Below are 446873 nucleotides of genomic sequence, written 5' to 3'. Positions count from 1 at the left end.
GCCATGGGGCGCCTCCAGTAGGGGGATCGTCGTGATATCCACCGTGCCGAAGGCGACTAAGTCGGGTGTGAAGCCCACATGAGAGCGGGCTTAGCCTCACCGCGGAGAGCGCCGATCCCAGGCGTCCAGCGCCCCGCCGATCGTGTCGAGCGTGCGCGCTGCGGCGTCTGCATCAGTCCGCGCGGCGACGAGCGCCGAGATCACGAGCGAGGCGCACACCTCGGCGAGCGCGGCCGAGGAGGCACCGTCGAGATCGGGTCGCCGGGCCGCCACGCCCGCCGCGACGGCGCGGCGGAGCTCGTCGGTGTACGCCGTGACGAGCGCGCGGACGTCGGGCTCGTCGTCGACGATCGGGCTGCAGGCGGCGTTGAGGAGCAGGCATCCCGACCGCGACCGTGCCGACGACGACGTCAGTGCGCTCCGCATCTCGGCGATGTACCGGTCGATCGCCTCAGGGCTGACGTCGGGCTCCTGCAGCGGGGCGAGCCGGGTGCGGACCACCTCGCTCAGGTAGGCGGCGACCACGGCTTCGAACAGCCCCTTCTTACTCCCGAAGGCGTGGTAGAGGCTCGACCGCCCGAGTCCGGTCGCCTGCTCCAGGTCGCCGATGCCCGCGTCGGTGTATCCGCGGTTCCAGAAGACGTCGCGGGCAGCACGGACGACGCGGTCGCGGTCATAGGTCAGGATGCGGCCCACGGAGGCTCCTTCCAGGGTTCGGGTCTATATTAGACCAGTCGTTACAAAAACCGTCTCTTCAGGAGGAACCATGCGCGCACTCACCCACCCCGTCTTCGGCGAGCCGGCCGAAGTCCTCGAGGTCACCGACGCCCCGACCCCCGAGCCCGGCGCCGGCGAGGTGCGCGTGCGCCTGCTCTTCTCCCCCATCCACAACCACGACCTCTGGACCGTCCGAGGCACCTACGGCTTCAAGCCCGAGCTCCCCGCCCGCGCCGGCACCGAGGCCGTCGGGGTCGTCGAGGCCCTGGGCGAGGGCGTCGACACCCTCACCGTCGGACAGCGCGTCGCGACCGGCGGCACCTTCGGCGTGTGGGCCGAGCAGTTCGTCGCCCGCGCGGCCGGACTGATCCCCGTCCCCGAGGGCCTCCCCGACGAGCAGGCCGCCCAGCTGGTCTCGATGCCGTTCAGCGCCATCAGCCTCATCGACTTCCTCGACCTGAAGCCGGGCGACTGGATCGTCCAGAACGCCGCGAACGGCGCGGTCGGCCGCATGGTGGCCCAGATCGGCCGCGCGCGCGGCATCAACGTCATCGGGCTCGTCCGTCGCAGCGCCGCCGTCACGGAACTCGCCGAGCAGGGCATCGACCGCATCGTCGCCGTCGACGCCGACGACTGGCAGGACCAGGTCGCCGAGATCACCGGCGGTGCCTCGGTCATCGCCGGCGTCGACTCGGTCGGCGGCGAGTCGAGCGGTCACGTCCTTTCGCTCCTCGGCGAGAACGCCACCCTCGTCGTCTTCGGCGCGATGGATGCCCCGGTCATGCAGCTCGCCTCGGGCCCGGTCATCTTCCGCCACATCACCATCAAGGGATTCTGGGGCAGCAAGGTCAGCACGGAGATGGATGCCGCCACGCGCGGCCGGCTGTTCGGCGAGCTCGCCGAACACCTGTCGTCGGGCGTGCTGACTCTGCCCGTGTCGGCGACCTTCCCGCTCGACCAGGCACGCGACGCCGCCCGCGCCAGCCTCACCGCCGGCCGCGTCGGGAAGGTGCTGCTGCGCCCGTGAGCCACCGCCCGTGACGCGGCGATCAGCTCGGCGTCATCGGCCATGGCGGGCTCCCTTCTGCGGCGAAGCCAGCTAAGCGGAACCGATCCGGCGGCGGGTCCGCCGGATCGCACACGATACCCCCGGCGGTGAAACCCCGGCCGCACGGGTAGCGTTAACGGGTGAGTGAGATCTCCCGATATGTCGTGGCCACCGACGGCGCTTGCAAGGGCAACCCTGGACCGACCGGCTGGGCGTGGGTGGGCGAAGACGGGCAGTGGGCCGCGGGCTCCCTCCCCGAGGGCACGAACAACATCGGCGAGCTCCTCGGCCTGCTGAAGGCGATCGTCGACCATCCGGACGTGCGCGAGCTCGTGGTGCAAGCCGACTCGAAATACGCGATCGACACCTACGAGAAGTGGATGGACGGCCACCGCCGCCGAGGCTGGAAGACCTCCACCGGCGCCCCTGCCAAGAACCGCGACCTCCTCGAGCAGCTCATCGACGCCCGCGAAGCGCGCCGCGCGTCGGGCATGCCGGACGTGACGCTCGAGCACGTGCGCGGACACCGCGGGCATGTCCTCAACGAATGGGCCGACGAGCGCGCCGTGCGGGCCGCGGAGCACGCGGCGTCCGGCCGCGCCTCGGCGTGGTCGTCGCTGGGCGGCACGCACGAGCCGCTCGACGTCGCCGAAGCGCCGAAGAAGAAACGCTGATCTACCGCGTGCGGCTCTTCGCCATCGCGGCGGGCAGCCACCGATCGGGTTCGGCCTTCGAGGCGATGATCATCGCTCCAGCCGGCGCATCGAGGTCGAGGCCCGAGAGCTCCGGCCGTCGGGCGCCGAACTCCTCGAGCAGGCGGGCGCGCACCGCCACCAGCACCGCGGCCTCGCGCTGATCAAGGGCGGCAGCGACGTCACGCTGCGCCCTGCGCGCGACCTCGTCGACCTGCTCGATCGCCCGGAGGTATGCGCGCTCGACACTGAGGTCGATGTCCTGCGTCGCCGCGCCACCGCGCGCCCGGATGATCGTGATGACCGTTGCGAGCGCCGCAGCGACCGCAGCGCAGACGGCAACGATGCCCCCCGAGTCCGAACGCCCCTGCGAGAGCGAGAGCAGCGCAGCGAGGACAAGCGCGGCGACGACGAAGAGCTGCATCCTGACGATGAAGCGGTTCACCGGGCGCAGTCGCGACCCCGCCAACACGACGACCTGTGCGAGCACCGCGACCCCGGCGAGCGTCGTCGCCCACGGCGCGAGCGCCACGGCGTCACTCCGGACACCGGATGCCGCAGCCGCGGCGAATGCGCTCGAGAGCACGGACACGAACATGACGAACCCGAGCCAGCCGCGCTCCGGATTGCGCGCACCGAAGGTCTGGGCGAGGTGCCGCTTCGCATCAGCGACCGCGGCCGGACCGGCGGCGCCGACCGTGTCGGCGACGCGGTCCGCCAGTTCGGTGTGGCCGGCGACACGGAACACGTTCACCTCGACCATCCCCGCCGAGAACTGCGGCGCACGAAGCGCGTTCTCGATGCGAGGCCGGGCGGCATCCGTCAGCGATGCGATGCGGGCGTCGTCCACTGCGGTCACGTCGTTCCTGTTTCGAGTGTCGCGAGCGCGCGCTCGCTGTGGTGTTGGGCGAGCACGGCGGCCTCAGGCGGGAGCGGAGCGAGCACGGCGACGACGCAGCGACCGCCGATGTCGAGGATGTAGACCGTCCACGCCGTCGTCGCGGTCACGGCCGGGCCGGCGCCGTTCGCGTCGTCGAGGATCGTGACGCGCCACCCCTGCCACGGTCCGAGCTGCACGTCGTGGGTGTCGACGTCCCACGGGGTCGGCACGGCTCCGACGGCGATCGCAGCCGCGCTGTCGGCGTCTTCAGCCGCGGGCACGTCGTCCCAGGCATAGACGGCGAGCGCGGACAGCACGACGCCGTGCGAGATGTTGAGGAAGAGCACGATGCTCGCGTCGGACTCGAGTCGGGTCCGCGCGGCGAGCAGTCCCGCGTCGACGATGCGACTGCGGCGATCGGCGGGAGCGGCGTCGACCTGCGCCCGCAGCCACGGATCGAGCTGCTCCGACTCGGGGACCTCCGACCACACCGTGTCGTCGGGGCGGAGCGCGATGGCGGTCATCGCTGCTTCCACCGGACGCTCGCGACGATCGCATCGCACACCCGCGCCATCGCGGCGACGCCCTCGTCGGGGACGCGCGCACCCTGCGCCTCGCGCAGGATCGTCGACCGGAACACGAGAGCGGTGCGCGGATCTCCGGGGACGCGGAGCAGGTATCCGTGACCGGCGACCTCGATCTCGCCCTCCTCGATCGTCGTCGTGGCATCCAACGACCACCGCAGAATCGTGCCGCCGGGATCGAGCGGAGCCGCACCCCAGCGTGCGATCGCCTCGCCGCCGAGGTCGGCCGCGGCTCTCCCGCCGGGGGCGGACATCCAGGATGCCGCGAGCGCGACGGGCGCGGCGACGCCGTCCATCGTTCCCACGGGGGCGAGGACCGCGATCACGTCACCCTTCGCCGCCTGCACCCGCGATGTCTCCCGGAGCGCGTCGAGGTGCGCACGGATCACACCTCGAGCTTCCACGGGCAGGGTCGCCAGCACCGATGCGGTGCGCTGGTCCACGGCGGTGAGTTCAGGGTCGACCGCCTCCCACTCCGTGGGCATGAGCACCGCGAACGACGGGCGATCGGGCCCGGAACCGAGCAACTCGGCGCGAAGCGACATCGAAGACCTTTCCGGAGACTACGACGACCCTAACCGTTCGCGGGTCGACGGCCGTGCGCGGCGGCAGCCGCTCGCTCTCACTCAGCCGAGCGCAGCCTGCAGCCGCCCATTCGCCTCGTAGAGCAGCCCCATGCCGTCGACGTAGACGTCGGTCGCACCACCGAACGCCTCGAGGACGTTGGTCGGATTGCCTGCGAGTGCCTGCCATCCGCCACGGATGCTGCCGACCCACTGATTCCCCTGCGCGAGGTAGGAGGGCGTGAGCACCGTGCGGAAGAGGTTCCGCGAGTTCAGGCCGTGCGGGGTCCGGGAGATGAGCTCTCCCGCCTCGTCGAACTGATCGAACAAGGTCGGCGCACGACCACGCATGAATGCCCCGAAGTCGCTGCCGTAGCGGACGAACTCGTCACCTCCGAGGCGGAAGGCGCCCGCGACGCGGGGCCCGAAGCCCCCCAGATCGGCGAGGGAGCCGAGCTTGGCGAGCTTCCCGAACGGGATGACGCCCACCGCGGCGAGCGCGACGCTCGTCCAATCGCCACGCCCCGCCGCCATCTTCGCGATCTCCCCCATGAGGCTCATCACGCCTGCGACGGCCGCGAGGACGCCGGCGAGGAGTGCGAGTGGACCGGTCACGAAGAACGCCACCACCATGAGCGCGATGCCGACGTAGAAGAGCACCGTCAGCATGCCCTCGACGAAAGGCATCGCGTTGTCCCAGAAGCCGTCCGACACGCCGTTCTCGTTCGTGCGCTGGAGGCTCCCTACGGCGAGCTCGTACGCCGACTCCCACGTCTCGACGGGGGCGTCGTACGCGCTCCAGTACGTCTCCCACGAGTCGACAGCGGAATCGAACGCGCTCTGCTCGGCGTCGGTCGTGGGGCGTGGCGTGGTCGACTCCTCCTCGTCGTCGGCGGTGCGGTCGAAATCACGCTGATCGCCCTCAGCCGCGCTGAGCGCCCGCGACGCGTCGCGCACGTCCGGCCACGTGCGATCCGCGCCGTCCACCCGCCAATCAGTGGACGACTGCACGGTGGTGAGCGACGTCGCATAGTCGGCCAGCGCGCTTCCGCTGGGCCGGTAGCGCTCCGACGCGACCCGAAGGTCCTCATAGACCTCCTGGGCCTGCTCGCGGATCTTGTCGAACGACTCTCCGCGCCCGATCGTGCCGTCAGCGAAAAGCTGCAGCGTGGCGGCGGCACGCGACATCTTGTCGCCGAGATCCTCGATCTCGGTCGCGCGAAGTGAGATCGTCGCCGGCTCGCCGTCGATGTGTCGCACCCGTCGACCGCCCGACGTCGCGGGCATGTCCTCGCGTGAGTAGATGTACGAGTACTCCGTCACTCCGATGCCTCCAGGCTGGCGGCGAGTTCGACGTCGGCGTCCCTCCACCCGTCGCGGGCATCATCGAGGCGCTTCTTCATCTCTTCGAGGTTCCGACGCTGCGTCTCGCGCTTGTCGTCCCACTCCGACTCGAAGTCCTCGGCGGCGCGTGCGAGCCGGCTGTCCCCCTGCGGCTCGCCGATCGCCTCGATCAGGCGGGTCGTACGTCCCCCGGCCGCTTCGAACTCCGCGATGATCTCGTGCAGCGCATCGCTCAACGCCTGCATCGAGTCCAGCGGGATCTCGACTCCGTCACCCATATCGCCCCTCCACCGTCCGGTCGGGATTCATCCTAAGGACGGTTCCCTGCGAACGGCGATGGGGAGAGCTCCCCGCTTCACCGTGCGGCCGAGACGATCCGGCCGCGAATGCTCAGCGCCCCTGCTCGCCCAGCAACCCGGCGAGCCGCTCGAACGCGGGCCGCTGCCCCTTCACGACCAGCTCGGCCGCCCGTGCCAGCGGCATCCATTCGGCGCGGTCGACCTCGGGGAACGAGGCCGTCCGCCCCGACCGCGGTGGCCACTCCATCTCGAACTCCCCGAAGGCGAAGTCGGATGCCGCGAAGGCTGCACCGTCTGCGACGAAGACCGTCACCTGCTTGCCTGACGAGTACGGGAACGTGCCGAGTTCGGCGTAGTCGACCTCCGGCGCATCGACGCCGAGCTCCTCGCGGAACTCGCGTCGAGCCGCGTCCAGCGCGGGTTCGCCGTCGTCGAGCTCCCCCTTGGGGATCGACCAGGCGCCCTCGTCTTTCTTCGCCCAGTACGGTCCGCCCATGTGGACGACGAACGCCGACACCCCGCCCGTCCCGTCGAGACGGTAGAGCAGGATGCCGGCGCTGTGCGTGGCCATGGGAGGCCGGGGCGTCAGATCAGGCGCTTCTTGGGCGACACCGAGTACGTCTCTTCGGGGTCGGTCGCCGACACCGGCGCGAGCGCATCGTTGATCGCCTGGTACGCGGCGTCGTCGAGCTCGACACCCGACGCCTTCACGGTGTCCTCGAGCTGCTCGGGACGCGAAGCCCCGACGATCGCGGCCGCGACGTTGGGGTTGTGCAGCACCCACGCGAGCGAGAGCTGCGGGAGGGTGAGTCCGGCATCGTCGGCGATCGGCTTCAGCTTCTGGACGGCGCTCAGCGTCTCGTCGTTCATGAACCGGGAGATCATGTCCGAGCCGCCCTTGCCGTCGGTCGCGCGCGAGCCCTCCGGGAGCGGCTGACCGGGCACGTACTTGCCCGTGAGCACGCCCTGCGCCAGCGGCGACCAGACGATCTGGGAGATGCCGAGCTCTTCGGACGTCGGAACGACCTTGCCCTCGATGACGCGCCACAGCGCGGAGTACTGGGGCTGGTTCGAGACGAGCTGGAAGCCGAGCTCCTTCGCAAGGGCGTGGCCCGCGCGCAGCTGCTCGGCGGTCCATTCGCTGACGCCGATGTAGAGCGCCTTGCCCTGGCGGACGATGTCGGCGAACGCCTGCATCGTCTCTTCGAGCGGGGTCTCGTAGTCGTAGCGGTGCGCCTGGTAGAGGTCGACGTAGTCGGTGTTCAGGCGCGACAGCGAGCCGTTGATGCCCTCCATCAGGTGCTTGCGGGAGAGACCGTGATCGTTCGGGCCTTTGCGCCCGATGGGCCAGTAGACCTTCGTGAAGATCTCTACCGACTCGCGCGGCTGGCCTTTGAGGGCCTCGGCGAGGACGACCTCGGCGGCGGTGTTCGCGTAGGCGTCAGCCGTGTCGAAGGAGGTGATGCCGAGGTCGAGAGCCTTGTGGACGGTGGCGATCGCGGCGTCGTTCTCCACCTGCGACGCATGGGTGAGCCAGTTGCCGTAGGTGAGCTCGGTGACTTTCAAGCCGCTGTTTCCGAGGAAGCGATAGTTGACCATGGGAAAACGCTACCGCTGCCTCCCCCGGGACGGCCGCGGGGTTGACAGGATCACGCGGACAGCGGAACAGCCGCGTCGCGGGACGCTCCCGCAGCCCGAGGTCAGACGCTGCTCGCGGCTGCGACCTCGTCCTCTTCGGTCGCGACGAGCTGCCCGCAGGCGCCGTCGATCTCTTTGCCGCGGGTGTCGCGGAGCGTCGTGGGGACGCCGGCGTCGTTCAGCCGGCGCACGAACTCGTTCTGCACGTCGACGTCGGACGAGGTCCAGATCGACCCGGGAGTCGGGTTCAGCGGGATGGGGTTCACGTGCACCCAGCCGCGACCGCGCTCGTTGAGCTTGGCGGCGAGGAGGTCGGCGCGCCACGCGTGGTCGTTCATGTCCTTGATCAGCGCGTACTCGATCGAGACGCGACGACCCGTCTTCTCGAAGTACTCGCGGGCGGCGTCGAGGGCCTCATCGACCTTCCAGCGCGAGTTCACCGGGATGAGCTCGTCGCGCAGCAGGTCGTCGGGGGCGTGGAGCGACAGGGCGAAGGTGACGGGGATGTCCTCGTCGGCGAGCTTGCGGATCGCGGGCACGAGGCCGACGGTCGAGATCGTGATGCCACGGGCGCTCATGCCGAGGCCGTGCTTCTTGTCGACCATGGTGCGGACCGACTGCATCACGCGGGCGTAGTTGGCGAGCGGCTCGCCCATGCCCATGAAGACGATGTTGGTGATGCGCTCGCCGCTGTGCCCGACCTTGCGCGGGTCACCGAGACCACCGTCGGCGATCAGGCGGTTGGCGCGGACGATCTGCTCGACGATCTCGCCCGCCGACATGTTGCGGGTGAGGCCGGCCTGGCCGGTCGCGCAGAACGGGCAGTTCATGCCGCAGCCGGCCTGGCTCGACACGCAGAGCGTGATGCGGCCCGTGTAGCGCATGAGCACCGACTCGACGAGCGCGCCGTCGTGCAGCTTCCAGAGGAACTTGATGGTGTCGCCGCCGTCGGTCTCGAGGCGGCGCACCTCCGTCAGCAGCGGGGGGAGCATTCCGGCGACGAGCTCATCGCGGGTGGCGGCCGGCAGGTCGGTCATCCGCGCGGCATCCGAGGTGTAGTGCTCGAAGTAGTGCTTCTCGAGCTGTCCGGCGCGGAACCCGGGAAGACCGAGCTCCTTCACGCGTTCGACGCGCTGTTCGGGGGTCAGATCGGCGAGGTGCACCGGCGGCTTTCCGCGCTTCGGGCTCGCGAACTGGAGCAGGGGGCGACCCTCGGCATCCTTCTGCTGGGTCCACCCCTCGGTGGCGGGCTTGACCTGCCGGGGCGTCGTGGTGCGCACGGGTGAGAGCCCCGTAGGGCGCACGGGAGTGGACTCGGTCATGGTTCCAGGGTACGGGAGTGGACTGGATGGATGCCGGGCGGCGGTCGATCCCGCCGCGCGGCCTCAGAGCCGGGCGATGGTGGAGCCGCGGATCACGAGGCGCACCGGCAGCTCGCGCACCCCGCGCGGGGTCTCGGCGCCGTCGATCGCCTCGAACACGCGCTGCGCGGCCTCGCGCCCCAGCTGCTGGAGGTTGGCGTCGATGCTCGTGAGCTCGGGGCGTGAGCTCGCCGACATGATCTCCCAGTTGTCGTACCCGATGACGGCGAGGTCGTGCGGCACCGAGCGACCGAACTCGCGCGCCGAATCGAGGACGCCGCGCGCCAGTTGATCGGATGCCGCGAAGATCCCGTCGATCTCGGGATGCCGCTGCAACAGCATCGCGGCGGCGTCGCGGCCCCAGTGCTCCGACCATTCCGAGAACATCGGCGGCGCGACGAACGACAGTCCGGCGTCTGCGAGCGCCGCCTCGGCTCCCTCGAGCCGGTCGCGCGCAGCCGCGTAGGCAGGATCGCCCGACACGTGCGCGATGCGCCGGGCCCCGCACGCGAGCAGGTGCTCGATCGCCAGCCGGCCGCCGGCGCGGTTGTCGGGGGTGAGGGAGAGGTCGCGCGGATCGTCGGAGGGTGCGTACGCGTAGACCACGGGCACCGGGAGGTCCTGCCCGAGCGAGGGCCGCGGGTCGGTCTGCCGGCCCACGACGATGATGCCGTCGACGCGGCGGCTCAGGAGCGCGCGGAGGTGGTGCTGCTCACGGATCGCATCGCCGCGGGCGTCGCAGAGGAACACGCTCACCTGTCCGGCGCCGAAGGCGTCTTCGGCGCCCATCAGGATCGGCAGCATGAACCGGCCCTCGAGGTCGCTCGTGAGGAGGCCGACCGTCCCGGTGCGACCGGCGAGGAGACCCTGCGCCATCGCGTTGGGCGTGAAGGCCAGCTCGTCGGCGGCGAGGAGCACGCGGCGCCGCGTTTCGGACGCGACATCGGTACGGCCGTTCATGGCCTTCGACGCCGTCGACACCGACACTCCCGCCCGCCGGGCGACATCGCCCAGCGTCGACGCTCGCGCACCGGCACCGCTCGTGGACATTCCCCGCTCCGTTTCGAAAAGGTTATCGGGTTGCGTATTGACTATATGCCCCGCGGCGCGCTACCGTCCCGAAATGGGTTTCGAAAGTTTCGAACCCTCGCCGAAGGAACTGCGATGCGACCCGTACGCATCGCGGAGACCCCACTCGATGAAGAGTTGAAGGAGTTAGCAATGACCACCACCCGACGCCGGTCCGTTGCACGGACCCTCGCGGCGGCCCTCGCCACCGGGGCCCTCGTGGTGTCACTCGCGGCGTGCGCCGCGGACACCCCCACCGCCGCGCCCGCCGACATCCCCGCCGAGGGCGTGGACGACGGCTCGACCCTCACCCTGTGGACGCGCGCACCGCTCGAGAAGCAGGCGAAACTCCTCGTCGAGGCCTACAACGCCAGCCACGACAACCAGGTCGAGCTGACCGTCGTGCCGAACGACGACTACGTCGCCAAGGTCGGCGCCGCGGCCGGCTCTGACGGCCTTCCCGATCTCTTCGCCGCCGACATCGTCTACGTGCCGAACTGGGTCGAGCAGGGACTCTTCCAGGACATCAGCGCACAGATCGACCAGCTGCCCTTCAAGGATGAGATCAACAAGGGCCACCTGAGCGCGGGCACCGTCGACGACAAGGAGCACGTGCTGCCCTTCGTCCTCGACCTGTCGATGCTCTTCTGGAACAAGGAACTGTTCGCCGAGGCGGGACTCGACCCCGAGAAGGCCCCCGCCACCCTCGAGGAATTCGCCGCCGCGGCCAAGGCCGTGCAGGCGCTCGACAAGCCGGGCACGTACGGCACCGCGACCGGACTCAACTGCGGCGGTTGCCTCGTGTTCACCTGGTTCCCGACGATCTGGGCGGACGGTGAAGAGGTGCTCGGCGATGACGGCATGGAGTCGCTCCTCGCCAGCGACACCGCCAAGGAGACGTACGCCATGTGGAAGGACCTCTGGGACTCGGGCGCAGTGCTACCGAGCTCGCAGGACGAGGCGGGCCCCACGTGGACGGCCGGATTCACCGAGGGCAAGGTCGGCCTGATGTACTACCCGGCCACCCTGCTGTCCTCCACGCCGTTCGACGCCGGTGTCGCCGGCATCGCCGGCCCCGAGGGCGGCGCCTCGACCTTCGTCGGCGGAGACGGCCTGGGCATCTCGAAGGACTCCAAGAAGTCGCCGCAGGCGTGGAACTTCCTGCAGTGGCTCATGCCGGAGGACGCACAGGTGCAGGTGCTCGCGAAGAACAACGACGTCGTCGCCCGCGCCGACCTCGCCACCAACGAGTACTCCGAGAAGGACCCGCGCCTCGTGACGATCAACGACGTGGCCGGTCAGGGAGACACCCCCGTCGCCCTGAACTTCCAGCAGGCGTTCAACGCACCCGACAGCCCCTGGCTCAGCCTCGTGCGCGGCGCCGTCCTCGGTGACGACGACACGATCGACGCCGACAACGACGAGATCACCGCCGTCCTCCAGCAGTGATCCTCGCGGGTGGGGTCGTCCTCACGGCCCCACCCGCACCGACCCGACCGAAAGGCTGACATGGCCGTCACAGACTCGGCGCTCCGGCCCGCACCCACGCGGCGGCGCCGTCGCACCATCGGCGGGGCCGCGCAGGGATGGGCCTTCGCCTCCCCCACCGCCCTCTTCGTGATCTTCCTCTTCCTCATCCCCCTGGGCCTCGTGCTGCAGATGTCGGGATCCGACTGGCCGCTCCTGAGCGGCAACCAGGGGCTCAATCTCCCCGAGAACTTCATCGACGCCGTCGATCACCGCCTCTTCTGGGACTCGGTCCGCTTCACGCTCCTCTACACGGTCGTCACGACGGTCCTCCTGCTCGGCCTGGGTCTCGGCCTCGCGCTGATCGTGCAGGAGTCGACCCGGTGGAAGGGGCTCCTGCGCACCGCCTTCCTCGTTCCGAGCGCACTCGGCCTCGCCTCGGCGTCGCTGCTCTTCTACGTGCTCTACTCGCCCGTGGCCGGCCCGTTCGCCGAGCTCATGTCGGCCTGGGGGATCACCTTCCTCGGCACGCCCGAGGGGGCGCTCTGGTCGACGGTCTTCCTGATCGTCTGGCGGTTCGCCGGCTTCTACATGCTGCTGATGCTCGTCGGCTTGCAGGGGATCCCCGACGAGGTCTACGAAGCCGCCCGCATCGACGGCGCCTCGCGCTGGCAGACGTTCCGCGACGTGACGATCCCGCTGCTGCGGCCCACGCTCGCCCTCACGACCGTCCTGTGTGTGACCGGATCGCTGCTCGCGTTCGAGCAGTTCTACATCCTGACCAAGGGCGGCCCCGACAACAGCACGGTGACGATCGTGCAGTTGATCTACAGCGTCGCCTTCCAGGGCCAGAACAACCTCGGCATCGCCGGCGCACTCTCGGTGATCGTCCTCGGCGCCCTGATCGTCATCAACCTCTTCCAACTGCGGGCGTTCCGTCGCCCCGACGAGAGCTGAACCCCATGACCCTGACAGCCACCCGCACGCTCGTCGCCCCCGGAGCCCCCTCGGCCTCGGCCCGCCGTCGCCGCAGCCGGACCACGAGGGTGATCCTCGGCATCCCGTACGCGGTCTTCACGACGGCGCTCGCCATCATCTTCCTGTACCCGCTCATCTGGACGGCTATCTCGTCCGTCGGCCCCCGCGCCGGCACGAGCCAGACCGACGGCTGGGGATTCGGCAACTACGCCGCCCTCGCCGACTACCAGGCGGGGATCTGGGTGTACCTCGGCAACTCCCTGTTCGTCTCGCTGCTCACCGTCTTCCTCACCCTCCTGCTGTCGGTGACCGGCGGCTACGCGTTCGCCCGGTTCTCCTTCCCCGGTAAGAACGCCCTCTTCCTCGTCGTGCTGGCGATCCTGATGGTGCCCTACGCGACGCTGCTGATCCCGCTCTACGTGCTCCTCAACGCGGTGGGCCTGCAGAACTCGCTCGTGGGCGTCGCCCTCGTGCTGACGATGTTCCAGCTCCCGTTCTCGATGTTCATGATGCGGGTGTCGTTCGAGTCGATCCCTCGCGAGATGGACGAAGCGGCGATGGTCGACGGATGCTCGTCGTTCGGCGCGCTGTGGCGGATCCTGCTCCCGGCGGTCAAGCCCGGGCTCGTGACCGTGGGATTGTTCGCCTTCCTGACGGCGTGGAACGACTTCTTCGCGCCGCTGATCCTCATCAACGACTCGAACCGGATGACCCTCCCCCTCGCGGTGGCCAATCTCCGGGGACAGGTGCAGGGCGTCGTCGACTACGGCGCCACCGAGGCGGGAGTCGTCGTGCTCGCCGTGCCCTGCATCCTCCTCTTCCTGATCCTCCAACGTCACTACGTGCGCGGCTTCATGTCCGGCGCCTTCAAAGGATGACCATGACCACTCTCCCCTCGACGGGCATCGCCCCCATGGCCCCCGTCTCCCCCACTCATGGCCGACTCCGCCCGCTCGGGCTCGATGAGGTCCGCATCACCGGCGGCTTCTGGGCCGAGCGTCAGCAGACGAACGCGCGCCACACCCTCGCCCACATCGCCGACCGGCTCGAATCGGAGGGCTGGCTGCCGAACTTCGACCTCGCCGCCACGGGCCGCCTCCCCACCGGTCGGCGCGGCCGCGAGTTCGCCGACTCGGAGGTCTACAAGTACCTCGAAGCCGTGGCCTGGGAGATCGGCCGCTCCGGCGACCCGGCTCTCGACGCGCACCTGCGAACGACCGTCGCGCGCATCGCCGCCGCGCAGGAGGACGACGGCTACCTGAACACCCGGTTCGGTCGCCCCGGCCAGGGGCCCCGCTGGTCGGACCTCGAGTGGGGGCACGAGCTCTACTGCTTCGGCCACCTCTTCCAGGCCGCCGTCGCGCGGCACCGCACCCGGCCCGGCTCCGACGACGGGCTGGTCGAGATCGCCCGACGCTCGGCCGATCTCGTCTGCACGGTGTTCGGCCCGGGCGGTCTCGAGAGCGTCTGCGGTCACGCTGAAGTCGAGGCCGGGCTCGCCGAGCTCGGTCGGGCGCTCGGCGAACAGGCCTACATCGAGATGGCCGGGCTGTTCGTGAGCCGTCGCGGTCACGCGACCCTGCGCGACATCGAGTGGGGCCGGTCGTACTTCCAGGACGACGTGCCCGTGCGCGAGGCGACGACCCTCCGCGGTCACGCCGTGCGCGCGAACTACCTCGCGGCAGGAGCCGTCGACGTCGCCGTCGAGACGGCGGACGACGACCTGCTCGGCGCCCTCCGCACCCAGTGGTCGCACACCCGCGCCCGCCGCACGTATCTGACCGGTGGCCAGGGCTCGCACCACCAGGACGAGGCGTTCGGCGAAGACTGGGAGCTGCCGCCCGACCGGGCCTACTCCGAGACGTGCGCCGGGATCGCCTCGGTGATGTTCTCGTGGCGCCTGCTTCTCGCAGAGGGCGACCCGGCCTACGCCGACCTCATCGAGCGGACCCTGTTCAACGTCGTGGCCACGTCGCCGAGCGCCGACGGAACCGCATTCTTCTATGCGAACACGCTCCATCAGCGCGTCGAGGGCGAAGCGGCCGATCCGACCGGGACCTCTCCGCGGGCCTCGTCGTCCGTCCGCGCCCCCTGGTTCGACGTGTCGTGCTGCCCGCCGAACCTCGCCCGCACGATGGCGAGCCTCGACGGCTACGTCGCGACCGTCGACGACGACGGCCTCCAGGTGCACCAGTACGCGCCGGCCGAGATCCGCACGTCGCTGGCGAACGGCATCCGTATCGCCGTCGACGTTGCGACCGCCTACCCCGCGCAGGGCTCCGTCGCCTTCACGGTGCGCGAGTCCGCCGACACCGCCTGGACGCTGTCGGTGCGCGTCCCGGCCTGGGCCCGGGGCGGGATGCTGCGCCTCCGCGCCGCGGACGGTGCCACGCACGAGCAGCCCGCCGAGCCCGGCATCGTCTCGCTCCGCCGCGCGTTCGCCGAGGGCGACACGGTGACGCTCGACCTGCCCCTCGACGTGCGGGTCACCCGCCCCGACGCGCGGATCGACGCGGTCCGCGGGTGCATCGCGGTGGAACGGGGCCCGGAGGTCTACGCGCTCGAATCCGTCGACCTGCCCGCCGGCGCCGACGTCAACGCGGTGCTGACCGACGCGCACCCCGTCGACCGTGACGGCGAGCTGTGGATCGGCGTCGCGCTCCGCTCCGAGGAGGGCGCCTCGTGGCCGTACGGATCGGGAGAGCAGGTGGCCTCGCAGTCCGAACAGGTGCGCCTGGTCCGCTACCACCAGTGGGGCAACCGGGGCCCGGCGACGATGCGGGTCTGGCTTCCGGCGCCCTGACGCAGCGGCCCGCCACCTAGACTCGTCGCCATGACGGATGGGGCACCGCAGCGCCGCGGAACGCTTGTGCACAAGGTGCTCAACAACAACGTCGTCATCTCGATCGACGACCAGGGTCAGGAGCGCGTCCTCATGGGGCGCGGGCTCGGCTTCCAGCTGAAGCCGACCGACACGATCGACCCCGACAAGGTCGAGAAGACCTTCATCCTCCATGGCGGCGAGGACGGCGACAGGGAGCGGCAACTGCTCACCGACGTGCCGTATCCGATCATCGAGGCCGTCACCCGCGCCGTCGATCAGGCCGAGCGATCCCTCGGGCACCATCTCGACCGACGCTTCACGATGGCCGTCATCGATCACGTGCAGTTCGTCCTCGAGCGTCTCGACCGCGGGGTCCGCATCCCCACCGCCAACATGCCCGAGCTCCGCGTCCTGCACGCCCGCGAGTTCGCCGCGGCGGTGGCGATGGCGACGTCCATCTCCACCGCCCTCGAGCGAGAGCTCCCGCCCGAGGAGGCCGTCTTCCTCACGATGCACCTGCTCAATGCGACTCGTGACGAGCCGAACGGCACCGCCGCGCTCCTGTTCCGCCGGGTTCAGCACGTCGTGATGACCGTCGAGAACGGTCTGGGAGTGACGCTCGACGTCGAAAGTCCCGACTACGCGCGGTTCATCCTCCACATCCAGTTCCTCCTCCAGCGCCTGGTCTCACGGACGATGCTCCGCAGCGCCGACAGCTCGTTCTTCGAGTTCGCCAAGCACAGCTACCCCAGGTCGTTCGCGATCGCGCAGGAGGTCAAGGCCTACGTGCGCGCCGCCACGGAGTCGGAGCTGACGGACGAGGAGCTGCTCTACGTGATCGTCCACGTCGAACGCCTGGCCTCGCAGGTCGCACCGCCGACCACTGGCGAGGCGGGCGACGAGGTGCTAGCGTGACCCTCTGCAGGGCGAAGTAGCCCCGCGGACGCGACGGATTGTTACTGCGGCAGCAGGCAAAACCTGAACTCACATCGTTTTCGGACGATGAACGAGTTCAGGTTTTTTTGTTGCCCGGAAACGGCCCCTCGCGGTCCTGAGACCCGGAATGCCGCACTGAGGCGGCGAGAAAGCGAGAGTCCGATGGACTACTCCCAGACAGCGGCGGGCGTCCTCAAGGGCGTCGGCGGCGAAGAGAACGTGAGTTCGCTCGTGCACTGCGCGACCCGCCTGCGCTTCGTGCTCAAGGACGAGTCGAAGGCCGACGGCGCAGCGGTCAAGGCCGTTCCCGGTGTCGTCACCGTGGCGCAGGCCGGCGGCCAGTACCAGGTCGTCATCGGCAACGACGTTCCCGACGTCTACGCCGAGATCGGCAAGATCTCGAAGCTCGGCTCCGCGCAGGGCGACGGCGCGGCATCCGATGCCCCGAAGGGCAACCTGTTCAACCGCTTCATCAGCATGATCTCGTCGATCTTCACCCCCGTACTGTGGGCGCTCGCCGGCACGGGCCTGCTGAAGGCGTTCCTCGCCGCGGCCGTCACGTTCGGCTGGATCTCCACCGAGACCTCGACGTATGCCGTTCTCAACGCGCTCTCCGACGCGTTCATCAACTTCCTCCCGATCGCCCTGTCGATCACCGCCGCCCGTTACTTCAAGGCGAACGAGTGGACGTCGCTCGCGATCGCCGGCGCCCTGGTCTACCCGACCATGACGGGTCTCGTCGGCCAGCCCGACCTGACGTTCTTCGGCATCCCGTTCACGATGGTCAGCTACGTCTCGAGCGTCATCCCGATCATCGTGATCGTCTGGCTGCAGAGCCACGCCGAGCGCTTCCTCTACGCGAAGCTCCCGAGCGCCGTGCGCCGCTTCATCACGCCGATGCTCGTCGTACTCGTCGCCGTCCCGATCGTCTTCGTGGTCGTCGGCCCGATCTCCGACCTGCTGGGCGGCGGCCTCGGCCGCGCCATCGGCTGGGTCTTCGACAACGCCCCGTGGGCCGGTGGAGCCATCATGGGTGGCCTGTGGCAGGTCTTCGTCATCTTCGGCCTGCACTGGGGCCTCGTGCCGTTGTTCACGCTCGAGTTCCAGACCAGCGGCCAGATCATGCTCATCGGCCCGGTCTTCGCGGCCGTCCTCGCTCAGGCGGCAGCCGTCGCCGGCGTCTGGGTGCGCGCACGCAACAAGAACCTGAAGTCGCTCGCCGCGCCCGCCACCCTGTCGGGCTTCCTGGCCGGCATCACCGAGCCCGCGATCTACGGCATCAACCTGCCGCTCAAGCGGCCGTTCGCCTTCGGCATCGTCGGCGGCGCCGTCGGTGGCGCGATCATCGCCCTGGGCGGCGTCTTCTCGACCGCCTTCGTCGTCCCCTCGGGTCTCGCCCTCCCCGCGCTGTTCGGCAACGGGAACATGCTGATGCTGGCCCTCGGCCTCGCCGTCGCGATCATCGTGCCGTTCCTGCTCACGGTCATCATCGGGTTCGTCGAGCCCACCGAAGACGCCGCCCCCGCAGCCGCCGTGGCAGAGAACGACGTGATCGTCCTCAGCCCGCTCGACGGCACCGTGGTGCCGCTGTCCGAGACCCCGGATGCCGCGTTCGCCGAAGGCGCTCTCGGAGACGGCGTTGCGATCATGCCCCGAAGCGGAGCGCTCTACGCCCCGTTCGACGCGACGGTCGCAGCCGCCTTCCCGACCGGCCACGCCATCGGGCTGCGCCACGCCGACGGCGCCGAGGTGCTCATCCACATCGGCATCGACACCGTCAAGCTCGGCGGCACGCACTTCGACGTCAAGGTCACCACCGGCCAGGAGGTCAAGGCCGGCGATCTGCTCGTCGAGTTCGACGGCGACGCGATCGAGCGGGCCGGCTACGACCTGACCACCCCGGTCATCGTCACGAACGCCGAGCTCTATCCGACGCTGACGGGCCTGGCCACGGGCCCGGTCGCCCACGGCGAGCCGCTCTTCACGGCGATCGCGATCGAATCGGCCGCCGTCCGCGCCTGACCCTCGGATGCCGGGCCGCCCCGAACCGGCGCGGCCCGGCATCCCTCCCCGACACCCACAGACGACACGAAAGCGACTCATGAGCACCATCTCGTTCCCCGACGGCTTCCTCTGGGGCGGCGCGACCGCCGCGAACCAGTTCGAGGGCGCTTACCTCGAAGACGGCAAGGGCCTCTCGATCCAGGACGTGATGCCGAAGGGCATCATGACCCCCCGCGCCGAGGGACCCACCGACGACAACCTGAAGCAGGTCGGCATCGACTTCTACCACCGGTACGCGGAGGACATCGCGCTCTTCGCCGAGATGGGCTTCACGACCTTCCGGTTCTCGATCGCCTGGAGCCGCATCTTCCCGAAGGGCGACGAGACCGAGCCCAACGAGGCGGGCCTCGCCTTCTACGACCGCGTCCTCGACGAGCTCGAGAAGCACGGCATCGAGCCCCTCGTCACGATCTCGCACTACGAGACGCCCCTGCATCTGGCAGAGACCTACGACGGCTGGGTGAACCGCGACCTCATCGGCTTCTACGAGCGCTACGTCCGCACCCTGTTCAGCCGCTACGGCGCCCGGGTGACGTACTGGCTGACCTTCAACGAGATCAACTCGGTCGTGCACGCGCCGTTCATGTCTGGGGGTATCAACACCCCGAAGGAGCAGCTCTCCAAGACCGACCTGTACCAGGCCGTCCACCACGAGCTGGTGGCATCCGCCCTCGCCACGAAGGTCGCCCGCGAGCTGGCGCCGAACGCGCAGATCGGCTGCATGGTGCTGTCGATGCCGGTCTACCCGCTCACGCCGAACCCCGACGACGTGTTCGCCGCTCTGACGACCGAGCGCGTCAACCTCGCCTTCGGTGACATCCACGTGCGCGGCGAGTACCCCGGCTACTACCTGCGGAGCCTCCGCGAACAGGGCGTCGAGCTGAACATCACCGACGAGGACCGGACGCTCCTCAAGGAGAACACCGTCGACTTCGTGTCGTTCAGCTACTACTCCTCGATCTGCGAGACGACCGATGAGTCGAAGCGCGTCATGGGCGAGGGCAACCTCTTCGGCGGCGTGAAGAACCCCACGCTGAAGGAATCGGAGTGGGGCTGGCAGATCGACCCCGTGGGTCTGCGCCTCGTGCTGAACCAGTTCTGGGACCGGTGGCAGAAGCCGCTGTTCATCGTCGAGAACGGCTTGGGCGCGAAGGACCAGCTCGTCGAGGTCGACGGTGTGAAGACCGTCGTCGACGATTACCGCATCGCCTACCTGCAGGCCCACCTCGAGGCGGTCGGCGAGGCCATCGCCGACGGCGTCGACCTCATGGGGTACACGACCTGGGGCTGCATCGACCTGGTCTCGGCGTCGACCGCCCAGCTCAGCAAGCGGTACGGCTTCATCTACGTCGACCGCAACGACGACGGCTCCGGCTCGCTCGAGCGTTACAAGAAGAAGTCGTTCGACTGGTACGCCGAGGTCATCGGCACGAACGGCGCCAGCCTGCAGCACTGACCGCATCGGTGGGGGCGGGCGCTCCGGCGTCAACCCCCACCGCCCGCGGCGGCGCTCTCGTTAGCCTTCCGAAGTGAGTGACATCGAGATCCGCCCCATCACCCCCGCCGACGCCGGAGAAGTGCTGACGCTGCAACGCGCCGCCTTCGTGCAGGAGGCCCTGATCTACGGCGATCCCGACATGCCCCCGCTCACGCAGTCGCTCGACGAGATCACCGCAGAGCTGCAGGACAACCACGGCCGGGTCGCCGTCGACGGCGACCGCATCGTCGGGGCCGCTCGCGCGAAGGTCGACGGCGAGCTGCTGCTCATCGGCCGCATCGCCATCGCCCCCGACCAACAGGGCCGGGGCGTCGGGTCTCAGCTGCTCGCCGCCGTCGAGGCAGCGGGGCGGGATGCCGGAGCCACGACCGCCGAGCTGTTCACCGGATCGCTCAGCGAGGCGAACATCCGACTGTACGAGCGGGAGGGGTACGTCGAGACCGAGCGCGTCCCCGGTGACGGGGGCGTCGACCAGATCTTCCTCCGCAAGCCCCTCACGGGCTCCACCCCTTCGCCGAACACCTCGCGCTGACGGCATCCGTTCTCCGGATCGGGTCCGCTCCGAGCGTTCACCCGCATCACCGAGAATGGAATCATGACCCGCATCGCCTTCCTCGACGTCGACGGCACGATCCTGGAGCACGGCGACACGATCGCCCCCTCCACCGTCGCCGCCATCCGCACCGCCCGCGCGAACGGTCACCTCGTGTACCTGTGCACCGGCCGCGCCGCCGGCGACATCCACCCGAAGGTCCGAGAGATCGGCTACGACGGCGCGATCACCAACGGCGGCGCCTACGCCGTCCGCGGCGACGAGCTGCTCTTCGACGAGCCGATGCCCCGGGCCGACACCGACCACCTCATCGAGTACTTCGACCGCGAGGGCATCCACTACTTCCTGCAGTCGAACGAGGCCGTGTACGCGAGCCGTGGGGTCGGCGCGATGGTCGACGACTTCTTCCGTCAGCGCCGCGACCGGCAGATCGAAGACGCCCGCCGCCTCGGCCAGACCGAGATCGTCGACCCGAAGCCGATCGTCAGCTACCGCCCGCTCGAAGAGGCCGACCTCGACCGCATCGCCAAGACGACCTTCATCAGCGAGCGGTCCGACAGCGTCGCGCGCGCCCAGGACGACCTCGGCGAGCGCTTCCACGTCATCCCGGGCAGCATCCCCCTCCCCGGCGGCTCCAACGGCGAGATCGGGCTCCGCGGGGTGACCAAGGGCTCGGCGATCCTCCGCGTGCTCGACGTGCTCGACCTCGACGCCGCCGACGCGGTGGGCATCGGCGACAGCTGGAACGATGCCGAGATGTTCGACGTCGTGGGCTCCCCGGTCGCCATGGGCAACGCCGACCCCGCCCTCAAGGAGCGGGCCGGCGCCGTGACGACCGACGTGCTCGACGACGGCGTGTGGAACGCCTTCGTGACGCTCGGCCTCGTCTGAGGGCGACCCGGCTCAGTCGAGGAAGATGTCGGGGAACAGGTCGGCGTCGGGCGTGCCCGGCGTGGCCGCATAACCCGAGAAGTCGGTGACGCCGGCCTCTCGCAGCACGTCCTCGACGATCAGCGTCTGGCCCGAGCGCTCGCGCGAGGGCCGGCGGAGCACCTCGTATGCGGCGTCGGCGTAGATCTCGGGCGTGCGGCTGACCCTCATCATCCGGTCGCCGCCGAGGGCGAACTGCACCGCGGCGGTCGCGATCGTGGTCTGCGGCCAGAGCGTGTTCGCCGCGATCCCGTCACCCGCGAACTCGGCGGCGAGGCCGAGCGTCGCCATCGTCATGCCGTACTTCGCGAGGGTGTACCCGGTGTGGGCGCCGAGCCACCGCGGCGACAGGTTGAGGGGCGGCGACAGCGACAGGATGTGCGGGTTCGCGGCATCCTTCAGCATCGGAAGCGCCGTGCGGGAGAGCAGAAACGTGCCGCGGACGTTCACGTCCTGCATCAGGTCGTACTTCTTCATCGCCAGTTCGCCCGACCCCGACAGATCGACGACCGACGCGTTGTTGACCACGATGTCGATGCCACCGAACTCGCCCTGCGTTTTCAGCACGGCCTCGGTCACGTCGTCGTCGTTTCGGACGTCGCCCACGATCGGGAGCGCACGACCACCGGCCGCGCGGATCTGCTCGGCCGCCGAGTGCACGGTTCCCTCGAGCTTGGGGTGCGGGGTGTCGGTCTTCGCGAGCAGGGCGATGTTCGCGCCGTCGCGGGCGGCGCGCAACGCGATCGCAAGGCCGATGCCGCGGCTGCCGCCCGACATCAGGATGGTCTTGCCGGCGAGGGTCGTCTCGGTCATGGTGCTTCCTTGCAGGTCGGATGCCGGTGGGTCAGAGCGCGGGGTGTTCAGGCGCTGGGGGTCAGGCGGTGGGGGGTCAGGCGGTGCGCCCGCGGCGCGACGCTACCGCGAACGCGGCGACGCGCTGCCGGGAGTCGTCGGTGTCGAATGCCGCGCCGATCGTCGCCGCCTCGTCGTGGAGGTTGTCGGCGAACGGCCGATGCGCACCCGAGCGAATGAGCCGCTTCGCCTGACCGAAGGCACCTGTCGCGCCGTCCAGCCACCCGCGCGCGACCTCGAGGGCGCGGGCGTGCGGCTCGCCGGCGATCTCGGCCACCATGCCCCACTCCCGCGCGGTATCGGCATCGATCGTCGTGTCGGTGAGGAGCAGCTGAAGCGCCCGGCGCTGTCCGATGGCGGCGGGAAGCAGCGTCGAGACGCCGAGGTCGGGGGTGAGGCCGATGTCGGCGTACTTGCTGACGAACTTCGCCTGCGGACCGGCGACGATGTAGTCGGCCGTGAGCATCAGTCCGAGCCCGCCGCCGGCGACCGCGCCGTGCACGGCTGCGACGATCGGGATGTCCGAGTCGACGAACGTGCGGATGCCGTCGTGGATCACGTGCGCCATCTCGGTGATCTCGGCACCCGTGCCGTCCGACGCCGCCATCGCGACCACGTCGCCGCCCGCGCAGAACGCGGGGCCCGCGGCATCCAGCATGATCGCGCCCACGTGGGGGTCGGACGTCAGTTGGTGGGCGAGGTCGCGCCAGCGCTCGCCCATCTCGAAGTCCATCGCGTTGAGCGATGCGGGCCGGTTGAAGGTGATGCGCGCGAGGGCGCCGTCACGCTCGAGCAGGATGGTGTCGCTCATCGTTCTCCCTTGGTCGGGCGGGCTGGTCACTTCGGTGCCATACGGATCGCTCCGTCGAGGCGGATGGTCTCGCCGTTCAGGTAGTCGTTCTCGATGATCTGCTGCACGAGGGCGGCGAACTCGTCGGGTCGACCGAGTCGTGCGGGAAACGGCACCTGCTCGCCGAGCGAGTCCTGCGCGGGCTGCGGGAGTCCGGCGAGCATCGGCGTCTCCATGATCCCCGGTGCGATCGTGCAGACTCGGATGCCGGACCGGGCGAGCTCGCGGGCGATCGGCAGCGTCATGGCGTGCACACCGCCCTTGCTGGCTGCGTAGGCCGGCTGCCCGATCTGGCCGTCGAACGCGGCGACCGAGGCGGTGTTGACGATGACGCCCCGGCCTCCTGCCGCGTCGGGCTCGGTCACGGCCATCGCCGCTGCGGCGTGGGCGACCACCGTATAGGTGCCGATCAGATTGATGCGGACGATGCGAGCGAAGTCGTCGACCGGGTTCGGCGATCCATCGCGCGCCAACACCTTGGCCGGTGGCGCGATGCCCGCGCAGTTCACGGCGACGCGGAGGGGGGCGGCGGCGACCGCGGCCACGACCGCCTCGGCGACCTGGCCGGCATCCGTCACGTCGGCGGGCACGAACGTGCCCTCGAGCTCGGCAGCGGCGGCCTCACCGGCCGACCCGGGGAGATCGACGATCACGACGTGCGCGCCCCGGGCGGCGAGGCGACGGGCGGTCGCGAGCCCGAGGCCGCTGGCACCGCCGGTGATGAGGGCGGAAGCTCCGACGATGTCCATGCGCTCTCCTTCGAACGGGATCCGGTCTCACACGGGTTGCGACTGCGTGCCACCCGGCGCGTGTGCCTCCAGGCTAGCCGCACGCCGGTGATGTGGCGATCCGCCGGCGTGGACCCGGAGAGGAGCGGCTCGCGCGCTACCGCGAGCTCTGGAACGCGACTTGACGCGTCAGCGCATCGCGGCGTCGAAGATCGCGACCGCTGCGAGGTAGCCGGCGACCACGAACGCCGTCGCGGACGCTGCCAGTCGCGGTGAGAAAGAGGCAGCGCCAAGATGGAACCGTGGCCGAGCGTCCCCTCATGTTCCGCGACGACGATCCGCAGCTGGCCGTCGTCCGCAGGTACGCGCTCGCCCTGCCGGATGTTCAGGAGAAGGTGAGCCATGGCCGCCCGGCCTTCTTCACGACGAAAGTGTTCGCCTACTTCGGCGGATCTGTGCGGCTCGGAATCGACCTCACCGACCTCGACGAAGCCGAACTGGGCGAGCTCCTCGACGCGTCCTACCGCCGCACCGCCCCTACTCGCCTCCTGCGCCGCCTCGATGTCCCGACGGACGAATAGGCTCGTCCGGTGACCGAACGACCCTCCACGCGCACTCCCACCTGGCAGATCCTCGACGTCGCACACGACGACCCGCGCGCGAAAGCACTGCGGCGACAGCTCGACGCCGATCTCGGTGCGCGGTACGACGGATTCCACGGCGACGAGCCGCCGGAGCGCAAAGCCGCGCGGTCGCGAGCACTCGCCCTCCACCCCGACGAGATTGTCGCGACGCTCATCGCGGTGGATGCCGAGGGAACGCCCGCCGGACACGTGATCCTCCGCCGACTCGGAGCGGAATGGGAACTCAAGCGTCTCGTCGTGGCATCCACGCATCGCGGTCGTGGGATCGCCCGCGGGCTCGTCGCCGCCGTCGTCGAGCGCGCTCGGGCGGGCGGGGCGGCCCGCGTGATCCTGCAGACGGGACTGCAGCAGCCCGAGTCGATCCGGCTCTACGAGACCGCCGGATTCACGCGCATTCCGGTCTACGAGCCCTACGGCGAGACGATGCCCCGCTCGGTCTGCTTCGAGCTCGTGCTCTGACACCTGCGCGTAGAACCGCGGGTCACGACCAGACGAAGCGGAACGTGCCCGCCGCCACGGCGGCGCCGATGGCGAGGGCGACGATGATCGTCGCGCCCGCCGCCGCGACAGCGTCGCGCCTCGACAGGACGGAGGGTCGCGCCCAGGTGCGCTCAACCGGAGCGCCGAAGCCGCGGGCCTCCATCGCCGTGGCGAGGCGCGTGCCGCGACGGACCGCGAAGACGAGCAAGACGAACGCCATCGAGACGAAGCGTCTGAACGCTCCCTGATCTCCCACGCCGCGCGCGCGACGGGCGAGGCGCATCGCGCGCCAGTCGCTCAAGAACAGGCCGAGCGTGCGCGTGCCGGCCAGGACACCGAGGACGAAACGCCCGGGAAGGTGGACGACCTGCGCGAGCGCCCCGGCCAGATCGATCGGGTCGACCCTCGCGAACAGCAGGATCGCCGGCAGTGCGAGCGCGACGATTCGGACCGCGACCGCGATGGCCAAGGCGATCGAATCGTCACTGACGGTCGCGTACCAGAACGACCAGTAGACGGTGCCGCCGGGCTCGGCGTAGAGGAGCATGCTGAGCCCCGCCACCGGCACGAGCAGGAGGATCGGCGCCACGCGCAGGAGGACGGTTCGCACCCGGAGCCCGGTGAGCGGGATGCAGGCGGCCTGCAGCACGATGGCTGCCACGCCGCTGATGGGGTCGATGGTGGCCAGCAGCGGGATCGAGAGCAAAAACGCGATCCCGATGCGTACGGCCGGGTTGACGCCGTCGAGCCACGCCCCCCGGTGCATGCTGAGATGCAGGCTGCCTCGCTCGACCGAGGTCACGTCGCCGCCGCCGACAGGTCGAGTCGGCGCCCGCCGAGGTGCCGCGGGATGTCCTCGTCATGCGTCACGGCGACGATCGACCGCCCCTCTCCGAGCTGTTCCTGCAGAAGGGCGACGATGCCGGCCCACCCGCGACGGTCCTGTCCGAACGTCGGCTCGTCGAGCACGATGACCTGCGGTGAGGTCGCCAGCACGGTCGCGACGGAGAGCCGCCGCTTCTGCCCCCCGGACAGCGTGAAAGGGTTGGCGCGGGCGAGCGTCGTCAGCCCCAGGCGATCGAGCAGGTCGTCGACGGTGCTCTCGATCTTCGGAAGCGGATGTCGGAGCGCTTTCGGCCCCACCGCCAGCTCCTCTCTCACCGTGGACGTCAGGAACTGGTGCTCCGGATCCTGGAAGACCGTTCCGATCCGGGTGAGCAGTTCCCGTGAGGTCCATCTCGATGGACGGGCGCCGCGCCGACCCGGCGGGAGCGTCACCGACTCGACGACACCGGCGAACTCGGGCAGGAGTCCTGCAAGGGTGAGGGCGAGCGTCGACTTCCCGACGCCGTTGGGCCCGGTGATGACCGTCGCGGATCCGGCTCCGATGTCGAGGTCGATCCCGCTCCGGACCGCGACCCTGCCGTCGCGGGAGATGCCGAGCGAGCGGGCACGGAGGGCAGCGGGCGCAGGCGCGTCGACCTCCGGGAGAGACGGGAGGTCCACCGGATGACCGGGGATCCAGACCCCCGCATCGAGGAGCGCGGCGGCGTGCCGGGTGAAGACCTCGCCCGGGGTGCCGTCGGCGAGGAGCCCGCCGTCGGCGTCGAGCACGATGACCCGCGTCATGAGGTCGACCCACACCTCGGTGCGGTGCTCGATCACGATCAGGGTCGCGCCGGTCATGTCGATCGCCCGCCCCACGGCGTCGCGCACCTCGCGCACTCCCTGGGGATCGAGGTTCGCCGTCGGCTCGTCGAGGAGCAGCAGACCCGGCTCCATCGCGAGGACGCCCGCGATCGCCAGGCGCTGCTTCTGACCGCCCGACAGGTGCGCGGTCTCCCGCACCAGCGGCACATCGAGGCCTACGGCATCCAAGGCCGCGTCGACCCGTGACGGGATCTCGGCCGGCGGCATCCCGAGGTTCTCACACCCGAACGCGACGTCGTCGCCGACCCGTGACAGGACGACACCGGCGTCGGGGTCCTGCAGGACGAGTCCGATCCGGCCCCGCTGACCGGCAGGGTCGGCGCCGTCCACGCGCATCGAGCCGGTGGCCTCGCCGTCATCCTGCCCGCCGAGGAGCCCCGCCATCCCGGAGAGCAGCGTGGATTTGCCCGACCCCGACGATCCGAGCACGAGCACGCGCTCGCCGGGTTCGATCGTGAACGACACGTCCCGGACGGCGGGAGCGCGCCGGCCGGCGTGGCGCCAGCCCCACCCGAGGGCGCGAACGCCCGCGGGGCGCCCTCCGGCGACGCCGGTCAGACCTCTTCCGCTCTTTCGCGACCGGCGGCGAAGCGGCTGAGCGCCCCCGTCTTCGCGAGCGCACGCACGAGGAGCCACCCGAGCACTCCCGCGAGCACAGCGCCGGAGACGGCGACCGAGACGAGGTAGATGACGTTGAACTCGAGGGTCTTGAGGATATTGGGCGAGGTGCCGTAGAAGAGTTCGAAGCCCCAGGCGGCCACCGCAGCGCCGACGCCGGCGAGCGCGGCGATGGCGATACCGAACCGGCGGTAGAGGAAGACGGCGAAGATCAGCTCGGCGCCCAGCCCCTGGACGAGACCCGACAGCAGCGTCGAGACGCCCCACACGTTCCCCAGCAGCATCGAGACGACCGCGGCGACGACCTCGACCAGGAGTGCGGCACCGGGCTTGCGGATGACGAGTCCGCCGATCACGCCGCCGATGAGCCAGATGCCGACGGCGAGACCGCCGAGACCCGGTGTCGCGGCATCCATCACCGTGAACCAGCCGTATCCGACGCCGTTCCAGAACCAGAACAGGAGCCCGATGGCGACGCCCAGAACGCTGGCGACGACGATGTCGACGACCCGCCAGCTGTACCGGCTGGGAGCGACGGGGGGACGCCCCGAAGAGGTGGACGTGGAAGTGGACGCAACAGCGTGCATGTGTTCTCCTCCCTGCGCCGGCATGATCCGGATCAGGTTCGACGGTCGAAGCGTGGATCGCTTCCTCTCAGCCCGGCTCACCGGACTCCCGTGGTTCTGGGACGAGTATAACCACCCAGCGGAGCCAGGTAGCGTGTCAGCGTGACCACGGACGACCCGACCCCTCTCTCGCGTCGGGAACGCCGCACCCAGACGGCCGACACGCCTGTCCAGGCCGATTCCGCCGAGGCCGCGACTTCACGCGGCACTGCTCTCGGCTGGGTCGACCCCGACGCGCTGCCCGCCGCGCCGACGCGGACGGCCGGCTTCGAGCTCCTCCCCCCGCTGCGCGCACCGCGGCGGCGGGTCGACGCGCGTGTCGTCGTGTTCCCCTCGATCGCCGTGGGCGGCCTGGCGATCGCCTACACGGCGAGCATGCTGCTGTGGCCTCTGTCCGCCGTCGAACCCGCCGTCACGGCCACCGAGGTCACGGCGCTCCGCGCGCCCGCCTCATCGATCGACTGGCCCGAAGAGGGCACCGCAGCCGTCGCGGTCTCGGGGTTCTCCCCCGCGGCATCCACCGACGAGGCCGACCGTTTGGCGAGCATCACGAAGCTCGTCACGGCGCTCGTCGTGCTCGACGCGGCTCCCCTCGCCGTCGGCGAGCAGGGACCCGCGTACACCTTCGACTTCGCGGACCGTCAGGAGTACTGGCAGTACATCTCCGGCAACCAGTCGGCCCTGAACGTGCCCGATGACGGCTCGCTCAGCGAGTACCAGATGCTCCAGGGAATGCTGATCGCCTCGGCGAGCAACTACGCCGACAGGCTCGCCACCGAGGCGTTCGGATCGATCGACGACTACGCGGCGGCCGCGAACACCTGGCTCGCGGACAACGGCCTCGAGGGCATCACAGTGACGGATGCCTCCGGGTTCGACCGAGGCAACGAGGCCACCCCCGAGGCGATGATCGCGCTGGCCGAGAAAGCACTGGCCAACCCGGTGATCGCCGAGATCGTCGCTACGCGATCGGCGGAGCTGCCCGGGGCGGGCGAGTTCGAGAACACGAACGCCCTTCTCGGCGAGCAGGGCGTCGTCGGCCTGAAGACCGGCAGTTACCTGGGCAACTACAACCTGCTCGCGGCCCGCACCCTGACGGTCGGCGATGAGGATGTCACACTCATCGCCGCAGTGACCGATCAGCCCACCAACCGCCTGCGGACGAGCGAGGCCGAGCGTCTCCTCGACGACGTCGCGGCGGAGGTCGCCGCTCCCACGACGCTCGCACCGGGAACCGTCGTGGGCAATGTGACGACCGCGTGGGGCGCGTCGACGCAGCTGGTCACCGACCGCGAGGCATCCGTCCTGCTCTGGAACGGAGCGACGGCCACGCCCGCGGCGGAGTTCGACCTCGGCGAGGAGCGCACCGCCGGGGATGCGGCCGGCACCCTCACCCTGACGGGTCCGGTGGACGCCGATGAGGTCGGGCTCCAGCAGGTCGGAGATCTTCCGGGGCCCGACGCCTGGTGGCGGCTGAGTCACCCGCTCCAGCTTCTCGGCATCATCGACTGAGCCGACGATGCAGCCCCGGTCAGGCGAAGCGGACGGTCTGCTGCAGCCGGGTGCGGACATCGAACAGCTCGTTGCCGCCGATCTCGCGCGCACCCGTCACTCCGCGCCGGAGCACCGTCGCGAGCGCGCTCCGCGCCACGATCGCGACCGGCAGTCCCTTCACGCGCCCGACCTCCTCGATCGCGGCGGCCACGTCGTCGTCGGGGAGCACGACGATCGCGGCGCTGAACTTCACCTTCGCGGCGCGCCCGCGCCCCCGTGCGGCCAGCACGAGCTGGGCGACCGGTGAGCCGACCACGGTGTCGCCGATGAGCTCGCCTCGCTTGATGCGGACGGGCGCCCCGAAGTCCTCCGAGAGAACGGCGTACAGGCCGCTCGGGCCGAGGACGATGTGGTCGAGCTTGACGTTGGGGTCATGGGGATCGGCGGCGACGTCGTGCCAGACCGTGTAGCCCATGCCGAGCTCCCCGACGATCCGCGCGGTCGCCTCTTCGGCCAGGGCGTCGGCGAGCAGGCGGCGGATGTCGTGCGGCGCCCGGCGGACGAGCGCCGGGTCGTACGGATCGGCGAGGTCGACACCGCGGCCGACCCACTCGCGCATGAGAGTGAGGTACCTCTCACGACGCCAGCCGCCGGGCTGACCGAAGGAACGCGCCCGGGGCCGGGTGTCGGCCGGGCGCTGCGGAGGCCGCCACTGCGGCGCATCGGGTGCGAACGAGGGCGCGTCGGCGAAACCGTGGCCGCGGTCGTAGGCGGCGCGGGCCTCGGGGGTGCCCACGAGCTCCCACGCCCGCTGCACCTGCACGAAGACCGCGGCGTCGCCCCCGGTGTCGGGATGGGTCTGACGTAGGCGCAGCCGGTAGGCCTTGCGGAGGTCGTCCTCGGAGGCGTCGTGGGAAACGGCGAGGATCTCGTAGGCCGACGCGGAGAGCGGACTGTCGAACACGTCAGCTCCAGAGGGCCGTCTGCGGCCGGTGATCGAGCGCGCGGGAGGCGAGGTCTGCGGGCAGCTCGGCGAGTGACGACGGCTGCCAGATCGGGGTGCGGTCCTTGTCGACCAGCTGCGCCCGGATGCCCTCGACGAGGTCGGGCTGGGTGGTCGCGATCCACTCGACGAGCCCGTACTCCTGCGAAAGCGCCGCGCGCAGGTCGGGCAGCTCGCGGGCGGCCCGGACGGCGGCGAGGGTCACCGCGACGCTGGTCGGCGACAGCTGCTCGATCGTGTCTGCGGCGACGGATGCTGCATCCTCGGGGCGTGCGCGGAGACGTGCCACGATCTCGACGGCGGTGTCTGCCGAGAAGGCATCGTCGATCCAGCCGCGAGCCTGCTCGAGCGCGGCGGGGCCGGCGGTCTCGTCGAAGAGCAGAGCGATCTCGGTGGGCGTCTGCGGGTCGGCGCGGGTGATGAAGGCGTGGAAGACGTCGCCGAGACGGTCGGCGGGGATCAGATGATCGGCGAAGCCCGCGTAGATCGCGTCTGCGGCATCCATCGTCGCGCCCGTCAGTCCGAGGTACTCGCCCAGGCGTCCCGGGGCGCGCGCGAGCAGCCAGGATCCGCCGACGTCGGGCGTGAGCCCGATGCGCGTCTCCGGCATCGCGAGCAGTGAGCGCTCGGTCACGATGCGGACCGCAGCGTGACCGGCGAGGCCGACGCCGCCGCCCATCGTGATGCCGTCGGCGAAGACGACCACGGGCTTCGGGTACTCGGCGATCCGCGCGTTGAGGGCGTACTCGTCGCGGAAGAACTCCATGGCCGCGATCGGGTCGCCGTCGATGATCTGAGCGCGGAGGCTCCGCACATCGCCGCCGGCGCAGAAGCCTCGGTCGCCGGCTCCGTCGAGCACGACCATCACCACATCGGGGTCGTGCTCCCAGTCGTCGAGCGCCGCAGCGATGCCGAGGATCATGCCGTGGTCGACGGCGTTGATCGCACGCGGACGGTCGAGGGTCACGTGCCCGACCGAGCCGTCGCGACGCACGCGCAGAGCGGATGCCGGTGGGTTCGTCACCCTGGCAACGTTACCGGTCGACCTCCCGGCGCCGGCGCGAGGCCGGGAATGCTCGGCAATCGCATACCGACCCGGCCCGGCGGGACCCGATCAGTCCCGGCAAACGGAGGTCAGGATGCCGCAGGCCCCCGGCGACGGGTGGACCGGGGCACGCGCGCGATGATCGGGATCTCGCTCGTCGCGAGCTCGACCACGTCGGTCGGCTCGTCCTCGATGTCGAGGCGGAGCGCCTGTACGAGTTCGAGCCCGTGGCGGGTGGTGATCACGAGCCGGGTGAACTCCTCATCGCCCGACAGGTCGATGACGACCGAGGGTCGGCGCCGACGGACGAGGACGAAGTCGTCGGCTCCCGCCGACCGCCACGTGCCCATGGCGACCGTTCGCGGGACGACGGTCCCGGGGTTCGGGATGCCGCGGAGCCAGCTCCACGGGTCGTCGACGAGCTGGACCTTCGTGATGTGCTCGCGCTCGACTCGGACCGGTGTCTTCCGAAACGCCAAGAGTCGTTCCGTGCCCGAAAGGGCGACCTCCAGCCGCGTTGCATCGAGAAGGAGCGTCACCATGTGACCAGTCTGCCAAATCGAACCGGCCGAACCTGCGCCTGGTCACAACGATCCGGTCTCAGCGCAGACGGAGTGCGCCGGGGGCCGGCCGGGTGTCAGCCCTGGAGACGCGGTATCGAGCCGGTCGGCGGTGCGAACTCGTCGGTCGCGTGCGGAAGCGGGAACTGCGAGACGGCGGCGATCAGGCCGGTGACGGTCTGGTCCTTCGCGACGACGCTCACGCCGAGGCCCGCACGGCGCGCGTCTTTCGCGGTGCGCGGCCCGATCGCGGCGATGACGGTCTCGGTGGGGATCTCGGGGAACTGCGCGAAGACCTGCTCGGCCACCGATCCGCTCGTGACGAGGACGGCGTTGATACGGCCGGAGCGGACCTCTTCGGCGACCTTCGCGGTCACCGGGACGCCGATCGTGCGGTACGCGACGACGCTGCGGACATCGTGGCCGGCCTCTGCGAGGAGCCTGGTGAGGACGGGTTTGGCCAACTCGCTCCGGAGGGTCAGCACCCGGGTCGGCTCCGGCTCGAGCGCGATGAGCTTCGCGGCCATGCCGGCGGCCGAGTTGTCCTCGTCGGGGACGAGGTCGACGCGATAGCCGACGGCCGACAGTGCGGCGGCGGTGGTCTCACCGACGGCGGCGACGCGGGTCGTGGGAGGGATGACGGCGCGGTAGGCGTGGAGCACGTCCACAGTGGTCGAGCTCGTCAACGTCACCCAGTCGAACGCGCCCTCCGCGAGGTCGCGGAGCGCCGACTCGAGTGAGGTCGGATCTTCGGACGGAGCGAAGTTGATCAGCGGGGCGATGACGGGAGTCGCGCCCTGCGCGCGGAGCGCAGCGGCCACGCTGTCTCCCCACGGACCCCCGCGCGGCACGAGCACACGCCAGCCCTTGAGGGGCTTGGGTGCGGAGGCCGCAGCAGATGTGTTCATGGATCGACTCTCGTGTAGGCGGTCGGCCATCCCGTGCGGAAGGGCAGACGTTCTGCAGGCGAACGGAGCGGTTGCGTGCGGTTCGGGATCGCATCGCCGGCAGCGCTACGCCTCAGCGCCGCTGCCTGGGATCGAGCATACCCCCGAGCACGCCGCGCCTGGCGACGTGCGTCGGGGGTCGGTCGATCAGCGCGTGTAGAGGCGCACCGCTCCCCAGACCAGGGCGCCCACGGCGAGCGCGGCACCGACGGCTGCCGCCGCGGCACCGGTGGGATTGCGATCGGCGTACCGGCGAGCGGCGACGCTGGCGCGCTGGGTGGCGTGCGCGGCACGCTTCGGGACGTTGGCCTTCTCTTCGATGGCCATCAGTGCCGCCTTCAGCTCGGCACGGGCACGCTCGACGGGATCGGTGATGCCGATCGGGACGGCGGTGCGGGGCAGCTCAGAACTCATCGGCCACTTCCTTCACGATGCGGGCGTCGGCGGACATCGCCTTCGCGGGGTTCTCGCGGCTGCGCATGCGCTTCACGCGCGCAAGCCCGAGGAGAGCCAGGACGACGACGAGGATGAGGCCGATCGCGACCAGGATGAGGGCGGCGAGCCACGGCGCGATCCAGGACGACAGTCCGATGATCGTGAACGCACCGATCGCCGGGATCGTCCAGAACAGCACGAACAGCGCGAGGACGAACCAGAGGCCGACGACGCCGGCATCCTTCCCCGTCCGCGTCGCCCATGCCTTCGCCGCCGAGATCTCCGCTGAGATCAGGTTGCGGACCAGTTCGGGAAGATCGCCGATCAGTGAGAACAGGCTGTCGTCGCGACGATCGCGAAAACCGCGGGGAGAGCTCATGATGCCGAGTCCGAGGCCTTCTTGGCTCGAGGCGTCGCCGAACCGCTCCGAGCGGAGGAGTTCGTCTTGCTCGCGACCGCGTCTGCCGTGGTCTCCGCAGCATCCTTCACGTCGTCTGCAGCGTCCTTCGACGCGTCGAGGGCGGCGTCGAGCTTCTGGCCCGCCGACCCCTTCGTCGTCGCGGCACGGGTGACCTTCACCGCGCCGTCCCAGAGGACCGTGGGGATGGAGAACGCGGCCGACTTGCCGAGCTCGGCGACCTTGTCGACCTGCTTCTGCACGGACGGCGTGCGGTAGACCCGCAGGTAAGCATCCTTGATCTGGTCGTAGCGCTGCCTGCCGGCGCGCGCTCCGAGCACGTAGCCCGCAGTCAGGCCGACGACGATTCCGATCTTGCCCTTCATGGCGATTCCTCACGTTCGAAGCGGTGTGATGCCGAAAACTCAGCGTAACGGTGCATTCCGCCCGCGGTATCTACCCTTGACATCCGTCTCAGCGGGATGCATCCTCGGAGCCCGTCCCCCAGAGGAGCGTCGAGCGGATCCGCTCCGCCTCGGTGTGGGCATCGCCGACGACGCGCACGAGACCGTTCCCGCCGATCCACGCTCCGACCACGCCGAGGCGGTCGTCGCTGCGTGCGGTGGCGCGCACCGCCTCGCGGGCGGGTGAGAGAGCGGATGCCGGGAGCCCCCGCTCGTGACGGGTGCGGATCGCGCCGCGCACCCGGCCGAGGTCGACGCCGAGCAGGTCGCGCGCTGCCTCGGTCGCAGCGGTGACCGCGGCGGCATCCGTGTCGTCGGTGGCGGGGAGCGTCACCCGGACGACGTGCGGCTGGCCCGGCTCGTGGGGCCAGGTCGCCGTCGCGTGCACGACCGCCGAGGCGGCGCCGGGGCGGGGCACGGCGTACACGGCGTGGCCGCGGGGCCGGGCATCGAGCGCAGGGGCATCGAGAAGAAGGGTGACGACGTCGATGTCGTCAGGGGAGATCGGCGGCTCGTCCAGCTCGGGCAGGTGAGGGGCGAGCAGTGCCCGCGCGTGGCGCTCGGGCGTTGCGACGATGACGGCGTGCGCGAGGATCGGGCCGGTCTCGTCGCTCTCCTCGCCCGCAGGAGCGGCGGTCACCGACCATCCGCCGTCGATCCGGTCGATCCGAGTCACCGGAGCGGCCATGCGGATGTCGACGTCGAGGTCGACCAGCCGCGCACGGAGGGCCTCGACGAACGTCGACATGCCGCCGCGCAGCGTCGCCCGGGACTCGGGGGCACCGGCATCCGGCAGCTGCTGCGACACGGCGCCGGTCAACGATCCCGTGCGCGTGAGGGCGGTGTTCAGGCCGCGGAGGGCGCTGTCGACGTCGACCAGTTCGGGCGAGAGGCCGTGCACGCCGTACGTGAGGGGGGCGACCATCCGGTCGACGACGCGGGCGCCGAGGCGCGTGCGCACGAGAGCGCCGAGGCTGCGTTCGGTGCCGATCGTCAGGGGCGGGCGGAGCCGATCGATGTAGGCCCGCCACACTCCCGACCATCCGATGATCGCGCGGGTGCGGTCATCGAAGGGGTTCGCGGGGATGCCGAGCATCGAAGCGGTCGGGAGGGGTGCGACGCCGTGCGGACCCGCGACCCACGTGTCGCCGGGCCGGGCCCGGACGACCTCGCCCTGCAGGCCGAGCTCATCGATGAGGTCGGCGAGCGCCCCGCGGGCGAGACGGAATCCGTCACCGGCCACGTCGACCGTCTCGCCGTCGATCTCGGCGCTCGCGATGGAGCCGCCCAGGCGATCGCCCGCTTCGAGCAGCGTCACGCGCATGCCGATCTTTGCGCACTCGAGGGCGGCGACGAGCCCGGCGGCCCCTCCGCCGATCACGACGACGCGGGCGTTGCGAGCGTGCGATACGAGGTCTGCGGCGGGGTCGAAGGACATGGGTCCATCCTCCCCCACGCGGACTGCCCGTCCGGTGGGAACATGGGGGCATGGCCCTGCACATCACCGGCGACGACGACGCCGACGCGCTCCTCACCGACGAACCGCTCGCCCTGCTGATCGGCATGCTGCTCGATCAGCAGATCGCGATGGAGACGGCCTTCGCGGGACCGCTCAAGATCCGCAAGCGCACCGGCGGGCTCGACGCCGCCTCGATCGCGGGCGCCGATCCGGACGACTTCGCGGCGGTGTTCGGGCAGACCCCCGCGGTGCACCGGTTCCCCGGTTCCATGGCGGGCCGCGTGCAGTCGCTCTGCCAGACGCTCGTCGACGAGTGGGGCGGCGACGCCTCGCGCCTGTGGACAGAAGGCGACCCCGACGGCGCCACGGTCCTGAAGCGGCTCAAGGCGCTGCCGGGCTTCGGCGAGCAGAAGGCGCGCATCTTCGTCGCCCTGCTCGGCAAGCAGTACGGCTTCACCGGCGCGGGCTGGCGCAAGGCTGCGGGCGCCTACGGCGAGGAAGGATCGTTCCGATCCGTCGCCGACATCGTCTCCCCCGAGTCGCTCACGAAGGTCCGCGAGCACAAGCGCGCGGCGAAGGCGGCCGCGAAAGAAGCCAAGGGCTGAGCCTGCGGGCGCGGCGGCTGAGCCTCCGCGCCCGCCGCAGCGTCAGGCTCCGCGCAGGCGCGGCGCGAGGTAGGTGTGCAGCTCGCCGAGCGCCACCCGCTCCTGCGCCATCGTGTCGCGGTCGCGGATGGTGACCGCGTTGTCGTCGAGCGAGTCGAAGTCAATCGTCACGCAGAACGGCGTGCCGATCTCGTCCTGACGGCGGTACCGGCGGCCGATGGCTCCGGCGTCGTCGAAGTCGATGTTCCAGCCGTTGGCACGAAGGTCGTCGGCGACCTGGCGGGCCAGCGGCGACAGCCGCTCGTTGCGGCTGAGGGGAAGCACGGCGACCTTGACCGGCGCGAGACGCGGGTCGAGCCCGAGCACCGTGCGGGTGTCGGTGCCGCCCTTCGCGTTCGGCACCTCTTCTTCGCGGTAGGCGTCGACGAGGAAGGCCATCATGGCGCGGGTCAGGCCGAACGAGGGCTCGATGACGAACGGGACGTACGTCTCACCCGATGCCTGGTCGAAGTAGGTGAGCTTCTGGCCCGACGCCTCGATGTGGCTCGTCAGGTCGTAGTCGGTGCGGTTGGCGACGCCCATGAGCTCGCCCCACTCCTTGCCGGTGAAGCCGAAGCGGTACTCGACGTCGATCGTCCCGGCCGAGTAGTGGGCGCGGTCTTCCTTCGGGACGTCGAACTGGCGCATGTTCTCGGGGTCGATGCCGAGGTCGATGAACCAGTTCCAGCAGGCCTCGACCCAGTGGTCGAACCATTCGCCGGCTTCTGCGGGCGGGGTGAAGAACTCGATCTCCATCTGCTCGAACTCGCGCGTGCGGAAGATGAAGTTGCCGGGGGTGATCTCGTTGCGGAACGCCTTGCCGACCTGGCCGATGCCGAACGGCGGCTTCTTGCGCGATGCGGTCAGCACGTTCGAGAAGTTCACGAAGATGCCCTGGGCGGTCTCGGGGCGGAGGAAGTGCAGCCCGCTCTCGTCGTCGACGACGCCGAGGTAGGTCTTGACGAGGCCCGAGAACGACTTCGGCTCGGTGTAGTTGCCCTTGGTGCCGCAGTTGGGGCAGGGGACGTCGGCGAGACCGTTCTCGGCCGCGCGGCCCTTGCGCGCCTCGAAGTCCTCGATGAGGGTGTCCTCGCGGAAGCGCTTGTGGCACTGGAGGCACTCGACGAGCGGGTCGGAGAACGTCGCGACGTGGCCGGATGCCTCCCAGACGCGCTTGGGGAGGATCACCGAGGAGTCGAGGCCGACCATGTCGCCGCGTCCGCGGACGAAGGTCTGCCACCACTGCCGTCGGATGTTCTCCTTCAGCTCGGTGCCGAGGGGACCGTAGTCCCACGCCGACCGCGACCCTCCGTAGATCTCACCGGCCTGGAAGACGAACCCGCGGTGGCGGGCGAGGGCGATGACTTTGTCGAGACGGGACTGCTCGGCCACAGGTGGCTCCAAATGGTCGGATTCGGGTGCGGAAAATCGCGGATGCCGCACGCGGACGGCATCCATCGAGTCTAGCCGTCGCCGCGCGCGGCCTCCCCGGGCCCGTCCCCCACCGCAGGAACGCTCGTCGCCGTCCTCAGGAGACGAAACGGATCGTCGCCGGAGGCGTGAACCACTGCCCCTGGTTGGCCTTCACGGCGCCCAGGATCGCGACAACAAGGCCCCAGATGTAGACGGCGGGGAAGAGGAGGAACCCGATCAGGACGATCATGAGGACGCTCGAGACCAGGTACCCGATGACGAGGGTGAGCTGGACGTTCAGCGCCGCAGCGGTGTGCGCGCGGATGAAGGGCCCTCGGTCGCGCAGGACGATGTAGGCGATGAGCGGACCGATGAAGAAGAAGATTCCACTGAGGTGGGTCAGCGTCGCCCACATCTTCTCGTCGGCAGGGCTCATCGGCGGCACGGGCGGCTGGGCGCCGTACGGCGGGGGCGTCGTCATGCGCTCAGCGTAGAGGATGCGCCGATCGCGGCGGATGATCTTCGCCGAAAGGGCCACCGACCCGATACGTTCGAAGCACGCCATCGTCACTCAGGGGGAAACTGGATATGGACGCACTCATCGCAGGCGGCGCACTCGTGATCGGCGGGATCGTCGTCGTCGCCGTCATCATCTTCATCATCATCCTGATGGTGGTGCTGCGCGCCTGGTACAAGGTCGCCAAGGCCGATCAGGCCCTCGTGGTCGTCGGTCGCAGTCAGAAGAACGCCGCGGGCGACTCGTCGCGCATCTCGGTCATCACCGGTGGCGGCGCGCTCGTCAACCCGCTCACCCAGCGCGCGGAGATGATCTCGCTCCGCGCCCGCCAGATCAAGATGGAGCCGACCGCACAGGCATCCAACGGCGTCACGGTCAACGTGAGCGGTGTCGCCCTCGTCAAGATCGGCTCCGACCCCGAGTTCGTCCGCCGCGCCGCGGAGCGATTCCTGTCGCAGGACAGCGCGATCGAGCAGTTCACCACCGAGCAGCTCGAAGGCGCCCTGCGCGGCGTCGTGGCGACGCTGACCGTCGAGCAGCTGATGCAGGACCGCCAGAAGCTCTCCGACCAGATCGCCGACGGCATCAAGAGCGACCTGCTCGCCCAGGGCCTCATCCTCGACTCCTTCCAGATCCAGGGCGTCACCGACAAGAACGGCTACATCGACGCCCTCGGCGCCACCGAGGTCGAGCGCGTCCGCCGCGAAGCCGACGTCGCGCGCATCAACGCCGCCCGCGAGGTCAAGGCGCGGCAGATCGCCACCGACGAGGCCAACCTCATCGAGCAGACCGCCTACGACCGCAACACGGCGACCGCCTCGGCCGAGGTCGGCCGCGCCCGCGCCGAGGCCGAGCAGGCCGAGGCCCTCGCCCGCGCCGAGCGCGAGCAGGCCGTCCTCCTGCAGCAGGCCGAGAACCGTCAGGCCAAGCTCGACGCCGACGTCAAGAAGGTCGCCGACGCCGCCCTCTACGAGCGCGAGCGTGCGGCCGACGCCGAGGCCTACACGCAGGTCAAGGCCGCCGAGGCGCGCGCGCAGATCGCCGCGCAGGAGGCCGAGGCCACGCGCCTTCGCGCCATCGCCGACGCCGACGCCGTGCGGCTCGCCGGTGATGCCCGTGCTGCCGCCATCCGCGCCGAGGCCTCGGCCATCGCGCAGAACCAGGACGCGCTGCTCGCCCAGCGCGCCATCGAGGCCCTCGTGCCGCTCATGACCGAGTTCGCCCGCGGGTTCGACAAGGTCGGCTCGATCACGGTGCTCGGCGGCGACGGCGCATCGAGCCACATCGCCTCCGAGAGCGCCTCGAGCATGCGGGCCACCTTCGACGCCGTGCAGGCGACCACGGGCATCGACCTGCGCCAGATCATCCAGGGCCAGGCCACCGGGCGCGGCGTCGCGCAGGGCCTCCAGCAGGAGGACGCACCGCTGCGCCGCCGGTCGTCGACGGCCACGATGGAGGCGGAGCCGGGCGACGCACCGGCATCCGCTGACGCGCCGTCACCGGACGCCGTCTGAGCATGTCGGACCAGAGCGGCCGGTCCCTCGCCGTCGACGAGGGGCTGGCCTCTCGTCTTGCCCGTGCGTACCTGCGCTGGCAGATCGTCCGGCCCGCCGCGATCATCCTGTTCGCGCTGATCGGGCTCTTCATCGTCACGGGAGTCGTCCTGACCGTGTCGGGTGACCGTGCGGCCGCGCTGCCGGCCGTCCTGCTGTCCGCCGCGGTGGTGGTCATCGTGGCGCTGTGGTACTTCGGCACCCGCGCCTCCGTGCGCCAGGCCTACCCGGTCGGCTCCGTCCCGACTGCGTCGGTGACGGCGGACTCCCTCATCTCGACGACGGCGCTCGGCTCGACCGAGCTGCGATTCTCTGCGCTGCGCGCCGTCGACGTCGCCGGTGACGCGGTCATCCTGCGGGTGGGGCCCCGGGTGGCCGGGGTCGCGATCCTCCCGCGCGCCCTCTTCACCGACGACGACATCGCCCGGCTCCGGTCGGCCACCCGCCGCGGCTGACGCGGCCGGGGTACGTCGCCTCGGCCGCACTGTCAACCCGGTGCACCGGCGGCATGTCGGTTCGTACCGTCGGGAGCATGACCTTCACACCGCGCTACGCCATCGTCACCGCCTCCGACTCGGGCATCGGTCGCGCCACCGCCCTCGCCCTCGCGGGCGCCGGCATGGACGTCGGCGTCACCTGGCACTCCGACGAGGACGGCGCGAACGAGACGGCCGAGCAGGTCCGTGCGCGCGGTCGCAACGCGGTCGTCGCGCACTTCGACGCCACGGAGCTCGAGAAGGTGCCCGGTGTCATCCGCGGCCTCGCGACGGAGCTCGGCGGCCTCGACGTCTTCGTCAACAACGCCGGCGGCGGCACGGGCGGCCCGTTCCTGGACCTCGACATCGACTCGTGGCGCACCGTCGTCGCCCTGAACCTCGACGGCGCGTTCGTCGGGATGCACACCGCGGCCACCCTCATGGCGGAAGCCGGCACGGGTGGGCGGATCATCGCGGTCACGAGCGTGCACGGCTCGCAGCCGCGCGTCGGCTCGGCGCCGTACGTCGCGTCGAAGCACGGCCTCGAGGGTCTCGTGAAGACGATGGCCCAGGAGCTGGGCGACCGCGGGATCACCGTCAACTCGGTGGCCCCGGGCGAGATCGCGACCCCCATCAACGACATGGACGCCGAGGAAGCCGACCAGACCCACCGTCCCGGCATCCCCATCCCACGCCCCGGCAAGCCCGAGGAGATCGCCGACGTCGTGGCCTTCCTCGCCTCACCCGCCTCGTCGTACGTGACCGCGGCGACCTGGGTGGTCGACGGCGGCATGCTGCAGATGGGCCCGCAGGCGGGATCGCACCTCGAGTCCGACGACTGGCGCACCGCCGGCTGAGCACCCGCGCGCCGCGGCGTCGGAGCCCGGGCTTAGCCTGGGGGGATGGCCGAAAACGGGGATGCTGAGAGACGACGACTGACCCGGATGCCGCGACAGGGCGCCATCGTCGCAGTGCTGGCCGTCGCGGGGCTCGCCTCGTCGTTCATGTTCACGCTCGTCGTGCCGATCCAGTCGAAGCTCCCCGAACTCCTCTCGGCCAGCCGTGAGGACACCGCGTGGGTCGTCACGGCGACGCTCCTCGCCGCCGCCGTGATCACGCCGATCGCCGGGCGTCTGGGCGACATGTACGGCAAGCGGCGTATCGTCCTCGTCCTGCTGGCGCTCCTCGTGATCGGGTCCGTCGTCGCGGCCGTCTCTCCCGGGATCATCGGCGTGATCGTCGGCCGCGCACTGCAGGGCGCCGTGACCGGCGTGGTCCCGCTCGGGATCTCGATCATGCGAGACGTGCTCCACGAGGACAAGGTCGACGCCGCGATCGCCTTCATGTCGGCGACCCTCGGGGTGGGCGGTGCGATCGGGATGCCGATCAGCGCCATCATCACCGAGACGAGCGACTGGCACGTGCTGTTCTGGATGTCCGCCGGTCTCGGGGTCGTCGTGTTCGTCCTCGTCATGCGCGTGATCCCGCCGAGCGTGCTGCGCACCGCCGGACGCTTCGACTATGCGGGCGCGGGGGGCTTGGCGGTCGGACTCACGGGCGTGCTGCTCGCGATCTCGCGCGGCAACGAGTGGGGCTGGCTCTCGCCCGCGACCCTCGCGTGCGGTCTCGGCGGCATCGTCGTGCTGCTCGTCTGGGGCTGGTACGAGCTGCGCCTCGACGAGCCGCTCCTCGACCTGAGGGTCGCGGCGCGGCCCGCGGTCCTCCTGACCAATCTCGCCTCGGTCGCGATCGGCTTCGCGCTCTTCGCGTCGAACGTGTCGTATCCGCAGATGCTGGAGCTGCCCACCGCGGCGGGCGGGTTCGGGCTCTCGCTGCTGCAGGCGAGTCTCGTCATCATGCCGGCCGGGCTCGTGATGATGGTGCTCTCGCCGTTCTCCGGCCGGCTCGCACGAACGGTCGGGCCCCAGCTGCTGCTGGTCCTGGGCGCCGCCGCCCTCATCGCGGCATACGGGTTCTCGCTCCTCTGGGCAAGCGAGGTGTGGCACCTGCTGATCGCGAACCTGCTCATCGGGGTCGGCATCGGCTTCGGCTACGCGGGCATGCCGATGCTCATCATGCGGTCGGTTCCTCCGACCGAGACCGGCGCCTCGAACGGGTTGAACGCCCTCTTCCGTTCCCTCGGCACGTCGACCGCCGCCGCGGTCATCGGCGCCGTGCTCGCCGGGCTCTCGACCTCGCAGGGCGGCGTCCGGGTTCCCACCCCCGCCGCCTTCGAGATGTCGTTCATCCTGGGGATCGTCGCGGCCACGATCGCCCTCGCCGTGGCACTGTTCATCCCCCGTCGGCGCGACCCGCACGAGGCTCGTCCGTCGCTGCCGCGCTGACCGGGTGCCCGCCGGCGCACCACCTCTCCCCCTACCACGGACGAGGTTTCGGGACAGCCCCATCGCGGCACTCGGCGACCCCCAGGGATGATGGGAGCATGTCCTACCCTGTCGAACGCCGATCCAACCCCCTCGCCTGGGCCGCCTTCGGAGTCGGTCTCCTCGGTCTCCTGCTGATGCCGATCCCGCTGTTCATCGGGTTCTTCCTCGGTGGCGGCCTCTCGCTCATCGCCGCCGTCCTCGTGGTGATCGCGCTGCTCAAGGGCCTCGCCCGCCGCGGCGCGGGCATCGCGCCGGTCGTCTTCGCCGCCATCTTCGTCCTGCTCACCTGGGGCGGCATCTCCATCGGCGGCGGCATCGTCTGGTGAGAACATGGGGGCCTCCGCCGCTGCCCGCTCAGCGGCGGATGGTCTCCCGCGCGACGGTGAACGCCTCCAGCGCGTCATCGTCGATCTCGATGCCGAGGCCCGGACCGGTCGGAACGCGCACATGCCCGCTTTCGAGGACCGCCGGCCCTGTCACGATGTCGCGGTCGTAGAAGCGGTTCGACGCCGAGACGTCGCCCGGCAGCGTGAACGCCGGCAGGGCGGCGAGCGCGGCGTTCGCGGCGCGACCGATCCCGGTCTCGAGCATTCCGCCGCACCACACCGGGATGCCGGCGCTCTCGCACAGGTCCGCGATGCGGACGGCCTCGAGGTAGCCGCCCACCCGCCCCGCCTTGATGTTGATCACCGTGGTGGCCCCGAGGGCGAGCGCGTCGCGGGCGGCCTTGGCCGACGTGATCGACTCGTCGAGGCAGATCGGCGTTTTCAGCTGTTGCGCGAGCGCGGCGTGGTCAACGATGTCGTCCTCCTGGAGGGGCTGCTCGATCAGCAGCAGCCCGAAGCGGTCGAGCTGGGCGAGGGTGTCGGCATCGGCCAGCGTGTACGCGGAGTTCGCGTCGACCTGCAGCGGGATGTCGGGAAAGGCCGCGCGCACCGCGGCGGTGTCCTCGATGTCGCGGCCGGGACGGATCTTGATCTTGATGCGCACGTACCCCTCGTCGAGGTAGCCGCGGACGGTCTCCACGAGGGCCGCGGGATCCGCCTGGATGCCGACGCTCACCCCCGACGGCACGAGCTCGCGCTGCGCCCCGAGGTAATCCGCGAACGACCGGCTCTCGGCGCGGAGAGCCGCATCGAGGACGGCGAGCTCGAGCCCGGCCTTCGCCATCCGATGCCCCACGAACGGGCTCAGGGCTGTCGCGACCTCTGCAGGTGACAGGGTCCTGCGATCGAGCAGGGCGGGCGCCAGCCACCTCGTCGCGACGTCCCACGCACCCTGGGTGTACTCGCTGGAGTACAGCGGCGCGTTCTGCGTGACGATCTCACCCCACCCGTCGGCGCCCACCCCCGTCTGCGCCCGCACGACGATGACCTCCCGCACCGTCTCGGTGCCGAACGAGGTCGTGAACGGCGCGACGAGCGGCAGGTGCAGCACCCGCAGCTCGATCGCCTCGAGAGGGACGGATGCAGCGGGGTGGGCGATCGGCATCCGGTCAGGTTACGCGGGGTTGCGGGGCGGATGCGAGGGCCGCCCGCCCGCCGTACCGTCGGGTCATGTCGATCGCGACCACCACCTCGGGGAGCCTCCCCCGCACCCACGCCCTCATCGAGGCGAACGGCGCCCGCGCCTTCGCCGACGACGGCTTCACCCTGACGTCGACGCCGGAGGTCGACGCGCTCACCGGACAGGCGGTCGCCGATGTCGTCGCCCGCCAGCGGGAGTCGGGCATCACGCTCGTCGGTGACGGCGAGTTCGGCAAGGCGATGTCGAGCGCGGTCGACTACGGCGCCTGGTGGGGCTACTCGTTCCAGCGGGTCGCCGGGCTCTCCCTGACGGAGGTCAACGCCTTCAACGAGCCGGCCGTGCAGTCCTCCCCCGGTGACGTGCGGCTCACGAGCTTCCTCGGTCGCCGCGACCGGCAGCGGTTCCCCGCCGTCTACGCCGAGGCCGTCGAGACCGGCTCGGGCGCGACCGCCTTTCCCTCGACCACCGGTCCGCTGACCTACCGCGGGCAGGATGCCGTGGCATCCGACATCCGCAACCTCACCGCGGCGCTCCGAGACGGCGAGCAGGGGTTCCTGACCGCGATCGCGCCGGGCTCGGCCTCCCGCGTGCGCAACTAGTACTACGGGAGCGCCGAGGAGCACCTGTTCGCGTGGGCGGACGCTCTCCGCGAGGAGTACCGCGCCATCACCGACGCCGGCCTCATCCTCCAGCTCGACGACCCGTCCCTCGCCGAGAACTTCGACCAGATCGATCCGGAACCGTCGATCGCGGATTATCAGGCGTTCACGCGTCTGCGCATCGAGGCGCTGAACCACGCGATCGCCGGGCTGCCGAAGGAGCAGCTGCGTCTGCACCTGTGTTGGGGCTCCTGGCACGGGCCGCACACCACCGACGTGGAGCTGAAGGACATCCTCCCCGTGATCCTCGAGGCCGGCGTCGGGTCGATCTCCTTCGAGGCGGGCAACGTCCGGCACGAGCACGAGTTCGCGGTGTGGGACGACGCGCGCGTGCCCGACGATCTGGTGCTCGTGCCGGGAGTCGTCAGCCACGCCACCAACGTGGTCGAGCATCCGGACCTCGTCGCACAGCGCATCCGTCGCTACACCGACATCGTCGGGCCCGAGCGTGTGATCGCCTCGACCGACTGCGGCCTCGGCGGCCGCATCCATCCCGACATCGCCTGGGCCAAGCTCGGCGCTCTCGGCGACGGGGCGCGGCGCGCCGGCTGACGAGCCCGCGCGATCGGGGACGTCAGGGGCGGACGAACAGGTAGCCCTCGCCTGATCGGAACCCGCCGACGACGAGGCCGCGATCGTGCTCGGTGCGGAACGCGTCGCGCACGCGGCGGCGCCACCCGGCGGCCTCCGCGGGGTCGCTGACCCGCAGCGCTTCGATGTCGCGAGGGATCTCTGCGACCGACACCACGTCGCCCGGCTCGGGAGTCGGCACGGCGGCGGCGAGGCGCCAGGCCACGTGCAGGCGATCGCTCTCGTCGCCGGCGTTGATGTCGTCGGCCATGTCGCCGTAGTGATCGACCAGGTAGTCGGTGACCCGCGCGCCGAGGACGGTCAGGTTGAAGTGGGCATTGCGGGCGATCAGGGGGTCGAACGTCCAGGTGATCGTGCCGACGTCGCGCGCGAAGGCCCACTCGCGCTGGTGCGCCTTGAGCGCACGGCCGATGCCCCGGCCCTGGTGCCCCGGGAGCACGCCGGTCACATGGGAGTGCATCGATCGCGCGGCGGGCGCCCCGAAGAAGGCGACGGAGGTCGCGATCATGCTCCCGCCCTCGAAGACGCCCACGACGTAGTTGCCCGCGTGCTCGAGGGCGCGGAGCAGGTTCGGGGCCATGCCGCCGTCGGGCGACCCCCACACCGCCCCCAGCACGCGACTGGCCTCCTCGACCTCGGCCACGGAGTGCAGTTCGCGAATCTCGTATCCGACCCGCTGCTCGTCGATCATGCCGCCACGCTACCCCCGCCAGTCGCGGGCATCATCCGCGACTGCCCGAGCGACGGATGCCGCTTCGTTGCGCCCGGTTACGAGGGGCGTTTCGGCATGTTTCCGTCACCGGGGCGGGCAGCGCCGGAGAAGGGGAGGCTCGGGGTATGCCCCCCGCACCGCTGATCGCCGCCGACGACATCGACGTCGTGCGCGCCTCGGGGCGGAACGTCCGGCTCCTCGACGTCCGCTGGCGCCTCGATCAGCCCGAGGGGCGGCCCGCCTACGTCGCGGGTCACCTGCCGGGCGCCGTGTACGTCGATCTGGAGCGCGAGCTCGCCCACCCCGGTCACCCGGAGGAGGGGCGGCATCCGCTCCCCCCTGTCGACGGCCTTCGCCAGGCGGTGCGGCGGTGGGGGATCAGCCGCGACGACCTCGTCGTCGCGTACGACGACAACGACGGCGTGGCGGCCGCACGCGCGTGGTGGCTGCTCCGCCGCCGCGGGCTCGACATCCGCGTCCTCGACGGCGGCTTCCGCGCCTGGATCGCGGCGGGCCTGCCGCTGCAGACCGGCGACGTCGCTGTCGAGCCGGGCGACGCCGACATCGACGACACCGATCCGGGGGTCATCTCCCTGACGGAGGTCGGGCGACTGCCGCGCCACGGGGTGCTCGTCGACGTCCGGAGCCCCGAACAGTACCGGGGCCGCGCCGCCGCGCTCGACCCGGTGTCGGGACACATCCCCGGCGCGATCAACATCCCCACCGTCTCGCACATGCGCCCCGACGGGCGGCTGCGTGCAGCCGCCGAGATCGGCGCGACGCTCGGCGCGCACGGCATCCGTCCGGGCACTCCGGTGGCGCTGTACTGCGGCTCGGCGATCGCATCGGCGCACTCGGCGCTCGCCTACGAGGTCGCCGGCGTCGAGGCGCTCGTCTACCCCGGCTCGTGGAGTCAGTGGGCGCGCACGAGCGGCAGCCCGGTCGCCACGGGGTCGCACCCGTGGGATGTGACGCACTCGGCGTGATCCTGCCCGGGGCGCCGCGCGACGGCCGCGCCCTCGCGTCAGTGGGCGTGCGGCGGGTTCTCGGCGAACTTGAACGCGAGCCGGCCGTGCGTGAAGCCCCCACCCGCGCGGATCGCGCTCGCGACCCACGCCGTCTCGGCCAGCTCCGCCTCGGTCGCGCCCGCGCGGAGCGCGGCCTGCGTGTGCCCGTCGATGCAGTAGACGCACTGGGTAGTGATGCCGACGGCCACCGCGATGAGCTCGCGGAACTTCAGGGGGATCTCCCTCCCCTCCTCGGCGAAGACGGCGCCGTTGAATTCGGCCCAGGTCTTGAGGATGTCGGGGGTGTGCTCTTTGTAGACGCGGGTGTAGGCCGCGTCGCCGGTGCGGTCGAAGAAGTCGCTCACGGTGCTCCTCGGTGGTGATCGGATGCCAGGCGGTCGCCGCCGGCGGTCCGTTCGACGATAGGTCGCCCCGGCTGCCTGCTGAGCGGTCGGCGTCACGCGACGACACAGCGCCTGCGCGGTCTTTTGCGGCGCGGCCGACCCGGGGCGAGGCGGTGAGCGAGGCATCCGCTCGTTCAGGGCAGAATCGAGGGATGACGTCCGCGCCGCTCCACCCCGCCCACGCCTGCCTCATCGTGCACGGCAAGGACAGCCCCGGCATCATCGCCGCGGTCTCGGCGATGATCACGCGCATCGGCGGCAACATCGTCGCGTTCGATCAGTACTCCGACGACCCGCGGGGCGGGGCGTACTTCCAGCGCGTCGTGTTCCACCGACCCGACTTCGCGGCATCCCGCCCGCAGATCGAGGCCGAGATCGAGCAGACGCTCGCCCCCTTCGAGCTGGAGTGGTCGCTGACCGACCAGTCGGTGCCGAAGCGGATGGCGATCCTCTCGTCGAAGCAGGACCACTGCCTGCTCGACCTGCTGTGGCGCAGCCGCCGCGGCGAGCTGCCCGTGCAGATCTCGATGGTGATCTCGAACCACACGACCTCGGCCGAAGACGTCCGCTCGTTCGGGGTGCCGTTCTTCCATGTGCCGTCGGTGCCCGGCCCCGACAAGTCGGCATCCGAAGCCAAGATCCTCGAGCTCCTGCAGGGCAACGTCGACCTCGTGGTGCTGGCCCGGTACATGCAGATCCTCTCGCCCGAGTTCCTCGACGCGCTCGCCGTGCCCGTCATCAACATCCACCACTCGTTCCTGCCCGCGTTCATCGGCGCCGAGCCGTACCGCAAGGCGAAGGAGCGCGGCGTGAAGCTCATCGGCGCGACCAGCCACTACGTCACGGGCGACCTCGACGAGGGTCCGATCATCGAGCAGGACACGATCCGGGTAACCCACGCCGACACCTCCGAGGAGCTGGCGCGGCGGGGCGCCGACGTCGAGCGCCAGGTGCTCTCCCGCGCGGTCCGCTGGCACGCCGAGGATCGCATCATCCGGCACGGCAACCACACGATCGTCTTCTGACGGGCGGCCGGCGTCGCGGCCTCATCAGAGCGGATGCCGGCGGGCGCCCGGCCGCTATGCGAAAAGGCCGAAGTCGCCGAGGTCGGTGACGGTGGCCGAGGCGGCATCCCACCGGCGCAGGCCCCGCGCCGTGCCGGTGACGCCCTCGCCCAGCAGCGGCAGCGCGCGCTCCAGGTCGGTGACCTTCAGCCGGCGGGCGAGCGTGACGTGCGGGGTCCAGGCCCCGGGCATCGTGTGCGGCGCATCGTCGCCCGCGCCCGCGGCGGCGTGGACGTCGGCGTGGAGCGCCAGGAGCGCCGCCGACGGCACCACCGATCTCGCGAGCACCCGCCGGTCGCCGGCGCCGAACAGGAGCGGCGCTCCCAGCGAGACGGCGAAGGCCTCCCGGCGGTCCAGCTCGAGGGCTACGGCCTCCCGCACCAGCAGGGTCACGTGCGGCCGGTTGCTCGGCGAGGTGTGGCTGCCGAGGCTCGAAAGTCCGGCGCCGGCCAGCGCCTGCCACTCCGTGCGCACGGCGCGCTCGGTGTCGGCATCGAACACGAGCTCGATGCTGACGACCGGCGCCCCGCGCACGGCGCTCACCAGATCGTGACGCGCTTGTCCTCGTCGAGCCACAGGGCGTCCGACTCGGTGACGTCGAAGGCCGCGTAGAACTCGTCGAGGTTTCGGACGATCTGGTTGCAGCGGAACTCGTTCGGCGAGTGCGGGTCGATCGTCAGCAGACGGATCGTCTCGGCATCCCGCCCCTTCTGCTGCCAGATCTGACCCCAGCTCAGCAGCAGGCGCTGGATGCCGGTGAGCCCGTCGATCTCGGGGCCGTCGGCATCGGTCGCACCGGTCGCCGCGAGGTGCAGGCGGTACGCCTTGATCGCGATGCCGAGACCGCCCAGGTCGCCGATGTTCTCACCGATCGTGAGCGCCCCGTTGACCGTGTGATCGGCCGACAGGCCCTGCGGAACGAGCGCGTTGTACTGCTCGATGAGGGCGCCGGTGCGCTCGGTGAACGCGGCCCGGTCGTCGTCGGTCCACCAGTCGTTGAGCGCGCCGGTGCCGTCGAACGCGCTCCCCTGGTCGTCGAAGCCGTGGCCGATCTCGTGACCGATCACCGCGCCGATGCCGCCGTAGTTGGCGGCGGGGTCGCGCTCCAGGTCGAAGAACGGGAACTGCAGGATCGCGGCGGGGAAGACGATCTCGTTCATGAGCGGGTTGTAGTACGCGTTGACCGTCTGCGGGGTCATGAACCACTCGTCGCGGTCGATGGGGGCGCCGAGCTTGGCGACCTGGCGGTCGTGCTGCCACGCGTTGGAGCGGCGCACGTTGCCGATGAGGTCGGCGGCGTCGATCTCGAGGTCGGCGTAGTCCTTCCACACGGTCGGGTAGCCGACCTTGGGCGTGAAGCTGTCGAGCTTCTCGAGAGCACGCTCGCGGGTCGCCGGCGTCATCCACTCGAGCTCGGAGATCGACTGACGGTACGCCTCGATCAGGTTCGCGACGAGGGCGTCCATGTCGGTCTTCGCCTGCGGCGGGAAGTGCCGCTCGACGTACACCTTGCCCACCGCTTCGCCGAGGGCGGCCTCGACGAGGCCGACGCCGCGCTTCCAGCGCTCGCGATTCACCGGCACGCCGGTGAGCTCGGTGCCGTAGAAGGCGAAGTTCGCGTCGACGAACGCCTCCGACAGGAACGGGGCGGCGGCGCGCACGATGTGCATCCGGAGCCACGCCTTCCAGTCGTCGAGGCGAGCCTCGACGAGCAGCGAGCCGAGGCCTTCAAGGAAGCTGGGCTGGTTGACGTCGATCTCGGCGAGCGCCTCGGGACGACCGGGGATGATCGCCTCCCGCCACGGCTCGAGGTCGACCCCGACCAGGGCGACCGTGTCGTCCCACGACATCAGGTTGTAGGTGGCGACGGCGTCGCGGCTGCGGACGTTGTCCCAGTGGTGTCCGGCGAGCTCGGTCTCGAGCGCGAGCACGCGCTCGGCCTGGTCATCGGCGCCCTCGATGCCGGCGAGGGACAGCAGCGTCGACGCGTAGCCGCGGAAGGCGGTGCGGGTCTTCGCGAAGTTCTCGAGCCGGTAGTAGCTCTCGTCGGGAAGGGAGAGGCCGCCCTGCACCAGGAACATGACATAGCGCGTCGGGGTGCCGGGGTCGGGCTCGACGAAGGTGCCGAACACGCCCCCGACGCCTTCGCGCTCGAGCGCGCCGACGGTGCGGAGGAAGCCGGGGATGTCGGTGATGGCGTCGACCAGCGCGAGCTGCGGCGCGATCGCGTCGGCGCCCTTCGCCTCGATCGCGTCGGTGTCCATGAAGCTCGTGTAGAGGTCGCCGATCTTGCGGGTTTCGGTGCCGGGCTCCGCCGACTGGGATTCCTCGACGATGACGTGGACGTCTTTCTCCGCCTGCTCGGCGATGAGGTGGAACGAGCCCCACCGCGCCTTGTCGTCGGGGATCTCGGTGCGATCGAGCCATGCGCCGTTGACGTAGCGGAACAGGTCGTCCTGAGGACGGACCTCGTCGCTGAGGCCGGAGAGATCGATGCCGGAGGGGAGGGTGTGCTCGGTCATGCGTCTCAGGATATGCGTCGCCTCCACCGGGGCGGCCGAGTCACTGCCGCGCGGTGCTGCATCCCTCGGCCACGGGCACTCCGGCGAACCGGTCGCGCGTCCAGTCGATGAGCTCCTCGAGGAGCGGCGACGGCCGCTCGACGACGCCGGCGTGCTCGTAGCCGTCGTAGATGCGGAAGTCGACGTCCTGGCCGGCCGCGCACATCCGGTCGACGAAAGCGGTCTGCGTGGCGACCGAGATGACGCTGTCGGCGCCTCCCTGCGCGAGCAGCAGGGGCGCGGTCTGCGTGAGGGGCGCCGCGTTCTCGCGGAGCAGCCGGCCCAGCTCTCCCGATGCCGGCGACGTCGAGAACAGCCGCGGATCACCGCTCATGCCGAGCGCCGCCGCGACCGACACCACGATCGACGGGTCGCTGAGGCACCGCTCCGACATCTGACGGAGCGTCGTCTGCGCCCCCGGACGCACGTAGTCGGTGTAGGCGATGTCGTAGATCTCGGAGTAGGCGGCGAACGCGTACGACGCGAAGATGCTGCCCCCCGTCACAGACGAGATGTTCTGCACGAGGGCGGCCGGATCGCTGGCCGGCGCGAGGGCGGCGACCCCCTGCACCCACACCTCGGGCGCGTAGTCCCGGGCCCGAGCACCGGCCCACAGCGCGGCGGCGCCCCCCTGCGAGTGGCCCCAGATCACGGTGCGGGTGCCGATGTCGGCGTCGGTCAGCTCCCGGGCCGCGCGCACGGCGTCGAGAGAGGCGGTCGCGCTCGGCTCTCCGACGAGGTACGGATGCGGTCCCTCGGTGCCGAGGCCGATGTAGTCGGTCGCGACGACGGCCCATCCCTCGGCGATGAGGGCGGGCAGGACGTAGAGCGCGCCCGACCACATGCCGCGGGGCTGGAGCGACGGCGCGCAGTGCTCCGAGAAGCCGGTCGTGCCGTGGTTCCAGTCGATCACCGGCCACTGGCCGTCGCCGTTGACGGGAACCGCGACGATGCCGCTCGCGACCCGCACCTCGCCGTCGACGCCCGTCGTCGTGTAGAGGATGCGCCAGCCGTTCGCCGTGCCGGGGATGCCGTTCGTGTACCGCTCGGCCCGGATGAGGCGTCCCGGCTCGTCGGGCATGTCGCGGGGCGCCGCGTAGAAGGCGTCGACGACCGTCGATCCGTCGCGGAGCGGCGTGGTCACGAGCGCCGTCGTGACGGCGAGGCCCAGCGAGACCAGGGCGATCACGGTTCGTCCCCAGCGTCGGCGGGGAGTGGCGGTCTGCTCGGCGGTGCGGGTCTCCTCCCGCCGGCGGATCCTCGTCCACAGGTCGACGACGCCGCTCATGATGAGGCGGGCGCCGAAGACCACGGCGACGACGAGCAGCGTGATGTCGGGCCAGAACAGCGCGAGAGCGCCGAAGATGATCCCCGACGACCCGAATGCGGCGTCCGCGATCCGGGCGTCGATCGTGCGGCCGCGCGCGAAGACGGCGATGAGACCCAGGATGCCGCCGACGAGGAGCAGGATGCCGACGAGGCCGGCGAGAAGGCGCACGGTGAGGCCGGGTGCGAGCAGCACGAACACGCCCGCGACCACCCACGCGGCGCCCGTGAGCGTGCGCCACCGGGGCCGCGGCCCCTCCCCCTCTCGGCCGGTCAGCTCGAGGACGCCGGTGAGCACCATGCCGCCGCCGATGAGCCAGGCGAGCACGTCGAGGGCGGTCGTGGGCCGGATGACGATGACGACGCCCAGGACGACCGCCGCCAGGGCGATGACGACCCGCATCCACTCGGGGAGCCGCGCGTGCAGCCGCGCCACAGCGAGGCGCTTGAGCAGTCGCATCGTTCTCCTCGGACGCGGTGGACGGTGGGGCGACGTCTGCGGGGTCGGCCGTCGGAAGCGGACGAGCGGGCACCACCCCGAGCCCTCAACGGTACCGACTCGGCGGGATTTCGTCGGATCGGTGGACATCGGGCGGCGAGTATGGGCGGCGGTCGCTGCTCTCCGCGAGGCCGATAGGGTGAGCGCCATGGGACGGGCCGGAACGACGCGCGCGAGCGTGCGCGATGTCGCGGCGCGCGCCGGGGTCTCGACGCAGACCGTCTCGCGCGTCATCAACGACAGCCCGCAGCTGCGCCCCGCGACCCGCGCCCGCGTCGAGGCGGCCATGGCCGAGCTGGGCTACCGCGTGAACAACGCGGCGCGCTCGCTCGGCACTGCCACGACGCGGACGGTCGGCGTCGTGGCATCCGATGCGACGCTCCATGGACCGTCGGCGGGCATCGCGGCGCTCGACGCCGCCGCGCGGGAAGCCGACCGCTGGATCGCGACGGCGTACTCGGATGCCGCAGACCCGGCGGCCGTCGCAGACGCCGCCTCGCGCCTGCTGGCCCAGGGGGTCGACGCCCTGATCGTCGTCGCCCCGCACACCGCGACGCTCGCCGCGCTGCGGGAGGCCGCCGGCGACACCCCGGCGGGCGCGCTCCACACCGGGCCGGGCGCGGAGCGCCAGCGACAGGCGGCGGGTCTCGCGGTCGCGCACCTCGTCTCGCTCGGCCACCGGCGCATCGCGCGGGTCGCGGGGCCGGCCGACTGGCTCGAGGCGAACGCGCGCGACGACGGCGCGGCGTCGGCGCTCGAAGACGCGGGCCTGGCGGCGGGTCGGGTGTGGCGCGGCGACTGGACCTCGGCCACCGCCGCCGCCCTCGGCGCCGAGATCGCTGCGGCGGTGCGCGCGCCCGACGGGCCGACTGCGATCGCGGTCGCGAACGACCAGATGGCGCTCGGGCTGATCGCGGGGCTCCGCCGCGAAGGGCTCCACGTGCCGGCCGACGTCAGCGTCACGGGGTTCGACGACAACCCCGAGGCGGCGTTCTACGCCCCCGCCCTCACAACCGTCCGCATCGACACCGCCGGCGAGGCGAGACGGGTCATCGTCGAGGTGCTCGGGCTCTCGGGCTCGGTTGCCCCTCCCGCGGCGCCGACCCTGATCGTCCGCGATTCGACGGCGCCGCCCCGCTCCTGAGCCCGGGGACGAACTCCCCGCTCGCTGCTCTGGCGCGAGCCGGATGTTATCGGTAACATCTACCTCATGACCGATCCCAAAGAGGCGATCAGCCCCGAGGTGCAGCGAGCGATCGACCTCGTGCGCGCCGACGTCGCCGCCCTTCACAACGAACTCGTCCGCTACGGCCTCGTCATCTGGACGGGCGGCAACGTCTCGGGCCGCGTGCCCGGCGCCGACCTCTTCGTGATCAAGCCGTCGGGCGTCTCGTACGACGACCTGGCCCCCGAGAACATGATCCTCTGCACGCTCGACGGCGCCGTCGTCGAGGGCTCCCCCGGCAGCGAGCGCTCGCCCTCGAGCGACACGGCCGCGCACGCCTACGTCTACCGCAACATGCCGCACGTCGGCGGGGTCGTGCACACGCACTCCCCCTACGCCGTCGCGTGGGCTGCCCGCGGCGAGGAGATCCCCTGCGTGATCACGGGCATGGCCGACGAGTTCGGCGGACCGATCCCGATCGGACCGTTCGCCATCATCGGCGACGACTCGATCGGCCGGGGCATCGTCGAGACGCTCAGCGGACACCGGTCACGCGCCGTGCTCATGCAGAACCACGGCCCGTTCACGATCGGCGTCAGCGCGAAGGATGCCGTCAAGGCGGCCGTCATGTGCGAGGACGCCGCCCGGACGGTGCACTTCGCCCGCCAGGGCGGCGACCTGATCCCGATCCCCCAGGACAAGATCGACGCGCTCTACAACCGGTATCAGAACGTGTACGGCCAGAGCACGGACGCCCGCCGGTGAGCGCCGCGGCATCCGTCCACGCCGCCGCCATCGCCGGCGGCCGCGGGGCTCTCGGCATCGAGCTCGGCTCGACCCGCATCAAGGCCTGCCTCGTCGACAGCGCCGACCCCTCGACGGTGCTGGCGGTCGGCAGCCACGAGTGGCAGAACGAGCTGGTCGACGGTGTGTGGACCTACCCGGCGGATGCCGTCTGGTCGGGCCTGCAGGCGGCGTACGCCGATCTCGTGGCCGACGTCCGGCGTCGTCACGAGGCCGACCTCACCGGCCTCTCCGCCATCGGCGTCTCGGCGATGATGCACGGCTACCTCGCCTTCGACGACAGCGGCGAGCTGCTGGTGCCGTTCCGGACCTGGCGCAACACCTCCACCGGAGCGGCGGCGGCCGAGCTCACCGAGCTCCTCGGCGTCAACATCCCCCTCCGCTGGTCGATCGCCCACCTGCACCAGGCGATCCTCGACGACGAAGCGCACCTCGCCGCGCTCGCCTCGGTGAACACCCTCGCGGGGTGGGTGCATCAGAGCCTCACCGGCGAGTTCGTGCTCGGCGTCGGCGACGCCTCCGGCATGTTCCCCATCGGAGTCGACGGCGGGTACGACGCGGCCCGGGTGGCCGCCTACGACGCTCACGCGGGCGCCGCACTCGGCGGTCGCAGCCTCACCGAACTGCTGCCCGCCGTGCTCCCCGCGGGAGCGGATGCCGGACGCCTGACCGCAGCCGGCGCCGCCCTCCTCGACCCCACCGGCACCCTGCGCCCGGGCGCGGTCGCCGCACCGCCCGAGGGCGACGCGGGTACCGGCATGGTGGCGACGAACGCCGTCGCCCCGCGCACCGGCAACGTGAGCGCCGGCACGAGCATCTTCGCGATGGTCGTGCTCGAGCGCCCCCTGGAGCGCGTGCACACCGAGATCGACCTCGTCACGACCCCGGCCGGCGACGCCGTCGCCATGGTGCACTGCAACAACGGCGCCAGCGAGCTCGCCGCGTGGGCGTCGCTGTTCAGCGCGTTCAGCGCGGCATCCGGATCTCCCCTGAGCACGGATGCCGTCTTCGAGGTCCTCCTCCGCGAGGCGCTCGTCGGAGCGCCCGATGCCGGCGGCCTCCTCGCCTACAACCATCTGGCGGGCGAGCCGATCGCAGGGCTCGATGAGGGCCGGCCGCTGTTCGTGCGCACCCCCGACGCGTCGTTCACCCTCGCCAACACGATGCGCGCGCACGTCTACGGCGTCTTCGCGACCCTCGCCCTCGGCATGCAGACCCTCGCCGAGGAGGGCGTCGCGCTCGACGAGCTCTTCGCTCACGGCGGCATCTTCCGCACGGCCGGGGTCGCGCAGCGCTTCCTCGCCGGCGCGCTCGACGTGCCCGTCACCGTCGGCGACACCGCCGCCGAGGGCGGCGCCTGGGGCATGGCCGTGCTCGCCGCCTTCGCGGCGCACGCTCGGCAGACAGAACCGGCGGGTGACGACGACGCGCACCCGCACAACGCGCCGGGCGAAGGCCTCGCCGGCTACCTCACGACCCGGGTGTTCGCGGGGGCGGCGTCCGTCACCGTCGACCCCGACCCGACCGACGTCGCCGGCTTCGCCGACTACCTCATCCGCTACCGCGACGGCCTCGCCGTCGAGGTCGCCGCCGTGACCGCGCTCGGCACCCGCGGCATCCGCTCAACGAACGAAGGAACAGCATGACCCTCTCCACCAGCCTCGAGCAGTACACCGTCTGGTTCGTCACCGGCAGCCAGAACCTGTACGGCGAGGAGACGCTCCGCCAGGTCGCCGAGCAGTCCCAGGCGGTCGTCGCCGGCCTCGCGGGCCTGCCCGTGAAGGTCGAGTGGAAGCCCGTCCTGAAGGATGCCGACTCGATCCGCCGCCTGGCGCTCGAGGCGAACGCCGACGACTCGGTGATCGGCATCATCGCGTGGATGCACACGTTCAGCCCCGCCAAGATGTGGATCTCGGGCCTCGACGCGCTCCGCAAGCCGCTCCTGCACCTGCACACGCAGGCGAACGTCGAGCTGCCCTGGAACGACATCGACTTCGACTTCATGAACCTGAACCAGGCCGCCCACGGCGACCGCGAGTTCGGGTACATCCAGACGCGTCTGGGCGTGCCGCGCAAGACGGTCGTCGGCCACGTGTCGCACCCGGTCGTCGTGCAGCAGATCGACGACTGGCAGCGCGCCGCCGCCGGCTGGCAGGCCGCCCGCACCCTCAAGCTCGCCCGCTTCGGCGACAACATGCGCTACGTCGCCGTCACGGAGGGCGACAAGACCGAGGCGGAGCTGCAGTTCGGCGTGCAGGTCAACACCTGGGGTGTGAACGAGCTCGCGGATGCCGTAGCCCAGGCGACCGACGCGCAGATCGACGCCCTCGTCGAGGAGTACATCGCTTCGTACGACGTGGCGCCCGAGCTGCTGCCCGGTGCCGAGCGGCACCAGTCGCTCCGCGACGGCGCGGCGATCGAGATCGGGCTGCGCTCGTTCCTCGAGGCCGGCGGCTTCGGCGCCTTCACCACCTCGTTCGAGGACCTCGGCGCGCTCACGCAGCTGCCGGGTCTCGCCGTCCAGCGCCTCATGGCCGAGGGCTACGGCTTCGGCGCCGAGGGCGACTGGAAGACCGCCATCCTTGTGCGCGTCGCGAACGTGATGGGCTCCGGGCTCCCCGGCGGGGCGAGCCTCATGGAGGACTACACCTACGACCTGGTGCCGGGTGACGAGCGGATCCTCGGCGCGCACATGCTCGAGGTCTCGCCGTCGCTGACGACCGAGAAGCCGCGCCTCGAAGTCCACGAGCTCGGAATCGGCGGCAAGGCCGACCCGGTGCGGCTCGTCTTCACCGCCGACGCCGGCCCGGCCGTCGTCGTCGCGATGAGCGACATGCGCGACCGCTTCCGTCTCGTGGCGAACGTCGTCGAGAACGTCGACGCCCCCGATCTGCCGAAGCTGCCGGTCGGTCGCGCCGTGTGGAAGCCCGCGCCCGACTTCGCGACCTCGGCCGCGTGCTGGCTCGCCGCGGGCGCCGCGCACCACACCGTCATGACGACGGCCGTGGGCATCGAGGTGTTCCGCGACTTCGCCGACATCGCCGGCACCGAGCTGCTCGTCATCGACGAAGACACCACGGTGCGCGGCTTCCAGAAGGAGCTCCGCTGGAACCAGGCGTACTACCGCCTGGCGCAGGGCCTCTGACCCGCACGCACAGGAACGCCCCGTCACCTGGAGGTGGCGGGGCGTTCGTGCATCCGTGGGTCAATGCCCGTTGTGACCCGGCAGGATGAGTTCGTGGTCGGAGTGGCTCGGCGCCGACTGTCCGACGGTGGTCGCCCCGAGGGCGGGGGTCACGAGGCCCGCGACGATGACGCAGCCGACGATGAGACCGCCGATGCCGGCCGGTCGCGCCTGACGGAGCGCCCGGGCGCCCTCGGGCGTCGCACGGGAGATGCGCCGCACCGTCGCCGCCGACGCGACGCCGAAGACGATCGACAGGAGGACGGCGACCCCGACGGCGAATGCGCTGATGCGGATCGGGTCGAGGATGAGCGCCGCGGCCGCGGTGACGATGCTGCCGAGGGCGATCGCCATCCCGAGCCGCGGGGCGGCGACGCGGGACCGGAGGAGCGCGACGACTCCCCAGGCGAGGCTCGCCGCCCCGAGGGCGACGAGCAGGACGCCGACGCCGCGCATTGCGGCATCGGCGCCCTGGGTGATGGCGCCGGCACCGATTCCGATCTGGAGGAGCCCGCCGCCCCATGCGGCGAGGGTCGGCCAGGAGCGGATCAGTGCCGGCGACGCCATCAGACGGCTTCCCGCGGCGAGACGTGCTTGTCAGCGGCGATTCCGACGCCCAGCAGCACGAGCGCGCTGGCGAGGTGGAGGAAGTGGTCGTTCGTGTTCAGGGCGAGCACGTTGGCGGCCGTGTCGGCGATGAAGAAGCCGACGATGCCGAGGAGCAGGTACGCCGCGCCGACGACGATGTTGACGCCCTTGGCCGCGCGGACGTTCGAGAGCCCGCCGATCAGCAGGGCGGCACCGATGAGGAGGTGCGCGACGTTGTGGAGCGGGTTGACCTCGAAGATGCCGAGGAGCAGTTCGCCATCGGTGGCGATGAAGTCGACGCCTGCGGTGACCGTGAAGCCCAGGAGTCCGACGAGGATGTAGACGACGCCGAAGACGGTGGCGACGAGACGGTTGGGTGACTTGCTCATGCGGGTTGTCCCTCCGGATATGCGACGGATGCCGCGATGTGTGCTGCAGTGGTGCTTGCTATGTGTTCGTTATGACGCGCGAAACGGATTGGCTCGACGTTAGGCGCAACGAGCAGTGGGCGCTCCGGGGTTGATCCCCTCTCGGAGCGGATGCTATGCGCGCGAAGCGGCGCCCAGCCGGCGCCCGGCCTCGCGCAGCCACTGCGCCGGAGCGGCCATCGACGCCGCCGCGCTCCCCGCGAGATCGGTGAGCGACACGGCGTCGGCGAACCCGGAGGCGTCCGCGTCAGGGGCGATGCGCCCCGCCACCAGCACGCTGGGCACGCCCGCCTCGCGGGCCACGCCCTGCACGAAGGCCGGCACCTTTCCGGCAGCGGACTGGCCGTCGAACGACCCCTCGCCCGTCACGACGACGGATGCCGCGGCGACCGCCTCGCGCAGACCGATGAGCTCTGCCACCTCGCCCGCTCCCGGGCGCAGCGACGCTCCCCACAGGGCGAGCGCGAATCCGGTGCCACCCGCCGCTCCGGCCCCGGGCAGGGCGGAGTCGACGGGGCCGCCGGGCGACGAGCTCGGCGCGAGGGCGGCCCACCGGTGCAGCGCCGCGTCGACGGCGGCGATGTCGGCCCCCGTGAGCCCCTTCTGCGGGCCGAACACGGCGGCGGCGCCCTGAGGGCCCGTCAGCGGATTGGTCACGTCGCTCAAGACCAGCACGCCGCCGGGCGGCAGGGGCCGAAGCCCCGACAGGTCGGCGGCGGCGACGGCGGCCAGGCCGCGCGCTCCCCGGCAGGTGTCGGTGCCGTCGGCGTCGCGGAAGTGCCCGCCGAGGGCTCGCAGCATGCCGAGCCCGCCGTCGGTGGACGCGGATGACCCGATGCCCAGGACGAGGCGGTGCACGCCGGCATCGAGGGCGGCGGCGATCGCCTCGCCGAAGCCGGTGGTGTCGGCATCCCACGGCAGCCTGTCGTCGCCGAGCAGCTCGATACCGCTCGTCGAGGCGAGCTCCACGACGCCCGTTCCGCCGGGCAGCAGCAGCCACTGGGCATCGACCTCGGCGCCGCGCGGTCCGCGCACCCGGATGCCGTGCGGAGCGGCTCCCGGCACGGCGGCGGCGAACGCGGCCAGCGTGCCCTCGCCGCCATCGGCCATGGGACGGAGCACGATCGCCGCATCCGGATCGCTCTCGCGCCACCCGTCCGCCACCGCCTGCGCGGCGGCGGCAGCGGCGATCGAGCCTTTGAAGCTGTCGAGGGCGACGACGACCGTCATGCGCGCGGGGGCGTGCTCTCGCGCAGCAGCACCTCGAGGCGCAGGGCGGCCTTGTCGGGTTCCCACTCGGGCTGGGTCGCAGCGCGGAACGCCTCGAGGCCCACGTCTTCGAGCGGGATGCGCACCGTCGTGAGGGCGGGCGTCACGTCGCGGCCGGTGGGGATGTCGTCGAATCCCGCCACGGCGACGTCGTCACCCGGGGTGCGCCCGGCATCCCGGAGCGCGGAGAGCGCCCCGATCGCCACGACGTCGCTGACGCCGAAGACGACGGTGCCGGGCTCGACGCCGTCGGCCAGCGCCGCCGCCATCGCCGCCTGCCCGGCCTCGCGCGTGAAGCCGCCCCGGTAGACGCGGGGTTCGGCTCCGCCGGCGGCCACGAAGCCCTCGGTGAACCCGGCGACGCGGGAGTCGCTCGTGACGGTGCCCTCGGCGGCCGCGAGGACGACGGCCGTGCGATAGCCGCGGCCCACGAGCGCGCGGGCGAGCTGATCGGCGCCCGAGCGGTTGTCGATCGTGACGGAGCGCGCTCCAGCGACGCCCGCGCCGAGCGAGACGACCCGCCCGCCGGTCGCGGCGAGCTGCTCGAGCTCGCGGGCGAGCTCGACGTCGGAGTCGGCGGCGTTGCGGGAGGCCGCGAGGATGAGGCCCCGCGGGCGCTGGCCGCGAAGGGCGCGGACGAGCCGGACCTCGCGGGCGGGGTCGCGCTCGGTGATGGCGACCGTGACGACGAGGCCCGCTTCGTCGGCGCCGCGGGCGACCCCCGAGGCGATGAGGCCGAAGTAGGGGTCGGCGATGTCGGCCACGAGCAGGGCCAAGATCGCGGACGTCCCGCGCGCCGTCGCCTGAGCCGACAGGTTCGCCGTGTACCCGAGGCGGTTCGCGGCGGCTTCGACCCGCTGCCGGTACGAGTCGGCGACCTTGCGAGTCGACCCGTTGAGCGCGCGCGACGCGGTCGCGAGCGAGACCCCGGCCTCGCGCGCGACGTCGTCGAGGGTGACGGCGCCCGGCGTGACGGCACGGCGGAGCGGGATCTGGTCTGTCATGTTCGTGATTCTAGGGCGCCCCGTGGCGGCTCAGAGGGAGGGCGAGACGGATGCCGCGAAGGCCGCGGCCGTCTGACGCACGGCGTCGGCCGGGTCGAGTGCCCAGACGTCCGCGTTGAAGATCTCGACCTCGACGTCGCCGGTGTACCCGGTGTCGACGACGGCCCGCGTGAGACCCGCGAGGTCGATGACGCCGGCGCCCGGGAAATGGCGTCCGAGCAGCACATCGGCCGGAAGAGGGGTCTTCCAGTCGCACACCTGGTACGACGCGATGCGTCCCTCGCGGCCCGCGCGCTCGATCGACTCGTACACGTCGGGATCCCAGAAGATGTGGAACGTGTCGACGGTCGCGCCGACGACCGAGGGATCGAAGTCGGCCGCGATGTCGAGGGCCTGTCCGAGGGTCGAGACGACGCACCGGTCGCTCGCGTACATCGGATGCAGCGGCTCGATCGCCAGGGTGACCCCGGCGGCCGCGGCGTGCGGTGCCAGCTCGCCGATCGCGTCGCGCACGCGCTCGCGCGCGCCGACGAGGTCACGCGAGACCTGGCCGTCGGCGCCCAGCGGCAGACCGCCCGCGACGAGGACGAGCACGGCGGCCGAGCCCTCGGCGCCTGCCGCGGCGAGGGTCGCAGCCTCCTCGATCGCGACGAGGTTGTCGTCGATCGAGGCGCGGCGGGCGGAGCCCTCGGGCATCGTGAAGAAGCCGGAGCGGCAGTGGGTCGAGAAGCGCAGGCCCGAGTCGGCGAGCATCGATGCCGCGGTGGCCAGGCCCACCTCCTGCACGGGCTCGCGCCACAGGCCGATCGAGCCGATCCCGGCCTCGGCCGTCACCCGGAGGGCGGTGGCGAGGTCGGCGTGCTTGATCGTGCCCTGGTTGATCGAGAGCCTCGGGTCGACGGCGCTCATGCGTCCAGTCCGTTCAGTCGCAGCATCCCGTGCCAGCGCTCCGCCGCGAGTTCGGGACGCTCGAACGCCTTCGCCTCGTTGGCGAGCTCGACGATGCGGGACAAGTGCGGCAGGCTGCGCGCGGAGTGGAGACCGCCGACCATCTGGAACGCGCTCTGATGCCCGTTGAGCCAGGCGAGGAAGGCGACACCCGTCTTGTAATAGAAGGTCGGCGCCGCGAACACCTGCCGCGAGAGCTCCTCGGTCGGCGCGAGCACCTCGAGGTAGCGGGCCGGGTCGCCGGCGTCGAGCGCCTGGATCGCGGCCGATGCCACCGGCGTCAGCGCGGCGAACGCGCCGAGCAGTGCGTCGGAGTGCTGACGGGGCGACGACGGGTCGCGCGCGGGCTGCGGCGCATCCGGCACGTCGGCCCCGCCGATGAGACCGACGTAGTTGAAGTCGTCACCCGTGAACATGCGCACCGACTCGGGCAGACGCTCGCGGACGAACACCTCCGAGGCGGCGTCGAGCAGGCTCATCTTCACGCCGGCGACGTGGTCGACGTTCTCGGCGATGATCTCGAGCAGCACAGCGGATGCCGTCTGCCAGTCGTCTGCGCCGAAGTACCCCGCCAGCTGCGGGTCGAACGCGGTGCCGAGCCAGTGGAGGACGACGGGGGTCGTCGCCTGCGACAGCACCGCGCGGTAGACCCGGCGGTAGTCGTCGGCGTTCTCGGCCGCGCGTGCGAGGTGACGGGAGGCCATGAGCACGGGCCCAGCCCCCTGCTCCTCGGTGAAGTGGAGCTGCTCGGTGTACGCGTCGATCACCTGGTCGAGCGTGATCCGCTCGTCGGCGATGTGGTCGGTGTTGACGCCGACCACGACGCTGCCGCCCTCTTCGCGGGCGACCTGCGCCGAGCGCGAGATGAGTTCGCGCACCGCGGCGGCGTCGAGGCCCATGTTGCGCTGCGCCGTGTCCATCGCGTCGGCGACACCGAGGCCCCATGAGTACACGTTGCGACGGAAGGCGAGGGTGGCGTCCCAGTCGATGTCGGCGGGCCGGCCCGGCGTGTTGTCGGCGTGCGTGTGCGGCACGACGTGCGCTGCGGCATAGGCCACGCGGCTGCGGAGCGGACCGTCCGGCCGCGCGAAGCCCGAGGTGTCGACGAGCGGGGCGCGCCGGAGCGCACCGTCGCCCGCGAGGAGCGTGAGGGTCGTCATGGCTCAGTCCAGCGAGAGGGCGGGCAGCGCGACCTTGCGGCCCTCGCGGCTCGACTGCAGGCCGGCCTCGGCGAGCTGGACACCGCGCGCACCGGCGAGGAGGTCGAACTCGTAGGGGGTTCCCTCGACGACCGAGACGAGGAACTCCTCCCACTGCTGGCGGAAGCCGTTGAGGAAGACGTCGTTGGTCGGCACCGACTGCCAGTCGGCGTCGTAGTCGTGGTCGTCTTCGAGGTCGGGGTTCCAGACCGGCTTGGGGGTCGCGTTGCGCGGCTGGATCTTCGCGCCGAACAGCCCGACGACGGCGGAGCCGTGCGTGCCGTCGACGTGGAACTCGACGAGCTCGTCGCGGTTGACGCGCACGGTCCACGACGAGTTGATCTGCGCGACGATGTCGCCCTCGAGCTCGAACACACCGTAGGCGGCGTCTTCGGCGGTGGCGGTGTAGTGCTCGCCGTTCTCGTCCCAGCGGTCGGCGATGTGCACGGCGGCCTGCGCGTAGACCGACTTGACCTCGCCGAACAAGTTCTCGAGCACGTAGTTCCAGTGCGGGAACATGTCGACGATGATGCCGCCGCCGTCTTCGGCGCGGTAGTTCCAGCTGGGGCGCTGCGCGGGCTGCCAGTCACCCTCGAACACCCAGTACCCGAACTCGCCGCGGACGGAGAGGATCCGGCCGAAGAAGCCGGAGTCGATCAGACGCTTGAGCTTCTGGAGGCCCGGGAGGTAGAGCTTGTCGTGCACGACGCCCGTCTTCACACCGGCCTCGGCAGCGAGCTTCGCGAGCTCGAGCGCCTCGTCGACCGACTCTGCGGTGGGCTTCTCGGTGTAGATGGTCTTGCCGGCGGCGATGGCCTTGCGGAGCGCAGTGGCGCGCGCCTTCGTGACCAGGAAGTCTGCGTAGATCTCCCAGCGGGGATCGGCGAGGGCCGAGTCGAGATCGGTCGTGTAGTCCTCGATGCCGTGGCGGGCGGCGAGCTCGGCGAGCTTCGCCTCGCTGCGGCCGACGAGGAGCGGCTTGACGGTGACCTTCGACCCGTCGGGCAGCTCGATGCCGCCCTGCTCGCGAATCGCGAGGATCGAGCGGACGAGGTGCTGGCGGTACCCCATGCGGCCCGAGACGCCGTTCATGATGACACCGATCTCGCGGACGCGAGGGGTGTGCGGGGCGGGCGCGGCCGACTCGGTCGGAGCGGGTGCGGACATGGTCGTCTCTGACACGGTGATTCCTTCGTTCTCAGCACGCCCGGCCTGCGGTCCACCGCGGGTAAGCGCTTTCCAGTTCATTCAGTGTGGCATCGGAATACGCTTTCCGCAAGCGGATCGCGCGACCGATCAGCCGGTCACGCGAGGCGGATGGCCGCCCAGCTCACGGCGGGGAGAGTGACCTCGAGAACGCCGTCCGCGATGCGGGCGCCCTCCAGGGGCCGGACGCCGACACGCTCGGGGTCGGTGAGCGTGTCGGCCGCGTACAGGTCGTCCTCGTGCAGGAGGTGCGTCTCGACGAGCTGCGGCTCATGACCGAGCTGCGCGGCGATCGCCGCCACGTCGAGACGGACGGTCGCGTCCTCGGCCACCGACCGGTTGACGACGAACAGGCTCACGCCGTCGGCATCCGTCGTCGCGACAGCGTTGACCGCGGCGACGTCGCCGAACCTGCTGCTCGTGAAGGTGCCGGCCTCGACGGGTACCCGCAACACCCGATCGCCGGCCAGACGCGACGTGATCGAGAACGGGAAGAAGGTGGTCTGACGCCATGCCGGGCCGCCGGGCTCGGTCATGATCGGCGCGATCACGTTCACGAGCTGGGCGAGCGACGCCGACTTCACGCGGTCGGCGTGCTGCAGCAGGGTGATCAGCAGGTCGCCGAAGACGACGGCATCCAGCGCGTGATACTGATCCTCGAGCAAGCGCGGGGCCACCGGCCAGCCCGGATCCTCCGGCTTGTCGTTCTGGCCGCCCTCGTCGTTGTGGAGGTACCAGACGTTCCACTCGTCGAACGAGATCATGATGCGCTTGTCGCTCTTCTTCGCGGCGGCGACCGAGTCGGCGATCGCGACCACCGACTCGATGAAGCGGGCCATGTCGACGCCCGACGCGAGGAACTCCTGCGCATCGCCGCCCTGCTCCTGGTAGTAGGAGTGGCACGAGATGAAGTCGACGTCGTCGAACGTGTGCTCGAGGACGATCCGCTCCCACGATCCGAACGTCGGCATGCCGCTGCCCGACGAGCCGCAGACGACGAGCTCGAGCTCGGGGTCGAGCATCCGCATCGCCTTCGCGGTGCGCGAGGCGAGCTTGCCGTAGTCGTCGGCGTTCCGGTGCCCGAGCTGCCAGGGACCGTCCATCTCGTTGCCGAGGCACCACATCTTCACCCCGAAGGGGCGGTCCCGGCCGTTGTCGGCGCGCTGGTGCGTCCACTCCGTCTCGGCGGAGCTGTTGGCGTACTCGAGCAGATCGAGCGCCTCCTGCGTCCCCCGCGTGCCGAGGTTCACCGCGAGCATGAGGTCACTGCCCACCCGCTCGAGCCAGTCGGCGAACTCGTGCAGGCCGATCTGGTTCGTCTCGGTCGAGTGCCAGGCCAGGTCGAGGCGGCGGGGGCGCTTCTCGCGGGGGCCGACGCCGTCCTCCCACCGGTAGCCCGAGACGAAGTTGCCGCCCGGGTACCGGATCGTGCTCACCCCGAGCTCGTCGACGAGGTCGACCACGTCGCGCCGGAACCCGTCGGCATCCGCCGTCGGATGCGAGGGCTCATGGATGCCGTCGTAGATGTGACGCCCGAGGTGTTCGACGAACCCGCCGAACAGTCGCCGATCGAGATCGGTGAAGGCGGAACGCGGGTCGAGGGAGCCGTGAGTGGGCACGGAGGTCCTTCCGGATGAGGCGCGAGCCGGATCAGGCGCGGCGGGAGATGCGGCGTTCGGGGACGGCGACGACGGCGAGGGCCGCACAGCCGATCGCAGCGGGGAACAGGGGCGGGAGCTGCCAGGTCAGGACGACCACGAGGGCTGCCGCCGCGACGAGGAAGAGCGCGCCGCGGCGGTCGGCGGCGACCGCGCGAGGGGTGCCGCGGACGGCCGCGCGCCAGCCGGCATCCGGAGTCCACCGTCCGGCGGCGCTCAGGAGGGCGACGGCCAACACGGCGAGGCCCGCCCAGCCGACCACCTCGACCACGCCGCCCCCGGGGAGGAACCCGGAGCGCGCGAGGTCGATGTCGAGCAGGAGCAGGGCCGTGATCACGAGGGTCGCCAGCCCGACGACGGCACCGGGGAGGATGCCCGCCCGGACGTCGGCCCAGAACAGCGCCAGCCGGGAGTCCTCCGCGGCGATGAAGCGGCGGAGATGACGGATGCCGGCGGCCAGCGCGATCGGCAGGGTCACGATGACGATGCCGACCAGGCTGATGAGGAGCCCCGTGAGCAGGACCTCGCCCAGGAGGGCGAACTTCGCCGCCGCCCCGGGGAACCGGGAGGTGGGCCCGTCGCCCAGGGTAGGTCCACTGCCGTTCCGCGCCTCGCGGACCGCCGCACGGCGGTCGCGCCGCTCCTGTCGCGGCGACGGCCCAGGCGTGGAAGTCGGCATGGAACTCATGATCAGCCCTTGAGGCCCTGCGTGGCCACCCCATCGACCAGGAAACGCTGGAAGACGAGGAAGAAGAGGAGCACCGGCAGCAGGGCGAGGAACGATGCGGTGACCGTCGCGCCGTAGTCACTCGTCGACGACTGGTCGTTGTACAGACGCAGTGCGATCGGAAGCGGGTAGTTGTCGGGGCTCGTCAGGTACAGCAGGGGTCCGAGGAAGTCGTTCCACGACCAGATGAAGGCGAAGATCGCGCAGGTGATGAGCGCGGGCTTCACGAGCGGCAGAATGATCGCCCAGAAGATGCGGACATGCCCGGCGCCGTCGATGCGTGCCGCTTCGTCCATGTCTCGCGGCATCTGGCGCATGAACTGCACCAGCAGGAAGACGAAGAACGCCTCGGTCGCGAGGAACTTGGGGAGGATGAGCGGCCAGAACGTGTCGACGAGCCCGAGGTTGTTGAAGAGGATGTACTGCGGAATGATCACGACGTGGAACGGCAGCAGGAGCGTGCCGATCATCGCGGCGAACAGGATGCCGAGCCCCTTGAACTGGATGCGCGCGAACGCGTAGGCGGCGAGGGCGCTCGAGAGCACCGTTCCGACGACGGCCGCGACGGCAAGCACGAGCGAGTTCCAGAAGAACTGCAGCAGCGGGACACCCGCGATGCCGTCGAAGACCTTCGTGTAGTTCTCGATCGTCGGGGAGTTCGGAATGAGACCGGAGTTCGACCCGAACTCGCCGTTGGGCTTGAAGGTCGAGAAGAGCAGCCAGACGAGCGGATACAGCACGATCGCTGTCAGCGCGAGGAGAGCCACGAGCCAGATGGCGGTCTGCCAGGTCTTGCGCGCGACCTTCCGCCGGCCGTCCGGCGGCGTCGGGGTCGTCTGCTGCAGTGCGAAGGTCAGGTCGCTCGCGTGCTGCGAGGTGATTCCGGAGGTAGAGCTCATCGGTTGTCTCCCGCGTAGTGCACCCACGACCGCTGCGTGCGGAAGAGGATGAAGGCGATGACGGCGACGACGAGGACCAGGACCCAGGCGATGGCCGAGGCGTAGCCCATCTGTCCGTCGGTGAAGCCGCGCTTGTAGAGGTAGATGGTGATGAAGTTCGTCATGCCTGCCGGGCCGCCCGAGCCGTTCGAGATGATGTACGCCGATGCGAACACCTGGAAGGCGCCGATCAGGCCGAGCAGCAGGTTGAAGAAGATGACTGGCGAGAGCATCGGCAGCGTCACCGCACGGAAGCGGTGCCACGAGCCGGCGCCGTCCATCTCGGCCGCCTCGTAGAGCTCCTTCGGAATCTGCTTGAGGCCGGCGAGGAAGATGACCATCGTCGCGCCGAACTGCCAGATCGAGAGGACGATCATGGCGGGCAGCACGAGATCGGGGTTGCCGATCCACCCGCCGAGTTCGAGCCCGAAGAAGCTGAGCGAGGAATCGACCGGGCCCTCACCGGCGAACATCGCACGCCACACGATGGCGACCGAGACCGATCCGCCGATGAGCGACGGGGCGTAGAACGCCGACCGGAAGAAGCCGGTGCCCTTGTCGCGGAAGTTGAGGAGCATGGCCACCACGAGCGCGGCGGCCAGGGTGATCGGGGTTCCGATCAGCACGTAGACCAGGGTGATCTGCGCGGACTGGATGAACTGCGGGTCGTTCGTGAACAGCCGGATGTAGTTGTCCAGCCCGACCCAGGAGGGTGGGCGGAAGATGTCGTACCGTGTGAACGACAGGTAGAGCGAGTACACCATCGGGATGATGGTGAGCCCGAAGAACCCGACCAGCCACGGGACGAGGAAGCCGTATCCGGCCAGGGTCTCGCGCCGTGAACGGGCGCGCTGACCGGGGCGGTCGACCTTCTCGGGCCGCCGGTTGCGCACCAGCGAGCGGCGGCTCTTGTCGCCGGTGACGATGACTCTCGTCGCGGTCGTGCTCACGAGGTACTCCTGACGTAGCGGGGGAGGATGCCGCGGGGCTCGGGCGTTGTACCCGAGCCCCGCGTGGTCATCATTAGCTGAGGGCGTTGTCCATCTCGGTGAAGAAGCGCGACACGGCCTCGTCAACGGTCAGCGTGCCGAAGTTCAGCTCCACACCCAGCTGGCGGAACTCCTCCTCGAGGGCGCCGTAGCCGACGATCGGGACGGGCGGTGCGTCGCCGATGCGGTCGGCGATCGCCTCTTCGTGATCCTTGACCTGCTGGCTCAGCGGGTCGAGCTCGGCGGCCGCGAGGGCGGTCTCCGACGCGGGCAGACCACGGTTGGTGCCGAAGATCTCACCCGACTCGGGCGAGTTGACGAGGAAGTCGACCAGCGTCGCCGCCGCCTCGGGGGCGTCGGTGTTCGCCGAGATCGTGTGCAGCATGGAGGGCTTCAGGTAGAGGTCCTTCGCGCCTTCCTCGGTGATGGGCGGGGCCATCAGGTTCAGCTCGGTGTAGCCCTCGCCGAGGTTGCCGAGGTAGCCGGCGCCGAAGTTGTCCCACGTGAGCTCGCTCGCGGTGGTCGCGGTGTCGAAGGGCCCGAGCGGCAGGGCCTCCTCGACCGTCTGCTGCGGAACGCCACTGCCGTCGCGGATGTCCTGACCCTCTTCCCAGAAGGCCTTCAGACGAGCCTCGTCGAATCCGGGTTCGCCCTCTTCGCTGAAGAGGTTGCCCCCTTCGGCGCGCAGCTGGAGCTCGAAGTTCTGGATGCGGCCGGTGTAGTCGCTGCCACCCCAGAATTCGCCGCCGGAGGCTTCGGTGACCTCGGCGATCCAGTCGCTGTAGTCGGCCCACGTGCCGCCGGCAAAGTCTTCGACGCCGGCCTGCTCGAGCAGGACCGGGTTGGTGAACAGGCCCCACGCGTTGGTCGAGGTCGCGATGCCGTAGGTGGTGCCGCCGACGACGCCGACATCGAGGATGTTCTGCGGGAGCGGGTCGGTCTTGATGATGCCGCCGAGGTAGGGCTCGAGATCGAGCAGCAGTCCGTTCTCGGAGTACTGGCGCAGGTACGAGTAGTCGAACTGCATGACGTCGGGGAGGTTCTTACCCGCGGCCTCGGTTTGACGCTTCTCCCAGAACTCGGGGAAGGTCAGGAAGGTCGGGTTGACCGTGATGTTCGGGTACTCCTCGTTGAAGGCGTCGATCGCCTTGTTGTAGAGGTCGGCACGAACGTCGTTGCCCCAGAAGGCGAGGTCGAGGGTGACCTTCTCGTCAGGGTCGTACGCATCAGTGGGCTCCGGCGAGCCAGCGCAGCCGGCAAGGGCGATGGCTGAACCCGTCGCTAGTGCAATGGCGGCAAGTGCGCGTTTGCTGAACATCTTTGTCCTCTCTCGAACGTCCCTGTTGCGAGTGCTGTAGGACGCCATGGTCCGTGTTCGGTCTTTCCTCGTGAATTGGACCGAAGCCCCTGGGAAAGCGCTTGCCGACGAGCATAGCCGTAGTTGAAACGTTTTTCAAGGCGTGCATGTGACCGGTCTCAGGATAAGCCCTGGCAGCGTTCCTATCCCTGGAGCCGCCGAACCAGAGCGGCGTCCACCCCCACGGCTCCACTCCCAAGACACCGAGGACGGTCACCAACCACGGGTCCGGTCAAGCATTGACCCGACGGCCCAGCTCCGTCAGACTGCACCGGACGACGTCGACACGGACGTTGTCCGCGAAACGATCGGAGCAGGTTCATGGCATCGACAAGCATCAAGTCCAAAACGGCGGCCCTCCTCTTAGCCTTAGGCCTCGCGGCAGGCGTTTCGATCGCTGCGGCCCCCGCAGCCTCTGCACTGCCGACCGGATGTAAGTTCGTGAACCACAAAGTTGCGAGCGCGCAGGGCAAAGTGTCGTACTGCTCTGGCGGGACGGGGTATCACCGGATCGCGCTCTTCTGCCGAGAGACGAAGAACGGCCCCACGTATTGGGTCTATGGTCCCTGGGCGAAGCCGGGAGATTACTCGATCGCAGGATGCCTGCTCGACGATGTAAACGGCTTCCTCAATAGCTACCACCGGAGCGTCATCGACCCCGCGTAGGGAGCGCTGAGGCATCCGACTGATTTTCCAATCGAGCCCCAGAACCGATAGCCAGCCCCTCCGGGATCGGGCGCCAATCGCCTCGGTAACCCCGTCGCGTCCAGTGTCATCCTGGAAGCGGCGGGGTTTTGGTACCGACTCGACGATTTTCGACCCAACGTGCGTGCACTGGGTCCGCGGTTCAATCACATTTATGCACCCCTCTCAGGCATCGAGCGCGACGCCCGGCGGGCCCACACTGTGAGCGCCGTTCACTGGATACACAGGGCCGACGTCGCACCGCCAAACTGCGTAGCCCTCATAGAGACCCTGCACCCAACGCATCTCGGTGAGATTGCGAGAACCCTCATCCGGCCGCGGCCGACACCCGCAGCTCGCCGCGTTCGACGCGGAGGCCCACCCGGTAGATCGCCGACCGCCGCGCGTCGACCGAGTCGGCATCCACATCCGGAATGTAGGCCCCGCGCGGATGCCCGAAGAAGTAGAACCAGGTGCGGTCTCCGTCGCGGACGGCGGCGCCGTGATGACCGAAGCCCGGCCCGGCGACCTCTCCGGCGCCCAGGATGACGGCATCCGGACCGCCCTGCCGCGCCCACGACACTCCGTCGCGCGAGCGGTGGACGGCCATGCCGCGCCACTCGTCGACGATCATCCACCACCAGCCGCCGAGCTCGAAGGCGCACGGCCCCTCGTGCGGCCGGCCACCCACGGCGGTGCTGCCCCACGTCCAGGTCTCGAGGTCGTCCGACACCGCGACCTTCGTGACGGAGTCCGCGGCCTCGTCCTTGTACCAGAGCCGCCACCGGCCGTCGCTCGTGCGGGCGACCCCCGCGTCGATGACCCGGTCGCTCTCGAGCTTCAGGGCTCCGACGCGCTGCCACTGCGAGAGATCGCTCGATCGGTACTCCACGATCTCGCGCTCATGCCCCGGCCACCGGTCGGGGACGCCGTCGATCTCGGTCAGGTACATGCGCCACCGGGCACCGTCGAAGACGACCTCGGGCGCCCAGTGCGTGCGGGAGGTGACGGATGCCGGCCCCTCGGCCGTCAGCCGGAGGTCTCCCGCGCGGCCGGGCTCCAGGGTGCGGGGCTCGAGGGTGCCCGCGTACTCCCAGGCGGCGCCGTCGACCGAGCGCGCGACGCCGATGCGGCTGCCGTGGACCCATGCGACGCCCGGCCCCGGATCGGGATGGGTGGCACGGCGCTGCGTGTAGAACATCCACCACTGCCCGTCCGCGATCACGACCACCGGGTCGGTCGCGCCGTCGTACACGGGGTCGCGGTACAGCTCGGCGAGGCTCACGCGCCGGTGGCTCCGACGCTCCGCATGTCGGTGACGGGACTGCGCAGCCCGCCCCGGTGCGTGGGATGGGTCGCGAGGACCTCGGGGGTGATGACGGCGCCGTCGGCCGCGGCCGAGGCGTAGATCGCCGTCACCAGCTCGAAGGAGCGCGCCGGCTCATCGGCCGTGGGCGGCAGGGGGGCGCCGGACAGCAGCGCATCGAACACGTCGCGCAGAAGAGGCGCGTGATCGCTGCGCTCCTCCTCATCGGGGAAGCGCCAGCCCTCCGCCTCGTCCTCGAACCCCGGAGCGGGGGTGATCGACCAGTTCTCGTGGCCGTGACCGTAGAGGTGGTCGACCGTGATCGTGGCCTTCTGCGTGTCGATGCGGATCGAACTCGTCTGCCGCGGCGACACGGCGCTCGTGAGCACCTGCGCGACGACGCCGTTCGCGAAGGTGACGGTGGCCGTCGAGGCATCCTCGGTCTGGGTGTCGCGGTCGAGGCGCCAGAGCCGGCCCTGCACGCTGGTCCACTCCCCCAGCAGGTAGCCGAGCAGGTCGAGCTGATGGATGCCGTGACCGAGGGTGGTGCCGCCGCCTTCGGTCTCCCACGTGCCGCGCCAGTCGACGGCGAAGTAGTCGTCACCCCGGTACCAGAGCGTGTGGCAGGCGGCGATCAGGGGCCGGCCGAGCTCCCCCGCCTGCAGGAGTCTGCGCACGTGCGCGGCGGCGGTGCCGGTGCGCTGCTGGAAGACGACGGCGAGCTGCCGGTCGGCGTCGGCCGCGGCCGCACGCATCTGGTCGAGCTCGGCGAGCGAGGGTGCCGGCGGCTTCTCGACGATGACGTGCGCACCGGCTGTCACGCTCGCGATGGCCTGTGCGGCGTGCGCGCCGGGCGGGGTGCAGACGAGGACGACGTCGGGGCGCTCTGCCGCCAGCAGCGCCTCGAGGTCGTCGTACACGGCGGCGCCGCCCCACTGCGCGGCGAACGCCTCGGCACGGTCGCGCGCGACATCGGTGACGGCGACGAGCTCGGCATGGGGGTGGGCGGCGACGGCGCGGGCGTGCAGCTGCGCCACACCGCCGGTGCCGACGAGCGCGCAGCGGAGGGGAGGTGTCATGGGGGTGCCTTTCGTGGCCGAGGTCATGCCAGACCTGCCTGCGTGAGATGGAGGTGGGCGTAGCGCCCGCCGAGTGCCACGAGCTCCTCGTGCGACCCGCGCTCGACGATGCGGCCGCGCTCGAGCACGACGATCGTGTCGGCCTGCCGCACGGTCGACAGACGGTGGGCGACGACGAGCGTCGTGCGCCCGGTCATCAGTCGGCCGAGAGCCTCTTTGACGAGCTCCTCCGACTCGGGGTCGAGCGCGCTCGTGGCCTCGTCGAGGAGGAGGATGCGGGGGTCGCGGACGAGCGCACGGGCGATCGCGAGCCGCTGACGCTGTCCGCCCGACAGGGTCGCCCCCCGCTCGCCGACGATCGTGTCCCATCCGTGCGGCAGGGTCTCGACGAACTCCCACGCGTTGGCGTCGCGGAGCGCGCGCTCGATGCGGGCGTCGTCGATGTCGCCGAGGCCGTAGGCCACGTTCTCGCGGATGCTGCCCTCGAAGAGCACCGATTCCTGCGGCACCACCGAGACGAACCGGCGCACCGTCCGCAGATCGACGGTCTGCATGTCGTGGCCGTCGACGAGGATCCGGCCTTCGGTGGGGCGGAGGAAGCCGAGCACGAGGTTGAGGAGCGTCGACTTGCCCGACCCCGACGAGCCGACGAACGCGTACGTCGCCCCCGCGGGGATGTCGAGGTCGATGCGTTCGAGAGCGTCGTCGTCGGCGCCGGCGTAGCGGTACGACGCGGCCGACAGCGACAACGCCCCGTCCACATCGTCGACGAGCGCCTTGCCCTCGTTCTGCTCGAGGTCGGGCTCCTGCAGCACCTCGGCGATCGACCGCACCGACTCGAGCCCGCGGGCGCCGACCGGGATCAGCATGAGCAGCTGGGTGAGTCCCTGCGTCAGGAGCGTGAAGTACGTCGAGAGCAGCACGACCTCGCCGGGCGTGATGGGGAGCACGCCGGTGAGCGAGAAGATCGCGGCGAGGACGAGGCATCCCACCCCCAGCAGCTGCATGGCGACCCACGAGACCGAGGCGACGTGCCCGTTGAGCATGTCGAGGTGGAGCCCGGCCCGCCGCACGCCGTCGGCGCCGGTCGCGACGCGCGTGACGGCCGTCTCCTCGAGGCCGTGCGCGCGCGTGACCGGAATAAGGGAGGCCATCTCGCCGACGCGGGCCGACAGCACCTCGACCTCGCGGCGGAAGAGCTCGTTGCGCTCGCGAGAGCGGCGCCGCATGCCGTAGCGGATGCCGATCGCAATGGGGACGGCGAGGGCGTAGACCGGGAGGAACTGCGGCACCGCGATCGCCGTCATCGAGATGGCGCCGGCCATGACCATGATCGCCGAGAGCAGCGGGTGCGTGACCTGCTGCAGCATGAGCTCGACGTTCTCGACGTCGCGCACGACCTTGGTCTGCACGATCGAGGAGCTGGTGCGGGTGTGGTAGCCGATCGACAGGCTCTGCAGCCGCGCGGCGAGCGCGTTGCGCAGGTCGGCGCCGGTGTCGCGGACGACGGTCATGAAGTTGCGGGTGTAGACGATGTGGTTCGGGTAGTTCTGGAGGAGCAGCACGGCCGCGAGCGCGAACCACCAGAGCACGGCGTCGACCTCGCCGTCGCCGGCGACGATGTCGATGATCGCCGCGGTGACGACCGGGAGGAACCAGAGCGGGATCTCCTTGAGGGCGAAGGCGCTGATCGCGACGGTCAGCCGACCGGGGCGCCGAGCGAGCAGACGGAGGATCGAGCGGGCGGGCCGCGACCCGTCGATCAGGTCCCCCACACGGGAAAGCGTTTTCCTAGCCACGGATTCCATCGTAGGGTCGGCGACCGCGGGAGGGAACCGTCTGGCGCACCCGATTCACCCGAACGGACGCGCGGCGGGGCGGCTCAGGCCTGCGTGCCGAACGGCCGGCCACGCCGGGTCGGCGGTCAGCACCTCGACACCGGCATCCGTCACGAGCACCGTGTCCTCCACCTTCGCCCCGGGGGCGCTCGGGTTCCACGCGAAGGCATGACGGGATGCCACGACGTCGGTCGTCTGCGCCGTCGCCCGAGGATCACGGCCCGCGTACCCCGTAGGGCCGCCCTGGTGGTGCTGCTCCCACTCGCGCGGGTCGAACCCCGCTGCGCCATACCCCGCGATGCCCGCGGCGAACGCCTCGTCGAGCCGGACGCCGGGGCGCGTCGCGGCGAAGAACGACGCCTCGACGTCGAGGATGCGGGTGTCGTCCGCGCCGGACTCTCCCACCCAGCGCGTCGCATTCGCGATGAGGCCGTGACGACGCCCGCAGACGACGAGCATCGCCCGGCGTCCGAGGGCGGCGGCGGTGGGCAGCGGATGCCGGTGGGGCACCCGCTCCTCCCCCGCGACCAGCACGACGAGGGGGTCGATGCCGCGCGCCACGAGCCGCGCGGAGAGGTCGGCCGCGGCCATCCGCTCGGAGGTCGACGGCGAGAGCACGGATGCCACCTCGGTCAGCGCCGCGGCGACCTCGGCCCCGAGTTCCCGGTAGCGCGCCGTCTCGGCGGGCAGCAGCTCGGCGCGCGCGGCGCGCAGCTCGGCCGCCGCGTCGGCTTCGGCGAGGTGCGGCCCGGCCTCGGCCGCCGCCGCGGCGACGGGCTGCTGCCACGGCACGCGGACGATGCGGTCGGCATCCGTGGGCAGAAGCTCCTCCGCGATGAGCCGGTCGGCCTCGTTCGCGCTCACGAAGAGCCGGTCGCCGTCGTCACCGGCTCGCACCGCCAGGACGGGCGGGCCGGCCAGCGAGACGTGGGTGCGCGGACCGTCGAGGTACCAGGCGATCGCCTCGTGGGAGGTGAGGAGCAGCGGGTCCGCGCCGAGGCTCTCCCGCAGGGTCTGCAGCCGCAGCTGCTTCGCGCGGCGATCCGCGGCGGAGGGGGTCATGGGTTCTCCCGGTGATGAAACGCTTTCTCGGTAGTATGGCCGACGCCTCCCGCAGCGGCGGAGCGGCATCCGCGTCGGATCGGAGGACACCGTGGCCGGGAGCCCCCGCGCGACCATCACCCAGGTCGCCCGCGACGCCGGAGTCTCGCTCTCCACCGTGTCGCGGGTCATGAACGGAAATCCGACCGTCGATCCCGTCCTGGCCGAGCGGGTGCGCGCCGTCGCGGTCGCCCTCGGCTACACGGCGAACCCGCTCGCTCGTTCGCTCGTGCTCGGCAGGACGCAGACGATCGCCGTCGTCGTCCCCGATCTCGCGAACCCCACCTTCCAGTCGATCCTCCGCGGGCTCAGCCGCGCCGCCGCCGAAGACGGCTTCCACGTGCTCATCGCCGACTCGGCCGAGCAGGTCGCCGAAGAGGCATCCCTCGCCACCGCGACCCGGCGGCGCACCGACGGAGTCGTGCTCTGCGCACCACGGATGCCGCAGGCCGAGCTCTCGGCGCTGCTGCCGTCGCTGTCGCCTGCCGTCGTCGTCAACCGTCCACCGCAGGAGCATGCACCGACCGTCGCCGCCGACTACCGGCGGGGCATGGCCGAGCTGATCGCCCACCTCTACGGCCACGGCCACCGCCGGATCGCGTTCCTCTCGGGCGTGGCGGGGAGTGCCTCGGGCGCCGCCCGCCGCCAGGCCATCGCCGAGGCGCAGGCGCAGCACACCGACCTCGAGGTCGCCGAGATCCCCTCGGGCGTCGACTTCGACAGCGGCGCCGCCGCCGCCGATGCCGTCGTCGCCGCCGAGGTGACCGCGGTGCTGGCGTTCAACGACCTGGTGGCGATGGGGCTCCTCTCGGCGGTGACCGAGCGCGGCATCCGGGTTCCGGCCGATCTGTCGATCACGGGCTTCGACGACATCCCGTTCGCGCGCTACACCTCGCCGCCGCTGACGACGGCCGCCGTTCCCGCCGTCGATCTGGGCAAGGAGGCCTGGCAGGCGATGAGCGCGCTCATGACGGGGACGGATGCCGCGGCGTCGACCGTCCGCGCACCGGTCGTGATCGTGCGCGGCAGCACAGGACCCCGACGAGGCTGAGCCCGGCGCCTGCGGCTCACGCCCTGGCGGCGACCGCGTCTCCCATCCGCTGCAGAGCGACGCCGAGGATGTCGGGAGTCGTCGCGAAGTTCAGACGGACGTGTCCGTCGCCGCCCGACCCGAAGATGTGTCCCGAGCTCAGGGCGACGCCCGCCTGGTCGAGGAAGAACCGTGCCGGTCCCTCCAGATCGCTCACGACCGCCCGCCGGGACGCCGGTCCTGCGCCGCCGAGGCCCAGGGGCGTGCAGTCGAGCCACGCCAAGTAAGTGCCCTCGGGGCGGCGCAGCACCGACTCCGGAAGGTGCTGATCGACGAGGTTCTGAAGATGCTGGCGATTCTCGGAGAGTCCCGCGAGCAGCCCGTCGAGCCAGTCGCCTCCGTCGCCGAAGGCGGCCGCATGGCCGATGACGGCCAAATGGCTGACGCCGTGGCTCACCTCTTCGGGCAGCCGCGCCAGATCGTCCACGCTCTCGGGCCCCGCGATGAGGAGCGCCGCCTTGAGACCCGCGAGGTTCCACGCCTTCGACGCGGACATGAGCGAGAAGGCGTTCTCCGAGCCGGGAACGGTCAGATAGGGGGTCACGTCAGCGCCGGCCAGCGCGAGCGGTGCATGGATCTCGTCGGCGACGACGCGCACTCCGTAGCGGCGGGCGAGGCTCGCCACCGCTGTGAGCTCCTCGCGGGTGTGCACGGTCCCGGTGGGGTTGTGCGGGTTGCACAGCAGGAACACCGGCGACGCGGAAAGGCGGGCGGCCTCTGCGAACGCCGTCTCGAGTGACGTCGGGTCGAGGCGGCCTGCGGTAGACAGCGGAGCTTCGAGGATCGCCCTGCCCTCGTGTTCGACGAAGGCGTAGAACGGCGCGTAAACGGGCGGCGTCACGACCACCGGGTCGCCGGGCCGGGTGATCAGCCGGAGTACTTCGACGATGCCGAGCATCACGTCGGGAACCATCGCGGTGCGGTCGGGGTCGACATCCGTCCATGCCCACCGATCGGCGGCGAAGTCGCGCAGCGAGGATGCATAGCCCTCGCCGGTCGCGTAGCCGGTGTCGCCGCGGTCGAGCGCGCGGCCGACGGCGTCGCGGACCACCGGCGAGACGGGGACATCCATCTCCGCGACCCAGAGCGGGAGCACGTCGGCGGGGTACGTCCGCCATTTCATGCTCGTGCGCGTCTGCAGCTCCGCCAAGGACACGTCTCGGAAGGGATTTCGTGGTTCTGACACTCTCGTCACCTCATGCCGGTCATCGCGTGCGGGCGCACACGTCACTCTCGCCGTTAGTTCTACGAAGTGTAGAGTTAGCGAACGATCTCAGAGGAGTCTCATCATGCCCCCATTCAGAACCAGATCCGCAGCTGTCCTGGCAACCGCCGTGGCGATCACCGTGCTCGCCGGCTGCACGTCGACCGCGGCCCCGGAGCGGGCGGCCGTCGACGGCACCTCCGGCAGCGGCGATGCGACGTCGTACCCGCTGACGATCACGAACTGCGGGTACGAGCAGACGTTCGACGAGGCGCCTTCCCGCGTGGTCCTGATGAACGGAGCGTCGGTCGCAGAGGTCGAATCGCTTCTGCTGCTCGACCTCGGTGACGCCGTCCTCGCGAACACCCAGAACTACGGCATGTCCGACCAGCCCGAGCTCGTCGCACAGATCGATGCCCTCCCGACCGGCGACGTCGACATGGCGGGAAGCTTCGAGATCCCCGCCGAGAAGCTCTTGGCCCTGAAGCCCGATCTCGTCATCGCGACGACGTCCGGCGGCTTCGACAAGAGCGCCGGCCTCGCGTCGCGTGACGAACTGGCCGACGCCGGCATCGCGTCGCTCGTCAACCCCGCCAACTGCGCGATGGGCAAGGAAGACGCCACAGAGGAGGAGATGGCAGCGTTCGACGACGCGACCGTCGAGTCGTCCTTCGACCTCCTCCACCTCATCGGCAACGTCTTCGACCGCGGGGCCGAGGCCGAGGCCCTGGTCACCGACCTCCGCACGGAGATCGACGACGTGTCGGCTGCCGTGGCGGGCCGCGAGCAGCCGAACGGGCTGATCGTCTTCCCCGGCATGTCGATGATGACCCCCAACGGCATGCCCGCGGTCTTCATGGGCGGCATCTTCGATGACGTCCTCGAACGGGCGGGAGTGAAGGGGTCCTTCGCCGACAGCGGCCTGGACTTCACCTCTGCGATCAACGCCGAACAGCTCGCTCAGGCAGATGTCGATGTCCTCGTGGTCGGCGGTTTCATGCGCGACGAGGATCTCGATGCCGAAGCGGCCGCCCTGTTCGCGGAATACCCGCAGTGGGATGCCGCGAAGACCAACACCTATGTCACGGTCTCGGACGGCGTCTACGTGGGGCCCACGAACGCCGCCGCCATCTCCAAGATCGCGCGGGTCGCTCATCCTGACGCATTCTGAGCACCGCCGGGGGGTTCCGACGCATCCCGAAACACGGATGCTGCGGAGCCCCCTCACGCTGTGGCTCCTCGGGCTCACGGCGCTCACGGCTCTCGCGATGGTGATCGCCGTCGGAATCGGGAGCGTCACGATCGACCCCGCGCGCGTCATCGCCACCGTCGCCGCCAATCTCCGCGGGGATGTCAGCGCGATCGATCCTCTCGATCAGAAGATCGTGTGGGAGCTGCGGGCTCCGCGGGTGCTCCTCGCCGGCATCGTCGGCGCCGGCCTGGCCTTGGCCGGCGCCGCGCTGCAAGGACTCCTCCGGAACCCGCTCGCCGACCCGTACATCATCGGAGTCTCCTCCGGGGCGTCGTTCGGGGCGGTCCTCGTCATGACGTTCGGCTCGGCGACCGTGCTCGGACTCACGACATCGGCGGCCGCCTTCGTCGGTGCGCTCGGACTGCTGGCACTGGTCTTCGCGTTCGCGCAGAGGTCGGGGGCCTTCACCGACATGAGACTCGTCCTGTCGGGCGTCGCCCTGGGATACGTCGCCATGGCCGGCACGAGCTTCGCCCAACTCCATGCGGAGCCGGGTGAGATCCGCGGCATCCTCTTCTGGATGATGGGCAGCGTCGCGGGGGCCCGCTGGGATTCGCAGCTCCTCCCCGCCGCGACGCTCCTCCTCACCGGGGCATGGCTGATCACCAACGCCCGAGGGCTGAACGCCCTCGCGCTCGGCGACGACGACGCGATCGCCGTCGGAGTCGATCTGCGCCGCTTCCGCCTCGGGCTGCTCGTCACGTCCGCCGTCCTCACGGCCGTGTCCGTCAGCGTGGCGGGCGGGGTCGGATTCGTCGGGCTGATCGTGCCCCACGCGATGCGGATGCTGGTCGGCGCCGACTACCGGAGGCTGCTGCCCGTCACGGCGCTCGCCGGCGCCCTCTTCCTCATCGTCGTCGATCTGGTGGCTCGCACGATCGGGAACCCGAACGAATACCCCCTCACGGTCTTCACCGCCCTGGTCGGCGGCCCGTTCTTCCTCTGGCTCATGCGCGCCTCGGAGGCACGGCCGTGAAGATCGAGCTCGACCGCCTCACCATCACGATGTCGGGCCGCCCGTTCATCGCGGACCTCAGCCTCGACATCCGCGACGGCTCGTTCGTCGCCGTCGTCGGCCCGAACGGGTCGGGCAAATCGACGCTCCTCCGCGCGATGTACCGCGCCATCCGGCCCGACAGCGGTCGGGTGCTGATCGGCGGCACCGATGTGGCCGCGCTCCGCCCTCGTGATGCGGCGCTGCTGCGAGCCGTGGTCACGCAGCACCAGACCGGGAACGAGAGCCTCGTGGTGCGCGATGTCGTCGCCACGGGACGACACGCGCATCAGCGATGGCTCAGTGCCGAGTCGAGTGTCGATCGCGAGTGGATCCGGGCGTCGCTGGAGCGGTGCGGGGCCGGTCACCTGCACGACCGCCGGTACGCCACGCTGTCGGGGGGCGAGCGTCAGCGCGTGCTGCTGGCCCGCGCCCTCTCGCAGGATGCCCAGGTCCTCCTCTTGGACGAGCCGACGAATCACCTCGACGTCGCGGCGCAGCACGACCTCCTGGGCCTCCTCGACGCGGTGCCCCTGACGAGGGTGGTCGTGCTGCACGACCTGACGCACGCGATCGCACACGCAGACGCGATCGTCGTCGTCGAGGGCGGAAGGATCCGCGCCGTGGGCGATCCGGTCGCCGTGCTCACCGACGATCTGACGCGGGACGTCTTCGGATGCCGCTCCACGGTCATCGCGAACCCGCTGACAGGCCGCCCGCACCTGATCACGGCTCCCGGTCGCTGATCGCGGGGCGGGGTCAGAGCGCCGCCAGCAGGTCGTCGAGGAAGGTCACCACGAGGGCCGCGAGAACGGCGAGATACCAGACCGCGATGATGCTCGGTCGGTAGCGGAGGAGTCCGCGTCCGACGGTGGCTCCGCGCCTGCCGAGGACATCAGCGCGGGCGAGCGCGACTCCGACGATGGTGACGACGAGAGGGATGGTCGCCGCCCACACGAGCATGCACCAGATGCAGAGCGCGCCGATCACGGTCATGCTCTGGTACTGCAACCAGCTGATCAGGATGCCGGCGAGTACCGCGCCGACCGCGAGGGCTCCCCAGTACCACCGCGGCAAGCCGATGCCGGAGATGAGCACGACTCCGGTCGTGACGATGACCGTGAAGCACACGAGCCCGAAGATCGGATTCGGGAACCCGAAGATCGACGCGGCCGGCGACGTCATGACGGGCGCACAGGCGACGAACGGATTGATGTCGCAGGCCAGGGTCGACCCGGGCTCCTCGAGGAGTCGTATGCGCTCGATGAGCAGGATGGCCGATGCTGCGGCGCCCAGGACCCCGCTGATGACGAAGAGCCACCCTTGGGCGGCTGACGCCCGCACCCGTCGTCTCATTCCGCGCGCAGGCGATCGACCGTGCTGCGCAACTCCTCCGGGCCGAGGGTGTCCACGATCTCCCCATTGATCATGAGTGTCGGCGTACCCTCCACCCCCGCGTCGCGCGCGACATCGGTGTTCGCGTCGATCCACTTCTCGTAGCGACCGTCTGCCACGCACTCGAGGACGCCCGGATCACTCACGCCTAACCCCGCGAGATGGTCGCGGAGCTGATCGTTCCCCCACCCATCGGTGGCGCTGTCGTGGATCGCGAAGAGCGAGGCATGGACGTCGGGCCACCGCTCCGGATCGCCCTCCGCGACGCAGGTGGCCGCGCTGCCCGCTCGAATGCCGTAGTTGGTCACGAACTGGATCGGGTGGTATTCGACGGCGACGTCACCCGCGGCGACGAGTTCGTCCAGAACCGGACCCACCGCGCTCTCGTACTCCTTGCAGTGCGGGCAGGAGAAGTCCTCGTAGAGCGACAGCGTCACGGGCGCATCCGCCGCACCGAGGCGGACGGAGGCGTCGCCGATCGTCAGCGGGGCGTCGCCGAGGGAGGCGACGGTGGCGCCCGGCGTTCCCTTCGGCTGAGCGACCTCACCCGCGGCTTGCGCACCCAGCACGACCGAGACCACGATGCCGGCCACCGCGAGTCCGGCGGCGCCGACGATCGACGTCTGGATGAGCGCGCGCCTGCGGCGATGACGCCGGGCTTCCCGCTCGTGGAGCTCGCGGGCCTGCGCCTGCGCCGCTCGCGCTGCCGCACTGTTCCTCTTTGCCATCGTGACGCCCTCTCTGAGACTTTTACTCTACGAGTTGTCGTTTTGCGCCCGCTGATGAAATTCGTATGAGACGAGCGGGGCGAGCGGGCATGGCCCCGCTTACTTCTACGACTCGTAGAATTACAAGGGAGAACCCCCGTCACCATCGGACCACCATGCCGCCCCTCACTCCCCTGTCGCCCTCACGGCTCAGGCTGCTCCGGCATCTCCAGGAGGCGCGCATCGCCACCGCGGAAGATCTGTCCGCTCGCACAGGGCTGCATGCGAACACGGTTCGCGACCACCTGCGGAAGATGGCGTCCTGGGGGTGGGTCGTCATCTCCCGGGACGATCACCGACGGCGAGGACGACCGCGCTACCTCTATGCCTTCGCCGACGGCGCCGCTCGCACGAGCACGGCTCTGACCGACCGGGTCGCCCGCGCCGCCCACCGAGGCGACCTGATCCGGCGGATGTGGCCTCCGCTCGACTCGCTGCTCCCCGAGCAGGAGACCCATCAACTCGACGCGCTCTCCGACCACCTCGAAGAGTGCGGGATCGATCTCGACGGCAGCCCGGAGCGCGACCTGGTCATCCACCTGTCACCGTGCATCCACGACAGCGCGGAGAGCCTGACCGTCCACCTCCGCCTGATGCAGGCGATCCTGCGCACGGTCGGCGGCCGACTGCAGATCGACTCCGATCGCTCGAGGTGCACCTCGTGGGGGTGCATCGTCGCGCTGACCCTCGACGACCCGGCAGCGCGCGATTCGGCGGTTCTCGTGCGCGAATCGCCTTCCGTCGCGTGAGGTGCGCGTGGTCGACTGAACGCGCAGCCCGCACACCGGGTGCGGCGCGGAAGGGCGACCCCATGACGTACAACACTCGCATGCAGAAGGCGACGTTCGCCGAGATCACCCCTGACGACCACGGGCTCATCTCGAAGCGGACCGCCGACCTCGATGGCGTGCAGGTCACGCAGGTCACCTTCGGTGCCGGGGCGAAATGGTCGAGCGATCTGAAGGATTACGCCGGCACGGACGACTGCGAGCTCCCCCATGTCGCGCTCGTCATCGACGGCACGCTCGCCGTCGAGATGGCGGACGGGTCGTACGAGGAATTCTCCGCCGGCGACGTCATGCTCCTGCCCCCCGGCCATGACGCCTGGAGCGTCGGGGACGCCCCCTGCACCTTCGTCGAGTTCTCCCGCGGCAACGACTACTACGCGGCGGCCTGACCGGCGGGGTCGGCGCGCTGACGTCGACCTCGCGCGTGCCCGCGGAACCCCGGCATCCCGTTCGCAGGCTCCGATATCCTGGAGCCATGCCGTTCCCTGCCTCGACCGTCTCGCGGGCGCGCCTGCGCGCGAGCGAGGCGTTCCGCACGCGGCTGGTCGTCGTCGAGCGTCACTGCGGCACGAACGGGTGGCTGAGCTCGTGGGGGACGAACGCGCACGGCGAGATCGCCGGCTGCCCGCCGCCACGCGCCTAGGCCGCGTCCGCCCTCTCCCTTCGAGACCTCGGCCGCGTGATCCGTGCCGCCTCGACCGAGAGAACTCCGTGACCGACCACTCGCCGTCTCCCCTGCCCGCCCGTCAGCGCCCGCACGCCATCTGGCGCGGCGTCCGCCAAACCCTCCAGAAGGATGCCGTCGGCGGCGCCCTCCTGCTGGGAGCGACCATCCTGGCCCTCATCCTCGCCAACGGTCCGCTCGCCGATGAGTACTTCGCTGTCCGGAACTTCCGTTTCGGACCCGAGTCCCTGCACCTGAACCTGAGCGTCGGGGCCTGGGCGGCCGACGGCCTGCTCGCGATCTTCTTCTTCGTCGTGGGTCTGGAGCTGAAAGAGGAGTTCGTCGCGGGCAAGCTCCGCGATCCGAAGAGCGCCGTCGTCCCCATCGTCGCGGCGATCGGTGGAGTCGCGGTGCCCGCACTGATCTTCACCCTGATCAACCTGCCGCGCGGTGGCGAGGCCCTGGGCGGGTGGGCCATTCCGGCCGCGACCGACATCGCCTTCGCGATCGCGGTGATCGCGGTCGTGGGGCGCTTCCTGCCGCCGGCTCTGCGCACCTTCCTGCTCACCCTCGCCGTCGTCGACGACCTCCTCGCGATCACGATCATCGCCCTCTTCTACAGCAGCGGCATCGAGCTGCTGCCGCTCCTGTTCTCGCTCCTCCCGCTCGCCGTGTTCGCGGTCGCCGTGCGGCGCGGGGTGCGGTCATGGTGGATCCTGCTGCCTCTCGCCGTCACGACGTGGGCCCTCATGCACGCCTCCGGGGTGCATGCCACGGTCGCCGGGGTGCTGCTCGGCTTCGTCGTCCCCGTGGTCGCGAAGGGGCGAGCGCGGGTGCCCTACGGAGCCGACGAGACGGGACAGCCCGTCTACGAGGGCATGGCCGCGCACTTCGCCGACCGATGGGGAATCGTCTCGACCGCGCTGGCCGTGCCGGTGTTCGCGTTCTTCTCCGCCGGCGTCGCGGTCGGCGGGCTCAGCGGGCTCGCCGCATCGTTCACCGACACGATCGCCCTCGGCATCATCGCGGGCCTGGTCGTGGGCAAGGTCATCGGCATCACCGGCACCACGTTCCTACTCACCCGGCTCCCCGGCATCCGGATCGATCCGACGCTCAGGTGGGTCGACATGATCGGAATGGCCTTCGTCGCCGGAATCGGCTTCACGGTCTCGCTCCTCGTCGGCGAGCTCTCGTACGCCGAGGGGAGCCCGGCCGCCGACCACGTGAAGGTCGGGGTTCTCGCGGGGTCGCTGATCGCCGCGACGATCGGCGCGGTGATCCTCGGCATCCGCAACCGGCACTACCGGTCGCTGGTCGAACCCGTCCGCTGACGCGGCCCGGGGCGCGCGGCCGATGGGCCGGGTCCTCCGGCCGCGGCCGCGTGCGTGCTACCCTCCCAGAAAACGTTTCCCCATATCGGGGCAGCCGGGAAGGTCGGAACACCACATGACGCTCACGCGCTACGCGCTCGTCGGAGCCGGGCACCGCGCCCAGATGTACGTCGATGCCATCTCATCGACCTACCGCGACCGGGCCGAGCTCGTCGCGATCTGCGAACCGAACCCGGTCCGCGCCGCCGTCTACACCGACCTCGTCGTCTCGCGCGGCCTCACGGCGCCGAGCGTCTGGGGACCCGACGACCTCGAGCGCCTCATCGCCGACGAGAAGATCGACCGGGTGATCGTGTGCTCGCGCGACGACACCCACGCCGAGATGATCGTCCGCTCGCTCCGCGCCGGCGCCGACGTCGTCGTCGAGAAGCCCCTCACGATCGACGCCGACCGCGCCGCCGCCATCGAGGCCGCGGTCGCGGAGACCGGACGCGAGGTCGTCCTCACCTTCAACTACCGCTACGCCCCGCGCAACAGCACCCTCCGTCAGGTCATCCGCGACGGGCTGATCGGCAAGGTCACCTCCGTCGAGTTCACCTGGCTTCTCGACACGCACCACGGCGCCGACTACTTCCGCCGCTGGCACCGCGAGAAGGAGCACTCGGGCGGGCTGCTCGTCCACAAATCGAGCCACCACTTCGACCTCGTGAACTGGTGGATCGGACAGCAGCCCCGGCGCGTCTACGCCTCGGGCGGGCTGCGTTTCTACGGCGCAGAGAACGCCGATGCCCGCGGCCTCGGTGAGCGCCCCGAGCGCGGCACGCACGACGGTGAGCGCGATCCGTTCGAGCTCGACCTGCGCGGCGACGAGCGCCTGCGGAGCCTCTACCTCGAGGCCGAGCAGCACGACGGCTACCTGCGCGACCGCGACGTCTTCGGCCCCGGCATCACGATCGAGGACAACCTCGCCCTGGTCGTCGACTACTCCGGTGGGGCGACGCTGTCGTACTCGCTGAACGCGCACGCCCCCTGGGAGGGCTACCGGGTCGCGGTGAACGGCACCGAGGGCCGGGTCGAGCTCGACGTCGTCGAACGCGGCGCCGTGCTGGTGGGCGACGGCCTGCATCCGATCGTCGACCCCAGCGCGATCGACGCGGGGGATGCCTCGTCGCTCCGCCCCGTCGGCGATCGCCTGCTGCTGCAGCGGCACTGGCACGAGGCGGTCGAACTGCCGATCGAGGGCGGCGGCGAGGCCCACGGCGGTGGCGACGTGCTGCTCCTCGAAGACGTCTTCGCCGGCCCGGTCGACGACCCGCTGGGTCGCCCCGCCGACTGGACCGACGGCGTCCGCTCGATCGCCGTCGGCATCGCCGGCAACCGGTCTCTCGAGACGGGTCTGCCCGTGGACGTCGCCGAGCTCGGCGTGCAGCTGCTGAGCGCGCCGTGACCCGCATCGTCGTGACCGGCGGGTCGGGGCGCCTCGGGCGGAGCCTCGTCGCCGGTCTCGCCGGCCGCGGTCACGAGGTGGTCTCTCTCGACCGGGCACCTGCCGACGGCCCTCTGGCCGACGGTGTGAGGGAGGTCACCCTCGACCTGCTCGACGGCGCCGCGACCGCCGCGGCTCTCGCCGACGCCCGCGCGGACGCGCTGATCCATCTCGCGGCGATCGCGGTGCCGTTCAGCGCGCCCGAAGACGTCATCATGCGGACGAACACCGGCCTGGCGATCTCGGTCCTCGGCGGCGCGGTCGACGCCGGGATCGGGCGCATCGTCGCGGCATCCAGCCCCACCGTGCTCGGCTACGGCAACCCCGCCGGCTGGTTGCCGGAGCGACTGCCGCTCGACGAGGAGTCGACCCCGCGGCCGTGGAACGCGTACGCGCTGTCGAAGCTCATGATCGAGCAGACGCTCGCCATGCTGCAGCGGCGTACCGGCGACGCCGTGCGCTACGCCGCGTTCCGCCCCTGCTACGTGATCGCCCCTGACGAGTGGGCCGGCGCGCCCACCCAGCAGGGCCACACCGTCCGTGAGCGACTCGACGACCCGGCGCTGTCGGCGCCCGCGCTGTTCAACTACGTCGACGCGCGCGACGTCGCCGGCTTCGCCGACAGCCTCCTCGCCGCGCTCCCCGAGATCCCGAACGGCGAGACCTTCTTCGTCGGCGCCGGCGACGCACTGGCCCGGCGCCCGCTCGCCGAGCTGCTGCCCCGGTTCGTGCCCGGCAGCGACGCCCTGGCCGCGGGTCTCACCGGCACCTCCCCCGCCTTCTCCACCGCGAAGGCGGAGCGGATGCTGGGATGGCGGCCGGCCCATCGGTGGCAGGACGAGCTCGCCCCGGCCCCCCTGGTCGAGACCGCCCTGCCGTGACCACGATCGCCGCCTTCGACGCCACCCTCGTGCGCGTGCCGCTGACTCGCCCGTGGGCGGCCGACGTGACCTCCGTGGGCGTCATCGCGACGCACGTCGTCCGCTCCGACGGCGCGGAGGGATGGGGGTTCTCCTGGACACCCCAGATCGGCGCCTCCGCAGTCCTGGCCCTGCTGCAGCACGACATCCGAGATCGCGCGATCGGCGCCTCCGCCGACGCTGCCGAGCTCTGGCCGGCCCTCTGGCGGCACCTGCACGAGGCGGGCGGGGGCGGGATCACCACGATCGCCCTGGCCGGGCTCGATCTCGCGCTGTGGGATGCCGCGGCGCGCGCCGCCGACACCTCGATCAGCGGGCTGCTCGGCCGGCGCCGGGAGTCGGTCACCGCCTACGGCAGCGGCATCAACCTGCACTACGACCTCGACGACCTGCTCGCGCAGGCCCGCCGCTGGGTGGATGCGAGCTTCGACGCGGTGAAGATGAAGGTCGGAAGCCCCGACCTTCGTCGCGACCTGGAACGGGTGGCCGCCGTCCGCGAGATCATCGGCCCCGACCGGGCACTGATGGTCGACGCGAATCAGCGGTGGGACCTCGAGACGGCGACGACGGCGGTCGAGGCGCTCGCGGCATCCACCATCGCGTGGATCGAGGAGCCGCTGCGCGCCGACGACCTCGCCGGGCACACCGAGCTCGGCCGTCGCCTGCGTTCGTCGTCGGCGGTTCCGATCGCCCTGGGTGAGAACCTCCACACCCGCTTCCGGTTCGCCGACTTCGTCTCGGCGGGAGCCGCCCAGATCGTGCAGCCGAACATCGTGCGCGTCGGCGGCATCACGCCGTTCCTGCAGATCGCGGGTGACGCCCGGGCGGCCGGCGCGCCCCTCCACCCGCACCTGCTGCCGGAGCTGTCGGCGCAGCTCGCCATGACGACGCCGCAGGACGTGCTCGTCGAAGACATCGAGGATGCCGGCTTCGGCGACCTCGGGGCCCTGACCACCCCGTCGCCCGTCTCGATCATCCGCGGTCGCGCCGTCGAGGCCGCGCACCTCGGCCTGGGGCTGCGCTTCGCCGGCGCGTGAGCCGGAAAGCGCTTCCCGAACGGGCCGTGGTCTGGCTAGGGTGGAGCAGGTGACTTCCCGCTTCGCCATCGGCGAGACCGACTTCCTGCTCGACGGATCGCCCCACCGCATCATCTCGGGGGCCATCCACTACGCCCGCGTGCACCCCGATCAGTGGCGCGACCGCATCCGCACCGCGCGGCTCATGGGCCTCAATGCGATCGAGACGTACGTCATGTGGAACGCCCACGAGCCCGTCAAGGGGCAGTGGGATACCACGGGCGCCCTCGACCTCGGCCGCTTCCTCGACATCGTCGCCGAAGAAGGGCTGCACGCGATCGTCCGGCCGGGCCCCTACGTCTGCGCCGAATGGCACAACGGAGGCCTGCCCACGTGGCTGACCGCCGACCCCACGATGCGACTGCGGAGCTCCGATCCCCGCTTCCTGGCCGAGGTGCTGCCGTTCCTCGAACGGGTCAACGCGATCGTCGCGCCGAGGCAGATCGACCGGGCCGGGTCGGTCATCCTCGTGCAGATCGAGAACGAGTACGGCGCCTACGGCTCCGACAAGGCGTATCTGGCCGAGCTGATCCGCGTCACCCGCGAGGGGGGAATCACGGTGCCGCTGACGCAGGTCGATCAGCCGATCCCCGCGATGCTCACCGCCGGAGCGCACGACGGCCTCCACATCACCGGGTCGTTCGGCAGCCGCATCGACGAGCGGCTGGCGGTGCTCCGCGAGCACCAGCCCACCGGGCCGCTCATGTGCATGGAGTTCTGGTGCGGCTGGTTCGATCACTGGGGCGAGAAGCACCACACCACGACCTTCGCGGAGTCGGCGGCCGACCTCGATCGGCTGCTCGCGGCAGGAGCATCCGTCAACATCTACATGGTGCACGGCGGTACGAACTTCGGGCTGACGGCGGGAGCCAACGATTCGGGCCGCTACCTGCCGATGGTCACGAGTTACGACTACGACTCCCCGATCACCGAATCCGGTGACATCACCGCGAAGTTCCTCGCCTTCCGCGAGGTCATCGCCCGGCACGCCCCCGTTCCCGACGAGCCGCTCCCCGAGCCCGTCGACGCCCCGACGCCGAGCGCACCCTTCACCGCCGTCGGCGATGCGGTCGCGCTCACGACGACAGACCGGGGCGCCTTCGCGGCCGCGCCCACGATGGACGAGCTCGGGTCGGACGTCGTGCTCGTCGAGTACACGGTGGCGGCGCCGAGCGACCGCCCCGCCGTGCTGCAGGCGGAGATCCGCGATTACGCCTGGGTCTCGCGCGACGGCGTCGCCGTCGGGCGCCTGCAGCGGACCATCGGCGATGACACGCTCGTGGTGCCCGCCGGCGAACAGCTGACCTTTCTCGTCGAGGAGACCGGCCGCGTGAACTACGACAGCAAGATCGGCGAGGCCAAGGGGCTCATCGGCGACGTGCTGCTCGACGGCCACCCGATCGCCGGGCCCTGGCAGGTGCGGACGATCGACGTGCCCGCCCTCGGCCCCGCCGTGAGCGGTGCCGCCGCGAGCGAGGCCGCCGTGCAGGGCGCTGCGGCCGGCGCCGTCGTGGCGGGGCCGATCGGCCTCCGCGCTGAGTTCGATCTGCCGGGCGCCGCAGACCTCTTCCTCGACACCCGCGGCTGGGGCAAGGGCTACGCCTGGGTCAATGGCTTCTTCCTCGGGCGCTACTGGCGGCGCGGGCCACAGCGTACGCTCTACGTGCCCGGGCCGGTGACACGCTCCGGCACGAACGAGGTGGTCATCATCGAGCTCGAGGAAGCCACCGACACCACGGCGCGGTTCCTGCCCCGACCCGATCTCGGACACGAGGTGGAGTGATGACGCACGCAGCCGCATTCGAGCTGGTCCGCCGGCACGTCGACGAGGGGCGCCTGCCCTCCGCCGTCCTCGGCATCGCGACCGCCGAGGGAACGATCGCGCTAGACGCGTTCGGCGCCGCCGCCCACGACCGGTATCCCCTGTTCTCGATCACGAAGCCGCTCGTCGGAATCGCGGCGGCGCGCGCGGTCGAGCGGGGACTCCTGTCGAGCGAGACGCCGCTGTCCGCCGCCGTGCCCGGGTTCGGCGCGAGCCGTGACGACATCGTGCGCCTGCGCCACCTCGTCTCGCACACCTCGGGCATCAGCGAGCCCGCGCTCGACACCCCGCGCCCGCTCCGCACCGAGCTGCTCGCGCAGGGCCGAGACTTCACGGCCGGGTCGGCGTCGCGCTATTCGACCCTCGCCTTCGACGGCGTCGCCGCGCTGATCGAGTGGGCGACAGGACGAAGCTGGGATGCCGAGGTGGCCGACTGGGCGCGCGAGATCGGCGCCGACGGGCTCAGCCTCGACCACAGCGGAACGGCTCCGGTCGCCGACGCGGCGGCCGCCGGGCTCGACATGGAACGGTTCGTCGCGCACCGGCATCCCGGAGCCGGACTCGCGGCCGGTGCCACGGATCTGCTGCGCCTGGGCACGGCTCTCCTTCGGATCGGCGCCGGCGAGGAGGGCGGCATCCTGCAGCCCTCGACCCTCGCGATGATGCGTCGACCGCTGACCGGTGACATCCCCCGCCTCGAGCCCTACATCGCCGAGCGCGGTCAGGACTGGGGCTTCACCTGGAACCTCCGCACCCGCGCACCCGGACTCATCGACCAGGACGTCTACGGCCACGGCGGATGGGCCGGCACCGAGTTCTGGGTGCACCCGACCGCCGGCGTCGCCTGGGTGCTGCTCACCAACCGGGCCGTCCGCACCCACGTCGACCTCGACCAGATCGACAACGCGGTGATCGCCGGGCGCTGACGCGGCGGGGCGGACGCCGCGTCAGACCACGGCGATCGTTGCGCGCGGCTCGAGCTCCGCGTGCGTGATCGCCGCGCCGACGGGCGGGTCGGCCGGGAACCGCGTGCGCTCGGCGGGCGGGGCGGGAAGGATCTCGATTCGGAGTTCGCTCGCACCGCCGCGCGCTTCGGCCGGGATGCGCCAGGGCCGCCCCGTCCAGACGGCGTCAGCGACGAGTCGGTCGCCGACCCACGCGCGAGCGACGTCGCCGACCCAGTCCAGGCGCAGGGTGCGATCGTCGGCCGGGCCCACGGGAACGGCGACCACCGCCGCCGCGTTCCAGTCCGTAGGGATCGACGCTCGACCACCGTGCGCGGATCCGGCAGGAGGTGCACCGGCCGAGCGCTCGACCCTCACCTCGACCGGGGTCGGCCGCCCGAGCTCGACGCCGACCGCCGACCACCCGTCCTCGCCGAGCACCTCGACGCACGGCGTCACCGCGGCATCCCCCGTGAAGGTCACCTCCCCGCCTGCTGTCACGACCGCGCCCGGAGCCCACACGAGCCGCCCGTCGGCGACGGCGATCGCGTCGGCATCCGCCTCGTCGAGCACGAGCACCCGCGCGGCGACACCGCCATCGCGCCACAACTCCCACACCCGCCCGCGCCGCGCCGGAACCTCGACCACGTCCGCATCGGCCGAGAGCTGGGGCGGGATGCCGCCCGTCGCCGCCGCGACGAGCAGCGGCGCCCCGCGCCACACCACCTCGGTCACCGGTTGCGCGGTGAGCCAGTGCACGGTCGCGTCGCCCAGCGGCATCCCGAACGGCCACATGAACACGGCGCCGGTCGGAATGTCGACCTCGGGGAACACGACGTCGCCGACCTCGAATCGCACACCGTCATGGGCGGGCAGGTCGACCCCCGGATGCCGGTTCACGACGAACACGAAACCGCTCGCCCCGTCGGAGCGCACCGACCACCGGAGCCCTGTCATGTCTGGGGCGTCGACCGCATCGTCGGGGAACGAGGCCGGCATCGCGGCGAGCGCCGATCCCCAGCCCGCGAGCATGAGGTGCTGCCGGCGGAGCGCCGCCCAGCTCGCCCGCGGCACACCGTCGACCTGCACGGGCGCCCCGAAGTCGTACGCCAGCTCGACGAAGTCATTGGGCGCGCCCGCCGCGTGCGACTCCTGCAGGCCGCGGCGCGGGTTCCGCCCGTCCGCGTACATGTAGTACCCCTGCCAGACGCTGCCCGACGCGAGCTTCGCCATCGCGAGCGCGGCGACCTCGGCCGCCGGCACGTCGAGCCGTCGGTGGTAGGCCGAGGTCATGCCCGACCCGAGCTCGCAGGTCGTGAACGGATGCGGCGCCCGCACCGCCTCGGCGACCGCCGCGTCATCGCGGTGGTCGGCGCCGATCGAGTCGTCGTCGCGCCGTGGTGACGGGTAGAAGTTGGCGTGACTGCGGAGGTCGGGCTCGGTCTCCGCGTCGACCCAGAACGACTCGGGGTATCCGCCGTAGACCGGGAGGAACCCGTCGGGCACCGCCGCGCCGCCCCACCCGGTGGCCGTCCAGATCGGCGCGGCGAAACCCAGCCCCTCGGCGATGTCGCGCAGGCGGGCCAGATGGGCGGCCCCGTCGTAGAGCTCGTTGTCGACCTGGATCGAGAACAGCGGGATGCCGCCCACCTCGCGCGCGAGCCGGGCGTACCAGGTCTCGACCTCCGCCAGGTAGGCGGGGTCGTTCGTCCGGAGCGGCAAGCCGGAGTCGACGAGCCAATCGGGGAGGCCGCCGTGGCGCGCCTCGGCGTGGGCGTACGGGCCGATGCGGAGGATGACCCCGAGCCCGACCTCCCGAGCGGTCTCGAGGAAGGCGCGCAGGTCGAGTCCGCAGCCGAAGTCGACCTGCCCCCGCACCGGCTCGTGATGGTTCCAGAGGACGTACGACGACACGTGGGTGAGGCCACCGGCGCGAGCAGCGGTGAGCACCGACATCCACCTCTCACGAGGGATGCGGGAGTAATGGATTTCGCCCGAGATCGGGAAGACCGGAATCCCGTCCTGCCGGACGGACTGCGCCGTGACCTCGACTCCGGAGTCGTCACCCGCCGAGGGGCGGATGGCCGCGCGCTCGGTCAGGACGGGCGGGCGGACGGTGGGGGAGTGGACGCGCGACATCGGGGCTCCAACGGGGGTGGGGACGGGTCCGAGCCTAGGAGCGGGTTGCGTCGAGATCCGCAGAGGCAATCGGATCGTCCAGGGTTGCCGTCGGCGACTGCGCCCTCGTCCCGCACCATGGACAGAACTCCGTTGCGGTGGGGAGCAACACGCGCCGTGGCAGGGATAGCGTTGCGTGAGTGATGCTGAACCATATTCGACGCGGCGACGGCAGCCCACTGCTGCTCGTACACGGCCTGGGCGCAGGGTGGCGGTCTTGGGCCCCGATCCTCGACCAACTGGCGGAGCACCGTGAGGTCATCGCTGTCGACCTACCCGGGTTCGGTGAGACACCGCCCTTGGCCGGCGAGGTCTCGATCGCCACGCTGACCGACTCTGTCGCGGACTTCATCCGCGAGCAGGGGCTGGACGGGGTCTCGACCGTCGGCCAGTCGATGGGCGGCCGAATCGTGCTCGAGCTCGCGCGACGGGGGGTCGGCGGCGACACTGTGGCGTTGGACCCGGGTGGCTTTTGGAGCCACCGCGAGCTCGTCGTCTTCGGCGCCACGTTGCGACCCTCGATCGCGCTGGTCCGAGCGCTGCGAGGCATGCTGCCGGCCCTGCTGAGCAACCCTGTCGGAAGGACTCTGCTGCTGGCGCAGTTGTCGGCGCGGCCCTGGGCGCTCTCACCCGCGACCGTGCTGCCGGACGTGCGCGGACTGGCCGATTCGCCGGCGACCGGTGCCGCCATGGACGCCCTCACCAGAGGACCCAAGCAACTGGGCGCACCGGCAGGGACGGTGCCCGGCCGGATCACGATCGGGTGGGGGCGGCGCGATCTGGTGACGGTGCCCCGTCAGGCCGCTCGCGCCACAGAACTGTTCCCGGACGCTGTGCTGCACTGGTTCGAGCGCTGCGGCCACTTTCCGCAATGGGACGCCGCGCATGAAGCAACCCGACTCATTCTCGACGGCACCCACTAGCATCCGCGGCCTGCTCTGCCGGCGACTGCGCTCGTCACCGTAGACCGATCAGCCTTTCCCTTGCCCCCGGTACGCCGTCGGCGACACCCCGTGGGCGACGCGGAATCTGCGCGAGAAGTAGAACGCATCGTCCATGCCGACCCGCCGACCGACCTCGGCCACGGGCAGGTCCGTCGTATCCAGCAGATCTCGGGCATGCGCCATCTTCAGCGCCAGATGGTGCGCGATGACCCCGCCTCCCGTGGCCTTGCGGAACAGCGACGCGAGGTGTGACGGCGACACCCCGACCATCGCGGCGAGCTCGCCGACGTGCACACTGCCGTCGATGCGCTCCTCGAGGTAACGAAGTGCACGCTCCACGGGCGTGCCGTGCTCGGGCAGCAACCGGTCGACGGCGAGCTGCGTGAACAGCCGCCACGCCATCCCCGCCGTCGCGACCATGCGACCCGGGGTGGTGTCGCGAGCGAGCGACGTCGAGATCTCGTCGAGCAGCGCGGTCACGCGCTCCACGCCGCGCAGCGGCAGCGTCACGCGTGCGGGCGACACCCCGGCGGTGTCGAGCAGCTCGGGCACGTCCGAACCGCGCACGTGACACCACCAGATCGTCCAGGGGTCGTTGGAGTCGGCGCCGTAGGAATGCGGCACGCCGCCCGGGACGACGATCGCCGTCGCCGAGCCGACGCGCGTCCGCTGACCGGCCACCTCGACCCACCCCGCTCCCGAGACGCACACGATCACGATCGTCTCGGGCGCTCCCGCCGGCCGATGCCGGCCGTGATCCGCCGCGCGCGGGAAGTAGCCGGCATCCGTCACCACCATCCGCCGCGTCACCGGACGGGCAAGAGCCGCCTCGACGACGGGGCGCGGCACGACGCTCAGCCGCTGCCGCTCGAACCCCTCTGCCCGCTGCATCCCCCCATCCTGCCGCACCGCACCAGCGGATCATCCAGGCAGGCGATCCTCCGACCCATGTCCGAACGCACCCGCCGCCCGTAGATTCGCCCCATGCCCGACGCCGAGCCCAGCCGCATCCACCTGCCCGACGCCCCCGCCGACCAGCGGCAGATCCTGGACGCGGGAGACGTCGCCTGCTGGGCCGAGGACGTCCTGATCGACACGTACGAGCCCGGCGATCCCGACCCGTATCCCGCGTTCCTCGACCGCCGCGTCTACCAGGGCTCGAGCGGCCGGGTGTATCCGCTGCCGATGATCGAGTCGATCTCGCACGAGAAGCAGCCGCGAGCATGGCGCGCGATCCACCTCGAGAACGCGTACGTCCGGCTCATGCTGCTCCCCGAACTCGGCGGCCGCATCCACATCGGGTACGACAAGGTCGCGGGCTACGACTTCTTCTACCGGAACAACGTCATCAAGCCCGCCCTCGTCGGCCTCGCCGGCCCGTGGATCTCGGGCGGCGTCGAGTTCAACTGGCCCCAGCACCATCGCCCCGCCACGTTCCTCCCCGTCGACAGCCGCATCGAGCGCGAGGACGACGGCAGCGCGATCGTCTGGCACAGCGACCTCGATCCCCTGCAGCGGATGCGGGGCGTCCACGGCGTGCGGCTGCGCCCCGGATCCTCACTCATCGAGCTCGACGTGCGCCTGCACAACTGCACCGACGTGCCGCAGACCTTCCTGTGGTGGGCGAACGTCGCCGCGCGTTCACACGGGCGGTACCAGTCGTTCTTCCCCGACGACGTCCGCTTCGTCGCCGACCACGCCCGCCGCGCGATCACCGCGTTCCCGCACGCCGACCGGGCGTACTACGGCGTCGACTATCCCGCCCTCGCCGCCGAGCGCCCCGGCGCCGACCGCATCGACGTGTACAGCAACATCCCCGTACCGACCTCGTACATGATCACCGACACCGAGGACGGCTTCTTCGGCGGGTACGACCACACCGCCGATGCCGGCTTCGTGCACTGGGCCGACCCCGGAATCTCACCCGGCAAGAAGCAGTGGACGTGGGGAAACGGCCCCATCGGGCGGGCATGGGACGACCAGCTCACCGACACCGACGGCCCCTACGTCGAACTCATGGCGGGCGTGTACACCGACAACCAGCCCGACTTCGCCTGGCTGGTGCCGGGCGAGACCAAGACGTTCCAGCAGTACTGGTACCCGTTGCACGCGATCGGCCCGGCGCGCCAGGCGACGACGGATGCCGCGGTGTCGGTGACCGCCGAGGGCGGCGCCTCGCGCGTCGGCGTCATCGCGACGCGTCGACACGAGAGCGCCCGCGTGACGGTCACCTTCGCCGACGGCCGGCACCACGCGGAGGACGTGCTCCTCGGCCCCGAGTCCCCCTGGACCGCGCACCTCGACGGCGACGCGGCGGAGGTGACGGTCGTGGCGGGCGACGCGCTCCTCGTCCGCTGGGCGTCGCGCAACGACGACGCCGGCGAGCCGTGGGCGGCGACCGCGCCTCCGCTGCCCGACGACATCTCGGGCAGCGACGAGCTCTACCTGACCGCGACGCACCTGATCCAGTACCGGCATCCGACCCGGTCGCCCCTCCCGTACCTGCACGAGATGATCCGGCGCGATCCGGGCGATGCCCGTGCGGCGACGTCGCTGGGGGCGTGGCATCTGGCGCGGGGCGACGACGCGGCGGCCGTCGCCCACCTCGAGGCGGCCGTCTCGCGTGAGACCCGCCGCAACCTGAATCCGCGGGACGGTGAGGCCCACTACCTGCTCGGGCTCGCGCTCGAGCGCAGCTGCGACGACGACCGCGCCGATGCCCGGCTCGCGCGGGCCGCCTGGAACGCCGTGTGGACGGCGCCCGCCGCGCTCGCACGGGCCCGCATCGCCCTGCGGCACGGGCGGGCGGCAGCCGCGCTCGACCTGGCGGGCATGGCGCCCGGGATCCCGGAGGCTCGTCGTCTGCGGGTGCTCGCGCTGCGCGCCCTCGGCCGCGTGGACGAGGCGGGAGCGGCGCTGCGCGCACTGGTGAACGGCGACCCGCTCGACCCCGTCACGTCGCTGCTCGCCGGCACCGCGGCGGGCGTCGACCCGCGGGCGGCCCTCGACGCGGGTGCGGAGTTCGCCCGCGCCGGCGCGTTCGCCGAGGCTCTCGCCGCCACGGCGCAGGCCGCCTCGGGCACGGCGGGGTTCGGCAACCTCGAGCCGATCCGCCGCATCGTGCGGGCGGCATGGGCGGATGCCGCGGGACAGGCCGATGTCGCGTCCGCCGAGCGAGCGGCCGCCGATCGCCTCGATCTCGGCGGTGCGTTTCCCGCGGGGCTCGCCCAGTACGACGCCCTCCGCGCGGGCGCCGCGAACGGATCGTCCGCCGCCGCGAGCATGCTCGGCGCGTGGCTGCTGGATGCCGGGCGCGACGCCGACGCGTTCGACACGCTGACCGACGCGCGGCGCCTCGGCGCCGACGACCGGGTGACCCTTCGCAACCTCGCGCTCGCGACCGTCCGGACCGGCAGACCCGCCGCCGAGGCCGCCGCGCTCTACGACAGGGCCCTCGAGCGCCGAGCCGACGCCCGGCTGGTGCTCGAACGCGACCTGGTCGCCCAGCTCGCCGGAGACGACGCCGGCGCGCGGCTCGCCCTCCTCGAGCGGCACCCGGCGACGCTCGCCCGGCGCGACGACCTCGCCGTCGTGCACATCGGCCTGCTGCTCGACGCCGGACATGTCGACGAGGCGTGGCGCCTCCTGAGCGCCCGGACGTTCCGCGCCTTCGAGGGCGGCGAAGGCACCGTCCTCGCGGTCTACGACCGGGCGGCGTGCCTTCTCGCGCGCCGGCTCTGCGCCGAAGGCCGCCCTGCCGACGCCGTCACCCTCCTGACCAGCGGTGTCGACGCGCCCGCCCACCTGGGCGAGGGCCGGCATCCCGCCGATGCGCAGGCCGAGCGGTTCGTCGCGCTCGGCGACGCCCTCGCCGCAGCGGGAGACCCGGCGGCGGCGACCCGCGCGTGGGAACGCGCACGGGCGTCCACGCCTCTCGCCGTCGACGCACGGCCGGCCGACACCGCGACCTTCTGGATCGGAGTCGCGCATACCCGGCTCGGCGACGACGAGGCCGCGGATGCGACCTGGCGGGCGCTCGATGAGCGCGCCGCCGAGATCGCGGCGGCGCCCGACACCGTCGACTACTTCGCGACCTCGCTGCCCGAACTGCTCGTGTTCGACCTCGACACCGACGCGCGCCGACAGGCCGATGCCACTCGGCTGCGGGAGCTCGCGGCATCCGGTCGTGAGATCGCCACCGCACCCGGAAGGATGAACGCATGACCGAGCGCTATCTGGGGTCCGGCACTGTGCCGGTCGACGAGACCGGACTCACCGGCCCCGTGCCGGGTCACCTGCCCGCCCGGCTGGCGATCACCCTGTGGGACTTCTCCTGGTACACCCGCGCCGGCGACGGCGACGTGTACGCCGACATCGACGCGGCCTGCGCCGACGCGGCCGCGCTCGGCTACAACGCGATCCGCATCTGCGCCGCCCCGCTGCTGCTGTTCGGCGACCTCGGTCTCGACGACCTCGCCCGTGCTCTACAGATCGAGGGACTCGGCGCCGCTCCCGGCGGCGGCTTCTACGGGCAGCGGACCCGCTGGTACGACACTCCCGGCGGCTACTCGCTCGACCTGTTCGCGCATCTCGACGCTCTCTTCGCGGCGGCGCGGCGGCACGGACTCGTGGTGATCCTGGCGAGCTGGGAGTACCAGCAGTCGCCGTCGTTCGCGGCGTCCTCCCGCTGGTTCGACGCGATCGACGCCGTGCCGCTGGGCGAGCGCTACCGGGTGCTCGCCGAGGCGTGGGAACGGATGCTGACCTGGCTGAGCGATCGCGGTCACCGCGACCTCGTCGCGCTCGTCGAACTGCACAACGAGGTCGACTTCTCGATCCTCCCGGCGCTGGCAGACGGAGGCGCCGCCGCCGTGCAGTGGCTGCGGCACCGGCATCCCGATCTCCTCGCCACGGCCAGCTACGGCAAGCCGCCGCACCTGGCGATGCATCAGGTTCCCGCAGGTCTCGGCGCGGCGCAGTTCCACGTCTACAGCTACGGTGTGCTCGACGCCCTCCAGCAGCGGATCGACATCCGGTCCGAGGGCAGCGAGGACTTCCCCAACCCCGAGCTCCGGGCGCTCCTGCAACAGGGCGCCCCGACGGCCGCCCAGTACGGGCGACCCGCCGCGTGGAAGCTCCGCGCCACGGTCATCACCGACCAGATGATCTACGGCTACGACTGGGTCGACACCGCCGCGTGGGACGCCTGGCTCGACGCGGCGTACCCGCCGTACGCCGAGGTCATGCGGCGCGAGATCGAGTCGCGGGTGATCGCGATCGCCGCGTGGGCGAGGTGGCAGGGCGTGCCGGCTCTGGTCGGCGAGGGCTGGGTCGGCTACACGCCCCTGCACGGGACCTTCGAAGAATCGGAGACCGGGCGCGAACTCGCCGAGCACGGCATCCGCACCGCGCTGCGCCACGGGGTGTGGGGCGTCGTGCCCAGCTCCAACGCGGCTCCGCATCATCCGATGTGGCAGCTCCGCGACTGGCAGCAGCGCGTGAACGCGCTCGTCCGCAGCGCCCGCTGAGCGGATCTCGCACCGCGCGGGCAAAGAGTTCGCACCACCCGGGCAAAAGAGAAGGGACGGATGCCGGTTGCCCCGGCATCCGCCCCCTCTCGGTGTTCAGCTCAGCGCTTCTTCTTCAGGAGCGGCACGTCCTCGAAGGACATGTCGGATGCCAGGTAGAAGTCGGTGTAGGCCGGCTGGTTGTACGTCGTCTGCTGACGCGCGATCTCGGCCCGGTACTGGGTGTCGTGCATCAGGGTGTACAGCTTGTGCTCGGTCACCTCGGTCGAGACGAAGATGCGCAGCGCCGACGAGTCGGCCGTCCGCACCAGCAGCTCCTCGCGCCAGTCGCCGAGGACGTCCGCGACGAGCGACGGGTTGCCCTTCGTGCCGTTGTTGGTGAGGGTGCCCGACGCCGTGAGCACGGTTCCGCGCGTCCAGTCGTCGATCGTCGGCGTGACCGTTCCGGCGCCGTTCACGAGCTGGGTGGTCAGGTCGCCCGCCCACCGGATCGACATGTTGGTGCCGGGGTTCGTCGGCTGCAGGGTCTCCCCCGTCGCGGAGAGCAGGCCCGACGCCTCGGTGCCGGCGGGCATGCTCGACCAGACCTCGACGCCGTCGACGTCGGAGCGGACGTCGCCGACCATTCCTCGCCCGGTGTCACGGCCCGAGTAGGCACCGAAGAGCACCTCGCCGGTCGCGGCATCCCGCATCGCCGTGCCGTACGGGGCGTAGGCGCCGCCCTCGTGCACGGTGAAGATCTCCTTGCCCGCACGCTTCGGGTCGAAGTCGCCGACGTGCATGGCGTCACCGTGACCGAGTCGCACGTTCTCGCCGGGAGTGGCACTGCCTTCGGGCATGGTGTCGAACGACGAGTAGAGCAGGCTGCCGTCGTCGTCGAGCGTCGCGGAGCCGTAGACGATCTCCTGCTTGCCGTCGCCGTCGACGTCGGCTGCGCTCAGGCTGTGGAAGCCCTGGGTCGTGAGGGTGCCGTACTCGGGGTCGGTGCCGTCGCGCCCGTGCGGACCGTCGTTGAACGGGTTCGTCATCGGCACATGACCGCTGTCGACGAGCCAGCGCTTCTTCAGGTGCTTGCCGTTCCAGTCGTACGTCGCGACGGTCGAGCGCGTGTAGTAGCCGCGGGCGAACACCGCCGACGGGCGCGTGCCGTCGAGGTACGCGACACCCGAGAGGAAGCGGTCGACGCGGTTGCCCGGCTCGATGCGCGACATCGCGTAGTCGCCCCAGAGCAGACCGTCGTCACCGCGACCCGGCTCGTAGCGGACCGTCTCGAGCTCCTTGCCGGTCTTGCCCTCGAACACCGAGAGGTATTCGGGGCCGTCGACGATGAAGCCCTCGAAGTTCCGCAGCACGTTGCGGGCCGAGCGCGAGGGCGCGTACACATCGATGAAGTAGTCGACGAGCTCCTCCGCGTCGGCGCGGGAGAGCGGGTAGTCGTGCGTCGGCTCGGTGCCGAGCGCCTCTTCGATCGTGGCGGGCCACTGACCCGAGACGACCTCCTCGCGCTCCGACCAGCCCTGGAAGACATCGGCCAGGTGCGCGGCGTAGTCGTCGGCGCTCATCCGGTAGTCGTCGGAGTGCGAATAGCCGGCCTTGCGGTCGGCCTTCGGCATCGTGACGAACTCGGCCTTCTTGGCCTTGCCCTTCTTGAACTCCGTGCTCTTCGTGCCCGGGGCCGTCTTCATCATGATCTCGGCCTTGCCGTTGCCGTCGAAGTCGTAGACGAGGAACTGCGTGTAGTGCGCACCCGCGCGGATGTTCACGCCCAGGTCGATGCGGTTCAGGAGTGTGCCGTCCTGCTCGTAGGTGTCGATGAAGACGGGGCCGGTGTAGCCGACCTGCGAGACGTCCTTCGCGTTCGAGGGGTCCCACTTGACGACGTACTCGTACGAGCCGTCGCCGTCCATGTCACCGACCGACACGTCGTTCGCCGCGTAGGTGTAGGCCTCACCGGCGGGAGTGACGCCGTCGGCGGGCTTCTGCAGCGGGATGTCGAGGAACGGCGATGCCTCGACGCTCGCCCGGTCGGAGGCCTTGCCCTCGCGCTTTCCCTGCAGCGGCGACACGGTGTAGCGCGAGCGCTCGGTGCCCTTCTCATCGACGAAGTTCGTCGAATCGGTGACGGTCGCGATGCGCGTGCCGTCACGGCGCACGACGAAGTCGGTGCCGGTCAGGCCGGTCGCGTTCGCGCCGGTGGCCTCGTTCTTGAGCAGTCGCCACGACAGGTACACCCCGTCGTCGGTGGGCAGCGCGACCAGCCCGCGATCGAGCTTCTCGATCTGAGCGGATGCCGGTGGCTTCGGCCCGTGGCCGCCTCCGTGTGCCACCGCGGCCTGGGCCGGGATGACGAGAGCGGCCGCGGCGAGCACGGCGATGGCGGACGTGCGGACAGGTTTTCTCATCTTTGTTCACCTTCGAACGTCGTGGATGGAATGCGCTTTCCCCAGTCGCGCTCCGAGCCTATGTCTGGCTGTGAATCGTGTCAATGGAGGTGGTGGAGACGGCATCCGTCGCTCGGAACGCCACAATGGTGCACAGCGTCCGCGGCCGCGCGGCACCGACGATGGGATGTGCCATGCCCCGACCCAGCGACCTCGCCGACTACCTGGATGGGCTCCGCCCGAGCCGCCGGGAGCTGTTCTCCCGCCTCATGATCGAGGTCTCCGCGATCGCGACCCCGCCCGAGATCAGCCGCCTCGTGTTCCGCGCCGGCCAGAGCGATCACCCGGAGTACGACGACGCCGAGATGGTGTTCTGGAAGGCCGCCGAGCAGATGTACCTGCGCGAGGCGGTGTCCGATGGGGATCTGCCGCTGATGTTCTGGGGCTTCCACCTGGTCGATCTGCTGGGGCGGCGCCACTCCAAGGGCGTGCTCGTGACCGATCGCACCGTCTATGTCGAGGGTGTCGACGAGGAGGCGACGCCGCTCGACCTCGGGACGCTCGACGCAGCGGCGGTGCGCATCGACGCCGACGCCCTCCACGTCGGTACGGCGCACGTGGGCCTCGCCCGAATCGAGGAGCAGCTCGCGCCCGCTGACCGGCCCGCCGTCGCACGCTACCTTTCGGCCGTCATCGACACCGTCCGGCGGACGGTCGCCGCCGCGGGCGCCGCGGCGCCCGACGAGTCGCCCGCCACCGTGGAGGAGCTCGTGCTCGCCAGCCGGCTGAGTGCCGACTTCCTCCTGCCCTCGCGCCCGAAGAACGCCAAGGGCCTCGCCAAGCTCGCCGCGAAGTGGAAGCTGCCGAGCGGCGAACGGCTGCTCGCCTCGCTGTCGAGCGCCACGTTCGCCGGGGTCTACGGTGTCGCCGTCACCGATCAGGCGCTCTACTCACGCGACCTGATGGAAGACGTCCACCGCACTCCCCTCGCCGAGGTGGGCGCCATCGGGTGGGATGCCGAGGCGAAGGGCTTCCGCATCGCCGCCGACCATCTGGCCCCCGCCATCCCCACGATCGACGAGGGCAACCGCGACTACGCGGCAGCGCTCCTGACGTCCGTCGCGCGCTCGGCGGCGCAGACCGGCTGAGTCTCAGCCGACGGTCGAGGCCCGCACGACGAGCTCGGGGCGGAACCGCACGCGTTGCGGCGCCGCCTCGGGGTCGGCGAGGGCGGCGAACAGCGCGTCGACCGCGGCGGCGCCGATCTCGCGCGCGGGCTGACGCACCGAGGTCAGCGGGACCACGGTCGACTGCGCGAACGCGATGTCGTCGTAGCCGATGAGGGCGATGTCGCCCGGAACGCGGAGCCCGCCGAGGATCGCGGCGCCCTGCAGCACGCCGACGGCGAGCAGGTCGTTGGCGCAGAAGACGGCGTCGGGACGTGCCGGTGCCTCTCGCCGGGCGAGGGCGTCGCCCACCTCCCGACCGCTGAGGACGGTGAGGGCCGTGGTCTCGATCACCTCGAGCGTCGCCTCGGGCGCCTCGGCCAGAGCCCGGCGTGCGCCTTCGAGACGGTCGGCGACCTGACGGACGGATGCCGGACCCCCGGCGAACGCGATGCGGCGGCGTCCCTGGTCGAGCAGGTGCCGGACGGCGAGGTAGCCGCCCTCGACGTCGTCGACGGCGACCGAGGGCAGTGACCCGCTGCCGGCCTCGGCATCGACGAGGACGACGGGCACACCGGCATCCGTCAACGCCGCGACACGGGCGTCGTCGAGCGCCTGCGGTGTGAGAAGGACGCCGTTGACCCGCTGTTCGCGGAACAGGTCGAGGTAGGCGTTCTCCCGGACGGCGTTCTGGTCGCTGTTGCCGAGCAGCACCGAGACGCCGTGTTCGGCGGCGCGCTCCTCGGCGCCGCGCGCAACCTCGGCGAAGAACGGGTTGGCGCTGTCGAGCACGATCAGCCCGAGGCTCCGGCTGCGGCCGGCCCGCAGCTGTCGGGCTGCATCGTTGCGCACGAAGCCGAGCTCGGCGATGACGGCGCTGACCCGCTCGACTGTGGCTGCGGCGACCTTCTCGGGCCGGTTCATGACGTTCGACACGGTTCCCACCGAGACGCCCGCCGCACGGGCGACGTCTTTCACACTGATGGCCACGGGTGTCCTGTCTTGACGGATGATTCGGTCCAGGTTACTGTTTGAATCGTTTCACCGATCGCATTGCCGATCGGATCCTCGAGAACCACCCGACACCGCCTCGCGGTGTCCCACAAAGGAGTGACATGACCCGCGTGGCTTTCCAGCTGCAGGTCGATCCCGCACTCATCGACGAGTACGTGGCCCGCCACACCCCGGTCTGGCCCGAGATGCTCGCCGAGATCGCGGCATCCGGTCGGCGCAACTACTCGCTCTTCCTCGCCGACGGCGGCCGCCTGTTCGGCTACTACGAGACCGACGACGACGCCGCAGCCCAGGCCTACCTCGCCGCATCGCCCGTCGCCGCGCGCTGGGAGGCCGAGATGGCCCGCTTCTTCGTCGGCCTCGAAGGCCGACCCGACCAGGCAGCGACCCCGCTCGCCGAGGTCTTCCACCTTCACGACCAGCTGGCGGCCTCCGCCGGCGCACACGCAGAAAGCGACCCCTCATGACGACGCTGTCCCCCGAGATCCTGACCCAGCTCGAAGGCCAGGGCATCGAGCTGCCCAGCTGGGCGTTCGGCAACTCCGGCACCCGCTTCCGCGTGTTCGCCACCGCGGGCACGCCGCGCGACCCGTTCGAGAAGATCTCGGATGCCGCCCAGGTCAACGCCTACACGGCGCTCGCCCCCTCGGTCGCGCTGCACATCCCATGGGACAAGGTCGACGACTACGACGCGCTGCGCCGGCACGCCGAGGACAACGGCGTCGAGCTGGGCACGATCAACTCGAACACCTTCCAGGACGAGGACTACAAGTTCGGCGCCCTGACCCACCACGACGAGCGCATCCGCCGCAAGGCGATCGACCACCACATCGAGTGCATCGACGTCATGCACGCGACCGGTTCGCGCGACCTGAAGATCTGGCTCGCCGAAGGCTCGAACTACCCCGGCCAGAACGACATGCGCGGTCGCCAGGATCGCCTGCAGGACTCGCTGCAGCAGATCTACGCCCGCCTCGGCGACGAGCAGCGCCTGGTGCTCGAGTACAAGTTCTTCGAGCCGTCGTTCTACCACACCGACGTTCCCGACTGGGGTACGTCGTACGCTCAGGTCGCCGCGCTCGGCGACAAGGCGATGGTCTGCCTCGACACCGGTCACCACGCCCCCGGCACGAACATCGAGTTCATCGTCATGCAGCTGCTGCGCCTCGGCAAGCTCGGCTCATTCGACTTCAACTCGCGGTTCTACGCCGACGACGACCTGATCGTCGGATCGGCCGACCCGTTCCAGCTGTTCCGCATCCTGACCGAGGTCGTGCGCGGCGGCGGCCTGAACAACCCCGATGTGGCCTTCATGCTCGACCAGTGCCACAACATCGAGGACAAGATTCCCGGGCAGATCCGCTCGGTGCTCAACGTCCAGGAGATGACGGCGCGCGCGCTCCTCGTCGACCGCGCCGCGCTCGACGCGGCGCAGCAGGCGAACGACGTCCTCGGCGCCAACGCCGTGCTCATGGACGCCTTCTACACCGACGTCCGTCCGGCCCTGGCCGAGTGGCGCGAGTCGCGCGGCCTGGCCGCCGACCCGATGGCCGCGTACGCGGCATCCGGGTACCAGGAGCGCATCGCCGCCGACCGCGTCGGCGGCACCCAGGCCGGCTGGGGCGCCTGAGCCTCGCTCACGCCATCCCGCCACGACCCTTTCGACTCTGGAGAATCACCGCATGACCAACCCGACCGCCGCTGAGCTCATCGCTCGCAGCAACCGCCTGGGCGCCGACCCGAAGAACACCAACTACGCCGGCGGCAACACGTCGGCCAAGGGCACCGACACCGACCCCGTCACGGGCGAGCCGGTGGAGCTGCTCTGGGTCAAGGGGTCGGGGGGCGACCTCGGCACGTTGAAGCCCGAAGGGCTCGCGGTGCTCCGACTCGACCGCATGCGTGCGCTCGTGAATGTCTACCCCGGTCTCGACCGGGAGGACGAGATGGTCGCGGCGTTCGACTACTGCCTGCACGGCAAGGGCGGGGCAGCGCCGTCGATCGACACCGCGATGCACGGCCTGGTGGATGCCGCGCACGTCGACCACCTGCATCCCGATGCCGGTATCGCCATCGCGACGGCGGCCGACGGCGAGGCGCTCACCTCGACGATCTTCGGCGACAAGGTCGTCTGGGTGCCGTGGCGTCGTCCCGGCTTCCAGCTCGGGCTCGACATCGCCGAGATCAAGGCGAAGAACCCCCAGGCGATCGGGACGATCCTCGGCGGCCACGGCATCACAGCGTGGGGCGACACGTCGGAGGAGTCGGAGCGCAACAGCCTCTGGATCATCGAGACCGCCGCCGCGTACATCGCCGAGCACGGCGCCCCGCAGCCCTTCGGCGGCGTGCGCGACGGGTTCGCCGCACTGGCCGAAACGGAGCGCCGCGCGAAGGCGGCCGCCCTCGCGCCGACCATCCGCGGCCTCGCCTCCACCGACAAGCCCATGGTCGGCCACTTCACCGACGCCGACGTGGTGCTCGACTTCCTGGCATCCGAGAAGGCTCCGGCTCTCGCCGAGCTGGGCACCAGCTGCCCCGACCACTTCCTCCGCACCAAGGTCAAGCCGCTGATCCTCGATCTTCCGGCAGACGCGTCGATCGACGAGTCCCTGACGCGGCTGAAGGAGCTGCACAAGACGTACCGCGCCGACTACCAGGCGTACTACGACGCGCACGCAACAGACGACTCCCCCGCGATCCGCGGCGCCGATCCGCTGATCGTGCTCATCCCCGGCGTCGGCATGTTCAGCTTCGGCGCGAACAAGCAGACCGCCCGCGTCGCGGGCGAGTTCTACGTCAACGCCATCAACGTCATGCGCGGCGCCGAGTCGCTGTCGACCTACGCGCCCATCTCGGACGCCGAGAAGTTCCGCATCGAGTACTGGGCTCTCGAAGAGGCCAAGTTGCAGCGCATGCCGAAGCCGAAGACCCACCAGGGGCGCATCGCCTTCGTGACGGGCGCCGCGTCGGGCATCGGCAAGGCCATCGCGACCCGTCTGGCCGCCGAGGGCGCGTGCGTCGTCGTCGCCGACCTCGATCTCGAGAAGGCGCAGGCCGCAGCCGCCGAGCTCGGCGGCACCGACGTCGCGATCGGTGTGGCCGCGAACGTGGCGGATGCCGCGGGCGTGCAGGCCGCCATCGACGCCACCGTCCTCGCCTTCGGCGGCATCGACCTCGTCGTCAACAACGCCGGTCTGTCGCTCTCGAAGCCGCTGCTCGAGACCAGCGAGAAGGACTGGGACCTGCAGCACGACGTCATGGCGAAGGGCTCGTTCCTCGTCGCGAAGGCCGCCGCGAAGGCGCTCATCGAGCAGAAGATGGGCGGCGACGTCATCTACATCTCCTCGAAGAACTCCGTCTTCGCCGGCCCGAACAACATCGCGTACTCCGCCACGAAGGCCGACCAGGCCCACCAGGTGCGCCTGCTGGCCGTCGAGCTCGGCGAGCACGGCGTGCGCGTCAACGGCATCAACCCTGACGGCGTCGTGCGCGGCTCGGGCATCTTCGCCGCCGGCTGGGGCGCGAACCGCGCCGCGACCTACGGGGTCGAGGAGAAGGACCTCGGTCAGTTCTACGCGAACCGCACGATCCTCAAGCGCGAGGTCGTGCCCGAGAACGTCGCCGACGCCGTGTACGTGCTCACCGGTCCCGAGCTGACCCGCACCACGGGCCTGCACATCCCGGTCGACTCCGGCGTCGCCGCGGCCTTCCTGCGATGACGGCGCCCGGCTCGGGCTCCGGAGCGGTCGCCGCGGTCGATCTCGGGGCCACGAGCGGCCGCGTGATCGTCGGGCAGGTCGGCCCCGACCGGCTCGACACCATCACGGTCGCCCGCTTCACGAACGACCCGGTGGCGCTGCCCGACGGGCTGCACTGGAACCTCGTCGGCATGTACGGCTCGGTGCTCTCGGGGCTGCGGGAGGCCTTCCGGGGCGACCCCGACATCGCCAGCATCGGGGTCGACTCGTGGGCGGTCGACTACGGTCTCGTCTCGAAGGGGCGCCTGCTCGGCGAACCGTTCCACTACCGCGACGAGCGCACCGCGCGCGGCGTCGAGGCAGTGCACGAGCGGATGCCGCACCGCGAGCTGTTCGCACGCAACGGCCTGCAGTTCCTCCCCTTCAACACGCTCTACCAGTTCGCCGCCGAGGAAGGCGACCTCCTCCAGCTCGCCGACCACGCCCTCCTGATCCCCGACCTCATCGGGTTCTGGCTGACGGGGCAGGCGCGTACCGAGCGCACGAACGCCTCGACCACGGGACTGCTCCGCGCCGACACCGGCGAGTGGGATGCCGAGGTGATCGAGGCGCTGGGCCTGCGCGCCGGCATCCTGGCGCCGCTGATCGCACCGGGCGACACCCTCGGGCAGGTCGGCGCCGACGTGGCGGCGACGCTCGGACTCCGCTCGCGCACCGCGGTGACGGCCGTCGGGTCGCACGACACGGCATCCGCCGTGGTCGCGGTGCCGATGGCGTCGCGCGATGCCGCGTACATCTCTTGCGGCACGTGGGGGCTCGTGGGCGTCGAGGTCGAGCGGCCCGTGCTCACCGATGCAGCGCGCGAGGCGAAGTTCACCAACGAGGGCGGGGTCGACGGGCGCATCCGTCTGCTGCGCAACGTCATGGGCCTGTGGATCCTCAGCGAAGCCGTCCGCGGATGGCAGCGCGAGGGCCACCCCATCGATCTGCCGACACTCCTCGACGCGGCCGAAGAGGTTCAGGCGCCCGTCCCCGTGTTCGACGTCGACGACGCGCGATTCCTCCCCCCGGGGGATATGCCGAGCCGGATCGCCGCCTGGTGCGACGAGCACGGCGTGGCCGCCCCGCGCACGCGCGCGGAGTTCGCCCGCAGCATCATCGAGTCGCTCGCCCAGGCCTTCGCCGACGCTGCGCTCGAGGCGGGTCGTGTCGGCGGTGTCGACGTCGACGTCATCCACGTCGTCGGCGGTGGCGCGCTCAACGAGCTCCTCTGCCAGCGCACCGCCGACCGCGCCGGCGTCCCCGTCCTGGCCGGACCTGTGGAAGCCACGGCTTTGGGGAATATCCTCGTGCAGGCACGTGCCGCCGGTCTCGTCACCGGCTCCCTCGAATCCCTCCGCGACCTCGTCGCCCTCACCCACCGTCCCCGCCGGCACGAACCGCGGGCCTGAGCACGGAACCCCAAGGACGGAAAATCTCATGGTGCAGCGCCAGTTCCCCAAGCCGCTCGAACTCCTCGAGCTCATGCAGTTCAAAAAGCCCGAGCTCAACGGCACGAAGCGCCGGCTCGACGCCGCGTACACGATCAACGACCTCCGGACCATCGCCAAGCGCCGCACGCCGAAGGCCGCCTTCGACTACACCGACGGCGCCGCCGAGGGCGAGACCTCGCTCGCCCGCGCCCGTCAGGCGTTCGAGGACGTCGAGTTCCACCCCGACGTGCTGCGCCCCGCCGCCGACGTCGACACGTCGGTCGAGATCCTCGGCGGTCCGTCGGCGCTGCCGTTCGGCATCGCCCCGACCGGGTTCACGCGTCTGATGCAGACCGAGGGCGAGATCGCCGGCGCGGGTGCGGCGGGGGCCGCCGGCATCCCGTTCACACTGTCGACGCTCGGCACGACCTCGATCGAGGGCGTGAAGGCCGCGAACCCGAACGGGCGCAACTGGTTCCAGCTCTACGTCATGCGCGACCGCGAGATCTCGTACGAGCTCGCCCGCAGGGCCGGCGCCGCCGGCTTCGACACCCTGCAGTTCACGGTCGACACCCCGGTCGCAGGCGCCCGCCTGCGTGACAAGCGCAACGGCTTCTCGATCCCGCCGCAGCTGACCCTCGGCACCATCATCAACGCGATCCCGCGCCCGTGGTGGTGGATCGACTTCCTCACGACCCCGAAGCTCGAGTTCGCGTCGCTGTCGGCCACCGGCGGAACGGTCGGCGATTTGCTGAACTCGGCGATGGACCCGACGATCAGCTACGAGGACCTCAAGGTCATCCGCGAGATCTGGCCCGGCAAGATCGTCATCAAGGGCGTGCAGAACGTCGACGACTCGAAGCGGCTCATCGACCACGGCGTCGACGGCATCATCTTGTCGAACCACGGCGGCCGTCAGCTCGACCGGGCACCGATCCCGTTCCACCTGCTGCCGACGGTCGTCCGCGAGGTCGGCAAGGACGCGACCGTCATGGTCGACACCGGCATCATGAACGGCGCCGACATCGTCTCGTCGATCGCGCTCGGTGCGAAGTTCACCCTGATCGGCCGCGCCTACCTCTACGGCCTCATGGCCGGTGGCCGCGCGGGCGTCGACAAGACGATCGAGATCCTCCGGAGCGAGATCGAGCGCACGATGAAGCTCCTCGGCGTCTCGACCCTCGCCGAACTCGAGCCGAGGCACGTCACCCAGCTGACGCGCCTCGCCCCCATGCCCCGCGGCACCGACTGAGCGCCGCGGACCACGCCGACCCGCGCCACCGAATGCCGATCCGGTGGCGCGGGTCTCTTCTTCCGCTCGCCATCGGCGGGCACCCCTAGGCTGAAAATCGTGCCCGCGCAGACCCTCAACCGTGACATCCTGCGCCTCGCCGTCCCCGCATTGGGCGCGCTCGTCGCGGAGCCGCTGTTCCTGATCGTGGATGCCGCGATGATCGGGCACCTGGGCGTCGTGCCGCTCGCGGGGCTCGGCATCGCCGGCGCCGTGCTCCAGACGATCGTCGGGCTGATGGTGTTCCTCGCCTACTCGACGACGCCGGCCGTGGCTCGCAGGTTCGGCGCGGGCGACAAGAGCAGCGCGGTCAGCGTCGGCATCGACGGGCTCTGGCTCGCGCTCGGCCTCGGGGCGGTGCTGGCCGTCGCGGGCTCTCTCGCCACGCCCGTGCTCATCGGGCTCTTCTCCCCCGCATCCGACGTGGCCGAGCAGGCCGAGGCGTACCTCGGCCTGTCGATGTGGGGCCTCCCGGCCATGCTCATCGTCTTCGCCGCGACCGGCCTGCTCCGCGGCATGCAGGACACCGTCACGCCGCTCTGGATCGCCGGCCTCGGCTTCGCGGCGAACGCGCTCCTCAACTGGCTGTTCATCTACGGGTTCGGGTGGGGTATCGCGGGATCCGCCGCCGGCACCGTCGTCGCGCAGTGGGGCATGGTGGCCGCCTACGTGGTCGTCATCGGCCGTCTGGCGCGGCGCCACGCGGCATCCGTCCTCCCCCACCGCGAGGGCGTCCGCGGATCGGCGCGCTCGGGAGGATGGCTGTTCCTCCGCACCGTGTCGCTCCGGGTGGCCTTCCTCGCGACGGTCGCCGTCGCGACGAACCTCGGCACTCCGGAGCTCGCCGGGTGGCAGGTCGCCTTCACGATCTTCTCGACGGCGGCGTTCGCGCTCGATGCGCTCGCGATCGCCGCGCAGGCGCTCATCGGCCGCGGCCTCGGCGAGGGCGACGAGCCGTTCGTGCGCAGGGTGCTCGGTCGCACGGTCGCCTGGGGCGCCTGGTTCGGGGTCATCGTCGGCGGCGTGATCGCGGCATTGTCCGGCGTCATCGGGCTCGCCTTCACGGGAGAGCCCGCGCTCGCGGCGCTGATCCAGCCCGCCCTGCTGGTGCTCGCCCTGGCCCAGCCGATCTGCGGCGTCGTCTTCGTGCTCGATGGGGTACTCATGGGCGCGGGCGACGCGAAGTACCTCGCGATCGTCGGCGCGCTGACCCTCGTGCCGTACGTTCCCGCCCTCGCGGTGGTGGCGGCGCTTCAGCCGGCCGGGGCGGCGGGCCTCGCCTGGCTGGCCGCCTGCTTCTTCGGGGTGTTCATGCTCGCGCGTCTCGGCACGCTCGGCTGGCGCGTCCGCCGGTCGGAGTGGCTCCGCGTCGCGGTCTGAGCGGCACGGTGCGGCATCCATTCTGCCGCTGACGGCGCTTCGCGCGGAGATCCGCCTTTCCGCGGACGAATGCCGGCCCCACAGTCCGCCCGAATGCACCATCTCCGCGGCTCGGGTCAGCCGAAACCGACCAGGTATGCCGCGTTCTGCTCGATCCAGGCGTTGGCCAGCGGAAAGGGCGGCGTGACGCTCAGGATCCCCCCGGCGTGCGCGTCCGGGCTCACGGTGACCAGCCACATGCGTGTGGCGACGGTGGCGAGGACGGCGGACACTGTGACCCAGACGCCCGTCCGGCGCAGGATGCGGGTCGCGTCGGCGAGCGACGCCGCTCGTCGGGGAACGCGGCGGAGCCCCACGAGAAGGATCGCGACGAGCGCGAGCGGCACGAACGGCAACGGCGACAGGACGACAGTTCCGCAGCCATCGAGGTGGACCTGCGAGAAGTCCGTCGAGTTGCCCGACGCCCCGATCGGAGAGCACACCTCACGCGAACCGGTCGCGCCGGCGACCGCGAGCCCGACGGCGACGACCGTGACCACGACCAGGCGCCAGACCTCGCCCACCACCTGCACGCCGGTCAGCTCCGACCGCTCCTCCGGTGTCATGCCCGTCCCCTCGCGCGCGCCCCCTGCGCGCCGACGTCAGCGTATCGGCACGACCCTGCGTGACGATGTCACCCCGCTCCCCTAGAGTGCGGGCATGGATTCCCGTGACGACGATTTCCTCCGCGACTTCCACCGGTTGATCCAGCGGGTGAACCGGATGCCGGAGGTCGAGAGCGCTCCGTTGACGCCGCTCGGCGAGCGCGTCCGCGATCACCTCGGCACCGACCCGACGGCGCTGCCGATGGTGACGGAGTCGGTGCCGCCGCACCGACTCGTCGACCTGGACCTGGCGATCGATGCGATCGGCGGGACGGATGCCGAGTCGATCGGCATCCGCGGCGGTCAGCACCTGCAGCACGAGGAGTTCGCCGGGCTCCTCGCATCGCAATACGCCCGCATCCAGCCCGGTCCCGTCGAGTACGTCACGGTCGCCACGGGGCCGTCGACGACGCGGCAGACCCGGTCGACCGCGGTGCACCTCTTCCACTTCGAGGGGGTGGCTGTCGCCGCGCTGCAGCGGGCCGCCGACCCGCGGGCGGGGCGCGGCGCGGCGACCCTCGACGTCATCGTCACGACGCCGGGGGCGGCTCCCGCACTCCTCGCGGAGATCCGGCGCCTGATGAACGAGCTGAGCGTCGTGCGGGGCAACGTCGTCAGCTTCGCCCGGGACGAGTACGGTGCACCCGGCGTCGGGGGCATGACCTTCCTCGAACGGCCCGAGGTGACGGCCGAGCAGGTGATCCTGCCCGAGGGACTGCTGGAGCGCATCCGCTCCCATGTGGTCGACATCGGCGAGCGGGCCGACGAGCTGCGGTCGCGCGGGCAGCACCTGAAGCGCGGCGTGCTGCTGTACGGCCCTCCCGGCACGGGCAAGACCCTCACGATCCGCCATCTCATCCGCGAGACCCCCGGGACCACGGTCGTGCTGCTGCAGGGGGCGGCCCTCGGACTGATCGGCGAGGCCGCGGCGCTCGCGCGCGCGATGAGCCCGGCACTCGTCGTGCTCGAAGACGTCGACCTCGTCGCCGCCGACCGCGGTGACTTCGGGTTGCAGCCGCTGCTCTTCGAAGTCCTCGATGCGCTCGACGGACTCGACGGCGACGCCGACGTCGCGTTCGTCCTCACGACCAACCGGGCCGAGATCCTCGAGCCCGCGCTCGCGGCGCGCCCCGGCCGGGTCGATCTCGCGCTCGAGATCCCGCTGCCCGACCTCCCCGCTCGGCAGCGGCTGTTCCAGGTCTACGGCGACGACCTCGCGTTCTCGGCCGCGGCGCTCGCGGGCGCTGCCGACCGTTCCGAGGGGGTCACGGCATCCTTCGTGAAGGAGGTGATCCGTCGTGCGGTCCTTCGGGCCGTGACCGACGACCGCGACGTGACGGATGACGACCTCGCCACCGCCCTCGGCGCCATGCTCGACGACAGCCGGGGCATCTCGCGGGTGCTGTTCGGCGGCGATGCTGCCGCAGACGCGGTGGCTGCGGAGGAGGGGAGCACCAGCATCCACGTCGGAGGGCACTTCTGATGCGCGAGTCGCGAAGGGCCACGGCGACGGTCGTGCTGCTGTCTGCCTTCGCGCTCTCGGGGTGCGGGATGACCCCGGGATCCGGTGGTGGCCAGGCCGCTGGTCAGTGCGCCGCACCGGTCGTGACCGTGACTCCCGCGGCGGCGGCCCCAGGCGACACGGTTACCGTGACGAGCGACGGGTGGTCCGTCTGCGAGGACACCCCGAACGATCCCTCGGGCGAGGCACCCTGGACCGAGGTCCGGATCGAGTGGGCTCAGGGCGACACGTCGCGCGAGCTACGTACCGCCGACATCACCGATACGGCGATCTCCGCCGAGGTGACAGTGCCCGACGATGCGACGGCGGGGCCCGCCCGCATCCGCGTCCTCCACGGAGATCTCGCGATCGACGGTGACCTGACGGTCACCGGCTGACCCGGCCTCAGGCCATCAGCGGGACCGACCCGACGAGCACACCCACCGCGAGCATCACCAACGAGATGACGACGGCACGCCACAGCACCTTCTTGTGGTGATCGCCGAGGTTCACGCCGGCCAGCGAGACGAGCAGCAGGATCGCGGGCACGAGAGGGCTCTGCAGGTGCACCGGCTGACCGGTGATCGACGCACGGGCCATCTCGACCGGCTCGATCCCGTAGGTCGCAGCACTCTCGGCGAGGATCGGCAGAATGCCGAAGTAGAACGCGTCGTTCGACATGAAGAACGTGAACGGGATCGACAGGATGCCGGTGATCACGGCCATGAACGGACCGAGGGACGGCGGGATCACCTCGGTGACCCAGCTCGCCATCGCGTCGACCATGCCGGTGCCGTTGAGCACGCCGACGAGCACACCCGCGGCGAGCACCATCGAGACGACACCGACGATGCTGGGGGCATGAGCGACGATCTCATCGGCCTGGTTCTTCAGCCGGGGGAAGTTGACGATGAGCGCGACGGCGGCGCCGACCATGAAGACATAGGCCAGCGGGTAGATGTCGATCACGAGCAGCACCATGACGGCGACCGTCAGCGCGAGGTTAAACCAGATGAGCTTGGGCCGGAGAGTAGCTCGGTTCGGGTCGAGCAGCGTGTCGGCCATCGCGGTGTCGGCGGTGTCGACCAGCTTGGCGGCGTCGACGGCGGCTCGGGCGCCGCGCACCGTCACGATGTTGCCGGTGCGGAGGTGCGCGCGGGCACCCGGCTTGCTCTCGGCGCCGCGGAACAGTCGCGGTGCACCGAGACGTCCGTCACCGGGAGCCGCGAGGCGCGAGGTGTCGACCGATCCGGCGAGGCGGCGGCGCTCCGAGAGGCCGAGGAACCAGGCGAACAGCAGCGAGACGACGAGTCCGGTGGCCAGCGAGGGCAGCATCGGGACGAAGATGTCGGTCGGCTGCAGGCCGAGCGCCGACGCGGCGCGCACCGTCGGACCGCCCCACGGGACGATGTTGAGCGTGCCGTTCATGAGGCCGGCGACACAGGTCAGCACGACCGGGCTCATGCCGAGGCGGAGGTAGATCGGCAGCATCGCCGAGGTGGTGATGATGAACGTGGTCGATCCGTCGCCGTCGAGCGAGACGGCCCCGGCGAGGATCGCGGTGCCGAGCACGACCTTGGCGGGATCGTCCTTCAGAAGGCGGGTGATCAGGCGGATGAGCGGATCGAAGAGGCCGACGTCGATCATGATGCCGAAGTACATGATCGCGAACATCAGGAGCGCCGCAGTGGGGGCGAGATCGCCGATCGCGTCGATGACCATGTCGCCGAGGCCGAGGCCCGCACCGGCGAACAGGCCGAAGATCGTGGGCACCGTGATGAGCGCGACCATGGGGGTCAGTCGCCGCGTCATGATCAGCGCCATGAAGGTCAGCACCATCACGAACCCGAGGATGACGAGGACGGTATCGGGCGGAGTGAACGCCACGGGGTATTCGACTGCCTCGGTATGCACGATGCTCATCGCGACTCCTTCGTCGTGAAGCGGTGCCGGAGGGGATGCGGCGCCTGGTCCCGCGAGCGTACGGACTGCACCCCCGGACGCGCGCGGTAAGGCGCATTCCCCGACGTTGTGCGCGTAACCTGGGTTTCGCTCATTGTGCGCAGGGAGGTGACGCGGTGCGATTCGGAAGCAGGATGCTGGTCCTCCAGCTCGTGACGCAGGTCTGCGTCGTCGCTGCCTGCGCGGCGGTGTTCCTCTTGTTGGGCGTGCAGCAGTTGCGCGCTGAAGCCGAGTCCTCGGCGCTGAACATCGCTCGGAGCGTCGCCGCCGCGCCCGACGTGCGCGAGCTCGCCGCCGGCTACTCCGCAGACCCGGGCACGCCCGACGCCGCATCCCTCCGCGACGGTCCGCTCCAGGCCTACGCCGCAGGCGTGACCAGCCGCACCGACGTCCTCTTCGTCGTCATCACCGACGACCACGGCATCCGCCTCGCGCACCCCGACCCTGATCGGCTGGGACAGGTGGTCAGCACGAGCTTCGCCGATGCCCTGGCCGGCCGTGAGGTGGTGACGTGGGAGTCGGGCACGCTCGGGGAGTCCGCTCGCGCCAAGGTGCCGGTGTACGGGCCCGCGAGCGACGACCGGCCCGTCGGTGAGGTGAGCGTCGGTTTCGAACGCGCCAGCGTCTTCGATGACCTGCCTGCCCTGATCACCGGGATCACGGCGGCCGTCCTCGTCGCGCTCGCCCTGGGCGTGGTCGCCGCGCTGCTGCTGCGCCGCCGGCTCGAGAGGGTCACCCTCGGCGTGCAGCCCGAGGAGCTCGCCGCGCTCGTGCAGACCCAGACCGCGGTCCTCGAGAGCTCGGACGACGGCCTCGTCGCCGTCGACGCGGACGGCGTCGTGCGCGTGTGGAGCGATGCAGCGACCCGGATGCTGGGTGCCGCCGCCCAGCCGGGCACATCCCTCCGCGACGCCGCCGTCGACGACGCGGTTCGTGAGGCTCTCACCGGTGGCGCAACCGCGGGGCTCCCCGTCGGCGACCGCATCCTCTATGTCGACGTCCGTCCGGTGCGCCGAGGGCAGCGCGCCCTCGGGACCGCGGCGGTCCTCCGCGACCGCACCGACCTGCTCGCCCTGACCGAACGCCTCGACGGTGTCCGCACGCTGACCGACGCCCTCCGCGCGCAGCGCCACGAGTTCGCCAATCGCCTGCACGCGGCCTCGGGGCTGCTCGATGCCGGTCGCACCGACGAGGCGCGGGACTTCCTCCGCGACGTGTCCGGTCGCGGCGCCGTCGACCTGCGCGTCGCAGGGCTCGATGCCGTGAGCGACCCTGTCCTGCAGTCGTTCCTGGGCGCGATGGCTGAGACCGCCCAAGAGCGCGGGGTCGAGCTGCGCGTCGACGAAGACACGCTGCTGCGCAGCACCCTGAACGACGTCGAGGACGCACTCGCCGTGCTCGGGAACCTGGTGGGGAACGCGGTGACCGCGGCGCAGGCCGGGGCCGCGGCATCCGCCGCTTCTCCGTGGGTCGAGGTGACGCTTCTCGACGAACTCGACGGGTCGGGCGCGGGTGAGCTGGTCATGACCGTGGTCGATTCCGGCGCCGGAGTGGCGGACCCGAGCGCCGTGTTCGCGGCGCGCGCGAGCTCCGACACCGACGCGTCGGTGCACGGGCACGGCATCGGGTTGCCGCTGTCGCGCGAGATCGCGCGACGACGCGGCGGCGAGGTGTGGATCATCGACGCGGGCGGGGCGGGGTCGGGCGCTGTGTTCGGCGCGCGCCTGCCCGGAGTGATGGGCCGCGAGTCAAGAAACGAGGAGACGGACGATGAGTGACATCCGCGTGCTGATCATGGACGACGACTTCCGCGTCGCCGGTGTGCACCGCGACATCGTGGCCGGGACCCGCGGGTTCGTCGCGCTCGACCCCGTCCGCACCGCAGCCGAGGCGCTGAGCGCCGCCCGGGCGGACGCTCCCGATCTGATCCTCGCCGACGTCTACCTTCCCGACGGCGACGGCATCGAAGTGGTGCGCTCGTGCGGCGTCGACGCCTTCGTGCTCAGCGCGGCGACCGATGCCCGAACGGTGCGCCGCGCATTCCGCGCCGGAGCGCTCGCCTACCTCGTGAAGCCCTTCGAGGCGCGGACGCTCGCCGACCGGCTCGACCGTTACGCGCGCTATCGCAACCTCCTCTCCGATGCCGCTCCGCTCACGCAGGATCAGATCGACCGCGCCGCGACGGCCCTTCGCGGCGCACCCGAGCAGGCGTCGTTGTCGCGCTCGGCCACCGAGCGGACGATCCTCGCCGCTCTCGCCGACGGAGAGGCGTCGGCGAGTGAGGTCGCCGAGCGGGGCGGCATCTCCCGCGCCACCGCGCAGCGTCACCTCACCGCCCTCGCATCGCGCGGGCTCGTGGAGATCAGCCTGCGCTACGGCACGACTGGCCGCCCCGAGCACCGCTTCCGTCTCGCGACGGACGACGCCCGCTGACGCGTCAGGCGTAGCGGCGGCACCACTCATACATCACGACGGCGGCTGCGGCCGACGCGTTGATCGAGCGAGTCGATCCGTACTGGGTGATCTCGATGACCCCGGATGCCGCGGCGAGCGCCTCCTCGGAGAGGCCCGGCCCCTCCTGTCCGAACAGCAGCACGCAGCGCTCGGGGAGGTCGGCGCGGTCGACGGGCACCGATCCGTCGACGTTGTCGATTGCGAGAACCGGGAGGCGGGCCTCCGCCGCCCAGGCGGCGAACCCGGCGACGTCCTCGTGGTGGCGGACGTGCTGATAGCGGTCGGTGACCATCGCGCCGCGGCGGTTCCAGCGCCGCTTCCCGATGATGTGCACCTCGGCGGCGCCGAACGCGTTGGCGCTGCGCACGATCGAGCCGATGTTCATGTCGTGCTGCCAGTTCTCGATCGCGACGTGGAACGGATGCCGCCTCTCGTCGAGGTCGGCCACGATCGCCGCCATCGTCCAGTACCGGTACTCGTCGATGACGTTCCGCCGGTCGCCGTGTTCGAGCAGGTCGCGATCGAACCGCGCATCGTCGGGCCAGGCCTCCGGGCCGCCCGGCCAGGGGCCGACACCGACGGGCAGCTGCGGCTCTGCCGCCACCTCGACGGCCTCCGCGCCGACGTCGTCGGGAGCGAGGGGCGGGGTCTCGTCGGGCATCCCTCCAGGCTAGCCGCGCCGTCGCCGACGGAGGATCGCGCGCTGCCGCCTCCACTGATAGGTTTTCGGTGTGCCGAAATATGCCACTCCCGTCACCGCTCCGCGCCGCGTCCGCGTCGCCTGGCTGCTGGGTCCCGCACTCGTCGCGGGAGTCGCCTACCTCGACCCGGGGAACGTCGCCAGCAACATGACCGCAGGCGCGCGGTACGGCTACCTGCTGGTGTGGGTCGTCGTGATCGGCAACATCATGGCCTGGCTGATCCAGTACCTGTCGGCGAAGCTCGGCATCGTCACAGGGCAGAGCCTGCCCGAGGCGCTGGGGCACCGCATCCGGAGCAACACCGCTCGCCGCGCCTACTGGCTGCAGGCCGAGCTCGTCGCGATGGCGACCGACGTCGCCGAGATCATCGGCGGAGCCGTGGCGCTCTGGCTCCTGTTCGGCGTGCCGCTGCTGTGGGGAGGCGTCATCACCGGGGCCGTCTCGATCGTGCTGCTGATGATCCAGTCGCGCCGCGGGGCACGGAGCTTCGAGTACGTGATCATCGGGCTGATGGCGATCATCGCGCTCGGCTTCACCTACGGCGCCTTCATCGGCCCGCCCGAGGCGGCCGGGGTCGTCGCGGGCCTCGTTCCCCGCTTCGAGGGCGCCGACTCGGTTCTGCTGGCGGCGTCGATCCTCGGCGCCACGATCATGCCGCACGCGATCTACGCCCACAGCGCGCTGGCCCGCGACCGGTTCCATCCGGCGCCGACGCCGACGCCGCCGGCCATGGGCTCCGCACCGGCACCCGCCCTCGACGTTCCGCGCCTCCTGCGCGCCACCCGCTGGGACGTGACCATCGCCCTCGCGATCGCCGGCACGGTGAATCTCTGCATCCTGCTCCTCGCCGCCGCGAACCTGGCCGGAGTGCCCGGGACCGACAGCCTCGAGGGCGCCTACGCGGCACTCCGTGACGGCATCGGCCCCGTCGTCGCGACCCTCTTCGCCGTCGGGCTGCTCGCGAGCGGCCTGGCGAGCAGCGCGGTCGGCGCCTACGCGGGCGCCGAGATCATGCAGGGGCTCCTCCGCGTGCGCATCCCCCTGCTGGCCCGGCGCCTCATCACCCTCGTGCCCGCGCTCGCGATCCTGGCCGCCGGTGTCGATCCGACGCTCGCGCTGATCCTCAGCCAGGTGGTCCTGAGCTTCGGCATCCCGTTCGCGCTGGTCCCGCTGATCTCGCTCACCGCCGATCGCCGGCTGCTGGGAGCCTTCCGCAACCGCGCCTGGACCACGGCCGCGGGAGTCGTGGCATCCGTCTTCCTCATCGGACTGAACTGCCTGCTCCTCTGGCTGACCGTCACCGGCGGCTAGCCTGGGGTCGTGCCCGCCTCGCCGTCCACCGTCGACGACTACCTGAAGACGATCTACCACTACACCGAGTGGCAGCCGCAGCCGGTGACGCCGTCGATCCTCGCATCGGAGCTCGGGCTGGCCCCGTCGAGCGTCACCGAGATGGTGAAGAAGCTCGCGGCGCAGGATCTCGTCTCCCATCGCCCGTACGGGCCGATCTCGCTGACGGATGCCGGTCGGGCGCGCGCCACCTCGGTGATCCGCCGGCACCGCCTCATCGAGACGTGGCTCGTCCGCGAGTTCGGCTACTCGTGGGACGAGGTCCACGACGAGGCCGAGGTGCTCGAGCACACGATCAGCGACCGCCTGCTCGCCGGCATCGACGCCCGACTCGGGCATCCCCGCTTCGACCCGCACGGAGATGCGATCCCCGCCCCCGACGGATCGGTCGTGCGCGAGCCGTTCATCCGGCTCGCCGAGGCGAGAGCCGGTCACACCGGCCGCGTGCTGCGCATCTCCGACCGCGACCCGGCGCTCCTGCGCGCGCTCAGCGAGCTCGGCATCGACGTCGGGCACACGCTCACCGCGACGGGCCGCGACGCGGTGCAGGTCGACGGCGGTGCGCCGATCGATCTGCCTGCCGCGGCGGCATCCGCCGTCTGGCTCAGCGCGTAGCGGCGAGTCCGCCCGCGCCTCAACGCAGACGGACCTTGCGGGCTTTGAGATAGGGCCACTCGGTGCGGGTGGCGTGCTCGGCGTAGTGCCACATGCGGGCGCCGACGTCGGGGTCCATGATCACGCGCGACGGCCGGCCCTCGGTCGGGGCGCCGGTGACCGTGCGCGACGGCCCCCAGTACTGGCCACCGACCGCGTCCGGGTCGGTCAGCGCCCGGATCGGCGCCCAGGCGCCGCGCTCCTTCGACTGCGCGATCGGAGCCTGAATCCCACTCATTAACCGTTTGCGGCGCGTGGGCGCATTGACCCCGACGATGTGGCGGGTGCGTCCGCCGAGCGAGTATCCGGGGTGGGCGACGAGGCTGTCGACGGGAACGGATGCCGCGCGCAGCCGCCGGTCGGCTTCGATGCCGAGCGCCGATGTGGCGACCTTCGACTGCACGTACGCACGCCAGGGCGTGTAGCCGTGCACCAGTTCGGGGTCGATCGGATCCCAGGGGAAGAGCGTGGTCGACACCGACCCGAGCCACACCATCCGGCCGCGGGCGGCCGCCAGCGCGGGGAGCAGGGCTCCGGCGAGCGCGTAGTGGCCGAGGGCGTTCGTCGCGATCACCAGTTCGTGCCCGTCGAGGGTCACCTGGCGGGTCTTCGGAGGGTGCACGATCCCCGCGTTCAGCAGCACGCCGTGCAGCCCCACCCGGCCACGGACCGTCGCGGCAGCGGCGCGCACCGACCCCAGGTTGCTGGTGTCGAGCGCGAGCGTCTCGATATCGGCATCCGGCACCTGCGCGAGCAGCGCGGCGCGTGCGCGGGACAGTCGGGACGGGTTCCGAGCGCTCATGATCACGTGTGCGCCGGCCCCCGCGAGCTGCAGGCAGGAGAAGAATCCGAGGCCGGCATTCGATCCGGTGACGAGGTAGCGGCGTCCGCTCAGGTCGGGAAGTCGATCGGGGTCCCACACGTCACGCGCCACGCTTCGACCCTACGCGCGACGACCTGTCAGGTCACCCCACGCACGGCCGCGATTCGGGCGGAATCCGGGGCGCGGATGGGCCGCCGCCCCCGCACCGAGGCCGAAAGGTGTCAGAGTGGGAGAACCGACCGGAAGGAGCCTCGATGAACGAGCTGGAGCAGAACCTGCTGTTCGCCGTCGTCGGCCTGACGATGGTGACGTCGCTCGTGATCGTGGTGGTGCAGATGGTCCGTCGCCGCAAAGACGACGACACGGGCGGCAACCCGTGGGACGACCTCGAGTCGTAACCGGGTCTTACTGGGGCGCCAGGCCGAGGTCGTCGAGATCGATCGCGGCGAGCCACGCGAGACCGGCAGCTTCGACGGCCGCCTGCGCGCCCGTCTTGCGATCGACGATCACGGCGACGGCGACCGGCTCCGCGCCTTCGCGGCGCAGCGCCTCGACGGCCTTGAGGGCCGACTGGCCCGTGGTCGAGGTGTCTTCCACGACCACGACCCGCTTGCCGACGACGTCGGCTCCCTCGACCTGACGGCCGCGGCCGTGATCCTTCGGCTCCTTGCGGACGACGAACGCGTCGAGCGGGGCATCGGTGCGCGCCGACTCGTGCATGACGGAGTTGGCGATCGGGTCGGCGCCGAGGGTCAGACCGCCGACCGCGACGATGCCGTCGATGTCGCGGATGAGGTCGAGCATGATGCGACCGATGGCCGGCGCCGCGCGGTGGTCGAGCGTCAGCTTGCGCATGTCGACGTAGTAGGTGGCCTTCTTGCCGCTCGACAGGGTGAAGTCGCCGTGGAAGACGGCTTCGTCCTGGATCAGCGCGATGAGGCTCTGGCGGTCGGCTTCGAGTGCGGGCGTGGAGGCGACGGTCACGACCCGAGTCTAGGGCGAGCGGATGCCGGGCCCCCGCGTCACGGCATCCCACCCGCCGAAATAGGCTGGACCCATGCGTCTTGCCACTTGGAACGTCAACTCGATCCGCGCGCGCGTGGTCCGCACCGTCGACTTCGCCGTGCGCGAGAACATCGACGTGCTCGCGATGCAGGAGATCAAGTGCAAGCCCGAGCAGTTCCCCTACGAGGCGTTCGAAGCGGCCGGATACCACGTCGAGACGCACGGCCTCAATCAGTGGAACGGCGTCGCGATCGCGAGCCGCACGCCCATCGAAGACGTCGAGTACGCCTTCCCCGACATGCCGGGCTTCCTGAAGGGACACGAGGGCCCCGACGCCCCGCAGGAGGCGCGCGCGATCGGCGCGACGATCGACGGCGTCAAGGTCTGGAGCCTGTACGTTCCGAACGGCCGCGGCCTGGGCGACCCCCACTTCGCCTACAAGCTGCACTGGCTCGACGCGCTGCGCGCCTACACGCAGAAGACCCTCGAGACGAGCCCGTCGCTGCCGCTGGCCCTCGTGGGCGATTTCAACGTGGCGCCGACGGATGCCGACAACGGCGACCCCACGGTCGTCGAAGGCGTGACGACCCACGTCTCGCCCGAAGAGCGCGCGGCGTTCCAGGCGCTCCTCGACGCCGGCCTCAGCGACACCGTCCGCCCGCTCGTGCCGACCGGCTACACGTACTGGGATTACAAGCAGCTGCGATTCCCCCGCAACGAGGGGCTGCGCATCGACTTCATCCTCGGGTCGCCGGCGCTCGCCGACGCCGTGGTCGCCGCCGAGATCCACCGGGCTGAGCGCAAGGGCGAGATCCCCAGCGACCACGTGCCGGTGGTCATCGACATCGACCTGGGCGACGGAGACGACGACGACCGCCCGATGATCTTCTGACCGGCGCCCGCCCGTCGCATGATCTTCTGACCGGCGCCCTCCCCCGCGCGACGGATGCCGCGAGGCCGCCGTCCCCGTAGCGTGGAGGGATGTCCGCATCGCTCCTGCGCCGCCAGGTCACGTCGACCGAGGTGCGTCACGACACCTGGCTGGCCGTCGGCCTGTTCGCGGCCGGCATCCTCAGCGTCTCGCTCGGCACCGTCTCGGGCATCTACGGCGGCGAGCACCCCGACATCGTCTGGGGTCTGCTGTACGCCGCCGCCCTCACCCTGCCGCTCGCGCTTCGCCGCCGCTATCCGAGCATCGCTCTCGTCGTGGTGTCGGTGACCTACTTCACGGGCGTCTCGGTGCGCATCCCCGAGGTGTACGTCGGCAACGTGGCGCTGTTCATCGGGATCTACACGGTCGGCGCGTGGGTCGCCGACCGTCGCCGCGCAGCCACGGTGCGCATCGCCGTCATCATCGGCATGTTCATCTGGTTGCTGGTCACGATGTTCCAGACGGCGACGAGCGAAGGACCCCTCTCGCAGGAGGGCCCGTTCTCCCCGTTCGCCGCGTTCTCGATGCTGCAGTTCCTCATCAACATCGCGTTCTTCGGCGGCGCCTACCTCTTCGGCGAGCGCGCCTACGCGAGCGCGATCGAGCACGCCGCGCTCGAGGAGCGCACGGCCGAGCTCGAGGTCGAACGCGAGCGGACGGCCGCTCAGGCGGTCGCGCTCGACCGGGTGCGCATCGCCCGCGAGCTCCACGACGTCGTCGCCCACCACGTCTCGGCGATGGGCGTGCAGGCCGGGGCGGCTCGCACCGTGCTCGACCGCGATCCGGATGCCGCACGGCGCACCCTCACGGGCATCGAGACGTCGGCGCGCAGCGCGATCACCGAGCTCCGCCACCTGCTCGAGACCCTGCGGACGCCCGACGCCGACGCCCCGGGCGGGTCGACCGTGCGGCTCTCGGGCCTTCCCGACCTCGTCGCCCACGCGAACGCGAACGGGCTGCCCACGACGCTGTCCGTGGTCGGCGAGCCCGTCGCGGCATCCGATCTCGTGCAGCTCAACCTGTTCCGCATCGCGCAGGAGGCGCTCACCAACGCGCGCCGGCACGGTGGCCCCGCCGCGACCGCCGACATGCGTGTGCGCTACGGAGCCGAGACGATCGAGCTCGAGGTCGCCAACACCGGCCGCATCGCCCTCGGCGGGCGCGCGGGCCTCGGGCTCGTCGGCATGCGGGAGCGCGCGACCGCGTCGGGCGGCACGCTCGAGGCGCGCTCGCGTGACCGCGGCGGCTTCCTCGTGCGGGCGGTCGTGCCGATCCGGGCCGGCGCTTCCGACACCGCCACGGCGACCACGGATGCCGCCACGGAGGTGCCCGCATGATCCGGGTGCTGCTCGTCGACGATCACGCCGTGATGCGGGCCGGCTTCCGGATGATCCTCGAAGCGGCGGGCGACATCGAGGTCGTCGGAGAAGCCGGCGACGGGGCGGCGGCGATCGCCGCGGCATCCGATCTGCGTCCCGACGTCATCTGCATGGACGTGCAGATGCCCGACATGGACGGCCTCGAGGCGACCCGCCGCATCGTCGCAGACCCCGACAACACGGCATCCGTCGTCGTCGTGACCACGTTCGACCGCGACGACTATCTGTTCCAGGCGCTCGCGGCCGGCGCGAGCGGATTCTTGCTCAAGAACGCGGGCCCCGAAGAGCTCACCCATGCGGTGCGCGTGGCGTACGACGGCGAGGCGCTGCTCGCACCGGCCGTGACCAAGCGGGTGATCGAGCGCTTCGCCTCCTCAGGCGGGGCGAGCCCCGCACGCCAGACGGATGCCGACGCTCCCGCGCTCGCCGTCGACCTCACCGACCGCGAAGCCGAAGTGCTGCGCCTGCTCGCTCAGGCCATGAGCAACGGCGAGATCGCCCGTCGGCTGTTCATCGGTGAGGCCACCGTGAAGACGCACGTGTCGAACGTGCTGCAGAAGCTCGGCGCCCGCGACCGGGTCGCCGCCGTGGTCTACGCGCACCGTCACGGCCTCGCCTGATCGGTGGGGGCGTCACCCGGGGGTGGGTTCTTCGTCGTCGCACCCTCCGTACAGGCGTGAGCGCGACCGCGCGGGATCACCCCTGGAGCGTCTGCGAGATGTGCGCGTCGAGGATGCGGGGCAGGTCGAAGGGGGTGAACTCCTCGTCGAGCATGGATTGGTACTGCAGGCCATCCCACATGGCGATCAGCCAGATCGCTTCGAACCGAGCGTCGAGGTCGAGTCCGCGGTCCGATGCCGTCCGGGCGAAGAGGTTCTCGAAGTACGCGATCGTGCGGACGAATCGCTCCTGAAAGTACCCGTGGACCGGATGCGTGCCCGAGACCGCCTCCGTGGACAGCACGGCGTACAAGCCGATCAGACCGCTCTCCACCTCGGCGTCCCGGGCAGCCTCGGCGCCGATTGCGAGCAGTTCTTCCGCGGGGTCCAGGAGGATTCCTGCGCGCCTGGCGACCAGCGCACTGTCGCGCTGCCGCATCACTTCGGCGAAGAGCTCGGTCTTGCTGGAGAAGTGGTGTCGCAATGTCGACGGCGCCACATCGACCCGCTCCGAGATCTCCTTCATCGTGGTGCCCCCGAACCCGTTCTCGGCGAACACCGCGATAGCGTCGGACACGATCCCCTCACGCCGGCGGTGCCCGGGCTCGTATCCCGCGCGATTCACCAAGAGCGTGTCCAGCGACAGGACCGGCGGTCGGATGCTCGGCGTCACCGACCCGGCCTCGTCGCCCCTGTTGATCCCGCGCGCGAAGAGCGCCGGAGGATCCACCTCGGGGAGATAGCTGCCGATCACCGAGAGCCCCTCCCACGCGGCCACCCGGCGTCGCACATCGTCGGAGATCACACCGTCATCGCCCGCAGACGTCGACTCCCGCGTGGGATCAGCATCCCTCGATGGGGCCGACAGAAGCCGTCGGTGATGCGCCATTGCGGCGGCGCGTTCAGGACCGGTCATCGCGCGCGAGAGGAGGACGGCCGAAAGCGGCGCGTAACCATCGACGTCGCTCCACAACCGGTCGGCGACCGCGGCAGACAGAGCCTCCGATCCCATCGCCAGGTGAGTCTCCTCGGCGAAGAGGTGAGCGACGGCGTCCAGTAAGGCGTCCTTCGAGGCGAAGTGCTTCAACAGCCCAGGGCGCGATATCCCTATCCGGTCTGCAACGTTCTGAAGCGATACCGCGAGCACATCGTCCTCCGCGAAGGCGCGGCGGCCTTCCTCCAGGATGCGCTGCCTCGTCCGCCAAGCAGCGTCGGCTCGGGTCTCTTGCGAGCTACTCACGTTGACCATCCTGTCACGAGCGCGAAATCCAATAGTTACATTCGCGTCGACTTTCAGTTACAACGAAGGCCGTATTCAGTTACAGTGAGCACGAACGTCCATCTGATGATTCCAAGGAGCACGTCGTGACAGAGCAGTCCACTCCATCCCCTACCCGTTCCGTACCTGCGGGACCCGTATCCGCCGCGTATCTGCCCACACTGGGCCTCGCGAACTTCGGCATCTATCTCGCGGTTCTGACGCCGGTCTTCGTCTCGCTGGCGTTCAAGCTGGATCACGTCACGTCGAGCCGTGAGGAATCACTCGGAGCGCTCAGCCTCGTCATGGGCGTCGGGAGTCTCTTCGCGATCATCTTCAATCCGCTCGTCGGCCGGCTCTCTGACCGAACGATGTCGAGGCTCGGGATGCGCCGACCATGGCTCATCGGAGGAACCGCCGTCGGATTCGGCGCCCTCGTGATGATCGGTCTCGCCCCGAACGTGTGGGTGGTGCTCGCCGGATGGTGCCTCGTCCAGGCGTCACTCAACGGCGCGCTCTCCGCACTCAACGCGACCATCGCCGACAAGGTGCCGGTCTGGCGTCGCGGCCTGGCCTCCGGGATCATCGGCATAACGACATCGCTGGGAATTCTCGGCGGGACGTTCGCGGTCAACTTCCTCGATTCCGACGTCGCTCGCTTCGCGGTGCCCGGCGCGATCGGATTGGCGTTCACCGTCCTCTTCGCTCTCCTTCTCAAAGACAGCGTCCGCCTGGTCCGCCCTGCGGACCGATACGGCGTCAAAGAGTTCCTGGGCTCGTTCGCGTTCAACCCCCGCAAGAACGCCGACTTCGGCTGGACGTGGCTCACCACGTTCCTCGTGATGTTCGGATACGCCGGCGTAGCGACCTTCCTCCCGCTGTATCTCACCGACGACTTCGGGCTCTCCGAGGCCGAAGCGATCGGAGTCATCGTCATCGCGAACCTCGCCGCTGTCGGAGCGCAAGCGATCTCAGGGCCCCTCGCGGGCTACCTGTCGGACCGGTTCAACCGCCGGAAGCCGTTCGTGCTCGCCGCTGGCGTCATCATGGTCGCGGGCCTCGTCGTCCTCGCTTTCGCGCCCGACGTGAGCATGGTCATCCTCGGTCAGGGCCTGATCGGATTCGGCATCGGATCCTTCCTCTCCGTGTCCCTCGCCCTGGCGACACAGGTGCTGCCCGATGTCGAGGACACGGCGAAAGACCTCGGCGTGATCAACATCGCCAACGCTTTGCCGCAGTCCATCGCGCCCGCCATCGCCCCCGCGGTGATCGGATTCGGCGCCACCACCGCGATCGGCGGGTACTCACTCTTCTACCTGCTGGGTGCCGCGGCCGCTCTCGCCGGCGCCGTCGTCGTTTACCGCGTGAAAGGAACCAAGTGATGCATCGTCTGTCGAATGAGGAGCACAGCGAGGTCGACAGGAGCTACTTCGACACCGACCGGACAGTGTCGGAACGCGTCGAGATCATCCTGGGGCAGATGACCCTCGAGGAGAAGGCGGGCCTGTTCTTCCACACCATGATCACCATGGGCCCCGACGGAGAACTCTCCGAGGGCGACCGGGAGTTCGATCTGCCCTCCAACCGCGAGTACGTCGTCGCTCGCCACATGAATCACTTCAATCTGCTCACCGGTGGCACTCCCGAGGCCATGGCGGCGTGGAACAACAACATCCAACGGTTGGCGGCGCGAACGCGTCTCGGCATTCCTGTGACGATCTCAACCGATCCGCGCAACTCCTACAGTGACAACCCTCTGGCGGGGCTCCTCGCCGGCTCGTTCTCGGTCTGGCCCGAGGCACTTGGTCTCGCCGCGACGCAGGATCACGAGCTGGTGGAGAAGTTCGCCGACATCGCGCGCCAGGAGTACACGGCCGTCGGCATCCGAGTAGCCCTCCACCCGCAGGTCGATCTCGCGACCGAGCCGCGATGGGCGCGGCAATTGGACACGTTCGGTGAGGATGCCGAGCTGACCAGCCAGCTCGTAACCGCCTACATCCGCGGTTTCCAGGGCACCGAACTCGGCCCGACCTCCGTCGCCACCATGACGAAGCACTTTCCCGGCGGCGGGCCCCAGAAAGACGGGGAGGACCCGCATTTCGCCTACGGCCGTGAACAGGTCTATCCCGGCGGAATGTTCGACCACCACCTCACGCCGTTCATCGCTGCCATCGCCGCGGGAACGACCCAGATGATGCCGTACTACGGCATGCCCGTGGGAACCGACTACGAAGAAGTCGGCTTCGGCTTCAACAAATCCGTCATCACCACGTTGCTCCGCGAGAAGCTCGGGTTCGACGGCATCGTCTGCACAGACTGGGGCCTTCTCACCGATGCCGTCGTCGATGGCGAGCCGTTCCCCGCCCGCGCCTGGGGCGTAGAGCACTTGACTCCGCGCGAACGGATGCGCAAAGCCATCGATGCCGGCGTCGACCAACTGGGCGGCGAAGCACGTCCAGACATGCTCGTGCAGCTGGTCGAAGCCGGAGAGATCACCGAGGAGCGGCTCGACGAATCGGCCCGCAGGCTTCTGCGCGAGAAGTTCACCCTCGGGCTCTTCGACAACCCCTACGTCGACGAAGCTCGCGCTGCCCAGATCGTCGGGGCGCCCGAGTTCCGGGAGGCGGGCCTCAGCGCGCAACGCGCATCGCTGACGCTGCTCACCAATCACGAGACATCGGGCCGCCCCCTCCTTCCTCTGACCTCAGGACTGCGGCTCTACGTCGAGGGAATCGAGGCGACTGTCGCGTCGCAGTACGGCGTCGTCGTTCACGATCCCTCCGAGGCAGACGTCGCGATCCTGCGCATCCACGCCCCTTTCGAGAAGCGCGTGACGTCGTTCGAGAACTACTTCCACGCTGGATCTCTCGAGTTCTCCGCCGACCTGATCGATCACATCGAGCGCGTGGCGACCCATGTCCCGACCATCGTGGACGTCTTCCTCGATCGGCCCGCGATCCTCGGTCCGATCGTCGACTCCGCAACTGCGGTCATCGCGAACTTCGGAGCCGACCCCCACGCGCTCCTCGATGTCCTCACCGGCCGCGACAGCCCTCGGGGCAAGCTTCCGTTCGACGTCCCCTCGAGCATGGAGGCGGTTCTGTCATCTCGTTCCGACGTGCCCTTCGACACTGCGGATCCGCTCTTCACGTTCGGCCACGGACTCACCTTCCCCGCGCACTGAACCACCCCCGCTTGATCAGGCCACGCACAACCCCGCCACCGGGACCGACCAGGGAGAACACATTGCTCACGCTCGAATCCGCTGCTCGCCGCTTCAGCGAGAAGTTTGCGACCTCTGCCCAGCTCACGACCGAAGGCCGGGCGGTGATCCCCGGCGGATACAGTCGCACCTCCTTCAACTTCGGCCCGCACGCGGTGTTCGTCGAGGGCGGCGAGGGTGCGTACATCGACACGGCCGACGGTCACCGTCTTCTGGATCTGAACAATAACTTCACCGTCAACATCCTCGGCCACGGCAACCGGACGATCAGCGATGCGCTCATCGCAGCCATCCCTTCCGGAACGTCATTCGGCAACCCGGTCGCAGAAGAGGCGGAACTCGCCCGCATCCTGATCGATCGCGTCGCGTCGATCGAGATGGTGCAGTTCTCCTGCTCCGCGTCGGAGTCCGTGATGAGTGCAGTACGCGTTGCGCGCGCGTTCACCGGAAGAACCCTGATCGCCAAGTTCGAGGGCGGCTACCACGGCTTCACTGATCCGGTGAGCGTGTCCGCTCATCCCCACGGGGGGAGCGAGTACGGGTCCGACAGCGACCCTCGCCCGGTCGCCGACAGCGAAGGCATCCCCGCGGCCATTGTCGAGCATGTCGTCATGCTCACGCAGAACGACGAAGAAGGAACCGAACGCATCCTCCGCGATCACGCCGACGAGCTCGCCTGCGTGATCGTCGAACTCGAGAGCGGCGCTGGGGGCCACGTCGTCCTGCGGCAGGACTTCGTGCGGATGCTGCGCCGCGTCACCGCCGAACTCGGCATCCTGCTCGTCATCGACGAGACGATGACCCTGCGCGCCGCGTTCCACGGCATGCAGAACTCGTACGGTATCGATGCGGACATCACCGTGATGGGGAAGATCATCGGCGGGGGACTGCCGCTCGGCGCGATCGGTGGACGAGCAGACATCATGGGTGTGCTCGCCGACGGTCGTGTGCCGATCTCGGGGACTCACCACGGGCACCGGCTCGCGCTGATCGCCGGCATCGCATGCATGAGCGCACTCGACGAGGCGGCGTACGACCGTCTGAACACGATGGCCCGACGCATCCTGTCCGAAGTGGGCGAATGGACTGCGAGCAGGAGGAGCCCGTTCACGATCTTCGGGAGCGGCTACTCCTCTCTCGCGTACGCGTACTGCCTGGAATCGGGGATGACCGTGCAGACCCAACGCGACCACTGGCGGAACGTGGATGCCGACAAGACGCAGACGTTCTCGCTCGAACTCGCCAACCGGGGATTCTTCCCCGTTGCCCGCGGCGAATTCTCACTGTCCTTGGCGATGACCGACGACGACATCACGTCCTACATCGAGGTGGTGAAGGAGATCGTCACCGACATCGAGGCCTGACCTCCACCGCGCCCGAGGGTTGCGAACGGCGGCAGCGACGGGACTGTCGACCTGAACGCCCGAACACGCGCGAGGATAGGGACGTGGTGTGTTGGAACTTGCAGATCAGAGTGGTTCACCGGCTCAGTGCGGTCGGTGAACCGGGTAACGACATCGGCTGGACAGTCTTCCGCGGCATCGAAACCGATGTCCTGCCTCGCATCGACGAGGCGGTGAGTCTTTCGGAATCTCAGCATCCGGTCGCGTACGAGCTTCTCTGGAACGGGTTCGGGTCGACGAGCCGAGTCGCCTGCGTGGAGCACTTCCTGTCGACTCCGGCCCCGGGGGCGCAGGTCGTCGTCACTGCGCATTCGATGGCGCGTCTGCCCGACGACCCCCGACTGGCCGACCTGCCGGAATGGAGCCCCGCGGGGAGCCACCGTGCCGCACGCCCGCGCGATAGTGGCACGCAGCCGACCCGTCCATCGTCGCCCTGAGGCGACCGCGAGGGAGCGCACCTCTTTCGGTCTGCTGGCACCGCTGTCGCTCGTCGTCCCTCTGGTATCGGGGTGCGGGCCTTCGACCCCGGGCGAGGTGCGGATGCTGACAGGCGAAGGCCTCGCTGCTCTTCCCTCTGAGTCGCTGACCGACTGGGTCACCTACGTCGACGCTGTCGTGGTCGCCGAAGTGACCGATAAAGCGCAATCTCGGGAAGCGGTCTCGCCCGACGAGGAAGAATGCGGCGAAGGGTACGCCGTCCAACTCGTGACGTTCGACGTGCTCGAAACGCTGTGGCACCCCGAGAACTACGTGGCCCCGCCCGAATCCTTCACCACGTCCTATAACGCGTACGTCTGGACTGGCGGCGACCGAGATGAGGCGATCACTCTCGTCGAACCTGATGCAGTCCGGTTCGATGTCGGAGGGACGTACCTCATGCCACTCGTGGATTTTGCGACGTTCGATGAGTGGGCGCCGATCCTGCCGTCGTCGGTCCTGCGCCTTCGAGGACGGGGTTGCGGGGCGGGGCGAGACGATCCTCGGCCGCGACAACAGGCCATCGCCGCGTTTCGCCCTGTCCGCTCCCGCACAGCAGCTGTGGGGCCTCGACCGGCGGGAGATCATCGACACGCTCGACGCCACACCTCCCGACCCGTACGCGACACCGTTCACCCACCTGCCCGCAGAAGAGCAGTATCAGGAGGCCATCCGGGCGGCGCGCGCAGATGACGCCGGGGCCGTCGAGGATCCCGACACACAGTTCACCGACTGAGCGAGCACGATCCGCGGGCCGCTGCCGGGCCGCTCGGCGAGCGCAGAACGGCCCCGCATCCGAGCAGGATGCGGGGCCGTTCTGCGGGGCGCGGTCAGACCGACGCGGGAACCTTGGCGTAGCGGTCGACGAGCGCGTTGAACGCTTCGAGGTAGCCGAGGAGGAAGCCGGCGGTCTCGTCGTTCGTGACCTCGCCGTCATCCGAGAACAGGCCGGGCGTGCTCTGCACGTAGCCTTCGGGCTGTCCGAGGGTGGGGGCGTTGTAGTGGCTCAGCACAGCCTTGAGGTGCTGCTGCGCGGCGGCGGTGCCGATGCCACTGGGCGAGGTGCCGATGACAGCGGTGGGCTTGCCGTCGAAGACGCCCTGACCGTAGGGGCGCGACGCCCAGTCGAGCGCGTTCTTGAGCACACCCGGAACCGAGCGGCTGTACTCGGGCGTGACGATGATCACGCCGTCGACATCGGCGATGGCCTGCTTGAAGTCCACGGCGACCTGCGGGAACGCGCCGTCGTGGTCGACCGAGTAGAACGGCAGATCCTTGATCGGGATCTCGACGAGCGTCGTGCCCTCGGGGGCGAGGCGCTCAAGGGCCTTGGCGAGCTTGCGGTTCATCGAGGTCGACGAGATGCTGCCGACGATGTAGCCGATGGTGCGGTCGGTCATGGGTCCTCCAGGGTCGAACGGAAAAGGGGCCGCAGTCGCGGCATCCGGTGGTCCCAACGCGCCCCGCAACGACCTCATTCCCGCGCATAGAGTTCTCTCAGCCGGCAGTGGCTCCCCGGCCACGCCGGGCGAGGGACTCGCGAGCCACCCGGGCACCGACGACATAGCCGCCGAGCACCATCAACAGCACCAGTGCGACGACCGTCACCGCGAAGGCCCCGAGCCATGGGTCCCACATCGCCGACCGCGCGACGAGCAGCAATGCAAACACTCCGGCGAGCGCGCACAGATGCAGGGCGACTCGCCACGCTTTCGCCACGGCGGTCAGCGCAGCGCTGACGACGACCATGCCGGTCAGCCACGCCCAGGCCTCGGGTGTCAGCGAAAGCCAGAACCCTCGGTCTGTTCCGGCTCCGGCGGAGCGTCCGTAGATCCAGGGGCCACCGCCGATCACGATGATGACCCCGAGCGACGTCGCCGCGAGACCGATGCGCGACCGCACCGTCCCGATGGTTCCGACGACCCCGAGCAGGGCGAGCGTCACGACCGTCATCGTCGCGACCGAGCCCCACCCCGGAAGCAGAGCGGTCGTCGCGGGGACGGCGAGAGCTGCCGCGGTCGCCAGCCCGAGGGCGACCCGAGCGGCGCGCCCCGCCCCGATGAGCGTCAGCGAGAAGGCGACCACCCACAGCGCGACGGTGACGACCATCGGGCTCACCCACGGGCCCGTGGCCATGGCGGCCCCGAGTACGAACGGGATGCCGTCGGGCCCGGTCCCGTAGCCGACGAAGATCACGAGCGCCAGGGCGAACCCGACGCCAAGCGCGGCCTGAGCGGCAGCATCCCGCAGGCGCGCCGGAACCCAGCCCACGAATCGCTCGCCGAGCCCGGAAACAGCCAGAGCCCACGCGTCGCCGTGTGTCGGGGCGCGTCGGCCCCGGTGCTCGGCTTCGTCCAGCATCGTCCCGACCATGGCCTCGCCGTGTCGGCGGCGCCATCGCGCGGGATACGCCCATAGCGCGCGCTCGAATGCGCCGCGGTCGACGCCGCTCACGCGACTCCTCCCCCGAAGGACGGGCGAAGCGCGAGGCGGCGCTTCGCTTCGCGCGCGGTCACCTCGAGCCGCTCGACCTCCGCGGCGAGACGGCTCTCGCCGGCATCCGTGAGGTCGAAGTACCGGCGCAGCCGTCCATTCACGGTCTCCTCCCGCACGATATGGACGAGCCCCTCCTGCTCGAGGCGATCGAGAACGGCGTACAAGGTCCCCACCTTGAGTCGCACGCGCCCCTCCGAGATCCGCTCGGTCTCCTCGATGAGCGCGTAGCCGTGCTTCGCGCCGTCCGCCAGCGACGCCAAGACCATGACGGTCGGCTCGCGCATCTCCGTTGCCATGGACATCATGATACTCAGATCATCTGACTATTATCGATCGCCGGCTGAATCTTCTTGCTCACCGGGCGCACTCCTGTTTGAGTGGCCAAGGTGACCGACCGACAAGCACGCCCGCTCTGGCTTCTCCCGACCCTGATCCTGCTGGCAGGAGCCGCGATCATCGTGGTCGCGACGATCTGGGCGGCCGCCGATTACAACGCGTACGAGGATCGGTTCGGCGAGGGCGCGACAGGCCCCGTCCCCGCCGCGATCCCCCTCATGGGTGCGGTCGGGCATGCTCTGCTCGTCATCGGTGCCGCCTGGCTCGTCTTCCTCGCATGCCGCCGGCTCTTCGTGCGCTCGAAAGAAGAACGTCCGCCGCGGCGATGAACGTCCGCCCGCCGGCGGCGCCCCTCCCCCTCACGGCGGGTACAACCGGCTCCCCCGTGCGGGGGAGGTCACCGCTCACGCCGATCCCTAGCGTGGAACACAGGGACGCCGCACACAGCGCGACCGCACAACGAGGAGGAACGGATGCTGCATCTTCGCGGGATCACGAAGAGCTACGGCACGCGCCGCGTGCTCGACGACGTCGGGTTCGACGTCGCACCCGGCCGCCTGACGGGCTTCGTCGGCGGCAACGGCGCGGGCAAGACGACGACGATGCGGATCGTCCTCGGAGTCCTCGCCCGCGACGCCGGCGAGGTCACCCTCGACGGCGCGCCGGTCACATCGGCCGACCGTCGCCGGTTCGGGTACATGCCCGAGGAGCGCGGCCTGTACCCGAAGATGAAGGTCCTCGAGCACATCGTCTACCTCGCCCGGTTGCACGGCTTCTCGAAGACGGATGCCACGACCCGCGCGACCGCCCTGCTCGAAGAGCTCGGGCTCGGCGAGCGCCTCACCGACAACGTCGAAACGCTCTCGCTCGGCAACCAGCAGCGTGCTCAGATCGCCGCGGCGCTCGTGCACGACCCGCAGGTGCTCATCCTCGACGAGCCGTTCTCGGGACTCGACCCGCTCGCCGTCGACGTCGTCGCCCGCGTTCTGCAGACGCGCGCCGCGCAGGGCACGTCGGTGCTCTTCTCGTCTCACCAGCTCGACGTCGTCGAGCGCCTCTGCGACGACCTCGTCATCATCGCCGGTGGCACGATCCGCGCCGCCGGCACCCGCGAGGCGCTGCGTGACGCGCACGCCAACCGCCGCTTCGAACTCGTCGCCGCGTCCGACGCCGGCTGGCTGCGCGACGAGCCCGGCATCGAGGTCGTCGACTTCGACGGCGGCTACGCCCTGTTCGATGCCGAGTCCGATGAGGCCGCGCAGCGCGTGCTGCAGCGCGCCGTCGCCGCCGGCGACGTCGCCAGCTTCGCGCCCCGGCGCCCCACCCTCGCCCAGATCTTCACGGAGGTCATCCAGTGAACACCACGACATCCCCCTCGTTCGCACAGAGCGTCTGGCTCGTCACCGAGCGCGAGCTCGGCTCGAAGCTGCGCAGCAAGTCGTTCATCATCTCGACCGCGATCCTCTTCGCGCTCGTCCTCGCCGGCGTGCTGTGGGCGGGGTTCGCCTCGCAGAGCGAGAGCCGCACGCCCCTCGCGGTGACGCCCGAGACCTCCTCGGCGGTCGAAGGGAACGACGGGTTCGAGCTCACCGAGGCGGCCACGCCCGACGAGGCCCGCGACCTGGTCGCCGCCGGCGACGTCGACGCCGCCCTCGTGCCCGGCGGCGCCGAGCCGTTCGGGTACACCCTCGTCGGCGACGAGTCGGTCTCGTCGAGCATCATCCAGCAGCTCAGCATCTCGCCCGAGGTCGAGCTGCTCACCACCGACGCCGTCAACGGCGGCCTGCGCTACATCGTGGCGATCGGCTTCGGCGCGATCTTCTTCGCCGCCGCCCTCACCTTCGGGTCGACGATCTCCACGAGCGTCGTCGAAGAGAAGCAGACCCGCGTCGTCGAGCTGCTCATCTCGGCCATCCCCACCCGCGCCCTCCTGGCGGGCAAGGTCCTCGGCAACACCCTCCTCGCGATGGGCCAGATCGTGGGCATCGCGGCGATCGCGACGATCGGCCTGACCGTGAGCGGGCAAGACGTCGTCCTCGCCGGCCTCGGCGGCCCCATCGCCTGGTTTGCCGTCTTCTTCCTCTTCGGCTTCGTGCTCCTGGCGGCGCTGTTCGCCGCCGCCGGGGCGATGGTCTCCCGCCAGGAGGACATCGGCGCGACGATCACGCCGCTGACCTACCTCGTGATGGCGCCGTACTTCCTCGTCATCTTCTTCAACGACAACCCGCTCGTCCTCGGCATCATGTCGTACGTGCCGTTCTCGGCTCCGGTCGGAATGCCGGTCCGCATCTTCACCGGCGAGGCCCTCTGGTGGGAGCCGCTGCTCTCGCTCGTGGTCATGCTGCTCGCGTGCGTCGGCGCGATCCTCGTCGGCGCGAAGATCTACGAGAACTCGCTCCTGCGGATGGGTGCCCGCGTCAAGCTGCGCGAGGCACTGCGGAGCTGATCGACCTCGGGAATGCCCCGCCTCTCCGACTCGGAGGGCGGGGCGTTTCGTCGTTCCGGCCGGAGTCGCACCATGAACGCACCGGAGCCGGGCACCACCGCGGTGGGGTTGGATGGAAGGATGCCTGCTGCCACGACCGACACCCCGATCATCGACGTCCTCGCCGAGCGCTGGAGCACACGCGTGTTCGATCCGGCGACACCCATCGACGAAGACGCCCTCGCGTCCGCGCTCGAAGCGGCGCGCTGGTCTCCCTCGGCCTCGAACACGCAGCCGTGGCGCTTCATCGTGGCCCGCCGCGGGTCGGCATCCCACGCGAAGATCGTCGACACGCTCGCCGGATTCAACAAGAGCTGGGCGCCCGACGCGGCAGCGCTCGTCGTGGTCTCAGCCGTCACCGAGAGCGACGGAAAGCCGCTCCGGTGGTCGGTCTACGACGCCGGCCAGGCCGCCGCGCACCTCACGATCCAGGCGCATGCCGCCGGCCTCCTCACCCACCAGCTGGGCGGGTTCGATGTCGACCGGCTCGCGGCGGCATTCTCGCTCCCGGCCGACATCCGGCCCGTGACCGTCATCGCCATCGGGTCGTACGGCGACCCCGACGCCGTCTCGGAGCAGATGCGCGAGCGCGAGGCGACGCCCCGCACGCGGCGCCCCGTCGCGGAGTCCGTCCTCGTCGACGACTGACGCCCGCACCATAGACGACGGGCCGACGAGACGACAGGGTGCGCCCGACCCTGCGCAGCGCCGGTTACGGTGAGGCATGACCTCGCGCATCCTGTCGATCGGCACCGCCGTGCCCCCGGCGCGCCTGCACCAGAACGCGGTGCGAGACCTGTTCACCGGCCAGCCCGGAGTCGACCGCCTTTCGCGCCGCCTGATCGGCGCCGCTTTCGACGCGTCCGCGATCGAGACCCGCCACACCGTGCTCGACGATCTCGCGGCAGCGGCCGACGGCGACAGCGCCGGGGCGGGCCCGAGCGACGCGAGCGGCGAAGAGCGGATGCCGGTCGTCTCGGCCGACGGAGAGCTCCTGGTCCCGACGACCCAGGCGCGCAACGACGCCTACATCCGGCTCGCTCCCCCGCTGTTCGCCGAAGCGGCCCGAGCGGCGCTCGCGGCGGCATCCCTCGATCCGGCCGACGTGACGCACGTGGTCACGGTGTCGTGCACCGGCCTGTTCGCCCCCGGGCCCGACTACCGGCTCGTCCGCGACCTGGGTCTCGCCCGCACCGTCGAACGCTCCCACCTCGGGTTCATGGGCTGCGCGGCGGCAGTGCCCGGCCTTCGCACCGCGGCCCGCATCACCGACTCCGACCCGCACGCCGTCGTGCTCGTCGTCTGCGCGGAGCTGTGCTCGCTGCACGTCCGCCGCCCCGCCAACACCGACGACATCGTGGCGGCGTCGCTGTTCGCCGACGGTGCCGCGGCCGCGATCGTGAGCGCGGACCCGGGCCGCCGGGGCGCCGCGTGGTTCGACCTCGACCGGTTCGGCACGGCGCTGATGAGCGAAGGCGAGCAGGAGATGGCGTGGACCGTGGGGGACAGCGGCTTCGACATGGTCCTCACCGGAGAGGTGCCGCGCATCATCGGGCGCGAGATCCAGGAAGCCGTGACCGGGTTCCTCGGCGACGACGCCGTCGACGCCTGGGCGGTGCACCCCGGTGGACGCAGCGTGCTCGACCGGGTCGAGTCGGGTCTCGGCCTCACCGGCGACGCGCTCGACGCATCGCGCGCGGTGCTCCGCGACTACGGCAACATGTCGAGCGCCACGATCCTGTTCATCCTCGAAGCCCTGCTCACCGGCGACCGTCTCGCCGACGGTGACGCACTCGCCACGCTGGCGTTCGGCCCCGGGCTCACGCTCGAGGCCGCGCTGCTGTCGTACGGCCGAAGCGACGCCGCATGATGCTCGCCGAGCGCGCCCGCGACCTGCAGGAGCTCATGGACGACCCGGGCTGCGACCCCGATCGGCTCGCCGCCACCCTGCGCAGGTTCGACCTGGTCAACCGCGCCGTCGGCGCGTGGGGCACCGTGTGGCGACGACACATGGCCCCCGCTCTCCGCGGCCTCGGCCGCCCGGCCCGCGTGCTCGACGTCGGCAGCGGCGGCGGCGACGTCGTGGCCCGCCTCGCCGACCTCGCGAGCCGGGATGGACTGACGGTCGACTGGACGGGCATCGACCCCGACGCTCGGGCCCTCGCCGTGGCGCGGGAGCGGGCGCGCCCGAACGTGCGATTCGAGAGCATGGATGCCGCGCAGCTCCGGGCGACCGGTGCCACGTTCGACATGGTCCTCTCGAATCACGTCCTCCATCACCTGGGCGACGACGAGCTGACGGGCTTCGCCGACGACACGCTGGCCCTCTCGACGGGCGCCGTCCTGCACGCCGACATCGCGCGCGGGCCTCTCGCGTACGGTCTTTACGCCGTCGGCATCACTCCCCTGCAGCGCGGCACGTTCCTCCGCACCGACGGCCTCCGCTCGATCCAGCGCAGCTACCGGGCGCCGGAGCTGACGGCAGCGCTCGGAGCGCCGTGGCGTGTCCTCACCCCGGCGCCGTTCCGCCTGCTCGCCGTGGGAGCCGGTCGTGCCTGACGTCATCGTCGTCGGCGCCGGCCCCGTCGGCACCCTGCTCGCGGCGGAACTGACGCGGCAGGGCGTCGACACGACCATCGTCGAACGCCGCGCCGCAGCCGGGCAGGGCTCCCGCGCGATCGGGCTGCACGCGCCGACCCTCCGCGCCCTCGAAGCCGGCGGCACGACCGAGCGCATCCTCGCCGGCGCCGTCCGCGTCCGGCGCGGCGAGGCCCGCAGCGCCGGTCGACTGCTCGGCACGGTGCGCTTCGACCGCCTCGACACCCGGCATCCGTATGTCGCGACGCTGCCCCAGGCCTCGACGCAGGCCGCTCTCGCGGTCGGCGCACCCGCGCCGCTGCGCGGAGAACGCGTGCGCGACATCACCCCCGAGGGCGACACCCTGCGGGTCGGGCTCACGGGTCGCGACCTCACCGCTCCCCTCGTGGTCGTCGCCGGCGGGGTCGGCGCACGTGACCTGGTGTTCCGGCCCGGGGCTCTCCGCCGCACCGCCTACCCCGACCGCTACCTCATGACCGATGCGGCCCTGCCGCCGCGCGCCGACGCCGAGGTGGCGGTCGTCCACCTCTCGCCCCACGGTGTGCTCGAGTCGTTCCCCCTGCCGAACGGTGCGCGTCGATTCGTCGCCTGGGACGCACCCGGCGACGACGCCGGCGACGACGACGACGCGAAGCTCGGCCGGTTGCGCACGGCGCTCCGGGAGCGGGGCGAGGGCGACGCGGCCGACGCGATCACCGGAGCGTCCGACTTCGCGGTGCGGCGTGTGCTCGCCCCGGCGATGCGACGCGATCGCCTCTTCGTGATCGGCGACGCGGCGCACGAGATCAGCCCCATCGGCGGACAGGGCCTCAACCTCGGGCTCCTCGACGCCGTGACCCTCGCCCCACTCCTCACGGAGTGGGTGCACTCGGGGTGGCCGCCCGAGACCGGCCTCGACCGGTGGGAGCAGAACCGACTGCGGTCAGCGCGCACCGCCGGCCGGATGGCGGCCGTCAACATGCGGCTGGGGCGCCCCCTCCCGCCCGCGGCGTATCGCGCCGTGACCGGGTCGCTCGGCGCGCTCCTCGCAGCGACGGGGTCGCTCGTCCCCCACGCGTACGCGATGGGCTTCGACGCCGCCGCGCAGCGCGGAAGCGCCTAAGCGGGCGAGGTCAGACCGGCCGACGCGACGACCAGCTGAGCGGCCAGGACCAGCGCAGCCGTCATGACCAGGCGGAATCCGACCCGGTCGGGGCCGCCCATGCGCATGCGGACGAGCACGCCGGCGCCGAGACCGAGCACCGCGACGAAGAACACCCAGGCGAGCGGTCCGGGGGTGCCGCTGCCGACGAGCACCGCGACGGCCGCCGCGTCGATGCCGAGCACGGCGATCAGCACCGAGATGTGGGGCCCGAGTCGGTGCGGAAGACCCCGGATGCCGGTGCGCCGGTCGTCTTCGAGGTCGGGCAGGACGTTCGTGAGGTGCACGGCCGCGCCGAGCGCGGCGCCGGCGACGCTCGCCCACGGCGCCGCGAGCACGGGTTCAGCCGCCGACAGCGAGGCGAGCGACGGGAAGATGCCGAAGCTCACGAGGAAGGGGACGATCGACAGCGGCGTCGCCTTGAGCAGCACGTTGTACGACCAGGCCGACGCCAGCGCGATCGCGTGCGCGAGCAGCATCCCGCCTCCGAGCACCGCCGAGAGGACGAGGGCCACGACGACCGAGGAGAAGGCGACCACCCAGGCCGTGCGGCGCGACACCTCGCCGCGGACGAGCGGCTTGTCGGCACGGCCGACGGCGGCATCCCGGAAGAGGTCGAGCGCATCGTTCGAGAGTCCGACCGACAGCTGTCCCGCGAAGACGGCGGCGACGAGCACGGCGATGCGCCCGGGCTCCAGCCCTCCCGCGAGTCCGAGCGCGAGAGCGAGTACGGTGACCACGACCGCCGGACCGGGATGGGTGGCACCCCACAGGGCCCGAGCGGTTCGCATGCTCGATCTTTTCACGTCGCAGCGACGCGTTCGCGGAGTCGCGGACCCCCGCACCGGCTCGGTACGACATGGGTGAGACGATTCTCATCTTCTGAGGTGCCCACGCTCTGCGCGTGCCCGGTTTTCGGGCTCTGAATGTCGGAGGTAGGTGAGAGAGTGCAGGTATGCGCGAAGCGATCGAAACCCCTGGCAGTGGCGAGTATCTCGCCACTCTGGCGGGCATCGTCGCGGGTGTCGGAGACGTCGCGGCCGAGATCGCACGCGCTCAGGTTCGGGAGCTCCGGATCCTCGCGGCAGCCGGTCGCTTGGCGGAGGAACAAGCCACCGCGGCGAAGGCGAATGTGCGGCTGCACGACATGGCCCTCCGATCGATCGCGGCCGAAGTGAGCGGGGTCATGCGGACGACCGACCGCACCGCACAGCGGCGCATCGGAGAAGCCCGCACGATCGTCGAAGGATTTCCTGCGGCTGCCGCGGCATGGGAGTCGGGGCGCATCGCGCGGGAGCACGTGCGGGCCATCGTCGATGCCGGCACGACGCTGCCCCCGGAGATGTGGTCGGAGTTCGAAGCGGTCGCGATCGAGCGTTGCGAGCGTGACACCCCCAACCGGGTCCGCGGCGAGCTCGAGATCCTTGCGCACCGGATGCATCCCCGATCGTTCGCAGAACGGCATGAGGAGGCCGCCGCGTCGAGATGCGTGCGACTGATGCCGGGGCGGGAGGGGATGTCGGATCTCGTCGCCACGCTGCCGACCGTCATCGCCGAAGGCATCCATGACCGGTTGACGCAGCAGGCGCGGGCGATCATCGGCACCCGTGACGAGCGCGCATCGGGTGACGATGCGGAGGTCATTGCGACCGACCGGCGCACCACCGATCAGGTGCGTGCCGACGTGTTCGCCGACCTGCTTCTCGCGGGCACGCCGGCGCTCGATGACACCCACGACACGAGCGCCGGCCCGCTCGGCGCGATCCGAGCACGCGTGCAAGTACTCATTCCCGCCCCGGCGCTCACCGGCAACGACGACGGGCCGTGCGACCTCACCGGTCGCGGGCCGATCGACGCCACATCAGCACGCGCCCTCGCCGGCGCAACCCACATCTGGGAACGCCTGTTCCACGACCCGACCACCGGAGTCACCACCCTCACCGACTCCTACCGCGTCCCCTCCGGCATGCGCCGGTTCCTGCAAGCCCGCGACCAGCACTGCCGATTCCCCGGATGCCGCGTCGCCGCCATCCGCTGCGAAATCGACCACACCCACGATCACGCCCTCGGCGGCACCACCGAACTGAAGAACCTGGCCCACCTCTGCCAACGACACCACTCCATGAAACAGTTCACCGCCTGGGGGGTCCGACAACACCCGGGTGGCGTCCTCGAATGGACCTCACCCCTCGGCAAGACCTACCGCGAAGACGCCCCCACCCCAGCCGTCGCCTTCACGCTTGCCGCAACGCCCCCGCCGCGAGACACCGCCCCGTTCTGACGCCCCGTCGACTTCCCGCCGGCCTCGCATGACCCGTGATCACGCTGCCGGCGGCTGCTTCGCGGGTCCGCCCCGCGGAGCAGCCGGTCAGTCGAGCAACTCGCCCTCGACGACGTCGTCGCCGGTGGGGTCTGGCGGGGTGGCGCCGGCGCTCGTGAGCGCGAGCTCCGAACCGTCGAGAGCCACGTCGACCCGCACGATGTCACCGTCGCGCACGCCACCCGACAGGAGCGCCATCGCGAGACGGTCCTGGATCTGCGACTGGATCAGCCGGCGGAGCGGGCGCGCCCCGAAGAGCGGGTCGTATCCGCGCTCGGCGAGCCATGCGCGCGCGTCGGGCGTGACCGCGAGGGTCAGCCGCCGATCCTTCAGGCGGCGCTGCAGCGCATAGACCGCGAGCTCGACGATCTGGGCGAGGTCCGACTCGCTGAGCGGGTCGAACACGACGATGTCGTCGAGTCGGTTGAGGAACTCGGGACGGAAGGCCTGGCGCACGAGCGCCATCACCTGATCGCGCTTCGACTCGGGCGACAGGGTCGGATCGATCAGCACGGGCGAGCCGATGTTGCTCGTCATGATCAGGATCGCGTTGGTGAAGTCGACGGTCCGCCCCTGGCCGTCGGTCAGCCGGCCGTCGTCGAACACCTGCAGCAGGATGTCGAACACTTCGGGGTGGGCCTTCTCGACCTCGTCGAGCAGCACCACCGAGTACGGGCGTCGCCGCACCGCCTCGGTCAGCTGGCCGCCCTGCTCGTAGCCGACGTAGCCGGGAGGGGCGCCCACGAGGCGTGCGACGGCGTGCTTCTCGCCGTACTCGCTCATGTCGATGCGCACCATCGCCCGCTCGTCGTCGAAGAGGAACTCGGCGAGCGCCTTCGCGAGCTCGGTCTTGCCGACACCGGTCGGCCCGAGGAACAGGAACGATCCGGTCGGACGGTTCGGGTCGCTGATCCCGGCTCGCGAGCGGCGCACGGCATCCGCCACCGTCTTCACCGCGGGCTTCTGCCCGATGAGCCGCTTGCCCAGCTCGGACTCGAGGTGCACGAGGCGCGAGGTCTCGCTCTGCAGGAGCTTTCCGACCGGGATGCCGGTCCACGCCGCGATGACATCGGCGATGTCCTCTTCGGTCACCCGATCGCCGACCATGCGCTCAGTGTCACCGGTCGCGGCTTTCTCGGCACTCTCGGCCTCGACGAGCTTGCGCTCGAGGGCGGGGATCTCGGCGTACAGCAGCCGCGACGCGCGCTCGAGGTCGCCCTCACGCTGGGCACGTTCGGCCTCGACGCGGAGGGCGTCGAGGCGGGTCTTGTAGTCGCCGACCGCGTTCAGCGAGGCGCGTTCGCGCTCCCATCGCTTCTGCAGCTCCTCGAGGTTCTGCTGGGCGGTCTCGAGCTGGTCGCGAAGGGTAGCGAGGCGCTCCTTCGAGGCGTCGTCCTTCTCCTTCTTGAGGGCGAGCTCCTCGAGGCGCAGCCGGTCGACGTGCCGGCGCAGCTCATCGATCTCGAGGGGCGCGGAGTCGATCTCCATGCGCAGCCGCGATGCGGCCTCGTCGATGAGGTCGATGGCCTTGTCGGGCAGCTGGCGCGCCGGGATGTAGCGATGCGACAGGGCGGCGGCGGCGATGAGCGCGCCGTCGGAGATCGCGACCTTGTGGTGGGCCTCGTACCGCTCCTTCAGCCCGCGGAGGATCGCGACGGTGTCCTCGACGCTCGGCTCGCCGACGTAGACCTGCTGGAAGCGGCGCTCGAGCGCGGCATCCTTCTCGATGAACTCTCGGTACTCGTCGAGCGTGGTGGCGCCGATGAGCCGCAGCTCGCCGCGCGCCAGCATGGGCTTGAGCATGTTCGACGCGGCGACGGAGCCTTCGCCGCCGCCCGCGCCCATGAGCGTGTGAAGCTCGTCGATGAACGTGATGACACGCCCCTCCGACTCGGTGATCTCCTTCAGCACGCTCTTGAGCCGCTCCTCGAACTGGCCGCGGTACATCGCGCCTGCGACGAGGGCCGAGATGTCGAGGGCGATGAGCTCCTTGTCCTTCAGCGACTCGGCGACGTCTCCGGCGACGATGCGCTGCGCGAGCCCTTCGACGACCGCCGTCTTGCCGACGCCCGGCGCACCGATGAGCACGGGGTTGTTCTTGGTGCGTCGGGTGAGCACCTGACTCACGCGACGGATCTCGCTGTCGCGGCCGATGACGGGATCGAGCCGACCCTGCCGGGCACGGTCGGTGAGGTTGATCCCGAACTGCTCGAGGGCGCTGGCCTGCTCCTCCTGCCCGGGTGCGGGTTGTGCGTTCATCGCGTCTCCTGACATCTCGCTAAAACTTGAGTCCTGCTGGCTCAAGTTTACCATTCGGCGACACCGGGCGGTGCGGCGATTCCGATCAGAGGATGCCGCTACGAGGCGACCTCGTCGACGCAGGCGAACCGCGAGCGGTAGGCCGTGGGCGTCGTTCCCAGGGTGCGCGCGAAGTTCTGGCGAAGCACCGCCGCCGATCCGAACCCGCACTCGTGCGCGATCGCATCGAGACCGAGCGAGGTCTGCTCGAGCAGTCGCTGCGCGTGGATGATGCGCTGCCGCCCCAGCCAGGCCGCGGGAGTCGTGCCGTAATCGGCCTTGAACCGCCGGGCGAACGTGCGCGGCGACATGTGCGCGCGGGCGGCGAGCTGCTCGATCGGCAGATCGAGCCGGAGGTTCTCGAGCATCCAGTCGGCGACCGGCGTGAGCGAGAGCGAGGTGGTCACCGGCAGCGGCGCCACGATGAACTGCGCCTGGCCTCCGTCACGCTGGGGCGGCACGACCATGCGGCGGGCGATGATGTTGGCGGCCTCGGCGCCGAGCTCGAGGCGGAGCAGGTGGAGGCACGCGTCGAGGCCGGCCGCCGTGCCGGCGCTCGTGATGATCCGGCCGTCCTGCACGTAGAGGACCGACGGGTCGACGTCGATGTCGGGGTACATCTCCGACAGCGTCTCTGCGTAGCGCCAGTGGGTCGTGGCGCGTCGCCCGCCGAGCACTCCCGCCGCGGCGACGACGAAGGCTCCGCTGCACACGGTGAGCAGCCAGGCGTCGCGCGCGACCGCCCCGCGGACCACATCCTGCACCCGCGGGTCGACGTCACCCCAGGCCTCGCGCGGGATCGGGGTGACCACGACGAGGTCGGCGGTCTCGGCGAATGACAGGTCGTCGTCGACATTGATCGAGAACCCGAGATTGCTCGGAACGACCCCGGGATCGGGAGTGACGATCCGGAAGTCGAAGTTGCGGATGCCGTCGTCGCTCCGATCGAGCCCGAACGCCTCGCACGCAAGACCGAACTCGAAGGGCGCGAACCCCGGCTGGACGATGCAGGCGACGGTCGTGAGCATGGCGATCTCCTTGGCAGGATTCCTGCGGACGGTGGCGTGACTGCCACTCGTGGCAGGATCAACGCAAGCATAGCGTTTCTGCCATGATCACTCTCCTGCTTTTCCTGCTCCTGTCCGCCGTCACCATCGCTGCCGTGGCCGGCACCGTCGTCGTCGTCCGGCGCGACGGCTACCGCCCGGCGAGGACGTGCGACGCGCCGTGCCGAACCGCGTGAGAGCGCCCCGGGCAGCTCACCGGCTGCGCGCGAGGTCGCGGGCGGCCGCGAGCAGGATGCCGGCGGAGCGCCCCCAGTCGAACGTCGCGATGTGCGCAGTCCCCGCCGCAACGAGGGCGTTCCGCACACCCGGGTCGTCGAGCGAACGCACGGCCGTCGCGACCGCCGCAGGGTCGAGCGGGTCGACGTACAGCGCACCGCCGCCCGCCACCTCGCGGAAGATCTCCATGTCGGTGATGACCGCCGGCACCCCCAGTGCGAGCGCTTCGGCGACGGGCAGACCGTAGCCCTCGTCGAGGCTCATCGTCACCAGGGCGGCGTGATCGGCGAGGAGCGCCGCGTACTCGGCATCCGTCACCCCGTCGTGGAAGACGATGTTGCCGCCCCCGGCGCCGAGCTGAGCCCGCCGTTCGGGGGTGATCCGCGAGAGCAGGTGAAGGGTGTGATCGGGCAGCCGGCGCATCGCCGCGACCAGCGTCTCGACGTTCTTGTACGGCATGAACGACCCCATGTAGACGAGGTTCCGCACCGGCTCGCCCTCGACCTGCGCCCCTGCGGGCAGGAGCTCCGCCAGTCGCTGCGGCGCGTTCGGGACGACCACGACCGGACGCCTGGTCAGCCGCACCCGCGCGAACTGGCGTGCGCTCGTCTCGCTGACGGTCGCCACGAGGTCGGCCGCGTTGAGCGTGAACCGCTGCGGCCAGTACGACAGGTGGAAGATCCGCCAGCCCACCCGCACCGGCCAGGGCAGCGCGCGCGGCGGCGTGCGGTGCCGGTAGTAGATCGTGTCGTGGAGCGTGAGGATCAATCCGAACCGGCGGCCCGCCGATCCGATCGTCTGCATCGGCGAGAAGACGACATCGGGGCGGTGGCGGTTCAGGATCCGGGCGGTGAACGGCTCGCGCACCGACGTCGGCGCGTGCAGCATCAGCGTCACGGCATCCGCCGGCAGCAGATCGCGCTGGGCGGGGTCGTGGATCAGGAACGTCACCTCGACGTCGCCCGCGGGTGCGGCGTCCGCGACCGCAGCGGCGAGTTCGGCCGAGTACCGGCTGATGCCGTCGTGGAAGTCGGTCCGGATGTACCGCGCGTCGAAGAACAGCCGCATGTCAGCTGGTGAGCGGCTCGCCGCGGTAGAGCTTCTCGAAGGTGTCGAGGGTGCGATCGATGTCGTGGATCTCGATGCCGGCGAGCGAGGCCTGCTGCATGCGCGAGTACTCCTCGGGCGACGCGGTCAGCACGGTGCGGAGCTTCGCGGCGAGGTCGTCGGCGTCGCCCGGCTCGAACAGGTAGCCGTTCTCGCCGTCGTGCACGAGGTGCGGCAGGGCCACGGCGTTGGCCGCGACGACCGGAAGACCCGACGCCATCGCTTCCATCGTCGCGATCGACTGCAGCTCGGCGATCGAGGCGATCGCGAACACGTCGGCGCGCGTGTACGTAACGCGCAGCTCCTCCTCGGACACCCGGCCGAGGAAGGTGACCCGGTCCTGCAGACCGAGGCGCTGCGTGGTGAGCTCGAGGTTCTTGCGCTGATCTCCGCCGCCGACGATGTCGAACACGACGTCGATTTCGGGCACGAGCTTCGCGATGGCCTCGAGGGTGACCTCGACGTGCTTCTCCGTCGTGAGCCGGCCGACGAAGAGCACCCGGCGACGCTGCGCGCGCGGCGTCAGGTCGGGCGTGTAGTTCGACTTGCGGATGCCGCAGCTGATCGGCACGACCCCCGAGATGTCGATCGTCTTCTCGAGGAACTCGGCGGCGTTGCGGGTCGGCGTCGTGACCGCGCGCGACATGGCGAACGTGCGCGCCGCATCTGCCCATGCCAGCTTGAGGAAGATGTTGTAGAGCCGCTGCGGCAGCAGCGTGAAGTCGAGGATGTTCTCGGGCATGATGTGGTTCGTCGCCACGACCGGGATGCCGCGCTGGTGAGCGATGCGGGTGAGACCTCGCCCGATCACGATGTGCGACTGGCTGTGCACGACGTCGGCGTCGACCGTGTCGAGGATGCGCCGCGAATAGTGCTTCGCCATCCACGGCAGCGCGAACCGGAGCCAGTCGTGCGGGTGCCAGCGCCAGCCGGGGAGGCGGTGCATGGTCAGCGGCTGACCCTCGATGACCTCGGTGAACACGCCGTGGTTGCGGTGGCCGACGCTGGGCGTCACGACGTGCACCTTGTGCCCGCGCTCGGCGAGGCCGGCCGCGAGACGCTCGGTGAAGCGCGCTCCGCCGTTCACGTCGGGCGAGAAGGTGTCCGCCGCGATGATCACGGTGAGGGGTCGGCGCTCGGCGACGGGCTCGCGCACGGGCTCGTCAGGGGGCGTCACGGTCACGGGTGGGCCAATCTGTGCGTCGGTGGCGCTGTGGGTGCGTCGCGATGCGAGACGGGTTCGCAGGTGCGCCGGTGAGCGAGTCTACCGGCGGGCCCCTGCCCAGCCTGAGAACAGCCGCCCCCGGGCGGGTCGTTCTGTCAGCGCACCGACAGAACGACCTGCACCGGGTGGTGGTCCGAGCCGAGCGGCGCGACGAACCGGCCCTTCGCCATCTTGCCGATGTTCGCCCAGCCGTAGACGACCGACCGCGACGGGCGCACGAGCACCTTGTCGACGTGGTCGCCCCACGTGACGCCGATGACGGGCTTCGTGCCCCGGGTCGGGTTCGCGCTGTTGTAGTGCTGACGCGTGAGCTTGCGCGACTCGTCGTAGGCGTCGTACCAGCCCGCCTTCTCGAGGATCTTCATCGACTTCTCGCTCGTCCGGGACTTGTGCGTGTTGAAGTCGCCGCTGATGACGACGCGCGCCTTCTTCCAGTCGGTGAGCGACCCGTGGCTCTTCGCGAGCTTGGCCAGCACGTTGTTCACGTACGGCCCGAGGCGGCTGGCCTCGTACTCGCGCTGCGCGACGGCCTTCGCACTGCCACCCACGACGAGGTGCGCGTTGAAGGCGACCACGTACTCGCCGGACCGGTTCTTCAACGCAGCCCAGGCGACGCCCTTGCCCGAGGTCGCGGCCTTCGAAGCGAAGCGGCTGAGGCCGGAGGTCGGCTTTCCCTTGGCGGCGGCGACCTTGCTGAACTCGCCGGCCCGGTAGAGGATGTCGGCCTGTCCGTCGTAGCCGAAGCGGTAGCCCGCGGGGGCCTTCTTGTACTTCGACGCCTCCTGCATCATCACTATGCCGGGCTTCATCTCGGCGATCCGGCGGTTGATGACGCCGGCGCGCGTGCCGAAACCGCTGCACGCGTTCGAGCAGATGTTCCACGTCACGACGGAGAACTTCGACGCGGATGCCGGGAGGGTCGCCTGCGCGGAGATCGTGCTGTGGCCGACGCGTCCGGCGGACGGACCGTAGACGACCTTGCCCTTGGCATCTTTCCACCACGCGCGCACCGCGACGTAGTGGTCGGTGCCGGGCTTGAGGCCCGAGATGGTCGCGCGCGTGCCGGTGACCGACGCGTTGGGGCTGCCGTCGGGAACGGCCTTCGCGTAGCTGGTCGACGCATGGACTTCATAGCCTTGGGCTTTGGGGACCGCGGGCCACGTCATCGTGAGGGTGGCGCCGGACGCCGTGAGGGAGGCGCCGGTGAAGCTGACGAGCCCGACACGGGCAGGACGAGCAGCCGCGGCTGCCGTCTCGACACCACTGGAAGACGGGGCCGCGACGGCGCTGAGGGTGGGGGTGGACAGGACGAGCACTGCCGCCAAAAGAATGGCTGACGCGCTGCGGATTACTGGGGGTTGCCGCATAGGCGGATGATAGCAACCTACGCTGGAGATCATGAGGCTTTTGTCAGACGCTGATCCGGCGCGGTGGGTTCCGATCGGTGGATCGTTCGGATTCCGCGGTCGACGGGCCCGCAAGAAGGCCATCGGGATGCTGCTCAGCCAGGCCGGCGCCGCCCTCGGCCGGGAGGCTCCCGGCAGCCGCGTCGCCGCGTGGGCGATGAGTCAGGCCATCCCCGCGCTCATGCGTCGCGCCGACGGCCGCGTGCTCGTGTGGGTGTGGAAGGACGACCCCGAGCTGATGGTCGTCATGGCGCAGTGCCAGGAGCTCACCCCACAGCTCCGCGTTGCGCGCGCGTCGATGCCGATCGAGTACGACGACACCCAGTCCTTCACGGGCTCGCCCCTCGGCGTCGGCGAGAAGCTCGAGATGTCGATGCCCGCCGATGCCCGCCAGACGCCGTTCGCGACGTACACCTGGGACACCAGTTCGCACCTCGTGACCGTCACCGCCGTGATCTCCGACCGCGAGCGCTTCGGCACCGTCATCGGCGAGGTCGACCGCCTCGCGCGCACCCTGCGCCTCGCGGGCGACGTCACCCTGGGCGGCGAATCGCAGACCCTGCGGATCGACCCGGCCTGAGCCTCCCGAAGGTTCCCGCTGGTTCAGGCGCCGGGGTTCTCAGTCGTCGAGCGGAAGCTGCGGGCGCCAGAGGACGACATCCGTCGCGCGGCGCACCCGGGTTCCCTGTCGCAGTGTGACGACCGACCCGGTCGCTCCGGCCGCGAACACGCGGGCCCCACGGCGCTGGGCCACCTCGGCGCGCAGCCGGTGATCGAGCTCGGTGACCTCGCGGCGCAGCACCCGCACCTCGTTCTCGAGGGCGATGATGCGCGAGATGGCCGGAAGGCTGACCCCGTCGGCCGACATCTGGGCGACTTCCCGCAGCTGCCCGACGTGGCGGAGGGAGTACCGGCGCGACCCGCCACGGGTGCGCGCCGGAACCACCAGCCCCAGCCGGTCGTACTGACGGAGAGTCTGAGGGTGCATGCCCGCGAGCTCGGCGGCCATCGCGATCGCGAGGATCGGCGCGTCTTCATCGAGGGTCTCGTCGGACATGGGTCTCACCTCATTCCCTCGCCTTGGCCATCAGGTCGGCGCGCGGGTTCTCCTTGGGCTCGAGGTCGGCGAACTGCTGCAGGGCTTCCCGCGCCCGCTCGTCGAGATGGGTCGGAACCGCGACCTGGACCTCGGCGAGCAGATCGCCGGTGCCCTTCGCGTTCTGCACCCCGCGCCCCTTGACGCGGAGCACCCGGCCCGACGGCGTTCCCGGGGCGACCCGGAGCTTCACCGTGTCGCCGCCGAGGGTCGGCACCTCGATCGTCGCGCCCAGAGTTGCCTCCGTGAACGTGATCGGCACGGTGACCCGCAGGTTCAGCCCGTCCCGCGTGAACACCGGATGCGGGCGGACCGTGACCGAGAGCACGATGTCACCGGTCTCGCCGCCGTCCGGAGACGGACGGCCGCGGCCTCGGAGCCGGATCTTCTGACCGTCCGAGACCCCTGCGGGGACCTTGACCTTGATCGGCTTGCCGTCTTCGCCCTTGAGCGTGATGGTGTCGCCCTTGACCGCGGTCGTGAAATCGAGCGTGGTCCGCGCCGTGACGTCAGAGCCGCGCTGCGGACCTCCGAAGCCGCGGAATCCGCCGCTCGGCTGGCCGAACCGGCCCGAGCCGAAGCCGCCGCCCTGCTGGCCGAACATCGCGAACAGGTCGTCGAAGTCGGCCGACTGGGCACCGCTGTTCGGGGTCGAGAACCTGCTGAAGACATCCTCGAACCCGCCGCCGCTCGCTCCCGGCTGGAAGCGAGCACCCGTGCCCATGGCGCGGAGCTGGTCGTACTCGGCGCGCTGCTCTTTGTCGCTGAGCACCGAGTACGCCTCGCTGACCTCTTTGAACTTCGCCTCGGCGGCGGGATCGCCCGCGTTCGAGTCGGGGTGGTAGGTGCGCGCCAGCTTGCGGTACGTCTTCTTCAGATCGGCATCCGTGACGTCCTTGGATACTCCGAGGACCTTGTAGAAATCCTTGTCGAACCAGTCCTGACTGGCCATTGCGCCTCCTCTCCCTTACTCGGCCGGAACCGCGACCACGACCTTCGCCGGGCGAAGCTCGATGTCGCCGAGGCGGTAGCCGGTTTCGACGACCTCGAGGATCGTCGACTCGGTCGCGCCGGGCGTCGGCGCCTGGAAGATCGCCTCGTGCTGCTGCGGGTCGAAGACCTCGCCGGCCTCGCCGTAGCGCTCGACGCCCAGGCGGGCGACGACGACGCGGAGCTTCTCGGCGATCGCGGTGAGAGCCGTGCCCTCACCGAGGTCGCCGTGCTTCTCGGCGCGGTCGAGGTCGTCGAGCACCGGGAGCAGGCCCTTGGCGACCGAGCCCTTGGCCCGGGCGATCTCGACCTCGCGCTGCTCTTCGGTGCGACGCCGATAGTTGGCGTACTCCGCCTGCAGGCGCTTGAGGTCGAGCAGCAGGTCCTGATCGCCTTCGGCATCCGCGACGGCAGCCTCATCGGACTGTGCCGCCCCGAGGATGTCGTCGACGGTCAACTCGTCGGGCTGCGTGTCGGTCGACTCTGCAGCGGTGTCATCCGATGCGGCCTGGGCCCCCTGCGGGGCGGGGCCGGAAGCGTTCGCCTCCGGCCCCTCCTCGCCGAGGACCTCGTCGCCGTCATCGGGCTGTTCGAAGTCCTTGTCGGCCATGATTACTTCTTCTCGTCCTCGTCGTCCACGACCTCGGCGTCGACGACGTCCTCGTCGGAGGCACCCTGGGCGGGCTGCTCACCTTCGGGGGCGTCGGTCGGCGCCTGAGCGGCATCCGCCTGGCCGGAGTTGTAGATGGCTTCGCCGATCTTCGACTGCGACGCGTTGAGCTTGTCGAACGCATCCTTCACCGCGTCGTCGTTGTCACCGGCGAGCGCCGTCTTGAGGGCGTCGACGTCGGCCTGGACCTCGGTCTTCACATCCTCGGGCAGCTTGTCGGCGTTCTCGGAGATGAGCTTCTCGATCGAGTACGAGAGCGTCTCGGCCTGGTTGCGGATCTCCGCGGCCTCGCGACGCTTCTTGTCCTCGGCCGCGTGCTCCTCGGCCTCGCGCACCATGCGCTCGATGTCGTCCTTCGGCAGCGACGAGCCGCCGGTGATCGTCATCGACTGCTCCTTGCCGGTGCCCTTGTCCTTCGCGGACACGTGCACGATGCCGTTGGCGTCGATGTCGAAGGTGACCTCGATCTGCGGGATGCCACGGGGAGCCGGGGCGATTCCGGTGAGCTCGAAGGTGCCGAGCGGCTTGTTGTCGCGCGTGAAGTCGCGCTCACCCTGGAAGACCTGGATCGCGACCGACGGCTGGTTGTCGTCGGCGGTCGTGAAGGTCTCGCTGCGCTTGGTCGGGATGGCCGTGTTGCGCTCGATGAGCTTCGTCATGATGCCGCCCTTGGTCTCGATGCCGAGGCTGAGGGGGGTCACGTCGATGAGCAGCACGTCCTTGCGCTCACCCTTGAGGACACCGGCCTGAAGGGCGGCGCCCACGGCGACGACCTCATCGGGGTTCACGCTCTTGTTCGGCTCCTGGCCGCCGGTGAGCTTCTTGACGAGCTCGGTGACCTGGGGCATGCGGGTCGATCCACCGACGAGCACGACGTGGTCGATGTCGCCGACCTTGATGCCCGCTTCGCGGATGACGTCGTCGAACGGCTTCTTGGTGCGGTCGAGGAGGTCCTTGGTGAGGTCCTCGAACTTCGCCCGCGAGAGCGTCTCGGACAGCGACACGGGGCCGGAGTCGGTCAGCGACAGGTACGGCAGGTTGATGGAGGTCGAGGTCGAGCCCGACAGCTCCTTCTTGGCCTGCTCGGCCGCTTCCTTCAGACGCTGCAGCGCGATCTTGTCGCCCGAGACGTCGACACCGGTCGTGTCCTTGAACTGCTTGATCAGGTAGTCGACGACGCGCTGGTCCCAGTCGTCACCGCCGAGACGGTTGTCACCGGAGGTCGAGCGCACCTGGATCGTGGAGAAGTCGTCGTCCTTGCCCACTTCGAGCAGCGAGACGTCGAACGTTCCGCCACCGAGGTCGAAGACGAGGATGAGCTCGTCCTCCTTGCCCTTGTCGAGGCCGTAGGCGAGCGCCGCGGCGGTGGGCTCGTTGATGATGCGCAGAACGTTGAGTCCCGAGATCTCACCGGCCTCCTTGGTGGCCTGGCGCTCCGCGTCGTTGAAGTACGCGGGCACCGTGATGACGGCATCCGTCACCGTGTCGCCCAGGTACTGCTCGGCGTCGCGCTTGAGCTTCTGGAGGATGCGGGCCGAGATCTCCTGCGGCGTGTAGTTCTTGCCGTCGATCGCCTGGGTCTTCCAGTCGGTGCCCATGTGACGCTTGACCGAGGTCAGCGTGCGGTCGACGTTGGTGACGGCCTGGCGCTTGGCGGTCTCGCCGACGAGCACCTCGCCGTCCTTCGTGAATGCGACCACCGAGGGGGTGGTGCGGAAGCCCTCGGCGTTGGCGATGACCTTCGGCTCGCCGCCTTCGAGGACACTGACGACCGAGTTGGTCGTTCCGAGGTCGATTCCCACTGCACGTGCCATGTGTGTCTCCTTCGTATGGATCTACGTCGATGAAAAGTCTTCTCGCAGCCCCGACGTGAACCTGAGTCGCGATGGCTCAAGGCTACTCCGGCGCTCTCGGAGAGTCAAACCAACTTGAGCCGATACATATCAACTTTGCAGGATGCCGATCCCGAACCCGTCCGCGAACGCCGAAACGCGCCGTCTGGGGACGGCGCGTTTCGGGTGCGGGAGTCGGGCGTCAGGCGGGCGTGGCCCCCCGGCGCCGGACGTGATGCCCTTGCCCCGGGATGGCCGCGATCAGGGCCTGCGTGTAGGGATCGGTGGGCGCGGTGAGGATCCGCTCCGCGGTGCCCATCTCGACCACGCGTCCCTGGCGCATCACGGCGACGCGGTCAGCGATCTCGGCGACGACGCCGAGATCGTGGGTGATGAACAGGTAGCTGAGCCCGCGCTCGTGCTGCAGCTGGGCGAGCAGGTCGAGGATCTGCGCCTGCACCGACACGTCGAGCGCCGAGACCGCCTCGTCGAGCACGAGGAACTCGGGGTCGAGCGCGAGGGCACGCGCGATCGCGACGCGCTGGCGCTGACCGCCGGAGAGCTCGTCGGGGTAGCGCGCGAGGATCGCCTGCGGCAGCGCCGTCTGCTCCACGAGCTGACGGACCTTCATGAGGTGGGATGCCGCGTCGCCCTCACCCAGCGAGCGGAGCGGCTCGCCGATGAGCTGAGCCACGGTCAACCGCGGGTTCAGCGAGTCGTACGGGCTCTGGTAGACGAGCTGGAAGCGTCGCCGCAGCTGCCGGAGCGCGCTTGCGCCGAGGTTCGTGATGTCCTCACCGTCGAACTCGACGGTTCCCGAGGTCGGCTCCTCGAGCCGCAGCACGACGCGGGCCAGGGTGCTCTTGCCGCTCCCCGACTCCCCCACGACGGCGAGCGTCTCGCCGCGCCGGATGTGGAGAGACACGTCGTCGACCGCGATGACCTCCTTCTCGCCTCCGCGACGCCCGGACGGCGGGAGCGGGAAGGCCTTCACGAGGTTCGAGACGGTGACGATGCGGTCGTCGTCGCGCAGCCCGCGCTTCGCGGTCGCAACCGAGCGGCGGGCATGGCTGCCGAGATCGGGCGACGCCGCGATCAGCTGGCGGGTGTACTCGGCTGTCGGCGACGAGATCACCTGCGCGGTGGGGCCGGCGTCGACGATCGAGCCGTCTTTCATGACGATGATGCGGTCGGCCCGGTCGGCCGCCACTCCGAGGTCGTGCGTGATGAGGAGGATCGAGGTGCCGAACTCGTCGGCGAGGTGGTCGAGGTGGTCGAGCACCTGCTTCTGGACGGTGACGTCGAGCGCGCTCGTGGGCTCGTCGGCGATGACCAGCTGGGGCCGCGCAGCGAGCGCGGTCGCGATGAGCGCACGCTGTCGCATGCCGCCCGAGAACTGGTACGGGTACTGCCGGGCGCGCTCGTGAGGGTGCGTGATGCCGGCCATCTCGAGCAGTTCGATCGCGCGGGCACTCGCCTCTGCGCGCGTCGCCAGCCGGTGGATGCGGAGCGGCTCGGCGACCTGCGGGCCGACGCGGCGCACCGGGTTGAGCGAGAGCGACGGGTCCTGGGGGACGAGCCCGATGCGGCGCCCGCGCACGCTCCGCCAGTGCTTCTCGGGCCGCCCCGAGAGCTGCTCCCCCTCGAGGTGGATCGACCCCGAGGTCACCCGCGCGTTCGGCGGCAGCAGGTTGATGATCGCGTGGGCGATCGTGCTCTTGCCGGAGCCCGACTCTCCGACGACGGCGACGACCTCGCCCGCGCCGATCTCGAAGTCGATGCCGTGGACGGCCTCGACCTCGCGGTCGCCCATGCGGTAGGCGACGGTCAGGTCGCGCACGGCGAGCAGCGTGCTGCGCGGCGAGCCGGGCGCGGCATCCGCTGCGGGAAGGTCGGACGTCGTCATCGACACGGGAGTCTCCTCGGAGGGCGGGGGCGGGGCGGAGCTCATGCGGTGCGCTCCAGAGCAGGGCGGCGGGGGTGGAACTCCCACCCCGGAACGAGGTAGCGCATCGCGGTCGCGTCGTCACGGCCGCCCAGCCCCTCCCGTAGGTAGAGCTCGTGGGCGGCGGCGACCCGCTCGGGGTCGAGCACGACGCCGAGGCCCGGGGCGGTGGGCACGGTGATCGTGCCGCCGCGGATGACGGGCGGATCGACCGTGAGCTCCTGACCGTCCTGCCAGATCCAGTGGGTGTCGACGGCGGTCGGCGTGCCGGGCGCGGCCGCGGCGACATGCGTGAACATCGCCAGGCTGACGTCGAAGTGGTTGTTCGAGTGCGAACCCCACTGCAGCCCGAAGTCATCGCACAGCTGAGCGACGCGCACCGATCCGGCCATGGTCCAGAAGTGCGGGTCGGCGAGCGGGATGTCGACGGCCTGCGTCCGGACGGCGTGGGCCATCTCGCGCCAGTCCGTCGCGATCATGTTGGTCGCGGTCCGCAGGCCCGTGGCGCGGCGGAACTCCGCCATCGTCTCGCGCCCCGAGAAGCGCCCCTCCGGCCCGACGGGGTCTTCGGCGTACGCGAGGATGCCGTTCAGGCGTCGCCCGATCCGGATCGCCTCCTCGAGCGGCCAGCTGCCGTTCGGGTCGAGCGTCACGCGGGCGCCCGGGAACGACTCGGCGAGGGCCATGACGATGTCGGCCTCGGTGCCGGGTCGCAGGACGCCGCCCTTGAGCTTGAAATCGCGGAACCCGTACTTCTCCTGCGCCGCACGGGCGAGCGTGACGACGCCCTCGGCGTCGAGCGCCGGGCGCCGGCAAGCGTCCTCCCAGGAGCCGGGCGCTCCGCCGCCGGCGAGGTAGGGCAGATCCGTCGCGGCCGAGTCGCCGATGAAGAAGAGGTAGCCGAGCACGTCGACCTCGTCGCGCTGGCGCCCGTCGCCGAGCAGCGCGCTGACGGGCAGCTCGAGCTGCTGACCGAGGAGGTCGAGCAGCGCGCTCTCCCACGCGGTCACGACGTGCACGGCGATGCGCTGGTCGAAGGTCTGGTCGCCCCGGCCGCCGACGTCGAGATGGGCGAGCGCGTCGCCGACCGTGCGGAGCGTCTCGCGGTAGGCGGCGACCGCCGTGCCGATGACCAGAGATCCGGATGCCTCGAGCGCGGTGCGGATGGGCTCGCCGCCCGGCACCTCGCCGATGCCGACGCGGCCGTCGACGTCGGTCAGCCGCACCAGATTGCGCGTGAAGAACGGGCCGTGTGCACCGCTGAGGTTCAGCAGCATGCTGTCGTGACCCGCAACCGGGATCACGTCATAGGAGACCACGATGGGTGTGCTCATCCGATCCTCGCCTTCGACGTCGAATGACCTCACGATAGGCACAGGGGACCAGTGCCATCAAAGGCTTCTATCGCATGGAGTCATGCACCATCGGCATCGATGGCCGGAACCGGGAGCGAATCCTCGAGGCACGCGTCGAGGATTCGGAGCGCTTCGGGGAGGAGTGCGTTGCCCGACTCCGCACTCCACGCCACGTCGAGCCGCACCCGGTTGACGTCGTCCGACCGGTCGTCGGGAGAGAGCCGGCGGAAGGTGACCCCGGCGATGGGGAGGCCGCGCGCGGATTCGGGAACGAGGGCGAAGCCGAGCCCGGCGCTGACGAGGGCGAGGAGCGCGGGGACCTGGCCGGCGTACTGCACGATGCGGGGGTGCACACCGGCGCGGACGAACATCGACAGCAGCAGGTCGTGGAAGTAGCGCGCGCCGCCCGGTGAGTACATGAGAAGCGGCTGGTCGCTGGTGTCGGACAGGAAGAGCGGGTCGGCGAGCTCGGCCAGGCGGGAGTCGGCCGGTACCGCGAGGATCAGCTTCTCGTCGAGCACGTGCCGCGACCGCACCCCGGGCCGTTCGAGGATCGGGCGCAGGAGGCCGAGGTCGACCGTGCCCTTCTCGATCTCCTCCATCTGGTCGGCGGTGACGAGTTCGCGCAGCAGCAGGGTCACGCCCGGAAGCTCGCGCGTCGCCCGGCGGATGAACGCGGGGAGGATGCTCTGCCCGGCCATGGCCGTGTACGAGACGGTGAGCGTGCCCGATGCCCCCGTGCCCACCGATCGCACGTCGGCCGTGGCCTTGGCCGCGAGGTCGATGATGCGACGGGCGCTCGGGAGGAGCGTCCGTCCGGCTTCGGTGAGCTGCACCCGGCGACTGGTGCGCTCGAACAGGCGCGTCTCGAGCTCGCGCTCGAGCTGCTGGATCTGCCGGCTGAGCGGGGGCTGCGTCATCCGCAGGCGGGTCGCCGCCTGACCGAAGTGAAGCTCTTCCGCCACGGCGACGAAGCACTCGAGTTGAACCAGTGACAGCATCAATGCCCTCCCGACATCAATCGGTGCAAATTATGGTTTGCGAGAGTATTCATCGCAACCATAGCGTCGTCAGTGATCGGCCGTGGCATCGGTGCCCGCCGAGGACCCAGGGAGTTACCGATGCTCGACAGAATCCTCTTCTTCCCCGTCACGCCCTTCGACAAGGAGGATGCCGTCGACCGCGATGCGCTGACCGAGCACATCTCTCAGGGGCTCGATCACCGACCCGGTGGCGTGTTCGCCGCGTGCGGCACGGGCGAGTTCCACGCCCTCGGGCCCGACGACTACGCCACCGTCGTCCGCACCGCCGCCTCGGTCACGTCGGGCCGCGCCCCCCTCTTCGTCGGCGCCGGAGGTCCGCTGCCCATCGCGATCGCGCAGGTCACCGAGGCCGAACGCGCAGGAGCCGACGGCATCCTGCTCCTGCCGCCCTACCTGACGGCCGGACCCGACGCGGGCCTCATCGCTTACGTCCGCCGCGTCGCCGCCGCCACGTCGCTGCCGATCATCGCCTACCACCGGGGCACCGCCCGCTTCACGGAGCACTCCGCGCTCGAGATCGCCAAGATCCCGAACGTCATCGGCCTCAAGGACGGCGTCGGCGAGATCGACGTGATCACCCGGATCGTCCGAGCGGTGCGCGACAGCGACATCGCCGGCGCCGCGGACTTCCAGTTCTTCAACGGCCTGCCCACGGCGGAGATCGCGCAGACGGCGTACCGCGCGATCGGCGTCCCGCTGTACTCGTCCGCCTCCTTCGCGTTCGCCCCCGACATCGCGCTCGCGTACTTCGCGGCCCTCGAGGCGCAGGACCAGGCGACCGTCGCCCGACTCGACGGCGCGTTCTTCCACCCCCTCGTGCGGTTGCGCAACGAGGTGCCGGGCTACGCGGTCTCGCTCATCAAGACCGGCGTCGCGCGGTTCACGGGCGTCGCCTCGGGACACGTGCGTCCGCCGCTGGTCGACACGAGCCCCGAGCACGCCGAACGCCTCATCGACATCGTCGGCGCCGCGCGCCGGGTGCTGTCGGACTCGCTCGCCGGAACCCGCTGAGGACACCGCCGTGACCGGTCACGCCATCAGCGGCATCCGGATCGTCCCGGTCGCGTTCCGCGACCTGCCCCTGCTGAACACCGTGGGGGTGCACGAGCCGTTCGCGCTGCGGGCGATCGTCGAGATCCGGACCGACAGCGGCGTGACCGGTCTCGGCGAGACCTACGGCGACGCGGGGCACCTGCGGCGCCTCGACGCGGCTGCGGCTGCGCTCATCGGCTGCGACGTGTTCGCGACGAACGAGCTGCGCGCCCGCGTCAGCCGGTCACTCGTGAGCGATGCGGTCGTCGGCGGGCACGGGATGTCGGGCATGGTCACCGGCAGCAGCACGGCCGACCGCGTGCTGTCGGCGTTCGAGGTCGCCGCGCTCGATGTGCAGGGCAAGGTGCGCGAGGTTCCCGTGAGCGCGCTGCTCGGCGGCGCGGTGCGGAGCCGGGTGCCGTTCAGCGGCTACCTGTTCTACAAGTGGGCCGGTCACCCCGGCGAGCCCGAGGACGAGTGGGGCGCCGCGCTCGACCCCGAGGGGATCGTCGCGCAGGCGCGTCGCATCGTCGACGAGTACGGCTTCGGTGCCCTCAAGCTCAAGGGCGGCGTCTTCGCCCCCGAGGAGGAGGTCGAGGCCGTCCGGGCGCTCCGCCGGGAGTTCCCCGACCACCCGATCCGTATCGACCCGAACGGGGCGTGGACCGTCGACACGTCGGTGGCCGTCGCGGAGGCGCTGACCGGAGTGATCGAGTACCTCGAGGACCCGACGCCGACGATCGAGGGGATGGCTGCCGTGCGCAGACGTACCGGCATCCCGCTCGCGACCAACATGGCGGTCGTGAGCTTCGCCGATGTCGCGCCCGCCCTCCGCGCCGGCGCCGTCGACGTCGTCTTGTCCGATCACCACTTCTGGGGCGGTCTCGAGCGGTCGCGGCTGCTGGCGGGCATCGCGGAATCGGTCGGGTGGGGGCTGTCGATGCACTCGAACTCCCACCTCGGCATCAGCCTGGCGGCCATGGTCCACCTGGCCGCGTCGACCCCAGTGCTCGACTACGCGTGCGACACGCACTGGCCGTGGAAGCGCGCCGATGAGGACGTCATCACCGCCGGTGCGCTCACGTTCGACGGGGGCGCGGTCGCCGTTCCCGGCGGCCCCGGGCTCGGGGTGACGCTCGACGAAGATGCGCTGCAGCGCCTGCATCGGCAGTACCTCGATTCCGGCATCCGCGAGCGTGACGACACCGGGTATATGCGGCGCTTCGAGCCCGCGTTCGACCCGTCGCCGGCCCGATGGTGACGGCCGTGGCCGCGCCCACCGCGCCCCTCAAGGTCGTCGTGACCGACCCCGTCATCGCCGGATTCGCCGAGGCGTTCACCGCGCCCGGCCGACGGGTCGTCGTGATCCCGGGAGAGGGCGACGAAGCGATCGCGGACGAGCTGCGCGACGCCGACGCCGTGGTCTGCTCGCGCCTGACGCCCGCCTCGACGGCATCCGCGACCCGGCTCCGGCTCGTCCACGTGACGGGAGCGGGGCTCGACCGGCTCGCGCCCGGCTCCGTGCCGGCGGGCGCCGCCGTCTGCAACACCGGTCACCACGGCACCGCGATCGCCGAGCACGTCCTGATGGCCGCGCTGCTGCTCCGCCGGCGGGCGGCCGAGGCCGATGCCGCGCTTCGGGCGGGCCGGTGGGAGAGCGTCATGACCCGGCCGGACGTGCCGTTCCATCGGATGCTGGCGGGCGACACGATCGGGATCGCCGGCGCCGGCGAGATCGGCACCGCGGTCGCGCGACTCGCGCAGGCCTTCGGCATGCGCGTCGTCTTCCTCCGCCGCGACCCCACCCGGCCGGCACCGGACGACCTCGCCGCCGCGACGATCGTCGGCGAGGAGGGCAGAGACGCCTTCTTCGCGGCATCCGACGTCCTCGTGCTGACGGTGCCCCTCAGCGACGACACCCGCGGAATGGTCGGCGCGCACGAGCTGTCGCTCCTGCCTGCCGAGGCGATCGTCGTGAACGTCGCGCGCGGGCCCCTCATCGACCTCGACGCCCTCGCAGACGCCCTCGATGCCGGCCGGCTCGGCGGAGCCGCGATCGACGTGTGGTGGGATGCCCCGACGGATGCCACGGCTCCCCCGTCTGTCGACAGGCTCGCCGCCAGCCGCCGCACGCTGCTGACCCCGCACCACTCCGGACACGCGCGCGAGGTGTTCGCCGCACGGGCCGCCGACATCGCCGCCAACCTCGACCGGCTGGCCGCGGGCGCTCCGCTCGAGCGTCGCGTGCGCTGACTAGCGCCCGGCGGCGGCGGTGCTGAGCGGCAGCGCCTCGACGCCGTCGCACGACGCGGGCAGCGGAACGAACGCGTCGTCATCCCGTGCTTCCTGCACCGTCGAGGCCCAGGCGTTCATCGCGTCGAGCACGGGGCGAAGGCCCTGGCCGACCTCGGTGAGCTCGTACTCGACCCGGGGCGGCACTTCGGCGTACGCCGTCCGCGTGACGATGCCGTAGGCCTCGAACCGGCGGAGCCGATCGGTGAGGGTGTGCGCGCTGACGCCCGGCAGAGCGGCGCGCAGCTGCGTGAACCGCAACGGCCCGTTCAGCAGCTCCCGGACGATCAGGGTCGCCCACGGGCCGTCGAGCAGGGTGAGGAACCGGGCGATGCCGCACTCGGGCCAGGTGTCGGAGGAGAATGCCATGCCGCGCCTTCCTGTGCTGCAGCCACCCAGTCGGTGCACCGCATGCACCAATGATCGCACGCGCAGGGCGAGGGCGGCCGGCGGCGCTATCCCGCCAGCATGCCGGCCACCTGGGTCCCGATGAGGAGCACCGCCCCGACCGTCGAGACGGTGAGGGCCACGACCCGCACCCGGCGGCGGTCGAGGTGGCGGACGGCGAAGCGGGAGGCCACGATCCCCGCCGCGGCAGGGACGGCGAGGATGCCGGTGACCTGGAGGGTCGGAACGGTCACCTGACCGAGGGCGAACAGGGCGATCATCGACACGATCGACCCGACCAGGAAGAACGCCGACATCGTGCCGCGGAGGCGGGCCCCGTCGGAACCCTGCCAGATGAGCGCCATCGGAGCGCCGCCGATCGAGGTGCTCGTGCCCATGACCCCCGAGAGCCCGCCCGCGACGATCTGTGTCGCCGGGGTGACCCGTGGCATCCATCCGCGAAGCGACACCACCACGCCGAAGAGCACCGTCGCCGCCACCAGCCAGCCGAGCACGCGGGTGGAGACGATCGCGACGAGGCCCGCCCCGAGGATGCTGCCGGGGATGCGCCCGACGAGAGCCCATCCGGCGCCCCGGAGGTCGAGCGCGGCCCGTTCGACCACCGCGATCACGGCCGACACCATCACCGCCAGCATGATCACGACCGACGGCAGCAGCGAGGCGTCGATGATCGCGATGAACGGCGCCGCCAGCATGCCGAGGCCGAATCCGATCGACGCCTGCAGGCAGGCCGCGACGAAGACGATCAGCGCGAGCAGGATCAGCGATTCCCCGCTCACGCGCGCGGCCTCACAGGGCGTCGGTGCGAGGCGTCACGCGCGAGATCGTGCGCCGACGGGACCGGCCCGACGTGAGCCGCCAGCGCTGCCCCGGGTCGGTGGCGAGGCGCAGCCACGCGGCCAGTACGTTCGCCGCGACCGTCGTGATCACGATCGCGAGACCGGGGAGGACCGACAGCCACCAGGCCTGCGACAGGTAGTCGCGGCCCTGGGCGACCATGAGGCCCCAGCTGACGTCGGGCGGCTGGATGCCGATGCCGAGGAAGCTGAGCGACGACTCGGCGAGCATGACGTAGCAGAACTCGAGGGTCGCGAGGGTGACGAGCGTCGGCAGCACGTTGGGGACGATGTGCCGGCGCATGACCGCCCCCGGCGGCGTGCCGAAGTTGCGGGCGGCGTCGACGAACATGCGCGAGCGCAGCTCGGCAGCCTCGGCGCGCGCGGTACGGAGGTAGACCGGGATGCGGGTCACGGCGAGGACGAGCACGATGTTCGCTGCGCTCGGGTTGAAGATGTAGAGCACCACGACGGCGAGCAGCAGCGACGGGAAGCTCATGATCACGTCGGCGATGCGCATCGAGACCGCTTCGCGCCAGCCGCGGTGGAACCCGGCCCAGATGCCCCACGCGGAGCCGATGATCGCGGCGACGAGGACGGCGGGCACGGCCACGCCGAGCGTGGTGCCGGCGGCGACCATCATGCGCGCGATCATGCTGCGCCCGAGGGTGTCGCTGCCGAGGATGTACTGCCAGCCCTCGGCGACGCTGAACGGCGGCAGGTTGCGTGCGGCGAGATCCTGCGCCTGCGCCAGCTCGCCGAGCAGCGGCGGAGCGATGACCGCGGTCAGGCCGACCACGATGAGGATGACCGCGGAGATCGTGGCCACGGCATCGTTGAGGAGCATCCGGAGGAGGCTCGTGCGGCGCCCGGTGCGGGCGCGATCTTCGAGAGCGAGGACGCTCTGCGTCGCGGGCGTCTCAGACATGGGCCAGCTCCTTCGTCGGGTCGGCGTCGGGTCGCGCCCCGGACTTCTTGCGCTTGGCGGCGGGGCGCACACGGGGGTCGAGGACGGCGTAGAGCACGTCGATCACGATGTTGAGGGCGAAAATCGCGATGGCGGTGAGGAGCACCGCCGCCTGGAGCACGGGGAAGTCGCGCATCAGGATGGAGTCGATCATGAGCTTGCCGATGCCGGGCCAGCCGAAGATCGACTCGATCACGACCGCGCCGTTGATGAAGCCGACCGTCAGATCGCCCGCGACCGTCAGCGCCGGTGCGGCCGCATTGCGGAACGCGTGACGGGTGACGATGTAGAACTGTCCGGCGCCCTTGCTGCGCGCCACCTTCACATAGGGCTGCCCGAGCGCGGTCACCATCGAGCCGCGGACGACCTGGGTGAGCACGCCGAGCGGACGCATCATGAGCACCGCGACGGGCAGCACCCAGGCGGCGGCGCCCGTCGTGCCCGAGGTGGGCAGGATGCCGAGCCAGATGGCGAACACCCAGATGCCGAGGATGGCGAGCCAGAAGTCCGGCACGCTCGCCGCCGTCATCGACGAGAAGCTCGCGACGCGGTCGGCGACCCCGTTGGGCTTCAGCGCCGCCCAGCATCCGACGACCGCGGCGATGATGACGGCCAGCGCCATCGTCACGCCGGCGAGCTGAAGGGTGGCGGGGAAGGCCCGCAGCACCATGTCGGCCGCCGGTTCTCCGGTGCGCATCGACACCCCGAAGTCGAAGCGGGCGACGCCGGCGAGGTAGTCGCCGAGCTGCGCCCAGACGGGCTTGTCGAGTCCGTACCGCTCGCTGAAGTCGATCTTCATCTGCTCGGTCGCGTTGAGCGGCAGATAGAGGCTGGCCGGGTCACCCGTCAGCCGGGCCAGGAGGAACACCCCGAGCACCACCGCGATCAGCGGCAGGGCGCTCTGCAGGATGCGTCCGCGCAAGTAGCTCCACATGGTCAGATCTTCCGTTCGGCGAGCGGTACGGACAGGGACATCAGCCGGCCGTCGTGACCTGCGAGACGCGCAGCTCGTCGCCCGACGCGGAGTTGGGCTCGTAGCTGATGCGATCGGAGATGCCCATCATCCCGGTCTGGTGGGCGATGAAGGCGAACTGCACGACCTCGTCGTTCTGGTACTCGAAGATGTCGGCGTAGGCCTCCTGGCGGGCGTCGCCGGTCAGCTTCGAGGCGTCGTCGAGGAGCGCGTCGAACTCGGCGGTGCCGAACGTGCTCTGCGCACCCGTGGAGGACATGTACTGCTCGACGGTGAACTGTGCGTCACCGGCCTGGTTGCCGTGCTGCACGAGCAGCGCGATCGGGCCCTCGTTCGTGACGAACGGGCGCAGCTGGTACTGCAGGTGCTGCGTGGTGTCGACCATCTGCAGCTTGACCGACAGGCCGGCCTGCGCGAGCTGCTCGCGGAGCACCTCGGCCATCTCGCCGACCTTCGGGAACTGCGCGTTGCGAGCGACCAGCGTGATCGGGGTGTCGACCTCGACCCCGTCGGCGGCGGCCTCTGCGACGAGCTCCTTCGCCCGGTCGAGATCGAACTCCCACGGGTCGAGCTCTTCGTTGTGTCCGACGACGCCGACCGGCACGAGCTGCGCGGCGACCTGGTCGCCGTCGGGGTACAGCGAGGAGACGATGCCTTCGCGGTCGATCGAGTAGTTGATCGCCTGGCGGATGCGGATGTCGTCGAGCGGGGCGATGTCGCCGGTGAAGCGCAGCGCGACCGTCTCGTTGTTCGGGTAGGCGACGCCGAGGTCGCCGATGCCGTCTTCGACGCTCAGCCCGGTGGCGATGTCGGCCTCGTTGCTCGTGATCATCGCGGCACGGACGGTGCCCTCGTCGCGCCACTGGTACTCGACGTTCGCGAACTCGGGAGCGTCGCCCCAGTAGTCGTCGTAGCGAGCGAGCGTGAGCCGGGTGCCGGAGTCCCAGGTGTCGACCTGGTACGGACCGGTGCCGATGGGCTCGCGGACCTTCGCCTCTGTGTCGGTCGAGGTCGGGACGATCTCGATGAAGGAGAGCTTGAGCGGGAGGATCGGGTCGGGCTCGGGCGACGAGACGACGAGGGTCGTGTCGTCGACCGCCTCGACGCCGAGGTCGTCTTCACCGAAGACGTAGCCCTCGACGTTGCAGCCGAGCGACGAGTTGACCGCGCGCTCGATCGAGAAGGCGGCCGCTTCGGCGTTGAAGGGCGACCCGTCCTGGAAGGTGACGCCCTCGCGGAGCGTGAAGGTCCACTCGTTGTCGGCCGTCTGCTCCCACTCGGTGGCGAGGAGCGGATCGAGCTCGCCAGTGGTGGGGTCGCGCTCGACGAGCGGCTCGGTGATGTTGCTGCGGACGACCACACCGGTCGAGGTCAGGTTGGCCTCGCACGGCTCGAGCGTCGGCGGCTCCTGCGAGAGCACGATGCGCAGCGCCTCTCCGGCGGCGCCCGCGGGAGCCTCCGAGTTGGCGACCGAGCACCCTGCCAGCAGGGTCGCGGCGGCGGCAGCGGCGGCGACACCGAGGGTGCGGCGGCCGAGGGTTCGAGAAGAAGACATCTTTGTTCCTCCAAAATTCGAGTCTCCTGCGACATCGCATCCGAGAGCCTGCGGGGCACTCTCGAGTCGGAGACGATTTCAGGATGAGGACGTGGCGGTCGCGAGGTCAAGACGCCGTGCGCCGCGAGATTCCGCGGGAATCCGTGATGCGGCGGTCGGGCGGCCTCCGGCGGCCTCCGCTGCCGCGGGATCACGCGGATCGAAGCCATGAATACCCGGAGCGGATCGATCCATGCCTTTTCGATCTTGGACCGGCATCGTTCCGCGAACGTAGCATCGGCCGCATGACGGCGACCTCTCCCCTCCCTGCTTCCTCCCCTGTCCGTGCGGGCGAGGTCGTCCAGGTCGGCCCCCTGCTCCCCGATCTCGCCGCCACCCTCCGAGACGAGTTCGCCGCCGCCGTGCTGCCCGCCGACCCCGCCGACCCGGCGTTCGCCGAGGTCGCCGGACGCGCCCGCATCGCGGTGACCAGCGGTCGCACCGGCGTCGGCACCGATCTCATGGCGCGGATGCCGCAGCTCGCCGCCGTCGTGAACTTCGGCGTCGGCTACGACACCACCGACGTGACCACGGCCGCGGCGCGAGGCATCGTCGTCTCGCACACGCCCGATGTGCTCACCGACTGCGTCGCCGACACCGCGCTCGGGCTGCTGCTCGACGTGTTCCGCGGGTTCTCCGCCGCCGACCGGTTCGTCCGCGCGGGGCAGTGGGCAGGCGGCAACTTCCCGCTGACACGCCGCTTCTCAGGGTCGCGCATCGGCATCCTGGGTCTCGGTCGCATCGGCCGTGCGATCGCGCAGCGCGCCGAGGGCTTCGGGGCTCAGATCAGCTACTCGAGCCGGAATCCCGTCGAGGGCGTTCCGTACCGCTACGTCGAGAGCCCCGTCGAGCTCGCACGCACGAGCGACGCCCTCGTGATCGCGGTCGCGGGCGGGCCGAGCACGGTCGGCCTGGTAGACGCCGAGGTCATCGACGCGCTCGGGCCGGACGGATACCTGGTGAACATCGCCCGCGGCTCGGTCGTCGATGAGGACGCCCTCGTCGCCGCACTCGAGTCGGGGCGACTCGGAGGCGCGGGCCTCGACGTCTTCGCCGAGGAGCCGGCGGTGCCGAGCGCGCTCCTCGGCCGCGACGACGTCGTGCTGCTGCCGCACCTCGGCAGCGGCACCGTCGACACCCGCGCCGACATGGCCGCGCTCGTCCTCGACAACCTCCGCGCGTTCCTCCGGAGCGGCGCGCTCGTCACCCCGGTGCCCGAGACGCCCGCGCGACGGGCCGACTGACACCCATCGCGCGGGCCCCGTCCGTCAGGGGAGGACGACCTGCCCGTCGATGCGCTGCGGCACGCCCCACGGGTTCTCGTCCTGCAGCACCTCGGGCAGCAGGCCGGCCGGCAGGTTCTGGTAGGCGACCGGACGCAGAAAGCGCTCGATCGCGGCCGCGCCGACCGACGTGCTCCGCGAGTCCGACGTGGCGGGGAACGGCCCGCCGTGCACCATCGTCCAGGTGACCTCGACGCCCGTCGGCCATCCGTTGAACAGGATGCGGCCGACGCGACGCTCGAGCACCGGCAGCAGCCGCGCGGCGAGGTCGTGGTCGGCGGGCTCGGCGAACACCGTCGCCGTCAGCTGCCCCTCGAGTCCGCGGATCAGCGCGTCGAGCTCGTCGCCGTCGCCGTAGCGGAGCACGAGTCCCGCGGCGCCGAAGACCTCGTCGGCGAGCAGATCGTCGAAGCGCTCGGCATCCGCGGCGAAGACCACCGGGGCAGGCGCGTTCGGACCGTCGCCGGCCGACCCCTCCCCCACGATCGACACCTGATCCGCGGCGCGGCGCGCGTCGACGCCGCTCTGGAACGCCTCATGGATGCCGGGGGTCAGCATCGTCTGACCGGTGCGCTCCCGCACGAGCGCTCCGATGCGCCCGAGGAGGGCGTCGCCCGCGGCCGAGCGCGGCACCGCGAGGATGCCGGGGTTCGTGCAGAACTGGCCCGACCCGAGGGTGAGCGAGTCGACGTATCCCTGCGCGATCGCGTCGCCGGCGGACTCGAGCGAGGCGGGGAGGACGACGACGGGGTTCACGCTGCTCATCTCCGCATAGACCGGGATGGGCACGGGGCGGTTCTGCGCGGTGCGGACGAGCGCGAGCCCGCCCGCGCGTGATCCGGTGAAGCCGACGGCGGCGATGCGCGGATCGGCGACGAGGCGCTGGCCGATGTCGCGGCCCGACCCGAAGACCTGGGAGAAGACGCCGCCGGGCAGGCCCGCGGCCTCGACGGCTTCGGCGATCGCCTCGCCGACCAGCGACGCGACGCCGGGGTGGCCCTGGTGCGCCTTGACGATGACGGGGCAGCCGGCGGCGAGCGCCGAGGCGGTGTCGCCGCCGGCGGTCGAGAAGGCGAGGGGGAAGTTGCTCGCGCCGAACACGGCGACCGGCCCCAGGGCGACGAGCCGGCGGCGAAGGTCGGGGCGCGGCGCGGGCGTGCGATCGGGGAGCGCGTGATCGATGCGCGCGTCGACCCAGCTGCCCTCGCGGAGCACGGCGGCGAACAGGCGCAACTGGCCCGTCGTCCGGCCGCGCTCGTTCTCGAGGCGCGCGGGCGCGAGGCCCGTCTCGAGGTGGCCGCGTTCGGTGATGGCGGTGCCGCGCGCCTCGATCGCGTCGGCGATGGCCTCGAGGAGGTTCGCGCGGGTCTCGTGGTCGGTGGTGCGGAACACGTCGAACGCCTCGGATGCCGCGGCGACGGCGGCCTCGAACTGCTCGGCCGTCGTCGCGCGGTAGGCCGGGGCGAGCGGAGCGCCGTCGAAGGCGGCGGCGGCCGCGGTCTCTTCGCCCTCACCGGGGACGGGCCGTCCGGCGATGATCGAATGGATGGAGAGGGTCTGCTGCATGATGCTCCGTTCCGGCCGTCATCGGCCATCCTTTTCACCCTAGGAGCGGTGGTCGACGGGGCCGTGGCGAATGTTGCATCGGCCGATGCCGATGGCGCATTCGCCGGATGCCGGAGCGCGGCAGGCGAGCCGACCGTGACCGGTCACGTGCGCGCGATAGGGTGCGGCTCATGACGAGCACCACCGGCGGCGTCCCCGACGTCCCCGCCACGGCAGACAGCGGCGCCCTCCCCGTGATGTTCCAAGACCTCGAAGAGCGTCCGATCCCTCGCAAGAGCGTCTGGTCGTGGGCGATGTGGGACTGGGCGACGCAGCCGTTCAACTCGGTGATCCTGACCTTCGTCTTCGTGTCGCTCTTCCTCGTCTCCGACACGTTCCTACCGCCCGAGATCGCCGGTCTCCCCGACGGCGACCCCGTGAAGGAGTCGGCGCTCGCGCAGCTGTCGAGCGGCTACGGGCTCGTGTCGACGCTCGCGGGCCTCGCCATCCTGCTGATCGCCCCGATCCTCGGGCAGGTCGCCGACCGTCGCGGGCGCAAGAAGCGGTGGCTGCTCGTGGCGACCGTGCTGCTGGGCCTCGTGCAGTTCAGCCTCTTCTTCGTCCACGCCGACCCCGCCTACTTCTGGTACGGCGCGGTCATGGTCTCGGTGGGCGCCGTCGTCTCGGAGATCGCCGGCGTCAACTACAACGCCCTGCTGGTGAGCGTCTCGACGCCCCGCACGATCGGCAAGGTGTCGGGCCTCGGGTGGGGGCTCGGGTACATCGGCGGCATCCTCGCCCTCGTCGTCGTCGTGGTGCTCACGTTCGTCGAGTGGTTCGGGATGGACCTGTCGGACGGTCTCGCCTACCGGCTGATCGCGGTCGGGTGCGCGGTCTGGACCGTCGCCTTCGCGATCCCGCTCTTTCTCAACGTGCCCGAGCCGTCCGCGCCGGCCGGCCCGCAGCCGCTCGGCTTCTTCGCCTGGTTCCGCGAGTTCTTCCGGTCGATCCGGAACCTGTTCCGGTCGCACCGGTCGACGGCGTGGTTCCTGCTGGCGAGCGCCGTCTACCGCGACGGACTCGCGGGCGTGTTCGCCTTCGGCGGCGTCCTCGCCGCGGTGGCCTTCGGGTTCTCCCCGAACGAGGTCATGATCTTCGGCATCGCCGCGAACCTGGTCGCCGGCATCTCGACCATCATCGGCGGTCGCCTCGACGATCGCTTCGGCGCGCGCGCCGTGATCGTGACGTCCCTGTCGGGACTCGTGACGGTGGCGGTGGTCGTCTTCGCGCTCCACGACGCCGGCAAGCTGCCGTTCTGGATCTTCGGCCTCGCACTGTGCGCGTTCGTCGGCCCGACGCAGGCGTCGACGCGCTCCTTGCTCGCGCGGGTCACGCCCACGCACATGCAGGGCGAGGTCTTCGGCCTTTACGCCACGACCGGCCGCGTGGTGAGCTTCCTCGCCCCCGCCATGTGGACGATCTTCATCACGGCGTTCGGGGCCACCTACTGGGGCATCCTGGGCATCGCGATCGTGCTGGCGCTCGGGCTCGTGCTGCTGCTCTTCGTCAAGCTGCCGCGGCAGCCGCGGGTGGTGGCGGGCGCGTAACCTGCCCGCCGCCACCCGATCAGCTGCGACCGGTCAGCGTTCGGCGCGCGCGAGGTTGGCGCGCAGTTCGTCGGCCGTCTGCCGCACGACGTAGGCGGGGCGGTCGCGCTCGACCCGCCAGCTTTCTGCGAGCGGACCGACGTTGACCGTGTCGAACCCGAACTCGTCATAGAGCGCCGTGATGAACGCGACGGCGCCCTCGTCGTCGCTGGAGGTCGCGAGCGCACGGCGGCCGTCGGTGCCGGCGGGCGACCCGGTGGTGAGGATGTCGGCGGCGGGGATGTGGTTGAAACCCTTCACGACGGTGGAGCCCTGAAGGTGGTGCTGCGTCATCTCCGAGGTGGTGGTCTCACCGGCGTCGAGCGCGGGGATGTGGCCATCGCGCTCCCAGTAGTAGTTGTTCGTGTCGACGACGATCTTGCCCGCGAGGGGCGCGACGGGCACCTGATCGAGCGCCTTCAAGGGCACCGTGACGACGACCCACTCGCCGAACTCGCCCGCCTCGGCGGGCGTCGTGGCGTGCGCCTTCGGGCCCAGCTCGGCCACGAGCTCGCTGAGCGTCTCGGGCCCTCGCGAGTTGCTGATGGCCACCTCGTAGCCGCGAAGCACCAGGCCCCGAGCGAGCGCTGATCCGATGTGTCCTGCTCCGATGATTCCTACGCGTGTCATGCCGGGGTCAACGCCCTGCGGCGCCTCGAATTCCCGGCATCCGCGTCGTCACACCCCGGCGGGACGGGTCTCAGGCACCCGGCTCGCGGCGTCGAGGCCAGGGGAAGCGCACGCCCCGCTCGTTCTCGGATTCGACCTCCAGGCCGTAGTGCTCACCGACGTGGGCGAGCAGCTGGGCGCGCTGGGCCTTGTCATAGATGCGCCGCTCACGCTGGAACGCGACCACGGTCGACCAGCAGATGAGGAGCATCACGACGCTGAAGGGGAGAGCGATGATGATCGCCGCCGTCTGCAGCGCCGTGAGCCCACCGGCGATCAGCAGCGCGATCGCGAGCAGAGCGGTGATGAGCGTGAAGGCCGTGCGCACGACCCTGCTCGGCTGCGTGTTGCCGCCGGTCGCGATCATGCCCATGACGAGTGCGCCCGAATCGGCCGACGTGACGAAGAACAGCGCGATCAGGATGAGCGCCCCGATGGTGAGCAGGAGTGGCGCGGGCAGGTTCTCGAAAAGGGTGAAGAGCGCCCCCTCGACGTTGACGCTGCCGTCGGTCTGCGTCATCGTGCCCGGGTTGTCGAGCTCGAGCTTCACCGCGGATCCGCCGAGAACGGCGAACCACAGCACCCCGACGAGGGTCGGGACGACGAGGACGCCCATGACGAACTCGCGGACGGTGCGGCCCTTGCTCACCCGCGCGATGAAGATGCCCACGAAGGGGGCCCAGGAGATCCACCAGCCCCAGTAGAACGAGGTCCAGGTGGCCTGCCACGCCTGGCCCTCGGCTCCCTGGAAGGCGCTGACGCTGAAGCTCAGACCGATGAAATTCTGAAGGTACGAGCCGATCGACTGCACCCATTCGCGCAGCAGGTAGAAGGTGTCACCGGTGAAGAGCACGAACAGAAGCAGCAGTCCCGCGAGGATCAGGTTGAGGGACGAGAGCCACTTCATGCCGCGCGTGACACCCGACAGGACGGAGAAGAGCACGCCGGCCGTGATGACCGCGATGATGATGACCTGCGTGAGCAGGTCGGGGTCGGAGATGATGCCGGCGCTGTCGAGGCCCGAGCTGATCTGCAGCACGCCGAGGCCGAGGCTCGTGGCCACACCGAACAGCGTCCACGAGGGCGACGGCGTCGATCGCATTGCCCCATCCGCCGCGCACACGTCGCCCGAGAACGGGTTCGAGCGCCCAGCGGATCGACAGCGGGCGCCCGCGACGGTGGATCGCGTAGGCGAGGGCGATGCCCACGACGACGTACACCGCCCACGCCTGCACCCCCCAGTGCAGGTAGGTCTGGGTGAGAGACGACTGGGCGAGCTCCGCAGGAGTGCCGTCGACGCCGGGCTTCGGGTCGACGTAGTGGCTGAGCGGCTCGCTCACCCCGTAGAACACGAGGCCGATACCCATGCCTGCCGCGAACAGGAGCGAGAACCACGCGCCGGTGGAGAACTCGGGCTTGTCGTCGTCTTTGCCGAGCCGGATGTCGCCGAAGCGGCTGAATCCGAGGAACAGGCAGAACGCGACGAAGAAGGCCGTGATGAGGACGTAGTACCAGCTGAACCCGTCGATGATGGCGCCCTGGATCGTGCCGAAGAACGCCTCGGCCTGCGCCGGGAAGACGATCGCGAACACACTGAAGACGATGGCGACGAACGCCGCGGGCCCGATGACCCAGAGGCTGGGGCGGCTGACCGGTCCCGTCGATCGGGAGGCGGGTTCTGCGGGAGGGGCGGTATCCGTCATCCCGTCAGGCTAGGACGCCCCGCGGATGCGCGCATGTTCTTGCGGCGCGGGGGCCCGATGACGTAGCGGTCAGTTGCCCTTCGCACCGGCGACGCTCGTGCCGACGTCGGTGCGGTGGAAGTTCTGGAACGAACGGGATGCCGTCGGCCCCCGCTGACCCTGGTAGCGGTTCGCGTAGGCGCCGGTGCCGTAGGGGTTCTCGGCGGGTGAGGTGAGCCGGAAGAAGCAGAACTGCCCGATCTTCATGCCGGGCCACAGCTTGATCGGGAGGGTGGCGACGTTCGCGAGCTCGAGCGTCACGTGCCCGGAGAACCCGGGATCGATGAACCCGGCCGTCGAGTGGGTGATGAGCCCGAGTCGACCGAGCGAGCTCTTGCCCTCGAGCCGTGCGGCGACATCGTCGGGGAGGGTGATCTGCTCGAACGTGGCACCGAGGGCGAACTCCCCCGGATGCAGGATGAACGGCTCGTCGGGTGCGACCTCGATCAGGCGGGTGAGCTCGGGCTGATCCTCGGCCGGGTCGATGAAGGGGTACTTGTGGTTGTCGAACAGCCGGAAGTACCGGTCGAGGCGAACGTCGACGCTCGACGGCTGCACCATCGCGGCATCCCACGGGTCGAGGCCGATCCGGCCTGCGTCGATCTCGAGTCGGATGTCGCGGTCGCTGAGCAGCACGCGGCCAGCCTACTGTCCGCGCCGCCGCGCAGTACGTCACCGAACCGGGGAGCGCTACACCTTCCCGGCGGCTCGGCGTTCTCGCTAGGGTTCGGGGCATGAACTCCTACGACGACTTCGGCGGCGCTGCGGCGGGCCTCGGCATCGGTGTCCTGATCCTGTTCTTCGTCTTGTACCTGGCGGTGATCGCCCTCGCCATCTGGATCGGCTACCTCATCCAGCGGACGGCGGTGAAGAACGGCGTTCTTCTCGCGATGCGTGAGAGCGGTGTGCAGTTCCCGCCGATGTACCGGCCGGGCGCGCAGCCGCCCTACCCCGGCGCTCCCGGACCGCTCGGCGGGCCGAACAGCCCGGGTGGGCCGGGTGCCCCGGGCGGTCCTGGCACTCCCGGTGCACCAGGGAACCCGCCGACGGCACCGAACTCGCCTTCGGCCTGACGCGAAGGACCGCACCCTCGGGTGCGGTCCTTCTTCGTGACGGCGACGCGAACCGCGACCAGACAGTCGCGCGCATCGCACTCGGCGTGTCACGCCGAAAACGTTGTGCCGATGTTTCGGCGTGAATGAGTTTCGATGGGGTGTTTCGACTGGTAGCCAGTCGGCGCGTCGATCCTCCGTCGACGTCGGCGCAGGTCGCGCCGTAAACGATCGTTTTCGGTGGTAGCCCGGGCACGACATCAACAGCGAAGTCGAGGATGATTGAGTCGTGGAGATTGAGCTGCTTTATATCGCCGGTTGCCCCAGCTGGGTTGAGGCTGGCCGTCGTGTTTCTGAGGCGCTACGAGAAACAGGCCACGACGAATCGGAGGTTCACTACCGACTCATCCGGACGGAGGAGGACGCGGGCGCAGTCTCGTTCGCGGGCTCCCCCACGATCACCCTGGATGGCAACGATCTCTTTCCGGGGTCGGGGCGAAGCAATGATCTCGCCTGCCGTATTTACAGCACCCCTGCTGGGCTGGCCGGGATGCCAACGGTTGAACAGATTCGAGAGGCGCTCTCCGCTCATGGCGACTGACGAGGACGTTGCGTGCACGTGCTGCGGGCGACATCTGCCACGCAAGAAGCTGCACGCACTCGGAGACGATCGCGCTTTCATCTGTCGACGATGCGGCTGGTGGGTGGCTCTGCGCCTACATCGCGACCGCCCGCCTGCCTAAGCGTGAACTCACTCAACGGCTGCCCACGGCGATCGCGCCGATGTAGAGGGCGAGTTGATGGGTGTCCCACCACCGCACAACGGATCTCACTCGGTGCTCTCATCCCCGGCGCGGATCATGAAAACTGCTCCGGTGATCGCTGCGGCGAAGATTACGATGTCGGCGATGTTGCCGATGAACCAGTTTCCGTAGGCGAGGAAGTCCACGACGTGACCACGGGCGAATCCGGGGTCCCGGAAAAGGCGGTCGCCTGCGTGTGAGGCGGAAGCGCCGCCGAGCGCGCCGATGACGATCGCCCATCTCACGCGTTGCACTCGGAACGCGAACACGATCGCTGTGACCGTGGCGGCGACAGCGAGCAGCGCGAACACCCAGGTGAAGCCTTCCCCGAAGGAGAATGCCGCTCCGGGGTTATAGGCGAGCTGCAAACCCAGCAGGTCACCGATCAGCGGGATGCGCTCACGGTCGGTGAGGGTCGCTTCGGCCCACACCTTGGTCCCCTGATCGATCAGCACGACGACCACGGCGATCAAGAGCGCTCCACCAGTGAGCTGCCGCCGCCGGGTCGACGACAGCTTGCGCGCAGCGGGCGGATGAGCCTCTGACTGGGAGGGGGTCATGCGAGCACCTCGATCAGACGGACGATGACCCCAGATTCGATCAGGATGAACAGGCCCAGGCCGATGAACACGGCCGGTACGAGCCAGTGCTCGACGCGCTCCAGCCCCTCGGTAACAGCCTTGTTGGTGCCGATCAGCCGGCCGGCCGCGCACCAGACCGCGACGAGGATCAGGAATACGACGATCATGATCGCGACGTCGCTGGGGGCGCTGGTGCGGAAGATCGGCGTGTAGAGGGAGATGTTGTCGGCCCCGTTGGCGATCGTGATCCCTGCGACGCCCCATAGTCCGACCGCGGTGATCTTGGAGTCGTCATCATCGTCATCGCTGTTACGGCGCAGGCCGCGAATGAGCGTCCAGATGCCGATGCCGAGCGGGATCAGACCCAGGAAACCGACCCATTCGTCCGGAACGATGGTGAGACCGAGAGCGGCGATCACGCTGATCACGACGAGGGTGATGAACCCGAGATACTGGCCCGCGACGATCTGCCACGGCCGGGGCTTCCCTCGACTGGAAGCCAGGAACAGCACGGTGAGCACGACAATGTCGTCGATGTTGGTTGCCGCGAACAGGCCGATCGCTGAACCGATAGTTGCGAGCATCAGCTTTCCAGTCGTGGCGTGCGGGTGCGTGCGGCGCGCAGACCGTTGAGGATCACGATGACCTCCGCGACCTCGTGGACCAGGACGACGGCCGCGAGCCCCAGGACGCCGAAGAGCGCGAGCGGGAGCAGTGCAGTGATGATCAGCAGCGACAGGATGATGTTCTGGTTGATGATCCGTCGACCGCGGCGGGCGTGATCGAACGCTCGCGGGATGAGGCGCAGATCATGGCCGGTGAAGGCCACGTCGGCGGATTCGATTGCCGCGTCGGAGCCGGTGGCGCCCATCGCGATACCGATGTCTGCGCCAGCGAGGGCCGGTGCGTCGTTGATTCCGTCGCCGATCATCGCGACCGGCCCCGCCTTTGACAGCTCGCCGATCGCGGTTGCCTTATCCTCGGGACGCAGTTCCGCGCGCACGTTGCTGATCCCGGCCTGCGCGGCCAGTGCACGAGCGGTGCGGGCGTTGTCTCCGGTGAGCATCGTCACGCCGACGCCTTGGTTGGTGAGCGTCCGGACTACCTCGGGGACTTCAGGGCGCAGTTCGTCGCGGACGCCGATCGCGGCGACGGGGGTTCCGTCGCGGTGGACGATCACGACGGTCATGCCCTGCTCCTCCAACTCCGCGACCTGCTTCCCGAGGTCGCCCGCGTCCAGCCAGCGAGGACTGCCGACGGTAATTCTCGATCCGCCGACAGTGCCGTCGATGCCGTGCCCGGCCTGCTCGGTCACATCTGCAGCTGCCGGTGTGCCCGGGGCCGCGGCGGTGATCGCAGAGGCAAGGGGATGCGTGCTGTGCTGCTCCAGTGCGGCCGCCCAGGCCAGCGCCTGTGTCTCGGTCACGCCGTTCGCAGTGAGCACCGCGGTGACCGCAGGTTCGTTGCGGGTGAGGGTGCCGGTCTTGTCGACCGCGACGTGGCGGACCGTGCCGAAGCGCTCGAAGACGGCGCCGGACTTGATGATCACGCCGAACTTGCTTGCTGCGCCGATCGCGGCGACGACCGTCAGCGGCACCGAGATCGCCAGCGCACACGGAGAAGCGGCGACCAGCACGACAAGCGCGCGGGTGATCCACACCTCTGGATCGCCCAGCAGCGACCCGATGATCGCGACGAGCGCTGCGAGGATCAGAACGCCGGGTACGAGCGGGCGGGCGATCCTGTCCGCGAGACGTGCACGCTCGCCCTTCTCGGTCTGCGCCTTCTCGACCAGCTCCACGATCGTGGTGAGCGAGTTGTCGGTGCCCGCAGCGGTCGTTTCGACCTCCAGCGCGCCGGCGCTGTTGATCGCACCGGCCGACACCGCATCGCCGGGCTCGACCTCGACGGGGATCGACTCCCCGGTGATCGCCGAGGTGTCCAGGCTGGAGCGGCCAGAACGGACGATCCCGTCGGTTGCGATCCGCTCGCCGGGACGGACCACCATGACCTGGCCGACCGTCAGCTCTCTCGCGGGCACCTGCGCAGAGACGCCGTTCTGCAGCACGGTCGCTGTCTCCGGCACGAGCTTCAGCAGCGCCCTCAGCCCGCCCCGGGCACGGTCCATCGCCTTGTCCTCGAGCGCCTCAGCAATCGAGTACAAGAACGCCAGAGCCGCAGCCTCCTCCACGTAGCCGAGGATGACCGCGCCGATCGCGCTGATCGTCATCAGCAGCCCGATACCGAGCTTGCCCTTGAACAGTTTCCGGATCGCGCCGGGCGTGAACGTCGACGCACCGAGGAGCAGACCGGCCCAGAACAACACCAGCGCCGGGATCTCGAGGCCGGACCATTCAAGGATCAGACCGGCCAGGAATGCGACACCGGAGAAGACCGGTACCATGATCCCACGGTCCCTCCACCAGGGCCGCACAACCTCTTCGGTCTCATCCTCCGCCGCAGTGGCAGGCTGGGCAGGCTCGTGCTCGCAGCCACACGCCGCGCTCACGCGTCCGCCCCCGTCCCACAGCAGCCAGCCACCGTGCACGCAGAGTCCACGCACGGCGCGTGCTCATCGACCGCCAGCGTCACGTCCACGAGCGCGACGAGCGCAGCCGTAAGATGCGGGTCGGCGATCTCGTAACGAGTCTGGCGACCCTCCGGCTCGGCAACGACAATCCCGCAGTCACGCAGGCAGGTGAGATGGTTCGACACGTTCGAACGCGTCAGCTCCAGCTCACGAGAGAGCACAGCCGGGTAGCTCGGTCCACCGAGCAGAGACATTAGGATTCGGGAACGCGTGGGATCCGCCATGGCCCGGCCGAGCCGGTTCATGACATCGAGGCGTGAGGAAATAGTCAGCACACACTGAACTATACAGTGATTGATGACCTATTGGAACGGCTTCACCCCAGGCGACATCTCTGGGGCCTGGGTGTAAGTACATCCGGCTCACACCCCACCGAATACGCCTACCGAAACCCGCTTACGGCGCACGTTTCTGGCATTCGATCTGGTGTGCCTTCACTCACCGCGCCGCAAACGATCGTTATCGGTGCGACCGCAGCAGAAGGCTGCTCAGATGGATGAAATGAGGTCCGCGCAAGCCTTCGCCCCTCGGCTGGCGATGTCCACTCGCCGTGCGCAGGAAGCAGTTGCCTCCTTGTGTGGTCCGCAGATGTCGCCACACGACGAGATCGCGGGCAGGCACCGCCGCACCGTATTCCGTACCGCGGCCAGCTCGACGGTGGCCTGGCCGAGCATCACCGCAACTTCCCTGCAGGCGTCGGCGGCCTGAATGACCGTAGCGTCCCACGCGCACAGGTCAGGCGAGACACCCTCGGACTGCGCGTCGCGTGTATCAAGCTCTCGCGCCAGCTCAAGGTACACAGCAATATGGGCTGCCCTCTCCGGAACGGTCATCCGGCCATCGAAGGCACGCAGTTTCAACGCATGCTCCAGGGCAGATGTTCGCTCTTCGCCAGGTGCTGCCTCCGAGCGGCGGACGGTTGTGCCCGCGGGCAGTCCGGGCGTGGGGTGGTTCAAACTGCGACCCCTCGTGCTCGGAGGAAGGGGGCAGGGTCAACCCGGACGCCGCCGACGTATACCTCGAAGTGGAGGTGGCAGCCGCTGGAGGCGCCGGTGCTGCCGATGTACGCAATAACTTGACCGGCGCGCACTCGTTGCCCGTAGTTGACGTTGTAGCCACCGTTGATGATGTGCGCGTACCCAGTGACCGTGCCGTCTGCGTGCTGGATCTTGATGTAGTTGCCCCATGCGCCGCTGTATCCAGCAAAGATGACGGTGCCGGGGTACGCGGCGTAGATCGGGGATCCGCAGTTGCTCGCGAAGTCAATCCCCCGGTGGCCGGCGCGGGTGCAGTAGCCGTTGCGGCAGATGCTGCCGCGAGTTCCGAACCACGAGCTGATCCATCCGTGCGCCGGTCGAACCCACCCGGAGGACTGGACCTTCCCGCCGCCGCCCCCGCTACTGGAGCTTTCGCCTCCGGCTCCGACGTTGTTTGGGGCTTGTCGGCGCCGTTCTTCCTCGCGGCGGCGTCGTTCTTCTTCGCGAGCGCGGGCAGCCGCTGCTTCCCGCGCTCGGCGGATGCGCGCCTCGCGCTCCCTGCGTCGAACTTCCACACCGGCCTGGTACTGGCTGATCGTGCGGGATGTTGTGTCTTGAAGGGCTGCGAGTTGAGCGTCGAGCACGTCACGGTACTCGTTCTGACTAGCTAGCGCGGCCAGGGCTGCCTGCGCCGCTGCTTGCGCCGTCTGCATCTTCTGTTCGGCTTCCGCCTCCCGGCGGTTACGTTCGTCGCGAGCTACCTGAGCTTGATCGCTGAGGTGGCGTGCGCTGTCGCGGGCGCCAGCAGCGTCGGCGTAGACCTCCCGGTTCGCGTCGACGAGACGGTCCATCGTCCCCAACCGGGACAGCAGATCCTCTGCGGAACCGGCGGAGCCGGAAAAGAACAGGTCCAGGGTCGGATCGGTGTTCCCTGAGCGGTATTGCTCAGCCGCGAGGGCACCAAGCTTGGCCGCGGCAGCGTCGGCCCGGGCCGACTCGGCGTCGGCCTGTTGCTGGAGGGACTCGGCGCGCGCGACGGCGTCCTCGTAAGCCTCCAGAGCGAGGACATGTTCTTGGCCGAGCCGGTCGGCTTCGGCTTGCTTCGTGTCCACGTCCTGCTCGAGTGATCGGATCAGCCCTTGAATTCGGGTGACTTCGGCGCCCTTCGCGGCCTCGTTGTTCCGAGCCTTTTCGACGTCATCCCAGGTGGGGTATTCCGCGGCGAATGCTGACGGAGCGAGGCTGGCTCCGGTCGCGGCGAGGAAGACCCCGATCGCGCCGGCGCTGAGCGCGCACCTCCGAGTGATTCCCCCACGTAGCGTGCGGGCCTCTTCCGCAGTGGGGCCGCAACCGCATGGGACGTCGTCAGTGACGCTCTGGATGTCCGTCATGGTCGGTCAGTTCGGTGAAGTCAACTGCTTGGAGACGGGTAGCGCGGTGAGCCCCGATTCCCCGGCGATAAGGATGTCGCCAGTGTCGGTAATCGCAACGGCCTGCGGGGTGGCTGGGGCAACGCCCACTTGCTCCCACGCCTGTGATCCTGCCTGCGCGACCCAGAGGGTGTTGCCGCTGCCAATCCCGACAATGCGTTGCCGGTCGGGGGACGTGTTGAGAAGTGCGATGAGTGGGGCACCGTCCCACGGGACGAAGCGGCCCCCGCCGTCGAGGCTCACCTGTAGTCCGTCGGGAGTGGATGCGATGAGGCGTTCATCTGCGTCGACGGTCAGGTTGAACGCCGGCAGGGCGCTGCCGGTGGGTGCCCATGTCTGGCCCTGGTCGGTGCTGGTGAGGATATCGGGGTTGTCGGTCGTGATGCCGTACAGGGTGCCGCTAGGGCCGGCGGCGAGGACGTGGAAGTCCTTCTCGCCGATGTAGGCGACGGGTTGCCAGGACTGCGCGGTGTCGGTGCTGCGGATGATGCCCAGGTGCGGGGCGCCGAGTTCGGGAGGAGTGTCGGGCCCGGGGTGACCGGAGGCGATCAGGGTGCCGTCGATCGAGGTCAGACCCATCGCATCGAACACGGGGCCGGCGACCGGGTCACCGAGCTGGCCGTCCTCGGTGGCGGTGTAGATGCCTTCGTGGGTGCCGATGAGGAACCCGTTTCCGTCCGGGGCAGGCACGATGCTGTGCACGTGGGTGGTGGCTACAGGCTCTGGTGATGTCACTTCCGGTTCGGATGAGGCGCATCCGGCGAGGGTGAGAGCTCCGACCGCAATCGCGGTGACGGCGGCGAGGGAACGGCAACGGGTGAGCGTGCGGGATGAGGGCAGGGCGGAGTGAAGAGGGAGGTGTGTCATGGTGTTGACCTTGCGCAGCGGGAATCGAGGAGTGGGACGGCGCGGGCGCCGTCCCACTCCTGCCGGTCACAGGCTGGCGAGGATGTCCTCCATCGCAGCGATCTCGGCGGTCTGGTCGTCGACGATCTTCTGCGCGAGGGCGGTCGCGTTCGGGTTCTGCCCGTTGCTGACTTCTTCCTGAGCCATCTCGATTGCACCGTTGTGGTGCTCGATCATCTGCTCCAGGAACAGCTTGGCCGCCTCGGTGCCGGTCGCCGCGTCGAGGGCTTGCATGTCCTCTTCGCTCATCATCCCTCCGCCGTGATCCATGCCATCCATGTCCGTGCCGGAGGTGTCGGCGCCCCACTCCTGCAGCCAGCCGTTGAGCGTGTCGATTTCGGGCTGCTGGGCGGCTTTGATGCCATCGGCGAGGTCAACAACCCGTGGGTCGATGTCGTCCTTGCTCAGCAACACGTCGGACATCTCGATGGCCTGCTGGTGGTGCGGGATCATCATCGTCGCGAACATGATGTCCGCGTCGCTCGCGTTCGCAGACGCGTCAGCGGAGGGGGCGGCGCTGCTGCTGGAGCCGCCGTGGTCCATCCCAGACATGCCACCCCCGGCGTTCCCGGTGTCGGAGCACCCGGCGAGGATAAGGGCGGTGGTCAGGGCGAGCGCGGCAGTCGCCGCAGTACGGATCTTCATGAGGTTCTCCAAAAGTCGTCAACGAGGTTCCCGCCCGGCGGGCAGGGTGAGCCGTGCCTGCGCGGGGGCAGGCAGCGGCATCCTCAGGTGCGACTAATGCAGAGAACGATCAATGAGGGTGGAGGCACCGGTGCGAGGCAACCCGGCCACGACGAGACGGTCTGGGATCCGCGTTCGGGGTCGGTGGTCCGCCAATTCCCGGTAATGCGGGCGAGGATCAGCACGGTCACGAGCAGGGCGAGCACGCACGCCAACCACATCATGGTGTCGTGCCCACCGGCACAGTCATCGCACTCCCCCGCCGCCGGTTCCCCGACCGGAGCGGCGTCCTGAGCGTGGTGCGAGGCGGCAGGCGCAGTCGTAACGGTGTCGAGGTGACCGGTGCTGGTGGCGTGGCTGTTCAGGGAGTGCATCGCAAGCAGCCCCGCGACGATCCCCGCAGTGATCGCGATCGTCACGAGGAAGGTGCGGGTGAGCGTGCGCGTGCGTCCCATGGCATCCGCGAGCGTGATTAGCGACATGCTCCCCTCCTTCCTTCCCTACCGTCCAACGTAGTCCGCCTCTTTATTGGCGGCTGCTACAGGCGGCTGACCGTGTCGGGGGTGAGGTCCAGTCGGCGTAGAAGCTGCGCGTTCAGCGCGACAACGATCGTCGACAGAGACATCAGGATCGCCCCGATCGACATCGGCAGCACGAACCCGATCGGCGCGAGGATGCCCGCGGCAAGCGGCACGGACAGCAGGTTGTATCCCGCCGCCCACCACAAGTTCTGCTTCATCTTCCGGTAGCTCGCTCGTGACAGCTCAATCACCGACAGCACCGAACGGGGGTCGTCGCTGGCGAGGATGACCCCCGCCGACGCGATCGCGACATCGGTGCCCGCGCCGATGGCGATACCGACGTCGGCTTGGGCGAGAGCGGGCGCATCGTTCACACCGTCGCCGACCATCGCGACCTTCCGGCCCTCGTCCTGCAGCTCCTTCACCTTCGACGCCTTGTCCTCCGGCCGCACCCCGGCGAAGTACCGGTCAATGCCCAGGTCCGCGGCAACAGACGCAGCAACCGCGTCCGCGTCGCCGGTGATCATCACTACCTGCACGTCCTGGTCGTGGAGCGCCGTCACTGCGGCGCGAGACTCGGCGCGGATCTCGTCTGCAAGGCGCAGCGCACCGGCGACCTTCCCATCGAGGAGGACGTGAAGGATGATCGCGCCCTCCCTGCGCCACTCGTCCGCGACGGGCAGCTCTACAGCGTGCTCCTGCTCGAGCATGTAAGGGCCACCGACGTGTACGGTGCGACCATCCACGCGGGCGCGGACGCCCACGGCAGGAGAGGACTCGAAGTCGGTGGCGACGGGGACAGTGAGCTGCTTGTCTTTCGCGGCGTTCACGATCGCGCGGGCCAGAGGGTGCTCCGAATCGGATTCCGCGCCAGCAGCCAGAGCCAACAGCTCATCCTCGGATGCGTCGCCGGACGGTTCGATAGCCGTGACCGCGGGGGCGCCCTTGGTGAGGGTGCCGGTCTTATCGAACAAGACCGTGTTCACGGTGCGCATGCTCTCCAACGCGAGACGGTCCTTCACGAGCACACCACCGCGGGCAGCGCGCTCGGTCGCGATCGACACGACCAGCGGGATTGCGAGGCCCAACGCGTGCGGACACGCGATCACCAGAACGGTGATCGTGCGGACCACCGCATCATCAGGCAACCCCACGAGCGTCCACACGATCGCGGTGATCACCGCGGCCCCCAGCGCGAACCAGAACAGCCACGCCGCGGCACGATCCGCGAGCCGCTGCGCCCGCGACGATGAGCTCTGCGCGTCGGCCACCAGCTTCTGGATCCCCGCGAGAGCGGTGTCGTCCCCGACGGCGGTGATCTGCACCCGAACCCCGGAGTCGGTGGCGACGGTGCCGGCGACGACCTGGTCGCCCTCACTACGCCGCACCGGGCGGGACTCGCCGGTGATCATCGACTCGTCCATGCTGGCTGAGCCCTGCACGATCCGCCCATCTGCGGGCACCCGCCCGCCGGGACGCACCACCACGACGTCGTCGACGACCAGGTCAGACGGTGCGACGGTGACAACCTCATCACCCTGCACCTTCTCGGCCTCATCGGGCAGAAGGGCGGCGAGGGAATCGAGTGCGGAGGTTGTCTGGGCCAGAGAGCGCATCTCGATCCAGTGACCGAGCAGCATGATCACGATCAGCAGCGCGAGCTCCCACCAGAAATCGAGCTCATGGTGCAGCAGCCCGAGGCTGGCACCCCAGGATGCGAGGAACGCGACGGTAATCGCCAACGCGATCAGCAGCATCATCCCGGGCTTACGGGCGCGGAGTTCACTGACCGCGCCCGTCAGGAACGGGGCGCCACCCCACACGTACATCACCGTGCCCAGCACCGGGGAAACCCATCCCACCCAGGCCGCATCTGGCAGTGGGTAGCCGATGAGCATCGCGAACATCATTGAGAAGCCCGCGACCGGCACCGCCAGGATCAGCATGATCCAAAACAGTCGGCGGAACTGCCCCACGTGATCCCCGTGCCCAGCGTGACCGCCATGGTCCGCGTGCCCGTGTGCGGACTTCCCCGCGGCGGGTGCCTGCTCGTGATGAGCGTGCCCGGTGTGCCCATGCTCGGCCGTGGCGGTGTGCCCGTCGTGGTCGGTGTGGCCTCCGTGGGAGGCGTGATTGTGGTGATCGTGCTGGCTCATGAGAGCTCCCCTCGAAAGAACCGGCGGGTCAGGCGGGCGTGCTTGCGACGGTGTAACCGACCTCTTCGATAGCTGCCTTCACCATCTCGGAATCGACCGGAGTTGCACTGTGGATCGTGACGCGCGACGCGCCGCCCGCAACCAGATCCACCGAGACACTGTCCACACTCTCGACGGCCGACAGTTCCTCCGTGACGCTCGACACGCAGTGAGAACACGTCATCCCCGACACCAACACGTCCTGCGCGATCGCGCTGCTCGCGGCGACCGCGGGCTCAGCGCTCGAAGCTGTCGAACAGCACGCGCACCCTGAGTTCTTATCCGTCAGGCCCAGCTCAATACGGTCCACCATCTGAATCTCCCCTCAACACGGCCCCTGTTCGGGCGGCCGACTGGATGCCAATACCAAAGATACCATACCCCCCTAGGGTATGGTCGTCCAGGCTCCAACATGCTTCCGCGGAGCCAACCGAAAACGCCCGCCGAAACCAGGATTCGGACTACGTTTCCGGTGCACACCTAGTGCGCCTCGGCGGGATAGACCCGAAGACGATCGTTTTCGGCCGCGGCGCTGGAGCCATGACGTTGCTCAACTTTTTTCGCAAACGGCGAGGGGAAGTTCGCGATGTCGGACATATGAGGGATTGTGGTGACTATGAGCTGACCAGGATCGCGAGGGAACGCCATGACCGGTAACGACGAGCCCGAAGAGCATTCGTCCTCCGATGGCGTTCCTACTCTCAGCGCGTGGGCAACCGATCAGGCCTGGCTGGCCGACGCGGACCGCGACCGCGCTGAGGAACGATTCGAGCGGCTCGCTGGAGACCGCGAACTCGCCGCCGCACTCCAGGCCAGCGGATACCGTGGCCGCAACTACGAGCTGTTCGCGAACGAGATCGCGAAGTACGGGTGGGCTGTCATCCGCGGGTGGATCTACAAGGGGCAGATTCGTGGCGAGGTGAGGCGGAAGGGTTTTGGTGCGCTGGAGCCGGAGCCTCGCCCCGGCTCGATGGTCGAAGACGCCGAGAGCCTGGCGGATGAGACGGTTGTCCTGGCCCTCAGCGCGTTTCGAGACAAGGTGCTCGTTCCGGGCAAGTGGGATCCCGCCAAGGGGGCGTCCTTGCGCACATTCTTTGTGGGCCAGTGCCTGTTGCAGTTCAGCAACGTCTACAAGCGCTGGCGTCGAGAAGAACTGCGTTCTTACGCGGAGCCGCAGACCCCGCCGCCCGCCGCCTGGGCTGACGACTTCGAGGAGGGCCCGTCGACGCCGGTAGCTCCCGATGCGAGCGAGGCAGCGCACATCAAGGACGAGCTACGCCGTGCATTCGGGAGTATTAAGGATGAGCGTGTTCGCTCAGCGTTCTACCTGAGCGTGACGCATGGGTTCACGCACGCCGAGATTGGCGAGAAGCTCGGCATGACCGCGAAAGCGGTGGAGTCGGCGATCGCGCGAGCACGTCAGCAAGCACGAGAGAACCGGGAGTCCGCATGAGCAGTGAATTTCGGGGCAAGATCGAGCGCTCGTCCTTCGGCACCCAGAGCGCAAAGGCAGCACGCCGAACCGTTCCCGCCAGCAAAGCTCAATCGCTCGTCTCACGATCCATGACGAGCAACGCTCAGCCAAGAAAGTTGAGAGGCCGCGAGGGGAAGTGACCACCGGCGGACATATACCGAGATGTCGGGATAACAACTGAAAAGAGCCGCCCCGCGGTAACGGGACGGCTCACAAGCCCTGAGAAGGTCAGGTCTCATCCAGAGCACTGACTGTACCGGAGTTGGCAGCCGCAGCCTAGCGGCGCTCCGTCTCACGGCACCCGGCACCAATCAGTGAAGGAGTTCCTATGGGAACCGTTCGTCGCTCCGCATCCACCGGTCGTTTCGTCTCCAAGGCCGCTGCGGCCCGCTGGCCCGGAAAGACCACCACCGAACGTGTCGGCTCCGGCTCGAGCAACTCGACGACCGTGCACCGCTCCGCGTCGACGGGCCGGTTCGTGACCGAATCGACCGCCAACCGCAACCCGAGCGGCACGATCAGCCAGCGCGTCTGACCGGACCGGAGGGCCTGCACGCGCATACGTGCAGGCCCTCGTCGTGTACGGCGAAGGGGTCGTAGCGGCTAGATCGCGGCCGTCAACGAGCGCGCATCGCGCTCCCATGCCTGGGTTGCCATCTGCACGGCATCCCACGGGGAGCCGAGCGGGGGCGTGTAGGAGAGGTCGAGGTCGCTCATTCCGGCCACCGTCATGCCGTGGTGCAGGGCGGTGGCGTAAGTGTCGACACGCTTGGAGATTTCGGCGCCGCGGGTGCCGACGAGTTGTGCACCGAGGAGGCGGCCGTCGCGGGTGTCTCCGGTGATGCGGATGCTGATGGGGGTGGCTCCGGGGTAGTAGCGCTTGTGGTCGTCAGCGATGGCGGTGTAGCTGTGGGGGGCGTAGTCGGCGGCGGCGGCTTCGTGGTTGCGGAGGCCGGTGCGGGCGGCTACGACGTCGAAGACCTTCACGACCTGTGTGCCGAGGCTGCCGGCGAAGCGGGCGTTGCCGCCGATGGCGTTTTCTCCGGCGACGCGGCCCTGCTTGTGGGACGTGGTGCCGAGGGGCAGGTAGGTGACGCCGAGGAGGCGGTGGTGGGTGACCACGCCGTCTCCGGCGGCCCACACGTTCGGCAGGCCGGTGCGCATGTGCTCGTCGACGACGACCGCACCACCGGCGCCCGTGGCCGCGCCCGCGGCGGTGAGCAGGCTGGTGTTGGGGCGCACGCCCACGACCACGAGCACGAGGTCGGCGCTGCGGGAGAAAGTGTCACCGTCGCGGATGCCGGTCACTGTGAGGCGGCCCGCGTCGCGGGTGACAGCTTCGACGCGGGTTCCGGTAAGCACGTCGACGCCGTGGCGGGTGAGTTCCTCACGGACGAGGGAGCCCAGTTCGGAGTCGAGGGTGGAGAGCACTTCGGGGCCGCGTTGGAGCTGGGTGACGTGCAGGCCGCGGACGGTGAGGGCTTCGGCCATTTCGAGGCCGACGTAGCCGGCGCCGACGATGATCGCGGTTTTGGGCTGGTGCTCGTCGAGGTAGCGCTCGAGGGCGAAGGTGTCGCCCATCGAGTGCAGCAGGTGGACACCGTCATCGGGGCCGAGCTGGTCGAGGCCAGCGATCCCGGCGGTTGACGGGGATGCTCCGGTGCCGACCATGAGCTCGTCGTACGCGATCGTCGATTCGGTGCCGGCGGCGTCGCGGACGGTGAGCGTGCGGCCGTCGACGTTGATGCTGGTGGCGAGAGTGTCTAGGCGCAGGTTCATGCCGGTTGCTTCGAGGTCGGCGTGCGTGCGGTGGGCGAGGGACTGCCAGGGCTGCACTTCGCGGGAGAAGTAGTAGGGGATGCCGCAGATGGAGAAGTTCGGGTAGGCGTCCGCGACCACGACGGTGACGTCGACGGAGGGGTCGAGTTCGCGGGCGCGCAGGGCGGTGGAGATGCCGGCGTCGCTTCCGCCGATCGCTACGAGGTGCATGGGGGTGCCTTTCAGGACGTGGTTTCGGGTTGCGTGGGCACCACGACGTCGCCCGCGGTGCGCGCGGCGGTCGGGTAGAAAACGAGCAGCAGCGCGAGCCCAAGGGCCGCGCCGACGAGCTGGGCAAGGATGAACGGGACCACCGATGCGGGGGCGATGCCGGCGAACGTGTCGGTGAACATGCGGGCGATGGTCACGGCGGGGTTGGCGAACGATGTGGAGCTGGTGAACCAGTACGCGGCGCCGATGTAGGCACCGACCGCTGCCGCGGTCACTGAGCCTTTCCCGGTGCGGGCGAGCGCGAAGATCAGCAGCACGAGCCCGGCGGTGGCGACCACTTCCCCGACCAGGTGCCCGCCGGTCGCACGGTCGTTGCCGGAGAGCGCGGGCGCGGTGTCGAACATCACTCCTGCCAGGAGGGTGCCGGCGATGCCGCCGAGAATCTGCGCGGCGAGGTACGGGGCGAGATCGCGCGGCAGCAGGCCGGTCCCCGCGCGACGGCCAAGCAACCAGTCGGCCAGCGACACCACGGGGTTGAAGTGCGCTCCTGACACGGGGCCGAGCATGAGGATCAGCACCGTCAGGCCGAGCGCCGTGGTCAGGCTGTTCTCGAGAAGCTGCAACCCCACATCATTTGGGGAGAGACGCTGCGCGGCGATCCCCGACCCGACCACGACGGTGACGAGCAGCCCCGTCCCGACGAACTCGGCAGCGGCACGGCGCAGCACGTGCGGCCGCGTCACGGCCGGGTAGGAGCGAGTGGTGGTTTTCATGTCGGCTCATCTTGACCCGAACAGGGTAGATCAGTCAACATTGAATCAATGAACATCGAACGAATGGACACGTTGGAGGCACGCGCAGCTCGGCACGCGGCGTTGAGCGACCCGTCGCGCCTGCGGATCGTGGACCTCCTGACGCTGGGTGACCTGTCGCCGTCGGAGATTCGGACGGCTCTGGGCATGCCGGGAAACCTCGTTGCTCACCACCTGAACGTCTTGGAGGCGGCGGGCATGGTGGCCCGGTCGCGGTCGGAAGCGGACAAGCGACGCAGCTACGTCCACCTGACCGATACCGCGTTGCAGGGCCTCACTCCCGGTCGAGTAGAGCGGGCGAGCCGGGTGGTGTTCGTGTGCACGGCGAACTCGGCCAGATCGCAGTTGGCCGCAGCGTTGTGGTCGACCCGCAGCAGCATCCCTGCCGCGTCCGGCGGCACTCACCCCGCAGACCGGATCGACCCCGGCGCGATCGCGACGGCGGATCGTCACGCGCTCGACCTTTCCGACGAGTCGCCTCGGGCTTTGGAGACGGTGCTGACCGGTTCGGATTTCGTGGTCACCGTGTGCGACAACGCGCACGAAGAACTCGGTGTGAACGCGCATCTGCACTGGTCAATCCCTGACCCGGTGCGCGTCGGCACCGACGACGCCTTCGACTCCGCTTACGACGAGCTGGAGCGCCGCATCACGGAACTCGCGCCCCGGCTCGCCGCCACCTAACCCCTCCCAGAAAGAGAACCCGTGACTGACACCACTCCGACCGTCCTGTTCATCTGCCAGCACAACGCCGGCCGCTCCCAGCTCGGCGCCGCGCTCCTGGAGCACTTGGCCGGCGACCGGTTCACCGCAACGTCGGCGGGACTGTCGCCCGCCGGCGAAGTTAACCCCGCCGTGGCCGCCACGGTCGCTGAGCTAGGCATGGACATCGCCGACCGGGTGCCCCGTGCCGTGACCGCGGACGACCTCGATCAGGCGGACGTCGTGATTCTGATGAAGCCCGGCCTCGCCCTGCCGTCCACGCCCCGCGGTGAGGTCCTGGAGTGGTCCTTCCCCAACCCGGAGACCTGGGACGCCGAGGCCGTGCGGCCGCTGCGCGAAGCCGTCTCCGAGAAGATTCAGACCACCCTCCTCGCACGCTGAGCACCGAGCAAGGGGGCGGATCGCTGATGCGACTCGCCCCCTCTCGTGCGTCTTGTCAGACGGTGGCCGGGGCGCGCCCGATCTGGAGCACCTGAGCCGGCGGGGCACAGCACGCGCCGCCGAGGGATGCACCGGAAGCGTCGAACAGGCCGGCGCCGCCGCAGACGCCCGTGTCGGGGAGCACCAGCTCCACCCGGCGGGCGGCATCGTGGTCGCCCGCGAGCTCCGCGACGACGCTACGCACTTGTTCGTACCCGGTGAGGGCGAGGAAGGTCGGTGCCCGCCCGTAGGACTTTGCGCCCACGAGGTAGAAGTCAGGCTCCGGCTGGGCGAGGTCGGCAGCGCCGGTCGCCGCGACCGAACCACAGGAATGCACGTTCGGGTCGACCTCCGCAGCGATACGCACAGGGGCCTGCAACGTGGGGTCCAGCTCCAACCGCAGCTCCGACAGGAACGACAGGTCGGGACGGAACCCGGTGAGCACGACGACGCGATCGCCGGTGAGCGTGCGGCCGTCTTCTGCCACCAGGACCGGCCGGTCCCCGTCCGTGGTGACGCGCTCGACACGGAACCCCGCCACGAGCGACACCAGGCCGGCATCGACGAACTCCTTCGCCTTGATCCCCAGCGCCCCACGTGCCGGCAGCTCGTCAGCCTCGCCGCCGCCGAAGGCGTTACCGGCGGTGGCGCGGCGCAGCGCCCACGTAACCGTCGTGTCCGGGTCACGGCGCGCCATGCGCGCCAGCGCGAGGACCGCGGTCACTGCCGAATGCCCGGAGCCGATGACGACCGTGTGCTTCCCCTCGAAACCTTCCCGGTCGCGGAAGTCGGGGATGCGGTACGACAGCAACTCGGCGGCGGCCCGCTCGCCCAGTGCGGGCAGACCATCCGCGCCCGCGGGGTTGGGTGAGGACCACGTACCGGAGGCATCGATCACAGCGCGCGCCTGCAACCGGTACTCCTCCCCATCGCTCTGCTGCACGTGCACGGTGAACGGCTGATCGCCGCGGCCGGCATCAACGAGACGGTCACGGCCCAGGCGGGACACCCCCACGACCCGAGCGTCGTACCGCACGCGCTCGCCCAGCTCGGTGGCAAGCGGCGCGAGATAGCCGCTGATCCACTGCGCGCCCGTGGGATACCCCGTCGTCGGAGCGGCCCAGCCGGTGGGCTCGAGAATCCGCGCACCCGCCGCGTCGATCAGCTCCGGCCACTCCGAGAACAGGCGCACATGACCCCACTCGGCAACTGCCGACGCCGGGCCGGTTCCAGCCTCCAGCACAACGACCGGCACGTCTCGCTCGACCAGGTGGGCGGCGGCTGCGAGCCCCTGCGGGCCGGCACCGATCACAACCACGGGCAACGCGCTCTCCATTACACTCACTCCTCACGCATCGACAGAACTCGATGGATCGAGAATCCTCGATGTATCGACGAATGTCAATGTGACGTGCCAGAATCGTTCCATGCCCACGACGCTTCCCCTCCTCCCGACCGACGCGGCGGCGTGCTGCTCGCCGGTCACCGGCGGGGTGCTGACGCCCGACGAGGCCGAGCGGATCGCGCGCACGTTCAAGGCTCTAGGCGACCCCACACGGGTGCGACTTCTCTCGCTGATCGCCGCATCCGGCGATGGTGAAGCATGCATCTGCGACCTCACCGAGCCCGTCGGGCTATCCCAGCCGACCGTCTCCCATCACATGAAACTGCTCGTCGACGCGGGCCTCGCCACCCGCGAACAACGGGGCCGGTGGGCCTACTACCGCGTTGTCACCGACGCCCTCGAACAGGCCTCCCGCACGCTGCGCCCATGAGCGACGTTCTCATCCGCGCGATGACCGCCACCGACTGGACGGCGGTGGAATCCATCTACCGAGAAGGCATCGCCACCGGCAACGCGACGTTCGAGGCGGAGCCGCCGACGTGGACGGCCTTCGACTCGGGGAAACTCGCCCTGGGGCGGCTCATTGCCGAGGACGCCGCCGGGGTCGTCATCGGATGGGTCGCCGCCTCACCGGTGTCGTCTCGTGAGGTCTACCGGGGCGTGGTCGAGCACTCGGTCTATGTCGCGAACAAGGCTCGCGGGCGCGGTGCCGGCGCCGCACTCCTCGACGCCTTCCTCCGAACTGCCGACAACGCCGGAGTCTGGACGGTGCAGTCGAGCATCTTCCTCGAGAACCCCGCCAGCCTCGCCCTCCACGACAGAGCAGGCTTCCGCCGCGTGGGCCACCGAGAACGCATCGCCCTCATGACCTACGGCCCCTGGGCCGGACAGTGGCGCGACACGATCCTCGTCGAGCGACGCCACCCTCGCTGATCGCGTCCAAAAACTCCGGGCAGAAACAACTTCTCCCGCAACCTGGTTTCGATACGGGAGCCGTTTACGGCACGCCGCGATGAGGAGCCGCGTGCACGTCCCGCAAACGATCGTTTTCGGCAGGTTCCTCGCGAGCCTGCCGGGATTCCGCGGTTACTGTTTTGACATGTCTCCCGCATCTCAGGCGTTAGCTCGAATGGTGCGGGCTATCGGAGCCGAGAGCCTGAATGCGTACGGGGTGGTTGTTCGAGTTGGCGACGACGAGGTGGAACATCGGTGGCGAAGCGATGATCGCGTCAATCTCTACTCCGTCTCGAAGGGCGTCTCTGCGTTGGCCGCGGGGATCGCGATCGACGAAGGCGTCCTCGAAGAGGACTCACGTGTAGCTGACCACTTCCCCAGCTTCACCTTCGGAAGCGGCGCAGGAGCGACCTCGTTCCGTCAGCTACTGACCATGACCAGCGGGATTGACTTCGAATGGTTCGGACACGAGCCGATCCCTTGGGCCGACCTCGCGCAGGAGATGCTTCGCAGGCCGGCTCGGGACGCCGGCCTTGCTTTTCAATACTCCGACGCCAGCTACTACACCGCGATGCGGATGCTTGCCACTCGAGTGGGCGATGTCCGTGACTGGCTCATGCCGAGACTGTTTGAACCCCTCGGCATCCACAACCCGCAATGGCACCGATGCCCGCGCGGCGCCATCGTCAGCGGCAGCGGCCTCGAACTTCGCACTCACGAACTCGCACGAATAGGTCGGCTCCTTCGCGACGGCGGTGTCTGGGGCGATCAACGACTCATCAGCGAGAACTGGATCCGCTCGATGCACGGTCGATGGACCAACACCGGCGGCCCATCCTTCTGGGCAAGGTACGGACTCGGAGCGTGGGACGGTCCCCACGACGGTTGGCGACTCGACGGTCTGTACGGGCAATACGTCTACATCTCGGAGGTCCATTCCGCCGTCGTCACCATCACTGCGCACGAAGAGGCCCGCGACTACCGCCTTGCTGAGATCGCCGCAGAAGGCGTTGCCCAGATCTCTTAGCTGTGACGTCCAACTCGCTGCCCCCGGCACTGCGTCGCGGGGCGCGCGATCGTTCACCGAACCGGTCACCGCACCATCGGTATCGACCCACGTTTCAGGCGGTGCACACGAGCGAGCCACAGCGATGGGTCGAAAACGATCGTTTTCGGGTCAATCACAGTCTGTGGAAACCGCACACTAGCCTTGTCGCATGACGACACGGGACGATCAAGGGCGCTCCATCGACCAAGCCCAGGATGCCCTTCACCAAGCCATGCGCGGTGGCGACGTGAGCCATCTTCGCGAGTTGCTATACGAGGGCCTGGCCTTCGAACTGCCGGTCGAGTCAGTGATGGGCCGTGCAGCCGATCTCGATGCTCATGCCTCGGGTGCAACACGATTCGACAAGCTGTCGGAGCTTCATCGGTCAACTCTGGAACATGATGGTCATGGCCGGACATCGTCGCTCGTGGACATCGTCGTATTCGATGGAGGCCACCGCATCGAGGCTCGCATGATGTACCGCCGCTTTTGGTCGATCATCGAGGGTCGTTGGCAAGTAGTGGCGGGCAGCGTCGAACCGTCCGCGTAGAGCCCTCGGCGCGAGTTCTACGCCAGCACCCAACCGGCCCCGATCGCGACCGCGGTCAGCCTGACCGTGACGCCCGGTGGCGGCGCACGGCGGCGTAGTTTCCGCAGGTGGTCGAGCAGTAGGCCCGGGTGCCGTTCCGGCTCGTGTCCACGAAAGCGACCGGGCAGCCCTCACGCGCGCACACCCCGAGCCGGGACGCCCCCGACTCCACGACGAACAGCGCCAGACCGCCGGCAGTCACCGCTTTGACGCGGGCGACGACGTCGTCCGTGTCGGCGGCGAAGTGAAGGTGGGGCCGCAGCGCATCGTGGGTCGTCAGATACGCCCGCGTCGCGCCACCGTCGAGCAGTCCGTTGACCGCCGTGCACCGGCGATCGACATCGGCGTCGGCGAAGACCGGATGCAGGAGCCCCGCCCATTCGGCGAGCGCGTCCGCCGCCCGAGCGGTGAGGCCCGGCCGCCGGATCCGGTGCGAGACGAGCGCCTCCTCCGCCGCGGACGCACTCCATCCCCGCCCCGCGAGGGTGACCAGATCTGCCGCGAGGAAGGGACCGGTCATGTTGTCATGGTTGAACTGCACAGACCCATTGCACCACTGTCGAGTTGTGGATACTGTGACGACCGCGATCGTGCCCATTCTGGTGCTGCTGGCTGCCGGCGCGCTTCTGCGTCGCAGGTTCCTCGTCGACGAGCGGTTCTGGGCGGGGCTCTCGTGGATGAGCTACTGGGTGTTCACACCCGCGCTCTTCATCACGTCGATCGGCCGGGCCGATCTCGATGCCATCGCCCCCGGCCCTCTGCTTCTCAGCCTGGTCGCGCCGATCCTCGCGGTGGCCGGCGTGGCATGGGCGGCCGCGCGCCTCTCTCGCGCCGGCGGACCCCAGCTGACGTCGCTGGTGCAGGGCGCGGTCCGCATCAACACCTACGTGGGCCTCATCTTCGCCTCGTCTCTCAACGGCCGAGAGGGCGTCGCCACGTTCGCCCTCGCGAGCGCGATCGTCGTGCCCCTCGTGAACCTGATCAGCGTGAGCGCCCTGTCGAGATACGGTGCCACCCCGACCGGGGCGACCCGCACCCCGCTGTGGCGGAGCCTCGTGACCAACCCCTTGATCATCGGGTGCGCGATCGGACTGACCGTGAACCTGCTCGGCATCCCTCTTCCTCCGGTCGTGATCGCACCGCTCGAGATGCTCTCCGCACCCGCACTCGCCTGCGGCACGCTCATCGCCGGCGCGGCGCTGCACCTCACGTTCCGCCGGCGCGACCTCCTCGACGTGTCGCTCGCGGTGACGCTGAAGCTGATCGTGCTGCCGCTCGCCGCGATGGCGATCGCCCTGCCCCTGGGCGTCTCGGGGGCGATGCTGCAGAGCATCGTGCTCATCTGCGCCGTGCCCACAGCGCCGAGCGCCTACGTCCTGGCCACGCGGATGGGTGGCGACACCCGCCTGATGGCGACCATCACCGGCTTTCAGACCGTCATCGCCATCGTCACCATGCCGGCGATGATCGCCCTGGTCGGCGTGCTCTCCCCCTGACCGGGCTCACGGTCACACGTTCATGACGACGAGCATCACGGCCATTCCGGCTCCCATGAGCGAGAAGCAGCCGAGATGGATGCGGTGGCGCGCCGACCCGCGGAACATGCCGACCAACCACCATCCCGCCGCCGCGGCAGACAGGGCGACGAAGACGAGGTTCACTCCGTCGGCCCAGGCCGGAGTCGCGGTGAGCGCAGGGCCCGCCCCCGCTTCGGCGTGATGGTGGTGGCCGCCACCCTCACCCGACACCGGAGCGCCGGCCATGAGGAGGGGCATCGCGGCCAGCATCCAGATCATCGCGGCGTGGAAGACGACGTGCCCGATGAGATCCGTGCGCTGCGCCACCGACTCGCTGCGCGCGAAGGCCGGCGCCAGCGAGGCCGCCGCGATGGCGAAGATCGCGACCTGCGCCCAGGTGACGACATCGTCGACCATGACCCAGACCATGAGGATCATGGCGATGCTCATCACGAGATGACCGACGTGGATGAGCGCCTCGTCGGAGAGGGTGCCGTCCGCGCCGGTCGGCCGGTCCTGCACCAGACCGAGCACGCAGAGGAGCCCGGTCGCAGCGAAGGTCAGGGTGAGGATGAGGTCCCACGGAGCGGCGATCACGAGTTCACATTACTACTACGTGTTGTAGAGTCACTGACGTTGCGCGCCCGCATCCCGATTCGAGGAGTCCGCATGAACGTCGACGTCGCGGCGAAAGCCGACCCGGCTGCCGCCTCTGAACGACCCGCCCGTGCGCCGCGGCGGACGAACTGGTTCGCCGCGTTCTGGCGCTGGCACTTCTACGGGTCGCTCATCGTGATCCCGGTGCTGTTCGCCCTCTCCGTCTCGGGCATGACGTACATGTTCCGGGCGCAGGTCGACGCCTGGACACACCCGGGCGTCCTCACGGTGTCGGCTGCAGCGGATGCCGAGCGGCTGCCGTTGTCGGCCCAGGAAGCCGCTGTGCGGGAGGCCTTCCCCGATCGCGAGATCATCTCGGCGACCGACAACTCGGGCGACCGCGCGACGGTGTTCGTGACGGAGCTCGGCGACGTCAGCCGCAACATCTATGTCGACCCGTTCCGGGCGGCCGTCACCGGCGACCTCAGCGAGGACGACCTGGTCTCGACCTGGGCCGAGCGCGTGCACGGCGACCTCCTCCTCGGCGACGGCGAGGTGGGCGACCGCATCGTCGAGCTCGGTGCCTCGTGGGCGATCGTCCTCACCGTCACCGGGTTCCTCATCTTCTTCCTCGGCCGAAAGCCCCGCCGCGGAGCAGTCCGCAAGAAAACCCGCGGGGCGCGGCTGCGAAGCCTCCACGCTCTCGTCGGTCTGCCGGTGGGACTCGGCATCCTGATGCTCGTCGTCTCGGGTCTTCCCTGGACGGGCGTCTGGGGGTCGGCAGCCGAGAGCGTGGCAGGCACCTCGGGAGGCTCGCTGTGGGCCGACGATCCGGGCGGGGAGTCGACGGTCGAGGCGCAGATCGAGCGAGGCAACGGCTCGTCGAGCCCCGCGGGCTGGGAGGTGGCAGGGCTCCCTGCCGGCACCAGCACCGGATCGGGAACACCCGTGTCGATCGACGCCGCCGTGGCGGCGAGCCGCGGCGAAGGTGCTCCCGAGCCGTACTTCATCACGTATCCCGAGGGCGAGAGCGGCGTGTTCAGCGTCTACGGATACCAGTGGGCGAACAACGGCAATCCCGCAGAAGCAGACGTGACACTGCAGAAGACCGTCCATGTCGATCAGTACTCGGGCGCGCCGGTCGCCGTCTACGGCTACGACGACTACTCTGCCGTCGCCCAGGTCGTCGCGAACGGGATCGCCATCCACGAGGGCCGGCGCTTCGGCCCGGTCAACATGATCCTCACCACGCTGTTCTGCCTGGCGGTGCTGTTCATGTGCGTGTCCGCGCCGATCATGTGGTGGAAGCGACGCGGCACCGCGACCGGGATCGTCGCACCCCGCGCCCGACTGCCACTGCTGGCGAACCGACTGCTGCTGGTCGCCGTCATCGCGCTCGGCGTCTTCCTGCCGCTGTTCGGTCTGTCGGTGCTCGTGATCCTGGCCTTCGATCAGCTGATCGTCCGCCGGATTCCGCGGTTGCGGCGCGCCTTCGGCAGCGTCTGACCGGCGACCGCCCCGGCGGTGCGGCTACGGCGCGAGGCGCCCGTGGGCGGGCGCGGCGTCGCGTTCGCCGAGATGCCGCGCCGGCGCCCACCGCCGGAGGGTCAGCCGCTCCGCCCGGGCGATCATGCTCGCATCGCCGGTGACCTCGCCGACCTGGGCGAGCGCGTTCGCGAGATGCACGGCGCCGACGCGGCGCGCGCTCGCATCGTCGGCCATCAACTCGATGAGCAGGCGGGTCGTCCGCAGGAGCGATCGCGCCGTCCGGGTGCGCGGAAGGCATCCGGCGTAGAGACGCGCGATACCCATCGCGAGGTGGTGGCGGTAGGTCAGGTGGGCACGCTCGTGCTCGAGGACGGCCTCGAACCGCTCGTCGGAGAGCAGTGCGCGGAGACCGGCGGTGACGATGAGTGTGGGCGTACGGCCGGGCACGGCACATGCGAACGGCATCGACACGTCGAAGGTGAGGATCCGCGTGCCGTCGCTCGACCAGCTCTCCTCGTGGCTGACGGCGTGGAGCTCGTCGAGCACGGCGGAGGCATCGTCGAACGCCCCCTCCGACCCCACCGAGAGCGACACGATCGCGCCGCCGAGGCCGAGCAGCAGCACCCACCCGATGATCGCCACGGGTTCGGAGCCACCCTCACCGGGCGTCGCATCGAAGGCCGCAAGTCCGACGGCGACCGCCGTCGCGCCGAGCAGGAGGAGGAGGACCAGAAGAAGGGTGAGATGCCACAGAGCGAGGGCGAGCCGCGGGCGGCGCGGCTGCCAGCGTCCGGCGGTCAGGAATCTCGGCGCGAGCCAGGCGACGAGCACCGCCGCCACGAGAAGCCCGACGACAACGCTCATTACTTGCGGGCGCGGATCACGGACTGCAGAAGGGCCAGGTCTTCCTCGTCGAGGTCACCTGCGAACTTCAAAAGGGCGGCGCCGCGATCCTCGATCGAGTCGAGGGCGCCGCGCATGGTGGCTGTCGCATCTTCGACGGCCGATCGCGCGGCACGGAAGCGCATCTTGCGCGGCGAGAGCACCTCGCGCTCGACCTCGCCCTTCTCGACGAGACGATCGAGAGCGGTCAGGACCGTCGTGTACGCCGGCACGTTGGCGGTGAAGGCGGACTGCACGTCGCGAGCGCCGATGGCGTTCGCGGATGCGCGGAGGATGCGAAGCACCTCCGCCTCGAGCTCCCCCGGGGCGCGGGTTCGGGTTCCTGACATGGCCACCTCCACCTGGAGTGTACGGGACACAGAGTCCTACAACGAGTAGACCTCACCCTCGCTACACGATGTAGAGTTAATGCGTCATCACCCGTCCCGAGGAGCCGAATTGACCACCACCCTGATCCCCGTCACCGGCATGACCTGCGAGCACTGCGTGCGTTCGGTGACCGAGGCCCTCTCCGATCTTCCCGACGTGTCGTCCGTGGTCGTCTCCCTCGACAAGGCCCAGGCCGTCGTCGAGCACGCGGACGCGTTCGATGACGTCCGCGCGCGAGCGGCCATCCGCGAGGTCGGTTACGACGTCGGGCCGTGACACAGGTCGCCGCCCCCACGGAGCTGAAGGCGTACCGGCATCCGGTCGTCCGTCGTCATCGCGGCGTGATCGCCGCCCTGATCGCAGTCATCGCTGTGACGGCGCTCACCCTGCCGGTCGCCGTGGGGGTCTGGTACGGCGAAGAGGCCTACGTCTCGATCGCCCTCAGCTTTCCCGGCGCCGGCACGACCGTCGTCGCCGCCGTCGTCCAGACTCTCGCGGTCGCGTCGGCGTGGATCCTCCTCGGATGCCTCGTCTCGATGCTCTTCCTGCTGGCGACGCCCGGCCGCGACCGCGCGGTGATCGCACGTGAGCCCGAGCTGCGCTGGGCCCAAGCCGCCTCGGGGACGTGGATGGTCGCCTCGGGGGCGCTCGTCGTCATCGAGGCCGCCGACAAGAACGGTCAACCTCTGACGAGCATCGTGCGGCCGGGGACGCTCGCGTACCTCATCGATGCGTCGGACTTCCCGAAGGCGTGGGGCATCAGCGCCGTGCTCGCCGCGATCGCCTTCCTGATCCTGCTGCTGGGCGACCGCTGGACCTCCCTGCTCGTTCCGCTGTGGTGCGCGCTGATCGGCACCCTCGCTCCCGTCGTCGTGGGTCACATCCTCGTCGGCCACGGCCACGATTTCGGCTCGGATGCCGGTGCCCTCCAGACCGTGGCGATGGGCGTCATGTGCGGAACGCTGTGGGCGATGTCGGGGCGCGTGGCGACCGGGCGGCTGCTGCGCATCGCGACGCTTCGCCGCCTGGCGGGGATGCTCGGCGCCCTCTGGTTGGTGTCGGCCCTCGCCGACGCCGTGCTGATCCCCTTCAAACTCACGGGGCCGGCGGAGGGAAACCCGACCTGGCTGCTGCTGACCCTCCGCGCCGCGGTTCTTGCACTGCTGGGGCTGGTGCTTCTCGCCGGATGGATCCGGCGACGTCGCCTGCGCGACGCCTCCCTCCGCATCCTGCTGGGGGCCGGATCGGCGCTCGCCGGTCTCCTCCTCGGACTCACCCTGGCACTCGACCGGGTGCCGCCGCCGCAGTACTTCGCTCCGAGCACGATCATGTCGATCTTCTTCGGGTTCGACCTGACGGCGGAGCCCACCCTCGCCACGCTCGCCACGACGTGGCGCCCGAACATCCTCCTCGTCTCGGTCGGCATCGTCGCCGTCGGGGTCTATCTGCTCGCCGTCAATCGGCTGCGCCGCCGGGGAGACCACTGGCCCGTCGGGCGCACCGTGGCGTGGGTCGCGGGGTGGCTCACCGTCGCGGTCGCGACGAGTTCGGGGCTCGGGGTCTACTCGGGATCGGACTTCGCGATCCACATGATCGTGCACATGGCGCTCAACATGCTGGCGCCGGTGCTGCTCGTGATGGCCGGCGTCGTCACGCTCTTGCTCCGCGCGACGGCGCCGCACCGACCCGACGAGCCCGCCGGCCCCCACGAATGGCTGACCGCCCTGCTCAACTGGTCGGTGCTGCGGGTGCTCTACAGCCCGATCATCATCTTCGTCCTGTACGTCGGCTCGTATTACGCGCTCTACCTGACAGGGCTGTTCGAGACGATCATCCGGTTCCACTGGGCCCACCAGGCCATGAACATCCACTTCCTGATCGTCGGATACCTCTTCTACAGCCTGATCATCGGGATCGACCGTCCCCCGCGCCCCCTCCCCCCGGTCGGAAAGCTCGCATTCGTGCTGGCCGCCATGCCCTTCCATGCCTTCTTCGGCGTGATCCTCATGATGGCGTCCACCCCGATCGCGGAGAACTTCTACCTGACGCTGAAGGCCCAGTGGCAGCCCGACCTGATGCTCTCTCAGTACGTCGGAGGCGGAGTGGCCTGGGCGGGCAGCGAGGTACCCCTCGTCATCGTGATCGTGGCGCTCGGCATCCAGTGGGCCCGCCAGGATCAGCGCGAGGCGACCCGGAAAGACCGCCACCTCGACTCGGAGCTCGACGACGAGTTCAACGATTACAACCGCATGCTCGACCGGCTCACTCAGCGTGATCAGACGACCGGCCCGCGCGAAAGGACACCCTCATGACGCTCACCGAGCAGACCGATCGCACGACGACGCTCGAACTCAACGTCGGAGGCATGACCTGCGCGGCCTGCGCGGGCCGGGTCGAGCGGGCGCTCAACCGGATCGACGGCGTGACCGCGGTCGTCAACTACGCGACCGAGACCGCCGTCGTCGCCTCGAGCGGATCGCTCGAGGCCGACACCGCCGTGGCGGCCGTGCGCAAGGCCGGATACGACGCCGAGCTGCGCGTCGCCTCCGACGACGAGTGGACCCAGCGCGCCAACGCCACCCGCATCACGTCGCTTCGCCGGCGCCTGATCGTCTCGGCCGTGCTGACGGTGCCGCTCATGGACATCACGCTCGTGCTCGCGCTCGTGCCCGGGCTGCGCTTCCCATTCTGGGAGGCCCTGTGCGTGCTGCTCGCCCTGCCGATCGTGACGTGGGCGGCATGGCCCTTTCACCGGGCGACCCTCAGAAACCTCCGCCACGGCGGCACCAGCATGGACACGCTCGTCTCGCTCGGCATCGTGGTGTCGTTCGGATGGGCGGTGATCACGATCCTGCTCGGGACCGAATCGGCCGGGTACTGGATCGGATACGGGCCGACGCCTCCCGGGGCCAACGCGATCTACCTCGATGTCGCCGCCGGCCTCACGACGTTCCAGCTCGCGGGGCGCTACTTCGAGGCGCGCTCACGCCGCAAGGCGGGCGACGTGCTCACCGCTCTCGCCGCACTCGCTCCGACCACGGCACGCGTGCGCCGCGCGGAGAGCGAACTCGACATCGCCGTCGATGACCTGACCGTGGGCGAGACCGTGATCGTCCGCGCCGGCGAGATCGTCCCGGTCGACGGGCGGATCGTCGAGGGGTGGGCATCCGTCGACACGAGCGCCATGACCGGCGAGCCGGTGCCCCACGAACTCGGCGCGGGCGACGCGGTGATCGGCGGCTCCGTCAACCGAGATGGCCTGCTCGTCATCACCGCGACCGCCGTCGGGTCGCGGACGCAGCTCTCGCAGATGGCGGCACTCGCCGAACGCGCCCAGGAGACGAAAGCGCGCGTGCAGACCCTCGTCGACCGGATCGTGCGGGTCTTCGTCCCCACCGTCATCGCGGTCGCGATCCTCGTCACCGCCGGATGGCTCCTCAGCGGAGCGGATGCCGGTCACGCGATCAGTGCCGGCGTCGCCGTCCTGATCATCGCCTGCCCGTGTGCGCTCGGCCTCGCGACGCCGACCGCCCTGATGGTGGGCGTCGGACGAGGCGCGCAGCTCGGCATCCTGATCAAGAGCCAGGGAGCCCTCGAATCCTCCGGGTCGATCGACACCGTGGTGCTCGACAAGACGGGCACCCTGACGACCGGGACCATGCTGGTGAGCGCGATGACGGTCGCTTCAGGAAGCGATCGACGACGCGCTCTGGAGCTGGCCGCGGGCCTCGAGCAGAACTCCGAGCATCCGGTGGCCGCGGCGATCCGGTCGTACGCCGCCGCCGACATCGATGAGGCCGCCGCACTGCGGGGCGTGCGCATCGTGCCCGGGCGCGGTGTCGAAGCGTTCGACGGCGACACGTGGACGGCCATCGGCAATCCGGCATGGGCTGCGGAGGTGCTCGGATCGGCCGAGGTCGTCGAGGCGGCGACGGCCGCGGTCGTCGCGCGCGGTGCGTCGCCGGTCGTGCTGTTCACCGCGGAGGCGCCGGTCGCCGTGTTCGGGGTCGCCGACCAGCTGCGCGCCTCCGCCCGCGCCGCCGTCGAGGCACTCCGACGGGAGAAGCTCGACGTCGTGCTCCTCACGGGGGACAACGAGGCGGCCGCCCGCGAGATCGGCGAGGCGATCGGCATCACCGACGTCCGCGCCGGCGTGCTCCCGGCCGACAAAGCGCGCGTGATCGCCGAACTCCGCGCGGCCGGGCGGAAGGTCGCCATGGTCGGCGACGGCATCAACGACGCCGCCGCCCTCGCCGAGGCGAACCTCGGTCTCGCGGTAGTCAACGGCACCGATGTGGCCCTGAAGTCCGCCGACATCATCCTCGTCCGCCGCGACCTGCGCGTCATCGCCGAGGCCGTGCGCCTGTCGCGGGCGACGCTCCGCACCATCCGGGGCAATCTCTTCTGGGCGTTCGGGTACAACATCGCCGCGATCCCCCTGGCAGCCGCGGGCCTCCTCAACCCCCTGATCGCCGCGGCGGCCATGTCGCTGTCGTCGATCCTCGTGGTCGGCAACAGCCTCCGGCTGCGGAACTTCGGCGCGGGGCGGCGGTGACCCCGAGACCGGAGCTCGCGACGCGAACGGCTAAGGTAGAAGCTGATGGGCGCCCGTTTCGGCATCCGTCATGCGCGCGAAAGTGCGCACCGAGCCTTGATCGGGCCCCCTGGCCCCGATAGTTTCGAGGCTTCGGGGCTGTAGTTCAATGGCAGAACTTCTGCTTCCCAAGCAGATAGCGCGGGTTCGATTCCCGTCAGCCCCTCCACACGTCACTTCTCACGCAGGGTGACACCCTCTCGATCCGGGTGGCCCTCGTCGGCTCGGAAGTGAGTAGCGGCAGCAACCTCGCCCGGACGAGAAAAAGCCCCGACTGTTACCACGCAGCCGGGGCGAGACGAACGAGAAATCCGCCTATCACTGCCAGGGTACCGCGTGAACCTGAGAGCCGACCCGGCGCCGCAACGATGTCAACGAGAGGTGGGGAAGGCGCACGAGCGTTACGGTTGCCGAATGCTCCGACTCATCGCCCGGGTCTATTGGACCTTCAGCAGATGGACGCTCGCGACCGAGCCCGCGCCGACCCGGCCCACCGTTGTCCTGGGAGCGCCGCACACCTCCAACTGGGATTTCGTGCTCATGCTCGCCATCGCCTGGCGCCTCAACATGCGGTTCCGCTGGCTGGGCAAAGAGAGCCTCTTCCGCGGCTGGAGGGGCCCGCTGATGCGCTCGATCGGCGGTATTCCGGTCGACAGAGCGAACCCCGCCGGGGTGGTCGACGCCCTCGTCCGACGTATCCGCGGCGGCGAGGTCTTCGGCCTCGTGGTGACGCCGGAAGGCACACGGGGCGGCGAAGGCTACTGGAAGTCGGGCTTCTACCGCATTGCCCGCGAGGCCGGCCTCCCCGTCACGCTCGGTTACGTAGATCGCACCACCATGACCACAGGGCTGGGACCGACGCTCGCCCTCACCGGCGACGTCGGCGCCGACATGAACGCCATCCGCGCGTTCTACTCCGACAAGTCTGGACTCCGGCCCGCCTTGCGGAGGGAACCCCGCTTGCGCGAGGAAGGCGATTCGCCCTCGGCGGCCTCGGCATAGGCGAAAGTAACCTCGCAGATCTCCCGCAGGAAGTGGGGGGCGCTGCCGTCGACGGCGCAGAACGGGCTGTCGAGCGTCGGTAGGCCGGCGCCGCGGTGCACTACGGCTGGCGGCCGAGCATCCGTTGGACGCCGATCAGCACGAGCGCCCCCACCATGCTCACGAATCCCAGCGCCATCACCGCGGCACCGCAGATCACCTGCACGGAACGTCTGACCCCCTCGTCGGACGCGTCATCCCAGCCCGGAGACGAGTCCACCAGGCCCGCTAGCAAGACGACGAGCCCGACGGCGAATGCGACCCCCGTCAGGCCGAGCAACAGGGTCAACTCCGCGTTTCGTGCCGGGGCCTTCGGGGGTGTCATGCGGCGAGGCTATCGGACCATCCCCGGCGAGCTACACCGCTCGGCGGCTGACCGGGATCGCTCCGCCTCTCAAGGCGCAAGCTCTGTGCGGGGTGACGATCCGGGTCGCATCGTGGAGGATGAACCCCATGAGCAACCGAGTCGCACTCGCGGTCGTCGTCATCGTCGCCCTGCTCGTCGTGGCGTTCGTGGCGCTCTACGTCACGGGCAGCCTCGGCAACGCGGCGGTGCCGTGACACTAGCCATCACGCGGGTAGCGCCTCGCGCGGAGCGTCCGCGGGTTCCCCCTGACGTAGCGCATCCGGGCGACGGGCGGCGCGCACGCCGTTCACGATGACGACCAGCTCGGCCACCTCGTGGACGAGGACGACTCCCGCCAGCCCGAGCGCACCGAAGAGGGCGAGCGGGAAGAGGATGACGATGATGGCCAGCGCAAGACCGATGTTCGTCGCCATGATGCGCCGGCCGCGACGCGCATGCGCCAGCGCACCCGGGATCAGGCGAAGGTCATGCCCCGTGAACGCGACGTCGGCGGATTCGATGGCCGCGGCCGATCCCTTCGCTCCCATCGCGATACCCACCGTCGCCGTGGCGAGCGCCGGCGCATCGTTGATGCCGTCACCGACCATCGCCGCCGGCCCGTGAGCTCCGAGTTCCCTCATCGCGGCTGCTTTGTCTGCGGGCAGCTGCTCCGCACGGATGCGGGTGATCCCGGCATCCTTCGCCACGGCGTGCGCCGTGCGAGCGTTGTCGCCCGTCAGCATCACGACATCGATCCCCTGAGCGGCGAGCAGGCGCACCGTCTCCGCCGCTTCGGGGCGCAGTTCGTCGCGCACCCCGATGACCCCGGCGACCGTTCCGTCGACCTCGACGACGACGACGGTCATGCCCGCACCGGCCATGTCCGACGCGGCCGCGCCGAGCGCGCCGGGGTCGAGCCACCGCGTGTTGCCGAGCCTGACCGACCGTCCTTCGACGAGGCCGGTGATGCCGTGGCCCGCCTCCTCGATCACGCCGCTCGCGGCAGCGATCCGAGGCGCGGCGGCCGTGATGGCGGCGGCGAGGGGATGCGAGCTGGATGCCTCCACCGCGGCCGCCCACACCAGGATCGCCTCCCGGGTGAACCCCGGGCGCACCTGGACACCGACGACCGACGGCTCGTTGCGCGTGAGGGTTCCGGTCTTGTCGAGAGCCACCGTGCGGATGGTCCCGAGGCGCTCGAACGCCTCCCCCGACGTGATCACGACGCCGAACTTCGACGCCGAGCCGATCGCGCTGATGACCGTCACCGGGACGGCGATCGCGAGCGCGCACGGAGAGGCGGCGACCAAGACGACCAGCGCACGCTCGACCCACGTCACGGGGTCGCCCACGACGAGACCATAGAGCGCCACCAGGGCGGCGACGACGAGCACGGCCGGCACGAGGGGCCGCGCGATGCGGTCGGCCAGCCGGGCCCGCTCCCCCTTTCGCGCATGTGCCTGCTCGACCAAGGCGACGATCTGGGTGAGCGAGTTGTCGCGTCCGTCGGCCGTCGCCTCGATGCGCAGCGTCGCGGAGCCGTTGACCGACCCCGCGGCGACGGCGTCACCCGGGTGCACCTCGACCGGAATCGACTCGCCCGTGATCGCCGAGGTGTCGAGGTTCGAGCTCCCCGCGACGACGACACCATCGGTGGCGACCCGCTCGCCCGCGCCCACGACGAGCACATCCCGCTCGCGAACCTCCGCCGCGGGCAGGGTCATGTCGGTTCCACCCCGCGACACCGTGACGGTGACCGGGATCAGCGACAGCAGGGCGCGAAGACCTTCTTTGGCACGGTCCATCGCGCGATCCTCGAGCGCCTCGGCCAGCGAGAACAAGAATGCGAGCGTCGCCGCCTCGCCCACGTGTCCGAGGGCGACCGCCCCCACCGCGGCGATCGTCATCAGCAGGCCGATGCCCAGTCGCCCCGCGAGTAGGCGGCGGACGGCACCCGGGACGAACGTCGAGGCGCCGCTCACCAGCGCTGCCCACAGCAGCACCAGGGCGGGCCCCTCGGCGCCCGACCACTCCGCGCCGTAGCCGGCGATCACCAGCACTCCCGCGGCGGCCGCGGGCAGCAGTGCCCGGTCGTGCCACCACGGGCTGCGCGCAGCGACGCTCTTCTCCGGCAGGGCCGGGGCCGAGCGGGCGGGCTCATCGCCGGGCGAACGAGCAGGCCCGCAGCACTCCTCGCTCATACGCGCGCGGCGATCCCGTCGTCGGAATCGCCAGCGCAGCAGTCGCACCCGTCGTCGGCGCAGGCGACACCCTCGTCGACCGCGACGACGGCGTCGAGCAGCTGGCTGAGTCCCCGCACCAGATGGGCGTCGGCGACCTCGTACCGCGTGCGTCGCCCCTCGGGGGTGGCGACCACCAGTCCGCAGCCCCGAAGGCACGCGAGATGGTTCGACACGTTCGTCCGAGACAGGTTCAGATCACGGGCGAGCTCCGCCGGATACCCCGGAGCGTCCAGAAGGGACAGCAGCACCCGGGAGCGGGTCGGGTCGGCCATCGCCCGGCCCAGCCGGTTCATCACATCCAGGCGCGAAGCAAGAGTCAGCACACAGTGACTATACATCGACCACTGACCAATGCGGAGCCGTCTACGCGCCGCCCTGCGCGAACGTCGCGGGGTCGACGGGGCGCAGCCGACGGGGCGCAGCCGACGGGGCAGGCCCTCGACCACGAGGAGGTACGACTCCGTCACCAGCTCGTCGACCAACTCGCCGTCGAGCCCGCCTCCCCCGTGAAGCGAGATCCAGTGCTTCTTGTTCATGTGGTAACCGGGCGTGATCTCGGGATACTCGCTCCGGAGCGCCTCCGCATCACGAGGTGCGGACTTGAGCGTCACCAGAGGTTCACCGGTGGCATCCGTCTGCAGCATGAACACCTTGCCGCGCACCTTGAACACGTCCCACTCCGGTCCGAACGGATGCGTGAGCTCAGCGCCGGGAAGCTCCTGCGCCCGCGCGGCCGCGCGCTCCTGCAGCTCGGTGCCCTGAGAACGCGACATGACGACCTTCCTGACGGGGTGACGGGACGCATCCAGCCTGGCGGAGGCGACCGACATCCGGCTCAGCGGTCGCCGCGGTCGGCTGCGCCGTCGCCGGGCAAGTGCAGCGGATCAGCGGGGAGGCCGGGGCCGTACTGTGCGAGCGGCCGAGTGTCGATCGTCGGATGGGTGGGCGCTGACCGCCCCAGGTACGCATCGGAGTAGCCGTCAGAGGCGTAGAGCTCGGGCGCGCTCTCGGCTCGGCGCGTGCTCACGGGCCGGGATGCCGCCGAGGCCAGGCCGATCGAGGCGAGAAGCACGGCACCGACGACCCACGCCGGCGCCGACAGTGCGGTGGCCACCAGGATGCCGGCGAACCCCGAGAGGCCGATGAGCAGCGGAGCGAATCTGCGGAGGAAGACGATGGCCATGGCCGACGGTACCGCCGCCGGCGCGCCGGCGCGAGGGGTCAGGCGCTCCGCCCTCCCTCGCCCGAAGGAACGAGGCGCGGGACGACGCGCACCAGGATGACCATCGCGACGAGCTCGACGAGCGTCTGCGTGACGACCGCCAACGGCGCCAGGCGCAGCGAGTCGGGCAGCGCGAGCGCGAGCGGGAGGACCACGAGCGAGTTGCGGGTGGCCGCCGAGAAGACCACTGCCCGCGTCGCGGGGGCGTCGAGCCGGGCGACACGACCCGTGATCACCCCGATCGTCACGGCGAGCACGACGAACGCCGCGTACAGCGGCACGAGCCGGAGCAGCGCGACCGCCTCGGCGCCCACGACCGCGATCTGCGAGCCGACGACGACCGCGAGGGTCGCCATCATGAGCGGCACCATCGCCCCCGCCATGACGTTCTCTGCGACCACGCCACCCGGATGCCGCCGCGCGACCGCCTGGACGATCGCGGCGCCTGCGAGCGGGATCACGACGAGAAGCACGAACGCGCGGACGAAGGGCCCGGCATCGATCGCGCCGAGCGTGCCACCACCCGTGAACAGGAACAGGTAGGCGGGAAGTGCGACGATCTGCGCGAGCATCAGCAGTGGTGTGGCGGCGAGGAGCCGGGACTGCGCCCCTCCGGCGAGCCCGGTGAACACGATCACGTAATCGATGCAGGGTGCGAGCAGCACGAGGAGCACCCCGAAGAGCAGCCCGCGGTCGTCTGCGACGAACCTCGACAGGCCCCAGGCGATGACCGGGACGACCACGAAATTCGCCACGAGCACGGTGCCGACGAAGCGGAGGTCGCGAAACGCCCGCCCCACCTCGATGAGGGGTACGCCGAGAAAGGTCGCGAACAGAAGGAGCATCAGCAGTGGCTCGATCGCGTGCTCGAGCGCAGGAGCCGCTCCCGGGAGCGCGAGCCCGACAGCGGCGCCGGCGGCGAGCGCGAAGAGGTAGAGCGCGACCTGCCGCCGGTCCCACCATTCGACGACCGCGCGCATCAGCGGAGCGGGGCGGATGCGGCGCCCGGCGAACCCTCGTCGTAGGCGGCTCGCGCCACCTCCACCTCTTCGATGTGCGACTCGGCCCACTGGCCCAGGGCTGTCAGCGGCTCGCGGAGCGTCTCACCGAGCGGCGTCAGCGCATAGTCGACCCGAGGTGGCATCTGATCGAACGCGGTGCGCGAGACGATGCCGTCGCGCTCCAGTTCGCGGAGAGTGTCGGCCAGCACCTTGCCGCTGATCCCGCCGACCGCAGTGCGCACCTCACCGAAGCGGAGCGGACCGTCGCTGAGCGCGATGACGATCATCGCCGTCCACTTGTTGGCGATGCGCGCGAGCGACGTTCGCGACGGGCACGTGGCGAGCATCACGTTCCAGACGGGCTGAGTCATGACCGACTTTCCTTAGTTACGTTGAGGTAACAAGTTACCATCTGTAACCATCATCTCAGAACCCTCCCCCGAAGAGAAACGGACACCCTCATGACCACTCCCACCCCCGCCGCCGTCGCCAAGACCTACTTCGCCTCGCTCGCCTCGGGCGATGTCCCCGCCGCGATGGGCCTGCTCAGCCCCGAGGTCGTCTGGCACCAGCCGGGCCACAACCGCTTCTCGGGCGACCACGTGTCGATCGACGGCGTCGGCGCTCTCCTCGGCGGAATGATGGAGGTCTCCGAAGGCAGCTTCCAGATCGCCGTCACCGGCACCATGATGGTCAACGGCGACTTCGTCGCCGTTCCGGTGCGCTTCTCGGGTCGCCACACCGCGGCCTCGATGGACATGGCCGGCATCGACCTGCTCACGGTCCGGGACGGCAAGATCGTCGAGGTCCACCTGTTCTCCGAAGACGGCTCGGCAGAGGATGCCTTCTGGGGCACCGTCTGACACTCACCGTCCGAGTTCGGCGGGGAGGGGCTCCGGCCCATCCCCGCCTTTCCCGTCGCCGCACCCTCGAGGAGACCCCATGACCCCGGTCACCCCCACTCCCACATCGATCACGGTGCGCGGCGCTCGCGTCCACAACCTCAAAGACATCGACGTCGACGTGCCGCTCGGTCGCCTCGTGGCGATCGCGGGCGTCTCCGGCTCCGGCAAGTCGTCGCTCGCGATGGGGGTGCTCTACGCCGAGGGCTCACGCCGGTACATCGAGGCGCTGTCGACCTACACGCGCCGGCGAATGGCCCACGCAGCCCGGGCGAGCGTCGACACGGTGCAGCACGTGCCGGCCGCCCTCGCGCTCCGTCAGCGGCCTGGAGTACCGGGAGTCCGATCGACGTTCGGCACCTCGACAGAACTGCTAAACGTCCTGCGGGTGATGTTCTCCCGCCTCGGCACACACCTCTGCCCGAACGGGCACCGGCTGGCGCCCACGATCGACGTGGCCGCCGACATGGACCTCACGTGCCCCGAGTGCGGAGCCGTCTTCACCCCACCCGGGGCCGAGATGCTGGCCTTCAACTCCGACGGCGCGTGCGAGAACTGCGCGGGCACCGGCACGGTGCGCGACATCGACGACGCCACCCTCGTTCCCGATCCGGCCCGCACGATCTCGGAGGGCGCCGTCGCGCCCTGGGGTCTGTTCGGGCTCGCGGTCATGCCGCAGGTGGTCGCCGAGATGGGCGTGCGCATCGACGTGCCGTACCGCGACCTCACCGACGACGAACGGCGCATCGTCCTCGACGCTCCCGCCGAGAAACGTCACATCCAGGTGCCCTCGAAGACCGGCAAACTCTTCGATCTGAACTTCACCTACCGGAGCGCGCGCGCCGCGGTCCGCGAAGCGATGAACAACGCGACCACCGAAGCCGGGCTGACGCGGATCAACCGATTCGTCACGTCGCACACGTGCCCCGTCTGCCACGGCTCCCGCCTCTCGCGGGCAGCGCTCGGCACCCACGTCGCCGGGATCGATCTCGCCGAGGCGTCGGCGAAGAGTCTCGACGCCGCCCTCGCGTGGGTGTCGTCGATACCCGCGACACTGCCGCCCGACATGCGAGCCATGGCCGAACTGGTCGCCGGCCAGTTCGGCGAGATGGGCCGGAGACTCGTGCAGCTCGGGCTCGGCTACCTGACCCTCGACCGGGCGAGCGCGACGCTGTCGACCGGCGAGCGCCAGCGCGTGCAGCTCGCCCGTGCCGTGCGCAATCAGACGACAGGGGTGCTGTACGTGCTCGACGAGCCGTCGATCGGTCTGCACCCGGCGAACATCGACGGGCTCATCGGCGTGATGCGGGATCTGCTCGCCGACGGCAACTCCGTCGTGCTCGTCGACCACGACGTGCAGGTGCTGCGTGAGGCGGAGTGGATGATCGAGATCGGTCCGGGCTCGGGAGCGGCCGGCGGCACCGTCGTCGCCGAGGGCACGATCGCCGACATCGCCGAGCATCCCGCGTCGCTCATCGGCGGCTTCCTCAGCGGCACCGAGACGATCGTCACGCGGCCCCGGATCGACGCCGCCGATCTCTTCGCCGGCGGCGCCGTCACGATCGCGACGCGCCCGGTGCACACCGTCCACCCACTCCACGCGCGTGTGCCCGTCGGGCGTCTGACCACGGTGACCGGGATGTCGGGCTCGGGCAAGACCACCCTCATCCTCGAGAGCCTTCTTCCCGCCCTGCGCGCCGCCGCAGCCGGCGAGGCCCTTCCCGCGCACGTCGTCTCCGTCGACGGCCCGGGCATCTCCCGGGTCGACCTCGTCGACGCGACGCCCATCGGAACCAACATCCGCTCCACGGTGGCGACCTACAGCGGCATCCTCGATCACCTCCGCCGGGCGTACGCCGCGACCGACACCGCGCGGGAGCGCGGATGGAAGGCCGCCGACTTCTCGTACAACACCGGGTCTCTCCGGTGCCCTCGCTGCGAGGGCACCGGCCAGGTCGTCCTCGACGTGCAGTTCCTGCCCGACGTCACGATCGACTGCCCCGACTGCGCCGGCTCGCGCTACTCCCCCGACGCCCGGTCGGCGACCCGGCCCACCCCGTCCGGCGAGGCGATCTCCCTTCCGGCCCTCCTGGCGCTCACCGTCGCCGAAGCCGTGGTTCCGCTCGCCGATCTGGCGCCCGTCAGAAAGAAGCTCGACGCGCTCATCGACCTGGGGCTCGGCTACCTCACCCTGAACGAAGACACGCCCGCACTCTCGGGCGGTGAAGCTCAGCGACTCAAGCTGGCGAGCGAACTGGGGCGCAATCAGGCGGGCACCCTGTTCATCCTCGACGAGCCGAGCGTGGGGCTGCACCCGCTCGACACCAGGGTGCTCCTCCACACCCTCGAGCGCCTGCGTCAGCGCGGGGCGACGGTCGTCGTGATCGAGCACGATCTCGATCTCATCGCCAACGCCGACTTCGTCATCGACATGGGCCCGGGAGGCGGAGACGCCGGTGGACGCATCGTCGCGACGGGCACTCCGGCAGAGATCGCCGCGTCACCCGACAGCATCACCGGCCGTTACCTCGGCGACCTGCTCGGTCAGACGAGCCGTCGCTGACGTCAGCCCGCCGTCCAGCGGGTGAGGAGCGGCGCCAGGCGCGTGAGGGCGGCGTCGACGAAGGCGGGATGCCGCGAGTACCACTCCCGATGAGCGGCGGCGACCTCGTCGACGCCCACGCGCTCGCCTCCGACGAGCCAGTCGCGGTGCGGGGCGACGCCCGAGCCCCACGCGTCGATGACCCACTCCTCGCGCGGCGCCCGCACGGCGCTCAGGAGCGGGCGCCCGGGGTCGGTCGGCGAGCCCGAGCGTCCGAGCGCGCGCAGCACCCGCTCGCCGAGCGCGAGGAAGATCTCGTTTCCAGGATGGTTCACCGTCCGCATCGACGAGAACCGTGCCGGCTCGAAGAGGTCGGATGCCGCGACGTCGATGTCCTGCTCGCGGCGGCGCAGCTCGGCGAGCGAGTCCGCCGCGACCGCCCGCACGGCACCCGGCCGAAGGTGCGACGCGACCGTGAGCCCCGCTGCCTCGGCGAGCGTTCGGACGTCGTGGTAGGCCACGACGGGCGGTGCCTCCTCGACGCCCTCGACGTGCAGCACCGCCTGGAACGGATGCAGCCCGGTGAAACGCAGCACCGGGAACGTCACCATCGCTGCGGCCTGCGGCAGGGCGCGCCGCAGCTGGGCGGTGCCCACCGGCAGGCCGTGGTAGTCGTCGCGGACGGGCTGGGTGACGAGCGCGGCCGCTCCGGCGAGCAGCTCATGCAGCGCCGCCGCGTCCGCGGCATCCATCTCGTGCACCGGAGGCACGCGGATCAACCGGAGGTCGGGCGAGTCGAGCACGATCCGGAGCGACTCGGCCTGGCAGTTGCCGACGACGACGCCGTACTCGCCCTCCCCGCCCTCTCGGAGCGCCGACCCTCGGCCCGTCGACGGCGTCACGTCGCGGCGGCGATCATGCCCGGCCGAAGCCGTCGAGATCGGGATCCCACTGCATGTCGGGCCCGACCTCGACGTCGCTCGTCGAGGCGATGGAGGGCTGGTTCGGGAAGTGCGGGTGCGCGCGGAGCTCGGCTGCGGCAGCCGAGAAGTCGGGGTGGTCCTTCGGCCAGGCGACCGGCACCGAGAGGACGTCGTTGCCCACGCCGATGACGAGCTCGGCCTCGCCGACCTCGTCGTCGTCGCGGGTGACGATCGGGATCGAGACGGCGTCGGCGCGTCCGGAGCTCGCGATCGCCGCCGTGAGCTCGACGAGCGCCTCCGCGACGTCGTCGGTGGTGATCACTGTCTCGCCGGCGTAGGTGATGCGTCTCATGCCTCCACTATCGACCGAAGACGCGCAAACGACCTGCCGGTTGCGGAGCCGCTCTCCGCCAGCTAGGAGGAGTGCGGGGCGACCGGGTCGACCGCGTCGACGGCGTCGGACATGCGCTGCAAGAAGGCGACCACGTGCTCGGCCGCCTCGGGGGTCATACCGGCGACCGCGTTGTACATCCGGTCGTGCATCTGACCGAGGGTCTCGCGCACCTCGGTGTTCGCGTCGGCCGTGGCCCGGACATGGATGCTGCGCCGGTCCGCCTCGTTCGCGATGCGCTGCACGTGGCCGCTCTTCTCGAGCCGGTCGAGCATCGTCGTGACCGAGGCCGAGGTGATGCCGAGATACTTCACGAGATCGGCGGGGCGAGCGACGTGATCGGGCTGACGGAGCAGGTATCGCAGGGCGAGGAGCTCGTTCTCGCCCATCGCCATCGAGTCCCGCGTGCGGCGGCGCATCGCGGTCTCGGCGGCACGGTAGGTGCGGAGCGCTTCGAGCACCCGACGGGCCCGCTCACGCGCCCCCGGCGCCTCGTCGTACCAGTAGCCGCTCGGCGAGGCCTCAGCCGTCGATTCGTGCACGTCACCCTCACCCACGGGAACTCCTCGGAAATGACGCGGAATGCGCCGATCTCGTCGAGAATAGACGATGACCACCCGAGCGACGAGGTGGAGGCGACGTGTCCGTCCGGACGGTTGCGCACAACCCCTCACCGGAGGATTGGACATGCCCTTTCGCAGCAAGGCCACGTTGGAGCAGTGGGTCTCGGATTTCCACGACTCGCGTGGCGCGGGCCAGCTCATCAAGGTCATCGTCCAGGACGGTTCGGACGGCGCCGACACCGGGCTCGTCATCGTCCCGCTGACCCACACCACGATCTCGGTCTTCATGGAGCCGGCCGAGGTCGGCGACGCCGCGTGGCGCGTCACGATCGAGCCGCAGCCCGACACGAGCGTGCTCAACAGCCATCAGCTGAGCTCCCTCGCGGTCGAACTCGCCGTGGCCGCCGAGCTCTGCGCCTATCTCGAGGCACGCTCCGTCGGTCACGAAGAGGACCCCGTCGCCGAGTAGTCCCCGGCGCTCCGGCATCCGTTCTCACAATCGCCTCACCACGATTGAGAGGAAGCGGTAACCGAAGACACGATCCCCGTGACGTCGGGGGAAACACCCGCCCTTTAGCGTCGAGCCTCACACCCGGCTCCACGACTGAAAGGGATCTGCGATGTCCTACGTCAAGCCCACCGAGCTCGTCCAGACCGTCATCGACGCGGGCGCGTCGAAGGTCATGCTCTCCACCCGCGACACCATGATCCGCTCGATCATGGGCGGCGCGATCCTCACCCTCGCCGCCGCCTTCGCGGTGACCATCAGCGTCACGACCGGCAGTCCCCTCCTCGGCGCCGTCCTCTTCCCCATCGGCTTCGTGATGCTCTACCTGCTCGGCTACGACCTGCTGACGGGCGTCTTCGTCCTCGCCCCGCTGGCCTGGCTCGACAAGCGCCCGGGCGTCACGCTGGGCGGCATCCTGCGCAACTGGGGCCTCGTCTTCCTCGGCAACTTCATCGGCGCGTTCTCGATCGCCGTCCTCATGGCGATCGTCTTCACCAACGGCTTCTCGACGCCGCCGAACGAGGTCGGTCAGGCGATCGGCCACATCGGCGAGGGCCGCACGGTCGGATACGCCGAGCACGGCGCCGCCGGCATGCTGACCCTCTTCGTCCGCGCCGTGCTCTGCAACGCGATGGTGGCGACGGGCGTGGTGCTCGCGATGGTCTCGAAGGACGTCATCGGCAAGATCGTCGCGATGTGGATGCCGATCATGCTCTTCTTCTTCATGGGCTTCGAGCACTCGATCGTCAACATGTTCCTCTTCCCCTCGGGCCTGCTCCTGGGTGGCGACTTCACGATCGTCGACTACCTGATCTGGAACGAGATCCCCACCGTCGTCGGCAACCTCGTCGGCGGGCTCCTCTTCGTCGGCCTGCCCCTGTACTTCACCTACGGGCGCCCCGCCGCTCCCCGCCGCGTCCGCCCCTCGAAGCGCTCCGCCGCGGCCGCCGCGTCGACGGATGCCGCTGCCGAGGCCCCCGCGGCCGCTCCCCGCACGGCGACGCCCAGCTCGGTCTGACCATGGCCGACACCGTAAACAGCCCGAAACACGGCGCTGACTCGGAGGCAATGTCGCTGTCGTACCGTCGCGACATGAGCTCCACCGACGCCACCCCGCACGTCGTAGTGGTCGGAGCGGGCATGGTGGCCCACCGGTTCGTCGAGAGCCTGCTGAGCCGCGCCGACGAACCGTGGCGGGTGACGGTCATCGGCGAGGAGGACCGGCATCCCTACGACCGGGTCGCGCTCACCTCGTTCTTCGCCGGTGCGGCAGCCGACGACCTCGAGCTCGACCGGTCGCCGTTCGACGACCCGCGGGTGCGCTTCATCCGCGGCGGCGTCGTCACCCGAATCGAGCGGGAGGCCTCGGTCGTCGTCACCGGCGAGCGCGAGCGGATCGGCTACGACCGGCTCGTCCTCGCGACCGGCTCCTACGCCGCGCGGCTCGCGGTCGACGGCTACGACCATGACGGCTGCTTCGTCTACCGCACGCTCGACGACGTCGAGGCGCTCGAACGGTTCGTGCAGCGCCGTTCGGCCGAACTCGGCCGCCCCCTCGTGGGCACCGTGATCGGCGGCGGACTCCTCGGGCTCGAAGCCGCCGGCGCCCTCCAGGGCCTCGACGTCGACTGCACCGTCGTGCAGTCCTCCGACCGGCTCATGTCGGCCCAGCTCGACTCCCCCGCCGGCGACGCGCTCCGCCGCCTGATCGAGTCGCGCGGCATCCGTGTGCGCACCTCGGCCCTCACCACGCGTCTCGACGCCGACCGGTCGGGCAACGTCGTCGGGCTCGAGTTCCGCGACGGCGGCTGGGAGCGCACCGACGTCGTCGTCTTCACCGTCGGCGTGCGGCCCCGCGACGAGCTCGCCCGCGAGGCGGGCCTCGCCGTCGAAGCCCGCGGCGGCGTCGTCATCGACGACGGCTGCGGCACCTCCGACGACCGCATCCTCGCGATCGGCGAGGTCGCCAGCTTCGGCGGGCAGTGCGTCGGACTCGTCGCCCCCGGATACGCGATGGCCGAGGTCGCCGCGACCCGCCTCCGCGGCCAGGAGGCGACGTTCGCCGGATTCGACCTGTCGACCAAGCTCAAGCTCTCGGGCGTCGACGTGGCCAGCTTCGGCGACGCCTTCGCCGAGACCCCCGGCGCGCTCGACGTCGTCTACGCCGACCCGATCGCCGGCGTCTACAAGAAGCTCGTCGTCTCGGACGACGCGAAGACCCTGCTCGGCGGCATCCTCGTCGGCGACGCCTCGGCCTACGGATCGCTCCGGCCCCTCGTCGGCGGCGCGCTCGGCGGCGACCCGGTCGCCTACCTCATGCCCGAGAGCGGCGTCGCGGCGCCGACCGGCGACCTCTCCGACGACGCGCTCGTGTGCTCCTGCAACAGCGTCACCGCGGGCGGCATCCGCTCGGCCGTGCACGACGAGGGCTGCACGGACGTCGCCGGCGTGAAGGCGTGCACCAAGGCGGGGGCCGCCTGCGGCTCCTGCGTGATGATGATCAAGAAGATCGTCGGCACCGAGCTCGCGAAGACCGGCGCCGCCCTCAGCACCGCCCTGTGCGAGCACTTCGCGATGTCGCGCCGTCAGCTCTTCGACGCGGTCCGCGTGTCGGGGCTGCAGACCTTCAGTGCGGTGATCGAACGCTTCGGCGCCGGCCGCGGCTGCGACATCTGCAAGCCGGCACTCGCCAGCATCCTGTCGACCCTCACCGGGCGACACGTGCTCGACGGCGAGAACGCGACCCTGCAGGACACCAACGACCACGTCATGGCGAACCTGCAGAAGGACGGCAGCTACTCGGTCGTCCCGCGCATCCCGGGCGGCGAGATCACCCCCGAGGGCCTGCTCGTCATCGGCCAGGTCGCGCAGGACTTCGGGCTGTACACGAAGATCACCGGCGGGCAGCGCATCGACATGTTCGGCGCCCGACTCGAGCAGCTCCCCGACATCTGGCGCCGCCTCGTCGACGCGGGCTTCGAATCGGGCCACGCCTACGGCAAGTCGCTCCGCACCGTGAAGTCGTGCGTCGGATCGACCTGGTGCCGGTACGGCGTGCAGGACTCGGTCGGCATGGCAGTGCAGCTCGAGCTGCGCTACCGCGGGCTGCGCTCGCCCCACAAGTTCAAGCTCGGCGTCTCGGGCTGCGCGCGCGAGTGCGCGGAGGCCCGCGGCAAAGACGTGGGCGTGATCGCGACCGAGGCCGGCTGGAACATGTACGTCGGCGGCAACGGCGGCTTCACGCCGCGTCACGCCGTGCTCCTCGCCGAGGGACTCGACGACGCCGCACTCCTGCAGGCGACCGACCGCTTCCTGATGTACTACATCTTCACCGCCGACCGCCTCCAGCGGACCGCGCCCTGGTTCGAAGACCTCGAGGGCGGCATCGATGCGCTGCGGGAGGTCATCTTCGACGACTCCCTCGGCATCTGCGCCGACCTCGACGCCGCGATGTCCCGGCACGTCGCGAACTACGAGGACGAGTGGAAGGCGACGCTCGACGATCCCGCCAAGCTCCGCCGCTTCGCCTCCTTCGTCAACGCCCCGACGACGCCCGACCCGTCGCTCGCCTACACGGTCGAGCGCGGCCAGCCCCGCCCGGCGACCGAGGCCGAGCGGGCCGAGGGCGGCGTGCTCATCGCGGGCACCACCCTCGAGGTGCGCCGGTGACGCCCGTGCAGCTGACGCCGGCGGTCACGGCATCCGACTCCCCCGCGGATGCCGCCAGCGCACCGCTCGGCTGGACCCCGATCTGCCGGATCACCGACCTCGAGATGGAGCGGGGCCGCGCCGCGCTGCTGGGCGACGTGCAGGTCGCCGTGTTCCTCGTGCACGGCGGGCGCGTCCACGCCGTGCAGAACCTCGACCCGTACAGCGGTGCGCACGTGATGTCGCGCGGCATCGTCGGCACCCGCCAGGACGCCCCGACGGTCGCCTCGCCGATGTACAAGCAGGTGTTCGACCTGCGCACCGGAACCTGCCTCGACACCCAGGGCAAGGACTCCCACTCCCTCCGGGTGTGGCCCCCCGCCGTCTCGGACGGCATCATCTACCTCCGTCAGGAGAAGCCATGACCACCATGCTCGGACTCTCGCTCACGGGTCGCCGCGTCGTCTTCGTCGGCGGCGGCGCCGTCGCCGCGCGCCGCGTCGTCCGTTTCATCGAGGAGGGCGCCGCGATCACCGTCGTCTCTCCCGTCGTCGGCGAGGCGATGCGGGAGCTCATCGACGCCCACGACCTCGAATGGATCCCGCGCGCCGCAGAGCCCGGCGACATCGCGGAGGCCTGGGTCGTGCACTCCGCGACCGGAATCCCGAGGGTGGATGCCGATGTGTCGGGGTGGTGCGAGGCGGCGCGCGTGTTCTGCGTGAACACGTCGGACGGCGCGCACGGCTCGGCACGCCTGACCGCCGAGACCCGCTCGGGGGATGTGCTCGTCGCCGTGGCATCCGATGCCGGCGTCGACCCCCGGCGTTCGGCCCGTCTGCGTGACGCGATCGGCACCGCGCTGCGCGAAGGCACCCTGCCGCTGCGTCGTCGCCGTTCCGCCTCGGCGGGCCGGGTCGACCTCGTCGGCGGTGGCCCCGGTCCTGCCGACCTCATGACGGTGCGCGGGCGCCGCCTGCTCGCCGAGGCCGACGTCGTCGTCGCCGACCGCCTCGGCCCGACCGACGTCCTGAGCGACCTCGATCCCGACGTCGAGATCATCGACGTCGGCAAGCAGCCCGCCCATCACCCGGTGCCGCAGGAGGAGATCAACGCCCTGCTGGTGGCGCACGCGCAGGCCGGCAAGCGGGTGGTACGCCTCAAGGGCGGCGACCCGTTCGTCTACGGCCGCGGCGGCGAGGAGGTCGCCGCGTGCATCGCGGCCGGTGTTCCGGTCGAGGTCGTGCCCGGACTCACGAGCGTCGTCTCGGTGCCGCAGGCAGCCGGCATCCCCGTCACTCATCGCGGCGTCGCCGCCGGCGTGCACGTGGCCCACGGCCAGGGCGAGGTGTCGGGCGCGACGCGCGCCGCCCTCGCCGACGGCACCGTCACGACCGTCGTCCTGATGGGCGTCGCCGCCCTGCCGAAGATCGTGGCGGCGGCCCTCGCCGCGGGCGCTCCCGCCGACAGGCCCGTCGCGATCGTCGAACGCGGCCACACTCCGAGCCAGCGGACCACCCGCACGACCCTCGGCGCCGCGGTGACGGATGCCGCTGCCGCCGGCGTCAGCAATCCCGCCGTGATCGTCATCGGCGAGGTGGCGGCCGCCGGTCTGCTGCTGCCCGCACGCCTCGCCGAGCGAGTGGGGGACGCCCCTCGGTGAACAGCTCCGTCCGCCCCACACTGTCGGCCGCGCTCGGTGGCTGCACGATCGTCGTCGCCGTCGATCGTCGCTCGACCGAGCTCGCGACCGCGCTGGAGCGGCATGGCGCGACGGTCAGGCATGCGCCGGCGCTGACGATCATCCCCCACATCGACGACGAGGCGCTGATCGAGGCGACCCGGGCGCTGATCGCCTCGCCGCCTGACGTCGTCGTGGTCACGACGGGCGTCGGCTTCCGCGGCTGGATGGAGGCGGCCGACGAGGCCGGCCTCCTCGACGACCTGCAGGCGTCGATGGATGGCGCCCAGATCGTGGCGCGAGGCCCGAAGGCGCGAGGCGCGATCCAGCAGGCGGGGCTCACCGCCGACTGGGTGGCCGAATCGGAGACCTCGACCGAGCTCGGCGAGTTCCTGCTCGCCGAGGGCGTCGCCGGCCGCCGCGTGGCGGTGCAGCACCACGGATCGGGCGCCGACGGTCTCGATGAGCTGTTCGAGCACGCCGGCGCCGATGTCGTCAGCCTGACGGTGTACCGGTGGGGTCCGCCGCCCGATCCGGTGGTCGTCGCGAAGTCGGTGCTGGCGGCCGCGGCAGGCGAGGTCGACGGCGTGCTGTTCACCTCGGCGCCCGGTGCCGCCGAGTGGCTCGCCACCGCGCGGCGCGAACAGGCCCTGCCGGCGATCATCGAGCGAGCCCGGTCGGGCCGGCTGCTCCTCGCCGCGGTCGGACCGATCACCGCCGCTCCGCTCGTCGACGCGGGCGCCGAGCCCCTCATCGCGGAGCGCGGCCGACTCGGGTCGCTCGTGCGCTCGGTCGTCACCTACTTCGGCGGCGGACACGCCCCGGGCGTCGCCACCACGGCTGGGCGCCTCGAGCTCCGCAGTGGGGCTGCCGTGCTCGATGGCCGTGTGATCCCCCTCTCGCGCGCCTCGATCTCGATCCTCGCGACGCTCTTCGCCGCGGAGGGCGGCGTCGTCGCCCGTGCCGACCTCTTCGCCGCGCTGCCCCGGTCGGGGGCGTCGTCCGACAGTGCCCACGCCGTCGACGTCGCCATCGCCCGCACGCGCGAAGCGCTCGGCATCCCCACCCTCATCCGCACCGTCGTCAAACGCGGCTACCGCCTCGACGCCCTGACCGTGGAGGAATCCGCATGACCCCCGTCCTCATCGCCTGCTCGCACGGCACCAGCTCGATGGCCGGCCGCGCCGCCATCTCGGCCGTCGTCGACCGCGTCCGGATGCTGGTGCCCGGCGTCCGCGTCGCCGAAGCGTTCGTCGACGTGCAGCAGCCCGAGATCGACGACGTCATCGCCGAGGTGGCGCCCGACGAGACCGCGGTCGTCGTGCCCCTGCTCCTGTCGACGGGCTTCCACACCAAGGTCGACATCGCCCGCGCGGTGCGGAGCGCGGGCGGGCGCGCCGTCGCCTCACCCGCGCTCGGCCCGCATGATCTGCTCGCCGACCTCCTCGCGGTGCGCCTCGCCGAAGCCGGCCTCGTTCCCGGTGACGCCGTGGTGCTCGCCGCCGCCGGCTCGAGCGACCCCGCGGCATCCGTCGACGTCACCGCGATGGCGGAGCTCCTCGCGGCGCGCGTGCCGGTTCCGGTCACCGTCGGATTCGCCGCCGGCGCCGGCACCCGCATCGGGGCGGCCGTCGACGCCGCGCGGGCCGCCGGCGCGAGCCGGGTGGTCGCCGCGAGCTACGTGCTCGCGCCCGGCCACTTCGCCGACGTCATCTCGCGAGCCGGGGCCGACATCGCGACCGGGCCGCTCGCTCCCCACGACGCGGTCGCCGCGGTGGTCGTCAACCGCTACCTCGCCACCGCCCGCTCGCTCACGGTCGCCGTCTGATCAGACTGCGCGCCGTTCAGGCCTGCAGCACGCCGTCGACCCGCCGGGGGATGCCGAGCGGATTGGCCTCGCGGAGGGCCTCGGGCAGCAGGGCGTCGGGGACGTTCTGGTAGGCGACGGGCCGCAAGAACCGGCTGAGCGCGGCGGTGCCGACAGACGTCGAGCCGACCGAGGTGGTCGCCGGGTAGGGGCCGCCGTGCTGCTGCGCCCAGGTGACCGAGACGCCGGTGGGCCACTGGTTCCACAGCACCCGACCCGCCTTCGTGGCGAGCACCGACATCAGCCGGGGTGCGATGGCATCGTCGTCCGATCCGGCGATCGTCGCGGTCAGCTGACCCTCGAGGACGGCCGCGACCGCGACCAGCTCGCTCTCGTCGTCGTACTCGGCGATCAGCGCGGCGGGGCCGAACATCTCGCTGACGAACGCGTCGGGGTCGGCGAGGATCGCCGCGGCCGAGGTCCGGAGGAGCGCGGGGGCGGGCGCGTCACCGTCGCCGAGCGACCCGGCGAGCGCCTGCACGCCCTCGTGGCCCGACACCCGCTCGAACGAGGCACGGAAGCCCGCCGCGATGCCGCCGTTCAGCAACGGCGCGGCGCCGGGGAGCGTCGCCGCACCGAGCGCGTCGACGATCTCGCTTCCGCGGGGCACGAGGAGGACACCGGGCTTGGTGCACAGCTGGCCCGCGCTGCCGGTGACGGACGCGACGAACTGCTCGGCGATCTCCGCCGCGCGACCGGCGGCGGCGCTGCGGGTGACGAACGCCGGATTGACGCTGCCGAGCTCCCCATAGAAGGGGATCGGCTCGGGCCGTGCGGCGGCGATGTCGAACAGCGCCCGCCCGCCCGCGATCGAGCCGGTGAAGGAGGCGGCCTTCACCGCTGGTGCCTGGAGCGCCCGGACCCCCGCATCGGTGCCGTACACGAGGGAGAACAGCCCGGCCGGCGCGCCCGAGGCGTCGAGGGCGCCCGAGACGATCTCGCCGGTCAGCGCCGACAGCCGGGGATGCCCGTGATGGGCCTTGAGCACGACCGCGTTGCCGGCGGCGAGAGCGCTCGCGGTGTCGCCGCCGGCGACGGAGAACGCAAACGGGAAGTTGCTCGCGGCGAACACGACGACCGGCCCGATGGCCTCCAGCTGACGGCGGAGGTCGGGCCGCGGCGCGCCCATCGGATAGTCGGCGACGGCGTGGTCGATGCGCACGTCGAGCCACGATCCCTCCTGCAGGACCTCGCCGAACAGGCGCAGCTGGAACGTGGTGCGCGTCAGCTCGCCGCGGAGGCGGGCTTCGGCGAGGTGTGTCTCATCACCCGCGACGGCGACGAGGTCATCGGCGCGGGCATCGAGCGCGTTCGCGACGGCATCCAGGGCCCGCACGCGGTCGGCGATGCTCGACGACCGCCACGAGGCGGATGCCGCGGCGGCACGCTCCACGAGGCCGTCGACCTCGGCGGTCTCGGTGTCGGCGGGAACGGGGATGTCGAGGGGGGTCGTCATGTCAGTCCTTCCAGAGGGGCGGCGAGATCGGCGATGTCGGATACGCGGATGGGCGTGCCGATGGGTCGCTTCACGAGGTGCTCGAGATCGGTGGGGCTGGGCGGGCGGCCGGTGTCGGCGGCGACGAGGCACGACAGGGCGAATCCGCAGACGCGGCCCTGGCACATGCCCATGCCGGGGCGCGCCGTCACGCGGACGTCGCGGGCGTCGTCGGCGGCGAGATCGGTCACGGTGCTGCGCACGGCGCCCGCGGGCACCTCTTCGCACCGGCAGACGGTCGTGTCGTCGTGCAGCCAGGTGTGCCACTGCGCCGGCACGGGGCTGGCGCGGTGCATGCCGACGGCGAAGCGGCGGCCTCGGGCGATGCGGCGCCGGAGGCGATCCGCGCGGGCACGGGGCACCGCGCGCCCGGCGTCGACAGCGGCCGCGAGGGCGGCGAGCTCTCCCTCGGCGCACGACTGCACGGCGCCGCCGACACCGGTGACCTCACCCCCGGCGTAGACGCCCGGCACCGTGGCACGCTGGTCGCGGTCGACGACGGCGACCAGCGAGCCGTCGACGTCGATGCGGGTCTCCGCGCCGACCGCGACAGCGAGCTCGAGCTGCGGGGTGAAGCCCCAGCCGAACGCGACGAGGTCGACCTCGACCCGGCGTTCGGTGCCGGGCAGCACCCGCCCGTCGGCGTCGACCCGGGCGAGGGTCGCACCGGTCACCCGGTCGTCGCCGTGCACGCGGGTGACGACGGTGCGGGTGTGCAGGCCGATCCGGTGACGGGCGAAGGTGCCGGCGTAGCCGACGCCCTCGAGGAGCTTGCCCGGCTCCTGCACCGCGCGCAGTGGCGTGCGCGCCCAGCGCGAGAGGGCGTTCGCGTCGCAGACGGCCACGACCTCGACGCCCGCGCGGGCCAGTCCTGCGGCGACCGACAGGAGGAACGGCCCCGTCCCGGCGACGATCGCGCGCGTGCCGGCGGAGACCTGGTTGGCCTTGAGCATCGCCTGCACCCCGCCCGCCGCCATGACGCCGGGCAGGGTCCAGCCCGGCACGGGCAGCTGACGGTCGTAGGCGCCGGGCGCGAGCACGATCCTGGTGGCCGCGGTCTCGCGGTCGGGGGCGGCGACGGCGTCGACACCCGTCGTCGCGGTGGTGCGGAGGACGAACGGATCGGATGCCGTGGCGCGATCGATCCGCCACACCTGCCGCCCCGTGCGGTGCACGATGCGCCCGGCGGAGACCTGCGTGCGCAGTCGCGACCGCAGCGCTTCGTAGTGGTGCCAGTGATGGTGCCCAGTCGATTCGGGAAGAGCGAACCGGTCGAGGTGGCGCTCGTCGGGGTGGCGCCAGTACTGACCGCCGGTCTGCCCTCCCGCGTCGATCAGGGCGACGTGCAGCCCGGTCTCGGCGGCCACGACGGCGGCAGACAGGCCCGCCGGTCCCGCGCCGACGACGGCGAGGTCGAATGCTCCGCCGCTCATGCGCGCGGTCCGTCCGCGCCCGGCATCGGCAGCGGGGCGTGCGGGTCGTCGGAGCGGACGTCCTGCCCGTCCTGCGCCTCGGTCACGCAGGCGCGCTGGGAGCGCACGCCGTCGACGCTCAGGAGGCAGTCGTAGCAGACGCCGATGCCGCAGAACAGGCCGCGCGGTTCACCGGCGCCCCGCGTCGTGCGCCACGACGTCACGCCCACCGCGGTGAGCGCGGCGCCCACGCTCTGCCCGGGGAGGAAGGGGACGGGGCGGCCGTCGAACGAGAAGGAGAACTCGGCGCTCATGCGGCGGCCTGACGGTCGAAGCGCTCGGGACGGAAGGGATCTAGCGGGAGGTCGGTCGGCTCGCCCCGGAGCGCCTGCACAATGAGGGCCGCCGTCCCGACGGACAGGCCGATGCCGGCGCCCTCGTGGCCCGCGGCGTGCCAGAGGCCGGGGACGCGGCCGTCTTCGCCGATCACGGGGAGGTGGTCGGGGCAGTACGGGCGGAACCCCGAATAGGTGCGGAGGATCTGGACGCCTGCCAGCACCGGGAAGAGCTCGGTCGCCCCGCGCGCGACGCGGCCGACGGCATCCGCAGAGAAGGTGGTGTCGAAGCCGACGCGTTCGCGGCTCGCGCCCATCAGGATCGTTCCGCTGGGGGTGCCCTCGACCACCGACGACACCTGCAGCCCGGCATCCGACGACGCGACGTTCTGCACGTACTCGGCGGCGTAAACCTTGTGGTGGACGGTGATCGGCACCGGCTCGGTCACGAGCACGAAGCCGCGGCGCGGCAGCACGGGCACGCTCACGCCGGCGAGCGCGGCGATGTCACCGGCCCACGGCCCGGCGCAGTTGATGACGGCGCCCGCGTCGATGCGTCCGTCTCGGGTCTGGATGCCGACGGCGCGCCCGCGTTCGATGCGGATGCCGGTTACCTCGGTGTTCGTGACGAGCCGGGCGCCGCGGTCGCGGGCGAGCCGCAGCAGGTGGTGGGCGGCGAGCACGGGCTGCACCTGCGCATCGTCGGGGTAGAAGACGCCGCCGACGAGCTCGGGGTTGAGGTACGGCTCGATCCCGCGGAGGGCCTCGGAGTCGGGCACGTCGTCGGCGCGGATGCCGAGGCCGCGCTGATGCACGGCCAGGCTGTCGAGCGCCGCCTTGCCGGGGGCGGTCGCCGCCACGACCAGGCCGCCCTTCGACTCGAACTCCCACCGCGCCGCGTGCTCGGCGAGCTCGCCGCGCCAGATGCGCTGCGAGTGCAGGGCGAGTTCGAGCTCTGGGCCCACCTCCTTGTCGGAGACGAGCAGATTGCCCTCGCAGCGGCTGGTCGTGCCCGAGGCGATGGATCCGCGTTCGACGACGGTGACCGACAGGCCCGCCGACGCGGCGAAGAACGCCACCGCAGCACCGACGATGCCGGCGCCGATGATGACGACATCGGGCCGCGGCGACGCGGGCCGCGGCGACGCGGGCCGCAGAGAGTCGGGTCGCGGCGACGCGGACCGCAGGGGATCGGGCCGCGGCGAGAGGTCGCTCATGTGCCGACGTCCTCGCTCTCGATGACGTCGGCGACGGGGGCCTCGCCCGACCAATCGGTGAGCACATGCTCGATGTGCCGCTGCACCAGGTCGCGGGCGAGGGCGGCGTCGCCGGCCTCGATGGCGTCGAGCATGAGGTCGTGCTCGTGCGCCGACGCGCGGAGGCGCCCCTGCGCGAACAGGGCCGACAGACCGAACAGGCGGGTCTGCGAGCGCAGGCCCGCGACGAGCTCGACGAGCCGGGCGTTGCCGGCGTACTGGATGAGGGCCAGGTGGAAGTCGCTGTCGGCGGCCAGATACTCCACGAGGTCGCCCGACTCGGCGCCCGCGACGATGTCGGCGGCCTTCTGGCGGAGCCCGGGGAGGGCGGAGGCGGGGATCAGCGGCGTCGCACGTTCGACGGCGGGAGGCTCGAGCATGAGCCGCAGCTCCGTCACCTCGTGCAGGTCGCGCTCCGACACCTCGGTGATCTGGAAGCCGCGGTTCGGGATCGTGATGACGAGACCCTCGCGGGCGAGGTCGAGCATCGCCTCGCGGATCGGCGTCGCCGACACCCCGAACTGCTCGCCGAGGCTCGGCGCCGAGTAGACCCGGCCAGGCTGCAGTTCGCCGCTGATGACCGCTGCGCGCAGCGCGCGGGTGACGGTCGCCCGGATGCTCGGCTGCTTGTTGAGCCGTACGACGTTGCGGAACTCGGGAACACTCATGTCGACTCCATCTTCGGGGCGCTCTGGCGCGTGATCTCCATGATCCCCTCTACGACGGCCAGGTCCTCCCACGCCATCCCGACCCCGGTGTAGACGGCGGGGGCGCCGGGGCGGCGGCGGACCTCGCCGCGGAGCAGCTCCGCGAGATTCGACGGCCGCAGCGGCTCCTCGGTCTCGGCGGCGGCGAGGTTGCCGTTCTCGCGCCGGGCCGACGCGCGGGCTTCCACCACCAGGTCGGCGGCGCGCATGAGCGCGGCGCCGAGCTCGCGGTGATCCAGGCCGTGGGCGCCGATGCCGGCGACGACGACGCCGGGGCGCACGTCGGCGAGGTCGAGGACGGGTTCGGGCGACGAGGTCGCGGTGACGACGACGTCGGCGGAGCGGGCGTCGTCGAGTGAGCCGGATGCCGCGTCGACGCCGTGGCCCCGGAGCTCGGCGACCGCGGCGGCCACGCGCTCGCTCGTGCGTCCGACGAGCGCGACCGTGCCGAGCGGGAGCACGGCCTGGAGGGTGAGGACGTGCTCGACGGCCTGCGGGCCCGACCCCAGCACGACGAGCCGGCCCACGGCGGTGACGGGGCCGCCGGGGTCGGCCGCGAGCAGGGCGCGCACGGCGGCGACCGTGACGGCGGGGGTCCGCAGCGTGGTGAGCCGCGTGCCGTCGACGATCGCGGTCGGCTGCAGCGTCGCGCGGTCGAAGAGGAGGTACCAGGCGCTGATCTTGGGCAGCCCCAACCGGGTGTTGCCGGGGGCGATCGTGGCGACCTTGATGCCGGCCGCCGACGCCGACTCGGTCGGCATCAGCAGGAACTCCCCCGCCGACAGCGGCGCGAAGATCCGCTCGTGGTCGTGCTCGATGTCGACGCCGCGGGCGAGTGCCGACTCGATCGCCGCCACCGCGCCGGCGCGGGTCATCGTCTCGGCGATGACCTCGGCGCTGATGACCGGGACACCGGCATCCGCTGGTCGGGTCACAGGACGAACCCCTGCGGGAAGGGGTCGCTCGGGTCGAGCATGTACTGCGCGGTGCCCGTCACCCAGGCCCGCCCGGTGATGGTCGGGATGACGGCGGGGATGCCGGCGACGCTCGTCTCCTCGACGAGGCGGCCCGTGAACGACGTGCCGATGTACGACTCGTTCACGAAGTCGCTGTCGAGGGCGAGCTCGCCGCGGGCGTGCAGCTGCGCCATCCGGGCGCTCGTGCCCGTGCCGCAGGGCGAGCGGTCGAACCATCCGGGGTGGATCGCCATCGCGTGACGGGAGTGCGCCGCCGTCGACCCGGGAGCCTCGAGGTACACGTGGTGGCATCCGCGGATCGTCGGATCGAGCGGGTGCACCGGAGCATCGGCGCGCTCGACGGCATCCATGATCGCCAGTCCGGCGCGCAGGAGGTCGTCCTTGCGGGAGCGCTCGAAGGGCAGCCCGAGCGCGTCGAGCTTCACGATCGCGTAGAAGTTGCCGCCGAAAACCAGGTCGTAGGGCACGGCGCCGTATCCCGGCACCTCCACGATCCGGTCGAGGGCGACGACGAACGAGGGCACGTTGCGGATGGTGACCCGGTCGGCGTGTCCGTCCGTCACGGCGACGTCGGCGATCACGAGGCCCGCGGGGGTGTCGAGGCGGATCGTGGTCACGGGTTCGACCACCGGGACCATGCCGGTCTCGACCAGCACGGTCGCGACGCCGATGGTGCCGTGCCCGCACATCGGCAGGCACCCCGAGACCTCGATGTAGAGCACGCCGACGTCGGCGTCGGGCCGCGTCGGCGGCTGGAGGATCGCTCCGCTCATGGCGCTGTGGCCACGCGGTTCGTTCATCAGCAGCTGACGCAGGCCGTCGTTGTCGGCCATGAAGCGCTGCCGGCGCTCCTCCATCGTGGCGCCCGGCAGCGTGCCCACGCCGCCCACGATCACGCGGGTGGGCATGCCTTCGGTGTGGGAGTCGACGGCATGGAAGACACGCTGCGTGCGCATGGCAGACCTCTCGGAGTGGACGATCACCGGACCCGGCGGCGCCGGATCAGCGGTAGCCCTTGGACAGCACCGCTTCGGTGTCGGCGATGATACGCGCGGCCACGTCGCCGGGGAGCGGGAGCCGCGGCGGGCGCGTGGTGGTGTTGGTGAGCACGCCGGCCACCTGCTGCGACAGCTTGATCGCCTGCACGAACCAGGTCTTCGAGTCCCAGCGGAGCAGCGGATGCAGGTCGCGGTAGATCGCGCGCGCCTTCACCCAGTCCTGCGGGTCGCCTGACGTCGACAGCGTGTACAGCTCCACGGTCGCGGCGGGGATCGCGTTGGGGTAGCCGGCGACCCAGCCGACGGCGCCGTTGATGCCGAGCTCGAAGACGACGTCGTCGGAGCCGATCGAGATGTCGAGACCCGGAGCGAGCTCGCGGATCTCGAAGGCGTGACGGACGTCGCCCGAGAACTCCTTGACCGAGACGATGAGCCCCTCGTGGAAGAGACGGGCGAGCAGGTCGGGGCGGAGGTCGACCTTCGTGTCGATGGGGTTGTTGTAGGCGAGGATCGGCAGGCCCACGGCCGCGACGCGACGGTAGTGGTCGACGACTTCGTCGTCGCTCGCGCGGTAGGCGTTCGGGGGCAGCAGCATGACCGCCGGAGCGCCGTTCTCGGCCGCGTGCTCGGTGAACCGCACACTCTCGAGCGCACCGTAGGCGCCGACACCCGGGATCACCGCGGTGCCGGCCGGAGCGGCCTCGACCGCCGTCAGGAAGACCTGCTTGCGCTCGTCGTCGGTGAGTGTCTGGTACTCGCCGAGCGATCCGTTCGGGATGATGCCGGTGACGCCGTGGGACGTCGTGAAGCGCACGAGCTCGGCGTAGGCGTCGAAGTCGACCGACAGGTCGTCGTGGAACGGGAGGGTCGTGGCGAGGTTGACCCCGTGCCACGGCTTGCGTTCGGTCATGAGTCGTTCTCCGATCTGGCGGTCTCACTCGCCGATGTTGAGTGCAATTGCAATGGTAGTGCGGTTTCGGTTCGAGGCGGTAGGACCAATCGCTGCCGGTTCTCCTCATTGCCCGCGCGGTCGACGGCTGCGAACTCGATGATCTGCTCGTCATCGGTCAACGCGCGTACGAAGGCCTCTTGGAAGGTGGCCCAGAACGTGCCCTCCCCCTCCCAGCGGATGCTCTCGACCCCCGACACTTCGTCGGCGGCCGTGAGCGTGATCTCGACGCTCGCCCCCAGCCGCTTCACCCGTGCGCTGCTCACCGGCGGGCTCGTGTCGACCGAGATCTCCCGGGCGGAGGGGACGGCGCGCCCCGCGCCGTCGAAGGCGCGGGCCTCGACCCGGACGATCCCTTCGGCCTCGACGACCACCGGATGCCGGTACTCGGCCCACGGCCCGTCGCCGATGCGCCACTCGACGCGGGCGGCGCCGGGCGCGCGCACCTCGACCTGAGGGCGCTCGGTGAACCAGCCCGAGGCCGCCGGCGGTGGGGAGACGATCAGGTCGGCGCGCGGCGGCAGGGCGACATCCGGGATGGCCTCGGTTGCGGCGAGGAACGCAGCGGCGACCCGGTCGGCATCCGCACCACCTCTCAGCTCCTGCGCGGCGGTCATCACCCGTCGCGCCTCGGTGCCGGTCAGGAGCGCCTCGTCGATGCCGGCGGTGAGCACGTCGGCGAGTCGGCGGGTGAGCGCTGCGGAGTCGCCGGGCGAGGGATGCCGCCAGAGGTCGTCGAGCAGGGTCGAGCCGTCGTCCCTGCGACGAGCGGGCACGCCGGTGTCGAGGCCCGCGAAGCCGAGCGTGGGATCTTCGGCGCGGACGTAGAGGTGGTACCGCTCGGCCGAGCCGTTCCAGACCGGTTCGTACCGCAGACCGGCGAGGCCGACCTTCCCCGTGGCCCGCAGCGCGGCGCCGGGGTCGGGATCTTCGGCGACCAGCGACCCTCCCGGTCGCGTCTGCCGTCGCAGCGGCCGCGCGAGGGTCGTCGTGTCGGCGGCCCTCGCGACCAGGACGCTCGGCCCGAACGAGACGCTCTGCAGCGTGGGGTCGTCGAGCGCGCCGTCGGCACGCAGCACCGCCGGGAGCCGGAGCGTCAGAGTCTCACCCGAACGCCACTCGCGGTCGATCGTGAGGTACCCGGCCGCCGCGGCATCCGTGGTCACGGGCGCACCGTCGATCAGGGCGTCCATCGGGCCGGCGAGCCACGAGGGGGCGCGCAGGTGCACGGCGAGCCGCACCGGGCCGCCGTCGACCGTGACGATCGACAGCCGCACGCTCTCGCCGAAGGGCTGATCGGTCTCGAGGGTCACCCGCACGCCGCGGTCACGCCAGTCGAGCTCGGCGGGGGTGTACAGGTTCACCCACAGCTCGGCCGCGTCGCCGGCACCACGGAAGAACACGGCGTCGTGATGCTTCACGTGGTTCTCGAGCCCGGTGCCGCCGCAGCACGTGCCGATGTTGTCGAACTCAGGCAGCGCCCCCGCGTGCACGGGGAACATGTAGGTCACCTCGGGGCTGACGTCGGAGGTGATGTCGCGCCGCGACCCGAGGATGTGGTTGTGGAGCCCGCGCTCGACGTAGTCCATGAACCGCGGCTCGAGCGTGTGGCCGAACAGCAGTCGCGCGAGCTTCAGCAGGTTGTAGGTGGCGCACGTCTCGGCGTTCCGCTGGCCGATGTCTCCGGCGACGGTGCGCGCGGGCCCCCACAGCTCGCTCTCGCCGGTGCCGCCGTGCGCGTACATGCGACCGGGGACGACCTGGTCGAAGATGCCGACCGCGGCGTCAAGGTATCGCCGGTCACCGGTCAGCTCGTACTCGTGGACGTAGCCGATCAGCTGCGGCAGATGCTGGTTCGCGTGCATCCCGTCAAGGATGTCGCGGCCCGACGCCCCGGCATCCAGCACCGTCTCCTGATCGAACAGGCGCGCCGCCGCGAGCAGGCGCGGCTCGTCCGCGACGACGCTGAGGCGGGCGAGCGTCTCGTTCATCCCGCCGAACTCGCCCGCGATGTAGAGCGCCCACATCCGCTGGCGCCGGTCGTGGTCGAGGCGTTCGAGGCGAGAGGCGACCCAGTGGCCCATCGCCACGACGACCTCGAGCGCCTGCGCGCTGCCGGTGAGCTCGTGCGCGTCGAGCAGCCCGGCCATGATCTTGTGGCAGGTGTAATAGGGCGCCCAGATCTCGCCGTAGGGCGCGAAGTGCTCCAGGCGGAAGAACTGCCATTCGCCGTACGCGGCGAGGAACCCGGGATGCGAGTAGCGGCCCGTCGCGGCGAGCGCCGCCTGCACCTCGGCGAGACCGGCGACCATCTCGTCGACCTTGGCGTGGAGGGCGGCGTCTCGCTCGGACGCCGCCGCGAGGGCGAGCATCGAGAGGAAGTGGCCGGCGTAGTGCCCGCGCAGCAGGTTCGCCGTCTGCGCACCCTCGCGACCCGGGTAGTCGTGCTCGCCCCAAGGCTCCTCGGCCGGGTGGCCGAAGTCCTCCCACGAGCCGGGCGCCGCCGCGCCGCGCGTGTCGAGTCCGGCGTTGGCGCGGAAGACGGCGAGCAGCCGGTCGACGGGGTACACGCGGGCGAGGTGCAGCATCTGGTCCCGCGCCCGCACGAACACGCTGTCATCGCCGAGGCGCACGTCGCCGAGCGGGAAGGGGATCGCGCGGGGTTCGGCCGCCCTCATCGCGCGGTCGCCAGGTGGTGCTGCGTCCAGGCCTCGACCTCGGCGGCCGCGATCGGAAGCGCGTCCGAGAGCACCTCCGACCCCGACCCGGTCACGAGGATGTCGTCTTCGAGGCGCACGCCGATCCCGCGCAGCTCCGGCGGGAGGGTCAGGTCGTGGGCGTGGAAGTAGAGTCCCGGCTCGACCGTCATCACCACGCCCGGCTCGAGCGCGGCGCCCATGTAGTCCTCGTAGTGCGCCTGGCTGCAGTCGTGCACGTCGAGACCGAGGTGGTGCCCGATGCCGCACGCGAGGTAGCGGCGGTGCTGCTGCCCGGCGGGCGAGAGAGCTTCGTCGACCGACACCGGGAGGAGGCCCCAGTCGTGGAGGCCCTGGGCGACGACCTCCATCGCCGCGAAGTGGAAGTCGAGGTACTCGACTCCGGGCCGGACCCGGTCGAGCCCGGCACGGTGCGCCTTCTCAACGAGGTCGTGGACCTCGCGCTGAGCCGGCGAGAACGTCCCGCTCGCGGGGACCGTCCGCGTGACGTCGGCCGTGTAGAGCGAGCGGGCCTCGACCCCCATGTCGAGAAGCAGTGCGGCATCCGGCACGATGTCGCCATCGCAACGGACCCAGTGCAGGATCGGCGCGTGCGCTCCCGAGCCCACGATCGTCGAGTACCCCGGGCCGTTGCCGAACGTGCGGGCGTGACGGTCGAATGTGCCCTGCAGCCACCTTTCGCCGAGACCGTCGGCGATGGCACGGGGCACTTCGGCGACGACGGCGGCGAACCCGGCGACGGTCGCGTCGATCGCCTCACGGAGCTGACCGATCTCCCAGTCGTCCTTGATCATCCGCAGGCGCGAGAGCGTGCGCTCGAGCTCGGCGGAGACAGCGGCGCCCGTGCCGTCCACGACCGCGGCCGCAGACCGCGCCGCGGCGGCTCCGTGCAGGTCGGCGCGGCGGGCGTCGAGCGCGCTGAGCGGCTCGACGTCGATGCCGAGCGCCTCCGCCCATTCGGGGAGCCCGGCGGAGGGCCCCACCCACAGCTCGCCGTGGTTGGCGTCGGCGAAGAAGCCCGTGTCGCCGGGGCGGAACGGCGGCGACAGGTAGAGCACGGCGTCGTGGCCGCCGGGCGCGGCCCACAGGACGAGCACGGCGCCCTCCGCCTGGCATCCGGTCAGCCAGACGAAGCTGCTGTCGGCGCGGAAGCCGTAGTGGGCGTCGTCGTTGCGCACCGGGGCGTGCCCGGCGGCGGCGACGAGGGTCTGCCCCGGCAGCGCGTCGCTGAGTCGGCGCCGGTGAGCGGATGCCGCGCCGGCGGTGCCCGGCGGCAGCGACGGCTGCGTCGCGACGTCGTCCCAGCCCTCGGAGACGAAAGCGGTGAAGGCGGGCACCTGCGCGAGCCGCGGGTAGCGCGTTCCGGCGAACGGCGGACGGCCGGACGGGGTGGGGGTGGTCATCGCTTCTCTCCTCCTCGATCGCGCACCAGTTCGCGCAGACGCGTGAAGGTGCGTCCCGACCCGATGCCGTCGTGCTCGAACTCGTTCGTCACCCAGGACTGGGCGTTGCCGACCCGCGAGAGCGTGTCGAGCTGCAGGCCGGCGTCGACGTACATGTCGTCGAAGTACACCGCTGCCGCGAGCGGCACGTCGCTCGCGGCGAGCCGGTCGGCGTCGTACAGCGGGCCGGATTCGGCGCGGGCGGCGAGTGCGTGCACGGCGCCGCGGAACCCGCGGAGCAGTCGCACCTCGTCGAACATCCACGGGAACGCCATCTCGCCGGTGAACAGCAGCGGTCGCTGCGACTCGTCGAACGCGGGCCGTCGATCGCGTTCGACCTGCGCCGCCCACGCCGTGGCTCCGCTCGCCTGGTCGGCGTAGATGGATTCCTGCAGGGTCCAGAACAGGGGGTTGCCGGCGCTCGCGCTGAGGGCGAGCACATCGGCGAGGAAGCCCGCCGACAACCTGCCCGGCCTCGCGAACGCCTTCTCGATCAGCCAGTGCAGCCGCTCGTATCCGGGCTTCATGCCGAGGTCGATCCCGAGCGACTGGAACCGCCGCACCGTCAGCACGTCACCGTCGGGGAGCAGCACATCGCCCTCCGCAAGCCGGTCGGCGATGGCCGCGACGGCGACGGCGTCGCCGGGGTAGCGCCGGTAGAGCTCGGCGGTCTTCGCGGCGACCCGGTCGAACGTCCGCGCATAGACCTCGGCGGCGCGCGGCGGCGTGCCGGGGATCCCTCCGCAGACGTAGCAGGCGGTCAACGCCTCCGGCGACTGCGAGAGGTAGGTCAGCGTCAAGAAGCCGCCGTAGCTCTGACCGAGCGTCGCCCAGCGGCGCCCGGCGAAGACCGCCGTGCGCACATGCTCGAGATCGCGGACGATCGAGTCGGCGCGGTGGAGTGCGAGCAGGTCGGCGCCCGCCTCGGCATCCAGATCTGCCAGATCGACCGCCTCGAGCGGTGTGCTGCCGCCCGTCCCCCGCTGGTCGACGAGCACGACGCGGTAGTCGCGGAGCGCCTCGTCGATCCAGCCGTCGCGGCGCAGCGGGCGGGGATTGGCGCCGCCCGGACCGCCCTGCAGGTAGGCGAGCAGCGGGAGGTCGTCGTGCGCCCGGTCAGGGTCGACGAGCTCTCGGACGAGCAGCTCGATCGTGCCGGGCACGACGCCCGACCAGTCCAGCGGCACCTCGATGCGCTGCTCCGATACGCGGACGCCGGGCAGGTGGTACTCGGTGGTCATGATGCTTCCGCCTCGGTGTCGTCGGTGTGCGTCGCCCCGGATGCCGCCGGTGCGGCCGCCTGACGCCGGGCCTCCTCTGCGGCTCGACGCCGACGGTCCCACTCGGGGTTGATGCGGGGCACCGCCGCGAGCAGCGTACGGGTGTACTCGTGCTGCGGCGACTGGAAGACCTGGTCGCGGTCGCCGGTCTCGACGATCGACCCGCTGCTCATCACGGCGATGCGGGTCGCGATCTGCCGGACGACGGCGAGGTCGTGCGCGATGAAGAGGTAGGCGAAGCCCTCGTCGCGCTGCAGCGTGGTCAGCAGGTTGATCACCTGGGCCTGTACCGAGACGTCGAGCGCCGACACCGCCTCGTCGCAGATCACGAGCTTCGGGCCGACGGCGAGGGCGCGTGCGATCCCGATGCGCTGGGCCTGTCCACCCGAGAACTGCGCCGGGTACCGGTCGGAGTGGTCGGGGTTGAGCCCCACGCGGTCCATGAGCTGACGGGTGAATGCGCGAGCCCCGCCGGGCACCGTGCGCCCCTGATACCGCAGCGGGGCGGTGACGAGCCGCTCCACCGTGTGCTTGGGATTCAGCGAGGAGAACGGGTCCTGGAAGATGACCTGCACGTCGCTGCGGAAGGAGTGCAGGTCGCGGCCGTGGAGGGCGGTCACATCACGCCCCTCGAACTCGACGGTGCCCGCGGTCGCGTCCATCAGCCGGGCGACCAGGCGCGCCGCCGTCGACTTGCCCGAGCCCGACTCGCCGACGAGGGCGAGGGTCTCGCCGCGCTCGATCTCGAAGCTCACGTCGTCGACGGCGCGGAAGCGGCGTCCGCGGGCGAACATCGAGCCGCCCGAGCTGGTGAACTCCTTCACGAGTCCCGTCGCGCGCAGGATCGGGGTGGGCGTCGTCATGCGTTCTCCTCCTCGTCCGAGACGACCGGGATGGCGGTCGTCCGGAGTTCGCCGATCGTGTCGTCGATGCGTGGGACGGCGTCGAGCAGGCGTCGTGTGTACTCCTCCTGCGGGTCGCTGAAGACGTCCTCGACCGAGCCGCGCTCGACGAGGCGTCCGCCCCGCATGACGACGATCTGCTCGGTGACCTCGCTCACGACCGCGAGGTCGTGGGTGATCAGGATCAGGCCCGCGCCGGTATCGCGGCGGATCTCGGCGAGCAGATCGAGGATCTGCGCCTGCACCGTCACGTCGAGCGCGGTCGTCGGCTCGTCGGCGATGATCAGCTCCGGCTCCATGCTGAGGGCCATCGCGATCATGATGCGCTGACGCATCCCGCCCGAGAACTGGTGCGGATAGTGGTCGACGCGGTTCGCGGCGTCGCGGATGTGCACCCGCTCCATCGCCTCGATCGCCACCCGGCGGGCGGCCTTCTTCGAGACGCCGGAGCGGTGCGAGAGGTAGGCCTCCGCGATCTGCGTGCCCACCGTGTAGTACGGGTTGAGCGACGACAGCGGGTCCTGGAAGATCATCGCGATCCGGTCACCGCGCACCTGACGCATCTCGCGCCCGGGCAGCGTCAGCAGGTCACGACCGTCGAACGACACCGATCCCGTCGCCGCGCCGCCCTTGGGGAGGAGCCCCATGATCGCGAGGCTCGTCATCGACTTGCCCGATCCCGACTCGCCGACGATGCCGAGGGCACCGCCCCGCGGCACCGCGAACGAGAGGTCGTCTACGACCCGCGCGACGCCGCCCGCGGTGCGGAACTCCACCGAGAGGTCGTCGACGCGCAGGAGGTCGCCCGCGCCTGTCGGTGCCGCCACCGGCATCCGCTCGGTCATGCCGTGCCCCCCGCTCATACTCGTGCCGCCGTTCGGACGCGCGGATCGATCGCCGCGTAGAGGAGGTCGACCACGAGGTTGCCGACGATGACGAAGAAGGCCGACAGCAGCGTCACCGCCATGATCACGGGCTGGTCGTTCGCCGAGATCGAGTCGGCGGTCAGCTTTCCGACGCCGTTGAGGCCGAACACGGTCTCGGTGATCACCGCGCCGCCGAGGAGCCCCGCGACGTCCATGCCGAAGATGGTGACGATCGGCGTGAGAGCGGGCCGGAGCGCGTGACGTCGCCACACCAGGCCGGGGCGGAGCCCCTTGGCGTGGGCCGTGCGCACGAAGTTCTCCTGCAGGGTGTCGATCACGTTGGCGCGGGTGAGGCGCGTGTAGACCGCCGCGTAGCCGACCGCGAGGACGATCCACGGCATCAGGAAGTTCAGGAACCACTGCACCGGGTCGTCGCCGAACGGGACGGCCTGGGGGAACGGCAGCCAGCCGAGCGAGACGACGAGCACGAACTGCAGCGCCAGCGCGAGCACGTAGTTCGGGATCGACATCGACCCGAGGGTGAGGCCGGCGAACACCCGGTCGGTGAGCCTCCCCTCGCGGACCGCGCTGAGCACGCCGCCGAGAACGCCGCCGACGAGCCACAGCACCGCGGCGCCGATCGCGACGGTCGCCGAGATCGGCAGCCGCTGCACGATCATGTCGCCCACGAGCTGACCGGTCTGGAACGAGTAGCCGAGGCAGGGCGCCCCGCACGACACGGTCGCGCCGGCGATCTCGTACTCGCGACCGACGAACAGGCCCGAGAGATAGGTCCAGAACTGGGTCAGGAACGGCTGGTCGAGCCCGAGGTTCAGCCGGATCTGGTCGATGCGGTCGGGGCTGCAGTTCTTGCCGCAGATCTGCACCGCCGGGTCGGGCGAGAGGACGAAGAAGATCACGAAGGTGAAGAGGGTGACGAGGAACAGCACGATGACCATTCCCGTGATCCGGGCGATGAAGAAGCGCGTCATGCCCGCACCTCCGCGCTGCCCACGAGCGAGCGGATGCGGTCGCCCAGCGTCGTGAACGAGAGCACGAGGAGGAACAGGAACGCGCCCGGGATGATGAAGTACATCGGGTCGACCGCGTACCAGGATGCCGCGGCGGCGATCATCTGGCCCCAGCTGGGCGTCGGGGGGACGACGCCGACGCCCAGGAAGGAGAGCCCGGCTTCGGTGCCGACGTAGCCCGGCACGGCGAGCGTCGCCATGACGATGATCGTCGACGACAGGTTCGGGAGGATCTCGCGGAAGATGATCTGGATGCTCGAGGCGCCCGAGGCACGCGCCGACTCGACGAACTCGCGCTCTTTGAGCGACATGGTCTGGGAGCGCACGATGCGGGCGAGGTAGGGCCACCCGAAGAGCGAGATGACCATCACGAGCAGGAAGACGCGGTTGTCGGCCGGGAGGGCCGAGAGGATCGCGATCATGAAGATCAGGGCGGGGAAGGCCATGAGGAACTCCATGACCCGCGAGATGATCGTGTCGACCCAGCCGCCGAGGTAGCCGGCGAGCATGCCGAACACGACGCCGAGGACCGTGGTGAGCAGCGTGGCCGAGAGCGCGACCGTCATCGACACCCGCGCGCCGTAGACGATGCGGGCGAAGATGTCGCGTCCGCTGCCGGGCTCGACGCCGAACCAGTGCTGGGCGCTGATGCCGCCGAAGGGTCCGATCGGGATCGCGCCCATGTTCGGGTCGATCGCCGTCTGATCGAACGTGTACGGTCCCCAGCCGCTGATCAGGACGATCAGCGGCGCGAAGATCGCCATGAGCAGGACGAGCACGATGTAGCCGAGCGACAGCATCGCGGGGATGTCGGTGAGAAAGCCTCGGAGCAGCTTCCGGCCAGAGGCCGGGCGGGATTCCAGGGACTCATCGAGTGTGGAATCACCGCCCGGCGTGGCCTCGACCTGGATGGTGGTCGAGGTGAAGGTCATGTCAGCCCTTCGCGGGGTCCTTGAGACCGACGATCGTGAGATCGGTCATGGACGTGTTCGGGATGTATCCGGCGATGTTCGCGCCCGGCAGGAAGATGCCGTTCTCGAACACGAGCGGCGCGATCGGAGCGAGCTCCATGATCTGCTCGTCGAGCTCGCCCCAGGCCTCGTTGGCGGCGTCGATGTCGGTCATCGAGCGGATCTCCGCGATGCGCTCGTTGACGGCGGGATCATCGAGCTGGGCGAGGTTCTGGTTGCCCTTGTCGGTGATCATGGCCCCGTCGAACAGCGGCGGGATGAACGTGCTCGCGCTCGACGCCCAGTCGGGGCACCAGCCGGTGATGGCCGCGTCGTTCTGCTGCGACGGCGTCGCGATCGTCTCGTAGTAGATCGACGTGTCGATCACGTTGAGCTTCACGGTCGCCCCGATGCGCTCCAGCGCCTGCTGGATCGCCTCGGCCTGCGCCTGCGCGGTGGGCTGGGTGCGGATGTCGAGCGTGAACTCGAATCCGTCGCCGAGCCCGGCCTCGTCGAGGAGCGCCTTCGCGGCGTCGACGTCGCCCGTGTTGCCCTCGGAGGGGTACAGATCGAAGTCGGCGTGGCCGTTGACCGACGGCGGGATGATCGTCGTGGCGACGTCGGCGAGCTGGTTGCCGCCCGATGCGTTCTGCAGGCTCGAGCGGTCGATCGCGTAGTTCACGGCCTGACGGACGCGGACGTCGTCGAACGGCGCCTTCGAGGTGTTCATCGACATGTAGGTCGTGCAGTAGGCGGGAGCGGTGATCGCGCGGTCCTTGAGCTGCGGGGTCTGGATGCGCGGGAGGGTCGCTCCGCTGATCTTGCTGGCGATCGCGTTCTGGTCGTCGCCCTGACCGGCGATCATGCGCTCGTCGATCGTGGCCGGGTCGATGCCGATGTCGAACTGCCAGCCGTCGGGATAGGCCTTGCGGACGTCGTCCGACTCGGCCTCCCAGTGCTCGTTGCGCGCCAGCGTGATGGTGCTGCCGGGGGTGTAGGTGTCGAGGGTGTACGGCCCCGACGCGATGATGTCGTTGATGAACTCGTCGCCGCCGCCCGATCCGACGGGGAACGGGACGGCGTTGGGCTGAGCGAGGACGTTGTCGAACTCGGGGAACGGCGCCTTGAGGTGGAAGACGATGGTCTTCTCGTCGGGTGTCTCGATCGTCGGAAGGTCGCCGGAGGCGTAGGGGCCCTGGTAGTCGGCCGGAGCGTCGATGACGCTCTTGAGGTACGGGGAGCCGATGCCGATCTGCGGGTCCCACGCCCGGGAGATGCCGAACTCCATCTCGGCGGAGGTGATCGGGTCGCCGTTGTCGAAGAAGATGTCGTCCTTCAGCGTGTAGGTCCACGTGAGGCCGTCGTCGGAGGGGGTGCCGAGGTCGGTCGCGAGGTCGGGGACGATCGCGTTCGGGTCGGTCGCGTCACCAGCTGCCTGCATCGTGAGGCCGCGGTAGATCAGTCGGTAGAACGCGTTCACGCCGCCATCCCAGCCGCGGGCCGGGTCGAGGTACGAGAAGTCCGAGTTCTGCAGCATGTGGACCGTGCCGCCCTGCTGGGGGTCGCCACCGGATCCGCTTTCCTGCGACTGCGGGCCTCCGCCGCCGGCGCACGCGGTCATGGCCAGTGAGACAACGGCTCCTGCGGCGAGAGCGCCGGCGAGCCTTCTCCTCGTGGTGGTCATCGATGAACCTTCCTCTTCCTCCTGCGTCGTCGCACGAGTGACGTCCATGTAACAACATCACCGTGCAATGTGCAATGTGCAATTGCACCAATGGGTTGCATCTGTTCTACTCAATGCGTCGGCTCGGTGAGGTCGATGTGACCCGATCGTCACCGGAGGGCGGCAATTGTTCACACCCGCGAAACACTCGATGGCAGACGCCGGTGCCCTCGGCGCCTACCTGGCGAACTTCCCGGAGACGCCCGGATATCTCGACTTCGCGCGGTTCTCCCCTCCGTCGACCGCCGTCGCGTCCGCCGTGCAGAACGCCTGGCAGGCCTCGATGACGGCAGACGGCGTCGATGAGCGCGCCGCCGTGTCAGCCGCTGTCGCGTCGGCGAGCCGCGTGACCGGGGCGCCCGCCGAGCGCATCGCCCTGACCGGCAGCACCTCTCTCGGCCTCTTCCACATCGCGTTCGGCGTCCCCGGCGGCGAGGTGCTTCTCTCGGACGGCGAGTTCCCGGCGCACCTCTACGCATGGTGGCGAGCCGCCCAGAGCGGACGCGTGCACGTGCGCTCTCTCCCCGGCAGCCTCCTCGACCCCGTCACGCCCGACCGCGTCGCGGACGCGCTGCGACCCGAGACGCACGCGGTCGCGGTGAGCGCCGTCGACTTCCGAACCGGGTTCCGCGCCGACCTCGCCGGCATCCGGGAGGTCATCGGCGACCGCCTTCTGATCGTCGATGCGATCCAGGCCGCCGGAGCCGTCGATCTGTCCTGGCCGCACGCGGATGCCGTCGTCGCCGGCGGCCAGAAATGGCTCCGTGCCGGATGGGGCACCGGGATGATCGTGCTCTCCGAACGCGCGGTCGACCGGCTCGAACCCCGCCTGACCGGGTGGTCGGGCGTGCAGCATCCCGCCCGCTACGACGGGTCACCGCACCCCGTCTCGGGCGGCGCGGCTCCGATGTCGATGACGAACGACTCGGCCTATGCGGCGACGGCGTTCGCCGCAGCGCTCGACCTCATCGCGGGCACCGGGATCAGCGCGATCGAGGCGCGCATCGCGACGCTGGTCGGCGCGCTCGACGGCGCGCTGCGCTCCTCGGGCCGTGCAGTGCTCTCCCCGGAGCGTCCCGAGGACCGTGCGGGAATCGTGGTCGTCCGCGCGAAGGGCGCCCCCGACGTCGCGGCGCGGCTGCGCAAGGCGGGGATCCGCGTCACCGCCCACGACGACGACAGAATCCGGATCTCCGTGCACGCCACGACGCGGCCGGGCGACCTCGAACGGCTCATCGATCTGCTGTGATGCCGCCACCCCGCCGGGGCGGGCCGATCAGTCGCCGCAAATGGCCAGCGACTGCACCTGGTCGGCGAGGCTCTCGGCCGTCCAGGGCAGACCGATCTCGGGTGCGGTGCGCCCCTCTGCGGCCGGCGCCTTCGACGCGATCGCGGCGAGCTGCCATGCGAGCAGGCGGGAGACGGCGTTCGACGCGCGCGAGTTGTTGAGCACGACGACGACGGTCATCCCGGTCTCGCGGTCGGCATAGGCCGCCGTCATGTACCCGGGGAGATTGCCGTGCTGGCCGATGAGCGATCCGGCCTGGTACGTGCCGCCGTCGGAGGTGAACCACGTGGGCTGGTCCTCGCCGGTCGGGCGCGCATCGGCGAAGCGGGTGTCGGCGTCGTACGACCGCGCGCCGGTGGCGAGTGCCCGGACGTAGGTGGCCAGGTCGCCGACGGTCGAGACGACACCGGATGCCGCGCCTCCGGCGCTCGGTGAGAGCGACGTCAGGTCGCGCGGCGCGGCGCAGTTCGGCTTGCCGTCCTCGTTCGTGGAGTAGAAGCCGCCGAGCCAGTCGGCGCCGTCTCCGGCTGCCGAGGGGAACGAGCTGCCGGTCATGCCGAGCGGCTCGAACACGTACTCGCGGTACAGCTCGCTCATCGTGCGCCCGGACGCCCGCTCGAGCACGATGCCGAGCATGACGTAGCCGGTGTCCGAGTCGCGGAATCGCGCGCCCGGATCGCTCGTACGGTCCTGTGCGAGCCCGTAGGCCGCGATCTCACGAGGGTTCCAGACCCGCTCGGGGTTGGCGATCAGCCGAGACTGGATCTCGCCCATGTAGGCGTGGAGGCCGCTCGTGCTGTCGCACAGCTGCTCGAGCGTGATGTCGGCCACGTTCGGGTAGGTGTCGAGCCATTCCGTCACCGTGTCGTCGAGCTCGACCGTGCCGTTGTCGACGAGGGCATAGAGGACGTCGCAGGTCATCGACCGCGTGACTGCGGTCGCCTTGAAGGTGAGGCCCGCGTCGGTGGCGGCGCCACCCGGCGAGACGGTGCCGACCCCTGCGACCCACTGACCCGCCCACGGCGCGTAGACGCCGACGATCGCGCCGGTCGAGCCGGTCGCGGCGACGGCCGCATCGGTGGCGGCGGCCAGCTGCGACTGCACCTCGTCGCCGAACGGGGCGTCGATCTGGTCGATGCCGAGGTCGATGACCGCGGGTTCGGGCGAGCACGCCGCCAAACCGAGCGCGAGTCCGAATGCTGCCACCGCGGCGATCATTCGCCTTGCGCCTCGTCGACCCACGCGCCGATCACCCCCGTAGTAATGCTTGCTTCGATTACAGCACATCGGCCGCCTGCCGCCTGCGCAGCGCGACTTAGGCTGACGCCATGGCTCACGTTTTCGACGACGCCGTGGTCTCCGCGGTGCTCACGCACATGAACGACGACCATCGTGACGACAATCTGCTGATCGCCCGCGCCTTCTCGCCGTTCCCCGATGTGCTCATCTCCACCATGACGACGTTCGACGGCGACGCGGGCCAGTGGCACATCGTCACCGCCGAGGGCGTCGAAGAGGTGCTCCGTGTGCCGTGGCCGGGCGGCCCTATCGCCGAGCGCCCCGCCGTCCGGCGCGAGATCGTCGCCCTGTACGACGCCGCGTGCGCGCGTCTGGGCGTCGAGCCCCGACCCCACTGAGCCGCGCGCGGAACGCCCCGGCGAACTCAGCGATCCGGGTGATCTTCTGCACCGGAGACCTTCAGGTTAGCTGAGCCTTACTGTACGCTCGGCGACATGTCCGAGCCCACGCCGTTCTCCGTCGTCGTCAAAGAGCGCTCCTCGGGCGCCCACTCGTCGAGTGAGGGCGCCGGCTTCATGACCGACCTCATGAGGGGCAAGGGCTCCCGTGACGACTACGTGGCCCTCGTGGCCCAGCACTGGTTCATCTATGCGGCCCTCGAAGCGGCCGCGGAGCGGATGGCCGGCGACCCGGTCGCGGCCCCGTTCGTCAGTGCCAAGCTCACTCGCCTGCCCGCGCTGGAGGCCGATCTCGAGTTCCTCATCGGCGACCACTGGCGGGCCGCCATCGAACCACTCGCCACGACCGCCGCCTACACCGCCCGCATCGCCGAGGTCGGCGCAGACTGGCCCGGCGGGTTCGTCGCCCATCACTACACGCGGTACCTCGGCGATCTCTCGGGCGGGCAGTTCATCGGGAAGATCCTCGCCCGCCAGTTCGGCTTCGAGACCAATGGCATCGGCTTCTACATCTTCGAGGAGATCGCCGATCCCGCGGCGTTCAAGGACGTCTACCGCGAGCAGCTCGACGCCGCGCCGTGGGATGCCGCAGAGCGCGAGCGGGTGATCGACGAGGTGCTGCTGGCCTACCGGTTCAACACCGAGCTGTTCGTCGATCTCGCCGAGGCGAAGGCGCGCGCCGCCGCCTGACTCAGTCGCCGCGCGCGGCCCGGACGCCGGCCATGAACCGGCGCACGTCACGGTCGACCAGGATGTCGGCCGGTCGCAGTGGCCGCGACAGGTAGAGGCCTTCGAGCGAGGTCAGCCTCGATAGCGCGACATAGGTCTGACCCGGGGCGAACGCGCCCGTGCCGAGATCGACGATCGCCCGGTCGTAGGTCTTGCCCTGCGACTTGTGGATCGTGACCGCCCAGGCCAGCCGGAGCGGGAACTGCGTGTACTCCGCGACGATCTCGCGGGTGAGCTTGCGGGTGCCGGGGTCGTAGGCGTACCGGAACTTCTCCCACACCGCCGGCTCGACGTCGTGCTCCTCCCCGTCGAGTTCGACGCGCACGCTGGCGCCGGCGATGCGGGTCACGGTGCCGATCGAACCGTTGACCCATCGCGGCCCGTCTCCCCCGAAACCGCCGATGTCGTTGCGGAGGAACATGACCTGCGCGCCCACCTTGAGCTGCAGCTCGGGCTCCGCGGGGTATGAGGAGTCGCCGCGGCCGAAGTCGCCGCTGATCTCGGCGCGCGCCGTCTGGGCGGGCCCGGGCAGCGAGTCGAGGTGCCGCTGGTTGATGCGCGCGACGATGTCGTTGCGGGTGGCGAGGGTGATGATCGGCACCTCGCCCTCGAGGGCTTCGGGCGGCTTCCGCGAGCCCGCGGCGTTGAGCGCGTCGGCGATGTCGGCGGTCACGATCCCGTGCCGCACCGCGTTGAGCATCGCCTTGAAGGCGTCGTCGGACTGACGGTGGATGTCGCGCAGCTCGGCGATGTGCAGGGGCGCCCCGACGCGGCCCAGGTCGAGCAGGCCGTCGGAGCGGATCGCCCCGGCATCCGCTCGCGGACCCGCCCACACCTGCGCGTCGAAGAACCAGAACGACCGGTAGTGGTCCTGGATGTACCTCAGCTCGTCACCGCGCGGAGGAACGGGCGAGAGCTGGTACGGGTCACCGAACATGACGACCTGCACGCCGCCGAACGGCTCGGAGCGGCGGCGACGGGCCTGCCGCAGCGACCGGTCGATGCCGTCCATGACGTCGGCGTTGACCATCGAGATCTCGTCGATCACGAGGGTGTCGATCGCGTTGAGGATCTTGCGGGTCGCGTCGGACTGCTCGAGCTCGCTGTCGGCGATCAGCCCGATCGGAAGGCGGAACAGCGAATGGATCGTCTGCCCCTCGACATTCAGCGCGGCGACGCCCGTCGGTGCGCACACGGCGATCTGCTTCTCGGTGTTCCACGCGAGGTGCTGGAGGAGCGTCGACTTGCCCGTACCCGCCCGACCCGTGACGAAGACGTGCTCGCGGGTGTCCTCGATGAGGCGGAACAGCGCTTCCTGCTCGGGTGACAGGGTCGGCGCGCTCACCGGAACCATGCTAGCTATCAGCCGGGCTTTCCTAGACTGAACGAGTGCAACGCATCGGGGGGGATGGTGGCGTCGATGACGCTCCGGCATCCGACGTACCCCTCACGCGGACCGCGGCCGTCGCCGGCCCCCGTCACCGCCGCAAGCTCGCCTTCGACCTGACGGCCCTCGCCGTGGTGGGCGTGCTGTTCGTCGGCGCACTCGGTGCCACGACGGGCGTGCTGTACCAGCAGCTCTACAGTCCGACCGCTTTCGTGCTCCGCTACCTCGAGCTGCTCTCCGACGGTCGCGCGGCCGACGCGATGCTCGTTCCCGGCGTGTACGCCGACTCCGACGAGCTCGCCGCGGCCGGACTGTCCGACTCGGCGAGCGGCGCGCTGCTGCGGCCCGAGACCCTCGCGCCCCTGACCGACATCGAGGTCGTCTCCGAGAAGGCGGATGCCGACGAGACGACGGCCGTGACGGTGGCGTACCGCGTCGGCGGGCACCAGGGCACCACGACGTTCGAGGTCGAGCGGGAGGGACGCGTCGGCCTCGCGCCGACCTGGCGCTTCGCCGAGAGCCCGCTGGCCGTCATCGAGCTCGCCGTCCGCGGGTCGATGGAGTTCGACGTGAACGGGTTCGCGATCGACAAGAGGCAGGTCTCCCCCGACGGGATGGATGCCGATCCGCTGGCGCCGGTGTCGATGCTGGCGTTCTCGCCCGGGCTCTACTCGATCACCGTCGACACGGCGACGACCGAGAGCCCCGGCGTCGCTGTGCTCGCCGACGCGCCGCTCGCCGCGGTCCCGGTCTCGTTCCAGGCCGAACCGACGAAGAAGTTCGTCGAGGTCGTGCAGAGCGAGGTCGACGAGTTCCTCGACGGCTGCGCGACGCAGAAGGTGCTCCAGCCCACCGGATGCCCGTTCGGCTACTACGTGCGCAATCGCATCGTCGAGCCGCCGAGCTGGTCGATCACCGAGAAGCCGGTGGTCACCCTCGAACCCGACGGCGCGGCGTGGGCGATCACCCGCACCCAGGCGGTCGCGAAGATCGACGTGCAGATCCGGTCGCTCTTCGACGGCAGCGTCTTCGACGTCGAAGAGGAGGTGCCGTTCTTCATCACGGGGAAGATCACGATCCTCCCCGACGGCACGGCCTCCATCGCGGTGTCCGCGACGGACTGACGGTCATCCCGCCGAACGCGCCGCATCCTTCGCGTCTCGATCGGCGATCGCAGCGAGCCGGGCGTTGTACTCCTCGAGCTCGGCGTCACCCGTGCGATCCGCGTGGCGGTCCTGGCTCCGCTGCGTGCGCTCGTCGGAGCGGCTCCACTGCACGGCCACCGTGATCGCGAGGATGACCGTCGGGATCTCGCCGATCGACCAGGCGATGCCGCCGCCGAGGTACTGATCGGCGAGTGGATCGTCACCCCACGTGCGTCCCATCGATCCGAACCATTCGGCGACGAACAGCCCCGACGACATCATGATCGCGATGCCGAAGAAGGCGTGCATCGCCATCACGCCGATGAGGGTGAGCAGACGACCGGAGTGCGGCAGCCGGTAGGGCACCGGGTCGATGCCGACGAGCGACAGCACGAAGAGGTAGCCGGTGGTGAGGAAGTGCGCCACCATCCACTCGTGCCCGAGGTGCTCGTACAGCGTCCACCGGAAGATGTCGGTGTAGTAGAACGCCCACAGCGAGACGATGAACAGCGCCGCAGCGACGAGCGGGTGGGTGAGGATCTTGGCGTACGGGCTGTGCACGGCCCAGAGGATCCACTCCCGGCCGCCGCGCGTGCCGTCGTCGCGCTTGCGGATCGCCCGCGACGCGAGGGTCACGGGCGCGCCGAAGACGAGGCACATCGGGATCGCCATCGACAGCAGCATGTGCCCGGCCATGTGCATGCTGAACAGGTAGTCCTGGTAAGCGTTGACCGGGCCGCTCGTCACCCAGAACAGCAGCACGACGCCGAGCGTCCACAGCGCGGTCCGCCAGAGCGGCCACCGGTCGCCGCGGCGGGCGAGCCGGCGGACGCCCGCGAGGTAGAAGAAGAGTCCGAAGCCGGCGGCGAACACCCAGATGAGGTCGACGTCCCACGTCGTGAACCAGCGACCGAACGTCAGCTCGGGCGGGACCTCCGCCCCCGTGAGCACCTCCGCCGCCGTCGGAGAGGTGGGAAGGGCGGTGTCCACGGGAGGGGGAGTCACCGAGAGCGCCACGGCCGCGCCCGACGCGATGCCCATGAAGGCGACCTCGACCGTGGCGAGGAGCCAGAACCTCGCGGCGACGGCGGTGTCGCGGATGCCGGCGATCAGATGGCGGCGGTAGACGGCCCCGAGCACGCCCATCGCCAGGAGGGCGACGACCTTCACCATCAGGATCGCGCCGTACGTCGAGAAGAGGTTCTCCCAGGTGACCAGGCCGACCACGGCGCGCACGATGCCCGAGATCGAGACGACGATGAACGCCGCGAGCGCGATGCTCGAGTACCGGCTCAGGACATCGGCCAGACGCATCCGGTCGAGCGACCCGCGCAGCAGCACGAGGAGCAGGAGACCCCCCAGCCAGACGGCGGCCGCGATGATGTGCAGCGCGAGCGCGGTGACGGCGGTGTTGTGGTTCGCCTCGTCTCCGGCGTGGCCGACCGTCGCCATCGGCACGAGCGCGGCGGCGGCGACGACGGCGACGAGGAGGGTGGGCAGCCATCCGCGGACGGCGAAGGTCAAGACGGTGAGGACGGCTGCGGCGATCGTCGTGGACAGCCAGGCGACGCCGGGCTCGGTGTCGACGAGAAAGCGTCCCAGCTGCTCGCCGAAGGCGGCATCCGCACTCAACTGCGCATCGAAGATGTTCAAGAAGGTCAGGAAGGCGGTCGAGGCGCTGGCGACCGTGAGGATCGCGGCGCCGGCCGAGGCGGCGTCGAGCGCGGAGTCGAACTCGGCGGTTCCCGCCCGCAGCGAGAAGAGCGCGACGACCAGCGAACCGAGCATCAGCGCGGCCGACAGGTTGACCGCGAGCTCGGCGACCGGAAGCCCCCACCGCACCATCGGGCCGGGGTCGGCGATCACCGTCGGCGCTGCGCCGCCGCCGTAGGCGAGGCCGACGACGAGAGCGATGAGCGCCGCCGCCAGGAGAATCGCCGGTCCGGCGTAGCGGAAGGCACGCGGGTTCACCCTGCAAGCCTACGCGCGGGCAGGTGGGGAGGAGCCGGGCGCGGGCGCCGGAGGCGGGAATCCGGGCCACCCGGGCGGGCCCGGGAATACGGAAGGGGGATGCCGCGTGGCATCCCCCTTCGCGTGTGCGACCGTCTTACTTGACGGCTGCCTTCAGCTTCGATCCGGCGCTGACCTTGACGCGCTTGCCGGCGGGGATCTTGATCTCCGCACCGGTCTGCGGGTTGCGGCCCGTGCGAGCGGAGGTCTCGACCTGCTCGAAAGCGATCCAGCCCGGGATCGAGACCTTCTCGCCCTTGGCGACAGCCTCGGAGACGGACGAGAACAGGCCGTCGACGACGCGCGAGACGGTGGCCTGGCTTTCGCCGGTGGCGCTGGCGATGCTGGCGACGAGTTCGGTCTTGGTGATGGCCATGGTGCTCCTCCAGACGGCAGATCGCCGCCTTCAGTTACTCGGACCGACGGGTGAACCGTCGGCTGGTCGATGCGACCCGTCCTGAATATACCCACGAACCGCGTGTTTCCGCGGATTTCCTACCCCAGGCGCCAGATTCGCCCGGCGTGTCGCGCCCGGATGGTGACGGGTGGGGCTGCTGAGCCGGGCGAGGATCAGAGGCGCCCGAGTGCAGCGACGACCTCGTCCTCCCATCGCCGGGCGGCGGGCAGCGCGCCGACGTAGATCGGGGTGTCGTGGGTGACGCCGAGGTAGCGGGTGGCGCTCGCGTCGACGCCGGCCGCGCGCAGCTTCGCCGCGTAGGTCGCGCCGTCACGGCGCAGCGGGTCGTACTCGGCGGTCAGGACGACGGCGGGCGGCAGGCCCGCGTGCGAGGCGGCGCGCATCGGCGAGGCATACGGCTCCGCCGCCCGCCCGCGGTCGCCGAGATACGTGCGCGCGACCGAGCGCATCTCCCGCAGCGCAATGAAGGCGGGGATGCCGAGGGCCCACGTCGCGCGCAGGTCGATCCACCGTCCGGTCAGGTCGGTGACGGGGACCTCGAGGATCTGCAACGCCAGCGGCAGCGTCAGCCGGTCGCGGTTGACGAGGGTCAGTGCGGCGGCGAGGCTGCCCCCGGCCGACTGGCCGTCGACACCCACCCGCGCCGGGTCGATCCCGAGCTCGTCGGCCGACGCGTGCAGCCAGGTCCAGGCCGCGACGACCTGCTCGATCTGCGTGGGATACCGGTGCTCGGGGGCCAGCGAATAGTCGACGGCGATCAGCACGACGCCCGAGCGCTCCGCACGCCGCCGACAGGAGGCATCCGCCGTCGGATAGTCGATGCCCCCGATGCGGAAGGCTCCCCCGCCGATCACCAGGCACGCGGCCGCGCCCGTGGGCGGCGCCGTCGTCGGACGGTACACGCGCACCCGCACGGGCGGCCGGCCGATCACCGGGATCGTGTGCTCAGTCGTGTCGATGTCGGGGCCGGCGAGCCCGACGGTGCGAAGCTCGGTGCGATCCCAGTTGAGGGCGGCGCGACGGTGCTTCTGGCGCGGAGTGAGCGGTGCGGTCTTCTCGGCGCCGGCGCCCGCGGCACGGTCGCGGGGCGCTGACGCGGCAGGGGCGGCATCCGGCTTCGCGGCGAAGCGCGCCGTGAGCGATGACCACGCCTGACGCAGCAGGTACACCCGATGCGTGCGCAGGCGCTCGCGGAAGAACGGATCCAACGGCATGGTGCTCCCTCCCGGTCGTTCGAGGATATCCGCGCATCGACGACGCGAGGCCGGCGGGCGGAAACGACGAAGCCCCCGCCCACGAGGGGCAGGGGCTCCGTGCGGAAAGCTTGTGCTTACCAGCTCGACTTGGTCACGCCGGGCAGCTCGCCACGGTGTGCCATCTCGCGGAAACGCACACGCGAGATGCCGAACTTCGACAGGTGGCCGCGGGGGCGCCCGTCGATCGCGTCGCGGTTGCGCAGGCGAACCGGCGACGCGTTGCGGGGGAGCTTCTGCAGGCCGACGCGGGCGGCCTCGCGGGCCTCGTCGGTCGCGTTCGGGTCCACGAGGGTCTTCTTCAGCTCGGCACGCTTCTCGGCGTAACGGGCGACGATGACCTCGCGCTGGTTGTTGCGCGCGATCTTGCTCTTCTTCGCCATGGGATCAGCGCTCCTCTCGGAATTCGACGTGCTTGCGGATCACCGGGTCGTACTTCTTGAGCACGATGCGGTCGGGGTTGTTGCGACGGTTCTTGCGCGTCACGTAGGTGTACCCCGTGCCGGCGGTCGACCGCAGCTTGATGATCGGACGAACTTCCTGAGACTTCTTCGCCATTAGAGCTTCACACCCTTCGCGATGAGGTCCTTGACGACCGACTCGATGCCGCGGACGTCGATGACCTTCATGCCCTTAGCCGACACGTTCAACGTGATCTTGCGACCGAGCGAAGGAACGAAGTAGGTCTTCTTCTGCACGTTCGGGTCGAAGCGACGCTTCGTCCGGCGGTGCGAGTGCGAGATGTTGTGACCGAAGCCGGGAATAGCTCCAGTCACCTGGCACACTGCTGCCATAGTGATTTCTCCTTAGTACCGTGACACCGGACGGTGCCACCCAAGATCCCTTGTCTGCATCCCGCTTTCGGACACGGCGCAAGGCCGTCATCTGAAGGGGGGATGCGAACTGCGTGCTGGAGTGCGCGCAGACGAAGAGTCAGTCTAGCACGGCCCGGGCGTGTCGCCCGAGGGCGATGGATGCCGAGCTACTCGGGCGGCGGTGCGGCATCGGCGGCCGGTGCCGACCCGGCATCCGCCTCGTCGAAGCTCTCCTCGGGATGGGCCATCATCCGTGCCGTGATCCTCGCGTGCGCGCGGACGTAGGGACTCCCGCCCTCGGCCACCTCGTCGACGACCGCCGCGGCACTGTCTCCGAGCACCGTGAACGCCTGGCTGAGGCTCCGGCGCGTGTCGCGCTCCCCTCGCGCGAACTGCGTCGCGAGGATGCGAGCGAGCGCCGGCTTCTCGGCCTCGGGCGCGGTGCGGACCGCCGCCCGCCAGGCGACGCGCGCGACCTCGTCGGTGGGGTCGCGCAGCAGCGGCGTCGTGATCGCCGCCCACACCCTCGGTCCGCCGATCTTCGACAGGGTGTGGAGCGCCTGACTGCGCGCCTGCGGCGCCGGGGCGGCGACCTCCTCGAGGAGCGCGTCGATCACCTGGTCGGCGTCGTGCCTCGTCAGCGCCCAGGTCAGCATCTCGCGCACGAGGAAGTCGGGCTCCGTGCGGCATTGCGCCACCAGCACCGGCACATACGCCGGTGCGGGATACGTGCCGGCCGTCATGGCCGCGCGGACACGGGCCGACGAATCGGATGCCTCGAGGGCGGCGCTCAGCCGCGCCGCAGCCCCGCTCGCGTCGCCGGTCATCCCGCGGCCCCCGCCTCGGCGGCCTCGCGGGCCCCGCGGCCCCAGCGGAAGGCCGACACCGTCGGGTCGCCGGCGATCCAGAAGCGCCACGGGAAGGCATCCGTTCCGGCGACGCCGGCGACGCCCACGCGCGGTCCGGCGATGACGCCGGCCACCGGCTCCTCGGGGAGGAAGAGCCGCGCCGTCGCGCCGGCGTGGTCTGCTCCGGTGACCGCGTCGATGCCGTCGTGCACGGGATGCCGGAGCCCCACCGCTCCGCCGAGCCGGCCGGGCCCGCGGGCGAGGTCGCGCGGGGCGCGCGCCGCGGGTCGGCGTGCGGCGGCGGCATCCGCGCCCTCGACGATCTCGCCCGCGCGCAGCAGGATTCCGCCGGCGACCCCCTCGGGCCCGCACACGACGTTCACGCACGAGTGGATGCCGTGGCTCAGGTAGACGTAGAGGTGCCCGGGTTCGCCCCACATCGTCGCGTTCCGCGCCGTCCGCCCCATCCGTGCGTGCGATCCCGGGTCGACCCATGCTCCGGTGCCCTGGCCGTGATAGGCCTCGACCTCGGTGAGCCGCACGGCGACGACCGCGCCGCCGGTCTCGACCCGCAGCACGCCGCCGAGCAGGCGCGGCGCGACCTCGGCCGGGAGCGCCGACAGGTGCCGCCGGGCGGCGGGGATGAGCGCCGGCGCGGTCACAGCCGGGGCGCCTTCCGACACCAAGACAGGTCGAAGCCGGCGATCGCGACGACCTGCGCGCCGTCGTCGAGCGAGATGATCCGGGTCTCCATCGTCGTCGGCAGCGGGAGCGTGTAGCCGTCGTAAGGGTTCGACACCGCGTCGGGGGCGACGACGACAGCGGCGTAGCGGCCGCTCGGCGACACGCAGGTCTGCACGAGCGCATCGCCCGACGCGACCTCCGCGAGCGGGCTCACCTCGCCCGATTGCGCGACACGGGTCAACGTCGTGTCGAGCACATCGAGCCCGTCGAACGGGGTCAGCGCGCGCAGCGTCGCGTCACCCGGCAGGGCGACCACGTCGCTCATCTGCCCCCGCGCAGGATCGGTCGCCACCAGCGGGGTCTCTTCGGCGGTCGCGAGGTCGATGACCACCGAGCCTTCGACGCGCGCGATGTATGCGGTCGAGCCCGAGACGTCGTCGATCGAGATCGCGGTGCCGAGCGACACCGGGTTGCTGCCGTCGGGCGCGGCGAGGCTGAGCGCCCCGTCGAACGTCAGCATGAGCACGCGGTCGGTGCCGGGCACGAAGCGCCAGTCCTCGACGCGCGCATCACCGCCCTCGCGGACGACCGGCACCGGCGCGGCATCCGGATCGGCGGTCGACCCCGTGAACAGCAGGCTCTCGCGGCCGCCGTCGGCCGAGATGTCGGCGTCGGTGAAGGTGTAGCCGATCGTGTTGCCCGTCTCGGCGCTCTGCAGGTTCGTGACGATGCCGTCGCCCGGCAGCGCGAGCTCGCTCTCGCCGGATCCGTCGGCGCGGGTCACGACCAGCCGCGAGACGCCGCCCTCGAGGGTCGAGACGATGAGGTGCGCCGCCGTGGCGCGGAAGTCCTCGATGTGGTCGCTCCGGAAGACGGGCTCGGCGTCGCCGGCGAGGTCGACCCGGAAGATCGTGTCCTCCGCCTCACCGCGCTGCAGCACGTAGGCCTGCAGCGGAGGCGTCGTGAAGGTCTCCTCGATGACCGCATCGGGGCCGCCGCCGAGACCCCGCACGTCGTCGATGCGGACGGTGTACTCCGTCTCGTCCCACAGCGGCAGGGCGAAGCGGATGCCGACGCTGCGGCCCGACGTGTCGACCGTGAAGTCGACGGCCGGGGTGACGGTGACCTGCTCGGGAGCGACCTCCTCGAGCGACTGCGTCGTCGTGAAGATCAGCCGGGAGCCCGCCGAGGCGACCGCCGCCGCCGGATCGGACTGCACGTCTGTGACGCGAGGGCCCTGGACGGTCGTCAGGACGCCCGTGATCACCGCGACGACGCCCAGCACCGCGATGACCGCGAGGACGCGCACCACGAACCCGCGGGCGAGCCGGGCACGGCGCTGCGCGCGACGGCCCTCAGAACTCATACGGGTCCTCGGGCTCGTCGATGACCTCGACCTGCGCGGCGTCGACACGGAGGTCGCCGCCGACGTCGCGGATGATGCCGGTGACCGTGACCCACTCGCCCCCGGCGGGGATGTCGCCGGCCGCGACCGGGATGCTCGCGGGCTGGGCGTCGATCACGCAGTGGGTGATGACGAGGCGGGTGAGGTCGAATCCGGCGTCGTCGGGCGCGACGAAGCCGGTGAGCGAGATCTCGGTGCCGTCGAACGCCTGGGGGTCGGTGGCCGTCGCGAACACGCTCGCCCACTCGCCGATGCCGAACGAGGCGGTGTCGCCGGTCACGGCGAGGGCGACCGTGTCGGCCCCCTGGAACAGCGGCGGCGCACCGGTGTCGCGCGACATCGCGAGCTCGGCCGAGAGCGAGGCCGGCGGGACGACGAGCATCGCGCCGGCGACGCCGAGCGCGAGCACACCGCCGGTGACGGTCGCAGCGGTGCCGATGAGCTCACCGCGCGTGCGCGGGGCCCGCAACGGACCCTCGTGGCCGTGGGAGCCATGAGCGACATGACCATGGCCGTCGCCGTGGTCGTGCCCGTGATCGGCGGCCTCGCCCAGCGGCAGGAACATGCTCAGCACCACGCCGACGAGAGCGACGACCGCCATCGAGACCGCGAACCACGACGAATCGGGGTTGATGTACAGCCCGAGCCGCCCCGTGAGGGCCAGGGCGACGGTGACGGCGGCGATGATCGCCGCGAGCCCGACGCCCAGCATCCGGAACCAGATCGTGTCACGCAAGGAGGTTCACCACCCCTCCGATCGCGGCGGCCGCGAGGATCACCGAGACGACCAGCACCGCGAGCACGCGCGTGCGGAACGTCGTGCGCAGGAGCGCGAGCATCTTCACGTCGACGAGGGGCCCGACCAGGAGGAAGGCCACGATCGCGCCGGGCGTGAACGTCGAGGCGAACGACAGCGCGAAGAACGCGTCGACGTTCGAGCAGATCGCCACGACCATCGCGAGGAGGATCATCGCGGCGATCGACAGCGCCGGGTTCGACCCGATGGCCAGCAGCACGTCGCGCGGCACGATGACCTGCACGGCGCCGGCGAGGGCCGACCCGATGATGAGCGCGGGCATGACGGCGCGCAGCTCGACGACGAACTGCGTGAGGCTGCGCCGCCCGCGGCGTCCGGTGGCGCCCTGCTCGACGAGACACGCGTCGCGGAAGCGGTCGGTGAGCAGCGAATCGGGGTCGGGATGCCGGCTGTACAGCCATCCGATGACGTTGGCGATCAGGTAACCGCCGAGCAGACGGGCGACGAGGATGCCGTCGTCGAAGCCGAACGCCTGGTGCGTCGTGATGATCACGATCGGGTTCACGATCGGCGCCGCGATGAGGAAGGTGAGCGTCTCGGACACCGCGAAGCCGCGCATCATGAGCCCGCGCGCGAAGGGGACGTTGCCGCACTCGCACACCGGCACGAGCATTCCGAGGAGGGAGAGCACCGCGCGGCGGCCCCACGGGTTCTTCGGCATCCACCGTTCGATGACGCCCGGCGGCACCCACACCTGCACGACGATCGACAGCACGACGCCCAGGACGACGAAGGGCAGCGACTCGATGAGCACGCTGAGGGCGAGGGTCAGTCCGTCTTGCGCCCGCGTGGGCAGTTCGGGGGTGGGCCCCCACAGCGCGAGCCCGATGAGCGCCACGACGCCGAGCACTCCGCCGGCGAGGGCGATCGACGTCCGCGCGCCGGGTGCCCGGCGGGCGGCGACACGGGTGTCGAAACGGGTGTCAGGCACGACCGTCCGCGGCGGCCGCCGCGGCGCACGCGGCGCACGTGCCGAAGATGTCGACGACGTGTTCGGCGTCGACGAAGCCGTGGGCGGCTGCCGTGCGCTTCGCCCAGCTCTCGACCTCGTCGGCCTGGATCTCGACGGCCTTGCCGCAGCTCCGGCAGATGAGGTGATGGTGATGACCGTCGCTCGCGCACGCGCGGTAGATCGCCTCGCCGTCGGGCGACTGGAGCTGGTCGGCCTCCCCCGTCGAGGCAAGGTTGGCCAGAGCGCGGTAGACGGTCGCGAGGCCGATGCCGGTGTTCTCGACGCGGAGGGCGGCGTGCAGGTCCTGAGCGCTCACGAATCCGGGGGCGTCGGAGAGCGCCGAGCGCACGCGCTCGCGCTGCCACGTGTTGCGCTGAACCATGGCGGCGAGTCTACCCGCGGGCGCTGGCCGTGGCCTGGGGACGCCGGGCGGCATCGGGCCGCAGCACGCGACCGCGTCGTGCGCCGATCACCCGGCAGACGAGGTAGATGAGGAACGAGACGGTGGTGATGTACGGGCTGACCGGGAGCGTGCCGGCGACCGCGAGAAGGATGCCGCCCACGGCCGAGACCACGCCGAACCCCGCCGCCAGCAGCGGCACCGCGAGCGGTCCGGTCGCGACCCGCACAGCCGCCGCGGCCGGCGTCACCACGAGCGCCATGACGAGCAGCGCTCCGATGATGTGCACCGCCACGGCGACCGTCAGTCCGAGCAGCAGCATGAAGACGAGCGAGATGCCCACGGTCGGCACGCCCCGCGCCGCGGCCGACTGCGGGTCGAGCGAGTCGAAGCGCAGCGGTCGCCAGACGAGCAGCAGCGCGACGAGGACGACCGCCGCGATCGCGATGAGCCAGGTGAGCTGCGCCGACTGCACCGAGACGATTTGACCGGTCAGCAGGCTGAACCGGTTGGCGCTCCGGCCGTCGTAGAGAGCCAGGAACAGGATGCCGAGACCGAGACCGAACGGCATGAGCACGCCGATGATCGAGTTGCGGTCGCGGGCCCTCGATCCCAGCCAGCCGATGAGCGCGGCCGCGATCAGCGATCCCATGATCGAGCCGGTGACGACGTCGGCGCCGATGAGGAGTGCGGCGGCGGCACCGGCGAAGGAGAGCTCGCTGATGCCGTGCACGGCGAAGGCCATGTCGCGCTGCAGGACGAAGACCCCGATGAGACCGCCGACGAGCCCGAGGATCGCGCCCGCCCACACCGAGTTCTGCACGAGGGCGAGGATCTCGCCGTACACGGGCAGGCCGCCGAACATCGCGTCGCCGACGTCGCTCCAGTTCATACGTGGTCCTCGTGGTCGTGATGGTGGTGCGACGCGTCGGCGTCGGGCGCGCCGACGACCACGAGACGGTCGCCCGCGCGCAGCACGAAGACGGGGGCGCCGTAGAGATCGGTCAGCACCGGCGAGGTGAGGACCTCCTTCGGAGTGCCGAGCGTGAAGCGCCCGTTCGCGATGTAGAGGATCCGGTCGACCTTGCCGAGCACCGGGTTGATGTCGTGGGTCACCAGCAGCACGGCCGCACCGGCGCGCCGATGCTGGTCGATGAGCGAGACGACGGCCTGCTGATTGGCGAGGTCGAGGCTCGTCAGCGGCTCGTCGCAGAGCAGGAGGGGCGGGTTGTCGGCGAGCGCCTGGCCGACGCGCAGGCGCTGCTGCTCGCCCCCCGACAGGATGCCCACGGGCTGGTCGGCGAAGGAGCCCGCCCCGATGGCGGTGACGAGTTCGTCGACGCGTTCCCGATCGCGCCGACGCGAGAGGGGCAGCCCGAAGCGGTGGCCGCTGACGCCCAGGGCGACGAGGTCGCGGCCGCGCAGCGCGGTGTCGCGTGGCAGCGGGCGCGTCTGCGGCAGGTAGCCGATGCGACGGTTGCCGGGGCGCCGGACGGGAGCGCCGGAGACCTCGATCGTTCCTTCGCTGAGGTGCTCGAGGCCGAGGATCGCGCGGAGGAGCGTCGTCTTGCCCGAGCCGCTGGGGCCGAGGACGGCGATGAGCTCACCCGGGGCGACGTCGAGGTCGAGTCCGCTCCAGAGTTCACGACCCTCTCGGCGGAGCGCGGCCCCGCGGATCTCGAGAACGGAGTCGCGGGCGGTCACCGAGTCAGCGTACCGGCCAGCTCGTCGATGTTCTGCTGCATCCACTCGACGTACGTGAGACCCTCGGGCAGAAGCTCCGTGAACTCGAGCACCGGGATGTCGAGGCTCTTCGCGAGCGTGACGATCTCGGTCGTCTCGGCACCGCCGGTCTGGGCGTTGACGATCACGGTGCGAACGTCGCCCGATCGCAGGATCTTCTGCGCCTCGAGCAGGGTCGCCGGGGGAACGTCCTGGCCCTCTTCGACAGCCTCGCTGAACTCGTCGGGGGTGGCGTTCTCGAGGCCGGCGGCGGCCGCGAGGTACAGCGGCACCGGCTCGGTGACGAAGATCTTCTCGCCCTTGTGGTCGGTGGCGATGTCTTCCAGCGACGACTCGAGGCCCTCGATCTGGGAGACCAGCTCGGCCGCGTTGGCATCGAACGTCTCGGCCTTCGAGGCGTCGAGCTCGCCGAGCTCGTGAGCGATGTCCTCGACGAGGTGGACGACCGTGTGGGGGTCGTACCAGACGTGCTCGTTGAAGCCCTCGATGTGGTCGTGTCCCGCGTCGTCATGGGCGTGGTCGTGCTCCGCCTCGTCGGCGTGCTCCGCCTCGTCGGCGTGCTCCGCCTCGTCGTGCGACGCGGCGCCGGGGTAGTCGTGCGCGAACTCGACGGCCGTGAGCACCGGCGCCTTCGCACCGCTCGCCTCGATGAGGGCGTCGATGAACGAGTCGTAGCCGGCGCCGTTCTCGATGATGAGGTCGGCGTCGGAGATCGTCAGCTGGTCGCGGGCGGAGGCCTCGTAGGAGTGCGGGTCCTGCGAGAGCGAGTCGATGACCGACGTGACCTCGACGTCGTCTCCGCCGACCACGGATGCCAGTGCGCCGTACACGTTCGTCGACGCGACGACCTGCAGCTTCTCGCCGCCCGCGGCATCCGTCCCGCTCGCGGCGGGCGTGGTTCCCGCGCAGCCCGCGAGGACGAGAGCAGAGGCGCCGAGGAGGGCGAGGGCAGCGGGCACGCGGGAGGTCATGCGCTCACTGTACGCGCTCTTGATAATCGTTCTCAAATCAGCGGGCAGTCTTCATTCCGCCAGCGCGGCGAGCTCTGCGATCACGCGCGGATCGGCCAGCACGCGAAAATGCCCTCCGGTGTCGAGCCTGACGTTCTTGCGGGCGCCGGTCAACTCACTCCCCTCGGGGATGTGCGGGTCGAAGCCGGCATAGACCGAGACGATGCGCGCGTTGATCGCGGTCTCCCGTCCGAGCGCGAGGATCGTCCGGCTGTGCGGCGAGAAGATGCGGAGCGAGGGGAGCACCATCAGCCGCCCGTAGCGCGACCCGCCGAACGGCGTCGCCACGGCCAGCATGCTCTCGATGCGGCCGCGATCGGCGTCGAGGGCCATCGCGCGTTTTCCGACGAGCCCGCCCTTGCTGTGCGCCAACAGGACGCACCCGTGCAGGTCGTTCTGCTCGAGGTAGTCGATCACGCGGTCGGCGGCGTCGTCGACCGGGCGGCGGTTGTGCCGCAGCACCGGCACGACGTGCACCGGGTGCCCGCGATCGTGCACCGCGGTGATCAGCGGCTGCATGAACTTCCACGTCTCGTAGACCCCGGGCAGGATCACGATCGGCGCCTTCTCGCCCCCGGCGAAAGAGCGGGGGTCGGTGCGGTTGAGGGCCCCGCGCAGCTGCCACACCAGGGCGTAGGCGTAGTCGCGCACCCACCACGCCGCGATGCGCAGCGGCGACGTCACGGGCGGCCCTCCCCTGGTGGGAGAGGGTCGCGGGCGACGATCACGGCATCCATCAGTCGAGCAGCAGCGCGGGCTCCTCGAGCACGGAGGCCACGTCGGCGATGAACCGGCTCATGCCGTCGCCGTCGATGACGCGGTGGTCGAACGAACCCGACACCGTCGTCACGAACCGCGGCCGCACCTCGCCGTCGACGACCCACGGCTTCTGCCGGATCGTTCCCATCGCGACGATGCCGGACTCCCCCGGGTTGATGATCGGGGTTCCGGCATCCATCCCGAAGACGCCGATGTTCGTGATCGTGATCGTGCCGCCCTGCTGGTCGGCCGGCGGGGTCTTGCCGTCGCGCGCCGTCAGCGTCAGCTTCTCGAGGGACCGCGCGAGGCCGCGGAGGTTGAGGTCCTGCGCGTCCTTGATGTTCGGCACGAGCAGGCCCCGGGGGGTCGCGGCGGCGATGCCGAGGTTGACGTAGTGCCGCATGCGGATCTCGGCGCCGTCATCGGTCTCGACCCAGGCCGCGTTGACCATCGGCGTGCGGCGCACGGCCCAGATGACGGCGCGGGCCACGATCAGCAGCGGCGAGATCTTCACGTCGGCGAAGTCGGGCGATGCCTTCAGCCGCTTCACGAGCTCCATCGTGCGGGTCGCATCGACGTCGGTCCAGACCGTCACGTGCGGCGCGGTGTAGGCGCTCGAGGTCATCGCGTTCGCCGTCACCTTGCGGACGCCCTTGACGGGAATGGCCTCCTCGCGCGTGTCCGACTCGGACTCCGGCGCCGGGGTCGCCACGGGAGCCGGAGCGGATGCCGATCCCACCGGGATCGACTGCTCTCGCTCGACGGGGAGGTCGGGCGTCGCGATGTTGCGGAACACCGACGCCTGGTCGGCGTGCCGCACGACGTCGTCGCGGGTGACCTCGCCCGAGGCGCCCGACGGCGAGACGTCGGCCAGGTCGACACCGAGATCGCGCGCCAGCTTGCGGATCGGGGGCTTGGCGACCACGCCGACCGCGCGGGTCACCGGCTTCTCGGCCGGCTTGCGCCGGCGGGAGGACACCGCGCCGCCCGTGCCGTAGCCGACGAGCACCGAGCCGCTCGCCTCCTCGGCGGGCTTCTCGCCGTGCTCCGACGCTCCGATCGCGGCATCCGGTTCGCTCGGGGCACCCGCGATCGTGATGATCGCCGCCCCGACCTCGACGGTGTCGCCCTCGGCCGCGAGGATGTCGCCGACCGTTCCCGAGAACGGGGAGGGCAGCTCGACGAGCGACTTCGCCGTCTCGATCTCGACCAGGACGTCGTTGACGTCGACCGTGTCGCCGGGCGCGACGCGCCACTGCACGATCTCGGCCTCGGTCAGGCCTTCGCCGACATCCGGCAGGTGGAAGGACTGCGTGCTCATCGGTGCTCCAGTCAGTAGGCGAGGGCGCGGTCGACGGCCTCGAGGATGCGGTCGGCGTCGGGAAGGTACTGGCCCTCGAGCTTCGCGGGCGGGAATGGCACGTCGAAGCCCGACACCCGCAGCACGGGGGCTTCGAGCGAGAAGAACGCGCGCTCCATCACGGTCGCGGCGACCTCGGAGCCGACCGACACGTTGCCGGGCGCCTCCTGCGCGTAGACCATGCGTCCGGTGTGGCGCACCGACTCGATGATCGGGCCGTAGTCGATCGGCGACAGCGAGCGGAGGTCGATGACCTCGCACGACGTGCCCTCGCTCTCGGCCAGCGACGCCGCCTGCAGCAGCGTCGTCACCATCGCGCCGTGCCCGACGAGGGTCACGTCGGTCCCGCGGCGGACCACCCGCGAGGCGTGCAGCGGGATGGCGCGCTCGGCGAGGTCGACCTCGCCCTTCTTGAAGTACTTCGACTTCGGCTCGAGGAAGATGACCGGGTCGGGCGAGGCGATCGCGTCCTGGATCATCCAGTACGCGTCGTTCGGCGTCGAGGGCGAGACGACCCGCAGGCCGGGCGTGTGGGCGAAGTACGTCTCGGGGCTCTCCTGGTGGTGCTCCACCGCGCCGATGTGCCCGCCGTAGGGGATCCGGATGACGACCGGGAACGACGCCGCGCCCTCGTGCCGGTTCGCCAGCTTGGCCAGCTGCGCGGTGATCTGGTCGAATGCCGGGAAGACGAAGCCGTCGAACTGGATCTCGACCACCGGGCGGAAGCCCGTCATGGCGAGGCCGATCGCCGTGCCGACGATGCCCGACTCGGCCAGCGGGGTGTCGAGCACCCGGCGGGGGCCGAACTCGGCGTGCAGGCCCTCGGTGACGCGGAAGACGCCGCCGAGCGGGCCGATGTCCTCGCCCATCAGCAGCACGCGGTCGTTGTCTCGCAATGCGGCCTGGAGCCCCAGGTTGAGCGCCTTGGCGAGGGTCAGGTTCTGAATGTCGCTCACGCGGAGCCCTCCTCGAACGATGCCTCGTAGCCGGCGAGCCACTGCTGCTGCTCGGCCACGAGGGGGTGGGCCTCGCCGTAGACATGGTCGAACATCGTCGCCGTGGGGATCTCACCCAGCGCGTTCGTGCGCACCCGGACGTCGTCGGCGTAGGCGGCGGCCTCGGCATCGACCCCGTCGAAGAACGAGGCGGCAGCGCCGCGACCCTCGAGGTAGGCGCGCATCCGGGCGATCGGATCGCGGCGAGCCCACGACTCCTCCTCGTCGGACGTGCGGTACTTCGTCGGATCGTCGCTCGTCGTGTGAGCGCCCATCCGGTAGGTCAGCGCCTCGATCGCGCGAGGACCGTCGCCGCCGCGCGCCTCGTCGAGGGCGAGCTTCGTCACGGCGTAGCTGGCGAGCACGTCGTTGCCGTCGACGCGGAACGACGGGATGCCGTACCCGTCACCGCGTCGCACCAGCGGCACGCGCGACTGGGTCGTGACCGGCACCGAGATGGCCCAGTGGTTGTTCTGCAGGAAGAACACCTGGGGCGTGCGGTAGCTCGCAGCGAAGACCATGGCCTCGTGGACGTCGCCCTGGCTCGATGCGCCGTCGCCGTAATAGACCATGACGGCCTCGTCGGTGTCGGCGTCGCCGGTGCCCGTGCGGCCGTCGAAGACGAGGCCCATGCCGACGCCCGTGGCGTGGAGGGTCTGCGCGCCGAGGACGAGCGTGTAGATGTGGGTGTTCTGGTGCTCGGCGGGGTTCCACCCACCGTGCGTGAGGCCGCGCATGAGCCGGATGATGTCGATCGGATCGACGCCCCGGACGGTCGCGACGACGTGCTCGCGGTACGACGGGAAGATGTGGTCGTGGGCGCGCGCGGCGCGGACGGAGCCGACCTGAGCGGCCTCCTGCCCGAACGACGGCGGCCACAGGGCGAGCTGACCCTGCCGCTGGAGGTTGGTCGCCTGGCGGTCGAAGGCGCGCACCACCACCATGTCGCGGTAGAAGGTCTCGAGGTCGGCGTCGGCGAGCGCGTCGATGAGCGGGAGGTAGGGCTCGGCAGACGCGGAGGGCGCGAACGTGCCATCGGCCGCGAGCACGCGGATGACGTCGGGAGCTTCGGCCGGAGCCTCGAACGAGGGGGTCACCCTCCCACGCTAACGGTGACGGTGCCGTCCGTTCTGCAAGACATCGACAACGGATGCCGCGAATCGCCGTCGGGTGCGCACAACCCGCCCGCTTCAGCGCGGCTTCAGCGTCGGACGGCCAGACTGGACCGATGCGAGTACTGGTGGTCGATGACGAGGTGCGCCTGGCCGACGGCGTGCGGCGCGGCCTCGAAGCCGAGGGCTTCGCCGTCGACGTCGCCCACAACGGGGTCGACGGCCTGTGGCGCGCCCGCGAGACCCGGTACGACGCGATCGTGCTCGACCTGATGATGCCCGGCATGAGCGGATGGAAGGTCTGCGAAGCCCTCCGCGCCGAGGAGAACTGGACCCCGGTGCTCATGCTCACCGCCAAGGACGGCGAGTGGGACCAGGTCGAGGCGCTCGAGACGGGCGCCGACGACTACGTCACGAAGCCCTTCTCCTACCCCGTCCTCGTGGCGCGGCTGCGGGCGCTCATCCGCCGCGGCGGCGTCGCGCGCCCCGTCTCGCTCGAGGCCGGCGACCTCCGCCTCGACCCCGGCTCCCGCCGGGTCTGGCGCGGCGACACGCAGATCGAGCTGACGTCGCGGGAGTTCGCGGTCCTCGAGCACCTCATGCGTCACCGCGGTCAGGTGCTCTCCAAGCGCGACCTGATCGCCGGGGTCTGGGACGACGACTTCGACGGCGACCCGAACATCGTCGAGGTGTACGTCGGGCATCTCCGCCGCAAAGTCGACCGTCCGTTCGACCGGGGTGCGATCGAGACCGTGCGCGGCGCGGGCTACCGTCTGGCGGCAGACGGTGGCTGAGCGCACTCCCCTCCCGCGTCCCCGCGGCGACGAGCGGATGCCGGAGGGGTCGCCCGGCGGGCCCGGGGCGGCACGGATGCCGGGGCTCCGCTCGCTGCGGGCGCGGATCACCGCCGCCGCGACCCTCATCGTCGCGCTCGTCCTCATCGCCGGCTCCTTCGCCTTCGAGGGCGTGCTCACGGCGAGCGTCCGCGATGCCACCGCCCGCGGCGGCGAGGCGCGCGCCGAGGAGATCGCGACGCGGATCGATGATCTCGGCACGCGGGCGATCGCCGATCTCGACGACGACATCGCCCAGATCGTCGACCAGACCGGCCGCGTCGTCGCGGCATCCGAGGAGGCGGATGCCGGCCCCCTCCCCGCCGACGCCGCCGGACGGGTCGTCACCTACGACGGCGCCCCGGTGCTCATCGTCACCGAGAGCCTCGACGACGACGTCGTCGATGGGGAGAGCGAATCGGAGAGCGACACCGAGCCCACCGCCGAACTCGTCGTCGCCATCCCGGTCGACGACGACGACGCCACGCTCGGCACGGTCGCGCTCCTGCTCGCGGCGGGCTCGCTGCTGGTGGTGCTCCTGGTCGCGGGCGTCACCTGGTGGGTCGTCGGCCGCGCCCTCCGCCCCGTCTCGCGCATCCGCTCCGAGGTGGACGCCATCTCGGCCGACCGGCTCGACCGGCGCGTCGCCGAGCCGGCATCCGGAGACGAGATCGCCGCCCTCGCCGCGACGATGAACCGCATGCTCGACCGTCTCGACGCGTCGGCGAGCGCCCAGCGCCGCTTCGTGTCGGACGCGTCCCACGAACTCCGCTCGCCGCTGGCGACCATGCGCCAGCACGCCGAACTGGCTCGGGCGCATCCCGACTCCACCTCGCTCGAGGACCTCACCGAGGTCGTCGCGGCAGAGGGCCTCCGGATGCAGGACCTCGTCGACGGACTGCTCGTGCTCACGCGGCTCGACGAGCGCGCGGCGCAGCGCCGCGCCGCCGTCGACCTCGACGATCTCGCCCTCACCGAGGTGTCGCGGCTCCGCGCTGCCGGGGTGCACGTCGACGGGTCGGCGATCACCGCCGTCCAGGTGACCGGTGACGAGCGCCTGCTGGGCCGGATCGTCCGGAACCTCGCCGACAACGCCGCCCGCCACGCCGCCTCCCGGGTCGCGATCGGCGTGCGAGCCGAGGGGGCGCATGCGGTGCTCACCGTGGACGACGACGGCAGCGGCATCCCTCCGGAGGAGCGCGAGCGGGTGTTCGAGCGCTTCGTGCGCCTCGACGAGGGCCGGGCGCGGGATGTCGGCGGCAGCGGCCTGGGCCTCGCGATCGTGCACGGCGTCGCCGTCGCCGCAGGCGGCTCGGTCACCGTCCGCGACGCGCCCCTCGGCGGAGCGCGCTTCGAGGTTCGCCTGCCCGTGCGGCAAGAGCCGAGCGCTTCCTGAAGAGGGCTTCAGGTCGCTTCAGGAACGCTTCAGCGCCTCCCCGGCACGCTAGGGACATGAGCGAGAACAACAGCACCCCCGAGACCCCCGACCGCACGCCCGCCGCGGCCACCCCGACGGCGCCGACCCAGGCCTACGAGCCCCTCGCCGACCCGCCCGTCGAGAAGCCCGCGAAGCGTCGCGGCCGCACCGCCCTGATGGCCGGCGGAGCCGCACTCGGCGTCGCCCTGCTCGTCGGCGGCGGTGTCGCGATCGGCGCTTCGATGGCCGACGGCCAGGACGACGACGACCGTCTCGGCGGCGTCATCAGCGGCCAACGCTCCGACGGCGCCACCGCCCAGGGCTCCACCGACGCCGCGCAGACCGGTGGCAGCGCGACGGACGACAGCGCGGACGACGACGCAGCGGACGACGCAGCGCCGCAGACCGACGGCGACGCCGCGGCATCCGGCGAGTTCGGCGCCACGACGGCCGATGAGCTCGGCGCCATCGCGACGGCCGCCCAGGGCGCCGCCGAGGGTCAGCCCACCGCGATCGACGCGAACCGCGACGGCAGCTGGGACGTCACGCTCCGCGGCGCCGACGGATCGGAGACCGAGGTCCTCGTGGGCGCCGACGGCCAGGCCGTCGTCCGCGAGACCGAGCGCGCCGACGCCGACGACCGTGCCCCCGAGCGCATCCTCGACGCGCAGACGCTCGACACGATGGTGGCCGCGGCGCTCGGCGAGGTCGACGGACGGATCATCGACATCGACGCCGACGACGACAACCGGTCGCCCTTCGACATCTCGATCCTCACCGCCGACCGCCAGATCGTCGAGATCACCCTCGACGGCTCGGGCGCGGTCATCGGCACCGAGATGGACGACTGATCCGGCGCCTGCCTCTCTCCGGGAGCACGACCCGAGCCCCGACCGCCCGATGGGCGGGCCGGGGCTCGCCCCCGTGGCGGCGCCCCGGTCAGCCGGCGGGCAGGACGCCCCGGCGGGCGAGGTCGCCCAGCCAGGCGAGGCTCGGCTTCGGGGTGCGCTCGAAGGTCTCGTGGTCGACCCCGATCAGGCCGAACGTGGGCCGGAACGACCCCCACTCGTAGTTGTCGAGCAGCGACCAGTGCAGATACCCCCGCACGTCGAGGCCGCCCTGGAGGGCAGCTGACACTCCCTCGAGGGCCCCGGTCGTGTAGTCGATGCGGCGACGGTCGTCCTGCGTCGCCATCCCGTTCTCGGTCACGACCATCGGGATGCCGCCGGTCACCTCGTGCGTGTGACGGAGAGCGTGGCCCAGGGCCTCGGGGTAGTACTCCCACCCCGTCAGCGTGCGCTCGACATCGTCGGCGAAGGGCACCGGCCCGTCGGGCCCGATGATCGTGCGGAGGTACGACTGCACACCGATGAAGTCATCGCCCCGGGCCTGCTCGAGGTAGTAGTCCTCCCGCCAGTAGCCCCACTCGTCGCGCTCCTTCTCGTAGCCGGGCACGGCCTGGTACACCTGGTTCGCGACCGACCAGCCGCTCTTCACGTGGCCGAGTCCCTTGAGCACCTCGACCGACGCGTGGTGCGCCTCGGCGATCACCTGTGCGACGTGCGGCGACGGGCCGGGGAAGTTGACGCCCTGCTCGGTGTCGATCTTCGCCTCGGTCTGATTAACCATCATGTTCGGCTCGTTGATCGTCACGACCCAGTCGACGTCGTCGAGGATGCGGGTCGCCGTCTCGGTGTACCGGCGGAAGCGGTCGACGACGTCGTCGGCGTACCAGCCGCCGTCGCGCCCCTGCCAGCGCGGCACCGTGAAGTGGTGGAGCGTGACGAAGGGGGTGACACCGGCATCCCGGCACGTGTCGATCATGCGCCGGTAGTGGTCGAGCTGCGCCCGCGAGACGATGCCCTTCTCGGGCTCGATGCGGGCCCACTCGATCGAGAACCGGTAGGTCGTGAGGCCCGCCTCGGCGAGCAGCCGGATGTCCTCCGGATAGCGGTGGTACGAATCGCACGCGTCGCCCGACGGCTCCTGCACCGTCGTGTCGGGAGCGTGTTCGAACTCCCAGTGGGCGGTGTTCACATTGCCGCCCTCGATCTGGTGCGCCGCCGTGGCCGCGCCCCAGAGGAACCCACCTGGGGCGGGGGAAGTCGGTCCGGTGTGCGTCGTCATGCGGTGTTCCTTTCATCGGATGCCGCATCGGGTGCGGCGGGGGTCGGGGCCAGGTCGACGACGGCGCAGCCGAACGCGTCGAGATGGAGGGTGTCGCCGGCCAGGCGCGCACGGTGCGCGAGGACGACCGCCGGGTCGCCCGCGGCCGGATCGGATGCCGGGACGGCGAGGGTGCGAGGCGCGCCGGAGGGGTTGAGGGCGACGAGGAGCGAGCCGCCGCGCACGTAGGCGAACGGATACCCGGTGCCGAGGACGCCCACCTCGGCCCGCGCCGACAGGCGGTCGTCGCGGCGGCGGAGGGCGATCGCAGCACGGACGAAGTGCAGCAGGGATGCCGCGTCGCCACGCTGCGCGGCCACGGTCGGACGCTGCGGGTCAGGGTCCTCCGGCAGGTATCGCGAGGGGAAGACCTCTGCCGGGCCGGAACCGCCCTCGCTGTCGCCGAAGCCGCCCTGGCCCAGATCGCCCCACTGCATCGGGGTGCGGGAGCCCGCCCGCTCGTAGGTCGGCCCGAGGGACGACCCCTCGACGCTCGCGAGCCCCGGCACGTACCGCATGCCGATCTCGTCGCCGTAGTAGATCGACGGGAGGGCGGGCCAGGTGAGCGCCAGGAGGAGCACCGAGCGGGCCTGGTCGGCGTCGCGCGGGCCGCTCACCACGCGGGTGAAGTCGTGGTTCGCCGTCGGGAGCCCGACCACGCCGCCCCGGCCGTCGGCGGCGATGGCGGTGGCGGCCTGCCGCCAGGCGGCGACGAAGTCGCCCGCGTCACCTGTGCCGGCGGCATCCGCCCAGACCTCGGTCTGATTCCACGCCTCGTGCACCGTGCCGCTGTTGTTGTTAACCAGCGACTTGAGCGGCCGGCCGTCGTCGTCGCCGCCGAACTGAAGGAAGAAGTCGCTGTGGAAGCCCGCCGGGATCGCGCGCTTCGGGTCGCCCCACTCCGACAGCAGGATGCGCCCGGGGTGGGTCGCGTCGAGCCGCTGCCGGATGGAGTTCCACAGGCGCGCCGTCTCGACGTGGCCGGGATCGTCCTTCACGAGCGAGGCGGCCATGTCGACCCGGAAACCCTGCACCCCGCGGTCGTACCAGCCGCGGATGATGTCGACGAGGGCGTCGCGGTTGGCGCGCGGCCCCTCGGCGTCGACCGGCTGCCGCCACGGCTCACCCGGATGCGTGCGGGCGAACCCGAAGTTCAGCGCGGGCTGGAAGGCGAAGAAGTTGGGGCGGTAGAACCCGCCGCGACGGCCCGGGACCGGCTCGAAGCCGTCGGCCTGCTCGTCGGCGAAGACGTAGCGGTGGTCGCGGGGATCATCGACCGCGGCGCGGAACCAGGGGTGCTCGTCGGAGGTGTGCCCGGCGACGAGGTCGAGCACGATCGCGATGCCGCGGCGGTCGGCCTCGGCGATGAGGCGGTCGAACGCGGCGTCGCCGCCGTAGCGCGGATCGATGTGATCGAAGTCGGCGACGTCGTACCCCGCGTCGCGCATCGGTGAGACGAAGCAGGGGTTCACCCAGACGGCATCCACGCCCAGCCACTGCAGGTAGTCGAGGCGCGCCGCGAGACCGTCGAGGTCGCCCATGCCGTCGCCGTCGGCGTCGGCGAAGCTCTGCGGGTACGCCTGGTAGAGCACGATCCGGTCGAGGCGGTCCGCGAGGGTGGGGGTCGTCATCCGGTCGCTCCTTGTCTGCGTCGTTGCAGTCCCGGCCGGTCGCATCGTCGCGACCGGGACCCGATGTAACCGGTTACCACGGGGACGATACCCGATGTATCCGGTTACATCCAGCGGCTGTTCGTGGCGGAGCCGCGCCGCGCCGACGGGTCAGTCGACGAGGGGCCCGCCCTGACGCCAGTAGCCGAGGAACGCCACCCGCTCCTTCGGCACGCCCACCTCGCGGGTGAGCAGCCGCCGGACTCCCGCCACCGACGCCGACTCTCCGGCGAGCCAGGCGAAGAATCCGGGGTCGCCCGCCAGCCCGGGCGACGCGGCGCTCCAGGAGCGCACGGCCTCCTGCAGGCGGTCGCACGGGTGCGGTCCGCGCGGGACCACATGCACGCGGACACCGCTCGGCGCTGCGGCGGAGAGCACGTCGTCGGCCAAGTCGAGCGCATCGACGAAGAGGTCGACGGATGCCGCGGGCGGCAGGCTCCGGAGGATGTTGCGCGCCGCGGGGTACGCCGTCTCGTCGGCGGTCAGCAGGAACCGGGTCGCCTCGCCGGGCGCCCAGTGGATGCCGTACCCGGTGTAGCCGTTTCGAGCGTCGGGCCCGGTGATGACGAGCCGTTCGCCGATCTCGGCTGCGCGCGCCCACGCCGACGCGGGCCCGGCCGGCTCGTGCAGAAAGAAGTCGACGTCGATCTCGCCGCGTTCCGGCCTGATCTCGGCCGGCGTGTACGTGCGCAGCACGTTGCGCTCACCCTCGGGAAGCGCCCGCCATCTCGCGTACCAGTCGGACGGGTGCGGGGTGGGTTCGGCGAGCAGGCCGAAATCGGCGATCGTCCCGTCTGCCATCGGCAGCACGACCTTGATCCGCTGGTCGACGCCCCACGGGGCGAAGTGGCGGAGGTCGTCGCCCGAGAAGGTCAGCCGGAGGAACCGCGGGCTCAGCAGCCGGCGCGCGCTCACCTCGACGCGGAATGCGCTGTAGGCCCAGGGGCGCGGATCGGTCATGCGCCCTCCTCGATTCCGGCGGCGCGGGCTGCGGCGTGCGGGTCGGCCACGCCGGTGCCGCCGAGCGGCACGACCAGCGGCCCGCCGGTCACCGGGTCGGCGATGACGACGTTGGCCAGGCCGAAGACCTCGCGCACGCGCTCGCTCGTGATGACGTCGGCCGGCGCACCCTCCGCGACGATGCGGCCGTCGCGCATGGCGATGAGGTGGCTCGCGTACCGCGCAGCGTGGTTCAGATCGTGCAGGACGGCCACGATCGTGCGGCCCCGGCGGTTGAGCGCGGCGAGGAGCTCCATCAGCTCGACCTGGTGCGCGATGTCGAGGTAGGTCGTCGGCTCGTCGAGCAGCAGCAGGTCGGTCTGCTGGGCGAGCACCATCGCCACCCAGACCCGCTGGCGCTGGCCGCCCGAGAGCTCGTCGACCGCGCGCGACGACAGGTCTCTCGTGCCGGTGGCGTCGAGGGCGTCGATCACGGCGAGCTCGTCGGCATCCGACCATTGCCGCAGGAGGTTCTGATGCGGGTAGCGTCCGCGGCCGACGAGGTCGGCGACGGTGATGCCGTCGGGGGCGATCGCGCTCTGCGGCAGCAGGCCGAGGCGCCGCGCGACCTCCTTGGCCGGATACTCGGAGATCGCACGGCCGTCGAGCACGACCCGCCCGTGCGTCGGGGTCAGCAGGCGCGAGAGCCCTCGCAGGAGCGTCGACTTGCCGCAGGCGTTCGGGCCGACGATGACCGTGAACGACCCGGGCGGGATGCCCACCGACAGGTCGGCGACGATGTCGGCGCGGTCGTAGGACAGCGTGACGTGCTCGGCGGCGAGGCGCGGGGCACCCGACGACGGCGAGGGGGCGGAGGGGGTCTCAGGCACGGCGGCGGATCTCCAGAGCGATCATGAGCACGAGGTAGGCGCCGCCGACAGAGACGGTCACGACCCCGACGGGCAGGCTGACGGGAAGGACGTGCTGCGCGACGATGTCGGAGCCGAGCAGCAGGGCTGCGCCCACGAGAGCCGACACCGCGAAGGGCAGCGACGGCGTGCGGGTGAGGCGGCGGGCGATCTGCGGCGCCGCGAGGGCGATGAAGGCGACCGGCCCCGCGACCGTGGTCGCGGCCGCGACCAGCACGACGCCGATCAGCAGGGCGAGCGCGCGCACCACGTGCGGACGTGCACCGGATGCCGCGGCGAGATCGTCGCCCAGGTCGAGTTGCCGGAGCTGCGGCGTGAGGAGGGCGGCAGCTGCGACGAAGGGCGCCGCGCACGCGAGCGCACCGGCCAGCGGCGCGGCCGTGACCCCGCTCAGCGACCCGGCGCCCCAGGCCGAGGCGAACATCGCGGTCTCGAGCTCGACCTGCAGCAGCATCCACGTGTTGAGGGAGGCGAGCATCGCCGAGACGCCGATGCCGACGACGATCAGACGGAACCCGTGGAGCCCGCCGCGGAGGGAGAGCGACCAGATGACCGCCGCGGTCGCGAGGCCGCCGAGCACGGCGCCCACGGTGAGCGCGGGCCAGCTCGCCGAGACGAAGACCAGGGCGAGCAGCATCCCCGTGAAGGCGCCGTTCGAGAGGCCGAGGATGTCGGGGCTCGCGAGCGGATTGCGCGTGACGCCCTGGAAGAGGGCGCCCGCGATCGCCAGCAGCGCGCCCATCGTCAGCGCCGCGAGGGTGCGCGGCAGCCGCCACTCCATCACGACGGTCCGGTCGAGGCCCTCGCCGCCCCCGGCCAGCACGCGGAGGACCGCGTCGGGGGTGAGCGCGTAGGCGCCGAGCCCGAGCGAGACGACGGCGAGCACACCCGCGACGAGGGCCAGCACCGCCCCGACGATCAGGGTGCGTGTGCGGAGGGGTACGGCCGCGCGCCCGAGCCGGAGGACGACGCGGCGATGGCCGACGTCGAGGCCTTCCGCCCGGCGCGGATGGGTGCGCTGCGGCATCCCGTGGCGGGTGTCGACGCTCATAGGGTGCTCGCCTTTCGTCGCCGGGCGAGCGCGATGAGGACGGGTGCCCCGACGAACGCGGTGACGATTCCGACCGGCACCTCGGCCGGCGCGATGATGACCCGGCCCAGAACGTCGGACACCAGCACGAGCACGGGCGCGAGCAGGGCGGACAGCGTCACGATGACGCGCTGATCGACGCCGAAGAGCCACCGGACGATGTGGGGCACCATGAGCCCGACGAACGAGATCGGGCCGGCGAGCGCCGTCGCCGCGCCGGCGAGGAGGGTGACCGCGACGATCACGCCGATGCGGATGCCGCCGACGCGAGCCCCCTGGGCGCGAGCGACATCGTCGCCGAGGGCGAGGGCGTTGAGGCCCGGCGCGAGCACCACGGCGAGGGCGATGCCGACCGCGATGAACGGGGCGACCGCGCCGATCACCTCGACGCCGCTGCCGAGGAGGGAGCCGGCGTTCCAGCTGCGCATCGCGTCGAAGGCGTCGGGGTCGCTCAGCGTCATGCCCGTCGTGATCCCCGAGAACACGGCGCCGATCGAGACCCCGGCGAGCGTCAGCCGCAGCGGGTCGGCGCCGCTGCGACCCGAGGCGCCGATCAGGTAGACGGCGACGGTCACCACGAGCGCGCCGGCGAAGGCGAGCCAGACGGATGCCGCGGGGTCGCGGAGTCCGAAGACGGCGATGCCGAGCGCCACGGCGAGGGCCGCCCCGGCATTGACGCCCAGGATGCCGGGGTCGGCGAGCGGGTTTCGTGTGAACGCCTGGATGAGGGCGCCGGCCACGCCGAGGGCCGCGCCCGCGACGATGCCGGCGACGGTGCGCGGAATGCGCAGGTCGAACACGACATAGGTGCTCTCAGGCGTGCCCTCGCCCCGCAGGGCGGCGAGGACGACATCGGGAGCGAGCGGATTCGCGCCGACCGTCAGCGAGAGGGCGATGCAGACGAGGAGCGCGACGACGAGCACGGCCCCGCCGCCCACCACGCGCGAGACGCGGGGCGGGGACGAGGCGGTGCGCTCGCTCGCGCGGAGGCCGGTCACCGGGTCTCGTCGAGGTACTCCTCGATGTCATCGAGGACGGCCTGCGCACCCCGGGGGCCGACGCCGGAGACCCAGGAGGCGGTGTCGACGAGGGTCGGCGCCGGGAAGGCCCGCGTGTTCTCGCGGATCGCGGCGGGCAGGGTCGTGGGGTCGGTGACATCGGCGGTCGTCACGAAGACGTGGTCGGCGGCGGCGTCGGCGATGTTCTCGGGCGAGATGTCGGCCTGCAGGCCGTCTTCCCACTCACGGTCGGGAATGGTGAATCCGACGCACTCGAGCAGGCTGCCGGCGAACGACACCGGGCCGTAGAGGCTCAGCGTGGTCTCGTCACGGGGGCGGATGAGCTGCACCGTCTCACCGGCGACGTCGTACTCGGCGGCGAGGGCCTCGCACCGGTCGTCGACGGCGGCGAGGAGCGCCTCGACCTCGTCCTCACGACCGAGAGCCTCGCCGATGAGGGCCGCGTTGTCGCGCCACGGGTCGGCCTGCGTCGCGATGAAGACGGTCGGGGCGATGGCGCTCAGCTGCTCATAGAGCTCGGAGTGGCGGGCCTCGGTGCCGAGGATCAGGTCGGGCTTCAGTGCGGCGATCGCCTCGAGATCGGGCTCGAGAACCGTGCCCACGGGCGCGACGTCGTCCACGCCGAGGTAGGCGGGCACGCCGGCGACGTTGCTGGCGACGGCCGCGCCGACGGGCGTGATGCCCACGGCCACGGCGGTGTCGAGTTCGAGGGGCTCGAGCGTCACGACGCGCTGCGGGGCGTCGGGGACATCGGTCGCGCCCCGGGCGTGCGTCACCTCGTGGGTTGCGGCCTCGCCGGCGGCGGGCGTCGCCTCGGTCGTCGGTGCGCTCGTGCATCCGGCGAGGAGCGTGACGGCTGCAGCCGAGGCGATGAACAGGGTGGCGAGACGGCCGAACGGGCGCGACGGCATGACGAACCTTTCGTAGGAGGGTGCGTTGCGGGCAGCGCCCGCCTACTTAGGTAACCCTAACAAGCTTCTCGAGGACCGGCTGCCGGAGCCGCCTCGCCCGAGCCGGGGCGCCCTAGAGGCCGGGGAGTCCGTCGATGCTGAGCGCGTTCTTCTGACGCCGGTAGTCGTCCATCCCCGCGGGGCCCTTCTTCTCGGCGTGGCGGCGGATGAGATCTCGCTCCTCGGTGACGTCCATGACCGGCACGCCCCACCCGCACGAGTCGCTGATCCTGGTGACCTCGACCGAGATGACGGCACGGGTGCTCGGGTTGTCGGGATGCCGATCGACGACCTCGCTGAAGCCGGGATCGCCGGGGAGGAGGACGGAGCCCGTCCCGTGCAGGCGGACGATCCTCGGGCGGTCACCGTAGGAGAGGAACATCACGCAGATGCGTCCGTTCTCACGGAGATGGGCGATCGTCTCGACGCCGCTCCCCGTGTAATCGACCCAGGCGACACGGCGCGGTCCGAGGACGGACAGCGTGTCATGACCGCGCGGCGAGACGTTCACGTGCCCGGTCTCCGCGAGCGGAGCCGTCGCGACGAACCACAGCGGTTGCGCCTCGATCCAGGCGGCCAGCGTGGCGTCGATTCCTTCGAAGAGCTTGCCCATGCCCCGACAGTATCGGGCGCCGCGCGAGACTGACGGCCGCCGGATCCCGGCGCCGAGAGGTCAGGCCGACGTCGCCGCCGCGAGGCGCGGGATGTCGTACCGGCGCGGAGTGCCGAACCGATGGGCCGACACCGACACCGCCTGCTCCCGGAGGAAGGGCAGCATCTCGACGCGTCCGGCCGACACGACCGGCCCGGCGTACACCGCGAGCGAGGGCGCACCGCCCGAGATCGCGGTCACGTCGCTCACTGCTCCCCCGATGAGTCGCAGCCGTCCGCCCGACGCAGCGAGTCGGCGCACGCGCGCCGACCACAGCGCATCGCCCTCGACCACGACGGTGACGCCTGCTCCGAGGAGCCAGGCCGCCACCGCTGCGGGCAGGGCCGTCGGCGCGCTGACCACGATCGGTGCTCCGGTGCGGATGCCGGCCGCGGCGACGCGCACGAGCTCGGCGATGCGGCCGCCCTCGGCGCGCACCGTCACGGGCACCGGCTGATAGCGGAGCGCGTTCTGCTCGGTCGTCAGGCCGGTCGCGTCGCGCACTTCGCCGAACTCCTGACGCCACGCCGCGGCATCCGTCGCCAGCGCAGACGCGACCCACGCGCGCTCGTCGCCTGGAACGCCGGGGAGCGCGGCGGCGGTCAGCGCGTCGGGGCGCTCCGCCCCGACGGCGGCGGGGGCGTCGGCCCAGTCGGCGAGGCCGATCAGGTAGTTCGGCCCACCCGCCTTCGTGCCGGGGCCGACGGCCGAGCGCTTCCACCCGCCGAAGGGCTGCCGCTGCACGATCGCCCCCGTCGTGCCGCGGTTGACGTAGAGGTTGCCCGCCGGCACCGACGCCAGCCACGTGTCGATCTCCGACTCGTCGAGCGAGTGCAGGCCCGACGTGAGCCCGTAGTCGATCTCGCCCACGAGGGCGATCGCGTCCTCGAGGGTCGGGGCGGTCATGATGCCGAGCACCGGGCCGAAGTACTCGGTGCGGTGGAACGCGCTGCCGCGCTCGACGCCGCTGCGGATGCCGGGGCTCCAGAGCGTGCCCGAGTCGTCGAGTCGGCGGGGTTCGAGCACCCAGCTCTGCCCGGGCTCGAGCGAGGTCAGCGCGTTCAGCAGCTTGCCCTGCGCCGGCTCGATCAGCGGACCCATCCGGGTCACCCCGTCGTCCGGGAGACCGACGGGGTACGACCGGACGGCGTCGACGAGCTGACGGCGGAAGCGCTCAGACGTCGCGACGCTGCCGACGAGGATGACGAGGGAGGCCGCGGAGCACTTCTGACCCGCATGGCCGAAGGCGGAGAACGCGACGTCCTTCGCGGCGAGGTCGAGGTCGGCGCTCGGCGTGACGATGACCGCGTTCTTGCCGCTCGTCTCGGCGAGGAGCGGCAGATCGTGGCGGAAGGAGCGGAACAGCTCGGCCGTCTCGTAGGCGCCGGTGAGGATCAGTCGGCCGACGGCGGGGTCGGAGAGGAGCCTCTTGCCGAGGTCGCCCTCGTCGACCCGCACGTAGCGGAGGACGCCCCGGGGCACACCGGCCGCCCAGAGGGCCTCGACCATCACGGCAGCGGAGCGCTCGGCCTGCGGAGCGGGCTTGATGATGACGGGCGACCCGGTCGCGAGGGCCGCGAGTGTCGACCCGGCGGGGATCGCCACCGGGAAGTTCCACGGCGGGGTGACGACCGTCAGCGCGACGGGACGCGGCGCGGCGCCGTCGATCTCGTGCAGTCGCACGGCGGAGTGCGCGTAGTAGTGGGCGAAGTCGATCGCCTCGGACACCTCGGGGTCGCCCTGTTCGAGGGTCTTGCCGCATTCCGAGCCCATGACCTCGAGCAGCGCGCCGCGTCGGCGTTCGAGCTCATCGCCGGCGCGGTGCAGGATCTCGGCGCGGTCTGCTGCGGTGAGGCCCCGCCATGCGGCGCCCGCCGCGACGGTGTCGGCGATCACGGCGTCGAGCGCCTCGGCGCTCGTCACCTCGCCCGCGCTGACGATCTCGTCGCCGAGGGTCGACCCCGCCATGCGCGAGCGGATGCCGTCGGCCCAGGCGCGGTTCGCGGCGATGCTCGGATCGGTGTCGGGGGTGTTCGCGAACGCGGCGCGGGGCGCGGCCACGGGAGCGGCGCTCCGGTCCTGCACCCGATGCGGCGCGGGGACGCCTGCCGGCATCGCGGCGATCGAGCCGAGGAACCGCTCGCGCTCGCGGGCGAACAGTGCCTCATCGGCGCCCAGGTCGAACACGGCCGACATGAAGTTCTCGTGGGAGGCGCCCTCTTCGAGCCGCCGGATCAGGTACGCGATCGCGACGTCGAACTCGGCCGGGTGGACGACCGGGGTGTAGAGCAGCAGCGATCCGACGGTGCGCCGGACGGCCTCGGCCTGCGCGGAGGCCATGCCGAGCAGCATCTCGATGTCGACACCGCCCGTGGCGCCGCGTCGCTCGGCCAGGAGCCACGCGAGCGCGACGTCGAAGAGGTTGTGGCCGGCGACGCCGATGCGCACGTTGCGGGTGCGCTCGGGGTGGAGGGCGTAGTCGAGGACGGCCTTGTAGGAGGCATCCGACTCGAGCTTGCTGTTCCACGTCGCCAGCGGCCAGTCGTGGGCTTCGGCGTCGACGCGTTCCATCGGCAGGTTGGCGCCCTTGACGATGCGCACCTTGATCGGGGCGCCGCCGTCGGCGACGCGCTGCGCTGCCCACTCCTGCAGGCGGATCATGGCCCCGAGCGCGTCGGGCAGGTAGGCCTGCAGCACGATCCCCGCCTCGAGCGAACGGAACTCCGGACGCTCGAGGATCGACGTGAAGACGGCGAGGGTCAGGTCGAGGTCCTTGTACTCCTCCATGTCGAGGTTGATGAACTTCGCCCCGCCAGGAGCGTCGGCCGCCAGTCGGTAGAGCGGGGCGAGGGCGCCGGCCGCGTGCGCGACGGCGTCGTCGAAGGCCCACGGGCTGTGCGGGGCGACGGTCGACGACACCTTGATCGAGACGTAATCCACGTCGCTCCGGGCGAGCAGCCGCCTGGTGCCGGCGAGTCGTCGCTCGGCCTCCTCGCTGCCGAGGATGGCCTCGCCGAGCAGGTTGACGTTCAGCCGGGTACCGCCGCCCTCGCGGATGCGCGCGATCGCGGCGCCGAGCTTGGCGTCGGTCGCGTCGACGATGAGGTGTCGCACCATCGAGCGGAGGACCCGGCGGCTGATCGGCACGACGATGCCCGGCGCGAGCGGCGCCACGGCTCCGCCGAGCGCGATGAGCGCCCTGAGGGGTGCCGGGAGGAACCGGGGCGTCAGGGGCACCAGGGCGCGCAGGTTCCGGGCCGCCACCGCGGCATCCTCCGGGCGCACGACGCCGTCGACGAATCCGACCGTGAAGTCGAGCCCGTGGGGGTCGCTCAGCACGCCGGCGAGGCGCCCCGCCGCGGCGTCGACGGGGATGCCGCGGCTCACCTCCAGCCACGACCGGACGAGCGCGATCGCATCGTCGGCGAGGTCGGTGAGATCCGTGGCCGAGGGTGCCGGGGATGCGAGCGTCATAGAAGCCTCCACAGGTGCGTCACCGCTCAGTGTGAGGCCCGTCATGCTCAGAGAGAAGCGACGGTTTACGATGATGACCATTCGGCTCAGCCGAACAGAGAGGGAGCCGTCGTGTTCGATCTGCACCGTTTGCGCCTGCTGCACGAGTTCGCCCTGCGCGGGACGATCGCCGACGTCGCCGCCGCCCTCTCGTACAGCGCCTCGACCGTGTCGCAGCATCTGTCGCTGCTCGAGCGCGAGGCCGGTGCGCCGCTGTTCGAGCCCGACGGCCGGCGCATGCGCCTGACCGCGCACGGGCGCCTGCTGGCTGAGCACGCGGCGCGGGCGATCGAAGCCGACGAGGCCATCGCGCTCGAGCTCCAGTCGTCGCCGCGCACCCGCCCCCTCGTGCGCATCGCGGTCATGCCGACGGCCGCCGAGGCGCTCGTGCCGCACGCGCTCTCGCTCCTCGCCGACCGGCTGCCGCACCTGCGGGTGGAGATGACGGAGCGCGCCCCCGAGGAGGCGTTGTTCGAGCTCGCCGCGCGCACCTTCGACCTCGTCGTGGCCGAGCAGTACCCCGGACACACGCGGGAGCTGCGCCCCGGCATCGTGCGCGAACTCCTCGGCTCCGACCCCATCCGCCTCGTCCTCCCGCCCGGTGACGACGCGGCATCCCTCGCCGATCTCAGGGACCGCCCGTGGGTCATGGAGCCCGCCGGGACCGCCGTGCACCAGTGGTCGGTGCAGCAGTGCCGGGCGGCGGGATTCGAGCCCGACGTGCGACACGTGGCGACCGACCTCATCGCGCACGTGCGCCTCGTGGCCGCCGGGCACGCCGTCGCGCTGCTGCCCGACCTCGTCTGGTCGGGCGAGCGCGACAGCGTGCGCCTGGTCGATCTCCCCGAAGCGCCCGTACGCGAGATCTTCGCCGCGATGCGGTCGTCGTCGCGCGAGAGCGTCGCCGTCACCGCAGTGCGGCAGGCCCTGGGCGACGCCCTCGCCGCCCACCAGACCGGCTGACCCGCACCGCCAGGAGGGAACAGTGCGGTGCGCACGGTGTCGCACCCGGCAGCGAGAATCGTCCGGTGCCCGACACCACGCCACTCGAGGAGCTTCCCGGGCCCTGCCGCGTCTGCGGCGGGACGACCGGGGCGGCGCCGCAGGGCGTCCGGCACTGCGCGCGGTGCGGGTGGCGGTGGGGGGATGCCCCGGATGCCGACCTCCCCCGGCCCCGCGTCGAGGTCGTCTACTACCTGCGCTACGCCGACCGGGTGAAGATCGGCACGTCGGCGACACCACGCGCCCGCCTGCGGGCCATCCGCCACGACGAGCTGCTCGCCTTCGAGCCGGGCGGCCGCGCCCTCGAGCAGCAGCGGCATCGCGAGTTCGCCGACCTCCGCGAGGGCGGCGAATGGTTCACGCTCACCGGTGCGATCACGGCGCACATCGATCGGATCCGTGCCACCCAGGCCGATGCCTGGGCGGCCTACGACAGGTGGCTCGGCGACGCGTTCCGCGCCGTGTCGTCCTGACGGCGGCCGGTCGGCATCCCGCGTTCGGGTCTTGATGTAACCGGTTACCATCCGCTACAGTCGGGCGATGTATCCGGTTACATCGCCGGATCCACCCGGATCTTCACGAGGAGGTGAGGCGGGACCATGAGCACCGACCGCTCCGTCACCCGCAGCCGCGAGTCCACCCCGCAGGCGGCGCCGGCGCGCCCGACCATCCGCGACATCGCGCGCGACGCCGGCGTCTCGGTCGCGACGGTCTCCCGCGTGACCCACGACGATCCCCGCGTCACCGGCGAGACGAAGAAGCGGGTGCAGGAGGCGATCGACCGCCTCGGCTACACGCCCTCCTCGCTCGGCCGTGCGCTGTCGTACCAGCGCACCAACACCCTCGGCATCGTGCTCCCGGGCCTCGGCGGCCCGTACTTCGCGGCGCTCATCGAGGGTGCCGAGTCGGTCGCCGTCGAACGCGGCGTCGCCATCAACGTGCTCGGCACGCACCTGCGGCCCGACGCCGTGGCATCCGTGCGGCAGCTCGCCGAACGCACCGACGGCCTCATCATCGCGGGCGGAACCGTGCCCGCCGACGAGATCTCCCGCCTGGCGAAGAGCGGCCGCGTCGTCGTGGTCGCCGGCGAGAGCGAGAACACCCCCTCCGTGACGACCGACGGGCGCGCGGCCGCGGCCGAGCTCACCCGCCACCTCATCGAGGTGCACGGGCACCGCCGGCTGCAGTTCGTGGGCGAGCCGAGCGGATCCCCCGACACGACGATGCGCTACGACGGATTCCGCGAGGCCCTCGCCCAACACGGGCTCACCGAGGCCGCCGAGCCGCTCCGCTACGGGCTCGACGTGCGCAGCGGCGCCCTCGCGGCGCGGCAGATCCACGAGAGCCCGCTGCCCGACGCCGTCGTCTGCGCGAACGACGAGCTCGCCATCGGCCTGCTCGCGACGCTGCCCGGCCTCGGTCACCGGATCCCCGCCGACGTCGCGATCACCGGGTTCGACGACCAGTCGCTCGCCGAGATCGCCTCCCCCCGGCTCACCACCGTCCACCAGCCCGTGATCGAGCTCGGCGCCCGCGCCGCTGCGGGGGCGCTCGGCGAAGAGCTCGCCCCCCACACGGTGCTCGAGACGCGGCTCGTGATCCGCGAGTCCTGCGGATGCCGGACGGAGGCGCCCGCTCCGGGCACACCCTGAGACGCCGACCGGGCGAGGCTCGTCCGGTCTTCGAGGAACAAGGAGGTTCCGATGAGAAAGCGCATGAGAGTGGCGGCGAGCGCCGCCACGATAGCCGCACTGCTGACGACGACCGCCTGCGCGAACGTCGGCCTGGAAGCACCGCCCGCGGCCGAAGAGGGCATGATCGCCGAGATCCGGATGCCGTCCGAGGCGAACGGCTCGGTGCAGGGCATCTTGAACTACAACTGGCTCTCGCCCAACGCCACCGTGCAGACGTGGCTGTTCGAACCCCTGATGATCCGTGACCGGTTCACGTGTGAGGCGATTCCGTGGCTCGCGACCGGATACGAGTGGGTCACGCCCGAAAAGCTCGTGATCGACCTCCGCACCGGCGTCGAGTGGAGCGACGGCGAACCGTTCACGGCCGACGACGTCGCCTACTCGTTCAACGTCGGCAAGGAGTTCCCCGCCGCCGACCGCGCCGGCGTCTGGGGCGAGTTCTTCGGCGGCGCCGCCGAGCGGGTGACCGCGACCGACGACCACACCGTCGAGATGGAGTTCGCCGGCGCGGCTGTTCCGAAGACCGACGCGATCCTCACGACGATGAAGATCCTGCCCGAGCACATCTACGCACCGGAGGGCGATCCGACGCTCTTCGTCGACACGAAGGGCGTCGCGACCGGCCCCTTCACGCCGTCGGACTACAACGGCCGACGGCTGGTCCTCGACCGCAACGAGAACTACTGGAACGCCGACGAGGTCAAGATCCAGCGCATCTCGATGGAAGGCCAGTACGACGCCAACTCGGGTGCCCTGAAGCTCCGCGGCGGCGCGCTCGACCTCTACCGCGGCGACATCCCGAACCCGAACCGCTCGGTGGTCGCGCCCGATCCCGAGAACGCGCACTTCTTCTACCCGCCCGACGCCACGACGGTGCTCGCGCTCAACAACGAGCGACCGGTGCTGAACGATCCGAAGTTCCGCGAGGCGTTCGCGTACGCCATCGACCGGGAGGCGATCACCGACCGCGCGAGCTTCGGGATCATGAAGCCGGCCAGCCAGACGATGCTGCTGCTGCCTTACCAGGAGCAGGACATCCCCGAGAAGTGGCGAGGCAAGGAGACCATCCCCTACGACCCCGACACCGCGAATGAGCTCCTCGATGCCGCCGGCTACGAGAAGAACGCCGACGGCTGGCGCGTCGACGACGAGGGCAAGCCCCTCTCGTTCGTCTTCAGCGTGCAGGCCGGCTGGATGGACATCATCGCGATGGCCGACGTGGTCGTCCGCAACGCCAAGGACGTCGGCGTGCAGGTGAAGATGGTCACCACCGACCCGAACGCCGTCGACGGCATGCAGCGATCCGGCGACTTCGACATGGTCGTCGACTTCGTCGGCGGCGGATGCCAGCGCTCCCGCGACCTCGGCGGACGCCTGCAGACCTCGCAGATCTCGCACGACAAGGAGCTCCTCCTCAACCGTGCGCGCTACTCGAACCCCGAGGTCGACGCGCTGATCGACGAGTGGGCCAACGTCACCGACGAAGGCCGGGCTCAGGAGATCGAAGAGGAGATCATCGACGTCTTCATGACGGAGTTCCCCTACATCGCGCTCCAGTACGCCCCCACGCGGCTCATCTACCGCACCAACAACGCGGTCGGCTGGCCGAGCGACGAGAACCCGTACCCCGTCGACCAGCTGCTGCGCCTGGCGCCCGAGCTGCGCCCGCCGGGCGACGCGTCGGCATCCGACGAGGAGGGCTGAGTCGTGACGTACTACCTCCGCAAGACCGGCTACTTCCTGCTGACGCTGTGGGCCGCCGTCACGCTGAACTTCATCATCCCGAGGCTCCAGCCCGGCGATCCGGCCGAGATCATGGTGACCCAGCTCACCGGTCGCGGCGAGGTCGACCCGGCGCAGGTCGCCGCGATCAAGGCGATGCTCGGCTACGGCGACGACAACGTCTTCATCGCCTACTGGCAGTACCTGCAGCAGCTGTTCGCGGGAGACCTGGGCATCAGCTTCACGTACTTCCCGGCGCCCGTCATCGAGGTGCTCGGCAAAGCGCTGCCCTGGACGCTCGTGCTCGTCGGGCTGACGCAGATCCTGTCGTTCGTGATCGGCACGCTCCTCGGCGCGATCGCCGCGTGGCGGCGCAACAGCCGCTTCGACGCGACGATCTCGGTGGGGTCGACCTTCGTCGGCAATCTGCAGTCGGTGTGGATCGGGCTCATCATCCTGTTCCTGTTCGCCTACACCCTCGGATGGTTCCCGGCGGCGGGCGGCTACGGCTACACCGATCCGGGTACGCCAGAGCACATCGCCGACGTGATCTCGCACGGCTTCCTCCCGGCGCTGACTCTCATGGTCACGGCGCCGATCGGGTTCATCCTGTCGATGCGCAACACGATGGTGCAGGTGCTCGGCGAGGATTACATCCGCCTCGGCGCGGCCGCCGGCCTCCGGGAGCGCACGCTCGCCCTCGGCTACGCCGCACGCAACGCGCTCCTGCCCGTCGTCACCGGGTTCGCCCTGTCGCTCGGCGTGCTGATGGGCGGCTCGATCCTCATCGAGACCGTCTTCGACTACCCGGGTATGGGCCGCCTCATGGGCGAGGCCACCAGCAACCGCGACTTCCCGCTGATGCAAGCGATCCTTCTCGCGACGATCGTCATCGTCCTCACGGCGAACTTCATCGTCGACCTGCTGTATCCGCTGATCGACCCCCGTGCCCGCCGGGCCACGGCGTGAAAGGCAGGTGAACCGTCATGAGTGAAGAGACCCCGATCCCCCAGCCCGCGTCGATGCCCCAACCGGCGTCGACGACGATGCCCGCTCGCACGGAGCCCGTGCGCACCTTCCGGCGTCGTATCACCGATGAGGACGCCTCGACGAAGGAGGTCGTCGCCGTCGTCCGCCCGCCCCGCTGGTACCAGGTCATCTGGTCGAGCCGGAAGGCCCGCGTCGGCATCGTCATGCTGCTCGTGTTCATGCTCGCGGCGATCTTCGCCGACCTGCTGACGCCGTACAGCCCGACCGATGCGAGCTTCGCCCCGTCCCAGGACCCCAGCTGGGCGCACTGGATGGGCACGAACACCCTCGGGTACGACATCGGCACCCAGCTCGTCCACGGCACGCGCCTCTCGTTCGCGATCGGCGTCCTCGGAGGGCTTGCGACCATCGTCATCGCGATCGTCGTCGGCCTGCTCGCCGGCTACCGCGAGGGCGGCGTGCTCGACGACGTGCTGTCGTTCCTCACCAACCTGGCGCTCGTGATCCCGGTGCTGCCGCTGATGATGGTCATCGTCGCCTACAGCGAGACGCGCGGCCTCGGCCTGCTCGTCTTCGTGATCGCGATCACCAGCTGGGCCGGAGCGTCGCGCGAGATGCGATCGCTCATCATCTCGATGCGCAACCGCGACTACGTCACGGCCGCCCGCTTCGGCGGCGACGGGATGCTGCGGATCGTCTTCCGCGAGATCATGCCGAACATGTCGTCCCTGATCGTCTCGGGCTTCATCGGTGCGGCGACGGCGGCGATCGCCGCCGAGGCCGGCCTGTCGTTCATGGGCTTCGGAGATCCGAACACCGTGAGCTGGGGTCAGATGCTTGCTCAGGCCAACGCCAACGGCGCCCTCGTGCAGGGCCTGTGGGTCTGGCTCGTCGCGCCCGGCGTCATGCTCGCCCTCCTCATGACGTCGCTGACGTTCGTGAACTTCGGCGTCGACATGCTCAGCAACCCCCACCTGCGCGAGGAGGAGAAGTCATGACCACCGCGACATCCGTCCTGTCCGTCCGCGACCTGTCGGTGCAGTACCGGCCGAAGGTCGGCCCCGCCGTCGACGCCGTGAAGAAGGCGTCGCTCGACGTCGGCCCCGGTGAGTTCGTCGGGCTGGCCGGCGAATCGGGATCGGGCAAGACCACGTTCGCCCAGGCGGTGCTGAAGCTGCTCCGGAGCCCTGGGCGCATCACCGGGGGCACGATCCACTGGGGCGACCGCGACGTCACCGATCTCAGCGGCGAAGACCTCCGCCCGCTGCGCTGGTCGTACGTGTCGACCGTGTTCCAGTCGAGCATGAACTCCCTGAACCCGGTGGTGAGGGTGCGGCGCATGTTCGAGGACGTGATGCACGAGCACACCGACCTCACCACGGAGCAGATCCGGAGCCGGAGCGAAGAGCTCTTCGACCTGGTGAGCGTCGACACCCGGTTCCTCAGCATGTATCCGCACGAGCTCTCGGGGGGCATGCGTCAGCGCGTGAACCTCGCCCTCGCCCTCGCGCTGCAGCCGCAGCTCGTGCTCTTCGACGAGCCGACCACGGGCCTCGACGTCGTCGTGCAGAAGTCGATCCTCGACAAGATCCGCGAGCTGCAGGAGCGGGAGCGCTTCGGCGCCGTGCTCATCACGCACGACATGGGCACGTTGCTCGACTTCTCCGACCGGGTCGCGGTCATGTACGAGGGGGAGATCGTCGAGGACATCACGGCGACGGATGCCGTCACCTCGGGGCCGAAGCATCCGTACTCCATCCACCTCGTCGGGTCGTACGCCGAGCTGCTGGGCGAGGACGTCGCCGGATACCAGGGCGCCGAGCTGGTCGAACCCGACGCGGTCGCCGAGGAGGCACCCGTCGAACACGGCACCGTGCTCGAGGTCACCGGCCTCGGGCGGCGCTTCGCCAAACGACAGGGCATGAAGACGGAGTACGTCGACGCGGTCGCCGACGTCTCGTTCACGCTTCGCGAAGGCGAGGTCACCGCGCTCGTCGGACAGTCGGGGTCGGGCAAGTCCACGATCGCGCGCATCCTCACGCGCATCGACGTGCCCTCGTCGGGCAGCGTCCGCTACGCCGCGAAGACCGACGGCGAGATGCACGACATCGCGAAGCTGCACGGCAAGGTCGCCCGCGAGTACCGCCGGAACGTGCAGTACGTGTTCCAGGATCCGTACGCGGCGCTCAATCCGACCCTCACCGTCGGGTACTCGCTGTCGCGGCCGCTCGTGAACTTCCTCCACGTCGGGCGGCGCGAAGCGATCGAACGGTCGGCGAGCCTGCTCGAGACGGTCGGGCTCACGCCTGCGGGCCGGTTCATCGGGCGGCTGCCGCACGAGCTCTCGGGCGGCCAGCGGCAGCGCGTGGTGATCGCCCGGGCCCTCGCCGCCGAGCCGCGGCTGATCATCGCCGACGAGCCGATCGCGAGCCTCGACGTGTCGATCCGCGCCGAGATCCTCGAAGTGCTGCAATCGCTCGTCGCCGACCACGGCGTGGGCATGCTCTACATCACCCACGACCTGCTCTCGGCGAAGAGCCTCGCCAACCACGCGCTCGTCCTCAAAGACGGCGCCCTCATCGAGTCGGGTCCGGCCGACCAGGTCATCGACAACCCGCAGGCCGAGTACACCCGTCAGCTTCTCGACGCCATTCCGAACCCCTTCGAGAAGAGGTCCGCCGCATGACGATCACTCTCCCCGCCGACATCCGCGAGTTGACCGAGCGGGAGGTGGACGCCTCGATCCGCTGGCTGTGGGCGCACGGCACGCCCTCGGGGCGCGGCTGCGGCCTGGTGCTCGATCGCGACGACCTCCCGGACGTCGCGACCGTCGCCGCGACCGGGTTCGCCCTGGCGGCCTGGTGCGTCGGCGTCGAACGCGGCCTGCTCGACCGCTCCGACGTGCACGCCCGCGTGCGCGGCGCGATGGAGACCCTCGAGCACGTCGTCCCGCAGAAGAACGGGTTCCTCGCGCACTTCGTGGATGCCGGCACCGGCGAGCGGCGGGGACAGTCGGAGTATTCGACGATCGACACGGCGTTGGCGCTCTGCGGCGCCGTCGTGGCGGCATCCTTCTTCTCCGACGACGCCGAGATCGGCGATGCCGTCGATCGGATGCTGACCCGCATCGACTGGAACTGGCTCGCCCAGGAGCGCGCGGACGGACGGACGGTGCTGCGGATGGCGTGGGTCGCGGCGAAGGGCGACGACTACGCCGACGGCGCCGACGACGACGGGTTCGTGAGCGCGTGGGACATGACCGCCGAGCAGTTGACGATGTACCTGCTGGCGGCAGGCCACCCCGACGTGTCCGAGCAGCGTGCGCACGCGCTGTGGGACGGGTTCGACAAACCGGTCGGCGAGTACGGCGGCCACGAGTGCGTCCACGAACCAGCCGGAACGCTCTTCGTCTACCACTTCCCCCTCGCGTTCTTCCCGTTCCAGCGCGTGCGCGACAAGGACGGACGCGACTGGTGGGCGAACTCCCGCGAAGCCTCTCTCGCCTCGAAGGCGTGGTGCGCCGACCAGGCGGGCACGTGGCGCACGTTCGCCGCGGGCCTCTGGGGTCCCGCGGCTGGTCTCGGCCCGGGCGGGTACGTCGTGAACGGCGCCCGGCCGTCGTCGCACGAACCGCGGGGCGACGGCACGATCCCGCCGGTGTCGCTGTTCGGCGCGCTGCCGCTGGCTCCGGCGGAGGTCGCGCCCGCCCTCCGCCGGCTGCGCGACGAGCACCCCGGCGCGTGGAACGAGTGGGGCGCGACCGACGGCGTCAACCTCGAGGGGAGCGAGCCCTGGTACGCCGAGCCGCGCTACGGGCTCAACAAGGGGGCCACCGCCCTGCTGGGCGCTGCCGCGCTCGGCTCCACCCTCGTGTGGGATGCCTTCTCGCGGCATCCGTGGATCGCCCGGGGCGCCGCGAAGCTGGGCTTCACCGACGTCTGACGCTCGGGCTCCTCGACCACCCGCGCGGCGCCTGTATCGGATTTCTCCGCGGATGCAAGACCGCCCGCGTCATGCCCGGGCAGGGGTAACCTCGACGCTCGTGAGCACAACCGGGACCATTCCACACGACGCCTTCTCGCTCAAGAGCCCGTACGGGCGTCGCGCCATCGCCCTGTCCATCGCCGCGGCGGTGGGCGGTTTCCTCTTCGGATTCGACTCCTCCGTCATCAACGGCGCCGTCGATGCGATCGAGGGCAACTTCGAGCTCAACGACGTGCTCACCGGGTTCGTCGTCGCCGTGGCGCTCCTCGGCTGCGCGGTCGGCGCGATCATCGCCGGAGCGCTGTCGGACCGCTGGGGGCGCCTCAAGACGATGATGCTCGGCGCCGTCATGTTCCTCGTGTCGTCGATCGGCTCGGGCCTCACCTTCAGCGTCCCCGACCTCATCGTGTGGCGCGTGATCGGCGGCATCGGCATCGGCATCGCCTCGGTGGTGGCTCCCGCCTACATCGCCGAGATCGCACCCCGGCAGATCCGCGGCAGCCTGGCCTCCCTCCAGCAGCTCGCGATCACGCTCGGCATCTTCGCCGCCCTGCTCTCCGACGCGGTGCTCGCGGGCGCCGCAGGCGGCGCATCGGAGCAGCTGTGGCTCGGGCTCGAGGCCTGGCGGTGGATGTTCCTGGTCGGCATCCTGCCGGCGGCGGTCTACGGCATCCTCGCCTTCACGATGCCCGAATCGCCCCGCTTCCTGCTCGCCAAGGGGCGCACCGATGAGGCGCGCGAGATCTTCTCGCGGCTCGTCCCCCCGGCCGATCTCGACAAGTCCGTCAACGAGATCCGCGCGGCGATCGACGAAGACCGCAAGGGCAAGAGCGCGTCGCTGCGCGGGCCGGTGCTCGGCCTGCAGGGCATCGTCTGGGTCGGCATCATCCTGTCGACGTTCCAGCAGTTCGTCGGCATCAACGTGATCTTCTACTACTCGACGACCCTGTGGAAGGCGGTCGGCTTCGACGAGAGCAACTCGCTCCTCATCAGCGTCATCACCTCGGTCACGAACGTCGTCGTCACCCTGGTCGCGATCTGGCTGGTCGACCGCATCGGCCGGAAGCCCATCCTGCTCACCGGGTCGGTGCTGATGACCCTGTCGCTGGCGACGATGGCGCTGGCGTTCGCGTTCGCCGTCGAGGTCGACGGCGAACCCTCGCTCCCCGGCGCGTGGGGGCCGGTCGCCCTCGTCGCGGCGAACCTCTTCGTCGTCGGCTTCGGAGCCTCGTGGGGCCCGCTCGTGTGGGTGCTTCTCGGAGAGATCTTCCCGAGCCGCATCCGCGGAAAGGCCCTCGGTGTGGCCGCCGCGGCGCAGTGGGTCGCGAACTTCCTCATCACCGTCTCGTTCCCCGCGATGTCGACCTGGTCGCTGCCGCTCACCTACGCGATGTACGCGCTGTTCGCGGCGCTCTCGTTCGCGTACGTGGCATGGCGCATTCCCGAGACCAAGGGCATGGCGCTCGAACAGACCGAGACGCTGTTCGTCCGGGCCCCGAAGACGCCGAAGCGCCGCTGACCCCGCTCTCCAGGCCGGCGCGATCGCCGGCCTGGAGAGCGAACGTCGTGCGGTGAGTCAGCTGACGACGGATGCCGCGACGGCGACGACCAGCTCGACCGACTCCTCTTCGCCCACCGACACCCGCACGCCGTCACCGGCGAACGGGCGCACAACGAGGTCGGCCGCCTCGAACGCGCCGGCCACCTCGAGCGAGCGCTCGCCCGCCGGCAGCCAGACGAAGTTGCCCTGTGCCTCGGGAACGTCCCAGCCCACCTCGCGCAGGCGCGACACGAGCTGGTCGCGGCGCGCCGCGACCGCGGCGACACGTTCGTGCAGCTCCTCCTCGGCGTCGAGGCTGGCGAGTGCGGCGGCTTCCGCCTGAGCGGTGACAGAGAGCGGGATGCCGGCGCTCCGTGCCACGTCGAGGATCCGCGGGTGCCCGATGGCGTACCCGATGCGGAGCCCGGCGAGCCCGTAGGCCTTCGAGAACGTGCGGAGGACGACGACGTTGTCGTGACCGGCGGCGATGACCTTCGCCCCCGAGGCCGCGTCGGACGCGGTGACGAACTCGGCGTAGGCCTCGTCGAGGACGATCAGCACGTCGCTCGGCACGGCGGCGAGGAACGCGTCGAATGCGGCCTGCGTCACGACGGTGCCGGTGGGGTTGTTGGGCGTGCAGACGAACACGGCGCGCGTGCGCGCCGTCACCGCGGCCGCCATCGCCGGCAGGTCGTTCTCAGCGGCATCCGTCAGCGGCACCATCACGGCGGTCGCACCGGTCACCGTGACGATGCCCGGGTACGCCTCGAACGAGCGCCAGGGCAGCACGATCTCATCGCCGACGCTCGCGGTCGCCTGGGCGAGCTGATAGAGGATCGACACCGAACCGGCGGCGATGTGGACGTGATCGGTGCTCACGCCGAACCGGTCGGCGAGCCGCGCGCGCAACCGGCCGGCGAGCGCATCGGGGTAGCGGTTGAACGCCGTCGCCGCCTGCACCGCCGTGATGACGCCCGGGAGCGGGTCGAACGGGTTCTCGTTGCTGGAGAGCTTGTACGCCGTGGCGCCGGCCTGCTTGCCCTGCGTGTACGAGGGGAGGGCGGCGATCTCGGGACGAACGCGCACGGGGATGTCGGTCACGCGATGAGTCTACGAGCCCGCGCTCCGGCTCGTTCCTCGACCGACGAGGGAGCACCGTGGGAGACTGCGGGCATGCGCTTCTTCATCCGCGTCGTGATCAACGCGTTCGCCATCTGGGTCGTGACCCTCATCGATCCGCTCCGGGTCGACGTCACCCCGTTCGCGCCGGGCGAGACGCTCCAGCTCGTTCTCAGTCTGCTGGCCGTCGCGGCCGTCTTCGCGATCGTGAACACGGTGATCGGGACGATCCTGAAGATCGTCGCCTTCCCGCTCTACATCCTGACTCTGGGCCTCATCTCCCTCGTCATCAACGGGTTCCTGTTCTGGCTGACCGGATGGTTCACCGAGTGGTGGGGCTGGGGCCTCACGGTCGAGTCGTTCTGGCTCGGGGTGGTCGCCGCGCTCATCATCTCGGTCATCAACTTCATCTTCGGCATCATCCTTCGCCCGCAGACGAAGCGGCGCTGACCGCCGATTCGGCGTCGAAGACGAACACCTCGACCGACTCGGCGGCGCCGAACTCCCGCAGCCGCTCGCGCACGACCTCCATGCGTGGGTCCGTCGACGCGTCGAGCATCCCCGCCGACGCGGCATAGACATCCATCTGATGGACGGCGACCTTCAGATCGTCGAAGGAGGGCAGCGGGTCGGCGGAGCGCTCGGCGACGAAGCTCCCCGGCGCCCCGATACCGGCGTCGTGGCCGCCGGCGGCGAGCGCCGACACCGGATCGTCGGTGTGCCGGACATCGACCTGCAGGGTCTTCTCGCCGAGGTCGGCCTGAATCGGATTGCCGAAGCCGACGAACGCCGGCACGTCGTACTCGCCCTCCAGCGCCAGCCGGCTGCCGGTCATCGCCCCCTGCGAGTGACCGCTCACCATGACGCTGTCCCCCGGCCGCGCGCCCGCGCGCTCGAGCGCCATGCGCGCCGCCTCGTACGATTGCGACTCCTGGCCGAGGTACACCCGCAGATTCGCCTCGACATCGAACACGCCGGGACCGCCGAGGGTGCGGGTGCCCGAGAGGTACAGCGCGAACCGGTGCCCGCCGCCCGGCAGGGTGTACTTCTCGACCCGGATGCCGCCCGGTCCCCCCGTCGGGATGCGCCGAGCGACATCGCGCAGAGCTCGGGGAGCGCTGCCCGGCGCGGCCTCGACCAGGGTGACCCGGGGTCGGGGCGCCCCGGGGCGCAGCCGGCTCGAGTGGGGAACGGCGCCGAGCCCGGCGACCTTCACGCCACCGAGAGCCGTCGCGCCCAGGCTGAAGGCCAGCAGTCCGAGCGCGCCGAACGGCAGGCCTCCGAGCGCGAGCTGCCGGAGGACATCGGCGTGCGGGTCGGGTGCCGACATCCGCGCGGCGTCGGCCAGCACGGCCGCGTGCGGGTCGCTCTCGGCCAGGCGCTCGGCCTCTCGGCCCAGACGCTCGGCGCCGCGGGCGTCGCCTGCCGCCGCGGCGGCCGCACGCCGGGCGTCGAGCTCGACGAGCTCGTACATCGACGCCGCCTGCCGAAGCCCGGTTGCAAGCTCGCCGCCGCGCGCGATGATCCCGTCGACGCGGCCGATCAGCCGCTGCGCCATCGGACTCGCCGGCGACGAGTACAGGTTCGACGCGGCATCGGCGACCGAGCTCCGCAATCGGCCGGCGTCGGCCACGGCGTCGTCGAACAGCGCGGCCGCATGCCGCAGATCGGCGGTGTCGATCGCGATCACGCGACCGCTTCGGATGTCGAAGCCGTCGTCGCCCATCAGCCGGCCGCCGCCCACTCGAGAAGCCGGAACCGCTCGCGGCGCACATCGCCCTTGACCTCATCGATGTCGACCGTGACTCCGACCAGATCGAGCACCCATTGCTCCACCGACGAGCGGAACGCATCGGCGGCGCGGGCCTGCCAGTCGGTGACGCCGACGAGCAGGGTCGCCGAATGATGGAGCCGCACCGCTTCGCCGTCGGCACGGGTCAAGGACACGAGCGCCCGTTCGAGGGCTGCGAGAGAGTCGGACATACCGGCATCCTGCGCCGCCACGACCCCCGCGAAGAGGCGCTGCGAGCGACCGGGGACGACCTCACGGCAGAACCGTCTGTGCAGAAGGCCTCCCGATCACCACAATGGAGTGGTGCCCACCCCCGATGACGCCTTCCGTGTCGTGTTCGTGTGCACCGGGAACATCTGCCGGTCGCCGATGGCGGAGGTCGTCTTCCGCTGGTTCGCGGAGCAGGCGGGCCTCGGCGACCGGGTGCTGTCGGCGAGCGCCGGAACCGGCGACTGGCACGTCGGCGAGCGCGCCGACTCGCGCACCCTCGCCGCGCTCGACCGGCACGGCTACGACGGGTCCCGCCATCGTGCCCGCCAGTTCTCGCTCGACGACTTCGACCGCAACGACCTCGTGATCGCCCTCGACCGCTCGCACGAGCGCGCCCTGTCGGAATGGTCGCGTCACCCGGGGGATGCCGACAAGCTCGCCCTGCTGCTGTCGTTCGATGCGCGCGGCGACGCGGCGCTCGACGTGCCCGACCCCTACTACGGCGGCCCCGAGATGTTCGATGAGGTGCTCGCTATGATCGAGAGCGCGTGCCGGGCGCTCTTCCGGCAGCTCGAACCCGCGATCCGCCGCTGATCCTCCGCGCGATCGTGCGGAGCCCGCACACCCCGATCGGAGCCGCGTGACCTCTCCCTCCCTGTCTCTGAGCCCGCTCGACGGTCGGTATGCCGCCGCCGTCGCGCCGCTCGCCGAGTACCTCTCCGAAGCGGGCCTCAACCGCGCACGGGTCGAGGTCGAGGTCGAGTGGATCATCACGCTCACCGACAGGGGACTGTTCGGGTCGTCGGCGCTGACGGATGCCGCGAAGGAGTCGCTGCGTGCGCTCTACCGCGATTTCGGCCCCGACGACATCGCGTGGCTCGCCGAGAAGGAGGCCGTCACCCGGCACGATGTGAAGGCCGTCGAGTACCTCGTGCGCGACCGGCTGTCGTCGCTCGGACTCGACGACATCGCCGAGCTCACCCACTTCGCATGCACGAGCGAAGACATCAACTCCGCCTCGTACGCCCTCACCGTCAAGCGCGCCGTCGAGGGCGTCTGGCTGCCGAAGCTCCAGTCGGTGACCGCCGCCCTGGCCGCCCTGGCCGACGAGCACCGGGATGCCGTGATGCTCTCGCGCACCCACGGGCAGCCGGCCACGCCGTCGACCATGGGCAAGGAGCTCGCGGTCTTCGCCTGGCGGCTGCAGCGCGTGTCCGCTCAGATCGCGGGCGGCGAGTACCTCGCGAAGTTCTCGGGCGCGACGGGTACCTGGTCTGCCCATCTCGCGGCCGAGCCCGACGTCGACTGGCCGGCGCTGTCGCGCTCGTTCATCGAGGGTCTCGGGATCGATTTCAACGTGCTGACGACGCAGATCGAGTCGCACGACTGGCAGGTCGAGCTGTACGACCGCGTGCGTCACGCCGGCGGCATCCTCCACAATCTGGCCACCGACGTCTGGACGTACATCTCGATGGGCTTCTTCGCCCAGATCCCCGTGGCGGGCGCGACCGGCTCGTCGACGATGCCGCACAAGATCAACCCGATCCGGTTCGAGAACGCCGAGGCGAACCTCGAGATCTCGAGCGGTCTCTTCTCGACGCTCGGGCAGACCCTCGTGACCTCGCGCATGCAGCGCGACCTGACCGATTCGACGACGCAGCGCAACATCGGCGTCGCGTTCGGCCACTCGCTGCTCGCCCTCGACAACCTCCAGCGCGGCCTGACGGAGATCTCGCTGTCGCGCCACGTGCTGCTCGCCGACCTCGACGCGAACTGGGAGGTCCTCGCCGAGGCGATCCAGACCGTCGTCCGCGCAGAGATCGTGGCGGGACGCTCGAGCATCACCGACCCCTACGCGCTGCTGAAAGACCTCACGCGCGGCCGGCGCGTCGGCGCTCCCGAACTCGCCGAGTTCGTCTCGGGCCTCGACATCGGCGATGCCGCCAAGGAGCGGCTGCTCGCTCTGACGCCCGCAGGCTACGCCGGTCTCGCCGCCGACCTGGTCGACGAGCTGGGCTGACGCGCGACCGGGCGGCTCCCTCGGTCAGTGACCGCGGGGAGCGCCCGGGTCTCGGCCGTCACCGGAGCGGCGGTCGCCGCCGGTCGACGGCTCGTCGTCCGACTCGGGGTCTGCCTCGGGGTCGAGCAGGAGGCCCCGCTGCACCGGCGACGACATCTGCGCCGGGTCGATCGCGAGCAGCGACAGGGCGATGATCACGAGCGTCACGATGAAGGTGACGCCGGCGACGATGCCGGCGACCATCCAGGCGCGAAGATGCGGGTGCATCGCTCCTTCGGGAACCGGCCTCGGGGTCTGCAGGATCCCCATCGACATCAGGGTCACGACTCCGGCGAAGACGGCGGCGATGAGCGCGAGGGTCAGCAGCTGCGCGGGGCGCATGAGATCGCGGCGGGTGGGGTTCTTCTCGGTCATGCGTGGCCTCCGGAGGCGTCGGCCGGGTCTGCAGTGACCGCGGGGGCGGGACGCGGCGAGAACGCCGCGATCCCGAGGTAGACCGCGACGACCGCGGCGTATCCGCCGAACACGCCGACACCGATGGTGATGCCGGTCAGTTCGAACGAGCGCTGCGCGTCGGCGATGTAGTACTCGAGCAGGTAGCCGGGATCGGTGACGATCAGGCCCACGCCGAGGATCAGGGTGAGGATGCCGACGAACACCGCCTCGCGCGCTCCCGGCGTCGCGCGGCGGCGACCGACCAGGCCGACGACGAGCTCGGCGATGCCGGTGACGAACGCCCAGGTGACGACGAGGACGAAGAACATCTCTGTCGTCCGCATGGTCGGGAGACTTCCGGCGATGCCCGCGACGAGGGTGAGGAGCCCGAGGAGGACCGACGACCAGCGCTGTCCCGCGGGGAAGACGAGCCAGACCGAGAGCAGCAGCACGAGCGCGGTCGCGACGGCGAAGCCGCTGAAGACCGCCACGCCCACGGCCGCCGAATGGTCGATCGAGAAGGTGATCATCACCGCGGCGACGGCCGCGAAGAACGCGCGCGCCATCTGCAGGTGACGCGCCTCGAAGGCACGGGGTGCGACGTCTGACACGGTAGGGCTTCTCACACGAGGGGAAAGGTCTCCTCCAGTTTAGGTCGTCCCATCAGGGCGACTCCCCTCCGAGGGTTCCCGGTGGCCGCGAACCCGGGTTGACTGGGACGATGCACCGCATCGCGCGCCCCTCCGCCTCCCGTCCGCCGCGACGGATCCTTCGCAGCGGCGCTGCCGTCGGCGCCGTGCTGCTGCTCGCGGCCTGCGCGCCCGGCGCCCCCACGGCATCCGCGCCGTCACCCTCTGCCAGCGCGCCGACGCCGACGCCCACGCCGACCCCGACGCCCACCCCGGCACCCACGCCGACGGCCGCACCCGTCACACCGCGCACCGTCGTCGGCGGGCTCGAGGCGCCGTGGTCGATGGCGGTCATGGGCGGTTCGGTCCTGGTCAGCGAGCGCGACACGGCGCGCATCGTCGAGGTCGTCGGCGATGGCGAGCGCCGCGACGTCGGCACGGTGGCCGGGGTCGTGCACAGCGACGAGGGCGGCCTGCTCGGCCTCGCCAGCGACGGCGACCGCTCGCTCTTCGTCTACTCGACCGGCCCGAACGGCAACCGCATCGAACGGTACGACCTCACCGGGGCGCCGGGGTCGTTCGGGCTCGGCGAACCGGTCGTCGTGATCGACGGGATGCCGTCGGGCACCCACCACAACGGCGGCCGGATCGCATTCGGTCCCGACGGGATGCTCTACGTCGCGAACGGCGACACGAGCGACGAGCCGGCCTCGCAGGACCCGGAGTCGCTCGCGGGAAAGATCCTCCGCCTCGCGCCCGACGGGTCGGTGCCCGCCGACAACCCCGATCCCGCGTCGCCGGTCTACAGCCTCGGACACCGCAACGTGCAGGGGTTCGCGTGGGCCGCCGACGGCACGATGTTCGCGAGCGAGTTCGGCCGCAACTACCGCGATGAGCTCAACCGCATCGAGCCCGGCGGCAACTACGGCTGGCCCTACGTCGAGGGCACAGGCGGCGAGGCCGACGGCTTCATCGACCCGCTGCAGACCTGGACGACGGATGCCGCGAGCCCCAGCGGCATCGCCATCGCGGGCGACCAGATCGTCATCGCGAACCTGCGCGGCGAGGTGCTGCGCGTCGTTCCGGTGGCCGATCCGGCGTCGTCGACGGAGCTGTACGCGGGCGAGTACGGCCGCCTCCGGGATGTGACGATCGGGCCCGACGGCACGCTGTGGGTGCTGACGAACAACACCGACGGGCGGGGCGACCCCGGCGAGGACGACGACCGGATCGTCAGTCTGCCGGTGCCGCGGCCCTGACCAGTTCGCGAATGCGGGCCTCGACGGCATCCGTCATCTCGATCACCGCGAACGAGACCGGCCACATCTGGCCGTCGTCGAGCGCCGCGGTCTCGTCGAAGCTGACGGTGCCGTAACGGGTCTTGAACTTCGACGCCGGCTGATAGAACACGACGACCTTGCCGTCTTTGGCGTAGGCGGGAAAGCCGTAGAAGGTCTTGGGCCGCAGGTGCGGCGCCTCCTCGAGCACGATGACGTGCACCCGCTCTCCGATGATCCGGTCGACGCCCTCGAGCGCCTCGATCGCGGCGAGGCAGGCCTCGTTCTCCTTCTCGATCTTGGCGAGGCCCTTCAGGCCCTTCATCGCCTTGAGCTCCTCGGCGCGCTGCTTCATCGCCGCCTTCTCTTCGTCGGTGAAGCCGACGCCCGTCGCCTGTGCCATGTCGCGTCCTCTCGCTCGGGTCACGCCGATGCTCCCACGATCGCGCGCGCCGCGACAGACCGGTCCGGCGACGCCGAGGCGGTCACTGCCCGAAGAACTCCAGCGCCGCGTCGCGGAACACGCGCGCGCCCGGCGCGTTGAAGTGGTGACGGTCGGGGATCTCGAGGAACCGTCCGTGGGGCGCCGCTGCGGCGAGCGCTTTGGACCCCTCGATGATGCCGTCCTTCGAGCCGGTCGCGAACAACACCGGCTGCGGCGGCGCGTTCTCCGGGTCGGGATCGACGGTCCCGGTGGCGCGCATGCCGCCCGCGATCGCGAGCAGGGCACGGAGGTCATTGCCCGGCACCCGCTCGGTCAGGGCGATGTAGTTCTGCGTCACGGCATCCGTCACCGGCATGCCCTCGTCGACGTACGCGCGCACCTGGTCGAGGTCGAGGCGCCCGAGCGGGATGCCGTCGGGCACCCCGCCGAGCACGACCCGTTCGATGCGCGGCGCGAGGTCACGGGCGACCTCCCACCCGACGCGCGCGCCGAGCGAGTATCCGGCGTAGAACGCCTGATCGACGAGATAGGTGTCGAGCACCGCCTCGACGTCGGTCACCATCGTGCGCAGCGCATAGGCGCGGGCCTCGTGCGGCTTGTCGCTCAGGCCGTGACCGCGCTGGTCGACCGCGAGCACCCGGTAACCGGCGCGCAGGAGGTCGCGGACCCAGCCGGTGTTGACCCAGTTGTCGCGGGCGTTCGAGGCGAAGCCATGGACCAGCAGGACCGTGTGCGCATCGGCCGGGCCCCACTCGTACGTCGCGACGCGGTAGCCGTCGCCGACCATCACGAAGCGCGGATCGGGAACCTCGGTGAGAGCGGGGAAGGCAGTGGCCATCCCCCGATTGTGCACCGAACGGCCGCGGTCCGCGGCATCCGGTCTCAGCCCTTGCGTGCCAGACGCCGGCGGTCGGTGCGCCGTCCGCGGAGAGCGCGGCGCACGCGCGACGGGCGCGCGGGCAGCCGGACGGGTTGCGTGACCACCGTCTCGACCGACATCGACCCGTCGATGGGGCCGATCACGGCGATGGGCGTCGTCGGGGTGACCGTCATCGGCGCGCTCGGCATGGTGGCGAGGCGGCGATGCGCGACGAGGTACGCCGGGATCAGGATGACGGCGGCGCCGAACCACGCCAGCGGGTTCGACCAGGCGACACCGACGAAGCCCATGGCCGCGCCGAGTCCGACGGCGGCCGCACCGCGCGCGACGAGTTCGACCACGCCGGTGACCGTCGGGATGACGGTGCTCCCGAGACCCTGCAGCGCGCCGCGCGTGACGAACAGCACGCCGAGCGCGGTGTAGCTGACGCCGTTGATGACGAGCATGGAGACCGCGAGGTCGACCACCTCGTCGGCGCCGTCGCCGAGGAAGATCCGCACGATGGGTCCGCCGAGCGAGATGAGGAGCACGCCGAGCGCGACTGCCGCGATGACCGCGATCCAGGCTGCCTGGACGACGCCGCTGCGGATGCGATCGGGCCGGCCGGCGCCGTAGTTCTGGGCGACGTACATCGACACCGCAAGCGACATCGACTGCAGCAGGGCGACGGCCAGGCCGTCGACGCGCGATGCCGCGGTGTAGGCCGCCACGGCGTCGGAGCCGAGCGAGTTGAGCGCCACCTGCACGATGAGGGCGCCGATCGCGATGATCGACGCCTGGAAGCCCATGGGCAGACCGAGGCGGAGGTGCAGGGCGAGGTCGGCGCGCGTGATGCGCCAGTCGTCGCGGTGGAGGTGCAGCTCGGGGATCCGGCGCCGGACGAACTCGAGGCACAGGAGCACCGAGACCGCCTGGGCGATGACGGTCGCGAGGGCCGCACCCGCGACTCCGAATCCGAGCCAGGCGATCGCGGCGACGACGAGGACGACGTTGAGCGCGCAGGAGATCACGAGGAAGATCAGCGGCGTCCGCGAGTCGCCGATGGCGCGGATGACCGCGGACAGGAAGTTGAAGAACATCAGCGCCCCCGCGCCGAGGAAGCTGATCTGCGTGAACACGGTGGCGTCGGCGAGCAGCTCCGGGGGCGTCCGGAGGGCGACGAGCGCCGGCTCGGCGAGGAGGGGGGCGGCGACCGTCAGGAGCACCGTCGTGATGCCCGAGAGCACGGCGCCGGTCGCGACCGAGCGCCTGACGGCAGCGGCATCCCGCGCACCATAGGCCTGCGCCGTGGGGATGGCGAAGCCGGAGGTGAGACCCCACGCGAAACCGAGCAGAAGGAAGAGCAGGCTCCCCGTCGCGCCGACGGCGGCGAGCGCGTCGACGCCGAGCAGCCGCCCCACGACGACCGTATCGGCGAAGTGGTACAGCTGCTGCACCACGTTGCCGATCATGAGGGGCAGCGTGAACAGGAGGATGACGCGCCAAGGGCGGCCCGTCGTCAGGGAGGTGGCCATGCGAACTTTCCAGAAGATTTCGAATCGATTCGAGAAGACAGTGTATCGCCCGGCGCCCGAGAGGCCAATGGTGAGGGGGAGATCGACGACGAGGGGGCACCGCCGAAGCGATGCCCCCTCTCTGTGTGCCGCTCGGATCAGAAGGTCGCGGTGTCGGGATCCGACCCGACGCGGAGGTTGCGGTCGAGGCCGTCGATCGCCGCGATCTCATCGGCGCTCAGCTCGAAGCCGAACACGTCGACGTTCTGGGCGATGCGCTCGGGAGTCGACGACTTCGGGAAGACGATGATGCCCTGCTGCAGGTGCCAGCGGATGACGACCTGCGCGGGCGAGACGCCGTGTGCGGCCGCGGCATCGGCGACGGCCTTCTCGCCGAAGAGGTCGTACTTGCCCTGGCCCAGGGGCCCCCACGACTCGGTGCGGATGCCGAGCGGCTCCTGGAACCCGCGGAGCGCGCGCTGGGCGAACGCCGGGTGCAGCTCGATCTGGTTGATCGCCGGCACGGTGCCGGTCTCGTCGAGCACCCGCTGCAGGTGAGCCTGCTGGAAGTTCGAGACGCCGATCGACCGGGTGAGGCCCTCGGCCTTGAAGGTCTCGAGCTGCTGCCAGGTCTCGACGTACAGGTCCTTGTCGGGGCGCGGCCAGTGGATCAGGTAGAGGTCGACCCGGTCGAGCCCGAGCTTCTCCAGGCTCGCCTCGATCGCCGGACGCGCGGTGTCACGGCCCTGCTCGGAGTTCCAGAGCTTGGTCGTGACGAAGATCTCGTCGCGGGGGATGCCGGATGCCGCGATGGCGCGGCCCACGCCGGCCTCGTTGCGGTAGGCCGCCGCCGTGTCGATGTGGCGGTAGCCGGCTTCGAGGGCGACGCTGACGATGCGCTCCGCTTCGTCGGGGTCGACCTGGAAGACGCCGAGGCCGAGCTGGGGGATGGTGTTTCCGTCGTTGAGCGTGATGGTGGGAACAGTCATGCGCTCACCTTTCCAGGAATGGTGCGGCGCGCATACGGCTTGACGGCGAGCGTCAGATGCGGCAATGCCGGCCTGAATCCATTCACGTGACTGGAGTTCCTACCAGCATCCGGGTCGCGGGGCAAGCGTTCGCCACCAGGGGATTATCGGCGCAGGATTCAGTCATGTCCCCCACGCGCGATGCCTCGTCGGATGCCGCTCTCGCGGCGCTCCTCGTGAAGATCGCCGGGGCCGATGCGGCCGCCTTCGCGGCGCTCTACGACGCGACCGGCGGGCTGTCGTTCTCCCTCGCCGTGCGGGTCACCGGCGACCGAGGGCTCGCCGAAGAGGTGGTGCGGGAGGTCTTCGTCGAGATCTGGCGCGACGCCACGTCGTTCGACCCGGGCCGCGACCGCGCCGTGTCGTGGATCGTCTCCCTCACCCGCCGGCGGGCGATCGATGCCGTGCGCGCGCTCCGGGCCGCCAACGCCGACGAGGCCGCGCTCCCACTCCGCGTCGACGGCGACGAGATCCAGGCGCACATCGCCGACCTGAGCGTTCCCCAGCAGCGCGTGCTCGCGCTCGCCTACTTCGGCGGGCACAGCCAGAGCGAGATCGCTCGACTCAGCGGGCATCCGGTCGGAACCGTCAAATCCCACATGCGCGAGGCGCTCGACCGTCTCCGCGCGGCGTCCACCGCTGCAGAGGCCGCCGCCCGCCCGCTCGTGCGGCCGATCCAGGCCGATCCCCCGGCGCCCGCCGTCGCCTGAACCGCGCCGTCAGACTCCCGGGGCGCCGCATTTAGCATCCACCGGCAAAGCGCAACCCCGTGCCGGCGGCATCCACCCGCGGTTAGCGTTCGAGCATGAAGAGTTCAGAGATTCGATGGAACGACGAAGCCCGTGGCAAGATCCTCGACGACGCCGACCGCGTCCTGCGCACCGCCGTCGTCGAGCTGGCCGGTTCGGGCGAGGAGATGACGTCCGATGAGGCCTTCGCCGAGCTGACCAGCCGGCTGAAGGACAAGTTCATCGACTGGGAGCCGGGCCCCGATCTACGCAAGTACGCCGACGCGATCGCGAACGGCGAGATCGAGACCGACGGCGCCGAGAGCTGACACCTCCGCGCGAGCAGCGTCCGCGCGAGCGGCGTCAGCGCGAGAGGCCCAGCGCGCGCAGGTAGTCGCTCGCGAAGGCACCCCGGGGGTCGAGCCGTTCCCGGAGCGCGGCGAAGTCGCTCCAGTGCGGGTACAGCTCGGGCCATTCCTGCGGGGTGCGCTCCGTGAACACCTTGCCCCAGTGCGGCCGTGCGCCGAAGGGCGCGAGCGCAGCCTCGAGCGTGGGCAGGACGCCGGCGACGCCGGCGCCGTCGGCGATCCAGGTGAAGTGCAGTCCGACGCTGTCCCGACCGAACGCGGGCGACAGCCACAGGTCGTCTGCGGCGATGGTCCGGACCTCGCACACCTGCAGCATCGGAGCGATCACCGGAGCCAGCGCGCGCACCGCGGCGAGCGCCTCACCCGCGTGGGCCCGAGGCAGCAGGAACTCCGACTGCAACTCGTCGCCGTTCGAGGGGGTGAACTCCAGCCGGAAATGCGGCAGACGGTCGAGCCAGCGCCCGGCCTCACCTCCCTGGATCGTGCAGGACTGCGCCGACACCCCGGGAAGGGGATGCCGCGGCCCGCGTGCCTCCAGGCCCACGAGCAGCTCGGGCAGCGCCTCCGAAGCCGCGTCGGTGCGGGCCTTGCGCCAGACCTGGTCGATCACGTCGTGGTCGCGGAAGGTCGTGAACAGCGACACGCTGTACGCCGACGAGGCGATCTCGTCGAAGGCCCGGATGGCCTCGTCGAAGGGGATGCGCTCGTAGACGGTCTGCGCCACCTCGAAGCTCGGCTCGATCGCCAGCTCCACGGTCGTCACGACACCGAGGGCGCCGAGCCCGACGACGACGCCCGCGAGATCGGCATCCGTCTCGGAGACCGAGATCAGCTCTCCCGAGGAGGTCACGAGGTCGACACCCGTCACAGCCGCGGCAAGCGACCGGTTCGCGACACCCGAGCCGTGCGTGCCGGTGCTCACGGCCCCGGCGATCGAGATGTGCGGCAGCGACGCGAGATTGGCGAGCGCCCAGCCGGCATCTTCGAGGTGGCGGGCGAGCACGCCGTAACGCACACCGCCCCCCACGCGCACCCGGCGCCGGGACTCGTCGATCTCGATCGGCACGTCGAGGTCACCGAGGGAGAGCAGGATGCCGTCGGTGTCGGCGATCCGGTTGAACGAGTGGCGTGACCCCAGCGTCTTGACCGCGGCGGCATCCGCGACGATCGTCTGCACCTCGTCGACCGTCCGGGGAACGACCAGGCGCTCGGCGGAGTATCGGATGTTGCGGGACCAGTTCGTCCCGGCGGCGTCGCTCATGGGTGTCCACTTCCGGCCGGATCGTCGGCCACCGCCCAGCCTAGGCGCGGCGGTGGCCGGCGGGCTCAGACGGTGTCGATCGACCCGGTGCGGGCCTTCTCGTCGGCGATCTTCTGGTCGCCGCGCTGGCGGCCGTAGCGGGCCACGAAGAAGAGGATCGTGCCGACGACGACGTATCCGGCCGTCGCGAGCCAGACGATTCCGGTCTGCTGCGTGAGCAGCACGATGCTGGCGATGATCGCCAGCACGGGCACGATGCGGGGCACCGAGAAGTGCTTGTGCTCGACCTTGTCCTTCTTGAGCACCAGCACGCTCACGTTGGCCGAGAGGAACACGAGGAGGAGAAGAAGGACGGTCGTGTTGGCGAGCGTGCCGATGTCGCCGACGACGGTGAGGGCCATGGTCGCGAGAGCCACGACGACGATCGACACCCAGGGCGTGCGGCGCTTCGGCAGCACCCGGCCGAACGCGTGGGGCAGCAGGCCCGACTCGGCCAGGCCGTAGCCGACGCGGCTGGCCATCACCATGAACAGCAGCGCGCCGTTGGCGATGGCGACGAGGGCGATGATACTGAAGAGCCAGCCGGGAACGGCGAAGCCGCTGGCGGTGATGACCTCGAGCAGCGGGCCGGTCGATTCGGCGAGCTCGGTCGGCGGCACGACGATGACGGCGCCGATGGCGATCATCAGGTAGATGACGGCGGCGGTGCCGATCGCCCCGAACAGCGCCCGCGGGTACGCCTTCGAGGGGTTCTTTACCTCTTCGGCCATGTTGGCGGCGGCTTCGAAGCCGAGGAACGAGAAGAAGGCGACGATGGATGCCGCGAACGCGCCCTGCAGCGGGGGCACATCGGGGGCGAACTCGAAGATGCGCGAGGGCTCACCGGCGCCGCTCGCGAAGACCATGGCGGCGACGACGATGACGATGATCAGACCCGTCACTTCGATCATCGAGGCGACGAGGTTCGCGCCGAGCGACTCGCGCACGCCGCGGAGGTTGATGAGTGTCAGTGCCGCGATGAAGACGATGGCGACGGGGATCGGCGGCACATCGAAGAGCGCACCGAAGTAGTCACCGGCGAAGGCGTTGGCGAGCGCTGCCGCGGTCGTGATGCCCGACGCCATCATGAGGAACCCGACCAGGAACGAGAGGAAGGGCACACCGAAGGCGCGATCGACATACCGGGCGGCGCCGCCGGCGTGCGGGTACTTGGTGATCAGCTCGGCGTAGGTGCCGGCCGTCAGCAGGGCGACGACCAGGGCGATGAGGAGAGGCAGCCAGATGACACCGCCCACGTCGTTCGCCATGGTGCCGACGAGGGTGTAGATGCCGGCGCCCAGCGTGTCGCCGACGATGAATGCGAAGAGCAGAGGGGTGCCGATCGCGCGCTTCAGGCCCGGCTGCGTTGCCGCGGGCGGCGCGGAGGTCTCGTTCGTCATCGCACCACTTCAGCCTGCTCGTGCGGATCCTGCAACCCCTGGCGTTTCGCCCGGCGATCTGATTTCGGGTTGTGTAAAGCGCGTCCACGTCACGTTCGCACGCTCACGGCAGGATGAGTCCATGACCGATTCCGCTGTCCCCACCCGCGCCGCCGGCTCGTTCGTCCGCGGCGTGCGCGACCTCGCGCAGGGGTTCGGCTACTGGCGCCGCACCCCGCGCTCGATGCTCCTCGGCCTCATCCCCGCGGCGATCGTCGGGGTGGTCCTCCTGGCCGCCCTCATCACTCTCGCGGTCTTCCTCACCGACATCGTCGACGCCCTGACGGGGTTCGCCGACTCGTGGACCGCGCTGGCGGCATCCCTCGTCCGATTCGCGATCGGCACCGGCATCCTCGGGGGAGCCATCGTGATCGCGGTCGTGTCGTTCACGGCGCTGACCCTCATGGTCGGCGACCCGTTCTACGAACGCATCTGGCACGCGGTCGAGACCGATCTCGGCGATGCGCCCGCCGGCTCCGACTACGGGATCTGGCGCTCGATCCGCGACGGCATCGGCCTCGTGCTCCGGGGCCTCGTCGCGGCGCTGATCGCGGCGCTCCTCGGCCTCGTGCCGCTGGTCGGCGGCGTGCTCGGCGCGGTGACGGCCGCGTCGCTGACCGGCTGGCTGCTCGCAGACGAGCTCACCTCGCGCGCGCTCACGGCACGAGGGCTGGATGCCGCGGCTCGCCGACGCCTCCGCCGCACCCACCGGGCGCGCGTGCTGGGCTTCGGCGTCGCGACGCAGCTGTGCTTTCTCGTGCCGCTCGGCGCCGTGTTCGCGATGCCCGCCGCGGTCGCCGGGTCGACGGTGCTCGCCCGAGCCCTGCTCGCCCCGGCGCCGCCTCGCGGCTGAGGTCAGTACTCGAAGCGCCGCGGCTGGCGTCAGCGGTCGAAGCGGGCGCCGCGCGGGTTGGCGGGCAGCAGGACGAGCACCAGCACGACGATTCCGCCCAGGCCGGCGATGAGGTTGAGGAAGTAGAACGGACCGGCGAAGTCGGCGTCGTGCAGTCGGCGCCAGTAGAGCGCGAGCAGGGGCACGACGGTGACCAGCTCCCAGAGCACCAGCACGGCGGTCCCGACACCGAGCAGGAAGCCCGGCTCGCTCTTGCCCGTCACGGGGTCGACGGTCGCGCCGGCGATCCCGCCGGCGATCATGAACGCGATGATGGCGACGATCACGAGCACGTGGATCAGGTGCCACCACCAGAACTCGCTTCGGCTCGCGCGGCCCGAGAACGTGGCGTACTTCTGCCAGAAGCGGGCGAAGGCCTGCGGCAGCGAGGCGCCGTACAGGGGACGGGACAGCGGCGCCGCACCGGCGGGCTTGCCGAGCTGGGGGGCGGGGGCATAGGTCACGGGATTCTCCCTGTCGAGATGGCGCCACCGAAACGGTGGCTCGCCTCATCCTGCCCGAGCGCGGAGCACGCTGCGGACCCCTGCCCTCCGCGCTCGATGCACTAACGGTCGGCGCCGCCCGCCGCCGCCGGCGGCGGCGTCGTGCGGGTCGCCTCGCGCCCGGCCGACCAGGTGAGGTATCCGCCGTCGAGGTTTCGCACGTCACGCCCGTGCTGAGTCAAGATGCGGGCCGCGATGTGACCGCGGAGCCCTGCCTGGCAGTGCACGACGACCGGGCCGCCCGGCACCTCGCCCAGGCGATCACGCAGGTCGTCGAGCGGGATGTTGACCGCGCCGGCGATCGCTCCGGCGGCGAACTCCTGCGCCGTCCGCACGTCGATCAGCGACGCGCCCGCGTGCTGAGCGGCGTCGAGCTCGTGCCACTGCACCGTCGAGGTCGTTCCGGTGCGCGCGTTCTCGGCGACGTAGCCGAGGAAGTTCACGGCATCCTTCGCCGAACCGAACTGCGGGGCGTAGGCGAGCTCGAGCTGCGCGAGCTCTGCCGCCGGAAGACCGGCATGCATGGCCGTCGCGATCACGTCGATGCGCTTGTCGACCCCGTCCCGGCCCACGATCTGCGCTCCGAGGATGCGATCGGATGCCGGATCTGCCAGAAGCTTCATGGCGAGCGGTTCGGCGCCGGGGTAGTAGCCCGCGTGCGAGCCCGGGTGGACGTGGACGACGTAGTGGTCGCGGCCCGCCGCGCGGAGCTGCGCCTCGCTCCACCCGACCTTCGCGACCACGAGGTCGAAGACGCCGACGATGCCGGTGCCGAGTGAGGGCCGAGCCGACTCGGCGCGACCGGCGATCACGTCGGCGACCATGCGTCCGTGCCGGTTCGCGAGGCCCGCCATCGTGACGAGGGCCGCGCCTCCTCCGATGAGGTCGCGCTTCTCGGCGCCGTCACCGATCGCGAAGATGTCGGGGTCGCTCGTGCGGCACGACTCGTCGACCCAGATCCCGCCGGTCTCGCCGATGCGGAGGCCTGCCGCCACCGCGATGCCGCTCTCGGGCACGACGCCCGATGCGTCGACGATGAGCTCGGCCTCGCACGACGTTCCGTCGCTGAGCACGACCGCGCCCGCCTCGACGCGGTCGATCGTGACCCCGAGCCGCACGTCGACGCCCCGTGCGCGCACCGCCGACGCGACGGGAGCGGCCATCTCGGGATCGAGCGGCGACAGCAGGTGGGACCCTCTGTGCAGCAGGGTCACGCGCGCCCCGCGAGCGACGAGATTCTCGACCGCTTCGAGGCCGGTGTACCCGCCGCCCACGACGACGACCCGTGTTCCCTCTCGGCCGAGAGCGGCGTGGAGGGCGTCGGCGTCGCCGACGGTGCGGAGACTCAGCGTCGGGACGCCGCCGGCCGGCTCGTCACGACGCGGCCGCGCGCCGGCCGCGAGGATCAGCCGGTCATAGCTCTCCGAGTGCCGCTCGCCACTGTCCAGGTCGACGACGTGCACCGTGCGGTGCTCCCTGTCGACGGCGACCACCTCGTGGCGAACCCGGACGTCGAGCCGGAAGCGCCGATGCAGGGATGCCGGGGTCTGCAGGAGGAGGGAGGATCGGTCTTCGATCGTGCCGCCGACGTAGTACGGCAGGCCGCAGTTCGCGTAGGAGACCTCGGGTCCGCGCTCGAACACGACGATCTCCGCCGCCTCGTCGAGTCGCCGGAGCCGCGTGGCCGCCGACATCCCGCCGGCGACGCCGCCCACGACCACGACCTTCATCCGGTTCCCGCCTCTTTCTGTCACCTTCCAGTCTGCCCGCGCGGGGGCAGGACCTGGACCACGTCGTGCTCGATGAGGATGGCCCGGTGCGTGCCGGCCATGCTCCGCGCGATGCGGATGCCGACGTCGATGACGCGTCGGACGGCTGCCCGCGGAGCCCGCCGGTTCATCGCTGGTCGGCGCGTTCGGCGCCCACGACCGCCGACTGCACGAGGTTGTCGCCCTCGAGCGGCGCTCCCGCGGTCACAGCGGCGATCCACCCCTCCGTCGAGGTCACCGACGCGAAGTTCGAGTGCAGAAGAGCCATCAGCGTCGTGTGCACGGTCTTCGCGTCGACCGCGCCGGCGGCGTTCGCGATGTGGATCGCACCCGTGGCATCCGACAGGACTTCTGCGGCGAGACCGTGCGTCTCCGCCTCGGCCGCCGAGGCGATGATGCAGTTGTTGGTCATGTATCCGACCAGGGTGATCGTGTCGACCTCGTTCGCCGCGAGCCAGTCAGCGAGACCGGTGCCCGCGAAGACCGTGCCGTACTGCTTCGTGATGCTCTTGACCCCGGCGCCGAGACGACTCGCGACATCGGGGTGGAGCGCGTAGCCGTCGGTCGTGGGGTCGAAGATCGGCGCCCCCTCGCCGGTGCGGTGCTGAACGGCGACGATGGGGATGCCGGCAGCGGTGGCAGCGTCGATCGCGGCGGTGATGCGAGGCAGCGACTCGGCGTGCGGCGGGAACTGGATCTCGAGCGGACCGGAGAAGTAGTCCTGCTGCACGTCGACGAGGATCAGTGCGCGGCGGGGGGTGGTCATGTCTGGGTGCTCCTGGGATGTCGTCGCAGCGGTTCGGCTGCGCTCTTCGAGCTTCGTGCGCAGGCGGGCCGATCGCCATTGGCACGAATGACGGAATACGATGGATTCAGGCCATCGAAGGGATGCCATGAAGATCGCCGTCTACGCGTTCGACGGAGCGACCATGTTCCACGTGTCGACGCCGCAGCTCGTCTTCGACGAGGTGAAGCGCCACGGGTTCGAGGCGTGGGAGACCACCCTGTTCTCCGATCGCGCCGGATCGATCCGCACCGCCGAGGGGTACACGATCGCGGGCGTCGAGGGCCTCGCCGCCATCGCCGACGCCGACATGGTGATCATCCCCGCGTGGGAGCGACGGGGGCGAGAGGTCGGCGCCGACCTCCGTCAGGCGCTGCAGGGAGCCCATCAGCGCGGAGCCTTCATCGCGGGTCTCTGCCTCGGCGCGATCCTCGTGGCCGACGCGGGCCTCCTGGCAGGCCGGGCCGCCGTCACCCACTGGCAGGCCGTCGATGAGCTCGCCCAGCGGCATCCCGACATCGCGGTCGACGCGTCGGCGCTGTACCTCGACCTGGGCGACGTGCTCACCTCGGCCGGCACCGCATCAGGGCTCGACGCCTGCCTGCACATCGTCCGATCCCGGCTCGGGGCCGACGCCGCGAACCGGGTGGCGCGCTCGCTGGTCATCGCCCCGCACCGGGAGGGCGGACAGGCCCAGTACATCGAGCGGCCCGTGCCCGCGAACCTGACCGGCGACCCCATCGCGAACTCGCTCGAATGGGCGCTCGCCCACCTGGCCTCGGAGATCGACGTCGAACGGCTGGCCGCCCACGCGCACATGAGCCGGCGCTCGTACGTCCGCGCCTTCCGGGCCGCGACCGGCACGACCCCCGCCGCGTGGGTGCGCTCACGCCGGCTCGACGAGACCCGTCGCCTGCTCGAGACGACTGATCTGAGCGTCGATCAGATCGCGGATGCCTGCGGGTTCGGAAGCCCGATCACGCTGCGGCAGAACTTCCTCTCGGCGTTCGGCTGCACGCCGTCGAGCTATCGGCGGCGGTTCGATGCGCGCGCGGAGGCGCCGCTCGGCGCGTAGGCCTCCCACAGGATGCGGGCATGCCGCGCCTTAGCCCGCGCGACGCCCTTCTCATCGCCGCGGAGTGCGCTGAACCATTCGGCGGCGCGTGACGCGAACGCCTCCCAGACCATCGCCGCGCCCGCCCACCGCGGCGGCGGAACGGCGGCCTCCGCCGATGACAGGCGTCCCCGGCGCGCGAGGGTGCCGTCGATGTGACCGACGGTCAACTCGGCGACGCCGACGGCGTGACCGTTGATGATCGAGTGCGCGGCGCCCTCGATCTCCCAGCGCCAGGCATCCGCCGCGGCCGCGATCAGCCGGGAGTGGAACCGCCTCGGCGAGGTGGTGTCGAACTCGCCGCGGATGAAGAGGATCTTCGCCTCGGTGCGCCCGACGCGCTCGACGATGCGATAGCGGAGCATGTGCGGCAGCACCGTGAGGAAGTAGACGACGCCGCAGAGCAGGTAGGCGGAGAACGCCGTGAGGGCGAGGTGGAGCGACTCGCGCGCCGCCGATTGGCCGAAGCGCAGCGCCGCGACCGGCAGCGCGCGCTCGGCGTCGTTGATCACGGGGCTGATGAGGACGGCATGCGTGAGGTCGGGCCGCCGGATCAGCAGCTCCGTCACGATCTGCGTTCCCATGGAGTGGCCGATGAGCACGGGGTTCTCGAGGCCGTAGTGGTCGATCACCGCCTGCACGTGATCGGCGAAGAAGCCCGCCGTCGGCTGGTTGTCCGGCCGCGGCATTCCCGCGAACCCCGGCAGGTCGAGGGCGAACACATCGCCCCGGAGGGCGAGGGTGGGAGCGAGGAACTCGAAGTAGTAGGCCGCGACCCCCACTCCCGCCACGAGGATGAACGGCCGCGCACTGTCGTCGGCCGTCGACTCGACCCGGGTGACGCGCGTGATGGCTCCGTCCAGCTCGACATGGTCGACCGTGATGTCGATCGGGTCGGGGGTGACGGGCATCCCCCCAGGATGCCAGGTCGCGATGCGTACGCTGGTTTCTCGTGATGACACGAACGGTGACCTGGTGACGGCGGCTCGCGGCGCGGCATCCGCCCTCGGCTCCCTCCCGAAGGCCGAACTGCACCTCCACATCGAGGGCACCCTCGAGCCGGAGCTCGCCTTCGAGCTGGCCGGGCGCAACGGCGTGACCCTGCCGTTCGCCGATGTCGACGATCTCCGCCGCCGGTACGACTTCGAGGACCTCCAGTCCTTCCTCGATCTGTACTACGCCGCGATGGCCGTGCTGCAGACAGCGCAGGACTTCACCGACCTCGCCGTCGCCTACTTCGAACGCGCCGCCGCCGACGGCGTGCGCCACGTCGAGATGTTCTTCGACCCGCAGGTGCACAGCGCCAACGGCGTGCCGCTCGATGCCGTGCTCGACGGACTCCTCGCCGGTTTCGCGGTCGCCGGCGAGCGCTGGGGCATCAGCGGTGGCCTGATCGTCTGCATCGTGCGCGACCACCCCGTCGCCTCCGCCGAGTCGCTCCTGGACGAGATCGCCCCGCGCGCGCACGAGCTGCTCGGCATCGGGCTCGACTCCGCCGAGGTGGGTTACCCGCCGTCGCTCTTCGAGGGCGTCTTCACCCGGGCGGCCGCGCTCGGGCTGCACCGGGTCGCCCACGCCGGGGAGGAGGCGCCCGCGTCGTACGTCTGGGAGGCGCTGCGGCTGCTCGGTGTCGAGCGCATCGACCACGGCATCCGCTCCGTCGACGACCCCGCCCTGCTCGCGCACCTCGCCGAGAACCGGATCGCCCTGACGGTCTGCCCGCTGTCGAACCTGCGCCTGCGGGCGGTGCCCGATCTCGCCGCGCATCCCCTTCGTGCCCTGGTCGACGCGGGTGTCGTCGTGACCGTCAACTCCGACGATCCCTCGTACTTCGGCGGGTACATCGCCGACAACTACGCCGCCGTCGCCGAGATGGGCTTCGACCTCGACGAGCTCGCCGCCCTGGCCGAGAACTCGATCACCGCATCGTTCGCCGGCGACGCACGGAAGGCCGCGCTGATCGGCGAACTCCGCGCCTGGCGCGACGACCGCTGACGAACGGCGTCACTCGACGGCCGGCCAGACGTAGGGCAGATCGTCCGGTTCGGTGAACCCCTGCGACCTGTAGTGCTCGGCATCCTTGCGCACGAGGTTCGACCGGTGCGAGCGGTGCACCTCCTCGCGTCCGAGCCACGGCGGCAACGGCACCGCACCGGATCGGTAGACCGCGGCGTCGTCGGCGACCTCGTCGAGGGTCGCGAGGGTCGACGCCCGTGTCGTGTCGGCGAATCCGCGCGAGACCCATTCGTCCACGAAAGCGTCCTGGTAGACCATGAGCGCCGGGCGGTAACCGCGCCACATCGCCACGACCGGATGGTGCCGCCAGCCGTAGTCGGGGATCGTCAGCGCGCGCATCACCTGCAGCGTCTCGACGCGCTGCTTGCCGAGCCGGGCCCGGTCGAGCGCGGCCGCGCTGCGCGCGAAGTCGGCGAAGGGGACGAAGGTCTGCACCGTCAGCGCGCCCGTCGGATGCGGATCGGACCCCGCGCCGTGGAGGGGTCGACGACGACGCCGCGCTGGGTGATCTCGACCTCACCGTCGGCGACGAGCCGGCGCGCCGCGCGGCGCGCCGGCTCCATGAGGTCACGCCAGTGCTCGCCGCCCACGGCCCGTGCCGCCTCGGACGGGCAGATCGTCGCCGAGGCCGCCCGCGCCGACAGGAGCTCGCGGATGGCGGTGGTCAGCTTCTCGTCGACGGGACGGATGCCGCGGCGCCGGCATCCGTCGGAGCAGAAGCGCACCTCGCTCCAGTTCTTCGCCCACTTCGCCCGCCACTGCATCTCACGGCCGCACGACGCACACGTCTTCGGGTCGGGAGTGGTGGCGCGGGGCATGGGTCCAGTATCGATCGGCCGGAACCGGCGGGCACGGGGGTTGCGCGAGGGCCCGGCTTTCGGTCAGGGTCGGGGCATGGATCGCGTGAGGCGGGCGGCGGCGGCAGCCGTGGGCGTCATGATCGTCTCGCTTGCGGGATGCGCTCCCGCGAGCGTCGATCACGAGGCGGCCCAGGACTGGCTGACGGCGATCACCGCGGAGCGCGATGGGACGCCCGGTCGCCTCGGGGCCGTGGGAGGCATGACGTCGCCGACCGAGCCGCAGACGGGTCAGGAGGGGATCACCCTGACCCTCGACGAGCCGGGCACGGTGAGCAAGGTCGACGTGCTCTGCTTCGGCGGACATTCGGCCGTCGCGAGTGTGACGACGAACTCCGCGGCGTCTGCGCTCGCAACGCAGACCGAGATCCCGTGCGACGAACGCGCGCACCGCATCGACGTGGGCGACGGCGCCGCGCCACGTCAGGGCGTCACGTCGGTGACGGTCAGCGTCCACAGCTCCACGACCACGACCTTCTACGCGGACGTGTATCCGTGACGGTGCGGCCCCTGCTTCTCGGAGCAGCACGGCGGCAGCCGACGAAGGGCGGCACATGGCCGTCTATGTGATCGAGGGTTCCCGTGTCGACGGGATCGCCGGGTTCTACGACGAGCTCAACCGGCTCTTCATGTCCGACGAGGACTGGCGCCTCGGCGAGAGTCTCGACGCCCTCGACGATCTTCTCTACGGAGGCATCGGCGCGCTCGACGGAGACGCTGACGTGCGCGTGGAGTGGGCGGACCACGAGCTCAGCCGTGCGGCACTGGGCCCGTCCGCGACCGATGCGTGGCTGAGCGCGAAACTCGCCCGCCCCGATCTCTACCGCTCCCCCACCATCGAGGCGCAGCTCACCGCGCTGAGGCAGGGGCGGGGCCCGACCTACTTCGAACTCGTGCTCGACGTCTTCGCCGGGCACCCGCAGGTGCAGCTCAGCCTGCGGTGACGACGGGTCAACCCCGCAGCGCTGCGCTGACGGACGAGCCGATGCGCGTCACCTGAACCCACAGCAGACCGCGGAAGACCGGACGCAGCAGCGCCATGGCGATCCGTCGACGGCGCGGGTGCGGGTGCGGTGACCGGCGCTCCCACTTGGCGTCGATGCGCAGCATGGTGCCGGCGGCGGCGGGCTCGAGCGCGAAGACGACGTGACGACGGTTCGCCCGGCGCGCTGCCGGCCAGGAGAAGGTCCACCTCGCGATCTGCTGCGCGGGGTCGGCCTCGACCGTGACGTGCATCGGCCCGAGCTCTCGGCTGCGCCCACCGGCGTCGTCCGCCGCTTCGGTGCTGACCCAGGTGCCCGACGGCCCTTCCTCGACCGAGTGGACGGTCGGGTCCCACTCGCCGAGCCGGCGCGGGTCTGAGATCAGCGCCCACGTCGCGTCGATGGATGCCGGGACGAATGCGGTCGTCGACCGTGACAGCGGATCGGAGCGGCGCGGGCTGACCGACGCCGGGAGCGGAGCCGCCTGATCGAGCCGTTCGGCGACGGCATCCGCCGACGTGCCGATGCGTTCGAGCACGTGCTCGACGAAGCCGCTCGGTTCGACGAGCAGCGCGCGGAGCACGGCCCCGGTGTCACCCGTCTCGCGGCGCGCAGCGGCGCGAGAGAGCACCTTCTGTGCGGCATCGGTCCATTCGTATCCGGTCGCCCCGTCGAAGGAGATCTTGCCCGGCGCGGGTGACGTCGTGTCGAGTCCGATCGACGCGAGCTGCGCGGCATGCTGCGCCGAGACCGCCTCGCGGGCCGACTCGATCGTGACACCGAGGCTCCGGAGCACCTGACCGGCGTCACCGTCGTCGAGCGTGAGCGCGAGGAGGAGGTGTTCGACACCGGCATCCTTCCCGCCACTGCGGGACACTTCTTCCATCGACGTGAGCCACAGTCGGTGGGTGGTCGCCACGACGGTCGACAACTTAGCCATTCGATCTCCTCCGGGGGACGTCGATCGACGCATCGACGCGTTTCGCGTACTTCTTGTGGACGGCTTGTCGGCTGACGCCGAGCGCGTCTGCGACACCCTGCCAGGTCATCCCAGCACGCAGAGCAGCCTCGACCTGTCGAAGTTCGAGAGCGTCCGCCAGGGTGCGGAGGGATGCCACTGCGCGGAGCCCCGCGCGGGGGTCCGAGGTGTCGCTCGCTGCTTCGACGGCCTTCAGTTCGGTCACATAAGCAACCTACGTTGACACGCCGCGCACTGTCAACCTAGGTTGCTTCAGCGCGCTCCGGGCCCCGGGCGGAGGATCTTGATCGTCGCGCCCGCCGCGAGGAAGGCCACGGCCGCGGCGAACTGAGCGCCGAGCCAGACCGGCCCCTCGAACCCGAACGGGAACATGGGGTTCCAGATCACGGCGATCGCCGCGAACACCGGCACCCACCACCAGTGCCGCGCCTGAACCGCGAACCAGCCGACGATCAGCGCGAGGATCGTGACGACGAACAGCACGCCCTGCTCCCAGTCGCTGCCGAGCAGCGCCGGGGCGAGGAAGAGCGCGGCGGCGGCGATGAGACCGGGCGCGAGGGCGTTGCGCTGGTACATCGACGGCGCCGGTGCCGCGCCGGTCATGACGGGGTCCGGACGGTGTGGCGGAAGGAGCGTCGGAGGATCATCACTCCGACCCTAACCCGCGCCGACACTCCCCCTCAGAGCCGTTCGATGATCGTGGCGTTGGCGAGCCCCGCGGCCTCGCACATCACCTGCAGGCCGTATCGGCCGCCGGTCTGCTCGAGGACCCCCAGCAGGGTCGCGGCCAGGCGCGCGCCCGACGCGCCGAGCGGGTGGCCGATGGCGAGTGCGCCGCCGTGGACGTTGATTTTGCTCCAGGGAGCGCCCGTCTCGGCTTGCCACGCGAGGACGACCGAGGCGAACGCCTCGTTGACCTCGAAGGCGTCGATGTCGTCGATGCGGAGGCCCGCCCGCGCGAGCACCTTCGCCGTCGCGGGGATGATGGCCGTCAGCATCAGGAGCGGGTCGTCGCCGACGACGGCGACCGAATGCACCCGCGCGCGAGGCGTGAGCCCGAGCCGCGCCGCCGCCGTCTCAGAGGTGACGAGGACGGCAGCCGCACCGTCGTTGACGGGCGAGCTGTTGCCGGCGGTGACCTTCCAGTCGATCTCGGGGAACCGCTCGCTCCACCGTTCGTCCCGGAACGCGGGCGCCAGACCGGCGAGGGTCTCGGGGCTGGTCGCGGGCCGGATCGTCTCGTCGGCGTCCAGGGACGGTATGCCGCTCACTCCCGCGACCTCGGGGCCGAACACTCCGTCTGCCCACGCCTTCGCGGCCCGGTGGTGCGATGCCGCCGCGACATCGTCGAGCTGCGCGCGGGAGAACCCCCAGCGGGCGGCGATCAGCTCGGCGGAGACCCCCTGCGGGACGAGGCCCGGAGCGTACCGTTCGGCGACCGAGGGGCCCGCGACATCGAAGCCGAGCCCGAGGCTCTGGGATCCGATCGGGATGCGCGACATCGACTCGATCCCCGAGGCGATCGCGACGTCGTAGGCGCCGGCCATCACTCCCTGCGCCACGAAGTGCAGGGCCTGCTGGCTCGACCCGCACTGCCGGTCGACGGTGACTCCCGGCACCGATTCGGGAAAGCCTGCCGCGAGCAGCGCCCAGCGCGCGGTGTTGCCCGACTGCTCGCCGACCTGACCGACCGCCCCGCTGATGACGTCGTCCACGACGGCCGGATCGATCCCGGTGCGACCCACGAGGGCTCGGAGCGCGGTCGCATGGAGCTCAACCGGGTGGACGCCGGCGTACGCACCGCCGGGCTTGCCCTTGGCGAGCGGGGTTCGGACAGCATCCACGATGACAGCTGACGTCGACATGCCTCGAATGCTAATGCGGGTCGGGATGCCGCGGGCAGATCGCTAGCGGGTGGAACGCCCCGCGACAACCCGTGGGGCGCGATGGCCGGTCCGCATACGCTGAGCCCGTGGTGCGGAACCTGATCATCGTGCTGGGCGACCAGCTCGATGCCGACGCGAGCGGATTCGACGGCTTCGACCCCGACCTCGACGGCGTCTGGATGGCGGAGGTCGCCGAAGAGTCCACGCACGTGTGGAGCAGCGTGCAGCGCACCGCGCTCTTCCTCACCGCGATGCGGCACTTCGCCGCGCACCTTCGCGCGGGCGGCCGCACCGTCCACTACACCGCGCTCGACGACGCCGGCAACCGCGGCAGCCTCGGCGCCCAGCTCGCCGCAGACCTCGAGCGGCTGCGCCCCGATCGCCTGATCATGACGGCGCCCGGCGAGTGGCGCGTACTGCAGGCGATGCGCGAGACCGCCGCGGCGGCAGGGCTCGACCTCGACGTGCGCGAAGACCGCCACTTCTTCTGCACCGTGCGCGAGTTCGCCGCTCACGCGGACGGCCGCGCGTCACTGCGGATGGAGTACTTCTACCGTGAGATGCGGCGACGACACGGCATCCTGATGACCGGCCGCGACCAGCCCGAGGGCGGCGCGTGGAACTACGACGCCGAGAACCGCAAGCCGTTTCCCCGTCAGGGGCCCGGGCTCGTGCCGCCGCGCTCGACCTTTCCGCCCGACGACATCACCCGCGAGGTGCTGTGCCTGGTGGGCGAACGTTTCGCCGACCATCCCGGGCGACTCGAGAGCTTCGCCTGGCCGGTGACCCGTGCGCAGGCGCTCGAGGCGCTCGACCTGTTCATCGCCGAGCGCCTCCCCTGGTTCGGCGAGACGCAGGACGCGATGTGGCCGGGCGAGCCCTGGCTCTGGCACGCGCACCTCTCGTCGTCGATGAACCTGAAGCTGCTGCATCCGCGCGAAGTGGTGGCGGCAGCCGAAGCCGCCTACCGTGCCGGGGCGGTGCCGCTCCCCGCGGCCGAGGGGTTCATCCGCCAGGTGCTCGGCTGGCGCGAGTACGTGCGCGGCGTCTACTGGACGCAGATGCCGGGGTACGCGCACCGCAATGCTCTCGAAGCCGCGGAGCCGCTGCCGGATTGGTACTGGACGGGCGACACCCCCATGGCCTGCCTGAAGGATGCCATCGGCACGACGCTCGACAACGGGTACGCGCATCACATCCAGCGGCTGATGGTGACGGGCCTGTACGCCATGCTCCTCGGCGTCGACCCCACGGAGGTGCACGCCTGGTATCTCGCCGTGTACGTCGACGCGGTCGAGTGGGTCGAGCTTCCGAACACGCTCGGCATGAGCCAGTTCGCCGACGGGGGCCTGATGGGCAGCAAGCCGTACGCGGCGACCGGAAAGTACATCGACCGCATGAGCCCCCACTGCCGCACCTGCCGGTTCGACCCCGCGCAGCGCACGGGCGACGACGCCTGCCCGTTCACGACCCTGTACTGGGACTTCCTCGTGCGGCACGAGCGCACCCTGGCGGGCAACCACCGGATGGCCCTGCAGGTGCGCAACGTCGCGCGTCTCGACGACGACGAGATCGTCGCCATCCGTGACCGCGCCGACTCCATCCGTCGCGGCGACCTCGCCGCTTCGCACGCCTGAGCAAGGAGAGACCATGACCTCGACCGAGATCGCCCTCGTGACCGGTGCCCGTGGCGGCGTCGGCAGCGTGCTCGTGGCGCGGCTCCGCGCGCGGGGCCTGCGGGTGGCCGCCGTGGGGCGGGATGCCGCCTCCCTCGCCGCCGTCGACGCGGACGCCCACATCGACGCCGACGTGACCACACCCGAGGGCGCCGCCGCGGCGCTCGAGGGGTGCCGGTCGGAGCTCGGTGACGCGCCGGCGTGGCTCGCGCACGCGGTGGGCAGCACGCTCATCACGCCGCTACACCGGACCAAGGCCGAAGACGCACGCGACATCCTCCGGGTGAACCTCGAGAGCAGCATCTGGATTCTGCAGGCCTGGCTCGAGGCGACAGGAAAGCAGCCCGGAGCCGCGGTGTTCGCGAGCTCGGTCGTCGCCCGGATCGGGGTCGCGAACCACGAAGCGATCGCCGCGGCGAAGGGCGGCGTCGAGGCGCTCGTCCGGAGCGCCGCCGCGACCTACGCCGCGCGCGGCATCCGGGTCAACGCGGTCGCCCCGGGGATGACGGACACGCCGATGACGGCGGGCATGCTGAAGGTGCCGGTGCAGCGCGAGGGCGCCGAGAAGCAGTATCCGCTCGGCGGAGTGCAGAGCGCCGACGACGTCGCGGCGGTGATGGACTGGCTGCTGTCGACGGATGCCTCCCGCATCACCGGTCAGGTGATCCCCGTCGACGGCGGCTTCACGACGGTTCGCCCGCTCGTGAAGTGAGGCGCGGACACGCGGCGGCGCGATGATGGTGGCCGAGCGATCACTGAGGAGGCATTCCGCATGACCACGACGCTTCTCGAGGACTTCTTGTCCGGTGAGACGAGCCGCGTTCTGCACGCGACGTGGCAGGTTCTCGGCAGCCGCGATCCAGCGCTCGTCGATCCGCTCGTCCCGCATATCGCCCGCATCCGGGCGGCGACGGAGAACCTCGACCTCGGCGGCATGCTGCGACCCAATTCGGCCAACGTGCGCTACGCGCTCGAGAAGCTCGAGCATCGCGGCCAGGGTCTGTGCTGGTGCCAGGACTATCCCGGTCCCGACCACCGCGACCCGACCCGCGAAGAGAAGGACGGCCACGTCCGCATCCTCTCGACGAGCGCCCCCGGATGGTCGATGACATACGAATGCGAGTGCACCGTCTGCGGCCGGATCTACGCCGTCGAGCAGGGCGACTATCACGTCATGTGGTGGCGGTGGCGCGGCGCGAAGCGCGACAGGTGAGCGGGTCGCGGATGCCGCCGCGCGACCGTCAGCGGCGCACGTCGACAGGGAGCTCGGCGACGCCCGGAACCTCCGCGAGCGAACGGTAGACGGGCAGGCCCCGTTCGGTCGCGATCGCGACGTCCTGGTCGGCGCCCTTCGACTCGCCGGGAAGGCGGAGCACCGCGTCGCAGTGCTGCAGCAGGCGGTCGGCCGTCGGGTACATGACCTCCGTCGCGAGGGGGTCGGTGGGCCCGGTGGCACCGGCGCTTGCGAGCACGGGCAGGGCCACCCACTCGCCGATCATCGGGATGTGGCCGGCCCGGAAGATCGGCCAGGCGGCCTCTTCGAGTCGGCGGAGGTTCGCCGCCATGAGGTCGGGGTCGCCGCCGGTTCCGGAGGCGTAGGGGCCGGCGATGAGAATGAGCAGTGGTGTCGTCATACGGCTACAATAAGCACGAACGTGAACAAACGTGAACAAACGTGAAGGAGTGGGCATGTTGGCGGCTGCGCGCAAAGATCTTCTGCTCGACCGGTTGCGCCGCGACGGGCGCATCGTGGCGAAGGACATCGCCGTGGAGCTTGGCCTGTCCGAGGACAGCATCCGTCGCGATCTGCGTGAGCTCGACGCGGCGGGCCTGGCGGTTCGGGTCTACGGCGGCGCTCTGCCCGCCTCCCCCGCCGTCGCCGACTACGCGGCGCGCACCGACGTCGGGGTGGAGAGCAAGCGCCGGGTCGCGGCATCCGCCGTCGCGCTCGTTCCGCCGGGGGCGACCGTGATCGTCGACGGCGGCACGACCGCGCTCGAGCTGGTGCGCGCCCTGCCGACGACTTTCCGCGGCACCCTCATCACGCACAGCCCGACGATCGCCGCGGCGCTGATCGCCCATGAGGCCGACGTGCTGCTCATCGGCGGGATGCTGTCGAAGCATTCGATGGTGAGCGGGGGCGCGGCCGCCGCCGAGGCCGCGGGCCGGGTCTCGGCCGACCTGTTCTTCCTCGGGGTGACCGGCATCCATCCAACTGCGGGATTGACGACCGGAGATTCGGAGGATGCCGCGATGAAGCGCATCTTCGCGTCACGCGCGGCCGAGACGTTCGTGCTCGGGAGCGAGGAGAAGATCGGCGCCGCCTCACGCTACGGTGTCGTCGGGCTGGACGAGGTCGCCGGGATCATCACCGATGTCGGCCCCGCTCACCCGACGGCTGAGGCGCTCGTGGCCGCGGGGATCCGGGTCGTCCACGCGGGCTGAGCCGGCTCAGCCCGCCTCGTCCTCGAGCAGCCGCTTCGCGCGGGCCAGGGAGGTGCCGAGCGTCGTGCGCACCGACTCGGCGATCATGGGCTCGGCGAGCCGCATGATGCCGGAGGGCGACGCCTCGATGTGGACGGTCACCCGGGTGCCGGCCGGCATGCGATCGGCGAAGGTGAGCACCGACGAGGTCGCGATGATGCCCGACGTGCTCTCAACCGCCATCCGGCGCCCGGCGAGATGCTCGGTCACGCGCCAGTCGAAGGCGACCTCGCGGCCGAGGGCCCGCATCCGAGTGTGGAGCGTCGTACCGACCTGAACCGGCGCGGGCGAGGTGAGCGTCTCGGAGACGACGGTCGAATCCCACCGTGGCCGGTTCGCTCCGTCGGTGAGGAACGCGAACACGTCGGCGGCGGGCCGATCGATGTCGACGCTCTCGGTCACGGTGAACACCGGGTCAGCGTACGTGCGCGGCAGGCGGCGCGGAAGGGGCACGCACCGGCACAGCGGCGCCTCAGCCGTCGCAGTCGTCGGCCGTGCCCGCGCGGTACTGAACCGTGAACTCCTCCGGCGACATCACCGTCTTCTCGACACCCGCCGCCGAGACGAGAGCGTAGGGGGCAGCGGGCGTCCAAGAGCTGCACGATGACATGTTCGCTGACTTCGACCCGTCGTACTCGACGATGACGGTGAACGACGCCCTTTCTCCGGCGGCGACGGAAATCCCCTCGATGGAGAAGCGCGCATCGCGATCAGCATCGTCGAGTCGCGTCTGCCCGTTCGGGGTGACCATCACGGCGCGCACAGGCCACAGCGCGTCGGCAGCCATCCCCGGCACCCCGATGGTCGTGATCTCCACGTCAGTCCAGCCGTCGTTGGTGACGTGCATCCGGATTCCACAGGTCACCCCGCCGACGAGGTCCACCCGAAGATTCTGGAACTCGTCATCGAAGTACACCCCGGGATCGGGATCGTCAGGGCTCACCGGCGCATCAACACCCGGATCGGTCGACACCGCGCCACCGACGCACCGCACCGGGGCCGCGTCGTAGACGATGCGGATGCCGCCCACCGCCGTCTGGGCGACCACCTGCCACACAGCGAGGCCCGTCAGCGCCGCGACGACGATGATCGCACCGATCAGCGCGACGCGACGCCGGCGACGGCGAACCGGCGTCGGGGACTCCGCGGACGTAGGAGCCGAAGGTGCGGAGCCGCCGGCCCGAGTCGTCATCATGGGGCGATCCTGGCAGACGTGCCCGCGGGGGGGAATCAGTCCATTCCGACGGCCATGTCGGTGAAGCGGGAGAAGTGCCCCTGGAACGCGACGGTCACCGTGTCGGTGGGGCCGTTTCGGTGCTTCGCGACGATGAGGTCGGCTTCGCCGGCGCGGGGGCTGTCCTTCTCGTAGGCCGATTCGCGGTGCAGGAGGATGACCATGTCGGCATCCTGCTCGATCGAGCCCGACTCGCGGAGGTCGCTGATCGCGGGCTTCTTGTCGGCGCGCTGCTCAGGTCCACGGTTCAGCTGCGACAGGGCGATGACGGGCACGCCGATCTCTTTGGCGAGGAGCTTCAGCGCACGGGAGAACTCAGAGACCTCCTGCTGACGCGACTCGACGCGCTTGCCGCTCGTCATGAGCTGCAGATAGTCGATGACGACCATCTCGAGGCCCACGCGCTGCTTGAGTCGACGACACTTCGCACGGATCTCGACGAGCGTCATGTTCGGGCTGTCATCGATGTAGAGGGGCGCGTCGTTGATGCGGCCGCGGGTCGCCGCGATCGTCGTCCAGTCGCGGGAGTCGAGCATGCCCTTGCGCATGCTCTGCAGCGGCACCGCGCCCTCGGCGCTCATGAGGCGCATGGCGATCTCGCTGCGGCCCATCTCGAGAGAGAAGAAGACGGTGGGCCGGTTGTGCTTGATCGCGGCGGCGCGGGCGAAGTCGAGCGCGAGCGTCGACTTACCCATGGCGGGTCGAGCGGCGACGACGATCATCTGGCCACCGTGGAGACCGTTGGTGAGCTGGTCGAGTCCGGCGAACCCGGTGGGGATGCCGGTCATCTGGCCGTCGCGGCCGCGAGCGGCCTCGATCTCCTCGACAGCGGCGTCGACGGCGACCTGGAGGGGGACGTAGTCCTCGGACTGCTCGGCGCCTGTGACCGAGTAGATCTCGGCCTGCGCGTTGTTGACCAGGTCGAGCGCTTCGCCCTGGCCGTTGTACCCCATCTGAACGATGCGCGTTCCGGCCTCGACCAGGCGGCGCAGAAGCGCCCGCTCGCTGACGATCGAGGCGTAATAGCCCGCGTTCGCCGCGGTGGGCACGATCGACGTCAGCGAGTGCAGGTAGTCGGCCCCACCCGAGCGCTGCAGATCACCCGACTTGATGAGCTCGTCGGTGACCGCGACCACATCGGTGGGCTCACCGTGCGAGTAGAGGGTGAGGATGGCCTCGAAGATCAACTCGTGCTTGGGCACGTAGAAGTCAGTGCCCCGCAACGTCTCGATGACGTCAGCGACGGCATCCTTCGACAGCATCATTCCGCCGAGCGCGCTCTGCTCGGCGAGCATGTCGTGCGGAGGGGTGCGTTCGGGCTCTCGGCGTCCGCCGATGCGGTCGTCAGAAATCTCCGCGATCGACATATAGCCCCTCTTCCCCGGCCTGCTGGACAGCCTTCGGACACGTTAGGGACGGGGTCCGACACACGCAAACAGCCCTGTGGATAACTCTGTGGACAGACTGCGTGAAACGCCGTCGCGCCTGTGTACAGCACCTGTGTACAACTTGGAGTGGGCAGCGAGTATTGTGCGCCGTATTTGTTTCTTATCAGGGGTTTGCGTTTCCACACCCTGTGGAGAACTTATGCGGTTCAAGTAGCGCGTGAAGGTTTGTGGTCGAGGCCGTACATGTGTAAAGACGGCCGGTTGTCAAATGAGAATCTCGGCCGCGCGCGTCGCCTGCACCGGGGCCGCCGAATACGGGTCTTGTGGGCTTTCTATGCCATCGCTATGGTGGGGGCTCCAGGCACCCCGCAGACGCGGCCGACACCGGCACGCGCCCCGAATGACATCCTCATGGAGGAGGTGACCTGTGAACCGCGCCGCGACTCGACCCCGCCCCCGCTCTCTCGGCATGACTCTTGCTGGAGTCGGCTGCGCGCTGATCTGGGGCGCCTTCGTCGCCGTGTTCGCGTCGAGTCCCGTGCACGCCCATGACGGTGACGATTCGGATGCCGGGGTGCTCGGCTCACTGACATCGGTGGTGTCTCAGGTGGGCGACCGTGTGGTCGAACCCCTCACAACCAAGGTCGTCGCGCCCGTCACGACCAAGGTCGTCGCGCCCGTGGCGAAGAAGGTCGTCGCGCCGGTTGCGGACGAAATCGTCGCCCCTGCGGCGGACAAGGTGGTCGCCCCTGTCGCGAGAACCGTGGTCGAACCCGTCGCCGAGAAGGTTGTCGCGCCCGTTGCAGAAAAGGTGCTCGCACCGGTCGCGGAGAAGGTCGTTGCACCCGTCGTCGACCAGGTCGTCGCCCCTGTCGTCGACGAGCTCGTCGCACCCGTCGTCGACGAGGTCGTCTCGCCGGTCGTCGCACCCGTCGTCGACAAGGTCGTCACCCCCGTGGTCGACCAGGTCGTCGCACCGGTCACCGATAAGGTCGTCGCACCCGTCGTGACCGCGGTCGTCACGCCCGTGGTCGACACCGTCGTGGCGCCCATCACCAGCGCCGTGCTGCCTCCTGTGACCGGCGTGGTCACCCCGGTCATCTCGCCCGTCGCAGAGGCCTTGGAGCCCGCCACAGAAGCCGTGATCGCTCCCGTCGGGGAGATCACGGACCCCGTCCTCGCGCCCATCGTCGGAGTTCTCGAACCCGTCGGTGGTGCCGTTTCCCTCCCGTCCGAGGAGCCGGGTGCACCGGGCGTTCCGTCCCTCCCCACCACCGTTCCGCCCGTCCCCACCGGCGACCCCGCCACCCCGAGCGCGAATCCCCCTGCTGCTCCGGTGCTCCTCGCGTCCGCGGGACTCACCGGCGGTGCGGTTCTGAGCTCGGCGATGCCCACGGGCATCTCTGTGTTCGCCGCCACCGATGCCGTGTCCGCATCGATTGCAGCGCCGACTGCAGCGGAGGACGCCGTGCGCGGTGGCTCCGACTCGCCGGCATCCGATCTTCCCCTGCTGGGCTCGCCGTCGTCTTCGCCGGCCACCGCCTTCAGTTCCGCCTCCGGAGGGCTTCTCGGCGTGAGCGCCGTCGTGCCACTCGGGTTCCTTGCCGCGCACCGTGCCTGGGTGCGGCGTGGACTCCCGAGTGACGACGACGCCGCGACGGCGCCCTTCTTCGACACCGACGTCTCTCCCGACTGACGACGCCCTCGCCGCTCCGTTGCGGCACGGCATCCGCGCTCATACGCGCACTGACGCACTCTGCGTCGTCATCACGTCAACAAGGAGAGAACAATGAAGACCATGGTTTCGCGCGCCCTGTGGGGCACGCTTCTCGCCGGAGGCATCACGCTCTTCGGCGCCGCAGCCGCACAGGCTGCCGACGCGACGACCTCCGGAGAGGACGGGCTGCTCTCGGGCACCCAGACCCTTCTGAGCGTCGACGTGCCCGTCGACATCCAGGACGTCGCGGTCGCTCTCGTGGGTGACGCCTCGTCCACCGGTGCCGATGCGCCCGCCACCGCTCCGGCGCCGTCACCGGGATCGGCATCGACGAGCGGGTCAGACGGCGTCGCCTCGGGGACGCAAGCGCTCATCGACGTCAGCGTGCCGGTCACCGTGAAGGATGTGGCCGTCGCCGTCATCGGAGACAGCAGCACCTCGGATGCCGCACCTGCAGCGCCCGCGCCGGCTCCTGCCCCTGCTCCGGCTCCTGCCGCACCGTCGACGGATGGAACGGACGGCGTCGCCTCCGGCACCCAGGTCGTCGCACCTGTGACCGCCCCGGTCACCGTCGGCAACACCGCCGTGTCCGTCATCGGCGACAGCAGCACCACCAGCAGCGGCACCACGCCGGTGCCCGCCCCGGCCGCTCCCGCCATCACGGGACCGTCGACCAGCGGAACCGACGGCGCCGCCTCCGGCACCCAGGTCGTCGCACCCGTGACGGCGCCCGTCACCGTCGGCAACACCGCCGTGTCCGTCATCGGCGACAGCAGCACCACCAGCACTGGCACCACGCCGGTGCCCGCCCCGGCCGCTCCCGCCATCACGGGACCGTCGACCAGCGGTAGCGACGGGATTGCCTCCGGCACCCAGGTCGTCGCGCCGATCACCCTCCCCGTCACCGTCGGCAACACCGCCGTCTCCGTGATCGGCGACAGCAGCACGACCGGGGCGGGGTCTGCGGGCAGCGCGCCCATCGGCCTTCCGACCGCTCCTGTCACCTCCGGAGAGGGCGGCATCGGAAGCGGGACGCAGATCCTGCTGCCGATCGCCCTTCCGATCACCATCGGTGACACCGCGATCTCGGTGATCGAGGACAGCACGACAAGCACCCCCGGCACCGACCCCGGCACCACGCCGGGCACCGACCCCGGAACCGACCCGGGCACCACGCCCGGAACCAACCCCGGAACCGACCCGGGCACCACGCCCGGAACCAACCCCGGCACCACGCCCGGCACCACGCCCGGCACCGACCCGGGCACCACGCCCGGCACCGATCCTGGGACCGACCCGGGCACCACGCCCGGAACCAACCCCGGCACCGACCCTGGGACCGACCCGGGCACCACGCCGGGCACCGACCCGGGGACCGACCCCGGCACGACCCCCGGAACCAACCCCGGCACCACCCCCGGCACCGCACCGTCGGTCGCTCCTGAGCCGGCCGGCTCGGGCGCGGTCGTCACGCCCGTGGCATCGGGAACCCCGGTGATCGAGGCGACGGCGACCCTGGCGGAGACCGGCGGCACGGCCACCGTGTGGCTGCCGGCCACGGCCGCGGCGTTCATCGTCGCAGGCGCTCTCCTGATCGCCCGCCGCCGTAGCGTCGCCTGACGCCCGGCTGTCTCGCCTGAATCGGCGGATGCCGCGGGGCTCGCACCCGTGGCATCCGCCGGTCGGCGTGTCTGCGCACGGGATGCGGCGGACCCGGCCGCCCGCACCGACGACAGATGCCGCAGACCCGAAGGTCTGCGGCATCTGAGCGTGCGTCGCCAGGATTACTTGGCGGCGACCACCTGAAGCGTGATCACGGCGGTGAGGTCGTCACGGAGGCGGATCGTCGCCTCGTGCTCGCCCACGGCCTTGATCGGCGAGGTGATGTGGATCTTGCGCTTGTCGAGATCGCCGAAACCGGCGGCCTTGACGGCGTCAGCCACGTCGGCGGTCTTGACCGAACCGAAGAGGCGTCCCTCGTTGCCGGCCTTGACGGCCAGCTTCACGACGTTCGACTCGAGCGTGTTCTTGAGGGCCACGGCCTCTTCGTGGTCGTGGATCGCGCGCGACTCGCGAGCGGCGCGAATCGACGCCACCTGCTTCTCGCCACCGCGGCTCCAGGCCACTGCGAAGCCCTGGGGGATGAGGTAGTTACGGGCGTACCCGTTCTTGACCTCGATGACGTCTCCGGCGCTACCGAGCCCGGTGACCTCGTTCGTGAGAATCAGCTTTGCCATGTCGGTGCTCCTTACCGGCCAGCGCCGGCGTAGGGCAGGAGCGCCATTTCACGGGCGTTCTTGATCGCCTTGGCGATCAGACGCTGCTCCTGCACCGAGACTCCGGTGATACGACGGGCGCGGATCTTCCCACGCTCCGAGATGAACTTGCGAAGTGTTGCGACGTCCTTGTAGTCGATGACGCCGACGCGGATCGCCTTTGCGGGAGCGGCGTTCTTCGCGCCCTTCCGCGGCTTGCGGCGATCGCCGGTTGCCTTTCCAGCCATGTGTCTTCCTTAAGAGATGTGTCGGATGCCGCTGCGGGCAGCATCCGGAATACGAATCAGAACGGGGTGTCGTCGCCGTAGCTCGTCCCGGGCGCGCTCCAGGCGTCAGGAGCAGAGGTCCCGGGCGTGGCCCAGGGCTCGTCCTGCTGAACCTGCGGACGCGACTGCGGTGCACCGCCGCCGCCACCGAAGCTTCCGCCACCGCCGCCGCCACTGCCACCGCTGGAAGCGGCGCGGGTGACCTGGGCAGTCGCGTAGCGAAGCGAGGGGCCGATCTCGTCGACCTCCAGCTCGATAGCGGTGCGGTTGTTGCCTTCGCGGTCCTGGTAAGAGCGCTGCTTCAGGCGGCCGGTCGCGACGACCCGCATGCCCTTGGTGAGCGAGCCGGCCACGTGCTCAGCGAACTCGCGCCAGACCGACGCGCGCATGAACAGCGCTTCGCCGTCCTTCCACTCGTTCGCCTGACGGTCGAAGCTGCGGGGCGTCGACGCGATCGTGAAGTTCGCGACGGGCAGACCGTTCTGCGTGTAGCGCAGCTCGGGGTCTGCCGTGAGGTTTCCCACGACCGTGATGATGGTCTCGCCGGCCATGAGCGTTACGCCTTCGCAGCCTTGCGGGCAGCCTTGGCGTCAGCGCGCTCCTTCTCGGCAGCGACCTGAGCGAACGCTTCCTCGGCACGGAGCACCTTGGTGCGCATGATCTGCTCGTTCAGCTTGAGCTGACGGTCGAGCTCGTCGGTGGCTGCACTGGTGGCGGTGAAGTTGACGACGGCGTAAATGCCCTCGTTCTTCTTCTGGATCTCGTATGCAAGGCGGCGCTTGCCCCAGACGTCGACGTTGTCGATCGAGCCACCGTCTGCGGTGATGACCTTCAGGAATCCATCGAGCTTGGGAGCGACCTGGCGCTCGTCGATCTCGGGGTCGAGGATGACCATGAGTTCGTACTGGTGGATGTGCGTCACTAACCCACCTCCTTCGGACTAGAACGGATGCCGGGCGGTTCCCGGCATCAGGAGGGTTGATGCACGTGTCCGTACTGATTGCGCATGGGCGCAGACGGACAACCTCCACAGTCTAGCGGATGCCGTCCCGCTCTGCCGTCGCGTCGTTCAGGCGCTGGGCGGCACGCACCGCCGCCTCGGCGAGCGCGGGCGGTCCGACGATGTCGAAGTCGCAATCGAACCGCGCCGCCCACGCGAGCACGCCCGCCCACGACCACGACCCGACACGGACTCGGCAGGCGTCGTCGGACAGCTCCTCGAGGACGGCGTCGTCCGACCAGGGGGCGATGGCGCTGGCGGGGAGCGGGAGGATCAGCTCGCCCGTCACCGGCCACGCGTCGGCGGCATCCGATCCTTTGAAGCGTGCGGCGACGAACGTCGTGGCATCGCCGGTGGGGATGCCACGAGGGGCGAACGGCGCCCCGCCGGCACTGCGCGGGTGGATGCGATCGAGCCGGAGGATCCGCCACTCGGCGACGCCGAGATCCCAGGCGACGACGTACCACCGCCCGTCGCGCGCGATCACGGCGTGAGGTTCGGCGCGACGGGCCGGGCCGCTCTGCGACTCGCCGTAGTCGAAGCGGAGCACGCGCCTCTCGCGAACGGCCGCGCTGACCGCCTCGAGCACCGACGGCGCGATCTTCGTCTCCGACGCCCGGGATGCGAACGCGATGCCCTCGACGCGGTGTCGCAGGTGAGAGGGCATGACCTGGCGCACAGTTGCGAGGGCGCGTCGGGCGGCGTCGTCGATGTCGACACCGGCGGCGGGCGCGTTCTGCAGAGCGACCGAGATCGCGACGGCCTGCTCCTCGTCGAACAGAAGGGGCGGAAGGTCCGATCCGGCGGCGAGGCGGTACCCGCCGTACGGGCCCTTCGCCGCGTCGATCGCGTACCCGAGTTCTCGCAGGCGGTCGATGTCGCGGCGGACAGTCCGCACGGTGACCCCGAGCCGGTCGGCGAGCTCCTGCCCGCCCCAGTCGCGGGGCGACTGCAGCACCGACAGCAGCGTCAGGACGCGATTCGAGGTCGCCATGCTCCCATCCTGGCCGAGAAGCGGACAGAAACGGTCCTCTACCCCGCGGAGAGTGATCTCGAGGCGCCTCGGCCTCCCTCATCGAAACGGACGATCATGACGATCACGACCACCACCCATCTCAACTTCGCCGGCACCGCCCGTGCCGCCCTCGAGTTCTACAGTTCCGTCTTCGACGCCGACGTCGCCGTCACCACCTACGGCGATGTCGGCATGCCGCGCGAGCTGCCCGGCGCCGACGGTGTCGTGTTCGGTCTGGTGAGCTCTGCCGACGGCTTCCGGCTCATGGCCTACGACGTCCCGGGGCAGTCGGCCGACTCCACGACGATCGCCGGCACCACACGGCGCGAGAACGGCATGACGATCACCGACCGCCCCTTCTTCGTCTCCCTGCAGGGTGACTCGCTCGACGAGGTCTCCGTCAGGTGGAACGCCCTCGCCGACGGGGCGACGATCGTCGAGCCCCTCGCCGCGTCGGCATGGAGCGCCGGATTCGGCATGCTCACCGACCGGTTCGGCGTGACCTGGGTCATCGACGTCCGCGCAGCGGACGCCGGCTGACAGGCGCCGGATCAGCGACGGCCCGGGCAGCGGCACGGGCGCCCGGGCCGTCGCCGGTAGCGTGAGGGCCATGGAGTGGACTGTGGACGTCTCGGCCGGCGACTGGCTCACCGCGCGCATCGACGACCCCTGGCGCGGCACGATGCACGACGTCGTGCCCCGGGGCTTCGCGGCCTACGCGCGCGTCTTCCACCCGGCATCCGTGCAGGAGATTCCCGGGGAACGGATGCCGTCGCTCGAGCAGTGGCGCGAGAGCGCGCCGTCGGAGCTCCAGGATCTTCAGCAGCGCATCGTCCACCGTCGGGTGACGTGGGGTGAGACCGCGCAGGCGTTCGGCACCGTGTTCCACCCGGGTGCGCAGTGGGGTCCCCTCACCGGCAGCGGTGCGGACGGCGGCGGACAGGTCGACTCGTCCGACGGCCGCTGGTTCGACGACCCTTCCGTCGGCGCCCTCGAACCCGACCTGTTCACCGCCCTGGCGAAGTCTCTCGCGGCTCACACGACGACCCCGGATGCTGGTTTCGCGGCGCTCTGGGAGGGATCGGGCGGTCTCGTCGGCCGCCTCGGCACAGGCCCGTCTCGCTCGTTCTTCCAGGCCGGTGACCCCGGTGACGCCGACCTGCAGCGGCACAACGAGATGCTCGGACGCTCGGTGAAGGAGGTCTGGAACAACGTCTTCCGGAAGGCCACCTGGCAAGACGGCATCCTGTCGCGAGAGATCTCCGAGGGCCCGCGGCTGCGGCTCCCCGAGCGCGCGTTCGTGATGTTCCGCGGCGGCGCGCAAGAGTTCGCGGTCGACGACTGGGAACTCCAGATGCCGTGGCGCGACCTCCCGGCCGAGGCGCACGGCTTCGAGCCGAGCGCCACGAGTCCGAGCCTCCTGTGGCCGGACGACCACGCCTGGGCGGTGGTGTCGGAGGTCGACTTCGATTCGACGATCGTCGCCGGGAGCGCCGAACTGATCGCCGCCATCGTGGGCGACCCACGGCTGGAGGCGGCGGAGATTCCTGTCGACGCGGTCCTCGGGTACGGCGTGGACGACGAGGTGAACCGGTGACGGCGCCGACGTTCGACTCCCGGCCGCTGACCGACCCCGTCGACCGTGCCACCGTCACGGCGAACCGGAAGCAGCTCATCGCGTCGGGACGAGCGCCGCGGAACGGCTCAGCGGCCGGCATCGTCATCGCGATCGTGTTCGTGGTGTTCGTGGTGATCTTCTCGGTGAACACGTTCGTCACGATCGTCGTCATGTCGTTCGCCATCGACGACGTGGGCGGACAGGTCGCCTCGCTGGTGGTGTTCGCCGCCGTCGCGCTGGGCGTCGCGCTCCTCCTGCTCCGCAGCAGTCGGGCATCGGCGGAGCGCTGGTACCGCCTCGACCGATTCGCGCAGGCCAATGGCATGACGTGGTTTCCGCAGGCCGCTGATCCGCCATTGCCCGGCATGATCTTCGCGCAGGGCAGTTCGCGACAGGCATCCGACATCCTCCGCGGCGATCGTCCGCGCTTCGTCGAGTTCGCCAACTACCGGTACACGACGGGCTCGGGGAAGAACCGCACCACCCACCGCTGGGGCTACGTCGCCATCAAGCTGGCATCGCCGCTTCCGCACATCGTGCTGGATGCCGTCGGCAACAACGGCCTCTTCGGCTCGAACCTGCCGCAGATGTTCGACCGCGATCAGCGCCTCAGCCTGGAGGGTGACTTCGATCGCCACTTCGCGCTGTACTGCCCGGAAGGCTACGAGCAGGACGCGGTCTATCTGTTCACGCCCGACATCATGGCGCGGTTCATCGACCACGCCGCGCAGCTCGACGTGGAGATCGTCGACGACTGGCTGTTCCTCTACGCCAAGCGCGACTTCTCGACGCTCGATCCGACGACCTGGGCCTGGCTGTTCTCCGTCGTGGGCGCGCTGCTCGACAAGCTCGGCCAGTGGGAGCGGTGGCGCGACGACCACCTCGCACCGCCTGTGGCCGGTGCGATGGCGGGTGCCGGGGACATGGCGGGTGCCGGGGCGATGGCGGGTGCCGAGGCGGCATCCCTTCCCTTCACCCCTCCGGCCGAGGCGATGCGGCCTCCGCCCGGGGTCGCGCCACAGGGCCGGCGGCTGCAGAGCGGGGTGCCGTGGGCGGCGCTCATCGTGGTGGGTGTGTTCGCCGCGGTCTTCTTCTCGTTCCAGGCAGGGCTGTTCGGCCTGGTGCGCTGAGGCCGATCAGTCGATCCCGGCAGACGCGAGGGTGCGCCGGCGGACGATCGGGTCCTGATAGCGCGCAGGCGTCACCGTGATGTCGCTGGTGTCGTCGAACCAGGTCTCCGAGCCGCGGGGTCCGAGGACCTTGCGCGCGAACAGGATCGCCGACACGACCGGTGCGCCGACGGCGATCGCCACCGCACCGACGAGCGTGTGATCCTCCCCCCCGAGCACGGCTTTGCGCTGCCAGGCCAGATGCAGCCAGCCGCCGCGAGGAACGCGCACCTCGCGCGCCGGGAGATCACCGCGACGACGCCGTTCGACGAGGGCTTCGACCTTCGTCCACCACGTCGACTCCGCCGGGTCGTGGAAGTAGTTGTCGTCCATCCAGGCGCTGTCGGGATGCCGGAAGCGGCGCTCGATGACATCCTCCGCGGAGCCGTGGACACCGCTGTTCGCGAAGACCGTGTTCAGGTGGGTCTTGGAGACCCCGAACGTGTCGAGAGCGATCACCGGCACCCCCATCGCCATCGCTTCGATCGCCGCCGTCGAACTCACGGTGACGAGCCCTTCGGCGTTCATCAGCGCCGTCGACATGGGCTCGTGCGAGAAGACGAGGTTGTCGGGACGGTCACGGAGCAGATCGGTGAACTCGGTGCGCTCGAAGTGCGTCTCCGCCTCGCCGAGGTCGGGGCGGGAGCGAAGCTTCACGACCACGCGTCGCTGCGGATCGGCGTACGCCGCGGCGAGCAGGATGCGGGCGATCGCCGCACGATCGGATGCGTCGCGGGGGACGATGGCCTGCGCCGCGAAGACCAGGTCGGTGCCTCCGCCGGCCGCGGTGCGGGGGCGTGCGTAGGGCAGCGTCGCGAGGCCCAGGTTGAGGGGAACACCGAGACGTTCGGAGAGCTGACCGAACGCCCGGAGCTCGCGCCGGGAGTGCACGACCATGAGGTCGGATTCGCGGCGGTACAGGGCCGCGCCGCGCTGAGCGGGGATCGACATGCCCGGGAGCCCCGTGACGACCACGGGACGGGGGGTGACGCGGTCGATCTCGCGCATGACGAGACGGACGAACGGTCCCCGGCCGGCGACGACCACCACATCGGGCCGGTCGTCGGTCAGCCAGGCCGCGAGGGCATCATGCGCGAGGCGCGTGACGGACTCGGGGCGGATCGCCGTTCCCGTCAGTGCCGCGCGCTCCTGCGCGGCACTGACGACGAGCGGTGTCTTCACGAGCACGAGATGCGGGTCCGCCGCGGGGACGGTGTCGACCAGCGCGGCGGCCCACTTCACGAAGGAATCGGCATCCGCGATCGCCACCACCCGCGTCAGCGAGGTGCGTTCGCGGGCCGCGCTCATGCGGGGACGCGCCGCAGCTTCGCCATCGGCGCGAGCTCACCCTCGTAGACGCGCTTCACGCCGTCACCGAGAGCGGTCTCGATCACGCGGATGTCGCGGACGAGGTGCTCGAGGCCTGCCGGCTCGAGGGATGCCGCGTGGTCGGATCCCCACATGGTGCGGTCGAGCGTGATGTGACGCTCGACCGCGACGGCGCCGAGCGCGACGGCGGCCAGGGAGATCTGCAGGCCGCGCTCGTGCCCCGAGTATCCGACGGGGATGCCCGCGTACCGGTCGCGCAGCGAGGCGATCATCTTGATGTTCGCCTCGTCGGGCTCCATCGGGTAGGTCGAGGTGGCGTGCATCAGCACGGTGCGGTCGGTTCCGAGGACCTCGAGGGCACGGTCGATCTGGTCGATCGTCGACATGCCGGTCGAGAGGATCACCGGCTTGCCCGTGGCGCGCAGTGCCTCGAGGAGCTCGATGTCGGTGAGGCTGGCCGAGGCGACCTTGTGGGCGACGACGCCCAGGTCTTCGAGGAAGTCGACGCTGGGGACGTCCCACGGGGAGGCGAACCAGTCGAGTCCGAGCATGGTGGCGTAGTCGCCGATCTCGACGTACTGCTCGCGGTCGAACTCGACGCGGTAGCGGTACTCGAGGTAGGTCATGGTGCCCCACGGGGTGTCGCGGGGGGTGTCGCGCATGTGCGGGGGCGTCGCGATCTCGGGAGTGCGCTTCTGGAACTTCACCGCGTTCGCGCCGCTGCGCGCCGCGACGTCCATGAGCCGCTTCGCGATCTCGACGTCACCGTTGTGGTTGAGTCCGATCTCGGCGATGACATAGACCGGGTTGCCGCCGCCCAGCACGTGGGAGCCGATGGTGACCGTCATGGGGTGTCCTTTCTTCGTGAACACGTTCAGCGTGCGCGCCGACCGTGAATACCGGATGAACCCCGGGTGGCGTCCGTCGGGCGGGCGGCCGTCCGGTGCGTGAGGCGCGGGCTACCGGTCCGCGCGCGCAGCGAGGACGCGGTTGCAGAACTCCCGCACCGCGCCGTCGCCTCCGCGGCGGTCGAGGACGACGCGCGCGGCGGCGCGCACCTCGGGCTGCGCATCGGCCACCGCGACCGGCCACCCCACGAGCGCCATCGCGGCGAGGTCGTTGACGTCGTTGCCGAGATACGCGACGCGCGACAGCGGCACGCCGATCTCGTCGGCCCACGCCGTCAGGGCGGCGCTCTTGTCGTCGACGCCGTGCTGGACGGCGACCTTCAGCTTCTCAGCACGCGCTCGGACCACCGGATGCTGCTCGGTCGAAAGGATCAGGAGCGGCACGCCCGCGCGCCGGAGGAGCGAGACGCCCATCCCGTCGGAACGGCTCACCCGCACCTGCTCGCCACCTGCGGCATCCACCCACGCCGTGTCGTCGGTGTGCACGCCGTCGAAGTCGGTCACCACGGCGTCGACATCGATCGCGTCGGCGCTCTCCACGAGCGCGGCGATCGCGCCGGCGACGCGCAGCTGGTCGGCATCGTCGATCTCGATCGCGGTCGCTTCGGGCACCTCGACGATCATCGTGCGACCGAAGAAGCGGTGCCCGGCGGCGCGGAAGCCGTCGGCGGTGAACACGTAGAACGCGCCCGTCTCCACGTAGTGCGGGTCCCGGTCCTGGCGACGGGGACGGTGAGCGGCGTCGTGCCCGAGCGCGGCGGCGTGCCCCTCGGCATCCCTCCGCCACACGAACTCATAGCTCTCCCGCGCCGAGAAGGCACTGTCGCAGCGATCGCCCGCCACGGCAGCGATGCCCTCGGCGATCGCCTCACTCGGGATGAAGGGACTCGTCGCCTGCAGGAACACCACCACCCGGGGGTCGATGCCCTCCTCGGCCAGAGTGTCGAGGGCGTGCATCACGGCGCTCTCCGACGATGCGGTGTCGCCGGAGATGTCGGCCGGACGCGCGACCACGTGCGCGCCGGCCTCTCGGGCCAGCGCGGCGATCGCGTCATCGTCGGTGGAGACGACGACGAGGTCGACGGCTCCCGAACGCTCCGCGGCACGCACAGCCCGGACGACGAGGGGCACACCGGCGACAGGTCGGAGGTTCTTCCCCGGAACGCCCTTCGATCCGCCGCGCGCCGGGATCACGGCGATGACGGCCGGCCCGGTGGCGGGATCCTGCGTGCGGGTCATGTCATCCTCCTCGGAGCGCCTTCCAGGCGCGGGTGGTGCGGCGACGCGCGCCGCGGATCGCGAGCTGAGCCTCGGCGAGGCGGCCCGCGCCGCCGACCGGAGCGAGCAGGCGCTCGGCCAGGCGCGGCGGCGTGCCGCCGGGCAGCGCGAGCGACCCGACGCGCGCGGCCGAGAAGTACCGGGCGCGCTCCGCGCCGGGCGCGGCGGCGAGGAACTCCTCCGCCCGCGGACGCAGATGCTCGACGATGCGCGGCTGCATCGCGTAGCCGACGGCGTCCACGAGCTGCTGCATCGCGCCGGGCTCGGCGTAGGGCGAGTCCCGTCGCGTCAGCGCATCGATGATCGTGACCGGGATCCGGTTGCCGTTCTCGTACGGGGTGAGCCGTCCGAGGAGGATCTCCGTGCCGACCGCGGCGATCGGCGACCCACCGAGCGCCTGCAACGTCGGCAGAGCGGTCGAGAACCCCGCCACGGAGCCGACCAGCGGCATCCGTGTGGCAAGAACTTCGGCCGGTGCGGCTCCCGGATAGACGGTGAAGTCGACGCCGCGCGACCGGGCATGCCGGCGGAGGCCCTCGATCATCGCGGGCTCTGCAGACGGATGCGGCTTGAAGACCACCGCCGACGGCGACCATTCCAGGGCGCGGTCGATCATCTGCTCCTGCATGGCCTGCTCTTCGGCGGCGCTCACGAGTCCGAGGGCGGCGAGGTACTGGCCGAGAACGAGCGCCGGCCGCTCCATCGCGGCGAGCGCGTCGATGCGGGGATCCCGGGTCGACTCGGCCACCTCGGCGACCACGGCGCGCAGCGCCTCGACGCCGACGGGGATCCGCGGCGCCCCCGACTCGGAGAACAGCAGCGGCGAGACGCCGGCGACCGTGTCGGCGTACGTCACCCCGACGACGCGATCGAGCACCTTGCGAGGCCACCGGTTGCGGATGGGCGAGTAGGTCATGAGCCCATCGCCCACGACGGTGAGGGACGAGCCCGGGAAGAGGTCGACGAAGACGCGGGACGGCGCGACCTGCGGACTCTGCAGGAAGAGGTCGACGGGGCCCGCGCCGAGATCCCACGCCTGTCGCAGCAGGCGCTCGATGACCGGAGCGTCCGACGGGCGCGGTCGCCAGTGCGCCGGCCGCTCGGGCGCGACGAGGTCGTTGAGGGAGACGACACGATCGAACCGATCGCGCAGCGACGCGAGGTGCGGAGCGTCGGCGATGCTCTCGGCCGCCTCGGGGATGATCGCCGCGTTGACCGCCACGAGGATGCGCCCCGACGGCGCCGCGGCGATGCGTCCCGAGTCGATCGCGGCGACGGCGGTCATCAGTCCGTACGCCGAGTTGAGGACGAAGACCTGGCTCATGAGGTGCGGACCTCGCGCACGAGGCGCGCAAGGATCCGGCGGCGCCGGTCGGACAGCCGGCTCAGCGCCGGTTCGACTTCGCTCTCGGGGATCGCTCGGAGCAGGTCCCGGATGCCGCGACGCAGAGCCGTGCGGTCGGTCGCCGACATGGCGCGCGCCCGGAAGAGATGGTGGGCGCAGATCGACATGGTCGTCGTCGCGACCTTCGGGAGGAACCGCTCGGCCTCGTGATCGTCCTCGACGATGCGGAGGGTCTGCGCGAAGGCGGGGAGGAAGTCGAGCTGACGGCGATCGAGCACCTGGGTGAGCGACGACGCGACTCCGCGGCGGTACAGGATCGCCGGGGCGTCGACGACGGCGAACGACGCCGCCCGCAGGTGCAGGCGCCAGATCCACGGCCGGTCCTCGGCGGTGAAGAGCCCGGGCGAGAAGTGCGCCAGGCCGTCGTCGAGCACCCGGCGGTGGAACATGCCGGCCCAGGCATAGGGGTAGTCGACCATGGTGGTCTCATCGGCGGGGAGGATCGCCTCCCGCGGCGAGGCGGTGCGGCCGCGCCAGCCGAACGGCGCACGCACCAGTCGCCGTCGGCCGTCGGTGTCGGTGACGTGATCCGTCCGCACGAAGTCGCATTCCAGCGACCGCATGGACTCGACGAGGCTCTGCAGCCGGAGCGGCTGCATCCAGTCATCGCCGTCGACGAAGCAGAAGAAGTCACCCTCGACACGGTCGAGTCCCTGGTTGCGGGCGGCGGCGAGGCCGACGGGCTGAGCGTTCTCGACGATCTCGACGGCGGGCAGTTCGCGGGTGAAGTGGCGCACTTGCGCGGCGGTGTCGTCCTGAGAGCCGTCGTTGATCACGACGATCTTGAGCATCCCCGGGTCGTCGAACTGGCGCGCGAGGGTGGTGAGGGTCGTCCCGATGTACGGCCCGGCATCCTTCGCCGGCAGAATCGCGGTCACAAGGGGTTTCGGCACCCGCCGATCCTCACAAGCCCGTATGACCGGCGGGTGGCTCCCGGGTGAACAGCCGCTGACTCGCGAGAGGATGGGCGCATGACTCCGGATGCCGCTCAGGTCACCCGCCGGCTCGTGCGCGGCCTCACCGCATGGGGCTCCGCGTCGGTCGCCCTCGGGGGAATACTCGCGCTGACCGGGCGTTCCTCGGCGGCGCGGACGTTCGGGCAGCAGTCGGCGATGTGGGGCGCGGTCGACCTCGGCCTGGCGGCCCTCGCCGCGCCCACACGTCGCCCTGTCGCGGCTCGTGTGCTCCGGCGGATACTGCTCGTCAACGTCGCCCTCGACGTGGGATACGTCGCCGCGGGGGGACATCTGGCGGCGCGCACGCCGTCGCTCGGCGGACGACTGACCCGAGATCAGGCGCGCGGCCACGGCCTGGCCGTCGTCATCCAGGGGATCGCGCTGTTCGTGATCGACCTGACGAACGCGCGGCGGCTGAGGCGCTGACGGCCGGCGTCAGCCCGCGTCCGTGAGCAGCAGTTCGCCGCGGCGGTCGAGGTCGGCCTCGAGCTCGCGCACGATCGGGATCACCTCGGTGCCGAAGCGCTCGAGCTCCTCCTGGAAGTGCAGGAAGCCGAGCAGGAACAGGTCGACGCCGCGCTTCTTGTACCGGATGATCCGCTCCGCGATCTGCTGCGAATCCCCGAACAGCTGGGTGCGGAAGCCGTCGTTGTACTGGACGAGGTCCTCCAGTGACGAATCCGCCCACATCCCCTTGCCGTCCGAGGTCGACGCACCGGCCTCCTGCACGGACTTCCGAAAGCCCTCGACCGCGGCGGCATCCGCCCCGCCGATGATCTCCCGCAGCTGTGCGAGCGCCTCCTCACGGGAATCGCGCTGGATGACGAAGGCGTTGAGGCCGAACCGCGTGCGGCGGCCGTGCTCGACGGCGACGCGGGTGACGTCGTCGTACTGCTCGGTGAAGCCGTCGAAGTCCTTCCCGTTCGAGAAGTACCAGTCGGCCACGGCACCGCCGTTGACGCGGGCGGCGGTCGAGTTGCCGCCCTGGAAGATGTCGGGATGCGGGCGGCCCGGGACCTCGACGGGGAACGGCCGGAGGGTGAAGTCGTTGATCTGGTAGTACTTCCCGTCGAACGAGAACTTCTCCTGCGTCCACAGGCCCCGCAGGACCTGGATGAACTCCGCCGCGCGTTCGTAGCGCTCGTCGTGCTCGAGCCACTCCAGCCCCAGGTCGGTGAACTCGTCCTTGAACCACCCCGCGACGACGTTGACCGCCGCGCGACCGTGGGAGAACTGGTCGGCCGTGTTGATGAACTTCGCGAGCACCGCGGGATGCCACGCCCCGGGGTGGATGGCCGAGATCACCTTCAGCTTCTCGGTCGCGAGCAGCAGCGCCAGGCTGATGCTCGTGGACTCGTGCTGCTGGGCGGCGCCGTAGCTCGAGGCGTAGCGCACCTGGCTCAGCGCGTACTCGAAGCCGACCCGCTCCGCGGTCTGCGCGAGCGTCACGTTGTAGTCGTAGTCCCAGCCGGTGCGCTGCGGCACGTCGCTGATGACGAGCCCGCCGCTGACGTTGGGCACCCAGTAGGCGAACTTGAGGGGCTCGGCGGTCTTCGGCTGTTCGGTCACGGGGTCCTCCGGGCGGCGAGGCGGTCAGGGTCGCGAGCCACCGTGCCACGCCGCCGCCCGGGCGCAAAGGAGTGCGACGCCCCGTGACGGTGCGCGTCGGAGTGTGACGCCCGGCTCAGCCGCGAGCGGCCCACCATTCGCGGAGGCGCGACTCCGCGGCATCCGTGCCGATGACGCCTTCGTCGAGCCGGATGTCGAGGAGGAAGCGGTAGGCCTCGCCGACTTCCCGGCCGGGGCCGATGCCGAGGAGCTCCTGAATGCGATTGCCGTCGATCTCGGGCCGCATCGAGTTGAGCTCCTCCTCCTCGGCGAGCTGGGCGATGCGGGTCTCGATGTCGTCGTACGCCGACCGCAGCCGACCGGCCTTGCGCTTGTTCCGCGTCGTGACGTCGGCGCGGGTGAGGATGTGGAGGCGCTCCAGCTGATCGCCCGCGTCGCGGACGTAGCGGCGCACAGCCGAGTCGGTCCAGGCGCCCTCGGCGTAGCCGAAGAACCGCAGGTGCTGCTCGACGAGCTGCGAGACGGCGTCGATCGTCGCGCTGTCGAACCGGAGCGCCTGCAGGCGCTTCTTCGACATGCGGGCGCCCTTGACGTCGTGGTGATGGAAGCTGACCGCGCCGCCGGGCTCGAGCTTGCGCGTCGCGGGCTTGCCGATGTCGTGCAGCAGCGCCGCCAGTCGCAGGGTGACGTCGGGGGCGGCATCCGGGTGACGCGAGTGCTCGAGGTCGATCGTCTGTGCCAGCACGGTGAGCGAATGCTCGTAGACGTCCTTGTGGTGGTGGTGCTCGTCCACCTCGAGGCGGAGTGCCGGCACCTCGGGGAGGAACAGCTCCATGAGCCCGGTGTCGACCATCAGACGGATGCCGTCGCCCGGCCGCTCGGTCGCGAGGAGTTTCACGAGCTCGCCCTGGATGCGCTCGGGGCTGACGATCGCGAGCGTCGACGCGAGGCGGGTCATCGCCTCGATGGTGGCGTCGTCGACCTGCATCCCGAGCTGGCTGGCGAAGCGCGCCGCACGCAGCATGCGGAGCGGGTCGTCGCCGAAACTGACGTCGGGATCGGTGGGGGTGCGGAGCGTCTCGCGGACGAGGTCCTCGACGCCGCCGGTCGGGTCGACGAGCGCGGGGCCCGGGATCCGGAGCGCCATCGCGTTGACGGTGAAGTCACGGCGCACGAGGTCCTGCTCGAGGGTGTCGCCGAACGCGACGGTCGGTTTGCGGGTGACGCCGTCGTAGCTGTCGGCGCGGTAGGTGGTGATCTCCACCTGCTCGCCGCGGACCTTGGCGCCGATCGTCCCGAAGGCGCGGCCGATGTCCCACGTCGCGGTCGCGAGGGGCTTCACGATGCGGAGGATGTCGTCGGGCCGGGCGTCGGTCGTGTAGTCGAGGTCGTTCGTCGTCCGGCCGAGCAGCGCGTCGCGCACGGGCCCGCCGACGAGAGCGAGCTCGAAACCGGCATCGGCGAAGGCCCGGCCGAGTGCGGCCGTCACCGGAGCATCGGCGAGCGCGCCCAGGCGCGCGAGACCGTCGGCCATGTTCAGCATGGGTTCGAGCCTACCGAGGGCCGGCCGGGGGCTTCGGTCAGGCCAGCCGCAGGAAGCCCGTGAACACGAGTTCGCGCACCCGCGGCAGGATGTCGGCGCGAAGCGCCGGCGCATCGACCTCGAGCAGCTGCGCGATCGCGTCGATGAGCACTCCCACGGCGAGGTCGCCGTCGCTCGCGCCGACGAGGGCGGCGAGCGCCGGGTCGACGTCGAGGATCCGCCCGAAACCGGCGCCCTGGCGCAGCTCGATGACGGCGGGCTCCTCCACCCCGGGGCGATGGTGGCGGGCCTCGGTCACGTCCTCGGCGGCGACGGTCGTGGCCTGTGCGAGCGCATCGTCGTCGAGCACGGCGAGCGCGTCCCACGCCGCGAGTGACGCCTCGATGTGACCGCCGAGTGCGCCCGTGACGGTGCCGGTGGCCCGTTCGTACCGCGCCAGCGCCGGCGCACCGGGGTCGCGACGCCGCAGCAGCAGGTAGCCGAATCCCACTTCCGTCACACCGCGCACGGCGAAGTCGGCGACCCAGGCGTCGACGAGCCGGGCGTAGTCGGGGCTCCCCGGCGCCGTCCCGCCGTCGCGGACCCACAGTTCGGCGTAGGCGAGCGGGTCGAGCTGCTCGCGCTCCACGACCCACGCGTCGAGGGGCACGGCGGATGCCGCCACCCACCCGCGCACCCGATCGAGACCGTCTTCGCCGCCGCGGTACTCCCAGTTGCCGAGCAGCTGAGCGGTGCCGCCCGGTGCGAGAACGTCGCCGACGCCCCCGACGAAAGCGGCGACCAGGTCATCGCCCGCGAGCCCGGCATCGCGGTACTCGTACTCGGGGATGCCGGCGACGCGCGGCGTGATGACGAAGGGGGGATTCGAGACCACCCGGTCGAAAAGCTCACCCGAGACCGGCTCGAAGAGGCTCCCCAGACGGGTCTCGATGCCGTCCACGTCGTTCAGCGCGGCGTTCAGCTCCGTGAACCGGAGGGCCCGCTCCGAGACGTCGGTGGCGACGACCCGTGGGGCGCTGCGCCGCGCCCGGAGGGCCTGCACGCCGCATCCCGTGCCGAGGTCCAACACCCGCTCCGCCGGACTCCCGAGCTGCAGGCCCGCAAGGGTGAGTGACGCACCGCCGACCCCGAGCACGTGGCCGGTCGGCAGGGCGCCGCCGACGGCGGCCTCGTCGAGGTCGCTCGCGATCCACCAGTGACCCGAGCCGGCGGCATCCGCGAAGTCCTGCGGGCGCAGCAGGGCGGTCGGCGTCACGGTGTCGCCGTCCACCCGAGCGAGCCCGAGCGCTGCGAGGCCCGCGGCCCCGGCGGAGGGCAGCGCGCCATCGACCTCGGCCACGGGTGACGACAGACCGAGAAAGAGCGTGCGCGCGAGGGCCGCGAGCGCGTCGCTCCGCCCGCCGAGGGCACGGAGGGCCGGTCCGAGCACCCCGCGCCCGGTCGCCTCGTCGGCGAGCACGCCCCAGGCTCCCCGGACGGCCGCGGCGGTGTACCCGGCGGCGGAGAGGTCGGCGCGGAGGGCGCCCACGAGGGCGGGCTCAGGAGGGGGGATGCTGCTCACCCCACCATTCAACAGGGCGGCGGCCCCGGTGCCCGTTCCCGGCGGGGATCGGAGGGCACACTGGCGCAATCGGGGGGCCTTCAGGACGCGGACCCTAGACTCACACGAGATGGTGCGGTCAGGGATCGCACAGGAAATCGACCTCGCCATGACCCTGTTCTCGTCTGCCTCCGGCCGCCGCGCGCCCCGCCGCGCGCGTTGGGTGCGCCCTGCCGCCGCCGTGGCCGCCGCCCTCGTGCTGCTGTCGCCCCTGCCTGCCTCGGCCGCGACCACCGACGATGCCGCGGGTGCCGAGGTCGAGTTCACGCTCGCGCCGACGGGCCAGGGCGTCGTCTCGCCCGGTCGTCCCGTCGTCCTCTCCCTCACCGCGGTCAACTCGGGCGATGACTCCCTCGTGGCGGGAGAGATGGTCGTCGAGCAGGGCGCCACGCGCCTGCGCGATGACACGGCCCTCACGGCCTGGCTCGATCAGGGCACCGCCGACGGCGCCTTCCGCGACGTGGGTTCCGTCGACGTCGACGAGCTCGCCGGACAGAGCGAGACCGGCCTCACCCTGGCCGTCGATCAGGAGGATGCCGGCATCGACGACCTCGACCCGGGCGTCTACCCCCTCCGGGGCACCTACACGGGGGCCGACGAGACCTTCACGGCCCGGAGCCTCCTGATCGTCCCCGATACGGCGGCACCGGACGCGGGCGTCGGGGTCATCGTCCCGATCACCGCCGGCCCCATCACGACGGGTCTGCTGGGCGCCGACGCCCTGACGGAGCTCACCGGTGCCGACGGCGCCCTCACCGCGCAGCTCGATGCGGTCGCCGCGACGCCCGCGATCCTCGCCGTCGACCCGGCCATCGTCGCCTCGATCCGTGTGCTCGGATCGAGCGCGCCCGCCGAGGCCACCGCGTGGCTCGACCGGCTCATGGGGCTTCCGAACAAGCGTTTCGCCCTGCAGTTCGGCGACGCCGACCTGTCGGCGCAGGTCGCCGCAGGGCTCGAGGCCCCCCTGACGATGACCTCGTTCGCCCCTTACCTCGATCCGGTGAACTTCGAGCCCGAAGCGGCAGATGCGGCGACCCCCGAGGCCACACCGACCCCGGCCCCGGTCGACCTCCCCACGGTGGCGGAGATCCTCGACATCGGCGCGAGTCGCGACGGCGTGTTCTGGCCGGCTACCGGCACCGCCGGGGCCGAGGTGGCGACCGCGCTCGGAGCTGCCCCCTCGCCGACCGACGTCCCCCTGACCCTCCTTCCCGACGACGTCACCGGTGACGCGGATGCCGGCCCCCGGGCAAGTGCCGAGAGCGCCGATCTGCTCCTCTACGACGCCGCGCTCTCCGACGCCCTCGCCGAGGCATCCGCCACCGACACCCCGGTCGCGCGCGCCTCCCGCCTGACCACCCTGACGGCGCGCATCGAGCTCGCGTCGAGCGACGCCCCCCTCCTGCTGACCGTCGATCGCTCGACGACGCGCTCGGGCGCTGCTCTCCGCGACGCGATCCTCGCCGTGGCCGACCTCCCGGGTCGATCGGCCGTGACCCTCGACGCCCTCGCCGAGAGCTCCCCGGAGCGCGTCGTGCTGCCCTCGCTTCCCGCGGACGAGAACCGTGCCGACGCCGTCCGGGCGTTCACCTCCGCCGAACCCCGCCTGCGGCGCGTGGCGTCGGTGCTGGCCGACCCCGACCTGCTGATGTCCAACGAGCGCGCGACCGTCTTGCAGCTCATGGGCAACGGGTGGCGCGGCGACGACGACGGGTGGACCGCCGCCGTCACGGCGCACCGGGAGCGCATCGCGACGTGGAGCGAGGGCGTGTCGCTGATCCCCGGGAGCGACATCACGCTCGCCGGTTCCAGCGCAGCGCTCGTGTTCACCGTGCGCAATGATCTGCCCTGGCCCGCGACCGTCGACCTCCTCGCCACCCCGAACGATGCGCGCCTGGTGATCCAGGACGCCCCGACCTTCATCGTCGGCGGCGAGCAGAGCTCGCGGGTGGAGGTTCCGGTCGAGGCCGTCGTCGGCAGCGGCAACTCCTCGATCGACCTGCAGCTGCGCAGTCCCACAGGGATCGATCTCGGCGCGCGTCAGACCGTCGCCGTCTCCGTGCACGCCGAATGGGAGTCGGTCGCCGTCATCACCCTCTCCGTCCTGGTGAGCGCGCTTCTCGTCTTCGGCATCGTCCGCACAGTGAGGCGACGCCGCCGGATGCCGGTGGACGCCTGATGGCCGGGCTCGGCCGCGCGAGCGCCACCGTCGCCGCGGGCACCATGGCGTCCCGCATCACGGGGCTCATCCGCAACGTCGTCCTCACCATCGCGATCGGCACTGTCGGCGCCAGGGCCGCGGACTCGTTCGCCGTCGCGAATCAGCTGCCGAACTCGGTCTTCGCGCTCATCTCCTCGGGCCTCCTCGCGGGGGTGATCGTCCCGCAGATCGTCAAGGCGGTGAAGACGCACGACGATCGGGGCAGTGCGTTCGTCTCCAAGCTCATGACCCTGGGCATCCTCGCCCTCCTGGTCGTGACCGCCGTGGCGGTCGTCGCCGCGCCCCTCCTCGTCGAGATCTTCGCCGGGAACTTCAAGAGCGACGAGGCGAAGCACCTCACGTTGGCGCTGGCGTACTGGTGCCTGCCGCAACTGCTGTTCTACGGCCTCTACGCCCTCGTGGGCGAGATCCTCAACGCCCGACGCATCTTCGGCCCGTTCGCGTGGTCACCGATCGTGAACAACCTCGTGTCGATCGCCGGATTCGGCGTCTTCATCGCACTGTTCGGCACGTACGAGGAAGCCACGGGCTGGACGACCGGGATGATCGCCTTGATGGGCGGGACGGCAACTCTCGGCATCGTCGTCCAGGCGGGCATCCTCTTCCTCTTCTGGCGCCGCGCCGGGCTGCACGTCCGTCCGGACTTCCAGTGGCGCGGCATCGGTCTCCGCCACATCGGGCGCCTCGCCGGATGGACGTTCCTCATGGTCGTCGTGGGCCAGATCGCCGGTGCCTTCCAGATCAACATCGTCGGCTCCGCCTCCGGCGTCGGCGCAGCGGGAGCCACACTCCAGAACGCCTGGCTCCTGTTCATGCTCCCGTTCTCGGTGATCGTGCTCTCGCTCGGCACCCCGTACTACACGAAGCTCAGCGAGCACGTGGCTGAGGGGCGGACGGATGCCGTCACGGCCGACCTGTCGTCGCTCACCCGCACCGTCGGCATCTTCATGGTCGGCATCCTCGCCGCGATGATCGTGGCGGTCGTGCCGTTGTCGCGCATCTTCACCACCACCCCCGACTACGCCGTCGACTTCGGGTGGGTGCTCGCCGCCTACCTCGTGGCGCTCCTGCCGCTCTCCTTCCAGTTCGGCATCCAGCGGACGTTCTACGCACTCAAGGACACGCGTACGCCGTTCTTCTACACGTTGGTCCAGGCCGCGCTCGTGATCGCCAGTGCCCTGGCAGCCTCCGCGCTCGTGCGCGCCGGCATCCTGCCGGTCGCCTGGCTCGCCGTCGCGATCGCCCTCGGTCAATCGGTCGCCAACATCGTCCAGTTCGCCCTGGCGATCACCCTGCTGCGCCGGAAGATCGGCCCGCTGGGTCTCGGCGGCGCGTTCCGCGGCATCCTGCGATTCGCCCTCGCCGCCGTCCCGGCTGCGGCGGCGGGCTGGGGCGTTTTCGCGCTGTTCGGTGGCGTGGATGGGTGGGCGGTGTCCGAGCGTGCCCTCGGCTTCGTCGGCGCCGGCCTCATCGGAGGTGTCACGCTGCTCGTGTACGGAGGCGTCCTCGCGGCATTCCGCACTCCGGAGCTCACCACCGCCTTGCGGGCCGCACGACGCTTCCTCCCCGGCCGATGAGCACCCCGGTCGCGGAATGCAGCGCGGCTAGCATGGGTTGAACATGTCGAGGCGCGAACATCGCCTCGACGACGAAGGGAACCAACGTGCGCAAGGTCATCATCATCGGCTCGGGTCCGGCGGGGTACACCGCGGCGATCTACGCAGCCCGTGCCAACCTCGAGCCCCTCGTGATCGCGAGCTCGGTCGAGGCCGGCGGTGAGCTGATGAACACCACCGAGGTCGAGAACTTCCCCGGCTTCCCCGAGGGCATCATGGGTCCCGACCTGATGACCAAGATGCAGGAGCAGGCCGAGAAGTTCGGCGCGGAGGTCGTCTACGACGATGTCACCGCCCTCGACGTCGCCGGCGACATCAAGCGCATCACCCTGGGCAGCGGCAAGACCCACGAAGCGGAGGCCGTGATCTTCGCGACCGGTTCCGCCCCCCGCAAGATCGGCATCGAGGGTGAGACCCGCCTGTCGGGTCGCGGTGTCTCCTACTGCGCGACCTGCGACGGCTTCTTCTTCCGCGAGAAGGTCATCGCCGTCGTCGGCGGCGGCGACTCCGCGATGGAAGAGGCGACATTCCTGACCAAATTCGCCTCGAAGGTCTACGTGATCCACCGTCGCGACGAGCTCCGCGCGTCGAAGATCATGCAGGACCGCGCGAAGGCGAACGAGAAGATCGAGTTCGTCTGGAACAGCGAGATCGTCGACATCCTCGGTGAGGATGCCGTGTCGGGCGTTCGCCTGCGCGACACCGTCGACGGCAGCGAACGTGAGCTGGCGCTCGACGGCGTGTTCGTGGCGATCGGTTACGACCCGCGGACGCACCTGGTCCACAATGTCCTCGACATCACCGAGCACGGCACGATCTGGGTCGACGGGCGCACCTCGCACACGTCGGTTCCGGGTGTGTTCGCGGCCGGTGACGTGATCGACCCGACGTACCGTCAGGCCGTCACCGCGGCCGGCAGCGGCACGGTCGCGGCGCTCGACCTCGAGCACTATCTTGCCGCGCGCGGCGACGCCGGTGCTCCGGCCGAGGATGCCTCGATCATCGACGGACTGCCGGGTGCGACCGTCGCGGACGACGCTGCAGCCAAGGACGCCGTCAGCGCGTGACCCCCTGGGGCTGCGGAACAATCTCGGCACGCCCCACGTTCTCAACACAGACACCTTCCGTGTCGATTCCTAAGGAGACAGAGATATGACCGCCAAGGCCACGAGTGAGAGCACCTGGCAGCAGGACGTCATCGACGCCGAAGGCCCCGTTCTGGTGGACTTCTGGGCGGAATGGTGTGGCCCCTGCCGCATGGTCGGACCGATCCTCGATGAGATCGCGACCGAGAACCCCGACAAGATCACGGTTCTGAAGCTCAACGTCGACGAGAACCCGCAGCTCGCCATGGAGTACCAGATCACCTCCATCCCCGCGATGAAGGTCTTCTCCAAGGGTGAGGTCGCCAAGACGATCATCGGCGCCAAGCCGAAGTTCGCCCTGCAGCAGGACCTCGCCGACTACATCGGCTGAGTCAGTGTCGTGAAGAGGGCCCGGAGACGATGTCTCCGGGCCCTCTTCCGTGCGTCGGGTGGGTCGTTTCACGTGGAACGTCGTCTGCGCCAGAGCCCGACAAGCAGCACCACGTCGCTGGCGACATCGATCGCGACGGCGACCACCAGCATCCAGAGAGCGACGTTCCATCCCCCTGACGGCGGCGCGGTGATGCCGATGAAGACGAGGATGCCGACGACGAGCGTTTCGATCGCCGTCAGGCCTACCGCCAGACGCGGATGGTCGAGCGCGAACCCGCGGATGCGGTGCAGCCACGACGGTCCGCTCGGGCGCGACCTGGACTGCTCCCACACGAGCCGCCCGAGCGACGTGCGCTCGATGCGATGAGCGCCCGGGAGCGAGTCGACGTCGTGCTCTCCGCGCACCAGAGCGACCACCGGGGCAGGCAGCCCGAGTACGGCCGCGAGGTCATCGACGAGGTCGGCATCTGCGGTGCGGGTCAGCAGCGCGGTCAGGGACGCCCGATCCACACCGAACTCCGTCAGGATCTCCCCGCCGACCCGGAACGCCTGCTCCCGGTCGAGATCGACCCTGTCCTGCGCCTGGTCTATCCTCGCCGAGGCCAGCATGTCCTGCACCTCGGCCACCGCGGCGGCATCCGGGAGCGCCCGCCGGGGCTCCGGCATCCAGGAGATCGTGAGGTCGGGAACGACACGGAGTGCGAGGTTCTCGCGGCCCGTGGCTCGTTCGAGGGACCCACGCGTGAACGCCCGGAGAGTCACGAATCCTTTGTCGACGCCGATCGCCAGGACGGGCCGCTGCGCGGGAGGCCAATAGTCGCTCGGCACCGTGTGGGGCACGATCACGTGGCGCCCACCGGGGAGGGGCACGATCGTGAGTGAGGCTTCGAGTTGCTGCGCCAACTCCCGTCGACGCGCCGGATCCGAGGGCATCTCGCCGAGAACGAGATAGACGAGCTGGCCGGACACGCGCTGCACGCCCTCTCCCGGCCCCTGAGGCGCTCCCACCTCCGCACCGATGGCCCGGCCGGATGCCGCCACGCGAGCGCCGTCAGCGCCGTCCTCCGGCGTTCTCGGGTGGGATGCCGTCTCGACGACACCGGTTGCCTCGAGCAGCAGATCGACACCCCACAGGGAGGCAAGTGAGGTGAGCAGATCGGGCGAGGGGACGGAGTGCAGTTCGCCGGCAGCATCCGCGACGACGATCGCGTCGTCGGCATCGAGCGCGACGCGGACGATCGGAGCCTCGCCGCGGCGAGGATCGCACACCACCGCCGGGATGCTCCGCTGCCGCAGTCCCTCGACGAGAGCGGACGAGTCTGCGGCATCCGTGCCCAGCGCTCTCTCCGGGGAGAGGTACACGGTGGCGGGGCGGATCGGTCGGCGCACGCTGACGAACGTAGCCGATCGACGCGAACGAGCGACGACTCCTAGGACACGCGGACGGAGAGGTCCCAGGTCCGGTGGGGCTCGCTCCCCAGCAGTCGCCAGACGGCGGGGCTGAGCTCGGGGAAGTCGAGGGCGATCTGACGGAGAACCCGGTAGGTGCGTGCCTCTCCGGGACGCTGCCCGCCGTTGGCTGCGATGTTCTCGGCTCGGAGGGTCAGGACGACCAGTTCGTCGACGGTCGGAAGATCCTCCATGAACTCCCACGGGTCCTCGCCGTCACGGAGACGCTCCTCGACCAGCACGGAGAGCTCGTCCGCCGCTTCGGCGCGCAGGAGCTCGAGGCTCGCGCGGCGCGGAAGGTGGGGCGAATCGGTCACCGAACAAGCGTAATCCGACCCTGCGACAGGCGGGCCGTCACTCGCGAAAGCCGTGGACAAGCAGGGCTCAGAGCGTGCCGTACTCGGTCTCTCCCAGCTCACCCAAGATCCGATTGAGATCCTGGATTGTGGCGAAATCGATGATGACCTGGCCTTTTCTTGCGCCCAGCGCGATCCGGACCTTGGTGTTGAGCCGATCGCCGAGCCGGTCGGCGACGTCATCGAGGTGCGCCCGGCGGCTGCCCGCCTTGGGGAGAGTGGCAACGCGATTCGCCGACGTCTTCGCGGCTGCCTCGGCCGCACGGACAGACAGATCCTCGTTGACGATCTTGTCTGCAAGCCGCTGCATGGCGTCGACATCCTCGACCGAGAGGATCGCGCGCGCGTGACCGGCACTGAGGACGCCGGCAGCGACGCGCTGCTGTACGGGTACGGGGAGCTTGAGCAGACGGATCGTGTTGCTGATCTGCGGGCGCGAACGCCCGATCCGAGTCGCGAGCTCTTCCTGCGTGATGCCGAAGTCCTCGAGGAGCTGCGAGTAGGCGGATGCCTCTTCGAGCGGATTCAGCTGCGAGCGGTGCAGGTTTTCGAGCAGCGCATCGCGCAGAAGGTTCTCGTCCTCCGTCTCGCGGAGGATCGCCGGAATCTTCGCGAGTCCCGCCTCGCGCGCGGCACGCGTGCGGCGTTCACCCATGATGAGCTCGAACTCGCCGGCCTCGTTCTGCCGGACGACAACGGGCTGCAGGACACCGAACTCCCGCACACTGTGCACGAGTTCAGCCAGGTCGTCGGCATCGAAGTTCGACCGCGGCTGGCGAGGGTTCGGCACGATCGCGTGCGGATCCACTTCGATGAGCCGGGTGCCCGGGATCGCCACGAGCTCCGGCTGCGACTCCCCTGCCTCCGCAGACTCGGCGGCCGCTGCGGCATCCGCCTCGCTCGGCGCTCCCGGGAAGAACACATCGACAGGTCGGGCGCCCGAGGGGTCCGACGTGGGGATGAGAGCGCCGATGCCGCGGCCCAGTCCGGTTCGCTTGGCCATTAGTGGTCCCCCTCGTTCGTTGACTGCTGTTGCCCTCGCTTGACGATCTCGACCGCTGCCTCCCGATAGGCGACGGCGCCGGCCGATTGGCCGTCGTAGGCGATGACGGTCTGACCGAAGCTGGGCGCCTCGGACACGCGGACCGAGCGCGGAATCACTGTGGCCAGCACGTTCTCGGGGAAGTGTGTGCGCACCTCATCGGCGACCTGCTGCGCGAGCTTCGTTCGTCCGTCGTACATCGTGAGCAGGATCGTCGACAGGTGCAGCTTCGTGTTCAAGTGCTTCTGGATCATCGTCACGCTGCCGAGCAGCTGGCTGAGACCCTCGAGCGCGTAATACTCGCACTGAATCGGGATCAGCACCTCGGTGGCCGCCGTGAACGCGTTGATCGTCAGCAGTCCCAGCGACGGCGGGCAATCGATGAAGATGAAGTCCACGTGATTGTCGGCGAGATAGTCCTCCACCGCTGTACGTAGACGGTGCTCGCGAGCGACTCGTGAGACAAGCTCGATCTCCGCGCCCGCAAGGTGGATGGTGCTGGGCGCGCAGAGCAGATTCGGCGACTCCGGGCTCGTCTGAATGACGTCCGCGAGAGCTTCTTCGTCGATCAGAACGTCGTAGATGCTCGGTACGTCGGCGCTGTGCGGGATTCCGAGCGCCGTCGATGCGTTCCCCTGCGGATCGAGGTCGATCACGAGAACTCGAGCCCCCACCGAGGCGAGGCCGGCAGCCAGATTGACGGTGGTCGTGGTCTTTCCGACGCCGCCCTTCTGGTTCGATACCGTCACTACACGGGTCGAGCCGTCGAACTCCATGGTGACGTTACTCAACGCCTTACGACGTGAGGTGAGGTCCGCGAGCTCCCGCGCAATGGGGCTGTCGTCGAACGAGAATGGTGCGGGAGAGCTTGCATTCTCCGATTCCGGCACCTGGTACTCCTGTCGTTTCGAGGACTCTTCCACTGTAGTCGACCCCTCTCCCACCGCTGCGCGCGTCGTTTCACGTGAAACGGTGTCCGAGCGTGTCCCGCCCGATGTTTCACGTGAAACCTGGCACTGCGGTCCTACCGACTGCGCGCGCGACCGACAAGGGGCGTCGTGTTTCACGCGAAACGTCAATCTCCGAGGTAGTTGGCTCTACGCGACAGACGGAAGCTGTTGTGTTTCACGTGAAACATTCGTCATCAGCGACGTATCTTCAGCGCCGTCCACGTGGATAGGTCAACGTCCCGATGTATGGATCGCTCAGACCCACATGTAGGTGGGTCTGTACAGCGAATCATTGCTGGGCTCACGCGCCCGCATTCGGGGACGCCCATCGGCACGTGGGACGCCCACTGCCGTTTATCCCGAGACTGACCGGGGATTAAGCGCATTGCCCCGGACGTAGATGGGCCGATAGATATCGACCGACATACCCGGGGGCGTTGACGTGCTAATCGCACGACGGCGTCTTCGATGTTTCACGTGAAACGTGATGCGAGCATCGCGAGGGCGCCTAATGAGCCGCGGAGACACCCTTCCGGATCCCGTTTCAGAAAGAGAGACGCCCGCTGTCTTGGGTGGGAGATGCCTTAGTGGGCGGCCGCGACCCGGATGCGACCCATTGTGCTGCCCTTCCCATCAGGCGGAATGGGGGCACCTTCGTCACATCCTTGCCGACTGCGCCATGCGCTGCCTGGCCCGTGGATGCTCCACCTGAAACGGCCCGCCGCCGCGCAGCGTGGCCATGGCCATGGCCACCACAGCGCCACTACCGGGTTTGTGCGATCCGTGGTCGATCTGCGTCGGCGCGCTCGTGAGGCCGGCCGCCCTCGTATGCTGACAGCGGCAGCGACCTCGCGGCTTCGGTCGCGACCAAGACCGCCCCGGTCCCATCCGTAAATCCCGGCACCTCATGGTTCTTCGATCTGTCTTTGCCTTCAACGCGCCGGAGCTCTTTCAACGGCCTCACGCTCAGGAGCGCCTTCGACCGCTTGGGCTTGTCGCCTCACGTCGCCCGAGCCCCCCGTAAGTCACGAACCCGGGGCCTTTCGCTGACACACAGGGATTAGCCGAGTCGTACGTGACGGAACCGGTGCCTCCGGCATATAGACAAGGACCATCCGAGTCGTACGTCACGAACCCCGTACCTCCGACTGATTCGCAGTGACCAGCCGACCCTCCCCTGGATTGGGTCGTCGTGGGCAGACGGGACTGGACGACAAGGATCCATTCCCCGGCAACTGAACCCTGAGCGTCTGAACGTTCCCTCGTCCCAAAGAGCCTGCGAAGAGAACGCGCTAATCAGACGGCCGCCGTTTCGCGTGAAACATCCCGCCCTTGCGCCGATGGAGACGGTCACAAGCAGCGGGGTCTGCAGAGCGCGTCCGGGTTCTACGGAACCGGCGTAACCGAGCGATTGAGTGCTGGTGCTCACAGCGTCCAAGCGAGCGAGCACAGAGAGAGCTGGTCGTGAGCAGTCTGCGTAAGCGGGCCCCAGGGGTGTACGGGAAACCCGGAACTTTGTGTTTCACGTGAAACATCGAAGGCTGGCGATCAGCACCGCCTTTTGAGTCTCGCGTGAACGCTCGCACAGCCGAGCGGTCCTCGTCGCATGCAGGCCTCGCCCTGCCCGTGGAGCCGGTATCGCCCACCACCTGCGATCCGCCGTACCGGATCGCGAGACTCTCCACGGTCGGCCGGCCGTGATGTTTCACGTGGAACACCGGCGATGGGTCACGTCGCAGCGCGCGAAGTGAAGCTGAGCGATGCTCCCGCACGCATCACGCCTGTCGGTGACAAATCGATTCGAGAGCGTGACGGGCAGCGATGCTGCCTCGTTGCGCGCCGACTGGCCCTGGCCGGCGCCCATATCTCGCTGCAGCTGCCGGACCGTTCCCACAACCGTGATGCTTCTACCCGCGCACACGCCCGGAGTGTGAACGCGGAATGCTGTGGCGACCCTCTGTCCATACCTGATGCCCGGCCCCATCGGTCGTGTTCAGAGTGTTGATGGCACTCGACGCACGACGCCATCGTCGCATCGGCCGTCGAACATCCGGACGTCCACGTCCTCGACATCCGCACGGAGGCCGGCGGGTGCCGGCGCATTCACCGGAACTCGCGCGAAGTCAGTCGACACCGACACCGGGGGATACCCCCGCGCGCCGCTGTTCGCACGACGATGAACGGCCGCAACAAGGTCCGGCGCGACCCGATGATCAGTTCCGCGCCGAACTCGAAGACGTCGGCGTCGACGTCGACGTCGACGCCACGATGCTGAAAGACGCACCGCCTCGCCGAGCCCGACAGCACAGACCAGCCCGCCGGCACCGCGACATGCCTCGTTAGCGCGCTCTCAGCGCGATCCTAAGCCGAGATTACGCAGCGCTCCATCGCCAGAAGCTGTCACCCGCGAGGTGTCGTTCATTCCGCGCCTCTACCGTGGGAAGAGGCGCGAGAAGCCAGTTAAACACCAGATCAGAAGGCTTATCCCGAGCAAGGAGTGGCACCCAGCGCCTGAGGGTCGCCTGAGGACTGTCAGCGAACCGTCGCGCGGATGACGCGCGTCGGTTCCGACACGACACCCTCGCCGACCGGCTCGACCCGGACGTCGCTCAACCGGTAGCGCTTGATCTGCTTCTCGGCTGCCGCGATCTCGTTGGCCGCGTTCGCTCCCTTGAGGAGCACAAGTTCGCCACCGGATCGCACGAGGGGCGCGGTCAGCGGGATCAACGTCTTGAGCGCACTCACGGCGCGAGCGGTGACGGCGTCGAGTACCGCGCCCTCTGTCCAGTCCTCGCCGCGAGCGCGGACGATCTGGACGTTGTCGAGGTTCAGCGCCTCGACCTGCTCGCTCAGCCACGTCACTCGGCGTTCCATCGGCTCGATCAGGACCCACCGGACATCGGGACGCGCGATCGCCAGCACGAGTCCCGGAAGGCCAGCACCCGACCCGATATCACCGACCCGCGAGCCGGCGGTGAACAGCGGCGCGGCCACCGCGCTGTTCAAGATGTGACGGGTCCACAGTCGCGGGAGTTCCAGCGGACCGATGAGGCCGCGCTCCTCACCCTGGGCGGCGAGGTCGTTCGTGAATCGTCGTGCGAGATCGATGCGGTCCCCGAAGACGGATGCCGCGGCATCCGGCTCGGCTTCGATCACCGAGGTCTCGCCCGACGCCTCAGCCACGACGGAGAACGGTGTGACGGTCAGCGCCTTCGCCGTACGATTCCGACACGAGCCCGTGCTCTGCGGCGATGTCGTGGATGAGCTTGCGCTCGTAGCTCGACATCGGGGGGAGCGACGCCTGCGAAGCGCCGTCATCGAGGCGCTCGACGGCGCGCTCGACGAGGGCAGCGAGCTGTCCCTGCCGGGCGTCGCGCGATCCACCGACATCGAGGATGAGGCGGGAGAACCGCCCCGTCTTGGTCTGCACGGCGATTCGGGTGAGCTCCTGCAATGCGCTCACCGTGTCGGGATCGGCGAGGAGGGCAAGCTCCGACGGGTTCTCGTTCTCGACCGAGACGTACGCGCGCCCGCTCCGGACGTCGAGGGTCAGGTCGCCGTCGATGTCGGCGATGTCGAGGATGCCCTCGAGGTAGTCCGCCGCGATGTCGCCCTCTTCTTCGAGCTGTTCCACGGTGGAGTCGACCCGCGCAACGCGCTCGTTCTGGAGTGTCTGATCAGTCATGGTGATTCCTTCGCCGAGTCAGGACGTGCCGCCCTGAGGGCCTTTCTTGGGCTGCTGCTTCTTGGCGCGCTGCTTGCGCACGGGCTGCTGACGCTTCGGGGCCTCCGCCTTGGCGCGCTCGGCCTCTTCGAAGAGGCGACGCTGCTCGGCTTCGTACTTCTCGAGCGGGATGACCTTGCCCTTGGGATCGAGCGCCTTGCCCTTCTTCGCGAGACGCTCTTCGCGTGCCTTCGCCGCCTCCGAACCGGGTGTCGGGAGGTTGCGGATGACGAGGAACTGCTGCGCCATCGTCCACAGGTTCGACGTGAACCAGTACATGACGACGCCGAGCGGGAAGAAGACGCCCGAGAAGATGAAGGCGAGCGGCAGGACGTAGAGCATGATGCGCTGCATCTGGTACGCCTGGCCGGTCTTGGCCTCGGGGGAGAGGTTCTTCGAAATGATCTGCAGCTGGGTGAAGAACTGCGACGCGATCATGAGGATGACGAGGACCACCAGGATCGCCACGGTCACCGTCGCGTTGGTGTTGATCGCCTCGATCATGTTGACGTGCAGCGGTGCGACACCGAAGAGCTGAGCGTCGTAGAACTGCCTCGTGAGTACGGGATCGAGGAAGCCGGCACCACCCACGCCCCACTCGGCGTGACGCTTGACTTCGCTCAGTGTGTAGAACATGCCGAGAAGGATCGGCATCTGCACGAGAAGGGGAAGACAGCTCGAGAACGGCGTCGTCCCGTGCTTCTTGTACATCGCCATGGTCTCGCGGCTCATGGCCTCACGCGAAAGCTGGTCTTTCTTGCCGCGGTAGCGCTCCTGGATCTTGCGCATCTCGGGCGCGAGCTCGAGCATCTTCCGCTGGCTCATGATCTGGCGCACGAACAGCGGGATGAGGGCCGCGCGCACCACGATGACGAGCCCGACGATCGACAGGACCCACGTCAGACCGGTGTCGGGCTGCATGCCGAGCGAGGTCAGCACCCAGTGCCAGAACACCAGGATCGCCTCGACGACCCACTTGAACGGCCACATGATCGTGCTGAAGAAGTCCAGCGACGCATCCGGCGGCGGCGTGGTGGGGTTCGGGACCGCCGGAATCGGTGTCGCGGCGAAGAGATCCAGCAAGGATCAGTCCTTTCTGCGGGGCACGACGAAGCCGTGCGAAGTCAGGTGGTGTCGGAAGTGCGGGTGGGGTGCGACGTCATCGATGCCGCCGGCGGCCCAGGGATGGCAGCGCAGCACGCGAGCCGCTGCGAGCGCCGAGCCCTTCAGCGCTCCGTGCTGCTGCACGGCACCGAGCGCATAGGCCGAACACGAGGGATAGTACTTGCACACATCGCCATACAGCTGGGAGATGGTGGCCCGATACCCGTGCAGCGCACCCACCAGCAGATTCCTCGGGAGGAGGGGGATGGCGCCCAGCGCTGCTTCGGGCTCGAAATGGCCGTCGCCTCGGGTGTACGACGGCAGTGTCGCTGTGCTCACGCGGATGCCTTCCGCTCGAGACAGCGGAGCACTTCGGCGCGCAGTGCGGAGAAGTCCGCCGATGCGGAGCTGGGGAGCGCGCGGATGACGATGTCCGCGCCTGGGCGGACGACCGGCATCGCTTCCGCGCAGATCGCCTTGAGCCGGCGACGCACGGTATTGCGCACGACAGCGCCCCCCACTTGCTTGCTCACGATGAAGCCGAAGCGTGGGGGGCGCTGATCAGTCGTACGGACGACAGAGGTCACGGTGTGCGATCCGGCACAGCGGGAACCCCCGCGGACGACGGATCGGTAGTCCGTCCCGCGGGTGATGCGACTCCCGCGCGCCAGCACCGTGACGAGGTCAGGCCGAGAGCTCGGTGCGCCCCTTGGCGCGACGAGCCGAAAGGATGGCGCGACCTGCACGGGTGTGCATACGAGCACGGAAGCCGTGCTTCTTGGCGCGACGACGGTTGTTGGGCTGGAACGTGCGCTTGCTCATGAAGATCACTCCGGGATCGGCGGGGTCACCCGAACGCTCTAGACCGGGGACACAGGTACATGGGGGACATGCCCGTGAGGGCACAAGTCAACCGATTTAGGATACGTCGATATCCCTGAGATCCCAAACCGAACTCAGGCGACCCGTCATTATCCACCGCCTGTGGAAACCCCTTGGCGTCGACACGCGCACCGGTTCTACAGTGGATTTGGCCCGGCAGGTCGCGGATGGTTAGCGTGAGCCGGATACTTATCCACAGGCTCTCACAGAGCCTTCCACAGCTTTCTCCACACCCGGGAGGGTCATGTCCGAGCACGAACTTCCCGATGTCCCGGTCTGGACCGCTGTACGGGAGGTCCTCGACGGAGACGATCGCGTCACCCCTCAGCTGCAGGGCTTCCTGAGCCTCGCCGTCGCCCAGGGAGTGATGAGCGGGACGCTCTACCTCGACGTGCCGAACGACCTCACCGCCGCGCAGCTCAACAAGCGCCTCCGCGGTCCGATCCTCGAAGCCCTCGCTCAGGTCGATGCCGAGCCGGCCGCCACGACGTTCCGTGTCGTGGTGAACCCCGAGCTCATCGACAGTCATCTGACAGCGCCGCTTCCCGTGCAGTCCGCACTGTCGCCCACTCCCACGACGCCGACCCGGTCAGCATCCGAGGAGTACAGCGAGCAGGCCGCGCCCTCATCTCGCAGCGACACCCGGCTGAACCCGAAGTACACGTTCGACAACTTCGTCATCGGTCAGTCGAACCGCTTCGCCCACGCGGCGGCGGTCGCCGTGGCCGAAGCACCGGCGAAGGCGTACAACCCGCTCTTCATCTACGGCGACTCCGGCCTCGGCAAGACGCACCTCCTGCACGCGATCGGCGACTACGCGATCAACCTCTACGCGGGGATCAAGGTCCGGTACGTGTCGAGCGAGGAGTTCACCAACGACTTCATCAACTCGATCGTCAACAACCGCGCCGCGGCGTTCCAGGCGCGGTACCGCGACGTCGACATCCTCCTGATCGACGACATCCAGTTCCTCCAGGGCCGTGCGGAAACGCAGGAGGCCTTCTTCCACACGTTCAATCAGCTTCACGATCACGACAAGCAGGTCGTCATCACGAGCGATGTCCCGCCACGCCACCTCACCGGTTTCGAGGATCGGATGCGGAGCCGGTTCGAGTGGGGCCTCATCACCGACGTGCAGGCGCCCGACCTCGAGACGCGTATCGCGATCCTCCGCAAGAAGGCGCAATCGGAGCGGCTGCAGGTTCCCGATGAGGTTCTCGAGTACATCGCGACGAAGGTGTCGAGCAACATCCGCGAGCTCGAGGGGGCTCTTATCCGGGTCTCTGCGTTCGCCAGCCTCAACCGGTCGACCCTCGACATCTCCCTGGCGCAGACCGTCCTTCGCGACATCGTCGACCAGGACGACGCGAACGTCATCCTGCCGACCGACATCATCTCCGCGACGGCCCAGTACTTCCGGCTCACGGTCGATGACCTCTACGGATCGAGCCGGTCGCAGTCCGTCGCCACCGCGCGCCAGATCGCGATGTACCTGTGCCGCGAGCGCACCAGCCTGTCGCTGCCCAAGATCGGCCAGCTCTTCGGAAACCGCGACCACACGACCGTGATGTACGCGTACAAGAAGATCAGCGAGCTCATGAAGGAGCGCCGGTCCATCTACAACCAGGTCTCCGAGATCACGACGCAGCTCGGCCGCCCCACTCGCTGATTCGCGGACGCGGCCGGGCCGCGGTGTCCGCAGGCGACACTCCGGCGAGCTTGACACGGATGCCGCCCCGCCCTCATCATGCGAGTTTCCCACAGTGTGGAAAGCCTGTGGATAACTCCTCTTCGGCGGGGACGAAATGTGAACGAACGGGCTCAGCCTGTGGAGGAGCGCCTGAACGACGCTCGACCACTCTGACGCGCACCACGTGAGTTTCCGCAGCCCGTGCACAAGTTACACACGTGTGGTTCCCACTTCTCGACAGGGATCCACGGAGTTATCCACAGTTTCCACAGCGGTTAACACCATGACAAATCTCTCTCTATCGAAATCCCGATCCGATCACCTTGTGAGTGAACGTCGCGGTCGGCCGGCGGCGGCGCAGGTGCTTCCGGAACGACAAGTCCTGGGCACTAGCATGAGAGGGCCCATCACCCCGTCAAGGGAGCATCTGTGAAGTTCCACGTCAACCGCGACGTCTTCAGCGAAGCCGTGTCCTTCGTCGTGAAGCTGCTTCCGCAGCGCAATCCGCAGCCGATCCTCGCGGGTGTGCTGATCGAGGCGTCCGACGCCGGCCTCTCGCTGGCGGCTTTCGACTACGAGGCATCCGCTCGCACGCTCATCGAAGCGACCGTCGACGAGCCGGGCACGATCCTCGTCCACGGCCGGCTGCTCTCCGAGATCGCGAGCCGCCTTCCGAACGCTCCGATCCAGATCGAGCAAGACGCCTCCGGCGAGATCCTGCTCACCTGCGGATCGGCCCGGTTCACCCTCGCGTCGATGCCCGTCGCCGAATACCCCGCGATTCCTGAGGTCAGCGGCGAATCCGGCCTGGTGCCTGGTGAAGACTTCTCGACCGCCATCGCGCAGGTGGCATTCGCGGCATCCCGCGACGATGTGACCCCGGTGCTGACGGGTGTCCAGCTCGAGGTCACGGGGAACGAGCTCAGCCTCGTGGCGACCGACCGCTACCGCGTGGCCCTTCGTGAGATCCGCTTCGACAACGGAGCCGTCGCGCGTGAGGACTCCACGACCGCTCTCGTTCCAGCCCGCACGCTGACGGAGGTCGGCAAGACCTTCTCGCACGCCGGCGACATCCAGGTGTCGTTCTCGGGTTCGGGCGACCGCGAGATCATCGCGTTCACCGCGGGCAACAAAACCGTCACCTCGCTGCTGATCAAGGGCAACTTCCCCCCGGTCAGAAGACTTTTCCCCGCGCAGACCGAGCACTACGCGGTCGTCAACACCGCCGACCTCATCGAGGCCGTGCGTCGTGTCTCGCTGGTGCTCGATCGCTCCGCTCCGCTCCGGTTCACGTTCTCCGACGAGGGTGTGTCGATGGATGCGTCCGGCACCGAGCAGGCGCGGGCGACCGAGTCGGTCGACGCGACGCTCGCGGGCGATGAGGTCACCCTCGGCCTGAACCCGCAGTACCTGCTCGAGGCGCTCGGCGCGGTCAAGAGCGAGTTCACGCGGGTGACGTTCACGTCGAGCGAGAACGCGAACAAGCTCAGCCCGGTGCTCATCACCCCGCAGACTTCGGGCACGCCCGAGACCTTCAAGTACCTCCTGCAGCCGAACCTGCTGCTGCGCTGATCCGGCGCGGACAGGATGCCGAGCGAAATCTCGACGTCGGGGGCCGCGACTAGGGTGATCTGATGATCGTGGAGCAGCTGAGTCTGGTCGACTTCCGTAACTACGCGGCGGCAGACGTGACGCTCTACGCAGGTCCCAATGTCTTCGTGGGGCGCAACGGCCAGGGCAAGACGAACCTGGCCGAGGCGATCGCGTATTTCGCGACACTCGGATCGCACCGTGTCTCGCAGGATGCGCCGATGGTCCGGTACGGCGCCGACGCGGCGTTCGTCCGTGCCCGACTCGCCCACGGCGAGCGTCGCATCCAGCTCGAGGCGCAGCTCAACCGGTCGGGATCGAACAAGGCACGGGTGAACGGCTCGTCCGTTCGGACGTCCGAGCTTCCCCGCTACGCACAGGTCGTGCTCTTCGCGCCGGAAGATCTCCAGATCGTCCGCGGCGATCCCTCGGCCCGACGGCGCTTCGCCGACCAGCTGCTCATCCAGCGGGTTCCGCGGCTCGCGGGTGTGCTCGGAGACTACGATCGCGTCCTCAAGCAGCGGACGGCCCTGCTGAAATCGGCGCGAGCGCGTGGCCTGCGCGCGGAGCAGCTCACGACCCTCGACGTGTGGGACGACAAGCTCATCGCGCTCGGCACCGAGATCGTGATCGCCCGCGTCCGGCTGGCCGACGATCTCGCGGCGCCGCTGCGGGAGGCCTACGAGGCGATCGCCGGCGCCGATCACGACCCCCACCTCGAATGGATCTCGAGCATCGGGGGCGTCGATCCCGAGGACGACGCCCCGGCGGCATCCGCCGATCCGGTGACGGATGCCGCGCGCGATCCCGCGGTCGTGTCGGCGGCGTTCCGAGCGGCGCTGCAGGCGAAGCGCGCGAGCGAGCTGGAGCGCGGAGTGACCCTCGTCGGGCCGCACCGCGACGACCTTCTCCTCCGCCTCCGCGGTCTGCCGGTCAAGGGCTACGCGTCGCACGGCGAATCGTGGTCGATGGCGCTCTCGCTCCGGCTGTCGTCCGCGCAGATCCTCCGCGACCAGTTGCGGCTGGGTGATCCGATCGTGATCCTCGACGATGTCTTCGCAGAACTGGATGCCGACCGGCGCGCCCGCCTGGCGGGCGTCGTCGCCGGCTTCGAGCAGGTGATCGTGACAGCAGCGGTCGAAGGCGACGTCCCCGCGGCGCTCCGCGCCCGCACCGTCCGGGTCGAGGCCGGCGCGATCGTGGTGGACGCCGATGTCTGACGCGGCCGACATCCCCGAGACGACGGCGACGTACCTCCGCCTCCGCGGCCTCGAGCCGTCGGCGGCGAAGCGGCGCAAGCGCACCCGGCGCAGCGTCGACGACGAGAACATGCCGTTCGCGCCGGGTCGCGATCCGAAGGGATTGGGCGATCTGCTCACCGACCTGACCCGGCAGTCGGGCTGGGATCCGCAGCTCGCCCGGGAAGACCTCGTGCTGCAGTGGGCCGAGGTCGCGGGTGAGGAGACGGCGCGCCACGCCGATCCAGTGGCGCTGAGCGACGGCATCCTGACCGTGCAATGCGACTCGACGGCCTGGGCGAAGAACCTCCATCTGATGCGATCGACGATCGTCACCGAGCTCATCCGACGCTTTCCCGAAGCGGGCGTGCAGTCGGTCCGCTTCGTAGGGCCGGACGTACCCTCGTGGAAATGGGGCCCCAGAGCCGTTCCAGGACGGGGCCCTCGCGATACCTACGGGTGAGGTAGGTCCCGCACCATCCGCGGAGCTTTCGAGGGCTCACAGCGCCGTCCAGCGGCGAATGGCCGCCCCTTTCCGATAGACTGGGAAGAAGGCCTGAACGATGGATGTGGAGCGCACGAAACCAATGACGTCAGAAACCCCCGACACCGTTCCCGAAGAACCCGAAACGCCCGTAGAAGCCCGGATTCCCGCCGAATACGGCGCCTCGGAGATCCAGGTCCTCGAAGGCCTCGAGGCGGTCCGGAAGCGCCCCGGCATGTACATAGGCTCGACCGGTGAGCGCGGGCTCCACCACCTCGTGTACGAAATCGTCGACAACGCGGTCGATGAGGCCCTCGCGGGATACTGCGACACGATCCACGTGACGATCCTCGAAGACGGTGGTCTGCGCGTGATCGACAACGGCCGTGGCATCCCGGTCGACCCCCACAGCTCCGACCCCTCGAAATCGACGGTCGAGGTCGTCCTCACCGTCCTTCACGCGGGCGGCAAGTTCGGCGGCGGCGGGTACGCCGTCTCCGGCGGCCTCCACGGCGTCGGCTCCTCGGTCGTGAACGCCCTGTCGACGCGGTTCGACGTCGAGATCAAGCGTCAGGGCCACGTCTGGCGCCAGTCGTTCGAGACCGGGGGCGCCCCGGTGGCCCCGCTCGCCAAGGGCGAGGAGAGCGACGAGACCGGCACGACCGTGACCTTCTGGCCAGACGGGACGATCTTCGAGACGACGTCGTTCGACTACGACACTCTGCGCACGCGCTTCCAGCAGACGGCCTTCCTCAACAAGGGCCTCCGCATCACCCTCACCGACGAACGCCCCGAAGCGGTCGACGTCGTCGACCTCGACGAGGGCGGGTCGAAGACGCAGCAGCGACAGGATGACTTCCTCTACGAGCGCGGCCTGGTCGACTACGTCGAGTACCTGAACAAGGTGCGCAAGGCCGAGGTCGTCAACGACGAGATCATCGAGATCGAGCTGGAGGACACCGTCCGCCACATCTCGCTCGAGCTCGCGATGCAGTGGACGACGAGCTACAGCGAGAACGTCTTCACCTTCGCGAACACGATCAACACCCACGAGGGCGGAACGCACGAAGAGGGCTTCCGCGCCGCGATGACGTCGCAGATCAACCGTTACGCACGTGAGAAGGGCTTCCTGAAGGAGAAGGACGTCAACCTCGCGGGCGAGGACATCCGCGAAGGCCTCACCGCCGTCATCTCGGTCAAGCTCTCCGAGCCGCAGTTCGAGGGTCAGACCAAGACCAAGCTCGGCAACACCGAGGCGAAGGCGTTCGTGCAGAAGGTCGTGGGCGATCAGCTCAACGACTGGCTCGGCCGTAACCCGGCTCAGGCCAAGCGCGTCATCATGAAGGCGGTGGATGCCGCGACGGCACGTCTGGCGGCCCGCAAGGCCCGTGAGACGGCGAGGCGCAAGAGCGTCTTCGAGTCGGCATCCATGCCCGAGAAGCTCAAGGACTGCACGAGCAAGGACCCCTCGATCAGCGAGATCTTCCTCGTCGAGGGCGACTCCGCCGGCGGCTCCGCGGTGTCGGGGCGCGACCCGGAGCGTCAGGCGATCCTCTCCCTTCGCGGCAAGATTCTGAACGTCGAGAAGGCGCGCCTCGATCGCGCGCTCGGCAACGCCGAGATCCAGGCGATGATCCAGGCCTTCGGCACGGGTGTCGGCGAGGACTTCAACGCGGACAAGGCCCGGTACCACAAGATCGTGCTGATGGCCGATGCCGACGTCGACGGCCAGCACATCACCACGCTGCTGCTGACCCTTCTGTTCCGCTACATGCGCGGACTCATCGAGGCCGGCTTCGTGTACCTCGCGCAGCCGCCGCTCTACCGCCTGAAGTGGTCGAACGCGCCGCACCAGTACGTCTACAGCGACCGTGAGCGCGATGCGCTGCTCAAGGACGGCGTCGCGGCGGGCAACCGCATCCCCAAGGACAACGGCGTGCAGCGCTACAAGGGTCTCGGCGAGATGAACGCCAAGGAGTTGTGGGAGACGACGATGGATCCCGAGACGCGCACGCTGCGTCAGGTCACCATCGATGACGCCGCGGCATCCGATGAGATCTTCTCAGTGCTCATGGGAGAGGACGTCGAGGCGCGTCGCGGGTTCATCCAGCGCAACGCCAAGGACGTCCGGTTCCTGGACATCTGAGCACCGGCGACGACGGAACGAGACTGAGAGAACATGGCTGACGACGAACGTCCCGACCCGACTGCGGGTTACGAGCACGGCAACATCGACCAGGTCGACCTCCAGGTCGAGATGCAGCGGAGCTACCTCGACTACGCGATGAGCGTCATCGTCGGTCGTGCGCTGCCCGACGTGCGCGATGGCCTCAAGCCCGTGCACCGCCGCGTGATCTACGGCATGTACGACGGCGGCTACCGCCCCGACAAGGCGTTCTCGAAGTGCGCCCGCGTCGTGGGCGAGGTCATGGGTCAGTACCACCCGCACGGTGACAGCGCGATCTACGACGCGCTCGTCCGGCTGGTGCAGCCTTGGTCGCTGCGCTATCCCCTCGCCGACGGTCAGGGCAACTTCGGCTCTCCCGGCAACATGGGCGCCGCCGCCCCGCGGTACACCGAGACCAAGATGGCCCAGCTCGCGCTGGAGATGGTCCGCGACATCGACGAGGACACCGTCGATTTCGAGGAGAACTACGACGGCCGCACCCAGGAGCCGACGGTGCTGCCGGCGCGGTTCCCGAACCTGCTGGTCAACGGCTCGGTCGGCATCGCGGTCGGCATGGCGACGAACATCCCGCCGCACAACCTCCGTGAGGTCGCGGCCGGCGCCCTATGGGCGCTCGAGAACCCGGATGCCACGCGCGACGAGCTGCTCGAGGCGCTCATGGAGCGCATTCCGGCCCCCGACTTCCCCACCGGCGCGCAGATCCTCGGCACCAAGGGTGTCCGCGACGCGTACCGCACGGGCCGCGGATCGATCACGATGCGCGCTGTCGTCAGCGTCGAGGAGATCCAGAACCGCACCTGCCTCGTCATCACCGAGCTGCCGTACCAGGTCAACCCCGACAACGTCGCGGCGAAGATCACGATGCTCGCCCGCGAGGGCAAGCTCAGCGGCATCGCGGACATCCGCGACGAGACCAGCGACCGCACCGGCCAGCGCCTGGTGATCGTGCTCAAGCGCGACGCGGTCGCCAAGGTCGTGCTCAACAACCTGTACAAGCACACGCAGCTGCAGGAGAACTTCGGCGCCAACATGCTGGCGATCGTCGACGGCGTGCCCCGCACGCTGCCCCTCGACGGCTTCATCAGCTACTGGCTGACGCACCAGTTCGAGGTGATCGTCCGCCGCACGCAGTACCGTCTGCGCGAGGCCGAGAAGCGCATGCACATCCTGCGCGGCTACCTGAAGGCGCTCGACGCTCTCGACGAGGTCATCGCGCTCATCCGCCGGTCGCCGACCGTGGACGACGCCCGTGAGGGACTGAAGTCGCTCCTCGACATCGACGTCGACCAGGCCGACGCGATCCTCGCGATGCAGCTGCGCCGCCTCGCGGCGCTCGAGCGCCAGAAGATCATCGACGAGGCCACCGAGCTCGAGCGCAAGATCACCGACCTCAACGACATCCTCGCGACCCGGTCGCGTCAGAGCGCGATCATCGCCGGGGAGCTGAGCGACATCGTCGCGAAGTTCGGCGACGAGCGGCGCACGCACATCCTGCACGGCTTCGACGGCGACGTGTCGATGGAAGACCTGATCCCCGAAGAGGAGATCGTCGTCACCGTCACCCGCAACGGCTACGTCAAGCGCACCCGCAGCGACAACTACCGCTCGCAGCACCGCGGCGGCAAGGGTGTGAAGGGCGCGCAGCTGCGTGCGGACGACGTCGTGGAGCACTTCTTCGTGACGACGACGCATCACTGGCTGCTCTTCTTCACGACCAAGGGCCGCGTCTACCGCGCGAAGGGCTACGAGCTCCCTGAGGGTGGCCGCGACGCCAAGGGACAGCACGTCGCGAACCTGCTGGCGCTGCAGCCCGGCGAGGAGATCGCGCAGATCCTCGACATCCGCGACTACGCGACGGCCGAGCACCTCGTGCTCGCCACGCGCGACGGCAAGATCAAGAAGACGTCGCTCACCGAGTACGACACCAACCGGCAGGGCGGCATCATCGCCATCAAGCTGCGCGGGCAGGACGAGGACAACGGCGACGAGCTCGTCAGCGCGATGCTCGTCGACTCGACCGACGACCTCCTTCTGGTCTCCCGCCTCGGCATGTCGCTGCGCTTCACCGCGAACGACGAGACGCTCCGCCCGATGGGACGATCCACCGAGGGTGTGAAGGGCATGTCCTTCCGCGATGGAGACAGCCTGCTGTCGGCATCCGTCGTGCGCGACGACAGCTTCGTCTTCGTCGTCACCGAGGGCGGCTACGCCAAGCGCACCTCGGTCGATCAGTACCGGGTCCAGGGCCGCGGTGGTCTGGGCATCAAGGTCGCCAAACTGCACGATGACCGGGGCGAACTCGCGGGCGGTCTGATCGTCAGTGAGGTGGACGAGGTGCTGGTGGTTCTTGCCAGCGGCAAGGTGGTACGCTCGGCCGTTGCCGAGGTCCCTGCCAAGGGCCGCGACACGATGGGTGTGGTTTTCGCCCGTCCCGATGACGATGACCGCATCCTCGCGATCGCCCGGAACGGTGAGCGTGGACTGGCCGAGGTCGTCGTCGCAGACGACACCGCCCCGGCCCCCGAGACCACCGAAGAGAGTGACGCATGAGCACGGTAGCCGACAAACTGGCCAAGAAATCGTCGAGCAAGACCAGCGCGAAACAGGTTCGCCTGCGCCTCGTGTACGTCGACTTCTGGTCAGCCGTGAAGCTGTCGTTCCTCGCTGCGGTCGCTCTCGCGATCGTGACCGTCGTCGCGACGTTCCTGATCTTCCTCGTGCTGCAGTCCACCGGGCTCATCGCGCAGGTGGACGAACTCCTGCGCGCGGTGACCGAGAACAGCTTCCAGCTCGCCTCGGTCCTGAGCCTGCCGCAGGTGATGGCCTTCGCCGCCGTCGTGGCGATCTTGAACCTCGTCGTCGTGACGGTTCTGGGCGCCGTCATCGCCGGCATTTACAACCTGATGGTGAAGGTCACCGGCGGCCTGCTGGTCGGTTTCACCTCAAACTGACGCTGTCGATCCGGATGCCGGCACGCACCGGCATCCGGATTCGTCAAACGTCGCCATCTTCGGGTAAAGTCTTGGAGGTTGGCGGCGCGAGTCGGCAGCAGACGGGGCTATAGCTCAGGCGGTTAGAGCGCTTCACTGATAATGAAGAGGTCCCAGGTTCAAGTCCTGGTAGCCCCACTTGAAAGACCCGCAGTACCCCTCGCAGTAACCCCGGGGCCTTAGCTCAGTTGGTAGAGCGCCTGCTTTGCAAGCAGGATGTCAGGAGTTCGAATCTCCTAGGCTCCACAGATAGACAGCCCGGACCGAGATCCCTCGTCCGGGCTTTTGCATTCCCACCAGGCGGATGCCGCGAGGGCGGGGCTAGGGTGACACGGTGGACATTCGCCTCGCCGCCTACGCCGTCATCACCGAAGACGACCGCGTGCTCCTCGCCCACTGGAACGATCCGGTCCGTGCCGCGTGGACCCTGCCCGGCGGCGGGCTCGGCCCCGGTGAGGACCCGCGTGACGCCGCGGTGCGGGAGGTGCTCGAGGAGACCGGGTTTCACGTGGAACTCGACCACATCCTCGGTGTCGACTCCTTCGTCATCCCCGCCGATGCCCGCCATCAGGGAAGCGGCCCGCTGCACGCCGTCCGGATCGTCTACCGGGCGCATGTCGTCGGCGGATCCCTCCGCAACGAACTCGAGGGTTCGACGGATGAGGCGGCCTGGTTCGCCGTGACCGAGGTGCCCACGCTGAAACGTGTGCCCCTCGTCGACACCGCGTTCGAGAGGGCCGGCATCATCCGCTGACGCACCGGCGCGCCGCGCTCAGTGTCGGCGCTCCTCCACCGGAATGGAGATGTCGGCGACCCTCGCCGCGTACGCCGAGATGAGGTCGTCGGCCTCGACGAACAGGCTGTACCCGTGTGCGCCCGCGCCCATCGCGATGCGGCGACCGGCGATGCTGGCGTCTGCGTAGACCGGCCAGTCGGTCGTGCTGCCGATGGGCGTGATCGTGCCGCGCTCGAACCCGGTGGCGGCCAGCGCGAGTTCGGGCTCCGGCATCCGGAGCTTGTTCACACCCACGACAGCGCGGAGCTTCGGCCAGGAGATCGCGCGGTCCCCCGGAATGAGGGCGAAGAGGTAGGTGTCGTCGCTGCGTTTGACGACGAGCGTCTTCACGATGTCCGCAGGACGGATGCCGAGCAGCTCAGCGGCCTGGTCGAGACTTTCTGCTGCCGGTCGTGCGACGAATTCGACCGCTAACGACCGGGAGCGCGCCGCATGTGCGACGCGCTCCGATGGTTCAGGTGCCGATTCAGGCATCCGGTGCGCGCAGCGGGTCGTCCGCCACCCACAGTTCATCGTCGGCCCGCAGCGTCTGCCAGGCGGCGTAGAGCACGCCGGCGGCCGCGGCGACACCGAGGATGAGGGCGATGACGCCGCCGGCGCCCATGCCCTTCTTCGGCTCCGAGACGCTCAGCTTCTTGGTGGCCTTCTTGCCGGCCTTGGCGGCCTTCTTCTTGAACGCGTCGGCGTCGATGCTGCCGAAGCCCTTGCCGTGCACGAGACGGTCGCGCTTCTCGTTCGCGACATCCCACACCGACAGGGCCGTGCCGACGACAGCGCCTGCTGCCGGGACGACGGCGCCGTTGAGCACACGGCGTCCGGCGTTCACGCTCTGGCCGACGTACGGGGCGGCGTACTTCTCGTAGGAGTGCTGCACCGTGGGCACGACGTGCTCACGGTTGTAATGGCCCAGCTGGCGGCCGGCTTCACGCGCGACCTCTCCAGCCTGTCCGACCAGAACCTGCTGCGACTCCCACAGCTTGTTCGCCTGGTTCTGCAGCTTGCGGAGCTGCTTCTTGCGCTTGCGGTTGAGGCTCACTGTGCCCTCCCTTATCCGGGATAGTCCGGGGACGATTGTTCCCCCATACTGTCAGACCTCGCGAGGCGGCCTAGGGGGTTGAAAGTGAGAGAATGTCTAGTATGCCGATTCACTCCGCTGTCGCAACACTGCACACTTCCCACGGCGACATCGTCGTCAACCTGTTCGGCGATCACGCGCCGCGCACCGTCCAGAACTTCACGGGCCTCGCTGACGGCTCGCAGGCGTGGACCCACCCCGCCACCGGCAAGCCCGGCGAGGGCCCGCTCTACACCGACGTCATCTTCCACCGCATCATCCCCGGCTTCATGATCCAGGGCGGCGACCCGCTCGGTCAGGGCGTAGGCGGCCCCGGATACAACTTCGACGACGAGATCAGCCCCGAGCTGACCTTCTCGAAGCCGTACATCCTGGCCATGGCGAACGCCGGCCTCCGTCGCAACGCGATCACCGGCAAGGCTGAGGGCACCAACGGCTCCCAGTTCTTCATCACGACCGACCCCACCCCGTGGCTCAACGGCAAGCACACCATCTTCGGTGAGGTCGCCGACGACGAGTCCCGCAAGGTCGTCGACGCCATCGGCGCCGTCCCCACGGGCGCGCAGGACCGCCCCCTCGAGCCGGTCGTCATCTCTTCGATCGACATCGCGGCGGTCTGACCACCTCGTGAGCTCCACCGACCCCCGGAGCAACCCGGAGAACTTCTGCTACCGGCATCCTGATCGTCAGAGCTTCGTGCTCTGCCAGCGATGCCTGCGCACCATCTGCCCCGAGTGCCAGACACCGCTGCCCGTCGGCGTGATCTGCCCGGAGTGCCTGGCTGAGCAGCAGAAGGGCCAGAAAGCGCAGCACAGCGCGATGGTGTCGCGGATGCCGCGCCGCCGGCGTTCGCAGAGCGATCGGCCCGTCGTGACGTACGCGATCATCCTCGCGACGCTTCTGGCGTATCTCGTCGGGCTCATTCCGGGGGTCGGCACCACGTTCCGTTCTCTGCTGGCCTTCAACAGCCTGTTCGTCTTCCCCGGGTTCGCTTTCGAGCCCTGGCGCATCATCACCGTCGTGTTCGTCCACGGCGGCATCTGGCACGTGGCCCTCAACATGCTCGCCCTCTGGGCGATCGGTCGGAGCCTCGAACCGCTCTTGGGCAGGTGGCGCTTTCTGTCGCTCTACGTGCTGAGCGCGATCGGCGGGTCGGCGCTCGTCGCCCTCCTGGCTCCCGGCACCACCGTCGTCGGCGCATCGGGCGCCGTCTGGGGCCTGCTCGGAGCGATGCTGATCATCGGTCGCAACATCGGCGTGAACGTCATGCCGATCGTCGTCCTGCTCGGCATCAACCTGGTCATCTCGTTCATCCCCGGTGCAGGGATCTCGTGGCAGGCCCACATCGGCGGTGGCCTGGTCGGCCTGCTCGTGGGCTGGATCTTCGCCCGGACGCGCGCCATCAGGCAGCAGCGTCGTCAGGCTCTTTATCTCGTCGGTGTGGGAGTCGCGCTGGTCGCCATCATCGTCGCAGTGCCGAGCGTGCTGTACGCCTGAAAGTTATCCACAGGTTCATCCACAGTTGGGGATGAATCACACCGGTGTAATTCGAGGTATTCGGCCGGGGTCAGCGCCAGCGCGTCGTCATCAGGAAGCCGATGAACGCGATGCCGAATCCGATGACGAGGTTCCATGCCTGGATGCCGGGGATGGGGAACGCCTGGCCGCTCAGGTAGAAGACGATGATCCACACGAGACCGATGATCATCAGTCCGAGCATGATCGGCTTGAACCACACCGGGTTGGGGGCTGCGTCGCCCGGGGTCTCGACGATTGGGTCGTCGTTCTTGTCTCCGCGTGCCATGGCCGAAAGTCTACCTGCCAGCCCCACCACAGCCTGCTCTGCGTAGAATCCGATCGTGTCCGAGCCCACCACGACCCCCGCGCCCTCGTCGCGCCGCGCCTCGCGCGAGCGGCAGCGGCGACGCCCGCGCGTCAGTGTCCTCGGCGTCATCGGCGAGATCCTTCTGACGGTCGGCATCGTCGCGCTCATGTACGTCAGCTGGCACACCTGGGTCGGCGACTTCATCATCTCCAGCCAGAAGCACGCCGAAGCCGACGCCCTCGCGCAGCAGTGGGCGGCGGAGTCCGAGGATCCCGCCGCGTCGCCGACCGATCCGGCGCCGAGCCCTGCGGATCCCGCCGATCCGCAGATCCCGGTGCTCGCCGAGCAGGAGCACGGTGAGGTCTTCGGCATCATGCGCGTCCCGCGGTTCGGCTCGGACTGGAAGTTCAACATCGCGTCGGGTATCTCCCGCCCCGACATCCTCGACGAGGGCGAGATCGGCCACTACCCCGACACCGCGCTTCCGGGCGAGATGGGCAACACCGCCTACGCCGCGCACCGCTGGACGTCGGGGGCCGCGTTCGACCCGATCGATCAGCTCGTCGTCGGCGACGCAATCGTCGTCGAGACGAAGGCCGGGTGGTACACGTACCGCTTCCGCACCCTCGAGTACGTCCAGGATTCGCAGGTGCAGGTCCTTCTGCCGGTGCCGAACGCCGAGGGCGTCGAGGCCAACGGACGCTACCTGACCCTCACGAGCTGCGCCCCGAAACTCAACATGCTCGAACGGATCGTCGCGTACGCCGTCTTCGACGAGTTCACGCCCCGCGGCGACGGTGCCCCGGCATCCCTGACGCAAGGAGTCGACGCCTGATGTACGGCGCTCTGTGGCGAGTCCTCCCCGGTCCGTGGTGGGTGCGGGTCTTCATCCTGCTCGTGCTGCTGACCGTGGTGCTCTACCTCTTCTACTTCCACCTGTTCCCGTGGATCTTCACGCTGTTCGGCCCCGAACAGGAATCGACCATCGGTGGCGGCTGACCCGTCGAATCCGGGGCGACGCGGCATCCGGATCCTGGTCGTCGACAATCACGACAGCTTCGTCCACACTCTCATCGGTTATCTGCGAGAGCTCGGCGCCGACGTCGACATGATCGAAGCGGATGCCGAGGGCGCGGCGTCGCACGTGGGACCCGGCATCGACGGCGTGCTGATCTCCCCCGGGCCGGGCACTCCTGACGAAGCGGGTGCGTCCGTCGAGGTGGTGGAGGCGTGCGTCGCGCACGGGATGCCGCTTCTCGGCGTCTGTCTCGGGCATCAGGCGATCGGCGTCGCCTTCGGCGCACGCGTGGGTCACGCGGCCGAGCTCATGCACGGGCGCACCTCGCTCGTCGAGCACGCCGGCGAGGGCGTGTTCCGGGGGCTCCCGCAGCCGTTCACCGCGACCCGTTACCACTCTCTCGCGATCGACGCCGCGTCGATGCCGGGCGACCTTGTCGTCACCGCACGGACGGCGTCGGGGGTGATCATGGGCGTCTCCCATCGCACCCTGCCGATCCACGGCGTCCAGTTCCACCCCGAGAGCGTCCTCACCGAGGGCGGCTACCTGCTGCTGGGCACGTGGCTCGAGAGCGTCGGCCTGACGGGCGCGATCGAGCAAGCCCGCACGCTGACGCCCCACCGTTCGGTGGGCTGACTCCCGCGGACTACTCTCCGCTGCAGGCGGTGAGGGTGATCTCCGACTTGACGGGCACCTCGCCGATGGCGGACTGCTCCTTCACCATGCGGGGGTCGGTCGCCGGGCACGACGGGTCGTCGACGATGATCGGCGAGAGGCTGTAGGCGTCGGACTCGAGGATCTCGGTCGCCTTGTCGAGCGAATAGTTCTGCGCGAAGTCCTCGACGGTCACCGTTCCGGTCGCGATCGTCAGGTCGACGGGCGTCCCCTCGGGCAGCTCGTCGCCGTCGGTGACGACGTCGCTCGCGACGGTCGCCGAGATGACGACGTCCTTCGACAGCATCGGGTCGCTTCGGCGGCTGACAGCGCCGAGCTCGAGCCCGGCCTCCTCGAGCGCGTCGGTCGCTTCCTGCAGGGTCAGCGATTCGAGCGGGGGGACGGATGCCGTCTCGACACCGCTCGACACCCACACCGTGATCTCGTCCCGGGGCGCCACCGACACACCGGCGGCGGGCTCGGTTCGGATGACGGAGTTCTCGGGCACATCGGCGCTCGGGGTGACCTGGCGGCGAACCTCGAGATCGGCGTCGCCGAGCACTTCCTGCGCGCGGTCCCAGGTCATCGTGACGACATCGGGGACCTTGAGCGCGTTGGGGGTGACCTCGGCGCCGGCGGGCCGGAACGCGCTCACCCAGATCAGCACGGAGATGAGGAGGACGGCGAGGAGGGCGATCCCCGCCCACACCCAGGCCACGGGCGGACCCGACTGCGTTCGTCGCATGGTGTCGTCGGAGCTCAGCTGACGGAGCGACCGAGCCGTCTCGGCGGCCTGGCGCGGGTCTGCCCCGTAGAGCTCGTTGCTGAGCGACTCGACCTTGCGTTTGCTCGGCGCCTTGCGACCGGCGGTGGTCGCCAGCGCTTCACGGAAGGCCGCGGCGGTCTGGGGGCGCTGGAAGGGATCCTTCGCGAGCGCCCGGAGCACGAGGGCGTCGAGGCTGCGGGGCGAGGCGTCATTGACCTCGGACGGCGGGACGGGCGCCTCGCTGACGTGCTGGTACGCCACGGCGATGGGCGTCTCTCCTCGGAACGGCGGCTGGCCGGTGAGGAGCTCGTAGAACACGATGCCTGCGGAGTAGATGTCGGCGCGCGCGTCGACCGGATCTCCCTTGGCCATCTCGGGCGAGAAGTACGACGCGGTTCCGATGATCGCGGTCGTCTCGGCGACCGTGGAGGACGAGTCCGACACCGCGCGCGCGATGCCGAAGTCCATCACCTTCACCTGACCGGCATCCGTCACCATCACGTTACCGGGCTTGATGTCGCGGTGGACCACGCCGGCGCGATGGGAGTACTCGAGTGCTTCGAGGATGCCGTCGGTGTAGCGGATGGCGTCCTCGAGCGGAACGGGGCCCTCGTCGATGATGTCCTTGAGGAGCCGCCCGGTCACCAGTTCCATGACGATGTACGGCTCGGCCCGTGAGACGCCGTCGGAATCGGTCCGGGTCTCCTCGCCGGCGTCGAAGACGCGGACGATCGCCGGGTGCGACATACGCGACGCCGACTGCGCCTCGAGGCGGAATCGCGTGCGGAACGCGCCGTCGGAGGCGAGGTCGCGGTCGAGGATCTTGATGGCGACAGCTCGCCCGAGGGTCAGGTCTTCGCCCCGGTACACCGAGGCCATGCCACCCCGCCCGATGAGGTCATCGATGCGGTAGCGACCTGATAGTACTCGTGACTGAACGGACACATCACTCCCAGGGCTGAACGGAGAAAGCCTAGCCGAGCCCGGTCGGGAAGCCCCTGAAAGGCGGCCGGGTCAGCCCTGGCCTTCGCCCTCGGGCGGGGTGGTCTCCTGCGGGGCGGGCTGCTCCGCAGGGACGATCGATGCGGATGCCTCCGACGAGTCGGCCGACGTGCGCTGGCCGTTCTCCCCGTCGCAGGTGACGGTGTAGGTGACGCCCAGGGCGCCGTCTTCACCGGCGACGACGGCGAGCGGCCGATCGTTCACGCCGAAGCTGCCCGTGCTCTCTCCGGTGCCTGCGAAGATTCCGCCCGAAAGGGTGAAGGTGTAGGAGGATGCCGTCAGGCCGGCGGGGCAGGAGTAGCTCTCCCACATCACGTTGACGGTCGAGCCGGCCGCGACGGTGCCGTCGCCGTTTCCGCCTTCGATCCGCGGTGTGGCGGGAACGTTCAGCGAGGCGACCTCGTCGTAGTACGTCAGGGTGACGGCGCGGTCGAACTGGACCGTGCCGGTCGGGTCGACCCGGTAGACCTGGCCGGCCTCGCTCTCGGTGCCCGCAGAGTCGCCCAGCTCGCAGGAGACGCTGGTGAAGCCGGTCTCCTCCAGTGCGGACTTCGCGTCCTCACAGGCTTCGCCCACGTAGTCCGACGCCGCGATGTTCGCGCCCGTCGGCTCGGGTGCGGCCGACGGCGTGACCTCGGTGTCGGGCGTTGCCGGCGGGCTCGACGGAGCCGAGCTGGCCGGCGGCGGCGTTTCAGCGGTGGGCTCGGGATCGGAGAACAGGGCGACGAGGGTGCCGATGAGGACTACCGCGAGCAGCGCGATGAGAGCCACGAGCGGCCACGTCCACGGGCTGCGCTTCTTCTTCGGCGTGGTCGACGGCTGCGGTTCGCGGGTCGCGGAGGCCGCTGCTGCTCCTGCCGCGCCAACACCGACTGCCGGAGCAGGTGAGGTGGTCGGGAGGAGGCGAGTGGCCGCTCCGGTGTCGCCGGCTGCGGTCAGCAGCTTGGTGAACTCGTCCCCCTCGTCGCCGCCACCGATGGCGGGGACGATCGCGGTGGCACCGGTCACGTCGCCGCGGCGGAGCGCCGTCGCGGCGCGCGCGACCGCAGAGGTCGACGAGGGGCGCTCGTCGGGCTTCTTCGCGATCATGCTCATCACGAAGCGCTGCACGGGCTCGGCCACCGTGTCGGGCAGGGGGGGCGCGGTGTCGTTGATCTGCGCCATGGCGATCGCGACCTGCGACTCGCCCGTGAAGGGGCGACGGCCGGCGAGGAGCTCGTACGCGACGATGCCGAGCGAGTAGATGTCGGTGGAGGGGGATGCCGCGTGTCCCGACGCCTGTTCGGGCGAGAGGTACTGCACGGTGCCCATGACCTGCCCGGTGGCCGTGAGGGGCACCTGGTCGGCGATGCGGGCGATGCCGAAGTCGGTGATCTTGACACGGCCGTCGGGCGTGATCAGGAGGTTGCCGGGCTTGATGTCGCGGTGGACGAGTCCGGCGGCGTGGGCCGCCTGCAGGGCCGATGCGGTCTGGGCGACGATGTCGAGCGTCTTGTCGGTCGACAGGGAGCCCTCGCGCTCGACGATCGTCGAGAGGGCCTCGCCGGGGACGAGTTCCATCACGAGGAAGGCGGAGCCGTTCTCCTCGCCGTAGTCGAAGACGCTGGCGATGCCCTCGTGGTTGACGAGCGCGGCATGCCGGGCCTCGGCGCGGAAGCGCTCGAGGAAGCCGGGGTCGCCCATGTACTCGTCTTTGAGGATCTTGATGGCGACGGTTCGTCCGATGACGTGGTCGGTCGCTTCCCAGACCTCGCCCATGCCGCCGATCGCGATCCGCGAGTCCAGCTCGTACCGTCCCCCGAAGCTCACACCCTGTGTGGGTCTCATTCGCTCAGCACCGCCTCAATCACTCGTTTCGCGATGGGGGCCGCGATCCCGTTGCTCGTGCCGTCCTGGCCGAGCCCTCCACCGTTCTGCACCATCACCGCGACGACGACTTCGGGGTTCTCTGCGGGCGCGAACCCCGTGAACCACAGCGTGTACGGGTCACCCGGGTTGTGCTCCGCCGTGCCGGTCTTCCCGGCCACGTCGACTCCGTCTATTCTCGCACCGCTCGCCGCCCCGTTTTCGACATTGCCGATCATCAGCTGGGTTAGCGTGGCGGCATTCTCGGCCGACATCGCCTCACCGAACTGGGTGTCCGCCGGCTCATCCTGAACGGTCAGATCGGATGCCACGACGCGGTCGACCATCCGCGGATTCATGACGATGCCGCCGTTCGCGATCGCCGCGGAGACCATCGCCATCTGCAGCGGCGTGGCCTGTACGTCGCTCTGGCCGATGCCGCTGAGCGCGGTCTGCGGCTCATCGAGCTGCTCGGGGTAGATCGAGGCGGTCACGTCGAGCGGGATCTCGAAGCCGGAGTTGAATCCGAACTTCTGGGCCTGCTCGCGGATCGCGTCGTCGCCCAGCTCGAGCGCGAGCTCGGCCATCGGGATGTTGCAGCTGAGTCGCAGCGCGGTCTCGAGCGTCACCGTCTCGCCCGGGCCGCAGGTGCCGCGGTCGAAGTTGTGCAGGATGTTGTCGGTACCGGGCAGGCGGAACGTCGCCGGGTTGTCGAAGGTCGACTCCGGCGTGTACTCGCCCGACGAGAGCGCAGTGGCGACCATGACGAGCTTGAACGTCGAGCCCGGAGGGTCGAGGGCTCCGCCGATCGCGCGGTTGAAGAGCGGGTCGAGCGGGTCGTCGACGAGGCCCTGGTACGCCGAGTTCACGGCGGAGCTGTTGTGCGACGCGAGTTGGTTCGTGTCGTAGCTGGGGCTCGTGGCGAGGGCCAGGATGCGACCGGTGTCGGGCTCCATCGCGACCACGGCGCCCTCGAGTCCGTCGAGCGAGTCGTAGGCCACCTTCTGCACGGCCGGATCGAGCGAGAGGAGCACGTTCGACCCGCGCGGCGGCTGGCCGCTGACGATCTGGTCGAGGCGCGTCAGGAACTGCTGGCTGCCGGAGCCGGCGAGAGCCGCGTTCATCGCCTGCTCGAGTCCGGTCGACGACCGCAGCACCGGGTTGATGAACCCCGTGACGGGCGCCCACATCTCGGCATCCGGGTATGTGCGGATCCAGCTGTAGAGGTCGTCACTGGGCTCGGAGGTCGCGATCGCCGTGCTGCCGGCGAAGATCGTGCCGCGCTGCACCTCGTAGGAGTCGTAGAGGGTGCGGCGGTTCTCGGTGTTCTCGGCGAGCTGGCCGGCGATGCCCACCTGGATCCAGCTGGTCGCGACCAGCAGGCTCACGAACATGAAGAGGACGACGACACTGAGTCGGCGGAGCTGCTTGGTCATCCGATCACCACCCGGGGCCTGGAGCGAACGGCATCCGAGATCCTCAGCAGGATGCCGATGATCAGCCAGTTCGCGATGAGCGACGATCCGCCGGCGGCGAGGAACGGCATGGTCAGGCCCGTCAGCGGGATGAGCCGCGTGACGCCGCCGACCATGATGAACACCTGCAGGGCGAGTGTGAACGACAGGCCCGTCGCGAGGAGCTTGCCGAAGTCGTCCTGACCGGCGATGCCGATGCGGATGCCGCGGCTGACGAACACCATGTAGAGCGCCAGGATCGCGAAGACGCCGACGAGGCCGAGCTCTTCGCCGAGGCTCGGCAGGATGTAGTCGTTGTGGGCCAGCGGCGTCAGATCGGGACGACCCAGGCCGAGGCCGGTTCCGATGAGACCGCCGTGGGCGAGGCCGAAGATGCCCGACACCAGCTGATAGCTGCTGCCGTTGACGTACTCCGGGTTGAAGGCGTCGAGCCAGTTCGAGAACCGCGCGCCGACGTACGGCAGCACCTGCGAGGCGGCGAGGGCGCCGGCCACCGCGAGGAGCACCCCGAGGATCGCCCAGCTGGCCTTGCCGGTCGCGACGTAGAGCACTCCGATGAACATGCCGAAGATGAGGATGCCGGTGCCGAGGTCGCGCTGGAGCACGATGATGCCGAGCGAGATGCCCCAGATGATCAGGAGCGGTCCGAGCTGACGCGCCTTGGGCCAGGTGATCCAGAGGAAACGGGTGCCGACGGACGTGAGCGCCTCTCGGGTGCGCACCAGGTAGCCGGCGAAGAAGATCGCGAGGCAGATCTTGGCGAGCTCACCCGGCTGGAACGAGAAGACACCGGCGACGGAGACCCAGACGTCGGCGCCGGCGCGGAGGCCCAGGCCGGGCACGAACGGCAGGAGGAGGAGCGCGATGCCGGAGATGCCGAAGATGTAGGTGTACCGGAAGAGCACGCGGTAGTTGCGCAGGAAGATCACGATGAGGATCGCGCCGATGATCGCGATCGTCGCCCAGGCGAGCTGGCGGAGGCCGAGCGAGCTCCAGCCGGTCAGGTCGTCGGCGATGTCGAGGCGGTAGATCATCGCGGTCCCGAGCCCGGTGAGGAGCGTCGCGATCGGGACGACGAACGGGTCGGCGTCGCGGGCGCGGAGGCGGAGCACGATGTGCAGCGCGAGCGTCAGCACACCCAGCCCGCCGCAGTACGACAGGAACGTGGCGTCGATGGTTCCGCGCGTGCCGAGCTGCACCAGCACGACGGCGGCCGTCGTGACGATGAGGGCGAACAGCAGCAGGCCGAGCTCGCGATTGCGCTGCGTCGCCGGCATCCGGAGCTTGCTCAGCGCCTTGATGACCGTGGTGTCGGTCTCTATCTGGGCTGTCATGGCGTTCCCTGGCGGAGGTTGTCCACGATCGCCTGCGCGTCGGCGAGCGATCGGGCGGTGATCGTCTGCTCGACGGACACGCGCTGGTAGGTGGGCAGGTCGGCGAGCAGGATGTCGGTGTCCTCGTACGGCGTCGAGAGCGAGATCGGACCGATGTCCTGTTGGATGCCGCGGTAGATCACCACGCTGTCGTCGTCAGGACCGATGAAGTAGCGCGTCTGCGTCCACGAGTACGCGCCGAACGCGGCGGTCGCGAGCGCGGCGAGGAAGACGACGAGGCCGACGATCCACCAGACGCGGCGGCGGCGACCGCGGCGGCGGTCCTCCTCGATCAACTCCTCGAGGTACTCCGCGGCCGGTTCGTAGTGCGACGGCTCGTTCGCGGCCTGCCGGCCCGTCTGGAACCAGCCCGACCGCGACGGACGACCGGCGGGGAACTCCAGCCCCTGCGGGGTCGAGGCGGACCCGACGATCGTGGCGGTGCCGCTGTACATGGGGTGGCGACCGCCGACGTCGACGAGGACGATCGTCACGTTGTCGGGCGCCCCGGCGTCGAGGGCCTGCTTCAGCAGCAGGTCGGCGCTCCGGCCCGGCGCGAGGTCCTGCCCCAGGATCTTCGCGGTCTGCGCATCGTCGACGACGCCGCAGAGTCCGTCGGAGCAGAGGAGCCAGCGGTCACCCGGCTGGGTCTGCATGATGAAGGCGTCGACCTCGGGGTCGGTGTCCATGTCGCCGAGCACACGCATCAGCACCGACCGGCGCGGGTGGTAGCGAGCCTCTTCGGGGGTGATGCGACCCGAATCGACCAGCCGCTGCACGAATGTGTGGTCGGTCGTGATCTGGGTGAGGATGCCTTCGCGGTGGAGGTAGACGCGCGAGTCGCCGATGTGGGCGATCACCGCGTAGTCGTCGACCATGAGCACGGCGCTCACGGTGGTGCCCATGCCCGCGAGCTCGGGCTTCTCGGCCACCGTGTCGATCAGGACATGGGCGGCGTCGACGATCGTCTCGCGCAGCTCTCGCTCCGCTTCGGCGGGCGTCGGGTAGGAGTGGTCGAGCGACTTGAGCTGATGCACGGCGATGCTCGAGGCGATGTCGCCGCCGGCGTGACCGCCCATGCCGTCGGCGACGACGAAGAGGTTCGATCCCGAGAAGCCCGAATCCTGGTTGTTGGATCGGACCTTCCCGGTATGCGAGATCGCCGCGCTCGAGCCTTCGAAAACCATCGGGGCGGGCCGTTACTTCCGGAGCTCGAAGGTCGTGGCGCCGACCTTGATGGGAGCTCCGACGATCACCGGAACGGGCGCTGCCACGCGCTCGCCGTTGTGGGAGGTGCCGTTGGTCGAGTCGAGGTCCTGCACCATCCACTGCTCGCCCCAGAGGACGAGCCGGGCGTGGTGGCTGGAGGTGTAGTCGTCGCGGATGACCAGGCCCGACTCGCTCGAGCGGCCGATCGTGAGCGGCTCGTCGCCGAGGGCGAGCTCGAGGCCGGCCTTGGGGCCGCTCGTGATGACGATCCTCGAGACGGTGTCGACGGTCGCCTTCTGGGGGCCCGTCGGCGAGGCCGCGGGAGCGGGGCGCGGGGTGATGGGGGTGACGAGCGAGGTCTCGGCCCCGGGCGACGCGGTCGCGATCGGTCCGGCTGCCGCGGCGGCGGGCTCCGGCATCCGGCGCACCTTCACGCCGAACAGGTCGGCGCGCAGCGAGTACACGACCGCGAAGACGAAGAACCACAGCAGGATCAGGAAGCCGATCTGCAGCAGCAGCAGGGTCAGTTCACTCACGCGGAGCCTCCGAGGTTGAACAGCCGCGTCGCGTCGTCGTCGGCGGGCCGTGCAGGGGGCCGCGGCGCCGTGGCGACGACGCGGAAGATGATGCGGGTGCGTCCGATGGTGACCACCGAATCGGGGCTGAGCGCCGCTTCGGGCACCTTCTGTCCGTTCACCTGCGTGCCGTTGGTCGACCCCAGGTCGCGCGCCATCGCGCGGCGGCCGTCCCAGAGGATCTCGACATGACGGCGGCTCGTGCCGGCATCCGAGATCGTGATGTCGGCGTCGGTGCCGCGACCGATCACGGTGCGGCTCTGCGTGAGCGGATGCTGTCGGCCGTCGATCTCGACGACTCCCTGCCACGAGACCTCGGCGGCCGCGGCGGAGCGCGCGTCGACCCGCACGGTTCCGGTGGAGAGCTTGTCATCGGCGTCGATCGAGATCGACACCGGCGCGGAGAAGCTGTAGTTCTGCTCGCGGGCGTGACCCTCGACGAGGTGGAGGAGCTCGTCGTGCAGCGCCCGGCCCAGCGCGCTCATGCGCTCATGGTCGGCCGGGGCCAGCCGGACCACGAGGGTGTTCGGCACGAGAATGCGGTCGCGAGAGACGACGGCAGCCTTCGAATCGAGTTCGGCGCGAAGGGCCGAGGCGATTTCGACAGGCTGCACGCCGCTGCGGAAGGTCTTGGCGAACGCGCCGTTCACGGCACGCTCGATTCCCTTCTCGAAGCTGTCAAGTAGTCCCACGGGGCTCCTCTGGCAGTCTGGACCGGTGCGATCATGCTAGTCGCAGACCCTGGGCGGGCCTGGGAAGAAGTGGTCACCTCGCCTCATGGACGGGTTCGCGCCATGATATCCTCGGAAAGTTGACCGCGTGGTGACACGTGTTCGCGCGAGTGGCGGAATAGGTAGACGCGCTGGCTTCAGGTGCCAGTGCCCGTAAGGGCGTGGGGGTTCAAGTCCCCCCTCGCGCACAGCGGGGTGTGTTCGTAAATACACCCGGATGTGTTCGTAAACTGGAAAAGCCGGTCAGGTCGAGAATCTGACCGGCTTTTTTGGTGGCGGCGTTTATCTGCGGCCCGGCGGCTAGGTTCGTTCTTCCCGACGCGCTTCCGTGTTGGTTGCGCTCGCCGCGACGAAGAACCTGCCGACATCGGCGCTGGCCGGGGCCGTGATGCGGAACACAGTGAAGACGGCGGTGTCGGTCGCGGCACCCGACTCGATCAGTCGGAGCGCGCACCTGCCGATTCCGTAGCGTGCGGCCCGCTCTTACTGACGGAGGCCTGCCCGCGCGCGCCGCTCGGAGGCGTGCTCCAGCCCAAGGCCTTCAGCGTCGTTCTACGCAACGGGATCGCCCGAAGGAGCGGTGGATTCCGCTGCGTCGCAGGCGTGGGCACCTGTTCCTCGAAGCCCCATTCTCGGCATCACGAGTATGGGCGTTGCGGTGCCGAGGCGACGAAAGCCCATCGCACCACGCGCGTGTTCGGGCGTCGAGTGTCGCACTGTCGAGTTCCGCATCACAACAGAGGGTTGAGATCAGTGTTCGTCACGGTGCAAGCCGAAAGCACCGAGCGATGCAATGGCGATCCCGCCTGTAATGAGTCCGAGGGCCAGCGGTAGTGCTGTCCCCGTTGCGTCGTCGAGCGGCCAGGCCCACCATTGAACCTCGCCGTCTGCGCGCCCGAGCAAGGCGCACACGAGTACGTACAAGGCCGGGGGGAGTGCCTGATAGGTGGCGCTGATGAAGGTCGCTGTGAGCAGCTGAAGCCCGAGTAGCCATCCCAGCGCTGCGAGATAGTGAATCACCGGGCCTCCCGGCGCCACCACCTCGACCGTGACCGCCAGGGCCGCTGAGGGGACGAGGACGACGATCACCATCCCCGCTGCAATCAGGGAAGGTTGGCGGACCGCAACCGTCCGGTCGCCGGGCGAGCCTGCCGTCAGGGGGAAGGCGATGATGACCCCGAACAGGAGAGCGGTCAGAACAGAGAACGGCACGCCCCCCGTCCCTGTGAAGGATGGGAGCGGCACCAGGACACTCCCTAAGCCGACGGCGAGTGCGGTGATGAGCACTGTCAACGGCACCACCCAGGCGAGGCGATACGTCTTCGCGGCGAGATTCACGAGGTCGTCGGCGGATCGACGGCGCAGTCGCGCATGGATGCAATGGCGGCGTTGACAAACTGGACTTGCGCCGCGGGCTCTGCTCTCAACAGGGAGGCGAGCAGAGGGAGGTCCGTCGGTAGCGACTCGGCCGCACTCGCATCGACTGTGCTCCCCATCTGCAGCATCAGCCAAGCGCGCGCTGTGTCCGAAGCATCCTGACGGGCGATTGTTCGCTCTGCGACCTCATCCTCGCAGTTCAGATCGAGCTCTCCCTGCACGCTGCTCGCGAGTGAGCTAGCGATCGATACGTCGTTCATCCCTGGCACGTATCGGAACGGCAGCACGTCTGGATCGCTCGTCGACCGGCCCGCTACGACCTTCGTGGGCAGAGCGATGCCTTCGTCCCTGAGGGTCGAGATCATCTCAGCGACGAGAGGACGTGGGTCGCTGGTAATGATCTGTTCTGGATAGAGGCAGACCTGAACGGGTTGCCCTGCACATTCGAGTGCTGCCGCGTCGCGCGGCTCAGCGGCTGTGCTGGTGAGGGGCCTGGCGACCACGAGACCGCCGACGAACGCGGCCACGATCAGGGCTCCAGCGACGCTAAGCAATAGCGGTCGGGACGCGCGATCAAGTCGAAGCGCCATGGTGCCGGAGATGAGAAGTCCGGCTGAGGCGAGAAGGCTGAAAATGGTGACCGCGATGACCGAACGAGCATCGACTTGTTCGTCGTAAAAGCAGCATGTTTCCAACACCAGCCCCGCCAGGTGGCGGAGGGGGAACCAGTCCACCACCCCGGTAAACCCGAGCCAGGAGTAGCTCGCCACCAAGGCCAACGCGATACCGACAACCGGTCGGAGAAGGGCACCCAAAGCGAAGCCGACACCGGTGTGGAAGCAGAGAACCGCTGTGAGCGCTCCGATGATGCCCCACGGTAGTTCGCTGTCGCCGCCGAAAGCGTCCACCGCGGTGACGGCGACTGCCACAGTGTGCGTGAGGAAGCCAGCGAGGTAACTCGGCCAGAGCGCGCTCCACACCACCCTCCAGGAGCTCCTCGTGATCGTGACGTTCTCGACTCGCCTAGCCCTTAAACGGGACGCAGCGAGGGCGGCGCCCGTCGCGGACACAGCGGCCGGCACGATGATGAGGAGAACAGAATGGGCGACCGTCCACGTCCAGTAGCCGGGCATGGGAGCGCTCGTGTTCGATTGTCCGAGCACAAGAAGCAGGAGGGGCAATGCGGGGAGTAGCATCCACAGAACCGCGTGGCGTCTCAGAGGGTAGGGGAGTCGCACTCAGTCCTCCGGAACCCGCGCAGCATAAGCCAACCGCAACTGATCATCCACCGACGCTGCGGGGTGCTCCTCGATGAATGCCGCGCGTGAACCGGAGAAGCGGACACTGCCGGCGGCCAGAACGACGACCTGAGAGTTCTCGTCGATGAGACCTCCCGCGTCGTGAGTGGAGACGAGGACGCTTCGGTCTCTCTCTATGTCGCGCAGGACATTGACGAGGCGATCCCGCTCTCGCGGGTCGAGGCCAGCCGTCGGTTCGTCAAGGAGTAGGTAGGCCGCGTCGTGCACGAGGACACCAGCAATCCCCAGGCGTCGCATCTGCCCTCCCGACAGGCGTTCAGCACGCTCGTCGGCTTTGCTCTCGAGGCCCACCATCGCCAGTGCGTCGGCCGCTCGCACGGCTGCGGTGCGGGTCGACAAGCCTTTCAACCAACCAAGGTAGGCGACGTGTTCACGAGCGGTGAGGGCTGGCAGTGGTGTGACGTTCTGGGGTAGCCACCCGACCGCAGACCGGTATGCCTTTGACCGTCGGCGTGTCGACTGAGGATCGCCGTCGATGTCGAGTGATCCATCGAAGCCGTGAACTCCGGCCACAGCCTTGAGGAGCGTTGTCTTTCCTGCGCCGTTCGGTCCAAGAAGTACGGTGCGCCCAGGTCCGACGCTAAGGCGCACATCTCGCAGCTGGTCCCGACGTTTGGCGTACCCAAACCGTTCGATGGTGAGGTTCAGCAAAGGTCCCCCCGGATCGATCTGCTCGAGATGACTTTATCGACTTCAACCGGCCTTAGTTCAGCTCCACCGGCCTGATGATCGTCCACTTCGCATCGGCGACACGCGCCGTGCGCATTCCTGCAGTGAGCGAGACCGACCGACGATCGCCAACCCTCCTCTGACAGCGATCAGGACGAGCGACATCCGCGATGACGAGCGCGGGGCCGAGTAAGAACAGAAAAGCGGAGGGCTTAGCTCAGAATCGTCGATAAATAGGACCTGGCGAGGCCTTGATTCGCAAGGGGTTTGGGATTTGCAAATACACCCACAGCGAAGCATGTCGGACAATTCGGCAGCTGTTGTGCGGAATCGAGATCAAGCCGGTCGGTGGTGAGAACCCCGACCGGCTTCGTCGTTCTCCGGCTATCACACCGCTCGCCGTATTTCCTCCCCCTCGATCACGGGTGGGCCAGGTGACAACGTCGATGGATGGCATCCCTTTCGAAGCTTCTGACCGATGACTCGGTGTCGCTCCTGACCCGGGGGTACGGGTTCGGATCTCACCTCTGGCGACGAACCGAGCGCGGCGCCCGCGCTGTCCCGTTCCGACTGCTCGGGCGCGGTGCGCTCTTCGTGCGGGGAACAGAGGGCGTCGAGCTCTTCTATGACGAGTCGCGCATTCGCCGCCATGGCGCGATGCCACCCTTCATCCAGGAGTCCCTGTTCGGCCACGGATCGGTCCACAGCCTCGACGGTGACGAGCACCGCCATCGGAAGGGGACGTTCGTGGACGTCCTCTACGACGACGCCCACGTCGCCCGGCTACTGCCCTTCCTCGAGGAGGAGTGGCGTCAGGAACTCGACGACTGGGTCGGCGGAGGTGACCACTCCGCCTACGACGCGGCGGTGGGCGCCCTCGGCCGCGCGGTGATGCGGTGGGCCGGCATTCCCGGGACACCGGCCGCGCAGACGCGGTGGGCGCGGCGTCAGGCGCAGATCGTCGACGGGTTCGGGGTGCCGTACTCACCCGAGTACCTGCTCGCGGTGGTGAACCGGGGCTGGTCCGACCGGCACGCGGCCCGTTTGATCGAGGCAGTGCGGGGCGGATCGCTGACCGCCCCCGAGGGCACGGCGCTTCACGAATGGGCATCGCACCGCGGGCCCGACGGCGAGCTTCTGTCCGCCCGCCTGGCGGGGGTCGAGCTGCAGAACAGCTTCCGGCCGATGATCGCCGTCTCGCGCTTCGTCGCCTTCGCGGCGAAGCATCTTCACGATCGCCCGGAGTGGCGGCGGCGCATCGCGGCGGAGTCGGCCGAGCGGGGCGCCCTCGTCGGGGGTGAGCTTGCGACGATGTTCGCGCAGGAGATCCGCCGCACCTCGCCGTTCGTCCCGATGCTCCCCGCCTGGGCGACCGACGACGTCGAGCTCGCCGGGGAGCGCGTCGCCGCCGGGGGTCGGGTGGTGCTCGACATCCTCGGCACCGACACGGATGCCGCGTCGTGGGAGCGACCGGGCGAGTTCGATCCCGAGCGCTTCCGTGGCGTGGACGACTACGAGGCGCTGACGGCCTTCGTGCCCCACGGCGGCGGCGGGGTGGCTACCGGCCACCGCTGCCCCGGTGAGAAACTGGCCATCGCGGGCCTCGCGGCGGCGATCGCCGCGCTGAGCGACCCCCGCATCCGCATCAGCGGGCGCGGGCTCGAGGTAGGCAGGCGACGGATGCCGACCAAGCCCCGCTCCGGCGGACGCGTCCGCCCGGCGAATTCACCGTCGCGCTGCCCCTTTCACTGAGGCAGCGCACGACTCGACGACAGTAGGAAAGGACGACGCCATGCGATCGATGCTGTACTCCCAGACCGGGGATTCCTCCGTCATCTCCCTCGTGACACGCGACGTGCCCGAGCCGGGCGCCGGTGAGGTGCGGGTGAAAGTCGAGGTGTCCGGCGTGAACCCCACAGACTGGAAGTCGCGCTCCGGCAGCGGCGCCCCGATGGCTTTCGACGAGGTGGTGCCGAACCAGGACGGCGCCGGCGTGGTCGACGCCGTCGGCGAGGGCGTCACCTCTCTTCACGAGGGTGACCGCGTCTGGGTCCACCTCGCTCAGCACGGGCGCCCCACCGGGACCGCGCAGGATCTCACGGTCGTGCCGGAGTCCCGCGCCGTGAAGCTGCCCGAGGGAATCGGATTCGACGTCGCCGCCAGCCTGGGCGTCCCCGCGATGACGGCCCATCGCGCACTGACCGTGCACGAGTTCGGACCCCGCAGGCTGTCGCCCGGCGCGCTCGACGGCCGTGTGGTGCTCGTCGCGGGAGGCGCCGGTGCCGTCGGTCACGCCGCGATCCAGCTCGCGGCGTGGGCAGGCGCGCGGGTCATCGCGACGGTGTCGTCGGACGAGAAAGCCGCCCTCGCCCGCGCCGCGGGTGCGCACGACATCGTGTTCTACACGCAGCCGGATGCCGCGGACCGGATCGCCGCGATCGCACCGGGCGGTGTGCACCAGATCGTCGAGGTCTCGCTCGTCGAGAACGCTGCGCTCGACGGGAAGGTCGCGGCGAACCATGCCAGCATCGCGTTCTACGCCGACAACGGCGGCGACCAGGCGACCTTCCCCGTGCGGCCGGCCTTCGCGAAGAACCTGCGGGTGCAGGGACTCCTCCTCTACACGGTGGGCGACGAGGCGCTGGCGGACGCAGCGGAGGACATCACCGCCGCTCTCCGCGACGGCGCGCTGCCGGTGGGTGAGGCGGCGGGCCTGCCTCTCACCTGGTTCCCGCTGGAGGAGACGGCCGCCGCCCATGACGCCGTCGAGGGCGGCGTCGTCGGCAAGGTGCTCATCGACGTCACCGGATCCCACAGCGGGTGACGGCACCTCTCCGGGTGCCTCCCGACGCCTCGCGGGAGGCATCCGTCGGGTGACGAACGCGCAACGTTTGTGTCTCCTTCTTTCTTAGGGGGAGACAGGGAGCCCTGAGACGGCTAGGTTGGGAGCGACCGACACAATCGTCGTCGGCATCTATCAGTAAGGCAGTTCATGAGCGTCAGCGGTACCGTCAAGTGGTTCAACTCGGAAAAGGGCTTCGGCTTCATCGCGCCCGATGAGGGCGGCGCCGACGTCTTCGCCCACTACTCCGCCATCGAGTCCTCGGGCTACCGCTCGCTGGAAGAGAACCAGCGCGTCGAGTTCGACATCGCACAGGGCCCCAAGGGCCTGCAGGCGGAGAACATCCGCCCCGTTTGAGGCTTGTCAGACATTGTCTGACAAGAGGAGCAGGCGGTGAAGGTCGGCCATCGTGTCGACAGCCGCCTGCGCCCCTTCTGATTCGTGCGGCCAGCTGAAGCCCCACCGCACGAAGATGACGGGAACGCCGTTCGCGGCGCCACCCTCAACGTCATGGTGCCGGTCACCGATGAGAATCGGTCGGCTGGTGTCAGCTCCGGCAGCCGCAAGGCGCCGGAGCGCTTCGGCGACGATGTCGGACTTGGAGGCCAAGGTCTTCTCGTCCGGCGTCGCCCCCGCCATCGCCTGCATGTGATCGGACAGGCCGAAGTGCTCCATGAGCGCGACGACCTGATTCTCCGGCTTCGAGCTGGCGGTCGCCTGCGGGATCCCGGCATCCGCGATGTCCGCGATGAGCTCCCCGACTCCCGGGTAGAGCCTCGCCCCCGCGGTGAAGCCGTCTGCGCGCCCGAGGGTGCGGTAGTAGGTCACCGCTTCGGTGGCCTGTTCCGGCGTCATGCCGACGTTCTTCTGGAACGACTCGAACATGGGCGGACCGATCCAGTGCACCAGCTCTTCGCGCGTGGGCGCCGGAAGACCGAAGTGCGTCAGTGCGCGATCGAGCCGGCTGAGAATGCCGACCGACGCGTCGACGATGGTGCCGTCCACATCCCAGAGGATGCAGGACCAGGGGGATCGTGTCGTCATGAGGCCAGCCTACGGGCCTCGCCTCCGCGGGTAGGCTCGACGCCGTGCGTCTCGTCATTGCCCGCTGCTCCGTCGATTACACCGGTCGACTGAAAACGCATCTCCCGCTCGCCACCCGCCTCATCATGATCAAGGCCGATGGCACGGTGGCCTTTCACCGCGATGCGCAGCACGCGCCTCTGAACTGGATGAGCCCGCCGTGCACGCTGACAGTCGTGGAGCCCGGCGAGGACGACGTGGATGTCATCGAGAAGTGGCTCGTCACGCATGCCAAGACCGGCGACGCCCTGACCGTGCGCCTCTATGAGGTGCTGCACGACTCCGCGCACGAGCTCGGGTCCGACCCGGGCCTCGTCAAGGACGGTGTCGAAGCCGACCTCCAGCGCCTCCTGGCCGAACAGGTCGGCGTGATCGGCGACGGTCTCACGCTCGTCCGCCGGGAGTTCCCGACGGCGATCGGTCCGGTGGACCTGCTGCTGCGCAACCCTGCGGGCGGCACGATCGCCGTTGAGGTGAAGCGCCGGGGCGACATCGACGGCGTCGAGCAGCTCACGCGCTACCTCGAGCTGCTCGGACGGGATCCGCACCTCGCGCCCGTCACCGGGGTGTTCGCCGCGCAGGAGATCAAACCGCAGGCCAAAGTGCTGGCGACCGATCGCGGCATCCGCTGCGTCACGCTCGACTACGACGAGATGAAGGGCATCGAGTCGGGGGCGCCCCGCCTCTTCTGAGTGCTCGGCCTGTTTCTGAGCGCTCCGACTGTTCTGAACGCCCCCGGCGCGGTGACCGCTCGGGTCAGTGCCCCGTGCCGCGCGTGCCCGGAAGCGGCTTGGCCGCGGATGACGCGAAGCCGGATGCTGCAACGAGCGCGGCGATGATGAACAGGGTGTTGAGCAGACCGATGTGGTCGCTGATCAGACCGAGCACCGGCGGCCCGCAGAGGAACGCGACGTAGCCGATGGTCGCGGCCGCGCTCACGCGGGCCGCAGCGTGCTGCGGGTCGTCCGCCGCAGCCGACATGCCCAGCGGGAAGCCGAGTGACGCGCCCACGCCCCACAGCGCTGCGCCGACGAAGACGAGCGGCAGGTTCGGCGCGAGGATGAAGAGCAGGATGCCGACCACGGCGGTCGCAGCGAGCACGCGGAGTGTCGCGACGCGGCCGAATCGGTCGACGAGCGGCCCGCCGAACACGCGCACCACGGTCATCGCCACGGAGAAGACGGTGAGGGCGACGGCTCCGAGGGCCGGACCACCCTGGTGGTCTTCGCTCACGCCGAGCGCCATCCAGTCGTTGGCGCCGCCCTCGGCGAAGGCCATCCCGAGCATGACGATGCCGAGCACGTAGGTGCGCGGCTCGCGCCACGCCGACAGCGCCGTCACGAGGCGCTCGCGCCAGCCGCTGGGGGCGTCGCTCGCGTCGCCGAAGGTGCGCCGCGGAACGTAGAGGTAGGCGACCACGGCGATCACCACGATCACGACGGCGATCGTGGCGGTGTGCGGGAAGACGCCGATGCGCCAGCCGGCTGCCGCGGCGCCGATCCCGGCGCCGATGACGGTGCCGAAGCTGAAGAAGGCGTGGAACAGCGGCAGGATCGTCTTGTTCACCTCGACCTCGATGGCCGCGCCGTCGACGTTCATGAGCACGTCGAGCGCCCCGTTGCCGAACCCGAACATCGCCAGCCCGATCAGCACCATCGTGAGCGATGGCCAGACCTCGGTGCCGAGTCCGATGACGGCGATGCCGGCGGCGAGGGTCAGCATCATGAGGAGCATTCCGCGGCGCGTGCCCAGTCGGGCGGCGATGACGGACGACAGCGACAGGCCGATGATCGACGCGGCGCCCATGCCGAGCAGCAGGAGGCCGATCGTCGAGTTGTCGATGTCGAGGGCCGCTTTGATCGAGGGAACCCGCGACGCCCATGTGGCGATGCTCAGGCCGCTCGCCGTGAAGATCGCGAAGACGGCCAGGCGCCATGCCCGAAGGCGTGCGGAAGTCAGCTCGGAATGCATGAAGCACACTCTAGCGGGAGATATCGAAACGATTCGAGACATCATTTCCGAGGCGGTAGCATCGGGGGCATGACCTCCCGGCGCGCCACCATCACCGATGTCGCGCGAGAAGCGGGCGTCTCGCCGTCGACGGCATCCGTGGTCTTCAGTGGCAAGGTGGCCGTCTCGGATGCCACGCGGGAGCGCGTTCTCGCGGCGGCGAGCACACTCGGGTACACCGGCCCCGATCCTCGGGCCGCCTCGCTGCGCACGGGACGGGCGGGGATCGTGGCCGTCCTGTTCCGCGAACGCCTCGGCACCGCCTTCCGCGACCCGGTCACCTCCGTGATGATGGACGGGCTCAGCGATGCGATCGCGCCCATCGGCGCGGGGGTCCTCCTCCTCCAGGACGAGCCCGCCGGCGCGGGCCGCGCGACGGGGCCGAGCCTGACCACCGCGCCCATCGACGCCGCCGTGCTCATCGGCTGCAACGAGATCGTCCGCTCGTCGGTCGACACGCTCCGGGGCCGGGGCATCCCGGTGGTGGTCATCGAGGGCGACGCCGGCGCGGACGTCCCGCAGGTGCTCCTCGACAACCGGGAGTCGCAGCGCGAGGCGGCGGAGCACCTGCGCTCACTCGGGCACACCGATGTCGCCATCGTGACGCTGGCCCAGAACGGAGCGATGCAGCGTGGCTTCATCGCCCACGACTCCGATGTCACCGTCGACGTGACTCGCGACCGCCTGCAGGGCGCGCGCGACGTCTATCCCGACGCCCCCGCGTACGCCGCCGCGGAGAGCACGATCGACGAGGGCTTCGCCGCCGGGCGCGTCCTGTTCGCGGGCGAACGGCCCACCGCCGTCATCGCGATGAGCGACCTCCTCGCCGCGGGTGTCATCCGGGCGGCAGAGGAGGCGGGGCTCCGCGTCCCCGAGGATGTCAGCGTGACCGGCTTCGACGGTGTCGTCGTCGACGGTTTCGCGCCCTACGTCCTCACGACGCTGGTGCAGGATGCCGGGGCGAAAGGCCGCGCCGCAGGCGAGGCCGTGGTGGCCATGATCGAAGACCGCGAACCGGCATCCCTGACCCTCACCTGCACATTCCGACGGGGGAACACGACCGGTCCCCGCTGACCCGACCGCACGGGCGCGGCCGTTCGGACGGTCAGCCCCGGGTAGACTGGACGAGACGACCCCCGCGACGCACAGAGGAGGCCAGGTTGCTGTTCCTCCTCACCGCGTTCGCGATCGTTCCCCTTCTCCTCCCGACGCTCGTGAAGCGGTGGGGGTCGAGAACCTTCCTCGTCGCGGCCGTCGTGCCCGTCATCGCCTTCGTGCACACCGCCTTCCAGGGCCCGCGCGTGCTCGCGGGGGATATCCCGTTCGAGGCATATGCCTGGATTCCCGATCTCGACGTGCGGCTGTCGATGCAGATGGATGTGCTCGGCTGGGTGATGTCGCTGATCGTCACGGGCGTCGGCGCGCTGGTGATGATCTACTGCCGCTGGTACTTCACCGGCAAGCGCGAGGGACTCGCGCTGTTCTCCGCCGTGCTCCTCGCCTTCGCGGGGGCGATGTACGGTCTCGTGCTCACCGACGACATCGTCGTGCTGATCATGCTGTGGGAGGTCACTAGCGTTCTCTCCTACCTCCTCATCGGTTTCTACCACCGACGCGGAGCGAGCCGGCGCGCGGCGTTGCAGGCTCTCCTGGTGACGACCCTCGGCGGCCTCGTCATGCTCATCGGCGTCGTCATGCTCGTGGTGCTCTACGGCACGACGAGCATCTCCACGATGATCGAGGCCGGGCCGGTCTTCGAAGGCGGTGAGGCCGCCGCGCTCAACGCCGCGCTCGTGATGCTCCTCGTGGGGGCGCTCAGCAAGTCGGCGATCTTCCCGTTCCACTTCTGGCTCCCCGGCGCGATGGCCGCCCCGACCCCCGTCAGCGCGTACCTGCACGCGGCGGCGATGGTCAAAGCGGGCATCTACCTGATCGCGCGGTTCGCGCCCGGGTTCGCCGAAGCGGAGCCCTGGCGACCGATCATCATCGTGCTGGGCCTGTTCACCATGCTGCTCGGCGGCATCCAGGCGCTCCGCGAGTCGGACCTCAAGCGCGTCCTCGCCTTCGGCACGGTGAGCCAGCTCGGCATGCTCACCGTCGTGCTCGGCTACGGCGAGCGGAACTCCGCCCTTGCCGGGCTCGCCCTGCTCCTCGGGCACGCGCTGTTCAAATCGTCGCTGTTCCTCATCGTCGGCGTGATCGACCGCCAGCTCAGCACCCGAAACATCGGCGAGCTGTCGGGGGTCGGCCGGCAGGCGCCCACGCTGGCGACGTTCTCGATCATCGCGATCGCCTCTATGGTCGGCGTCGCGCCGACGGTCGGCTTCGTCGCGAAGGAGGCGACGCTCACCTCGTTCCTCGAGGGCGGTGCCACTCCCGGCGCCCTCGGGCCGCTGATCGGTATCCTGCTCGGCTCCGCACTGACGGCGGCCTACGGCATCCGCTTCATCTGGGGCGCGTTCTGGACGAAGAAGGATCCGAACGGCGCACCGCTCGCGCGAACGGAGTGGCCTGACCCGCCGATCGGCTTCATGATCGCGCCGGTCATCCTCAGCGGGCTGACGGTCATCGCCGGCTTCGCTTCGCCCCTGCTCGATGAGGCGCTGTCGGGCTACGCCGATTCGATCCCGGAGGATGCCGGCGGCACGCCGTACCACCTCGCGCTCTGGCACGGGTGGGAGCCGGCGCTGTTCCTGTCGCTCGGGTCGATCGCCCTCGGCGCCGGCGTCTTCTGGCTCGTCCAGCGGATGCAGTGGAAGAGCCGTGTGCTCCCGTTCAGCGCCAACGACCTCTACAACGGCTCGCTCCGCGGCATCGCGAAGCTCTCGGTCTGGACGACCTCGCTCACGCAGCGCGGCTCGCTGCCCTTCTACGTCGGCACCATCTTCGTCGTGTTCATCGCGGCAGAGGCGACCGCGCTCCTCGCCAGCACCGAATGGAAGATCGCGTTCGACGCGTGGCAGAGCCCGGCGCAGATCATCGTCGCGCCGATCATGATCCTCGCGGGCTTCGTCGCCGTGCGGGCGCGCAAGCGGTACACGGGCGTCGTGCTCGTCTCTGTCACCGGGCTCGGCATGGTGCTGCTCTTCGCCACGAGCGGCGCCCCCGACCTGGCCCTCACGCAGATCCTGGTAGAGACCGTCACCCTCATCGCCTTCGCGCTCGTCCTCCGTCGCATCCCGGCTCGCATGGGCGACCACAACGCGTCCGTGCTGCCCGTCTTCCGCGCCGTGATCGGCATCGGCGTAGGCGTGACCATGTCGGCGATCGCCCTCATCGCGACGGGCGCCCGGGTCGCGGAGCCGATCTCCGACCGGTTCGCCGCCCTCGCCTACGAGATCGGCCACGGCAAGAACGTCGTCAACGTCACCCTCGTCGACCTCCGCGGGTGGGACACCATGGGCGAGCTGTCGGTGCTCATCCTGGCGGCGACCGGTGTGGCATCCCTCGTCTTCGTCACGCACCGGGCCGACACGCTCTCGAGCCGCATCCAGCCCCTCCCCTCGGGAGCGCGCACGCGGCGCCCCCTGGTCGAGACGGCGGACGGCCCGCGCCCCCGCGGGGCGGCGGGCGGCAGCACCCGACAGGCGTGGCTCGTCGGCGGACAGAAGGTGCGCCCCGAGAACCGTTCGCTCATGCTCGAGGTCATCGTCCGCGTGCTGTTCCACACGATCATCGTGGTCTCGCTGTACCTGCTGTTCGCGGGGCACAACCTCCCCGGCGGCGGGTTCGCCGGCGGGCTGGTCGCCGGCATGGCGCTCGTGATGCGCTACGTCGCCGGTGGCCGGTACGAGCTCGGCGCCGCCGCGCCGACGGATGCGGGGCGGTTGCTGGGCGCCGGCATGCTGCTCGCCGTCGTGACGACCCTCTTCCCGTTGCTGTTCGGCCAGGCGCCGCTCACCAGCACGTTCTGGGAGGCTGATCTGCCGCTCATCGGACACGTGGAGTTCGTGTCGTCGACCCTGTTCGATGTCGGCGTCTACCTCGTGGTCATCGGTCTCGTGCTCGACGTGCTGCGCTCGCTGGGCGCCGAGGTCGACCGCCAGACCCAGGAGATCCGAGAGCGGGTGAACGCATGACCGTCTCACTCGTCCTCGTCATCGTGATGGGCGCGCTCTTCGCGGCCGGCGTGTACGCGATGCTCGAACGGAGCCTCACCCGCGTCCTCATCGGCTTCCTCCTTCTCGGCAATGCCGCGAACCTCTTCCTGATGATCGTGATGGGCCAGCCGGGCATCGCGCCGTTCTTCGGCGCGGCCGACAGCCCCGACGAGATGAGCGACCCGCTCCCGCAGGCCCTGACCCTCACCGCGATCGTCATCACCTTCGCCGTGTCCGCCTTCCTCCTGGCGCTGATCTACCGCTCCTGGCAGCTCGGACAGGCCGACACGGTCGTCGATGACGAGGCCGACCGCGAAGTCCGGGAGCGCGCGGCATCCGATGAAGACACGATGGACGACGAGATCACCGATGAAGACGACGACGCCACGACCGACTTCATCGGCACGGCGACGTCGCCGATCATGATCCTCCACACGCACGACATCGCTGAACTCCGCGACGATGCGCCCGTCGACCGGCCGGGAGGCGACACATGATGAGCGCGCTCGTCCCTCTGCTGGTCACGCTGCCGCTCCTCGGTGCGGCCGTGGCGCTGATCTTCGGCCGTCGCCGTCGCGTGCAGGTCGGTGTCTCGATCACCACGCTGACCCTCGTCGCGATCGTCGCGGCCGTGCTCCTGTTCGCCGTCGATGCGAGCGGCGTGCCCCTCGCGGTGTCGGTGGGCGGATGGCCGATCCCCTTCGGCATCGTCCTCTACGTCGACCGCCTGGCGGCGCTGCTCGTCGTCGTCTCGAGCATCGTCCTCCTCGCCGTCCTCATCTTCTCGGTCGGGCAGGGCGCCGCCGACGGCGATGAGGAGACGCCCGTCTCGATCTTCCACCCGTCGTACCTGATCCTCGCGGCGGGCATCTTCAACGCGTTCATCGCGGGCGACCTCTTCAACCTGTACGTCGGGTTCGAGATCCTGCTCGTCGCGTCGTACGTGCTCATCACGCTCGGGTCGACCGAGTCGCGCATCCGCACCGGCGTCGTCTACATCGTGGTCTCCCTCGTGTCGTCGATCCTGTTCCTCGCCGCCATCGCGGCGATCTACGGCGCGCTCGGCACCGTCAACATGGCGCAGCTGGCCGATCGGATGGGCGAGCTCCCCGACGAGGTGCAGCTCGTCCTCCACCTCATGCTGCTGCTCGCCTTCAGCATCAAGGCGGCCGTCTTCCCGCTGTCGTTCTGGCTTCCCGACTCCTACCCGACGGCGCCCGCCCCCGTCACGGCGGTGTTCGCGGGACTGCTCACCAAGGTCGGCGTCTACGCGATGATCCGCACCGAGACCCAGATCTTCCGCGAGAACGACGTCAACACGCTGCTGCTGATCGTCGCTCTCGCCACGATGGTGGTGGGCATCCTCGGCGCCGTCGCCCAGGCCGAGCTCAAACGCATCCTGTCGTTCACCCTCGTCAGCCACATCGGCTACATGGTGTTCGGCTTGGCGGTCGGGACCGCCGAATCGCTCGGGGCGACGATCTACTACATGGTCCACCACATCGTGGTGCAGACGACCCTGTTCCTCGCCGTCGGGCTCATCGAGCGCCGCGCAGGATCGACCTCGATCCTGAAGGTTAAGGGGCTCATGCGCGCCGCGCCGTTCCTGGCGGTGCTGTACTTCATCCCCGCCATCAACCTCGGCGGCCTGCCCCCGTTCTCGGGATTCATCGGCAAGTACGCGCTCTTCGACGCTGCTGCCGAGGTCGGCACGCCCCTCATGTACGTGCTCATGGTCGGCGGAATCGTGACCTCGCTGCTCACCCTGTACGCCCTCATGCGCGCATGGAACCTGGCGTTCTGGCGCGAGGACGAGGACCAGTCCGACGAGCCCGGCGTGGTCGACCGCATTCAGTACCTCGACGACGCGCCGGCCTCCGGCGTGCAGACCGAGCGGCGTGTGATCCCGCGCGTGATGACCGCAGCGACGGCAGGCATGGTCGTCGTCACCCTCGCCCTCACGATCTTCGCCGGGCCGCTCTACCGCCTGTGCGCGAGCATCGGCGAAGCGCTGCCGTATCCCGTCACCCTCACCCAGCTCGGGGAGGTGGTCGAGGATGGGAAGTGACGCCCACCGCAGCGCCCTCACCGGCATCTGGCGTCAGCTGCCGTTCTTCGTGTGGCTGGTCGCCGTCTGGATGCTCCTGTGGGGCCAGTTCACGCTGCTCGCCCTGATCACCGGGATCGTCGTCGCCGTGTTCGTGACGGCCGTCTACCGGCTCCCGCCGGTAGAGCTGTCGGGCAGGCTCAACCCCTGGTGGCTGTTCGTCTTCCTGCTGCAGTTCGCGTTCTCGCTCGTGCAGGGTTCGCTGACCGTCGCGTGGCAGGTCCTCGACGTCCGCCGCCAGCCCGGCGTCGCGGTGATCGCGGTGCCGCTCGTGACCGATGACGACCTGATCATGGCTCACGTCGCCGTGACGGCATCCCTCATTCCGGGATCGCTCGTGCTCGAGACGGACCGGGATCGCCGCATCATCTACCTGCACATCATCGGGGTCCGCACGGCAGAAGACCTCGAACGGCAGCGCCGGTCGGTGCAGCGGTGGGAGGAGCGGCTCGTCCGCGCCGTCGGATCGACGGCGCAGCTGGCCGCGGTCCGCCAGGCGCGCGGCGCCCGCGTGCAGGGCGCCGATGCGAAGGATGCCGCGAAGGAGAGCAACCGATGACCGCCGTCCTCGTCGTCGTCATCAGCGCCGTCTTCGGCGTCTCGGCCATCCTGACCGTCTGGCGCATCATCATCGGGCCCTCGATCCTCGACCGCGCCGTGGCATCCGATGTCCTCCTCACACTGCTGATCTGCGTGCTCGGGGCCGAGATGGCGATCAACCACCACACGCGGACGCTCCCCGTGCTGCTGATCGTCGCCGCCGTCGGGGTGTTCGGGTCGATCTCCATCGCACGCTTCGTGGCGCGCCGGGACGGAGCGGAGCAATGACCGAGTTCCTTCACGTCGTCTCGATGCTGCTGATCCTCGCGGGGGCACTGCTGTGCCTCACCGCCGCGATCGGGCTGCTGCGCTTCCGTGACGTACCGACGCGCCTGCACGCGGCGACCAAGCCGCAGGTGCTCGGACTGCTGCTGATCGCCCTGGCCGTCGGCATCGAACTGCAGTCGTGGGCGGCGGTCGCGTTCCTCGTGCCGGTGCTGCTCATCCAGTTCGCCACCGCGCCGCTGTCGGCGCACATGGTCGGGCGGCAGGCGTACCGCAACGGGACGATCGACCGCCACGACCTCTTCACCGACGAGCTCGCCGAGGCCAAAGAGACTCCGCCGGCCGCCGGCGGCTGACGCGAAGTCAGCCGATCAGGCTCGGCTGCAGGTCGCGGAGCGTGCGCCGGTGCGTCATCCGCGTCACGCCGAGCAGGGCGATCAGCACCGCGCCCACGAGCCATACGGCCAGCACGACGAGGTCGACGCCGACCCGGTCGGCGCTCCCGCCGTACATCACCTGCCGCATCGCATCGACGACGTAGCCCATCGGGAGCACCTGATGGAGTGCCGCCAGCGGCGCCGGGAGCGTTTGCCAGGGGAACGTGCCGCCCGCCGTCACGAGCTGCAGGACCATGAGCACGAGCCCGATGAACTGCCCCACCGAGCCGATCCAGACGTTCAGGGCGAGGATGATCGCGGTGAACGTCGCCGACGCCAGGAGCAGGATGCCGAGGGTGCGGAGCGGGTGGGCGAACTCGAAGCCGAGGGCAAAGGCCAGCACCGCGAAGAGCGCGACCATCTGGACGGCGCCGAGCGCGGCAGGGGTCGCCCAACCTGCGAGGGTGATCCGAAGCGGTGAGCGGAGTGCGGTGACCGCTCGACGGGACACCGGCTTGACGATGAGGAAGAGCGCGTAGATGCCGATCCAGCCGGCGAGGGCAGCGAAGAACGGCGCGAGTCCGGCGCCGTAGTTCTGCGCGGCGGTCACGGCGCTCGTGGAGACGTCGACGGGATCGCCGAGGGTCCTGGCCTGCGCCGAGCGGACCGCGGCGCTGTCGTCGGGCAGCGCCTCGGCGCCGTCACCGAGCGCATCGCGAAGCGTCGCGGCGCCCGTCGCCAGGTCTCCGAGACCGGCGTCGAGTGACGCGGCGCCGGTGTGCAGCCGGCCTGCGCCCTTGTCGACGGATGCCGCGCCGGCGGCCACCTTGTCGGCCGCCGTGGCCGCCGTGTCGGCGCCGCGCTCGAGGCGCGCGCTGCCCGAGGCCACCTCGCCCGCCCCGGCGGCGAGGGCGTCGATCTTCGCGACACCCGTCTGCACCCTGGCGTCGAGCTCGGTAGCCCGTTCGCCGAGAGGGTCGAGGACGGTGAGGACCTGGGAGATCTGCTCGGACGTCAGGTTCTGGGCGGTGAGCGCGTCGGTGAGGTCGGTGCGGACATCCGGCACGGCGGTGGCCACGGTGTGCGCGGCGGCGCCGAGCCGGTCGACGACCTTCTTCACCTCGCCGGTGCCGTCGGCGACGGTGCGAGCCCCCGCCGTCAGCGAGTGGAGGCCGCCTGCCAGCGTGCCGACGCCGTCTGCGAGGTCGGCGGTTCCCGCCTCGAGCTTCCCGGTGCCCGCGCTGAGGGTCGCCGCGCCGGCGGTGAGCCGGTGCGCCCCCGACCCGGCCTCGCCGAGACCGTCGGTGAGGCTCGCAGCGCCGCCCTCGGCGTCGACGAGCTTCAGCCGGATGGTGTTCAGAGCGTCGAGCATGGTGAGGCTCGCTTCGCGGACCACCTTGTCGGCGATCGTGGTGCGGATCTTCTCGACGGCCTGCGTGCCGATCGTCGAGGCGAGGTAGTTGTTCGCGTCATTCGTCGCGAGGTCGATCTCCGCCTGGCGAGGTGCGGCGGTCGAGATCGAGGAGATCGCCTCGGTGAAGTCGGCGGGAAGCGTCACGGCGAAGTCGACGTCGCCCGCGCCCAGAGCCCGCGCGGCGCCGTCGGCGGAGAGGACCTGCCAGTCGAAGGTGCCGTCGTCGAGCAGCTCGGTGGACAGCTCGTTCCCGAGGTTGCGCTCCGCGCCGTCGAGGGTGGCGCCGTCGTCTTGGACGACGAGGGCGACCGGGACCTGGTCGAGGTTCCCGTAGGGGTCCTGGTTCGCCCAGAGGTACAGCCCGCCGTACAGCACGGGGACCAGGAGGAGCGCGATCAGCGCGACGACCCGCATGCGCGTCGAGGTGAGGCGCCGCAGCTCGGCCGTGATCATGGCGGTGATCTTCATCGGATGCCTCCGGCGTGCACGGGTGTCGCGTCGGCGAGTGCGGTGGCCGCCGCCTCGCCGGCGATCACGAGCACGGCGAGGCCGCGCGCGGCGACCTCCTCGGCGATCTCCCACCACCGGCGGGGATCGCCGCCGTGGCGGTCGGGCGAGACGAGGACGACGCCCTCGACGCCCGCTCGCAGCACGGCGAGCTCGAGCAGCATCCGCACCCGGGTGTCGGCGTCGACGCGCCCGACAGGCACCCGCGTGAGGGACCGGAGGTCGTGGTCGGCGAGCCAGTCGAGCGCGGCGAACGGGTCGGAGCGCCGGCCCGCGAACATCAGCTCCTCGCTCACGACGCCGAGCACCGAGACATCGGGGGCAGGGTCGCAGACGTCGGGGGCGTCGACGAGCGCGACCCGGCGCCGGATCGCGCGGGAGCCGGGTCGCCCGTCGAGGGTGACGGTGCCGGCATCCGCTCGCATTCTTCCCGAGGCGATCAGGCCGAGGATCGTCGGGCGCTGTTCGGTCTCCGCGGTCGCCAGGGTCACCTCGCCGGAGGCGAAGGCGAGGTCGATCGGCGCGAGGACGGCGCCGCCGCGGCCCTTGGCGACGCCGGTGAGCTCGACCCTCATGCCTGCGCCTCCGCGACGGCGGCACGCCGGGCGAGCGCCGCCGTCAGAACGTCGTCGGCGTCGCGCCAGCCGAGCCCGGCGACGCCGAGGATCGCGCGGACGGCGATCGAGGCGGCGTCGGGGCTCGTGGTGTCGAGCCGGGTGATGACGGTGCGCGCGGCCTCCTCGACGAGGCGGGCGACCGTGGGGGCCGGCAGGTCGGTGCGGATCGACCCGTCGGCGCGGCCGCGCTCGACCACGCCGAGGACGCGGCGCCGCACCGGGGTGAGCACAGCGGCGGTGTCGGCGACGTGGGTGTCGTCGAGGGCGACCGTCGCGGCGAACTGCACGTGGGCGGCGCCGTCCCAGAGCGCGAGGGCGAGCCTCGCGAGGGTGAGGGGCGCCGGGTCGCTGTCGTCGACCTCGTCGGCGATCAGGTTGTACCGCTGCGCACCCACGCGGATGACGGCGCGCAGGAGGGCGTCACGATCGTCGAAGTGTCCATAGAGTGCGCGGCGGCTGAGGCCCGCGGCACGCGCGATCGTGTCGATCGGTGCGTGCGGATTCAGGGCGATGGTGGTCGCGGCGGCGGCGAGGATGTCGGCGCGGTTCGACGCGGCATCCTTTCGCGGCCGACGCGTCGATGCGGTCGAGGTCACCCCCCGATCGTACGAAAGTGCACACGAGTGTGCAAGTTAATGGCGTCGTCGGAACGACGCCGAGTCAGTCGGCCCCGAAATCGAAGGATGCCGAGTCGCCGGCCTCTTCGAACGCCTCCGCCAGGTCGTCGCTCTTCTCGACGTGACCGGTGATCTCGGCAGCGCCACCGCGCTCGAGCTCGCCGACGAGTTCGGCCGTCGCGCCCCCGATGAGGCCGAGCGACACGAAGTGCTCGAGACGGGAGCGGGAGTCGGCGATGTCGAGGTTGCGCATCGTCAGCTGCCCGATGCGGTCGGTGGGACCGAAGGCGGCGTCGCCGACCCGTTCCATCGACAGCTTCTCGGGGGAGTACGACAGGTTGCCGCTCTCGGTGTTCAGGATCGTGTAGTCCTCGCCGCGGCGCAGGCGCAGGGTCACGGTGCCGCTGATCGCGGAGCCCACCCATCGCTGGATCGACTCGCGCAGCATGAACGACTGCGGCTCGAGCCAGCGGCCCTCGTACATGAGGCGGCCCAGGCGGCGGCCCTGCTCGTGATAGGTCGCGAGGGTGTCCTCGTTCAGGATGCCGTTGACGAGGCGCTCATAGGCGATGAACAGCAGCGCCATGCCGGGAGCCTCATAGATGCCGCGGCTCTTCGCCTCGATGATGCGGTTCTCGATCTGGTCGCTCATACCGAGGCCGTGGCGGCCGCCGATCTCGTTCGCGGCCATGACGAGCGCGACTGCATCGGAGTACTCGACCCCGTTCAGGGCCACGGGGCGACCGGCCTCGAAGGTGATCGAGACGTCTTCGGTCTCGATGGCGACCTCGGGGTCCCAGAAGCGGACGCCCATGATGGGCTCGACGATCTCGAGCGAGACGTCGAGGTGCTCGAGCGTCTTCGCCTCGTGCGTCGCACCCCAGATGTTCGCATCGGTCGAGTACGCCTTCTCCACCGAATCGCGGTAGGGGAAGCCGTGGGCGACGAGCCACTCGCTCATCTCGGTGCGGCCACCGAGCTCGGTGACGAAGTCGGCGTCGAGCCACGGCTTGTAGATGCGCAGCGACGGGTTGGCGAGCAGGCCGTAACGGTAGAACCGCTCGATGTCGTTGCCCTTGTAGGTCGACCCGTCGCCCCAGATGTCGACGCCGTCATCCTTCATGGCGCGCACGAGCATCGTGCCGGTGACGGCGCGGCCGATCGGCGTCGTGTTGAAGTACGTGCGGCCGCCGCTGCGAATGTGGAACGCGCCGCAGGCAAGGGCGACGAGGCCCTCCTCGACCATCATCGGCTTGCAGTCGATGAGGCGGGAGCCTTCGGCGCCGTACTGGAGGGCGCGGCCGGGGATCGATGCGATGTCGTCCTCGTCGTACTGTCCGAGGTCGCCGGTGTAGGTGAAGGGCACGGCGCCCTTGTCTCGCATCCAGGCGACGGCGACGGAGGTGTCTAGGCCTCCGGAGAAGGCGATGCCGACGCGTTCGCCGACGGGCAGGGACTGAAGGACCTTCGACATGACTCAAGTCTAGTGATCGGCGCCCTCTCCTCCCGGTCACGGGGCCCGGGGCGGGGAGCGAGGCATCAGCGCCGAATGTGAATGCTCACATTGAGTCGACTCACTCGCGACCGACGCGGACACTGCAGCCCGGTGCTCGCGGGCCGTTACGCGAATGTTATCGCTCACATACTGGTGGAATGCGAAATGTTAGGGCTAACATTCGAGCATCCGGAAGCCATGGCGGCATCCGTACCGGCGGGGAAGCCGGACCCGAACGAGGAGGTTCAGGATGAGGAAGAGCATTTTCGCGGCAGCAGCGATGCTGGGTGCGCTCGCCTTGGTTGCGACGGGCTGTGCAGGCGGTGGCGCCCCGGGCGCTTCCGGCGGCGATGACGACGTCATCACGGTGGGCTTCGCGCAGACCGGATCGGAATCCGGCTGGCGTGCCGCGAACACCGAGTCCATCAAGGAGGCCTTCTCGGAGGCGAACGGCTTCGAGCTGATCTTCAACGCCGCGGACAACAAGCAGGAGGCGCAGATCTCCGCCGTCCGAAACTTCATCAACCAGGGCGTCGACGCCATCGTCGTCGCACCCATCACGGTCGACGGCTGGGACGACGTGCTCACCGAGGCGAAGGATGCCGGCATCCCGGTCATCCTCGAAGACCGCACCGTCTCGGCCAGCGAAGACCTCTACGCCTCGTGGGTCGGTCTCGACTTCGAGCAGGAGGGTCGTACCGCCGGCGAATGGGTGAAGGAGAACTTCGACGGCAAGGGCGCGAACCTCGTGGTCCTCGAGGGGACGACCGGTTCGTCGGCCGCCCTCGACCGGGCGACCGGGTTCGATGAGGCGATCAGCGGCACCGACGTGAACGTCCTCGACTCGCAGACGGGCGACTTCACGCGTGATGGCGGCAAGAAGGTCATGGAGGGCTACCTCCAGAAGTACGGCTCCGACATCAACGTGCTCTTCGCGCACAACGACGACATGGGCCTCGGCGCACTCGACGCCATCAAGGCCGCCGGCCTGACCCCCGGCAAGGACATCCAGATCGTCACGATCGACGCCGTCAAGGACGGCATGACCGCTCTGGCGAACGGCGAGTTCAACTTCATCGTCGAGTGCAACCCGCTCCTCGGCGAGAAGGCCGCCGAGCTCGTCAAGGCCGTCGTGGCCGGCGACGAGGTCGAGAAGAAGACCATCGTCGAAGACCAGTCCTTCACGCAGGAGCAGGCCGCCGAGGTTCTCGACTCGCGTCCGTACTGATCCTCGATCGTTCACCTCTCCCGCCGGGGGCCGGATACCGGCCCCCGGCGGGCACCACGGAAGGACGCGTCGTCATGGTCGATGTCGCATCGGGGCCCGAAGCCCCTCACCCCGCCGCAGTGGTCCTGCTGCGGGGTATCACGATCGAATTCCCGGGCGTCAAAGCCCTCGACGGCGTCGACCTCACGCTGCGAGCCGGCGAGGTCCACACGCTCATGGGTGAGAACGGCGCGGGCAAGTCCACGCTGATCAAGGCCCTGACCGGCGTTTACACGGTGTCGGCCGGAACCATCAACGTCGGCGGCGAGGAGAAGGAGTTCCGCTCCACGGCAGACGCCGAGGCCGCGGGCATCTCCACCGTCTACCAGGAGGTCAACCTCTGCACGAACCTGTCGGTCGGCGAGAACGTGATGCTCGGCCGCGAGATCCGCCGTGCCGGCTTCATCGACTGGCGCGCGACCCATCGCGAAGCGGCACGTCACCTCGCCGGGCTCGGGCTCTCCATCGACCCGCGATCGGCGCTCGCGTCGCACTCGCTCGCCGTGCAGCAGCTCGTCGCGATCAGCCGGGCGACGGCCACCGAGGCCCAGGTGCTCGTCCTCGACGAGCCCACCTCCAGCCTCGACCGCTCCGAGGTGGAGCAGCTCTTCACGGTCGTCCGAGGCCTTCGCGACCGTGGCGTCGCGATCTTGTTCGTCACCCACTTCCTCGACCAGGTCTACGAGATCTCCGACCGGCTCACGGTGCTCCGCAACGGCCAGCTCGTCGGCGAGTACCGCCCCGAGGACCTTCCTCGCGGCGAGCTCATCGCGAAGATGATCGGTCGTCAGCTCGATGAGCTCGAGGCCATCTCCCGCACGTCCGAGCGAGAGATCGACCGCTCGGCGGTTCCGGTCCTGTCGGTCTCGGGCCTCGGCCGGAAGAACGTCATCGCACCGGTCGACATGGACGTGTACGAGGGAGAGGTGGTCGGCATCGCCGGGCTCCTCGGCTCGGGCAGGTCCGAGCTCGTCCGCCTCGTCTACGGCGCCGATCGCGCCGATGCCGGCACGCACCGCGTGCAGGGCAAGGCCGCTCGTATCACGTCGCCGCGGCACGCGATCGACCGCCGCATCGCGTTCTCCTCCGAGGACCGGCGCGCGGAGGGCATCATCGCCGACCTCACCGTCGCCGAGAACATCATCCTCGGCATCCAGGCCAAGCGCGGCGCGCTCCGACCCGTCGGTCGCGCCGAGCGCGACGCGATCGTGTCGGAGTACATCGAGGCGCTCGGGGTCCGCCCCGCCAACCCCTCGGCGCTCGTCCGCAACCTCTCGGGCGGCAACCAGCAGAAGGTCCTCCTGGCGCGGTGGCTCGCCACGGCGCCGCAGCTGATCATCCTCGATGAGCCGACGCGCGGCATCGACGTCGGCGCCAAGGCCGACATCCAGCGCAAGGTCGCCGAGCTGTCGGCCGAGGGACTGTCGGTCGTCTTCATCTCCTCGGAGCTCGAGGAGGTGGTCCGGATCGCACAGCGCATCGTCGTGCTGCGCGATCGTTCTAAGATCGGCGAGCTGGATGCCGCGGAGGTCGACGTCGACGACCTGGTCGCCCTCATCGCCGAGGAATCCCGCGAGACGACGACGTCTCACCTCAATCCGGAGAACGTGGCATGACACCTTTGCTCTCGCGCGTGCTGAAGCACCGCCTCGTCTGGCCCATCGCGGCGCTCGTGGTCCTCGTGATCGTGAACACCGTGGCGCGGCCCTCGTTCGTCTCCATCACGGTGCAGAACGGGCAGCTCTACGGCCCGCTCATCGACATCCTCCGCAACAGCGCTCCCCTGATGCTGGTCGCGCTCGGCATGACCCTCGTCATCGCGACGCGGGGCATCGACCTCTCGGTCGGCGCGATCATGGCCGTCTCGGGAGCCGTCGCGTTGACGGTGATCTCGGGCTCGCCCGATCCGGGCTCGCTCGGCACCGTGATCCTCGCGATCGTCATCGCCGTCCTCGCCGCTCTGATCCTGGGCGTCTGGAACGGATTCCTCGTCGCCGTGGTGGGTGTCCAGCCGATCATCGCGACCCTCGTGCTCATGCTCGCCGGCCGCGGTGTCGCGCTCCTGATCACCGGCGGCTTCATCACCACGATCACGAGCCCGCCCTACCGGTTCATGGCTCAGGGCTACCTCTTCGGACTTCCCTTCGCCTTCTTCGTCTCGGCGATCGCGATCGTCGCCGTCGCCGTGCTCGAGCGGCGCACCGCCCTCGGCGTGCTGACCGAGGCGGTCGGCATCAACCCCGAGGCGAGCCGCCTCGCGGGAGTCCGCTCGCGCGGCATCGTCTGGGGTGCCTATGCGGCGAGCGGCCTGCTCGCCGGATTCGCCGGCATCCTCTACTCGTCGAACATCATGGCCGCCGACGCGAATGCGGCGGGCCTGTACATCGAGCTCGACGCGATCCTCGCGGTCGTCCTCGGCGGCACGAGCCTCATGGGCGGCACGTTCACCATCGCGGGCACCGTGGTCGGCGTCTTCACGATCCAGACGCTGAAGTCGACCATCACGTTCCTCGGGGTGCCGCCCGCGGTCAGCCCGCTCTTCCTCGCGATCGTCGTGGTCGTCGTGGTGGTCGTGCAGTCTCCGCGGACGCGGACGATGCTCGGCAGAGGAGCCGATGCGCTCCGACGAGGCGGACGTCCGGCCGCGGGGGTCGCATCATGACCGCCGTCGCAGAGCGCGAAACGCGCCGCACCGGTCTCGTCGAGACCGTCGACCGCTTCCGCAGCCGCCACGCCTCCTGGGTGCCGGTCTTCGCGGCCCTCGTGATCCTCGTCGCCATGATCGTCGGCGCGCAGGGGTACTTCGGCAACTTCCTCACCCCCCGGGTGCTGTCGGCGCTCCTGCTCGACAACGCCTACCTCCTGGTGCTCGCGGTCGGGATGACGTTCGTCATCCTCACCGGCGGCATCGACCTGTCCGTCGGCGCGGTCATGGCCTTCACCGGGATGCTGGGGGCCAGCCTTCTGAGCCAGGGCCTGCCTGTCGTGGTCGTCGTCCCGGTCATGCTCGTGCTCGGCGCCCTCATGGGGCTCTTCGTCGGGGTTCTGGTGCAGTACTTCGGAGTGCAGCCGTTCATCGCCTCGCTGGCGGCCATGTTCGCCGCGCGCGGCCTGGCGTTCATGGTGAGCCTGTCGTCGATCCGCGTCGAGGAGCCGGCCATCCTCTGGCTCCAGTCGACCCGGCTCCAGGGCGAGGCGGGCAGCTTCTACCTGACGCCCACGGGCATCATCGCGCTGCTGGTGGTGCTGATCGGCATCCTGGTGCTGCAGTTCACCCGCTTCGGCCGCACCGTCTACGCGATCGGCGGCAACGAGCAGTCGGCGCGGCTCATGGGCCTGCCGGTCGTCCGCACGAAGCTCCTCGTCTACGTCATCAGCGGTGTGTGCGCCGGGCTCGCCGGCGTCATCTTCACCGCCTACACGGGAGCGTCGTACCCGCTCAACGGCATCGGCACCGAGCTCGACACGATCGCCGCGGTCGTCATCGGCGGCACGCTCCTCACGGGCGGCAGCGGATTCGTCCTCGGATCGATGATCGGCGTCTTCGTCTACGGCACCATCAAGACGGTGATCTCGTTCCTCGGCGCGGAGCAGTCATGGACCCGCATCACGATCGGCGTGCTCCTCCTGGTATTCGTCGTCGTGCAGCGACTGCTCATCGCTCGATCGGGTCAGGTCAGACGCTGAACGACGGAGAGCTGGTCGCGCGGGCATGATGGTCCGTATGGATGCGCGCGCAGCAGCGGTCGCGTCGGTCATCGAGGTGACCGGCGCGACCGTGCGTTTCGGCGCCGAGACGGTGCTCGACGCCGTGGACTTCCGGCTGCTGCCGGGTGAGGTCCATTCGCTCATGGGCGAGAACGGCGCCGGCAAGTCCACCCTGATCAAAGCGCTGACCGGCGCGCTGCGCCTGGATGCCGGCCGCATCCGCGTCGCCGGCGAGGTCGCCGAGTTCGGCGGCCCGGCCGATGCGCTGGCCGCCGGGATCAGCGCGGTCTATCAGGAGATCGATCTCCTCCCGAACCTGACCGTCGGTGAGAACATCCTCCTCGGCCGCGAACCGCGTCGGCTCGGCGCGATCGATTGGAGCGCGCTGCACCGCCGTGCGGGCGAGATCATGGCGTCGCTGGGCCTCGAGATCGACTCCCGCACCCGCCTCGCCCGGCACTCCCTCGCCGTGCAGCAGCTCGTCGCGATCGCCCGTGCGATCTCGGTCGACGCGCGGGTGGTCGTGCTCGACGAGCCCACCTCGAGCCTCGACCTCGACGAGGTGGCCGAGCTGTTCCGGGTCATCCGGGAGCTCACGAGCCGGGGTGTGGCCGTGCTGTTCGTGTCGCACTTCCTCGAGCAGGTCTACGAGATCTGCGACCGCATCACGGTGCTCCGCGGCGGCCGTCTGATCGGGGAGTACGTGCCCGCGGAGCTCCTGCGCATCGACCTCGTCGAGAAGATGCTCGGCCGTTCGTCGGAGCACCTCGACCTCGGTCAGCGCGACGAGCCCGCGGCATCCGAGGCTCCCGCCGCACTGGGCGGTACCGGGCTCGCCTCGGGGACGGCGCTCGTCGACGCGACGGTCTCGATCGCCGAGGGGGAGGTGCTGGGCCTGGCCGGGCTGCTCGGCTCGGGCAGGTCGGAGCTCGCCCGCGCGCTGACGGGAATCGAGACGCCGGATGCCGGCACGGTCGACGTGCAAGGGGCGCCGGTCGTCCTCGGCTCGCCGAAGGCCGCGATCGGACGCGGCATCGTCTACTCCTCGGAGAACCGTCGCACCGAGGGGATCATCGGCGACCTGAGCGTCCAGGACAACATCACCCTCGCCCTGCAGGCCGACCGCGGCATCTTCCACCGGATCACCCCGGGACGACGGCGCGAGCTCGCGCTCAGCTGGATCGAGGCGCTCGACATCCGTCCCGCCGATCCCGAGCGGCTCGCCGGGACGCTGTCGGGCGGCAACCAGCAGAAGGTGCTGCTCGCGCGCCTCCTCGCCCTCTCGCCGCGGGTGCTCGTGCTCGATGAGCCGACGCGCGGCATCGACGTCGGCGCGAAGGTCGAGATCCAGCGTCTGGTCGCCGATCTCGCCGACAACGGCCTTTCGGTCCTGTTCATCTCGGCGGAACTCGACGAGGTGCTGCGGGTCTCGAACCGCATCGCGGTGCTGCGGGGCGGCCGGGTCGTGGAGACGCTGCCCGCCGAGGCGCTGACGGTCGACTCGCTGCTGGCCCTCGTGGCGCGGCCGGAGGAGACCTGGTGAGCGACGAGCGCGGCAAGTCCGCCAACATCTTCGACGTCGCGCGCCTCGCCGGCGTCTCGCATCAGACCGTGTCGCGCGTGCTCAACAACCTGCCCAACGTGCGCCCGGCGACCCGCGCACGCGTCGAGCAGGCGATGGCGCAACTCCGGTACAGCCCCTCGCCGGCCGCCCGCGCGCTCGTCACCCGTCGCACGCGCACGATCGGCCTCGTCACACCGGGGACGGCGGAGTTCGGCCCCACCTCGATCGCGACGCACTTCACCATGGCCGCACGAGCCGAGCGCTACTCCGTCGACGCGGTCACCTCGCCCGAGGGCGACGGGGCGAGCGTCCGCACGGTCGTCGAGGGGCTTCTCCGCCAGCGGGTCGACGCGATCGTGCTCATCGTCGCCGACCTCGCCGTGCTCGAGGCCGTCCGCGGGCTCGACCTCGGCGTGCCGGTCGTCGCCGCCGCGGCCACCCAGCGGCGGCACCCGCACCTGGTGTCGATCGACCAGTACCGCGGGGCCCGGTCGGCCGTCCGCCACCTCGCCGAGCTCGGCTACGCCCGCATCCGTCACATCGCCGGGCCGCCGCGCAACCCCGACGCCGTCGAGCGCATCCGCGGCTGGCGCGACGAGCTCGCCTCGCGGGGACTCGTCGCAGCCGATCCCGTGCACGGCGACTGGTCGGCGGCGAGCGGTCACGCGATCGGCGGCGCGCTCGACCTCGCGCCCGGCGACGCCGTGTTCGTCGGCAACGACCACATGGCCATCGGGCTGCTGTCGGCGCTGCGAGGGCGCGGACTCCGCGTGCCGGAGGACATCGCGGTGGTCGGGTTCGACGACGTTCCCGAGGCGGCCTACCTCAGCCCTCCGCTGACCACCGTGCGACAGGACTTCCGCGCGCTCGGCGAGCTCATGATGCAGAAGGTGCTGCTCGCGGTCGAGGAGCCCGACGCGCTGACCGAGGACACCCCGATCGCGACGCACCTCATCGTGCGGGAGTCGGCTCCGCCGCTGCTGGTGTGACCTCGCCGCGGCCGGCTGTCCGCCGGGCGCGCCACCGCGAGATCGCGACGATCAGGAGTCCGATCAGGACGAAGCCGGTCGCGATGCCCACGACGTAGGCCCCGACGCCGCCCCATCCCGCCACGCCGTTCGGGTTGAGGAACGGGTACGGGTACCAGAACGGCACGCCGTCGTTCGGGTTGGTCACGAGCGGCCCGCGCCACAGCGTGTAGCCGATCCAGACGAGCGGGAACACCATGATCGCCAGGACCGACCGCCAGGGGAGCGCTCGCCGCCCGGGGGCCAGGAACAGATCGAGGGCGAAGAACACCGGGGCCGCGACATGGAGGACCTCGTTCGTCCACCGCACCTCGGCGTCGGACGGCGTGAGTCCGCGAAGCAGCAGGTTGTAGACGATGCCGGTGACGAGCAGGTAGGCCGTCACGGAGGCGAGGGCGATCGCGAGGGCGCGCGGCTCCTGGCGCTCGGCCGGGGGACGCACCCAGAACCAGATCGCGGCGGCGAGGAGGACGAGCGCGCCGAGGGAGTTCGACAGGATCGTGAAGAAGCTGAAGAAGTTGGTGACCACGGTGGTGAGGTCGCGCCCCGCTTCGAGGGCGCCGGTCACGGTAGAGGTCAGCTGCGTGATGACGGCGGCGATCATCGCGGCCGCCGCGACCACGCGCGCGATCGACCAGACGGCCGGCCAGGGCTTCGTGGGCATGAGGGAACACTACTGGCCGCCGCTCGTTACCGCGCATGGCGGATGCGGAAGGATCCGCGGCGATCGACCGTTATCGTCAGGGCGTCGCCGGAGGACCGGCCGCGGGAGAGGACCGGAATGAGCACCATCGAGACAGCGGACGACGTCCGGGACAACGCCGCCTGGCACTCGCTCGCCGGCGCGCACGCGCACCTGGCGATCGGCGACGACCTCGTGCGGCGCTACCCCGACGACATCGCCGGGTTCGTCGGAGTGCGGAGCTGGGACGTCCCCGAGGTCTGGGATTCGCTCGTTGACGTGATCGGATCGGGCGCCGAGTTCGCGATCAGCGGCGCCGACCCCGTCCTGCCGGCAGGGTGGGAGCCCACGTTCCAGGTCGGCGGTGTCCAGCTCGTCCAGACCGACCGCCTGCAGACCCGACCCGATCCCGAGATCGTCGAGCTCGGAGACGCCGACGTCTCCGACATGCTCGCCCTGGTCGAGCGCAATCAGCCCGGGCCCTTCCGACCTCGCACCCATCTTCTCGGCCGCTACATCGGCATCCGTCGTGAAGGACGCCTCATCGCCATGGCGGGCGAGCGGCTGCGGCCCGGCGACTGGACCGAGATCAGCGCCGTCGCCGTCGACGCCGAGGCCCGCCGGCAGGGGCTCGGATCACGTCTGGTGCTCGACGTCGCCTTCCACATCCAGCAGCGCGGCGGCCGCGCGATGATGCATGCGGCCGCGACCAACACGGGCGCGATCGCCGCCTACGAGAAGCTCGGATTCGAGCTGCGACGGCACACGAGCTTCCTCGGGGTGCGCATCCCCTGACCGGTCCGCCGCAGGGATGTTACGCCGTGTTCCTGCGCATGTCGGCATGTGTAACGGCGCCGCGAGCGCCTCCTCGAGCCCGTCTTACAGTCGGGCGATCCGCCGCACTCCGCGTCGGATGTGAGGAGCATCCGAATGACCGACACCGTCTCGCGCACCGAGAGCATCGCTCCGGCATCCCGCGTCGACCTCGGGGCCATCCCGGTGGTCCGCACGAAGCACTGGTTCCGCTGGACCATCGCCGCCGTCGTGGTCTTCCTGCTCGCGCAGTTCGCGTGGTCGCTCGTGACCAACGAGAACTACGAGTGGGACGTCTTCGCGCACTACTTCCTGTCGGAGCCCGTACTTCAGGGGCTGTGGCTGACGCTCGTCTACACGGCCGTCTCGGCGACCATCGGGTTCGTGCTCGGCACCGTGCTCGCACTTGCGCGGCTCGCGCCGTCGCCACTGCTGAACGGGGCGGCGTGGAGCTTCATCTGGTTCTTCCGCTCGGTGCCCCTCGTCGTGCAGCTGGTGGTCTGGTACAACCTCGGCTACCTCTATCCGACGCTCGGGCTCGGCACGCCTTTCACGACCGACTTCTGGCTCGTCGAGTTCCCCACCGTCCAGCTCATCAGCGCCTTCGCCGCCGGCGTGCTGGGGCTCAGCCTGCACCAGGCGGCCTATTCGGCGGAGATCATCCGCGGCGGCCTGCTCTCGGTCGACCAGGGCCAACTCGAAGCCGCCGCAGCTCTCGGCATCCCGCCGCGCCGCCGCCTCAGCCGCATCGTGCTGCCGCAGGCGATGCGCTCGATCGTGCCGAACGCGACCAATGAGGTCATCGGCCTGGTCAAGGGCACCTCGGTGCTGTTCGTGATCGCGATCCCCGAGCTCTTCTACGCCGTGCAGGTGATCTACAACCGCAACAGCCGCGTGATTCCGCTGCTGCTCGTCGCGGTCGTCTGGTACGCCATCATCACGACGCTCCTGAGCATCGCGCAGTACTACATCGAGCGTCACTACGCCCGCGGCACCGTGCGCGTGCTCCCGCCGACCCCCCTGCAGCGGGCCAGACGCGCCCTCGCCGTGCAGTGGGCGAGACTCGGCGACGCCACCCCCGAGGGGGCCAGGTCATGACGACGACGGATGCCGCGACGCGCGGCCTGGTCGAGATCCACGACGTCCACAAGAGCTACGGGGGCATCCCCGTGCTGACGGGCATCGATCTGACGGTGCGCCCGGGCGAGGTCGTCGCGATCCTCGGCGCGAGCGGATCGGGCAAGTCGACGCTGTTGCGCACGATCAACCACCTCGAGACCGTCGACCGGGGATCGGTCACCGTCGACGGCGAGCTCATCGGCTACGAGCGGCGCGGCGGCAAGCTCTACGAACTGCGCGAAAAGGCCGTGCTCGAGCGGCGCACCCAGATCGGGATCGTCTTCCAGAACTTCAACCTGTTCCCGCACTTCACCGCCCTCGAGAACATCACCGAGGCGCCCGTCGCACTCGGCCGGCTCACGAAGGACGACGCCCGTCAGCTCGCCCTCGGGCTGCTCGATCGGGTCGGCCTCGCCGACAAGGCGGACCACTACCCCCGGCAGCTGTCGGGCGGTCAGCAGCAACGCGTCGCGATCGCCCGGGCGCTCGCCCTCAAACCGAAGGTCATCCTCTTCGACGAGCCCACGAGCGCCCTCGACCCTGAGCTCGTCGGGGAGGTGCTCGACGTGATCCGCGACCTGGCCCAGCTGGGCACGACGCTCATCATCGTCACGCACGAGATCGGCTTCGCCCGCGAGGTCGCCGATCGCGTCGTGTTCGTCGACGGCGGCCGGATCGTCGAGCAGGGCCCGCCGAGCGAGGTCCTCGTCCGTCCGCAGCATCCCCGCGTGCAGGAGTTCCTCGCCAAGGTGCTCGCCTGACCGCCTCCCTGCGCCGCCGGCATCCGCCGTCTGCCCGTCCCTCCATCCGCCGCACCCAGAACAAGGACACCCTCATGGCCATCAGCACGAAACAGCGCATCGCGATCGGCGTCGGAGTCGTGACCGTCGCCGCGATCGTCGGCGGCGTCACCGCCTTCACCCTCACCCGTCCCGCCGAGCGGACGGCCGCTCCGGCGGCGACGAACGCCGCGAACGTCACGACCGACGAGATCGATTGGGTGCACCTCGACGCGCCCGTCGCCGACGCGGTGGCCGCTCTCGAGGCGAGCGGCTTCGAGCCGGTCGAGGACGGAAAGCTGACCGTCGCGCTGTCGGCCTACCTGCCGCCGCTCGGCTACATCCCCGAGGGCGAGACCGAGGCGGCCGGCACCGAGCCGAACATCGGATCGCTCATCGCCGAGGCCCTCGGCCTCGAGTACAACCCCGTGGTGGTGGCATGGGCCGACTGGCCCCTCGGCGTGCAGTCCGGCAAGTACGACCTCATCACCTCGAACGTCACGGTGACGGAGGAGCGCAAAGAGCTCTACGACTTCGCCAGCTACCGCGTCGACCTGCTCGGGTTCGCCGTCCGCGCCGACAGCGACATCGACGCGATCGAGTCGGCCGAGGACATCTCCGGCCTGAAGATCGTCGTCGGTTCGGGAACGAACCAGGAGCAGGTGCTGCTCACCTGGAACGAGGAGCTCGAGGCCGCTGGAGAAGATCCTGCCGAGCTCGTCTACTACGACGACAACGCGGCGGCGGTGCTCGCGCTCCAGTCGGGACGCGTCGATGCGACCTTCGGCCCGAACGCCACGTCGGCATGGTCGGCGCGCGAGACCGGTGACACCAAGATCGTCGGTCTCGTTCCGGGCGGCTGGCCTCTGACCGCCAACATCGCCGCCGCGACGGCGAAGGGCAACGGTCTCGTCGAGCCGGTGCAGATCGCGCTCAACGCCCTCATCGACGGCGGCCAGTACGACGCGGTCCTCGACGAGTGGGGCCTCGACAGCGAGCGCATCGAGAAGAGCGAGATCAACCCGCCCGGGCTTCCGGCATCCTGATCCGCCCGCCGGGCCCGGTTCCCTTCGCGGAGCCGGGCCCGGCGCCGTGTTCCCGGCGTTCCGGGCACGGCGTCCTCGGCGGGTAGCGTCGACGGGTGAGCACCTTCCGTCCGGCCGCTCCTGATGCCGGCATCGACATCCGCCTGATCCGTCCCGACGAGTACGACCGGGCGGCCGAGGTCACGAGCCGGGCCTACGAGCACGCGTACGGCGAGCTCGCTCCGTCCTATCTCGCCTCGCTGCGCGACGTCGCCGGGCGGCTGCAGCACGGCGACGTCTGGGTCGCGATCGGCGCCGACGGAGACATGCTCGGCACCGTGTGGGTGGCCCGGCCGAACCGCCCGCTGTCGGACCTCGCGCTGCCGGGCGAGACGGACTTCCGGCAGCTCGCCGTCGCACCCGAGGCTACGGGCCGGGGGATCGGAGCGGCACTGACCCGTCACGTCGTCGACCTCGCGCGCGCCCGGGGCTCGCACCGGGTCGTGATGAACAGCAGCGCCGAGATGACCGGGGCGCACGCCCTCTACGAGCGGCTCGGCTTCACCCGGATGCCGGAGCGCGAGCACCCGTGGGAGGTCGAGCCGGGCCGCATCCTCGAGCTCCTCGCCTTCGGCTACGACCTCGCCCCGACGCCCGCGACGCCTCCCTCGGCGACCGAGCGGCCCCGGTGGACGGTCGTCTCGGCGGCGTGGGACGATCCGCGCGCCGTCGCGCTCCGCGACGCCATGGACCGGGAGGTCGGGCCCCGGTATGCCGATCGCCTGTCGGCCGTCGACCCGGCGGTCGCGGCGGCGGTCGATGCCGTGTTCGCGATCGACCCGGCGACGCTCATCGACACGCTCCTCGTGCTCTCGGACGACGGTGAGCCGCTCGCCCACGGCACTCTTCGCGATCTGCGCCACGACGGCATCCGCGATGTCGAGATCAAGCGCGTCTACGTCGACCCGCGGGCGCGGGGCCGTGGGGCGAGTCGGGTGCTGCTCGCCGAGCTCGAACGCCGTGCGGAGGCTCGGGGCGCCACGCGCGTCATCTTGCAGACCGGTGACCGGCAGCCCGACGCCGTGGCCCTCTATGAGCGGCTCGGATACACGCCGATCCCGATCTACGAGCCCTACACGGCGCTCGACTTCTCGATCTGCATGGAGAAGGCGCTCACGCCCGACGCGGCATCCTGATCGGACGACCCGCCGGCCTCGGGGAGGACGAGCTCTGCGACGATCGCTCCGGCGACCCGGTCGATCTGCCGGAAGGCGAGCGCGTCGGAGCGCGGCCGGCTGAACGCGCCGCCCTCGGCGGCCGCGGTGAACGGTCCGGTCGCGTAGAGCCCTGCCCGGGGCGTGCCGTCCGCCCCGAGCACCCTGCCGTCGGGGTCGACGTGCACGCGACCGAGTGTGCCGGCATACTCCTCGTCGCGGACGGCGAGCTCGACGCCGTGACGGGTGGCGAGCTCGCGCAGCGCCGGGTCGTCGCTCACGGCGGCACCGGCGGCGGGGAGCCAGGCGTCGACGAGTGCCCGCACGCGCAGGGGAGGGCGCCCCTGGCGGGTGATCGAGAACGCTGCGGATGCCGCGTCGTCATCGCCCGCGTCGATGTCGAGGGCGATGTCCGGGCCGAGGAAGCGCACGACGCCCGCATCGGCGAGAGCGAGCAGCTCCTCGAGGCGGAACGCGGGGGGTCCGCTCGCGACATAGCTGAAGAAGGTGTGCCAGCGGCCCGGCAGCGATTCGGCGCGGGAGCGGGCGTTCCAGCGGTGCGGCGGGATGTCGGCGAGGGCGAGGAAGCTCAGCAGGATCGCGAAGAAGAGGCCGCCGGTCGCGCTGTGCTCGGGGGAGGTGCGGAGGGCGAGATCCTCCGCGATGTGGGCGTACACCCGCTCGTGGACGTCGCCCCCCACGACGCCATCGCCGGCGAGCGGACGGTCGAGCGCGTCGACGTCGAGGCGGTCGCGCGGATCGGGGACGGCCCGCGCGACCGCGGCGCGGACCGCGGGGGAGTCGTCGGGAAGGCGCCGCAGCAGGTCGAGCAGCTCGGGCCAGTGGCCGGTGACACGGCCCGGGTGCCCGGTGAACAGCTCGCGGTAGTGGCCGATGAGCAGCTCCCGGCGCACCAGGGGCCAGACGTCCGCGTCGAAGTCGAGGGTGCGCGGGAGGTCGAGCAGCGCGGCGATCGCCTCGGGCGTGAGCACCTCGCGCGCAGGCGCGTCGCCCTGCAGCGTGGATGAGACCTTCGAGCGATAGGGCACCCCTCGGCGCGAGCCCAGGTGCAGTCGAGGCTCCCGGCCCGACGCCCGGTACCGAAGCCCGCCGTCCGCGTCGCGGTCGAAGCGCCCGCCCCGCCCCTGTGTGAGCAGCACGACCAGGTCGACAGCCGCGAGCCCCATCCCGCGCACCGCCACGTCGGCGCCCGGGACGAGACCCGACAGGTCGGCATCCGCGGTGAAGTCGGGAGCGACGTAGGTGAGTCCCGCGCGGCCGGCCGCGGCGGCGATGCCGGCGACGGTGGGGTCGGGGTCGCGTCCGGTGTGGCCGACGCAGTAGATCACGGCGTCGGCGATCAGCGCGTCGCCGCCGGCGAGGTGAACCGTGCGGGCGGGGTGTCCGGCCGGGCGGGAGGCGGCATCCGCACCGGGTGAGGAGACCCCGACGACGCGGTCTTGCACCCAGCGCACCGACACGCCGGCGGGAGCCGAGGCGACCGTGCGGGCGAAGAACCATTCGAGGTACGCGCTCTGCAGGCGCCGGCTCGGAAAACTGTCGCCGCGCAGCGCATGCAGCTCGGCGCGCACCGCCGGATCGGCGACGGCCGCATCGGGAAGGCCGCCGCCCCGCCACTGCTCGGCCCACTCGATGAGCGAGGGGCCGGAGCGCACCGGGCCCGCGATCGTGCAGGTGTCGTCGGTGAAGACGGTCACGTCGCGGGCCATGGAGTTGAGCGCGAGCAGCGGCGACTGATCGGCCCGCCACAGCCTTCCGGCGCCGGGAGGATGCGGATCGACCAGGGTCACCTCGAGCCGAGCGCGGTCGCTCAGCCGCGCGGTGATGCGCTCGAGCAGCATCGTCGCGCGCGGGCCCGCGCCGACGAACACGAGTCGCACCGGCTCGGTCATCGTGCCGCGGCCGCCGGAGCCTCTCGGCGCGCTCCGGTCGGGAGCCCCAGCAGATCGCGCAGGGTGGCGCCTTCCTCGTACGAGCGGCGGTACGATCCGCGCTCCTGCAGCAGCGGCACGACGCGGGAGGCGAACTCGTCGAGGCCGTGCGGGGTCTGGTGCCCCACGACCGTGAAGCCGTCGCTCGCCCGTTCCTGCACGTAGCGGTCGATCTCCGATGCGACGTGATCGGGGGTGCCGAGGAAGGTCGGCTGGGCGGTGAGCTGGATGACGAGCTCCCGGATGCTGAGCTTCTCCGCCTCGGCGCGCTCGCGGAGCGACGCAACCCGCGCGCGGAGCGCGGAGTGACGGTTGGCCCATCCCTGGGCGGTCTCGCTGCCGGCATCCGGATCGATGTCGGGAAGGGGTCCGTCGGGGTCGTAGCCGGTGAGGTCACGCCCCCACACCTGCTCGAGATACGTGATCGCGACCTCGGGCCGCACCTGCTGGAGGGCGATCTCGCGTGCCCGGTCGCGGGCCTCGGCCTCGGTGTCGCCGAGCACGAACGTCGCGGCAGGGAGGATCTTGAGCGACTCCTCCTCGCGTCCCCGCGCCGCCAGCCGCCCCTTCACGTCGGCGTAGAACGCCTGCGCCGCGGCGAACTCGGTGTGCAGCGAGAAGATCACCTCGGCGTGCTCCGCCGCGAACTCCCGGCCGTCGGCCGAGTCGCCGGCCTGCAGGATCACGGGGTGGCCCTGCGGGGAGCGCGGCACGTCGAACAGGGCGTCGACGTCGAAGTGCGGGCCGGAATGACGGATGCCGCGGGGCGTCGCCGGGGCGAGGAACTCGCCCGTCGCGGCATCCGCCCGTACGGCGCCCATGGGCCAGGAGTCCCACAGCTTCTTCGCGAGGTCGGCGAACTCCTTCGCCCGCTCGTACCGCTCGGGGTGCGCGAGGTAGCCGCCTCGGCGGAAGTTGGCGCCGTGGAACGCGTCGGAGCTGGTGACGGCGTTCCAGCCCGCCCGCCCGCCCGACAGGTGGTCGAGCGTGGCGAGCTGGCGGGCGAGCTCGTACGGCTCGTTGAAAGTCGTGCTCAGCGTGCCCACCAGGCCGATGTGCTCGGTGACCGACGTGAGGGCGGCGAGCACGGCGAGCGTGTGCGGGCGGCCCAGCACATCGAGCTCGTGCACGCGGCCCTTGTGCTCGCGGAGCCGCAGGCCCTCGGCGAGGAAGACGTAGTCGAACAGGCCGCGCTCGGCCGTCCGGGCGAAGTACTCGAACGCGGCGAAGTCGATCTGACTGCCCGAGTCGGGCGCCGTCCAGACCGTCGTGCTGTTGACTCCGGGAAAGTGCGCGGCGAGGTGGATCCGGCGGGGTGAACGGCTCATCGGGCGGCCTTCTCTCGGGTGTAGCGACTCACGGGGCGGGGCAGGCCGAGACGGCTGCGCAGGCTCGTGCCGTCGTCGTCTCGGGTCACGCGCGTCGCGCGGAGCAGGGGGGCGAGGCGCTCGGCGATCGCGACGACGTCGGCGGGCTGACGGGCGGGGCGGAGCCGCACGCCGTCGATCCCGGTGGCGGCGAGGGCGCGGATCGCGTCGGCCACCTCGCTGGGCGTCCCGACGACGAGAGCCGCATCAGACCGGAAGGGTGCGCCGGCGAGGTCGTCGAGACGCGCTGCCGCCTCGCGCGCCCGGGCCGGGGTGTCCTCGATCAGGACGACGAGGTCGGCGAAGACCCGGAGCGGCTCGGGAGAGCGCCGCCCGAGCGTGGCCGCGCCGTCGAGTTCGGCCAGGATGCCGGTGGCGTCGGCGTCGTCATGCGGGGTGATGAACACGATGTCGGCGTGCTCGGCGGCCAGTCGGTAGGGAACGCTCTGATGGGCGAGCACCGAGATGATCGGCCGTCCCTGCGGCGACCGGGGCACGATGGAGGCGCCGGTGATCGAGAAGAACTCGCCCTCGAAGTCGATGCGGTGGATGCGGTCGGCGTCGACGTACTTGCCGCGCGCGACGTCGCGGACGATCGCGTCGTCCTCCCAGGAGTCCCAGAGGCGCCCGAGCGCGTCGGCGACCTCGCCCGCCTCGCGGAATCCGGCGAGCAGCGCCGGTGCATCCTCGACGCGGCCGCTCGCGGGGAGGTCTGCGCCGCCGGCGGGGCGCCGGCCGAAGTTCGCGCGCTCGGCATCCGAACCGCCGACGACGAGCCGCACCCCGCCGCGCCCGCGGCTCACGGTGTCGAGGGTCTGGATGCCGGTGGCGACATGGAACGGCTCGGTGTGGGTCGTCGTCACTGCGGGGAGGAGGCCGATCCGCTGCGTGAGAGGAGCTAGTGCCGAGGCCAGCAGAAGGGCATCGAGTCGGCCCTGCACCACGCCGGGGCGCACCTGCCCGTCGTCGCCGCGCCCGACGAGACTGAGGGCATCCTCGAACGTCGCGAAGGCGAGCCCGGCGCGGTCGAGGGCGCCGAGCTGCGCCGCCCACGGGCGAATGCCCCACAGATCCTGCGGCGCGGCATCGGGCTCGCGCCACGCGGCGGGGTGCCAGCCGGCCCGCTCGAGGGCGATCGCGAGGTGGATGGGGTGAGGCACGGCGTCTCCTTGTCGGGGCCCGTCTCACCGGAGCGGATGCCGGGCCGTCGCCCCACTGTCGATCTCGGGCCGGTCGCAGCCAAGCGCAGCCGTCACGGGCCGACACGAGCCGTAACAGGGTGACGCGCCCCGCGGGCCGGGGAGCCGGGGCCGGATGGTGCCAGCCGATAGGATGAGAGTCAACCGATCACGGGGGAGTAATCCATGCCAGGCATCGTCATCGTCGGCGTTCAATGGGGGGACGAGGGCAAGGGCAAAGCCACCGACCTCCTGGGCGAGCGCACCGACTGGGTCGTCAAGTTCAACGGCGGCAACAATGCCGGCCACACGGTCGTCATCGGCGACGAAAAGTACGCCCTCCACCTGCTGCCGAGCGGCATCCTCTCGCCCGGCGTCAACGCCGTCATCGGCAACGGCGTCGTCATCGACCTCGAGGTCCTGTTCGCCGAGCTCGGCGCGCTGCACGCCCGCGGCGTCGACATCTCGCGCCTCAAGGTGAGCGCCAACGCGCACATCATCACGCAGTACCACCGCACCCTCGACAAGGTGACCGAACGCTTCCTCGGCAAGCGCATGATCGGCACGACCGGGCGTGGAATCGGCCCGACCTACGCCGACAAGATCAACCGCACCGGCATCCGCGTGCAGGACCTGTTCGACGAGAACATCCTCCGGCAGAAGGTTGAGGGCGCCCTCGACCAGAAGAACCACCTGCTGGTGAAGGTGTTCAACCGCCGCGCCATCACGGTCGACGAGGTCGTCGAAGACCTGCTCTCGTACGCCGAGCGGCTTCGCCCGATGGTCGCCGACACCGGGCTCATCCTCAGCCAGGCGCTCGACGCCGGCGAGGTCGTCGTGTTCGAGGGCGGTCAGGCGACCATGCTCGACATCGACCACGGCACCTACCCGTTCGTCACCTCGTCGTCGGCCACCGCCGGGGGCGCGGCCACCGGATCGGGGGTCGGGCCGAACCGCCTCGACCGGATCGTCGGCATCGTCAAGGCCTACACGACCCGCGTCGGCTCGGGCCCGTTCCCGACCGAGCTGTTCGACGAGAACGGCGACTTCCTCCGCTCCCGCGGGTTCGAGTTCGGCACCACGACCGGGCGGCCCCGCCGCGTCGGCTGGTACGACGCCCCGATCACCCGGTACGCGACGCGTATCAACGGCATCACCGACCTCGTGCTCACGAAGCTCGACATCCTCACGGGGCTCGAGCAGATCCCGGTGTGCGTCGCCTACGACGTCGATGGTGAGCGCTTCGACGAGGTGCCGGTCAACCAGACCGACTTCCACCACGCGACGCCCATCCTCGAGTACTTCCCGGGGTGGACGCAGGACATCTCCACGGCGCGCACCTTCGAGGACCTCCCGCTCGAGGCGCAGGACTACGTCCTCGCTCTCGAGGCGATGAGCGGCACCCGCATCTCGGTGATCGGTGTCGGCCCCGCCCGTGACGCGGTGATCGTGCGTCACGGTCTGCTCGACTGACCCGGTGCGCTTCCTCCTCGGCGGGTACTCCGCCGACATGGACGGGTCGGCCACGGGCATCGGTCTGCTCGCGGCCGGTGCCGCCGATTCACCGCTTGCGAGCGGACCCCTCGGGTTCGGCGGCGATGTCGTCGCGGCGTCCTCGCCGTCGTGGCTGGCGTGGCATCCGCAGCGCGAGATCGTGTACGCGACCCTCGAGGGTCGCGGCACGGTGCGCGCGTTCGAGCGGACGGGCGACACCTCGTTCGCGCCGCTCGGCCCCGAGGTGGCCGTGGGTGACGGCCCGTGTCACGTCCTCGCCGGATCCGAGGCCCTCATCGTCTCGTGCTGGGGAGACGGCCGCGTCGTGCGGGTCGCCCTCGACGCCACCGGGCGGCCGGGGGCGTCGACCGCCTGGGCTGCGGCATCCGAGGCGGACGACGACGATGATGAGCGGGTCGACGTCTCGGGCGCCATCGATCTCGGCGCCGCTGCGCGGGCACTGCGCGAGGCCGCCGGACCCGAGTTCGCGCACCTCATCCCGCACGCCGACGAGGCGCCCGCGCTCGGGCCCGCGTCGACAGGTGGTGCATCCCGCGCGCACCAGGCCGTCGCGCTCCCGGGCGGACTCGTCGCCACGACCGACGCCGGCCTCGACCTCGTGCGCTTCTGGCGCGGCGGGAGGCCGGCCCAGCAGGTCGCCCTCCCGGCGGGAACCGGGCCGCGGCACATGCGCTGGCATCCGAGCGGACACCTCTACGTGCTGACTGAGTTCTCGGGCGAGATCTTCGTGCTCGCTCCGGATGCCGCCGGAGTGTGGCGCGTGCGGGGCGGCGTGTCCCTCGGCGCCCTGCCGGGTGACACGGCCGCCGAGATCGCCCTCTCGGGCGACGACGAGTACCTCTACGTGGGCCTCCGGGGCAGCGACACCCTCGCGACGGCGCGGGTGCAGGGAGCGGGAGACGTGCTCGTCCCGGTCGCACTGAGCGACGCCGGAGTCGCGTGGCCACGCCATCACGTGGTCGAGCGCGATGCGATCGTCGTCGCCGGTCAGCGTTCCGACGACGTCGTCTCGCTCATCATCGACACCCGCACCCGGGTGCCCGGCCGCGTCCGGCACCGGACGGCGGCGCCGTCGCCGAGCATGCTCCTCGCTCTCCCGGCCTGACCGGTAGCCTGTTTTCCGGGCGGAGGGGGCGTATGAGTTCGGGGATGTCGACGCAGTCGGGGACGACGGCGGACCGTGGCGCACGGGCCCGGATCGGCGCGTTCACCGGACTCGTGTGGGTGGCCGGCCTCCTCGTCGCCGGGCTGATGGCATGGATCATGGTCGCGGACGGCGTCCTCGACGACGTGTCGGGCAGCAGCGGGTACAGCAACCCCTCCCCGTGGGAGGACGAGCCCGTGCTCGCCACCGACCTCGGCGGCGGCCTCTACGAGGGCCGCGACGGCGCGATGATCCCGCTGACCGGCGTCGATATCAGCCAGCCCATCGTCCTCACCTCCGAGAGCGACACGACACTCCTGGGCGCGTCGGTGACCGGCCCCGGCGGCGAGATCCTGACCAGGTCGGAATACGACTCGCCCCCCGACTTCGACTACCTCGAGGGCAACCGCGTCGTCATCCTTGTCGAGCATCCCGACGTCGAGCTCTGGGTCGATGCGCCCCGCGACGAGACATGGCGCGCGCGGGTGAGTGTCGGCGGCGTTCCCGACGCTTCGCTCGTCGAGTCGGGCTTCGAATCCGCGCACTTCCTCTACCGCGGGCCCGCGAGCTCGGCACGCTTCAGCGGACGCGGTGACGGCAGCGTCATCGTCTCCGCCTCGACGGTGCGCGGCTCGGACATGATCCTCGCCGAGGACACCCCTCTCGACCAGACCCTGGCCTGGCCCGACTCCTCGTACGTCCTCTTCTCGGTCGAGCAGTACGGCGACGCCGGCTGGCGCCTCGAATTCCCCCCCGATGACGGCACGTCACCGACCCCGTCTCCGACCGCGACCCCGGCGGTGACGAGGTGACGCGCGCCGACACACGCATCCGGCGCTTCTCTGCGATCACGTGGCTCGCCGGCTCGGCCGCCGCGATCGTCGTCGCGTTCGTGACGATGCCGTTCATCGCGGTCAACCCCGCGACCGGCGGACTCCTCTTCGACGACCCGAACGCCTTCGAGACCCGCCCGTGGGAGGACCCCGACCTCGGCGAGCTCCCGATCCGCGACGGCGAGATCGTCGGGAGCGCCGACGGCGGCTACATCGACCTGCCACCCGGCGACGCCCTGTGGTCGATCGGATCGCCGAGCGGACTCGGCGAGGGGCAGTACGTCGCCGTGTACCAGCAGGTGGACTCGAGTGCCCGCATCGAGGACGACCGCCCGGCGTATCTGACGAACCTCCGCAACGGGCGTGGAGCGGTCGCGATGCCCGCCACGACCGAGGGGCGACTGTGGTTCTCGCCCCAACTCACCGATTGGCGGGCTCCGCTGACGCTGCAGCCGGCGACCCCGATCGAGACCCCGACGATCACGGGCGAGGGCCGCAGCCTCCTGCTCTACGAAGGTGACGCACTCAGCGCGCGCGTCACTTTCGAGGGGGAGGGCTTCCTGACCGTCGATGCCCTTCAGCCCGGCCTCTATGAAGACGTGGTGTCGGGCGTCGACCGGATCGATGAGCGAGCGTCCTGGTCGCCCGGCGACCGTGTCGTCTTCCGCATCGAGGCCGATGAGGGCTCGGGACCGTGGACGATCACGCTCGACGAACCGGCATCCCCGCCCTCGACCCCGCCCACTCCGTAACGCCATGCCGACCCACCACCGGGAGCAGATGTGACCTTCGCCCAGACGCTCGACGAGGCCTTCAAGGCCCGCCTGCCGCTGCTGTACATCGAGACGGGCGAGGAGGTGCGCGCCGTGGCGGCGATCACGGATGCCGCGCACGCGCAGCGCAACCGCCGCGACGTCTGGTCGTGGACCTCGGCGCTCGGCCTCATCGGCCCCGACGGCAAGACGGTCGCGAACACCGCGAACCCGACCCGGGCGCTCCAGCACATCGCGGGGGTGTCCGAACCGAGCGTGTTCGTCTTCTGCGATCTGCACGCGTACTTCGGGTCGGAGCATCGCCCGGGCGATCCCGCCATCGTCCGCACGGTTCGTGAGACCGGGCTCGAGTTCCGCCACGGCGACGTGTCGCGCACGCTCGTGGTGACCGCGCCGGTGCGGGTGATCCCGGCCGAGCTCGACGAGCTCACGCACCTGCTCGATTTCCCACTGCCGACGGCGGAGGAGATCCGCGCGCTCCTCGACACGATGATCGACAACAACTCGAGGGAGATCCGCGTCTCCGCCGACGACGCCGCGCGAGAGCAGCTCGTCCACGCCGCCATCGGGCTGACGATGGCCGAAGCCGAGAACGCCTTCGCCCGTGCGATGGTCAACGACGGCAGCCTCTCGGGCGCCGACATCGACATCGTGCTCGACGAGAAGCGCCAGGTGGTCCGCAAGTCGGGCGTGCTCGAGTTCGTGAAGGCGGGTCTCGACCTGGACGACGTGGGTGGCCTCAACAACCTCAAACGCTGGCTCGACCGCCGCAACGGCTCGTGGTTCGGCAGCGCACGCGACTACGGCCTACCGTCGCCGAAGGGCGTGCTGATCACGGGCGTGCCCGGCTGTGGCAAGTCGCTGACGGCGAAGGCGACCGCCGCGTCGTGGGGTCTGCCGCTGCTACGGCTCGACATCGGGCGGATCTTCTCGGGCCTCGTCGGCTCGAGCGAGCAGAACCTCCGCACGGCGATCGCGACGGCCGAGGCGGTGGCGCCCTGCATCCTCTGGGTCGACGAGATCGAGAAGGGCTTCTCGAACACCACCGGTCAGGGCGACTCGGGAACGACGGCGCGCGTGTTCGGCACGTTCCTCACCTGGATGCAGGAGAAGAAGCATCCCGTGTTCGTCGTGGCGACCGCGAACAACATCGACGCGCTTCCTCCCGAGTTCATGCGCAAGGGCCGGTTCGACGAGATCTTCTTCGTCGACCTTCCGACCGCCGTCGAGCGGGAGGCGATCTGGGCGCTGCAGCTGAGTGCGCAGGCGACGCCCGCGAACGGGCTCGCGGCGCTCGCCGACGACCGAGCCGCGCTGGACACGCTGATCTCGGCGAGCGAGAACCACTCGGGCGCAGAGATCGAGCAGGCCGTGGTGTCGGCGCTGTACGAGGGGTTCGCGAAAAAGGAGCGCGTCACGCTCGACATGGTGAACAGCGTCGTCCAGACGATGATCCCGTTGGCCGTGACGCAGGCCGAAGAGGTGCAGCGCATCCGTGACTGGGCGGCGCAGCGCGCCGTCCGCGCGACCGGCGCGGAGGATCTCGACAGCGGCGAGGTCGGCGGTGGTGAGGTCGACGGTGCGCTGTCGTCGCGCCGCGGCGGCCGGACCGTCGACTACTGACGGTGAGGCGCGAATGTGCGTAACTGACTGCGGACCCGCAGACCCACACGACGGAGGTCGGACATGAAGAAGCTCGTGGTGCAGCTCCACGCCGATGGCACGGTCGCGGCCGAGACGTTCGGCATGACCGGGCCTGAGTGCCTCGACTACATCGAGCAGCTCGAGGCCCTCCTCGACGCACAGACGGAATCGTCGCAGTTCACCGACGACTACCGGCGCGTCGCCGACACGGCATCCGATCACGCTCCGCAGCAGACCCAGGACCTCGGATGACGGTCGTCACCGAATCGCGCGGCGTCGGCGGCGAGCGGAGCCTGCTGGGCAAGGCTGCGCCGGCGGCCGACGACGCGGACGCGCTGCGCTGGTCGAGGTTCGTCGCGGCGACCGACGCAGAAGGGCCGGGCACCCGCGCCGCCGTGTGGGTGCAAGGATGCGCGGTGCGCTGCCCCGGATGCTTCAACCCCCACCTCTGGGCGGCGCGGGGTGCTCACCTCGACGACCCCGCCGCGCTGGCGGCCACCTGGGTCGCCGAGGCAGAGGAGGCCGGCGCCGAGGGCATCACCCTCCTCGGCGGGGAGCCGTTCGACCAGGCGGGGGCGCTCGCCGTGGTCGCCGAGGCGTTCCGCTCGGCCGGCCTCGGCGTGATGGCCTTCAGCGGGTACACCCTCGACCGCCTGAGCGCGTGGGCCACGACCCGCCCCGGCATCGCGCGCCTCCTCGCCGCGACCGACCTGCTCTGCGACGGCCCCTACCTCGCCGACCTGCCCGACGCCCATCGCCCCTGGATCGGGTCGCGCAACCAGTCGATCCGCGCCCTGACGCCGCGTTACGCCGCTCGGGTGGAGGAGATCGCCCACCACGGTGGCGCCGACACCCTCGAAGTGCGCATCGCCCCCGACGGCACCGTCGCCGTCAACGGATGGGCGACCGACGCCGCCCTGGCCGAGCTGTTCGACGACCTCGGCGTGCGCGGCGACCGCGCGGCATCCGTTTCTTCCGTCCCGTCCTCGAAGGAGTTCCGCCGGTGAGCATCTCGCTGATTCTGATTCCCGCGGCCCTGGCCGCCGCTGCCGCTCTCGGAGGCACCGGCGTGATCGGCGCCATCGCCGCAACGTCGGGCGATCGCACCGATCCGGGGGGCGGCGAGGCGGTGCCGATCTCGGTGCAGACCCGGATGAAGGACCCGGAGCTGCTGGCCGCGGCGCTCGCCGACCTCGGGGCGACCTCGGTTTCGGCGAGCGACGGGTCGGTGACGGCGACCGTCGACGGCCTCGAGATCGAGATGGCCCGCACCGACGACGCCGTGTGGGGCGCGCACCTCCAGCGCGTCGACGGCCACGACGTGACCGAGGCCGAAGCGACCGAGCTCGTCGCGCGACTGGATGCCGCCTACGCCCGCCGTGTGCAGCGCGCTGTAGCGGAGCGCATCCGTTCCCGCGCCGACCAGGCCGGCTTCGAGCTCGTCTCGGAGACCCGCGACGACTCCGACACGGTCACGATGGTGCTGAACGTGAAGGACTACGCGTGACCGTCGCGTCGCGATCGGATCAGGTTCCTGGGTACGGCTGGCTGGCCGGGCTGAGCTCATGGATCGTGCTGCCGATCCTCGGACCGGCGGTGGGGTGGATCGGGTTCCTGGCGGTGGGCTTCGTGTCGCGTCGCCGCGCGGCGATCGTGCTCGGCGTCGTGCTGGCGGTGGTGTCGCTCACCCTCGGGATCGACCTCTGGAACGACCTGACGGACATCGTCAGCGCGATCGTGCACCTCGGCGGCATCGTCGCGGCCCTCGCGCTGAACCCCGGCTGGCTGCGGACCATGTGGGAGAGGCGCAGTCGCGGTCAGAGCATGTGGAGCGCGGGCACCGCCGCAGCCCCGGCCCGCAGGGCGCCCCGGAAGAGCCGCTCCCGGGGATCCCGCAAGGTCTCCGGCTCGGATTCCGGCTCCGGCTCGGGTTCGGGCTCCCGCTCTGCGGCCGATACGGATGCCGGTTCGACCTCGCGCGAGGAGGCCGCCCGCCTGGCGGCATCCGTGGGCGCAGGCACCTCGGACATGTGGGCCGGCGGAGAGGCCGGTGAGCAGGTCGATGTTCAGACGGCGCCTGCCGAGAAGCTGATGGATCTGCCCGGGATGACCCGCACGCGTGCCCGCCGCGCCGTCAAGGAGCGCACGCGCCAGGGCGGCTTCACCTCGCTCGAGGACTTCGGCGAGACGGCGGGTCTGCAGCCTCACGAGATCGTGCGGCTGCGCGCGGTCGCGACCTGCTCGCCAAGGCCGCGGGCCGAGCGCCGCTTCGGTCGCCGTGTGGACCTGTGACGAGTCGCACCTCGCCGTACGCCTGCCCGACGTGTGGCGAACCGCTGAGGTTCGACGTGCTCGACGACGAGAAATTCCTCGTCGCCTGGTCGTGCCTCTCGTGCGGCTACCTGCGCGCCAGCGAACCCGGCTGAGCGCTGACCGACCGCCCCCTGACGCGACGCATAGAGAGCTCGCGATAGTCTCTGCCCCGGAGGAACCATGACCGACCCGACGACTCAGCTGACCACCCTGCGCTCCAGCATCGACAACATCGATGCCGCCCTGATCCACATGCTCGCCGAGCGATTCCGCTGCACGAAGCAGGTCGGGGTCCTGAAGGCGGAACATGGGATGCCGGCATCCGATCCCTCCCGCGAAGAGCAGCAGATCGCACGCCTGCGCCGCCTGGCGGCCGACGCCGACCTCGACCCCGAGTTCGCCGAGAAGTGGTTCAACTTCGTGGTCGCCGAGGTCATCCGCCACCACAGCGAGGCCGCGGGCGAAGCCGGGGCCTGATCCCCCGGGCTCAGGCGTCAAGCGGTGCTGCTCCGCGGGGCGGCCACACCACGGCGAACCGCTCGAAGACGATCTCGTCCTCTTCCGACCACACGCGGCCCTGGGCGGCCGACACCCGCTCCCAGTAGCGCCGGTGCTCGCGTCGCCAGCTCTCCAGGGTGCGATCATCTTCGCCTTCGTCGGCCGCGAAGGAGGCGTCTGCCGAGGCGAAAGGGCCGATCCGGAGATCGGTACTCCGGATGATGATCCGGGGCGCGCCCTGCGAGTCGCAGGCGATCCAGTGCGACCCGATCCGCGGGATGGGGTCGCCGCGGCCCACGAAATCGGCGACCAGTTCCGCGGTCGCCGATTTGACGCCATTCATCACCAGCCCGAGGAGCTCGTCGGCGAGCCGCTGCGAATCTCCGAAGTGCTCCACGGTGTAGTCGGGAAACGCCGCGACCACCTCGGGCCGCGCGAGGGCGTACTCGGCCCAGAGCTGCTCGGCGGCGGTGCGATCCACCGGCTCGACGGGGCGATCGTTCTCAGTCATGGACTCCACGATCCCGCATCCGGTCTCCTCCTGCCACGACGAAGCGCCGGTGAGCTCCCGAGGGAGGCTCACCGGCGCTCGCCGGCGGATGCCGATCAGATGACGGCTCGGCGCAGGGCGACGTAGGAGATGCCGGCGAGGACGGCGGTGGCCGCGAGCAGCGACGCGGTCAGCCCGATGGGCGTCAGGCCGCCGAACCAGGCGAGCAGTTCGGGCCAGGCCTGGAGCTGACCCACGAGCCACATGATCCCGATCAGGACGAACCCGAGGCCGACGAGGATGCTCGTCAGTGCGACCGATCCCCACCGCTTGTAGATGGTTGCGAAGAAGAAACCGACGACGAAGAACAGCATCGCGAGGGCGAAGAAGAAGAGTCCCGCGACGAGCGGTCCCTGCTGCCATACCCACACCAGGCGGAACATGTAGCCGTTGAGACCCCAGCCGTTGGTCGCCTCTTCGATCAGGCCGCCGATCACGAAGATGACGGCGAGTCCGAGCGAGGTGAGCGCCGCCGTGACGAGGGTGCCGACGTAGAACTCGCGTCGGGTCACGCTCATCGCCTGCGAGAACGGGAAGGTCAGGGTGAGAGCCTGCACTCCCACGGCCAGGAAGTACCAGAGCGGAGCCTGCGCGCCGCCGCCGAACATGTCGATCTTCACGCCGTTGCCGGCGATCAGGCCGAAGATCGAGAGGCTGATGACGAACGTGCCGCCGAGCACGATCAGGGGTACCCAGATGAAGGTCTGACGGTTGACCAACTGCATGCGGACGACGTTCCAGGTGCGGTTCATCGCAAAGCTCCTTCGTCGGTAGCGGGGGTGGCGGTGTGCTGGGTCTGACGCACGATCAGCTGCTGCAGGGAGACGGCGCCGACCTCGAGTCCGGATGCCGCGAGCTCAGAGCGCTCGGCCGAGGTCAGCGCCCCGAGGACGGTGACGCTCGTGACCCGGCCGAGCGTCTCGCGGTGGATGACCTCCCGGCCGACGACGAACGCTTCGACGGTCGCCGTGTCGCCGAGGATCGTGGCGGCGCGGTCTCGCACCGAATCGGTGTCCTCATCCATCACGATGCGGCCCTTGTCGATGACGATCACCCGTTCGAGGAGGTTGGCGACCTCGTCGATGAGATGGCTCGACAGGATGATCGTGCGGGGGTGCTCTGCGTAGTCCTCGAGCAGACGGTCGTAGAAGATCTGGCGGGCGACGGCGTCCAAACCGAGGTACGGCTCGTCGAAGAAGGTGATCTCGGCCCGTGCGGCGATGCCGATGACGACGCCGACCGCGCTCAGCTGGCCGCGCGAGAGCTTCTTGATCCGCCGGGTGAGCGGAAGCTGGAACTCCGCGATCAGGCGTTCGGCCAGCGGCTGGTCCCAGTTCGGGTAGAACAGTCGCGCGATCCGGAACGCGTGCTGCGGGGTCGCGTCGTCAGGGTATTTCTGGCTCTCCCTCACGAAGCACATCCGCTGCAGGACGGCGGCGTTCTCGTAGGGGGACTGCCCGAAGATCCGCACGTCGCCGCTGGTCGGGAAGTTCTGGGCCGTCAGGATCGACATGACCGTGGTCTTGCCGGCGCCGTTGCGGCCGAGCAGGCCGTAGATGGCGTCCTTCTCGATCGAGAACGACACGTTCTCCACGGCGGTGGTGGAACGGTAGCGCTTGGTGAGGTTCGTGACCTCGATCACGGTGGTCATCGGGTCGCTCCTTCCGTGGTGGGTGATGCGGATGCCGCGCGGTCGGCGAGCAGCCGCGCGAGGTCGTCGGGGCCGAGGCCGAGCTTGCCGGCCTCCGCGAGGAGGGGGTCGAGGTAGCGGTCGGCGAACGCCGCCCGCCGCTCGGTGAGGAGCAGGTCGCGGGCGCCGTCGGCGACGAACATGCCGATCCCGCGCCGCTTGGTGAGCACGCCCTTTTCGGTGAGCATGGCGATTCCTTTCGCGGCGGTGGCCGGATTGATGCGGTGGAAGGCGGCGAGTTCGTTCGTCGACGGAGCCTGGTCCTGTTCGACGAGACTCCCGTCGATGATCGAGTCCTCGACGCTCTCCGCGATCTGCAGAAAGAGCGGGCGTCCCTCGTCGACCATGCGATCTCGCTTCCGTGGTTGGTGGGTTACTTACATGAGTAGGTAACCACCTAACCCACCGTATGTCAACGGTTCCGTTTCCGTCCGCCGCCAAGGTCGTCGTGGCCGTTCGCGTTCGGCTCCTACGACGCCGCAACGGCCGAACCGTACCTGCAGTGGCTCGCCGCCACGGGTGCGGATGAACAGCGGATACGGCACCTGAGTGCTCTTCCGGCAGATGCAGGCATCCCGCAGCCCGCGCTCGACCGGCTCGATCACATCCGGACGGCGCGAAGAGCGCCGGAATCGTGGGAGGCGGTCTCGTTGCTCGGTGTGGTCCTCTTCGTCGTGCTGGCTCTCTTCACCTCGGCCGCCGTCTGCGTCGTGGTCATCCTGGGTGAGAACCTCGGGAGCAGCGGGCGGCCGGGTCGTCGGGAGTGATCTCGGTGGCGGCGCTCGCCGACCCGGTCAGCCGCCGATGGCGTTCATGCCCCGCGCGGGCTGCAGGAACGACGGGTCGTTGATCGCGTGGCCGGGCAGCTTCCCCAGCACGCACGCGTGCAGGATCTCGGCGATGACTCGCCGGCGATCTCCCGGCGCAGCGCCCACCGGCATCCCCCGCACCGCGGTCGTCACGTCGTACTCGGTCAGCGAGAAGAGGCAGTTGCGGAACTGACCGTCGGCGGTCAGGCGCAACCGGTCGCACGCTCCGCAGAAGGGCGCGGTCACCGACGCGATCACGCCGACCTCGTGCGGACCGCCGTCGATGCGCCACTTCTCGGCGGGCGCCCCGCCGCGGCCGGGAACCGGCTCGAGCGACCAGCGCTCCGACAGCGCCTCGAGGATCTCCTCGCGCGTCACCATCGAGCTCCGATCCCACGTGTGCCCGGAATCCAGCGGCATCTGCTCGATGAACCGCAGCTGAGCGCCCACGTCCATCGCGAAGGCGACGAGGTCGGCAAGCTGGTCGTCGTTCACACCCCGCATCGCGACGGCGTTGAGCTTCAAGGGCTTCAGATCGGATGCCGCGGCTGCGGCGATCCCCTCGAGTACGTCATCGAGCCGGTCGCGCCGGGTGAGTGCAGCGAAACGCTCGCGATCGATCGTGTCGATGCTGATGTTCAGCCGCGTGAGGCCCGCGGCGATCAGGTCGGGCAGCACCTCGGCGAGACGGATGCCGTTGGTCGTCATCGCGACCTCGACCGGCCCGTCGGGGCCCGAGATCGCGGCGACCCGCCGCACGACGTCGACGATGTCGGTACGCAGCAGCGGCTCGCCACCGGTGAGCCGGAACGTGCGGATGCCGAGGCTCGCCGCGACCTCCGCGATCTCGACGATCTCGTCGGTCGTGAGGATGCTCGTGCGTGCCAACCACTCGTTGCCCTGCTCGGGCATGCAGTACGTGCAGCGCAAGGAGCAGCGGTCGGTGAGGGAGATCCGCAGGTCGCGGTGAACGCGTCCGTGCGTGTCGACGAGGGCGGCGCCCGGATCGGGAGCAGCGCCCGAGTGAGGCGCGATCTGCGGCGCCCGACCGATCGTGATCGGGATCGCCGTCATCGCGTCGTCCCCCAGTGGCATCCCATTGTCCGAGCCTAGCCGCGCACCCCTGGATCAGGGCTGATCAGGGCACCTTCACGGCATCGGAACGAACCGCACCCGTGACGGGTCGATGTGCAGCCGCACCGTGTCTCCCGCCGACCACGCGGCGACGGTCTCGGCAATGTCCGCCGCGCCCGCGGACGTGTGGATCCGCAGCCCCGACAGCGTCGGCTCGGCTCGCAGAACAGTGGCCGTCCACGTGTTCGCGCCCTCCTCGGCCACGATCCGCACGTCGCTCGGATGGAACACGGCGGCGTGCGCGACACCCTCCGTGGCAACCCGTGCGATCGATGCGGCGTCCGCGCTCCTCAGCACCTGGCCGGCGGAGTCGGTCCACCCGCCGCGCGCCGAGACTCCCGGCATCCGATTCATGTCTGCGATCGACGCGACGAAGGCGGATGCCGGGGCCCGCAGCACCTCGCGCACCGAGCCGCTCTGCACCACGGCGCCCGACTCGACGACGAACAACCGCTCGGCCAGGGCCACGGCGTCGCCGGCGTCGTGCGTCACGGCGACCGTGGTCGTGTCGGTGAGCTGATCGCGCAGCATGCCGCGGATCGACGACGCCGTGACCGGATCGAGCGCGACGAGGGGCTCATCGAGCAGCACCACCCGGGGCGACGCCGACAGCGCCCGCGCGATCGCGACGCGCTGCTGTTCTCCTCCCGACAGCTCGCGGGGCATGCGGGCTCCGAGACCACCCAGGCCGACGCGCTCGAGCCACTCGTCGGCGTCCGCGCGCGCCTGCGGTGCGGGGGTTCCCGCGGCACGCGGCCCGAAAGCGACGTTCTCCCGGGCACTGAGGTGAGGGAAGAGCCGCGGGTCCTGACCGAGCAGCACCACCCCGCGATGCATCGGCGCTGTGCTCACCCGCGGCGCGGACACGCGCTCGACCGTGCGGCCGGCGACGGTGATCTCCCCGCCGTCGAGCGACACCAGCCCGGCGACAGCGGAGAGGAGCGTCGACTTGCCGGCGCCACTCGGACCCATGACCGCGATCGTTTCGCCCGCGGCGGCGTCGATCGTGACATCCACCCGAAAACGCGGCCGATTGACGACGACGTGCGCCCGCAGGCCGCTCATCGCACGGCTCCCGGTCGCCACCCGCGCACGAGCATCAGAACGATGACGGCCGCGGCGAGGAGCAGGAGCGCGAGAGCGACGGCCGTCCCCTGTGTGACGCCGGCGCCGTTGAACGCCGTGTAGATGGCGAGGGGCATCGTCTGCGTGACACCGGGCCGGTTTCCCGCGAAGAGTGCGGTCGCGCCGAACTCGCCGATCGCCCGCGCGAAGCACAGCACGGTTCCGGCGACGATCCCGGGTGCCGCGAGGGGAAGCGTGATGCGCCGGAGGATCGTCCAGCGGCCGGCTCCCAGCGCCGCCGCCGTGCGCTCGAAGTCCACTCCCGTCGACCTCACCGCGCCCTCGACGGCGAGGACGAGGAACGGCAGCGCCACGAACGTCTGCGCGAGCACGACCGCCGGTGTCGTGAACGACAGCCCGAGCCCTCCGAGCCACCCGGCGCGACCGAACAGGTAGAGCAGCGCGATGCCGCCGACCATCGGCGGGAGGACGAGCGGCACCGTGACTGCCGCTCGCAGAACCGCCGCCAGCCGCGGCCCCGAGCGAGCGATCAGCAACGCCAGCGGCACACCGATGACGACGCAGATCGCCGTCGCGGCGATTCCCGTACCGAAGGAGAGACCGAGGGCGGCCAGCGCGGCCGGCGAGGTCACGTCGGCGACGAACGTGGCCCACTCCACACGGGCGATCAGGGCGATGAGGGGGAGGATCAGGAAGCCCAGCCCGACGAGCGCGGGCGCGGCCAGCGTCCGGGGGACGTACCCGCGCTCGGCGACCGAACTCACGGTGCCCCGAACCCGCGGTCCCGGAGGATCTTCTGCCCGGCGTCCGACAGGACGAAGTCGACGAACGCCGCCGCAGCCCCCGGATTCGCGGCATCCGTCAGCGCGGCGATCGGGTACTCGTTGACGACGTCGTCGCTGCCCTCGGGCACCACGGAGGCGACGTCGTCGCGGCCGACGACATCGGTCGCGTAGACGAGACCCGCATCCGCCTCGCCCGCCGCCACCTTCGTGAGCACGGCGGTCACGTTCTGCTCGAGACTGGCGGCGTCGACCGTGACGTCGGCGGCCGCGAGCAGCGTCGCGGATGCCGCGCCGCACGGCACCTCGGGCGCACACAGCACCGTCACGACGCGCGACAGGTCGCCGAGGCCCGTGACCTTCTGCGGGTTGCCGGCGGGAACGACGATCACGAGCGTGTTCGAGGCGAAAACCTGGGGGCTGAGGGTGAACTCCGACACGGTCGCCATGGTGGCGGCATCGGCCGAGGCGAACACGTCTGCCGGCGCTCCCGCGTCGATCTGGGTGGCGAGCGTCGACGAGCCGTCGTACACGGGACTGATCTGGATGCCGGGATGCTGCGCCGTGAACGCTTCGGCCACTTCGTCGAACGACGTCTTCAGCGACGCGGCGGCGTAGACGGTGAGTGAGCCCGACACCGCGCCGTCGTCGGGTGCCGGCGCGGCGCAGCCGGTCATGAGCAGCGCGAGCGCTCCGAGGGCCAGCGGCCGGAGGAGGAAACGACGCACGTCACTCCTTCGCGATCTCGACGACGACGTTCGTGGCCTTCACCGATGCCCGCGCGAGCGTGCCGACCTCGAGCTGCAGGTCGTGCACCGCCTCGGCGGAGAGCAGCGACACGACGCGATGGGGGCCGGACTGGATGTCGACCTGCGCCATGACGCCGTCGACCTGCACGCGCGTCACGATTCCGACGAAGCTGTTGCGCGCGCTGGAGCGGTGCTCCTGCGCGTCACCGGGCTCGTTCGCCATCGACACCGCGAAGGCCGCGAGCGCCTCGCCGGGAATCTCGGCGGGAACGGCATCCGTCACCGGCAGCAGTCCCTGATCGATCCATCGGCGCACCGAATCGTCGCTGACGCCCAGCAGGCGAGCGGCTCGAGCTACGCGATAGGCGGTCATCCCTCGATCATGCCGCATCTGCGGCTCATATGTATCTCTTGCGACGCATCTGCGACTCCTGGACCTGTTCAGAATCCGATCCCCCGGCACGCCCGGTCGGGCTCCCGACGCGTAAACTCGGGTCATGCGCCCCCTGGTCGATCCCGTGCCCGAGTTGGATCCCGACGAGCGCAAGCGGACCGCTCGCCACACGGTGCTCAAGGGCATCGGTGACGAGGGACAGCGCCGGCTCGCCGCCACACGCGTCGCCGTCGTCGGGGCCGGTGGAATCGGCTCGCCCGCGATCCTGGCGCTCGCCGCCGCCGGCATCGGCGGCATCACGGTGATCGACGACGACATCGTCGAACTCCACAACCTGCAGCGCCAGATTGCCCACCGCATCGAGGACATCGGCGTGCACAAGACGGAGAGCGCGGTGCGCGCGGTCGCGGCGCTGTCGCCGGTCACCGTCGTCACGCCCGTGACCGCCCGCCTCGACGAGACCAACGCGCAGGAGTTCTTCGCCGGCGCCGACATCGTCATCGACACGAGCGACTCGTTCGCGACGCGACGCGCCGTCGCCGCCGCCACAGAGGCGCTCGGCATCCCGCTCGTCTGGGGAGCCGTGCGCGAGTGGTACGCGCAGGTCACCGTCTTCTGGTCGAACCCGACCGACGCCGCTCCCGTCGTCCTCAACGATCTCTTCGCCGTCGGCACCGAGGGCGACCCGCCCACGTGCGCACAGGTCGGCGTGCTCGGCGCGCTCTGCGTCCAGGTCGGCGGACTCCTGTCGACCGAGGTCGTGAAGCTCGCGATCGGCGTCGGCGAGCCGCTGCTCGGACGCCTGCTCGTGCTCGATTCCCTCTCGGGCCGCCAGCGCGAGATCCCCCTCCGGTCGGCCGAGACGGCTGCGGCATCCGCATGAGCGAGCTGCGCAGCGTCGAAGAGCAGCTCGTCCGGGTGCTGGCCGCCGTCCGCACCCTCCCGAGCGAGGTCGTGCCCGCTCACGAATCCGCCGGCCGCACGCTCGCGGCGCCGGCCGTCGCCGCCCACGACATCCCCCTCTTCGACAACTCCGCGATGGACGGGTTCGCCGTGCACGCGGTCGACGTCGCGTCGGCGGGCCCGGAGAACCCGGTTGCCCTGCGCGTCGTCGCCGACCTGCCCGCGGGCGTCTCGACCGACCCCCCGCTCGCCGCGGGCGAAGCGGCCCGCATCATGACGGGCTCGCCGACACCGACGGCGGCCGACGCCATCGTGCCGTTCGAGGCCACCGCGGGCGGGCTGGCGGACTCGCTCGACGTCGTCCAGGTGCTCGACGCCCCTGCCCCCGGGGCGTTCATCCGCCACCGGGGAGCCGACCTCCGCGCCGGCGACGTCGTCATCGACGCCGGCGAGCGGATGGGCGCGTTCCAGGTCGCTGCCGCCGTCGCCGCCGGCGCTGACGACGTGACCGTGACCCGCGCGCCCCGCGTCGCCGTCGTCTCCACCGGCAGCGAGCTCATCGCCCCCGGCGAGACCGTGCGCCGGGGGCTCATTCCCGACTCGAACGGTCCGCTGCTCGCGCAGCTCGTCGCGGGCGCCGATGCCGAGGTCGTTCTGATCGCCCGCGTCTCGGACGACGGCGCGGCCGTCGCTCAGGTCACCGCCGACGCTCGAGCGGCGGGCGCCGACGTCATCGTCTTCACCGGCGGGGTGAGCGCGGGCGCCTACGAACCCGTGCGCGCCGCCTTCGACGGCCACGGCGAGGTCGAGTTCGCGAAGATCTCGATGCAGCCCGGCAAGCCGCAGGCCTTCGGAACCGTGGGCGACGGCTGCCTGGTGTTCGGCCTGCCCGGCAACCCGGTCAGCGTCGCGGTGTCGTTCGAGGTGTTCGTGCGTCCTGCCCTCCTGGCCCTGCAGGGCCGGTCGGTCATCCACCGCGCCCACCTGACGCTGACCGCGGCGGAGTCCTGGAAGACGCCGCCCGGACGGCGGCAGTACCTGCCCGCCGTGGTCGACCTCGCCGCGCGTACCGTCCGCCCCGCCACGGCGGGCGGCTCGGGATCGCACCTGGCCGGTGGGCTCGCACAGGCATCCGCTTTCGCGATCGTTCCGGCGGAGGTCGCTGCCGTGGCCGCCGGCGACGAGCTAGATGTCATGCTGGTCTGATGACGTTCCCTCATCTCGACTCGGCCGGCCGTGCGCACATGGTCGACGTCACGGGCAAGACTCCGACGGTCCGCACCGCCACCGCCCGAGGTTTCGTCCGCTGCGGTGCGGAGGTCGTCTCGGCGCTTCGCGACGGCACCGCCCCCAAGGGCGACGTGCTGGCTGTCGCCCGCATCGCCGGCATCCAGGCGGCGAAGTCGACCGCCACACTGCTGCCGCTGGCACACGTGATCGGCGTGCACCGCGCGTCGGTCGAACTCGACATCGTCGACGACGGTGTCGAGATCGAGGCGACCGTCGGAACGGCCGACCGCACCGGCATCGAGATGGAGGCGCTCACCGCCGTCTCCGTCGCCGCCCTCGCCATCGTCGACATGATCAAAGGCCTCGACCGCTCGGTCGTGATCGAGAACGTCCGCATCACCGCGAAGTCGGGCGGCCGCTCCGGCGACTGGACGCGGCCCGGAGAACAGGACCAGGCATGACCCTCGTGCGCTACTTCGCCGCCGCCGCAGAGGCTGCCGGCACCGAAAGCGAGGAGCGGTCTGAGGCGACGCTCGCCGAGCTCCGCACCGCGATCCTCAACGAGCATCCCGCGCTGTTCCTGGTGCTGCCCGACTGCGCTGTGCTGGTCGACGGCGTGCGCACCGACGGCGACACCTCGCTCGCCGATGCCCGAATGATCGACGTACTGCCGCCCTTCGCGGGCGGCTGAGTCGCGGGGCTGAGCCTCAGCCGCCGATGCCCTTCCAGGCGGTGGTTCCGTCGGTTTCGAGCTGACGCTTCCAGACCGGCAGGTCGGTCTTGATCGCCTCGATGACGGCGCGACAGACCTCGAACGCCTCGGCCCGATGCTCCGACGCGACGGCGATCACGACCGCGGCGTCGCCGACGGCGAGGTTGCCGATGCGGTGACTGACTGCGACGACGGCGCCCGAAGCGTCTCCCGCCTGCTCCGCGATGCGGTGCAGCGTCTCCTGCGCATCGGGGTGCGCGCTGTACTCCAAGCCGATCACCGCCGTCTGGGCGTCGGGATCGTTGTCCCGCACACGTCCGACGAACGTCGTGACCGCGCCGAACGCCGGATCATCGACGGCACGGAGGTGCGCGTCGAGGTCGAGCGGGGTGTCTTCCAGTCGCGCGATTCTGACCGTGTTCACGAGTGGTCTCCGCCTTTCATCTGATCAACCACGTGGGCTGCCACCGACACGATGACAGGGATGCCGGAGGCCACTGCGCGGGGTGAGCCGGGAAGGTTCACGACGAGCGCGCCTTCTGGCTCGATCACGCCCGCGACCCCGCGTGAGAGCACGGAGAGAGCCGTGTCGGCGATGCCGACCCGGCGGAGCTCTTCCGCGATCCCGGGGAGCATCCGGGTCACCACGCGTTCGGTGCCCTCGGGCGTCCGGTCTCGCGGACCCACCCCCGTTCCTCCGGTGGTGACGATGACCCGCGCATCCGTGCGCACCGCCCGCCGGAGGGCAGCCTCCACGGAGTCCGCGCCGTCCGGGACGATCTCGGTGCCCGCACACGCGAGCCCCGCGGCCTCGAGGAGCTCGACCGCGAGCGGCCCGCCGCGATCCTCGCGCACACCCGAGGCCGAGCGATCCGAGACGGTGATCACGTATGCGAGAAGCGGTGCCATGTGCTCACCCTAGGCCCGTCGGCCCGAGCCCTCACGAGACGGAGATCAGCGAGCGCTGCCATCCCGACGAGCCATTGGGGGCGATCGGTGCGCGCTCCTGGATCTGCAGATCGCCGTTCTTGTTGACGGCGCGGACCGCGACGTAGTGGGTGCCCGGCGTGGCATCCCATTCCAGGACCCACTGCACCCAGGTGTCCTCGTTGATCGGCGTGGAGAGCTTCGCGGGCATCCATTCGCCGTTGTCGATGCTGACCTCGACGCGCTCGATCCCCACTGTCTGCGCCCACGCCACTCCGGCGAGAGGCACACGACCCGCCTGCACGGGCGAGCCGATCTTCGGGGTGTCCATGCGCGAGGCGAACTTGATGGGGGCCTCGGCGCTGTAGCCACGGGGAGTCCAGTAGGCCTCGTCGGCGTCGAACGTCGTGACCTTCAGCTCCGTCAGCCACTTCGTGGCGGAGACGTAGCCGTAGAGCCCCGGCACGACCATGCGCACGGGGAAGCCGTGCTCGGCGGGCAGCGGCTCGCCGTTCATCGCGACCGCGAGGATGGCATCGATCCCGTCGTCCGTGACCGCCGACAGCGGCGTGCTCGCCGTGTAGCCGTCGACACTGCGCGAGAGCAGCATGTCGGCGCCCGACTTCACGCCGGCCATCTTCAGCACCTCTCGCAGGGGCACGCCCTGCCAGATCGCGTTGCCGACGAGCTCGCCGCCCACCTCGTTCGAGACGCAGGTGAGCGTGATGGCGTACTCGTCGAGGCCCATGTCGAGGATGTCCTGGAACGTCAGCTCCACGCGCTGATCGACCATGCCGTCGATGACCAGTCGCCAGGTGTCGGGGTCGATGGTCGGAACGGTGAGGGCGGTGTCGACGCGGTAGAAATCGGCGTTCGGAGTGATCAGCGGGCTGATGCCCGGCACGTCGAGCTCGGCGCCCGACGGGATGGGCACGGTGGATTTCGGCGCCGGGAGCTTCAGCGCCCGGCGGATGGCGTCAGCCGACGACGTCGCGGCGCTCACGGCGCGCGCCGTGATCCCGACGACGACCGCCGAGGCACCCGCGATGACGGTCAGCGTGAAGAAGCGTCGCCGGTCGATCCTGCCGTCGCCCGAGGTGTCGTCGACGGATGCGCCCTGCGCAGCCGTCTTCCATGCGCGAAGGCGACGTGCCAGGAGAAGCAGCACGATCGCCGAGGCGACCGTTCCGAGGATCGGCGGGAGGTAGGCCAGCAGCGTCGCCTCGGCGCGCGTGACGATGGCCGCGCCGGAGAGGACGCCGGCGACCGCGAAAGCGATGACACCCAGAGGAGGGCGGAGATACTGCAGGACGCCCGCGAGAGCGGAGGCCACGGCGACGGCCAGGCCGAGCCCGGCGAGGAGGGCGATCTTGTCGTACTCGCCGAACGTCGTGATCGCGAATTCCTTCAGCGGACGCGGAACGATGTCGATGACGAACGAGCCCACCGCCAGGATCGGGCTCGCCGTCCTCGCGAAGATCAGCGCGCTCAGCTCTGCGATGGCCAGGAACACCAGCCCTGCGACCAGTCCCGTTACGGCCGCCCATACGGGGAACCGCCTACCCTTGCTCTGATTAGACATCACGCCTCCTACACAGTGTTCGGA

Annotated in this window: 438 protein-coding genes, 4 tRNA genes, 3 pseudogenes and 1 riboswitch (1 of these 446 cut by a window edge); of the genes and pseudogenes, 201 read left to right on the top strand and 244 right to left on the bottom strand. The window is 70.3% G+C overall.

Translation table 11 applies throughout. The annotated features are described in order from the left end of the window. Window positions 1–5 carry the beginning of a glycosyltransferase family protein gene (locus tag ACJJV7_RS13375; RefSeq protein ID WP_405373977.1) on the bottom strand. The gene continues 1171 nt to the left of window position 1, outside the view, so the window shows 5 of its 1176 coding nt (coding positions 1–5); its start codon is at window positions 3–5; its stop codon lies off the left edge, out of view. Between the two features lie 91 nt (window positions 6–96). After that, the gene (locus tag ACJJV7_RS13370; protein ID WP_405373979.1) at window positions 97–696 is read right to left on the bottom strand and encodes a TetR/AcrR family transcriptional regulator; all 600 of its coding nucleotides are present in this window, start codon (window positions 694–696) and stop codon (window positions 97–99) included. 70 nt (window positions 697–766) lie between these two features. Between ACJJV7_RS13370 and ACJJV7_RS13365 the strand changes: the two genes are divergently transcribed. Beyond that, window positions 767–1744, top strand: coding sequence for a zinc-binding dehydrogenase (locus ACJJV7_RS13365; RefSeq protein WP_405373981.1), 978 nt, complete (start codon window positions 767–769; stop codon window positions 1742–1744). A gap of 161 nt (window positions 1745–1905) precedes the next feature. Next, window positions 1906–2439: a ribonuclease H gene (locus ACJJV7_RS13360; protein ID WP_405373983.1), complete on the top strand. Its 534-nt coding sequence runs from the start codon at window positions 1906–1908 to the stop codon at window positions 2437–2439. A gap of 1 nt (window position 2440) precedes the next feature. Here the strand turns inward: ACJJV7_RS13360 and ACJJV7_RS13355 are convergent, their stop codons facing one another. From ACJJV7_RS13355 to ACJJV7_RS13315, 9 genes are all read right to left on the bottom strand, one after another. Further along, on the bottom strand, window positions 2441–3316 hold the full coding sequence (locus ACJJV7_RS13355; RefSeq protein WP_405373984.1) for a hypothetical protein: 876 nt from the start codon (window positions 3314–3316) through the stop codon (window positions 2441–2443). Beyond that, a complete protein-coding gene (locus tag ACJJV7_RS13350) occupies window positions 3313–3861 on the bottom strand; it encodes a hypothetical protein (protein WP_405373986.1) in 549 nt (182 codons plus the stop codon). The genes ACJJV7_RS13355 and ACJJV7_RS13350 overlap by 4 nt, the downstream gene beginning before the upstream one ends. Beyond that, window positions 3858–4466, bottom strand: a complete 609-nt coding sequence (locus tag ACJJV7_RS13345; RefSeq protein ID WP_405373988.1) for a hypothetical protein — start codon at window positions 4464–4466, stop codon at window positions 3858–3860. The genes ACJJV7_RS13350 and ACJJV7_RS13345 overlap by 4 nt, the downstream gene beginning before the upstream one ends. A gap of 81 nt (window positions 4467–4547) precedes the next feature. After that, window positions 4548–5807 (bottom strand): hypothetical protein, encoded by a 1260-nt coding sequence (locus ACJJV7_RS13340; protein WP_405373990.1) that lies wholly within the window; start codon window positions 5805–5807, stop codon window positions 4548–4550. Further along, a complete protein-coding gene (locus tag ACJJV7_RS13335; RefSeq protein ID WP_405373992.1) occupies window positions 5804–6106 on the bottom strand; it encodes a hypothetical protein in 303 nt (100 codons plus the stop codon). The genes ACJJV7_RS13340 and ACJJV7_RS13335 overlap by 4 nt, the downstream gene beginning before the upstream one ends. 112 nt (window positions 6107–6218) lie before the next feature. Continuing rightward, on the bottom strand, window positions 6219–6698 hold the full coding sequence (locus tag ACJJV7_RS13330; protein ID WP_405373994.1) for an NUDIX domain-containing protein: 480 nt from the start codon (window positions 6696–6698) through the stop codon (window positions 6219–6221). A gap of 14 nt (window positions 6699–6712) precedes the next feature. Continuing rightward, a complete protein-coding gene (locus tag ACJJV7_RS13325; RefSeq protein WP_405373995.1) occupies window positions 6713–7726 on the bottom strand; it encodes an aldo/keto reductase family protein in 1014 nt (337 codons plus the stop codon). Between the two features lie 101 nt (window positions 7727–7827). Further along, window positions 7828–9087: a 23S rRNA (adenine(2503)-C(2))-methyltransferase RlmN gene (gene rlmN, locus ACJJV7_RS13320; RefSeq protein WP_405373997.1), complete on the bottom strand. Its 1260-nt coding sequence runs from the start codon at window positions 9085–9087 to the stop codon at window positions 7828–7830. Window positions 9088–9150: 63 nt separating this feature from the next. Beyond that, window positions 9151–10176 (bottom strand): LacI family DNA-binding transcriptional regulator, encoded by a 1026-nt coding sequence (locus ACJJV7_RS13315; protein ID WP_405373999.1) that lies wholly within the window; start codon window positions 10174–10176, stop codon window positions 9151–9153. 171 nt (window positions 10177–10347) lie between these two features. Here ACJJV7_RS13315 and ACJJV7_RS13310 point away from each other — a divergent pair, with 171 nt between their 5' ends. The 9 genes from ACJJV7_RS13310 (at window position 10348) to ACJJV7_RS13270 (ending at window position 21405) form a co-directional block, all read left to right on the top strand. Then, the gene (locus ACJJV7_RS13310) at window positions 10348–11643 is read left to right on the top strand and encodes an ABC transporter substrate-binding protein (RefSeq protein WP_405374001.1); all 1296 of its coding nucleotides are present in this window, start codon (window positions 10348–10350) and stop codon (window positions 11641–11643) included. A 60-nt stretch (window positions 11644–11703) separates the two neighbouring features. Beyond that, entirely contained in the window at window positions 11704–12618 is a 915-nt protein-coding gene (locus tag ACJJV7_RS13305) for a carbohydrate ABC transporter permease (protein WP_405374002.1), read from the top strand. 5 nt (window positions 12619–12623) lie between these two features. After that, on the top strand, window positions 12624–13517 hold the full coding sequence (locus tag ACJJV7_RS13300; protein WP_405374004.1) for a carbohydrate ABC transporter permease: 894 nt from the start codon (window positions 12624–12626) through the stop codon (window positions 13515–13517). Then, entirely contained in the window at window positions 13514–15442 is a 1929-nt protein-coding gene (locus ACJJV7_RS13295; protein ID WP_405374006.1) for a glycoside hydrolase family 127 protein, read from the top strand. Before ACJJV7_RS13300 ends, ACJJV7_RS13295 begins: the two co-directional genes overlap by 4 nt. 30 nt (window positions 15443–15472) lie before the next feature. Next, window positions 15473–16378, top strand: coding sequence for a PRD domain-containing protein (locus ACJJV7_RS13290; RefSeq protein ID WP_405374008.1), 906 nt, complete (start codon window positions 15473–15475; stop codon window positions 16376–16378). A 183-nt stretch (window positions 16379–16561) separates the two neighbouring features. Next, a complete protein-coding gene (locus ACJJV7_RS13285; RefSeq protein WP_405374010.1) occupies window positions 16562–18421 on the top strand; it encodes a beta-glucoside-specific PTS transporter subunit IIABC in 1860 nt (619 codons plus the stop codon). Window positions 18422–18500: 79 nt separating this feature from the next. Beyond that, window positions 18501–19919, top strand: coding sequence for a glycoside hydrolase family 1 protein (locus ACJJV7_RS13280; protein ID WP_405374012.1), 1419 nt, complete (start codon window positions 18501–18503; stop codon window positions 19917–19919). A 73-nt stretch (window positions 19920–19992) separates the two neighbouring features. Continuing rightward, window positions 19993–20493, top strand: coding sequence for a GNAT family N-acetyltransferase (locus ACJJV7_RS13275; protein ID WP_405374013.1), 501 nt, complete (start codon window positions 19993–19995; stop codon window positions 20491–20493). A 63-nt stretch (window positions 20494–20556) separates the two neighbouring features. Next, the gene (locus ACJJV7_RS13270; RefSeq protein WP_405374015.1) at window positions 20557–21405 is read left to right on the top strand and encodes a Cof-type HAD-IIB family hydrolase; all 849 of its coding nucleotides are present in this window, start codon (window positions 20557–20559) and stop codon (window positions 21403–21405) included. A 12-nt stretch (window positions 21406–21417) separates the two neighbouring features. Here the strand turns inward: ACJJV7_RS13270 and ACJJV7_RS13265 are convergent, their stop codons facing one another. The 3 genes from ACJJV7_RS13265 to ACJJV7_RS13255 form a co-directional block, all read right to left on the bottom strand. Further along, on the bottom strand, window positions 21418–22257 hold the full coding sequence (locus ACJJV7_RS13265) for an SDR family oxidoreductase (RefSeq protein ID WP_405374017.1): 840 nt from the start codon (window positions 22255–22257) through the stop codon (window positions 21418–21420). Window positions 22258–22333: 76 nt separating this feature from the next. Continuing rightward, the gene (locus ACJJV7_RS13260; protein ID WP_405374018.1) at window positions 22334–23107 is read right to left on the bottom strand and encodes an enoyl-CoA hydratase/isomerase family protein; all 774 of its coding nucleotides are present in this window, start codon (window positions 23105–23107) and stop codon (window positions 22334–22336) included. Window positions 23108–23133: 26 nt separating this feature from the next. Further along, entirely contained in the window at window positions 23134–23895 is a 762-nt protein-coding gene (locus tag ACJJV7_RS13255; protein WP_405374019.1) for an SDR family NAD(P)-dependent oxidoreductase, read from the bottom strand. Between the two features lie 281 nt (window positions 23896–24176). Here ACJJV7_RS13255 and ACJJV7_RS13250 point away from each other — a divergent pair, with 281 nt between their 5' ends. Then, entirely contained in the window at window positions 24177–24455 is a 279-nt protein-coding gene (locus ACJJV7_RS13250) for a hypothetical protein (RefSeq protein WP_405374021.1), read from the top strand. Window positions 24456–24464: 9 nt separating this feature from the next. Beyond that, on the top strand, window positions 24465–24977 hold the full coding sequence (locus ACJJV7_RS13245; protein ID WP_405374023.1) for a GNAT family N-acetyltransferase: 513 nt from the start codon (window positions 24465–24467) through the stop codon (window positions 24975–24977). A 22-nt stretch (window positions 24978–24999) separates the two neighbouring features. Here ACJJV7_RS13245 and ACJJV7_RS13240 read toward each other — a convergent pair whose 3' ends face one another. The 3 genes from ACJJV7_RS13240 to ACJJV7_RS13230 form a co-directional block, all read right to left on the bottom strand. Then, window positions 25000–25764 (bottom strand): energy-coupling factor transporter transmembrane component T family protein, encoded by a 765-nt coding sequence (locus tag ACJJV7_RS13240; protein ID WP_405374923.1) that lies wholly within the window; start codon window positions 25762–25764, stop codon window positions 25000–25002. A gap of 32 nt (window positions 25765–25796) precedes the next feature. Beyond that, a complete protein-coding gene (locus ACJJV7_RS13235) occupies window positions 25797–27266 on the bottom strand; it encodes an ABC transporter ATP-binding protein (RefSeq protein ID WP_405374925.1) in 1470 nt (489 codons plus the stop codon). Further along, on the bottom strand, window positions 27263–27913 hold the full coding sequence (locus ACJJV7_RS13230; RefSeq protein WP_405374024.1) for an ECF transporter S component: 651 nt from the start codon (window positions 27911–27913) through the stop codon (window positions 27263–27265). The genes ACJJV7_RS13235 and ACJJV7_RS13230 overlap by 4 nt, the downstream gene beginning before the upstream one ends. After that, window positions 27906–28015: riboswitch (TPP riboswitch) on the bottom strand. It overlaps the preceding gene by 8 nt. 39 nt (window positions 28016–28054) lie before the next feature. Between ACJJV7_RS13230 and ACJJV7_RS13225 the strand changes: the two genes are divergently transcribed. Further along, a complete protein-coding gene (locus tag ACJJV7_RS13225) occupies window positions 28055–29464 on the top strand; it encodes a D-alanyl-D-alanine carboxypeptidase family protein (protein ID WP_405374025.1) in 1410 nt (469 codons plus the stop codon). Window positions 29465–29483: 19 nt separating this feature from the next. Here the strand turns inward: ACJJV7_RS13225 and ACJJV7_RS13220 are convergent, their stop codons facing one another. The 8 genes from ACJJV7_RS13220 to ACJJV7_RS13185 form a co-directional block, all read right to left on the bottom strand. Beyond that, complete coding sequence (locus ACJJV7_RS13220) at window positions 29484–30410, bottom strand: DnaJ domain-containing protein (protein WP_405374028.1); 927 nt, start codon at window positions 30408–30410, stop codon at window positions 29484–29486. Between the two features lies 1 nt (window position 30411). Continuing rightward, window positions 30412–31473, bottom strand: a complete 1062-nt coding sequence (locus tag ACJJV7_RS13215; RefSeq protein ID WP_405374030.1) for an enoyl-CoA hydratase/isomerase family protein — start codon at window positions 31471–31473, stop codon at window positions 30412–30414. 110 nt (window positions 31474–31583) lie between these two features. Continuing rightward, window positions 31584–32036: a hypothetical protein gene (locus ACJJV7_RS13210; protein ID WP_405374032.1), complete on the bottom strand. Its 453-nt coding sequence runs from the start codon at window positions 32034–32036 to the stop codon at window positions 31584–31586. 95 nt (window positions 32037–32131) lie between these two features. After that, entirely contained in the window at window positions 32132–32962 is an 831-nt protein-coding gene (locus ACJJV7_RS13205; protein ID WP_405374034.1) for a uroporphyrinogen-III synthase, read from the bottom strand. A gap of 186 nt (window positions 32963–33148) precedes the next feature. Beyond that, a complete protein-coding gene (locus tag ACJJV7_RS13200; RefSeq protein WP_405374036.1) occupies window positions 33149–33415 on the bottom strand; it encodes a hypothetical protein in 267 nt (88 codons plus the stop codon). Beyond that, window positions 33405–33815 carry a phage holin family protein gene (locus tag ACJJV7_RS13195; RefSeq protein ID WP_405374038.1) on the bottom strand — a complete coding sequence of 137 codons (411 nt, stop codon included), beginning with the start codon at window positions 33813–33815 and terminating at the stop codon, window positions 33405–33407. The genes ACJJV7_RS13200 and ACJJV7_RS13195 overlap by 11 nt, the downstream gene beginning before the upstream one ends. After that, window positions 33812–34219, bottom strand: coding sequence for a hypothetical protein (locus ACJJV7_RS13190; protein ID WP_405374039.1), 408 nt, complete (start codon window positions 34217–34219; stop codon window positions 33812–33814). The genes ACJJV7_RS13195 and ACJJV7_RS13190 overlap by 4 nt, the downstream gene beginning before the upstream one ends. A gap of 88 nt (window positions 34220–34307) precedes the next feature. Further along, window positions 34308–35735 carry a protoporphyrinogen/coproporphyrinogen oxidase gene (locus ACJJV7_RS13185; protein ID WP_405374041.1) on the bottom strand — a complete coding sequence of 476 codons (1428 nt, stop codon included), beginning with the start codon at window positions 35733–35735 and terminating at the stop codon, window positions 34308–34310. Between the two features lie 50 nt (window positions 35736–35785). Between ACJJV7_RS13185 and ACJJV7_RS13180 the strand changes: the two genes are divergently transcribed. Continuing rightward, window positions 35786–36361 (top strand): HhH-GPD-type base excision DNA repair protein, encoded by a 576-nt coding sequence (locus tag ACJJV7_RS13180; protein WP_405374042.1) that lies wholly within the window; start codon window positions 35786–35788, stop codon window positions 36359–36361. Between the two features lie 42 nt (window positions 36362–36403). Here ACJJV7_RS13180 and ACJJV7_RS13175 read toward each other — a convergent pair whose 3' ends face one another. Together ACJJV7_RS13175 and ACJJV7_RS13170 are read right to left on the bottom strand one after the other, a co-directional pair. Beyond that, a complete protein-coding gene (locus ACJJV7_RS13175) occupies window positions 36404–37792 on the bottom strand; it encodes a glycine--tRNA ligase (RefSeq protein WP_405374043.1) in 1389 nt (462 codons plus the stop codon). 136 nt (window positions 37793–37928) lie between these two features. Next, entirely contained in the window at window positions 37929–38294 is a 366-nt protein-coding gene (locus ACJJV7_RS13170) for a DUF4870 domain-containing protein (RefSeq protein WP_405374045.1), read from the bottom strand. A gap of 107 nt (window positions 38295–38401) precedes the next feature. Here ACJJV7_RS13170 and ACJJV7_RS13165 point away from each other — a divergent pair, with 107 nt between their 5' ends. From ACJJV7_RS13165 to ACJJV7_RS13145, 5 genes are all read left to right on the top strand, one after another. Continuing rightward, on the top strand, window positions 38402–39844 hold the full coding sequence (locus ACJJV7_RS13165; protein ID WP_405374046.1) for an SPFH domain-containing protein: 1443 nt from the start codon (window positions 38402–38404) through the stop codon (window positions 39842–39844). A 2-nt stretch (window positions 39845–39846) separates the two neighbouring features. Next, window positions 39847–40338 carry a hypothetical protein gene (locus ACJJV7_RS13160; RefSeq protein ID WP_405374048.1) on the top strand — a complete coding sequence of 164 codons (492 nt, stop codon included), beginning with the start codon at window positions 39847–39849 and terminating at the stop codon, window positions 40336–40338. A 77-nt stretch (window positions 40339–40415) separates the two neighbouring features. Continuing rightward, window positions 40416–41216, top strand: coding sequence for an SDR family oxidoreductase (locus tag ACJJV7_RS13155; RefSeq protein ID WP_405374049.1), 801 nt, complete (start codon window positions 40416–40418; stop codon window positions 41214–41216). Between the two features lie 87 nt (window positions 41217–41303). Beyond that, on the top strand, window positions 41304–42704 hold the full coding sequence (locus tag ACJJV7_RS13150) for an MFS transporter (RefSeq protein WP_405374927.1): 1401 nt from the start codon (window positions 41304–41306) through the stop codon (window positions 42702–42704). Window positions 42705–42802: 98 nt separating this feature from the next. Further along, window positions 42803–43072 (top strand): hypothetical protein, encoded by a 270-nt coding sequence (locus tag ACJJV7_RS13145; protein WP_405374050.1) that lies wholly within the window; start codon window positions 42803–42805, stop codon window positions 43070–43072. Window positions 43073–43100: 28 nt separating this feature from the next. Here ACJJV7_RS13145 and menC read toward each other — a convergent pair whose 3' ends face one another. Continuing rightward, window positions 43101–44237 (bottom strand): o-succinylbenzoate synthase, encoded by a 1137-nt coding sequence (menC, locus tag ACJJV7_RS13140; RefSeq protein WP_405374052.1) that lies wholly within the window; start codon window positions 44235–44237, stop codon window positions 43101–43103. Window positions 44238–44302: 65 nt separating this feature from the next. Here menC and ACJJV7_RS13135 point away from each other — a divergent pair. Beyond that, a pseudogene (locus ACJJV7_RS13135) lies at window positions 44303–45484 on the top strand (cobalamin-independent methionine synthase II family protein). Window positions 45485–45506: 22 nt separating this feature from the next. Here ACJJV7_RS13135 and ACJJV7_RS13130 read toward each other — a convergent pair. Further along, a complete protein-coding gene (locus ACJJV7_RS13130; RefSeq protein ID WP_405374054.1) occupies window positions 45507–46214 on the bottom strand; it encodes a GNAT family N-acetyltransferase in 708 nt (235 codons plus the stop codon). Window positions 46215–46360: 146 nt separating this feature from the next. Between ACJJV7_RS13130 and ACJJV7_RS13125 the strand changes: the two genes are divergently transcribed. Then, complete coding sequence (locus tag ACJJV7_RS13125) at window positions 46361–47221, top strand: sulfurtransferase (RefSeq protein ID WP_405374056.1); 861 nt, start codon at window positions 46361–46363, stop codon at window positions 47219–47221. Between the two features lie 38 nt (window positions 47222–47259). Here the strand turns inward: ACJJV7_RS13125 and ACJJV7_RS13120 are convergent, their stop codons facing one another. Further along, on the bottom strand, window positions 47260–47607 hold the full coding sequence (locus ACJJV7_RS13120; RefSeq protein ID WP_405374058.1) for a carboxymuconolactone decarboxylase family protein: 348 nt from the start codon (window positions 47605–47607) through the stop codon (window positions 47260–47262). A 191-nt stretch (window positions 47608–47798) separates the two neighbouring features. On the opposite strand from ACJJV7_RS13120, the gene purU reads away from it, so the two are divergent. Beyond that, window positions 47799–48671 (top strand): formyltetrahydrofolate deformylase, encoded by an 873-nt coding sequence (gene purU / locus ACJJV7_RS13115; protein ID WP_405374059.1) that lies wholly within the window; start codon window positions 47799–47801, stop codon window positions 48669–48671. Between the two features lie 54 nt (window positions 48672–48725). On the opposite strand, the gene ACJJV7_RS13110 is transcribed toward purU, so the two are convergent. The 3 genes from ACJJV7_RS13110 to ACJJV7_RS13100 are packed head-to-tail and all read right to left on the bottom strand — an operon-like array spanning window position 48726 to window position 53057. Then, a complete protein-coding gene (locus tag ACJJV7_RS13110) occupies window positions 48726–49253 on the bottom strand; it encodes a 2'-5' RNA ligase family protein (protein ID WP_405374061.1) in 528 nt (175 codons plus the stop codon). Then, complete coding sequence (locus tag ACJJV7_RS13105) at window positions 49250–51232, bottom strand: M13 family metallopeptidase (RefSeq protein ID WP_405374063.1); 1983 nt, start codon at window positions 51230–51232, stop codon at window positions 49250–49252. Before ACJJV7_RS13105 ends, ACJJV7_RS13110 begins: the two co-directional genes overlap by 4 nt. A 40-nt stretch (window positions 51233–51272) precedes the next feature. Further along, window positions 51273–53057, bottom strand: a complete 1785-nt coding sequence (locus tag ACJJV7_RS13100; RefSeq protein ID WP_405374065.1) for a lipase family protein — start codon at window positions 53055–53057, stop codon at window positions 51273–51275. A gap of 187 nt (window positions 53058–53244) precedes the next feature. On the opposite strand from ACJJV7_RS13100, the gene ACJJV7_RS13095 reads away from it, so the two are divergent. The 4 genes from ACJJV7_RS13095 (at window position 53245) to araA (ending at window position 58210) form a co-directional block, all read left to right on the top strand. After that, window positions 53245–54240 (top strand): LacI family DNA-binding transcriptional regulator, encoded by a 996-nt coding sequence (locus ACJJV7_RS13095; protein WP_405374067.1) that lies wholly within the window; start codon window positions 53245–53247, stop codon window positions 54238–54240. Window positions 54241–54306: 66 nt separating this feature from the next. After that, window positions 54307–55026: an L-ribulose-5-phosphate 4-epimerase gene (locus ACJJV7_RS13090; protein ID WP_405374069.1), complete on the top strand. Its 720-nt coding sequence runs from the start codon at window positions 54307–54309 to the stop codon at window positions 55024–55026. Next, a complete protein-coding gene (locus ACJJV7_RS13085; protein WP_405374070.1) occupies window positions 55023–56711 on the top strand; it encodes a xylulokinase in 1689 nt (562 codons plus the stop codon). Before ACJJV7_RS13090 ends, ACJJV7_RS13085 begins: the two co-directional genes overlap by 4 nt. Beyond that, window positions 56708–58210 carry an L-arabinose isomerase gene (araA, locus tag ACJJV7_RS13080; RefSeq protein ID WP_405374072.1) on the top strand — a complete coding sequence of 501 codons (1503 nt, stop codon included), beginning with the start codon at window positions 56708–56710 and terminating at the stop codon, window positions 58208–58210. The genes ACJJV7_RS13085 and araA overlap by 4 nt, the downstream gene beginning before the upstream one ends. Before the next feature lie 60 nt (window positions 58211–58270). On the opposite strand, the gene ACJJV7_RS13075 is transcribed toward araA, so the two are convergent. The 12 genes from ACJJV7_RS13075 to ACJJV7_RS13020 all read right to left on the bottom strand — a co-directional run bounded on the left by ACJJV7_RS13075 (window position 58271) and on the right by ACJJV7_RS13020 (window position 70521). After that, entirely contained in the window at window positions 58271–58816 is a 546-nt protein-coding gene (locus tag ACJJV7_RS13075) for a hypothetical protein (protein ID WP_405374073.1), read from the bottom strand. After that, entirely contained in the window at window positions 58816–59226 is a 411-nt protein-coding gene (locus ACJJV7_RS13070) for a DUF4383 domain-containing protein (RefSeq protein ID WP_405374075.1), read from the bottom strand. The genes ACJJV7_RS13075 and ACJJV7_RS13070 overlap by 1 nt, the downstream gene beginning before the upstream one ends. A gap of 153 nt (window positions 59227–59379) precedes the next feature. Then, window positions 59380–60495: a glycerate kinase gene (locus tag ACJJV7_RS13065; RefSeq protein ID WP_405374076.1), complete on the bottom strand. Its 1116-nt coding sequence runs from the start codon at window positions 60493–60495 to the stop codon at window positions 59380–59382. After that, window positions 60492–61538 carry a LacI family DNA-binding transcriptional regulator gene (locus ACJJV7_RS13060; protein ID WP_405374078.1) on the bottom strand — a complete coding sequence of 349 codons (1047 nt, stop codon included), beginning with the start codon at window positions 61536–61538 and terminating at the stop codon, window positions 60492–60494. The genes ACJJV7_RS13065 and ACJJV7_RS13060 overlap by 4 nt, the downstream gene beginning before the upstream one ends. A gap of 30 nt (window positions 61539–61568) precedes the next feature. After that, window positions 61569–62447: a sugar phosphate isomerase/epimerase family protein gene (locus tag ACJJV7_RS13055; RefSeq protein ID WP_405374079.1), complete on the bottom strand. Its 879-nt coding sequence runs from the start codon at window positions 62445–62447 to the stop codon at window positions 61569–61571. Further along, entirely contained in the window at window positions 62444–63646 is a 1203-nt protein-coding gene (locus ACJJV7_RS13050) for a dihydrodipicolinate synthase family protein (RefSeq protein WP_405374080.1), read from the bottom strand. Before ACJJV7_RS13050 ends, ACJJV7_RS13055 begins: the two co-directional genes overlap by 4 nt. Before the next feature lie 3 nt (window positions 63647–63649). Continuing rightward, a complete protein-coding gene (locus ACJJV7_RS13045) occupies window positions 63650–64852 on the bottom strand; it encodes a Gfo/Idh/MocA family protein (RefSeq protein ID WP_405374929.1) in 1203 nt (400 codons plus the stop codon). Window positions 64853–64989: 137 nt separating this feature from the next. After that, window positions 64990–66510 carry an alpha-N-arabinofuranosidase gene (locus ACJJV7_RS13040; protein ID WP_405374082.1) on the bottom strand — a complete coding sequence of 507 codons (1521 nt, stop codon included), beginning with the start codon at window positions 66508–66510 and terminating at the stop codon, window positions 64990–64992. A 31-nt stretch (window positions 66511–66541) separates the two neighbouring features. Continuing rightward, window positions 66542–67228 (bottom strand): hypothetical protein, encoded by a 687-nt coding sequence (locus ACJJV7_RS13035; protein ID WP_405374084.1) that lies wholly within the window; start codon window positions 67226–67228, stop codon window positions 66542–66544. An 11-nt stretch (window positions 67229–67239) separates the two neighbouring features. Beyond that, window positions 67240–68175, bottom strand: a complete 936-nt coding sequence (locus tag ACJJV7_RS13030) for a carbohydrate ABC transporter permease (RefSeq protein ID WP_405374086.1) — start codon at window positions 68173–68175, stop codon at window positions 67240–67242. After that, window positions 68172–69164: a carbohydrate ABC transporter permease gene (locus ACJJV7_RS13025; RefSeq protein WP_405374088.1), complete on the bottom strand. Its 993-nt coding sequence runs from the start codon at window positions 69162–69164 to the stop codon at window positions 68172–68174. The genes ACJJV7_RS13030 and ACJJV7_RS13025 overlap by 4 nt, the downstream gene beginning before the upstream one ends. 73 nt (window positions 69165–69237) lie before the next feature. Continuing rightward, window positions 69238–70521 (bottom strand): ABC transporter substrate-binding protein, encoded by a 1284-nt coding sequence (locus tag ACJJV7_RS13020; RefSeq protein WP_405374090.1) that lies wholly within the window; start codon window positions 70519–70521, stop codon window positions 69238–69240. Between the two features lie 480 nt (window positions 70522–71001). Between ACJJV7_RS13020 and ACJJV7_RS13015 the strand changes: the two genes are divergently transcribed. Continuing rightward, a complete protein-coding gene (locus tag ACJJV7_RS13015; RefSeq protein WP_405374092.1) occupies window positions 71002–71226 on the top strand; it encodes a hypothetical protein in 225 nt (74 codons plus the stop codon). A gap of 346 nt (window positions 71227–71572) precedes the next feature. Here ACJJV7_RS13015 and ACJJV7_RS13010 read toward each other — a convergent pair whose 3' ends face one another. From ACJJV7_RS13010 to ACJJV7_RS12995, 4 genes are read right to left on the bottom strand one after another with little or no spacing between them, the layout of a single operon-like run. Then, window positions 71573–72529, bottom strand: coding sequence for a hypothetical protein (locus ACJJV7_RS13010; RefSeq protein WP_405374094.1), 957 nt, complete (start codon window positions 72527–72529; stop codon window positions 71573–71575). Continuing rightward, a complete protein-coding gene (locus ACJJV7_RS13005) occupies window positions 72526–73629 on the bottom strand; it encodes a Gfo/Idh/MocA family protein (protein ID WP_405374096.1) in 1104 nt (367 codons plus the stop codon). The genes ACJJV7_RS13010 and ACJJV7_RS13005 overlap by 4 nt, the downstream gene beginning before the upstream one ends. 23 nt (window positions 73630–73652) lie before the next feature. After that, a complete protein-coding gene (locus ACJJV7_RS13000) occupies window positions 73653–75437 on the bottom strand; it encodes an ABC transporter ATP-binding protein (protein WP_405374098.1) in 1785 nt (594 codons plus the stop codon). A gap of 45 nt (window positions 75438–75482) precedes the next feature. Further along, window positions 75483–76529: a M24 family metallopeptidase gene (locus ACJJV7_RS12995; protein WP_405374100.1), complete on the bottom strand. Its 1047-nt coding sequence runs from the start codon at window positions 76527–76529 to the stop codon at window positions 75483–75485. A 91-nt stretch (window positions 76530–76620) separates the two neighbouring features. On the opposite strand from ACJJV7_RS12995, the gene ACJJV7_RS12990 reads away from it, so the two are divergent. Beyond that, the gene (locus ACJJV7_RS12990) at window positions 76621–77619 is read left to right on the top strand and encodes a LacI family DNA-binding transcriptional regulator (RefSeq protein WP_405374102.1); all 999 of its coding nucleotides are present in this window, start codon (window positions 76621–76623) and stop codon (window positions 77617–77619) included. A gap of 16 nt (window positions 77620–77635) precedes the next feature. On the opposite strand, the gene ACJJV7_RS12985 is transcribed toward ACJJV7_RS12990, so the two are convergent. Next, window positions 77636–78844 carry a MalY/PatB family protein gene (locus ACJJV7_RS12985; RefSeq protein WP_405374104.1) on the bottom strand — a complete coding sequence of 403 codons (1209 nt, stop codon included), beginning with the start codon at window positions 78842–78844 and terminating at the stop codon, window positions 77636–77638. Window positions 78845–78947: 103 nt separating this feature from the next. Between ACJJV7_RS12985 and ACJJV7_RS12980 the strand changes: the two genes are divergently transcribed. The 3 genes from ACJJV7_RS12980 to ACJJV7_RS12970 are packed head-to-tail and all read left to right on the top strand — an operon-like array spanning window position 78948 to window position 81854. After that, window positions 78948–80033, top strand: a complete 1086-nt coding sequence (locus ACJJV7_RS12980; RefSeq protein WP_405374106.1) for an ABC transporter substrate-binding protein — start codon at window positions 78948–78950, stop codon at window positions 80031–80033. 37 nt (window positions 80034–80070) lie between these two features. Continuing rightward, the gene (locus tag ACJJV7_RS12975; RefSeq protein WP_405374108.1) at window positions 80071–81090 is read left to right on the top strand and encodes a FecCD family ABC transporter permease; all 1020 of its coding nucleotides are present in this window, start codon (window positions 80071–80073) and stop codon (window positions 81088–81090) included. Next, window positions 81087–81854 carry an ABC transporter ATP-binding protein gene (locus ACJJV7_RS12970; protein WP_405374110.1) on the top strand — a complete coding sequence of 256 codons (768 nt, stop codon included), beginning with the start codon at window positions 81087–81089 and terminating at the stop codon, window positions 81852–81854. Before ACJJV7_RS12975 ends, ACJJV7_RS12970 begins: the two co-directional genes overlap by 4 nt. 13 nt (window positions 81855–81867) lie before the next feature. On the opposite strand, the gene ACJJV7_RS12965 is transcribed toward ACJJV7_RS12970, so the two are convergent. Both ACJJV7_RS12965 and ACJJV7_RS12960 read right to left on the bottom strand, forming a co-directional pair. Further along, window positions 81868–82452 (bottom strand): vitamin K epoxide reductase family protein, encoded by a 585-nt coding sequence (locus ACJJV7_RS12965; RefSeq protein WP_405374112.1) that lies wholly within the window; start codon window positions 82450–82452, stop codon window positions 81868–81870. An 8-nt stretch (window positions 82453–82460) separates the two neighbouring features. Next, window positions 82461–83231 (bottom strand): DsbA family protein, encoded by a 771-nt coding sequence (locus ACJJV7_RS12960; RefSeq protein ID WP_405374114.1) that lies wholly within the window; start codon window positions 83229–83231, stop codon window positions 82461–82463. A 155-nt stretch (window positions 83232–83386) separates the two neighbouring features. On the opposite strand from ACJJV7_RS12960, the gene ACJJV7_RS12955 reads away from it, so the two are divergent. From ACJJV7_RS12955 to ACJJV7_RS12915, 9 genes are all read left to right on the top strand, one after another. Continuing rightward, window positions 83387–84019 carry a helix-turn-helix domain-containing protein gene (locus ACJJV7_RS12955; RefSeq protein ID WP_405374115.1) on the top strand — a complete coding sequence of 211 codons (633 nt, stop codon included), beginning with the start codon at window positions 83387–83389 and terminating at the stop codon, window positions 84017–84019. Window positions 84020–84081: 62 nt separating this feature from the next. Beyond that, window positions 84082–84447: a cupin gene (locus ACJJV7_RS12950; protein ID WP_405374117.1), complete on the top strand. Its 366-nt coding sequence runs from the start codon at window positions 84082–84084 to the stop codon at window positions 84445–84447. 86 nt (window positions 84448–84533) lie between these two features. Beyond that, window positions 84534–84701 (top strand): hypothetical protein, encoded by a 168-nt coding sequence (locus ACJJV7_RS12945; protein ID WP_405374119.1) that lies wholly within the window; start codon window positions 84534–84536, stop codon window positions 84699–84701. A 68-nt stretch (window positions 84702–84769) separates the two neighbouring features. Beyond that, window positions 84770–86053 carry a Na+/H+ antiporter NhaA gene (gene nhaA / locus ACJJV7_RS12940; protein WP_405374121.1) on the top strand — a complete coding sequence of 428 codons (1284 nt, stop codon included), beginning with the start codon at window positions 84770–84772 and terminating at the stop codon, window positions 86051–86053. Between the two features lie 115 nt (window positions 86054–86168). Further along, complete coding sequence (locus tag ACJJV7_RS12935; RefSeq protein WP_405374123.1) at window positions 86169–87500, top strand: Gfo/Idh/MocA family protein; 1332 nt, start codon at window positions 86169–86171, stop codon at window positions 87498–87500. Beyond that, the gene (locus ACJJV7_RS12930) at window positions 87497–88420 is read left to right on the top strand and encodes an NAD-dependent epimerase/dehydratase family protein (RefSeq protein WP_405374125.1); all 924 of its coding nucleotides are present in this window, start codon (window positions 87497–87499) and stop codon (window positions 88418–88420) included. Before ACJJV7_RS12935 ends, ACJJV7_RS12930 begins: the two co-directional genes overlap by 4 nt. Then, the gene (locus ACJJV7_RS12925; RefSeq protein ID WP_405374127.1) at window positions 88417–89496 is read left to right on the top strand and encodes a mandelate racemase/muconate lactonizing enzyme family protein; all 1080 of its coding nucleotides are present in this window, start codon (window positions 88417–88419) and stop codon (window positions 89494–89496) included. Before ACJJV7_RS12930 ends, ACJJV7_RS12925 begins: the two co-directional genes overlap by 4 nt. A 49-nt stretch (window positions 89497–89545) precedes the next feature. Continuing rightward, a complete protein-coding gene (locus ACJJV7_RS12920) occupies window positions 89546–91318 on the top strand; it encodes a glycoside hydrolase family 35 protein (RefSeq protein ID WP_405374129.1) in 1773 nt (590 codons plus the stop codon). Next, window positions 91318–92283, top strand: a complete 966-nt coding sequence (locus ACJJV7_RS12915) for a serine hydrolase domain-containing protein (protein ID WP_405374131.1) — start codon at window positions 91318–91320, stop codon at window positions 92281–92283. The genes ACJJV7_RS12920 and ACJJV7_RS12915 overlap by 1 nt, the downstream gene beginning before the upstream one ends. Window positions 92284–92304: 21 nt before the next feature. On the opposite strand, the gene ACJJV7_RS12910 is transcribed toward ACJJV7_RS12915, so the two are convergent. Next, window positions 92305–94440 carry a beta-galactosidase gene (locus tag ACJJV7_RS12910; protein WP_405374133.1) on the bottom strand — a complete coding sequence of 712 codons (2136 nt, stop codon included), beginning with the start codon at window positions 94438–94440 and terminating at the stop codon, window positions 92305–92307. Between the two features lie 182 nt (window positions 94441–94622). On the opposite strand from ACJJV7_RS12910, the gene ACJJV7_RS12905 reads away from it, so the two are divergent. Beyond that, complete coding sequence (locus ACJJV7_RS12905; RefSeq protein ID WP_405374931.1) at window positions 94623–95402, top strand: alpha/beta fold hydrolase; 780 nt, start codon at window positions 94623–94625, stop codon at window positions 95400–95402. A 48-nt stretch (window positions 95403–95450) separates the two neighbouring features. Here the strand turns inward: ACJJV7_RS12905 and ACJJV7_RS12900 are convergent, their stop codons facing one another. Next, window positions 95451–96314, bottom strand: a complete 864-nt coding sequence (locus ACJJV7_RS12900; RefSeq protein ID WP_405374134.1) for a helix-turn-helix domain-containing protein — start codon at window positions 96312–96314, stop codon at window positions 95451–95453. 93 nt (window positions 96315–96407) lie between these two features. Here ACJJV7_RS12900 and ACJJV7_RS12895 point away from each other — a divergent pair, with 93 nt between their 5' ends. Next, window positions 96408–99647 carry a DUF5107 domain-containing protein gene (locus ACJJV7_RS12895; protein WP_405374136.1) on the top strand — a complete coding sequence of 1080 codons (3240 nt, stop codon included), beginning with the start codon at window positions 96408–96410 and terminating at the stop codon, window positions 99645–99647. Next, on the top strand, window positions 99644–100951 hold the full coding sequence (locus tag ACJJV7_RS12890; protein ID WP_405374137.1) for a cellulase-like family protein: 1308 nt from the start codon (window positions 99644–99646) through the stop codon (window positions 100949–100951). The genes ACJJV7_RS12895 and ACJJV7_RS12890 overlap by 4 nt, the downstream gene beginning before the upstream one ends. Window positions 100952–101052: 101 nt before the next feature. Here ACJJV7_RS12890 and ACJJV7_RS12885 read toward each other — a convergent pair whose 3' ends face one another. Then, on the bottom strand, window positions 101053–103353 hold the full coding sequence (locus ACJJV7_RS12885) for a rhamnogalacturonan lyase (protein ID WP_405374139.1): 2301 nt from the start codon (window positions 103351–103353) through the stop codon (window positions 101053–101055). A 173-nt stretch (window positions 103354–103526) separates the two neighbouring features. On the opposite strand from ACJJV7_RS12885, the gene ACJJV7_RS12880 reads away from it, so the two are divergent. After that, on the top strand, window positions 103527–104480 hold the full coding sequence (locus ACJJV7_RS12880) for a hypothetical protein (protein WP_405374141.1): 954 nt from the start codon (window positions 103527–103529) through the stop codon (window positions 104478–104480). A 3-nt stretch (window positions 104481–104483) separates the two neighbouring features. On the opposite strand, the gene ACJJV7_RS12875 is transcribed toward ACJJV7_RS12880, so the two are convergent. Further along, window positions 104484–105488, bottom strand: coding sequence for a LacI family DNA-binding transcriptional regulator (locus ACJJV7_RS12875; protein WP_405374142.1), 1005 nt, complete (start codon window positions 105486–105488; stop codon window positions 104484–104486). 125 nt (window positions 105489–105613) lie between these two features. On the opposite strand from ACJJV7_RS12875, the gene ACJJV7_RS12870 reads away from it, so the two are divergent. From ACJJV7_RS12870 to ACJJV7_RS12845, 6 genes are all read left to right on the top strand, one after another. Beyond that, the gene (locus ACJJV7_RS12870; protein ID WP_405374144.1) at window positions 105614–105979 is read left to right on the top strand and encodes an L-rhamnose mutarotase; all 366 of its coding nucleotides are present in this window, start codon (window positions 105614–105616) and stop codon (window positions 105977–105979) included. Next, complete coding sequence (gene rhaI / locus ACJJV7_RS12865; protein ID WP_405374146.1) at window positions 105976–107142, top strand: L-rhamnose isomerase; 1167 nt, start codon at window positions 105976–105978, stop codon at window positions 107140–107142. Before ACJJV7_RS12870 ends, rhaI begins: the two co-directional genes overlap by 4 nt. A gap of 52 nt (window positions 107143–107194) precedes the next feature. After that, a complete protein-coding gene (locus tag ACJJV7_RS12860) occupies window positions 107195–109231 on the top strand; it encodes a bifunctional aldolase/short-chain dehydrogenase (protein ID WP_405374148.1) in 2037 nt (678 codons plus the stop codon). Further along, on the top strand, window positions 109228–110661 hold the full coding sequence (locus tag ACJJV7_RS12855) for a rhamnulokinase family protein (RefSeq protein ID WP_405374150.1): 1434 nt from the start codon (window positions 109228–109230) through the stop codon (window positions 110659–110661). The genes ACJJV7_RS12860 and ACJJV7_RS12855 overlap by 4 nt, the downstream gene beginning before the upstream one ends. 28 nt (window positions 110662–110689) lie before the next feature. After that, window positions 110690–111934: an alpha-hydroxy-acid oxidizing protein gene (locus ACJJV7_RS12850; protein ID WP_405374152.1), complete on the top strand. Its 1245-nt coding sequence runs from the start codon at window positions 110690–110692 to the stop codon at window positions 111932–111934. A 99-nt stretch (window positions 111935–112033) separates the two neighbouring features. After that, on the top strand, window positions 112034–113353 hold the full coding sequence (locus tag ACJJV7_RS12845) for an MATE family efflux transporter (RefSeq protein WP_405374154.1): 1320 nt from the start codon (window positions 112034–112036) through the stop codon (window positions 113351–113353). 116 nt (window positions 113354–113469) lie between these two features. Here ACJJV7_RS12845 and ACJJV7_RS12840 read toward each other — a convergent pair whose 3' ends face one another. Further along, complete coding sequence (locus ACJJV7_RS12840; protein WP_405374155.1) at window positions 113470–113958, bottom strand: hypothetical protein; 489 nt, start codon at window positions 113956–113958, stop codon at window positions 113470–113472. 94 nt (window positions 113959–114052) lie between these two features. Between ACJJV7_RS12840 and ACJJV7_RS12835 the strand changes: the two genes are divergently transcribed. Together ACJJV7_RS12835 and ACJJV7_RS12830 are read left to right on the top strand one after the other, a co-directional pair. Further along, entirely contained in the window at window positions 114053–115480 is a 1428-nt protein-coding gene (locus ACJJV7_RS12835) for an AAA family ATPase (protein WP_405374157.1), read from the top strand. Window positions 115481–115548: 68 nt separating this feature from the next. Beyond that, the gene (locus tag ACJJV7_RS12830) at window positions 115549–115896 is read left to right on the top strand and encodes a hypothetical protein (RefSeq protein WP_405374159.1); all 348 of its coding nucleotides are present in this window, start codon (window positions 115549–115551) and stop codon (window positions 115894–115896) included. Between the two features lie 7 nt (window positions 115897–115903). On the opposite strand, the gene ACJJV7_RS12825 is transcribed toward ACJJV7_RS12830, so the two are convergent. Beyond that, on the bottom strand, window positions 115904–117421 hold the full coding sequence (locus tag ACJJV7_RS12825) for a CitMHS family transporter (protein ID WP_405374161.1): 1518 nt from the start codon (window positions 117419–117421) through the stop codon (window positions 115904–115906). 173 nt (window positions 117422–117594) lie between these two features. Here ACJJV7_RS12825 and ACJJV7_RS12820 point away from each other — a divergent pair, with 173 nt between their 5' ends. Together ACJJV7_RS12820 and ACJJV7_RS12815 are read left to right on the top strand one after the other, a co-directional pair. Next, entirely contained in the window at window positions 117595–119238 is a 1644-nt protein-coding gene (locus ACJJV7_RS12820) for an ATP-binding protein (protein ID WP_405374163.1), read from the top strand. Continuing rightward, window positions 119231–119893 (top strand): response regulator, encoded by a 663-nt coding sequence (locus ACJJV7_RS12815; RefSeq protein ID WP_405374165.1) that lies wholly within the window; start codon window positions 119231–119233, stop codon window positions 119891–119893. Before ACJJV7_RS12820 ends, ACJJV7_RS12815 begins: the two co-directional genes overlap by 8 nt. Window positions 119894–119897: 4 nt before the next feature. On the opposite strand, the gene ACJJV7_RS12810 is transcribed toward ACJJV7_RS12815, so the two are convergent. Continuing rightward, window positions 119898–120575, bottom strand: a complete 678-nt coding sequence (locus ACJJV7_RS12810) for a TrmH family RNA methyltransferase (RefSeq protein ID WP_405374167.1) — start codon at window positions 120573–120575, stop codon at window positions 119898–119900. A gap of 70 nt (window positions 120576–120645) precedes the next feature. Here ACJJV7_RS12810 and ACJJV7_RS12805 point away from each other — a divergent pair, with 70 nt between their 5' ends. Then, window positions 120646–121926, top strand: a complete 1281-nt coding sequence (locus ACJJV7_RS12805; protein WP_405374169.1) for an Nramp family divalent metal transporter — start codon at window positions 120646–120648, stop codon at window positions 121924–121926. A gap of 9 nt (window positions 121927–121935) precedes the next feature. Beyond that, a complete protein-coding gene (locus ACJJV7_RS12800) occupies window positions 121936–122580 on the top strand; it encodes a metal-dependent transcriptional regulator (protein WP_405374171.1) in 645 nt (214 codons plus the stop codon). Between the two features lie 19 nt (window positions 122581–122599). Here the strand turns inward: ACJJV7_RS12800 and ACJJV7_RS12795 are convergent, their stop codons facing one another. After that, complete coding sequence (locus ACJJV7_RS12795; RefSeq protein WP_405374173.1) at window positions 122600–123553, bottom strand: SDR family NAD(P)-dependent oxidoreductase; 954 nt, start codon at window positions 123551–123553, stop codon at window positions 122600–122602. Between the two features lie 143 nt (window positions 123554–123696). Here ACJJV7_RS12795 and ACJJV7_RS12790 point away from each other — a divergent pair, with 143 nt between their 5' ends. Beyond that, window positions 123697–123840: a hypothetical protein gene (locus tag ACJJV7_RS12790; RefSeq protein WP_405374175.1), complete on the top strand. Its 144-nt coding sequence runs from the start codon at window positions 123697–123699 to the stop codon at window positions 123838–123840. 7 nt (window positions 123841–123847) lie between these two features. Here the strand turns inward: ACJJV7_RS12790 and pyrE are convergent, their stop codons facing one another. Further along, window positions 123848–124426, bottom strand: a complete 579-nt coding sequence (pyrE, locus tag ACJJV7_RS12785) for an orotate phosphoribosyltransferase (RefSeq protein WP_405374177.1) — start codon at window positions 124424–124426, stop codon at window positions 123848–123850. Window positions 124427–124499: 73 nt separating this feature from the next. Here pyrE and ACJJV7_RS12780 point away from each other — a divergent pair, with 73 nt between their 5' ends. From ACJJV7_RS12780 to ACJJV7_RS12770, 3 genes are all read left to right on the top strand, one after another. Further along, window positions 124500–125339 (top strand): exodeoxyribonuclease III, encoded by an 840-nt coding sequence (locus ACJJV7_RS12780; RefSeq protein WP_405374178.1) that lies wholly within the window; start codon window positions 124500–124502, stop codon window positions 125337–125339. An 89-nt stretch (window positions 125340–125428) separates the two neighbouring features. After that, window positions 125429–126715, top strand: coding sequence for a sensor histidine kinase (locus ACJJV7_RS12775; protein WP_405374180.1), 1287 nt, complete (start codon window positions 125429–125431; stop codon window positions 126713–126715). Further along, complete coding sequence (locus ACJJV7_RS12770; RefSeq protein ID WP_405374182.1) at window positions 126712–127377, top strand: response regulator; 666 nt, start codon at window positions 126712–126714, stop codon at window positions 127375–127377. Before ACJJV7_RS12775 ends, ACJJV7_RS12770 begins: the two co-directional genes overlap by 4 nt. Window positions 127378–127453: 76 nt before the next feature. Here ACJJV7_RS12770 and ACJJV7_RS12765 read toward each other — a convergent pair whose 3' ends face one another. Beyond that, window positions 127454–128665: a TetR/AcrR family transcriptional regulator gene (locus tag ACJJV7_RS12765; protein WP_405374184.1), complete on the bottom strand. Its 1212-nt coding sequence runs from the start codon at window positions 128663–128665 to the stop codon at window positions 127454–127456. Between the two features lie 116 nt (window positions 128666–128781). Here ACJJV7_RS12765 and ACJJV7_RS12760 point away from each other — a divergent pair, with 116 nt between their 5' ends. The 5 genes from ACJJV7_RS12760 (at window position 128782) to ACJJV7_RS12740 (ending at window position 134513) form a co-directional block, all read left to right on the top strand. After that, on the top strand, window positions 128782–130056 hold the full coding sequence (locus ACJJV7_RS12760) for an MFS transporter (protein ID WP_405374186.1): 1275 nt from the start codon (window positions 128782–128784) through the stop codon (window positions 130054–130056). Continuing rightward, the gene (locus tag ACJJV7_RS12755; RefSeq protein WP_405374188.1) at window positions 130056–131858 is read left to right on the top strand and encodes a glycoside hydrolase family 3 protein; all 1803 of its coding nucleotides are present in this window, start codon (window positions 130056–130058) and stop codon (window positions 131856–131858) included. The genes ACJJV7_RS12760 and ACJJV7_RS12755 overlap by 1 nt, the downstream gene beginning before the upstream one ends. Before the next feature lie 62 nt (window positions 131859–131920). Then, window positions 131921–133261: an aspartate aminotransferase family protein gene (locus tag ACJJV7_RS12750; RefSeq protein WP_405374189.1), complete on the top strand. Its 1341-nt coding sequence runs from the start codon at window positions 131921–131923 to the stop codon at window positions 133259–133261. A gap of 110 nt (window positions 133262–133371) precedes the next feature. After that, the gene (locus tag ACJJV7_RS12745; RefSeq protein WP_405374191.1) at window positions 133372–133737 is read left to right on the top strand and encodes a hypothetical protein; all 366 of its coding nucleotides are present in this window, start codon (window positions 133372–133374) and stop codon (window positions 133735–133737) included. A 467-nt stretch (window positions 133738–134204) separates the two neighbouring features. Further along, entirely contained in the window at window positions 134205–134513 is a 309-nt protein-coding gene (locus ACJJV7_RS12740) for a hypothetical protein (protein WP_405374192.1), read from the top strand. A gap of 94 nt (window positions 134514–134607) precedes the next feature. Here ACJJV7_RS12740 and ACJJV7_RS12735 read toward each other — a convergent pair whose 3' ends face one another. The 3 genes from ACJJV7_RS12735 to ACJJV7_RS12725 all read right to left on the bottom strand — a co-directional run bounded on the left by ACJJV7_RS12735 (window position 134608) and on the right by ACJJV7_RS12725 (window position 136569). Beyond that, the gene (locus ACJJV7_RS12735) at window positions 134608–135177 is read right to left on the bottom strand and encodes an NADPH-dependent FMN reductase (RefSeq protein ID WP_405374194.1); all 570 of its coding nucleotides are present in this window, start codon (window positions 135175–135177) and stop codon (window positions 134608–134610) included. A gap of 97 nt (window positions 135178–135274) precedes the next feature. After that, window positions 135275–136231 (bottom strand): hypothetical protein, encoded by a 957-nt coding sequence (locus ACJJV7_RS12730; protein ID WP_405374196.1) that lies wholly within the window; start codon window positions 136229–136231, stop codon window positions 135275–135277. Beyond that, window positions 136228–136569 (bottom strand): PadR family transcriptional regulator, encoded by a 342-nt coding sequence (locus tag ACJJV7_RS12725; protein ID WP_405374198.1) that lies wholly within the window; start codon window positions 136567–136569, stop codon window positions 136228–136230. The genes ACJJV7_RS12730 and ACJJV7_RS12725 overlap by 4 nt, the downstream gene beginning before the upstream one ends. A gap of 90 nt (window positions 136570–136659) precedes the next feature. Here ACJJV7_RS12725 and ACJJV7_RS12720 point away from each other — a divergent pair, with 90 nt between their 5' ends. The 7 genes from ACJJV7_RS12720 (at window position 136660) to ACJJV7_RS12690 (ending at window position 142794) form a co-directional block, all read left to right on the top strand. Further along, window positions 136660–136938, top strand: coding sequence for a hypothetical protein (locus ACJJV7_RS12720; protein WP_405374200.1), 279 nt, complete (start codon window positions 136660–136662; stop codon window positions 136936–136938). Window positions 136939–137082: 144 nt separating this feature from the next. Beyond that, window positions 137083–137967: an ABC transporter ATP-binding protein gene (locus tag ACJJV7_RS12715; RefSeq protein ID WP_405374201.1), complete on the top strand. Its 885-nt coding sequence runs from the start codon at window positions 137083–137085 to the stop codon at window positions 137965–137967. Then, window positions 137964–139055, top strand: coding sequence for an ABC transporter permease (locus ACJJV7_RS12710; protein WP_405374203.1), 1092 nt, complete (start codon window positions 137964–137966; stop codon window positions 139053–139055). Before ACJJV7_RS12715 ends, ACJJV7_RS12710 begins: the two co-directional genes overlap by 4 nt. Before the next feature lie 120 nt (window positions 139056–139175). Further along, window positions 139176–139742 (top strand): nitroreductase family protein, encoded by a 567-nt coding sequence (locus ACJJV7_RS12705; RefSeq protein ID WP_405374204.1) that lies wholly within the window; start codon window positions 139176–139178, stop codon window positions 139740–139742. A gap of 76 nt (window positions 139743–139818) precedes the next feature. Next, complete coding sequence (locus tag ACJJV7_RS12700) at window positions 139819–140964, top strand: type III polyketide synthase (RefSeq protein ID WP_405374206.1); 1146 nt, start codon at window positions 139819–139821, stop codon at window positions 140962–140964. Then, entirely contained in the window at window positions 140961–141653 is a 693-nt protein-coding gene (locus ACJJV7_RS12695; protein ID WP_405374207.1) for a methyltransferase domain-containing protein, read from the top strand. Before ACJJV7_RS12700 ends, ACJJV7_RS12695 begins: the two co-directional genes overlap by 4 nt. Continuing rightward, window positions 141646–142794 carry an FAD-dependent oxidoreductase gene (locus ACJJV7_RS12690; protein WP_405374208.1) on the top strand — a complete coding sequence of 383 codons (1149 nt, stop codon included), beginning with the start codon at window positions 141646–141648 and terminating at the stop codon, window positions 142792–142794. Before ACJJV7_RS12695 ends, ACJJV7_RS12690 begins: the two co-directional genes overlap by 8 nt. On the opposite strand, the gene ACJJV7_RS12685 is transcribed toward ACJJV7_RS12690, so the two are convergent. Continuing rightward, complete coding sequence (locus tag ACJJV7_RS12685) at window positions 142791–143624, bottom strand: UbiA family prenyltransferase (RefSeq protein ID WP_405374209.1); 834 nt, start codon at window positions 143622–143624, stop codon at window positions 142791–142793. The two genes, ACJJV7_RS12690 and ACJJV7_RS12685, sit on opposite strands and share 4 nt — an antisense overlap. 164 nt (window positions 143625–143788) lie before the next feature. On the opposite strand from ACJJV7_RS12685, the gene ACJJV7_RS12680 reads away from it, so the two are divergent. Then, complete coding sequence (locus ACJJV7_RS12680; protein WP_405374211.1) at window positions 143789–145114, top strand: DUF222 domain-containing protein; 1326 nt, start codon at window positions 143789–143791, stop codon at window positions 145112–145114. A gap of 87 nt (window positions 145115–145201) precedes the next feature. Here ACJJV7_RS12680 and ACJJV7_RS12675 read toward each other — a convergent pair whose 3' ends face one another. Together ACJJV7_RS12675 and ACJJV7_RS12670 are read right to left on the bottom strand one after the other, a co-directional pair. Further along, window positions 145202–147412 (bottom strand): ATP-dependent Clp protease ATP-binding subunit, encoded by a 2211-nt coding sequence (locus ACJJV7_RS12675; protein ID WP_405374212.1) that lies wholly within the window; start codon window positions 147410–147412, stop codon window positions 145202–145204. 98 nt (window positions 147413–147510) lie between these two features. Further along, window positions 147511–148479, bottom strand: a complete 969-nt coding sequence (locus ACJJV7_RS12670) for a GlxA family transcriptional regulator (protein WP_405374214.1) — start codon at window positions 148477–148479, stop codon at window positions 147511–147513. An 83-nt stretch (window positions 148480–148562) separates the two neighbouring features. Between ACJJV7_RS12670 and ACJJV7_RS12665 the strand changes: the two genes are divergently transcribed. Next, a complete protein-coding gene (locus ACJJV7_RS12665; protein ID WP_405374216.1) occupies window positions 148563–148694 on the top strand; it encodes a hypothetical protein in 132 nt (43 codons plus the stop codon). A gap of 16 nt (window positions 148695–148710) precedes the next feature. Here ACJJV7_RS12665 and ACJJV7_RS12660 read toward each other — a convergent pair whose 3' ends face one another. The 3 genes from ACJJV7_RS12660 to ACJJV7_RS12650 form a co-directional block, all read right to left on the bottom strand. Beyond that, window positions 148711–149802, bottom strand: a complete 1092-nt coding sequence (locus ACJJV7_RS12660) for a glycosyltransferase (protein WP_405374218.1) — start codon at window positions 149800–149802, stop codon at window positions 148711–148713. Between the two features lies 1 nt (window position 149803). Further along, window positions 149804–151024 (bottom strand): glycosyltransferase, encoded by a 1221-nt coding sequence (locus tag ACJJV7_RS12655; RefSeq protein ID WP_405374220.1) that lies wholly within the window; start codon window positions 151022–151024, stop codon window positions 149804–149806. A gap of 137 nt (window positions 151025–151161) precedes the next feature. Beyond that, on the bottom strand, window positions 151162–152382 hold the full coding sequence (locus tag ACJJV7_RS12650) for a hypothetical protein (protein ID WP_405374222.1): 1221 nt from the start codon (window positions 152380–152382) through the stop codon (window positions 151162–151164). Window positions 152383–152464: 82 nt separating this feature from the next. Here ACJJV7_RS12650 and ACJJV7_RS12645 point away from each other — a divergent pair, with 82 nt between their 5' ends. Next, on the top strand, window positions 152465–153052 hold the full coding sequence (locus ACJJV7_RS12645; protein WP_405374223.1) for a hypothetical protein: 588 nt from the start codon (window positions 152465–152467) through the stop codon (window positions 153050–153052). Between the two features lie 39 nt (window positions 153053–153091). On the opposite strand, the gene ACJJV7_RS12640 is transcribed toward ACJJV7_RS12645, so the two are convergent. The 7 genes from ACJJV7_RS12640 to ACJJV7_RS12610 form a co-directional block, all read right to left on the bottom strand. Then, window positions 153092–153529 (bottom strand): heat shock protein transcriptional repressor HspR, encoded by a 438-nt coding sequence (locus ACJJV7_RS12640; RefSeq protein WP_405374225.1) that lies wholly within the window; start codon window positions 153527–153529, stop codon window positions 153092–153094. A 10-nt stretch (window positions 153530–153539) separates the two neighbouring features. Beyond that, entirely contained in the window at window positions 153540–154520 is a 981-nt protein-coding gene (locus ACJJV7_RS12635; RefSeq protein ID WP_405374226.1) for a DnaJ C-terminal domain-containing protein, read from the bottom strand. Between the two features lie 15 nt (window positions 154521–154535). Then, window positions 154536–155168, bottom strand: a complete 633-nt coding sequence (locus ACJJV7_RS12630) for a nucleotide exchange factor GrpE (RefSeq protein ID WP_405374228.1) — start codon at window positions 155166–155168, stop codon at window positions 154536–154538. Between the two features lie 2 nt (window positions 155169–155170). Continuing rightward, the gene (gene dnaK / locus ACJJV7_RS12625) at window positions 155171–157042 is read right to left on the bottom strand and encodes a molecular chaperone DnaK (RefSeq protein WP_405374230.1); all 1872 of its coding nucleotides are present in this window, start codon (window positions 157040–157042) and stop codon (window positions 155171–155173) included. Between the two features lie 220 nt (window positions 157043–157262). Beyond that, window positions 157263–158966: a dipeptide ABC transporter ATP-binding protein gene (locus ACJJV7_RS12620; protein ID WP_405374933.1), complete on the bottom strand. Its 1704-nt coding sequence runs from the start codon at window positions 158964–158966 to the stop codon at window positions 157263–157265. Between the two features lie 41 nt (window positions 158967–159007). Then, window positions 159008–160339 carry an enolase C-terminal domain-like protein gene (locus tag ACJJV7_RS12615; protein WP_405374232.1) on the bottom strand — a complete coding sequence of 444 codons (1332 nt, stop codon included), beginning with the start codon at window positions 160337–160339 and terminating at the stop codon, window positions 159008–159010. An 80-nt stretch (window positions 160340–160419) separates the two neighbouring features. Beyond that, entirely contained in the window at window positions 160420–161361 is a 942-nt protein-coding gene (locus ACJJV7_RS12610) for a LysR family transcriptional regulator (RefSeq protein ID WP_405374234.1), read from the bottom strand. 120 nt (window positions 161362–161481) lie between these two features. Here ACJJV7_RS12610 and ACJJV7_RS12605 point away from each other — a divergent pair, with 120 nt between their 5' ends. The 3 genes from ACJJV7_RS12605 to ACJJV7_RS12595 are packed head-to-tail and all read left to right on the top strand — an operon-like array spanning window position 161482 to window position 164688. Beyond that, on the top strand, window positions 161482–162414 hold the full coding sequence (locus ACJJV7_RS12605) for a 5-dehydro-4-deoxyglucarate dehydratase (protein ID WP_405374235.1): 933 nt from the start codon (window positions 161482–161484) through the stop codon (window positions 162412–162414). Between the two features lie 10 nt (window positions 162415–162424). Continuing rightward, window positions 162425–163696, top strand: a complete 1272-nt coding sequence (locus ACJJV7_RS12600) for a glucarate dehydratase family protein (protein WP_405374237.1) — start codon at window positions 162425–162427, stop codon at window positions 163694–163696. A 5-nt stretch (window positions 163697–163701) separates the two neighbouring features. Next, window positions 163702–164688 (top strand): NAD(P)-dependent oxidoreductase, encoded by a 987-nt coding sequence (locus ACJJV7_RS12595; protein ID WP_405374239.1) that lies wholly within the window; start codon window positions 163702–163704, stop codon window positions 164686–164688. Here the strand turns inward: ACJJV7_RS12595 and ACJJV7_RS12590 are convergent, their stop codons facing one another. From ACJJV7_RS12590 to ACJJV7_RS12570, 5 genes are all read right to left on the bottom strand, one after another. Further along, a complete protein-coding gene (locus tag ACJJV7_RS12590) occupies window positions 164689–165096 on the bottom strand; it encodes a winged helix-turn-helix transcriptional regulator (protein ID WP_405374241.1) in 408 nt (135 codons plus the stop codon). Window positions 165097–165182: 86 nt separating this feature from the next. Further along, window positions 165183–165914 carry a sulfite exporter TauE/SafE family protein gene (locus tag ACJJV7_RS12585; protein WP_405374243.1) on the bottom strand — a complete coding sequence of 244 codons (732 nt, stop codon included), beginning with the start codon at window positions 165912–165914 and terminating at the stop codon, window positions 165183–165185. Between the two features lie 10 nt (window positions 165915–165924). Beyond that, window positions 165925–166899, bottom strand: coding sequence for an ABC transporter permease (locus tag ACJJV7_RS12580; protein ID WP_405374245.1), 975 nt, complete (start codon window positions 166897–166899; stop codon window positions 165925–165927). Beyond that, a complete protein-coding gene (locus tag ACJJV7_RS12575; protein WP_405374247.1) occupies window positions 166892–167872 on the bottom strand; it encodes an ABC transporter permease in 981 nt (326 codons plus the stop codon). Before ACJJV7_RS12575 ends, ACJJV7_RS12580 begins: the two co-directional genes overlap by 8 nt. A gap of 40 nt (window positions 167873–167912) precedes the next feature. Continuing rightward, the gene (locus ACJJV7_RS12570; RefSeq protein WP_405374249.1) at window positions 167913–169466 is read right to left on the bottom strand and encodes an ABC transporter substrate-binding protein; all 1554 of its coding nucleotides are present in this window, start codon (window positions 169464–169466) and stop codon (window positions 167913–167915) included. Window positions 169467–169750: 284 nt separating this feature from the next. Between ACJJV7_RS12570 and ACJJV7_RS12565 the strand changes: the two genes are divergently transcribed. After that, window positions 169751–170749 (top strand): 2-hydroxyacid dehydrogenase, encoded by a 999-nt coding sequence (locus ACJJV7_RS12565; protein ID WP_405374251.1) that lies wholly within the window; start codon window positions 169751–169753, stop codon window positions 170747–170749. A 24-nt stretch (window positions 170750–170773) separates the two neighbouring features. On the opposite strand, the gene ACJJV7_RS12560 is transcribed toward ACJJV7_RS12565, so the two are convergent. Beyond that, window positions 170774–172354 (bottom strand): aldehyde dehydrogenase (NADP(+)), encoded by a 1581-nt coding sequence (locus ACJJV7_RS12560; protein WP_405374252.1) that lies wholly within the window; start codon window positions 172352–172354, stop codon window positions 170774–170776. Window positions 172355–172524: 170 nt separating this feature from the next. On the opposite strand from ACJJV7_RS12560, the gene ACJJV7_RS12555 reads away from it, so the two are divergent. Continuing rightward, on the top strand, window positions 172525–173940 hold the full coding sequence (locus ACJJV7_RS12555) for an MFS transporter (RefSeq protein ID WP_405374254.1): 1416 nt from the start codon (window positions 172525–172527) through the stop codon (window positions 173938–173940). Window positions 173941–173973: 33 nt separating this feature from the next. Here the strand turns inward: ACJJV7_RS12555 and ACJJV7_RS12550 are convergent, their stop codons facing one another. From ACJJV7_RS12550 to dcd, 3 genes and pseudogenes are all read right to left on the bottom strand, one after another. Then, window positions 173974–174609, bottom strand: a complete 636-nt coding sequence (locus ACJJV7_RS12550; protein ID WP_405374256.1) for an NADPH-dependent F420 reductase — start codon at window positions 174607–174609, stop codon at window positions 173974–173976. A 70-nt stretch (window positions 174610–174679) separates the two neighbouring features. After that, window positions 174680–176351 (bottom strand): annotated as a pseudogene (locus ACJJV7_RS12545) (BCCT family transporter). 69 nt (window positions 176352–176420) lie between these two features. Beyond that, window positions 176421–177026, bottom strand: coding sequence for a dCTP deaminase (dcd, locus tag ACJJV7_RS12540; RefSeq protein ID WP_405374260.1), 606 nt, complete (start codon window positions 177024–177026; stop codon window positions 176421–176423). A gap of 98 nt (window positions 177027–177124) precedes the next feature. Between dcd and ACJJV7_RS12535 the strand changes: the two genes are divergently transcribed. Further along, window positions 177125–177463 carry a hypothetical protein gene (locus ACJJV7_RS12535; RefSeq protein WP_405374262.1) on the top strand — a complete coding sequence of 113 codons (339 nt, stop codon included), beginning with the start codon at window positions 177125–177127 and terminating at the stop codon, window positions 177461–177463. 268 nt (window positions 177464–177731) lie between these two features. Further along, window positions 177732–178043 carry a hypothetical protein gene (locus ACJJV7_RS12530; protein WP_029153956.1) on the top strand — a complete coding sequence of 104 codons (312 nt, stop codon included), beginning with the start codon at window positions 177732–177734 and terminating at the stop codon, window positions 178041–178043. A 228-nt stretch (window positions 178044–178271) separates the two neighbouring features. Here the strand turns inward: ACJJV7_RS12530 and ACJJV7_RS12525 are convergent, their stop codons facing one another. From ACJJV7_RS12525 to ACJJV7_RS12475, 11 genes are all read right to left on the bottom strand, one after another. Beyond that, window positions 178272–178805 carry a signal peptidase II gene (locus tag ACJJV7_RS12525; protein WP_251581231.1) on the bottom strand — a complete coding sequence of 178 codons (534 nt, stop codon included), beginning with the start codon at window positions 178803–178805 and terminating at the stop codon, window positions 178272–178274. After that, window positions 178802–179410: a cadmium resistance transporter gene (locus tag ACJJV7_RS12520; protein ID WP_036275918.1), complete on the bottom strand. Its 609-nt coding sequence runs from the start codon at window positions 179408–179410 to the stop codon at window positions 178802–178804. Before ACJJV7_RS12520 ends, ACJJV7_RS12525 begins: the two co-directional genes overlap by 4 nt. Next, window positions 179410–181335: a cation-translocating P-type ATPase gene (locus ACJJV7_RS12515; protein ID WP_197491836.1), complete on the bottom strand. Its 1926-nt coding sequence runs from the start codon at window positions 181333–181335 to the stop codon at window positions 179410–179412. Before ACJJV7_RS12515 ends, ACJJV7_RS12520 begins: the two co-directional genes overlap by 1 nt. Next, window positions 181332–181691 (bottom strand): helix-turn-helix transcriptional regulator, encoded by a 360-nt coding sequence (locus tag ACJJV7_RS12510; RefSeq protein ID WP_036275916.1) that lies wholly within the window; start codon window positions 181689–181691, stop codon window positions 181332–181334. The genes ACJJV7_RS12515 and ACJJV7_RS12510 overlap by 4 nt, the downstream gene beginning before the upstream one ends. Before the next feature lie 213 nt (window positions 181692–181904). Beyond that, on the bottom strand, window positions 181905–182249 hold the full coding sequence (locus ACJJV7_RS12505; protein WP_405374266.1) for a hypothetical protein: 345 nt from the start codon (window positions 182247–182249) through the stop codon (window positions 181905–181907). Between the two features lie 119 nt (window positions 182250–182368). Continuing rightward, window positions 182369–183784 (bottom strand): M23 family metallopeptidase, encoded by a 1416-nt coding sequence (locus ACJJV7_RS12500; RefSeq protein WP_405374268.1) that lies wholly within the window; start codon window positions 183782–183784, stop codon window positions 182369–182371. A gap of 6 nt (window positions 183785–183790) precedes the next feature. Beyond that, complete coding sequence (locus ACJJV7_RS12495) at window positions 183791–184525, bottom strand: hypothetical protein (protein ID WP_405374270.1); 735 nt, start codon at window positions 184523–184525, stop codon at window positions 183791–183793. A gap of 231 nt (window positions 184526–184756) precedes the next feature. Continuing rightward, entirely contained in the window at window positions 184757–185374 is a 618-nt protein-coding gene (locus ACJJV7_RS12490) for a DUF305 domain-containing protein (RefSeq protein ID WP_405374935.1), read from the bottom strand. Between the two features lie 83 nt (window positions 185375–185457). Then, window positions 185458–185895: a DUF6153 family protein gene (locus ACJJV7_RS12485; RefSeq protein ID WP_405374272.1), complete on the bottom strand. Its 438-nt coding sequence runs from the start codon at window positions 185893–185895 to the stop codon at window positions 185458–185460. 56 nt (window positions 185896–185951) lie between these two features. Then, the gene (locus ACJJV7_RS12480; protein ID WP_405374274.1) at window positions 185952–188090 is read right to left on the bottom strand and encodes a heavy metal translocating P-type ATPase; all 2139 of its coding nucleotides are present in this window, start codon (window positions 188088–188090) and stop codon (window positions 185952–185954) included. Between the two features lie 28 nt (window positions 188091–188118). Further along, entirely contained in the window at window positions 188119–188442 is a 324-nt protein-coding gene (locus ACJJV7_RS12475; RefSeq protein WP_405374276.1) for a heavy-metal-associated domain-containing protein, read from the bottom strand. Between the two features lie 333 nt (window positions 188443–188775). On the opposite strand from ACJJV7_RS12475, the gene ACJJV7_RS12470 reads away from it, so the two are divergent. After that, window positions 188776–189582 carry an RNA polymerase sigma factor gene (locus ACJJV7_RS12470; RefSeq protein WP_405374277.1) on the top strand — a complete coding sequence of 269 codons (807 nt, stop codon included), beginning with the start codon at window positions 188776–188778 and terminating at the stop codon, window positions 189580–189582. Window positions 189583–189931: 349 nt separating this feature from the next. Further along, window positions 189932–190138, top strand: a complete 207-nt coding sequence (locus tag ACJJV7_RS12465; protein WP_405374279.1) for an ABC transporter ATP-binding protein — start codon at window positions 189932–189934, stop codon at window positions 190136–190138. Window positions 190139–190206: 68 nt separating this feature from the next. On the opposite strand, the gene ACJJV7_RS12460 is transcribed toward ACJJV7_RS12465, so the two are convergent. Next, window positions 190207–191592: an FAD-dependent oxidoreductase gene (locus tag ACJJV7_RS12460; RefSeq protein ID WP_405374281.1), complete on the bottom strand. Its 1386-nt coding sequence runs from the start codon at window positions 191590–191592 to the stop codon at window positions 190207–190209. Between the two features lie 11 nt (window positions 191593–191603). Further along, window positions 191604–192365 carry an aquaporin gene (locus ACJJV7_RS12455; protein ID WP_405374282.1) on the bottom strand — a complete coding sequence of 254 codons (762 nt, stop codon included), beginning with the start codon at window positions 192363–192365 and terminating at the stop codon, window positions 191604–191606. Window positions 192366–192413: 48 nt separating this feature from the next. On the opposite strand from ACJJV7_RS12455, the gene ACJJV7_RS12450 reads away from it, so the two are divergent. Continuing rightward, complete coding sequence (locus ACJJV7_RS12450; RefSeq protein ID WP_405374284.1) at window positions 192414–193088, top strand: helix-turn-helix domain-containing protein; 675 nt, start codon at window positions 192414–192416, stop codon at window positions 193086–193088. A gap of 21 nt (window positions 193089–193109) precedes the next feature. Next, complete coding sequence (locus ACJJV7_RS12445; protein WP_405374286.1) at window positions 193110–193508, top strand: low molecular weight phosphatase family protein; 399 nt, start codon at window positions 193110–193112, stop codon at window positions 193506–193508. A 55-nt stretch (window positions 193509–193563) separates the two neighbouring features. Here the strand turns inward: ACJJV7_RS12445 and ACJJV7_RS12440 are convergent, their stop codons facing one another. Beyond that, the gene (locus ACJJV7_RS12440; protein WP_405374288.1) at window positions 193564–194883 is read right to left on the bottom strand and encodes an FAD-dependent oxidoreductase; all 1320 of its coding nucleotides are present in this window, start codon (window positions 194881–194883) and stop codon (window positions 193564–193566) included. 91 nt (window positions 194884–194974) lie between these two features. Between ACJJV7_RS12440 and ACJJV7_RS12435 the strand changes: the two genes are divergently transcribed. The 4 genes from ACJJV7_RS12435 to ACJJV7_RS12420 all read left to right on the top strand — a co-directional run bounded on the left by ACJJV7_RS12435 (window position 194975) and on the right by ACJJV7_RS12420 (window position 197444). Beyond that, window positions 194975–195322, top strand: a complete 348-nt coding sequence (locus ACJJV7_RS12435) for a helix-turn-helix transcriptional regulator (RefSeq protein WP_229934055.1) — start codon at window positions 194975–194977, stop codon at window positions 195320–195322. Next, window positions 195319–195825 carry a GNAT family N-acetyltransferase gene (locus tag ACJJV7_RS12430; RefSeq protein WP_405374290.1) on the top strand — a complete coding sequence of 169 codons (507 nt, stop codon included), beginning with the start codon at window positions 195319–195321 and terminating at the stop codon, window positions 195823–195825. The genes ACJJV7_RS12435 and ACJJV7_RS12430 overlap by 4 nt, the downstream gene beginning before the upstream one ends. Before the next feature lie 91 nt (window positions 195826–195916). Then, window positions 195917–196873: a serine hydrolase domain-containing protein gene (locus ACJJV7_RS12425; protein WP_405374292.1), complete on the top strand. Its 957-nt coding sequence runs from the start codon at window positions 195917–195919 to the stop codon at window positions 196871–196873. A gap of 190 nt (window positions 196874–197063) precedes the next feature. Next, the gene (locus tag ACJJV7_RS12420) at window positions 197064–197444 is read left to right on the top strand and encodes a nuclear transport factor 2 family protein (protein ID WP_405374294.1); all 381 of its coding nucleotides are present in this window, start codon (window positions 197064–197066) and stop codon (window positions 197442–197444) included. Window positions 197445–197499: 55 nt separating this feature from the next. On the opposite strand, the gene ACJJV7_RS12415 is transcribed toward ACJJV7_RS12420, so the two are convergent. Continuing rightward, a complete protein-coding gene (locus tag ACJJV7_RS12415) occupies window positions 197500–198003 on the bottom strand; it encodes a CGNR zinc finger domain-containing protein (protein WP_405374296.1) in 504 nt (167 codons plus the stop codon). Between the two features lie 46 nt (window positions 198004–198049). Between ACJJV7_RS12415 and ACJJV7_RS12410 the strand changes: the two genes are divergently transcribed. After that, the gene (locus ACJJV7_RS12410) at window positions 198050–198979 is read left to right on the top strand and encodes an AEC family transporter (protein ID WP_405374298.1); all 930 of its coding nucleotides are present in this window, start codon (window positions 198050–198052) and stop codon (window positions 198977–198979) included. 12 nt (window positions 198980–198991) lie between these two features. Here the strand turns inward: ACJJV7_RS12410 and ACJJV7_RS12405 are convergent, their stop codons facing one another. After that, window positions 198992–199597 (bottom strand): DUF5134 domain-containing protein, encoded by a 606-nt coding sequence (locus tag ACJJV7_RS12405; RefSeq protein WP_405374299.1) that lies wholly within the window; start codon window positions 199595–199597, stop codon window positions 198992–198994. A gap of 72 nt (window positions 199598–199669) precedes the next feature. Here ACJJV7_RS12405 and ACJJV7_RS12400 point away from each other — a divergent pair, with 72 nt between their 5' ends. After that, window positions 199670–201103, top strand: coding sequence for a PepSY-associated TM helix domain-containing protein (locus tag ACJJV7_RS12400; protein ID WP_405374301.1), 1434 nt, complete (start codon window positions 199670–199672; stop codon window positions 201101–201103). 24 nt (window positions 201104–201127) lie between these two features. Here ACJJV7_RS12400 and ACJJV7_RS12395 read toward each other — a convergent pair whose 3' ends face one another. Further along, on the bottom strand, window positions 201128–201949 hold the full coding sequence (locus ACJJV7_RS12395) for a M56 family metallopeptidase (RefSeq protein ID WP_405374303.1): 822 nt from the start codon (window positions 201947–201949) through the stop codon (window positions 201128–201130). Then, complete coding sequence (locus tag ACJJV7_RS12390; protein ID WP_405374304.1) at window positions 201949–202317, bottom strand: BlaI/MecI/CopY family transcriptional regulator; 369 nt, start codon at window positions 202315–202317, stop codon at window positions 201949–201951. The genes ACJJV7_RS12395 and ACJJV7_RS12390 overlap by 1 nt, the downstream gene beginning before the upstream one ends. 109 nt (window positions 202318–202426) lie before the next feature. Here ACJJV7_RS12390 and ACJJV7_RS12385 point away from each other — a divergent pair, with 109 nt between their 5' ends. From ACJJV7_RS12385 to ACJJV7_RS12365, 5 genes are all read left to right on the top strand, one after another. Then, the gene (locus ACJJV7_RS12385) at window positions 202427–202633 is read left to right on the top strand and encodes a heavy-metal-associated domain-containing protein (RefSeq protein WP_405374306.1); all 207 of its coding nucleotides are present in this window, start codon (window positions 202427–202429) and stop codon (window positions 202631–202633) included. Further along, window positions 202630–204669, top strand: coding sequence for a cytochrome c oxidase assembly protein (locus ACJJV7_RS12380; RefSeq protein WP_405374308.1), 2040 nt, complete (start codon window positions 202630–202632; stop codon window positions 204667–204669). The genes ACJJV7_RS12385 and ACJJV7_RS12380 overlap by 4 nt, the downstream gene beginning before the upstream one ends. Further along, a complete protein-coding gene (locus tag ACJJV7_RS12375; RefSeq protein WP_405374310.1) occupies window positions 204666–206912 on the top strand; it encodes a heavy metal translocating P-type ATPase in 2247 nt (748 codons plus the stop codon). The genes ACJJV7_RS12380 and ACJJV7_RS12375 overlap by 4 nt, the downstream gene beginning before the upstream one ends. 134 nt (window positions 206913–207046) lie before the next feature. Then, window positions 207047–207120 (top strand) — tRNA-Gly (locus ACJJV7_RS12370). A 245-nt stretch (window positions 207121–207365) separates the two neighbouring features. Next, window positions 207366–207953: a 1-acyl-sn-glycerol-3-phosphate acyltransferase gene (locus ACJJV7_RS12365; protein WP_405374311.1), complete on the top strand. Its 588-nt coding sequence runs from the start codon at window positions 207366–207368 to the stop codon at window positions 207951–207953. Between the two features lie 100 nt (window positions 207954–208053). On the opposite strand, the gene ACJJV7_RS12360 is transcribed toward ACJJV7_RS12365, so the two are convergent. The 7 genes and pseudogenes from ACJJV7_RS12360 to ACJJV7_RS12330 all read right to left on the bottom strand — a co-directional run bounded on the left by ACJJV7_RS12360 (window position 208054) and on the right by ACJJV7_RS12330 (window position 213175). Then, complete coding sequence (locus ACJJV7_RS12360; RefSeq protein ID WP_405374313.1) at window positions 208054–208317, bottom strand: hypothetical protein; 264 nt, start codon at window positions 208315–208317, stop codon at window positions 208054–208056. A 245-nt stretch (window positions 208318–208562) separates the two neighbouring features. Continuing rightward, window positions 208563–210539, bottom strand: a complete 1977-nt coding sequence (locus ACJJV7_RS12355; protein ID WP_405374315.1) for a heavy metal translocating P-type ATPase — start codon at window positions 210537–210539, stop codon at window positions 208563–208565. Continuing rightward, entirely contained in the window at window positions 210536–210904 is a 369-nt protein-coding gene (locus ACJJV7_RS12350) for an ArsR/SmtB family transcription factor (protein ID WP_405374937.1), read from the bottom strand. Before ACJJV7_RS12350 ends, ACJJV7_RS12355 begins: the two co-directional genes overlap by 4 nt. 183 nt (window positions 210905–211087) lie before the next feature. Continuing rightward, window positions 211088–211354, bottom strand: a pseudogene (locus tag ACJJV7_RS12345) (MmcQ/YjbR family DNA-binding protein); the annotation flags it as partial. A 62-nt stretch (window positions 211355–211416) separates the two neighbouring features. Beyond that, on the bottom strand, window positions 211417–211764 hold the full coding sequence (locus ACJJV7_RS12340; protein ID WP_405374317.1) for a hypothetical protein: 348 nt from the start codon (window positions 211762–211764) through the stop codon (window positions 211417–211419). A gap of 38 nt (window positions 211765–211802) precedes the next feature. Continuing rightward, window positions 211803–212783, bottom strand: coding sequence for an arsenic resistance protein (locus ACJJV7_RS12335; RefSeq protein ID WP_405374318.1), 981 nt, complete (start codon window positions 212781–212783; stop codon window positions 211803–211805). Continuing rightward, entirely contained in the window at window positions 212783–213175 is a 393-nt protein-coding gene (locus tag ACJJV7_RS12330; RefSeq protein WP_405374320.1) for a winged helix-turn-helix transcriptional regulator, read from the bottom strand. Before ACJJV7_RS12330 ends, ACJJV7_RS12335 begins: the two co-directional genes overlap by 1 nt. A 90-nt stretch (window positions 213176–213265) precedes the next feature. Here ACJJV7_RS12330 and ACJJV7_RS12325 point away from each other — a divergent pair, with 90 nt between their 5' ends. Both ACJJV7_RS12325 and ACJJV7_RS12320 read left to right on the top strand, forming a co-directional pair. Beyond that, window positions 213266–213667 carry a nuclear transport factor 2 family protein gene (locus tag ACJJV7_RS12325; protein ID WP_405374321.1) on the top strand — a complete coding sequence of 134 codons (402 nt, stop codon included), beginning with the start codon at window positions 213266–213268 and terminating at the stop codon, window positions 213665–213667. 79 nt (window positions 213668–213746) lie between these two features. Next, entirely contained in the window at window positions 213747–216269 is a 2523-nt protein-coding gene (locus ACJJV7_RS12320) for an excinuclease ABC subunit UvrA (protein ID WP_405374323.1), read from the top strand. A 2-nt stretch (window positions 216270–216271) separates the two neighbouring features. Here the strand turns inward: ACJJV7_RS12320 and ACJJV7_RS12315 are convergent, their stop codons facing one another. The 3 genes from ACJJV7_RS12315 to ACJJV7_RS12305 all read right to left on the bottom strand — a co-directional run bounded on the left by ACJJV7_RS12315 (window position 216272) and on the right by ACJJV7_RS12305 (window position 218119). Next, window positions 216272–217150 carry a WcbI family polysaccharide biosynthesis putative acetyltransferase gene (locus ACJJV7_RS12315; RefSeq protein ID WP_405374324.1) on the bottom strand — a complete coding sequence of 293 codons (879 nt, stop codon included), beginning with the start codon at window positions 217148–217150 and terminating at the stop codon, window positions 216272–216274. A gap of 13 nt (window positions 217151–217163) precedes the next feature. Further along, a complete protein-coding gene (locus ACJJV7_RS12310; protein ID WP_405374326.1) occupies window positions 217164–217523 on the bottom strand; it encodes a hypothetical protein in 360 nt (119 codons plus the stop codon). Window positions 217524–217585: 62 nt separating this feature from the next. Further along, window positions 217586–218119 carry a MarR family winged helix-turn-helix transcriptional regulator gene (locus tag ACJJV7_RS12305; RefSeq protein WP_405374327.1) on the bottom strand — a complete coding sequence of 178 codons (534 nt, stop codon included), beginning with the start codon at window positions 218117–218119 and terminating at the stop codon, window positions 217586–217588. A 130-nt stretch (window positions 218120–218249) separates the two neighbouring features. On the opposite strand from ACJJV7_RS12305, the gene ACJJV7_RS12300 reads away from it, so the two are divergent. The 7 genes from ACJJV7_RS12300 (at window position 218250) to ACJJV7_RS12270 (ending at window position 225787) form a co-directional block, all read left to right on the top strand. Beyond that, complete coding sequence (locus tag ACJJV7_RS12300; RefSeq protein ID WP_405374328.1) at window positions 218250–218594, top strand: hypothetical protein; 345 nt, start codon at window positions 218250–218252, stop codon at window positions 218592–218594. A 151-nt stretch (window positions 218595–218745) separates the two neighbouring features. Continuing rightward, on the top strand, window positions 218746–219651 hold the full coding sequence (locus tag ACJJV7_RS12295) for a formate/nitrite transporter family protein (RefSeq protein ID WP_405374330.1): 906 nt from the start codon (window positions 218746–218748) through the stop codon (window positions 219649–219651). Window positions 219652–219725: 74 nt separating this feature from the next. Further along, window positions 219726–222302, top strand: coding sequence for a nitrite reductase large subunit NirB (gene nirB / locus ACJJV7_RS12290; RefSeq protein ID WP_405374332.1), 2577 nt, complete (start codon window positions 219726–219728; stop codon window positions 222300–222302). 5 nt (window positions 222303–222307) lie between these two features. Next, window positions 222308–222706, top strand: a complete 399-nt coding sequence (gene nirD / locus ACJJV7_RS12285) for a nitrite reductase small subunit NirD (RefSeq protein WP_405374939.1) — start codon at window positions 222308–222310, stop codon at window positions 222704–222706. Then, window positions 222703–223941 carry a uroporphyrinogen-III C-methyltransferase gene (gene cobA, locus ACJJV7_RS12280; RefSeq protein ID WP_405374334.1) on the top strand — a complete coding sequence of 413 codons (1239 nt, stop codon included), beginning with the start codon at window positions 222703–222705 and terminating at the stop codon, window positions 223939–223941. Before nirD ends, cobA begins: the two co-directional genes overlap by 4 nt. Then, window positions 223938–225092 carry a uroporphyrinogen-III synthase gene (locus tag ACJJV7_RS12275; protein WP_405374336.1) on the top strand — a complete coding sequence of 385 codons (1155 nt, stop codon included), beginning with the start codon at window positions 223938–223940 and terminating at the stop codon, window positions 225090–225092. Before cobA ends, ACJJV7_RS12275 begins: the two co-directional genes overlap by 4 nt. Beyond that, window positions 225089–225787, top strand: a complete 699-nt coding sequence (locus ACJJV7_RS12270; protein WP_405374338.1) for a sirohydrochlorin chelatase — start codon at window positions 225089–225091, stop codon at window positions 225785–225787. Before ACJJV7_RS12275 ends, ACJJV7_RS12270 begins: the two co-directional genes overlap by 4 nt. A 16-nt stretch (window positions 225788–225803) precedes the next feature. On the opposite strand, the gene ACJJV7_RS12265 is transcribed toward ACJJV7_RS12270, so the two are convergent. The 16 genes from ACJJV7_RS12265 to ACJJV7_RS12190 are packed head-to-tail and all read right to left on the bottom strand — an operon-like array spanning window position 225804 to window position 244827. Further along, window positions 225804–227282, bottom strand: coding sequence for an aldehyde dehydrogenase (NADP(+)) (locus ACJJV7_RS12265; RefSeq protein WP_405374340.1), 1479 nt, complete (start codon window positions 227280–227282; stop codon window positions 225804–225806). Further along, the gene (locus ACJJV7_RS12260; protein WP_405374342.1) at window positions 227279–228754 is read right to left on the bottom strand and encodes an FAD-dependent oxidoreductase; all 1476 of its coding nucleotides are present in this window, start codon (window positions 228752–228754) and stop codon (window positions 227279–227281) included. The genes ACJJV7_RS12265 and ACJJV7_RS12260 overlap by 4 nt, the downstream gene beginning before the upstream one ends. After that, window positions 228751–229047, bottom strand: a complete 297-nt coding sequence (locus ACJJV7_RS12255) for a (2Fe-2S)-binding protein (RefSeq protein ID WP_405374344.1) — start codon at window positions 229045–229047, stop codon at window positions 228751–228753. Before ACJJV7_RS12255 ends, ACJJV7_RS12260 begins: the two co-directional genes overlap by 4 nt. Further along, a complete protein-coding gene (locus tag ACJJV7_RS12250; RefSeq protein WP_405374346.1) occupies window positions 229044–230285 on the bottom strand; it encodes an NAD(P)/FAD-dependent oxidoreductase in 1242 nt (413 codons plus the stop codon). The genes ACJJV7_RS12255 and ACJJV7_RS12250 overlap by 4 nt, the downstream gene beginning before the upstream one ends. Next, window positions 230282–230992 (bottom strand): GntR family transcriptional regulator, encoded by a 711-nt coding sequence (locus ACJJV7_RS12245; RefSeq protein ID WP_405374348.1) that lies wholly within the window; start codon window positions 230990–230992, stop codon window positions 230282–230284. The genes ACJJV7_RS12250 and ACJJV7_RS12245 overlap by 4 nt, the downstream gene beginning before the upstream one ends. Further along, complete coding sequence (locus ACJJV7_RS12240; RefSeq protein WP_405374350.1) at window positions 230989–231966, bottom strand: ornithine cyclodeaminase family protein; 978 nt, start codon at window positions 231964–231966, stop codon at window positions 230989–230991. The genes ACJJV7_RS12245 and ACJJV7_RS12240 overlap by 4 nt, the downstream gene beginning before the upstream one ends. Next, the gene (locus tag ACJJV7_RS12235; RefSeq protein WP_405374352.1) at window positions 231963–232964 is read right to left on the bottom strand and encodes a proline racemase family protein; all 1002 of its coding nucleotides are present in this window, start codon (window positions 232962–232964) and stop codon (window positions 231963–231965) included. Before ACJJV7_RS12235 ends, ACJJV7_RS12240 begins: the two co-directional genes overlap by 4 nt. A gap of 46 nt (window positions 232965–233010) precedes the next feature. Then, window positions 233011–233916: a dihydrodipicolinate synthase family protein gene (locus tag ACJJV7_RS12230; RefSeq protein ID WP_405374354.1), complete on the bottom strand. Its 906-nt coding sequence runs from the start codon at window positions 233914–233916 to the stop codon at window positions 233011–233013. Then, window positions 233913–236633 carry a beta-L-arabinofuranosidase domain-containing protein gene (locus ACJJV7_RS12225; protein WP_405374356.1) on the bottom strand — a complete coding sequence of 907 codons (2721 nt, stop codon included), beginning with the start codon at window positions 236631–236633 and terminating at the stop codon, window positions 233913–233915. The genes ACJJV7_RS12230 and ACJJV7_RS12225 overlap by 4 nt, the downstream gene beginning before the upstream one ends. Further along, window positions 236630–238075: an aminopeptidase P family protein gene (locus ACJJV7_RS12220; protein ID WP_405374358.1), complete on the bottom strand. Its 1446-nt coding sequence runs from the start codon at window positions 238073–238075 to the stop codon at window positions 236630–236632. Before ACJJV7_RS12220 ends, ACJJV7_RS12225 begins: the two co-directional genes overlap by 4 nt. Further along, complete coding sequence (locus tag ACJJV7_RS12215; RefSeq protein WP_405374360.1) at window positions 238072–239355, bottom strand: alpha/beta fold hydrolase; 1284 nt, start codon at window positions 239353–239355, stop codon at window positions 238072–238074. The genes ACJJV7_RS12220 and ACJJV7_RS12215 overlap by 4 nt, the downstream gene beginning before the upstream one ends. Continuing rightward, window positions 239352–240257, bottom strand: a complete 906-nt coding sequence (locus ACJJV7_RS12210; RefSeq protein ID WP_405374362.1) for an ATP-binding cassette domain-containing protein — start codon at window positions 240255–240257, stop codon at window positions 239352–239354. Before ACJJV7_RS12210 ends, ACJJV7_RS12215 begins: the two co-directional genes overlap by 4 nt. Next, the gene (locus ACJJV7_RS12205) at window positions 240254–241141 is read right to left on the bottom strand and encodes an ABC transporter ATP-binding protein (protein WP_405374364.1); all 888 of its coding nucleotides are present in this window, start codon (window positions 241139–241141) and stop codon (window positions 240254–240256) included. The genes ACJJV7_RS12210 and ACJJV7_RS12205 overlap by 4 nt, the downstream gene beginning before the upstream one ends. Window positions 241142–241155: 14 nt before the next feature. After that, window positions 241156–242154: an ABC transporter permease gene (locus ACJJV7_RS12200; protein WP_405374366.1), complete on the bottom strand. Its 999-nt coding sequence runs from the start codon at window positions 242152–242154 to the stop codon at window positions 241156–241158. Then, window positions 242151–243125, bottom strand: coding sequence for an ABC transporter permease (locus ACJJV7_RS12195; RefSeq protein WP_405374368.1), 975 nt, complete (start codon window positions 243123–243125; stop codon window positions 242151–242153). Before ACJJV7_RS12195 ends, ACJJV7_RS12200 begins: the two co-directional genes overlap by 4 nt. Window position 243126: 1 nt before the next feature. Then, window positions 243127–244827 (bottom strand): ABC transporter substrate-binding protein, encoded by a 1701-nt coding sequence (locus tag ACJJV7_RS12190; RefSeq protein ID WP_405374370.1) that lies wholly within the window; start codon window positions 244825–244827, stop codon window positions 243127–243129. A 190-nt stretch (window positions 244828–245017) separates the two neighbouring features. Here ACJJV7_RS12190 and ACJJV7_RS12185 point away from each other — a divergent pair, with 190 nt between their 5' ends. Beyond that, entirely contained in the window at window positions 245018–246115 is a 1098-nt protein-coding gene (locus tag ACJJV7_RS12185; RefSeq protein WP_405374372.1) for an aminotransferase class V-fold PLP-dependent enzyme, read from the top strand. A gap of 27 nt (window positions 246116–246142) precedes the next feature. On the opposite strand, the gene ACJJV7_RS12180 is transcribed toward ACJJV7_RS12185, so the two are convergent. Further along, a complete protein-coding gene (locus ACJJV7_RS12180) occupies window positions 246143–247360 on the bottom strand; it encodes a serine hydrolase domain-containing protein (protein ID WP_405374374.1) in 1218 nt (405 codons plus the stop codon). 122 nt (window positions 247361–247482) lie between these two features. Here ACJJV7_RS12180 and ACJJV7_RS12175 point away from each other — a divergent pair, with 122 nt between their 5' ends. Further along, window positions 247483–247791, top strand: a complete 309-nt coding sequence (locus ACJJV7_RS12175; RefSeq protein ID WP_405374376.1) for a DUF2470 domain-containing protein — start codon at window positions 247483–247485, stop codon at window positions 247789–247791. A gap of 96 nt (window positions 247792–247887) precedes the next feature. Continuing rightward, window positions 247888–248541 carry a heme oxygenase (biliverdin-producing) gene (locus ACJJV7_RS12170; RefSeq protein WP_405374378.1) on the top strand — a complete coding sequence of 218 codons (654 nt, stop codon included), beginning with the start codon at window positions 247888–247890 and terminating at the stop codon, window positions 248539–248541. 1 nt (window position 248542) lies between these two features. Here ACJJV7_RS12170 and ACJJV7_RS12165 read toward each other — a convergent pair whose 3' ends face one another. After that, window positions 248543–249934 (bottom strand): ATP-dependent RecD-like DNA helicase, encoded by a 1392-nt coding sequence (locus ACJJV7_RS12165; RefSeq protein ID WP_405374380.1) that lies wholly within the window; start codon window positions 249932–249934, stop codon window positions 248543–248545. Between the two features lie 44 nt (window positions 249935–249978). On the opposite strand from ACJJV7_RS12165, the gene ACJJV7_RS12160 reads away from it, so the two are divergent. Beyond that, window positions 249979–251091 carry a hypothetical protein gene (locus tag ACJJV7_RS12160; RefSeq protein ID WP_405374941.1) on the top strand — a complete coding sequence of 371 codons (1113 nt, stop codon included), beginning with the start codon at window positions 249979–249981 and terminating at the stop codon, window positions 251089–251091. A 3-nt stretch (window positions 251092–251094) separates the two neighbouring features. Here the strand turns inward: ACJJV7_RS12160 and ACJJV7_RS12155 are convergent, their stop codons facing one another. From ACJJV7_RS12155 to ACJJV7_RS12065, 19 genes are all read right to left on the bottom strand, one after another. Beyond that, window positions 251095–253083, bottom strand: a complete 1989-nt coding sequence (locus ACJJV7_RS12155) for a cytochrome c oxidase assembly protein (RefSeq protein ID WP_405374382.1) — start codon at window positions 253081–253083, stop codon at window positions 251095–251097. 136 nt (window positions 253084–253219) lie between these two features. Continuing rightward, complete coding sequence (locus tag ACJJV7_RS12150; RefSeq protein ID WP_394280331.1) at window positions 253220–253498, bottom strand: HU family DNA-binding protein; 279 nt, start codon at window positions 253496–253498, stop codon at window positions 253220–253222. 194 nt (window positions 253499–253692) lie between these two features. Continuing rightward, window positions 253693–254754 carry an alpha/beta hydrolase gene (locus ACJJV7_RS12145; RefSeq protein ID WP_405374384.1) on the bottom strand — a complete coding sequence of 354 codons (1062 nt, stop codon included), beginning with the start codon at window positions 254752–254754 and terminating at the stop codon, window positions 253693–253695. 116 nt (window positions 254755–254870) lie between these two features. Beyond that, complete coding sequence (rpsN, locus tag ACJJV7_RS12140) at window positions 254871–255176, bottom strand: 30S ribosomal protein S14 (RefSeq protein ID WP_018187657.1); 306 nt, start codon at window positions 255174–255176, stop codon at window positions 254871–254873. Window positions 255177–255180: 4 nt separating this feature from the next. Then, window positions 255181–255351 (bottom strand): 50S ribosomal protein L33, encoded by a 171-nt coding sequence (gene rpmG, locus ACJJV7_RS12135; RefSeq protein WP_405374387.1) that lies wholly within the window; start codon window positions 255349–255351, stop codon window positions 255181–255183. Then, complete coding sequence (rpmB, locus tag ACJJV7_RS12130) at window positions 255351–255587, bottom strand: 50S ribosomal protein L28 (RefSeq protein ID WP_405374388.1); 237 nt, start codon at window positions 255585–255587, stop codon at window positions 255351–255353. The genes rpmG and rpmB overlap by 1 nt, the downstream gene beginning before the upstream one ends. A gap of 188 nt (window positions 255588–255775) precedes the next feature. Continuing rightward, the gene (locus ACJJV7_RS12125; protein ID WP_405374390.1) at window positions 255776–256435 is read right to left on the bottom strand and encodes a HEAT repeat domain-containing protein; all 660 of its coding nucleotides are present in this window, start codon (window positions 256433–256435) and stop codon (window positions 255776–255778) included. Continuing rightward, entirely contained in the window at window positions 256432–257118 is a 687-nt protein-coding gene (locus ACJJV7_RS12120; RefSeq protein WP_405374391.1) for a DNA-3-methyladenine glycosylase, read from the bottom strand. The genes ACJJV7_RS12125 and ACJJV7_RS12120 overlap by 4 nt, the downstream gene beginning before the upstream one ends. Then, window positions 257115–258506 (bottom strand): hypothetical protein, encoded by a 1392-nt coding sequence (locus ACJJV7_RS12115; protein WP_405374393.1) that lies wholly within the window; start codon window positions 258504–258506, stop codon window positions 257115–257117. Before ACJJV7_RS12115 ends, ACJJV7_RS12120 begins: the two co-directional genes overlap by 4 nt. Beyond that, complete coding sequence (locus tag ACJJV7_RS12110; protein WP_405374943.1) at window positions 258496–259269, bottom strand: TIGR03943 family putative permease subunit; 774 nt, start codon at window positions 259267–259269, stop codon at window positions 258496–258498. Before ACJJV7_RS12110 ends, ACJJV7_RS12115 begins: the two co-directional genes overlap by 11 nt. A gap of 4 nt (window positions 259270–259273) precedes the next feature. Beyond that, a complete protein-coding gene (locus ACJJV7_RS12105; protein ID WP_405374395.1) occupies window positions 259274–260293 on the bottom strand; it encodes a permease in 1020 nt (339 codons plus the stop codon). Then, window positions 260286–260696, bottom strand: a complete 411-nt coding sequence (locus tag ACJJV7_RS12100; RefSeq protein ID WP_405374397.1) for a Fur family transcriptional regulator — start codon at window positions 260694–260696, stop codon at window positions 260286–260288. Before ACJJV7_RS12100 ends, ACJJV7_RS12105 begins: the two co-directional genes overlap by 8 nt. A 10-nt stretch (window positions 260697–260706) precedes the next feature. Further along, on the bottom strand, window positions 260707–261606 hold the full coding sequence (locus ACJJV7_RS12095; protein WP_405374399.1) for a metal ABC transporter permease: 900 nt from the start codon (window positions 261604–261606) through the stop codon (window positions 260707–260709). After that, a complete protein-coding gene (locus ACJJV7_RS12090) occupies window positions 261603–262418 on the bottom strand; it encodes a metal ABC transporter ATP-binding protein (protein WP_405374400.1) in 816 nt (271 codons plus the stop codon). Before ACJJV7_RS12090 ends, ACJJV7_RS12095 begins: the two co-directional genes overlap by 4 nt. Next, window positions 262415–263428: a metal ABC transporter solute-binding protein, Zn/Mn family gene (locus ACJJV7_RS12085; RefSeq protein WP_405374402.1), complete on the bottom strand. Its 1014-nt coding sequence runs from the start codon at window positions 263426–263428 to the stop codon at window positions 262415–262417. Before ACJJV7_RS12085 ends, ACJJV7_RS12090 begins: the two co-directional genes overlap by 4 nt. Window positions 263429–263479: 51 nt before the next feature. Next, the gene (locus ACJJV7_RS12080) at window positions 263480–264151 is read right to left on the bottom strand and encodes an esterase/lipase family protein (protein ID WP_405374404.1); all 672 of its coding nucleotides are present in this window, start codon (window positions 264149–264151) and stop codon (window positions 263480–263482) included. A gap of 52 nt (window positions 264152–264203) precedes the next feature. Continuing rightward, the gene (locus tag ACJJV7_RS12075) at window positions 264204–265547 is read right to left on the bottom strand and encodes a dihydrolipoamide acetyltransferase family protein (RefSeq protein ID WP_405374406.1); all 1344 of its coding nucleotides are present in this window, start codon (window positions 265545–265547) and stop codon (window positions 264204–264206) included. Window positions 265548–265558: 11 nt separating this feature from the next. After that, on the bottom strand, window positions 265559–266542 hold the full coding sequence (locus ACJJV7_RS12070) for an alpha-ketoacid dehydrogenase subunit beta (protein WP_405374408.1): 984 nt from the start codon (window positions 266540–266542) through the stop codon (window positions 265559–265561). Then, complete coding sequence (locus tag ACJJV7_RS12065) at window positions 266539–267678, bottom strand: thiamine pyrophosphate-dependent enzyme (RefSeq protein WP_405374410.1); 1140 nt, start codon at window positions 267676–267678, stop codon at window positions 266539–266541. The genes ACJJV7_RS12070 and ACJJV7_RS12065 overlap by 4 nt, the downstream gene beginning before the upstream one ends. Before the next feature lie 131 nt (window positions 267679–267809). Here ACJJV7_RS12065 and ACJJV7_RS12060 point away from each other — a divergent pair, with 131 nt between their 5' ends. Genes ACJJV7_RS12060 through ACJJV7_RS12050 form a run of 3 tightly spaced genes read left to right on the top strand, consistent with a single transcriptional unit; the run spans window position 267810 to window position 270794 of the window. Next, window positions 267810–268487 carry a response regulator transcription factor gene (locus ACJJV7_RS12060; RefSeq protein WP_405374412.1) on the top strand — a complete coding sequence of 226 codons (678 nt, stop codon included), beginning with the start codon at window positions 267810–267812 and terminating at the stop codon, window positions 268485–268487. Further along, complete coding sequence (locus ACJJV7_RS12055; protein WP_405374414.1) at window positions 268480–269922, top strand: sensor histidine kinase; 1443 nt, start codon at window positions 268480–268482, stop codon at window positions 269920–269922. Before ACJJV7_RS12060 ends, ACJJV7_RS12055 begins: the two co-directional genes overlap by 8 nt. A gap of 56 nt (window positions 269923–269978) precedes the next feature. Beyond that, window positions 269979–270794 (top strand): hypothetical protein, encoded by an 816-nt coding sequence (locus ACJJV7_RS12050; RefSeq protein ID WP_405374416.1) that lies wholly within the window; start codon window positions 269979–269981, stop codon window positions 270792–270794. 88 nt (window positions 270795–270882) lie between these two features. On the opposite strand, the gene ACJJV7_RS12045 is transcribed toward ACJJV7_RS12050, so the two are convergent. The 9 genes from ACJJV7_RS12045 to ACJJV7_RS12005 form a co-directional block, all read right to left on the bottom strand. Beyond that, window positions 270883–272070: a glycoside hydrolase family 1 protein gene (locus ACJJV7_RS12045; RefSeq protein WP_405374417.1), complete on the bottom strand. Its 1188-nt coding sequence runs from the start codon at window positions 272068–272070 to the stop codon at window positions 270883–270885. After that, entirely contained in the window at window positions 272067–273740 is a 1674-nt protein-coding gene (locus tag ACJJV7_RS12040; RefSeq protein WP_405374419.1) for an alpha-amylase family glycosyl hydrolase, read from the bottom strand. The genes ACJJV7_RS12045 and ACJJV7_RS12040 overlap by 4 nt, the downstream gene beginning before the upstream one ends. 150 nt (window positions 273741–273890) lie before the next feature. Next, on the bottom strand, window positions 273891–274739 hold the full coding sequence (locus ACJJV7_RS12035) for a siderophore-interacting protein (RefSeq protein WP_405374420.1): 849 nt from the start codon (window positions 274737–274739) through the stop codon (window positions 273891–273893). Further along, window positions 274736–275608, bottom strand: coding sequence for an ABC transporter ATP-binding protein (locus ACJJV7_RS12030; protein WP_405374422.1), 873 nt, complete (start codon window positions 275606–275608; stop codon window positions 274736–274738). The genes ACJJV7_RS12035 and ACJJV7_RS12030 overlap by 4 nt, the downstream gene beginning before the upstream one ends. Further along, a complete protein-coding gene (locus ACJJV7_RS12025) occupies window positions 275601–276698 on the bottom strand; it encodes a FecCD family ABC transporter permease (RefSeq protein WP_405374424.1) in 1098 nt (365 codons plus the stop codon). Before ACJJV7_RS12025 ends, ACJJV7_RS12030 begins: the two co-directional genes overlap by 8 nt. Then, a complete protein-coding gene (locus ACJJV7_RS12020; protein ID WP_405374426.1) occupies window positions 276695–277735 on the bottom strand; it encodes a FecCD family ABC transporter permease in 1041 nt (346 codons plus the stop codon). The genes ACJJV7_RS12025 and ACJJV7_RS12020 overlap by 4 nt, the downstream gene beginning before the upstream one ends. Next, a complete protein-coding gene (locus tag ACJJV7_RS12015) occupies window positions 277732–278667 on the bottom strand; it encodes an ABC transporter substrate-binding protein (protein ID WP_405374428.1) in 936 nt (311 codons plus the stop codon). The genes ACJJV7_RS12020 and ACJJV7_RS12015 overlap by 4 nt, the downstream gene beginning before the upstream one ends. Window positions 278668–278779: 112 nt before the next feature. Beyond that, window positions 278780–279319, bottom strand: coding sequence for a pyridoxamine 5'-phosphate oxidase family protein (locus ACJJV7_RS12010; protein WP_405374429.1), 540 nt, complete (start codon window positions 279317–279319; stop codon window positions 278780–278782). A gap of 60 nt (window positions 279320–279379) precedes the next feature. Beyond that, window positions 279380–282832 carry a bifunctional proline dehydrogenase/L-glutamate gamma-semialdehyde dehydrogenase gene (locus ACJJV7_RS12005; RefSeq protein ID WP_405374431.1) on the bottom strand — a complete coding sequence of 1151 codons (3453 nt, stop codon included), beginning with the start codon at window positions 282830–282832 and terminating at the stop codon, window positions 279380–279382. Window positions 282833–282943: 111 nt separating this feature from the next. Here ACJJV7_RS12005 and ACJJV7_RS12000 point away from each other — a divergent pair, with 111 nt between their 5' ends. The 9 genes from ACJJV7_RS12000 to ACJJV7_RS11960 all read left to right on the top strand — a co-directional run bounded on the left by ACJJV7_RS12000 (window position 282944) and on the right by ACJJV7_RS11960 (window position 293782). Further along, entirely contained in the window at window positions 282944–283834 is an 891-nt protein-coding gene (locus ACJJV7_RS12000; RefSeq protein ID WP_405374433.1) for a LysR family transcriptional regulator, read from the top strand. Window positions 283835–283899: 65 nt separating this feature from the next. Further along, the gene (locus ACJJV7_RS11995; protein WP_405374434.1) at window positions 283900–284346 is read left to right on the top strand and encodes a GIY-YIG nuclease family protein; all 447 of its coding nucleotides are present in this window, start codon (window positions 283900–283902) and stop codon (window positions 284344–284346) included. A gap of 126 nt (window positions 284347–284472) precedes the next feature. Further along, window positions 284473–285525, top strand: coding sequence for a LacI family DNA-binding transcriptional regulator (locus ACJJV7_RS11990; RefSeq protein WP_405374436.1), 1053 nt, complete (start codon window positions 284473–284475; stop codon window positions 285523–285525). Window positions 285526–285576: 51 nt separating this feature from the next. Beyond that, window positions 285577–287271 (top strand): ABC transporter substrate-binding protein, encoded by a 1695-nt coding sequence (locus ACJJV7_RS11985; protein ID WP_405374437.1) that lies wholly within the window; start codon window positions 285577–285579, stop codon window positions 287269–287271. 3 nt (window positions 287272–287274) lie between these two features. Next, the gene (locus ACJJV7_RS11980; protein ID WP_405374439.1) at window positions 287275–288258 is read left to right on the top strand and encodes an ABC transporter permease; all 984 of its coding nucleotides are present in this window, start codon (window positions 287275–287277) and stop codon (window positions 288256–288258) included. A gap of 17 nt (window positions 288259–288275) precedes the next feature. After that, complete coding sequence (locus ACJJV7_RS11975; RefSeq protein ID WP_405374441.1) at window positions 288276–289277, top strand: ABC transporter permease; 1002 nt, start codon at window positions 288276–288278, stop codon at window positions 289275–289277. Then, entirely contained in the window at window positions 289274–290965 is a 1692-nt protein-coding gene (locus ACJJV7_RS11970) for an ABC transporter ATP-binding protein (RefSeq protein WP_405374443.1), read from the top strand. Before ACJJV7_RS11975 ends, ACJJV7_RS11970 begins: the two co-directional genes overlap by 4 nt. Then, entirely contained in the window at window positions 290962–292221 is a 1260-nt protein-coding gene (locus ACJJV7_RS11965; RefSeq protein ID WP_405374445.1) for a glucoamylase family protein, read from the top strand. The genes ACJJV7_RS11970 and ACJJV7_RS11965 overlap by 4 nt, the downstream gene beginning before the upstream one ends. A gap of 100 nt (window positions 292222–292321) precedes the next feature. Beyond that, window positions 292322–293782 carry a sugar porter family MFS transporter gene (locus ACJJV7_RS11960; protein WP_405374446.1) on the top strand — a complete coding sequence of 487 codons (1461 nt, stop codon included), beginning with the start codon at window positions 292322–292324 and terminating at the stop codon, window positions 293780–293782. A gap of 57 nt (window positions 293783–293839) precedes the next feature. On the opposite strand, the gene ACJJV7_RS11955 is transcribed toward ACJJV7_RS11960, so the two are convergent. Continuing rightward, window positions 293840–294904 (bottom strand): histidinol-phosphate transaminase, encoded by a 1065-nt coding sequence (locus ACJJV7_RS11955; protein ID WP_405374448.1) that lies wholly within the window; start codon window positions 294902–294904, stop codon window positions 293840–293842. A 72-nt stretch (window positions 294905–294976) separates the two neighbouring features. On the opposite strand from ACJJV7_RS11955, the gene ACJJV7_RS11950 reads away from it, so the two are divergent. Continuing rightward, window positions 294977–295372, top strand: coding sequence for a phage holin family protein (locus tag ACJJV7_RS11950; protein ID WP_405374450.1), 396 nt, complete (start codon window positions 294977–294979; stop codon window positions 295370–295372). Here ACJJV7_RS11950 and ACJJV7_RS11945 read toward each other — a convergent pair. Continuing rightward, entirely contained in the window at window positions 295341–296648 is a 1308-nt protein-coding gene (locus ACJJV7_RS11945) for a hypothetical protein (protein ID WP_405374451.1), read from the bottom strand. The two genes, ACJJV7_RS11950 and ACJJV7_RS11945, sit on opposite strands and share 32 nt — an antisense overlap. Continuing rightward, on the bottom strand, window positions 296648–296905 hold the full coding sequence (locus ACJJV7_RS11940; protein ID WP_405374453.1) for a hypothetical protein: 258 nt from the start codon (window positions 296903–296905) through the stop codon (window positions 296648–296650). Before ACJJV7_RS11940 ends, ACJJV7_RS11945 begins: the two co-directional genes overlap by 1 nt. 178 nt (window positions 296906–297083) lie before the next feature. On the opposite strand from ACJJV7_RS11940, the gene ACJJV7_RS11935 reads away from it, so the two are divergent. Then, a complete protein-coding gene (locus ACJJV7_RS11935; protein ID WP_405374945.1) occupies window positions 297084–297518 on the top strand; it encodes a low molecular weight protein-tyrosine-phosphatase in 435 nt (144 codons plus the stop codon). Between the two features lie 46 nt (window positions 297519–297564). Beyond that, window positions 297565–298944 carry an adenylosuccinate lyase gene (gene purB, locus ACJJV7_RS11930; protein WP_405374455.1) on the top strand — a complete coding sequence of 460 codons (1380 nt, stop codon included), beginning with the start codon at window positions 297565–297567 and terminating at the stop codon, window positions 298942–298944. A 24-nt stretch (window positions 298945–298968) separates the two neighbouring features. On the opposite strand, the gene ACJJV7_RS11925 is transcribed toward purB, so the two are convergent. Further along, window positions 298969–299358: a hypothetical protein gene (locus tag ACJJV7_RS11925; protein WP_405374457.1), complete on the bottom strand. Its 390-nt coding sequence runs from the start codon at window positions 299356–299358 to the stop codon at window positions 298969–298971. Then, window positions 299355–299990, bottom strand: a complete 636-nt coding sequence (locus ACJJV7_RS11920) for an acyl-CoA synthetase (protein ID WP_405374459.1) — start codon at window positions 299988–299990, stop codon at window positions 299355–299357. Before ACJJV7_RS11920 ends, ACJJV7_RS11925 begins: the two co-directional genes overlap by 4 nt. Window positions 299991–300100: 110 nt before the next feature. On the opposite strand from ACJJV7_RS11920, the gene ACJJV7_RS11915 reads away from it, so the two are divergent. Beyond that, window positions 300101–301267 carry a PQQ-dependent sugar dehydrogenase gene (locus ACJJV7_RS11915; protein WP_405374461.1) on the top strand — a complete coding sequence of 389 codons (1167 nt, stop codon included), beginning with the start codon at window positions 300101–300103 and terminating at the stop codon, window positions 301265–301267. On the opposite strand, the gene ACJJV7_RS11910 is transcribed toward ACJJV7_RS11915, so the two are convergent. The 4 genes from ACJJV7_RS11910 to ACJJV7_RS11895 all read right to left on the bottom strand — a co-directional run bounded on the left by ACJJV7_RS11910 (window position 301242) and on the right by ACJJV7_RS11895 (window position 305092). Then, window positions 301242–301688 (bottom strand): hypothetical protein, encoded by a 447-nt coding sequence (locus ACJJV7_RS11910; protein WP_405374462.1) that lies wholly within the window; start codon window positions 301686–301688, stop codon window positions 301242–301244. The genes ACJJV7_RS11915 and ACJJV7_RS11910 overlap by 26 nt on opposite strands. Before the next feature lie 82 nt (window positions 301689–301770). After that, complete coding sequence (locus ACJJV7_RS11905) at window positions 301771–302568, bottom strand: alpha/beta fold hydrolase (protein ID WP_405374464.1); 798 nt, start codon at window positions 302566–302568, stop codon at window positions 301771–301773. Between the two features lie 44 nt (window positions 302569–302612). Beyond that, window positions 302613–304124 carry an MATE family efflux transporter gene (locus tag ACJJV7_RS11900; RefSeq protein ID WP_405374465.1) on the bottom strand — a complete coding sequence of 504 codons (1512 nt, stop codon included), beginning with the start codon at window positions 304122–304124 and terminating at the stop codon, window positions 302613–302615. A 137-nt stretch (window positions 304125–304261) separates the two neighbouring features. Then, complete coding sequence (locus ACJJV7_RS11895) at window positions 304262–305092, bottom strand: aldo/keto reductase (RefSeq protein WP_405374466.1); 831 nt, start codon at window positions 305090–305092, stop codon at window positions 304262–304264. A gap of 164 nt (window positions 305093–305256) precedes the next feature. On the opposite strand from ACJJV7_RS11895, the gene ACJJV7_RS11890 reads away from it, so the two are divergent. Together ACJJV7_RS11890 and ACJJV7_RS11885 are read left to right on the top strand one after the other, a co-directional pair. Further along, window positions 305257–305841, top strand: a complete 585-nt coding sequence (locus ACJJV7_RS11890) for a sigma-70 family RNA polymerase sigma factor (protein ID WP_405374468.1) — start codon at window positions 305257–305259, stop codon at window positions 305839–305841. A 95-nt stretch (window positions 305842–305936) separates the two neighbouring features. Further along, entirely contained in the window at window positions 305937–306188 is a 252-nt protein-coding gene (locus ACJJV7_RS11885; RefSeq protein ID WP_405374470.1) for a hypothetical protein, read from the top strand. Window positions 306189–306222: 34 nt separating this feature from the next. On the opposite strand, the gene ACJJV7_RS11880 is transcribed toward ACJJV7_RS11885, so the two are convergent. Then, window positions 306223–307488, bottom strand: a complete 1266-nt coding sequence (locus tag ACJJV7_RS11880) for an FAD-binding protein (protein ID WP_405374472.1) — start codon at window positions 307486–307488, stop codon at window positions 306223–306225. A 65-nt stretch (window positions 307489–307553) separates the two neighbouring features. Then, window positions 307554–308927, bottom strand: coding sequence for an APC family permease (locus tag ACJJV7_RS11875; protein ID WP_405374474.1), 1374 nt, complete (start codon window positions 308925–308927; stop codon window positions 307554–307556). A 121-nt stretch (window positions 308928–309048) separates the two neighbouring features. Between ACJJV7_RS11875 and ACJJV7_RS11870 the strand changes: the two genes are divergently transcribed. Then, window positions 309049–309819, top strand: coding sequence for an EI24 domain-containing protein (locus ACJJV7_RS11870; protein ID WP_405374476.1), 771 nt, complete (start codon window positions 309049–309051; stop codon window positions 309817–309819). Window positions 309820–309848: 29 nt separating this feature from the next. Here the strand turns inward: ACJJV7_RS11870 and ACJJV7_RS11865 are convergent, their stop codons facing one another. The 3 genes from ACJJV7_RS11865 to ACJJV7_RS11855 form a co-directional block, all read right to left on the bottom strand. After that, window positions 309849–310322: a DUF805 domain-containing protein gene (locus ACJJV7_RS11865; protein ID WP_405374478.1), complete on the bottom strand. Its 474-nt coding sequence runs from the start codon at window positions 310320–310322 to the stop codon at window positions 309849–309851. A gap of 101 nt (window positions 310323–310423) precedes the next feature. Beyond that, entirely contained in the window at window positions 310424–312091 is a 1668-nt protein-coding gene (locus ACJJV7_RS11860; protein WP_405374480.1) for an FAD-dependent oxidoreductase, read from the bottom strand. A gap of 166 nt (window positions 312092–312257) precedes the next feature. Then, window positions 312258–312896: an isochorismatase family protein gene (locus tag ACJJV7_RS11855; protein ID WP_405374482.1), complete on the bottom strand. Its 639-nt coding sequence runs from the start codon at window positions 312894–312896 to the stop codon at window positions 312258–312260. Between the two features lie 127 nt (window positions 312897–313023). Here ACJJV7_RS11855 and ACJJV7_RS11850 point away from each other — a divergent pair, with 127 nt between their 5' ends. After that, window positions 313024–313989, top strand: a complete 966-nt coding sequence (locus ACJJV7_RS11850; protein ID WP_405374483.1) for a GlxA family transcriptional regulator — start codon at window positions 313024–313026, stop codon at window positions 313987–313989. Here ACJJV7_RS11850 and ACJJV7_RS11845 read toward each other — a convergent pair. After that, window positions 313941–314939: an alpha/beta fold hydrolase gene (locus ACJJV7_RS11845; protein WP_405374485.1), complete on the bottom strand. Its 999-nt coding sequence runs from the start codon at window positions 314937–314939 to the stop codon at window positions 313941–313943. The genes ACJJV7_RS11850 and ACJJV7_RS11845 overlap by 49 nt on opposite strands. A gap of 64 nt (window positions 314940–315003) precedes the next feature. Here ACJJV7_RS11845 and ACJJV7_RS11840 point away from each other — a divergent pair, with 64 nt between their 5' ends. Continuing rightward, window positions 315004–316023, top strand: a complete 1020-nt coding sequence (locus ACJJV7_RS11840) for an adenosine deaminase (protein WP_405374487.1) — start codon at window positions 315004–315006, stop codon at window positions 316021–316023. A 9-nt stretch (window positions 316024–316032) separates the two neighbouring features. Here ACJJV7_RS11840 and ACJJV7_RS11835 read toward each other — a convergent pair whose 3' ends face one another. Both ACJJV7_RS11835 and ACJJV7_RS11830 read right to left on the bottom strand, forming a co-directional pair. After that, a complete protein-coding gene (locus ACJJV7_RS11835) occupies window positions 316033–316479 on the bottom strand; it encodes an MSMEG_6728 family protein (RefSeq protein WP_405374489.1) in 447 nt (148 codons plus the stop codon). Window positions 316480–316481: 2 nt separating this feature from the next. Further along, on the bottom strand, window positions 316482–316862 hold the full coding sequence (locus ACJJV7_RS11830; protein ID WP_405374491.1) for a DUF3253 domain-containing protein: 381 nt from the start codon (window positions 316860–316862) through the stop codon (window positions 316482–316484). A 76-nt stretch (window positions 316863–316938) separates the two neighbouring features. On the opposite strand from ACJJV7_RS11830, the gene ACJJV7_RS11825 reads away from it, so the two are divergent. Both ACJJV7_RS11825 and ACJJV7_RS11820 read left to right on the top strand, forming a co-directional pair. After that, on the top strand, window positions 316939–317400 hold the full coding sequence (locus ACJJV7_RS11825; RefSeq protein WP_405374492.1) for a hypothetical protein: 462 nt from the start codon (window positions 316939–316941) through the stop codon (window positions 317398–317400). Between the two features lie 55 nt (window positions 317401–317455). Beyond that, window positions 317456–317845 carry a ribonuclease inhibitor gene (locus ACJJV7_RS11820; protein WP_405374494.1) on the top strand — a complete coding sequence of 130 codons (390 nt, stop codon included), beginning with the start codon at window positions 317456–317458 and terminating at the stop codon, window positions 317843–317845. A gap of 7 nt (window positions 317846–317852) precedes the next feature. Here ACJJV7_RS11820 and ACJJV7_RS11815 read toward each other — a convergent pair whose 3' ends face one another. The 4 genes from ACJJV7_RS11815 to ACJJV7_RS11800 form a co-directional block, all read right to left on the bottom strand. Further along, window positions 317853–318824 (bottom strand): Clp protease N-terminal domain-containing protein, encoded by a 972-nt coding sequence (locus ACJJV7_RS11815; RefSeq protein ID WP_405374496.1) that lies wholly within the window; start codon window positions 318822–318824, stop codon window positions 317853–317855. Beyond that, window positions 318817–319068: a hypothetical protein gene (locus tag ACJJV7_RS11810; RefSeq protein ID WP_405374497.1), complete on the bottom strand. Its 252-nt coding sequence runs from the start codon at window positions 319066–319068 to the stop codon at window positions 318817–318819. The genes ACJJV7_RS11815 and ACJJV7_RS11810 overlap by 8 nt, the downstream gene beginning before the upstream one ends. A gap of 47 nt (window positions 319069–319115) precedes the next feature. After that, the gene (locus ACJJV7_RS11805) at window positions 319116–319466 is read right to left on the bottom strand and encodes a DUF6804 family protein (RefSeq protein ID WP_405374498.1); all 351 of its coding nucleotides are present in this window, start codon (window positions 319464–319466) and stop codon (window positions 319116–319118) included. A 77-nt stretch (window positions 319467–319543) separates the two neighbouring features. Next, a complete protein-coding gene (locus tag ACJJV7_RS11800; protein WP_405374500.1) occupies window positions 319544–320728 on the bottom strand; it encodes a thiolase family protein in 1185 nt (394 codons plus the stop codon). A 107-nt stretch (window positions 320729–320835) separates the two neighbouring features. On the opposite strand from ACJJV7_RS11800, the gene ACJJV7_RS11795 reads away from it, so the two are divergent. The 3 genes from ACJJV7_RS11795 to ACJJV7_RS11785 are packed head-to-tail and all read left to right on the top strand — an operon-like array spanning window position 320836 to window position 323638. Continuing rightward, the gene (locus ACJJV7_RS11795) at window positions 320836–322386 is read left to right on the top strand and encodes a cryptochrome/photolyase family protein (RefSeq protein ID WP_405374502.1); all 1551 of its coding nucleotides are present in this window, start codon (window positions 320836–320838) and stop codon (window positions 322384–322386) included. A gap of 13 nt (window positions 322387–322399) precedes the next feature. Beyond that, entirely contained in the window at window positions 322400–323137 is a 738-nt protein-coding gene (locus ACJJV7_RS11790; RefSeq protein ID WP_405374504.1) for an SDR family NAD(P)-dependent oxidoreductase, read from the top strand. Between the two features lie 60 nt (window positions 323138–323197). Beyond that, on the top strand, window positions 323198–323638 hold the full coding sequence (locus ACJJV7_RS11785; protein ID WP_405374506.1) for a hypothetical protein: 441 nt from the start codon (window positions 323198–323200) through the stop codon (window positions 323636–323638). 28 nt (window positions 323639–323666) lie between these two features. On the opposite strand, the gene ACJJV7_RS11780 is transcribed toward ACJJV7_RS11785, so the two are convergent. Beyond that, entirely contained in the window at window positions 323667–324059 is a 393-nt protein-coding gene (locus tag ACJJV7_RS11780) for a DUF4406 domain-containing protein (protein WP_405374508.1), read from the bottom strand. A gap of 55 nt (window positions 324060–324114) precedes the next feature. Between ACJJV7_RS11780 and ACJJV7_RS11775 the strand changes: the two genes are divergently transcribed. Then, the gene (locus ACJJV7_RS11775) at window positions 324115–324870 is read left to right on the top strand and encodes a DeoR/GlpR family DNA-binding transcription regulator (protein WP_405374510.1); all 756 of its coding nucleotides are present in this window, start codon (window positions 324115–324117) and stop codon (window positions 324868–324870) included. A gap of 6 nt (window positions 324871–324876) precedes the next feature. Here the strand turns inward: ACJJV7_RS11775 and ACJJV7_RS11770 are convergent, their stop codons facing one another. From ACJJV7_RS11770 to dnaB, 3 genes are all read right to left on the bottom strand, one after another. Then, window positions 324877–325320, bottom strand: coding sequence for an SRPBCC family protein (locus tag ACJJV7_RS11770; protein WP_405374511.1), 444 nt, complete (start codon window positions 325318–325320; stop codon window positions 324877–324879). A 61-nt stretch (window positions 325321–325381) separates the two neighbouring features. Further along, window positions 325382–326104 (bottom strand): hypothetical protein, encoded by a 723-nt coding sequence (locus tag ACJJV7_RS11765; RefSeq protein WP_405374512.1) that lies wholly within the window; start codon window positions 326102–326104, stop codon window positions 325382–325384. A 35-nt stretch (window positions 326105–326139) separates the two neighbouring features. After that, window positions 326140–327510, bottom strand: a complete 1371-nt coding sequence (gene dnaB, locus ACJJV7_RS11760; RefSeq protein ID WP_405374514.1) for a replicative DNA helicase — start codon at window positions 327508–327510, stop codon at window positions 326140–326142. A gap of 490 nt (window positions 327511–328000) precedes the next feature. On the opposite strand from dnaB, the gene ACJJV7_RS11755 reads away from it, so the two are divergent. Together ACJJV7_RS11755 and ACJJV7_RS11750 are read left to right on the top strand one after the other, a co-directional pair. Continuing rightward, on the top strand, window positions 328001–329227 hold the full coding sequence (locus tag ACJJV7_RS11755) for a hypothetical protein (protein ID WP_405374515.1): 1227 nt from the start codon (window positions 328001–328003) through the stop codon (window positions 329225–329227). Window positions 329228–329320: 93 nt separating this feature from the next. Further along, on the top strand, window positions 329321–330868 hold the full coding sequence (locus ACJJV7_RS11750; protein WP_405374517.1) for an LPXTG cell wall anchor domain-containing protein: 1548 nt from the start codon (window positions 329321–329323) through the stop codon (window positions 330866–330868). A 164-nt stretch (window positions 330869–331032) separates the two neighbouring features. Here the strand turns inward: ACJJV7_RS11750 and rplI are convergent, their stop codons facing one another. From rplI to ACJJV7_RS11725, 5 genes are all read right to left on the bottom strand, one after another. Then, window positions 331033–331485, bottom strand: a complete 453-nt coding sequence (gene rplI, locus ACJJV7_RS11745) for a 50S ribosomal protein L9 (protein ID WP_405374519.1) — start codon at window positions 331483–331485, stop codon at window positions 331033–331035. Window positions 331486–331496: 11 nt separating this feature from the next. Further along, the gene (gene rpsR, locus ACJJV7_RS11740; RefSeq protein WP_005054609.1) at window positions 331497–331751 is read right to left on the bottom strand and encodes a 30S ribosomal protein S18; all 255 of its coding nucleotides are present in this window, start codon (window positions 331749–331751) and stop codon (window positions 331497–331499) included. 56 nt (window positions 331752–331807) lie between these two features. Further along, complete coding sequence (locus ACJJV7_RS11735; RefSeq protein ID WP_405374522.1) at window positions 331808–332341, bottom strand: single-stranded DNA-binding protein; 534 nt, start codon at window positions 332339–332341, stop codon at window positions 331808–331810. A gap of 5 nt (window positions 332342–332346) precedes the next feature. Continuing rightward, window positions 332347–332712, bottom strand: coding sequence for a 30S ribosomal protein S6 (gene rpsF / locus ACJJV7_RS11730; RefSeq protein WP_405374523.1), 366 nt, complete (start codon window positions 332710–332712; stop codon window positions 332347–332349). A gap of 112 nt (window positions 332713–332824) precedes the next feature. Further along, window positions 332825–333784: a helix-turn-helix transcriptional regulator gene (locus ACJJV7_RS11725; RefSeq protein WP_405374525.1), complete on the bottom strand. Its 960-nt coding sequence runs from the start codon at window positions 333782–333784 to the stop codon at window positions 332825–332827. 96 nt (window positions 333785–333880) lie between these two features. Between ACJJV7_RS11725 and ACJJV7_RS11720 the strand changes: the two genes are divergently transcribed. The 3 genes from ACJJV7_RS11720 (at window position 333881) to ACJJV7_RS11710 (ending at window position 336553) form a co-directional block, all read left to right on the top strand. After that, the gene (locus ACJJV7_RS11720; protein WP_405374527.1) at window positions 333881–334345 is read left to right on the top strand and encodes a VOC family protein; all 465 of its coding nucleotides are present in this window, start codon (window positions 333881–333883) and stop codon (window positions 334343–334345) included. A gap of 70 nt (window positions 334346–334415) precedes the next feature. After that, the gene (locus ACJJV7_RS11715; protein WP_405374529.1) at window positions 334416–335402 is read left to right on the top strand and encodes a hypothetical protein; all 987 of its coding nucleotides are present in this window, start codon (window positions 334416–334418) and stop codon (window positions 335400–335402) included. Beyond that, window positions 335399–336553 (top strand): hypothetical protein, encoded by a 1155-nt coding sequence (locus ACJJV7_RS11710; protein WP_405374531.1) that lies wholly within the window; start codon window positions 335399–335401, stop codon window positions 336551–336553. Before ACJJV7_RS11715 ends, ACJJV7_RS11710 begins: the two co-directional genes overlap by 4 nt. 6 nt (window positions 336554–336559) lie before the next feature. On the opposite strand, the gene ACJJV7_RS11705 is transcribed toward ACJJV7_RS11710, so the two are convergent. From ACJJV7_RS11705 to ACJJV7_RS11685, 5 genes are all read right to left on the bottom strand, one after another. Continuing rightward, window positions 336560–337900 (bottom strand): DUF6716 putative glycosyltransferase, encoded by a 1341-nt coding sequence (locus tag ACJJV7_RS11705; protein WP_405374532.1) that lies wholly within the window; start codon window positions 337898–337900, stop codon window positions 336560–336562. After that, window positions 337897–338769: an N-acetylneuraminate synthase family protein gene (locus ACJJV7_RS11700; RefSeq protein WP_405374534.1), complete on the bottom strand. Its 873-nt coding sequence runs from the start codon at window positions 338767–338769 to the stop codon at window positions 337897–337899. Before ACJJV7_RS11700 ends, ACJJV7_RS11705 begins: the two co-directional genes overlap by 4 nt. 111 nt (window positions 338770–338880) lie before the next feature. Then, a complete protein-coding gene (locus ACJJV7_RS11695; RefSeq protein ID WP_405374536.1) occupies window positions 338881–340068 on the bottom strand; it encodes a cytidylyltransferase domain-containing protein in 1188 nt (395 codons plus the stop codon). Window position 340069: 1 nt separating this feature from the next. Then, on the bottom strand, window positions 340070–341431 hold the full coding sequence (locus ACJJV7_RS11690) for a polysialyltransferase family glycosyltransferase (protein WP_405374538.1): 1362 nt from the start codon (window positions 341429–341431) through the stop codon (window positions 340070–340072). Next, window positions 341428–342405 (bottom strand): glycosyltransferase family 2 protein, encoded by a 978-nt coding sequence (locus tag ACJJV7_RS11685; protein WP_405374540.1) that lies wholly within the window; start codon window positions 342403–342405, stop codon window positions 341428–341430. Before ACJJV7_RS11685 ends, ACJJV7_RS11690 begins: the two co-directional genes overlap by 4 nt. A 78-nt stretch (window positions 342406–342483) precedes the next feature. Here ACJJV7_RS11685 and ACJJV7_RS11680 point away from each other — a divergent pair, with 78 nt between their 5' ends. Continuing rightward, on the top strand, window positions 342484–342894 hold the full coding sequence (locus ACJJV7_RS11680; RefSeq protein ID WP_405374542.1) for a DUF6992 family protein: 411 nt from the start codon (window positions 342484–342486) through the stop codon (window positions 342892–342894). A gap of 9 nt (window positions 342895–342903) precedes the next feature. Here the strand turns inward: ACJJV7_RS11680 and sfnG are convergent, their stop codons facing one another. The 3 genes from sfnG to ACJJV7_RS11665 form a co-directional block, all read right to left on the bottom strand. Beyond that, window positions 342904–344037: a dimethylsulfone monooxygenase SfnG gene (gene sfnG / locus ACJJV7_RS11675; RefSeq protein WP_405374544.1), complete on the bottom strand. Its 1134-nt coding sequence runs from the start codon at window positions 344035–344037 to the stop codon at window positions 342904–342906. A gap of 115 nt (window positions 344038–344152) precedes the next feature. Continuing rightward, window positions 344153–345580, bottom strand: coding sequence for a CCA tRNA nucleotidyltransferase (locus ACJJV7_RS11670; RefSeq protein ID WP_405374546.1), 1428 nt, complete (start codon window positions 345578–345580; stop codon window positions 344153–344155). A gap of 37 nt (window positions 345581–345617) precedes the next feature. Continuing rightward, window positions 345618–347141, bottom strand: a complete 1524-nt coding sequence (locus ACJJV7_RS11665; RefSeq protein ID WP_405374548.1) for a methyltransferase — start codon at window positions 347139–347141, stop codon at window positions 345618–345620. A gap of 109 nt (window positions 347142–347250) precedes the next feature. Here ACJJV7_RS11665 and ACJJV7_RS11660 point away from each other — a divergent pair, with 109 nt between their 5' ends. The 4 genes from ACJJV7_RS11660 (at window position 347251) to trxA (ending at window position 352493) form a co-directional block, all read left to right on the top strand. Next, window positions 347251–349359 (top strand): DUF6049 family protein, encoded by a 2109-nt coding sequence (locus ACJJV7_RS11660; protein WP_405374550.1) that lies wholly within the window; start codon window positions 347251–347253, stop codon window positions 349357–349359. Beyond that, on the top strand, window positions 349359–350978 hold the full coding sequence (murJ, locus tag ACJJV7_RS11655; protein ID WP_405374552.1) for a murein biosynthesis integral membrane protein MurJ: 1620 nt from the start codon (window positions 349359–349361) through the stop codon (window positions 350976–350978). Before ACJJV7_RS11660 ends, murJ begins: the two co-directional genes overlap by 1 nt. Window positions 350979–351064: 86 nt before the next feature. Beyond that, window positions 351065–352084, top strand: coding sequence for a thioredoxin-disulfide reductase (gene trxB / locus ACJJV7_RS11650; RefSeq protein ID WP_405374554.1), 1020 nt, complete (start codon window positions 351065–351067; stop codon window positions 352082–352084). An 85-nt stretch (window positions 352085–352169) separates the two neighbouring features. Then, on the top strand, window positions 352170–352493 hold the full coding sequence (gene trxA, locus ACJJV7_RS11645; protein WP_405374556.1) for a thioredoxin: 324 nt from the start codon (window positions 352170–352172) through the stop codon (window positions 352491–352493). Between the two features lie 68 nt (window positions 352494–352561). Here trxA and ACJJV7_RS11640 read toward each other — a convergent pair whose 3' ends face one another. The 10 genes from ACJJV7_RS11640 to rpmH form a co-directional block, all read right to left on the bottom strand. Continuing rightward, complete coding sequence (locus tag ACJJV7_RS11640; protein WP_405374558.1) at window positions 352562–353884, bottom strand: hypothetical protein; 1323 nt, start codon at window positions 353882–353884, stop codon at window positions 352562–352564. Between the two features lie 41 nt (window positions 353885–353925). Then, the gene (locus ACJJV7_RS11635; protein ID WP_405374560.1) at window positions 353926–354261 is read right to left on the bottom strand and encodes a tryptophan synthase subunit alpha; all 336 of its coding nucleotides are present in this window, start codon (window positions 354259–354261) and stop codon (window positions 353926–353928) included. Window positions 354262–354328: 67 nt separating this feature from the next. Beyond that, a complete protein-coding gene (locus ACJJV7_RS11630; protein ID WP_405374562.1) occupies window positions 354329–355303 on the bottom strand; it encodes a ParB/RepB/Spo0J family partition protein in 975 nt (324 codons plus the stop codon). Next, on the bottom strand, window positions 355303–356232 hold the full coding sequence (locus ACJJV7_RS11625) for a ParA family protein (protein WP_405374947.1): 930 nt from the start codon (window positions 356230–356232) through the stop codon (window positions 355303–355305). Before ACJJV7_RS11625 ends, ACJJV7_RS11630 begins: the two co-directional genes overlap by 1 nt. Window positions 356233–358824: 2592 nt before the next feature. Continuing rightward, complete coding sequence (rsmG, locus tag ACJJV7_RS11620) at window positions 358825–359475, bottom strand: 16S rRNA (guanine(527)-N(7))-methyltransferase RsmG (RefSeq protein WP_405374564.1); 651 nt, start codon at window positions 359473–359475, stop codon at window positions 358825–358827. Continuing rightward, entirely contained in the window at window positions 359468–359977 is a 510-nt protein-coding gene (locus ACJJV7_RS11615) for a protein jag (protein WP_405374566.1), read from the bottom strand. The genes rsmG and ACJJV7_RS11615 overlap by 8 nt, the downstream gene beginning before the upstream one ends. Before the next feature lie 18 nt (window positions 359978–359995). Further along, complete coding sequence (yidC, locus tag ACJJV7_RS11610) at window positions 359996–361096, bottom strand: membrane protein insertase YidC (protein WP_405374949.1); 1101 nt, start codon at window positions 361094–361096, stop codon at window positions 359996–359998. A 6-nt stretch (window positions 361097–361102) separates the two neighbouring features. Further along, window positions 361103–361459 carry a membrane protein insertion efficiency factor YidD gene (gene yidD / locus ACJJV7_RS11605; protein WP_405374568.1) on the bottom strand — a complete coding sequence of 119 codons (357 nt, stop codon included), beginning with the start codon at window positions 361457–361459 and terminating at the stop codon, window positions 361103–361105. Next, entirely contained in the window at window positions 361456–361794 is a 339-nt protein-coding gene (gene rnpA / locus ACJJV7_RS11600) for a ribonuclease P protein component (RefSeq protein WP_405467860.1), read from the bottom strand. The genes yidD and rnpA overlap by 4 nt, the downstream gene beginning before the upstream one ends. 10 nt (window positions 361795–361804) lie before the next feature. Beyond that, entirely contained in the window at window positions 361805–361942 is a 138-nt protein-coding gene (gene rpmH / locus ACJJV7_RS11595) for a 50S ribosomal protein L34 (protein ID WP_026302947.1), read from the bottom strand. Window positions 361943–362246: 304 nt separating this feature from the next. Here rpmH and dnaA point away from each other — a divergent pair, with 304 nt between their 5' ends. From dnaA to ACJJV7_RS11545, 10 genes are all read left to right on the top strand, one after another. Then, window positions 362247–363671: a chromosomal replication initiator protein DnaA gene (dnaA, locus tag ACJJV7_RS11590; protein ID WP_405374572.1), complete on the top strand. Its 1425-nt coding sequence runs from the start codon at window positions 362247–362249 to the stop codon at window positions 363669–363671. A 450-nt stretch (window positions 363672–364121) separates the two neighbouring features. Further along, the gene (gene dnaN / locus ACJJV7_RS11585) at window positions 364122–365264 is read left to right on the top strand and encodes a DNA polymerase III subunit beta (RefSeq protein WP_405374574.1); all 1143 of its coding nucleotides are present in this window, start codon (window positions 364122–364124) and stop codon (window positions 365262–365264) included. Window positions 365265–365326: 62 nt separating this feature from the next. After that, window positions 365327–366502 (top strand): DNA replication/repair protein RecF, encoded by a 1176-nt coding sequence (gene recF / locus ACJJV7_RS11580; protein ID WP_405374576.1) that lies wholly within the window; start codon window positions 365327–365329, stop codon window positions 366500–366502. Continuing rightward, window positions 366495–366983 carry a DUF721 domain-containing protein gene (locus ACJJV7_RS11575; RefSeq protein WP_405374578.1) on the top strand — a complete coding sequence of 163 codons (489 nt, stop codon included), beginning with the start codon at window positions 366495–366497 and terminating at the stop codon, window positions 366981–366983. Before recF ends, ACJJV7_RS11575 begins: the two co-directional genes overlap by 8 nt. A gap of 124 nt (window positions 366984–367107) precedes the next feature. Beyond that, the gene (gene gyrB, locus ACJJV7_RS11570) at window positions 367108–369150 is read left to right on the top strand and encodes a DNA topoisomerase (ATP-hydrolyzing) subunit B (protein WP_405374580.1); all 2043 of its coding nucleotides are present in this window, start codon (window positions 367108–367110) and stop codon (window positions 369148–369150) included. Window positions 369151–369183: 33 nt separating this feature from the next. Next, window positions 369184–371742, top strand: a complete 2559-nt coding sequence (gene gyrA, locus ACJJV7_RS11565) for a DNA gyrase subunit A (RefSeq protein ID WP_405374581.1) — start codon at window positions 369184–369186, stop codon at window positions 371740–371742. Continuing rightward, window positions 371739–372143 carry a DUF3566 domain-containing protein gene (locus tag ACJJV7_RS11560; RefSeq protein WP_405374583.1) on the top strand — a complete coding sequence of 135 codons (405 nt, stop codon included), beginning with the start codon at window positions 371739–371741 and terminating at the stop codon, window positions 372141–372143. Before gyrA ends, ACJJV7_RS11560 begins: the two co-directional genes overlap by 4 nt. 103 nt (window positions 372144–372246) lie before the next feature. Beyond that, a tRNA-Ile gene (locus ACJJV7_RS11555) sits at window positions 372247–372320 on the top strand. Window positions 372321–372355: 35 nt separating this feature from the next. Beyond that, a tRNA-Ala gene (locus ACJJV7_RS11550) sits at window positions 372356–372428 on the top strand. Window positions 372429–372516: 88 nt separating this feature from the next. Further along, window positions 372517–372936 carry an NUDIX hydrolase gene (locus tag ACJJV7_RS11545; protein ID WP_405374585.1) on the top strand — a complete coding sequence of 140 codons (420 nt, stop codon included), beginning with the start codon at window positions 372517–372519 and terminating at the stop codon, window positions 372934–372936. Window positions 372937–372954: 18 nt separating this feature from the next. Here the strand turns inward: ACJJV7_RS11545 and ACJJV7_RS11540 are convergent, their stop codons facing one another. Together ACJJV7_RS11540 and ACJJV7_RS11535 are read right to left on the bottom strand one after the other, a co-directional pair. After that, window positions 372955–373452 carry an aminoacyl-tRNA deacylase gene (locus ACJJV7_RS11540; protein WP_405374587.1) on the bottom strand — a complete coding sequence of 166 codons (498 nt, stop codon included), beginning with the start codon at window positions 373450–373452 and terminating at the stop codon, window positions 372955–372957. Further along, entirely contained in the window at window positions 373445–374014 is a 570-nt protein-coding gene (locus tag ACJJV7_RS11535) for a DNA helicase (RefSeq protein WP_405374589.1), read from the bottom strand. Before ACJJV7_RS11535 ends, ACJJV7_RS11540 begins: the two co-directional genes overlap by 8 nt. Window positions 374015–374115: 101 nt before the next feature. Here ACJJV7_RS11535 and ACJJV7_RS11530 point away from each other — a divergent pair, with 101 nt between their 5' ends. Both ACJJV7_RS11530 and ACJJV7_RS11525 read left to right on the top strand, forming a co-directional pair. After that, complete coding sequence (locus ACJJV7_RS11530; RefSeq protein WP_405374590.1) at window positions 374116–374673, top strand: peptidylprolyl isomerase; 558 nt, start codon at window positions 374116–374118, stop codon at window positions 374671–374673. Window positions 374674–374680: 7 nt separating this feature from the next. After that, window positions 374681–375550: a rhomboid family intramembrane serine protease gene (locus tag ACJJV7_RS11525; protein WP_405374592.1), complete on the top strand. Its 870-nt coding sequence runs from the start codon at window positions 374681–374683 to the stop codon at window positions 375548–375550. Window positions 375551–375620: 70 nt separating this feature from the next. Here ACJJV7_RS11525 and ACJJV7_RS11520 read toward each other — a convergent pair whose 3' ends face one another. Further along, window positions 375621–375857, bottom strand: coding sequence for a cell division protein CrgA (locus tag ACJJV7_RS11520; protein ID WP_405374594.1), 237 nt, complete (start codon window positions 375855–375857; stop codon window positions 375621–375623). 55 nt (window positions 375858–375912) lie between these two features. On the opposite strand from ACJJV7_RS11520, the gene ACJJV7_RS11515 reads away from it, so the two are divergent. The 3 genes from ACJJV7_RS11515 to ACJJV7_RS11505 are packed head-to-tail and all read left to right on the top strand — an operon-like array spanning window position 375913 to window position 377532. Beyond that, a complete protein-coding gene (locus ACJJV7_RS11515; protein ID WP_405374596.1) occupies window positions 375913–376713 on the top strand; it encodes a class E sortase in 801 nt (266 codons plus the stop codon). Further along, entirely contained in the window at window positions 376713–376877 is a 165-nt protein-coding gene (locus tag ACJJV7_RS11510; protein ID WP_405374598.1) for a hypothetical protein, read from the top strand. The genes ACJJV7_RS11515 and ACJJV7_RS11510 overlap by 1 nt, the downstream gene beginning before the upstream one ends. Beyond that, the gene (locus ACJJV7_RS11505) at window positions 376867–377532 is read left to right on the top strand and encodes an anthranilate synthase component II (protein WP_405374600.1); all 666 of its coding nucleotides are present in this window, start codon (window positions 376867–376869) and stop codon (window positions 377530–377532) included. Before ACJJV7_RS11510 ends, ACJJV7_RS11505 begins: the two co-directional genes overlap by 11 nt. Before the next feature lie 10 nt (window positions 377533–377542). Here ACJJV7_RS11505 and pknB read toward each other — a convergent pair whose 3' ends face one another. The 7 genes from pknB to ACJJV7_RS11470 all read right to left on the bottom strand — a co-directional run bounded on the left by pknB (window position 377543) and on the right by ACJJV7_RS11470 (window position 386487). After that, a complete protein-coding gene (gene pknB, locus ACJJV7_RS11500) occupies window positions 377543–379261 on the bottom strand; it encodes a Stk1 family PASTA domain-containing Ser/Thr kinase (protein WP_405374602.1) in 1719 nt (572 codons plus the stop codon). Window positions 379262–379330: 69 nt separating this feature from the next. Next, window positions 379331–381145: a protein kinase domain-containing protein gene (locus ACJJV7_RS11495; RefSeq protein ID WP_405374604.1), complete on the bottom strand. Its 1815-nt coding sequence runs from the start codon at window positions 381143–381145 to the stop codon at window positions 379331–379333. Continuing rightward, complete coding sequence (locus ACJJV7_RS11490) at window positions 381142–382599, bottom strand: peptidoglycan D,D-transpeptidase FtsI family protein (RefSeq protein WP_405374606.1); 1458 nt, start codon at window positions 382597–382599, stop codon at window positions 381142–381144. Before ACJJV7_RS11490 ends, ACJJV7_RS11495 begins: the two co-directional genes overlap by 4 nt. Further along, window positions 382596–383972, bottom strand: coding sequence for an FtsW/RodA/SpoVE family cell cycle protein (locus ACJJV7_RS11485; protein ID WP_405374607.1), 1377 nt, complete (start codon window positions 383970–383972; stop codon window positions 382596–382598). The genes ACJJV7_RS11490 and ACJJV7_RS11485 overlap by 4 nt, the downstream gene beginning before the upstream one ends. After that, on the bottom strand, window positions 383969–385198 hold the full coding sequence (locus ACJJV7_RS11480) for a Stp1/IreP family PP2C-type Ser/Thr phosphatase (RefSeq protein WP_405374609.1): 1230 nt from the start codon (window positions 385196–385198) through the stop codon (window positions 383969–383971). The genes ACJJV7_RS11485 and ACJJV7_RS11480 overlap by 4 nt, the downstream gene beginning before the upstream one ends. Before the next feature lie 12 nt (window positions 385199–385210). Next, window positions 385211–385756 carry an FHA domain-containing protein gene (locus tag ACJJV7_RS11475; RefSeq protein ID WP_405374610.1) on the bottom strand — a complete coding sequence of 182 codons (546 nt, stop codon included), beginning with the start codon at window positions 385754–385756 and terminating at the stop codon, window positions 385211–385213. Continuing rightward, a complete protein-coding gene (locus ACJJV7_RS11470) occupies window positions 385753–386487 on the bottom strand; it encodes an FhaA domain-containing protein (protein WP_405374612.1) in 735 nt (244 codons plus the stop codon). Before ACJJV7_RS11470 ends, ACJJV7_RS11475 begins: the two co-directional genes overlap by 4 nt. Window positions 386488–386630: 143 nt before the next feature. On the opposite strand from ACJJV7_RS11470, the gene ACJJV7_RS11465 reads away from it, so the two are divergent. Next, window positions 386631–386714 (top strand) — tRNA-Leu (locus tag ACJJV7_RS11465). A gap of 562 nt (window positions 386715–387276) precedes the next feature. Here ACJJV7_RS11465 and ACJJV7_RS11460 read toward each other — a convergent pair. The 3 genes from ACJJV7_RS11460 to ACJJV7_RS11450 form a co-directional block, all read right to left on the bottom strand. Next, window positions 387277–387864 carry a hypothetical protein gene (locus tag ACJJV7_RS11460; protein WP_405374614.1) on the bottom strand — a complete coding sequence of 196 codons (588 nt, stop codon included), beginning with the start codon at window positions 387862–387864 and terminating at the stop codon, window positions 387277–387279. Beyond that, window positions 387861–389036, bottom strand: a complete 1176-nt coding sequence (locus ACJJV7_RS11455) for a hypothetical protein (protein WP_405374616.1) — start codon at window positions 389034–389036, stop codon at window positions 387861–387863. The genes ACJJV7_RS11460 and ACJJV7_RS11455 overlap by 4 nt, the downstream gene beginning before the upstream one ends. Window positions 389037–389141: 105 nt before the next feature. Then, entirely contained in the window at window positions 389142–389813 is a 672-nt protein-coding gene (locus ACJJV7_RS11450; protein ID WP_405374951.1) for an ATP-binding cassette domain-containing protein, read from the bottom strand. A gap of 528 nt (window positions 389814–390341) precedes the next feature. Between ACJJV7_RS11450 and ACJJV7_RS11445 the strand changes: the two genes are divergently transcribed. The 3 genes from ACJJV7_RS11445 to ACJJV7_RS11435 all read left to right on the top strand — a co-directional run bounded on the left by ACJJV7_RS11445 (window position 390342) and on the right by ACJJV7_RS11435 (window position 393090). Next, on the top strand, window positions 390342–391643 hold the full coding sequence (locus ACJJV7_RS11445) for a cytochrome P450 (RefSeq protein WP_405374617.1): 1302 nt from the start codon (window positions 390342–390344) through the stop codon (window positions 391641–391643). 40 nt (window positions 391644–391683) lie between these two features. After that, complete coding sequence (locus ACJJV7_RS11440; protein ID WP_405374619.1) at window positions 391684–392715, top strand: NADPH:quinone reductase; 1032 nt, start codon at window positions 391684–391686, stop codon at window positions 392713–392715. A gap of 168 nt (window positions 392716–392883) precedes the next feature. Then, on the top strand, window positions 392884–393090 hold the full coding sequence (locus tag ACJJV7_RS11435) for a cold-shock protein (RefSeq protein WP_018187833.1): 207 nt from the start codon (window positions 392884–392886) through the stop codon (window positions 393088–393090). Between the two features lie 6 nt (window positions 393091–393096). Here the strand turns inward: ACJJV7_RS11435 and ACJJV7_RS11430 are convergent, their stop codons facing one another. Beyond that, entirely contained in the window at window positions 393097–393777 is a 681-nt protein-coding gene (locus ACJJV7_RS11430) for an HAD hydrolase-like protein (RefSeq protein WP_405374621.1), read from the bottom strand. Between the two features lie 44 nt (window positions 393778–393821). Here ACJJV7_RS11430 and nucS point away from each other — a divergent pair, with 44 nt between their 5' ends. After that, complete coding sequence (nucS, locus tag ACJJV7_RS11425) at window positions 393822–394508, top strand: endonuclease NucS (RefSeq protein WP_405374623.1); 687 nt, start codon at window positions 393822–393824, stop codon at window positions 394506–394508. 64 nt (window positions 394509–394572) lie between these two features. Here nucS and ACJJV7_RS11420 read toward each other — a convergent pair whose 3' ends face one another. After that, on the bottom strand, window positions 394573–395787 hold the full coding sequence (locus ACJJV7_RS11420; RefSeq protein ID WP_405374625.1) for an MFS transporter: 1215 nt from the start codon (window positions 395785–395787) through the stop codon (window positions 394573–394575). A gap of 69 nt (window positions 395788–395856) precedes the next feature. On the opposite strand from ACJJV7_RS11420, the gene ACJJV7_RS11415 reads away from it, so the two are divergent. The 7 genes from ACJJV7_RS11415 to mnhG all read left to right on the top strand — a co-directional run bounded on the left by ACJJV7_RS11415 (window position 395857) and on the right by mnhG (window position 403214). Next, a complete protein-coding gene (locus ACJJV7_RS11415) occupies window positions 395857–396900 on the top strand; it encodes a LacI family DNA-binding transcriptional regulator (RefSeq protein WP_405374626.1) in 1044 nt (347 codons plus the stop codon). Window positions 396901–396986: 86 nt separating this feature from the next. Continuing rightward, window positions 396987–399905 carry a Na+/H+ antiporter subunit A gene (locus ACJJV7_RS11410; RefSeq protein ID WP_405374628.1) on the top strand — a complete coding sequence of 973 codons (2919 nt, stop codon included), beginning with the start codon at window positions 396987–396989 and terminating at the stop codon, window positions 399903–399905. Beyond that, the gene (locus tag ACJJV7_RS11405; RefSeq protein WP_405374630.1) at window positions 399902–400423 is read left to right on the top strand and encodes a Na(+)/H(+) antiporter subunit C; all 522 of its coding nucleotides are present in this window, start codon (window positions 399902–399904) and stop codon (window positions 400421–400423) included. Before ACJJV7_RS11410 ends, ACJJV7_RS11405 begins: the two co-directional genes overlap by 4 nt. Next, the gene (locus ACJJV7_RS11400) at window positions 400423–401994 is read left to right on the top strand and encodes a Na+/H+ antiporter subunit D (protein WP_405374631.1); all 1572 of its coding nucleotides are present in this window, start codon (window positions 400423–400425) and stop codon (window positions 401992–401994) included. Before ACJJV7_RS11405 ends, ACJJV7_RS11400 begins: the two co-directional genes overlap by 1 nt. Beyond that, window positions 401984–402592: a Na+/H+ antiporter subunit E gene (locus tag ACJJV7_RS11395; protein WP_405374633.1), complete on the top strand. Its 609-nt coding sequence runs from the start codon at window positions 401984–401986 to the stop codon at window positions 402590–402592. Before ACJJV7_RS11400 ends, ACJJV7_RS11395 begins: the two co-directional genes overlap by 11 nt. Next, the gene (locus ACJJV7_RS11390; RefSeq protein ID WP_405374634.1) at window positions 402589–402861 is read left to right on the top strand and encodes a monovalent cation/H+ antiporter complex subunit F; all 273 of its coding nucleotides are present in this window, start codon (window positions 402589–402591) and stop codon (window positions 402859–402861) included. Before ACJJV7_RS11395 ends, ACJJV7_RS11390 begins: the two co-directional genes overlap by 4 nt. Continuing rightward, on the top strand, window positions 402858–403214 hold the full coding sequence (mnhG, locus tag ACJJV7_RS11385) for a monovalent cation/H(+) antiporter subunit G (RefSeq protein ID WP_405374636.1): 357 nt from the start codon (window positions 402858–402860) through the stop codon (window positions 403212–403214). The genes ACJJV7_RS11390 and mnhG overlap by 4 nt, the downstream gene beginning before the upstream one ends. 7 nt (window positions 403215–403221) lie before the next feature. Here the strand turns inward: mnhG and ACJJV7_RS11380 are convergent, their stop codons facing one another. The 4 genes from ACJJV7_RS11380 to argG form a co-directional block, all read right to left on the bottom strand. Beyond that, window positions 403222–405117, bottom strand: a complete 1896-nt coding sequence (locus ACJJV7_RS11380; RefSeq protein WP_405374637.1) for a YhgE/Pip family protein — start codon at window positions 405115–405117, stop codon at window positions 403222–403224. Beyond that, window positions 405114–405731, bottom strand: a complete 618-nt coding sequence (locus tag ACJJV7_RS11375; RefSeq protein ID WP_405374639.1) for a hypothetical protein — start codon at window positions 405729–405731, stop codon at window positions 405114–405116. The genes ACJJV7_RS11380 and ACJJV7_RS11375 overlap by 4 nt, the downstream gene beginning before the upstream one ends. Then, window positions 405728–406369, bottom strand: coding sequence for a TetR/AcrR family transcriptional regulator (locus tag ACJJV7_RS11370; RefSeq protein WP_405374641.1), 642 nt, complete (start codon window positions 406367–406369; stop codon window positions 405728–405730). The genes ACJJV7_RS11375 and ACJJV7_RS11370 overlap by 4 nt, the downstream gene beginning before the upstream one ends. 64 nt (window positions 406370–406433) lie before the next feature. Beyond that, window positions 406434–407864 (bottom strand): argininosuccinate synthase, encoded by a 1431-nt coding sequence (gene argG / locus ACJJV7_RS11365; RefSeq protein ID WP_405374643.1) that lies wholly within the window; start codon window positions 407862–407864, stop codon window positions 406434–406436. 271 nt (window positions 407865–408135) lie between these two features. Between argG and ACJJV7_RS11360 the strand changes: the two genes are divergently transcribed. From ACJJV7_RS11360 to ACJJV7_RS11335, 6 genes are all read left to right on the top strand, one after another. Continuing rightward, complete coding sequence (locus ACJJV7_RS11360) at window positions 408136–409113, top strand: ABC transporter substrate-binding protein (RefSeq protein ID WP_405374645.1); 978 nt, start codon at window positions 408136–408138, stop codon at window positions 409111–409113. A gap of 74 nt (window positions 409114–409187) precedes the next feature. Continuing rightward, window positions 409188–410768 (top strand): sugar ABC transporter ATP-binding protein, encoded by a 1581-nt coding sequence (locus tag ACJJV7_RS11355; RefSeq protein WP_405374647.1) that lies wholly within the window; start codon window positions 409188–409190, stop codon window positions 410766–410768. Next, on the top strand, window positions 410765–411814 hold the full coding sequence (locus ACJJV7_RS11350; RefSeq protein ID WP_405374649.1) for an ABC transporter permease: 1050 nt from the start codon (window positions 410765–410767) through the stop codon (window positions 411812–411814). Before ACJJV7_RS11355 ends, ACJJV7_RS11350 begins: the two co-directional genes overlap by 4 nt. After that, window positions 411811–412839 carry an ABC transporter permease subunit gene (locus ACJJV7_RS11345; protein ID WP_405374651.1) on the top strand — a complete coding sequence of 343 codons (1029 nt, stop codon included), beginning with the start codon at window positions 411811–411813 and terminating at the stop codon, window positions 412837–412839. Before ACJJV7_RS11350 ends, ACJJV7_RS11345 begins: the two co-directional genes overlap by 4 nt. A 37-nt stretch (window positions 412840–412876) precedes the next feature. Further along, window positions 412877–414403, top strand: a complete 1527-nt coding sequence (locus ACJJV7_RS11340) for a sugar ABC transporter ATP-binding protein (protein ID WP_405374653.1) — start codon at window positions 412877–412879, stop codon at window positions 414401–414403. Next, a complete protein-coding gene (locus tag ACJJV7_RS11335) occupies window positions 414400–415413 on the top strand; it encodes a LacI family DNA-binding transcriptional regulator (protein ID WP_405374654.1) in 1014 nt (337 codons plus the stop codon). The genes ACJJV7_RS11340 and ACJJV7_RS11335 overlap by 4 nt, the downstream gene beginning before the upstream one ends. On the opposite strand, the gene ACJJV7_RS11330 is transcribed toward ACJJV7_RS11335, so the two are convergent. After that, window positions 415376–416116, bottom strand: a complete 741-nt coding sequence (locus ACJJV7_RS11330) for a Pr6Pr family membrane protein (RefSeq protein WP_405374656.1) — start codon at window positions 416114–416116, stop codon at window positions 415376–415378. The two genes, ACJJV7_RS11335 and ACJJV7_RS11330, sit on opposite strands and share 38 nt — an antisense overlap. A gap of 117 nt (window positions 416117–416233) precedes the next feature. Between ACJJV7_RS11330 and ACJJV7_RS11325 the strand changes: the two genes are divergently transcribed. The 5 genes from ACJJV7_RS11325 (at window position 416234) to ACJJV7_RS11305 (ending at window position 421066) form a co-directional block, all read left to right on the top strand. Further along, entirely contained in the window at window positions 416234–416929 is a 696-nt protein-coding gene (locus ACJJV7_RS11325) for a GNAT family N-acetyltransferase (protein WP_405374658.1), read from the top strand. Between the two features lie 135 nt (window positions 416930–417064). Next, window positions 417065–418045, top strand: a complete 981-nt coding sequence (locus tag ACJJV7_RS11320) for an amino acid ABC transporter permease (RefSeq protein WP_405374659.1) — start codon at window positions 417065–417067, stop codon at window positions 418043–418045. Further along, window positions 418042–418827: an amino acid ABC transporter ATP-binding protein gene (locus tag ACJJV7_RS11315; protein ID WP_405374661.1), complete on the top strand. Its 786-nt coding sequence runs from the start codon at window positions 418042–418044 to the stop codon at window positions 418825–418827. The genes ACJJV7_RS11320 and ACJJV7_RS11315 overlap by 4 nt, the downstream gene beginning before the upstream one ends. A 74-nt stretch (window positions 418828–418901) precedes the next feature. Next, on the top strand, window positions 418902–419891 hold the full coding sequence (locus tag ACJJV7_RS11310) for an ABC transporter substrate-binding protein (protein WP_405374663.1): 990 nt from the start codon (window positions 418902–418904) through the stop codon (window positions 419889–419891). Window positions 419892–419986: 95 nt separating this feature from the next. Next, complete coding sequence (locus tag ACJJV7_RS11305; RefSeq protein WP_405374665.1) at window positions 419987–421066, top strand: GNAT family N-acetyltransferase; 1080 nt, start codon at window positions 419987–419989, stop codon at window positions 421064–421066. Here ACJJV7_RS11305 and ACJJV7_RS11300 read toward each other — a convergent pair. From ACJJV7_RS11300 to ACJJV7_RS11290, 3 genes are read right to left on the bottom strand one after another with little or no spacing between them, the layout of a single operon-like run. After that, window positions 421003–422997 carry an FAD/NAD(P)-binding protein gene (locus ACJJV7_RS11300; RefSeq protein WP_405374667.1) on the bottom strand — a complete coding sequence of 665 codons (1995 nt, stop codon included), beginning with the start codon at window positions 422995–422997 and terminating at the stop codon, window positions 421003–421005. The two genes, ACJJV7_RS11305 and ACJJV7_RS11300, sit on opposite strands and share 64 nt — an antisense overlap. After that, entirely contained in the window at window positions 422994–424364 is a 1371-nt protein-coding gene (locus ACJJV7_RS11295; RefSeq protein WP_405374668.1) for an NtaA/DmoA family FMN-dependent monooxygenase, read from the bottom strand. The genes ACJJV7_RS11300 and ACJJV7_RS11295 overlap by 4 nt, the downstream gene beginning before the upstream one ends. Next, a complete protein-coding gene (locus tag ACJJV7_RS11290) occupies window positions 424361–425563 on the bottom strand; it encodes an LLM class flavin-dependent oxidoreductase (RefSeq protein ID WP_405374670.1) in 1203 nt (400 codons plus the stop codon). The genes ACJJV7_RS11295 and ACJJV7_RS11290 overlap by 4 nt, the downstream gene beginning before the upstream one ends. A gap of 204 nt (window positions 425564–425767) precedes the next feature. Between ACJJV7_RS11290 and ACJJV7_RS11285 the strand changes: the two genes are divergently transcribed. From ACJJV7_RS11285 to ACJJV7_RS11235, 11 genes are all read left to right on the top strand, one after another. Continuing rightward, window positions 425768–427054: an adenylosuccinate synthase gene (locus tag ACJJV7_RS11285; RefSeq protein ID WP_405374672.1), complete on the top strand. Its 1287-nt coding sequence runs from the start codon at window positions 425768–425770 to the stop codon at window positions 427052–427054. 4 nt (window positions 427055–427058) lie between these two features. Then, complete coding sequence (locus ACJJV7_RS11280; protein ID WP_405374673.1) at window positions 427059–428201, top strand: lactonase family protein; 1143 nt, start codon at window positions 427059–427061, stop codon at window positions 428199–428201. A 44-nt stretch (window positions 428202–428245) separates the two neighbouring features. Continuing rightward, window positions 428246–429052, top strand: coding sequence for a hypothetical protein (locus ACJJV7_RS11275; RefSeq protein ID WP_405374675.1), 807 nt, complete (start codon window positions 428246–428248; stop codon window positions 429050–429052). Continuing rightward, window positions 429049–429825: a hypothetical protein gene (locus ACJJV7_RS11270; protein WP_405374677.1), complete on the top strand. Its 777-nt coding sequence runs from the start codon at window positions 429049–429051 to the stop codon at window positions 429823–429825. The genes ACJJV7_RS11275 and ACJJV7_RS11270 overlap by 4 nt, the downstream gene beginning before the upstream one ends. Window positions 429826–429855: 30 nt before the next feature. Then, complete coding sequence (locus ACJJV7_RS11265; RefSeq protein ID WP_405374679.1) at window positions 429856–431469, top strand: AAA family ATPase; 1614 nt, start codon at window positions 429856–429858, stop codon at window positions 431467–431469. A gap of 63 nt (window positions 431470–431532) precedes the next feature. Then, window positions 431533–431742: a DUF2997 domain-containing protein gene (locus ACJJV7_RS11260; protein WP_405374680.1), complete on the top strand. Its 210-nt coding sequence runs from the start codon at window positions 431533–431535 to the stop codon at window positions 431740–431742. Then, entirely contained in the window at window positions 431739–432497 is a 759-nt protein-coding gene (locus ACJJV7_RS11255) for a 4Fe-4S single cluster domain-containing protein (RefSeq protein ID WP_405374682.1), read from the top strand. The genes ACJJV7_RS11260 and ACJJV7_RS11255 overlap by 4 nt, the downstream gene beginning before the upstream one ends. Then, a complete protein-coding gene (locus ACJJV7_RS11250) occupies window positions 432494–432997 on the top strand; it encodes a hypothetical protein (protein ID WP_405374684.1) in 504 nt (167 codons plus the stop codon). The genes ACJJV7_RS11255 and ACJJV7_RS11250 overlap by 4 nt, the downstream gene beginning before the upstream one ends. Beyond that, window positions 432994–433782, top strand: coding sequence for a ComEA family DNA-binding protein (locus tag ACJJV7_RS11245; RefSeq protein ID WP_405374685.1), 789 nt, complete (start codon window positions 432994–432996; stop codon window positions 433780–433782). Before ACJJV7_RS11250 ends, ACJJV7_RS11245 begins: the two co-directional genes overlap by 4 nt. Next, window positions 433779–433916 (top strand): hypothetical protein, encoded by a 138-nt coding sequence (locus ACJJV7_RS11240; protein ID WP_405374686.1) that lies wholly within the window; start codon window positions 433779–433781, stop codon window positions 433914–433916. Before ACJJV7_RS11245 ends, ACJJV7_RS11240 begins: the two co-directional genes overlap by 4 nt. A gap of 67 nt (window positions 433917–433983) precedes the next feature. Then, complete coding sequence (locus tag ACJJV7_RS11235; RefSeq protein WP_405374688.1) at window positions 433984–434280, top strand: chorismate mutase; 297 nt, start codon at window positions 433984–433986, stop codon at window positions 434278–434280. Between the two features lie 10 nt (window positions 434281–434290). Here ACJJV7_RS11235 and ACJJV7_RS11230 read toward each other — a convergent pair whose 3' ends face one another. The 9 genes from ACJJV7_RS11230 to ACJJV7_RS11190 all read right to left on the bottom strand — a co-directional run bounded on the left by ACJJV7_RS11230 (window position 434291) and on the right by ACJJV7_RS11190 (window position 441474). Further along, window positions 434291–434812, bottom strand: coding sequence for an ASCH domain-containing protein (locus ACJJV7_RS11230; protein WP_405374689.1), 522 nt, complete (start codon window positions 434810–434812; stop codon window positions 434291–434293). Window positions 434813–434907: 95 nt separating this feature from the next. Further along, entirely contained in the window at window positions 434908–435603 is a 696-nt protein-coding gene (locus ACJJV7_RS11225; protein WP_405374691.1) for a hypothetical protein, read from the bottom strand. Next, window positions 435600–436502 carry an ABC transporter ATP-binding protein gene (locus ACJJV7_RS11220; RefSeq protein ID WP_405374692.1) on the bottom strand — a complete coding sequence of 301 codons (903 nt, stop codon included), beginning with the start codon at window positions 436500–436502 and terminating at the stop codon, window positions 435600–435602. Before ACJJV7_RS11220 ends, ACJJV7_RS11225 begins: the two co-directional genes overlap by 4 nt. Beyond that, window positions 436499–436888, bottom strand: a complete 390-nt coding sequence (locus ACJJV7_RS11215) for a GntR family transcriptional regulator (protein WP_405374694.1) — start codon at window positions 436886–436888, stop codon at window positions 436499–436501. Before ACJJV7_RS11215 ends, ACJJV7_RS11220 begins: the two co-directional genes overlap by 4 nt. Window positions 436889–437335: 447 nt before the next feature. Further along, window positions 437336–438424 carry a GTP 3',8-cyclase MoaA gene (gene moaA / locus ACJJV7_RS11210; protein ID WP_405374953.1) on the bottom strand — a complete coding sequence of 363 codons (1089 nt, stop codon included), beginning with the start codon at window positions 438422–438424 and terminating at the stop codon, window positions 437336–437338. A 75-nt stretch (window positions 438425–438499) separates the two neighbouring features. Beyond that, entirely contained in the window at window positions 438500–439549 is a 1050-nt protein-coding gene (locus tag ACJJV7_RS11205; protein WP_405374695.1) for an ABC transporter ATP-binding protein, read from the bottom strand. Further along, window positions 439546–440334, bottom strand: coding sequence for a molybdate ABC transporter permease subunit (gene modB / locus ACJJV7_RS11200; protein WP_405374697.1), 789 nt, complete (start codon window positions 440332–440334; stop codon window positions 439546–439548). The genes ACJJV7_RS11205 and modB overlap by 4 nt, the downstream gene beginning before the upstream one ends. After that, entirely contained in the window at window positions 440331–441080 is a 750-nt protein-coding gene (modA, locus tag ACJJV7_RS11195; RefSeq protein WP_405374698.1) for a molybdate ABC transporter substrate-binding protein, read from the bottom strand. The genes modB and modA overlap by 4 nt, the downstream gene beginning before the upstream one ends. 1 nt (window position 441081) lies before the next feature. Then, window positions 441082–441474, bottom strand: a complete 393-nt coding sequence (locus ACJJV7_RS11190; RefSeq protein WP_405374700.1) for a molybdopterin-binding protein — start codon at window positions 441472–441474, stop codon at window positions 441082–441084. A gap of 124 nt (window positions 441475–441598) precedes the next feature. On the opposite strand from ACJJV7_RS11190, the gene ACJJV7_RS11185 reads away from it, so the two are divergent. The 4 genes from ACJJV7_RS11185 to ACJJV7_RS11170 are packed head-to-tail and all read left to right on the top strand — an operon-like array spanning window position 441599 to window position 444319. Continuing rightward, window positions 441599–442378 (top strand): HesA/MoeB/ThiF family protein, encoded by a 780-nt coding sequence (locus ACJJV7_RS11185; protein WP_405374702.1) that lies wholly within the window; start codon window positions 441599–441601, stop codon window positions 442376–442378. After that, the gene (gene glp, locus ACJJV7_RS11180; RefSeq protein ID WP_405374704.1) at window positions 442375–443604 is read left to right on the top strand and encodes a gephyrin-like molybdotransferase Glp; all 1230 of its coding nucleotides are present in this window, start codon (window positions 442375–442377) and stop codon (window positions 443602–443604) included. Before ACJJV7_RS11185 ends, glp begins: the two co-directional genes overlap by 4 nt. Then, window positions 443604–444089 (top strand): cyclic pyranopterin monophosphate synthase MoaC, encoded by a 486-nt coding sequence (moaC, locus tag ACJJV7_RS11175; RefSeq protein WP_405374706.1) that lies wholly within the window; start codon window positions 443604–443606, stop codon window positions 444087–444089. Before glp ends, moaC begins: the two co-directional genes overlap by 1 nt. After that, window positions 444086–444319 (top strand): MoaD/ThiS family protein, encoded by a 234-nt coding sequence (locus ACJJV7_RS11170; protein ID WP_405374708.1) that lies wholly within the window; start codon window positions 444086–444088, stop codon window positions 444317–444319. The genes moaC and ACJJV7_RS11170 overlap by 4 nt, the downstream gene beginning before the upstream one ends. Before the next feature lie 16 nt (window positions 444320–444335). Here the strand turns inward: ACJJV7_RS11170 and ACJJV7_RS11165 are convergent, their stop codons facing one another. The 3 genes from ACJJV7_RS11165 to ACJJV7_RS11155 are packed head-to-tail and all read right to left on the bottom strand — an operon-like array spanning window position 444336 to window position 446849. Then, window positions 444336–444764 (bottom strand): molybdenum cofactor biosynthesis protein MoaE, encoded by a 429-nt coding sequence (locus ACJJV7_RS11165; protein WP_405374710.1) that lies wholly within the window; start codon window positions 444762–444764, stop codon window positions 444336–444338. Beyond that, window positions 444761–445249, bottom strand: coding sequence for a molybdenum cofactor biosynthesis protein B (locus ACJJV7_RS11160; protein ID WP_405374712.1), 489 nt, complete (start codon window positions 445247–445249; stop codon window positions 444761–444763). Before ACJJV7_RS11160 ends, ACJJV7_RS11165 begins: the two co-directional genes overlap by 4 nt. A 31-nt stretch (window positions 445250–445280) precedes the next feature. Further along, the gene (locus ACJJV7_RS11155; RefSeq protein ID WP_405374714.1) at window positions 445281–446849 is read right to left on the bottom strand and encodes a molybdopterin-dependent oxidoreductase; all 1569 of its coding nucleotides are present in this window, start codon (window positions 446847–446849) and stop codon (window positions 445281–445283) included. Between the last annotated feature and the right edge of the window lie 24 nt (window positions 446850–446873).

This window comes from Microbacterium sp. Ld4 (assembly GCF_045066555.1).
In the GTDB taxonomy this organism is placed as follows: Bacteria; Actinomycetota; Actinomycetes; order Actinomycetales; family Microbacteriaceae; genus Microbacterium.
Note: the sequence above shows the minus strand (reverse complement) of the source record. Positions and strands in the feature narration are given on the sequence as shown.

What these genes read in the sequence shown, in the direction of transcription:
- ACJJV7_RS13365 (WP_405373981.1), top strand. Translation starts at nt 767, where the DNA reads ATGCGCGCACTCACCCACCCCGTCTTCGGCGAGCCGGCCGAAGTCCTC.
- ACJJV7_RS13350 (WP_405373986.1), bottom strand. Translation starts at nt 3,861, where the DNA reads ATGACCGCCATCGCGCTCCGCCCCGACGACACGGTGTGGTCGGAGGTC.
- ACJJV7_RS13345 (WP_405373988.1), bottom strand. Translation starts at nt 4,466, where the DNA reads ATGTCGCTTCGCGCCGAGTTGCTCGGTTCCGGGCCCGATCGCCCGTCG.
- ACJJV7_RS13335 (WP_405373992.1), bottom strand. Translation starts at nt 6,106, where the DNA reads ATGGGTGACGGAGTCGAGATCCCGCTGGACTCGATGCAGGCGTTGAGC.
- ACJJV7_RS13330 (WP_405373994.1), bottom strand. Translation starts at nt 6,698, where the DNA reads ATGGCCACGCACAGCGCCGGCATCCTGCTCTACCGTCTCGACGGGACG.
- ACJJV7_RS13325 (WP_405373995.1), bottom strand. Translation starts at nt 7,726, where the DNA reads ATGGTCAACTATCGCTTCCTCGGAAACAGCGGCTTGAAAGTCACCGAG.
- rlmN (WP_405373997.1), bottom strand. Translation starts at nt 9,087, where the DNA reads ATGACCGAGTCCACTCCCGTGCGCCCTACGGGGCTCTCACCCGTGCGC.
- ACJJV7_RS13315 (WP_405373999.1), bottom strand. Translation starts at nt 10,176, where the DNA reads ATGTCCACGAGCGGTGCCGGTGCGCGAGCGTCGACGCTGGGCGATGTC.
- ACJJV7_RS13310 (WP_405374001.1), top strand. Translation starts at nt 10,348, where the DNA reads ATGACCACCACCCGACGCCGGTCCGTTGCACGGACCCTCGCGGCGGCC.
- ACJJV7_RS13305 (WP_405374002.1), top strand. Translation starts at nt 11,704, where the DNA reads ATGGCCGTCACAGACTCGGCGCTCCGGCCCGCACCCACGCGGCGGCGC.
- ACJJV7_RS13300 (WP_405374004.1), top strand. Translation starts at nt 12,624, where the DNA reads ATGACCCTGACAGCCACCCGCACGCTCGTCGCCCCCGGAGCCCCCTCG.
- ACJJV7_RS13295 (WP_405374006.1), top strand. Translation starts at nt 13,514, where the DNA reads ATGACCATGACCACTCTCCCCTCGACGGGCATCGCCCCCATGGCCCCC.
- ACJJV7_RS13290 (WP_405374008.1), top strand. Translation starts at nt 15,473, where the DNA reads ATGACGGATGGGGCACCGCAGCGCCGCGGAACGCTTGTGCACAAGGTG.
- ACJJV7_RS13285 (WP_405374010.1), top strand. Translation starts at nt 16,562, where the DNA reads ATGGACTACTCCCAGACAGCGGCGGGCGTCCTCAAGGGCGTCGGCGGC.
- ACJJV7_RS13280 (WP_405374012.1), top strand. Translation starts at nt 18,501, where the DNA reads ATGAGCACCATCTCGTTCCCCGACGGCTTCCTCTGGGGCGGCGCGACC.
- ACJJV7_RS13270 (WP_405374015.1), top strand. Translation starts at nt 20,557, where the DNA reads ATGACCCGCATCGCCTTCCTCGACGTCGACGGCACGATCCTGGAGCAC.
- ACJJV7_RS13265 (WP_405374017.1), bottom strand. Translation starts at nt 22,257, where the DNA reads ATGACCGAGACGACCCTCGCCGGCAAGACCATCCTGATGTCGGGCGGC.
- ACJJV7_RS13260 (WP_405374018.1), bottom strand. Translation starts at nt 23,107, where the DNA reads ATGAGCGACACCATCCTGCTCGAGCGTGACGGCGCCCTCGCGCGCATC.
- ACJJV7_RS13255 (WP_405374019.1), bottom strand. Translation starts at nt 23,895, where the DNA reads ATGGACATCGTCGGAGCTTCCGCCCTCATCACCGGCGGTGCCAGCGGC.
- ACJJV7_RS13240 (WP_405374923.1), bottom strand. Translation starts at nt 25,764, where the DNA reads ATGCACCGGGGGGCGTGGCTCGACGGCGTCAACCCGGCCGTACGCATC.
- ACJJV7_RS13230 (WP_405374024.1), bottom strand. Translation starts at nt 27,913, where the DNA reads ATGCACGCTGTTGCGTCCACTTCCACGTCCACCTCTTCGGGGCGTCCC.
- ACJJV7_RS13210 (WP_405374032.1), bottom strand. Translation starts at nt 32,036, where the DNA reads ATGGTGACGCTCCTTCTCGATGCAACGCGGCTGGAGGTCGCCCTTTCG.
- ACJJV7_RS13205 (WP_405374034.1), bottom strand. Translation starts at nt 32,962, where the DNA reads ATGAACACATCTGCTGCGGCCTCCGCACCCAAGCCCCTCAAGGGCTGG.
- ACJJV7_RS13200 (WP_405374036.1), bottom strand. Translation starts at nt 33,415, where the DNA reads ATGAGTTCTGAGCTGCCCCGCACCGCCGTCCCGATCGGCATCACCGAT.
- ACJJV7_RS13195 (WP_405374038.1), bottom strand. Translation starts at nt 33,815, where the DNA reads ATGAGCTCTCCCCGCGGTTTTCGCGATCGTCGCGACGACAGCCTGTTC.
- ACJJV7_RS13190 (WP_405374039.1), bottom strand. Translation starts at nt 34,219, where the DNA reads ATGAAGGGCAAGATCGGAATCGTCGTCGGCCTGACTGCGGGCTACGTG.
- ACJJV7_RS13185 (WP_405374041.1), bottom strand. Translation starts at nt 35,735, where the DNA reads ATGTCCTTCGACCCCGCCGCAGACCTCGTATCGCACGCTCGCAACGCC.
- ACJJV7_RS13180 (WP_405374042.1), top strand. Translation starts at nt 35,786, where the DNA reads ATGGCCCTGCACATCACCGGCGACGACGACGCCGACGCGCTCCTCACC.
- ACJJV7_RS13170 (WP_405374045.1), bottom strand. Translation starts at nt 38,294, where the DNA reads ATGACGACGCCCCCGCCGTACGGCGCCCAGCCGCCCGTGCCGCCGATG.
- ACJJV7_RS13165 (WP_405374046.1), top strand. Translation starts at nt 38,402, where the DNA reads ATGGACGCACTCATCGCAGGCGGCGCACTCGTGATCGGCGGGATCGTC.
- ACJJV7_RS13160 (WP_405374048.1), top strand. Translation starts at nt 39,847, where the DNA reads ATGTCGGACCAGAGCGGCCGGTCCCTCGCCGTCGACGAGGGGCTGGCC.
- ACJJV7_RS13155 (WP_405374049.1), top strand. Translation starts at nt 40,416, where the DNA reads ATGACCTTCACACCGCGCTACGCCATCGTCACCGCCTCCGACTCGGGC.
- ACJJV7_RS13150 (WP_405374927.1), top strand. Translation starts at nt 41,304, where the DNA reads ATGCCGCGACAGGGCGCCATCGTCGCAGTGCTGGCCGTCGCGGGGCTC.
- ACJJV7_RS13145 (WP_405374050.1), top strand. Translation starts at nt 42,803, where the DNA reads ATGTCCTACCCTGTCGAACGCCGATCCAACCCCCTCGCCTGGGCCGCC.
- menC (WP_405374052.1), bottom strand. Translation starts at nt 44,237, where the DNA reads ATGCCGATCGCCCACCCCGCTGCATCCGTCCCTCTCGAGGCGATCGAG.
- ACJJV7_RS13130 (WP_405374054.1), bottom strand. Translation starts at nt 46,214, where the DNA reads ATGATCGACGAGCAGCGGGTCGGATACGAGATTCGCGAACTGCACTCC.
- ACJJV7_RS13125 (WP_405374056.1), top strand. Translation starts at nt 46,361, where the DNA reads ATGCCCCCCGCACCGCTGATCGCCGCCGACGACATCGACGTCGTGCGC.
- purU (WP_405374059.1), top strand. Translation starts at nt 47,799, where the DNA reads ATGACGTCCGCGCCGCTCCACCCCGCCCACGCCTGCCTCATCGTGCAC.
- ACJJV7_RS13105 (WP_405374063.1), bottom strand. Translation starts at nt 51,232, where the DNA reads ATGACCGAGCACACCCTCCCCTCCGGCATCGATCTCTCCGGCCTCAGC.
- ACJJV7_RS13100 (WP_405374065.1), bottom strand. Translation starts at nt 53,057, where the DNA reads ATGCGACTGCTCAAGCGCCTCGCTGTGGCGCGGCTGCACGCGCGGCTC.
- ACJJV7_RS13095 (WP_405374067.1), top strand. Translation starts at nt 53,245, where the DNA reads ATGGGACGGGCCGGAACGACGCGCGCGAGCGTGCGCGATGTCGCGGCG.
- ACJJV7_RS13090 (WP_405374069.1), top strand. Translation starts at nt 54,307, where the DNA reads ATGACCGATCCCAAAGAGGCGATCAGCCCCGAGGTGCAGCGAGCGATC.
- araA (WP_405374072.1), top strand. Translation starts at nt 56,708, where the DNA reads ATGACCCTCTCCACCAGCCTCGAGCAGTACACCGTCTGGTTCGTCACC.
- ACJJV7_RS13075 (WP_405374073.1), bottom strand. Translation starts at nt 58,816, where the DNA reads ATGGCGTCGCCGGCACTGATCCGCTCCTGGCCGACCCTCGCCGCATGG.
- ACJJV7_RS13070 (WP_405374075.1), bottom strand. Translation starts at nt 59,226, where the DNA reads ATGAGCAAGTCACCCAACCGTCTCGTCGCCACCGTCTTCGGCGTCGTC.
- ACJJV7_RS13065 (WP_405374076.1), bottom strand. Translation starts at nt 60,495, where the DNA reads ATGACGGTCGTCGTCGCCCTCGACAGCTTCAAAGGCTCGATCGCCGCT.
- ACJJV7_RS13060 (WP_405374078.1), bottom strand. Translation starts at nt 61,538, where the DNA reads ATGACAGACCAGATCCCGCTCCGCCGTGCCGTCACGCCGGGCGCCGTC.
- ACJJV7_RS13055 (WP_405374079.1), bottom strand. Translation starts at nt 62,447, where the DNA reads ATGAGCGCCGTCGACCCGAGGCTCTCGATCAACCAGGGCACGATCAAG.
- ACJJV7_RS13050 (WP_405374080.1), bottom strand. Translation starts at nt 63,646, where the DNA reads ATGACGACCCTCACGCTCCTCGCGGGCGACGGTGCGCTCCGGCGCGCC.
- ACJJV7_RS13045 (WP_405374929.1), bottom strand. Translation starts at nt 64,852, where the DNA reads ATGTCCGCACCCGCTCCGACCGAGTCGGCCGCGCCCGCCCCGCACACC.
- ACJJV7_RS13035 (WP_405374084.1), bottom strand. Translation starts at nt 67,228, where the DNA reads ATGCCGACTTCCACGCCTGGGCCGTCGCCGCGACAGGAGCGGCGCGAC.
- ACJJV7_RS13030 (WP_405374086.1), bottom strand. Translation starts at nt 68,175, where the DNA reads ATGAGCTCTACCTCCGGAATCACCTCGCAGCACGCGAGCGACCTGACC.
- ACJJV7_RS13020 (WP_405374090.1), bottom strand. Translation starts at nt 70,521, where the DNA reads ATGTTCAGCAAACGCGCACTTGCCGCCATTGCACTAGCGACGGGTTCA.
- ACJJV7_RS13005 (WP_405374096.1), bottom strand. Translation starts at nt 73,629, where the DNA reads ATGACACCTCCCCTCCGCTGCGCGCTCGTCGGCACCGGCGGTGTGGCG.
- ACJJV7_RS13000 (WP_405374098.1), bottom strand. Translation starts at nt 75,437, where the DNA reads ATGGAATCCGTGGCTAGGAAAACGCTTTCCCGTGTGGGGGACCTGATC.
- ACJJV7_RS12995 (WP_405374100.1), bottom strand. Translation starts at nt 76,529, where the DNA reads ATGACCCCCTCCGCCGCGGATCGCCGCGCGAAGCAGCTGCGGCTGCAG.
- ACJJV7_RS12980 (WP_405374106.1), top strand. Translation starts at nt 78,948, where the DNA reads ATGCCCCCATTCAGAACCAGATCCGCAGCTGTCCTGGCAACCGCCGTG.
- ACJJV7_RS12975 (WP_405374108.1), top strand. Translation starts at nt 80,071, where the DNA reads ATGCTGCGGAGCCCCCTCACGCTGTGGCTCCTCGGGCTCACGGCGCTC.
- ACJJV7_RS12960 (WP_405374114.1), bottom strand. Translation starts at nt 83,231, where the DNA reads ATGGCAAAGAGGAACAGTGCGGCAGCGCGAGCGGCGCAGGCGCAGGCC.
- ACJJV7_RS12955 (WP_405374115.1), top strand. Translation starts at nt 83,387, where the DNA reads ATGCCGCCCCTCACTCCCCTGTCGCCCTCACGGCTCAGGCTGCTCCGG.
- ACJJV7_RS12950 (WP_405374117.1), top strand. Translation starts at nt 84,082, where the DNA reads ATGACGTACAACACTCGCATGCAGAAGGCGACGTTCGCCGAGATCACC.
- ACJJV7_RS12945 (WP_405374119.1), top strand. Translation starts at nt 84,534, where the DNA reads ATGCCGTTCCCTGCCTCGACCGTCTCGCGGGCGCGCCTGCGCGCGAGC.
- ACJJV7_RS12935 (WP_405374123.1), top strand. Translation starts at nt 86,169, where the DNA reads ATGACGCTCACGCGCTACGCGCTCGTCGGAGCCGGGCACCGCGCCCAG.
- ACJJV7_RS12915 (WP_405374131.1), top strand. Translation starts at nt 91,318, where the DNA reads ATGACGCACGCAGCCGCATTCGAGCTGGTCCGCCGGCACGTCGACGAG.
- ACJJV7_RS12910 (WP_405374133.1), bottom strand. Translation starts at nt 94,440, where the DNA reads ATGTCGCGCGTCCACTCCCCCACCGTCCGCCCGCCCGTCCTGACCGAG.
- ACJJV7_RS12905 (WP_405374931.1), top strand. Translation starts at nt 94,623, where the DNA reads ATGCTGAACCATATTCGACGCGGCGACGGCAGCCCACTGCTGCTCGTA.
- ACJJV7_RS12900 (WP_405374134.1), bottom strand. Translation starts at nt 96,314, where the DNA reads ATGCAGCGGGCAGAGGGGTTCGAGCGGCAGCGGCTGAGCGTCGTGCCG.
- ACJJV7_RS12895 (WP_405374136.1), top strand. Translation starts at nt 96,408, where the DNA reads ATGCCCGACGCCGAGCCCAGCCGCATCCACCTGCCCGACGCCCCCGCC.
- ACJJV7_RS12890 (WP_405374137.1), top strand. Translation starts at nt 99,644, where the DNA reads ATGACCGAGCGCTATCTGGGGTCCGGCACTGTGCCGGTCGACGAGACC.
- ACJJV7_RS12885 (WP_405374139.1), bottom strand. Translation starts at nt 103,353, where the DNA reads ATGAGAAAACCTGTCCGCACGTCCGCCATCGCCGTGCTCGCCGCGGCC.
- ACJJV7_RS12880 (WP_405374141.1), top strand. Translation starts at nt 103,527, where the DNA reads ATGCCCCGACCCAGCGACCTCGCCGACTACCTGGATGGGCTCCGCCCG.
- ACJJV7_RS12870 (WP_405374144.1), top strand. Translation starts at nt 105,614, where the DNA reads ATGACCCGCGTGGCTTTCCAGCTGCAGGTCGATCCCGCACTCATCGAC.
- rhaI (WP_405374146.1), top strand. Translation starts at nt 105,976, where the DNA reads ATGACGACGCTGTCCCCCGAGATCCTGACCCAGCTCGAAGGCCAGGGC.
- ACJJV7_RS12860 (WP_405374148.1), top strand. Translation starts at nt 107,195, where the DNA reads ATGACCAACCCGACCGCCGCTGAGCTCATCGCTCGCAGCAACCGCCTG.
- ACJJV7_RS12855 (WP_405374150.1), top strand. Translation starts at nt 109,228, where the DNA reads ATGACGGCGCCCGGCTCGGGCTCCGGAGCGGTCGCCGCGGTCGATCTC.
- ACJJV7_RS12850 (WP_405374152.1), top strand. Translation starts at nt 110,690, where the DNA reads ATGGTGCAGCGCCAGTTCCCCAAGCCGCTCGAACTCCTCGAGCTCATG.
- ACJJV7_RS12840 (WP_405374155.1), bottom strand. Translation starts at nt 113,958, where the DNA reads ATGACACCGGAGGAGCGGTCGGAGCTGACCGGCGTGCAGGTGGTGGGC.
- ACJJV7_RS12835 (WP_405374157.1), top strand. Translation starts at nt 114,053, where the DNA reads ATGGATTCCCGTGACGACGATTTCCTCCGCGACTTCCACCGGTTGATC.
- ACJJV7_RS12830 (WP_405374159.1), top strand. Translation starts at nt 115,549, where the DNA reads ATGACCCCGGGATCCGGTGGTGGCCAGGCCGCTGGTCAGTGCGCCGCA.
- ACJJV7_RS12825 (WP_405374161.1), bottom strand. Translation starts at nt 117,421, where the DNA reads ATGAGCATCGTGCATACCGAGGCAGTCGAATACCCCGTGGCGTTCACT.
- ACJJV7_RS12820 (WP_405374163.1), top strand. Translation starts at nt 117,595, where the DNA reads ATGCTGGTCCTCCAGCTCGTGACGCAGGTCTGCGTCGTCGCTGCCTGC.
- ACJJV7_RS12815 (WP_405374165.1), top strand. Translation starts at nt 119,231, where the DNA reads ATGAGTGACATCCGCGTGCTGATCATGGACGACGACTTCCGCGTCGCC.
- ACJJV7_RS12810 (WP_405374167.1), bottom strand. Translation starts at nt 120,575, where the DNA reads ATGCCCGACGAGACCCCGCCCCTCGCTCCCGACGACGTCGGCGCGGAG.
- ACJJV7_RS12790 (WP_405374175.1), top strand. Translation starts at nt 123,697, where the DNA reads ATGAACGAGCTGGAGCAGAACCTGCTGTTCGCCGTCGTCGGCCTGACG.
- ACJJV7_RS12780 (WP_405374178.1), top strand. Translation starts at nt 124,500, where the DNA reads ATGCGTCTTGCCACTTGGAACGTCAACTCGATCCGCGCGCGCGTGGTC.
- ACJJV7_RS12775 (WP_405374180.1), top strand. Translation starts at nt 125,429, where the DNA reads ATGTCCGCATCGCTCCTGCGCCGCCAGGTCACGTCGACCGAGGTGCGT.
- ACJJV7_RS12770 (WP_405374182.1), top strand. Translation starts at nt 126,712, where the DNA reads ATGATCCGGGTGCTGCTCGTCGACGATCACGCCGTGATGCGGGCCGGC.
- ACJJV7_RS12765 (WP_405374184.1), bottom strand. Translation starts at nt 128,665, where the DNA reads ATGGTCAACGTGAGTAGCTCGCAAGAGACCCGAGCCGACGCTGCTTGG.
- ACJJV7_RS12755 (WP_405374188.1), top strand. Translation starts at nt 130,056, where the DNA reads ATGCATCGTCTGTCGAATGAGGAGCACAGCGAGGTCGACAGGAGCTAC.
- ACJJV7_RS12740 (WP_405374192.1), top strand. Translation starts at nt 134,205, where the DNA reads ATGAGTGGGCGCCGATCCTGCCGTCGTCGGTCCTGCGCCTTCGAGGAC.
- ACJJV7_RS12735 (WP_405374194.1), bottom strand. Translation starts at nt 135,177, where the DNA reads ATGACCGACCGCACCATCGGCTACATCGTCGGCAGCATCTCGTCGACC.
- ACJJV7_RS12725 (WP_405374198.1), bottom strand. Translation starts at nt 136,569, where the DNA reads ATGGCAACGGAGATGCGCGAGCCGACCGTCATGGTCTTGGCGTCGCTG.
- ACJJV7_RS12715 (WP_405374201.1), top strand. Translation starts at nt 137,083, where the DNA reads ATGCTGCATCTTCGCGGGATCACGAAGAGCTACGGCACGCGCCGCGTG.
- ACJJV7_RS12705 (WP_405374204.1), top strand. Translation starts at nt 139,176, where the DNA reads ATGCCTGCTGCCACGACCGACACCCCGATCATCGACGTCCTCGCCGAG.
- ACJJV7_RS12700 (WP_405374206.1), top strand. Translation starts at nt 139,819, where the DNA reads ATGACCTCGCGCATCCTGTCGATCGGCACCGCCGTGCCCCCGGCGCGC.
- ACJJV7_RS12695 (WP_405374207.1), top strand. Translation starts at nt 140,961, where the DNA reads ATGATGCTCGCCGAGCGCGCCCGCGACCTGCAGGAGCTCATGGACGAC.
- ACJJV7_RS12685 (WP_405374209.1), bottom strand. Translation starts at nt 143,624, where the DNA reads ATGCGAACCGCTCGGGCCCTGTGGGGTGCCACCCATCCCGGTCCGGCG.
- ACJJV7_RS12680 (WP_405374211.1), top strand. Translation starts at nt 143,789, where the DNA reads ATGCGCGAAGCGATCGAAACCCCTGGCAGTGGCGAGTATCTCGCCACT.
- ACJJV7_RS12675 (WP_405374212.1), bottom strand. Translation starts at nt 147,412, where the DNA reads ATGAACGCACAACCCGCACCCGGGCAGGAGGAGCAGGCCAGCGCCCTC.
- ACJJV7_RS12670 (WP_405374214.1), bottom strand. Translation starts at nt 148,479, where the DNA reads ATGCTCACGACCGTCGCCTGCATCGTCCAGCCGGGGTTCGCGCCCTTC.
- ACJJV7_RS12665 (WP_405374216.1), top strand. Translation starts at nt 148,563, where the DNA reads ATGATCACTCTCCTGCTTTTCCTGCTCCTGTCCGCCGTCACCATCGCT.
- ACJJV7_RS12660 (WP_405374218.1), bottom strand. Translation starts at nt 149,802, where the DNA reads ATGCGGCTGTTCTTCGACGCGCGGTACATCCGGACCGACTTCCACGAC.
- ACJJV7_RS12645 (WP_405374223.1), top strand. Translation starts at nt 152,465, where the DNA reads ATGAGGCTTTTGTCAGACGCTGATCCGGCGCGGTGGGTTCCGATCGGT.
- ACJJV7_RS12640 (WP_405374225.1), bottom strand. Translation starts at nt 153,529, where the DNA reads ATGTCCGACGAGACCCTCGATGAAGACGCGCCGATCCTCGCGATCGCG.
- ACJJV7_RS12635 (WP_405374226.1), bottom strand. Translation starts at nt 154,520, where the DNA reads ATGGCCAGTCAGGACTGGTTCGACAAGGATTTCTACAAGGTCCTCGGA.
- ACJJV7_RS12630 (WP_405374228.1), bottom strand. Translation starts at nt 155,168, where the DNA reads ATGGCCGACAAGGACTTCGAACAGCCCGATGACGGCGACGAGGTCCTC.
- dnaK (WP_405374230.1), bottom strand. Translation starts at nt 157,042, where the DNA reads ATGGCACGTGCAGTGGGAATCGACCTCGGAACGACCAACTCGGTCGTC.
- ACJJV7_RS12620 (WP_405374933.1), bottom strand. Translation starts at nt 158,966, where the DNA reads ATGACGACGTCCGACCTTCCCGCAGCGGATGCCGCGCCCGGCTCGCCG.
- ACJJV7_RS12615 (WP_405374232.1), bottom strand. Translation starts at nt 160,339, where the DNA reads ATGAGCACACCCATCGTGGTCTCCTATGACGTGATCCCGGTTGCGGGT.
- ACJJV7_RS12610 (WP_405374234.1), bottom strand. Translation starts at nt 161,361, where the DNA reads ATGCTGTCACTGGTTCAACTCGAGTGCTTCGTCGCCGTGGCGGAAGAG.
- ACJJV7_RS12605 (WP_405374235.1), top strand. Translation starts at nt 161,482, where the DNA reads ATGCTCGACAGAATCCTCTTCTTCCCCGTCACGCCCTTCGACAAGGAG.
- ACJJV7_RS12590 (WP_405374241.1), bottom strand. Translation starts at nt 165,096, where the DNA reads ATGGCATTCTCCTCCGACACCTGGCCCGAGTGCGGCATCGCCCGGTTC.
- ACJJV7_RS12580 (WP_405374245.1), bottom strand. Translation starts at nt 166,899, where the DNA reads ATGTCTGAGACGCCCGCGACGCAGAGCGTCCTCGCTCTCGAAGATCGC.
- ACJJV7_RS12575 (WP_405374247.1), bottom strand. Translation starts at nt 167,872, where the DNA reads ATGTGGAGCTACTTGCGCGGACGCATCCTGCAGAGCGCCCTGCCGCTG.
- ACJJV7_RS12570 (WP_405374249.1), bottom strand. Translation starts at nt 169,466, where the DNA reads ATGTCTTCTTCTCGAACCCTCGGCCGCCGCACCCTCGGTGTCGCCGCC.
- ACJJV7_RS12565 (WP_405374251.1), top strand. Translation starts at nt 169,751, where the DNA reads ATGACGGCGACCTCTCCCCTCCCTGCTTCCTCCCCTGTCCGTGCGGGC.
- ACJJV7_RS12560 (WP_405374252.1), bottom strand. Translation starts at nt 172,354, where the DNA reads ATGCAGCAGACCCTCTCCATCCATTCGATCATCGCCGGACGGCCCGTC.
- ACJJV7_RS12555 (WP_405374254.1), top strand. Translation starts at nt 172,525, where the DNA reads ATGACGAGCACCACCGGCGGCGTCCCCGACGTCCCCGCCACGGCAGAC.
- ACJJV7_RS12550 (WP_405374256.1), bottom strand. Translation starts at nt 174,609, where the DNA reads ATGACACGCGTAGGAATCATCGGAGCAGGACACATCGGATCAGCGCTC.
- ACJJV7_RS12535 (WP_405374262.1), top strand. Translation starts at nt 177,125, where the DNA reads ATGAACTCCTACGACGACTTCGGCGGCGCTGCGGCGGGCCTCGGCATC.
- ACJJV7_RS12525 (WP_251581231.1), bottom strand. Translation starts at nt 178,805, where the DNA reads ATGACCCCCTCCCAGTCAGAGGCTCATCCGCCCGCTGCGCGCAAGCTG.
- ACJJV7_RS12520 (WP_036275918.1), bottom strand. Translation starts at nt 179,410, where the DNA reads ATGCTCGCAACTATCGGTTCAGCGATCGGCCTGTTCGCGGCAACCAAC.
- ACJJV7_RS12505 (WP_405374266.1), bottom strand. Translation starts at nt 182,249, where the DNA reads ATGACCGTTCCGGAGAGGGCAGCCCATATTGCTGTGTACCTTGAGCTG.
- ACJJV7_RS12500 (WP_405374268.1), bottom strand. Translation starts at nt 183,784, where the DNA reads ATGACGGACATCCAGAGCGTCACTGACGACGTCCCATGCGGTTGCGGC.
- ACJJV7_RS12490 (WP_405374935.1), bottom strand. Translation starts at nt 185,374, where the DNA reads ATGAAGATCCGTACTGCGGCGACTGCCGCGCTCGCCCTGACCACCGCC.
- ACJJV7_RS12485 (WP_405374272.1), bottom strand. Translation starts at nt 185,895, where the DNA reads ATGTCGCTAATCACGCTCGCGGATGCCATGGGACGCACGCGCACGCTC.
- ACJJV7_RS12480 (WP_405374274.1), bottom strand. Translation starts at nt 188,090, where the DNA reads ATGAGCCAGCACGATCACCACAATCACGCCTCCCACGGAGGCCACACC.
- ACJJV7_RS12475 (WP_405374276.1), bottom strand. Translation starts at nt 188,442, where the DNA reads ATGGTGGACCGTATTGAGCTGGGCCTGACGGATAAGAACTCAGGGTGC.
- ACJJV7_RS12470 (WP_405374277.1), top strand. Translation starts at nt 188,776, where the DNA reads ATGACCGGTAACGACGAGCCCGAAGAGCATTCGTCCTCCGATGGCGTT.
- ACJJV7_RS12465 (WP_405374279.1), top strand. Translation starts at nt 189,932, where the DNA reads ATGGGAACCGTTCGTCGCTCCGCATCCACCGGTCGTTTCGTCTCCAAG.
- ACJJV7_RS12460 (WP_405374281.1), bottom strand. Translation starts at nt 191,592, where the DNA reads ATGCACCTCGTAGCGATCGGCGGAAGCGACGCCGGCATCTCCACCGCC.
- ACJJV7_RS12455 (WP_405374282.1), bottom strand. Translation starts at nt 192,365, where the DNA reads ATGAAAACCACCACTCGCTCCTACCCGGCCGTGACGCGGCCGCACGTG.
- ACJJV7_RS12450 (WP_405374284.1), top strand. Translation starts at nt 192,414, where the DNA reads ATGAACATCGAACGAATGGACACGTTGGAGGCACGCGCAGCTCGGCAC.
- ACJJV7_RS12440 (WP_405374288.1), bottom strand. Translation starts at nt 194,883, where the DNA reads ATGGAGAGCGCGTTGCCCGTGGTTGTGATCGGTGCCGGCCCGCAGGGG.
- ACJJV7_RS12435 (WP_229934055.1), top strand. Translation starts at nt 194,975, where the DNA reads ATGCCCACGACGCTTCCCCTCCTCCCGACCGACGCGGCGGCGTGCTGC.
- ACJJV7_RS12430 (WP_405374290.1), top strand. Translation starts at nt 195,319, where the DNA reads ATGAGCGACGTTCTCATCCGCGCGATGACCGCCACCGACTGGACGGCG.
- ACJJV7_RS12420 (WP_405374294.1), top strand. Translation starts at nt 197,064, where the DNA reads ATGACGACACGGGACGATCAAGGGCGCTCCATCGACCAAGCCCAGGAT.
- ACJJV7_RS12415 (WP_405374296.1), bottom strand. Translation starts at nt 198,003, where the DNA reads ATGACCGGTCCCTTCCTCGCGGCAGATCTGGTCACCCTCGCGGGGCGG.
- ACJJV7_RS12400 (WP_405374301.1), top strand. Translation starts at nt 199,670, where the DNA reads ATGAACGTCGACGTCGCGGCGAAAGCCGACCCGGCTGCCGCCTCTGAA.
- ACJJV7_RS12395 (WP_405374303.1), bottom strand. Translation starts at nt 201,949, where the DNA reads ATGAGCGTTGTCGTCGGGCTTCTCGTGGCGGCGGTGCTCGTCGCCTGG.
- ACJJV7_RS12390 (WP_405374304.1), bottom strand. Translation starts at nt 202,317, where the DNA reads ATGTCAGGAACCCGAACCCGCGCCCCGGGGGAGCTCGAGGCGGAGGTG.
- ACJJV7_RS12375 (WP_405374310.1), top strand. Translation starts at nt 204,666, where the DNA reads ATGACGCTCACCGAGCAGACCGATCGCACGACGACGCTCGAACTCAAC.
- ACJJV7_RS12365 (WP_405374311.1), top strand. Translation starts at nt 207,366, where the DNA reads ATGCTCCGACTCATCGCCCGGGTCTATTGGACCTTCAGCAGATGGACG.
- ACJJV7_RS12360 (WP_405374313.1), bottom strand. Translation starts at nt 208,317, where the DNA reads ATGACACCCCCGAAGGCCCCGGCACGAAACGCGGAGTTGACCCTGTTG.
- ACJJV7_RS12355 (WP_405374315.1), bottom strand. Translation starts at nt 210,539, where the DNA reads ATGAGCGAGGAGTGCTGCGGGCCTGCTCGTTCGCCCGGCGATGAGCCC.
- ACJJV7_RS12340 (WP_405374317.1), bottom strand. Translation starts at nt 211,764, where the DNA reads ATGGCCATCGTCTTCCTCCGCAGATTCGCTCCGCTGCTCATCGGCCTC.
- ACJJV7_RS12335 (WP_405374318.1), bottom strand. Translation starts at nt 212,783, where the DNA reads ATGCGCGCGGTCGTCGAATGGTGGGACCGGCGGCAGGTCGCGCTCTAC.
- ACJJV7_RS12330 (WP_405374320.1), bottom strand. Translation starts at nt 213,175, where the DNA reads ATGACTCAGCCCGTCTGGAACGTGATGCTCGCCACGTGCCCGTCGCGA.
- ACJJV7_RS12325 (WP_405374321.1), top strand. Translation starts at nt 213,266, where the DNA reads ATGACCACTCCCACCCCCGCCGCCGTCGCCAAGACCTACTTCGCCTCG.
- ACJJV7_RS12320 (WP_405374323.1), top strand. Translation starts at nt 213,747, where the DNA reads ATGACCCCGGTCACCCCCACTCCCACATCGATCACGGTGCGCGGCGCT.
- ACJJV7_RS12310 (WP_405374326.1), bottom strand. Translation starts at nt 217,523, where the DNA reads ATGAGACGCATCACCTACGCCGGCGAGACAGTGATCACCACCGACGAC.
- ACJJV7_RS12300 (WP_405374328.1), top strand. Translation starts at nt 218,250, where the DNA reads ATGCCCTTTCGCAGCAAGGCCACGTTGGAGCAGTGGGTCTCGGATTTC.
- ACJJV7_RS12295 (WP_405374330.1), top strand. Translation starts at nt 218,746, where the DNA reads ATGTCCTACGTCAAGCCCACCGAGCTCGTCCAGACCGTCATCGACGCG.
- nirB (WP_405374332.1), top strand. Translation starts at nt 219,726, where the DNA reads ATGAGCTCCACCGACGCCACCCCGCACGTCGTAGTGGTCGGAGCGGGC.
- cobA (WP_405374334.1), top strand. Translation starts at nt 222,703, where the DNA reads ATGACCACCATGCTCGGACTCTCGCTCACGGGTCGCCGCGTCGTCTTC.
- ACJJV7_RS12270 (WP_405374338.1), top strand. Translation starts at nt 225,089, where the DNA reads ATGACCCCCGTCCTCATCGCCTGCTCGCACGGCACCAGCTCGATGGCC.
- ACJJV7_RS12265 (WP_405374340.1), bottom strand. Translation starts at nt 227,282, where the DNA reads ATGACGACCCCCCTCGACATCCCCGTTCCCGCCGACACCGAGACCGCC.
- ACJJV7_RS12260 (WP_405374342.1), bottom strand. Translation starts at nt 228,754, where the DNA reads ATGAGCGGCGGAGCATTCGACCTCGCCGTCGTCGGCGCGGGACCGGCG.
- ACJJV7_RS12255 (WP_405374344.1), bottom strand. Translation starts at nt 229,047, where the DNA reads ATGAGCGCCGAGTTCTCCTTCTCGTTCGACGGCCGCCCCGTCCCCTTC.
- ACJJV7_RS12250 (WP_405374346.1), bottom strand. Translation starts at nt 230,285, where the DNA reads ATGAGCGACCTCTCGCCGCGGCCCGATCCCCTGCGGTCCGCGTCGCCG.
- ACJJV7_RS12245 (WP_405374348.1), bottom strand. Translation starts at nt 230,992, where the DNA reads ATGAGTGTTCCCGAGTTCCGCAACGTCGTACGGCTCAACAAGCAGCCG.
- ACJJV7_RS12235 (WP_405374352.1), bottom strand. Translation starts at nt 232,964, where the DNA reads ATGCGCACGCAGCGTGTCTTCCATGCCGTCGACTCCCACACCGAAGGC.
- ACJJV7_RS12230 (WP_405374354.1), bottom strand. Translation starts at nt 233,916, where the DNA reads ATGACCGAACGCAAGCCGTGGCACGGGGTCAACCTCGCCACGACCCTC.
- ACJJV7_RS12225 (WP_405374356.1), bottom strand. Translation starts at nt 236,633, where the DNA reads ATGAGGGCGGCCGAACCCCGCGCGATCCCCTTCCCGCTCGGCGACGTG.
- ACJJV7_RS12220 (WP_405374358.1), bottom strand. Translation starts at nt 238,075, where the DNA reads ATGACCACCCCCACCCCGTCCGGCCGTCCGCCGTTCGCCGGAACGCGC.
- ACJJV7_RS12215 (WP_405374360.1), bottom strand. Translation starts at nt 239,355, where the DNA reads ATGACCACCGAGTACCACCTGCCCGGCGTCCGCGTATCGGAGCAGCGC.
- ACJJV7_RS12210 (WP_405374362.1), bottom strand. Translation starts at nt 240,257, where the DNA reads ATGACGACGCCCACCCCGATCCTGCGCGCGACGGGACTCGTGAAGGAG.
- ACJJV7_RS12205 (WP_405374364.1), bottom strand. Translation starts at nt 241,141, where the DNA reads ATGACCGAGCGGATGCCGGTGGCGGCACCGACAGGCGCGGGCGACCTC.
- ACJJV7_RS12200 (WP_405374366.1), bottom strand. Translation starts at nt 242,154, where the DNA reads ATGACGCGCTTCTTCATCGCCCGGATCACGGGAATGGTCATCGTGCTG.
- ACJJV7_RS12195 (WP_405374368.1), bottom strand. Translation starts at nt 243,125, where the DNA reads ATGACCTTCACCTCGACCACCATCCAGGTCGAGGCCACGCCGGGCGGT.
- ACJJV7_RS12190 (WP_405374370.1), bottom strand. Translation starts at nt 244,827, where the DNA reads ATGACCACCACGAGGAGAAGGCTCGCCGGCGCTCTCGCCGCAGGAGCC.
- ACJJV7_RS12185 (WP_405374372.1), top strand. Translation starts at nt 245,018, where the DNA reads ATGGCAGACGCCGGTGCCCTCGGCGCCTACCTGGCGAACTTCCCGGAG.
- ACJJV7_RS12175 (WP_405374376.1), top strand. Translation starts at nt 247,483, where the DNA reads ATGGCTCACGTTTTCGACGACGCCGTGGTCTCCGCGGTGCTCACGCAC.
- ACJJV7_RS12170 (WP_405374378.1), top strand. Translation starts at nt 247,888, where the DNA reads ATGTCCGAGCCCACGCCGTTCTCCGTCGTCGTCAAAGAGCGCTCCTCG.
- ACJJV7_RS12165 (WP_405374380.1), bottom strand. Translation starts at nt 249,934, where the DNA reads ATGGTTCCGGTGAGCGCGCCGACCCTGTCACCCGAGCAGGAAGCGCTG.
- ACJJV7_RS12150 (WP_394280331.1), bottom strand. Translation starts at nt 253,498, where the DNA reads ATGGCCATCACCAAGACCGAACTCGTCGCCAGCATCGCCAGCGCCACC.
- ACJJV7_RS12145 (WP_405374384.1), bottom strand. Translation starts at nt 254,754, where the DNA reads ATGCCGTTGGATCCGTTCTTCCGCGAGCGCCTGCGCACGCATCGGGTG.
- rpsN (WP_018187657.1), bottom strand. Translation starts at nt 255,176, where the DNA reads ATGGCGAAGAAGAGCAAGATCGCGCGCAACAACCAGCGCGAGGTCATC.
- rpmG (WP_405374387.1), bottom strand. Translation starts at nt 255,351, where the DNA reads ATGGCGAAGAAGTCTCAGGAAGTTCGTCCGATCATCAAGCTGCGGTCG.
- rpmB (WP_405374388.1), bottom strand. Translation starts at nt 255,587, where the DNA reads ATGGCAGCAGTGTGCCAGGTGACTGGAGCTATTCCCGGCTTCGGTCAC.
- ACJJV7_RS12125 (WP_405374390.1), bottom strand. Translation starts at nt 256,435, where the DNA reads ATGACCGGCGACGCGAGCGGGGCTGCGGCGCGGCTGAGCGCCGCCCTC.
- ACJJV7_RS12115 (WP_405374393.1), bottom strand. Translation starts at nt 258,506, where the DNA reads ATGAGTTCTGAGGGCCGTCGCGCGCAGCGCCGTGCCCGGCTCGCCCGC.
- ACJJV7_RS12100 (WP_405374397.1), bottom strand. Translation starts at nt 260,696, where the DNA reads ATGGTTCAGCGCAACACGTGGCAGCGCGAGCGCGTGCGCTCGGCGCTC.
- ACJJV7_RS12095 (WP_405374399.1), bottom strand. Translation starts at nt 261,606, where the DNA reads ATGAACTGGAGCGACGTCGGCGACGCGATGTTCGGCGGCCTGCCCGTG.
- ACJJV7_RS12085 (WP_405374402.1), bottom strand. Translation starts at nt 263,428, where the DNA reads ATGACCTCCCGCGTGCCCGCTGCCCTCGCCCTCCTCGGCGCCTCTGCT.
- ACJJV7_RS12075 (WP_405374406.1), bottom strand. Translation starts at nt 265,547, where the DNA reads ATGAGCACGCAGTCCTTCCACCTGCCGGATGTCGGCGAAGGCCTGACC.
- ACJJV7_RS12060 (WP_405374412.1), top strand. Translation starts at nt 267,810, where the DNA reads ATGCGAGTACTGGTGGTCGATGACGAGGTGCGCCTGGCCGACGGCGTG.
- ACJJV7_RS12050 (WP_405374416.1), top strand. Translation starts at nt 269,979, where the DNA reads ATGAGCGAGAACAACAGCACCCCCGAGACCCCCGACCGCACGCCCGCC.
- ACJJV7_RS12045 (WP_405374417.1), bottom strand. Translation starts at nt 272,070, where the DNA reads ATGACGACGCACACCGGACCGACTTCCCCCGCCCCAGGTGGGTTCCTC.
- ACJJV7_RS12040 (WP_405374419.1), bottom strand. Translation starts at nt 273,740, where the DNA reads ATGACGACCCCCACCCTCGCGGACCGCCTCGACCGGATCGTGCTCTAC.
- ACJJV7_RS12035 (WP_405374420.1), bottom strand. Translation starts at nt 274,739, where the DNA reads ATGACCGATCCGCGCCCCTGGGCCTACAGCGCATTCCGCGTCGAGGTG.
- ACJJV7_RS12025 (WP_405374424.1), bottom strand. Translation starts at nt 276,698, where the DNA reads ATGAGCGTCGACACCCGCCACGGGATGCCGCAGCGCACCCATCCGCGC.
- ACJJV7_RS12015 (WP_405374428.1), bottom strand. Translation starts at nt 278,667, where the DNA reads ATGCCGTCGCGCCCGTTCGGCCGTCTCGCCACCCTGTTCATCGCCTCG.
- ACJJV7_RS12010 (WP_405374429.1), bottom strand. Translation starts at nt 279,319, where the DNA reads ATGGGCAAGCTCTTCGAAGGAATCGACGCCACGCTGGCCGCCTGGATC.
- ACJJV7_RS12005 (WP_405374431.1), bottom strand. Translation starts at nt 282,832, where the DNA reads ATGACGCTCGCATCCCCGGCACCCTCGGCCACGGATCTCACCGACCTC.
- ACJJV7_RS11990 (WP_405374436.1), top strand. Translation starts at nt 284,473, where the DNA reads ATGAGCACCGACCGCTCCGTCACCCGCAGCCGCGAGTCCACCCCGCAG.
- ACJJV7_RS11985 (WP_405374437.1), top strand. Translation starts at nt 285,577, where the DNA reads ATGAGAAAGCGCATGAGAGTGGCGGCGAGCGCCGCCACGATAGCCGCA.
- ACJJV7_RS11975 (WP_405374441.1), top strand. Translation starts at nt 288,276, where the DNA reads ATGAGTGAAGAGACCCCGATCCCCCAGCCCGCGTCGATGCCCCAACCG.
- ACJJV7_RS11970 (WP_405374443.1), top strand. Translation starts at nt 289,274, where the DNA reads ATGACCACCGCGACATCCGTCCTGTCCGTCCGCGACCTGTCGGTGCAG.
- ACJJV7_RS11965 (WP_405374445.1), top strand. Translation starts at nt 290,962, where the DNA reads ATGACGATCACTCTCCCCGCCGACATCCGCGAGTTGACCGAGCGGGAG.
- ACJJV7_RS11950 (WP_405374450.1), top strand. Translation starts at nt 294,977, where the DNA reads ATGCGCTTCTTCATCCGCGTCGTGATCAACGCGTTCGCCATCTGGGTC.
- ACJJV7_RS11945 (WP_405374451.1), bottom strand. Translation starts at nt 296,648, where the DNA reads ATGGGCGACGACGGCTTCGACATCCGAAGCGGTCGCGTGATCGCGATC.
- ACJJV7_RS11940 (WP_405374453.1), bottom strand. Translation starts at nt 296,905, where the DNA reads ATGTCCGACTCTCTCGCAGCCCTCGAACGGGCGCTCGTGTCCTTGACC.
- ACJJV7_RS11935 (WP_405374945.1), top strand. Translation starts at nt 297,084, where the DNA reads ATGGCGGAGGTCGTCTTCCGCTGGTTCGCGGAGCAGGCGGGCCTCGGC.
- ACJJV7_RS11925 (WP_405374457.1), bottom strand. Translation starts at nt 299,358, where the DNA reads ATGACCGAGAAGAACCCCACCCGCCGCGATCTCATGCGCCCCGCGCAG.
- ACJJV7_RS11915 (WP_405374461.1), top strand. Translation starts at nt 300,101, where the DNA reads ATGCACCGCATCGCGCGCCCCTCCGCCTCCCGTCCGCCGCGACGGATC.
- ACJJV7_RS11910 (WP_405374462.1), bottom strand. Translation starts at nt 301,688, where the DNA reads ATGGCACAGGCGACGGGCGTCGGCTTCACCGACGAAGAGAAGGCGGCG.
- ACJJV7_RS11905 (WP_405374464.1), bottom strand. Translation starts at nt 302,568, where the DNA reads ATGGCCACTGCCTTCCCCGCTCTCACCGAGGTTCCCGATCCGCGCTTC.
- ACJJV7_RS11900 (WP_405374465.1), bottom strand. Translation starts at nt 304,124, where the DNA reads ATGGCCACCTCCCTGACGACGGGCCGCCCTTGGCGCGTCATCCTCCTG.
- ACJJV7_RS11895 (WP_405374466.1), bottom strand. Translation starts at nt 305,092, where the DNA reads ATGACTGTTCCCACCATCACGCTCAACGACGGAAACACCATCCCCCAG.
- ACJJV7_RS11890 (WP_405374468.1), top strand. Translation starts at nt 305,257, where the DNA reads ATGTCCCCCACGCGCGATGCCTCGTCGGATGCCGCTCTCGCGGCGCTC.
- ACJJV7_RS11885 (WP_405374470.1), top strand. Translation starts at nt 305,937, where the DNA reads ATGAAGAGTTCAGAGATTCGATGGAACGACGAAGCCCGTGGCAAGATC.
- ACJJV7_RS11880 (WP_405374472.1), bottom strand. Translation starts at nt 307,488, where the DNA reads ATGAGCGACGCCGCCGGGACGAACTGGTCCCGCAACATCCGATACTCC.
- ACJJV7_RS11875 (WP_405374474.1), bottom strand. Translation starts at nt 308,927, where the DNA reads ATGACGAACGAGACCTCCGCGCCGCCCGCGGCAACGCAGCCGGGCCTG.
- ACJJV7_RS11870 (WP_405374476.1), top strand. Translation starts at nt 309,049, where the DNA reads ATGACCGATTCCGCTGTCCCCACCCGCGCCGCCGGCTCGTTCGTCCGC.
- ACJJV7_RS11860 (WP_405374480.1), bottom strand. Translation starts at nt 312,091, where the DNA reads ATGAAGGTCGTGGTCGTGGGCGGCGTCGCCGGCGGGATGTCGGCGGCC.
- ACJJV7_RS11855 (WP_405374482.1), bottom strand. Translation starts at nt 312,896, where the DNA reads ATGACCACCCCCCGCCGCGCACTGATCCTCGTCGACGTGCAGCAGGAC.
- ACJJV7_RS11850 (WP_405374483.1), top strand. Translation starts at nt 313,024, where the DNA reads ATGAAGATCGCCGTCTACGCGTTCGACGGAGCGACCATGTTCCACGTG.
- ACJJV7_RS11845 (WP_405374485.1), bottom strand. Translation starts at nt 314,939, where the DNA reads ATGCCCGTCACCCCCGACCCGATCGACATCACGGTCGACCATGTCGAG.
- ACJJV7_RS11830 (WP_405374491.1), bottom strand. Translation starts at nt 316,862, where the DNA reads ATGCCCCGCGCCACCACTCCCGACCCGAAGACGTGTGCGTCGTGCGGC.
- ACJJV7_RS11825 (WP_405374492.1), top strand. Translation starts at nt 316,939, where the DNA reads ATGGATCGCGTGAGGCGGGCGGCGGCGGCAGCCGTGGGCGTCATGATC.
- ACJJV7_RS11820 (WP_405374494.1), top strand. Translation starts at nt 317,456, where the DNA reads ATGGCCGTCTATGTGATCGAGGGTTCCCGTGTCGACGGGATCGCCGGG.
- ACJJV7_RS11815 (WP_405374496.1), bottom strand. Translation starts at nt 318,824, where the DNA reads ATGGCTAAGTTGTCGACCGTCGTGGCGACCACCCACCGACTGTGGCTC.
- ACJJV7_RS11805 (WP_405374498.1), bottom strand. Translation starts at nt 319,466, where the DNA reads ATGACCGGCGCGGCACCGGCGCCGTCGATGTACCAGCGCAACGCCCTC.
- ACJJV7_RS11800 (WP_405374500.1), bottom strand. Translation starts at nt 320,728, where the DNA reads ATGTCGACGTCAGCTGTCATCGTGGATGCTGTCCGAACCCCGCTCGCC.
- ACJJV7_RS11790 (WP_405374504.1), top strand. Translation starts at nt 322,400, where the DNA reads ATGACCTCGACCGAGATCGCCCTCGTGACCGGTGCCCGTGGCGGCGTC.
- ACJJV7_RS11785 (WP_405374506.1), top strand. Translation starts at nt 323,198, where the DNA reads ATGACCACGACGCTTCTCGAGGACTTCTTGTCCGGTGAGACGAGCCGC.
- ACJJV7_RS11780 (WP_405374508.1), bottom strand. Translation starts at nt 324,059, where the DNA reads ATGACGACACCACTGCTCATTCTCATCGCCGGCCCCTACGCCTCCGGA.
- ACJJV7_RS11775 (WP_405374510.1), top strand. Translation starts at nt 324,115, where the DNA reads ATGTTGGCGGCTGCGCGCAAAGATCTTCTGCTCGACCGGTTGCGCCGC.
- ACJJV7_RS11765 (WP_405374512.1), bottom strand. Translation starts at nt 326,104, where the DNA reads ATGATGACGACTCGGGCCGGCGGCTCCGCACCTTCGGCTCCTACGTCC.
- dnaB (WP_405374514.1), bottom strand. Translation starts at nt 327,510, where the DNA reads ATGTCGATCGCGGAGATTTCTGACGACCGCATCGGCGGACGCCGAGAG.
- ACJJV7_RS11755 (WP_405374515.1), top strand. Translation starts at nt 328,001, where the DNA reads ATGACTCTTGCTGGAGTCGGCTGCGCGCTGATCTGGGGCGCCTTCGTC.
- ACJJV7_RS11750 (WP_405374517.1), top strand. Translation starts at nt 329,321, where the DNA reads ATGAAGACCATGGTTTCGCGCGCCCTGTGGGGCACGCTTCTCGCCGGA.
- rplI (WP_405374519.1), bottom strand. Translation starts at nt 331,485, where the DNA reads ATGGCAAAGCTGATTCTCACGAACGAGGTCACCGGGCTCGGTAGCGCC.
- rpsR (WP_005054609.1), bottom strand. Translation starts at nt 331,751, where the DNA reads ATGGCTGGAAAGGCAACCGGCGATCGCCGCAAGCCGCGGAAGGGCGCG.
- ACJJV7_RS11735 (WP_405374522.1), bottom strand. Translation starts at nt 332,341, where the DNA reads ATGGCCGGCGAGACCATCATCACGGTCGTGGGAAACCTCACGGCAGAC.
- ACJJV7_RS11725 (WP_405374525.1), bottom strand. Translation starts at nt 333,784, where the DNA reads ATGGCGACCTCGAATCGCGTCCTGACGCTGCTGTCGGTGCTGCAGTCG.
- ACJJV7_RS11720 (WP_405374527.1), top strand. Translation starts at nt 333,881, where the DNA reads ATGACGATCACGACCACCACCCATCTCAACTTCGCCGGCACCGCCCGT.
- ACJJV7_RS11715 (WP_405374529.1), top strand. Translation starts at nt 334,416, where the DNA reads ATGGAGTGGACTGTGGACGTCTCGGCCGGCGACTGGCTCACCGCGCGC.
- ACJJV7_RS11705 (WP_405374532.1), bottom strand. Translation starts at nt 337,900, where the DNA reads ATGAGCGCGGCCCGCGAACGCACCTCGCTGACGCGGGTGGTGGCGATC.
- ACJJV7_RS11700 (WP_405374534.1), bottom strand. Translation starts at nt 338,769, where the DNA reads ATGACGGTCACCATCGGCTCCCACGTGCTGGGCGGCGGCAACCCGGTC.
- ACJJV7_RS11695 (WP_405374536.1), bottom strand. Translation starts at nt 340,068, where the DNA reads ATGACCCGCACGCAGGATCCCGCCACCGGGCCGGCCGTCATCGCCGTG.
- ACJJV7_RS11690 (WP_405374538.1), bottom strand. Translation starts at nt 341,431, where the DNA reads ATGAGCCAGGTCTTCGTCCTCAACTCGGCGTACGGACTGATGACCGCC.
- ACJJV7_RS11680 (WP_405374542.1), top strand. Translation starts at nt 342,484, where the DNA reads ATGACTCCGGATGCCGCTCAGGTCACCCGCCGGCTCGTGCGCGGCCTC.
- ACJJV7_RS11670 (WP_405374546.1), bottom strand. Translation starts at nt 345,580, where the DNA reads ATGCTGAACATGGCCGACGGTCTCGCGCGCCTGGGCGCGCTCGCCGAT.
- ACJJV7_RS11660 (WP_405374550.1), top strand. Translation starts at nt 347,251, where the DNA reads ATGGTGCGGTCAGGGATCGCACAGGAAATCGACCTCGCCATGACCCTG.
- murJ (WP_405374552.1), top strand. Translation starts at nt 349,359, where the DNA reads ATGGCCGGGCTCGGCCGCGCGAGCGCCACCGTCGCCGCGGGCACCATG.
- trxA (WP_405374556.1), top strand. Translation starts at nt 352,170, where the DNA reads ATGACCGCCAAGGCCACGAGTGAGAGCACCTGGCAGCAGGACGTCATC.
- ACJJV7_RS11630 (WP_405374562.1), bottom strand. Translation starts at nt 355,303, where the DNA reads ATGGCCAAGCGAACCGGACTGGGCCGCGGCATCGGCGCTCTCATCCCC.
- ACJJV7_RS11615 (WP_405374566.1), bottom strand. Translation starts at nt 359,977, where the DNA reads ATGACTGATCAGACACTCCAGAACGAGCGCGTTGCGCGGGTCGACTCC.
- rpmH (WP_026302947.1), bottom strand. Translation starts at nt 361,942, where the DNA reads ATGAGCAAGCGCACGTTCCAGCCCAACAACCGTCGTCGCGCCAAGAAG.
- dnaA (WP_405374572.1), top strand. Translation starts at nt 362,247, where the DNA reads ATGTCCGAGCACGAACTTCCCGATGTCCCGGTCTGGACCGCTGTACGG.
- recF (WP_405374576.1), top strand. Translation starts at nt 365,327, where the DNA reads ATGATCGTGGAGCAGCTGAGTCTGGTCGACTTCCGTAACTACGCGGCG.
- ACJJV7_RS11575 (WP_405374578.1), top strand. Translation starts at nt 366,495, where the DNA reads ATGTCTGACGCGGCCGACATCCCCGAGACGACGGCGACGTACCTCCGC.
- gyrB (WP_405374580.1), top strand. Translation starts at nt 367,108, where the DNA reads ATGACGTCAGAAACCCCCGACACCGTTCCCGAAGAACCCGAAACGCCC.
- gyrA (WP_405374581.1), top strand. Translation starts at nt 369,184, where the DNA reads ATGGCTGACGACGAACGTCCCGACCCGACTGCGGGTTACGAGCACGGC.
- ACJJV7_RS11560 (WP_405374583.1), top strand. Translation starts at nt 371,739, where the DNA reads ATGAGCACGGTAGCCGACAAACTGGCCAAGAAATCGTCGAGCAAGACC.
- ACJJV7_RS11540 (WP_405374587.1), bottom strand. Translation starts at nt 373,452, where the DNA reads ATGCCTGAATCGGCACCTGAACCATCGGAGCGCGTCGCACATGCGGCG.
- ACJJV7_RS11530 (WP_405374590.1), top strand. Translation starts at nt 374,116, where the DNA reads ATGCCGATTCACTCCGCTGTCGCAACACTGCACACTTCCCACGGCGAC.
- ACJJV7_RS11520 (WP_405374594.1), bottom strand. Translation starts at nt 375,857, where the DNA reads ATGGCACGCGGAGACAAGAACGACGACCCAATCGTCGAGACCCCGGGC.
- ACJJV7_RS11510 (WP_405374598.1), top strand. Translation starts at nt 376,713, where the DNA reads ATGTACGGCGCTCTGTGGCGAGTCCTCCCCGGTCCGTGGTGGGTGCGG.
- ACJJV7_RS11495 (WP_405374604.1), bottom strand. Translation starts at nt 381,145, where the DNA reads ATGAGACCCACACAGGGTGTGAGCTTCGGGGGACGGTACGAGCTGGAC.
- ACJJV7_RS11490 (WP_405374606.1), bottom strand. Translation starts at nt 382,599, where the DNA reads ATGACCAAGCAGCTCCGCCGACTCAGTGTCGTCGTCCTCTTCATGTTC.
- ACJJV7_RS11485 (WP_405374607.1), bottom strand. Translation starts at nt 383,972, where the DNA reads ATGACAGCCCAGATAGAGACCGACACCACGGTCATCAAGGCGCTGAGC.
- ACJJV7_RS11480 (WP_405374609.1), bottom strand. Translation starts at nt 385,198, where the DNA reads ATGGTTTTCGAAGGCTCGAGCGCGGCGATCTCGCATACCGGGAAGGTC.
- ACJJV7_RS11455 (WP_405374616.1), bottom strand. Translation starts at nt 389,036, where the DNA reads ATGCCCGGCTACTGGACGTGGACGGTCGCCCATTCTGTTCTCCTCATC.
- ACJJV7_RS11445 (WP_405374617.1), top strand. Translation starts at nt 390,342, where the DNA reads ATGGCATCCCTTTCGAAGCTTCTGACCGATGACTCGGTGTCGCTCCTG.
- ACJJV7_RS11440 (WP_405374619.1), top strand. Translation starts at nt 391,684, where the DNA reads ATGCGATCGATGCTGTACTCCCAGACCGGGGATTCCTCCGTCATCTCC.
- ACJJV7_RS11435 (WP_018187833.1), top strand. Translation starts at nt 392,884, where the DNA reads ATGAGCGTCAGCGGTACCGTCAAGTGGTTCAACTCGGAAAAGGGCTTC.
- ACJJV7_RS11430 (WP_405374621.1), bottom strand. Translation starts at nt 393,777, where the DNA reads ATGACGACACGATCCCCCTGGTCCTGCATCCTCTGGGATGTGGACGGC.
- ACJJV7_RS11420 (WP_405374625.1), bottom strand. Translation starts at nt 395,787, where the DNA reads ATGCATTCCGAGCTGACTTCCGCACGCCTTCGGGCATGGCGCCTGGCC.
- ACJJV7_RS11415 (WP_405374626.1), top strand. Translation starts at nt 395,857, where the DNA reads ATGACCTCCCGGCGCGCCACCATCACCGATGTCGCGCGAGAAGCGGGC.
- ACJJV7_RS11405 (WP_405374630.1), top strand. Translation starts at nt 399,902, where the DNA reads ATGACCGTCTCACTCGTCCTCGTCATCGTGATGGGCGCGCTCTTCGCG.
- ACJJV7_RS11400 (WP_405374631.1), top strand. Translation starts at nt 400,423, where the DNA reads ATGAGCGCGCTCGTCCCTCTGCTGGTCACGCTGCCGCTCCTCGGTGCG.
- ACJJV7_RS11395 (WP_405374633.1), top strand. Translation starts at nt 401,984, where the DNA reads ATGGGAAGTGACGCCCACCGCAGCGCCCTCACCGGCATCTGGCGTCAG.
- ACJJV7_RS11390 (WP_405374634.1), top strand. Translation starts at nt 402,589, where the DNA reads ATGACCGCCGTCCTCGTCGTCGTCATCAGCGCCGTCTTCGGCGTCTCG.
- mnhG (WP_405374636.1), top strand. Translation starts at nt 402,858, where the DNA reads ATGACCGAGTTCCTTCACGTCGTCTCGATGCTGCTGATCCTCGCGGGG.
- ACJJV7_RS11380 (WP_405374637.1), bottom strand. Translation starts at nt 405,117, where the DNA reads ATGAAGATCACCGCCATGATCACGGCCGAGCTGCGGCGCCTCACCTCG.
- ACJJV7_RS11375 (WP_405374639.1), bottom strand. Translation starts at nt 405,731, where the DNA reads ATGAGGGTCGAGCTCACCGGCGTCGCCAAGGGCCGCGGCGGCGCCGTC.
- argG (WP_405374643.1), bottom strand. Translation starts at nt 407,864, where the DNA reads ATGTCGAAGGTCCTTCAGTCCCTGCCCGTCGGCGAACGCGTCGGCATC.
- ACJJV7_RS11360 (WP_405374645.1), top strand. Translation starts at nt 408,136, where the DNA reads ATGAGGAAGAGCATTTTCGCGGCAGCAGCGATGCTGGGTGCGCTCGCC.
- ACJJV7_RS11355 (WP_405374647.1), top strand. Translation starts at nt 409,188, where the DNA reads ATGGTCGATGTCGCATCGGGGCCCGAAGCCCCTCACCCCGCCGCAGTG.
- ACJJV7_RS11350 (WP_405374649.1), top strand. Translation starts at nt 410,765, where the DNA reads ATGACACCTTTGCTCTCGCGCGTGCTGAAGCACCGCCTCGTCTGGCCC.
- ACJJV7_RS11345 (WP_405374651.1), top strand. Translation starts at nt 411,811, where the DNA reads ATGACCGCCGTCGCAGAGCGCGAAACGCGCCGCACCGGTCTCGTCGAG.
- ACJJV7_RS11340 (WP_405374653.1), top strand. Translation starts at nt 412,877, where the DNA reads ATGGATGCGCGCGCAGCAGCGGTCGCGTCGGTCATCGAGGTGACCGGC.
- ACJJV7_RS11330 (WP_405374656.1), bottom strand. Translation starts at nt 416,116, where the DNA reads ATGCCCACGAAGCCCTGGCCGGCCGTCTGGTCGATCGCGCGCGTGGTC.
- ACJJV7_RS11325 (WP_405374658.1), top strand. Translation starts at nt 416,234, where the DNA reads ATGAGCACCATCGAGACAGCGGACGACGTCCGGGACAACGCCGCCTGG.
- ACJJV7_RS11320 (WP_405374659.1), top strand. Translation starts at nt 417,065, where the DNA reads ATGACCGACACCGTCTCGCGCACCGAGAGCATCGCTCCGGCATCCCGC.
- ACJJV7_RS11315 (WP_405374661.1), top strand. Translation starts at nt 418,042, where the DNA reads ATGACGACGACGGATGCCGCGACGCGCGGCCTGGTCGAGATCCACGAC.
- ACJJV7_RS11310 (WP_405374663.1), top strand. Translation starts at nt 418,902, where the DNA reads ATGGCCATCAGCACGAAACAGCGCATCGCGATCGGCGTCGGAGTCGTG.
- ACJJV7_RS11300 (WP_405374667.1), bottom strand. Translation starts at nt 422,997, where the DNA reads ATGACCGAGCCGGTGCGACTCGTGTTCGTCGGCGCGGGCCCGCGCGCG.
- ACJJV7_RS11295 (WP_405374668.1), bottom strand. Translation starts at nt 424,364, where the DNA reads ATGAGCCGTTCACCCCGCCGGATCCACCTCGCCGCGCACTTTCCCGGA.
- ACJJV7_RS11285 (WP_405374672.1), top strand. Translation starts at nt 425,768, where the DNA reads ATGCCAGGCATCGTCATCGTCGGCGTTCAATGGGGGGACGAGGGCAAG.
- ACJJV7_RS11275 (WP_405374675.1), top strand. Translation starts at nt 428,246, where the DNA reads ATGTCGACGCAGTCGGGGACGACGGCGGACCGTGGCGCACGGGCCCGG.
- ACJJV7_RS11260 (WP_405374680.1), top strand. Translation starts at nt 431,533, where the DNA reads ATGAAGAAGCTCGTGGTGCAGCTCCACGCCGATGGCACGGTCGCGGCC.
- ACJJV7_RS11255 (WP_405374682.1), top strand. Translation starts at nt 431,739, where the DNA reads ATGACGGTCGTCACCGAATCGCGCGGCGTCGGCGGCGAGCGGAGCCTG.
- ACJJV7_RS11235 (WP_405374688.1), top strand. Translation starts at nt 433,984, where the DNA reads ATGACCGACCCGACGACTCAGCTGACCACCCTGCGCTCCAGCATCGAC.
- ACJJV7_RS11230 (WP_405374689.1), bottom strand. Translation starts at nt 434,812, where the DNA reads ATGACTGAGAACGATCGCCCCGTCGAGCCGGTGGATCGCACCGCCGCC.
- ACJJV7_RS11225 (WP_405374691.1), bottom strand. Translation starts at nt 435,603, where the DNA reads ATGAACCGCACCTGGAACGTCGTCCGCATGCAGTTGGTCAACCGTCAG.
- ACJJV7_RS11220 (WP_405374692.1), bottom strand. Translation starts at nt 436,502, where the DNA reads ATGACCACCGTGATCGAGGTCACGAACCTCACCAAGCGCTACCGTTCC.
- ACJJV7_RS11215 (WP_405374694.1), bottom strand. Translation starts at nt 436,888, where the DNA reads ATGGTCGACGAGGGACGCCCGCTCTTTCTGCAGATCGCGGAGAGCGTC.
- moaA (WP_405374953.1), bottom strand. Translation starts at nt 438,424, where the DNA reads ATGACGGCGATCCCGATCACGATCGGTCGGGCGCCGCAGATCGCGCCT.
- ACJJV7_RS11205 (WP_405374695.1), bottom strand. Translation starts at nt 439,549, where the DNA reads ATGAGCGGCCTGCGGGCGCACGTCGTCGTCAATCGGCCGCGTTTTCGG.
- ACJJV7_RS11190 (WP_405374700.1), bottom strand. Translation starts at nt 441,474, where the DNA reads ATGACCGCCTATCGCGTAGCTCGAGCCGCTCGCCTGCTGGGCGTCAGC.
- ACJJV7_RS11185 (WP_405374702.1), top strand. Translation starts at nt 441,599, where the DNA reads ATGCGCCCCCTGGTCGATCCCGTGCCCGAGTTGGATCCCGACGAGCGC.
- glp (WP_405374704.1), top strand. Translation starts at nt 442,375, where the DNA reads ATGAGCGAGCTGCGCAGCGTCGAAGAGCAGCTCGTCCGGGTGCTGGCC.
- moaC (WP_405374706.1), top strand. Translation starts at nt 443,604, where the DNA reads ATGACGTTCCCTCATCTCGACTCGGCCGGCCGTGCGCACATGGTCGAC.
- ACJJV7_RS11170 (WP_405374708.1), top strand. Translation starts at nt 444,086, where the DNA reads ATGACCCTCGTGCGCTACTTCGCCGCCGCCGCAGAGGCTGCCGGCACC.
- ACJJV7_RS11160 (WP_405374712.1), bottom strand. Translation starts at nt 445,249, where the DNA reads ATGGCACCGCTTCTCGCATACGTGATCACCGTCTCGGATCGCTCGGCC.
- ACJJV7_RS11155 (WP_405374714.1), bottom strand. Translation starts at nt 446,849, where the DNA reads ATGTCTAATCAGAGCAAGGGTAGGCGGTTCCCCGTATGGGCGGCCGTA.